The organism is Proteus sp. STS61-E (assembly GCF_040932335.1).
In the GTDB taxonomy this organism is placed as follows: Bacteria; Pseudomonadota; Gammaproteobacteria; order Enterobacterales; family Enterobacteriaceae; genus Proteus; species Proteus mirabilis_B.
The window spans coordinates 57672-519044 of the sequence record NZ_JBFQGE010000001.1; the positions used below are offsets into that span (position 1 = coordinate 57672).

The 461373-nt window shown below is 37.6% G+C and carries 405 protein-coding genes, 24 tRNA genes, 3 pseudogenes and 2 riboswitches (1 of these 434 cut by a window edge); of the genes and pseudogenes, 275 read left to right on the top strand and 157 right to left on the bottom strand.

The window, feature by feature from the left end:
• The 17 genes from hscA to AB4J89_RS00375 form a co-directional block, all read left to right on the top strand.
• Positions 1–607, top strand: partial view of a Fe-S protein assembly chaperone HscA gene (gene hscA, locus AB4J89_RS00295; protein WP_088495054.1) — the final stretch only. Its footprint begins 1244 nt before the window's first position; the window shows 607 of its 1851 coding nt (coding positions 1245–1851); its start codon lies off the left edge, out of view; the stop codon is at positions 605–607.
• Between the two features lie 2 nt (positions 608–609).
• Positions 610–945 (top strand): ISC system 2Fe-2S type ferredoxin, encoded by a 336-nt coding sequence (fdx, locus tag AB4J89_RS00300; RefSeq protein WP_006533442.1) that lies wholly within the window; start codon positions 610–612, stop codon positions 943–945.
• Between the two features lie 15 nt (positions 946–960).
• Positions 961–1155, top strand: coding sequence for a Fe-S cluster assembly protein IscX (iscX, locus tag AB4J89_RS00305; protein ID WP_006533441.1), 195 nt, complete (start codon positions 961–963; stop codon positions 1153–1155).
• Positions 1156–1435: 280 nt separating this feature from the next.
• The gene (pepB, locus tag AB4J89_RS00310; protein WP_088495055.1) at positions 1436–2731 is read left to right on the top strand and encodes an aminopeptidase PepB; all 1296 of its coding nucleotides are present in this window, start codon (positions 1436–1438) and stop codon (positions 2729–2731) included.
• Positions 2732–2758: 27 nt separating this feature from the next.
• Positions 2759–3184: an enhanced serine sensitivity protein SseB C-terminal domain-containing protein gene (locus AB4J89_RS00315; RefSeq protein WP_088495056.1), complete on the top strand. Its 426-nt coding sequence runs from the start codon at positions 2759–2761 to the stop codon at positions 3182–3184.
• 288 nt (positions 3185–3472) lie between these two features.
• A complete protein-coding gene (locus AB4J89_RS00320; RefSeq protein ID WP_368467718.1) occupies positions 3473–8566 on the top strand; it encodes an alpha-2-macroglobulin in 5094 nt (1697 codons plus the stop codon).
• A 48-nt stretch (positions 8567–8614) separates the two neighbouring features.
• The gene (pbpC, locus tag AB4J89_RS00325) at positions 8615–10936 is read left to right on the top strand and encodes a peptidoglycan glycosyltransferase PbpC (protein ID WP_368467720.1); all 2322 of its coding nucleotides are present in this window, start codon (positions 8615–8617) and stop codon (positions 10934–10936) included.
• Positions 10937–11281: 345 nt separating this feature from the next.
• Positions 11282–11707, top strand: a complete 426-nt coding sequence (ndk, locus tag AB4J89_RS00330; RefSeq protein WP_023581630.1) for a nucleoside-diphosphate kinase — start codon at positions 11282–11284, stop codon at positions 11705–11707.
• Positions 11708–11863: 156 nt separating this feature from the next.
• Positions 11864–13045, top strand: coding sequence for a bifunctional tRNA (adenosine(37)-C2)-methyltransferase TrmG/ribosomal RNA large subunit methyltransferase RlmN (locus AB4J89_RS00335; RefSeq protein ID WP_023581631.1), 1182 nt, complete (start codon positions 11864–11866; stop codon positions 13043–13045).
• A gap of 88 nt (positions 13046–13133) precedes the next feature.
• Complete coding sequence (locus tag AB4J89_RS00340; RefSeq protein WP_088495059.1) at positions 13134–13568, top strand: hypothetical protein; 435 nt, start codon at positions 13134–13136, stop codon at positions 13566–13568.
• Between the two features lie 74 nt (positions 13569–13642).
• Positions 13643–14611, top strand: a complete 969-nt coding sequence (gene rodZ, locus AB4J89_RS00345) for a cytoskeleton protein RodZ (RefSeq protein WP_270753955.1) — start codon at positions 13643–13645, stop codon at positions 14609–14611.
• Positions 14612–14658: 47 nt separating this feature from the next.
• On the top strand, positions 14659–15780 hold the full coding sequence (gene ispG / locus AB4J89_RS00350) for a flavodoxin-dependent (E)-4-hydroxy-3-methylbut-2-enyl-diphosphate synthase (RefSeq protein WP_088495061.1): 1122 nt from the start codon (positions 14659–14661) through the stop codon (positions 15778–15780).
• Between the two features lie 122 nt (positions 15781–15902).
• A complete protein-coding gene (gene hisS, locus AB4J89_RS00355) occupies positions 15903–17186 on the top strand; it encodes a histidine--tRNA ligase (RefSeq protein WP_075670494.1) in 1284 nt (427 codons plus the stop codon).
• Between the two features lie 10 nt (positions 17187–17196).
• Positions 17197–17817, top strand: coding sequence for a tetratricopeptide repeat protein (locus AB4J89_RS00360; RefSeq protein ID WP_088495062.1), 621 nt, complete (start codon positions 17197–17199; stop codon positions 17815–17817).
• Between the two features lie 14 nt (positions 17818–17831).
• Positions 17832–19004 (top strand): outer membrane protein assembly factor BamB, encoded by a 1173-nt coding sequence (gene bamB / locus AB4J89_RS00365; protein WP_088495063.1) that lies wholly within the window; start codon positions 17832–17834, stop codon positions 19002–19004.
• Positions 19005–19123: 119 nt separating this feature from the next.
• The gene (gene der / locus AB4J89_RS00370; protein WP_075670500.1) at positions 19124–20614 is read left to right on the top strand and encodes a ribosome biogenesis GTPase Der; all 1491 of its coding nucleotides are present in this window, start codon (positions 19124–19126) and stop codon (positions 20612–20614) included.
• 189 nt (positions 20615–20803) lie between these two features.
• Positions 20804–21145: a hypothetical protein gene (locus tag AB4J89_RS00375; protein WP_227718986.1), complete on the top strand. Its 342-nt coding sequence runs from the start codon at positions 20804–20806 to the stop codon at positions 21143–21145.
• Positions 21146–21199: 54 nt separating this feature from the next.
• Here the strand turns inward: AB4J89_RS00375 and AB4J89_RS00380 are convergent, their stop codons facing one another.
• From AB4J89_RS00380 to hemF, 3 genes and pseudogenes are all read right to left on the bottom strand, one after another.
• The gene (locus tag AB4J89_RS00380) at positions 21200–21499 is read right to left on the bottom strand and encodes a helix-turn-helix domain-containing protein (protein WP_088495064.1); all 300 of its coding nucleotides are present in this window, start codon (positions 21497–21499) and stop codon (positions 21200–21202) included.
• A pseudogene (locus tag AB4J89_RS00385) lies at positions 21499–21735 on the bottom strand (type II toxin-antitoxin system RelE/ParE family toxin); the annotation flags it as partial. The pseudogene AB4J89_RS00385 and the gene AB4J89_RS00380, both read right to left, overlap by 1 nt.
• A gap of 289 nt (positions 21736–22024) precedes the next feature.
• The gene (gene hemF, locus AB4J89_RS00390; RefSeq protein WP_088495066.1) at positions 22025–22933 is read right to left on the bottom strand and encodes an oxygen-dependent coproporphyrinogen oxidase; all 909 of its coding nucleotides are present in this window, start codon (positions 22931–22933) and stop codon (positions 22025–22027) included.
• A 133-nt stretch (positions 22934–23066) separates the two neighbouring features.
• Here hemF and AB4J89_RS00395 point away from each other — a divergent pair, with 133 nt between their 5' ends.
• The 8 genes from AB4J89_RS00395 to cysM all read left to right on the top strand — a co-directional run bounded on the left by AB4J89_RS00395 (position 23067) and on the right by cysM (position 30639).
• Positions 23067–23504, top strand: coding sequence for a GNAT family acetyltransferase (locus AB4J89_RS00395; protein ID WP_075670504.1), 438 nt, complete (start codon positions 23067–23069; stop codon positions 23502–23504).
• Between the two features lie 336 nt (positions 23505–23840).
• A complete protein-coding gene (locus AB4J89_RS00400; protein WP_368467726.1) occupies positions 23841–24458 on the top strand; it encodes an RpoE-regulated lipoprotein in 618 nt (205 codons plus the stop codon).
• A gap of 120 nt (positions 24459–24578) precedes the next feature.
• A complete protein-coding gene (locus AB4J89_RS00405) occupies positions 24579–25475 on the top strand; it encodes a Dyp-type peroxidase (protein WP_075670506.1) in 897 nt (298 codons plus the stop codon).
• A 237-nt stretch (positions 25476–25712) separates the two neighbouring features.
• A complete protein-coding gene (cysP, locus tag AB4J89_RS00410; protein WP_311755050.1) occupies positions 25713–26732 on the top strand; it encodes a thiosulfate ABC transporter substrate-binding protein CysP in 1020 nt (339 codons plus the stop codon).
• Complete coding sequence (gene cysT / locus AB4J89_RS00415) at positions 26732–27565, top strand: sulfate/thiosulfate ABC transporter permease CysT (RefSeq protein WP_088495068.1); 834 nt, start codon at positions 26732–26734, stop codon at positions 27563–27565. The genes cysP and cysT overlap by 1 nt, the downstream gene beginning before the upstream one ends.
• A complete protein-coding gene (gene cysW, locus AB4J89_RS00420; RefSeq protein ID WP_088495069.1) occupies positions 27565–28407 on the top strand; it encodes a sulfate/thiosulfate ABC transporter permease CysW in 843 nt (280 codons plus the stop codon). Before cysT ends, cysW begins: the two co-directional genes overlap by 1 nt.
• Positions 28408–28438: 31 nt before the next feature.
• Positions 28439–29527 carry a sulfate/thiosulfate ABC transporter ATP-binding protein CysA gene (cysA, locus tag AB4J89_RS00425; protein WP_368467729.1) on the top strand — a complete coding sequence of 363 codons (1089 nt, stop codon included), beginning with the start codon at positions 28439–28441 and terminating at the stop codon, positions 29525–29527.
• A gap of 227 nt (positions 29528–29754) precedes the next feature.
• Complete coding sequence (gene cysM, locus AB4J89_RS00430) at positions 29755–30639, top strand: cysteine synthase CysM (protein ID WP_088495071.1); 885 nt, start codon at positions 29755–29757, stop codon at positions 30637–30639.
• 122 nt (positions 30640–30761) lie between these two features.
• On the opposite strand, the gene crr is transcribed toward cysM, so the two are convergent.
• The 4 genes from crr to cysK form a co-directional block, all read right to left on the bottom strand.
• Positions 30762–31271: a PTS glucose transporter subunit IIA gene (gene crr / locus AB4J89_RS00435; protein ID WP_036935451.1), complete on the bottom strand. Its 510-nt coding sequence runs from the start codon at positions 31269–31271 to the stop codon at positions 30762–30764.
• Positions 31272–31320: 49 nt separating this feature from the next.
• Positions 31321–33048 (bottom strand): phosphoenolpyruvate-protein phosphotransferase PtsI, encoded by a 1728-nt coding sequence (gene ptsI / locus AB4J89_RS00440; protein ID WP_088495072.1) that lies wholly within the window; start codon positions 33046–33048, stop codon positions 31321–31323.
• A gap of 137 nt (positions 33049–33185) precedes the next feature.
• Entirely contained in the window at positions 33186–33443 is a 258-nt protein-coding gene (gene ptsH / locus AB4J89_RS00445) for a phosphocarrier protein Hpr (RefSeq protein WP_006533407.1), read from the bottom strand.
• A gap of 331 nt (positions 33444–33774) precedes the next feature.
• Positions 33775–34728, bottom strand: coding sequence for a cysteine synthase A (cysK, locus tag AB4J89_RS00450; RefSeq protein WP_088495073.1), 954 nt, complete (start codon positions 34726–34728; stop codon positions 33775–33777).
• Positions 34729–34963: 235 nt separating this feature from the next.
• Here cysK and AB4J89_RS00455 point away from each other — a divergent pair, with 235 nt between their 5' ends.
• The gene (locus AB4J89_RS00455; protein WP_088495074.1) at positions 34964–35494 is read left to right on the top strand and encodes a hypothetical protein; all 531 of its coding nucleotides are present in this window, start codon (positions 34964–34966) and stop codon (positions 35492–35494) included.
• 113 nt (positions 35495–35607) lie between these two features.
• Here the strand turns inward: AB4J89_RS00455 and cysZ are convergent, their stop codons facing one another.
• Positions 35608–36378: a sulfate transporter CysZ gene (cysZ, locus tag AB4J89_RS00460; RefSeq protein WP_088495075.1), complete on the bottom strand. Its 771-nt coding sequence runs from the start codon at positions 36376–36378 to the stop codon at positions 35608–35610.
• Between the two features lie 223 nt (positions 36379–36601).
• On the opposite strand from cysZ, the gene zipA reads away from it, so the two are divergent.
• The 4 genes from zipA (at position 36602) to AB4J89_RS00480 (ending at position 41509) form a co-directional block, all read left to right on the top strand.
• The gene (gene zipA, locus AB4J89_RS00465; protein WP_311755048.1) at positions 36602–37630 is read left to right on the top strand and encodes a cell division protein ZipA; all 1029 of its coding nucleotides are present in this window, start codon (positions 36602–36604) and stop codon (positions 37628–37630) included.
• Positions 37631–37686: 56 nt separating this feature from the next.
• Positions 37687–39714, top strand: a complete 2028-nt coding sequence (ligA, locus tag AB4J89_RS00470) for an NAD-dependent DNA ligase LigA (protein WP_311755047.1) — start codon at positions 37687–37689, stop codon at positions 39712–39714.
• 228 nt (positions 39715–39942) lie between these two features.
• Positions 39943–41127, top strand: a complete 1185-nt coding sequence (locus AB4J89_RS00475) for a NupC/NupG family nucleoside CNT transporter (RefSeq protein ID WP_069367879.1) — start codon at positions 39943–39945, stop codon at positions 41125–41127.
• Positions 41128–41293: 166 nt separating this feature from the next.
• Complete coding sequence (locus tag AB4J89_RS00480) at positions 41294–41509, top strand: DUF3820 family protein (protein ID WP_023581656.1); 216 nt, start codon at positions 41294–41296, stop codon at positions 41507–41509.
• A 2-nt stretch (positions 41510–41511) separates the two neighbouring features.
• On the opposite strand, the gene AB4J89_RS00485 is transcribed toward AB4J89_RS00480, so the two are convergent.
• Complete coding sequence (locus tag AB4J89_RS00485; protein WP_227719053.1) at positions 41512–41757, bottom strand: hypothetical protein; 246 nt, start codon at positions 41755–41757, stop codon at positions 41512–41514.
• A 22-nt stretch (positions 41758–41779) separates the two neighbouring features.
• Between AB4J89_RS00485 and AB4J89_RS00490 the strand changes: the two are divergent.
• A pseudogene (locus AB4J89_RS00490) lies at positions 41780–41875 on the top strand (SDR family oxidoreductase); the annotation flags it as partial.
• Between the two features lie 64 nt (positions 41876–41939).
• Here the strand turns inward: AB4J89_RS00490 and AB4J89_RS00495 are convergent.
• The 3 genes from AB4J89_RS00495 to gltX form a co-directional block, all read right to left on the bottom strand.
• Positions 41940–42015: transfer RNA gene (locus AB4J89_RS00495), tRNA-Ala, on the bottom strand.
• A 27-nt stretch (positions 42016–42042) separates the two neighbouring features.
• Positions 42043–42118: transfer RNA gene (locus AB4J89_RS00500), tRNA-Ala, on the bottom strand.
• Positions 42119–42275: 157 nt separating this feature from the next.
• Entirely contained in the window at positions 42276–43694 is a 1419-nt protein-coding gene (gene gltX, locus AB4J89_RS00505; RefSeq protein ID WP_088495079.1) for a glutamate--tRNA ligase, read from the bottom strand.
• 321 nt (positions 43695–44015) lie between these two features.
• Between gltX and AB4J89_RS00510 the strand changes: the two genes are divergently transcribed.
• From AB4J89_RS00510 to AB4J89_RS00545, 8 genes are all read left to right on the top strand, one after another.
• Positions 44016–44091: transfer RNA gene (locus AB4J89_RS00510), tRNA-Val, on the top strand.
• A 40-nt stretch (positions 44092–44131) separates the two neighbouring features.
• A tRNA-Val gene (locus tag AB4J89_RS00515) sits at positions 44132–44207 on the top strand.
• A gap of 43 nt (positions 44208–44250) precedes the next feature.
• A tRNA-Val gene (locus AB4J89_RS00520) sits at positions 44251–44326 on the top strand.
• Between the two features lie 41 nt (positions 44327–44367).
• Positions 44368–44443 (top strand) — tRNA-Lys (locus tag AB4J89_RS00525).
• Between the two features lie 38 nt (positions 44444–44481).
• Positions 44482–44557 (top strand) — tRNA-Lys (locus tag AB4J89_RS00530).
• Positions 44558–44597: 40 nt separating this feature from the next.
• Positions 44598–44673, top strand: a tRNA-Lys gene (locus AB4J89_RS00535).
• Between the two features lie 14 nt (positions 44674–44687).
• Positions 44688–44763: transfer RNA gene (locus AB4J89_RS00540), tRNA-Val, on the top strand.
• 2205 nt (positions 44764–46968) lie between these two features.
• Positions 46969–47271, top strand: a complete 303-nt coding sequence (locus AB4J89_RS00545; protein ID WP_088495080.1) for a helix-turn-helix domain-containing protein — start codon at positions 46969–46971, stop codon at positions 47269–47271.
• Between the two features lie 591 nt (positions 47272–47862).
• On the opposite strand, the gene AB4J89_RS00550 is transcribed toward AB4J89_RS00545, so the two are convergent.
• The 6 genes from AB4J89_RS00550 to AB4J89_RS00575 form a co-directional block, all read right to left on the bottom strand.
• The gene (locus AB4J89_RS00550) at positions 47863–48909 is read right to left on the bottom strand and encodes an ABC transporter substrate-binding protein (protein WP_088495081.1); all 1047 of its coding nucleotides are present in this window, start codon (positions 48907–48909) and stop codon (positions 47863–47865) included.
• Between the two features lie 12 nt (positions 48910–48921).
• The gene (locus tag AB4J89_RS00555; RefSeq protein ID WP_227718988.1) at positions 48922–51063 is read right to left on the bottom strand and encodes a TonB-dependent siderophore receptor; all 2142 of its coding nucleotides are present in this window, start codon (positions 51061–51063) and stop codon (positions 48922–48924) included.
• A gap of 276 nt (positions 51064–51339) precedes the next feature.
• Complete coding sequence (gene phsC / locus AB4J89_RS00560; RefSeq protein ID WP_088495082.1) at positions 51340–52119, bottom strand: thiosulfate reductase cytochrome B subunit; 780 nt, start codon at positions 52117–52119, stop codon at positions 51340–51342.
• The gene (locus AB4J89_RS00565) at positions 52116–52694 is read right to left on the bottom strand and encodes a 4Fe-4S dicluster domain-containing protein (protein ID WP_023581663.1); all 579 of its coding nucleotides are present in this window, start codon (positions 52692–52694) and stop codon (positions 52116–52118) included. The genes phsC and AB4J89_RS00565 overlap by 4 nt, the downstream gene beginning before the upstream one ends.
• A 14-nt stretch (positions 52695–52708) precedes the next feature.
• The gene (gene phsA / locus AB4J89_RS00570) at positions 52709–54988 is read right to left on the bottom strand and encodes a thiosulfate reductase PhsA (RefSeq protein WP_368467736.1); all 2280 of its coding nucleotides are present in this window, start codon (positions 54986–54988) and stop codon (positions 52709–52711) included.
• A gap of 915 nt (positions 54989–55903) precedes the next feature.
• Complete coding sequence (locus AB4J89_RS00575) at positions 55904–56707, bottom strand: sulfite exporter TauE/SafE family protein (protein WP_088495084.1); 804 nt, start codon at positions 56705–56707, stop codon at positions 55904–55906.
• Positions 56708–56811: 104 nt separating this feature from the next.
• Here AB4J89_RS00575 and AB4J89_RS00580 point away from each other — a divergent pair, with 104 nt between their 5' ends.
• The 6 genes from AB4J89_RS00580 to mlaA all read left to right on the top strand — a co-directional run bounded on the left by AB4J89_RS00580 (position 56812) and on the right by mlaA (position 61034).
• Positions 56812–57588, top strand: coding sequence for a helix-turn-helix domain-containing protein (locus tag AB4J89_RS00580; RefSeq protein WP_088495085.1), 777 nt, complete (start codon positions 56812–56814; stop codon positions 57586–57588).
• A 195-nt stretch (positions 57589–57783) separates the two neighbouring features.
• Positions 57784–57858, top strand: a tRNA-Arg gene (locus tag AB4J89_RS00585).
• Between the two features lie 216 nt (positions 57859–58074).
• Positions 58075–58560 carry a dual specificity protein phosphatase family protein gene (locus AB4J89_RS00590; RefSeq protein WP_368467739.1) on the top strand — a complete coding sequence of 162 codons (486 nt, stop codon included), beginning with the start codon at positions 58075–58077 and terminating at the stop codon, positions 58558–58560.
• A gap of 91 nt (positions 58561–58651) precedes the next feature.
• Positions 58652–58900: a GDCCVxC domain-containing (seleno)protein gene (locus AB4J89_RS00595; protein WP_088495087.1), complete on the top strand. Its 249-nt coding sequence runs from the start codon at positions 58652–58654 to the stop codon at positions 58898–58900.
• A gap of 289 nt (positions 58901–59189) precedes the next feature.
• Positions 59190–60086 carry an AAA family ATPase gene (locus AB4J89_RS00600; protein WP_368467741.1) on the top strand — a complete coding sequence of 299 codons (897 nt, stop codon included), beginning with the start codon at positions 59190–59192 and terminating at the stop codon, positions 60084–60086.
• A 207-nt stretch (positions 60087–60293) separates the two neighbouring features.
• A complete protein-coding gene (gene mlaA, locus AB4J89_RS00605) occupies positions 60294–61034 on the top strand; it encodes a phospholipid-binding lipoprotein MlaA (RefSeq protein WP_075670556.1) in 741 nt (246 codons plus the stop codon).
• Positions 61035–61118: 84 nt separating this feature from the next.
• On the opposite strand, the gene fadL is transcribed toward mlaA, so the two are convergent.
• Positions 61119–62459 carry a long-chain fatty acid transporter FadL gene (fadL, locus tag AB4J89_RS00610; RefSeq protein WP_088495088.1) on the bottom strand — a complete coding sequence of 447 codons (1341 nt, stop codon included), beginning with the start codon at positions 62457–62459 and terminating at the stop codon, positions 61119–61121.
• A gap of 345 nt (positions 62460–62804) precedes the next feature.
• Here fadL and AB4J89_RS00615 point away from each other — a divergent pair, with 345 nt between their 5' ends.
• The 4 genes from AB4J89_RS00615 (at position 62805) to sixA (ending at position 67661) form a co-directional block, all read left to right on the top strand.
• Positions 62805–63101, top strand: a complete 297-nt coding sequence (locus tag AB4J89_RS00615) for a YfcZ/YiiS family protein (RefSeq protein ID WP_006533378.1) — start codon at positions 62805–62807, stop codon at positions 63099–63101.
• Between the two features lie 234 nt (positions 63102–63335).
• Positions 63336–64640 carry an acetyl-CoA C-acyltransferase FadI gene (fadI, locus tag AB4J89_RS00620; protein WP_088495089.1) on the top strand — a complete coding sequence of 435 codons (1305 nt, stop codon included), beginning with the start codon at positions 63336–63338 and terminating at the stop codon, positions 64638–64640.
• On the top strand, positions 64637–66799 hold the full coding sequence (gene fadJ / locus AB4J89_RS00625) for a fatty acid oxidation complex subunit alpha FadJ (protein WP_088496009.1): 2163 nt from the start codon (positions 64637–64639) through the stop codon (positions 66797–66799). The genes fadI and fadJ overlap by 4 nt, the downstream gene beginning before the upstream one ends.
• A gap of 388 nt (positions 66800–67187) precedes the next feature.
• Positions 67188–67661: a phosphohistidine phosphatase SixA gene (gene sixA / locus AB4J89_RS00630; protein WP_088495091.1), complete on the top strand. Its 474-nt coding sequence runs from the start codon at positions 67188–67190 to the stop codon at positions 67659–67661.
• Between the two features lie 89 nt (positions 67662–67750).
• Here the strand turns inward: sixA and smrB are convergent, their stop codons facing one another.
• Positions 67751–68293, bottom strand: coding sequence for an endonuclease SmrB (gene smrB, locus AB4J89_RS00635; protein ID WP_075670570.1), 543 nt, complete (start codon positions 68291–68293; stop codon positions 67751–67753).
• Positions 68294–68883: 590 nt separating this feature from the next.
• Between smrB and prmB the strand changes: the two genes are divergently transcribed.
• The 7 genes from prmB to AB4J89_RS00670 all read left to right on the top strand — a co-directional run bounded on the left by prmB (position 68884) and on the right by AB4J89_RS00670 (position 74844).
• Positions 68884–69816, top strand: coding sequence for a 50S ribosomal protein L3 N(5)-glutamine methyltransferase (prmB, locus tag AB4J89_RS00640; protein WP_161711361.1), 933 nt, complete (start codon positions 68884–68886; stop codon positions 69814–69816).
• Positions 69817–69900: 84 nt separating this feature from the next.
• A complete protein-coding gene (gene aroC, locus AB4J89_RS00645; protein WP_151435599.1) occupies positions 69901–70986 on the top strand; it encodes a chorismate synthase in 1086 nt (361 codons plus the stop codon).
• 169 nt (positions 70987–71155) lie between these two features.
• Entirely contained in the window at positions 71156–71956 is an 801-nt protein-coding gene (locus AB4J89_RS00650; protein ID WP_088495094.1) for a sulfite exporter TauE/SafE family protein, read from the top strand.
• A gap of 17 nt (positions 71957–71973) precedes the next feature.
• Positions 71974–72528, top strand: a complete 555-nt coding sequence (locus AB4J89_RS00655) for an elongation factor P hydroxylase (protein WP_088495095.1) — start codon at positions 71974–71976, stop codon at positions 72526–72528.
• A 153-nt stretch (positions 72529–72681) separates the two neighbouring features.
• Positions 72682–72954 (top strand): YfcL family protein, encoded by a 273-nt coding sequence (locus AB4J89_RS00660; protein ID WP_006533359.1) that lies wholly within the window; start codon positions 72682–72684, stop codon positions 72952–72954.
• A 328-nt stretch (positions 72955–73282) separates the two neighbouring features.
• Positions 73283–74179 carry a hypothetical protein gene (locus tag AB4J89_RS00665; protein ID WP_311755035.1) on the top strand — a complete coding sequence of 299 codons (897 nt, stop codon included), beginning with the start codon at positions 73283–73285 and terminating at the stop codon, positions 74177–74179.
• Positions 74180–74295: 116 nt separating this feature from the next.
• Positions 74296–74844 carry a GNAT family N-acetyltransferase gene (locus AB4J89_RS00670; RefSeq protein WP_368467747.1) on the top strand — a complete coding sequence of 183 codons (549 nt, stop codon included), beginning with the start codon at positions 74296–74298 and terminating at the stop codon, positions 74842–74844.
• Positions 74845–74931: 87 nt separating this feature from the next.
• Here the strand turns inward: AB4J89_RS00670 and mnmC are convergent, their stop codons facing one another.
• Complete coding sequence (mnmC, locus tag AB4J89_RS00675) at positions 74932–76980, bottom strand: bifunctional tRNA (5-methylaminomethyl-2-thiouridine)(34)-methyltransferase MnmD/FAD-dependent 5-carboxymethylaminomethyl-2-thiouridine(34) oxidoreductase MnmC (protein ID WP_368467749.1); 2049 nt, start codon at positions 76978–76980, stop codon at positions 74932–74934.
• A gap of 205 nt (positions 76981–77185) precedes the next feature.
• Between mnmC and fabB the strand changes: the two genes are divergently transcribed.
• A complete protein-coding gene (gene fabB / locus AB4J89_RS00680; RefSeq protein WP_088495099.1) occupies positions 77186–78397 on the top strand; it encodes a beta-ketoacyl-ACP synthase I in 1212 nt (403 codons plus the stop codon).
• 564 nt (positions 78398–78961) lie between these two features.
• Here the strand turns inward: fabB and AB4J89_RS00685 are convergent.
• Complete coding sequence (locus AB4J89_RS00685) at positions 78962–79882, bottom strand: DMT family transporter (protein ID WP_088495100.1); 921 nt, start codon at positions 79880–79882, stop codon at positions 78962–78964.
• A 121-nt stretch (positions 79883–80003) separates the two neighbouring features.
• Here AB4J89_RS00685 and AB4J89_RS00690 point away from each other — a divergent pair, with 121 nt between their 5' ends.
• From AB4J89_RS00690 to AB4J89_RS00740, 11 genes are all read left to right on the top strand, one after another.
• Positions 80004–80786 (top strand): helix-turn-helix domain-containing protein, encoded by a 783-nt coding sequence (locus tag AB4J89_RS00690; RefSeq protein WP_088495101.1) that lies wholly within the window; start codon positions 80004–80006, stop codon positions 80784–80786.
• A 149-nt stretch (positions 80787–80935) separates the two neighbouring features.
• Positions 80936–82078 (top strand): 4-phosphoerythronate dehydrogenase PdxB, encoded by a 1143-nt coding sequence (gene pdxB / locus AB4J89_RS00695; RefSeq protein WP_088495102.1) that lies wholly within the window; start codon positions 80936–80938, stop codon positions 82076–82078.
• A 45-nt stretch (positions 82079–82123) separates the two neighbouring features.
• The gene (locus AB4J89_RS00700) at positions 82124–83134 is read left to right on the top strand and encodes an aspartate-semialdehyde dehydrogenase (RefSeq protein ID WP_088495103.1); all 1011 of its coding nucleotides are present in this window, start codon (positions 82124–82126) and stop codon (positions 83132–83134) included.
• Entirely contained in the window at positions 83134–84018 is an 885-nt protein-coding gene (gene truA, locus AB4J89_RS00705) for a tRNA pseudouridine(38-40) synthase TruA (RefSeq protein WP_227718990.1), read from the top strand. The genes AB4J89_RS00700 and truA overlap by 1 nt, the downstream gene beginning before the upstream one ends.
• A gap of 24 nt (positions 84019–84042) precedes the next feature.
• Positions 84043–84744, top strand: coding sequence for a DedA family protein (locus AB4J89_RS00710; RefSeq protein WP_088495104.1), 702 nt, complete (start codon positions 84043–84045; stop codon positions 84742–84744).
• 169 nt (positions 84745–84913) lie between these two features.
• Complete coding sequence (gene accD, locus AB4J89_RS00715; protein ID WP_088495105.1) at positions 84914–85882, top strand: acetyl-CoA carboxylase, carboxyltransferase subunit beta; 969 nt, start codon at positions 84914–84916, stop codon at positions 85880–85882.
• A complete protein-coding gene (folC, locus tag AB4J89_RS00720) occupies positions 85875–87173 on the top strand; it encodes a bifunctional tetrahydrofolate synthase/dihydrofolate synthase (RefSeq protein WP_088495106.1) in 1299 nt (432 codons plus the stop codon). The genes accD and folC overlap by 8 nt, the downstream gene beginning before the upstream one ends.
• Positions 87163–87816, top strand: coding sequence for a cell division protein DedD (gene dedD / locus AB4J89_RS00725; protein ID WP_088495107.1), 654 nt, complete (start codon positions 87163–87165; stop codon positions 87814–87816). Before folC ends, dedD begins: the two co-directional genes overlap by 11 nt.
• 185 nt (positions 87817–88001) lie before the next feature.
• The gene (gene cvpA / locus AB4J89_RS00730) at positions 88002–88493 is read left to right on the top strand and encodes a colicin V production protein (protein ID WP_023581692.1); all 492 of its coding nucleotides are present in this window, start codon (positions 88002–88004) and stop codon (positions 88491–88493) included.
• Positions 88494–88523: 30 nt separating this feature from the next.
• Complete coding sequence (gene purF / locus AB4J89_RS00735) at positions 88524–90041, top strand: amidophosphoribosyltransferase (RefSeq protein WP_088495108.1); 1518 nt, start codon at positions 88524–88526, stop codon at positions 90039–90041.
• Positions 90042–90160: 119 nt separating this feature from the next.
• Complete coding sequence (locus AB4J89_RS00740) at positions 90161–90742, top strand: UbiX family flavin prenyltransferase (protein WP_006533335.1); 582 nt, start codon at positions 90161–90163, stop codon at positions 90740–90742.
• A 215-nt stretch (positions 90743–90957) separates the two neighbouring features.
• On the opposite strand, the gene AB4J89_RS00745 is transcribed toward AB4J89_RS00740, so the two are convergent.
• Together AB4J89_RS00745 and AB4J89_RS00750 are read right to left on the bottom strand one after the other, a co-directional pair.
• A complete protein-coding gene (locus AB4J89_RS00745; RefSeq protein ID WP_311755028.1) occupies positions 90958–91863 on the bottom strand; it encodes a TIGR01777 family oxidoreductase in 906 nt (301 codons plus the stop codon).
• A 66-nt stretch (positions 91864–91929) separates the two neighbouring features.
• A complete protein-coding gene (locus AB4J89_RS00750; protein WP_311755027.1) occupies positions 91930–92544 on the bottom strand; it encodes a glutathione binding-like protein in 615 nt (204 codons plus the stop codon).
• A 198-nt stretch (positions 92545–92742) separates the two neighbouring features.
• On the opposite strand from AB4J89_RS00750, the gene yfcD reads away from it, so the two are divergent.
• Positions 92743–93285, top strand: a complete 543-nt coding sequence (gene yfcD, locus AB4J89_RS00755; protein WP_072063189.1) for an NUDIX hydrolase YfcD — start codon at positions 92743–92745, stop codon at positions 93283–93285.
• Here the strand turns inward: yfcD and AB4J89_RS00760 are convergent.
• Complete coding sequence (locus tag AB4J89_RS00760) at positions 93282–94328, bottom strand: LacI family DNA-binding transcriptional regulator (RefSeq protein WP_088495111.1); 1047 nt, start codon at positions 94326–94328, stop codon at positions 93282–93284. The two genes, yfcD and AB4J89_RS00760, sit on opposite strands and share 4 nt — an antisense overlap.
• A gap of 227 nt (positions 94329–94555) precedes the next feature.
• On the opposite strand from AB4J89_RS00760, the gene AB4J89_RS00765 reads away from it, so the two are divergent.
• From AB4J89_RS00765 to AB4J89_RS00775, 3 genes are read left to right on the top strand one after another with little or no spacing between them, the layout of a single operon-like run.
• Positions 94556–94999, top strand: a complete 444-nt coding sequence (locus tag AB4J89_RS00765) for a PTS sugar transporter subunit IIA (RefSeq protein WP_088495112.1) — start codon at positions 94556–94558, stop codon at positions 94997–94999.
• A 29-nt stretch (positions 95000–95028) separates the two neighbouring features.
• The gene (locus tag AB4J89_RS00770) at positions 95029–95316 is read left to right on the top strand and encodes a PTS sugar transporter subunit IIB (RefSeq protein WP_088495113.1); all 288 of its coding nucleotides are present in this window, start codon (positions 95029–95031) and stop codon (positions 95314–95316) included.
• A 10-nt stretch (positions 95317–95326) separates the two neighbouring features.
• Positions 95327–96583, top strand: a complete 1257-nt coding sequence (locus tag AB4J89_RS00775) for a PTS ascorbate transporter subunit IIC (RefSeq protein ID WP_006533327.1) — start codon at positions 95327–95329, stop codon at positions 96581–96583.
• 78 nt (positions 96584–96661) lie between these two features.
• Here AB4J89_RS00775 and nadS read toward each other — a convergent pair whose 3' ends face one another.
• Positions 96662–96976: a NadS family protein gene (nadS, locus tag AB4J89_RS00780; RefSeq protein WP_227718991.1), complete on the bottom strand. Its 315-nt coding sequence runs from the start codon at positions 96974–96976 to the stop codon at positions 96662–96664.
• Between the two features lie 112 nt (positions 96977–97088).
• Positions 97089–97358, bottom strand: a complete 270-nt coding sequence (locus AB4J89_RS00785; RefSeq protein WP_088495114.1) for a type II toxin-antitoxin system RelE/ParE family toxin — start codon at positions 97356–97358, stop codon at positions 97089–97091.
• A 340-nt stretch (positions 97359–97698) separates the two neighbouring features.
• On the opposite strand from AB4J89_RS00785, the gene alr (AB4J89_RS00790) reads away from it, so the two are divergent.
• A complete protein-coding gene (alr, locus tag AB4J89_RS00790) occupies positions 97699–98922 on the top strand; it encodes an alanine racemase (protein WP_368467758.1) in 1224 nt (407 codons plus the stop codon).
• A gap of 70 nt (positions 98923–98992) precedes the next feature.
• On the opposite strand, the gene AB4J89_RS00795 is transcribed toward alr (AB4J89_RS00790), so the two are convergent.
• From AB4J89_RS00795 to ackA, 3 genes are all read right to left on the bottom strand, one after another.
• The gene (locus AB4J89_RS00795) at positions 98993–99136 is read right to left on the bottom strand and encodes a Hok/Gef family protein (protein WP_072063187.1); all 144 of its coding nucleotides are present in this window, start codon (positions 99134–99136) and stop codon (positions 98993–98995) included.
• Between the two features lie 410 nt (positions 99137–99546).
• Complete coding sequence (gene pta / locus AB4J89_RS00800; RefSeq protein WP_088495116.1) at positions 99547–101691, bottom strand: phosphate acetyltransferase; 2145 nt, start codon at positions 101689–101691, stop codon at positions 99547–99549.
• A 77-nt stretch (positions 101692–101768) separates the two neighbouring features.
• Positions 101769–102971, bottom strand: a complete 1203-nt coding sequence (gene ackA / locus AB4J89_RS00805; RefSeq protein ID WP_088495117.1) for an acetate kinase — start codon at positions 102969–102971, stop codon at positions 101769–101771.
• A gap of 392 nt (positions 102972–103363) precedes the next feature.
• Here ackA and yfbV point away from each other — a divergent pair, with 392 nt between their 5' ends.
• The 5 genes from yfbV to AB4J89_RS00830 all read left to right on the top strand — a co-directional run bounded on the left by yfbV (position 103364) and on the right by AB4J89_RS00830 (position 108016).
• Positions 103364–103819 (top strand): terminus macrodomain insulation protein YfbV, encoded by a 456-nt coding sequence (gene yfbV, locus AB4J89_RS00810; protein WP_069367978.1) that lies wholly within the window; start codon positions 103364–103366, stop codon positions 103817–103819.
• 139 nt (positions 103820–103958) lie between these two features.
• Positions 103959–104453: a YfbU family protein gene (locus AB4J89_RS00815; RefSeq protein WP_088495118.1), complete on the top strand. Its 495-nt coding sequence runs from the start codon at positions 103959–103961 to the stop codon at positions 104451–104453.
• A gap of 40 nt (positions 104454–104493) precedes the next feature.
• Positions 104494–105156 (top strand): sugar phosphatase, encoded by a 663-nt coding sequence (locus AB4J89_RS00820; RefSeq protein WP_088495119.1) that lies wholly within the window; start codon positions 104494–104496, stop codon positions 105154–105156.
• A 109-nt stretch (positions 105157–105265) separates the two neighbouring features.
• Positions 105266–107095, top strand: a complete 1830-nt coding sequence (locus AB4J89_RS00825) for an SLC13 family permease (protein ID WP_368467761.1) — start codon at positions 105266–105268, stop codon at positions 107093–107095.
• A gap of 183 nt (positions 107096–107278) precedes the next feature.
• The gene (locus AB4J89_RS00830) at positions 107279–108016 is read left to right on the top strand and encodes a hypothetical protein (protein WP_368467763.1); all 738 of its coding nucleotides are present in this window, start codon (positions 107279–107281) and stop codon (positions 108014–108016) included.
• A 97-nt stretch (positions 108017–108113) separates the two neighbouring features.
• Here the strand turns inward: AB4J89_RS00830 and yfbR are convergent, their stop codons facing one another.
• Positions 108114–108695, bottom strand: a complete 582-nt coding sequence (gene yfbR / locus AB4J89_RS00835) for a 5'-deoxynucleotidase (RefSeq protein WP_049203494.1) — start codon at positions 108693–108695, stop codon at positions 108114–108116.
• Between the two features lie 136 nt (positions 108696–108831).
• Entirely contained in the window at positions 108832–110046 is a 1215-nt protein-coding gene (locus tag AB4J89_RS00840; RefSeq protein WP_088495123.1) for a pyridoxal phosphate-dependent aminotransferase, read from the bottom strand.
• 861 nt (positions 110047–110907) lie between these two features.
• Here AB4J89_RS00840 and hexA point away from each other — a divergent pair.
• The 14 genes from hexA to nuoN all read left to right on the top strand — a co-directional run bounded on the left by hexA (position 110908) and on the right by nuoN (position 127574).
• Positions 110908–111825, top strand: a complete 918-nt coding sequence (hexA, locus tag AB4J89_RS00845; protein ID WP_075670634.1) for a transcriptional regulator HexA — start codon at positions 110908–110910, stop codon at positions 111823–111825.
• A gap of 800 nt (positions 111826–112625) precedes the next feature.
• Positions 112626–113078 (top strand): NADH-quinone oxidoreductase subunit A, encoded by a 453-nt coding sequence (locus tag AB4J89_RS00850; RefSeq protein ID WP_036912633.1) that lies wholly within the window; start codon positions 112626–112628, stop codon positions 113076–113078.
• A 17-nt stretch (positions 113079–113095) separates the two neighbouring features.
• Positions 113096–113770, top strand: coding sequence for an NADH-quinone oxidoreductase subunit B family protein (locus AB4J89_RS00855; RefSeq protein WP_004243697.1), 675 nt, complete (start codon positions 113096–113098; stop codon positions 113768–113770).
• Between the two features lie 76 nt (positions 113771–113846).
• Complete coding sequence (gene nuoC / locus AB4J89_RS00860) at positions 113847–115643, top strand: NADH-quinone oxidoreductase subunit C/D (protein WP_088495124.1); 1797 nt, start codon at positions 113847–113849, stop codon at positions 115641–115643.
• A 2-nt stretch (positions 115644–115645) separates the two neighbouring features.
• The gene (nuoE, locus tag AB4J89_RS00865; RefSeq protein ID WP_006533305.1) at positions 115646–116191 is read left to right on the top strand and encodes an NADH-quinone oxidoreductase subunit NuoE; all 546 of its coding nucleotides are present in this window, start codon (positions 115646–115648) and stop codon (positions 116189–116191) included.
• A complete protein-coding gene (gene nuoF, locus AB4J89_RS00870; RefSeq protein ID WP_088495125.1) occupies positions 116188–117552 on the top strand; it encodes an NADH-quinone oxidoreductase subunit NuoF in 1365 nt (454 codons plus the stop codon). The genes nuoE and nuoF overlap by 4 nt, the downstream gene beginning before the upstream one ends.
• Positions 117553–117605: 53 nt before the next feature.
• On the top strand, positions 117606–120338 hold the full coding sequence (nuoG, locus tag AB4J89_RS00875; protein ID WP_088495126.1) for an NADH-quinone oxidoreductase subunit NuoG: 2733 nt from the start codon (positions 117606–117608) through the stop codon (positions 120336–120338).
• Positions 120338–121315, top strand: coding sequence for an NADH-quinone oxidoreductase subunit NuoH (gene nuoH, locus AB4J89_RS00880; protein ID WP_088495127.1), 978 nt, complete (start codon positions 120338–120340; stop codon positions 121313–121315). The genes nuoG and nuoH overlap by 1 nt, the downstream gene beginning before the upstream one ends.
• Positions 121316–121329: 14 nt before the next feature.
• Positions 121330–121872 carry an NADH-quinone oxidoreductase subunit NuoI gene (gene nuoI / locus AB4J89_RS00885; RefSeq protein ID WP_006533299.1) on the top strand — a complete coding sequence of 181 codons (543 nt, stop codon included), beginning with the start codon at positions 121330–121332 and terminating at the stop codon, positions 121870–121872.
• A gap of 12 nt (positions 121873–121884) precedes the next feature.
• Positions 121885–122418 carry an NADH-quinone oxidoreductase subunit J gene (nuoJ, locus tag AB4J89_RS00890; protein WP_368467769.1) on the top strand — a complete coding sequence of 178 codons (534 nt, stop codon included), beginning with the start codon at positions 121885–121887 and terminating at the stop codon, positions 122416–122418.
• On the top strand, positions 122415–122717 hold the full coding sequence (gene nuoK, locus AB4J89_RS00895) for an NADH-quinone oxidoreductase subunit NuoK (protein ID WP_023581731.1): 303 nt from the start codon (positions 122415–122417) through the stop codon (positions 122715–122717). The genes nuoJ and nuoK overlap by 4 nt, the downstream gene beginning before the upstream one ends.
• Positions 122714–124549: an NADH-quinone oxidoreductase subunit L gene (gene nuoL / locus AB4J89_RS00900; RefSeq protein ID WP_311755022.1), complete on the top strand. Its 1836-nt coding sequence runs from the start codon at positions 122714–122716 to the stop codon at positions 124547–124549. The genes nuoK and nuoL overlap by 4 nt, the downstream gene beginning before the upstream one ends.
• Positions 124550–124568: 19 nt before the next feature.
• Complete coding sequence (gene nuoM, locus AB4J89_RS00905) at positions 124569–126098, top strand: NADH-quinone oxidoreductase subunit M (protein WP_368467771.1); 1530 nt, start codon at positions 124569–124571, stop codon at positions 126096–126098.
• A 6-nt stretch (positions 126099–126104) separates the two neighbouring features.
• A complete protein-coding gene (nuoN, locus tag AB4J89_RS00910) occupies positions 126105–127574 on the top strand; it encodes an NADH-quinone oxidoreductase subunit NuoN (protein ID WP_088495131.1) in 1470 nt (489 codons plus the stop codon).
• 61 nt (positions 127575–127635) lie between these two features.
• On the opposite strand, the gene AB4J89_RS00915 is transcribed toward nuoN, so the two are convergent.
• On the bottom strand, positions 127636–128682 hold the full coding sequence (locus AB4J89_RS00915; RefSeq protein WP_368467773.1) for an alpha-xenorhabdolysin family binary toxin subunit B: 1047 nt from the start codon (positions 128680–128682) through the stop codon (positions 127636–127638).
• A 15-nt stretch (positions 128683–128697) separates the two neighbouring features.
• Positions 128698–129909 carry an alpha-xenorhabdolysin family binary toxin subunit A gene (locus AB4J89_RS00920; protein WP_368467775.1) on the bottom strand — a complete coding sequence of 404 codons (1212 nt, stop codon included), beginning with the start codon at positions 129907–129909 and terminating at the stop codon, positions 128698–128700.
• A gap of 209 nt (positions 129910–130118) precedes the next feature.
• Here AB4J89_RS00920 and AB4J89_RS00925 point away from each other — a divergent pair, with 209 nt between their 5' ends.
• From AB4J89_RS00925 to AB4J89_RS00960, 8 genes are all read left to right on the top strand, one after another.
• Positions 130119–131450, top strand: coding sequence for an isochorismate synthase (locus AB4J89_RS00925; protein ID WP_368467777.1), 1332 nt, complete (start codon positions 130119–130121; stop codon positions 131448–131450).
• Positions 131451–131801: 351 nt separating this feature from the next.
• The gene (menD, locus tag AB4J89_RS00930; protein WP_368467779.1) at positions 131802–133496 is read left to right on the top strand and encodes a 2-succinyl-5-enolpyruvyl-6-hydroxy-3-cyclohexene-1-carboxylic-acid synthase; all 1695 of its coding nucleotides are present in this window, start codon (positions 131802–131804) and stop codon (positions 133494–133496) included.
• On the top strand, positions 133471–134238 hold the full coding sequence (gene menH, locus AB4J89_RS00935; RefSeq protein ID WP_088495137.1) for a 2-succinyl-6-hydroxy-2,4-cyclohexadiene-1-carboxylate synthase: 768 nt from the start codon (positions 133471–133473) through the stop codon (positions 134236–134238). Before menD ends, menH begins: the two co-directional genes overlap by 26 nt.
• 12 nt (positions 134239–134250) lie before the next feature.
• Positions 134251–135108, top strand: coding sequence for a 1,4-dihydroxy-2-naphthoyl-CoA synthase (gene menB / locus AB4J89_RS00940; protein ID WP_075670662.1), 858 nt, complete (start codon positions 134251–134253; stop codon positions 135106–135108).
• Positions 135108–136079, top strand: coding sequence for an o-succinylbenzoate synthase (gene menC, locus AB4J89_RS00945; protein ID WP_368467782.1), 972 nt, complete (start codon positions 135108–135110; stop codon positions 136077–136079). The genes menB and menC overlap by 1 nt, the downstream gene beginning before the upstream one ends.
• Entirely contained in the window at positions 136067–137497 is a 1431-nt protein-coding gene (gene menE, locus AB4J89_RS00950) for an o-succinylbenzoate--CoA ligase (protein WP_368467784.1), read from the top strand. Before menC ends, menE begins: the two co-directional genes overlap by 13 nt.
• Before the next feature lie 168 nt (positions 137498–137665).
• Positions 137666–138286, top strand: a complete 621-nt coding sequence (locus AB4J89_RS00955; RefSeq protein WP_368467786.1) for an iron-sulfur cluster assembly scaffold protein SufA — start codon at positions 137666–137668, stop codon at positions 138284–138286.
• A gap of 5 nt (positions 138287–138291) precedes the next feature.
• Complete coding sequence (locus AB4J89_RS00960; protein WP_311755015.1) at positions 138292–138675, top strand: type II toxin-antitoxin system YafO family toxin; 384 nt, start codon at positions 138292–138294, stop codon at positions 138673–138675.
• 137 nt (positions 138676–138812) lie between these two features.
• On the opposite strand, the gene AB4J89_RS00965 is transcribed toward AB4J89_RS00960, so the two are convergent.
• Positions 138813–140267, bottom strand: a complete 1455-nt coding sequence (locus tag AB4J89_RS00965) for a catalase (protein WP_311755014.1) — start codon at positions 140265–140267, stop codon at positions 138813–138815.
• 284 nt (positions 140268–140551) lie between these two features.
• On the opposite strand from AB4J89_RS00965, the gene AB4J89_RS00970 reads away from it, so the two are divergent.
• Complete coding sequence (locus tag AB4J89_RS00970) at positions 140552–141094, top strand: YfaZ family outer membrane protein (protein WP_088495143.1); 543 nt, start codon at positions 140552–140554, stop codon at positions 141092–141094.
• Positions 141095–141186: 92 nt separating this feature from the next.
• Here the strand turns inward: AB4J89_RS00970 and tyrP are convergent, their stop codons facing one another.
• From tyrP to ubiG, 6 genes are all read right to left on the bottom strand, one after another.
• Positions 141187–142398 (bottom strand): tyrosine transporter TyrP, encoded by a 1212-nt coding sequence (tyrP, locus tag AB4J89_RS00975; RefSeq protein ID WP_088495144.1) that lies wholly within the window; start codon positions 142396–142398, stop codon positions 141187–141189.
• Between the two features lie 181 nt (positions 142399–142579).
• Positions 142580–142813, bottom strand: a complete 234-nt coding sequence (locus AB4J89_RS00980; RefSeq protein WP_036935606.1) for a YgdI/YgdR family lipoprotein — start codon at positions 142811–142813, stop codon at positions 142580–142582.
• Between the two features lie 90 nt (positions 142814–142903).
• A complete protein-coding gene (yfaE, locus tag AB4J89_RS00985; protein WP_075670674.1) occupies positions 142904–143182 on the bottom strand; it encodes a class I ribonucleotide reductase maintenance protein YfaE in 279 nt (92 codons plus the stop codon).
• A 25-nt stretch (positions 143183–143207) separates the two neighbouring features.
• Complete coding sequence (gene nrdB, locus AB4J89_RS00990; RefSeq protein WP_075670676.1) at positions 143208–144338, bottom strand: class Ia ribonucleoside-diphosphate reductase subunit beta; 1131 nt, start codon at positions 144336–144338, stop codon at positions 143208–143210.
• Between the two features lie 11 nt (positions 144339–144349).
• Entirely contained in the window at positions 144350–146641 is a 2292-nt protein-coding gene (nrdA, locus tag AB4J89_RS00995; RefSeq protein ID WP_088495146.1) for a class 1a ribonucleoside-diphosphate reductase subunit alpha, read from the bottom strand.
• A gap of 348 nt (positions 146642–146989) precedes the next feature.
• On the bottom strand, positions 146990–147727 hold the full coding sequence (gene ubiG, locus AB4J89_RS01000) for a bifunctional 2-polyprenyl-6-hydroxyphenol methylase/3-demethylubiquinol 3-O-methyltransferase UbiG (protein ID WP_102949485.1): 738 nt from the start codon (positions 147725–147727) through the stop codon (positions 146990–146992).
• A gap of 172 nt (positions 147728–147899) precedes the next feature.
• Here ubiG and gyrA point away from each other — a divergent pair, with 172 nt between their 5' ends.
• Both gyrA and rcsC read left to right on the top strand, forming a co-directional pair.
• Entirely contained in the window at positions 147900–150527 is a 2628-nt protein-coding gene (gene gyrA, locus AB4J89_RS01005) for a DNA topoisomerase (ATP-hydrolyzing) subunit A (RefSeq protein WP_088495147.1), read from the top strand.
• A gap of 192 nt (positions 150528–150719) precedes the next feature.
• Positions 150720–153560, top strand: a complete 2841-nt coding sequence (gene rcsC / locus AB4J89_RS01010) for a two-component system sensor histidine kinase RcsC (RefSeq protein WP_088495148.1) — start codon at positions 150720–150722, stop codon at positions 153558–153560.
• A 397-nt stretch (positions 153561–153957) separates the two neighbouring features.
• Here the strand turns inward: rcsC and rcsB are convergent, their stop codons facing one another.
• Both rcsB and rcsD read right to left on the bottom strand, forming a co-directional pair.
• A complete protein-coding gene (gene rcsB / locus AB4J89_RS01015; RefSeq protein WP_006533269.1) occupies positions 153958–154614 on the bottom strand; it encodes a response regulator transcription factor RcsB in 657 nt (218 codons plus the stop codon).
• Positions 154615–154616: 2 nt separating this feature from the next.
• A complete protein-coding gene (gene rcsD / locus AB4J89_RS01020; RefSeq protein ID WP_088495149.1) occupies positions 154617–157325 on the bottom strand; it encodes a phosphotransferase RcsD in 2709 nt (902 codons plus the stop codon).
• 202 nt (positions 157326–157527) lie between these two features.
• Here rcsD and AB4J89_RS01025 point away from each other — a divergent pair.
• The 4 genes from AB4J89_RS01025 (at position 157528) to AB4J89_RS01040 (ending at position 158158) form a co-directional block, all read left to right on the top strand.
• Positions 157528–157615: transfer RNA gene (locus AB4J89_RS01025), tRNA-Ser, on the top strand.
• Between the two features lie 6 nt (positions 157616–157621).
• Positions 157622–157697 (top strand) — tRNA-Thr (locus AB4J89_RS01030).
• 291 nt (positions 157698–157988) lie between these two features.
• Positions 157989–158076: transfer RNA gene (locus AB4J89_RS01035), tRNA-Ser, on the top strand.
• Positions 158077–158082: 6 nt separating this feature from the next.
• Positions 158083–158158 (top strand) — tRNA-Thr (locus AB4J89_RS01040).
• Positions 158159–158230: 72 nt separating this feature from the next.
• Here AB4J89_RS01040 and AB4J89_RS01045 read toward each other — a convergent pair.
• The gene (locus AB4J89_RS01045; protein ID WP_075674219.1) at positions 158231–158671 is read right to left on the bottom strand and encodes a hypothetical protein; all 441 of its coding nucleotides are present in this window, start codon (positions 158669–158671) and stop codon (positions 158231–158233) included.
• Between the two features lie 187 nt (positions 158672–158858).
• A complete protein-coding gene (locus tag AB4J89_RS01050) occupies positions 158859–159596 on the bottom strand; it encodes a helix-turn-helix transcriptional regulator (protein ID WP_088495150.1) in 738 nt (245 codons plus the stop codon).
• A gap of 241 nt (positions 159597–159837) precedes the next feature.
• On the opposite strand from AB4J89_RS01050, the gene AB4J89_RS01055 reads away from it, so the two are divergent.
• The 28 genes and pseudogenes from AB4J89_RS01055 (at position 159838) to AB4J89_RS01190 (ending at position 187424) form a co-directional block, all read left to right on the top strand.
• Complete coding sequence (locus AB4J89_RS01055; protein WP_368467793.1) at positions 159838–160653, top strand: antitermination protein; 816 nt, start codon at positions 159838–159840, stop codon at positions 160651–160653.
• A gap of 379 nt (positions 160654–161032) precedes the next feature.
• The gene (locus AB4J89_RS01060) at positions 161033–161785 is read left to right on the top strand and encodes an Ig domain-containing protein (RefSeq protein ID WP_368467795.1); all 753 of its coding nucleotides are present in this window, start codon (positions 161033–161035) and stop codon (positions 161783–161785) included.
• A gap of 49 nt (positions 161786–161834) precedes the next feature.
• Entirely contained in the window at positions 161835–162536 is a 702-nt protein-coding gene (locus AB4J89_RS01065; protein ID WP_088495152.1) for a DUF6246 family protein, read from the top strand.
• 42 nt (positions 162537–162578) lie between these two features.
• On the top strand, positions 162579–165908 hold the full coding sequence (locus AB4J89_RS01070; protein ID WP_368467797.1) for a tape measure protein: 3330 nt from the start codon (positions 162579–162581) through the stop codon (positions 165906–165908).
• A 38-nt stretch (positions 165909–165946) separates the two neighbouring features.
• The gene (locus AB4J89_RS01075; RefSeq protein ID WP_088495153.1) at positions 165947–166273 is read left to right on the top strand and encodes a phage tail protein; all 327 of its coding nucleotides are present in this window, start codon (positions 165947–165949) and stop codon (positions 166271–166273) included.
• Positions 166270–166974: a phage minor tail protein L gene (locus tag AB4J89_RS01080; RefSeq protein ID WP_088495154.1), complete on the top strand. Its 705-nt coding sequence runs from the start codon at positions 166270–166272 to the stop codon at positions 166972–166974. Before AB4J89_RS01075 ends, AB4J89_RS01080 begins: the two co-directional genes overlap by 4 nt.
• A gap of 2 nt (positions 166975–166976) precedes the next feature.
• The gene (locus AB4J89_RS01085) at positions 166977–167702 is read left to right on the top strand and encodes a C40 family peptidase (protein ID WP_368467800.1); all 726 of its coding nucleotides are present in this window, start codon (positions 166977–166979) and stop codon (positions 167700–167702) included.
• Positions 167639–168205: a tail assembly protein gene (locus AB4J89_RS01090; RefSeq protein WP_088495155.1), complete on the top strand. Its 567-nt coding sequence runs from the start codon at positions 167639–167641 to the stop codon at positions 168203–168205. The genes AB4J89_RS01085 and AB4J89_RS01090 overlap by 64 nt, the downstream gene beginning before the upstream one ends.
• On the top strand, positions 168206–172189 hold the full coding sequence (locus AB4J89_RS01095; protein WP_088495156.1) for a phage tail protein: 3984 nt from the start codon (positions 168206–168208) through the stop codon (positions 172187–172189).
• Positions 172190–172225: 36 nt separating this feature from the next.
• Entirely contained in the window at positions 172226–173857 is a 1632-nt protein-coding gene (locus AB4J89_RS01100; RefSeq protein ID WP_368467802.1) for a hypothetical protein, read from the top strand.
• Between the two features lie 398 nt (positions 173858–174255).
• Positions 174256–174564: a phage holin, lambda family gene (locus AB4J89_RS01105; RefSeq protein WP_088495157.1), complete on the top strand. Its 309-nt coding sequence runs from the start codon at positions 174256–174258 to the stop codon at positions 174562–174564.
• Complete coding sequence (locus AB4J89_RS01110; RefSeq protein ID WP_368467804.1) at positions 174557–174961, top strand: structural protein; 405 nt, start codon at positions 174557–174559, stop codon at positions 174959–174961. The genes AB4J89_RS01105 and AB4J89_RS01110 overlap by 8 nt, the downstream gene beginning before the upstream one ends.
• Positions 174958–175407 (top strand): lysis protein, encoded by a 450-nt coding sequence (locus AB4J89_RS01115; protein ID WP_088495159.1) that lies wholly within the window; start codon positions 174958–174960, stop codon positions 175405–175407. The genes AB4J89_RS01110 and AB4J89_RS01115 overlap by 4 nt, the downstream gene beginning before the upstream one ends.
• 97 nt (positions 175408–175504) lie before the next feature.
• Positions 175505–176017 carry a hypothetical protein gene (locus AB4J89_RS01120; RefSeq protein ID WP_088495160.1) on the top strand — a complete coding sequence of 171 codons (513 nt, stop codon included), beginning with the start codon at positions 175505–175507 and terminating at the stop codon, positions 176015–176017.
• Between the two features lie 8 nt (positions 176018–176025).
• Entirely contained in the window at positions 176026–177513 is a 1488-nt protein-coding gene (locus AB4J89_RS01125) for a DUF3383 domain-containing protein (protein WP_368467807.1), read from the top strand.
• Between the two features lie 10 nt (positions 177514–177523).
• Positions 177524–177976 carry a hypothetical protein gene (locus tag AB4J89_RS01130; protein ID WP_075674211.1) on the top strand — a complete coding sequence of 151 codons (453 nt, stop codon included), beginning with the start codon at positions 177524–177526 and terminating at the stop codon, positions 177974–177976.
• 63 nt (positions 177977–178039) lie between these two features.
• Positions 178040–178498, top strand: a complete 459-nt coding sequence (locus tag AB4J89_RS01135) for a hypothetical protein (RefSeq protein WP_088495163.1) — start codon at positions 178040–178042, stop codon at positions 178496–178498.
• Between the two features lie 82 nt (positions 178499–178580).
• Positions 178581–180884, top strand: coding sequence for a hypothetical protein (locus tag AB4J89_RS01140; protein ID WP_368467809.1), 2304 nt, complete (start codon positions 178581–178583; stop codon positions 180882–180884).
• A gap of 2 nt (positions 180885–180886) precedes the next feature.
• Positions 180887–181375, top strand: a complete 489-nt coding sequence (locus AB4J89_RS01145; protein ID WP_102949487.1) for a phage baseplate protein — start codon at positions 180887–180889, stop codon at positions 181373–181375.
• Positions 181376–181387: 12 nt separating this feature from the next.
• Positions 181388–181708, top strand: a complete 321-nt coding sequence (locus tag AB4J89_RS01150; protein WP_088495166.1) for a hypothetical protein — start codon at positions 181388–181390, stop codon at positions 181706–181708.
• Entirely contained in the window at positions 181677–182489 is an 813-nt protein-coding gene (locus AB4J89_RS01155; RefSeq protein WP_088495167.1) for a hypothetical protein, read from the top strand. The genes AB4J89_RS01150 and AB4J89_RS01155 overlap by 32 nt, the downstream gene beginning before the upstream one ends.
• 2 nt (positions 182490–182491) lie before the next feature.
• Positions 182492–183184: a Gp138 family membrane-puncturing spike protein gene (locus AB4J89_RS01160; RefSeq protein ID WP_088495168.1), complete on the top strand. Its 693-nt coding sequence runs from the start codon at positions 182492–182494 to the stop codon at positions 183182–183184.
• Positions 183181–183525 (top strand): hypothetical protein, encoded by a 345-nt coding sequence (locus tag AB4J89_RS01165; RefSeq protein WP_099660640.1) that lies wholly within the window; start codon positions 183181–183183, stop codon positions 183523–183525. The genes AB4J89_RS01160 and AB4J89_RS01165 overlap by 4 nt, the downstream gene beginning before the upstream one ends.
• Positions 183518–184705 carry a baseplate J/gp47 family protein gene (locus AB4J89_RS01170; RefSeq protein ID WP_368467813.1) on the top strand — a complete coding sequence of 396 codons (1188 nt, stop codon included), beginning with the start codon at positions 183518–183520 and terminating at the stop codon, positions 184703–184705. Before AB4J89_RS01165 ends, AB4J89_RS01170 begins: the two co-directional genes overlap by 8 nt.
• Positions 184702–185358, top strand: a complete 657-nt coding sequence (locus tag AB4J89_RS01175) for a DUF2612 domain-containing protein (protein WP_102949488.1) — start codon at positions 184702–184704, stop codon at positions 185356–185358. Before AB4J89_RS01170 ends, AB4J89_RS01175 begins: the two co-directional genes overlap by 4 nt.
• 5 nt (positions 185359–185363) lie before the next feature.
• Positions 185364–185744, top strand: a pseudogene (locus AB4J89_RS01180) (hypothetical protein); the annotation flags it as partial.
• Positions 185727–186926: a pyocin knob domain-containing protein gene (locus AB4J89_RS01185; protein ID WP_368468416.1), complete on the top strand. Its 1200-nt coding sequence runs from the start codon at positions 185727–185729 to the stop codon at positions 186924–186926. The pseudogene AB4J89_RS01180 and the gene AB4J89_RS01185, both read left to right, overlap by 18 nt.
• An 81-nt stretch (positions 186927–187007) precedes the next feature.
• The gene (locus AB4J89_RS01190) at positions 187008–187424 is read left to right on the top strand and encodes an N-acetyltransferase family protein (protein WP_368467815.1); all 417 of its coding nucleotides are present in this window, start codon (positions 187008–187010) and stop codon (positions 187422–187424) included.
• A 68-nt stretch (positions 187425–187492) separates the two neighbouring features.
• Here AB4J89_RS01190 and AB4J89_RS01195 read toward each other — a convergent pair whose 3' ends face one another.
• Positions 187493–188398, bottom strand: a complete 906-nt coding sequence (locus AB4J89_RS01195) for a helix-turn-helix domain-containing protein (protein WP_368467817.1) — start codon at positions 188396–188398, stop codon at positions 187493–187495.
• Positions 188399–188775: 377 nt separating this feature from the next.
• Complete coding sequence (locus AB4J89_RS01200; RefSeq protein ID WP_088495173.1) at positions 188776–188955, bottom strand: GhoT/OrtT family toxin; 180 nt, start codon at positions 188953–188955, stop codon at positions 188776–188778.
• 700 nt (positions 188956–189655) lie between these two features.
• On the opposite strand from AB4J89_RS01200, the gene AB4J89_RS01205 reads away from it, so the two are divergent.
• The gene (locus AB4J89_RS01205; protein WP_088495174.1) at positions 189656–190198 is read left to right on the top strand and encodes a DUF924 family protein; all 543 of its coding nucleotides are present in this window, start codon (positions 189656–189658) and stop codon (positions 190196–190198) included.
• 73 nt (positions 190199–190271) lie between these two features.
• On the opposite strand, the gene AB4J89_RS01210 is transcribed toward AB4J89_RS01205, so the two are convergent.
• The 4 genes from AB4J89_RS01210 to AB4J89_RS01225 form a co-directional block, all read right to left on the bottom strand.
• Complete coding sequence (locus AB4J89_RS01210) at positions 190272–191048, bottom strand: DmsC/YnfH family molybdoenzyme membrane anchor subunit (protein ID WP_088495175.1); 777 nt, start codon at positions 191046–191048, stop codon at positions 190272–190274.
• Positions 191049–191051: 3 nt separating this feature from the next.
• Complete coding sequence (locus AB4J89_RS01215) at positions 191052–191669, bottom strand: DMSO/selenate family reductase complex B subunit (protein ID WP_023581764.1); 618 nt, start codon at positions 191667–191669, stop codon at positions 191052–191054.
• Between the two features lie 11 nt (positions 191670–191680).
• Entirely contained in the window at positions 191681–194113 is a 2433-nt protein-coding gene (locus tag AB4J89_RS01220) for a DMSO/selenate family reductase complex A subunit (protein WP_088495176.1), read from the bottom strand.
• A 357-nt stretch (positions 194114–194470) separates the two neighbouring features.
• Entirely contained in the window at positions 194471–195727 is a 1257-nt protein-coding gene (locus AB4J89_RS01225) for a mechanosensitive ion channel family protein (RefSeq protein WP_156733682.1), read from the bottom strand.
• A gap of 600 nt (positions 195728–196327) precedes the next feature.
• Between AB4J89_RS01225 and AB4J89_RS01230 the strand changes: the two genes are divergently transcribed.
• Entirely contained in the window at positions 196328–197950 is a 1623-nt protein-coding gene (locus AB4J89_RS01230; protein WP_088495178.1) for a hypothetical protein, read from the top strand.
• A gap of 91 nt (positions 197951–198041) precedes the next feature.
• Here the strand turns inward: AB4J89_RS01230 and AB4J89_RS01235 are convergent, their stop codons facing one another.
• Complete coding sequence (locus tag AB4J89_RS01235; protein ID WP_088495179.1) at positions 198042–198620, bottom strand: HdeD family acid-resistance protein; 579 nt, start codon at positions 198618–198620, stop codon at positions 198042–198044.
• A gap of 193 nt (positions 198621–198813) precedes the next feature.
• Here AB4J89_RS01235 and AB4J89_RS01240 point away from each other — a divergent pair, with 193 nt between their 5' ends.
• A complete protein-coding gene (locus tag AB4J89_RS01240; protein ID WP_088495180.1) occupies positions 198814–199668 on the top strand; it encodes a D-amino-acid transaminase in 855 nt (284 codons plus the stop codon).
• 129 nt (positions 199669–199797) lie between these two features.
• Here AB4J89_RS01240 and AB4J89_RS01245 read toward each other — a convergent pair whose 3' ends face one another.
• A complete protein-coding gene (locus AB4J89_RS01245; RefSeq protein ID WP_088495181.1) occupies positions 199798–200358 on the bottom strand; it encodes a helix-turn-helix domain-containing protein in 561 nt (186 codons plus the stop codon).
• 85 nt (positions 200359–200443) lie between these two features.
• On the opposite strand from AB4J89_RS01245, the gene AB4J89_RS01250 reads away from it, so the two are divergent.
• Both AB4J89_RS01250 and AB4J89_RS01255 read left to right on the top strand, forming a co-directional pair.
• Positions 200444–201106, top strand: a complete 663-nt coding sequence (locus AB4J89_RS01250) for an AzlC family ABC transporter permease (RefSeq protein WP_088495182.1) — start codon at positions 200444–200446, stop codon at positions 201104–201106.
• Positions 201103–201432, top strand: coding sequence for an AzlD domain-containing protein (locus AB4J89_RS01255; protein WP_088495183.1), 330 nt, complete (start codon positions 201103–201105; stop codon positions 201430–201432). Before AB4J89_RS01250 ends, AB4J89_RS01255 begins: the two co-directional genes overlap by 4 nt.
• A gap of 82 nt (positions 201433–201514) precedes the next feature.
• On the opposite strand, the gene AB4J89_RS01260 is transcribed toward AB4J89_RS01255, so the two are convergent.
• The 3 genes from AB4J89_RS01260 to AB4J89_RS01270 form a co-directional block, all read right to left on the bottom strand.
• Entirely contained in the window at positions 201515–202918 is a 1404-nt protein-coding gene (locus tag AB4J89_RS01260; RefSeq protein ID WP_088495184.1) for an ATP-binding protein, read from the bottom strand.
• The gene (locus tag AB4J89_RS01265) at positions 202919–203584 is read right to left on the bottom strand and encodes a response regulator (protein ID WP_368467822.1); all 666 of its coding nucleotides are present in this window, start codon (positions 203582–203584) and stop codon (positions 202919–202921) included.
• 688 nt (positions 203585–204272) lie between these two features.
• Positions 204273–204914 carry a hypothetical protein gene (locus tag AB4J89_RS01270; protein WP_311755002.1) on the bottom strand — a complete coding sequence of 214 codons (642 nt, stop codon included), beginning with the start codon at positions 204912–204914 and terminating at the stop codon, positions 204273–204275.
• A 252-nt stretch (positions 204915–205166) separates the two neighbouring features.
• Between AB4J89_RS01270 and AB4J89_RS01275 the strand changes: the two genes are divergently transcribed.
• The 6 genes from AB4J89_RS01275 to AB4J89_RS01300 all read left to right on the top strand — a co-directional run bounded on the left by AB4J89_RS01275 (position 205167) and on the right by AB4J89_RS01300 (position 210818).
• On the top strand, positions 205167–205505 hold the full coding sequence (locus AB4J89_RS01275; protein WP_109401805.1) for a DUF5713 family protein: 339 nt from the start codon (positions 205167–205169) through the stop codon (positions 205503–205505).
• Positions 205506–205747: 242 nt separating this feature from the next.
• A complete protein-coding gene (locus AB4J89_RS01280; RefSeq protein ID WP_156733669.1) occupies positions 205748–206026 on the top strand; it encodes a DUF2798 domain-containing protein in 279 nt (92 codons plus the stop codon).
• Between the two features lie 172 nt (positions 206027–206198).
• Positions 206199–207290 carry an NADH:flavin oxidoreductase/NADH oxidase gene (locus AB4J89_RS01285; RefSeq protein WP_368467825.1) on the top strand — a complete coding sequence of 364 codons (1092 nt, stop codon included), beginning with the start codon at positions 206199–206201 and terminating at the stop codon, positions 207288–207290.
• A 255-nt stretch (positions 207291–207545) separates the two neighbouring features.
• The gene (locus AB4J89_RS01290; protein ID WP_088495190.1) at positions 207546–208175 is read left to right on the top strand and encodes a CatB-related O-acetyltransferase; all 630 of its coding nucleotides are present in this window, start codon (positions 207546–207548) and stop codon (positions 208173–208175) included.
• Between the two features lie 405 nt (positions 208176–208580).
• The gene (locus AB4J89_RS01295; protein ID WP_368467827.1) at positions 208581–210368 is read left to right on the top strand and encodes a YadA-like family protein; all 1788 of its coding nucleotides are present in this window, start codon (positions 208581–208583) and stop codon (positions 210366–210368) included.
• 132 nt (positions 210369–210500) lie between these two features.
• Complete coding sequence (locus AB4J89_RS01300; protein ID WP_088495191.1) at positions 210501–210818, top strand: hypothetical protein; 318 nt, start codon at positions 210501–210503, stop codon at positions 210816–210818.
• Between the two features lie 230 nt (positions 210819–211048).
• On the opposite strand, the gene AB4J89_RS01305 is transcribed toward AB4J89_RS01300, so the two are convergent.
• The 7 genes from AB4J89_RS01305 to ttrS form a co-directional block, all read right to left on the bottom strand.
• A complete protein-coding gene (locus AB4J89_RS01305; RefSeq protein WP_088495192.1) occupies positions 211049–211459 on the bottom strand; it encodes an acyl-CoA thioesterase in 411 nt (136 codons plus the stop codon).
• A gap of 106 nt (positions 211460–211565) precedes the next feature.
• Complete coding sequence (locus AB4J89_RS01310) at positions 211566–212345, bottom strand: PhzF family phenazine biosynthesis protein (RefSeq protein WP_311755000.1); 780 nt, start codon at positions 212343–212345, stop codon at positions 211566–211568.
• 161 nt (positions 212346–212506) lie between these two features.
• Positions 212507–214042 (bottom strand): peptide MFS transporter, encoded by a 1536-nt coding sequence (locus AB4J89_RS01315; RefSeq protein ID WP_088495194.1) that lies wholly within the window; start codon positions 214040–214042, stop codon positions 212507–212509.
• Positions 214043–214462: 420 nt separating this feature from the next.
• The gene (gene mdtG / locus AB4J89_RS01320) at positions 214463–215671 is read right to left on the bottom strand and encodes a multidrug efflux MFS transporter MdtG (protein WP_088495195.1); all 1209 of its coding nucleotides are present in this window, start codon (positions 215669–215671) and stop codon (positions 214463–214465) included.
• Between the two features lie 273 nt (positions 215672–215944).
• Positions 215945–216886, bottom strand: coding sequence for a Kdo(2)-lipid IV(A) acyltransferase (locus tag AB4J89_RS01325; protein WP_368467830.1), 942 nt, complete (start codon positions 216884–216886; stop codon positions 215945–215947).
• A gap of 74 nt (positions 216887–216960) precedes the next feature.
• Complete coding sequence (gene ttrR, locus AB4J89_RS01330; protein ID WP_075673842.1) at positions 216961–217563, bottom strand: tetrathionate respiration response regulator TtrR; 603 nt, start codon at positions 217561–217563, stop codon at positions 216961–216963.
• Positions 217564–217573: 10 nt separating this feature from the next.
• The gene (ttrS, locus tag AB4J89_RS01335; RefSeq protein ID WP_088495197.1) at positions 217574–219337 is read right to left on the bottom strand and encodes a tetrathionate respiration histidine kinase TtrS; all 1764 of its coding nucleotides are present in this window, start codon (positions 219335–219337) and stop codon (positions 217574–217576) included.
• Positions 219338–219514: 177 nt separating this feature from the next.
• Between ttrS and ttrB the strand changes: the two genes are divergently transcribed.
• Genes ttrB through ttrA form a run of 3 tightly spaced genes read left to right on the top strand, consistent with a single transcriptional unit; the run spans position 219515 to position 224356 of the window.
• Positions 219515–220258 carry a tetrathionate reductase subunit TtrB gene (ttrB, locus tag AB4J89_RS01340; protein ID WP_072068548.1) on the top strand — a complete coding sequence of 248 codons (744 nt, stop codon included), beginning with the start codon at positions 219515–219517 and terminating at the stop codon, positions 220256–220258.
• Positions 220255–221283 (top strand): tetrathionate reductase subunit TtrC, encoded by a 1029-nt coding sequence (ttrC, locus tag AB4J89_RS01345; protein WP_368468419.1) that lies wholly within the window; start codon positions 220255–220257, stop codon positions 221281–221283. Before ttrB ends, ttrC begins: the two co-directional genes overlap by 4 nt.
• Positions 221276–224356 carry a tetrathionate reductase subunit TtrA gene (gene ttrA / locus AB4J89_RS01350; protein WP_368467833.1) on the top strand — a complete coding sequence of 1027 codons (3081 nt, stop codon included), beginning with the start codon at positions 221276–221278 and terminating at the stop codon, positions 224354–224356. Before ttrC ends, ttrA begins: the two co-directional genes overlap by 8 nt.
• A 270-nt stretch (positions 224357–224626) precedes the next feature.
• Here the strand turns inward: ttrA and AB4J89_RS01355 are convergent, their stop codons facing one another.
• From AB4J89_RS01355 to AB4J89_RS01380, 6 genes are all read right to left on the bottom strand, one after another.
• Positions 224627–225229 (bottom strand): response regulator transcription factor, encoded by a 603-nt coding sequence (locus tag AB4J89_RS01355; protein WP_088495200.1) that lies wholly within the window; start codon positions 225227–225229, stop codon positions 224627–224629.
• 295 nt (positions 225230–225524) lie between these two features.
• Positions 225525–225779, bottom strand: a complete 255-nt coding sequence (gene bssS, locus AB4J89_RS01360) for a biofilm formation regulator BssS (protein ID WP_064720401.1) — start codon at positions 225777–225779, stop codon at positions 225525–225527.
• A gap of 211 nt (positions 225780–225990) precedes the next feature.
• A complete protein-coding gene (gene pyrC / locus AB4J89_RS01365) occupies positions 225991–227043 on the bottom strand; it encodes a dihydroorotase (RefSeq protein ID WP_311754997.1) in 1053 nt (350 codons plus the stop codon).
• 198 nt (positions 227044–227241) lie between these two features.
• Positions 227242–227317, bottom strand: a tRNA-Asn gene (locus AB4J89_RS01370).
• 322 nt (positions 227318–227639) lie between these two features.
• Positions 227640–227715 (bottom strand) — tRNA-Asn (locus AB4J89_RS01375).
• A gap of 353 nt (positions 227716–228068) precedes the next feature.
• A tRNA-Asn gene (locus AB4J89_RS01380) sits at positions 228069–228144 on the bottom strand.
• A 297-nt stretch (positions 228145–228441) separates the two neighbouring features.
• Between AB4J89_RS01380 and AB4J89_RS01385 the strand changes: the two genes are divergently transcribed.
• Positions 228442–229383: an AraC family transcriptional regulator gene (locus AB4J89_RS01385; RefSeq protein ID WP_088495202.1), complete on the top strand. Its 942-nt coding sequence runs from the start codon at positions 228442–228444 to the stop codon at positions 229381–229383.
• Between the two features lie 90 nt (positions 229384–229473).
• Positions 229474–230067, top strand: a complete 594-nt coding sequence (locus AB4J89_RS01390; RefSeq protein ID WP_088495203.1) for an NAD(P)H-dependent oxidoreductase — start codon at positions 229474–229476, stop codon at positions 230065–230067.
• Between the two features lie 142 nt (positions 230068–230209).
• On the opposite strand, the gene AB4J89_RS01395 is transcribed toward AB4J89_RS01390, so the two are convergent.
• Together AB4J89_RS01395 and AB4J89_RS01400 are read right to left on the bottom strand one after the other, a co-directional pair.
• A tRNA-Asn gene (locus tag AB4J89_RS01395) sits at positions 230210–230285 on the bottom strand.
• A gap of 155 nt (positions 230286–230440) precedes the next feature.
• Entirely contained in the window at positions 230441–230947 is a 507-nt protein-coding gene (locus AB4J89_RS01400) for a YlaC family protein (protein WP_088495204.1), read from the bottom strand.
• 455 nt (positions 230948–231402) lie between these two features.
• Between AB4J89_RS01400 and cspE the strand changes: the two genes are divergently transcribed.
• The 17 genes from cspE (at position 231403) to flhA (ending at position 252996) form a co-directional block, all read left to right on the top strand.
• Positions 231403–231615 carry a transcription antiterminator/RNA stability regulator CspE gene (gene cspE / locus AB4J89_RS01405; RefSeq protein WP_004243573.1) on the top strand — a complete coding sequence of 71 codons (213 nt, stop codon included), beginning with the start codon at positions 231403–231405 and terminating at the stop codon, positions 231613–231615.
• Between the two features lie 110 nt (positions 231616–231725).
• Positions 231726–231920, top strand: coding sequence for a protein DsrB (gene dsrB / locus AB4J89_RS01410; protein ID WP_075673852.1), 195 nt, complete (start codon positions 231726–231728; stop codon positions 231918–231920).
• A 403-nt stretch (positions 231921–232323) separates the two neighbouring features.
• Positions 232324–233022 carry an MgtC family protein gene (locus AB4J89_RS01415; RefSeq protein WP_088495205.1) on the top strand — a complete coding sequence of 233 codons (699 nt, stop codon included), beginning with the start codon at positions 232324–232326 and terminating at the stop codon, positions 233020–233022.
• Between the two features lie 3727 nt (positions 233023–236749).
• Positions 236750–237100 carry a flagellar transcriptional regulator FlhD gene (flhD, locus tag AB4J89_RS01420; protein WP_072063484.1) on the top strand — a complete coding sequence of 117 codons (351 nt, stop codon included), beginning with the start codon at positions 236750–236752 and terminating at the stop codon, positions 237098–237100.
• A 2-nt stretch (positions 237101–237102) separates the two neighbouring features.
• A complete protein-coding gene (flhC, locus tag AB4J89_RS01425) occupies positions 237103–237684 on the top strand; it encodes a flagellar transcriptional regulator FlhC (protein ID WP_006533207.1) in 582 nt (193 codons plus the stop codon).
• A gap of 134 nt (positions 237685–237818) precedes the next feature.
• The gene (gene motA / locus AB4J89_RS01430) at positions 237819–238712 is read left to right on the top strand and encodes a flagellar motor stator protein MotA (RefSeq protein ID WP_036935706.1); all 894 of its coding nucleotides are present in this window, start codon (positions 237819–237821) and stop codon (positions 238710–238712) included.
• A 2-nt stretch (positions 238713–238714) separates the two neighbouring features.
• Positions 238715–239761 carry a flagellar motor protein MotB gene (gene motB, locus AB4J89_RS01435; RefSeq protein WP_088495206.1) on the top strand — a complete coding sequence of 349 codons (1047 nt, stop codon included), beginning with the start codon at positions 238715–238717 and terminating at the stop codon, positions 239759–239761.
• A gap of 35 nt (positions 239762–239796) precedes the next feature.
• Positions 239797–241968: a chemotaxis protein CheA gene (gene cheA, locus AB4J89_RS01440; protein WP_368467840.1), complete on the top strand. Its 2172-nt coding sequence runs from the start codon at positions 239797–239799 to the stop codon at positions 241966–241968.
• Between the two features lie 21 nt (positions 241969–241989).
• Positions 241990–242490, top strand: a complete 501-nt coding sequence (gene cheW, locus AB4J89_RS01445) for a chemotaxis protein CheW (protein ID WP_023581802.1) — start codon at positions 241990–241992, stop codon at positions 242488–242490.
• A gap of 382 nt (positions 242491–242872) precedes the next feature.
• A complete protein-coding gene (locus tag AB4J89_RS01450; protein WP_368467843.1) occupies positions 242873–244579 on the top strand; it encodes a methyl-accepting chemotaxis protein in 1707 nt (568 codons plus the stop codon).
• 59 nt (positions 244580–244638) lie between these two features.
• Positions 244639–246285: a methyl-accepting chemotaxis protein gene (locus tag AB4J89_RS01455; RefSeq protein ID WP_161711401.1), complete on the top strand. Its 1647-nt coding sequence runs from the start codon at positions 244639–244641 to the stop codon at positions 246283–246285.
• A 6-nt stretch (positions 246286–246291) separates the two neighbouring features.
• A complete protein-coding gene (gene cheR, locus AB4J89_RS01460; RefSeq protein WP_088495210.1) occupies positions 246292–247182 on the top strand; it encodes a protein-glutamate O-methyltransferase CheR in 891 nt (296 codons plus the stop codon).
• A complete protein-coding gene (locus AB4J89_RS01465) occupies positions 247175–248227 on the top strand; it encodes a chemotaxis response regulator protein-glutamate methylesterase (protein WP_088495211.1) in 1053 nt (350 codons plus the stop codon). Before cheR ends, AB4J89_RS01465 begins: the two co-directional genes overlap by 8 nt.
• A gap of 59 nt (positions 248228–248286) precedes the next feature.
• Complete coding sequence (cheY, locus tag AB4J89_RS01470; protein ID WP_023581807.1) at positions 248287–248676, top strand: chemotaxis response regulator CheY; 390 nt, start codon at positions 248287–248289, stop codon at positions 248674–248676.
• Positions 248677–248685: 9 nt separating this feature from the next.
• Complete coding sequence (gene cheZ / locus AB4J89_RS01475) at positions 248686–249342, top strand: protein phosphatase CheZ (protein WP_023581808.1); 657 nt, start codon at positions 248686–248688, stop codon at positions 249340–249342.
• Between the two features lie 422 nt (positions 249343–249764).
• The gene (gene flhB / locus AB4J89_RS01480) at positions 249765–250913 is read left to right on the top strand and encodes a flagellar biosynthesis protein FlhB (protein WP_088495212.1); all 1149 of its coding nucleotides are present in this window, start codon (positions 249765–249767) and stop codon (positions 250911–250913) included.
• Positions 250906–252996 carry a flagellar biosynthesis protein FlhA gene (flhA, locus tag AB4J89_RS01485; RefSeq protein WP_088495213.1) on the top strand — a complete coding sequence of 697 codons (2091 nt, stop codon included), beginning with the start codon at positions 250906–250908 and terminating at the stop codon, positions 252994–252996. The genes flhB and flhA overlap by 8 nt, the downstream gene beginning before the upstream one ends.
• Positions 252997–253384: 388 nt before the next feature.
• On the opposite strand, the gene AB4J89_RS01490 is transcribed toward flhA, so the two are convergent.
• The 3 genes from AB4J89_RS01490 to flgA all read right to left on the bottom strand — a co-directional run bounded on the left by AB4J89_RS01490 (position 253385) and on the right by flgA (position 255211).
• Positions 253385–253825 carry a flagella synthesis protein FlgN gene (locus tag AB4J89_RS01490; RefSeq protein WP_088496016.1) on the bottom strand — a complete coding sequence of 147 codons (441 nt, stop codon included), beginning with the start codon at positions 253823–253825 and terminating at the stop codon, positions 253385–253387.
• A gap of 13 nt (positions 253826–253838) precedes the next feature.
• Positions 253839–254138: a flagellar biosynthesis anti-sigma factor FlgM gene (flgM, locus tag AB4J89_RS01495; protein ID WP_088495214.1), complete on the bottom strand. Its 300-nt coding sequence runs from the start codon at positions 254136–254138 to the stop codon at positions 253839–253841.
• A 416-nt stretch (positions 254139–254554) separates the two neighbouring features.
• Positions 254555–255211, bottom strand: a complete 657-nt coding sequence (flgA, locus tag AB4J89_RS01500; RefSeq protein ID WP_088495215.1) for a flagellar basal body P-ring formation chaperone FlgA — start codon at positions 255209–255211, stop codon at positions 254555–254557.
• 209 nt (positions 255212–255420) lie between these two features.
• Between flgA and flgB the strand changes: the two genes are divergently transcribed.
• The 11 genes from flgB (at position 255421) to flgL (ending at position 265573) form a co-directional block, all read left to right on the top strand.
• Positions 255421–255831: a flagellar basal body rod protein FlgB gene (gene flgB / locus AB4J89_RS01505; RefSeq protein ID WP_075673034.1), complete on the top strand. Its 411-nt coding sequence runs from the start codon at positions 255421–255423 to the stop codon at positions 255829–255831.
• 10 nt (positions 255832–255841) lie between these two features.
• A complete protein-coding gene (flgC, locus tag AB4J89_RS01510; protein WP_069367469.1) occupies positions 255842–256246 on the top strand; it encodes a flagellar basal body rod protein FlgC in 405 nt (134 codons plus the stop codon).
• Between the two features lie 12 nt (positions 256247–256258).
• Positions 256259–257089: a flagellar hook assembly protein FlgD gene (locus AB4J89_RS01515; RefSeq protein ID WP_088495216.1), complete on the top strand. Its 831-nt coding sequence runs from the start codon at positions 256259–256261 to the stop codon at positions 257087–257089.
• 27 nt (positions 257090–257116) lie between these two features.
• Positions 257117–258343 (top strand): flagellar hook protein FlgE, encoded by a 1227-nt coding sequence (flgE, locus tag AB4J89_RS01520; protein WP_088495217.1) that lies wholly within the window; start codon positions 257117–257119, stop codon positions 258341–258343.
• Positions 258344–258364: 21 nt separating this feature from the next.
• Positions 258365–259120: a flagellar basal body rod protein FlgF gene (locus AB4J89_RS01525; RefSeq protein ID WP_088495218.1), complete on the top strand. Its 756-nt coding sequence runs from the start codon at positions 258365–258367 to the stop codon at positions 259118–259120.
• Positions 259121–259139: 19 nt separating this feature from the next.
• The gene (gene flgG / locus AB4J89_RS01530; protein ID WP_088495219.1) at positions 259140–259922 is read left to right on the top strand and encodes a flagellar basal-body rod protein FlgG; all 783 of its coding nucleotides are present in this window, start codon (positions 259140–259142) and stop codon (positions 259920–259922) included.
• A 63-nt stretch (positions 259923–259985) separates the two neighbouring features.
• Positions 259986–260729 (top strand): flagellar basal body L-ring protein FlgH, encoded by a 744-nt coding sequence (locus tag AB4J89_RS01535; protein ID WP_088495220.1) that lies wholly within the window; start codon positions 259986–259988, stop codon positions 260727–260729.
• A gap of 14 nt (positions 260730–260743) precedes the next feature.
• Positions 260744–261850: a flagellar basal body P-ring protein FlgI gene (locus AB4J89_RS01540; protein WP_088495221.1), complete on the top strand. Its 1107-nt coding sequence runs from the start codon at positions 260744–260746 to the stop codon at positions 261848–261850.
• Positions 261850–262836 (top strand): flagellar assembly peptidoglycan hydrolase FlgJ, encoded by a 987-nt coding sequence (gene flgJ / locus AB4J89_RS01545; protein WP_088495222.1) that lies wholly within the window; start codon positions 261850–261852, stop codon positions 262834–262836. The genes AB4J89_RS01540 and flgJ overlap by 1 nt, the downstream gene beginning before the upstream one ends.
• A gap of 117 nt (positions 262837–262953) precedes the next feature.
• Positions 262954–264597: a flagellar hook-associated protein FlgK gene (flgK, locus tag AB4J89_RS01550; protein ID WP_368467851.1), complete on the top strand. Its 1644-nt coding sequence runs from the start codon at positions 262954–262956 to the stop codon at positions 264595–264597.
• Between the two features lie 31 nt (positions 264598–264628).
• A complete protein-coding gene (flgL, locus tag AB4J89_RS01555) occupies positions 264629–265573 on the top strand; it encodes a flagellar hook-associated protein FlgL (protein ID WP_156733628.1) in 945 nt (314 codons plus the stop codon).
• Positions 265574–265637: 64 nt separating this feature from the next.
• On the opposite strand, the gene AB4J89_RS01560 is transcribed toward flgL, so the two are convergent.
• The 15 genes from AB4J89_RS01560 to fliF form a co-directional block, all read right to left on the bottom strand.
• Positions 265638–266015: a hypothetical protein gene (locus AB4J89_RS01560; RefSeq protein ID WP_088495225.1), complete on the bottom strand. Its 378-nt coding sequence runs from the start codon at positions 266013–266015 to the stop codon at positions 265638–265640.
• Positions 266016–266073: 58 nt separating this feature from the next.
• Complete coding sequence (locus tag AB4J89_RS01565) at positions 266074–266670, bottom strand: hypothetical protein (protein ID WP_368467854.1); 597 nt, start codon at positions 266668–266670, stop codon at positions 266074–266076.
• Between the two features lie 113 nt (positions 266671–266783).
• Positions 266784–267566: a flagellar biosynthetic protein FliR gene (gene fliR, locus AB4J89_RS01570; RefSeq protein WP_088495227.1), complete on the bottom strand. Its 783-nt coding sequence runs from the start codon at positions 267564–267566 to the stop codon at positions 266784–266786.
• Between the two features lie 5 nt (positions 267567–267571).
• Positions 267572–267841: a flagellar biosynthesis protein FliQ gene (gene fliQ, locus AB4J89_RS01575; protein WP_069367481.1), complete on the bottom strand. Its 270-nt coding sequence runs from the start codon at positions 267839–267841 to the stop codon at positions 267572–267574.
• Positions 267842–267856: 15 nt separating this feature from the next.
• Entirely contained in the window at positions 267857–268627 is a 771-nt protein-coding gene (fliP, locus tag AB4J89_RS01580; RefSeq protein WP_023581828.1) for a flagellar type III secretion system pore protein FliP, read from the bottom strand.
• Positions 268627–269073: a flagellar biosynthetic protein FliO gene (gene fliO, locus AB4J89_RS01585; protein WP_023581829.1), complete on the bottom strand. Its 447-nt coding sequence runs from the start codon at positions 269071–269073 to the stop codon at positions 268627–268629. The genes fliP and fliO overlap by 1 nt, the downstream gene beginning before the upstream one ends.
• Positions 269074–269076: 3 nt before the next feature.
• The gene (gene fliN, locus AB4J89_RS01590) at positions 269077–269487 is read right to left on the bottom strand and encodes a flagellar motor switch protein FliN (protein ID WP_023581830.1); all 411 of its coding nucleotides are present in this window, start codon (positions 269485–269487) and stop codon (positions 269077–269079) included.
• Positions 269480–270508: a flagellar motor switch protein FliM gene (fliM, locus tag AB4J89_RS01595; protein WP_088495228.1), complete on the bottom strand. Its 1029-nt coding sequence runs from the start codon at positions 270506–270508 to the stop codon at positions 269480–269482. The genes fliN and fliM overlap by 8 nt, the downstream gene beginning before the upstream one ends.
• A gap of 5 nt (positions 270509–270513) precedes the next feature.
• Entirely contained in the window at positions 270514–270996 is a 483-nt protein-coding gene (gene fliL / locus AB4J89_RS01600) for a flagellar basal body-associated protein FliL (protein ID WP_006533151.1), read from the bottom strand.
• Between the two features lie 177 nt (positions 270997–271173).
• Positions 271174–272574, bottom strand: a complete 1401-nt coding sequence (locus AB4J89_RS01605; RefSeq protein WP_156733627.1) for a flagellar hook-length control protein FliK — start codon at positions 272572–272574, stop codon at positions 271174–271176.
• A complete protein-coding gene (fliJ, locus tag AB4J89_RS01610) occupies positions 272574–273020 on the bottom strand; it encodes a flagellar export protein FliJ (RefSeq protein WP_006533149.1) in 447 nt (148 codons plus the stop codon). Before fliJ ends, AB4J89_RS01605 begins: the two co-directional genes overlap by 1 nt.
• A 36-nt stretch (positions 273021–273056) precedes the next feature.
• Positions 273057–274424 carry a flagellar protein export ATPase FliI gene (gene fliI / locus AB4J89_RS01615; RefSeq protein WP_088495230.1) on the bottom strand — a complete coding sequence of 456 codons (1368 nt, stop codon included), beginning with the start codon at positions 274422–274424 and terminating at the stop codon, positions 273057–273059.
• Positions 274424–275143 (bottom strand): flagellar assembly protein FliH, encoded by a 720-nt coding sequence (gene fliH / locus AB4J89_RS01620; RefSeq protein ID WP_368467860.1) that lies wholly within the window; start codon positions 275141–275143, stop codon positions 274424–274426. The genes fliI and fliH overlap by 1 nt, the downstream gene beginning before the upstream one ends.
• Positions 275136–276134: a flagellar motor switch protein FliG gene (gene fliG, locus AB4J89_RS01625; protein ID WP_023581835.1), complete on the bottom strand. Its 999-nt coding sequence runs from the start codon at positions 276132–276134 to the stop codon at positions 275136–275138. Before fliG ends, fliH begins: the two co-directional genes overlap by 8 nt.
• Positions 276131–277864, bottom strand: a complete 1734-nt coding sequence (gene fliF, locus AB4J89_RS01630) for a flagellar basal-body MS-ring/collar protein FliF (RefSeq protein WP_088495231.1) — start codon at positions 277862–277864, stop codon at positions 276131–276133. The genes fliG and fliF overlap by 4 nt, the downstream gene beginning before the upstream one ends.
• A gap of 276 nt (positions 277865–278140) precedes the next feature.
• On the opposite strand from fliF, the gene fliE reads away from it, so the two are divergent.
• A complete protein-coding gene (gene fliE / locus AB4J89_RS01635; protein ID WP_072068509.1) occupies positions 278141–278452 on the top strand; it encodes a flagellar hook-basal body complex protein FliE in 312 nt (103 codons plus the stop codon).
• A gap of 484 nt (positions 278453–278936) precedes the next feature.
• Here fliE and AB4J89_RS01640 read toward each other — a convergent pair whose 3' ends face one another.
• Positions 278937–279563 (bottom strand): hypothetical protein, encoded by a 627-nt coding sequence (locus AB4J89_RS01640; RefSeq protein ID WP_368467863.1) that lies wholly within the window; start codon positions 279561–279563, stop codon positions 278937–278939.
• A 222-nt stretch (positions 279564–279785) separates the two neighbouring features.
• Positions 279786–280436: a hypothetical protein gene (locus AB4J89_RS01645; protein WP_368467865.1), complete on the bottom strand. Its 651-nt coding sequence runs from the start codon at positions 280434–280436 to the stop codon at positions 279786–279788.
• A 249-nt stretch (positions 280437–280685) separates the two neighbouring features.
• Here AB4J89_RS01645 and AB4J89_RS01650 point away from each other — a divergent pair, with 249 nt between their 5' ends.
• The 8 genes from AB4J89_RS01650 (at position 280686) to AB4J89_RS01685 (ending at position 285895) form a co-directional block, all read left to right on the top strand.
• Positions 280686–280856 carry a DUF2933 domain-containing protein gene (locus AB4J89_RS01650; RefSeq protein WP_201161568.1) on the top strand — a complete coding sequence of 57 codons (171 nt, stop codon included), beginning with the start codon at positions 280686–280688 and terminating at the stop codon, positions 280854–280856.
• Positions 280857–281214: 358 nt separating this feature from the next.
• Positions 281215–282090: a hypothetical protein gene (locus tag AB4J89_RS01655; protein WP_368467867.1), complete on the top strand. Its 876-nt coding sequence runs from the start codon at positions 281215–281217 to the stop codon at positions 282088–282090.
• A gap of 169 nt (positions 282091–282259) precedes the next feature.
• The gene (locus tag AB4J89_RS01660; RefSeq protein ID WP_368467869.1) at positions 282260–282598 is read left to right on the top strand and encodes a GlpM family protein; all 339 of its coding nucleotides are present in this window, start codon (positions 282260–282262) and stop codon (positions 282596–282598) included.
• A gap of 54 nt (positions 282599–282652) precedes the next feature.
• On the top strand, positions 282653–282883 hold the full coding sequence (locus AB4J89_RS01665; protein ID WP_088495235.1) for a DUF6500 family protein: 231 nt from the start codon (positions 282653–282655) through the stop codon (positions 282881–282883).
• A gap of 104 nt (positions 282884–282987) precedes the next feature.
• Positions 282988–283203, top strand: coding sequence for a hypothetical protein (locus AB4J89_RS01670; protein ID WP_006533140.1), 216 nt, complete (start codon positions 282988–282990; stop codon positions 283201–283203).
• 354 nt (positions 283204–283557) lie between these two features.
• Entirely contained in the window at positions 283558–284691 is a 1134-nt protein-coding gene (locus AB4J89_RS01675) for a hypothetical protein (RefSeq protein WP_368467872.1), read from the top strand.
• Between the two features lie 185 nt (positions 284692–284876).
• Positions 284877–285158: a hypothetical protein gene (locus AB4J89_RS01680; RefSeq protein ID WP_075673016.1), complete on the top strand. Its 282-nt coding sequence runs from the start codon at positions 284877–284879 to the stop codon at positions 285156–285158.
• Between the two features lie 263 nt (positions 285159–285421).
• Positions 285422–285895: a GNAT family N-acetyltransferase gene (locus AB4J89_RS01685; protein WP_088495237.1), complete on the top strand. Its 474-nt coding sequence runs from the start codon at positions 285422–285424 to the stop codon at positions 285893–285895.
• Positions 285896–286051: 156 nt separating this feature from the next.
• On the opposite strand, the gene fliT is transcribed toward AB4J89_RS01685, so the two are convergent.
• The 3 genes from fliT to fliD are packed head-to-tail and all read right to left on the bottom strand — an operon-like array spanning position 286052 to position 288261.
• Positions 286052–286405 (bottom strand): flagellar protein FliT, encoded by a 354-nt coding sequence (gene fliT / locus AB4J89_RS01690; RefSeq protein ID WP_166539701.1) that lies wholly within the window; start codon positions 286403–286405, stop codon positions 286052–286054.
• 18 nt (positions 286406–286423) lie between these two features.
• On the bottom strand, positions 286424–286822 hold the full coding sequence (gene fliS, locus AB4J89_RS01695) for a flagellar export chaperone FliS (RefSeq protein ID WP_023581844.1): 399 nt from the start codon (positions 286820–286822) through the stop codon (positions 286424–286426).
• A 20-nt stretch (positions 286823–286842) separates the two neighbouring features.
• On the bottom strand, positions 286843–288261 hold the full coding sequence (gene fliD, locus AB4J89_RS01700) for a flagellar filament capping protein FliD (protein WP_368467875.1): 1419 nt from the start codon (positions 288259–288261) through the stop codon (positions 286843–286845).
• A 387-nt stretch (positions 288262–288648) separates the two neighbouring features.
• Between fliD and AB4J89_RS01705 the strand changes: the two genes are divergently transcribed.
• From AB4J89_RS01705 to fliZ, 4 genes are all read left to right on the top strand, one after another.
• On the top strand, positions 288649–289761 hold the full coding sequence (locus tag AB4J89_RS01705) for a FliC/FljB family flagellin (RefSeq protein ID WP_368467877.1): 1113 nt from the start codon (positions 288649–288651) through the stop codon (positions 289759–289761).
• Positions 289762–290076: 315 nt separating this feature from the next.
• Positions 290077–291189: a FliC/FljB family flagellin gene (locus AB4J89_RS01710; protein ID WP_088495241.1), complete on the top strand. Its 1113-nt coding sequence runs from the start codon at positions 290077–290079 to the stop codon at positions 291187–291189.
• 442 nt (positions 291190–291631) lie between these two features.
• Positions 291632–292354 (top strand): RNA polymerase sigma factor FliA, encoded by a 723-nt coding sequence (locus AB4J89_RS01715; RefSeq protein ID WP_036912728.1) that lies wholly within the window; start codon positions 291632–291634, stop codon positions 292352–292354.
• Between the two features lie 58 nt (positions 292355–292412).
• Positions 292413–292943 carry a flagella biosynthesis regulatory protein FliZ gene (fliZ, locus tag AB4J89_RS01720; RefSeq protein ID WP_088495242.1) on the top strand — a complete coding sequence of 177 codons (531 nt, stop codon included), beginning with the start codon at positions 292413–292415 and terminating at the stop codon, positions 292941–292943.
• Positions 292944–293381: 438 nt separating this feature from the next.
• Here the strand turns inward: fliZ and putA are convergent, their stop codons facing one another.
• Entirely contained in the window at positions 293382–297350 is a 3969-nt protein-coding gene (putA, locus tag AB4J89_RS01725; protein ID WP_368467880.1) for a trifunctional transcriptional regulator/proline dehydrogenase/L-glutamate gamma-semialdehyde dehydrogenase, read from the bottom strand.
• A 469-nt stretch (positions 297351–297819) separates the two neighbouring features.
• On the opposite strand from putA, the gene putP reads away from it, so the two are divergent.
• The gene (gene putP / locus AB4J89_RS01730) at positions 297820–299304 is read left to right on the top strand and encodes a sodium/proline symporter PutP (protein WP_088495244.1); all 1485 of its coding nucleotides are present in this window, start codon (positions 297820–297822) and stop codon (positions 299302–299304) included.
• Positions 299305–299422: 118 nt separating this feature from the next.
• Here the strand turns inward: putP and AB4J89_RS01735 are convergent, their stop codons facing one another.
• Together AB4J89_RS01735 and AB4J89_RS01740 are read right to left on the bottom strand one after the other, a co-directional pair.
• On the bottom strand, positions 299423–300253 hold the full coding sequence (locus tag AB4J89_RS01735; RefSeq protein ID WP_088495245.1) for a hypothetical protein: 831 nt from the start codon (positions 300251–300253) through the stop codon (positions 299423–299425).
• A 240-nt stretch (positions 300254–300493) separates the two neighbouring features.
• Positions 300494–301342, bottom strand: coding sequence for a hypothetical protein (locus AB4J89_RS01740; protein ID WP_088495246.1), 849 nt, complete (start codon positions 301340–301342; stop codon positions 300494–300496).
• Positions 301343–301598: 256 nt separating this feature from the next.
• Between AB4J89_RS01740 and AB4J89_RS01745 the strand changes: the two genes are divergently transcribed.
• The 6 genes from AB4J89_RS01745 (at position 301599) to AB4J89_RS01770 (ending at position 308630) form a co-directional block, all read left to right on the top strand.
• Positions 301599–302045 carry a DUF6386 family protein gene (locus AB4J89_RS01745; protein ID WP_368467883.1) on the top strand — a complete coding sequence of 149 codons (447 nt, stop codon included), beginning with the start codon at positions 301599–301601 and terminating at the stop codon, positions 302043–302045.
• A gap of 652 nt (positions 302046–302697) precedes the next feature.
• The gene (locus tag AB4J89_RS01750) at positions 302698–303228 is read left to right on the top strand and encodes a fimbrial protein (protein WP_088495248.1); all 531 of its coding nucleotides are present in this window, start codon (positions 302698–302700) and stop codon (positions 303226–303228) included.
• A gap of 63 nt (positions 303229–303291) precedes the next feature.
• A complete protein-coding gene (locus AB4J89_RS01755) occupies positions 303292–304017 on the top strand; it encodes a molecular chaperone (RefSeq protein ID WP_088495249.1) in 726 nt (241 codons plus the stop codon).
• Between the two features lie 25 nt (positions 304018–304042).
• Positions 304043–306562 (top strand): fimbria/pilus outer membrane usher protein, encoded by a 2520-nt coding sequence (locus tag AB4J89_RS01760; protein WP_368467885.1) that lies wholly within the window; start codon positions 304043–304045, stop codon positions 306560–306562.
• Positions 306559–307938, top strand: coding sequence for a fimbrial protein (locus tag AB4J89_RS01765; protein ID WP_227718994.1), 1380 nt, complete (start codon positions 306559–306561; stop codon positions 307936–307938). Before AB4J89_RS01760 ends, AB4J89_RS01765 begins: the two co-directional genes overlap by 4 nt.
• Before the next feature lie 2 nt (positions 307939–307940).
• A complete protein-coding gene (locus tag AB4J89_RS01770) occupies positions 307941–308630 on the top strand; it encodes a molecular chaperone (RefSeq protein ID WP_088495251.1) in 690 nt (229 codons plus the stop codon).
• 236 nt (positions 308631–308866) lie between these two features.
• Here AB4J89_RS01770 and AB4J89_RS01775 read toward each other — a convergent pair.
• Positions 308867–308942, bottom strand: a tRNA-Lys gene (locus tag AB4J89_RS01775).
• 260 nt (positions 308943–309202) lie between these two features.
• Here AB4J89_RS01775 and cycA point away from each other — a divergent pair.
• From cycA to AB4J89_RS01790, 3 genes are all read left to right on the top strand, one after another.
• Complete coding sequence (gene cycA / locus AB4J89_RS01780; protein WP_088495259.1) at positions 309203–310615, top strand: D-serine/D-alanine/glycine transporter; 1413 nt, start codon at positions 309203–309205, stop codon at positions 310613–310615.
• Between the two features lie 298 nt (positions 310616–310913).
• Complete coding sequence (locus AB4J89_RS01785) at positions 310914–311351, top strand: universal stress protein (protein WP_075674138.1); 438 nt, start codon at positions 310914–310916, stop codon at positions 311349–311351.
• A gap of 209 nt (positions 311352–311560) precedes the next feature.
• Positions 311561–312379 carry an MBL fold metallo-hydrolase gene (locus AB4J89_RS01790; RefSeq protein WP_088495260.1) on the top strand — a complete coding sequence of 273 codons (819 nt, stop codon included), beginning with the start codon at positions 311561–311563 and terminating at the stop codon, positions 312377–312379.
• A gap of 191 nt (positions 312380–312570) precedes the next feature.
• Here AB4J89_RS01790 and AB4J89_RS01795 read toward each other — a convergent pair whose 3' ends face one another.
• Positions 312571–313017 carry a universal stress protein gene (locus tag AB4J89_RS01795; protein WP_088495261.1) on the bottom strand — a complete coding sequence of 149 codons (447 nt, stop codon included), beginning with the start codon at positions 313015–313017 and terminating at the stop codon, positions 312571–312573.
• 235 nt (positions 313018–313252) lie between these two features.
• Here AB4J89_RS01795 and psiE point away from each other — a divergent pair, with 235 nt between their 5' ends.
• Positions 313253–313666, top strand: a complete 414-nt coding sequence (psiE, locus tag AB4J89_RS01800) for a phosphate-starvation-inducible protein PsiE (RefSeq protein ID WP_023581865.1) — start codon at positions 313253–313255, stop codon at positions 313664–313666.
• Between the two features lie 147 nt (positions 313667–313813).
• Positions 313814–314629, top strand: coding sequence for a 23S rRNA (guanine(745)-N(1))-methyltransferase (gene rlmA, locus AB4J89_RS01805; RefSeq protein WP_088496019.1), 816 nt, complete (start codon positions 313814–313816; stop codon positions 314627–314629).
• 92 nt (positions 314630–314721) lie between these two features.
• Here rlmA and mntP read toward each other — a convergent pair whose 3' ends face one another.
• From mntP to pabB, 4 genes are all read right to left on the bottom strand, one after another.
• Positions 314722–315309 (bottom strand): manganese efflux pump MntP, encoded by a 588-nt coding sequence (gene mntP / locus AB4J89_RS01810; RefSeq protein WP_006533102.1) that lies wholly within the window; start codon positions 315307–315309, stop codon positions 314722–314724.
• 85 nt (positions 315310–315394) lie between these two features.
• Positions 315395–315507: riboswitch (yybP-ykoY riboswitch) on the bottom strand.
• Between the two features lie 492 nt (positions 315508–315999).
• Positions 316000–317361 carry an L-serine ammonia-lyase gene (locus AB4J89_RS01815; protein WP_088495262.1) on the bottom strand — a complete coding sequence of 454 codons (1362 nt, stop codon included), beginning with the start codon at positions 317359–317361 and terminating at the stop codon, positions 316000–316002.
• A 184-nt stretch (positions 317362–317545) separates the two neighbouring features.
• A complete protein-coding gene (locus AB4J89_RS01820; protein WP_023581869.1) occupies positions 317546–318109 on the bottom strand; it encodes a CoA pyrophosphatase in 564 nt (187 codons plus the stop codon).
• Positions 318096–319481: an aminodeoxychorismate synthase component 1 gene (gene pabB / locus AB4J89_RS01825; RefSeq protein ID WP_311754982.1), complete on the bottom strand. Its 1386-nt coding sequence runs from the start codon at positions 319479–319481 to the stop codon at positions 318096–318098. The genes AB4J89_RS01820 and pabB overlap by 14 nt, the downstream gene beginning before the upstream one ends.
• A 112-nt stretch (positions 319482–319593) precedes the next feature.
• On the opposite strand from pabB, the gene AB4J89_RS01830 reads away from it, so the two are divergent.
• A complete protein-coding gene (locus tag AB4J89_RS01830; protein WP_069367593.1) occupies positions 319594–319776 on the top strand; it encodes a YoaH family protein in 183 nt (60 codons plus the stop codon).
• A 96-nt stretch (positions 319777–319872) separates the two neighbouring features.
• Positions 319873–320262: a protein YebF gene (yebF, locus tag AB4J89_RS01835; RefSeq protein WP_311754981.1), complete on the top strand. Its 390-nt coding sequence runs from the start codon at positions 319873–319875 to the stop codon at positions 320260–320262.
• A 102-nt stretch (positions 320263–320364) separates the two neighbouring features.
• Here yebF and AB4J89_RS01840 read toward each other — a convergent pair whose 3' ends face one another.
• A complete protein-coding gene (locus AB4J89_RS01840) occupies positions 320365–320598 on the bottom strand; it encodes a DNA polymerase III subunit theta (RefSeq protein ID WP_088495265.1) in 234 nt (77 codons plus the stop codon).
• A gap of 1343 nt (positions 320599–321941) precedes the next feature.
• Between AB4J89_RS01840 and AB4J89_RS01845 the strand changes: the two genes are divergently transcribed.
• Together AB4J89_RS01845 and AB4J89_RS01850 are read left to right on the top strand one after the other, a co-directional pair.
• The gene (locus AB4J89_RS01845) at positions 321942–323414 is read left to right on the top strand and encodes a sodium:alanine symporter family protein (protein ID WP_088495266.1); all 1473 of its coding nucleotides are present in this window, start codon (positions 321942–321944) and stop codon (positions 323412–323414) included.
• A 99-nt stretch (positions 323415–323513) separates the two neighbouring features.
• Positions 323514–324353 (top strand): N-acetylmuramoyl-L-alanine amidase, encoded by an 840-nt coding sequence (locus AB4J89_RS01850; RefSeq protein ID WP_161711423.1) that lies wholly within the window; start codon positions 323514–323516, stop codon positions 324351–324353.
• Between the two features lie 109 nt (positions 324354–324462).
• Here AB4J89_RS01850 and brnQ read toward each other — a convergent pair whose 3' ends face one another.
• The 3 genes from brnQ to AB4J89_RS01865 all read right to left on the bottom strand — a co-directional run bounded on the left by brnQ (position 324463) and on the right by AB4J89_RS01865 (position 327432).
• On the bottom strand, positions 324463–325809 hold the full coding sequence (gene brnQ, locus AB4J89_RS01855) for a branched-chain amino acid transport system II carrier protein (protein ID WP_088495268.1): 1347 nt from the start codon (positions 325807–325809) through the stop codon (positions 324463–324465).
• Between the two features lie 302 nt (positions 325810–326111).
• The gene (yidA, locus tag AB4J89_RS01860) at positions 326112–326918 is read right to left on the bottom strand and encodes a sugar-phosphatase (RefSeq protein ID WP_088495269.1); all 807 of its coding nucleotides are present in this window, start codon (positions 326916–326918) and stop codon (positions 326112–326114) included.
• Between the two features lie 127 nt (positions 326919–327045).
• Entirely contained in the window at positions 327046–327432 is a 387-nt protein-coding gene (locus AB4J89_RS01865; RefSeq protein WP_006533085.1) for a helix-turn-helix domain-containing protein, read from the bottom strand.
• Positions 327433–327791: 359 nt separating this feature from the next.
• Here AB4J89_RS01865 and mgrB point away from each other — a divergent pair, with 359 nt between their 5' ends.
• Positions 327792–327947 carry a PhoP/PhoQ regulator MgrB gene (gene mgrB / locus AB4J89_RS01870; RefSeq protein WP_226892284.1) on the top strand — a complete coding sequence of 52 codons (156 nt, stop codon included), beginning with the start codon at positions 327792–327794 and terminating at the stop codon, positions 327945–327947.
• A 149-nt stretch (positions 327948–328096) separates the two neighbouring features.
• Positions 328097–329479 carry an amino acid permease gene (locus AB4J89_RS01875; RefSeq protein WP_088495270.1) on the top strand — a complete coding sequence of 461 codons (1383 nt, stop codon included), beginning with the start codon at positions 328097–328099 and terminating at the stop codon, positions 329477–329479.
• A 117-nt stretch (positions 329480–329596) separates the two neighbouring features.
• Here the strand turns inward: AB4J89_RS01875 and pagP are convergent, their stop codons facing one another.
• Positions 329597–330232 (bottom strand): lipid IV(A) palmitoyltransferase PagP, encoded by a 636-nt coding sequence (gene pagP, locus AB4J89_RS01880; RefSeq protein WP_088495271.1) that lies wholly within the window; start codon positions 330230–330232, stop codon positions 329597–329599.
• A 620-nt stretch (positions 330233–330852) separates the two neighbouring features.
• Entirely contained in the window at positions 330853–331458 is a 606-nt protein-coding gene (locus AB4J89_RS01885) for a hypothetical protein (RefSeq protein ID WP_368467895.1), read from the bottom strand.
• Positions 331459–331622: 164 nt separating this feature from the next.
• Positions 331623–331711, top strand: a riboswitch (TPP riboswitch).
• 51 nt (positions 331712–331762) lie between these two features.
• On the opposite strand from AB4J89_RS01885, the gene thiD reads away from it, so the two are divergent.
• The 5 genes from thiD (at position 331763) to AB4J89_RS01910 (ending at position 342819) form a co-directional block, all read left to right on the top strand.
• Positions 331763–332560, top strand: coding sequence for a bifunctional hydroxymethylpyrimidine kinase/phosphomethylpyrimidine kinase (thiD, locus tag AB4J89_RS01890; RefSeq protein WP_102949493.1), 798 nt, complete (start codon positions 331763–331765; stop codon positions 332558–332560).
• 158 nt (positions 332561–332718) lie between these two features.
• Positions 332719–334557: an AAA family ATPase gene (locus AB4J89_RS01895; RefSeq protein WP_368467897.1), complete on the top strand. Its 1839-nt coding sequence runs from the start codon at positions 332719–332721 to the stop codon at positions 334555–334557.
• A complete protein-coding gene (locus tag AB4J89_RS01900; RefSeq protein ID WP_088495273.1) occupies positions 334557–335186 on the top strand; it encodes a 4Fe-4S single cluster domain-containing protein in 630 nt (209 codons plus the stop codon). Before AB4J89_RS01895 ends, AB4J89_RS01900 begins: the two co-directional genes overlap by 1 nt.
• A 17-nt stretch (positions 335187–335203) precedes the next feature.
• Positions 335204–341461 carry an AAA domain-containing protein gene (locus tag AB4J89_RS01905; protein WP_368467899.1) on the top strand — a complete coding sequence of 2086 codons (6258 nt, stop codon included), beginning with the start codon at positions 335204–335206 and terminating at the stop codon, positions 341459–341461.
• Entirely contained in the window at positions 341458–342819 is a 1362-nt protein-coding gene (locus AB4J89_RS01910) for a hypothetical protein (RefSeq protein ID WP_368467901.1), read from the top strand. The genes AB4J89_RS01905 and AB4J89_RS01910 overlap by 4 nt, the downstream gene beginning before the upstream one ends.
• A gap of 62 nt (positions 342820–342881) precedes the next feature.
• Here the strand turns inward: AB4J89_RS01910 and fbaB are convergent, their stop codons facing one another.
• From fbaB to AB4J89_RS01950, 8 genes are all read right to left on the bottom strand, one after another.
• The gene (gene fbaB, locus AB4J89_RS01915; RefSeq protein WP_006533078.1) at positions 342882–343931 is read right to left on the bottom strand and encodes a class I fructose-bisphosphate aldolase; all 1050 of its coding nucleotides are present in this window, start codon (positions 343929–343931) and stop codon (positions 342882–342884) included.
• Between the two features lie 49 nt (positions 343932–343980).
• Positions 343981–344874: a lipid kinase YegS gene (gene yegS / locus AB4J89_RS01920; protein ID WP_088495276.1), complete on the bottom strand. Its 894-nt coding sequence runs from the start codon at positions 344872–344874 to the stop codon at positions 343981–343983.
• 297 nt (positions 344875–345171) lie between these two features.
• Positions 345172–346551, bottom strand: a complete 1380-nt coding sequence (gene yegQ, locus AB4J89_RS01925; RefSeq protein ID WP_088495277.1) for a tRNA 5-hydroxyuridine modification protein YegQ — start codon at positions 346549–346551, stop codon at positions 345172–345174.
• Positions 346552–346671: 120 nt separating this feature from the next.
• Positions 346672–347379, bottom strand: coding sequence for a two-component system response regulator BaeR (gene baeR, locus AB4J89_RS01930; RefSeq protein WP_088495278.1), 708 nt, complete (start codon positions 347377–347379; stop codon positions 346672–346674).
• Between the two features lie 23 nt (positions 347380–347402).
• Positions 347403–348779, bottom strand: a complete 1377-nt coding sequence (gene baeS / locus AB4J89_RS01935) for a two-component system sensor histidine kinase BaeS (RefSeq protein WP_088495279.1) — start codon at positions 348777–348779, stop codon at positions 347403–347405.
• On the bottom strand, positions 348776–351859 hold the full coding sequence (gene mdtC, locus AB4J89_RS01940) for a multidrug efflux RND transporter permease subunit MdtC (RefSeq protein ID WP_088495280.1): 3084 nt from the start codon (positions 351857–351859) through the stop codon (positions 348776–348778). Before mdtC ends, baeS begins: the two co-directional genes overlap by 4 nt.
• Positions 351856–354987, bottom strand: a complete 3132-nt coding sequence (locus AB4J89_RS01945; protein ID WP_088495281.1) for an MdtB/MuxB family multidrug efflux RND transporter permease subunit — start codon at positions 354985–354987, stop codon at positions 351856–351858. The genes mdtC and AB4J89_RS01945 overlap by 4 nt, the downstream gene beginning before the upstream one ends.
• On the bottom strand, positions 354987–356222 hold the full coding sequence (locus AB4J89_RS01950; RefSeq protein WP_311754972.1) for an MdtA/MuxA family multidrug efflux RND transporter periplasmic adaptor subunit: 1236 nt from the start codon (positions 356220–356222) through the stop codon (positions 354987–354989). The genes AB4J89_RS01945 and AB4J89_RS01950 overlap by 1 nt, the downstream gene beginning before the upstream one ends.
• A gap of 562 nt (positions 356223–356784) precedes the next feature.
• Between AB4J89_RS01950 and dtpA the strand changes: the two genes are divergently transcribed.
• A complete protein-coding gene (gene dtpA, locus AB4J89_RS01955; RefSeq protein WP_088495283.1) occupies positions 356785–358251 on the top strand; it encodes a dipeptide/tripeptide permease DtpA in 1467 nt (488 codons plus the stop codon).
• 128 nt (positions 358252–358379) lie between these two features.
• Positions 358380–359009 carry a DNA-binding protein gene (locus AB4J89_RS01960; protein WP_088495284.1) on the top strand — a complete coding sequence of 210 codons (630 nt, stop codon included), beginning with the start codon at positions 358380–358382 and terminating at the stop codon, positions 359007–359009.
• 23 nt (positions 359010–359032) lie between these two features.
• On the opposite strand, the gene AB4J89_RS01965 is transcribed toward AB4J89_RS01960, so the two are convergent.
• Both AB4J89_RS01965 and AB4J89_RS01970 read right to left on the bottom strand, forming a co-directional pair.
• A complete protein-coding gene (locus tag AB4J89_RS01965; RefSeq protein WP_368467906.1) occupies positions 359033–359470 on the bottom strand; it encodes a hypothetical protein in 438 nt (145 codons plus the stop codon).
• A 194-nt stretch (positions 359471–359664) separates the two neighbouring features.
• A complete protein-coding gene (locus tag AB4J89_RS01970) occupies positions 359665–361038 on the bottom strand; it encodes an MFS transporter (RefSeq protein ID WP_088495286.1) in 1374 nt (457 codons plus the stop codon).
• 772 nt (positions 361039–361810) lie between these two features.
• On the opposite strand from AB4J89_RS01970, the gene AB4J89_RS01975 reads away from it, so the two are divergent.
• On the top strand, positions 361811–362032 hold the full coding sequence (locus AB4J89_RS01975) for a hypothetical protein (protein ID WP_088495287.1): 222 nt from the start codon (positions 361811–361813) through the stop codon (positions 362030–362032).
• 68 nt (positions 362033–362100) lie between these two features.
• Here AB4J89_RS01975 and mgtE read toward each other — a convergent pair whose 3' ends face one another.
• From mgtE to purM, 6 genes are all read right to left on the bottom strand, one after another.
• Positions 362101–363564: a magnesium transporter gene (gene mgtE / locus AB4J89_RS01980; protein WP_088495288.1), complete on the bottom strand. Its 1464-nt coding sequence runs from the start codon at positions 363562–363564 to the stop codon at positions 362101–362103.
• A gap of 232 nt (positions 363565–363796) precedes the next feature.
• Positions 363797–365329, bottom strand: a complete 1533-nt coding sequence (gene ppx / locus AB4J89_RS01985) for an exopolyphosphatase (RefSeq protein WP_088495289.1) — start codon at positions 365327–365329, stop codon at positions 363797–363799.
• A 4-nt stretch (positions 365330–365333) separates the two neighbouring features.
• The gene (ppk1, locus tag AB4J89_RS01990) at positions 365334–367415 is read right to left on the bottom strand and encodes a polyphosphate kinase 1 (RefSeq protein ID WP_088495290.1); all 2082 of its coding nucleotides are present in this window, start codon (positions 367413–367415) and stop codon (positions 365334–365336) included.
• Positions 367416–367461: 46 nt separating this feature from the next.
• Complete coding sequence (speG, locus tag AB4J89_RS01995) at positions 367462–368052, bottom strand: spermidine N1-acetyltransferase (protein ID WP_088495291.1); 591 nt, start codon at positions 368050–368052, stop codon at positions 367462–367464.
• Positions 368053–368158: 106 nt separating this feature from the next.
• Positions 368159–368788 (bottom strand): phosphoribosylglycinamide formyltransferase, encoded by a 630-nt coding sequence (gene purN, locus AB4J89_RS02000; protein WP_088495292.1) that lies wholly within the window; start codon positions 368786–368788, stop codon positions 368159–368161.
• Positions 368789–368801: 13 nt separating this feature from the next.
• Entirely contained in the window at positions 368802–369842 is a 1041-nt protein-coding gene (purM, locus tag AB4J89_RS02005) for a phosphoribosylformylglycinamidine cyclo-ligase (protein WP_102949494.1), read from the bottom strand.
• Between the two features lie 231 nt (positions 369843–370073).
• Here purM and upp point away from each other — a divergent pair, with 231 nt between their 5' ends.
• From upp to hda, 4 genes are all read left to right on the top strand, one after another.
• Entirely contained in the window at positions 370074–370700 is a 627-nt protein-coding gene (gene upp / locus AB4J89_RS02010; RefSeq protein ID WP_023581896.1) for a uracil phosphoribosyltransferase, read from the top strand.
• A gap of 191 nt (positions 370701–370891) precedes the next feature.
• Positions 370892–372193: a uracil permease gene (gene uraA / locus AB4J89_RS02015; protein ID WP_088495293.1), complete on the top strand. Its 1302-nt coding sequence runs from the start codon at positions 370892–370894 to the stop codon at positions 372191–372193.
• Positions 372194–372480: 287 nt separating this feature from the next.
• Positions 372481–373686, top strand: coding sequence for a mechanosensitive ion channel family protein (locus AB4J89_RS02020; RefSeq protein ID WP_088495294.1), 1206 nt, complete (start codon positions 372481–372483; stop codon positions 373684–373686).
• Positions 373687–373904: 218 nt separating this feature from the next.
• Positions 373905–374612, top strand: coding sequence for a DnaA inactivator Hda (hda, locus tag AB4J89_RS02025; RefSeq protein WP_006533048.1), 708 nt, complete (start codon positions 373905–373907; stop codon positions 374610–374612).
• Positions 374613–374841: 229 nt separating this feature from the next.
• Here the strand turns inward: hda and AB4J89_RS02030 are convergent, their stop codons facing one another.
• The 3 genes from AB4J89_RS02030 to AB4J89_RS02040 form a co-directional block, all read right to left on the bottom strand.
• Positions 374842–376092 (bottom strand): MFS transporter, encoded by a 1251-nt coding sequence (locus AB4J89_RS02030; protein WP_088495295.1) that lies wholly within the window; start codon positions 376090–376092, stop codon positions 374842–374844.
• A 692-nt stretch (positions 376093–376784) separates the two neighbouring features.
• Complete coding sequence (gene arsC / locus AB4J89_RS02035) at positions 376785–377141, bottom strand: arsenate reductase (glutaredoxin) (protein ID WP_088495296.1); 357 nt, start codon at positions 377139–377141, stop codon at positions 376785–376787.
• Between the two features lie 8 nt (positions 377142–377149).
• Positions 377150–378622, bottom strand: coding sequence for a M48 family metallopeptidase (locus AB4J89_RS02040; protein ID WP_088495297.1), 1473 nt, complete (start codon positions 378620–378622; stop codon positions 377150–377152).
• A 154-nt stretch (positions 378623–378776) separates the two neighbouring features.
• Between AB4J89_RS02040 and AB4J89_RS02045 the strand changes: the two genes are divergently transcribed.
• Positions 378777–379853, top strand: coding sequence for an AI-2E family transporter (locus tag AB4J89_RS02045; protein ID WP_088495298.1), 1077 nt, complete (start codon positions 378777–378779; stop codon positions 379851–379853).
• A 95-nt stretch (positions 379854–379948) separates the two neighbouring features.
• Here the strand turns inward: AB4J89_RS02045 and bcp are convergent, their stop codons facing one another.
• Both bcp and AB4J89_RS02055 read right to left on the bottom strand, forming a co-directional pair.
• Positions 379949–380419, bottom strand: coding sequence for a thioredoxin-dependent thiol peroxidase (bcp, locus tag AB4J89_RS02050; RefSeq protein WP_088495299.1), 471 nt, complete (start codon positions 380417–380419; stop codon positions 379949–379951).
• A gap of 18 nt (positions 380420–380437) precedes the next feature.
• The gene (locus tag AB4J89_RS02055; RefSeq protein WP_088495300.1) at positions 380438–380995 is read right to left on the bottom strand and encodes a glycine cleavage system transcriptional repressor; all 558 of its coding nucleotides are present in this window, start codon (positions 380993–380995) and stop codon (positions 380438–380440) included.
• A gap of 215 nt (positions 380996–381210) precedes the next feature.
• Between AB4J89_RS02055 and dapA the strand changes: the two genes are divergently transcribed.
• From dapA to purC, 4 genes are all read left to right on the top strand, one after another.
• Complete coding sequence (gene dapA, locus AB4J89_RS02060) at positions 381211–382110, top strand: 4-hydroxy-tetrahydrodipicolinate synthase (protein WP_023581903.1); 900 nt, start codon at positions 381211–381213, stop codon at positions 382108–382110.
• Positions 382111–382126: 16 nt separating this feature from the next.
• Complete coding sequence (gene bamC / locus AB4J89_RS02065; protein ID WP_088495301.1) at positions 382127–383173, top strand: outer membrane protein assembly factor BamC; 1047 nt, start codon at positions 382127–382129, stop codon at positions 383171–383173.
• A 287-nt stretch (positions 383174–383460) separates the two neighbouring features.
• Positions 383461–384051 carry a phosphatase PAP2 family protein gene (locus tag AB4J89_RS02070; RefSeq protein ID WP_088495302.1) on the top strand — a complete coding sequence of 197 codons (591 nt, stop codon included), beginning with the start codon at positions 383461–383463 and terminating at the stop codon, positions 384049–384051.
• Between the two features lie 526 nt (positions 384052–384577).
• A complete protein-coding gene (gene purC, locus AB4J89_RS02075) occupies positions 384578–385291 on the top strand; it encodes a phosphoribosylaminoimidazolesuccinocarboxamide synthase (protein WP_088495303.1) in 714 nt (237 codons plus the stop codon).
• Between the two features lie 174 nt (positions 385292–385465).
• Here purC and AB4J89_RS02080 read toward each other — a convergent pair whose 3' ends face one another.
• A complete protein-coding gene (locus AB4J89_RS02080) occupies positions 385466–386077 on the bottom strand; it encodes a glutathione S-transferase family protein (RefSeq protein WP_368467915.1) in 612 nt (203 codons plus the stop codon).
• 92 nt (positions 386078–386169) lie between these two features.
• Positions 386170–386868 carry a helix-turn-helix transcriptional regulator gene (locus AB4J89_RS02085; RefSeq protein WP_368467917.1) on the bottom strand — a complete coding sequence of 233 codons (699 nt, stop codon included), beginning with the start codon at positions 386866–386868 and terminating at the stop codon, positions 386170–386172.
• 224 nt (positions 386869–387092) lie between these two features.
• Between AB4J89_RS02085 and AB4J89_RS02090 the strand changes: the two genes are divergently transcribed.
• The 3 genes from AB4J89_RS02090 to AB4J89_RS02100 all read left to right on the top strand — a co-directional run bounded on the left by AB4J89_RS02090 (position 387093) and on the right by AB4J89_RS02100 (position 390542).
• Complete coding sequence (locus AB4J89_RS02090) at positions 387093–387977, top strand: neutral zinc metallopeptidase (protein WP_088495306.1); 885 nt, start codon at positions 387093–387095, stop codon at positions 387975–387977.
• A 61-nt stretch (positions 387978–388038) separates the two neighbouring features.
• Entirely contained in the window at positions 388039–388491 is a 453-nt protein-coding gene (locus AB4J89_RS02095) for a DUF441 domain-containing protein (RefSeq protein WP_006533030.1), read from the top strand.
• A gap of 2 nt (positions 388492–388493) precedes the next feature.
• Entirely contained in the window at positions 388494–390542 is a 2049-nt protein-coding gene (locus AB4J89_RS02100; RefSeq protein WP_368467919.1) for a tRNA(Met) cytidine acetyltransferase TmcA, read from the top strand.
• Here AB4J89_RS02100 and AB4J89_RS02105 read toward each other — a convergent pair.
• On the bottom strand, positions 390505–390714 hold the full coding sequence (locus tag AB4J89_RS02105; RefSeq protein ID WP_075671870.1) for a YpfN family protein: 210 nt from the start codon (positions 390712–390714) through the stop codon (positions 390505–390507). The two genes, AB4J89_RS02100 and AB4J89_RS02105, sit on opposite strands and share 38 nt — an antisense overlap.
• 98 nt (positions 390715–390812) lie before the next feature.
• On the opposite strand from AB4J89_RS02105, the gene AB4J89_RS02110 reads away from it, so the two are divergent.
• Positions 390813–391196: a DUF454 family protein gene (locus AB4J89_RS02110; RefSeq protein ID WP_088495308.1), complete on the top strand. Its 384-nt coding sequence runs from the start codon at positions 390813–390815 to the stop codon at positions 391194–391196.
• A gap of 2 nt (positions 391197–391198) precedes the next feature.
• On the opposite strand, the gene AB4J89_RS02115 is transcribed toward AB4J89_RS02110, so the two are convergent.
• The 3 genes from AB4J89_RS02115 to AB4J89_RS02125 are packed head-to-tail and all read right to left on the bottom strand — an operon-like array spanning position 391199 to position 393371.
• Positions 391199–391867 carry a M15 family metallopeptidase gene (locus AB4J89_RS02115; RefSeq protein ID WP_088495309.1) on the bottom strand — a complete coding sequence of 223 codons (669 nt, stop codon included), beginning with the start codon at positions 391865–391867 and terminating at the stop codon, positions 391199–391201.
• Positions 391864–392994: a succinyl-diaminopimelate desuccinylase gene (gene dapE, locus AB4J89_RS02120; RefSeq protein WP_088495310.1), complete on the bottom strand. Its 1131-nt coding sequence runs from the start codon at positions 392992–392994 to the stop codon at positions 391864–391866. The genes AB4J89_RS02115 and dapE overlap by 4 nt, the downstream gene beginning before the upstream one ends.
• A 5-nt stretch (positions 392995–392999) precedes the next feature.
• Positions 393000–393371, bottom strand: a complete 372-nt coding sequence (locus AB4J89_RS02125) for an ArsC family reductase (protein WP_088495311.1) — start codon at positions 393369–393371, stop codon at positions 393000–393002.
• A gap of 206 nt (positions 393372–393577) precedes the next feature.
• Here AB4J89_RS02125 and AB4J89_RS02130 point away from each other — a divergent pair, with 206 nt between their 5' ends.
• The gene (locus AB4J89_RS02130) at positions 393578–394138 is read left to right on the top strand and encodes a hypothetical protein (RefSeq protein ID WP_088495312.1); all 561 of its coding nucleotides are present in this window, start codon (positions 393578–393580) and stop codon (positions 394136–394138) included.
• Positions 394139–394217: 79 nt separating this feature from the next.
• On the opposite strand, the gene AB4J89_RS02135 is transcribed toward AB4J89_RS02130, so the two are convergent.
• Positions 394218–394841, bottom strand: coding sequence for a response regulator (locus tag AB4J89_RS02135; protein WP_069368881.1), 624 nt, complete (start codon positions 394839–394841; stop codon positions 394218–394220).
• A 556-nt stretch (positions 394842–395397) separates the two neighbouring features.
• Here AB4J89_RS02135 and maeB point away from each other — a divergent pair.
• The 5 genes from maeB to AB4J89_RS02160 all read left to right on the top strand — a co-directional run bounded on the left by maeB (position 395398) and on the right by AB4J89_RS02160 (position 404166).
• Positions 395398–397680, top strand: a complete 2283-nt coding sequence (gene maeB / locus AB4J89_RS02140) for an NADP-dependent oxaloacetate-decarboxylating malate dehydrogenase (protein WP_088495313.1) — start codon at positions 395398–395400, stop codon at positions 397678–397680.
• A 182-nt stretch (positions 397681–397862) separates the two neighbouring features.
• The gene (locus AB4J89_RS02145) at positions 397863–398732 is read left to right on the top strand and encodes a ChaN family lipoprotein (RefSeq protein WP_368467920.1); all 870 of its coding nucleotides are present in this window, start codon (positions 397863–397865) and stop codon (positions 398730–398732) included.
• A gap of 45 nt (positions 398733–398777) precedes the next feature.
• Positions 398778–399560, top strand: coding sequence for an energy transducer TonB (locus AB4J89_RS02150; protein WP_227718996.1), 783 nt, complete (start codon positions 398778–398780; stop codon positions 399558–399560).
• 27 nt (positions 399561–399587) lie between these two features.
• Positions 399588–401756, top strand: coding sequence for a S9 family peptidase (locus AB4J89_RS02155; RefSeq protein WP_088495316.1), 2169 nt, complete (start codon positions 399588–399590; stop codon positions 401754–401756).
• Positions 401757–401922: 166 nt separating this feature from the next.
• A complete protein-coding gene (locus AB4J89_RS02160; protein ID WP_368467921.1) occupies positions 401923–404166 on the top strand; it encodes a TonB-dependent receptor in 2244 nt (747 codons plus the stop codon).
• A gap of 101 nt (positions 404167–404267) precedes the next feature.
• On the opposite strand, the gene xseA is transcribed toward AB4J89_RS02160, so the two are convergent.
• A complete protein-coding gene (gene xseA, locus AB4J89_RS02165) occupies positions 404268–405650 on the bottom strand; it encodes an exodeoxyribonuclease VII large subunit (protein ID WP_088495318.1) in 1383 nt (460 codons plus the stop codon).
• A gap of 169 nt (positions 405651–405819) precedes the next feature.
• On the opposite strand from xseA, the gene guaB reads away from it, so the two are divergent.
• Both guaB and guaA read left to right on the top strand, forming a co-directional pair.
• The gene (gene guaB / locus AB4J89_RS02170) at positions 405820–407286 is read left to right on the top strand and encodes an IMP dehydrogenase (protein ID WP_088495319.1); all 1467 of its coding nucleotides are present in this window, start codon (positions 405820–405822) and stop codon (positions 407284–407286) included.
• Between the two features lie 101 nt (positions 407287–407387).
• Entirely contained in the window at positions 407388–408965 is a 1578-nt protein-coding gene (gene guaA, locus AB4J89_RS02175) for a glutamine-hydrolyzing GMP synthase (RefSeq protein ID WP_088495320.1), read from the top strand.
• A gap of 167 nt (positions 408966–409132) precedes the next feature.
• On the opposite strand, the gene AB4J89_RS02180 is transcribed toward guaA, so the two are convergent.
• The 3 genes from AB4J89_RS02180 to AB4J89_RS02190 form a co-directional block, all read right to left on the bottom strand.
• Positions 409133–409534, bottom strand: a complete 402-nt coding sequence (locus AB4J89_RS02180; RefSeq protein ID WP_088495321.1) for a hypothetical protein — start codon at positions 409532–409534, stop codon at positions 409133–409135.
• A complete protein-coding gene (locus tag AB4J89_RS02185; protein WP_368467922.1) occupies positions 409534–409950 on the bottom strand; it encodes a hypothetical protein in 417 nt (138 codons plus the stop codon). Before AB4J89_RS02185 ends, AB4J89_RS02180 begins: the two co-directional genes overlap by 1 nt.
• A gap of 128 nt (positions 409951–410078) precedes the next feature.
• Positions 410079–410660 carry a hypothetical protein gene (locus tag AB4J89_RS02190; protein WP_088495323.1) on the bottom strand — a complete coding sequence of 194 codons (582 nt, stop codon included), beginning with the start codon at positions 410658–410660 and terminating at the stop codon, positions 410079–410081.
• 145 nt (positions 410661–410805) lie between these two features.
• On the opposite strand from AB4J89_RS02190, the gene AB4J89_RS02195 reads away from it, so the two are divergent.
• Together AB4J89_RS02195 and AB4J89_RS02200 are read left to right on the top strand one after the other, a co-directional pair.
• Positions 410806–411585, top strand: a complete 780-nt coding sequence (locus AB4J89_RS02195; protein ID WP_088495324.1) for a nucleotidyltransferase domain-containing protein — start codon at positions 410806–410808, stop codon at positions 411583–411585.
• Positions 411569–412621 (top strand): nucleotidyltransferase domain-containing protein, encoded by a 1053-nt coding sequence (locus tag AB4J89_RS02200; protein WP_088495325.1) that lies wholly within the window; start codon positions 411569–411571, stop codon positions 412619–412621. The genes AB4J89_RS02195 and AB4J89_RS02200 overlap by 17 nt, the downstream gene beginning before the upstream one ends.
• A gap of 128 nt (positions 412622–412749) precedes the next feature.
• Here the strand turns inward: AB4J89_RS02200 and sra are convergent, their stop codons facing one another.
• Positions 412750–412983 (bottom strand): stationary-phase-induced ribosome-associated protein, encoded by a 234-nt coding sequence (gene sra / locus AB4J89_RS02205; RefSeq protein WP_088495326.1) that lies wholly within the window; start codon positions 412981–412983, stop codon positions 412750–412752.
• Between the two features lie 390 nt (positions 412984–413373).
• Entirely contained in the window at positions 413374–413682 is a 309-nt protein-coding gene (gene cutA, locus AB4J89_RS02210) for a divalent-cation tolerance protein CutA (protein ID WP_088495327.1), read from the bottom strand.
• 370 nt (positions 413683–414052) lie between these two features.
• Between cutA and AB4J89_RS02215 the strand changes: the two genes are divergently transcribed.
• From AB4J89_RS02215 to AB4J89_RS02230, 4 genes are all read left to right on the top strand, one after another.
• Positions 414053–415036: a sugar-binding transcriptional regulator gene (locus AB4J89_RS02215; RefSeq protein ID WP_075674265.1), complete on the top strand. Its 984-nt coding sequence runs from the start codon at positions 414053–414055 to the stop codon at positions 415034–415036.
• A 252-nt stretch (positions 415037–415288) separates the two neighbouring features.
• A complete protein-coding gene (gene modA, locus AB4J89_RS02220) occupies positions 415289–416044 on the top strand; it encodes a molybdate ABC transporter substrate-binding protein (RefSeq protein WP_088495328.1) in 756 nt (251 codons plus the stop codon).
• Positions 416045–416145: 101 nt separating this feature from the next.
• Positions 416146–416922 (top strand): ABC transporter permease, encoded by a 777-nt coding sequence (locus AB4J89_RS02225; protein ID WP_088495329.1) that lies wholly within the window; start codon positions 416146–416148, stop codon positions 416920–416922.
• Entirely contained in the window at positions 416916–417542 is a 627-nt protein-coding gene (locus tag AB4J89_RS02230; RefSeq protein ID WP_088495330.1) for an ABC transporter ATP-binding protein, read from the top strand. Before AB4J89_RS02225 ends, AB4J89_RS02230 begins: the two co-directional genes overlap by 7 nt.
• 21 nt (positions 417543–417563) lie before the next feature.
• Here AB4J89_RS02230 and AB4J89_RS02235 read toward each other — a convergent pair whose 3' ends face one another.
• Positions 417564–418256, bottom strand: coding sequence for a helix-turn-helix transcriptional regulator (locus tag AB4J89_RS02235; protein WP_088495331.1), 693 nt, complete (start codon positions 418254–418256; stop codon positions 417564–417566).
• Between the two features lie 110 nt (positions 418257–418366).
• A complete protein-coding gene (locus tag AB4J89_RS02240; RefSeq protein ID WP_006532995.1) occupies positions 418367–418624 on the bottom strand; it encodes a hypothetical protein in 258 nt (85 codons plus the stop codon).
• An 834-nt stretch (positions 418625–419458) separates the two neighbouring features.
• On the opposite strand from AB4J89_RS02240, the gene AB4J89_RS02245 reads away from it, so the two are divergent.
• The 4 genes from AB4J89_RS02245 (at position 419459) to AB4J89_RS02260 (ending at position 422506) form a co-directional block, all read left to right on the top strand.
• Positions 419459–419866, top strand: a complete 408-nt coding sequence (locus AB4J89_RS02245) for a DUF4878 domain-containing protein (protein WP_311754931.1) — start codon at positions 419459–419461, stop codon at positions 419864–419866.
• On the top strand, positions 419863–420420 hold the full coding sequence (locus AB4J89_RS02250) for a YiiX/YebB-like N1pC/P60 family cysteine hydrolase (protein ID WP_088495332.1): 558 nt from the start codon (positions 419863–419865) through the stop codon (positions 420418–420420). The genes AB4J89_RS02245 and AB4J89_RS02250 overlap by 4 nt, the downstream gene beginning before the upstream one ends.
• Positions 420421–420668: 248 nt before the next feature.
• The gene (locus AB4J89_RS02255; protein ID WP_088495333.1) at positions 420669–421373 is read left to right on the top strand and encodes an RNA ligase family protein; all 705 of its coding nucleotides are present in this window, start codon (positions 420669–420671) and stop codon (positions 421371–421373) included.
• Positions 421370–422506 (top strand): AAA family ATPase, encoded by a 1137-nt coding sequence (locus AB4J89_RS02260; protein ID WP_368467923.1) that lies wholly within the window; start codon positions 421370–421372, stop codon positions 422504–422506. The genes AB4J89_RS02255 and AB4J89_RS02260 overlap by 4 nt, the downstream gene beginning before the upstream one ends.
• 128 nt (positions 422507–422634) lie before the next feature.
• On the opposite strand, the gene AB4J89_RS02265 is transcribed toward AB4J89_RS02260, so the two are convergent.
• A complete protein-coding gene (locus tag AB4J89_RS02265) occupies positions 422635–423126 on the bottom strand; it encodes a DUF4822 domain-containing protein (RefSeq protein ID WP_088495335.1) in 492 nt (163 codons plus the stop codon).
• Between the two features lie 957 nt (positions 423127–424083).
• Here AB4J89_RS02265 and AB4J89_RS02270 point away from each other — a divergent pair.
• The 4 genes from AB4J89_RS02270 (at position 424084) to AB4J89_RS02285 (ending at position 428198) form a co-directional block, all read left to right on the top strand.
• A complete protein-coding gene (locus AB4J89_RS02270; RefSeq protein ID WP_023581937.1) occupies positions 424084–425304 on the top strand; it encodes a PfkB family carbohydrate kinase in 1221 nt (406 codons plus the stop codon).
• 27 nt (positions 425305–425331) lie between these two features.
• A complete protein-coding gene (locus tag AB4J89_RS02275; protein WP_006532984.1) occupies positions 425332–426069 on the top strand; it encodes a glutamine amidotransferase in 738 nt (245 codons plus the stop codon).
• Positions 426070–426199: 130 nt separating this feature from the next.
• The gene (locus AB4J89_RS02280; protein WP_075674018.1) at positions 426200–427156 is read left to right on the top strand and encodes a DMT family transporter; all 957 of its coding nucleotides are present in this window, start codon (positions 426200–426202) and stop codon (positions 427154–427156) included.
• A gap of 10 nt (positions 427157–427166) precedes the next feature.
• Positions 427167–428198 (top strand): methylphosphonate esterase, encoded by a 1032-nt coding sequence (locus AB4J89_RS02285; protein WP_075674019.1) that lies wholly within the window; start codon positions 427167–427169, stop codon positions 428196–428198.
• 110 nt (positions 428199–428308) lie between these two features.
• On the opposite strand, the gene glpX is transcribed toward AB4J89_RS02285, so the two are convergent.
• Positions 428309–429289 carry a class II fructose-bisphosphatase gene (glpX, locus tag AB4J89_RS02290; protein ID WP_088495336.1) on the bottom strand — a complete coding sequence of 327 codons (981 nt, stop codon included), beginning with the start codon at positions 429287–429289 and terminating at the stop codon, positions 428309–428311.
• 206 nt (positions 429290–429495) lie between these two features.
• Here glpX and AB4J89_RS02295 point away from each other — a divergent pair, with 206 nt between their 5' ends.
• The 10 genes from AB4J89_RS02295 to AB4J89_RS02340 all read left to right on the top strand — a co-directional run bounded on the left by AB4J89_RS02295 (position 429496) and on the right by AB4J89_RS02340 (position 437237).
• On the top strand, positions 429496–432561 hold the full coding sequence (locus AB4J89_RS02295; RefSeq protein WP_088495337.1) for a DUF2339 domain-containing protein: 3066 nt from the start codon (positions 429496–429498) through the stop codon (positions 432559–432561).
• A 96-nt stretch (positions 432562–432657) separates the two neighbouring features.
• Positions 432658–433062, top strand: coding sequence for a GFA family protein (locus tag AB4J89_RS02300; protein WP_088495338.1), 405 nt, complete (start codon positions 432658–432660; stop codon positions 433060–433062).
• Positions 433063–433270: 208 nt separating this feature from the next.
• The gene (locus AB4J89_RS02305; protein ID WP_227718998.1) at positions 433271–433936 is read left to right on the top strand and encodes a LuxR C-terminal-related transcriptional regulator; all 666 of its coding nucleotides are present in this window, start codon (positions 433271–433273) and stop codon (positions 433934–433936) included.
• On the top strand, positions 433920–435752 hold the full coding sequence (uvrC, locus tag AB4J89_RS02310; RefSeq protein WP_088495340.1) for an excinuclease ABC subunit UvrC: 1833 nt from the start codon (positions 433920–433922) through the stop codon (positions 435750–435752). Before AB4J89_RS02305 ends, uvrC begins: the two co-directional genes overlap by 17 nt.
• A 55-nt stretch (positions 435753–435807) precedes the next feature.
• Positions 435808–436356 carry a CDP-diacylglycerol--glycerol-3-phosphate 3-phosphatidyltransferase gene (pgsA, locus tag AB4J89_RS02315; RefSeq protein ID WP_075674025.1) on the top strand — a complete coding sequence of 183 codons (549 nt, stop codon included), beginning with the start codon at positions 435808–435810 and terminating at the stop codon, positions 436354–436356.
• Positions 436357–436497: 141 nt separating this feature from the next.
• Positions 436498–436573 (top strand) — tRNA-Gly (locus tag AB4J89_RS02320).
• Between the two features lie 25 nt (positions 436574–436598).
• A tRNA-Cys gene (locus AB4J89_RS02325) sits at positions 436599–436672 on the top strand.
• Positions 436673–436677: 5 nt separating this feature from the next.
• A tRNA-Leu gene (locus AB4J89_RS02330) sits at positions 436678–436764 on the top strand.
• 133 nt (positions 436765–436897) lie between these two features.
• Positions 436898–436984 (top strand) — tRNA-Leu (locus AB4J89_RS02335).
• Between the two features lie 166 nt (positions 436985–437150).
• A tRNA-Leu gene (locus AB4J89_RS02340) sits at positions 437151–437237 on the top strand.
• Positions 437238–437297: 60 nt separating this feature from the next.
• Here AB4J89_RS02340 and AB4J89_RS02345 read toward each other — a convergent pair.
• From AB4J89_RS02345 to AB4J89_RS02355, 3 genes are all read right to left on the bottom strand, one after another.
• Positions 437298–438467, bottom strand: a complete 1170-nt coding sequence (locus AB4J89_RS02345) for an iron-containing alcohol dehydrogenase (protein ID WP_088495341.1) — start codon at positions 438465–438467, stop codon at positions 437298–437300.
• Positions 438468–438695: 228 nt separating this feature from the next.
• Positions 438696–439607, bottom strand: a complete 912-nt coding sequence (locus tag AB4J89_RS02350; protein WP_088495342.1) for an AraC family transcriptional regulator — start codon at positions 439605–439607, stop codon at positions 438696–438698.
• 166 nt (positions 439608–439773) lie between these two features.
• Positions 439774–440139 carry a DUF305 domain-containing protein gene (locus AB4J89_RS02355; RefSeq protein WP_088495343.1) on the bottom strand — a complete coding sequence of 122 codons (366 nt, stop codon included), beginning with the start codon at positions 440137–440139 and terminating at the stop codon, positions 439774–439776.
• A 286-nt stretch (positions 440140–440425) separates the two neighbouring features.
• Here AB4J89_RS02355 and AB4J89_RS02360 point away from each other — a divergent pair, with 286 nt between their 5' ends.
• The 5 genes from AB4J89_RS02360 (at position 440426) to AB4J89_RS02380 (ending at position 444343) form a co-directional block, all read left to right on the top strand.
• On the top strand, positions 440426–441211 hold the full coding sequence (locus AB4J89_RS02360) for a class I SAM-dependent methyltransferase (RefSeq protein ID WP_227718999.1): 786 nt from the start codon (positions 440426–440428) through the stop codon (positions 441209–441211).
• Between the two features lie 212 nt (positions 441212–441423).
• The gene (locus tag AB4J89_RS02365; protein ID WP_311754926.1) at positions 441424–441843 is read left to right on the top strand and encodes a hypothetical protein; all 420 of its coding nucleotides are present in this window, start codon (positions 441424–441426) and stop codon (positions 441841–441843) included.
• Positions 441844–442305: 462 nt separating this feature from the next.
• Positions 442306–443535, top strand: a complete 1230-nt coding sequence (locus AB4J89_RS02370) for a sugar transporter (protein ID WP_368467925.1) — start codon at positions 442306–442308, stop codon at positions 443533–443535.
• Positions 443536–443668: 133 nt separating this feature from the next.
• On the top strand, positions 443669–444001 hold the full coding sequence (locus tag AB4J89_RS02375) for an SMR family transporter (RefSeq protein WP_088495345.1): 333 nt from the start codon (positions 443669–443671) through the stop codon (positions 443999–444001).
• 33 nt (positions 444002–444034) lie between these two features.
• Positions 444035–444343 (top strand): DUF333 domain-containing protein, encoded by a 309-nt coding sequence (locus tag AB4J89_RS02380; RefSeq protein WP_088495346.1) that lies wholly within the window; start codon positions 444035–444037, stop codon positions 444341–444343.
• Between the two features lie 85 nt (positions 444344–444428).
• Here AB4J89_RS02380 and dsbB read toward each other — a convergent pair whose 3' ends face one another.
• A complete protein-coding gene (gene dsbB, locus AB4J89_RS02385; RefSeq protein ID WP_311754925.1) occupies positions 444429–444953 on the bottom strand; it encodes a disulfide bond formation protein DsbB in 525 nt (174 codons plus the stop codon).
• A 178-nt stretch (positions 444954–445131) separates the two neighbouring features.
• Entirely contained in the window at positions 445132–446676 is a 1545-nt protein-coding gene (gene nhaB, locus AB4J89_RS02390; RefSeq protein WP_088495348.1) for a sodium/proton antiporter NhaB, read from the bottom strand.
• A gap of 233 nt (positions 446677–446909) precedes the next feature.
• Between nhaB and fadR the strand changes: the two genes are divergently transcribed.
• From fadR to AB4J89_RS02415, 5 genes are all read left to right on the top strand, one after another.
• On the top strand, positions 446910–447629 hold the full coding sequence (fadR, locus tag AB4J89_RS02395; protein ID WP_088495349.1) for a fatty acid metabolism transcriptional regulator FadR: 720 nt from the start codon (positions 446910–446912) through the stop codon (positions 447627–447629).
• Positions 447630–448106: 477 nt separating this feature from the next.
• Entirely contained in the window at positions 448107–449411 is a 1305-nt protein-coding gene (locus AB4J89_RS02400) for a D-amino acid dehydrogenase (RefSeq protein ID WP_368467928.1), read from the top strand.
• 13 nt (positions 449412–449424) lie between these two features.
• The gene (gene alr / locus AB4J89_RS02405; RefSeq protein WP_088495351.1) at positions 449425–450537 is read left to right on the top strand and encodes an alanine racemase; all 1113 of its coding nucleotides are present in this window, start codon (positions 449425–449427) and stop codon (positions 450535–450537) included.
• A gap of 49 nt (positions 450538–450586) precedes the next feature.
• Positions 450587–452890, top strand: coding sequence for a carbamoyltransferase HypF (gene hypF, locus AB4J89_RS02410; RefSeq protein WP_368467930.1), 2304 nt, complete (start codon positions 450587–450589; stop codon positions 452888–452890).
• A 94-nt stretch (positions 452891–452984) separates the two neighbouring features.
• Positions 452985–453737, top strand: coding sequence for a MipA/OmpV family protein (locus AB4J89_RS02415; protein WP_088495353.1), 753 nt, complete (start codon positions 452985–452987; stop codon positions 453735–453737).
• A gap of 100 nt (positions 453738–453837) precedes the next feature.
• On the opposite strand, the gene AB4J89_RS02420 is transcribed toward AB4J89_RS02415, so the two are convergent.
• Complete coding sequence (locus AB4J89_RS02420; RefSeq protein ID WP_088495354.1) at positions 453838–454722, bottom strand: D-hexose-6-phosphate mutarotase; 885 nt, start codon at positions 454720–454722, stop codon at positions 453838–453840.
• Between the two features lie 114 nt (positions 454723–454836).
• A complete protein-coding gene (gapA, locus tag AB4J89_RS02425; RefSeq protein WP_023581959.1) occupies positions 454837–455832 on the bottom strand; it encodes a glyceraldehyde-3-phosphate dehydrogenase in 996 nt (331 codons plus the stop codon).
• A 343-nt stretch (positions 455833–456175) separates the two neighbouring features.
• Here gapA and msrB point away from each other — a divergent pair, with 343 nt between their 5' ends.
• On the top strand, positions 456176–456613 hold the full coding sequence (gene msrB / locus AB4J89_RS02430; protein ID WP_088495355.1) for a peptide-methionine (R)-S-oxide reductase MsrB: 438 nt from the start codon (positions 456176–456178) through the stop codon (positions 456611–456613).
• Between the two features lie 81 nt (positions 456614–456694).
• On the top strand, positions 456695–456976 hold the full coding sequence (locus AB4J89_RS02435) for a YeaC family protein (protein ID WP_036912841.1): 282 nt from the start codon (positions 456695–456697) through the stop codon (positions 456974–456976).
• A gap of 107 nt (positions 456977–457083) precedes the next feature.
• On the opposite strand, the gene pncA is transcribed toward AB4J89_RS02435, so the two are convergent.
• The 3 genes from pncA to sppA all read right to left on the bottom strand — a co-directional run bounded on the left by pncA (position 457084) and on the right by sppA (position 460874).
• Positions 457084–457728 (bottom strand): bifunctional nicotinamidase/pyrazinamidase, encoded by a 645-nt coding sequence (gene pncA, locus AB4J89_RS02440; RefSeq protein WP_311754922.1) that lies wholly within the window; start codon positions 457726–457728, stop codon positions 457084–457086.
• A 22-nt stretch (positions 457729–457750) separates the two neighbouring features.
• Entirely contained in the window at positions 457751–458773 is a 1023-nt protein-coding gene (ansA, locus tag AB4J89_RS02445) for an asparaginase (RefSeq protein ID WP_368467934.1), read from the bottom strand.
• 244 nt (positions 458774–459017) lie between these two features.
• Positions 459018–460874 (bottom strand): signal peptide peptidase SppA, encoded by a 1857-nt coding sequence (sppA, locus tag AB4J89_RS02450; RefSeq protein WP_311754921.1) that lies wholly within the window; start codon positions 460872–460874, stop codon positions 459018–459020.
• Between the last annotated feature and the right edge of the window lie 499 nt (positions 460875–461373).

The window sequence follows — 461373 nt, forward strand, 5'->3', positions numbered from 1 at the left end:
TCCTGTTGCCAGAGCACAGGAATTTACGACATTCAAAGATGGTCAAACTGCAATGAGTGTTCACGTCGTTCAAGGTGAGCGTGAAATGGTGAGCGATTGTCGTTCTCTTGCTCGTTTTACACTGCGTGGAATTCCGCCAATGGCTGCGGGTGGCGCACATATTCGTGTCACATTCCAAGTTGATGCGGATGGCTTACTTAGTGTTAGTGCGATGGAAAAATCAACGGGTGTTGAAGCCTCAGTACAGGTCAAGCCTTCTTATGGTCTTAGTGATACTGAAATCGCTAAGATGATCCAATCTTCGATGGAAAATGCCCAAGAAGATTTACAAGCTCGTCGTTTAGCTGAGCAAAAAGTCGAAGCAGCTCGTGTGTTAGAAAGTTTAACCGCAGCATTAGAAGAAGATGCTCATCTGTTAAATGAAGATGAGAAAACGGCTATCGACAAAGTTGTAGATACCTTAATAGAGAGCGTTGAAGGAACAGATCCTGTTGCTATTGAAAACGCGATTAAACTACTGGATAAGCAAACTCAGGATTTTGCAGCGCGTCGTATGGATTCATCTATTCGACAAGCGTTGGCAGGTCATTCTGTGGATGAGATATAACTATGCCTAAAATTGTATTTTTACCCCATAGCACACTGTGCCCTGAAGGTGCTGTTGTTGACGCAACAGAAGGTGAGTCTATTCTAGATGTCGCATTACGCAACGGTATCGAGATTGAACATGCTTGTGAAATGTCTTGTGCATGTACAACTTGTCACTGTGTAGTGCGTGAAGGTTTTGATTCACTAGAAGAGAGCTCTGAGCTTGAAGACGACATGTTAGATAAAGCGTGGGGTTTAGAGCCTGAAAGCCGCTTAAGTTGCCAAGCAAAAGTGACTGACGAAGATTTAGTTGTTGAGATCCCTAAATATTCGATTAACCACGCAAGAGAGCATTAATTTTAGGAGTCGAGCATGAAATGGAGTGACACGCGTGAAATAGGGGAAGCGTTATTTGATCTTTACCCTGACACTGATCCTAAAACAGTACGCTTTACTGATATGCATCAGTGGATTTGTGATTTAGAAGATTTTGATGATGATCCACAGAAATCCAATGAAAAAATTCTTGAAGCTATTTTACTTGTTTGGCTTGATGAATTTGAATAATTGACGACACCGTAAACTTAAAAGACTGGCTTATTGCCGGTCTTTTTGCATTATGACCTTTTACATTCCACCTTGTCAGTGATTTAAAAATAACCATAAAGAGGGGAGTAGAGATATTTTGTTATGCGATCTTCTTCGAGGAATATCATGTAAATACGGAAGATCACTGGATGATAATGGTGACCTCTTGGTTTTTGCAGTAAATTGATCACGCTAAACGCTAAATATCTGGTAGTCTGAATAGGTTAACTGCCACCAGTAATAATAAGTGAGACAATAAATGAATAAACAAATTATGCCTATCATGCTGTCAAATGAACCTGCTGCTGCATGTTGGGGTGAAAAAGCACTAATTAGCACTAGCGAAACCGGCATGACAATCCACTTAACGGAAGAAAACCGTTTAGGCGCTATTCAGCGCGGTGGACGTAAAGTTGATAGTCAAGGCATTCGTAATGTTGCACTTGTTGGCGACGGCTGGGATTTAGAACGTAGTTGGGCTTTCTGGTTAGGTTTTAGAGCACCTAAAGGCGCTCGTTCAATCGAATGGCCACAATTAAATGATGCTGATAAACACGAACTAGAATCACGTATTCGCATCGTTGATTGGGTTAGAGATACCATCAATACACCAGCAGAAGAATTAGGACCAGAACAACTGGCACAACGCACGGTTGATCTTTTCTGTGGTCTTGATAAAGAAGACATTAGCTATAAGATCACCAAAGGCGTTGATCTACGCGATCAAAACTATGCAGGTATCTATACAGTTGGTCGCGGCTCTTCTCGTGACCCTGTCTATTTAGCATTAGATTTCAACCCAACCAAAGATAGTAATGCTCCTGTATTTGCTTGCTTAGTCGGTAAAGGTATTACTTTTGATTCAGGTGGTTATAGCATCAAACCTTCATCATCTATGAATTCAATGAAAGCCGATATGGGTGGTGCAGCAACGTTAGCGGGTGCTTTAGCATTAGCGGTTACTCGTGGTTTAAATAAACGCGTAAAACTACTGCTGTGCATTGCAGATAACATGGTCAGCGGTAATGCCTTTAAATTAGGTGATATTATCCGTTACCGTAATGGCAAATCAGTTGAAATCATGAATACCGATGCTGAAGGCCGTTTAGTTTTAGCGGATGGTTTAATTGATGCAAGCAATATTGCACCAGAGTTGATTATCGATGCAGCAACATTAACAGGTGCTGCTAAAGTTGCAGTAGGTAATGATTACCACTCTGTATTGAGCTTTGATGATAAATTAGCAGCAGAGTTACTGACTAGTGCTGAACAAGAAAATGAATTGTTCTGGCGTCTGCCATTAGCCGATTTCCATCGTAGCCAATTACCTTCTAGCTTCGCTGATTTAAATAATATTGCCGCACCTTCTCATACTGCGGGTGCAAGTACAGCTGCTGCATTCTTATCGCACTTTGTGACTGACTACAAAAAAGGTTGGGTACATATTGATTGTTCAGCAACGTACAGAAAATCTTCTGTAGAACAATGGGCAGCAGGTGCTACGGGTTACGGTGTGCGTTCTATCGCGAATCTGTTATTAGCAAAAGCAAAATAATAAACGTTATTTGATTTGGAGTTTGTAATGGGTGTATCTGAACAATTTGAGACACAAGAAATTGTTTCTGTTGAAGGTTCTTCTTTAAAGTTAAGCGTTCTAGAGCCACAACCTGAAGAATTAACAACCGCACTTAGCGAGTTTTTTGGTGAACATAAACCGATCCGCCGTGCCTTTATTGTTAATGCTCAGGAGCAAGATAATGAAGAGTCGTTTTATCTTATTGGTTTAGAAATAACGGGTGAAGAAGAGGCGATTGCGCAAATACTCCCTCAAGCGGCTGAATCAGCTTTTGAATATTTAGAAGAAGGGCAATCACTAGATTTTTGCTTTGTGGATAAAGATGAAAAAGGTGTAAGTCATTTTATGATCCACCATGTATCACCTTTTTATCAACGCAAACTTGGAGGATTCTTAAGAAAAGGTATCCCGATAGTTAATCTGGATAGTTAATTCAGCCCTCTAAATTTAGGCGATATCTCATCAGATATCGCTTTTTTTTACCTTATAATAGAAAATTGACTAAATTAGCAAATCGTTTGCATTTTTATATAACGCTTTGTTTTAGATAGGCTTTGTTTTTAAAGTAAAAATAAGGTGATTTCGTGTTGTAAATTATTTTGTTTTACGCGATAAAAAATAGCTAATCTCGTTATTTTTTATCTTATTAGAATGAAGAAATACATATATTATCTCTGCCTGCATAAAACATCGCATTATTCAGGGGTTGAATTAAAGGAAATGGATATGAACCAAAACCAGTTTAGACAATATACAGAAAAGAGAGGTTATCGTTGGAGCTCTCTTGCTGTTGTATTGGCATCAGCATTAGCTCTTATGGGCTGTGATGACAAAGCAGATGAAAACACATCATCTGTGGATAAGACGCAAAATACACAAGTTGCCGAGCAAAAAGACACTGCTCAGAGCACATCAGATACCGCAACTCAAACAAGCGAAAAACCTGCAGTTACAACAAAAACGAATAACGAAACTGCATTAAAAAGCAAAGAAGTCCGTAATGAGTTGGCAATGCGTTTTGCAGGCAAAGAAGTCACCGTATTAGATGCATCAGAGTTACAACGTGATGGTGCGAGTACTATGGTTGTGACTTTCTCTGTACCACTTGATCCTGACCAAAAGTTTGATGATGTTATTCATCTTGTTGATACCAAAAAAGGGAAATTAGAAGGTGCGTGGGAGTTATCTGATAACTTAATGGAATTGCGTTTCCGCCATTTACCTCCATCAACAGAATTAAACTTAACAATTGATGAAAAAATCAAAGGTATTAATGAACGTACATTAACGACACCTTTTAGCCAAAAATTTACGACAGAAGAAATTTTCCCATCTGTTGGCTTTACCAGTAAAGGATCGTTATTGCCACTTGAAGCAGCTGAAGGCCTACCGATTACTGCGTTAAATGTGGGGCAAGTTGACGTAAACTTTTTCCGTGTTAAAGATGAGCAACTCGCTCAATTCTTAACGCAATGGGAAAGTCGTTCCAATATTAATTATTGGGAATCAGATGAGTTTCTATCCCAAGCTGATTTGGTTTATACCGGTCGCTTCGAATTAAACACAGAAACAAATACCCGTGAAAACGTATTGTTACCGCTAAAATCGATAGATGCCTTAAAAAAAGAAGGTGCCTACATTGCGGTTATGCAACAAGCGGGTAAATACTCTTATACAGTGCCAGCAACAGTATTCACATTTAGTGATATCGGGCTGTCAATGCACAGTTATCTTGATACGTTAGATATCTTCACCCAATCACTTAAAAATGGTTCTGCGTTAGATAAAGTAGAAATTCGCCTGTTAGATGAAAAAGGTGGCTTGATTTCTAAAGCGCAAACCGATAGTCAAGGACATGCCACACTTGAGAAAAGTGATAAAGCACGTTTATTAATGGCTATTCGTGATGGGCAAACCAGTATGATTGATTTGCGTAAACCTGCGCTTGATCTTTCTGAGTTTGATATTGGTGGACCACAAGGTTATAGCAAACAATTTTTTGCTTTTGGTCCTCGCGATCTCTATCGTCCCGGTGAAACATTAATCGTTAATGCATTGCTACGTGATGGTGATGGTAATCCTATTAAAGAGCAACCTGTTAAAGTTGATCTACTTAAAACAGACGGGCAAGTTTCTCGTAGTTTTGTTTGGCAACCAGAGAACGGACTTTACCAATTAAAATTAGTTATTCCTGCGGATGAAAATACGGGTACACGTACCTTACGTTTTGATGTAGGCGATGGTACTCCTCGTTTCTATGAGTTTCAGGTCGAAGATTTTATGCCAGAACGTATGGCATTAGAAATCACGGGTAAGAAAGGAATTATACTAAGCGGTAATGACGCTTATTTTGACATTAAGGGTCGCTATCTTTATGGCGCACCAGCTGCCGATAATCGCTTACAAGGGCAAGTTTTCTTAAAAGCCTCTCGTGAAGCTGTCAGTAAATTACCGGGCTATGAATTTGGTGCTGTAAAAGATGAAAACTTCAGCCGTTTACTGGATGAGTTTGAACTTAATTTAGACTCTGATGGTGAAGGTGGAGTGAATGTTGATAGTGAACGCTATGAAGAGCTGAAATCACCTATCAATATTATTTTACAAGCAAGTTTACTTGAAGCTGGCGGACGCCCTGTTACTCGCCGTTATCAACAAGCTGTTTGGCCTGCCACTCATCTTGCTGGTATTCGCCCAGTCTTCCCTAAAAAAGAAGTCTATGACTATCGGACGGACAAATATAAATCAGGTTATAGCGTTGATGAAAATTCAATGGCTGAATTTGAAATTGTCTATACAGACCAAGATGGTAAGAAACTACCTGCTAACGATCTTAAAGTGAAGTTTATCTATGAACGTCATGATTATTACTGGCGTTGGTCTAGTTCTAATGGCTGGGAATCTGGCTATAACGAAAAAGATCTGCAAATGGATGAGCAAACAATCAAGATTGCAAAAGATGGCACTGCAAAAGTGGCATTCCCTGTTGAATGGGGCTCTTATCGTATCGAAGTTGTCGATCCTAAAACAGAATTAGTCAGTAGCCTACGTTTCTGGGCAGGTTATTCTTGGATGGATAATACGGGTGGAACAGGTGCGGTAAGACCAGACCAAGTTAAGCTTAAACTGGATAAAGAAGGTTATTTACCGGGTGAAAAAGTTAAGTTAAACATCGTTGCACCTCATCCGGGTAAAGGTTATGTGTTACTAGAATCAAGTAATGGGCCTTTATGGTGGCAAGAAATTGATGTGCCAGAAAAAGGGCTTGATGTTGAAGTGCCTATTAATAAAGAGTGGGCAAGGCATGATCTCTATCTGACTTCTGTTGTCGTAAGACCGGGAGATACGTCAAAACAGGCGACAGTAAAACGTGCTGTGGGTATTTTGCATTTACCATTGCAGGATAAAAACCGTCGTATTGATATTTCACTTGATGCACCGGAAAAAATTCGCCCTAACCAAGATTTAAAAATCCGTATTAAAGCGAATCCAGTTGTAAGTCAGCCATTACCTGAAAATATTAATGTATTGGTTTCTGCGGTTGATACTGGTGTTTTAAACATCACAGAGTATAAAACGCCAGATCCTTACGATGCTTTCTTTGGTCGTAAACGTTATAGCATCGACCAATATGATGTTTACGGGCAATTAATTGAAGGGCAAGGGCGTTTAGCTAACTTGCGCTTTGGCGGTGATGGTGGTGAAGCAGCTGCATTATCTCGTGGTGGTAAAAAACCGTTAACTGATGTGCAAATCATTGCTCAACAAACGGCTCCAGTAAAATTAAATGCACAAGGTGAGGGTGAAGTTTCTTTACCTATCCCTGAGTTTAATGGTGAAGTTCGTTTAATGGCGCAAGCTTGGACTGCGGATAAATTTGGCAGCCAAGAAGGTAAAGTTGTTATTGCTGCCCCGTTAGTGACTCAGCTTTCATTACCTCGCTTTATGGCTGGTGGTGATAATGCACTTTTATCTTTAGATTTAACTAATCTAACGGACGACGCTCAATCTATTACCTTAAATTATACCGCTTCAGGTTTGGTGGGATTAGGCGGCGCTGAAAGCAAAACTGTCTCGCTAACGAAAGGTGAACGTACTCAAATTCAGATCCCAGTAAAAGCGAAACATGGCTTTGGACAAGGTGAATTCTCACTGTCTATTTATGGTATTAAAGTACCGGGTGAAGAGATTAAACCTTACCATAATACATGGAATATTGGTGTTCGCCCTGCATTCCCAGCAGAAACTATTCACTATGCAAGTACATTGCAAGATGGTGATACTTGGCGTTTACCATCAGAAATTTTAAGTCGCTTTAATAGCTCAACGCTTGAAGGTGAATTATTACTGACAAGTCGTCCTCCGTTGCAGGTGGCACGCTATGTTAGAGAGCTGTTTGCTTATCCTTATGGTTGCTTAGAACAAACAGTTAGTGGGCTTTATCCTTCACTGTATTCAACAGAAAAAGAGTTGAAACAGTTGGGAATTAAAACGCAAACTGATGCTGATAGAAAAGTAGCTATTGAGAAAGGTATTGCTCATCTGCTGACGATGCAAAAATCAGAAGGTGGGTTCTCTTTATGGGATCAAGGTGGGCGTGAAGAATATTGGTTAACTGCGTATGCGACCGACTTCTTATTCCGTGCGTCACAACAAGGTTACTCAGTTCCTGCTGATCCATTAAAACGTGCGAACGATCGTTTATTACGTTATTTACAAGATAAAAACTTAGTTAACTATGAATATGCAGTTAACCAAGATGCAGCACGATTCTCAGCAAGGGCTTATGCTGCATTAGTCTTAGCAAATCAGCAAAAAGCACCTTTAGGTGAATTACGTCGTCTCTATCTTGAGCGTAATCAAGCTGGAAGTGGCTTAGCTTTAGTTCAGTTGGGTATCGCATTAAAATTAATGGGTGATAGCAGCCGCGCTGAAAGCTTGATTGCTGAAGGTGTAACAACAACACGTAAATATAATTATGGATTGGGTGATTACGGTAGCACCATTCGTGACCAAGCATTAATTATTGCACTGTTAAGCGAAAATAACCTTGAAACACAATCTCGTGATGCAAGTGTGATTGCACTATCTGATAACTTAACAAGCCGTGAATGGTTCTCAACCCAAGAAAGTAACTCGTTATACCTTGCTGGACGCTTCTTTATTAATATGGCAGAACAGCCTTGGGAAGTCGCTGTTAATCGTCAAGTCCCTGCAATCAGTAGCGATCGTGCAGTCAATGAGACATTAACATCAGCACAATTACAAGAAGGCTTAGAGCTAAATAACCGTGGTGGCGCTGCGATTTATTCTCGTATGAATATCGTGGGTTATCCGAAAGTTGCTCCTGCTCCTTATAGTAATGTATTAAATGTTCATCGTAGTTACTATGATTTGAAAGGAAACCGCGTTCATCCTAATCGCTTACAAAGTGGTGAAATGCTGGTGGTTAAACTGGAAGTTTCTGCTGATAGAGACGTGCCTGATGCATTAGTTGTTGATTTATTACCTGCGGGTCTTGAAATCGAAAACCAAAACTTAGCATCAAGCAGTGCAAGCTTAAGTGATAGTGCAGCAGACTTGCAGGAATTTATCGACGATATGGGACAAGCCAATATCAAACATCTCGAATACCGTGATGATAGATTTGTTGCTGCTATCTCTGTTGATAAATATCGCCCAACAACATTGCTCTATTTAGCAAGAGCAGTAACACCGGGTAGCTATCAAGTACCACCACCACAAGTTGAATCTATGTATGTGCCTTACTGGCGTGCAATAGGATCAACAGAAACCAAGATTGACGTTGTTCCTTAAGTCTTGTAGCCCTTTCTTCGGAAAGGGCTTTTTCCTTTGAGTGATTGAATGAAACTAGGATATAAACGGCTTATTGCTGTTATCATTATTTTTTTGCTAGCGATGCCTATTTTAGTCTGGATCGCAGATAAAATTTGGCCCCTTCCTGATCCTGAACCTCAAATTGCGACTATTGTTACAGCGCAAGATGGTACACCTCTTTGGCGCTTTGCTGATAAAGAAGGGGTATGGCGTTATCATGTCAAACTCACTGATGTCTCTCCTGAATATTTAGAAGCCTTAATTACTTATGAAGATCGCTGGTTTTATCAACATCCTGGTGTTAATCCGATGGCGATATTACGGGCAGCATGGCAAGACCTAAGCTCAGGAAGAATTGTGTCAGGTGGAAGTACGCTATCAATGCAAGTGGCGCGCCTTATTGATCCCCACTCCCGTACTTTAGGAGGTAAAATCAAACAGCTTTGGCGGACCTTGCAATTAGAGTGGTATTACTCAAAAGATGAAATTCTGGAGATTTACCTCAATAGAGCACCCTTTGGTGGTACTTTAGAAGGTATTGGTGCGGCAAGCTGGGCTTATTTAGGTAAATCACCCGCTGATTTATCTGCAGGAGAAGCGACTTTAATGGCGGTGTTACCACAAGCACCAAGCCGTTTACGGCCAGATAGATACCCTGAACGCGCTCAAGCTGCTCGGGATAAAGTATTAGATAGACTGGCAGAATATCAAATATGGCCACAAGAAAAAGTTGATGAAATCAAGGAAGAACAGGTTTTATTAGCACCAAGACAAACACCACAATTAGCGCCATTACTGGCTCGTCGTATGTATAACGAAAAGCGAGAGCCTGTTATTACAACAACGATTGATATCAATATTCAACGACAACTCGAAGATATTGCTAATCAATGGAAGTACCAATTAGCGGATAAAACATCCTTAGCTATCTTAGTTGTTGATCATACGGATATGAGTGTGAAGGGGTATGTTGGCTCTGCCGATTTTAATGACAATTCGCGCTTTGGTCATGTCGATATGATCAGTGCATGGCGCTCGCCAGGTTCAACATTAAAGCCATTTATTTATGCACTTGCATTAGATGAAGGGCTTATTCATGCGGAATCACTCTTACAAGATGTTCCTCGTCGATTTGATAATTATCGCCCCGGCAATTTTGACTCCGATTTTAATGGTGCGGTTAGTGCCAGTGAAGCATTAAGTCGCTCTTTAAATTTGCCAGCGGTACAACTTATCGAAGTGTATGGTGCGAAGAAATTTGCGGCAAAATTACGTCATAATCATCTTGAAATGCGATTCCCTTATGGTTCTGAGCCAAATTTAGCACTGATTTTAGGGGGAACAGCGACGCGAATGGATGAGCTTGTTTCTGCCTTTAGCGCATTAGCAAGGAAAGGGAAAACAGCACCGTTACGTTTTAAACCAGAACAAATAATAGAAGACCGAGCGTTGATGTCTCAAGGAGCAGCATGGATTATTAGACGCATCTTAGCCGGGGAAGCCAGACCTCGCCCTGATAGCGCAATTTCACCCGTTGTTCCTTTAGCTTGGAAAACAGGGACAAGTTATGGCTATCGTGATGCATGGTCTATTGGTGTGAATGCGCGCTATACCATTGGTGTTTGGGTAGGTAGACCCGATGGGACACCTGTTGCAGGGCAGTTTGGTTTTGCGACAGCCGTCCCTATTATGAATCAGGTTAATAACTTATTAACGGGTTACTTCTATCAAAATAAACAAAGACCACCAACAGATTTACGCCCTAGCAGTGTAACAGCAGCCACTATCTGCTGGCCGACAGGTAAGGCATTACCTAAAGAAGATAGCAACTGTAGAGTCAGTCGTCGAAGCTGGATCTTAGATAATACCATTCCGCCAACTTTGTTAAATGATAGCCAAGAAGGTATTTTGGGGATCAACGAAAAAATTTGGTTAGATAATGAAGGTAAACGCACGGGACCTAATTGCCCTAATGCAGAGTTAAAAGATATCGCTTTATGGCCGATAGCATTAGAAGCATGGTTACCTGAAAAAGAGCGCAGAGCAAAACGACTGCCGCCGATTTCTGACACTTGCCCACCAATTAAAGAAGATATCATTCCTCTGTTTATCTCGGGTATCCGCGCTGGTGATTTATTAAGGCCATTACCCGGCGAAACTAATCTTGAAATAACCGTTTCTACGCAAGGTGGAAGTGGTATGCAATGGTGGTTTTTAAATGGTGAGCAAATAGGTAAAACAGAAAACGGAGAAACATTCTCTTATTTATTAGAGAAACGAGGTAAATACCAACTTTCAGTGCTTGATCTAAGTGGTCAAACGGATATGGTTAATTTTATATTTCGTTAAACTAAAACGATAAAATAAACGAGAACTGAGTGATTTTTCACTAAAATAGTTTTTCCGATAAAGATAAAGAGACTATTTATTGTGTTTCATTTCGGTTCTTTTTTTATTCTTATTTTCAAGTTTGAACATGGAAACCGTCAAAAATGTGATTAGATCGATAATTTATAACTTTTTTGCCACAGTTTTTTAAAAAAAAAGGATATTCAATCTGTGCAATTCATTTTTATCCTCCTATAATCGAGCACTATTTTTTGCAGGGAATGCGGTTTTTGATTCGTTTTTCCATGATCTGCGATAAAAGAGATAACAAAAGTTATCATTAATAAAATAATTTAGAGGTAAGACATGGCTATTCAGCGCACATTTTCTATTATCAAACCAAACGCAGTGAAAAAAAATGTTATCGGTGCTATCTATCACCGTTTTGAAAGCGCAGGCTTTAGCATTATTGGTGCTAAAATGCTGCATTTAACGCGCGAACAAGCTGAAGGCTTTTATGAAGAACACAAAGGCCGTCCTTTCTTTGACGGTTTAGTTGAATTTATGACTTCGGGCCCAATCATGGTTCAAGTGTTAGAAGGCGAAAACGCGATCCAACGTCACCGTGATCTGATGGGTGCAACTAATCCAGACAACGCATTAGCGGGTACATTACGTGCTGACTACGCTGATAGCTTTACTGAAAATGCGGTACACGGTTCAGATTCAGAAGCTTCTGCTGCTCGCGAAATTGCATACTTCTTCACTGAAAACGAAGTTTGCGCGCGCTAATTTATTAGCATCTCTACGCGAAAAACAGTACAATGCGACGCCCTGTTTGATAATTAACAGGGCGTTTTTTATTATTGTTTAATTATACAAATATATAAGTATCCCATTAGCATCAATGCTAATGCAGGCCGCATAGTGTAACAACGAGGCAATGTCATGACCCAATCTACCACCCCAGCGCCAAGCGCTTCTGTCGCTGTTTCTAAAGAAAATACTGTGAATCAAAAAACTAAAATTAATCTGTTAGATTTAAATCGTAAACAGATGCGTGAGCTTTTTGTCTCTATGGGCGAAAAACCTTTTCGTGCTGACCAAATTATGAAGTGGATGTACCACTACTGTTATGACGATTTTGATCAAATGACAGATATCAACAAGGTGTTACGCAATAAATTAAAAGAAATTGCTGAAATTAAAGCACCTGAAGTTTCTGAAGAACAACGTTCAACAGATGGCACGATTAAATGGGCAATTAAAGTTGGTGATCAACAAGTAGAAACTGTGTATATCCCAGAAGATGATCGCGCAACATTATGTGTTTCTTCACAAGTTGGTTGTGCTTTAGAGTGCAAATTCTGTTCAACTGCACAGCAAGGTTTTAACCGTAACTTGAAAGTGTCTGAAATTATTGGGCAAGTTTGGCGTGCCGCTAAAATTATTGGCTCATTAAAAGAGACAGGCCGTCGTCCTATTACTAACGTTGTTATGATGGGAATGGGTGAGCCATTACTGAATTTAAATAATGTTATTCCAGCACTTGAAATCATGATGGATGATTTCGGTTTTGGTCTATCTAAACGTCGAGTCACTGTTTCTACATCAGGTGTTGTACCTGCATTAGATAAACTAGGTGATGCGGTTGATGTAGCTTTAGCCATTTCATTACATGCACCAACTGATGAAATTCGTGATGAGATCGTTCCAATTAACAAGAAATATAATATTGAAATGTTTCTTGAAGGTGTTCGCCGCTATATTGCTAAATCAAATGCGAACCAAGGGCGAGTGACTATTGAGTATGTCATGCTTGATCATATTAATGACAGCACAGATCAAGCTCATCAATTAGCTGAACTTTTAAAAGACACGCCATGTAAAATTAACTTAATTCCATGGAACCCGTTCCCAGGTGCGCCATACGGACGTAGTTCTAATAGCCGAATTGACCGTTTCTCTAAAGTATTAATGGAATATGGCTTTACGACGATTGTACGTAAAACGCGTGGCGATGATATCGATGCGGCTTGTGGGCAATTAGCGGGTGATGTTATTGACCGTACAAAACGCACACTGAAAAAACGCCAACAAGGTGAACTAATTTCAGTAAAAGCAGTCTGATACAGTTGGATATCTCTTTCTTTGTGAAGTGTATTACATAATTACGATGTAGAGAGAACAAGGATGAATTTATTTAAGGAATATGACGATGATAAGGATATCATCAGTAGTTATAACTATTGGCTTGATGTTATTGACACTCGGTTGTCAATCATCAGCCAATCAAGAGCGTGTTGCAGTGTCTACACGTTTACAATTAGGTGATGCTTATTTAGCTGAAAGACAATATCAAATAGCGCAATATCATTTCCAAAAAGTGTTATCGGTGATGCCAAATCACTCCGATGCAAATTTAGGAATGGCGTTAACATCGCAGTTATTGGGAAATTCTATTCAAGCGTTAGATTATTACAAATTAGCGATGAACTCGAAGCCAGTAAATGTTAATGTATTAAGGCTTTATGGTAATTTCCTTTGTGAACAAAAACTATTAAACAATAATAGTGTGTTAATTGAGGATATACCGCCAGATTATTTGGTCTGTCAGCAAAGTGATAATAAAATATCAAAAAATTCGCGGTGATACGTTAAGGTACTTTGTGCTTTTGCGAGTTCATCAATGTTAAACATCCAATAGCCACAGTGCCTAGATTGCTAATGAATACTGAAAACAAAACCGAAGAAGTGAAATTAACAGCAGGTCAACTTTTACGCCAGGCACGAGAAAAGGTGGGGCTAACACAACAAACTGTTGCTGATCGACTTTGTTTGAAGTTATCGACAGTTCGCGAAATTGAAACAGACTCCGTTTCTTCTGATATTGCACCAACATTTTTACGCGGATATATGCGTTCTTACGCTAAATTAGTCGGCGTTCCTGAAAAAGACATCCTTGGTTTTATCGACCAACAAGCTCCTGTCAAACAAATTAGAATGACAACCACACAAAATTATTCATTAGGCAAACGTCATAAAAAACGTGAAGGTTGGCTGATGAAACTCACATGGGTGATTTTGATTGTTATGGTTGCTCTTGTCGGTGTTTGGTGGTGGCAAGGTCATCAGGCTGATCAACAAGAATTAGTCTCTATGGCATCTCAAGACATAGGGCAAAACAGTACTCAAGAAAACACCAACACGATAGATTCTCCTTTAGCAACCTTAGATAATACGTCAACATCTGAAGGTGATAATTTACAAGTACCTGCGTCGCCATTAGCTGATAATCAGGCAAATAATGTCGCTATATCGCCAACGACTGAAACGACGTCACCAGCACCAACAGAAGTGAGAACGGTTCCATTACCTGTATCACCTCTAACAACATCAACAACTTCTCGTGCAAATTCAGCACAAGAATCCACCTCATCAGAAGCTCCGGCTATTGCGAATCAATTGGTTCTTATGTTTGATGGTGAATGTTGGTTAGAAGTTCGTAATGCTCAAAATAAAGTCTTATTTAATGGTATTAAGAAAGCGGGTGATCGTTTGGAATTTGATGGTGAGCAACCTTATAAACTAAAAATAGGCGCACCTTCTGTTACCCGCTTACAGTTTAATGGTGAATCAGTTGATTTAAGCCGTTTTACTGGAAAAATAGCAAAAATAACAGTGCCGAGCGCTTAATCTGACTACACATTTGAGCAAGCATGGAAGCATGGGAGAATTAATCAATGCATAAAGAATCACCTATTATTCGTCGCAAATCGACACGAATTTATGTGGGTAATGTACCTATTGGCGATGGTGCTCCTATCGCGGTACAGTCGATGACGAATACACGAACGACAGACGTAGAAGCGACTGTTCGCCAGATAAAGTCTCTGGAACGTGTAGGGGTGGATATTGTTCGCGTTTCTGTACCGACAATGGATGCTGCGGAAGCATTCAAATTAATTAAGCAGCAAGTTAATGTACCTTTAGTTGCTGATATTCACTTTGATTACCGTATTGCATTAAAAGTCGCTGAATATGGCGTTGATTGTTTACGTATCAATCCGGGTAATATTGGTAGTGAAGAGCGTATTCGCCAAGTCGTTGATTGCGCTCGTCATAACAATATTCCTATCCGTATTGGTGTAAACGGCGGTTCACTTGAAAAAGATATTCAAGAGAAATACGGCGAGCCAACACCAGAAGCATTAGTTGAATCAGCAATGCGCCATGTAGATATCCTTGATAAGCTGAATTTTGAACAGTTTAAAGTCAGTGTAAAAGCTTCTGATGTTTTCCTTGCTGTTGATTCATACCGCTTATTAGCGAAAAAAATAGATCAGCCACTGCATCTTGGGATCACTGAAGCGGGGGGTGCAAGAGCAGGATCGGTTAAATCTGCGATTGGTCTTGGGATCTTATTATCAGAAGGTATCGGCGATACATTAAGGATTTCATTAGCTGCAGATCCGGTTGAAGAAGTTAAAGTAGGTTTTGATATTCTCAAATCCTTACGTATTCGCTCTCGCGGAATTAACTTTATTGCTTGTCCAACGTGTTCACGCCAAGAATTTGATGTCATTGGAACAGTCAATGAATTAGAGCAGCGTCTGGAAGATATCATCACACCTATGGATGTTTCCATTATTGGTTGTGTGGTTAATGGACCAGGTGAAGCTGAAGTTTCAACGTTAGGTGTAACGGGCGCTAAAACACGCAGTGGTTTTTATGAAGATGGCGTGAGACAAAAAGAGCGTCTTGATAACGTTAATATGATTGATTTATTAGAAGCGAAAATTCGCGCTAAGGCATCAATGCTTGATGACAGTATGCGTATAAATATAAATCAATTGGACAAATAATACTCAAAAAACTGGCTCATTAATCAATGAGCCAGTTTTACTATTGATTTCACATTGAATACTGATTGATTTCGCTTCTATAATCAGCCTAACAATCAATTAATAACTATTAGAGAAGAAAAGTGGCACAAAAAATCCAAGCCATTCGTGGTATGAACGACTATCTACCTGCTGACACTCGTGTATGGCAGAAAATTGAAAATACGCTAAAACAAATTTTAGCGGGTTACGGCTTTAGTGAAATCAGAACACCTATCGTAGAGCATACCCCTCTATTTCAGCGAGCAATTGGCGAAGTGACCGATGTTGTTGAAAAAGAAATGTATACTTTTACCGATCGTGGTGAAGATGCCCAAAGCCTGACATTACGCCCAGAAAATACAGCAGGTTGTGTTCGCGCAGGTATCGAGCATGGTTTACTTTATAACCAAGAACAACGCTTATGGTATTTAGGACCAATGTTCCGTTATGAGCGTCCTCAAAAAGGTCGTTATCGTCAATTCCACCAGTTAGGTGCTGAAGTGTTTGGTCTACAAGGTCCAGATATTGATGCGGAATTAATTATGTTAACTGCGCGCTGGTGGAAAGCGTTAGGTATCGCAGAGCACGTAACATTAGAACTTAACTCTATTGGTTCATTGGAAGCGCGTGCTAATTATCGTGAAGCGTTAGTGGCTTTCTTAGAGCAGCATGTTGATAAGTTAGATGAAGACTGCAAACGTCGTATGTATTCTAACCCATTGCGTGTTTTAGACTCAAAAAATCCAGAAATTCAGACTTTATTGAATGATGCGCCTGAACTTTTCGATTATCTTGATGACGAATCAAGAGCGCACTTTGATGGTCTTTGTGCTTTATTAGATGCTGTCGGTATTACATATCGTGTTAATCAGCGTTTAGTTCGTGGTTTAGACTATTATAACCGTACGGTTTTTGAATGGGTAACTAGCGCATTAGGTTCACAAGGAACTGTGTGTGCGGGTGGCCGTTATGATGGTCTTGTGAAGCAACTTGGTGGACATCCAACACCAGCAGTTGGTTTTGCTATGGGTATGGAGCGCATGATCTTATTAGTTCAAGCGGTTAACCCTGAATTTGTTGCAGATACCAATGTGGCTGATGTTTATCTTGCTTCATTTGGCGATAAGAGCCAAAGCGCAGCATTAATGCTGGCTGAAGAAATTCGCGATCAATTACCAACATTACGTTTAATGACGAATCACGGTAATGGTAACTTTAAAAAGCAGTTAGGGCGAGCTGATAAACAAGGCGCTAAAATTGCGCTGATTTTAGGCGAAGATGAAATTAATGCCGGCACTGTTGCAGTGAAAGATTTGCGTTCAGGGGAACAAACAATCGTTGCTCGCAATGAGCTCGCTCAGCAATTGACTCTGTTATTAGGTTAAGGAGAGACTTGTGGAAGTTTATAGCACCGAAAACGAACAAGTTGATGCAATTAAACAGTTTGTAAAAAATTACGGTTTAACTATCGTTTTAGCTGCGGTTATTGGTTTTGGTGGTGTGTTTGGTTGGAAATACTGGCAATCGCATCAAACAAATCGTCTGCAAGAAAGTGCGGGTGCTTTTGCAACAGTCAGTGAGGCACTTGCTAAGCCTACACCTGAAAATATTGCATTAGCTGAAAAATTTGTTACCGATACAAATGATATCTATGGCGCTTTAGCTTCGTTAGAGTTAGCCCAAATCGCTATCGATGCTAATGATTTAGTCAATGGTGAACGTCATCTAACTAATGCTGTGGCAAAAGTAAAAAATGATGCATTTGCAGATATGCTTAATCTTCGTTTAGCTCGCGTACAATTAGCATTAGATAAAACAGATGCTGCTTTAGTTTCGTTAGAGCAAGTGAAAGGCAAAGCATGGAATGGAATGAAAAATTATATCCGTGGTGATGTCTTAGCGAAAAAAGGCGATAACGCAGGTGCAACAACCGCTTATCGTAGCGCATTAACTGATGAAAATGCGGGTGCTATTCGCTCACTGGTTGAACTTAAACTCAATAATTTATCCAATTAAAGGGATCTTCAGACATGCAACTGCGTAAAACTCTCCTGGTTGGTCTACTAGCATCTGCTTTGTTGGCAGGATGTTCTAGTGAACAGGATAATGTGACAATGTCTCCATTGCCTGAGGTGCAGAGCCAATTTACACCTAGAGCTGTTTGGGACAAATCAGTTGGAAATGGTATTGGTAAATACTATTCTCACTTGTCACCAACATGGGATGGCGCAGTTGTTTATGTCGCTGATCGCCATGGTTTAGTTAAAGCATTAGAGGTAGAAACAGGTAAAGAGCTTTGGTCACAAGATCTCTCTATTAAAACGGGTTTTCTTTCATCCAATGAGTCTGCATTACTTTCTGGTGGATTAACCGTTTCAGGTACTCGCGTTTTTGTGGGAACTGAAAAAGCGAAAGTATATGCACTGAACGTTGAGGATGGCTCCATTGATTGGGAAGCTGATGTTGCTGGTGAAGCCATTTCAAAACCTGTTGTTAGTGATGGTTTAGTACTTATTCATACCAGTAACGGCATGTTGCAAGGACTTGACTTATTAACGGGTGAGATTTCGTGGACTATTAACTTAGATACTCCATCATTATCTCTGCGTGGTGAGTCTGCACCTGCTGTCGCTTATGGTGCGGCTATCATTGGTGCAGATAATGGTCGTGTCAGTGCAGTTGTTCTTTCTCAAGGACAATTAATTTGGCAACAAAATATTTCACAAATTAAAGGCTCTACTGAAATTAGCCGATTAAGTGATGTGGATATCACACCGATCATTGATGAAAATACCGTTTATGCAATGGCGTATAACGGTAATTTAGTTAGCCTTGATATGCGTTCTGGACAAATTCTTTGGAAACGCGATTTAGGTTCAGTCAATGATATGGTGCTATTAGGTGATAATCTTTACCTTGTTGACCAAAATGACAGAGTTTTATCTGTTCGTAAATCTGATGGTGTGACATTATGGACACAAGAAGATTTATTGCATCGCAATTTAACTGCTCCAGCTATTTTTGATGGCTATTTAGTGGTTGGTGATGCAGAAGGTTATCTCCATTGGATTGATACCAGCACAGGTAAATTTATTGCACAAAACCAAGTGAACAGTTCAGGCTTATTAAGCCGCCCTCAAGCGGTACAAGATAAACTGATGATCCAAGCTCGTGACGGTAAGCTTTATCTTTATAGTCGGTAATTAATTGCTGACAAATCTATTTATTTTACGGCTCCTTTAAAGGAGCCGTTTCGTCTTTTTAGTAATTACATGTAAAATACAATCAGGTTCGTGATTGTATTTTTATGAGGCATCAAAAAATGATACCCGTTATTGCCTTAGTAGGGCGCCCTAACGTGGGTAAATCCACGTTATTTAATCGACTAACACGCACAAGAGACGCATTAGTTGCTGATTTTCCAGGCCTCACCCGTGACCGTAAATATGGTCGAGCAGAGTTAGAAGGCGAAGAATTTATTATTATTGATACCGGTGGTATTGATGGTGCTGAAGAGGGTGTTGAAACCCATATGGCATCACAATCGCTACAGGCTATTCAAGAAGCCGACATCGTACTGTTTTTAGTTGATGCACGCGCGGGTTTGATGCCAGCAGACCAAGGTATCGCAAAACACCTTCGTGGTGTTGAGAAGAAAACGTATTTAGTTGCGAATAAAACTGACGGTATCGATATTGATACTGCATTAGCTGATTTTTACTCTTTAGGTTTAGGTGAAATCTTCCCTATCGCGGCATCCCATGGTCGTGGTGTTGCTCAACTGATTGAACAAGCACTATTACCAATTACAGGTAAAGTGGTGGAAGAAGAGCTAGAGCTGACTGAAGAAGAAGAGAATGCGGCTTATTGGGCTGCTTTAGAAGCAGAACAAGAAGCACAAGCATTAGAAGAGGAAGAAGACGACTTCGATCCTTCTACATTACCAGTAAAATTAGCGATTGTTGGTCGTCCTAATGTTGGTAAATCAACACTGACAAACCGTATGCTTGGTGAAGATCGTGTGGTTGTTTACGATATGCCGGGTACAACGCGTGATAGTATCTATATCCCAATGGAACGTGATGAGAAAGAATATATCATCATTGATACTGCGGGTGTTCGTAAGCGCGGTAAAGTAAAAGAAACAGTAGAAAAATTCTCTGTTATCAAAACGTTACAAGCCATTGAAGATTCTAACGTTGCATTACTGGTTATTGATGCTCGTGAAGGTATTTCAGATCAGGATCTTTCATTATTAGGTTATATCCTGAATGCCGGTCGTTCATTAGTTATTGCTGTCAATAAATGGGATGGCATGACACAAGACGATCGCGAACAAGTTAAAGCAATGCTTGATCTTAAACTGGGCTTTGTTGACTTCGCGCGTGTTCACTTTATTTCTGCATTACATGGTAGTGGCGTGGGTAATCTTTTTGAATCTATTCAAGAGGCTTATGTCTGTGCAACGCGTCGTGTAGGAACTTCTATGCTGACTCGTATCATGAAGATGGCAGAAGATGATCATCAGCCACCGATTGTTCGTGGACGCCGTGTAAAAATGAAATATGCACACGCTGGCGGTTATAATCCACCTGTTGTGGTTATCCATGGTAATCAGGTAACTGATTTACCTGATAGCTATAAGCGCTATTTGATGAATTATTTCCGTCGTACTCTGCAAGTTATGGGTACGCCGATCCGTATTCAATTTAAAGAGGGCGAAAACCCTTATGCGGATAAGAAAAATAAATTAACCGTTTCTCAAATGCGTAAACGTAAGCGTTTAATGTCACACTTGAAGAAATCGAAATAAGATAATTTACTTTCTTATTTAAGTAAAAAGCCACATTTTGATGTGGTTTTTTTATACCTATAATTCAATGGGTTATTTTAATATTACAGTTATTAGTGGCTTTTTTGTATTTCATAAAAAATTAATTTAATTTTTCAAATAATAGTTTAAAATGCAATTGATTCTTATTCGTTTTAAAGAGCTATTACATTGAAAAAAAAGATTATTATCGCATCAATTTTTATGCTTTCTGCTTGTGCAACACCTGAAAAATGGGAAGCAAACACCAGCACACCATCCCCTTTAGATATCGCTAAAAATATGTGTATGCAAGAAGCCAATGCGCGATATCCTGCGAGATATGTGGCTTCAAGTCAGCCATCATTTTCACCAATGCGTGTAAATGGTAAAGATATTCCTAATTCTGGAGCCTCTTTCCCCTCTGATGCGAATGAATGGGAACGCAAAGATTACTTCAATACTTGTATGAGAGCCGAAGGGTGGGAAAATAAAAATAAAGTCACAGGGCTACTGGCTTTTCTGTTTAATTAGCTAAAAGTTAATTAAACAAGACAAGTTAAAAATTGACTAAATACCCTGTATTTATCATAAATTCAGGGCTATTTTTTCACCATTAGGTAATATGATATCAATTGCAAGCTTGCCACCTATCGCATCAACATAGCGTTTAAGTGTTGAAATTTTAAGGTCATTATCAACACGTTCCATTTTGGTGATAGCTGGTTGTTTAATCCCTAATGAAGTTGCTAACTGGGTTTGAGATATATGTAGTTCTTCTCGTATTTTCGCTAATGTGAGTTCACGCTGAATTTCTTTAACTCTAGCTTCAATTATTTTACGACTATCTGGTGTTCTTTTTGCCAGCATTTCATCTAAAGTTGCCATCACTCCTCCAATTCTGATAGGTGAATACGAAATTGTTCATCTGCTGTTTTTATAAGATTATTGTAAAACTGTTTTTCATTTCGACCTTTCTTATTACCTGCACATAAGATAATTGCTTGCCTAGAATTATCAAATGCGAAACATATTCTAATAGGTTGACCTTTAACTTGTATTCTTAACTCTTTCATATTCATAAATTTTGATCCAGAAAGAGTGTCAACATAAGGGCGTCCAAGAAGAGGCCCATTTTCTCAAAGAACACAAAGAACAGCTAATATTTCGTCTTGAAGATAATTTGGTTGAACTTCAAACCATTCTTCAAAAGGCAATTTTGTTATGACTACCCACATTCTTCAATCCATTATAGCAGTAAATAGCATATAAAATATAACCTTTAAGTTATAATTAAAATGATAAAAGTCTTAATAAAAATATTTTTATGTAATAATTTCAATGGATTGATAAGAATCGAGTATTAAAAAGCCACATTTATAATGTGGCTTTATCGTTAATGATTTATTTTCTCTATACCCACTCTTTTGGGATCAAAAAGTCACTGTATAACTTTGCTTCTGGGGTATTTGGTTCAGGGGAGTAATCATATTCAAAACGAACTAAAGGTGGCATAGACATTAAGATTGACTCTGTTCTGCCGCCACTTTGCAAGCCAAATAATGTACCTCTATCCCACACTAAATTGAATTCAACATAACGACCACGGCGGTAGAGTTGGAATTGACGTTCACGCTCTCCCCAAGGTATTGATTTGCGCTTTTCAACAATAGGTAAATAGGCATCAAGATAACCAAGGCCTACATGTTGGACAAACTCAAAACAGTGGTCGAAATCTGGGGTATTTAAATCATCAAAGAAAAGGCCACCTACACCGCGAGGTTCATTGCGGTGTTTAATATAAAAGTAATCATCACACCACTTTTTATAACGAGGGTAATAGTCTTCACTAAAAGGCGTACAAACTGATTTAGCAACTTTATGCCAATGAATAACATCTTCTTCAAATCCATAGTAAGGGGTTAAGTCAAAACCACCACCAAACCACCAAACGGGATCTTCACCGTCTTTTTCAGCAATAAAAAAACGGACATTGGCATGAGAAGTCGGAATATAAGGGTTAAGAGGGTGAATAACTAATGAAACACCCATAGCTTGAAAACGACGACCTGCTAATTCAGGGCGATGTGCAGTGGCTGATTTTGGTAATGTGTCACCATAAACATGCGAAAAATTAACGCCAGCTTGTTCAAAAAGAGCGCCATTGGTTAAAACACGAGTACGACCGCCACCTCCTTCTTTTCTTTCCCAGTTATCTTGCTGAAAAGTGGCTTTTTGGTCTATGTTTTCAAGAGAGCGACAAATCGTATCTTGTAGTGATAAGAAAAACTCTTTAACGCGATGAATATCAGGTAAATTCATAATAACCTACAATTTTTATCATATTTATTAAAAATAGAACTCCATATTGTCTATGTTCTCATTTTCAAGTTGATTCATAAACCAAACAAGCGATAATAAATTCAGATTTATATGACCGATAATGGGCAAAACCATGGAAATACGTGTATTTCGCCAAGATGATTTTGAGGCAATTATTACACTTTGGGAGCGTTGCGATTTGATATCGCCTGATAACGATCCTGAAATTGATATTGAAAGAAAATTAAACCACTCACCCGATTTATTTTTGATAGCGGAAGTGGCTGGTGAGATTGTGGGTAGTGTGATGGGAGGCTACGATGGTCATCGTGGCTCTTTATACTATTTAGGCGTTCACCCAGATTTTCGAGGAAGAGGCATTGCGAATGCATTGATCTCTCGATTAGAGAAAAAGCTGATAGCGAAAGGCTGTCCTCAAATTACATTAGTTGTACCAGAAGAAAATGATGCAACAATTTGTATGTTTGAGAAGTTATTGTATGAAGATCAAAACCAAGAAAGCACAACTTATACTAAGCGATTAATTGTTGATCAGGATTTTGATCTCTAATTGTATTTAAAGCCCCTGATTTTTAGGGGTTATTTCTTTTCCACTTTCTATTTATCTCTTTTTTCCTTGTGACTATTCTTACGTTTGTCCCCCCTTAATTTATGCGTAAAATCTGATATTACCTTTTCTGTGGAACAAAATGTTCTGTTAATGGTCGTAACTAGGCTTTCTTTTCATGTGGTTATCTAAGATAAAATCAGTAGATATTTTGTTATGCTGACTTATCACGACTGTTTTAGCCTGATGATTGAGGTGATACAAAGAGTAAGATAAGGTGTGCTAAATAACCTCAGTATCTATTTTAATGTGTGACGAAAAAGTTTAACGGAGAAACAAATGATGCCTAAGTTTTGGTTACCCTTGTGTTTAAGCACAAGTGTTTTGCTATTAAGTGGCTGTTCATCCATGGGAGGAATGTCTTTTTCTGCACTAAATCCGATGAATTGGTTTTCAAATAATACGCTGACTGTTTCTGCCAATGGATTAGGAAATATCACCAGTTCAACAAAAATAACAGAAAGTGAAATAAAAAATGAGCTAGGTGGTAGCTTCAATTATCGTGAAGGCATGGAGATGCAAGGTAGCGATATTATTGTTGTCGTTCAAGCTCTCGAAGATAAGAACGTTCAAGTGGCTTTCTATGGCAAAGAAAAAGGCACTGTTGAAAAAATAGAAGTCTTTGATGCCAAAGCAACGACAGATTGGGGCACAACGATGGGTACACCATTTAAAGATATCTATAAAAAAGCATTTGGTGCATGTAGCAAAGGCCCTAAAGATGAAAAACTGAGAACTATTTTATGCCAATCCACAGAAGCTAAATCGGTGAGTTATGTCTTTAGTGGTCAATGGGATGGTCCTGATGGATTGATGCCACCTGATGAAGTTTTATCTAACTGGACATTAACGCAAATTATTTGGCAGAACAAATCGCCTTCACGCTATTCCTTATAAAATAAGGAAGATTTTATAATCAGACTGTCCGATTTTTGTTAAAAGGCAAATCTTCAGGAAAAAATATTCGATATAATTAACATCATTCTAGGTGTTTTGATTATTGATTAGGAAAGCAATATGTCTCATGCACAAAGTGGCATTTTAGTCGCACATAGTAAATTTGGTCTTTTTATTGAAGCAATGGTTGTAGGTGAATTAGAAGCTCTGCGTGAAGGGTGCCAGAAATTCATGCAATCATTATCTGATTTACAAAAACAATTTCCTGATGCATCACTAGGCGCAGTTGTTGCATTTGGCTCTGATCTTTGGAAAAAACTTTCCGATGAAAACAGCGCACCAGAGCTGAAACCTTTTCGTCCTTTAGGTAAAGGTTTAGCGCCTGCAACACAGCGTGATCTTCTTATTCACATTCAATCTATGCGTCATGATGTGAATTTCTCATTAGCACAAGCGGCAATTGCTGCTTTTGGTGATGCAATCAAAGTTGAAGAAGAAATCCATGGTTTCCGTTGGATAGAAGAACGTGATTTAAGTGGTTTTATTGATGGTACAGAAAATCCACAAGATGATGAGCGTTATGGCGTTGCACTGATTAATGACGGTGTTGATGCTGGTGGTAGCTATGTTTTAGTTCAACGTTATGAACACAATCTGAAGAAATGGGCTCGTTTTAGTGAATCAGACCAAGAAAAAATGATCGGTCGTACTAAAAAAGACAGTGTTGAACTTGATGAATCTGAGCGTAATGTTACATCTCACGTTTCTCGTGTTGTGATTGAAGAAGATGGTGAAGAGTTAGCCATTCTACGTCACAGCCTGCCTTACGGTACTGCAAGCGGTAAACACGGTTTATATTTCTTAGCTTACTGTGGTCGTTTATATAATATTGAACAACAACTATTGAGTATGTTCGGTGAATTAGACGGCAAACATGACGACCTATTACGTATGAGTAAACCTGTAACAGGAAGTTATTACTTCGCACCTTCTTATGAAGTATTAAAAGCACTGTAATCATTATCTCGTACTAAATGCGTTTTTATTAATGAAATGCCTGCTTTTAAAGCAGGCATTTTTGTCTGAATTTTTTTCATGTTAAGAGTAATTGATACAAATTTAACTAATTAGCCTGAGTTTTATTCAGTTTTAATAGCTTATGGTTATATCAAATAACAAAAGCTAACTACACTGTTATAAATAAAGTCGATAGAGTAACCATTAGAACAAAACTTACAGTGATGGGTACTTTTGATGAAGAAAAACACAATCAGAACCTTTGCATTACAAGCAACCGCAGCATTGTCTTTGGTTGTTAGTAGTTATGCTGGGGCTGCTCAATTACTTAATAGCTCTTACGATATCGCAAGAGAGCTATTCACACAGCTAAATAGCGATTTTAAAACGCAATGGGATGCTCAACATCCTGATGATAAAGTCACCATCAAACAATCACATGCAGGCTCATCTAAGCAGGCACTTGCAATATTACAAGGTTTACCCGCGGATGTAGTGACTTATAATCAAGTTACAGATGTGCAAATTTTGCATGATAAAGGCAAATTAATTCCTGCTGATTGGCAACAACGTCTTCCTAATAATAGCTCGCCTTATTATTCCACTATGGCGTATTTAGTACGCAAAGGAAATCCAAAGAACATTACTTCATGGGAAGATTTAACGCGTGAAGATGTCAAAGTGGTTTTCCCTAATCCTAAAACCTCTGGTAATGGTCGCTACACTTATTTAGCCGCGTGGGGTGCTTTCGAAAAAGCTTATGGTAATGATGAAAAGACGCAGGAAGCGATGAAAAAATTCCTCAAGAATGTTGAGGTATTTGATACTGGAGGACGCGGTGCCACCACCTCATTTATCGAACGTGGACTTGGGGATGTTCTGATCAGTTTTGAATCTGAAGTTAATAACATTCGTAAACAATATGGCGAAGATGAATATCAAGTTATTGTGCCACCTATTGATATTCTAGCTGAGTTTCCTGTCGCTTGGATTGATAAAAATATTCAACGTAATGACTCCGAAGCATTGGCAAAAGCCTATCTAAATTATTTATACAGCCCTAGAGCACAAGAGATCATCACGCAATTTAATTATCGCGTAAATGATAAAGCGATTATGGCTCAAAAGTCAGCACAGTTCCCAGCAACGTCATTATTTACGATTGAAGAGGTATTTGGTGACTGGAATAACGTGATGAAAACACATTTCACGACAGATGGCATGCTTGATAAGTTGTTAGCGCAAGGACGTCAATAATGTTTACTACAACCAGCAAACGGGTATTACCAGGATTTGGATTAAGTTTAGGTGGAACACTGTTTTACACCTGCTTGATCTTACTGTTACCAATGAGTGCGCTGGTTGTACAACTTTCTGATATGAGTTGGTCCCAGTATTGGGCGGTGATAACGCACCCTCAAATTGTGGCTGCTTATAAAGTCACATTACTCGCAGCAGCCGTTGCCAGTATTTTTAATGCAGTTTTCGGCATGTTGCTTGCGTGGATCATTACTCGTTACCGTTTTCCGGGTAGACAACTACTTGATGGTTTAATGGATTTACCTTTTGCTTTGCCTACGGCTGTTGCGGGTCTCACACTTGCGACACTTTTTTCAACACAAGGCTGGTACGGTTTTGTATTGGATAAATTTGATATCAAAGTTATCAACACATGGATTGGTATCGCTGTTGCGATGGCTTTTACCAGTCTGCCTTTTGTTGTAAGAACCGTTCAGCCAGTTCTTGAAGAATTAGGTCCTGAGTATGAAGAAGCGGCTGAAACGCTAGGGGCGAGTCGTTGGCAGACCTTTCGTAAGGTTGTTTTACCTGAGTTATCGCCAGCATTAATAGCAGGAACCGCACTCTCTTTTACGCGCAGCTTAGGTGAGTTTGGCGCTGTTATTTTTATTGCTGGCAATATTGCGTGGCAAACAGAAGTTGTTTCTTTGATGATTTTTATTCGATTACAAGAATTTGATTATCCTGCGGCAAGTGCCGTTGCTTCTGTAATTTTACTTGTTTCATTAGTCTTACTGTTTTCAATTAATGGATTACAAAGCCGATTTGGGCAACGGTTGAGGGGGCATTGATGTCAGATATTATGCAACAACGCTCTGTTTATCGTCGCCAAATTGATTGGGTGAAGTGGGGGTTAATCCTTACGGGCGTTGTGTTATCCATTTTATTTTTAGTTGTGCCTATTGCGTGGATCTTTATGACCGCGTTTTCAAAAGGTATTGAAATATTTACTGAGAACTTATTGGACAGTGACATGTTACACGCGGTTTGGTTAACCGTACTCATCGCGTTAATCACCGTACCTGTCAATATGTTGTTTGGTGTCAGTATGGCATGGCTTGTCACACGTTTTCGTTTCCCGGGACGCCAGCTATTAATGACATTGATTGATATTCCATTTGCAGTGTCTCCAGTGGTTGCTGGATTACTCTATCTGCTTTTTTACGGTAGCAATGGCTGGGCAGGGCAATGGTTATCTCAATTTGATATCCAATTGATGTTCTCATGGCCGGGAATGGTACTAGTTACGGTGTTTGTCACTTGTCCTTTTGTAGTAAGAGAGTTGGTACCAGTGATGATGAGCCAAGGCAGTCAAGAAGATGAGGCCGCCGTGTTATTGGGAGCGAGCGGTTGGAAGATGTTTTGGCGAGTAACGTTACCGAATATTCGCTGGGCATTGTTATATGGCGTGGTATTAACCAACGCCAGAGCTATCGGTGAGTTTGGTGCAGTTTCTGTCGTGTCTGGTGCTATTCGTGGAGAAACCTATTCACTACCGTTACAAGTTGAATTACTGCATCAAGATTACAATACCGTTGGTGCATTTACTGCGGCTGCATTACTCGCGATGATGGCAATCTTCACCTTAATGTTTAAAAGTGCGTTGCAATGGCATTTAGCTCGTCAGCAATGACATCATTACTTACACAAAGTAGAGGCAAAATATGAGTATTGAAATTAATAGTGTCACAAAATATTTTGATCGCACTGAAGTGTTGCATGATGTCAACCTTGATGTGGCTTCAGGTGAAATGGTGGCGCTGCTAGGACCTTCAGGATCAGGTAAAACAACGCTTTTGCGTATTATTGCTGGCCTTGAACATCAAACCCAAGGAAATATTTGTTTCGAGGGGCAAGATGTTAGCCGATTACATGCTAGAGATCGCAAAGTCGGTTTTGTTTTTCAGCACTATGCACTGTTTCGCCATATGACTGTATTTGAGAATATCGCTTTTGGTCTAACGGTATTGCCTCGACGAGATCGTCCTAACAAAGAAGCTATTCATAAAAAAGTACAACAGTTGTTAGAAATGATCCAATTGCCTCATTTAGCACAACGTTATCCAGCACAATTATCGGGTGGGCAAAAACAGCGTGTCGCTTTAGCAAGAGCTTTAGCTGTTGAACCTCAAATTTTATTACTCGATGAGCCTTTTGGCGCTTTGGATGCCAAAGTAAGAACGGAATTACGCCGTTGGTTACGTGAATTGCATGAAGAGCTTAAATTTACCAGTGTCTTTGTTACTCATGATCAACAAGAAGCGATGGAAGTGGCTGATCGCATTGTGATTATGGGGAATGGTAAAATAGAGCAAGTAGGAACACCACAAGAGGTATGGCAATCACCTCAAAGTCGCTTTGTTTTAGAGTTTTTAGGTGATGTGAATCATCTAAAAGGTGAAATTAATGGTGCTCAATTACAGATTGGTGGATATCATTTGCCATTATCGGTGACACCGCTTTATCAAGGTTCGGTAGATGTGTTTTTACGTCCTTGGGAAATAGCATTAAGTGTACATGCCAACAGTGTTTGCCGATTGCCTGTTAAGGTTATTGAAGTATCGCCAAAAGGGCATTATTGGCAGTTGATTTTACAGCCATTAGGATGGAGTGAAATACCGATTACTGCGGTTTGGAATGATATTTCTTCGGCACCAACAAAAGGAAATACTTATTATATGGGAGGTGCTCAAGCCCGTTTATATACGGGAGATACTCCCTTAAATACAGTGTCGTTAGCCTATACCGCGTGACTGCTCCCCGCCCGTATTGGGTGAGGGTTTACGGCAGATTTTGTTAATTTTATTATTAATCTATCGTTTTATTTCGCGATTTTTCACCCATGCTTATTTTTTAGGTATGGGTGTTTTGGTTTCTATAAAAACAAAGAGACTTGTCGAATTACGTTAATATTATTGCGTTAATAAGTTAAATGTGATTTCTTCATTAATACAGACAAACAAATGAGCAGGAACTTATTGTGGCAGGGTTAGAACAATTTATTGGTAATACACCATTAGTAAAACTACAACGACTAACACAAGAGGTGGACGCTGAAATCTGGGTTAAGCTTGAAGGCAATAATCCTGCAGGTTCAGTAAAAGACAGAGCTGCATTATCGATGATTGAACAAGCGGAATTACGCGGTGAAATAAAACCGGGTGATACGCTGATTGAAGCAACCAGTGGTAATACAGGTATTGCCTTGGCGATGATTGCAGCGGTAAAAGGTTACCGTTTAAAGTTGTTAATGCCTGAAAATATGAGTAAAGAGCGTCAAGCATCAATGCAAGCTTATGGTGCAGAATTGATTTTAGTCAGTCGTGAAGTCGGTATGGAAGGTGCGCGAGATCTCGCACAACAGATGGAGCATCAGGGCGAAGGTAAGGTATTAGACCAATTTAATAACCCAGATAATCCAAGAGCTCATTTTATTTCCACAGGCCCTGAAATTTGGCAACAAACACAAGGTCGTATTACGCATTTTGTTTCGAGTATGGGAACAACAGGGACGATCACCGGTGTGGGAAGTTACTTAAAAACACAATCTGATAGCGTGCAAATTATAGGTCTTCAGCCTGAAGAAAAAAGCCAGATCCCAGGTATTCGTCGTTGGTCACCAGCTTATTTGCCGGGCATATTTAAAAAAGAGCTGGTGGATAGCGTGATAGATATGTCACAAACCGAAGCAGAATCAACGATGCGCCTTTTAGCCAAACAAGAAGGTATCTTCTGTGGTGTGAGTTCTGGAGGTGCTGTTGCTGGCGCTCTGCGCGTTGCAAGAGAAAATCCAGGGGCAGTGATTGTTGCGATTGTGTGTGATAGGGGTGATCGTTATTTGTCGACAGGCGTTTACTCGTCATAATTCAAACTGTAGCGTTGTCGCCTAGCTACATCTTGAATTATTTAGAGTGTTTTTGGGTTTTTGAATAAATAAAAAAACCGCCACATATGGGTGGCGGTTTAAATAGAGAATATTACAGAAGATTATTTTTTAATCTGAATAATAACGGTTTCACCAACAGTAACTGGGCCTGTCATTTTGGTTAAACCTTGGATTTCATCCATATTAGAGATAACAACTGGCGTTAGAACTGATTTTGCTTTTTCTTCTAATACAGCCAAGTCAAATTCTAAAATAGTATCACCGACTTTTACTTGCTGACCTTCTTCAGCGATACGTTTAAACCCTTCACCTTTCAGTTCAACAGTGTCGATACCGAAGTGGACAAATAACTCGATACCGTTGTCAGACTCAATAGAGAAAGCATGGTTAGTCTCGAAAATTTTACCGATAGTACCATCAACTGGCGCAACAATTTTATTACCAGCAGGTTTGATAGCAATACCGTCACCTACGATTTTTTCAGCGAAAACAACATCAGGAACATCTTCGATATTGACGATTTCACCAGAAAGTGGTGCAACAATATCAATCGTGCCACTGCCTTTCTTTTCCTCTGAAACCAGTGATTTTAATTTATCAAACAGACCCATGAATCTTCTCCTAATTATTGTAGTTGGGACCGGGCTCTGGCTAATGCGATTAGCACAGTGTCTTTTCTTTAGTAAAAGTTTCTACTAAGTCCATCAATTCTTTTGCAGTCGGCTGAGCAAGTGCTTGTTCTGCCAGTGCTTTTGCATCATCGTAATTCGCATTACGAATCACTTTTTTGATGCGAGGAATTGAAATAGCACTCATACTAAACTCATCTAATCCCATGCCAAGAAGGAGCAATGTTGCTCGTTCATCTCCAGCAAGTTCACCACACATTCCAGTCCATTTACCTTCAGCATGTGATGCATCAATCACCTGTTTTATCAGGTTGAGTACTGCAGGTGACATTGGATTATATAGATGAGATATCAGCTCATTTCCACGGTCTACAGCCAGAGTATATTGTGTTAGATCGTTAGTCCCAATACTAAAAAAGTCAACTTCTTTTGCCATATGACGAGCCATTACTGCTGCGGCTGGGGTTTCTACCATCACACCGACTTCAATAGATTCATCAAAAGCTTTCTTTTCTTCACGAAGCTGGCTTTTCAGTATTTCAAGTTCTGCTTTCAATGCACGGATCTCTTCAACAGAGATAATCATTGGAAACATAATGCGTAGTTTACCAAAAGCAGATGCTCTTAAGATAGCACGTAATTGTGAATGAAGGATCTCTTTACGGTCAAGACAAATACGAATTGCACGCCAGCCTAAGAATGGGTTCTCTTCTTTTGGTAGGTTCATGTAAGGTAAGTCTTTATCACCGCCAATATCCATAGTACGAATAATGACCGCAGGACTTCCAACAGCTTCTGCTACCGCTTTATAGGCTTGGAATTGCTCATCTTCTGTTGGTAAAGAGTCTCTATCCATAAATAAGAATTCGGTACGATACAGACCAACACCTTCAGCACCATTACGTTCAGCACCAGCAACATCTCGAACTGTACCAATATTAGCGCAAACTTCGACTTGATGCCCATCAAGCGTAATAGCAGGTAAGTCTTTAAGTTTTGCTAATTCTTCTTTTTCGTGCAGGTACTCTTCTTTGATAGTTTTTAATGTCTCAAGTTCCTCATCTGATGGATTAATAATGATTTTGTTATTAATCGCATCAAGAACGAGATAATCGTCTTTTTTAATGGTTTGTGTCGCATTAGATGTTCCTACAATAGCTGGAATCTCTAATGAGCGAGCCATGATAGAAGTGTGGGATGTTCTACCACCTAAGTCAGTGATAAAACCTAATACGTTGTCTAAACTTAATTGTGCAGTTTCAGAAGGGGTAAGGTCAGTTGCAACTAAAATCACTTTTTCTGAGATAGCGCTTAAATCGATAATTGGCATTTCTAAGATATTGCGCATTAAGCGCTTACCAATATCGCGAACGTCAGCTGCACGTTCTTTTAGGTATTCATCGTCTAATGCTTCTAATGCAGTTGCTTGATCTTCAATAACAGATTGAACTGCCGCTTCAGCGGTTTTTTTGTCGCTTTTGATGAGAGTAACAATTTCTTGTTCTAGCTCTTCATCTTCTAGCAACATGATATGGCCTTCAAAAATTTCGGCTTTATCCGCACCAAGGTTCTTTTCTGCACGCTCTTTAATAATTTCTAGTTGTTGTGCAGATTTGTTACGACCATCTTTAAAGCGTTCGATTTGATTCTCGATCTCATCACTTTGGATCTTACGTTGGCTAATGATGATAGGTTCTTCTTTGAGGAGAAGGGTTTTACCAAATGCGATACCGGGTGATGCTAAAATTCCTGAAATCATAATTTATCCTACGACTTGCTGGTGATAATCTTAAAAGAATAGGATTGCAAAATACTGTTGTTTTAAAATCATCATTGAGATTAACTCCCCTGAATGGTTTCAGGGGAATAAGTACTGAGTTAAAGCTTAACCGCGAATTACTCTAATTCCGCCATTAATTTTACTAACGCTTCAACAGCTTGTTTTTCATCTTCGCCTTCAGCAGAGATAGTCACTACAGTACCTTGGGTTAAGCCTAAAGTTTGTAATTTGAAAAGGCTCTTAGCGCTGGCAGATTTACCGCTAGAGATAAGCGTGATATCAGAAGAGAATGTTTTGGCTTCTTTTACAAATTGTGCTGCAGGACGAGTATGTAAGCCGTTTGGTGCTGTAATAGTAACTTCTTGCTGGTACATAGGATTTTTTCCTTTTATAACTCAATTGTTCACATTAAGTCAGGACTTAGTAAGTGTAGATGAATTTGTCCTGCTTTGCGTAGCAATATCAGATAATATTAAGTCGTAAAGCGTCATCTGATAAAAATAGTGTTCAGAAAGATAAAAGAGTTCGTTTTTGTCATCTCGGTTATTTTCTGATTAATTTCGACCTTCGAAATAATTAATTGATTAAATACTAAACTCGAAGAAATAAATCACCTGTCTGGATGACAAACTTTGATCTCTACCACAAAAAAAGCACCATTAAGGTGCTTTTTTAATAAATATTTTACAATTGAGATGACGCGATTTAGCTGTCAGAAATGTCAGCAAAAAGTGGTGTGCTTAAATAACGCTCACCTGATGAAGGTAAAATAACCACGATTTCTTTATTTGCAAATTCTGGTTCTTTTGCGAGTTTTACTGCTGCCGCAATCGCTGCACCAGAAGAAATACCTGCGAGAATACCTTCTTTAGTCATAAGTTCACGAGCAGTATCAAAGGCTTCTTCGTTAGTGATTTGAATAACACGATCCAGTAACGATAAATCTAGGTTTTCAGGAATAAAACCAGCACCAATACCTTGGATTTTATGTGGACCGGGTTTAATTTCTTCACCTGCTAAGGCTTGTGTAATAACAGGGGAGCCTGTTGGTTCAACTGCAACCATTGTTACCGCTTTACCTTGGGTCTTTTTCAAATAGCGGCCAATACCTGTAATAGTGCCACCTGTGCCGACGCCTGCAATAACCGCAGCGACTTCACCATCTGTATCATTCCAGATCTCTGGACCTGTAGTTTTTTCATGGATTTCAGGGTTCGCTGGGTTGCTAAACTGTTGTAGTAAAAGGTAACGCTTAGGATCGCTATCGCGAATTTCATTGGCTTTATCAATAGCCCCTTTCATACCTTTAGCGCCTTCAGTCAGCACTAAATTAGCACCCAATGCCTTGAGTAATTTACGACGTTCTACACTCATGGTGTCTGGCATGGTTAGTGTTAATTTGTAGCCACGAGCGGCTGCAACATAAGCAAGAGCAATCCCAGTATTGCCACTGGTAGGCTCTACAAGTTCAACGCCTTCTTTAAGAATACCTTTCTTTTCTGCATCCCAAATCATGTTGGCACCGATACGGCATTTTACACTGAAGCTTGGGTTACGAGATTCCACTTTAGCCAGAATGTTGCCATTTCCGAAATGCTTTAAGCGAATTAAGGGAGTGTGTCCAATAGTTTGCGAGTTGTCTTCGAAAATCTTGCTCATTTTTATCCTCGGTACATGATTTTTATAAGGTCAGATGAAATTACCATACGCCATCAAGCTAAAGATGGAAATAAGCTTTATGAATATACTTATAACTTTTTCATCTTTTTATTCCAAAAGGTTCTAATCAAGAGTCAGTGAGACGATTCACAAATTAATAAATCAAGAGATGTACAGTATATTGATGGCTGATAATCTATTTTTAACTATGTTTATTGTAAATACAGGGGTCATAATGGAAACCATTGAAGAGTTGATTAGTGTACTTGAACTCGCTGTGCCTGAATTAGACGCGCAAGCTTTGCGTGAAAATTTACCCGAGTCCGATGCTCAAGAAGATGTCCTTAATTGGTTATATGAATCACTCTCAGCTCAAGGATTAATGGACTATGTGGAGTGGACAGAATATTTTGGTGATATTCCTGATTTAAAATCGTTAGAGCAGATCTCTTTGCCTGAATCACCGAGTGCATTAATTTTATCTCAAGTTGAAAATATTGATTGGGATGAGGTGAGCGTAGACCCTTATATGTTGCCTTATGAATTACCTTACCTTGAATATATTAACCACTTTTTGACAGAGAAAGGGTTACGATTAGTGGATCTCACACCATTTGAAAATGCTTATATTTTCTGTATTCGAGATGATGAAGAGATTATGGAAAAATTAGATGGTGCATTGAATATCTTTGAAATGGGCATTAATGAGCGTGAGCCGATGGATAAGGAAGAAACGAAAGATTATATTCGTTCATTAATTGAGTAATGCATTCAATAACTAAATAAGTCAAACTACGATTTGGAAAAAAACGATAAAATAAAACCCCGTCTTAATAAAACGGGGTTTTTCTCATTTATCGATAGGTTGTTAAATTAAATTTACCACTGCCCATCTTGTACATGTTGTTTACGATAACGATCACACCACATTGCGGTTGCACCACAAATAGCAACCGGCATGATGACTAAATTTAGAATAGGGATCATGGTAAAAATATTAATAACCATGCCAAATTGAAGATTATTCCATTTGTCTTGTTTCAGCGAAGATTTCATCGCAGCAAATGAAATTTTATGGTTATCAAATGGGAAGTCATTATATTGAATTGCCATCATCCAAGCACCAAAAGCAAACCATAAAACAGGGGCAACAGTTTGTCCGATAGCAGGAATAAAATAGAGCAATAATAAGACAATAGCACGAGGCAAATAATAAGCTATTTTAGTTAACTCACGTTTTAAAATACGTGGAACATCCTTCAATATACCTGCAACACCTGTATCTGGTGGTGCAATGCCAGTTATTTGACCTTCTAATTTTTCAGCCAACAATCCATTAAACGGAGAAGCAATAATATTGGCTAAAGTACTAAAGAAATAAGTAAACACCAATAAAATAAAAATAACGGATAATGGCCAGATTAAATAACTCAGCCACTGTAGCCAATCAGGAACTTTTTCCATCATCCAATTGACCATGCCACCGATTTGACCATATAACCACCAAAAGGCGCTTCCGAGAATAATAATATTGGCAAGTAGGGGTAAGATAACAAAACGTTTCAGCCCTTTGCGTGTAATTAAACGCCAACCAAGAGCAAAATAATGAAATCCATTTAAATTTTTATTCGTTTCTGTCAAATTTGTCATACTTCCTATTCTCTCCAATGAGGGCAAGCTAGTATCATATAGGGAGATAATCAGCCTTACTAGTCATGAATTGTCTAAAAAACGCGCATAAGAGATTGATGTGTGTATCTTTGTGACAAGAAAATTAAGTATTGGCTTGCACTTATGAGCATTGGCAAATACTCTTAGTAAAAAGTAATATTTGCCAACGTGGCTATTAAACCTCAAGACAACAGAGATAGAAATGATGCAGCAAAATTTGCGTCTGATATTAATCGTTGTTGGTGCGATTTTAATCATAGCTTTGTTATTACACGGCTTATGGATTGGTCGAAAAGAGCGTTCTAAGCTTTTCCGTAATCGCCCAGTAAAACGTCAGAAACAGAATTATCAGTCAGATGAGAACGATGACGAACCACAATATGCTGAGGCTAGTCATCAGACATCAACTTTATCCTCTACTGAAAAGCGGGAGAGTGAGCCACCGATAAAATCGGAGCCTCTACATGAACCCGAAATTTCAGTGGCAGATAGAGATCCATTAATGTCTGAAACCCAAACTAAAGGGAACTCTCACGATACTTCATTACAACAAGAGCCTAGCCTTGGTGTTTTTGATGTTATTGAAAAAGAGCCTGTACCGATTGTTAGGGATGAGCCAAAACAAGCACCAGTGGTTAATGTTGCGAGTGAAATAAAATCACACGTTAATACAGTAAGCCCATCTGCGAGTTTTGAGCCGTCAATTTCAGAGACAACGGCTCATGTGACTCCTGTTGAAACTGAGGCTTCGCATCATGCTCCGGCTGAAGAGCCAAAAGCTGAATCTGCTCCGCAAGCAACAGAAGCAGAGAAAGAGCTGGTTATTGTTCTAAACGTAAGTGCACATCATGGTCAAATGCTAGATGGTGAAGCATTGATGCAAAGTATTATTCAAGCTGGATTCCAGTTTGGTGAAATGAATATTTTCCATCGTCATCTCAATCCAACAGCGAATGGACCTGTTTTGTTTAGTTTAGCGAATATGGTGAAACCGGGAACATTTAATATTGATACGATGGCTGAATTAACGACACCAGGTGTATCAATGTTTATGATGGTGCCATCTTATGGTGATGCTAACCAAAACTTTAAATTGATGTTACTTACGGCGCAACGTATCGCATCTGATGTAGGTGGTGTTGTGCTGGATGATGAACGTAAACTCTTAACGCCACAAAAAATCGAGCTTTATAAATCTAGGATCCGTAGGACGCTGGATTTAAATCAATAGCTTTTGTCTGTAAAAAAGCCCCCGCTTGCGGGGGTTTTTCTTCTTTGGTGATAATCATGAATAAAAATACTCAACAAAAAATTGATAAACTTCGCGTTACTCTACGTCACCATGAATATCTCTATCATGTCATGGACGCACCTGAAATACCTGATGCTGAATACGATCGCTTAATGAATGAGCTAAAAGCATTAGAAGCTGAACACCCTGAATTAATTACTTCTGATTCGCCAACACAGCGAGTTGGAGCTTTACCTTTGACAGCATTTGAGCAAGTGAGACATGAAATTCCGATGCTCTCTTTAGATAATGCTTTTGATGAAACAAGCTATTTAGCTTTTGATAAGCGTTTACGTGATCGTTTAAAAAATAATGAAGAGATCACTTTCTGTTGTGAATTAAAATTAGATGGATTAGCGGTTAGTTTACTTTATGAAAATGGAATTTTAGTACAAGCTGCAACGCGTGGCGATGGTACGACAGGGGAAAATATCACTGAGAATGTGAGAACAATTAAAGCCATTCCATTGCGTTTATACGGTGAAGATATTCCTGCTCGTATTGAAATTCGTGGCGAAGTCTTTATGAATGAAAAAGGCTTTGAATATTTAAACGAGGAAGCGCGACGTACAGGCGGAAAAGTTTTTGCTAACCCTCGCAATGCTGCCGCTGGCTCATTAAGACAGCTTGATCCTCGTATTACAGCAAAACGTCCATTAACCTTTTTCTGTTATGGCGTTGGTGTACTTGAAGGTGGTGAATTACCTACAAGCCACTATGGACGCCTACAACAATTTAAAAAATGGGGATTACCTGTTAGTGATGCGGTAAAACTTTGCACAGGTAGCAAAGCAGTTCTTGATTTTTATCACCATGTAGAGGAAGTACGACCTAATTTAGGTTTTGATATTGATGGTGTTGTTATCAAAGTTGATGATATTGCACTACAAGAAGAGCTGGGCTTTGTATCAAGAGCACCGCGTTGGGCTATTGCTTATAAATTCCAAGCTCAAGAGCAAATGACGATTATCAAAGATGTCGAATTTCAAGTAGGGCGTACAGGTGCTATTACACCGGTTGCACGTTTAGAGCCTGTTCAAGTTGCAGGTGTTGTTGTGAGTAATGCAACATTACACAATGCTGATGAAATTGAACGCTTAGGAATACGCATTGGCGATACTGTGGTTATTCGTCGAGCAGGCGATGTTATTCCTCAGGTTGTCAGTGTGATTGAAGAAAAACGTCCAGATGATGCTCAAGAAATTGTTTTTCCGACACATTGCCCTATTTGTGATTCTGATGTTGAGCGCATTGAAGGCGAAGCTGTTGCACGTTGTACTGGTGGTTTAATTTGTGGCGCGCAACGTAAAGAAGCGCTTAAACATTTTGTTTCACGTCGTGCTATGGATGTAGATGGAATGGGCGATAAAATTATCGACCAGTTGGTTGAGAAAGAATATGTCAAAACACCTGCTGATCTCTTCCGTTTAGATGAAAAAATCTTATCTGGTTTAGAGCGAATGGGCGAAAAATCAGCTAAAAAATTGATCACGGCTTTGGATAAGGCTAAATCAACAACATTTGCACGTTTTATTTATGCACTGGGTATTCGAGAAGTGGGTGAAGCAACAGCCAGTGGATTAACAACACATTTCTCAACGCTTGATGCATTACGAAATGCAGATATTGAAGCTCTAAAATCCGTTCCTGATGTGGGCGATATTGTGGCTAAGCATGTCGTTAATTTCTTTCAAGAAGAACACAATAGAACGGTTATTGATCAATTGATCAATGATGCTGGTATTACATGGCAAGCGCCTGTTATTGTAACTCATGAGGCGGGTGATAATCCTTTTGCGGGTAAAACCGTTGTGTTAACTGGGTCACTTTCACAGTTAACGCGTGATGAAGCAAAAGACAGATTAGTTGCATTAGGTGCAAAAGTGAGCGGAAGTGTTTCTAAAAAAACTGACATGGTAATTGCCGGTGAAGCGGCAGGCTCTAAGTTAGTGAAAGCTAACGAATTAGGGATAACCGTTATCGATGAAGATGAAATGATACGATTACTTGATCAATCGAAATAATCATCCTACTATTTAATAAATGCTACTGGGAAAACTTTCTCAGTGGCATTTTTACTTAAGCTAAATTTACATTTAATGTTTCTTAAGTAACTTCCAAAGTGTGATCGACTTATCTTATTTAATAAATAGTGTGTATGCGGTTTCATGAGATTGTGACAATAGTCACATCCTAATGCTACGCGTTACATAAAATGCTCTACAAGATTTATTTTTATTTTTGGAGCATGCATGTCCTCTATCATTCACTTCGTTTTAGCACTCGCCGTTATTGGCGCATTAGCATTCGTTGCGAGTAACAATCGCAAAGGTATCCGTCTGCGTTATATCGTGCAGTTATTAGTTATTGAAATCGCATTAGCATGGTTCTTCCTCAACTCTGATGTTGGTGAAGGCTTTGTTCGTGGCTTCGCTGGATTATTTGATCACTTATTAGGTTATGCCGCACAAGGTACTGAATTCGTATTCGGTGGCATGATGAAAGGTGGTTTAGCATTCTTCTTCCTGAATGTCTTATGTCCAATTATCTTTATTTCTGCATTAATTGGTATTCTTCAACATATCAAAGTATTACCTTTCGTGATCCGCATTATCGGTACTGTGCTTTCTAAAGTGAACGGTATGGGGAAACTGGAATCATTCAACGCAGTGAGCTCACTAGTTCTTGGTCAATCAGAGAACTTTATTGCCTATAAAGATGTATTAGGCAAAATGTCTCAGCGTCGTATGTACACCATGGCTGCAACAGCAATGTCGACAGTATCAATGTCGATTGTTGGTGCATACATGACAATGTTAGATCCAAAATACGTTGTTGCTGCTCTAGTACTGAATATGTTCAGTACCTTTATCGTCCTTTCTGTGATTAACCCATACTCTGTTGAAAATGAAGAAGAGATCCAAATGGGTAATCTGCATGAAGGTCAAAGCTTCTTTGAAATGTTAGGTGAATACATCTTAGCAGGTTTCAAAGTTGCATTAATCGTTGCTGCAATGCTGATTGGTTTCATTGCATTAATCGCTGCAGTGAATGCGATTTTCAGCATGATTTTCGGTATTAGCTTCCAAGATTGCTTAGGTTACGTTTTCTATCCATTAGCATGGGTAATTGGTGTGCCAGAGCAAGATGCATTACGTGTTGGTAGTGTTATGGCAACTAAATTAGTGTCTAACGAATTTGTTGCAATGGGTAGCTTACAAGATATCGCTGCGGAAATTTCACCGCGCTCTGTAGGTATCTTATCTGTATTCTTAGTTTCATTTGCTAACTTCTCTTCAATCGGGATTGTTGCAGGTGCGATTAAAGGTCTAAACGAAGTACAAGGTAACGTTGTTTCTCGTTTCGGTCTGAAATTACTGTTCGGTTCTACATTAGTTAGCTTCTTATCAGCAGCTATCGCAGGTCTGTTTGTTTAATCTCTGAAGATAAAACAGATAGCATGTGAATAAAATAACAATGTAAACAGAGTCACTTGTCAATCAAGTGACAGAAAATGAAGCAGTACCTTCGGGTACTGCTTTTTTTATCTTTAAATTACCTTATAATCGGTTTTATCCCTTCAATGACGACGTGGTAGAGAACATGTTAGAGAAACAGCACCTTATCGATATAGCAAACACACAAATGCCATTTGGCAAGTACAAAGGGCGTATGCTGGTTGATTTACCTGAAGAGTATTTATTGTGGTTTGCAAAGAAAGGCGAGTTTCCTGAAGGTAAGCTTGGTCAACTCATGGAGATGACCCTAGCTATTAAAATTGAAGGTCTAGAAGGGCTATTAAAACCATTAAAGCGGTGATGTTAATCATTATCCATACCTGATTTTTCAGGTGTTAATGCATTAATGATTTTCTGACTTAATTCAATAAATAATGTTTGCTCTCCGAGCGTTAAGCATTCACTTATTTTTTCAGCATTCTGTTTTCGTCCTAATGCCACTCTTGCCAAAAAAGCGTGACCCTCATCAGTTAAATGGGTAATAAGCTCACGCTTGTCTTTTTCAGAACGATACTGTGCAATACATCCTAAAGATTTTAATCCCCGCATAAATTCCGACAAATTTTGTCTTGAAATCGCTAAAACGGTCGCATTTTTACTTTCAGATGGGAGCAATTTCTCAACAGGGGCATTTTATGCCATTGATGGGGGTTACACTGCGCAATAGAAATAAATAAAGGGGCGTAGAAAACAAAAAATCCCGAAGATTTCTCTTCAGGATCTTAAAATTCTGGTGGAGCTAAACGGGATCGAACCGTTGACCTCTTGCATGCCATGCAAGCGCTCTCCCAACTGAGCTATAACCCCACATATTGGATTGTTCTAGAAGTATATTGGTGGAGCTAAGCGGGATCGAACCGCTGACCTCTTGCATGCCATGCAAGCGCTCTCCCAACTGAGCTATAGCCCCAACATACTGGAACGGGCTTGATAATAGGCAACAAGCACAATACTGTCAATCAGTTAATCTCACATTATTTATTGATTGCTGAAAAAGAGTACAAAAAAAAGATACATTCCCTACTTTAGGAATGTATCTTTCTCAATAAGCAAGATTAATAAGTAAATTAAGCTTGGTTTTCTCTTTCAGTAATAAAGTCTAATGCTTTATTAATGCGAGCAACGCTACGCGTTTTACCAATAGCGTGAACGGTAACATCTAAGCCAGGAGATTGACCTGCGCCTGTTACAGCAACACGTAATGGCATACCTACTTTACCCATTCCCACTTCTAATTCGTCAGCAGTATCTTGAATTGCTTGGTGAACATTTTCAGCTGTCCACTCTGTAATTGCTGATAATTTATCGCGAACGACTTCTAATGGTTGACGAGCAACTGGACGTAAATGTTTTTTCGCTGCCGTTTCTTCAAAGGTTTCGAAATCAACATAGAAGTAATGGCAACTTTCAGCCATCTCTTTTAATGTTTTGCAACGTTCGCCTAATAATTTGATCAGCTCAACTAATGATGGACCATTACTGGTATCAATATTTTGTTGCTTGATATGCCAATCTAAATGAACAGCCACTTTCTCTGCTGGCAGTGTATTGATGTAGTGATGGTTTAACCAAAGCAGTTTATCAGTATTAAATGCACTTGCTGATTTACTGATAGCTTCTAAAGTGAAGTGCTCAATCATTTCATCAATAGTAAAGATCTCTTGGTCACCGTGAGACCAGCCTAAACGCACTAAGTAGTTTAATAGTGCTTCTGGTAAATAGCCGTCATCACGATATTGCATTACGCTGACTGCGTTATAACGTTTAGAGAGTTTTTTACCATCATCGCCTAAAATCATTGATACGTGAGCATATTCAGGCACTGGTGCGCCTAATGCTTTGAGAATATTGATTTGGCGAGGTGTGTTGTTGATATGATCTTCACCACGAATAACGTGTGTGATTTCCATATCCCAGTCATCAATAACAACACAGAAGTTATAAGTTGGAGAACCATCAGTACGACGAATAATCAGATCGTCAAGTTCTTGGTTACTAAATTCAATTGGGCCACGAATTTTGTCATCAAAAATGACAGAACCTTCTTGTGGGTTTAAGAAACGCACAACATGAGGTTCATCAGCACTGTGATTATGGTTACCACCACGGCAACAACCATCGTAACGAGGTTTTTCACCTTTCGCCATTTGATCTTCGCGCAGTTGCTCTAAACGCTCTTTAGAACAATAGCAACGGTATGCAGTACCCGCAGATAACATTTGATCAATCACCTGGTTATAGCGATCGAAGCGTTTAGTCTGATAATAAGGACCTTCATCCCAATTCAGATTTAACCAATTCATACCGTCCATGATTGCATCGATGGCTGGCTGTGTAGAACGCTCTAAATCGGTGTCTTCTATACGCAGTACAAATTCGCCCTTATTGTGACGGCTATATAACCAGGAATAAAGTGCGGTACGCGCACCACCAACATGTAGATAGCCAGTAGGACTTGGTGCAAAACGGGTTTTTATTTTACTCATTGGGATTGCCTTTGTACGTCTTACTTATATATAGATAAGTAATCGTGATTATCAAAAAAACGAAATGGTTGCCTTATTTTATCACTGGATGCTAATTCCTCAATGCCATTAAGCTTTTAACAGAGATAAAATTTTCAAATTGATGATTTTTTGTTTGACGAAGAGTATCTGTGGGATTACTTTGGTTAATTGCTGTGTCACTTATGGTGCTAAAAAAAGCATCTTGACTAAAAATAAAACGAACGATCATTTTCGCGATAAAAAACTGATAAAAATCGTTGACTCATAGCGCAGTATCCCTATAATGCACCCCATCACGACGGGCGGTTAGCTCAGTTGGTAGAGCATCTCCCTTACAAGGAGGAGGTCGTTGGTTCGAGCCCAATACCGCCCACCATTATTTTTCGTTGTGATAAGTTGTATGATTTAGTGTAATTGGGCGGTTAGCTCAGTTGGTAGAGCATCTCCCTTACAAGGAGGAGGTCGTTGGTTCGAGCCCAATACCGCCCACCAATTACATTAAAGCGTGGTAGTGAGAATTTAGTCATCATGAAGTGGGCGGTTAGCTCAGTTGGTAGAGCATCTCCCTTACAAGGAGGAGGTCGTTGGTTCGAGCCCAATACCGCCCACCACTTCATCCGGTTATTTCGCGCAATATCACACATTTAGGTATGGGTCGTTAGCTCAGTCGGTAGAGCAGTTGACTTTTAATCAATTGGTCGGGCGTTCGAATCGCCCACGACCCACCATTCCTAAAAATACAACATAAAGTAGTGAACATTGTGACGGGTCGTTAGCTCAGTCGGTAGAGCAGTTGACTTTTAATCAATTGGTCGGGCGTTCGAATCGCCCACGACCCACCATTCACAAAGCTACTTACAGATTTACGCAAAATTATTAAATGGGTCGTTAGCTCAGTCGGTAGAGCAGTTGACTTTTAATCAATTGGTCGGGCGTTCGAATCGCCCACGACCCACCATTTAATAATAAAGCGGGCGGTTAGCTCAGTTGGTAGAGCATCTCCCTTACAAGGAGGAGGTCGTTGGTTCGAGCCCAATACCGCCCACCACTTCTTTATCTCTTCGTTATACCTTCTTCTTTACTTCCCTAACATCTTTCTAAAAGAATTAATAATAGTTACTTGTTTTCTAATACCTGCATTATTGCCGTTTAGTCGCATTCTCTGAGTCTTAATCTTTTCCCTGTGTCTACTTTCTATCATGTTCCTCATTGCTTCACTTATAGCTACATACCCTTATAGACATGCTTTCCTAGCCCCTCGTACCTGCATCACCTATTTATCCTCAAGATAATAAATACTTAGCTAATTATCTTGTTCCTTTGGAGCTCTTAGTTTCTAAGGCTGTTTTAACTTGTTATTGCATTGTGTTTTCTGTGAAGAGGGTTCATAAGCCAGTTTCTTTATTACGCTTTTTTACATCTTGTCATATTTTTATCATTTAAAGAGAGCTACTTAAAAAAGAGATGGTTCTTCTATTGTTAAGCCAATCATTTTGGATGAGGGATTGTGCTCAGTAGAAAGTATGCATTTATTTTTGAGCAAAGTTCAAATTTTGATCTGAAAATATTAAAAAAATTACTCTAATTGAAAAAGAAAGATCTACTCCTTTTGGGGGTAGATGTAGGTATTTTCAGTTTATTAATAAAATTAAATAACCTTAGATGCGCTGTGATAAATTATTTGTTAATTTTTCATGAGCAATATCTCTCATAAAATGAGTAAGTTAGAATATTTTAAGTTAGCATTGAAAAATATATGGCACTCATTTTTTTAAGAAAAAATACTGAAGATTAAAAGATAAAAATAGAGCTTTATAGTTAATATTTCTTACTTTTTATAAATCATTGGTTAGTGCTAGTAAGAATAAAGATTAAATATAATGATGTTTCATCTTCTTTCTACTTCTTTTTTGAAGTGGTAACAGAGCAAGGTGTTTTACGTAACTGTTTGATTTAAATTAAACTAATTTTAAAATTTGATATTTATCAATCTTTACATCATAATGAGCTGGATAGTAAATGATATAAAGCAAAAAGCACTTATTTCATCAGTAATTGATTTGTCCTGAAGTGGTTAATTTCATTTTTTACGAAAAATGGAGAAAATTGTGTATTTAGCAGGAATATAAATTATATAAAAATATTAATGTTTATTTTCGCCTAAGAATAACTCTTATATAGAATAGGTGTAATTACTTAGGACGTAAAAAGATTAATTTTTGTTTTTTTTAACAAAATTAGATCATACTAAAATTGGTATTTAACAGTTCATTCCCTTATGAATTTAACTTAAGATGTGATGATTACTCTATTTTTACAATGTGCCAAATGCGCGTATTTGAGTGAAAAAGAAAGAATAGTATTATGTGGTCATAAAAAGAACGGTTTTTATGATGATAAGCTTAACTTTCAAATAACCTACTGATAAAACAAAAATATTTATATTAATACTTACTTTTTCTCTATTTCATAAAGAAGATTTTTAATCTAATTGAAAATTAAAATAAGTTATTCATTAATAAAAATTCAAAAAAAATGAGTAATTAAATCTATTATTTATTTATTCGAGAGTAATAAAGAATTGTAGATTTTGAAATATATTTAGTTGAAAGAGTAAGGGTTTATGCTTATATAAATTAATTAACAAATGTTTAAAATGTGATTTATATCTATTTCCTAGTGTAACTAATGTAAGGCATTGATATAAAAGCATAATATTGTCTTGTTTGTAAACTCATCAGATTTCATTGATATTGCTTAAGCTATTTAATAAAAATAAGAAAATCGTCATCTTTATGAGGTTAATTTATTATTTTAAATAAATTAGACTGACATAAGTTGATTTATTTTTACACAATTCAAACAATCACACTTTAAATTATGCTTGTACTAGATGATAATTCTAATTAATGAGTAAAGTTTAAGAAAAAAAAAGCGTGATTTTATAAGTAAAATATTTTAACTATATGAAAATAAAGGATATATACCATTATCCTAGGTATTGTTTACTAGTATGAGTAAATCATTGTGCTTGCACTATCTTTTTTTGACTAGTTGAAAGTGTTTAAATGCGTAGTATATTATTTACATATGATAAGTCATGTTATGAATTGTAATATTTCTTATCTACTAAAAATAATATTTTATTAAAACAAAAAGGTGTCCTCGATAATATATAATTTTACATATTATTGCATAGTAGCACACCATTATAAATTAGATATCAATCAAAGTGAAAAGCGAGAACAATATTATGAGTAGCAAGTATCCAGTCGCTTATGCAGTTGGACAAAAAATTAAGTCATTAAGAAAATCTCAAGGTTATACTGTATTTCAGTTAGCAAAAGAGATTGATATTAGTGAACAACAGTTATTCCGTTATGAGCGTGGTGTAAACCGTATTGATATTGATTGTTTAGTTAGAGTACTTGAAGTACTAGGCGTTAATATCGGTAGCTTCTTTGAAGAAGTAACCGGTGGAATGACTCAAGAAACTGAGCGTAATGAACAACATATTCCAGCTCATTTCGATAGCAAGGCTCTTTCGATCTTCTAATAATATTTTTAAATTAGAAAGTAACTCATTTTAGAATAACTAAATTGAGTAAGATAATTCTTATATATAGTATTTCTCTTTAATTAGTTAATAATAAGAATTTTCTTAATAGATGAAATAAAGCCTCTATATGAAATCAATGCCCTTATTAGGGCATTTTACGTTTATAGAGAATGAGAATTTTTAATTTTTACAAAAAAAAGAATAATTGTATTGCAAATGAGCTGAGGCTTTCAGGTTTGTAGAAATATATTCTCATATTTATTTGTATGAGAAAAAAATAGCTAATTAATACTTGTTTATAATAAGCTATTCATAAAATTACTTCTTATATTACCTACCACGATTTTACCTCCTGATAACATTTCTAAAGCTATTAAACGTATAATTTATGCGTTTCACACCAATAAATTCGAAAAGAGTGAATTTTAATATGATAAAGGCAAAATGTGCGCATTGGTGAAAATACGTTATCAGATCAAAAACTAAGTATTTATCATTAAATGACTATCTATGGATAATGATAGTTAATATCATATTAGGATGGGTTATTGTTGCCTCTTCATCGTGAATATGAAGAGGCAGTAACAATTAGTCTTTGAGAGGTTTAAGAATGTGTTTGAGCTGCTGTTCGGTGAGGTTGATATTAAAAAATGTTTTATAGAACTGTTCAGTCTCTTTGGAGATATCAATATGCTTTGTTTGTTCTGGATATAAAACAGTCGCTAACCATAAAAATTGTAAGGCTTCCTCTGTGGTTTCACGGCACCACCAAAATAGGCCTTTAGGGTTTGTGTAAACTCGGCCTTCACGCACGGCAGTGATAGATTGCCATTCAGGTGCATTCTTAATGATTTCAGTGTCTCTTGCATACATAGTGACAATGACATCAGGATTGGCATGAATAACTTGCTCTAAGGAAACATCACCAGCTCGGCTTGGCACATTATCAAACCAATGTTCTGCCACGTTTACACCGCCAGCAAGCGCTATCCAATCATGATTTAACGAAGGTGCGCCAGATGTTCTTAATGGCGAACCAAAAGCATGATAGACCTTCATTGGTTTATTGGCGCTTATCTCGCTTACCGCACTTTTTACAAGTGCTTTATTACGCTGAAAGTAAGCTAAATAATCTTTTGCTAATTGGTGACTACTTGAACCTAAAATCTCACCAGTGATCAACGTTCTTTCTAGCAATGCATCCATTGAACCTGACTTTAATAATGCAACACTGATCCCCGCATTTTCTAGTGCCGTCATTTGTGCATCAGATAGCTTCCCTGTTGCAAAAAAGATTTGAGGCTGGCTAACAATTAATGTTTCGATATTCAGTGTGTCATTATTACCTTTACTAGAAATTGAAGCCGTTTTTATAGCAGGAACAATCTCGGTAAAAAAGGGAATAGTTTTGACTAAATCGGTTGTGGAAACAATTTTATCTCCAGCACCAAGCATAGCAAGTATCGCATTTTGAGCATTCCAACTCGTGGCGACTCTTTCTGGTGAATCAGGAACAGTAATGGATTGATTCTGATAATATTGAACAACTCTTTGCGCCTGTGCATTAAAGGAGATACTGAGAGCCGAAGCTCCCAGTAATGCAATGCACAGGGTTTTGAAAAAACCTTTATACATTTCGTTTTCCTCTTAGAGTTCAATGCTTACAGAAGCAGAAACTTGGCGAGGCGTACCTAAGAAAGCATTTGCACCACCAATAGCACCATTTTGGTTACCAGAGAAAATAGATGCCCAGTAATGTTCATTAGTCACGTTATCTAAATTGAGGCGGAAAGTGGTTTTCTTATCCCAATATTGTGTTTGATAACGAGCGCCCAGATCGAGTGTGGTATAGGCTTTTGCCCACATTGTGTTAGTGGTATTTGCTGCACGTTTACCTGTGTAGTGAACATTGGCGCTATAGATAACATTTGGCAAAGTAGGGTAATGGTATTCAGCTAATAAATTAGCTTGGTATTTTGGTACACCTACAACATCTTTATCTTGTGTTTGAGCATTGCCGGTGTTGGTTAAAGTAGGATCTAACCAAGTCATGCTACTAAAAACGAAAAGCTCATCAGTGACCTTTCCGTTAGCGATAAGCTCTAACCCACGGTTACGTTGTTTACCTTGTTCTTTAAAGATATTGTCGTTACCCACATAGGCAAAAGGGCGCTCTAATTGGAAAATAGCCGCATTTAAATTAAGATCGCCAATTTGCGATTTAACCCCCATTTCCCATTGTTCGCTACGATAAGGTTTTAGCACTTCATTTTTGTTGTCGGCAGTGTTTGGTGCTGAATCTCCTTCTTCTAATGAATCTGCATAAGAAACATAGGTCATCACTTCAGGAATAGGTTTAAACATTAATGCGATAGCAGGACTTAAGCCATTTTCGGTGTGATCCCCACCACCAGCACGATAAGAAGTTTCTTTGATCCAGTTTTGGCTTAGTGATCCCATCACTGACCATTGAGGATTAAAGGTAACGGTATCACCTAAAGTAATGGATTGAACTTGTGAGCGGCTGTTTTTAGTACGAGCAGCGCCTGTATAGAAGCCTTCATTCGAAGGATCATCATAACGATGTGGATTATTAATATCTTGAGTTGGTAATGTGAATTTTTGATCATCACCATTTGCGCCATAAATATCCCAACGATAACCGCTAGTTGCGAGAATTAAATCATGAGATAGTGCGCCAGTCATCACATGACCATTAACATTGATAGAATGGCTTAAAACAGTAAAACGACCATAAGTTGTCGGTACTGATAACGTTGGTGTAAATTGCTTACCATCATTACTTAGTTGGTTAGAAACAGAACGGAATCCGCGATCAGCTGTTTGATAGCCAATTGCTGCACTGATTTGCCAATCTTCGTTAAAATCATGTTTTAGTCGGCTACTTACCGTTCTGGTATGAAGATCAACACCCGCAAAAGCTTGACCATAGCCAGCTTTAGTTGGATCTGGCGCATCAGGTAATGCGGTAACTTTTGGTCCATAAGAAAATGCACCAGGATAACCCATTTTTTTAAACCAATAGTCACTAAAATTCACTTCTAATACAGTATCAGGAGAGATATTCCAATCAAATGCGGTACTGATTAGCTGGCGACGTGTTTTGCTACCTGCGACATAACCTTTACCTTCATCATGCATTAAATTAATGCGATAACCAAAAGTGTTGTTATCATCAATAAAACCACCTAAATCAAGATGGCCTTTAAATTGGTTATCATTGACATAAGTTGCATTAAGTGATGTTAAGCGTTTTAAGGTTGGACGTTTTTGGGTGAAATTGAATTGCCCACTTGGGCTTGCTGGCCCATAAAGTGAACCAGTTAAACCATTGATAATATCTACACGCTCAAGCATTTCGATAGGAAAGGCTGTGGTAGAAATAATATTCACACCATCTAAACGAGAGTTAGCAACAACATTGCCCTGCATTCCACGGTTTTGAGGACGACCAACATCCATACCGCCACGTGCTTGCATTTGAGAAGAGGCATTATATTTTAAGATATCCGCAACACTGGTGACTTGTTGATTTTCAATCATAGATTGAGTAAAAGTATTTGTTGTATAAGGAGTATCTAACCATTTTTTCTCACCTAATGGCCCCATATCAACTTCACGAGTAACAAATCCCGCACCGGCTTCACTATTATTCACTGGTTGTGCAGTAACGACGATTTTTTCAGCATTTTCAGCGGCTACACTTGCTGATACAGCGAATGTTTGTGCTATAGCACAAGCTATTGTCGAAATGATAAATTTCTTCACGATAGACTCCTAGAATGTATTTTTTAGTTATATAAATCCATCGCTATCAAAAAATTTATATAACGATACCCATCACAAATGCAATGCAATGTATATCATTGTATAAAATTGTATATAGCGAGGATGGGCGCCGACTATACACGGAATAACATGTAAATAAAATGATATATTTGCTAATAATAAGATTATGAAATTGTTTCTGAATTTAGATCAAAAAAATGCCCGCTTAAGCGGGCATTTCAAGAAATGAAGCGTAACAGAAGGGGGCTTGAGAAATTAATGCTCTGTTTTTTCTGCTACTGAACTATGCTCATCATGTTTTTGGTGACGATGATGACCATCGATCATACTGCGGAATGTTTGAGTAAAAGTATCACCCAGTGTACATAAGTAGAAGTGTGCACAAATAAACATTAATGCCACGATCCCTAATACTAAGTGTGCTTTTAGCATCCAATAGCCTTGACCAAGTACTTCAGGATATAAACATAATAATCCAGTAATCAGTAACAGCGGCACTAAACCAAACATCACACCTAAGTAAGCGAGTTGTTGAAGTGGGTTAAACTTGTCAGTTTCAGTTGCTGCAAAAGGATGTGGTTCACCTTTCATTATGCCATAAAGATAAAAGCGAGCTTGTTTGATGCAACGACCAATTAGCCCACTAAATCTTACTTTGTAATGTACACCATTATTGGTTGTTAGATTGATAAGGATAAAACCAATCCAAAATGCAATCAGCACAAAGCCACAGATCTTATGTAATAGCACCATTGAAGTGACATTACCGATAGAGAAGTGCCCTAAAAATCCACTCAATAGTAATAGGATAAACAGTAAAGCATTACCCCAGTGCCAAAAACGAATTGCTTTAGAGTATAAATAAACGCGTTCTTCTTCATAATGACCGGAATGTTTTGGTGCTAGGGCATAGCGTAGTAGGCCATGAATAACTAATACTGCTATCATAGCAACGATTAATAAACCGGCTGCCATTAACCATACAGGCCAATAATCTGGCGTATAATGGAGTTCTGCTCCCCAGATACTAGTCATGCTTTATCTCCCTGATGGATTTCTTTACGACGGAATAAACTTGGTTTTCCGACATTATCTAATTGATATTGATAAACGGATTTTTGTTTGATCCAAGCCTGAATTTCAGGTGAGTCAATACGACCAAAAGCAAGCGCATCTGTTGGGCATACTGATACACATGCAGGTAACTCACCCTCAGCTAATCGAGTATCAGAACAGAAGTTACATTTATCTGCGATATGCGTCATTGGGTTGATATAACGAACATGGTAAGGGCAAGCACCAACACAGTAATCACAGCCGATACACAGCTCTTTTTTCACCTGAACGATACCATTCTCATCAATAAAAGAAGCGCCAGTAGGGCAAACAGAAACACAAGGCGCATCTTCACAATGCTGGCAAGAAACACGGAAAAATTGGTAATGTGGATTACCCGCTTCGTCGTCATGAGGGCCTTGAATTTGGACTTGAAGTCGGCTAAATCCTTCAGGAATGTCATTGATGACTTTACACGCAACAGTACAAGCTTGGCAGCCGATACAACGCTTCTCATCATGTAACATGACAAATTGTTTATCATTATTGTTCATCGTTATTTTTTTCCTTAAGCCCGACTAATTCTGACACCTGATGTATGCACATCAGTACCTGATACAGGACTAATTTCATGAGGTAATAAGTTGCCACAGTGAACGCCTGTTGTAGTCGCTGCTGTTCTCGCACCTGCTTTTGCACCTGATCCCATATAAACAAATACGGTGTCAGGGCGAATGCCTTCTGTTATCAAAGCATGTGCTTTTTCTTTGCCTATACTGTTTTCTAGAATGATTTCATCACCATGTTTAATTCCATGGTTTTTAGCTGTTTCAGGATGAAGCCAAACAGGGTTTTCCCACATTAATTCAGCTAATAACGGTACATATTGTGTTGCACCATTAGTATGAACGGCGACTTTACCTTGGATAAAATAAAGCTCGTCTTTTTCTTTTAATGGGAAGTTGTGGAAGCGTGGAATACCGTAGTTTTCTAAACGGCTTTCTAATTCTTCAGAGTAGATTTCAATTAAACCACTTGGTGATTTAAATGAGAGGGCTTTTTCCATTGTATTGTTGCTATCAACATGCTTAATTGCATCTGGATATTGCTCAACAAAGGCTTTTACATAAGAAGGTTCGCGTAATAATAGTGGAACACCATAAGAGATATAGCCTTTTTTATGCATCTCTTTATAAAGTTCTTCGCTACCATTAACTTGATAAAGCTGTCTTACTCCCATGTTTTCCCAAGGGAAACAGGCTTCTAATCCTAATGCTTTACCTAATTCCATCCAAATTAACCAACTTGGTTTAGTATCACCAATAGGTTCGACAACTTGTTGGCGTAATGCATAAGCTGGGTTTAAACCTGAAACGTCAGCAACTTCTTCATCACGTTCTAAATAAGTACATTCAGGTAAAAGGTAATCGGCATAAGCAGCACTTTCACTTAAATAAACATCACAACTAACAATTAAGTCTAATTTTTGTGCGGCTTTTTCTAGCTCAGGGCGGCAACTGACTGTTTGGAATGGGTTATGACGAGACATAATCCATGCTTTTGTTTGATACGGTACACCTTCTAATGTTGAATCAATAATTGACTGAACAATTCCTCCACCTTTATTGATGTATTTAAATTGAGGTGCTGTGGCATCAATGCGTTTTGCGGTAATTTCAGGCATCCCTTTAACGCTAGGTTTTGCTAATTCAGGCGCAACATTAATACCTGCTAATTTATTGTATTTTGCTGCTGCTTTTTTCTGATACATGCCGCCTTCACGTTCAATGTTGCCGAGTAACGCATTGAAGGTGAAGATCATTCTGCGCATATTAATTTCTTCTTTATTAAAGGTTGCGCGGTGACCAGGCATGATCAGTGCGTGAGGTGCTTTTGCTGCAATCTCACGAGCAATACGAACAATATCTTTAGCTGGAACATCAGAATGTGCTTGAGCCCATTCAGGTGTTGTATCTTGTAGAACTTCTTTTAATTGTGGTAAACCAACAGTAAATTTCTCAACGAAATCTTTATCGTAGAGATCTTCTTTAATTAAGATATGGCACATAGCCATTAGAACAGGCAAATCCCCACCAGGGCGGATCGCGAACCACTCATCTGCTTTACTTGAAACAACAGACAAACGAGGATCAAAACTGACGAGTTTTGCACCACGCTCTTGCGCTGTCATCAGTTCATGTGTTTCGGCGACTTCAATACCTTCATAAAGGTTATGACCAAAAGAGAGAATATATTTAGCATTCGCTAAATCCATTGCAAGATCACCACCCATCATAACGGATGCGGCAATGGCTTTACCTGCTGGGCAAGTGGTTGCGTGTGTAAACGTATTTGGAGAGCCAAATGCGGCTGCTAAATGGAAAAGGTGAGAAGAGAGTGAACCTGATTTAGATGAAAAAGAGATACTTTCTGCACCATAATTTTGTTTTATGGTGTTCATCTTTTCTGCAATTTCTTTATAAGCTTGTTCCCAGCTTATCACTTCCCATTCGCCAGCACCTCTAGGGCCTTTGTGTTTCATGGGTTTGACAATCCGGTTTGGATCATTAACTAGGCTAACACCACTTCCGCCTCTTGCACAAACTCGGCTACTTTGGTGTTCCGCATTTCTATTTCCTTGGATAAAGACGGTCTTGTTGTTAACAACCTGAGCTTCTATCGGACAACGATAAGAACACATTTCACACAGGCTAGGTGTTAATTTTGACTGACCCTTAAGAGAATCTACAGGATTAAATGCAAGAGCACCGGGTGGTAAACTACTCACGGTACAACCCACACATCCTATCCCCATCCCCTTAATGAAAGAACGACGACTAATACTCATATAACCTCCAGTTTCTTCTTATAGCTAAATATTATATACGGACGGTTAAATAAATATTTGACGGCGTCTCCATTTTATTAATCCATAAGTGATGGGTTAGTTGTAAATAATAAATAATAGAGAATAAGAAGTTAATAAATGTCACTAAATAAATTAACTAAAATAGACAAAATTAAATGATAATTATTTTCTTCTATTGAGTACTATTATAAAAATATGGAGAACGAATAGGGGATTTTAAGGTATATAGCAGTTGCGGATAGTCCTTTTAAATTCACTGACTTATGTCATTAATCTGTTTTATTAAAGTGTATTTAAAATGTATGATTAATAATAATTAAAATTTGACAAAAAAGCCTATCGATATATAATTATTTATATATCGAAATGACATTATATTGTAATTAATTTGTTATTTAAAAATCAGAATAAATAATACTTTTGATGCTATTAAAATCCAGTTTCTTCTTAAATTATCTTCTTATGAAAAATAGCTAACTTATTATTTTGATGATAAATACAAATAAAATAGAAAAATAAACAGGTAATTTTTAGTACAAAAAACATTCATCGAAACGTGATCAGACTGATACTAAACATAAGACAATTTATAAATTATTGTTCATTATGTTTAAATATTAATTAATGATATTAATCGTTATGGAACTGTATCGTGATTGTCAAAAAGAGGCGTTCTTTTGTTTTATGTGTCTTAATAGCATTAACGTTAAGTGAAGGCGCGTAGGAAAAAGATGAGGTGAATGTTAAAAAAATGGCGACTCTTTTGAATACTCAAAGTCACCATTTTATGTGTAGTTGTTATTGTTTTTTTCGTTTTTCGTTTTTCGTTTTTCGTTTTTCGTTTTTCGTTTTTCGTTGTCTTGGTATCTTCTATTTCTATATAGAAGAAAGGATTTAAAACAACATGACAATTAAAACAAGACTCAGTAACAGAGGATAAACTCTTGCGTGCCATTTATCAGGAATACGAGATAAAAAACGTTCAGAGATCTTCAAGCCAACCCAAGTACTACAAATCAGAATAAATGCAGCTTTTAGCCAAATATAACCAATAAAACCAGATTCATTATTTAAAGGTGACGTAAAAGAAAGGGCGACATAAGTAAATGTTGCCGTGAGAGCTAAAGGTAAGGTTAATGCATTTGCCATTGCTGCTGATTGTGCCATGGGTGTTCCTCTACGGCGCAATAAAGGTACTGTCATGACGCTTCCACCAACGCCTAGAAAAGCAGCGATAATACCAATCACTGTGCCATTAACCGTTTCTCTTGCTTTAGTTACTTTTTTTGAATTGTGAGTAGGAGCCATAAAACCGGGGCGAAAATAGCAGTCTAAAATAGTGATAAAAAGGTAACCAATAAAGATCCATTTGATCCACGTACCTTCAACTGTTAATGCGAGAAGAGCGCCTAAGATCCCGCCAAAAGCGATACCCATAAACAGAATGGACATGATATTCCAATCAAGCCTTTTGGCTTTATGATGTTTAATGGTTGTGACTGTTGCAGAAAACAACATAATTAATGCAGAAGTAGCAACTGCGATTTGCATAGCATGTTCGGCAGGTAAACTATCTATTCCCCAAAGTGTCAGAATAAGTGTATAGAGTAAGGGAACAGTGACAAAGCCACCGCCAAAGCCAAATAACCATGTTGTGATGCCTGAAATTAAACCAAAAGAAATCAACCAAAGTGTCATTTCAAATCTCCTGTTGAGTCAGGAGATTAACAATATAGAATAAAGTGATGGCTTACCCACGCGATAATGACAAGTTTATACGAATTTAGGACAATTTAAATATTATGCGTAATATCGATATCAACAATGTGGATAATCTTCCTCGCGATATTTTGGCATTAGGCTCTGATTATCCTTATGACACATTACTTGAAGCTCATCATCACCGACGAGCGCAATTTTTATATGCTCCTAATGGAGTAATGAAAGTTAAAACAGAAGATGGCCAATGGATTGTATTACCTTACAGTGGTGTGTGGATACCTGCAGAAAAGGTACATCAAGTACTAATGTTGGGTAGTAGTACTTATAGCCTTTATATTGAGCCGAATAAAATTCCTCGCCATTCAGAATATTGTGAGGTTTTACAAGTTTCTCCTTTGCTTCATCAGCTATTACTTTCAGCCAATGAACTTCCTTTACTTTATGATTTAGGCGGACGAGATAGCGCATTATTGACTTTGCTTTGTCATGAATTAGCTCAAGCTAAACCATTACCTTATTTTACGCCATTACCGCAACATGCTTTATTAGATGAATTGTGTACTGAATTTATGTCACAACCTAATATTCGCACGACACCAAAAATGTGGGCTGAAAAATTAAATAAAAGCCTACGTACTTTTACTCGCCTTTTTCATAAGGAGACAGGGCTTTCTTTTCGAGATTGGCGTCAAAAAGCGTGTTTAATGTATGCATTAACCGCTTTAAAGAAAGGCGATTCAGTCACTGAAGTTGCTTTAGAATTGGGTTATGAAAATCCAAGCGCTTTTAGTGCAATGTTTAATAAAGAGATGGGATATTCACCGAAATTGTTTTTAAAAAAATTGAAAGAGTTTTAATAAAATAGACATATATAAGAATAAACATAATCAGTGATGATGATATTTATCAGATGCTTTTTAAGTCAAATTAGATTGTTCAAAAAAGAAACAAAAAAATTCCTTCCAATATCAGTGCGTTAAAACTTGATTAATAGAGAGTGAGGGGGGTAAAATATAGCCCGTCCACAAGTCATACTTGATTTTCCTACGTATGTTCCCTTAGTTAAATGGATATAACAAGCCCCTCCTAAGGGCTAGTTACAGGTTCGATTCCTGTAGGGAACGCCATCTATTACCCAATTCTGTAAATTTAGAAATTATTCCTAGAGCAGTGTTTATCAATTCACGCTATTATCGCTATTGTTTTGCTTCCTCATTCAATAACCAAGAATAAATTTAGGTTTTTATATGGACATAAAATCAATTAATAATATTCGATATTTAAAGTTTTTATTTATTGCTTATTTTTTTCTGCTGATGGGGTGTAACTCTAGACCTACAGATATGCTTGTACCCCCTGAAAATTTTTATCAAGTTTCAGAAAAAGTTTATCGTTCAGGACAACCAACACCCGGTGAAATGAAATGGTTAGAAGCTCAAGGTATCAAGACAATTATTAACTTACGTGAATATCATAGTGATAGTGATAGTGATGATGTAAAAGGTACGCAATTAGAAACTTTTCATGTAAAAATGAATGCGGGTAGAATTACTGATAAGGACGTTATTGAGGTATTACGTAAAATAAATAGCACATCTGATCCTGTGTTAGTGCATTGTTGGCATGGCAGTGATCGCACAGGGACTGTTATAGCAATGTATCGGCTAATATTTGAGAATTGGACAAAAGAACAGGCAATTGCTGAATTAAGAAAAAAAGAGTACGGCTATCACGAACTCTTTTTTCCTAATATTGTTCAATACTTAGAAGAAGTTAATATTTCCGCAATAAAACAACAAGTCTTTAATCAGCAAGTTACAGATAAATAAACAATTTATTGATTTAATACGCTATTGAAGAAATGGAAATAGCGTATGCTAAATAACAAAGATGATGTTTATAAATTTATGTGGAAATAAAATGTCAAACAATCAGATTAACTTGATGTCAGAAATCACTTGCCCGCATTGTCATACGAAAAAAATGGAAATAATGCCAACGGATGCTTGCCAATGGTTTTATGAATGCACACATTGTCATACCCTATTAAAACCCCTTGAAGGAGACTGTTGTGTATTTTGTTCTTATGGAACAGTACCTTGCCCACCAATTCAAGAGGCGAAACTATCTGGGAAAACATCATGTTGCTGCCAACATAAGAGCAAATAATTATTTATCTATAACAGTTAAATAAAACAGTTTTATATTCAAAGGGAAATTAAACATTAATTAATTTATTGCTTTGATTTTAAAAATATATTCTTGTTTAAAAAATAAATTACTGCTAGATTTTATTTAGTCTATTTATAAGGTTTATTTTTATGTCATATTTTACAACCTCTCCAGCAATTATTATTACCATCACTTAGTGGTGGGGATTGGTTGTATTATGAACCCGCCAGATAAGCGGGTTTTTTTATTTTAAACTCCTTATCTGGTACAAAGATAAGGAAAAAAAATGTTTACTCCAGAAGAAGTTGATCAACATACCCAGTCGCTAACGCAACTAATTGCAAATGCAGACCAAGCTATCACTGACGAAAATTTTGAGTATCTAATGAATTTTTATACTGAAAATGGCACGTTGGTAGTTAAAGATGATTTGTATGTTTCTGGTAAGCCTTCACTAAAAAAAGCATTTATGGCGATCGCTGGATTTTTTAATCACTCATTACAAGTCTCTCAAGGAAAAGTAAAAGTTATTTTTGGTGAAGATTGTGCGCTTGTTTTAGCACAAACACTTTTAAGTGCAAATATGCCAAATGAAGGAAAGTTTAATACAGTAAGAGAAGCCACTTATGTTTTTAAACTTATCAATGACCAATGGCTTTGTGTTATCGATAACTCTTATGGTACTGATTTATTAAAATCATCTTCTGATGCTCGTTTACATTTTTTCTGTGGAAAAATTGCTTCTGGTAAATCAACTTTAGCAAAATCATTTGCTAAATCACCCAGAACGGTATTAATCAATGAAGATGAATGGCTATCGCGGCTTTACCCAAATCAAATAAAGACAGTAACTGACTATATTGAAAAAAGTGAGTTAGTGAAGAGTGTATTAAGCGAACATATTGCAGTTCTTCTTAAAGCTGGAAATACCGTTATTATGGATTTTCCGGCGAATACACCGAAACAGCGACAATGGCTGAAATCATTAGCTGATAATACAGGGATGCCTTATTTATTCCATGTTTTGAAAGTAGAAAGTGCTGAGTGTAAAAAACGATTATCTTTACGTAATCAATTAGATGAGAACCCATTTAAAACCACAGAAGTAGAGTTTGATTTTATTACACAGCATTTTTCGTACCCTGCCTCAGAAGAGCGATTAGTGATAAAAGAATATAATTAAATAACCTCATGTATTTAAATATTAGCCCATAGCATTGGGCTAATATTTTAAATCAGCTCAATAAGATAATCACAAAAACCGAATTATCTTATAAGATCAAAACCTAATAAAAGTACCACTTATCATGCATTGACAGTATTATGTGTAGAGTTTATGAATATGCGAACTATGATGCTGTCCATCATAAGATAATTAGCGGAGAACATTATGAAGTATCGCCTGTGCGGTGTTGCTCTTTCAGTCGCCTTACTTTCAGGATGTGCAAGTACCCCTAATAATGGGGAGGGGCGCTCTGACCCATTGGAAGGGTTCAACCGCCAGATGTTTGATTTTAACTACTATGTTTTAGATCCCTATATCTTACGCCCTGTTGCGGTTGTTTGGCGTGATTATGTGCCACCACCAGCAAGAAATGGCTTATCTAACTTTTTAGGTAACTTAGAAGAGCCTGCAAGTATGGTGAATAGTGTGTTGCGTGGTGACTTTGAGAAAGGTGCGAAACACTTTGGTCGTTTCTGGATTAATACCGTTTTTGGTATGGGTGGCTTAATAGATGTCGCTGGTATGTCTAAAGAAACGATGGAAAAAGAAGTCCCAATGCGATTTGGTAGCACGTTAGGTCATTATGGTATGGATTATGGCCCTTATGTGGTTGTACCGGGCTATGGTAGCTTTACTGTCCGTGAAGAGGGCGGTGACTGGGCTGACTTAACGTATCCTATGCTGAGTTATTTAACGTTTTGGATGTCAGCAGGTAAGTGGGCATTAGAGGGAATTGAAACACGGGCACAATTGCTCGATTCAGATGCGATTTTACAAAACTCATCTGATCCATACTTAATGATGCGTGAAGCTTATTTCCAGCGTAACGATTTCCAAGCAGATGGCACTGTAAAAGAAAATCCTAATGCGAAAGCCATTGAAGATGACTTAGATTCTATCGATTAGTTTATTATCTTTGTTAGCTTGATGAATAAATAAAAAATGGTCTTAAAAAAAGACCATTTTTTGTATAAAAAGCACAGTGAAAAATTAGAAACGGTAGTTAAAGTTCATACCGTATAACCATGCTTTACCTGATGATTCAAACTCATAAGCAGGTAATGGTAAATCTTCAGATAATTTCTCTTTGATGGTGACTTTTTTACCGTGCATATACGCTAAGCCGACATCAACAGACATATCTTTGTTAAATGCATAAGTTGCACCCGCACTTAACCAGAAACGATCTTGGTCTGGAATAGAGATTGAGCGTTTATCAGCAGGAACTGGGCTATCATCGAAGGCAATACCAGTACGGAATGTCCAGTTATCATCGTGATAATAGGTCGTTCCTAATGCAACACGCCATGCATCACGGAAGCCTTCTTCTTTCTTGAATAGTTGCTGACCATCACTCTTACGTGTGGCTCTTAACTCTTCAAATGCGCTCCAACTTGTATAAGCGAAGTTATAGTGAACTGCCCATTTTGGTGCTACACGATGATAAGCTGCAAACTCCCAAATTTCAGGTAGGTTAAGGTCAAGTTTACCTTTAATGGTTTCACCGTTAGTGCCTACAATTCCCATTCCTTCAAGTTGTGGAATTGGACGTAAATCACTTTGATATTCACCATCTTTAAATTTCACTTTAACTTTAGAACGATAAGTAAAGCTTACACGGTTACCTTCGTCGAATTCATATAATAAACCCGCGTTCCAACCAAAGCCCCATGCATCACCTTTCAATTGAGCAAAACGATCACTTGGAGATAGACTGGACACATAGCCTCCTAACGGAGGTGGTAATTTATTTCCTAAAACTTTACCTGCTTCACCCACATGGCGAGTAATTTCAGCATCAGCATAAAGGGCATTTAAGCCTAAACCAACACTGAGTTGGTTATTAACACGATAACCTGCACTTAAGTTTAAGTTCATGGTTTTTAAATCGGTTTTGCCACCGATAAGCCCTGCTGGGTAATCGCTCGGAAAATCTGTTGCTAAACCAAAGTTTGTTGTACCTGATGCACCAATCGCCCATTTATCATTAATAGGGGCAACAAAGTGGATATTAGGGACTAATGCACTTGGTGCGATATCTTTTGCGGTGGTATCAGTACCAGTAAGAGGTGATTTACCTTTAACATCAACGCCTGGATTAATAATGATAGCACCGACAGAAATCTCAGGGCGATCGAACATGGTAAGAGCTGCTGGGTTACGGCTACCTACGCTTGCGTCATCGGCGATGACGCCTTCCCCTGAAAATGCACGCCCTAGTGCTGAAGTAGAATATTCATTTAACTGAAAACCGGCAGCGCCTGCTTGAGAGGAAATTGCTCCTACAATGGCAGCTAGTGCTGTGCGAGTAAACAGGTTTTTACGGTTCATGACCTAAACCCTCATAATTTTTTTAAGTTAGTAACTTCTGATTAGAAGCGCTGGATTTTAGGTGCGGTTGTCGTTATGACAAATCAGACCAGTTGATTAAGTATAAAGTTGATTACCCTAAATGTTGCAAGTATGTTTTACAAATATTGCCATTTAGATTCAATAATTGAGATTTAGTTAACATATTTTTCACAAAATATGCCAATAAAGATGTTTTTGATTGTTAAATAAACAGAATAATCAATTATTTTTGTAAAATTGTAATAAAATTTGAGCTAAAGCAGTTTATTTTATTTTTTTGCGATTATGATAGATAATTAACATTTCTTTCGTTGGGAGACTAAAATGGCAGACGCAATTAATCGTTGTAGTGCAGAAGAAACCGCTGCTTGCTGTTGTGTAGATGTGGGTACTATTATTGACAATAAGAATTGCACAGCGTCATATCAGCATGTCTTCGCTGATAAAGTACAAGCGCAAGCAATGTTAGATCAACTTAGTGCAAAAGCACAATCTATCGCTTCAGAGCCTTGCAAAATCAATCAACAATTTGCTGATGTTGATGGTGGTGTTCAACTTACCGCTGATTTTACATTCTCTTGTGAAGCAGAAAACCTAATTTTTCAGTTAGGATTACGTTAATCCTCTGAAATTAATAGATTTAAGGCTGTTGAAATTCAACAGCCTTTTTTATATCCCTTGAGCACCCCATTCTCTTTTCTATCACTATTGTTAAGTTTCAGACATTTCATCGAAATATTGAGCGCTAACTCCCACTTCTCGTAAAATGACGTTTCTGAAAAGTGAAATTTTTGTTAACACTATTGTCAGGTCAGACCTCTTTGGTGTTAGGAAATCATTTTGTCAGGAGCCGTTATGAAGTCATCAACGAACAGTGCTATGAAAGATCGCATCGCTATTGTCAGCGGGCTACGCTTACCTTTTGCTAAACAAGCGACTGCGTATCGAGGAATACCTGCGGTTGAATTAGGGCGTTCAGTGGTTCAAGAATTAGTGACTCGCAATGAAATTCCTCCCGAAATTATTGATCAACTTGTTTTCGGTCAAGTGGTTCAAATGCCAGAAGCACCTAACATTGCCAGAGAAATTGTACTCGGCGCAGGATTAAGTGTAAAAACTGATGCTTACAGTGTAACAAGAGCATGTGCAACAAGCTTTCAGGCGATTGCTAATATTGCTGAAAGCATGATGGCAGGACATGTTTCTGTCGGTATTGCTGGTGGTGCAGACTCTTCTTCAGTTTTGCCTATTGGTGTTAGTAAAAAGCTTGCAGATGTTCTATTAAGCCTTAATAAGGCCAAATCATTAGGTCAGAGATTAAGCTATTTAAGCCAATTACGATTTCGTGACCTTCTCCCTGTGGCACCCGCAGTTGCTGAATATTCAACAGGGTTACGTATGGGTGATACTGCGGAACAAATGGCAAAGACTTACCATATTTCAAGAACAGCTCAAGATGAATTAGCGCATCGCTCTCATCAATTAGCAACGAAAGCATGGGATATGGGTAAATTAAATGATGAAGTTATGACCGCGTTTTTCCCGCCTTACAAAGAAGGCTTTCATCAAGATAACAATATTCGTAAAAACTCTGTTCTTGATTCTTATGCCAAACTCAAACCTGCCTTTGATCGTCGCCATGGCAGTGTCACTGCTGCAAACAGTACGCCATTAACCGATGGCGCAGCGGCTGTATTAATGATGAAAGAATCTGTCGCTAAAAGCTTAGGCTATCAACCTCTTGGTTATCTACGTAGTTATGCTTTTACAGCGACCGATGTTTGGAAAGATATGTTATTGGGACCATCATATGCCACGCCACTTGCGCTTTCTCGCGCTGGTCTTGCATTGAGTGATTTAACGTTAATTGATATGCATGAAGCTTTTGCCGCACAAACATTAAGTAATTTAACACTATTTGCCAGTGAGCGGTTTGCTAAAGAACAATTAGGCTTATCCAAGGCGATTGGAGAAGTGGATATGGATAAATTTAATGTGCTAGGCGGTTCTATTGCTTATGGGCATCCATTTGCAGCGACTGGCGCAAGAATGGTTACACAGACACTACATGAGCTTAAACGTCGAGGCGGAGGGTTTGGGTTAACCACTGCTTGTGCGGCTGGTGGATTAGGTGCAGCGATGATTTTGGAGGTGGAATAATGGAACAACAACAAACAACACTAGAAAAATCATCTGTTTTTCAATTCTCAGTTCGTAATGACAAAGTGGGCGTTATCACTATTGATGTTATTGGTGAAAAAGTAAATACGCTAAAAGCAGAGTTTGTGCAGCAGTTTCAAGATGTTTTAAGGCAAGCTCAGCAACACTCTGGTGTAAAAGGATTGATTATCACTTCAGGTAAAACAGACAGTTTTATTGCGGGTGCGGATATCTCCATGATTGCGGGTTGTAAAACCAAAGAAGAAGCGAGTGCATTAGCCAAAGCGGGGCAGGATCTTTTTACGCAACTTGAAAACTATCCATTGCCTGTTGTGGCTGCTATTAATGGTGCGTGCCTTGGTGGAGGGCTTGAATTAGCCTTAGCCTGTCATGGGCGAATTTGTTCTGATAATAGCAAAACGCGTTTAGGACTTCCTGAAGTACAACTTGGATTACTGCCGGGCTCTGGCGGAACTCAACGTTTACCTCGTCTTATTGGTGTGACATCTGCGTTAGATATGATCTTAACGGGTAGACAAATTAATGCGAAACGAGCCTTAAAATTAGGTCTTGTAAACGATGTTGTTTCACAAGACATTCTATTAGAAGTTGCTGCTAAATGGATTTTATCGGGTAAAAAAGAGCAGAAAAAGCATTCGACAATGGATCGCTTTTGGGCAAACACAACTTTAGGTAGAAACATACTGTTTGGGCAAGCAAAAAAACGCACATTAGCCAAGACAAAAGGCCACTATCCTGCAGCAGAGCGTATTCTTCATGTGATTGAACGAGGCCTTGAGAAAGATATTCAAACAGGTTTTAAAGAAGAGGCAAATGCGTTTGGTGAACTAGCGATGACACCCGTTTCGTCTGCATTAAGGCATCTCTTCTTTGCTTCTACCGCACTTAAAAATGAAACAGGATCTTCGGAAAAACCAGATAGTTTGCACCATATTGGTATTTTAGGCGGTGGGCTAATGGGGGGAGGTATTGCCTTTGTCACGGCGACAAAAGGTAATTTACCAGCAAGAATTAAGGATATTAGCGATAAAGGGATTGCTCAGGCACTTAATTATAGTTGGAAAGCGCTTTCAACCAAAGTGAGCAAAAAAAGGTTATCTCCACGCGAACGTCAACGTCAAATGGGGCTACTCTCGGGTTCACTGGATTACAGCGGTTTTCATCAATCAAATATTATTGTTGAAGCGGTTTTTGAAGATCTGGCTTTAAAACAGAAGATGGTTGCAGATATCGAAGAAGTAGGGAAAGGTAAAATTATTTTTGCTTCAAATACCTCTTCACTTCCTATTCATAAAATTGCAGAAACAGCAAAATATCCAGAAAAAGTGATCGGGCTTCACTATTTTAGCCCAGTAGAAAAAATGCCTTTGGTTGAAGTTATTCCGCATGAAAATACCGATGAAAAAACCATTGCTACAACGGTAGCTTTTGCGAAAAAGCAGGGCAAGGTTGCAATAGTTGTTGGTGATAAACCGGGATTCTATGTTAACCGTATTCTTGCTCCTTATATCAGTGAAGCATTGACGTGCTTAGTACAAGGGGAACCTATTGAGAATATTGATAAAGCACTTGTTCAGTTTGGTTTTCCCGTAGGGCCTATTCAGTTATTGGATGAAGTGGGTATCGATATTGGCACAAAAATAACACCAATATTAGTGAATGCATTTGGAGAAAGATTTGCCTCTCCTCCTGCTGTGGATGCCATTATTGCTGATGATAGAAAAGGTCGTAAAAATGGGCGAGGTTTTTATCTTTATGCAAAACATGCATTACCTTTCTCATTGAGTAAAAATAAAAAACAGCCTGATCCGGCTATATATCGGTTATTACAAATTAAACCCAAAAACCAATTATCTTCCTCTGAAATTACGGAGCGTTGTTTATTATTAATGTTAAATGAGGCTGTTCGTTGTTTAGATGAAAATATTATAAAGCAACCACGAGATGGTGATATTGGTGCTGTATTTGGTATCGGTTTTCCTCCTTTTTTCGGTGGTCCATTCCGTTATATGGACAGTATGGGAACAACAAAAGTGGCAGAGAAGCTCAATCAACTTGCCGATAGGTATGGAGAGAAATATCGCCCTTGTGAGCGTTTAGTTGAAATGGCTAAACGAAATGAACGTTTTTACGATTAACATCATCACTTTACCATTGCTTTTTCCTTTTGTGACATTTGTTTTGATTGAGGCGCTTATGCGCCTTTTTTCTTGTACTTTTTGCGTCAGATTAATAATTGGTGAATTTTTAATGGAAAAAGAGGTCGAAAGTGTTAATGATAGCCAGATATGGCAAAATAGTTATTTGAAAATAAATTTAAAAACGAAGTTTTTTAAAATAAAATTCTGAAAATGATGTTGATTTGTAAACCAACGGCATGATCTTAAAAAGATTAATAATGCTATTGCAATTAAGGTATTGAAGATTTTTATATGGGGATATATTGATTTAAACTGAATTAAATTAAGTATCTTAAAACTGTAAATACCAGTAATTACAAAAATAAAATAGGTTTGATAATTTACTATGCAAATTTTTATTATGCGCCACGGAGAAGCAGCTCTTGATGCTGCCAGCGATGCACTAAGACCACTGACTGAACGTGGAAAAAGTGAATCAATAAAAATGGCTGAATGGATGATAAAGCAAGGACATATAATTGATTATGTTTTAGTCAGCCCTTATTTACGTGCTCAACAGACATTGGATGCAGTAAAAGTAGATTTAGCGCTACCTAATAAAATAGAAACAGATGATGGACTTATCCCTGGAGGTAATCCTTCACATGTTGCACATTACTTACGTGCCTTGGGTGATACAGGATATAAAAATATTCTTGTTATTTCTCACTTACCTTTAGTTGGTTATGTTGTCGCTGAACTCTGTCCTGCGGTATGTGCTCCTATGTTTTCAACATCAACCATTGCCTGTGTTGATTTTGATTTATCAAAAGGTGCAGGGGAATTGCTATGGCAAGTGTCACCCTCAACATTGAAATAAAATTTAAATCAACTAACTAAGTAAATAATTAACACCTTATTTCACCCGATAGGTGATTTAAGGGTTAATGCAATTAGAATTTTTGAGGTTTAGCGACGAGCAATATCGTCGTTTTCCACGAGTACTAATAATGCGGCATCACCTCCCCATTCTTTAGGAGCTTGATGAAAAGCAATTACATCGGGGTGTTGTGCTAACCAAAGAGGTGTCTGTTGCTTTAAAATATGTTTGCCATGTCCGTGCATAATACAGGCACAATAAACATGTTCTCGTCTACATGCTGCAATCAATGCGCCAATCTCTTGTTTTGCAATTAACTGTGTTAATCCGTGTAAATCTAGAAAAAATTCAGGTACATAATCACCACGACGTAGCTTTTTTAATTCATAAGCATTAGCGCCTTCTCTTAAATAGCGCATTGGGCCTTCTGTAGCTAAATTAGGCTGAAATTCATCTGAAAAATAATAAGAGGCATCAACTTGCTCTTGTTGCAGACGTTCAGGTGCGTAATGTGTCACTTTTTTACGTTTTGGCGAATGAAGTATTTTATCTTGAGGTAATTTTTTAGTGCCTTTTATCATCTCCTGAAACAACTCAATTTCAGAAGGCGGTAATGAAAATTTTTTATTCATTTTTTACGATTCTTCATAGTGTTACTGTCTTTATAAGGCAATAGTACATGAAATAGCGTCAGAGATAAAAAAGTATAGGCCATAAATTTAGCATAAAAAAAGGCAGGGAATTTACCCTGCCGAAATAGTCACATAGTTAGCAAATATAGGCTGGTTAACAAGTTGCCCTACTCATAATATCTGTGGAACATAAAACGTTGTTATATCTTCAGGTTGCGATAAAAAACAATAAAAAGATATTTAAATAGTCTTTAAAATTAGTTATTTGCTTTCAAGTGACTACATATTAAATGAAAAACATCTATAGGCGCATTTTGGTACACAGTTAATTCTTTCATGCTCTAAGTATGGTTCAATTCTATTAACTTGCTAATAAAAGTTAAATTAAAAGTATAAAATGCCAATATTTATTTATGAATAGATCGTAAATTTTGCTTTTGACTATATGATTGAAGTTTAAAACCGCAATAAGAGTGTGGTTATAGTAAAAGTAATAATAGCGTAATGATGTTTTTTTATGGTTTCCCGCTGATTTATCGCTATCTTCATGGCAAACTACAGACTTTCTATTTCTTCAGAGGACAACAGTTTTGGATATAACACTAAAAGAGGAAGCGGTTGCTGATCTAAGCACGATCCTAGATATGTTACGTTGGGCTATGAGTCAGTTTAATTCATCTGATATTTACTATGGTCATGGCACAGATAACGCGTGGGATGAAGCATTACAGCTGGTATTACCGACGATTGCGCTTCCTTTAGATATTCCAGATGCACTGTTATCAACCAAGTTAACAACTTCTGAAAAGATGGAAATTATTACGCTGATCGAAAGCCGTATTGAGCAGAAAATCCCAGTCCCTTATTTAACGCATAGCGCTTGGTTCTGTGGTCACGAATTTTATGTCGATGAACGTGTTCTTATCCCTCGCTCTCCTATTGGTGAATTAATCAATAATCATTTTGATGGTTTAATTCAGCAAGAGCCAGCACGCATTCTCGACTTATGCACTGGAAGTGGCTGTATTGCTATTGCTTGTGCTCATGAATTTGAAGATGCTGAAGTCGATGCGGTTGATATTTCTGAAGATGCACTGGAAGTGGCTGAATTTAATATTGAAAATCATGGTTTAGTGCATCGTGTTTATCCAATGCAGTCCGATTTATTTAATGCCATTGTTCCAACACCATACGATATTATTGTGACAAATCCGCCGTATGTTGATGTTGAAGATATGGGCGATTTACCTGATGAATACCAAGTTGAACCTGAGTTAGCATTAGCTTCGGGTATTGATGGTCTAGATATAACAAGACAAATTTTACTAAAAGCCCCTGAATATCTGAGTGAAAAAGGTATTTTAGTGTGTGAAGTGGGGAATAGTATGGTTCATTTAATTGAGCAATTCCCTGAAGTTCCATTTACATGGCTTGAGTTTGAAAATGGTGGACTCGGTGTCTTTATGCTGACTCGTGAACAGCTCGTCGAATATTCAGCGTGTTTTTCTACTGATAAACGTTGATGTAACAGCAATGAGACGGTAGATTGTTATTTATTGCAAATAACATATTGATAACATCACACAGTAAAAGATAGGAATAAAGGGATGGCAGGAAACAGTATCGGACAATTATTCAGAGTCACGACTTTCGGTGAGTCTCATGGTATTGCATTAGGTTGCATTGTTGATGGTGTACCTCCTGGATTACCTTTAACAGAAGCCGATTTACAAGTTGATTTAGATAGACGTAGACCTGGAACTTCGCGTTATACCACTCAGCGCCGTGAACCTGATCAAGTTCGCATTTTATCAGGTGTATTTAATGGTGTCACAACAGGGACAAGCATTGGTTTACTGATTGAAAACACTGATCAGCGTTCTCAAGATTACAGTGAAATCAAAGATGTTTTTCGTCCTGGTCATGCTGATTATACCTACGAGCAAAAATATGGTTTGCGTGATTATCGTGGCGGTGGGCGCTCTTCTGCACGAGAAACTGCAATGCGTGTTGCTGCTGGTGCAATCGCAAAAAAATACCTAAAAGAGAAAATGGGTATTGAAGTAAAAGGCTATCTTTCTCAGTTAGGCCCAATTACTTGTGATCTTGTTGATTGGTCTATCGTTGAAACCAACCCATTTTTCTGCCCAGACCCTTCTCGTTTAGAAGCACTTGATGAATATATGCGTGCGCTTAAAAAAGAAGGTAACTCGATTGGTGCAAAAGTGACCGTGGTTGCAGAAGGTGTGCCAGCAGGATTTGGTGAGCCGGTTTTTGACAGACTAGATGCAGATTTAGCACATGCATTAATGAGTATCAATGCTGTTAAAGGAATTGAAATTGGTGATGGTTTTGGTGTTGTAACCTTAAAAGGCACTGAAAATAGAGATGAAATCACTAAAAATGGTTTTACTAGCAATCATGCAGGGGGCATTTTAGGCGGGATTAGCAGCGGTCAGCCAATCGTTGCACATATCGCTTTAAAACCAACATCGAGCATTACTATTGCAGGTAAAACAATTAATCGTGATGGTGAAGAAGTCGATATGATAACCAAAGGTCGTCATGATCCTTGTGTAGGAATACGCGCTATTCCTATTGCAGAAGCAATGATGGCAATTGTTTTGCTCGATCATGCATTGCGCCAACGTGGTCAATGTGGTGATGTTGTACCTCCGTTAATGCAATGGTAATCATTCTACGTCAATAACGTGGTCGATAAACTGTTGTAAGTTTGATGTTAGCTTTAAAGGTGTGAGCGCCTAATTTTATTATGCTCAGATCGTGTTGCTGTGGTTTTTTTAAAATAAATGAGATAAACACAGCAACACGTCCTTCATTCCTAATAATTCGGATAGATAAATGGATTGGCTCTTTTCAGATGGCATCTACCTTCTTCTCTTCTTTGTTGCTTTAATTGCAGGTTTTATTGATTCAATAGCGGGTGGCGGTGGGTTAATCACCATTCCAGCTTTGTTATCAGCAGGCATTCCTCCCGTTCAAGCTCTCGCAACAAATAAATTGCAATCAGTAGGTGGCTCGTTTTCGGCGACGCTTTATTTTATACGTCGAAAGGTTATTGATTTAAAAGCGCAACGATTTGCAATTTTAATGACTTTTATTGGTGCAGTTTCTGGTGCCATGTTAGTGCAGTTTATTAATCCCGAAATTCTTAAACAAGCGCTTCCTATTCTTACCATCGCCATTGGTCTCTATTTTCTTCTCACTCCATCAATAGGTGCTCAAGATAGTAAGCAACGTATTGGTTACTATACTTTTGGGGCAATATTAGGGGGTGGTGTCGGTTTTTATGATGGTATTTTTGGACCGGGTACAGGTTCTTTTTTTGCTTTAGGTTATGTCATGTTACTTGGATATAATCTTTCAAAAGCGACCGCTCATGCTAAATTGCTTAACTTCACCTCTAATTTTGGCTCTTTACTGTTTTTTATTATTGGTGGGCAAGTTATTTGGACTATTGGTTTAGTTATGCTTTGTGGGCAATTTATAGGTGCTCGTTTAGGTGCAGGCTTAGTATTAACAAAAGGGCAAAAATTAATAAGACCTATGCTGGTCATTATCTCCTTTTTGATGAGCATCAAACTCATTCATGACAATCATGGCGATACTATTGCACTTTGGTTTTCTGCACTTTTTAATTAGGAATAGATGGTTTTTAAATGTCAGCACATCATTATCAACAGTTAATTGATATCTTTAATCAATGTTTTAGCGAAAGTTTCCAAACCCGTTTAGTTAAAGGGGATGATGAGCCGATTTATTTGCCTGCAAATGAAGAGACACCTTATCACCAAATCATTTTTGCTCATGGTTTTTATGCCAGTGCATTACATGAAATATCACATTGGTGTATTGCTGGAGAGGCTCGTCGCCAACAAGTTGATTATGGTTACTGGTATTGTCCAGATGGACGAGATGAAACTACCCAAGGGCAGTTTGAAGTTGTAGAAATCAAACCTCAAGCATTAGATTGGTTATTTTGCCAAGCTGCTGGTTATCCTTTTAATGTCAGCTGTGACAATTTAGAAGGTAACTTTGAGCCTGACCGTTATGAATTTAGAAATAAAGTTAGAGAACAAGTACTCGCTTATTTACGAGATAAAAACACGCCACCTCGTGCACAGCTATTTATTAATGCGTTACATTTGTTTTACAATACCCCAGAGCTAACCGAAGAGATGTTTCCGTATCAGGAAAATCCTTTAGTTAATTAAGGATTGCGAGAATAACTATCGCCTATCCACTGTGAAGGTTTTACCCAATAGGGTGGAGTCTGAAGTAGTAAGGTTGCTAGAACACATGTATTTATATCCTGTTAATATGGGGTAAATATAAAAGGTAGCAACATTATATATTGAGGATAAATAATGCTTTCTGAGTATGAAGCGTACTTATTAGATAAAATTGATAGCCGTGTTGAACATGCCACTGATGATGAATTATTTGCAGGCGGATATTTACAAGGCCATATTACACTGGCTATTGCTGAACTCGAGCAAGAAAATAACACACAGTTAGAAGCGTTAAGAGCGCGTGTAGAAGAGAGCATTCAAAAGGCAATAAAAGCAGGTGAGCTTTCACCACCTGATCAAGCGTTAGTTTTATCTACTTGGCATGATTTAGTTAACTCAATTAATTAATTCTGCATGTCTATTAAGAGAACAACCGGCATAAATCGGTTGTTTTTTTCTTTCTTAATATCTTATTAAAATCACAGCCTCTAAGTTATATTTAAGATATTTACTGTTGAATTAGATTGGTTTTTATACAAAAATTGATCCTTACTATTTATCAATTGTTTTTATTTGATTTTTCAAAGTCGATGTATCTCTCATTGATTAAGCATAATAGTGCTATCTTTTGTAACTCCTTGCCATTTCTGTAAAATTACTTTTAAATGTTTTTTAGGAATGTTTCTCGGGATGCAAATGATTTGCATAGAATATTTATGATAAGGATAACGATACGATGAAAAATTTCTTTAAAATAGGCCTACTGACTAGCGCAGTTTTATTTTTATCTGCTTGTGACCAATTCGATTTAGATAATAAAAAAAATAAGTTTTATTACAGTAATCCAAGCGAAAAAGTCATTAGTTTTAGCGTCGATGGTAAAGAATATCAGGTTGAACCGGGTAAAAATGGTTATATAACGCTGTCACCTGGTGAGCATAGTTTAAAAGATAATGCCGGTAATGATGCTAGATTTATGGTTTATGACCAGAATAATGGTGGCATACTAAATCCTGATAATTTTATGTATTACACCCTTTCAGAAGTTTATGCCGTAAAGGGAAAAACAGATCAATTTAAACCTGTCGATCACCCCGTTATTATTAACGGCTATGAATTTGAACTGCCAGTGCGTAGCACTAATGCCACATTAATCGATGGTAATATTTTTCAGTGTACTTATGCCTTAGGCGAACCATTTCCTAATGAAATTCGTACTCGAAATAAAAATAATGATGGTGGCATAAAAAATAAATGCTTTGATAAACCTGAATTTATTAAATATATTTCAGCGGAATACAACAAAGACTTAGAGCCGTTTACTCAAGAAGATGAATATCACGATTCTGTTAATCTTGATTTAGACTATATGTTGCCGACAGCAGAATTTACTGATCCTGATATTCAAGCTGAAGCAGAAGAGCTTGTTTCATTATTAAATCAAATTCAAGAAAGTGAAGATCCGAAGATCCATAACACACTAAAAGATAAACTTCATAAGGCGACACTTGCTGTTGTTCGCGCTTATAGTAACCGTGTGGTGAAGGATTCAGTAGAAGACAACATGTACTATAATCGTTTTATTATAGAGACTCAGAAGTTCCAATCTTACGGTATATTACCTAAAGATTAACGACTTAAAAATAAGAAGCCATTTTAGTATTAACATAAGCCATCCAACAGGATGGCTTTTTAATAAATTAAGCATAAAAGCATAAAAGCATAAAAGCACCTGAGCTGGAAAAAGAGATGACAACAACACAAAACAAAATAAAAAATAACGATATTACGATCCGTCAAACACAAATCGATGATGCCACTAAATTGCCTGCTATTGAGCAATCAGCAGGACAGCTCTTTAGTACGTTAGAAGACTTACGTTGGATAAGTGAAGGTGGCGTACAAAGTGTTGAAAAACATTTAGTGTTTATTAATCAGCAAGGGCATTGGGTAGCAGTTAATAGTGATAACGAGCCAGTTGGTTTTATTATGACGACAGCTTTACCAGAAAGCTTATTTATCCATGAACTTTCAGTGAGCCAAGATTGGCAAAATAGAGGGATTGGTAAGTTACTTATTCAAAAAGTAAAAGATGAAGCAAAAGCACATAAATTTGACTCTGTTACGCTGACAACATTTCGCCATGTTCCTTGGAATGCACCGTACTATCAACGTTTAGGTTTTTCTATTTTACCAGAAAACGAAATTCCTTATTCTTTGCAAAAAATCTTAGATAATGAAGTTGAAAGCGGCGGCTTTTTAAAGGAAACGCGCTGTGCAATGAAGCTTGAGATTTAGCTTCTCTTTGGATGTGATGATCTCAGATATAACAGCGAGATAATCAAAAAGTAAAAAATAAGCAACCGAGGTCGGTTGCTTATACATTTATTTCACTTCAATCGGCTTTCCACGCAATAATGGTCTTACCCAAAAACGATTAGGGTGTAAGGCATTCAACACATTATCTTCAACCGGAAAAGGTTCATCAAAAATTTGGCTTGCAAGAATTTCGGCTGACAAAGGCGCTGAACATAATCCACGAGAGCCTAATGCACTGATAATATACAGTTGAGGATAAGCAGGAGCTAAAGCCGGCGTTTGTCTTCTGCGTTTAAATCTATCTAAATGCGTATATGCTACTCGCAATTTTTCAAAATCAGGTACTTCGCCTAATAACGGTAGGTGGTCACGTATAGTGCAACGAATACCTATTCGCGCTTCGTTTCGGCTAAAATCGACTTCTTTAATCCAAGGCGCTTTTTCTAAACACTGTGTAAGATGAGCTTGGTTATTTTCTTGCTCTTGTGTTGAGACTACTAAATCTAATCGATCGCGGCGAAAGCTTGCTCCCACACAATGCAAATTATCTTGGTTGTCAACAGGGGTAAAATAACCATCATAACAAAGCACAGTTTTTAGTTTTGACAATGTCTTTGTTGTTGGAATATGGCTAACTTGCCCTCTAACTGCGCTAATAGGTAATTTTGCACTTTGAGTAAAGTCTGTAATTCGATGTCCATTTGCCAAAATAACGCAATCATATTGTGACTGAAATTGTGTTGTACTTTCTCCATCGTGATGAACAACCTCTAAGCACCAAGACGCTTCTTGTGCACTTATTTGAGTAACTTGATGATTAAATCGTAACGTTAATCCTAATTGTTCAGCGTATTTTAATGTATTGATTGTAAGCTCAGTCGGTGAAAGCCAGCCCGCTTGTGGGTAAAACAAAGCATCATAATTAACGTCCAATCCGCTGAGTTTATTGACTTCGCCTTTATCGAGGTAACGTGCTATTTGAGTAAAGGGTATGGAATTATCGATAATTCTCTGTGCTTTTTTACGAATTTTTTCGTTATAAATAATTTGTGCAACGCCAGACCATTGATGTGAAAAAGGAATACCTGCTTTACTTAGGTTGTCATAAGTGCGATGAGCAAATAAAAACGCGGTTGTAAAAAATTGTTCTAGTTCATCGGATTTGCCATTGAGTAAAGGATATAACACACCTTGTCGATTACCTGAGGCATTAGTTGCAGGTTGTCCATCTTCACAATACAAGGTGACATTGGCACCTCTTCTTAGGCAGGAAAGCGCGGTAAATGTGCTGGCAATGCCACCGCCTATAATTGCAATGTTCTGTGCTTTGGTTGCACTTGGTCTTGCATAGTAAGGGAGAAATTCAGGAGAGGGAGGATGTGGGAAAATACCTGTCAGCATCTCTCTTTTTTGACCAAACCCTTTGATTTTATTTATCTCAAAACCAACACTTTGCAAACCTCGTTTTACAATCCCAGCAGCGGTAAATGTTGCAAATGTGCCGTTTTCCCGCATTGAATCAGCCATCGATTGAAAGAGAGTTTCACTCCACATTTGTGGGTTTTTAGAAGGAGCAAAACCATCTAAGAACCATGCATCCACTTTATTATGTAGTGCTTGGCGAGTTTGGGGTAACAAGATATTGATATCACCAAACCATAAATCCAGTGTAATTGCCCCATCAGCAAGAATAATGCGATGGCAACCCGCAATGGCTAACGGCCATTGAGCACAAAGCGATTGTGAATATTTTTCGAGTTCAGGCCAATGGCAGTGTGCCGATTGTAAGTCACTTTTTGTAAGAGGGAATTTCTCGAAACTAACATAATGAAGACGTTTTAAACGAGAGTCAGGGGATGTTTGCCTAAATTGCTCGAAAGCTTGCCACAGTGTTAAAAAATTAAGCCCAGTACCAAATCCTGTTTCTGCGATAACACATTCAGAGCGTACATGTGTACCAAAACGTGATGGAAAATGATTTCCATGTAAGAACACATGTCGAGTTTCTTCTAGACCGTCTTGGTTTGAAAAGTAAATATCGCCAAATTGTTCAGAGATAGGCGTACCAAGTTCATTCCAACTTAAAGACGCAGTATTTATCGGGCTATTATTCACGGAACTGCCTGTATTTCTCGAAAAAATTAACTAATATCTTAGCGCCGTTAGGTTGCTTGTGCCAGCCTTAAAGGGGAAAGTGTTTTATCAGCTTATCTGTATTTTTGTAAAAAAGATCCTGATCGGACTTGTTCGGCGTACAACTGTACGCTAAAGTGCTACTCAGAAATCCCGCAGCTACAACTATTATTGTAAAGAGGTATGAATGAAGCGCGCAGTGATCACGGGTCTGGGTATTGTTTCGAGCATTGGTAATAACCAGAAAGAAGTGCTGGATTCTTTAAAAGAAGGTCGTTCCGGGATAACTTTCTCAGAAGAATTTAAAGAGATGGGGCTTCGTAGCCACATTTGGGGCAACGTTAAGCTTGATACTGAAGGTCTTATTGACCGTAAAATCCGCCGTTTTATGAGCGACGCATCGGTTTATGCCTATTTATCTATGCAAGAGGCGATAGCTGATTCAGGTCTGACTGAAGACCAAGTTTCTAATATTCGTTCTGGCTTAGTCGTTGGTTCTGGTGGCGGTTCTCCACGTAACCAAGTTCAAGGTTCTGATGGCATGAGAGCAAAAGGTCTACGTGGCGTAGGTCCTTATATGGTAACTCGTGCAATGGCATCAGGTGTTTCAGCTTGTTTAGCAACACCGTTCAAAATTAAAGGCGTTAACTATTCAATCAGTTCTGCTTGTTCAACATCGGCACACTGTATTGGTCACGCCGTTGAGCTCATCCAGTTAGGCAAACAAGATGTTGTATTTGCTGGTGGTGGTGAAGAGCTAAGTTGGGAAATGACTTGCGAATTTGACGCAATGGGTGCACTCTCAACTAAATATAACGAAACTCCAACCAAAGCTTCTCGTACTTACGATAAAAACCGTGATGGTTTTGTTATCGCAGGCGGTGGCGGTATTGTGGTGGTTGAAGAGTTAGAACACGCATTAGCGCGTGGTGCACATATCTATGGCGAAGTTGTAGGTTATGGCGCAACGTCTGATGGTGCAGACATGGTTGCTCCTTCAGGTGAAGGTGCTGTACGTTGTATGCAAATGGCAATGCAAGGTATTGATAAAGTTGATTATATCAATACACACGGTACTTCAACACCAGTTGGCGATCTAAAAGAGCTTGAAGCTATCACTGAGGTGTTTGGTTCGCATACACCAGCTATCTCTGCAACAAAAGCAATGACGGGTCACTCATTAGGTGCGGCTGGTGTGCATGAAGCAATTTATAGCTTACTGATGTTAGAACATGGATTTATTGCACCAAGCATCAATATTGAAGAATTAGACGATAAAGCAATGGGTATGAACATCATTACTCAACCAACAGAGCAGAAGCTGGAGACTGTAATGTCAAATAGCTTTGGTTTTGGTGGTACAAATGCTTCATTAGTCATGAGTAAATATAAAAAATAGTTAGATATACTTATATTTTCTTATTAAAAAAAGCAGGCTTCATTTAAATGGAGTCTGCTTTTTTATTTTAAATTCATTATGCAAAATAATTTATTATTCTAATAAAGATATTTTTCGAATAAAAATCATTAAAAAAAGATTATATAAATAACGCTTAAAAATACCCTCCCTAATAGTTACTTGTTTTATTATTCTAATAAAATAGACAATTTTTGTTAATATGTTGTTTACATTGAGAAAATTAAATTAGGTTCATTTTATTTCAATCGTTTAATTTATTTTTACCCAAAGTCATTAAATGTTTTGTTTTATATGGAGTTAGGGGAATGGGAAACTTGAATAAGACAAAAAGAGCGCGAAAAAATTGATCTGGGTTATTTTATTACAAATAAGTAGGAGCTATTTAATATAAAAGTTGGTAATGTTTGCCACGGATACTTGTATTACTTTATATTTTATACTTTGATTTCTTGTGTCAGTTTTATTTATTAAACCTAACATTATGAATGTGACCGGCTAAGAATTTAGCCGGCATTTTTTTATTGTTGTCTTTTTGACATTGACTCACATCTCCTGACGACAATCTGCTTTTTTCTGAGCAGACGGGCGTCGGAAATTCAGTGGCGTTCTGAGTTGTTGCACTAAGAGCACGCCAAGTAACACAATACCACCACCCACTAAGTGATAACTATGCATTTCTTCACCAAGAAGCGCGATAGCGATCATTGCAGTAAATAATGGCATTAGGTTCATAAAAATAGAGGTCGTATTTGCACCTAATTTCATCACACCTAAAATCCACAAATAAGGCGCAAGAATAGAAGCCCCGATACCTGCGAAGATAACTAATCCAATATTATCTTTTGTTAACGCAACACTTTCGGCGAGAAAGAAGTTTGGCAATAATAACAGAACACCAAATCCAATTTGCACATAAAGTGATTGCCAGTTAGGTAGGGCAATTGACCAGCGTTTTGTTAATACTCCATAGAGGGCGTATGACGCCGAAGCAATAAACATCATCAGCTCACCATAACCCAAACCTTGGGAAAGCAACTGAGAAGGTTCGCCACGGCTAATTAGCCAAACTAAGCCACTAATTGAAAGCACTGTGCCTAAAACAATACCTACTGTAGGTACAACACGTAAAACAAAAATACTAATAATAACGGTTAATAATGGGATGAGAGAATTCAAAATCCCCATAAATGTTGCGCTAACATAATGCGCTGCATAATAAGCCAAACTTTGGTACATCACCATCCCCAATGCACCAAGAATAAACAATTTCCACCAATATTGTTTGACGGTTTTACGATGATGCCAAACTGGCATGATCAAAAAAGGTGTCATAATTAAAAAGGCGAGGAACCAACGATAAAAAGAGATTGCAGCAGGATCGATAACAGACGCGGCTGCTTTATTGACGACTGCATTAATGGACCAGATTAACACCGCTAAAAGCGGAAAAATTGCGTTTTTCATTGTTCTCACATCTATTTTTAAACCAGATGGCTATTGTAAGCCTGTCTGATTAGATATATATAATGAAAACCAGACAACTGATAAGCCAATAAAGACAACATGACAAGAGAACAACATAAAGATGACAATTGAACAACAAAAAATGCAATGGTTATTGTCTGATCCTGATACGGTTCGATTCCGTGACGAGCAACTATTAGCTGAAACAGAGTTTGTTTATCATCAACATGATTTTGGTCAGCTGCTTTATGTGATTTCAGGTGTCATGGATTTAGAAGCCGGGGGACAGCGGTTTTTAGCGCCACCAGAATTTAGTGTATGGATACCCAAAAATGTAGGACACGCCAGTTACAATAAAAAAACACTCTCTTTTAAGGTGCTAGATATCGCACCAAATTGGTGTGAAGGATTATTAGATAAACCTTGTCTGATTCAATTGAGTGCTATTTTTTCAACTATATTTTCTGACTTCTTCCATCGTGGTGTGTGTAAACCACAAACAGAAGAAGATTTTCGCTTAGCCCAAGTACTGATTGATCAACTTAAAGCTTCACCAATACATCATACTTATTTACCTTCCTCTAAAGATAAATTACTTGCCCCTATACTTTCTGTATTAGAGCAAAATCCGGCAGATAACACCTCGTTGGAAGAATGGGCTAAAAAACGCTATACCTCAGAAAGAACACTTTCTCGTCGTTGCCAACAAGAATTAGGTATGTCTTTTAGTGAATGGCGTAAGCGCCTACGCTTTTTACATGCAATTTCTTTATTAGAGCAAGGGAAAAGCGTGAATGAAATTGCATTTGATGTGGGATATAGCTCTTCATCTTCATTTATTGCGATGTTTCAACAATTTGCTGGTACAACACCAGAACGTTTCCGCCGATTACCCAATGGTTAAGCCTTCTTTTCATATATTTACTTAAAATCTAGGCGGATTTTACTGTCAATAATAGGCTTTGCTGTGAATAAGTGGCAAAATAGACCGCTTAATTTTGTTTTTCGATTGATTGCTTACACACATAAATACCAAATCAGTGAGATAACACCGTGAAAATTCTGGTTGATGAAAATATGCCTTATGCGGAACAACTTTTCCGCCAATTAGGTGAGGTAAAAGCTGTTTCTGGTCGCCCATTACCTACTGATGAGCTTAATGATTCTGATGCCTTAATGGTGAGATCAATTACTAAAGTCAATGAATCCTTATTATCAGGCAAGCCAGTGAAATTTGTTGGAACCGCAACAGCGGGTTTCGATCATGTCGATATTGCATGGTTAGAACAACAACAAATTGGTTTTTCATCAGCTCCAGGCTGCAATGCTATCGCAGTTGTTGAATATGTATTTTCTGCACTGATGATGCTAGCAGAGCAAGATAGCTTTCAATTAACCGATAAAGTTGTCGGTATTGTGGGTGTAGGAAATGTGGGGGGGCGATTAGCAACACGCCTTCGTGCATTAGGTGTAAATGTTTTACTTTGCGATCCACCAAGAGCGGATAATGGTGATGATGAAGAATTTCATCCATTGGAAACATTGTTAGAAAAAGCAGATATTCTAACTTTCCATACACCTCTCAATAAATCAGGCCCATACAAAAGTTATCATTTAATTAATGAGAGTAACCTCGAAAAATTACCTGAAGGGCGCATTTTAATTAATGCGAGCCGTGGCGAGGTTGTTGATAATCAAGCATTATTGTCTGTACTTGAGAACGGAAAATCCTTACGCGTTGTATTGGATGTTTGGGAGCCAGAGCCAGATCTTTCTATTGAATTATTAAATAAAGTTGATATCGCGACACCACATATTGCTGGTTATACCTTAGAAGGTAAGGCTCGTGGTACAACTCAGGTTTTCGAAGCTTATTGTGATTTTATTGGTCAGCCCCAAACAGTTGAATTATCAACATTATTACCTGCACCTACTATTTCAACTATTTCAGTACAAGGCGAGTTAACACAAACACTTTTAAAACAACTTATTCATCTTGTTTATGATGTGCGCCGTGATGATGCTCCATTACGAAAAGTGGCGGGAATAAAAGGGGAGTTTGATAAATTACGCAAATTTTACCCTGTACGTCGTGAGTGGTCTTCACTACACGTCATTTGTGACAATCAAACCACCGTTGACACATTAAATGCAATTGGCTTTAGCGCTACATATAAAAGTGCTACACACAAATAAAGCAAAATATTACTTTAAAAATTTTATGGTATTGGAGGATATCTTATGGGAGAAGGTTGGAATATTGCAGTTGTTGGTGCAACAGGCGCTGTTGGTGAAGCGATTTTAGAACTGCTACAAGAGCGTGAATTTCCCATTGGTGAATTAACAGCAATCGCAAGTGAAGATAGCATTGGGAAATCAGTGCGTGTAAACAGCAAAAGTGTTGCGGTTCAAGGTATTCACAATATTGAGTGGGCTGATATTCAATTAGCGTTCTTTGCTGCACCGACAGAAATCAGTGCGCAATATGCACAACAAGCGGCTGATGCTGGCTGTATTGTCATCGATTGTAGTGGCATCTTTGCAATGGATTGGGATGTGCCGTTGATTGTTCCTGGCGTGAACAGTGCAATGCTTGCGGAATACCGCACTCGTAATATTGTTTCAATTGCGGATAGCATGGTGAGTCAATTATTACGTGCCATTAACCCATTAACCGAATCTGCGGGTTTAACGCGCCTTAGCGTGACAAATTTAATGTCTGTATCTCGTTTTGGAAAACAAGCTGTAGATGAACTGGCAGGGCAAAGTGCTCGTTTACTTAATGGTATTCCTCCTGAATTAGGTCGTTTTAATAAACAGTTAGCATTTAACATTTTACCTTTAATGGTTGATGACGAAGGCTCTATACAAGAAGAGCGTCGTATGGTTGACCAAATTCGTAAAATTTTACAAGATGAAGGCTTGCCAATCTCTGTCACTACACTACAAGCGCCTGTTTTCTATGGTAATGCACAGTCGGTTCAATTAGAAACCTCACGCCCGATGGGTAGTGATGAAGCGCGTGAAACATTACAAGAAAATGAAGATCTTAATATCAGTGATGAAAATGATTTTCCAACTCAAGTCACCGATGCATCTGGTAATGTGAGCTTAAATTTAGGTTGTTTCCGTAACGATTATGGTATGCCCGAAGCTTTACAATTCTGGTCAGTCGCAGATAACGTGCGCTTTGGTGGGGCATTAATGGCTGTCGAAGTCGCAGAGCAATTAATGCAGGAGCAGTTTTACTAATGAATGCGCAAGTGAGTGCTGAAGTAACAGAACAACCCTTGACTGAGTCAGCGGTTATTTCTGAAAGCACAACAATCAAAATTGCTCTAGGCGTTGAATATGATGGTAGCCGTTATTATGGCTGGCAACGCCAAAATGAAGTGCGCAGTGTACAAGAACGGTTAGAAAAAGCACTTTCACAAGTGGCTAATGAGCCTATATCTGTATTTTGTGCGGGAAGAACTGATGCTGGAGTACATGCAACGGGGCAAGTTGTTCATTTTGAAACAACTGCACACCGTAAAGATCCCGCTTGGACAATGGGCGTTAACACTCATTTACCTGCGGATATCGCAATACGTTGGGTAAAAACAGTTTCTGATGATTTTCATGCTCGCTTTAGTGCAACGGCAAGACGTTATCGCTATGTGATTTTTAATCATCGTTATCGTCCCGCTATTTTGTCATCTGGCGTGACGCATTTTCATTATCCTTTAGACGCTGAACGTATGCATCAAGCAGCGCAATGTTTACTGGGTGAAAATGATTTTACCTCTTTTAGAGCTGTCCAATGCCAATCGCGAACGCCGTGGCGTAACGTTATGCATGTCAATGTTTCTCGTTATGGTGACTATGTTGTTGTGGATATTAAAGCGAATGCTTTTGTTCATCATATGGTGAGAAATATTGTTGGTAGCCTTTTAGAAATAGGGTGTGGCAATCAGGACATTACTTGGATGGCTGAATTATTAGCCTTAAAAGACAGAACCAAAGCCGCAGCAACAGCTAAAGCGAATGGATTGTATCTGGTCTCTGTGGATTATCCTGATCATTTTGAATTACCAAAACCTGCAATGGGCCCACTATTTTTAGCGGATAACCCTATTGAGATATCTCAATCATAAAGACACCCAGTTTTCTGAGGATTTATGGAAATATTAACGCAATTTGTTGATTTAATTAAATTTCTAATTGATTTTATTTTACATATTGATGCGCATTTAGCAGAGCTTGTTGCACAATATGGTACATGGGTCTATGCCATTTTGTTTCTGATTGTTTTTTGTGAAACGGGGCTTGTGGTAACACCTTTCTTACCCGGAGACTCCTTATTATTTGTTGCAGGTGCTTTAGCTTCATTAGAAACCAATGATGTGAATGTTCATATTATTGTTTTACTGTTACTTTGTGCCGCCATTTTAGGCGATGCCGTTAATTATTCTATTGGGCGACTTTTTGGTGAAAAGCTATTTAGTAAGCCTAATTCACGTATTTTCCGTCGTGAATATTTAGATAAAACTCATGCTTTTTATGAAAAGCATGGTGGTAAAGCGATAATTTTGGCAAGATTCGTGCCGATTATCCGAACTTTTGCGCCATTCGTTGCAGGAATGGGTAAAATGTCATATCGTCATTTTGCCTTTTATAATGTTACTGGGGCAATTGCATGGGTACTGCTATTTACTTATGCGGGATACTTTTTTGGTGACTTAGATATAGTTCAAAAGAACTTAAAATTGCTAATTGTTGCCATTATTGTTATTTCTATTTTACCGGGCGTTATTGAGATCCTACGCCACCGCAGAGCGAGTGCAAAAGCAAAGAAAGAAAGTGATAACAAAGAGGTTTGAGCAGTTATCATAAGTTTTTGCCGTAGAATAGCCATAATAAAGAGATGCGCTGAAATTCAGTAAGCGGTATCATCATAAACTTTGCTAACCACACAGCCAGTGCATTGTGGTTGATACGCTAACAATAATTTTACTGGCGAAGGTCAGATTCAGACGAAAAGGTCCATTAATGAGCTGGATTGAAAAAATTCTAAACAAAAGCACCATCACAAGTTCACGTAAAGCTAATATCCCTGAAGGGGTTTGGACTAAATGTGACAGCTGTGGGCAGGTACTCTATCGCGCAGAATTAGAGCGCAATTTAGAGGTTTGCCCTAAATGTGATCACCATATGCGCATTTCAGCGCGTCGTCGCCTTGAGACTTTCCTTGATTCAGGAAGCACAACAGAATTAGGTAGCGAATTAGAGCCTAAAGATATTCTGAAATTCCGCGACTCTAAAAAATACAAAGACAGAATCAGCGCTGCTCAAAAACAGACGCAAGAAAAAGATGCATTAATCGTGATGAAAGGAACGCTGAAAAAGATGCCTGTTGTTGCTGCATCCTTTGAATTTGCGTTTATGGGCGGTTCAATGGCTTCTGTTGTAGGTGCGCGTTTTGTTCGTGCTGTTGAACAAGCATTAGAAGATAACTGCCCATTAGTTTGCTTCTCTGCAAGTGGTGGTGCGCGTATGCAAGAAGCGCTGATGTCATTAATGCAAATGGCAAAAACCAGTGCGGCATTAGCAAAAATGCAAGAACGTGGTTTGCCTTATATTTCAGTAATGACTGACCCTACAATGGGCGGTGTTTCTGCAAGTTTAGCGATGTTAGGTGATATCAACGTTGCTGAACCTAAAGCACTGATTGGTTTTGCAGGTCCTCGCGTTATTGAACAAACAGTACGTGAAAAACTACCAGCTGGTTTCCAACGCAGTGAATTCCTGTTAGAAAAAGGGGCGATCGATATGATTGTTCGTCGTCCTGAAATGCGTGATGAGCTGGCTGAATTACTGGCTAAGCTGACTCAGTATGATTTAGTTGAAGATGAAAATGAAGATGAAATCATCAGTGAAGAAATGATTGCTGATGAAATTGAATCTACAGACAACGAGCCAGAAATTAACATCGAAACGAATAAAAAAGAAGATGTCTAATATCATAACTGCTCCTAAAGCCACATCGCCTTTGTCGGTGTGGCTTTCTTATCTTGAACATTTGCACTCCAGCGCCATTGATATGGGGTTAGAGCGAGTAGGCAAGGTAGGAAAAATATTAAATGTGTTACGTCCTGCACCTAAGGTAATTACTGTCTCAGGTACAAATGGGAAAGGCACAACCTGTCATATGCTAGAGTCAATCTTGATGGCATCAGGATTGAAAGTCGGCGTTTATAGCTCCCCTCATCTTGTTCGTTATACAGAACGTGTTCGTATTCAAGGCAAAGAACTGTCTGAAGATGCTTTTTGTGAAGTTTTTGCAGAAATTGAACAAGCTAGAGGCGATATCTCGCTGACCTTTTTTGAATATGGCACTCTGGCTGCGCTGAAGTTATTTCAACAAGCACAACTTGATGTTGTTATTCTTGAAGTAGGATTAGGCGGTCGATTAGATGCGACGAATATCGTTGATGCAGATATTGCTGCTATCACAAGTATTGCACTCGATCATACTGATTGGTTAGGTGCAGATAGAGAGCATATTGGTCACGAGAAAGCGGGTATTTTCCGTACTAATCACTACGCGGTTGTGGGTGAGCCAGATATGCCTCATTCCATTGCTGAAGTTGCCAATGAAAAACAGGCTAAGCTTTTCCGTCGTGGAGCAGATTGGTCTTTTGTTATTGAAGGTGAACACTGGCATTGGCGTTGTGCTGATTGTGAATTTGATACGTTGCCGATCCCTAATATTCCATTAGCTAATGCGGCGACAGCGATGGGTGTTATTCGTTGCTTGCTCAAGTCTGATGATAAAGTCAGCCAAGCAATAACACAGCAAAGTATTGTTGAAGGTATGTCTCGTGCACAATTACCGGGTCGTTTTCAGGTGATTTCTCAACATCCTTTGGTTATCTTTGATGTGGCTCATAATCCTCATGCAGCAGGATATTTAGCGGAAAAATTATCACAATTACCACAAAAATCTGATACTCAGGTGCGCATTGTGGTTGGTATGCTGGGTGATAAAGATATTGCAGGAACATTAGCGTGCTTAACACCATTGGCTGATAGTTGGTATGTTGCTCCACTTAATGAGTTTCGTGGTGCTTCTGCGGATGTATTAGCTCAACATCTTGAAAAACCAATGGTATTTGATAGTGTTGAAAATGCATGGCAACAAGCAATGTCTGATGCTGCTCCTAACGATATTGTTGTGGTTTGTGGCTCATTTCATACTGTCGCGCATGTGATGGAACTTTTGGAAAAGGAGAGTGTGGGTGGCAAGTAAATTTCAAAATCGCTTAGTCGGTGCCGTTGTATTGGTGGCAGTAGGGGTTATTTTTTTACCTGCACTGCTTGACGGCGATAAGAAATATAACGAAGACCAGTTCGCCTCTATTCCTTTAGTACCCAAACCTGGTGATGAGCAAGAAATAGAATCTATCGCTCCGATAGAGCAAACTTCAGTGCCTTCTACTCCGTCAGAAGGTGCGTCTGAAGGTATGCTTTCTGAAGCAGTGACAGGCGTTGAGCAACCTACTGTAACAACTCCTGAACCACCAGCTGTTGTACCTGTTACACCACCGGTACAACCACCACAACAGCCAACACCTACACCAGAGCCTCCTGCTGTGGTTACGCCGCCAGTACAACCACCAGCGCCACCAGTGCAAGAAACTAAGCCACCGAAAGGCGAGGCTTGGGTTGTTCAATTAGGTGCGTTGAAAAATGCGGCGAAGGTAGAAGAAATTATTGCGAAAATGCATTTCTCAGGTTATCCGGTATATACCGTACCTGCACGCCCAGTTGCAGGGCAAGTGACTCGAATTTATATCGGGCCTAGTGCCTCTAAGTCAGAATTACAGGCGATTTTGCCTCATTTAAAAGAGCTTACAGGCTTACAAGGTGAGGTAAGGGCATATAAGCCTTAATTTTTTCTAAACGAGTCATCAGATGAGTGATGTAACAAAGCGTTAACTTATTGCGGCGATTATGATTTTTCATATCGCCGTAAATTATTTTGAAATTAGCGAAAATTAGCATTACGCAAACGTTTTCGTTTTCTGTTAGAATGCTTCCGTATTAATGCGGAGCATCATTATTGGATAAAGAATTTATGGTCTGGATAGATTACGCCATCATTGCCATTATTGGTTTTTCCGCATTAGTCAGCCTGATCCGTGGCTTTGTTCGTGAAGCATTGTCACTCATCACCTGGGGTTGTGGTTTCTTTGTTGCTAGTCAGTTTTATCCTTATCTTGCCGTCTATTTTACCCGGTTTGAAGATGAGCTGGTTCGTAACGGGATTGCAATAGTCACGTTATTTATTGCGACACTGATTGTCGGTGCTGTTGTGAATTATGTGATTAGCTCTCTTGTTCAACGCACAGGGTTATCAGGTACAGATCGTGTATTGGGGGTCTGTTTCGGGGCTTTAAGAGGCGTGCTGATAGTTTCAGCATTACTTTTTGTTTTAGGCGCATTTACGCCTATGGCAGATAGCGCTGATTGGCAACGTTCTGAGCTTATTCCTCAATTCAACCATATTATTAGGTGGTTCTTTGACTACCTGCAAAATGCGTCAAGTTTCGTGTCGGAGAGAATATAACCTCTCCGTCTGGCTGATGAGGATCTATTCATGTGCGGTATTGTCGGTATCGCTGGAGCTAATCCAGTAAACCAATCAATTTATGATGCGTTAACGGTGTTACAACACCGAGGTCAAGATGCAGCAGGCATTGCAACGATAGACGGTAACAACGGTTTCCGTCTTCGCAAGGCTAACGGACTGGTTAAAGATGTGTTCGAAACCCGTCATATGTTGCGTTTAAAAGGTACTATCGGGATAGGGCATGTCCGTTATCCAACAGCGGGTAGTTCTAGTGCATCAGAAGCGCAGCCTTTTTATGTGAATTCACCTTTTGGTATTACGTTGGCGCACAATGGTAATTTAACCAATGCGCATTTGTTACGTCGCCAATTATTTGAAACAGCGCGTCGCCATATCAATACCACCTCTGATTCTGAAATTCTGCTTAATGTATTGGCATATGAATTAGACCGTTTTGACCATTTCCCTCTTGAACCTGATAATATTTTTGCAGCCGTTGCGGCAATGCATAAAAAACTCCGCGGTGCTTATGCTTGTGTTGCTTTGATCATCGGTCATGGTTTATTGGCTTTTCGTGATCCCTTTGGTATTCGTCCTTTAGTCTTAGGTAAACGTACATTAGATGATGGTCGCCATGAATATATGGTCGCATCTGAAAGTGTGGCACTTGATACTTTAGGTTTTGAATTCTTACGTGATGTTGCACCAGGAGAAGCCGTTTATATCACAGAGCAAGGACAACTCTTTACTCGCCAATGTGCTGAAAATCCACAGTTAATGCCTTGTTTATTTGAGTATGTTTACTTTGCTCGCCCAGATTCCTTTATCGATAAAATTTCGGTTTATAATGCACGTTTACGTATGGGGCAGAAATTAGGCGCTAAAATTGCGAAAGAGTGGGATGATTTACACATTGATGTTGTGATCCCAATTCCTGAAACATCTTGTGATATTGCCTTAGAAATTGCGCATATTCTCAATAAACCTTATCGCCAAGGCTTTGTAAAAAACCGCTATGTTGGCCGTACTTTTATTATGCCGGGTCAGCAAGAGCGTCGTAAGTCGGTTAGACGTAAACTGAATGCAAATCGCGCCGAGTTTCGTGATAAAAATGTTCTGTTGATTGATGACTCTATTGTACGTGGCACAACATCAGAGCAAATCGTCGAACTTGCAAGAGAAGCGGGTGCGAAGAAAGTCTATTTTGCATCAGCCGCACCAGAAGTTCGCTTCCCTAATGTGTATGGCATTGATATGCCAAATGCCAATGAGCTTATTGCTCATGGACGTGAAGTGGATGAAATTCGTAAATTAATTGGTGCGGATGGGCTTATTTTCCAAGATCTCACTGATTTAATTGCCGCAGTACAAGAAGAGAATCCTGATATTAATCAGTTCGAATGTTCTGTGTTTGACGGTGTTTATATTACGAAAGATATCGACCAAGATTACTTGGATTACTTAGAAAATCTACGTCGTGATGATGAACATAAAATTCGTGATCAGAATGAAATAGAAAATTTGGAAATCTATAACGAAGGCTAATTTTTCGGTAAGATATCCCCCTTATAAAGCGTCGATGCCAGCGTGTTCTGCATCGACGCTTGTTTTTTGAGGGTTAATCATCATAATGATTAACAAAGGTATATATTCTGAGGATCATAATGAAAAAGCTGATAGTTGGGCTAACAGGTGCCAGTGGTGCAATTTACGGTATACGTTTATTAGAGATACTGAAATCAGTGCCATCCGTTGAAACACATTTAGTGATTAGCCAAGCTGCACGCCGTACTATTTCATTAGAAACCGATTATTCGCTAAAAGATATTCATGCTTTAGCGGATGTGATTTATGACGATCGCGATATTGGCGCATCTATCTCTTCAGGATCGTTTCGCGTCAATGGAATGGTTATATTACCTTGTTCAATCAAAAGCCTGTCAGGCATTGTTCATAGCTATACAGATACCTTAGTGACTCGCGCTGCGGATGTGGTATTAAAAGAAGGGCGTAAGTTGGTGTTATGTGTGCGTGAAACACCACTGCATTTAGGCCATTTGCGATTAATGACACAAGCTTCTGAGTTAGGCGCAGTGATTATGCCACCTGTACCGGCATTCTATTTTCAGCCTAAAACCATCGATGATATTGTCAATCAAACCGTTAATCGTGTACTTGATCAGTTTGAGATTGATTTACCTGATGATTTGTTTCAACGGTGGGAAGGCGATAAGCCAGCTCGCTAAGTATACTTGTCATACTCTTACTCGTCATACTTCAAGCGTTCATTCGCACTAGTCACATACTATTGTATGCTCCTGTCGCCTAGCTACATCTTGAATTATTTAGAGTATCGACTCGTTATGCTTCAAGCTGTAGCTCTTGGATTATTTAGAGTATCTATTAGGTAGAATATTTATTCGTACTAGTCACATCGAATTATTGAAAATAGAAAAAGAGATTATTTTCCTGTGGTAATAATATCTTTTAATGCCTCTTCTAAATGTGGATAGCGAAATTCAAAGCCAGCATTAAGTAGTTTTTCAGGAATAGCTTGTTGCCCACCTAACACTAATGTGGCGCTTTCTCCCATCACTAAACGTAATATGCTTTCGGGTACTGTCATTAAAGCTGGGCGATTAAAGGCTTTTCCTAATAGACGAGTAAACTCTTTATTTTGTACAGGCTCAGGCGCTGTTAAGTTAAAAGCACCTTTAGCATTTTGGGTCTTAAGCAAGAAAACAATCGCATTGACCATATCATCAATATGTATCCACGGCATATACTGTTTCCCACTTCCCAATTTACCACCTAATCCTAACTTAAAGGGTTTGCTCATTTTAGGCAGTGCGCCACCGAGTGTTGAAAGTACAATACCTGTACGTAACAAGCACACTCGTGTTAATGGTGTTTGCGCTTCAAGTGCAATACGCTCCCATTTTGCACAAAGCTCATGTGTAAACTCTGGATTTGCCGGCGTCTCTTCAGTGACTCGAGTATCACCTTGATCACCATAAAATCCCACTGCTGAGCCAGAAATAAAAACAGCAGGGGGAGAGTCACTGGCTTTAATTAAATCAACCAATTTCTGGGTTAAATGACAACGGCTATTAACGAGTTTCTGCTTTTGAGAAGGTGTCCAACGGTTATCAGCAATAGGCTCTCCAGCAAGATTAATAATGGCATCAAACTCATTAAGATCTTGTTTATCATTGAGTTGAGTCCAACAGGTGATTTCATTACAAAAATGCGAATAGACTTTTTGAGGCGAACGAGAAAGCACCGTAATATCATTATTGGCGAGTGCAAGCTCACAAACTAATGCTTTGCCAATTAATCCTGTACCACCAGTGACAAGTATTTTCATCACAATCCTCCTGATCTGCTTGCTTGATAAAGAATAAATATCATCCTGATATATAAATTGCTTATATTAACCAAAGAGTTTTTTTGTTGCTGGGCGCTGGTTAATGTTGTTTAGCCATTTTTGAATTGCTGGGTAATTTGCCAAATCAATATTGTGGTGATCGTGCAGACGAGCCCATGTATATGTAGCGATATCTGCGATGCTGTACGCTTGTCCACCAAGGTAAGGTGATTGCGCTAACCTTTTCTCTAATACACTATATAGACGCTGCGTTTCTTCAGTATAACGTTTAATCGCATAAGGGACTTTTTCTGTGGCATAACGAGTGAAGTGATGATTTTGCCCCAACATTGGACCAAATCCACCCACTTGCCAAAACAGCCATTGTAGTTGTGTTGTTTTTTCTCGTAAATTTTGACTAAGCAATTTGCCACTTTTTTCAGCTAGATAGATAAGAATAGCACCTGATTCAAAAATAGAGATAGGTTCACCTCCATCAGCAGGTGAGTTATCTACAATAGCGGGAATTTTATTATTGGGTGAAATTGCTAAAAATTCAGGTTTAAATTGATCGCCTTTACTAATATCAATGCGATGTAACTGATAAGGTATGCCCGTTTCTTCAAGAAAAAGCGTTATTTTTTGGCCATTTGGGGTATCTGCATAATATAAGTCAATCATTAAAAGCTCCAAAATAAAGTAGGCACTAAAGATACAAGATAATCACAGTCTGCCTTCTAACACCATAAAAAGCAAAAAAGCGCAAGATGGATAAAACAAGTCACGTATGATTATTGTAGTGGTGAAAAATAGTGATTTTGGTATATTCAGGATAAAAATTACGATCGTTTAGTATCGGTTAAAAAAGGTTTGTTGAGGATGGAACAAGAAAAGACGGCATTGGTTGAATGGGTTGATATTGTTGATGATAAAAATGAAGTCGTTGCACAAGCAACACGTCAACAAATGCGAGCTGAAAACCTAAGACATAGAGCAACTTATATCGTTGTTCATGATGGAATGGGAAAAATCTTGGCACAGCGTAGAACTGAAACAAAAGATTTTTATCCCGGTTGGTTAGATGCTACTGCGGGTGGTGTAGTTCAACAAGGTGAGAATTTACTTGAAAGTGCGCGTCGCGAAGCAGAAGAAGAATTAGGTATTGCTGGAGTCCCTTTTGCTGAGCATGGTCAATTTTATTATGATGATGAAAGTTGTCGTGTATGGGGAAGTTTATTTAGTTGTGTTTCTCATGGGCCTTTCGCACTGCAAGCAGAAGAAATTGAGGAAGTGTGTTGGTTAACTCCCTCTGAAATTACTGAGCGTTGTGATGAATTCACACCGGATTCATTAAAAGCCCTTTCTCTTTGGTTAACGCGTAACAACAGTACTCGCCTAGAAAGCAGAGAAACAGTAGATTAAGGGGTGCTTTGCCCTAGTTCAAATCGATAAGCATAGTTGATAACGGTATCTTCGAATATAGCGTTATCATCTTCGTCTCTCAAACGCTGTAAAAGTGCTATCAGATGTTTTCCTGCTTCTTTTCCCATTTTGTGATAATCAAAACGAATTGATGTGAGAGAAGGGGATATCTGATCGCTATTTTCAGATCCTTCTAAACAAGCAATAGCCAGATCTTGTGGGATCTTAATTAATCGACGCTGACACTCAAAAATCATACCTAGCGCAATACTTTCATGACTACAAATAACAGCATCTAGTTCTGGTTGGCGTAATAAAATCTCTGTTAATGCTTGTCGCCCGTATGCCATAGAAGCGGGATCGGGCGTGGTGACACTTTGTTCAGCATTTAAATAATTTTTGAGTAATGCTCGTGACCAACCTGTTATTTGCTGGTGGTGCAGGCGTTGCCCTTGTAACGCACCAATATAGCCAATACAACGCTTTCCTTGGGTGACTAAATGGTTTGTTAAATCATACGCGGCTTGCTCATAAGAACAATCAATACTAATTGCTGCCTGTTCATCCGATTGGCTGGCGACACTAACAACAGGTACATTGGCATTACTGATATGTAAAAAATGAGTTGGGCTAAGCTGTGAACCAAAGGCAACCAATGCAGCTGGATTACTTTGCAATAGCATATTAATCACATCGCTAGCTTTATGAGGCTGATGCTCATAGCAACCAACTAAAATTTGATACTGATGGCGATTGAGTATTTGTTGCAAAGACTGCATAAAATCCGCACTGGCTCTATCTGTAAAAGAGGGTAACAGTACAGCAATAATATGGCTTTGTGCTGAAGCTAAAGCGCCTGCTGAGGCATTAGGAATATAGCCAAGTTCTTCTACTGCTTGATTAACTTTTTCTCGTAACTTATCAGAAACTAATTCAGGGGTTCGCAATGCACGAGAAACGGTCATTGATCCGACTCCTGCATGTTTAGCGACATCTTGTAATGTGACGCGACCTGTATTTCGGCGCTTACGTGTTTTGATCATTTGTGATTATGCTTGCTTAGCCTATTTTATTAACCGCAGATCCTACCTGAAATCTTCCTATTATGCTGAAACAATACAGTGTCAATTGTTGGCATTTTCTACAATTAACATTTCATTAAAATGATAGCGCTATCACAATTACGAATGATCTATCTAGATAGCGCTACCATTAATGATTACTATCCTTAATAACGAAGCTCAAAGAGAGTCTTATTGAGGTTATAACTATGCTTAAAACGTTATTAACACCGGATGTGGTGCAAGTGGTTCCAAACGTTAGCGATTGGCGAGAAGCTGTTAAAGTGGCGTGCCAGCCATTAATTGCTAAAGGTTGTATTGAACCTCGTTATATCGATGCGATTTACAAATCACACGAAAAAATCGGGCCATATTATGTATTAGGTCCGGGGATTGCGATGCCTCATGCGCGTCCTGAGGATGGTGTTAATCAACTTTCTCTTGCATTAACCATTGTTGAGCAAGGTGTTGAGTTTGGTGCTGATGAAAACGATCCTGTGAAATTACTGATTGTTTTGGCTGCAACAGATAACGATAGCCATATTAATGCCATTGTGAAATTAGCCGAACTTTTTGATAACGATACAGATATTCAAAAGCTATTTAATGCGAAAAGCAAAGCGGATGTATTAGCCGTTATCAACAACTATTAATGACGATTTAAATTACCAAGGGGAATATCATGAAAATTACTGTTGTGTGTGGAAATGGTTTAGGTAGTAGCTTAATGATGGAAATGAGCATCAAAAGCATCCTAAAAGATCTTGCTGTGAATGCAGAAGTGGATCACGTTGATCTGGGTTCAGCAAAAGGCACACCAAGTGATATCTATGTAGGTACACGCGATATTGCTGAGCAACTTAACTCTCAAGCCGTAAACGGAAGAGTGGTTTCACTGGATAATATGATTGATAAAGTGGCGATGAAAGAGAAGCTTTCTGTCGCATTACGTGAATTAGGCGCGTTATAAGGAGCCTATCATGGACTTTTTCCGCTTTCTAATGAGTGATGTGCTTTCAGAGCCTGCTATTCTAGTTGGTTTGATTGCATTGATTGGCTTAATTGCCCAGAAAAAACCAGTTACAGAATGTATTAAAGGCACCGTAAAAACCATTATGGGTTTTGTGATTTTAGGTGCTGGTGCAGGTCTTGTAATTAACTCACTGGGTGATTTCTCAACGATTTTCCAACATGCATTTGGTATTCAAGGCGTTGTACCTAATAACGAGGCGATTGTCTCTATTGCACAAAAAAGCTTTGGTAAAGAGATGGCATTAATTATGTTTTTTGCCATGTTAATTAATATCTTAATTGCACGTTTAACGCCGTGGAAATTTATTTTCTTAACTGGTCACCATACATTATTTATGTCAATGATGGTGGCGGTTATTTTGGCAACTGCGGGCTTAGAAGGCACAGTATTAGTTGCGGTAGGTTCATTAGTTGTTGGGATTTCAATGGTATTTTTCCCTGCTATTGCACATCCTTACATGAAAAAGATTACTGGCTCTGATGATGTTGCATTAGGACACTTCTCAACGATTTCTTATGTCGTTGCGGGCTTTATCGGCAGTAAATTTGGTAATAAAGAGCATTCAACAGAAGAGATGAATGTTCCTAAAAGCTTACTATTTTTACGCGATACACCAGTCGCAATTGCCTTTACTATGGGCATTATTTTTATCATCACATGTTTATTTGCGGGCGATACTTTTGTTCGTGAAGTCAGTGGTGGTAAAAACTGGTTTATGTTCTCATTAATGCAATCTATAACCTTCGCAGCAGGTGTTTATATTATTCTGCAAGGTGTGCGTATGGTGATTGCTGAAATCGTTCCTGCATTTAAAGGTATTTCAGATAAGTTAGTTCCTAATGCAAAACCAGCGTTAGATTGCCCAGTTGTATTCCCTTATGCACCCAATGCAGTTTTAGTGGGCTTTTTAAGTAGCTTTGCTGCGGGTGTTATCGGTATGTTCATTCTTTATGCTTTAGATTGGACAGTCATAATTCCGGGTGTGGTTCCTCACTTCTTTGTGGGTGCAACAGCGGGGGTATTTGGTAATGCAACAGGTGGGCGTCGTGGTGCTATTTTAGGTGCATTCGTTCAAGGTTTATTAATTACTTTCTTACCTGTATTCCTATTACCAGTACTTGGCGATATCGGTATTGCTAACACCACATTTAGTGATGCAGACTTTGGTGTTATCGGTATTCTGTTAGGTATTATTGTTCGTTGATATTTTTGAATTTATTAATTAAAAAAACGCCTTGCTGAGTTAAATCAACAAGGCATTTTTTTTTACAAATATTATTATTCAAATAAGTATCAGACTTTTAGCAATGTTTGGATTTTTTTCTATCATCCGTAAGAGTTTCAAACTACTGCCTGTCGGAAATCTACGCTTTTGTTCCCATGCTCGAACTAAAGAAGTAGATACACCAAGAGCCGTAGCAAAATCAGTTTGTTTTAATTTCGTCAATTTACGGATTTCTTTCACATCGGGCTCTATAACAGTAAATACTCGAGAAGGCATGACCTGTTTTTTATGTATTTGTACCGCTTCTTTTAAGCTATCAAACAATTCATTAAAAGAATTATCATCCATATACTGTTTTTGTTCTGTTGTCATAATATGCCTCTAAAGATCAAGATAATCAGCTTATCTAGAATGAATTTATTTGTTAATGATAATTCCATTCTTTTAGTAATAGAGCTAATGCTTTTAGCTTGTTGCATTGTTCTTAGCTTAAGTTATCTTGTTGATTTTTTGGATAAACATAAAGCATATAAATGATCCCATCTTCAGAAATATAGTAGTAGATAACACGTATACCACCACTTTTTCCTTTGTTTGCTAATCGGTATCGTATTTTTCTGCATCCACCAGAACCAACAATAAGATCACCTTTTAATGGGTTAGCAATAAGCATATTTTGAAACTCTGCGTATTCATCATCACTTATCAAATTAGTAATACATTTAGTGAAGATATTAGTTTCAATTATCTGCATATCAATCCCTTATTTTAGCAACGGTTTGGTCCCGTAGTAATACAAGGTGTTACTATAATAGTGATACCCTGTATTACTTTCAAGGGAAATATAACTCAAAATAAGATTTACTTAAAAGAAAAAATAAATAATTTACAATTAAAACAATTAGTTACCTGTTTTTGTAAGTTTTTTAGTGAATAAATAAACGAATTAATTCTAATTAAAACTTGTGAATTAATATGTTTATTTTATGAATAATAATGCTATTATCCTGAGTGAATATTCACGATGTGTATATTTTCGTACCTAATTAATTATAAAAATAGGTTTAACATCACAATCACTAAGGAAAAAGAAGATGTCTTTTGGTATTCGATATCTTGCGTTGTTACCACTTTTTGTTATCACTGCTTGCCAACAACCTGTTAATCACAATCCACCAGTGGCTCAAACAGCTCAGATTCAACCTGCAATTGTGAATAACTCATGGATTGAAATTTCACGTAGTGCGCTCGATTTTAATGTGAAAAAAGTACAATCACTTTTAGGTGATAAATCCTCGCTTTGTGCTGTTTTAAAAGGTGATGCATATGGTCATGATTTATCATTAGTTGCACCTATTATGATTGAAAATAATGTGCAATGTATTGGTGTAACGAATAACCAAGAGCTAAAAGAAGTACGTGATCTAGGATTCCAAGGTCGTTTAATGCGTGTACGTAATGCTACAGAGCAAGAAATGGCTCAGGCGACAAGCTATAGCGTGGAAGAATTGATTGGTAACTTAGATATGGCTAAGAAATTAGATGCCATTGCTAAACAACAAAATAAAGTGATCCCTATTCATCTAGCCTTAAACTCTGGTGGAATGTCTCGTAATGGATTAGAAGTTAATAATAAAGCAGGGCTTGAAGAGGCGAAGCAAATAGCTCAGTTAGCTAACCTTAAAGTGGTTGGCATTATGTCTCATTATCCTGAAGAAGATGCGGATAAAGTAAGAGAAGATCTCGCTCGTTTTAAACAGCAATCACAAAAGGTATTGGATGTTACTGGACTAAATCGCAAAGATGTCACTCTGCATATGGCAAATACTTTTGCCACAATTACCGTACCTGAATCATGGCTAGATATGGTGCGTGTAGGCGGGATTTTTTATGGTGATACCATCGCAAGTACAGATTACAAACGTGTTATGACTTTTAAATCCAATATTGCCTCAATCAATTATTATCCTAAAGGCAATACTGTTGGGTATGATCGTACTTACACACTAAAACGTGATTCAGTATTAGCTAATATTCCTGTCGGTTATGCAGATGGTTATCGTCGAGTCTTTAGTAATGCAGGACATGCTTTAATTGGTGGTCAACGTGTACCTGTTTTGGGTAAAACGTCAATGAATACGGTGATTGTTGATATTACCGATCTTAAAAATATCAAATCAGGGGATGAAGTCGTATTCTTTGGTAAGCAAGGTAATGCAGAGATCACTGCTGAAGAGGTTGAAGATATTAGTGGTGCACTGTTTACAGAGATGTCGATTTTGTGGGGTGCGACCAATCAGCGTGTACTCGTGGATTAAAGTAGGGTGCTTGTGATCACCAATCTCAACAACTTTTGAGAGAAATTGTGGGGGAATTTCCCCCACAAAACTATTTATCGCAAGATAAAATAGCTTGAACTACGGTGTCGCCACTACTGATATTAAAAGAACATAATCTTTCATGTTTCAGTAAAGCAAAACACAAAACTGTAATACATACAGTAATCAGCCCTAATAGGGCAAGCTTAGTCATTTCTCTTGACACTCCTTTATAAAGGAGACAGAATTAAGTTGTTTGGTTTTGAGGCTGCCTCGGATTTTAGTAAATTAAAATTCGGGGCTTTCGTCTTTTTGGCTCCTGAAAATGCTTGAACCAAAATGATCCAAGCACCCACCTGCATACTAACAGAAGCTCACCTTATTTCTATCTTTTTCTGAATAATAAAGACATAAATAAGCAAGTAAAATCAATGTGTTAATTGTTTTTATATTGGATGCTTATATGTGTGATTTTATTTGACACTCCTTTATAAAGGAGACAGAATCAAGTTGTCGTGTTTTGAGACTGCCTCGGATTTTAGTCAAATAAGAAATCTGTAGAATAAAAAACGCCAAATGAAATTAATCATCTGGCGTTGTTTTATTTGAAGAGAACTTCAATAATTATGCGTTTTCTTGTTGGCTTGCTTGAATTGCTGTCAACGCAACGGTGTAGACGATATCGTCTACTAATGCACCACGAGAAAGGTCATTCACTGGTTTACGCATACCTTGTAACATTGGTCCGATTGAAACCAAGTCAGCTGAACGTTGTACCGCTTTATAAGTAGTATTACCAGTGTTCAGATCAGGGAAGATAAACACAGTCGCTTTACCTGCAACTGGTGAGTTTGGTGCTTTAGATTTAGCAACATCAGCCATAACAGCTGCGTCGTATTGTAAAGGACCATCAATCATCAGATCAGGGCGTTTTTCTTGTGCTAAACGTGTTGCTTCACGAACTTTCTCTACATCGCTACCTGCACCAGAGTTACCAGTAGAATAAGAGATCATCGCAACGCGTGGGTCGATACCGAATGCAATTGCAGAGTCTGCAGATTGGATTGCGATTTCAGCCAGTTGCTCTGCGGTTGGATCTGGGTTAATTGCACAGTCACCATAAACATAAACTTGTTCTGGTAACAGCATAAAGAACACAGAAGACACTAATGAGCTACCCGGTGCAGTTTTGATTAACTGTAGTGGTGGACGAATAGTGTTAGCCGTTGTATGAACAGCACCAGAAACTAGGCCATCTACTTCGCCTTTTTCCAGCATTAATGTGCCGAGAACAACGTTATCTTCTAACTGTTCACGAGCAACAACTTCCGTCATACCTTTATTTTTGCGCAGTTCAACTAAGCGAGGTACATAAATTTCACGTACTTCTTTAGGATTGACTAACTCAATACCTGTGCCTAATTCAACACCTTGTGCAGTTGCTACACGACGAATTTCTTCAGGATCGCCTAACAGTACGCAAGTTGCGATACCACGTTCAGCACAAATTGCTGCTGCTTTAACAGTACGTGGCTCATCACCTTCTGGTAAAACGATACGTTTTTTCGCTTTACGCGCAATTTCTGTTAATTGATAACGGAATGCTGGTGGTGATAAACGGTTAGGGCGTTCAGAGTTAGCAGTCAGTGAATCAATCCATTCTGTATTGATATGTTGAGCAACATAGTTCTGAATTTTTTCAATACGTTCATGGTCATCAGCAGGCACTTCTAAGCTAAAGCTTTGCAGATTTAAAGAGGTCTGCCAAGTGTTCGCATTAACCATAAAGATTGGTAAGCCAGTTTCGAATGCACGTTCACAAAGTTGTTTGATTGGTGCATCGATTTGGTAACCACCTGTTAGTAGGATTGCACCAATTTCAACGCCATTCATTGCTGCAAGGCACGCTGAAACTAATACATCTGGGCGATCCGCTGAAGTCACTAAAAGTGAACCCGGACGGAAATGCTCTAACATGTGTGGAATACTGCGGGCACAGAAAGTCACAGACTTAATACGACGGGTTTCAATATCGCCTTTATTGACGATAGTCGCATTTAAGTGTTTTGCCATATCTGTTGCACGAGTGGCGATTAAATCGAAGTTCCAAGGAATGCAACCCAGTAAAGGTAGTGGGCTGTTTTTTTCGATGGTTTTTAAATCGACATTAGAGATAATCGCTTTACTTGAATCATCAAAGATTTCAGATAAGTCAGGGCGAGTACGGCCTTGATCATCAACAGGTGCATTTAGTTTGTTAACAATAACGCCTGTGATGTTTTGGTTTTTTATACCGCCAAATTCAGCACGCGCAAATTCGATACGCTCTTTTAGCTGTTCAACAGTGTTGTTGCCTAATGCAGTAACGAAAACAATTTCAGCACCTAATGTTTTTGCAATTTCATAGTTTAATGATTGTGCAAAAGGATGCTTACGCATAGGTACCAGACCTTCGATGAGAATAACTTCTGCATCAGCGGTGTTTTCATGGTATCTAGCAACAATTTCTTCCATCAGAACATCTTTTTGGTTTGAGCTGAGTAGAGACTCAACATAATCCATGTTTAAAGGTTCTGATGATTGAATAGTGGAGTGAGAGCGGATAATCGCTGTTGTCTGATCTAAAGCACCTTTTACACGAGGTTGTGCAATTGGCTTGAACACGCTAAGGCTAACGCCTTTTTGTTCCATAGAACGGATAACACCCAAGCTGACGCTGGTTAAACCTACGCGTGTATCAGTTGGGACTAGCATAATTGTACGGGACACGGAAACCTCTTTAAATATCGGTTGCTCGTTATGTAAAACAGTACTGCCAGTATGACACTGGCAGTACATCAAAGAACTTAAGCGGTCAGGCGACTTGCGTCCTGAGCGATAACTAACTCTTCGTTAGTTGGGATAACAACAGCAAGACGGCTGTTATCGGTAGTGATAGTGCCTGATTTACCGAAACGTGCATCTAAGTTACGTTGATGATCCACTTCAAAACCTAACAGAGCCAGTTTTTTCAGAGATAATTCACGTACCATTGCTGCGTTTTCACCGATACCACCAGTAAAGATAATAGCATCTAAACGACCTTCCATCAGTGCACAGTAAGAACCGATGTATTTCGCTAAACGATGGCAGTAAACGTCCATTGCACGTTTAGCATCTGCTTTAGTGTCGTAGTTATCTTCAACATAACGGCAGTCACTAGTGACTTCTGTTAAACCTAACAGACCTGATTCTTTAGTCAGCAGTTTGTTGATGTCTTCAACGCTCATACCTAAAGTGTCGTGTAAATGGAACACGATAGCAGGATCGATATCACCACTACGAGTACCCATTACTAAACCTTCTAATGGAGTCAGACCCATAGAAGTATCAACACACTTACCGTTAACAACAGCAGAAACAGAACCACCATTACCTAAGTGGCAAGTGATTACGTTCAGTTCATCAACAGGTTTGTTTAACATTTTAGCGGCTTCACGAGAAACATAGAAATGGCTAGTTCCGTGAGCACCGTAACGACGGATGCTGTGATCTTTATATAAGCTGTATGGCAGAGCATACAAATAAGCTTCTTCTGGCATTGTTTGATGGAAAGCGGTGTCAAAAACAGCAACCATTTTTTCAATTAAATGAGGGAATGCTTTACGCGCTTCTTCAATACCAATAAGGTGAGCTGGGTTATGCAATGGTGCAAATGGGATAGCTGCTTCAATACCTTGGATAACTTCGTCAGTGATCACGACAGATTTAGTGAATTTCTCGCCGCCATGAACAATACGGTGACCGATAGACGCGATTTGTGCAGAAAGTTCTGGTTTTTGAGCCAGAATAGTATTTACGATGAAGTTTAATGCTTCGCTATGAGCAGCACCTGCGCCTAACGCAGCTTCGTGTTTTTGGCCATCCATTTTCCACTTCAGGCGGGCTTCAGGAAGGTTGAAGCATTCAGCTAAACCTGACAGGAATTCTTCACCATTTTCTGGGTTGATAATTGCAAATTTAAGAGAAGAACTACCGCAGTTCAGTACCAGCACCAGCTTACTTGACATGGAATTACCTATTTATCTTGTTGTCGTAGTGTCTTTTATATTATAAAGACGGTGGTTAATAAAACGTCAATCATAAAAGCCTATCGCATTCCTATGATGACATTAATGACGCGCATCATGCTTAAAGTAAAAAACTTGATGCTAATTATAGTTGCCAATCATTAATTGGACGATTTTTATTCACCCATTAACTTTTCGCGTTAAAATCGGCGAAAAGGGTTGAAAATCACGCCGGCAAACAAAATATAGCGCTTTATTGCCACAAACCTTTAGAATGGGCACAGGATACAGAGTAAAGGCAACAAAGACAAAATATACTTAATTCTACTAAAAGATTTTTATTCTTTATAGATATTTTTTAAAAGTTACAGAAGAAATTGATTGAGGTCATTATGAGCGAACCGACAGTGACTCCCCCCGGCTTTTTTAAGAAGCTTCGTTTGGGTAACGAGTATTTAAAAACCTGGCCGGTTGAAAAGCAGTTAGCACCTGTTTTCCCTGAAAATCGGATTGTCAAAGCTACACGCTTTGGTATTCGCTATATGCCACCTATCGCCATTTTTACAATGACATGGCAAATCGCATTAGGCGGTAATTTGGGACCTGCAATTACGACCGCGCTTTTTGCTTGTAGCTTGCCAATGCAAGGATTATGGTGGTTGGGTAAACGTGCAGCTACGCCACTTCCTGCGACGTTATTACGCTGGTTTTATGAAATTCGTGAAAAATTTGAAGAAGCAGGCATTGCTTTAGCCCCTGTTGAGCAAACACCCACTTACCTTTCTTTAGCTCATTTATTAAAACGTGCTTTTAAGCAACTTGATCGCTCTTTTCTTGATGATGTGTAGAACATTTGTTCTACCTTCTTCGTTTGTCATGATTGTCATCTGAATTACCCCGTTGAGATCAAAAAACGCGTAGTTAACACTACTCAATACTTTTGATTAATGTCATTCTCTCCTCAATGATTTCTTTGGAGAATTAATGATGGAAATGACACACGCACAACGCTTGATCCTCTCTAATCAATATAAAATGATGACTATGATGGACCCTGATAACGCTGAACGTTATCGTCGCTATCAGACAATTATTGAACGTGGGTATGGATTACAATTACGTGAACTTGACCGTGACTTCGATGAAATGTCAGAAGAGACCTGTCGTACCATTATTAACGTCATGGAAATGTACCATGCATTGCAAGTTTCTCGTGATAACTTAAAAGAACAAGAGATGCCTGATGCTCGTCGTGTCGCATTTATAGGCTTTGATGCGGCGACAGAATCCCGCTATCTTAGCTATGTGCGTTTTATGGTGAATACAGAAGGGCGTTACACGCATTTCGATAGTGGCAGTCATGGTTTTAACTCTCAAACACCAATGTGGGAGAAATACCAAAGAATGCTTAACGTTTGGTTAGCGTGCCCTCGCCAATATCACCTTAGCGCCGTTGAAATTCAGCAAATACTTAATGCGTAATCATTAGCGCACCACTGTAAGGTAAAGGTAGGCATAAATTATGGCGATCACATGTAAAGGCTTTCTGTTTGATCTTGATGGAACATTAGTTGATTCATTACCGGTTGTTGAGCATTGTTGGGCGCTATTTGGTGAGCGCGTAGGTGTATCAACACAAGAGATTAATGACTACATCCACGGAAAACCTGCTATTGAGTCGATTCGCCATTTTATGCCTAATGCAACCGAACAAGAAATAACTGAAACTTTTCGTTGGTTAGAAAAATTAGAATCAACACAAACCGAAGGGTTAGCACCGCTTCCGGGTGCTATTGAACTGATTAAGCGCCTTAATGACTTAAATATTCCTTGGGCGATTGTTACATCAGGCACTGTGCCTATTGCTTCAACGCGCCAATCTGTCACAGGCATCCCTGAACCTAAGCATTGGGTCACAGCAGAATGTATTAGTAGAGGTAAACCTAATCCTGAGCCTTATCTTTTAGGTGCCAAGAAATTGGGTTTATTACCACAAGATTGTGTAGTTTTTGAAGATGCAGCTGCGGGTATTTACTCTGGTTTAGATGCAGGATGCCAAGTGGTTGCTGTTCACGCTCCTCTTTCTCTCCCTCGCCGTAATGAGATTCATTTAATTATTGATTCTTTAAACGATATTCAAATCGAGAAGCAAGCTGAAAAAGTGATAATAACGCACAAAAGATAGTCTTTTCTTTGATCATATTAGAAGACTTATTGTTGTAAAAATGGTCTACTTATCAATGTAGTGAATTGATGTCTTAAACTGTTTTCACTTATTGCTGATCGAGGCCATTTTGAATAGCGAATTATTATGGGTTTTAAGCCTGCTATTGATAGCTATTGTCCTTTTTACGACCAACAAAATCCGCATGGATGTGGTCGCTTTACTTGTCATCATCGCATTCGTTCTTAGCGGTACACTCTCATTAAATGAAGCCACAGTAGGATTTAGCGATCCAAACGTATTACTTATTGCTGCTCTTTTTGTTATTGGCGAAGGGTTAGTGAGAACAGGTGTGGCTTATCAAATGGGAGATTGGCTAGTTCGTGTCGCGGGTAGCAGTGAAGTTAAAATGCTTGTGCTATTAATGATATGCGTTGCAAGTCTAGGTGCTTTCATGAGTTCGACAGGTGTTGTTGCCATATTTATTCCTGTTGTACTGAGTGTTGCTGCTCGCATGAAAATATCTCCCGGTCGTTTAATGATGCCGTTAGGCTTTGCTGGACTTATTAGTGGGTTAATGACCTTAGTGGCAACACCGCCTAATATGGTTGTTAACAGTGAATTAGTCAGAGAAGGGTTACCAAGTTTTCAATTTTTCTCCATTACACCTATTGGTATTGCCGTCTTATTCGTAGGCATTTTATATATGCTGGTGGTACGTCGGTGGCTAGGAAACAACGATAATGGTAAGCAAAAAGAAGCTTATCGTCGTACTTTCCGTGATCTTATTCGTGATTATCAATTAGCGGGACGAGCTCGTCGTTTAGCAATTCGTAAAGGTTCTCCGCTAGTAGGTCATTCACTTGATGAATTACACTTACGTTCTCGTTATGGTGCAAACGTTGTCGGTATTGAACGCTGGAGGCGGTTTCGGCGTGTTATGGTTAGCGCAACCGGTGGCACTGAATTAAGAGAGCGTGATGTTTTATTAGTTGATATGTCAGCTAGTGATGTCGATTTGCGTGAGTTTTGTCGTGAACAGATGCTAGAGCCAATGGTGCTACGAGGAGAATACTTTTCTGAACAATCTCGTGATGTAGGGCTGGCTGAAGTATCCATGAATCCTGATTCAGAATTGTTAGGCAAATCATTAAGAGAAATTAAATTTCGTACTCGTTATGGCTTAAATGTCGTTGCTATTCGTCGCGAAGGAAGCGCCTTGCCAGGTAAGATAGTCGATGAGCCATTACGCCTTGGCGATGTGTTATTGGTGATTGGTGATTGGAAACTTATTCGCGTTTTATCCACTAAACCACGTAATTTTATCGTATTAAATTTGGCTGCTGAAATTGAAACGGTTGCTCCTGCTTCATCTCAAGCACCCCATGCATTATTTTCGTTAGCATTAATGGTGGCATTGATGGTGACGAATGAAGTACCTAACTTTATTGCGGCACTTATTGCCTGTTTATTAATGGGTAAGTTCCGCTGTATTGATATGGAAAGTGCTTATCGCTCTATTCATTGGCCAAGTATTATTTTAATTGTCGGTATGATGCCTTTTGCTGCTGCACTACAAAAAACAGGCGGTATCGAGCTTATTGTAAATGGCTTAATGGATGTTGCAGGTAGTGCCGGCCCTCAAGTGATGTTGGTGTGTTTATTTATACTTTGTGCATCAATCGGGTTGTTTATCTCGAATACTGCAACCGCAGTATTAATGGCACCAATTGCTATTGCGGCTGCAAACCAAATGCATGTATCACCATTACCATTTGCAATGGTGATTGGTGTGGCGGCTTCGGCGGCATTTATGACGCCAGTTTCATCTCCGGTTAATACGCTTATTCTTGAACCTGGTGGTTATAAGTTTGCAGACTTTATTAAGATTGGGGTGCCATTTACCATTATTGTGATGTTTATTAGCGTATTCTTGATCCCGTTATTATTCCCATTCTAATTATCAATATTATTGCCTTGCAAAAACGCTGTTTATTAATTAATAAACAGCGTTTTTTATTTATTGGTCGGTGGTTTTTTATTTGATGTATACTTTATATTTATGTATGTGTGTTTTTTTAAATCATATCAATTATTGAGGAGTAAATTAATATGAAAACATAGATTATCAGGAGTTTTTAAAATGCAAGGTTTAATAGTGAATAACTCAGCTTCAACAAATTCATTAAAGGTTAATCATTCGGAAAGTAAGCTAGCTAATGTATTTTCTAAACAGATCACAATGGTGCAGAATATCTCATCTCCATTATTGTTAAATCATAATATTAAAAGTGATGTTATTACTATTGGTACCCCAAAAGAAATAAAAACACCTTTCCTTTCAACTTTTTCCCCAGAAAATACAAGCGAATTGAGTGGAAATATTTTAGGTGTAAAAAATAAAGGTGTGGTTCATGATAATAATAAGATAGTTAGAAATTATCATTTTAGCAAAGAACAAGATGTTGGAAGGCAAAATAATATTAAGGATGAGTCAAAATCTAATGAATATGCAAAAAAAAGAAATGAAGAGGTAGCTAACAAGCTTAATAGTTATAGGGAACACTATAGCACTACTGTTGGTGAGAGTGATAATAAAAGTCTTGATAATAGATATAGCTTAAATAGTAGTGATTTTTCTATTATTAAAAATAAAATTGAAAATAAAGATTTATCAAAAAAAGAAAAAATGTCAATAATAAAAAAATATTTACAGAATAATGATAGTGTTATGAAAAAAATAGGATTTTTAGAGAATTTTAAAAATATATTTGGCAAGTCAAGTAAAATAAATGAGATACAACGAGAACAAAGGACAGATGCATTAAATATATTAAATAGATTAAGTGAAAGTAAAGAAGTATCAATGACAAATAAATAAGTAGGAATGAATCGTAATTAAAGCAAATAAATTAAAAAATTCAACTGAGATGAGTGTATATAAGCACTCATCTTTTTTTATTTGGTAATAGTTTCGCTTACTCACTAATTTCATCCAGCGATAAGCTAAAACCGGGTACAAACACTTTCATAAAATAGTCCATCTCAGGGCTATGTCTTTCTGCTAATGTTTTTTCTAAGCGATTTTTAGCTAAATTAAATTCACTATTACCAGCTGCAAGCTCTTCAAGGCATTTTAAATAAGCACATAGACTATCTGCTTGTTTGACAATAAAGGTTTCTTCTTCACTATGTAATTGCTCATCAATAAGGGGGCGAAAATCGTCTTGTAATTCTTCTGGTAACATTTCAATTAGTTTTTGCTGGGCATATTTTTCTATTTTTTTATATTCATGAGCAATTTGTGGATTATGGTACTTAATCGGAGTTGGCATATCACCGGTGATCACTTCGCTGGCATCATGATACATCGCTTGTAATGCAATACGCTCGGCATTGACATTACCATCAAATTTACGATTTTTAATCACCGCTAGGGCATGGGCGACAAAAGCGACTTGTAAACTGTGCTCAGAAACATTTTCTTGGCGAATATTACGCATTAAAGGCCAACGAGTAATGAGTTTTAAGCGAGAAAGGTGGGCAAAAAAGTAACTCATAATATCTCCCAATTGCGTGATTGAAGACATTATTGTGAGTGGATAATAGGTGGATGTAAACGTTAATAGAAAAGAAAATAAAAAAACGCAATATAACTGCTTGTTATACTGCGTTTTATTTTAGATGTAGGTAATCTTATTGATGATAACCGACAATAAAGCGACCGAATTTTTGAATTGCCATATCTAAGTCATCTTCACGCGGAAGAGTCACAATACGGAAATGGTCTGGGTATGGCCAGTTAAAGGCAGTACCTTGTACTAGTAATACTTTTTCTTGCAGTAATAAATCGAGGATCATTTTCTGATCGTCTTTGATACTGTAACGATTAAGGTCTATTTTAGGGAACATATACAATGCACCCATAGGTTTAACACAAGAAACACCCGGAATTTGATTAATCAGTTCCCAAGCACGATTGCGTTGCTCATATAAGCGACCACCCGGCAGAATAAACTCACTAATACTCTGATAGCCACCTAATGCAGTTTGAATGGCATGTTGCATAGGAACGTTAGCGCATAAACGCATAGACGCTAACATATTCAAGCCTTCAATATAGCTTTTAGCGTGTTTTTTAGGGCCGTTTAATACCATCCAACCTTGGCGGAAGCCCGCAACACGATAGGTTTTTGATAAACCATTAAATGTTACGGTCAATAAATCGGGTGCCATTGCAGCAATAGAATGATGTTGAGCATCGTCATACAGAATTTTATCGTAGATTTCGTCAGCGAAGATAATCAGGTCATGTTGACGTGCAATTTCAACGATTTCCATCAGAATATCTTTGCTATATACCGCACCTGTTGGGTTATTTGGATTGATAATAACAATACCGCGGGTATTTTTTGTGATTTTACTGCGGATATCATCTAAATCAGGGAACCAACCTTGTTGCTCATCACACATATAGTGAACCGCATTTCCCCCTGAAAGAGAAACGGCTGCTGTCCACAATGGGTAATCAGGCGCAGGTACAAGCATTTCATCGCCATTATTTAATAAGGCTTGCATCGCTTGCACGATTAACTCAGAAACACCATTACCAATATAGATGTCTTCAACAGTGACATCACGCATATCACGGGCTTGATAATGCTGCATGATAGCTTTACGCGCAGAAAACAGTCCTTTGGAGTCACTATAACCCTGAGAGCTTGGTAGATTGCGGATCACATCTACTAAAATTTCATCAGGTGCTTCAAAGCCAAAAGGTGCCGGGTTACCAATATTGAGTTTTAAAACTTTGTTACCTTCTTCTTCCAGACGTTTTGCTTCTTGCAAAACCGGACCTCTAATGTCGTAGCAGACATGTTCGAGTTTGTTTGATTTTTTAATCTGATTCATAGCGCGTTTACCTAATAGGGTCTGACTCGTATCTTTTATTGTGATGGTGGCGACTTAGCGACTTTTATCGCCGATTGCTATTCATATAGAAAGATACAAATGAAAAGGCTGTCCCAGCAAATAACTGTTCTATCACTCTACTCTTACGTTACAAACTTTTGAAGATGCTAGGTAATTTTTGGTGTAAAAGGTCAGTTTATTCTTAGAATGTTATTTTGATGACTGATTGTATTGCTTATGATAGTTTTATATTTCAGTTTCTATAAATAATCTGGACTATTATTCTATTGAAAAGGTGCTTTTTAGTGTGGTGATCAGAAATAAGTTGATGTGATGGATAGGTAGATGAAATGTTGCATAATCAATTATTGAATAATTTTATCGGATTTGTATTATCTGACTTAATATATTAAATTTTCAAATAATATGGTTAAATCTACTTTATTCTATAGCAATCAATTAGTTTAAGTATAAATTAAATTTAAATCTTAAATTTAATTTATAGGGGAAGATACTTAAACTCAGATGCATAGTTAAGATAATTTAAATTATTTTCAAAATGTTAAAATTTATGAATGAGAAAGCAATATAGTATGATCTAAGTCTAACTTGTGATGACGGTATACAGTTCTTTCTTGTGAATGCGTGAAATGATAATAAAATTTAATTTGTTACAAAAATATGCAATTCCTTTCTATCTAGGAGGTGTAAACGATAAGAAACAAATGTAAAGTATTCGGTATGTCTTTGCTCTCCTTTTCAGAGTAGAGTACTGTCTGAATCGGAAGTCTTTTTTAGACTTTTGATATAAAACACCAGGTATATGTAATTTAAAAATCAAAAATAAGTGAAGAATAAACAATGATTAATGCAAATCGTCCGATAATGAATCTCGACCTCGATCTGCTTAGAACGTTTGTAGCTGTAGCAGATTTGAACACTTTTGCAGCAGCCGCCGCTGCTGTATGTCGAACCCAATCTGCTGTAAGTCAGCAGATGCAACGTTTAGAGCAATTGGTGGGTAGAGAACTTTTCGCCCGTCATGGTCGTAATAAACTTTTAACAGAGCATGGTCTACAACTGTTAGGTTATGCGCGTCAAATTCTGCGTGCGAATGATGATGCAACGGCATCATTAACGTATAGCGATGCAGAAGGGGAGCTACGTATTGGTGCTTCTGATGACTCTGTTGATACTTTATTACCGTTTTTATTAAATCGTATCGCGTCTGTGTATCCACGTTTAGCGGTTGATGTACGTATTAAACGTTCTCAATATATTGAGACAATGCTAGATAATCATGAAATTGATTTAGCATTAACAACAGCACGTATTGGTCATCACCCACGTACAGCGTTACGTACTGCACCAGTACTATGGCATTGTGCGCCTGATTTCCAATTACAAATGAATGAACCGATCCCTTTAGTTGTAATGGATGAAACTAACCCATTCCGTCAATTAGCGATAAACACGCTAGATGACGCGGGAATTCAATGGCGTATTGCTTATGAAGCCGCTTCTTTATCTGCTGTTCGTGCTGCAGTTAATGCAGAAGTGGGTATTACTGCACGTCCACTTGAAATGCAGAATGCCGATTTGCGTATTTTAGGCGAAAGCGAAGGATTACCTCGTTTACCTGAAACACAATATTGGTTATATCGTAATTCTGATGAACAAAATGAAGCGGTGTTAACAGTATTCAATGCGATTGAAAACAAAAAAACACCTTATACCGTCACTGCACCTGAAGATATTAGCTCTACTGAACTTGAATAATCACATTAATAATTGTGTAAATTTTTTAGCGTTAAAACACAAAAATTAAAGATTAAAAAAGAGTCAAATAAAACTGGATAGTGATGAATAATGATAAACGGGAATAGATGCAATAAAGTGCATTTATTTCCGTTTTTTTATTGCCTTTTTTTGAAATAGTAACACTGTGTTAATAATTATGTTGTTTTATGTATTTATCTTTGTGACATTTCATTCCATAACTACCTTAACTGCTTGTTAAAAAAATGTTTACCATCCTCCTCGGTTAATCACTTGTAGGATTTGTTAACAAATAAAAAGATTGTCTAGGTTTTAAGAGAATAAAAAAGTAAATCTAAGCGGATATTTGACCTCCTCCACAATATTAGAAAGTTAATTTGTTAAAATTTGGATAAATTTTAAACTGATTAAGTATTTTTTCGACTATTTTGTGAGTTTGATCAAGAAAATAAGGCACATTTGCCTGTGTTGAGTCAGGTTTTTCCTGAGATACTGGTGTAGTAAAATCGAATTATCGGTTAGACTAAGCGTGTTAGCATAAAGTTTGTCGGTTGACTGACACGTTTTAGCATTAGCCAGTAATTGGGTGTTAAAAATGAGTGTTAAATTTGTTAAATCGCGATAGAAAACTGAGTGATTTGTCGCAAAGTTTTCTAAAAAAGAAGAAAGGTATAAATAGACTGTTATTATTTCTTTAATTAGCAAGTCTGTTTAATTTGCCTTTTTTTTCGTAATTAGAAATGTGGTGTAAACCGCCGGATAAGAGTTGGTTAATTGACACCACCTTTGATGAGTAAGCAATGAGTATGTCTACAACCACCGAAGTTATCGCCCATCATTGGGCATTTGCTGTCTTCCTCATAGGCGCATTGGGGTTATGTTCGCTCATGTTGTTGGGTGCCCGCTATTTAGGCGGACGCGCACAGGCAAGGGCAAAGCATGTTCCTTATGAATCTGGTCTTGATTCTGTTGGCAGCGCTCGTCTGCGCATGTCAGCTAAATTCTATTTAGTTGCCATGTTTTTCGTTATTTTCGATGTTGAAGCACTGTTTCTTTATGCCTGGGCTGTTTCCGTTCGTGAAGTTGGCTGGTTAGGCTTTATTGAAGCGTCAGTCTTCATCGCTATTTTATTAGCTGGATTATTCTACTTGGTTCGTATAGGCGCATTAGATTGGACGCCTGTTCGCTCTCGCCGTGAAACTGCGAGTAAAAGCCATGTTCGATTAACCAGCGGCAAACATCCGCAGCAGTAATAAGCGAGGCATTAGAAATGGATTATACGCTCACCCGCATAGATCCGAACGGTGAGAATGACCGTTATCCCCTGCAATCACAGGAAATTGTCAGTGACCCATTAGATGCTCACGTTCATCGCAGCGTGTATATGGGAAAACTGGAACATGCGTTGCATGACGTTGTGAACTGGGGACGGAAAAACTCTTTATGGCCATATAACTTTGGTCTTTCCTGTTGTTACGTTGAAATGGTGACGTCATTTACGGCAGTGCATGACGTGGCTCGTTTTGGTTCAGAAGTATTACGTGCATCACCTCGTCAAGCTGACTTTATGGTGGTTGCGGGTACTTGTTTTACTAAGATGGCACCCGTTATTCAACGTTTATACGATCAGATGTTAGAGCCTAAATGGGTTATCTCTATGGGGGCATGTGCAAACTCTGGTGGTATGTACGACATCTACTCAGTAGTGCAAGGTGTTGATAAGTTCATTCCAGTTGATGTGTATATTCCTGGATGCCCACCACGCCCTGAAGCTTACATGCAAGCACTAATGTTATTACAAGAGTCCATTGGTAAAGAACGTCGCCCATTATCATGGGTTGTCGGCGACCAAGGCGTCTACCGTGCCAATATGCAATCAGAACGAGAAAGAAAACACGGTGAACGTATCGCAGTGAAAAATCTGCGTACTCCTGACGAAATTTAAAGGCTTTTGCCTAAGACGTAACCAGAGCAATGTGTTGCGATCATAGTAACCCTGATCAAAGTTGTGGTGAATAGAAATGACCGATCAGATAGCGCAAAAAGGCGCTCGGCCAGCGTGGGAAACGACCGATCATATTGATGATCAGGTGGTTAATGAACTGCGTCAGAAATTTGGGCCAGATGCGTTTACGTTCCAGCCTACTCGTACTGGTATGCCAGTTGTTTGGGTAAAGCGGGAACAACTTATTGAGGTAATGCTATACCTCAAATCTTTACCAAAACCTTATGTCATGCTGTTTGATATGCATGGTTTTGATGAGCGTCTTCGTACGCATCGTCAAGGCTTGCCAGCAGCAGACTTTTCCGTTTTCTATCATCTGATATCAATCGATCGTAATAAAGATATTATGTTGAAAGTCGCATTAAGTGAAAATGATCTTAATGTTCCGACTATCACATCCATCTTTCCTAACTCGAATTGGTATGAGCGTGAAGTCTGGGATATGTTTGGGATTGTCTTTAATGGGCATCCAAATTTACGCCGTATTATGATGCTTCCTGATTGGGAAGGTCATCCACTGCGTAAAGATTATCCAGCTCGTGCGACAGAGTTCGATCCTTATGTGCTGACAAAGCAGAAACAGGATCTGGAAATGGAATCGCTGACATTTAAACCTGAAGAGTGGGGGATGAAACGCGGTACTGAGAATGAGGACTTTATGTTCTTAAACCTTGGTCCTAACCATCCATCATCTCACGGTGCATTCCGTATTATTCTTCAGCTTGATGGCGAGGAAATCGTCGACTGTGTGCCTGACGTGGGTTATCACCACCGTGGTGCTGAAAAAATGGGTGAGCGCCAATCTTGGCACAGCTATATCCCATACACAGACCGAATCGAATACCTCGGCGGATGCGTTAACGAAATGCCTTATGTACTTGCAGTGGAAAAACTTGCCGGTATTGAAGTGCCGGAACGCGTTAAAGTCATTCGTGTCATGCTGTCAGAGCTATTCCGTATTAATAGCCACTTGCTGTATATCAGTACCTTTATCCAAGACGTTGGTGCAATGACACCGGTGTTCTTTGCCTTTACTGACCGTCAGAAAGTTTACAACATCGTTGAAGCGATTACCGGATTCCGTATGCACCCTGCATGGTTCCGTATCGGTGGTGTTGCTCATGACTTACCTCGCGGTTGGGAACGCTTATTACGTGAATTCTTAGATTGGATGCCAAAACGTCTAGATTCTTACGTAAAAGCAGCACTGCAAAACAGTATCTTGAAAGGTCGTACTATTGGTGTTGCCTCATATAATGCTAAAGAAGCATTAGATTGGGGTGTGACAGGTGCAGGTCTTCGTTCAACAGGCGTTGAATTTGACGTCCGTAAATGGCGTCCATATTCAGGTTATGAAAACTTTGAATTTGAAATCCCTGTTGCAAGTAATGGTGACTGTTATGACCGTGTAATGCTGAAAGTAGAAGAACTACGCCAAAGCTTACGTATTCTGGAACAGTGCTATAAAAATATGCCAGAAGGGCCATTTAAAGCAGACCATCCACTGACAACGCCTCCACCAAAAGAGCGTACATTACAGCATATCGAAACCATGATTAACCACTTCTTACAGGTTTCATGGGGCCCTGTTATGCCTGCTAATGAATCATTCCAGATGGTTGAAGCCACTAAAGGGATCAACAGCTATTACTTAACCAGTGATGGCAGCACAATGAGCTACCGTACACGTATTCGCACGCCAAGCTTTGCTCACTTGCAACAAATCCCAGCGGTTATCCGCGGTAGTCTGGTTTCTGACTTGATTGTGTATCTGGGAAGTATTGATTTTGTAATGTCGGATGTGGATCGTTAATCATGCAAAATGAATTAAACCAAAAAGATGATGCAGTGCAGATCGAAATCGTTGATGTCACGCATTCAAAGAAAGCAACGTTTGTTTTAACTGAAGAAGAACGTGCTGAAATTGAACAAGAAAAACATCACTATGAAGATCCGCGTGCAGCCTCTATTGAAGCACTGAAAATTGTGCAAAAGAACCGCGGTTGGGTTGAAGACGGCGCAATTTATGCGATTGCGGATGTTCTTGGGATACCTGCAAGCGATGTTGAAGGCGTTGCTACGTTCTATAGCCAAATTTTCCGTCAACCCGTTGGTCGTCACATTATCCGTTTTTGTGACAGCGTGGTTTGTCATATTACAGGTTATCAAGGCATTCAGGCAGCAATTGAAAAGCACCTTAATATCATTCCTGGTCAAACTACACCAGATGGTCGCTTTACGTTACTGCCAACCTGCTGTTTAGGTAATTGTGATAAAGGTCCTACCATGATGGTAGATGACGATACTCACAGCTTTGTTAAACCTGAAGAGATTGAAACGTTACTGGAGCAGTATCCATGACAGCAATTTCAGGAGCAAAACCGATTATTCGTAGCGCAGAAACGCACCCGCTAACGTGGCGCTTACGCGATGATCGTCAGCCTGTATGGTTGGATGAATACCGTGCTACAAACGGTTATAAAGCGGCAGAAAAAGCATTAAAAGGTATGTCACCGACGGAAGTGACCACTGAAGTTAAAGATGCTGGTCTAAAAGGTCGTGGTGGTGCTGGATTCTCAACAGGCTTGAAATGGAGCCTGATGCCAAAAGATGAAAGCATGAATATCCGTTACATCCTTTGTAACGCAGATGAAATGGAGCCGGGTACTTACAAAGACCGTCTCTTAATGGAAGAGCTTCCACATCTGTTAATTGAAGGGATGATCATCGGCGCTCACGCACTGAAGGCTTACCGTGGTTATATTTTCCTTCGCGGCGAATATATCGAAGCGGCTAAGAATTTACGCCATGCCATTGAGGAAGCAAAAGCAGCAGGCTTTCTTGGCAAAAATATCTTTGGCTCAGGAATTGACTTTGAACTGTTTGTTCACACGGGTGCAGGTCGTTACATCTGTGGTGAAGAAACAGCATTAATCAACTCATTAGAAGGTCGTCGTGCTAACCCGCGCTCTAAACCTCCATTCCCTGCAACATCAGGTGCATGGGGTAAACCAACTTGTGTCAATAACGTTGAAACATTGTGTAACGTGCCAGCGATTATTGAACACGGCAAAGATTGGTATATCGGCTTAAGTGAAGGCAAAAGCCCAGATGCGGGTACTAAATTAATGGGATTCTCGGGGCGCGTGAAATTTCCGGGCTTATGGGAATTGCCATTTGGTACAACAGCGCGTGAGATCCTTGAAGATTACGCAGGCGGTATGCGTGATGGTCTTAAGCTGAAAGCATGGCAACCGGGTGGTGCAGGTACTGACTTCTTAACGGAAGATCACCTCGATCTCCCAATGGATTTTGGCACGATTGCAAAAGCAGGTAGCCGTTTAGGTACAGCGCTTGCGATGGCGGTAGATAATGAAATTAATATGGTTTCATTAACCCGTAATTTAGAAGAGTTCTTTGCTCGTGAATCTTGTGGCTGGTGTACACCTTGTCGTGATGGCTTGCCATGGAGTGTCGAAATCTTACGTGCGATAGAAAATGGTAAAGGTCGCCCTGGTGATATCGAAACACTTGAGCATTTATGTCGTTCTTTAAGTCCGGGACACACATTCTGTGCTCACGCACCGGGTGCAGTAGAACCTTTACAAAGCGCCATTAAATATTTCCGTGAAGAATTTGAGGCTGGCATTATTCAAGAAGATTATACCAATGCCAACTTGATCAGAGGTATTCAGCCTAACTTGCTGAAAAGCCGCTGGTAATTTTTCACGACACATTCTAGGTTTAACGCCTGCTGTGCAGGCCTTTGGGAAGCATGCTGACTATGGCTACGATTCATGTAGACGGCAAAGAATATGAAGTTAACGGGGCTGATAACCTGTTAGAAGCCTGTCTTAATTTAGGCTTAGATATTCCTTATTTTTGCTGGCACCCAGCGCTGGGAAGCGTTGGCGCTTGCCGCCAGTGTGCGGTGAAGCAGTATCAAAATGCTGAGGATACCCGCGGTCGTTTAGTGATGTCTTGTATGACGCCGGCGACTGATGGCACGTTTATCTCTATTGACGACGAAGAAGCGAAGAAATTTCGTGAAAGCGTTGTTGAATGGTATATGACAAACCATCCTCATGACTGTCCAGTTTGTGAAGAAGGCGGTAACTGCCACCTTCAAGATATGACGGTAATGACAGGTCATACTATGCGTCGCTATCGCTTTACGAAGCGTACACATAGAAACCAAGATCTGGGACCGTTTATTTCTCATGAAATGAACCGTTGTATTGCTTGTTACCGCTGTGTTCGTTACTACAAAGACTATGCCGATGGTACTGATCTTGGCGTCTTTGGTGCTCATAACAACGTATTCTTTGGACGCGTTGAAGATGGCACATTAGAGAGCGAATTCTCGGGTAACTTGGTTGAAATTTGTCCAACAGGTGTGTTCACTGATAAAACTCACTCATCACGTTATAACCGTAAGTGGGATATGCAGTTTGCACCAAGTATTTGCCAAGGTTGTAGCATGGGTTGTAACACAAGCCCAGGTGAACGCTATGGTGAATTACGTCGTATTGAAAACCGTTATAACGGGACTGTAAACCGCTATTTCCTCTGTGACCGTGGTCGTTTTGGCTATGGTTATGTGAATTTAGCAAGCAGACCTCGTCAGCCTAAAAAACGTTTAGGCAGTAATTGGTTAGAAATTAACGCTGTTCAAGCGACTCAAGCTGCTGCAGATATGCTGAAGAAAAGTCAGCGTATCGTAGGTATTGGTTCCCCGCGTGCAAGCATTGAAAGTAACTTTGCATTACGTGAAGTTGTTGGTGCTGAAAACTTCTATAGCGGTATCTCTGCATCAGAGCAAAAACGACTGACATTAATGTTAGATATTTTACAAAAAGGTGGCGTTCATACCCCATCTCTACGTGAAATTGAAGATTACGATGCTGTTTTAGTGTTAGGTGAAGATTTAACACAAACCGGTGCTCGTATGGCATTGTCTGTACGTCAAGCAGTGAAAGGTAAAGCGCGTGAAATGGCAGCCGCTCAAAAAGTAGCTGACTGGCAAATTGCTGCGATTATGAATATCGGACAACGTGCAAAATATCCGCTGTTTGTCACTCATGTTGATGAAACCCGCCTTGATGATGTTGCTGCATGGAGCTACCGCGCACCCGTTGTTGATCAAGCGCGTTTAGGTTTTGCGATTGCCAATAACATTAACGGTGAAGCACCCGCAGTTGATGGCATTGATGAAGCGCTGAATAAACATATCGAGATGATTGTTCAAGCACTTTCTCAAGCGAAGAAACCATTAATTATCAGTGGTAGTCATGCAGGTAGCGAAGACGTTATCAAAGCAGCTGCTAACATTGCGTTTGCATTAAAAGCAAAAGGTAATGAAGTAGGACTTTCTTTCGTTGCTGATGATGCAAATAGCATGGGTCTTGCCATGATGAATGCACAACCACTTGATGATGCATTAAAAATGATGCGTAGTGGTCAAGCTAACACGGTTGTTGTAATGGAAAACGATTTATATCGCCACTACGATGCAGACGTGATTGATGATGCGATTGCTAAAGTAGATAACGTTATTGTTATCGACCACCAGCAAACAGACATTATGGCGAAAGCACATCTTGTTCTCCCTGCTTCTTCATTCGCTGAAAGCGATGGAACAATGGTGAGTCAAGAGGGCAGAGCACAGCGCTACTTCCAAGTTTTCGAACCTTCTTTCTATAACAAAGAAGTGGTGATGCATGAGAGTTGGCGTTGGTTGAGTGCTGTTGATTCTCAATGGCATGAAAGAACGTTGGATTGGACACAGTTAGACAGTGTTATCGAGCATTGTGCAACCAGTCTTCCTCAGTTTGCTGGCATTGTTGATGCTGCACCGAATGCGTCATTCCGTATTCGTGGACAGAAACTGGCTCGTGAACCGCATCGTTATAGTGGACGTACTTCTATGTTGGCAAATGTGTCTGTTCATGAACAGCGTCAACCAAAAGATATCGACACTCCATTTGCGTTCTCAATGGAAGGTAATAACAGCCCAACAGCACCTCGTCAGCAAATTCCATTTGCATGGGCACCGGGTTGGAACTCACCTCAAGCATGGAATAAATTCCAAGCAGAAGTGGGTGGCAGCTTACGCTTTGGCGATCCGGGTGTGCGCTTAATCGAATGTGGTGATAATACACTTGGCTACTTCACTGATATTCCTGCGCCATTTAATGCACAGAAAAATCAATGGACTGTTGCACCTTGCTACCGTTTATTTGGTAGTGAAGAGTTATCACAACGCGCTGAAGTTATCCAATCTCGTATGGAAACTGCTTATTTAACATTGAGTGAATCTGATGCACAGGCATTAGCGTTAACTCAAGGTCAGCAAGCGATGTTTACTTACGAAGGCCGTGAATTCACCTTACCTGTGAAAATCAGTGCTCACCTGACTCAAGGTCAAATTGGCTTGCCGTTAGGTATGGCAGGTATTTCTCCATCACTGGTGGGTGTATCGGTTCGTCAACTGCGGGGTATTGCATAATGAGCTGGTTATCTCCTGAAGTTACAGAGATTTTACTCACCGTTTTAAAAGCCGTCGTGATCTTGCTTGTCGTGGTCACTTGTGGTGCTTTTATGAGTATGGGGGAACGCCGTTTACTGGGTTTATTCCAAAACCGTTATGGGCCTAACCGTGTAGGTTATGCAGGTTCAGCGCAGCTAATTGCGGATATGATTAAAATGTTCTTTAAAGAGGACTGGGTCCCGAAATTTGCTGACCGCTTTATCTTCACCATTGCGCCAGTGATTGCGTTTTCATCTTTACTGCTGTCATTTGCAATTGTACCTGTTAGCTCAACATGGGTTGTCGCTGACTTAAACATCGGTATTTTGTTCTTCTTGATGGTTGCCGGTATTGCGGTGTATGCCGTGTTATTTGCAGGCTGGTCAAGTAATAATAAATATTCACTGTTAGGTGCAATGCGTGCATCAGCACAAACCGTAAGTTATGAGGTGTTCTTAGGGCTCTCAATCTTAGGTGTTGTTGCACAAGCGGGCTCTTTCAACCTGACTGACATCGTAAACTCACAAGCAAATATGTGGAATATCATCCCACAATTCTTTGGCTTTATTACGTTTGCGATTGCAGGGGTTGCTGTTTGTCACCGTCACCCATTTGACCAACCTGAAGCAGAGCAAGAGCTGGCTGATGGTTATCACATTGAATATTCTGGTATGAAATTCGGTTTATTCTTTGTTGGTGAATATATCGGTATCGTTGCGGTATCGGGTCTTATCGTGACGTTATTCTTTGGTGGTTGGCAAGGTCCTTTCTTACCGTCATTCGTTTGGTTTGCACTGAAAACAGGATTTTTCATGATGATGTTTATCCTTATTCGTGCCTCGTTACCGCGTCCGCGTTACGACCAAGTGATGTCTTTCGGTTGGAAAATTTGCTTACCGTTAACGCTTATTAATCTGCTGGTAACTGCTGCAGTGATACTTTACAACGCTCAATAAGGGGTGATTGAACCATGACTTTAAAAGAGTTATTGACTGGTTTCGGCACCCAGGTACGAAGCATTTGGATGATTGGCTTACATGCCTTCGCCAAACGCGAAACACAGATGTACCCGGAAGAACCTGTCAATGTTGCACCACGTTATCGTGGACGTATTGTGTTGACGCGTGATCCTGATGGTGAAGAGCGCTGTGTTGCTTGTAACTTGTGTGCAGCAGTCTGTCCAGTAGGCTGTATTTCATTACAGAAAGCAGAACATGAAGATGGTCGTTGGTATCCGGAATTTTTCCGTATCAACTTTTCTCGTTGTATCTTCTGCGGTTTATGTGAAGAAGCTTGCCCAACAACGGCACTGCAATTAACGCCTGATTTCGAAATGGGTGAGTTTAAGCGTCAGGATCTGGTTTATGAAAAAGACGATCTGTTGATTTCTGGACCCGGCAAATATCCTGAATATAACTTTTACCGTAAAACAGGTATGGCGATTAACGGCAAAGACAAAGGTGATGCGGATGATGAAGCTAAACCTATCGATGTCAAAAGCCTGTTACCGTAAGGAGCGATATTCATGGAATTTGCATTTTACATCGCGGGGCTGATTGCCATCCTTGCAACATTGAGAGTTATCACTCATACCAATCCAGTACATGCACTGCTGTACTTAGTGATTTCATTGATTGCACTCTCTGTGGTTTTCTTCTCGTTAGGCGCTTATTTTGCTGGTGCATTAGAAATCATCGTTTACGCTGGCGCCATTATGGTGTTGTTCGTTTTCGTGGTGATGATGCTCAACTTAGGTAAATCCGTCGTTGATCAAGAGAAAAAATGGCTACAACCGAAGTTTTGGGTTGGGCCGGCACTTTTATCTCTCACTTTACTTGTGGTGTTAGTGTACGCCATTAGTAGTGTGACTCACGGCGAAATTGCTGGAGATGTGATTGGCGCGAAAGAGGTCGGTATTAGCTTATTTGGACCTTATATTCTGGCTGTTGAGTTAGCATCTGTTCTTCTATTGTCTGGACTAATAGTTGCTTATCACATTGGTCGTGATCAGAGCCATGACGATCTCGTCGAAAACGAAAACGCAGGGGAGCAAAAATGATACCTCTTCAACATGGTTTGATCTTGGCTGCGGTACTGTTTGTGTTAGGTTTTACCTGCTTAGTACTTCGCCGCAACCTGTTGTTTATGTTGATCGGACTAGAAATTATGATTAATGCGGCTGCGCTGGCATTTGTTGTCGGTGGTAGCTTTTGGGGTCAAACGGATGGTCAGATAATGTATATTCTGGCAATCAGCTTGGCAGCGGCAGAGGCAAGTATTGGTCTGGCATTGTTGTTACAGCTTCATAGACATCGCCAAAATATCAATATCGATACAGTCAGTGAGATGCGCGGATGAATATACTCTATTTAACCATTCTGCTACCACTGCTGGGATTCTTACTGCTTGCTTTCTCACGTGGTCGTTGGTCTGAAAACGTATCAGCATGGATTGGTACAGGTTCTGTTGGTTTATCTGCCCTTGTTGCATTTTGGGCTGGTATGGATTTCTTTGCTAACGGGCAAGAAACTTATGTTCTGACTTTATGGAACTGGATGTCAGCAGGGAATTTCAATATTCCGTTTACACTGGTTCTTGATGGTCTTTCATTAACAATGCTGGGTGTTATCACTGGCGTTGGCTTTCTTATTCATATGTATGCATCTTGGTATATGCGTGGCGAAGAAGGGTATTCTCGCTTCTTTGCTTATACCAACTTATTTATCGCAAGTATGGTCGTCTTAGTACTGGCTGATAATATGATGTTGATGTATATGGGTTGGGAAGGGGTTGGTTTATGTAGTTACCTGTTAATTGGTTTCTATTATAGCAATCCTGCCAATGGCGCAGCTGCGATGAAAGCGTTTATCGTAACGCGTATCGGTGATGTGTTCTTAGCTATCGGTATGTTTATCCTGTTTGACCAATTAGGTACATTGAGCTTCCGTGAAATGGCAGTACTTGCTCCTGAGCAATTAGCAGTGGGTTCAAGTGTCATTAACTGGGCAATGTTAATGGTGTTAGGCGGTGCAGTAGGTAAATCAGCACAGCTTCCATTACAAACTTGGTTAGCCGATGCAATGGCAGGTCCAACACCTGTATCTGCATTAATTCACGCCGCAACCATGGTCACTGCGGGTGTGTACTTAGTCGCACGCAGCAATGCGCTATTCTTAATGGCACCAGAAGTGCTGGAATTGGTCGGCATTATCGGTGCAGTCACATTAGTGTTAGCGGGCTTTGCAGCTTTAGTACAAACAGATATCAAACGTATTCTTGCTTATTCAACCATGAGTCAAATTGGTTATATGTTCTTGGCTTTAGGCGCTCAAGCATGGGATGCGGCAATTTTCCACTTAATGACTCACGCTTTCTTTAAAGCATTACTGTTCTTATCAGCAGGTTCGGTGATTGTTGCCTGCCACCACGAGCAGAATATCTTTAAGATGGGCGGATTACGTAAGAAGATCCCATTTGTTTATGCCTGTTTCCTAATTGGTGGTGGCGCATTAGCGGCATTACCGCTGTTAACAGCCGGGTTCTTCAGTAAAGATGAAATCTTATGGGGTGCGTATTCAAACGGGCATTTTAACTTAATGCTTGCAGGTTTAGTTGGCGCGTTATTTACGTCACTTTATACCTTCCGTTTGATTTTCATCGTATTCCATGGTGAAACCAAAACCGAAGCACACCAAGTTAAAGGGTTTACTCATACTTTCCCATTAGCGGTATTAGCACTGTTATCAACATTTATCGGTGCATTAATTACTCAACCGTTAGGTGCTGTTTTCCCTGAAGGAAACGCATCGCACGATGGTAAATATGTGTTGGAAATTCTTTCTGGTGTGGTAGCGATAGTAGGCGTTGCCATTGCAGCATGGTTATACCTAAAACAGCGTCAATGTGTTTCTAAGGTTGCCAATACTCGTACAGGCCGTTTCTTCTCAACATGGTGGCTCCATGCTTGGGGATTCGATGCATTGTATGAAGTGCTGTTTGTCAAACCTTATAAAGGGGCGGCGTGGCTTATCCAGAATGATCCTGTTAACCAATTCTTTAATTTATTCGGTTGCCTGCTTAAAGGTACCAATAAAGGATTAAGTTTCAGTGAGAATGGATTAGCACGTTGGTATGCGGCTTCTCTCGGTTTAGGTGCAGTGCTGGTCATCGCTCTGCTGCTTCTGGTTTAATTAAGGGACACATTGCGCCATGTTATTACCCTGGCTAATACTTATTCCCTTCATCGGTGGCCTGCTAAGTTGGCAGGCTGAACGAATCGGCTCGCAAGTCCCTCGCTGGGTTGCGTTGCTGACGATGGGATTAACACTCGTTATTTCTGTGCAACTTTGGTTGCAAGGCGATTATCAACTACTTAGTGCTGATGGAGCGCCACGCTGGACAGAGTATTACTTTGTGCCGTGGATACCTGCTTTAGGGATTAATATCCAATTTGCACTTGATGGTATGTCATTATTGATGACTGTATTAACTGCGATTTTAGGTATCTTAGCGGTACTTTCATCGTGGAATGAAAATCAGCCATCACAAGGTGCTTTCCATTTTAACCTGCTGTGGATCTTAGCAGGTGTAATGGGCGTATTCTTAGCGACTGACCTGTTCTTATTCTTCTTCTTCTGGGAAATGATGTTGATCCCAATGTATTTCCTGATTTCTTTATGGGGACACAAAGGAAGTAGCGATAAAAAACACGTTAGTGCGGCAACAAAATTCTTTATCTATACACAGGCAAGCGGCCTGTTAATGTTGCTGGCCATTATCGGTCTTGCGGTGGCTTTCTACCGTGGAACAGGTATTTGGACGTTTAACTACGATACCTTATTACAAGCACATACTGTTTTAAGCTCTGAACTACAATTTATCCTGATGTTAGGTTTCTTCGCTGCATTTGCAGTGAAAATGCCAATTGTTCCTGTACATGGCTGGTTAGCAGATGCTCACGCAGAAGCACCAACAGCAGGTTCTGTTGACTTATCAGGTATTTTGCTAAAAACAGCGGCTTACGGTCTATTACGTTTTAACTTACCGCTCTTCCCAGAAGCGTCAGCGTTACTGGCACCTGTGGCGATGTGGTTAGGTTTAATTACTGTATTTTATGCAGCATTACTGGCATTTCGTCAGACAGATATCAAACGTCTTGCGGCTTACAGTAGTATTTCTCACATGGGCTTTATCGTAATTGCGATTTATGCCGGCTCTGTATTGGCTTACCAAGGTGCGATTATTCAAATGATCACTAATGGTTTGTCAGCAGCAGGTCTATTTATCATGTGTGGCATGCTGTATGAGCGTTTAGGTACGCGTGATATGAACCAAATGGGTGGATTGTGGAAAAGCATCCGTTTCTTACCAGCGTTTTCATTGTTCTTTGCGGTTGCCTCTTTAGGTATGCCAGGAACAGGTAACTTCGTTGGTGAGTTTATGATCCTGTTTGGTACTTATGGTCACTTTAAGCTGATCACGATTATTTCGGTCTTTGGTTTAGTTTTTGCTTCTGTCTACGCATTATGGATGATGCAACAAGCTTACTATGGTTCACCGAAAACAGCTGAAAGAACCTATAAAGGGTTAGATCTGAGAGAGTTCTTTATCCTGATCACATTGGTTGTTTTACTGGTTATCTTGGGCTTCTTCCCTCAACCAGTATTAGACACATCAATATCAGCGATGGAAAATCTCCAGACTTGGTATTCCGCTTCTATTTCAACAGTAAGGCCGTAATTCGCCATGACAATAACTCCTGAACAATTGATCGCAATGCTACCGCTATTGATCGTCGGATTGACGGTGGTGGTTGTGATGCTGTCCATTGCGTGGCGACGCGATCATTTTACTATTGCCACTTTGACAGCAACAGGTTTCATCATTGCGCTGGGATCACTCTATTACGTTAATGCATTAGGCGTAGTGGACGTTACCACGCTTTACCATGTTGATGGATACTCTAGCTTCTTTACTGCACTAGTGATCCTTTCTGGTATTGGAACTGTCGCTTTTGCTTATCCTTGGTTAGAAGGCTATCAAGATAACAAAGAAGAGTTTTATTTGCTGATTGCGATTGCGGTTATTGGGGGGATCTTACTCTCTTCCGCTCACCACTTCGCATCGATGTTTATTGGTATTGAATTACTGACATTGCCACTGTTTGGTCTTATCGGTTATGCATTCCAACAACGCCCATCACTGGAAGCAGGTATTAAATATATGCTGCTTTCGGCAGCAGCATCTTCTTTCTTACTGTTTGGTATGGCACTTCTCTATGCAGAAGCAGGAAACCTCTCCTTTACCGCAATGGGACAAAGTTTAAGTGATAGCAATATCCATAAACCATTAGTACTTGCAGGTTTAGGTATGATGTTAGTGGGAATTGGATTTAAATTATCTTTATTCCCATTCCAACTGTGGACACCAGATGTTTACCAAGGCGCACCAGCACCAACTGGCGCGTTCTTAGCGACAGCAAGTAAGATTGGTATTTTTGCTGTTGTTATGCGTTTATTCCTTGAAGCACCCGCTGCAGATAGTGAAACCTTACGAATGATCTTAGGTTTCATGGCAATTGCCTCTATCTTGTTTGGTAACATCATGGCGTTAACGCAAAAGAGCGTGAAGCGCTTACTGGGTTACTCTTCAGTATCACACCTTGGTTATCTGCTAGTCGCATTAATTGTATTGCAATACAGCCCTGTATTAGCGCAAGAAACTGCTGAAATTTATTTAGCGGGTTACTTGTTTGCAAGCTTAGGGGCGTTTGGTGCTATTGCAGTAGCTTCAAGTCCTTATCGTGAGAGCGAAATGGATTCACTGGAAGACTACCGCGGATTATTCTGGCGTCGTCCTGTGGTTGCTGTGGTGATGTCACTGATGATGTTATCACTGGCAGGTGTACCAATTACATTAGGCTTTATTGGTAAACTGTATGTCATCATTGCAGGTATCAGTTCAAGCTTGTGGTGGTTAACTGGCATGGTTGTGTTAGGTAGTGCGATTGGCTTATTCTACTACCTACGTGCTGCGGCTATTGTCTTTTTACGCAAACCAGACAATGACAACACTCCAGCTATTTCAACAACATCACAAAATATGGCAACATTTGTTGCGCTAATCTGTGCAATTGTTGTTATCGCATTAGGTGTGTGGCCACAACCACTTATTGAATTAACTAATTTTGCGATTATTGCTCCAGCAGTAAATTAATCGACATTATTAGATAATAAGATAATAAAACGGCTCTTTATTACAGAGCCGTTTTTTTTAGTTAAGGTGTATTGCTGTTTAGCTTTTCCGACGTATCGTAATATAAAGAAAAATCATCTAAGAATGAAAATAGAGGAATAATAATATCTTCTGTTAATAAAATATTATTTTCTAAAGTAGAGAGTTGTAAGTTAATTTTATCCCAATATTTATTTAACTGTTCTAATTGATCGATAAATACTTTTAGATAATAATCGATATCAATTAGTTTATAGTAGTGTTTTAAAACAAATAGGGCATTTTTCTTTTTGTTTCTTAATTGGTTGAGTTGTTTAACTTGTTCTAGATAACTCTCTGTTAATTGATGACGAGTTTCAACAATCTTAGTATAAGAAAAACCATGACTTAAGGTTGAAAATAAATTGTTAAGTATTTCTATTAATGAAGATAACAGGTTTTTCTCTTTAGGCTCAAGATTAAGTCCTTCAATTTCTGATTTTAACGGAATAGAACCTTTAAAAAGGTCAAAAAAATGCCTTTTATTTAGAAGATCTTCACTCTCTCTAATAATATTGAGCTCTTTTTTCGTTTTTTCTGAATCAATCTCTAAGGTTAAAATGCTTTTTGTTAATTGATTAATTGAATCCTTTTTATCAATGATAAAAGGTGTGATCTTATGAGTGATAAATTGTTTTTTAAGTTGTTTTATTTCATCTGAAAGAAAGAGATTATGCTCAACAATTATATTGATTGTCTCATTTATCTCGTTTAGATATATATCCAACACTTCTTTTTTTTCTATTTCTAGTTTTAATACTAATTCCTCATCAAGGTTTCCTTTCTTTATCTCTTCATCAATTTCATTAATGGTTTTAAATATATCGTTGAGTAACTTTTGTCTTAATCGACTTTTTAATACTAGAGAGAAATAAATAACATTCTCAATATTTTTATTATTTCTCTCTAAGAATAAACTCATCTCATTATTAAAATCATTATTCATATAACATTTGTTATTACTTAAATGCAGAATATTTCGATATGCATGAAAGAGTTTATTATGCTCGAAAGATAACTCTGCAATAGTGGGTCTTTCATTATTATTCATAACAATTTCCTTTTGTTAATTTTTGGAATAAAAAGAAGAAAGAGCATTATCGAAAGAAATTAAGATCTCTTTTGAATAACCAATAACCATATACCAAGGTGAGATGATTTTTTCTAAATAAATACTAAATTTAATGAGCTCTAATGCATTGTTTATTTTATTGAAATTATTAATTGATGCATCTATCTCTGTTAATATGGCTTGCCAAACATACTCAATGTGCTCTAGTGCCATATTTGTATCTTCAATAAGCTGTTCTATTTCTTCCAGTTCAATATAAAGTGAATTTAAATGTAGTAATAGATTGGCGTAAATATCTATCTCTTTATTGAGGTTTTTTACTTTATCGATCAATTGATTTCTTTTTTTACGAATACTTTCAGCTTTTGCACCAAAAATTCCACCTGTAATAATAACGCCGATAATGCCCGCAGCAAGCCCTGTAAAAGCAAGCGCAACATAGTTTTTATATTCCTCTTTGAGTATAGATATATCTTCAATCAGTAAATCACGTTCGTCACTTAATAACACATTATTTTTATTATAAAATTCATTGATGAGTCTTTTTTTATTAACAATTTCGTGATAAATAGAGTAATGAGCAATATTTTGGCTATCTTTTCCTCCCATGATTTTACTTCTGAATGTGGATAAATTCTCTTTGAGTTTAAGCGTTTTATCTCGCTCAATTTCAATATCTTCTTTCATACTTTCCAATATATGAATAAGTTGAATAGAAACTTGTTTATCTTGAGAGGTATATTTGATGTTGATTAACTCTTGCTCAGAAAGATCATGCATGGTTGTTGATATTTTAGTAAGTAACGGCATTTGATTAATAAAGGCAATAATATTTTCACCTGTAGAAGTAATTTCTCTACCAATAATTTCTAAATCAATGGCTTGCTGTTTTATTGAATATTCTATCTTATTCCATTCGAGCGCATGCTCTCGCATTTTGATAAAAAGAGATAAAACATTTTCGGGTGAAAGTTGTTGTGTGCTTATTTGGTTGTAACCAATAAAATCTATTACATCATCTAATTTGTAAGGAAGTGAAAGTGCTTTATTAATATAAGTTTTTATCTTAATTAAATCAGGAGAAGTCACAATACCCGGTAATCGACCATTTTCGATATCTATTCCTAATATTAAACCGAGTGCAACTTTAGGAACATCGGGCGCTTCGATAAATTTATCTACTTGTTCAAAGATGGTTGTATCCATATAACCCCTCTTATGTATAATGTTTTTCGTCTATACAATTCAGCCTTAAAATGATTTGTTCACGATTTAAGTTTTTAGATTAATGCATCTACTTTGTAACATGAAAAATACAAAACTTTGATAAATGACAAAGGTTATAATTAATCAACCCTTTGATAATTTGTATAGAGACGTATAATCTCCCTTTTAATTAGTTGTGGGTATTTGGAGTGGAAAAGGTTAATCCTGTGTTTTCGACACTGTACGAAAAAGTTAAAAATATAAATCTGACAGCACAAGGTAATCTTTTACATTTGAAAGTCACCTTGCCATCAGAGGTTTCATTTTCATTGCTCTCATGGCTTGCTGCACAGTCGTATTATCCCCAATTTTATTGGCAACATCGTGATGAGCATGAAGAAGTCGCCGCTTGCGGGCAATTACGTTGCTTTAATCATATTGAAGATGCTTGCCAATTTTTAGGCTTACACCATAGTGATGTAAATAGTGATGATGTGCGTATCTGGGGCTTAAATGCGTGGGATACCATTATTCCAGGTCGTATTGATAAAATAAAAGGCGATGATGCCTATCTTTTTTTGCCTCGCATTGAGATTAGACGCCACCAGCAACAGCTTTCTGTTCATCTAAATATGTTGGATGAAGGTGATAAGCAAAATACATTAGATTTTCTGCAAACATTAAATCAAGCCGTAGAAATTGAACCGCTTTCTGTTTCTGTTACTCATGTTAATCACTCTTTAACGCAAGAGCAGTGGACTCACTATCTCAATGTTGCCTTAGATGAAATTAGCCAAGGTTTATTTGAAAAAGTTGTCCCTGCAAGAGCGACATGCTTAACGCTGGATAACCCACTGAAAGCGATCCAGTTTATGAAGGCGAGCCGTGATGTTAATCATCATTGCTATCACTATATGCTGGCGTTTTCACCTTCAGATGCATTTATGGGATCAACACCAGAAAGATTATATAAGCGTGATGAGTTGATGCTTTATACCGAAGCGTTAGCGGGTACAGTAGCGAGTTCTGATAATGAACAACAAGCCACTAAATTTGCAGATTGGCTGATGAATGATAAAAAGAATCAGCATGAAAATCTGGTTGTAGTTGATGATATTTGTCAACGATTACAAGGTGGTGTCGATGGTATCGATGTTTCACCCGCAGATGTTATCCGATTGCGTAAAGTGCAGCATCTTCGTCGCTATATACATGGTAAATTAATTGATTCTGATGATATCGATTGCTTAAAACGATTACAGCCAACAGCCGCTGTATGTGGCTTACCGAGAAGTGTCGCGCGTGCATTTATTCGTAAGCATGAACCTTTCGAGCGCCGTTGGTATGCGGGCTCTGCGGGATATATATCTCTTCCTCATGCAGAGTTTGCGGTTAGTTTACGTTGTGGTGAGTTGCATGATGATGCTTTAACTTTATATGCTGGCGCTGGTGTCGTTGCAGGCTCAGATCCTCAGCAAGAGTGGACTGAAATCGAGAATAAAGCGGCAGGTTTACGCACATTGCTGGAAAAAGAGAGTTAATTTCTTACAGATAATCTCAGTTTGAATAAATAACATCAGCGTAATAATCAAAATTTGATGAGTAGTTTTTTAAAGTCAGTTATTTAGTGCTACTCTTCAAATAACCACTGCTAATTGTTAACTAATTGATGCTATCCTTTAGAGCACTAGCGCTATTTATTCCTATTCTTAACGATAAAAAAGAGCTCATTGAAAATAGAGTGGATGATTAGCCTAAATAATGCACTCTTTGAGTGTTTTCTTTAACGATTTATTTAACGAAAACTTCTGTTCATTGAACTAGGCTAAGGAAAAGTATTTAGGAACAGATATTATAATAGCAATTGCAGGTTTTCGTTGTTGGGATGATCAATGTCTAATAGTTCGTTTAATCGCCAATGGGCTAAAGTTATACTCGAAACTTTGACTCGTCATGGCTTACGCCATATCTGTATTGCCCCCGGATCTCGCTCGACCCCTTTAACGCTTGCGGCGGCTGCCAATCAAAAATTAGTCTGTCATACGCATTTTGATGAGCGTGGTCTTGGTCATTTAGCTTTGGGTCTCGCAAAAGCAACTAAAGAGCCAGTCGCTGTTATCGTGACATCAGGAACAGCCGTAGCTAATTTATATCCTGCGTTGATTGAAGCCGGATTAACGGGCGAACGCGTTATCTTTTTAACCGCGGATAGACCGCCTGAATTAATCGATTGTGGTGCAAACCAAGCTATCCGCCAGCAAGGTATTTTTGCAACGCATCCTTCGCAAACTCTTTCTTTACCAAGACCAACAATAGATATTTGTGCAAGCTGGTTAGTTTCTACTCTTGATAATGCAATGAATACATTGGTTCATGGTGCATTACACGTCAATTGTCCTTTTGCAGAACCTTTATATGGGGATGATGTTGAAACATCAACACCGTGGACTGAAGCTTTAGGAAATTGGTGGCAAAGTGATAAACCGTGGCTACAAGAAACACTTTTTACCTCTGTCACTATGCATCCTCAGTGGAATGTACTACGTCAGAAAAAAGGTGTGGTTATTGCAGGGCGTATTAGCCCAGAAGAGGGTGTTGAAGTTGCAAAATGGGCTTCACAATTAGGTTGGCCTTTATTGAGTGATGTATTATCACAAACTGGGCAACCGTTACCTTGTGCCGATTTATGGTTGAATAATCCGCAGATAAAATCAGAATTAAATAAAGCTGAAATCGTTATTCAATTTGGTTCAAGTTTAACAGGAAAACGCTTATTACAATGGCAAGTAGGATGTTCTCCAAAAACGTATTGGATTATTGATCCTATTCCAGGACGCTTAGATCCTGGTCATCATCAAGGTGAGAAATTTACATTACCACCTATGCAGTGGTTAGCGGCACATCCTGCGGTTGATAATTCACCGTGGACAATGCAATTAACTAAGATAGCTAAACAAACCTATCAGAAAGTCAGTGAAATAACTGATTATTTCGGTGAAGCACAGGTTGCGCACCAATTAGATAAATTACTTCCTGATGATGGGCAGCTATTTGTTGGCAATAGTCTGATAGTGCGACTAATTGATGCATTTGCTCAATTACCTCAAGGTTATCCTGTGATGAGCAATCGTGGTGCGAGTGGTATTGATGGCTTAATTTCAACATCTGCGGGTGTTCATCGAGCAACAGAAAAGCCAACATTAACGATATTAGGTGATTTATCTGCACTGTATGATTTAAATAGTTTGGCGTTGCATCAACAAGTTTATGCGCCTAATGTTATTATCGTAGTGAATAATAACGGCGGGCAAATATTTTCAATGCTACCAACGCCAGAGGCAGAGCGAGAACGCTTTTACTGTATGCCTCACTCATTAAATTTTAAACATGCAGCCGCAATGTTTGGCTTACATTATGTATCACCAACAAGTTGGGATGCACTGCTAACGACTGTTCAGGCATGCTGGACAGGAGCGCCAACAACGACATTAATTGAATTAATTGTTGATGATACTGATGGTGCAAAAACATTAAATCAGCTGGTAAAACAGGTAACATCTCATGACTTTAGCATGTCAGCGATATAATACCCATAATGAAGGGCCTTGGTTAGTTTGGTTACATGGGCTATTAGGTGAAGGTTGTGAATGGGAGCCTGTGATCCAGGCTTGCCATGAATATCCATCACTTGTGATTGATTTGCCTCGTCATGGTGGTTCGGCATCTATCAGTGCAAAAGATTTTGTTGAAGTTAGTACATTGCTAACAAACACACTTAAAGAGCAAGGTATTGACCACTATTGGTTAATTGGTTACTCGTTAGGTGGCAGAATTTCTATGTATCACGCATGTTTTGGTGATACTACGGGATTAATGGGATTGATTGTAGAAGGTGGAAATCCGGGTTTATATGATGCAACGGAAAGACAAAGTCGCATTGCACATGATAAACGCTGGGCCGAGCGTTTTCGTAATGAACCTATCTGTGACGTATTAACGCAGTGGTATCAGCAACCAGTATTTGCCGATTTAAGTGATGAGAAACGTCAGCTACTCGTTGAAAAACGACGCCGTAACGCAGGTTTTTGTATTGCAGAAAGTTTAGAAACACTTTCTTTAGGTCATCAGCCTTGGCTTGTCACAGAATTACAGCAACTCACTTTGCCATTCATTTGGCTTTGTGGTGAAAAAGATAATAAATTTCAATCTATTGCGCAGCAATATTCGCTGCCATTAACGACTATCCCGCATGCTGGTCATAATGCCCATCAGGCACAGCCTGTTGCTTATGCTGCGGTGATAAATCATGTTTTATCCCTCTTTGGTTAAAGGAACCTAATTATGCTTTACCCGAGCGAAGAAAAATTATATGCACCGATTGAATGGCAGGATTGTTCTGAAGGTTTTGAAGATATCCTCTATCATAAATCAGTCGATGGCATTGCAAAAATTACGATTAACCGCCCGCAAGTGCGTAATGCTTTCCGTCCTTTGACAGTGAAAGAGATGATCCAAGCATTAGCTGATGCACGTTATGATGACACAATTGGTACTATCATTTTAACGGGTGCTGGTGAAAAAGCATTCTGTGCAGGTGGTGACCAAAAAATTCGTGGCGACTACGGCGGATATCGCGATGATAGCGGTACTCATCACCTGAACGTGTTAGATTTCCAACGCCAAATCCGTACTTGTCCGAAACCTGTTGTAGCAATGGTTGCCGGTTATTCTATCGGTGGTGGTCATGTACTTCATATGATGTGTGACTTAACTATCGCTGCTGAAAACGCTATTTTTGGTCAAACTGGGCCTAAAGTGGGTTCTTTTGATGGTGGCTGGGGCGCTTCTTATATGGCTCGTATTGTTGGTCAAAAGAAAGCACGCGAAATCTGGTTCTTATGCCGTCAATATGATGCAAAAGAAGCATTAGAAATGGGCTTGGTTAACACTGTTGTTCCTTACGCAGATCTTGAAAAAGAAACTGTACGTTGGTGTCGTGAAATGCTGGAAAACAGCCCAATGGCATTACGTTGCCTGAAAGCTGCATTAAATGCAGACTGTGATGGTCAAGCAGGCCTTCAAGAATTAGCGGGTAATGCAACTATGCTGTTCTATATGACTGATGAAGGTCAAGAAGGTCGCAATGCCTTTAACGAAAAACGTCAACCTGATTTCACTCGATTTAAACGTAACCCATAATGCGAAACGCCAAACTCTATTCATTCAGCCTACCTGTAGATGCAGGCGTTGTTCTGCGCTATCAAAGGCTAAAAACGCGTGATGGTTTTCTTGTCTGTTTAGAGCAAAATGGCAAACAAGGATGGGGTGAAATTTCACCTCTTCCTGAGTTTAGCCGTGAAACTTTAGAACAAGCACAAGAAGCCGCACAATCTTGGTTAACAGCTTGGTGTGCGGGTGAAAACCCTGTTCATAGTGAACTGCCAAGTGTGGCTTTTGGTATTAGCTGTGCATTAGCAGAGCTTGAAGGTACATTGCCACAAGATGCGAATTATCGTGCTGCACCTTTATGTAATGGCGATCCTGATGATTTGATTTTAAGCCTTAATGATATGGAAGGCGAAAAAGTCGCTAAAATCAAGGTTGGATTATATGAAGCAGTGCGTGATGGGATCGTTGTTAACCTGTTATTAGAAGCTATCCCTGACTTAAAACTAAGACTTGATGCCAATCGAAGCTGGACTCCAGCAAAAGCAGAAGGCTTTGCGAAGTATGTTAATCCGCAATGGCGTGACCGTATTGCGTTTTTAGAAGAGCCTTGCAAAACACCTGAAGAGTCACTGGCTTTTTCTCAAGCAACTGGTATTAACATTGCTTGGGATGAAACGGTACGTGATGATGGTTTTGAAATAAAACCACAATCTGGTGTGACAACGATTGTTATTAAACCTACGTTAGTAGGAAGTCTTGAGCGCTGTCAAATGCTTGTTAAACAAGCGCATGCGTTAGAGTTAGATGCCATTATCAGTTCAAGTATTGAAAGTAGTTTCGGGCTTACTCAATTAGCAAGAATTGCACAATGGTTAACACCTAATAGCATTCCGGGGCTTGATACCGTTGATTTGATTAAACAACAACTTATTCGTCCTTGGCCAAATGTGGATATTCCGCTTATCTCTCTTGAACAGCTAGAGACAGTATGGCAACAGTAGTTCCGTTTAAACAATGGCCGTGGCATCACTGGGCACAATTATCCCCAAATGAAACGGCCATCATTTCAGGTGTTTCACCTATTACATGGCAACAACTAAGTTGTCATATTAATCAGTTAGCTAGTAATTTTGCTAAACAAGGTGTTGATACACAAAGCACTGTGTTGTTGCGTGGAAAAAATCACATCAATCTTGTTTTCGCACTGCTCGCTGTTTTTCAATGTGGTGCAAAGGTTTTGCCTTTAAATCCACAGCTTCCAAAATCTTTACTTGATGAATTATTGCCTCACTTAGACATTGATTTTTATGCTGATTTGAGTGAAATACCGTTAGATTTAAATGCAACATTGCTTGATCTTAGTGGCATTGAGCTAGATAACATGTCACGTCAATATAAAGCTCAAACAGTAAATGATGTCCAATGGACGCCATCTCGTATGGCAACACTTATTTTGACATCAGGCTCATCAGGTTTGCCTAAAGCCGCAGTACACACCTTTGATGCTCATCTTTACAGTGCAATGGGTGTTTTATCATTAATGCCTTTGGAAAAGGGGGATAGTTGGTTACTTTCTTTGCCTCTATTTCATGTTTCAGGACAAGGTATATTTTGGCGCTGGTTATTACGCGGAGCAACGCTGGTGGTGCGTGAAATGCACCCATTTGTAGATGCTTTGCAAGGTTGTACCCATGCCTCTTTAGTTCCCACACAATTATGGCGTTTTTTACAAAATAGAGCGCAGCAAAATAATCAACAACCTATTACCCTAAAATCTGTTTTATTAGGGGGAGCAATGATCCCTATTGAGCTAACACAAGAAGCAGAACATTGGGGAATTCAATGCTGGTGTGGTTACGGCATGACAGAAATGGCGTCGACCGTTTGTGCCAAGCGTGCGGATGGTAAAGCAGGAGTAGGACTTCCACTAAAAGGCAAAAATATTAGGTTAGTGGATGATGAGCTTCAGATAATGTCTGACAGCGTCGCATTAGGTTATTGGTTTGATGGTAAATTAAAACCACTATCGCTTACGGCTGATGGTTGGTATTCAACGAGAGATAAAGGCTGTTTTAGTGCCGAAGAGTGGTGTGTTTTAGGCCGTTTGGACAATCTTTTTTTCAGTGCTGGCGAAGGGGTCCAACCAGAAGATATTGAAAAAATTATTAATACACATCCAAGTGTTAGCCAATCTTTTGTTGTCCCTATCGATGATGCTGAATTTGGGCAACGCCCAGTTGCAGTTATTGATGCTGATATTGAAATAATCAATCAATTACCACAATGGTATCACTCCCGATTAGCCGGATTTCAAAGACCGGTTGCTTGCTTACAACTTCCTGAAAGCCTTAAAAATGGGGGAATTAAAATTTCCCGTAAACAAGTGCAACAATGGGTGAAAGGGCAACTGTTGAAGTGATATCGATGCATTTGTCGAGCCTCCTCTCAAAATTCTATTTCTAATATAAAAGGTAGATAAAAGTAATTTGAATCTATGCTCACCATGGTTAAAATGATGAGCATAAAATAGACAATGGATGTAAAAGTAATACTTAGGAATAGAATAATTCGTTGATATGGAGTTCAAATGACGAAAAAAACAATGCAGTTAACGATAGCCACTATAGCAACAAGTTTAATGGCTTCATTAGCTCCTGTACCTGCAAAAAGTATTTCACTTAATACGATATCGACTGTTGAAAAACAAGCTAAGCAAAAAAAAGCGACAGCATTAGCGTTTGAGTTACCTCATGGGCAAATATTGTTACCTTTAGATGAAGCTACTGAATACCTCAATAACATCAATATACAGCAACGTATTCTACTTAATTCAATGATAGAAAAACGGAAAAATAGAGGTAAAGGCCCTCTTTTTACTAATTTCGCTCAAGTAAAGCGTTTGTGTATCGATGGGGTAGCGTGTCATAGACAAATTAAAGCCGCAGTACAGCATGTCATGAGTGGAAACAATATCGATAATTTATTTCCAGACGATTTAGAACAACAAGCCAAATATAAAACAAGCCTACTTCAATTTGGTCGAGTTGTTGCTCAGGGCGAATTCATTTTGCGAGATATCTTATCGTGTATTGAGCAATGTTCAGTTCCTGAAAAGACCGTCCATTTAGTTGATATGCCAGATCAAGATGAAGTCAGCGCTTGGATTTTAGCTGAACATCGTAAAGTTGGAGTTGTTGACACGGAGTAGTCTGGATGGTTTGTGTTGTAAATATACATGCTGATGTAGAGATGCCAGAAGTCGCCAATAAATATGCTAAAGCGATCGAGAACTGGAAAAATACGGGAATATTACCAGATAGATTTGGGAATGAAGGCCAATGGGAAGATAACTCAAGGTTGTGTGGCTCATTTGTTTACAAGCTTCATATTCGGTTGCCGTCAGAGCTTGCTTGGAAGAAAACAAAACCACAAATCGACAGACATTCAAACCATTACCTTGTTTTCTCAAGACATTGGCTGAATTACGACAATATACAAATTATTGGCATTATGTCACCGAATGGACATGAAAAAGCTAAAACTTCTTATATGGCAGAATTAGAACGACGAGCGGAAGAATTCCAAAGTAGTGACTAAGCTTTATTCGATAATTACATATTTCTCATCATTTATTTTATTAACAATAAATACCAGAGATTATAAGAGAAAAAGAAAGGCGCCCGAAGGCGCCTTATTATTTTTGCCGAGTTGCTCACAGGGCTTCTTATTATGAGTTACTTAGCGTCTTTTTTGGTTAACGCTTTCATTGCTTTTTCAACGCCTGCACCATATTCAGGGTGAACTTTCTTAAATAAGGCAATCTGACGTTTTTGTGTATCTTTACTTGCCTGTATTAATTCACCTGCAATACGAGCAAACATACGTTGATGCTCTTCATCACTCAGTAATTCATACAGCGCGCGAGGTTGGCTGAAGTAATCTTCATCTTCACGATGATTCCAGTGATCTGCCGCACCTTCAATTGATAATGGTGGCTCTTTAAAATTAGGCTGTTCTTGGAACATACCACCATTATTTGGCTCATAAGTAATACCGCTACCACTATTACCATCAACACGCATTGCACCATCACGATGATAATTATGGAATGGGCATTGTGGCGCATTCACAGGGATTTGATGATGATTAACACCTAAACGATAACGGTGAGCATCACCATAAGAGAATAGGCGACCTTGTAGCATCTTATCTGGGGAGAAACCAATACCCGGAACGATGTTTGCAGGGCTAAATGCCGCTTGCTCTACATCAGAGAAATAGTTTTCAGGGTTACGGTTTAGCTCGAAATAGCCCACATCAATTAATGGATAATCAGCATGAGGCCAAACTTTAGTTAAATCAAAAGGATTATAAGGGACTTTTGACGCTTCTTTTTCTGGCATGACTTGAATTTGTAAATTCCAACGAGGGAAATCACCACGTTCAATAGCATCAAATAAATCACGTTGTGAGCTTTCTCTGTCTTGACCTACGAGAGTTTGTGCTTCGTCATCCATCAGGTTTTTAATGCCTTGTTGGCAACGGAAGTGGAATTTAACCCAAAAGCGCTCATTATCTTTATTAATAAAGCTATAAGTATGGCTACCAAAGCCGTGAATAAAACGATAGCTTTGTGGTAAACCACGGTCACTCATATCAATGGTTAATTGGTGCAGAGCTTCTGGCAAATGAGAGAAGAAATCCCATTTGTATGCCATATTACGGAGGTTAGTTTTAGGGTCACGTTTTACAACGTGGTTTAAGTCTGGGAATTTCAGGGCATCGCGAAGGTAGAAAACAGGGGTGTTATTACCCACCATATCCCAGTTACCTTCTTCGGTATAAAATTTTAACGCAAAGCCACGAATATCGCGTTCGGCGTCTGCGGCACCTCTTTCACCCGCAACGGTTGAAAAGCGAGCAAACATTTCTGTTTTTTTACCCACTTTAGAGAAAATTTTAGCGCGAGTATATTTCGTAATATCGTGAGTGACTTTAAATGTACCAAAAGCACCAGAGCCTTTTGCGTGCATACGTCTTTCTGGAATAACTTCACGATCAAAGTGAGCTAGCTTTTCTAAAAACCAGACATCTTGAAGTAACATTGGACCACGAGGGCCTGCTGTCATTGAGTTATTATTGTCTACAACAGGTGCACCTGACGCCGTTGTTAGCTTTTTCTTTTCCATCACATATCTCCAGTTTATGAAATAGTAAACGATCTAAAAAAATAGCATGTGTGAATAAAACGAAGCGAACAGCCTTATATTTATTATGGTTAATATTGGCTGTAATTCCACTTTAGCAATATTGAACTCATTAATAAAACCAATTAGACCAATAATATTGATAGCCGTAACTTATTTACATAGATTGAAAATTCTACAGATTATCTTTCAATTTTGAGCCAAGTTGTTTAATAAATTTGTTGTATAATTATAAGTTAGGACAATTATTTGCTGGAGTAATAACAATGAAAAAATATTTATTGGTCGGTGCGATAAGTGCGCTGTTTGTGGCTGGAAATGCCAATGCAGTATCAATGAATATTCAAGCAGGGGAACATTATACAGATGTTCGCGCTGGTTTAGGTGATCCTAATGCGGGTCTTTCTTTTAATGGTAACTGGGCTCGTAGTGATCACGATGGTCAAGTAGGAAGCTTAGGTGCAAAATTTGCGTTACCTTTAGGACCTTTTTCAGCAAGTGTTGGTGGTAAAGCTCTCTATTTAGCACCCAAAAATGGTGATGATGGTGCTGCTTTAGCGGGTGGTGTGGGCCTTAACTGGAATGTTCTACCTTCTTTAAGTGTGTATGGCGAAGCCTATGCATCTCCTGAAGGATTAACCTCTGGTAGCAAATCTTATTATGAAGCCGATGTAGGTGCTCAATTAACGGTATTTAAACCATTGCATGTCAATGCTGGTTATCGTGTGATTGAAATCGAAAACTCACATAATAGAAGCAATAATAAATTAGCTGACGGTTTCTATGTGGGTGCCGGTTTAAGTTTCTAATCTAGGCGCTATATCTGAATCAAAAAAAGCAGGTGTCTAAAATTAGCACCTGCTTTTTTGTTATCTACAAGAAAGCGATATAAGAAAGGAAGTTAGCCAACTTGAGGTAATAAACCAAAAGTAATGGCGATTTGAATACCTATAACTATCAGACCGCAAACAAACACAATACCTAATGCGCCTTTACCACCTTTAACTTTGTATTTATCAGCACCGTTTTGTTCTTGTCTAACTTTCCATACTAATAAAGCGGGTAGAAGCAATGCTAAAATTGACAGTGCGATAGCCGCATAAGCTAATGCTTGCACAAAGTTAGGGAAATAAAGCGCACAAACTAAAGGTGGAACAAAGGTTAATAAGCTTGATTGCGCACGCCCAGTTGCACGATTACTGCGCTTAAAGAGATCCGCAAGATAATCAAATAGACCTAATGCAACACCAAGGAATGAAGTCGCTAAAGCTAATGCCGCAAATAAGTTAACTGCAATATTCACGCGAGGTGTAGCAACAACATCACGAATAGCGGTAAGTAAGCCATTTAACCCAGATTGTTGCGCCATAATTCCCATAAAAGTATTTGTTGGGATAGCACCTAATGTGGCAATTTGCCATAAGATATAAGCAACAAGCGGAATAGCACTACCAATAATAAAGATAATACGCAGCTTTTTAATATCGCCATTCATGTAACTTACGATACTTGGCACACTACCGTGGAAACCAAATGAGGTGAAAATAACAGGAATAGCAGAAAGAATCAGCCCATATGCCACAGGCATTGAGGTTAAGTTTACTGACTCAACGTGAGGTAACATCACAATCAGCATAAATATGAGGAAGAAAACTTTTGCAGTAAACAATAGACGGTTAATCATATCAACCGATGTTGTACCAATTCCTACCACAGCTCCGCCAATCACTGTAAAGATAATAATACCTTGTGTGACAGAAAGCTCATGTCCAATCCAAGATGAAAGGGTGGCTGAAAGTAATTCACCCGCACCGCTAATATAAGCGGTCGTTAACGCGTACATTAATAGCAACAGTGCGAGCCCAGTGATAACTTGACCACCTACACCGAGATAGCGTTTTGCGATAGAGCCAAGACCTGTATGAGGATCGTTGTATTGATAAACTTCCACCAGCAGTAATGCGGTATAGCTCATCAATAACCATAAGCCAACAAGCAATAGCATCATCGTGCTAAAGCCGATACCCACAGCAGCTAGTGGCATTGCCAGCATACCTGCCCCAATTGTTGTTCCTGCAACAATAAAAACACTGCCTATAGTGCGATTCTTCACAAGATCCTCTGTTCACTAGACTATTTTATTTACTTAAAAAGCAGAGTATAAGAATGGTAAATTTCTGTCAAATTTTAATTACGTATAGTGTAATGATTAGTTTACAAAAAAGATTTTATGAATAAAAAAACGCCAATCATAAATATGAATTGGCGCTTTAAGAGAAGGGCTTATAAGAGCGTTAATCGTCAAGCTCTACCATTCGTCTTATTTGATCACGATTAATCTGTTTAATCTGTCCGGTTTCTGAATCTTTGTAGGTAATTAACCCGGTTGCTTCATCTTCTTGGGGTTTATCTGTCGTTAAAATTGTTTCCCCATTTACTGTTTCTATTTTTTGTGGACTTGAACAGCCTGCAACAAGCAGAATTGATGTAGAAATAGCAATGACTGAGAAAATAGACTTTAATTTCATAATGCTTTTCCTTTTTTTATCGTGTTAACTTAACCTTAGTCAAAGTTGAACAAGAGTGTTAGAAAAAAGCTCAAATTAAGATAATTCAAATTATTCAGAGTAAATTTCTATTTCGATATCACTGATGGGATGGCAGCTACAAGGTAAGATTTCATCGGGTTGGATAAACGCTAAAGGTTCATTACGATAACAAACTTTGCCTTTCACTAGGCGTAGGCGACAAGAGCCGCAATAGCCTTCACGACATTGGTATTCGACTTGGACTTTCCCATGTTCTAATGCATCAAGCAAAGAAGGATGGGTGTCAGTATGAAATTCTAAAGGTTTTGAAAGACCCTGCTGATGCAGGGTCACTTTATGAGATGCCATAACGTATCGGTGTTATTTCTCAGTATTACAGTTCAAAGTTACTTAAATCATCAGTATCAACTTGTGAATCGATTTGACCCACTAAGTAAGAACTGACTTCAACTTCTTGAGGCGCAACTTGAACGTTGTCAGACACTAACCATGCATTGATCCATGGAATAGGGTTAGAACGTGCTTTAAATGGTAATTTAAGACCCACTGCTTGCATGCGAATGTTGGTAATATATTCAACATATTGGCAAAGGATATCTTTATTTAAACCAATCATAGAGCCTTCAGAGAATAGGTATTCAGCCCACTCTTTTTCTTGCTCTGCGGCTTCAACGAACAGGTCATAACACTCTTGCTCACATTCTGCTGCGATTTCTGCCATTTCAGGATCATCTTGACCTGAACGCAGTAAATTCAGCATGTGCTGTGTACCTGTTAAGTGTAGCGCTTCGTCACGAGCAATTAGTCGAATGATCTTTGCGTTACCTTCCATCAGTTCACGTTCAGCAAAGGCAAATGAACAAGCAAAGCTAACATAGAAACGGATTGCTTCTAGTGCGTTGACGCTCATTAAGCACAGATAAAGCTGTTTCTTTAATTTGCGTAACGTGACATGAACCGTTTTACCTTTAACTTGATGGTCGCCTTCACCATACATGTGATAAAGATTTGTTAGCTTGATTAACTCGTCATAATAAGAAGAAATATCACGCGCGCGTTTTAAAATTTCTTCATTTTCAACGATATCATCGAACACAACTGACGGATCGTTAACAATATTACGAATAATATGAGTATAAGAGCGCGAGTGGATGGTTTCAGAGAATGACCATGTTTCAACCCATGTCTCTAACTCTGGGATCGAGATTAAAGGTAAAAATGCCACGTTAGGGCTTCTTCCTTGAATCGAATCCAACAGCGTTTGATATTTTAAATTACTAATAAAAATATGTTTTTCATGATCAGGTAAAGCATTGTAGTCAATGCGGTCACGAGAAACATCCACTTCTTCTGGACGCCAGAAGAAGGAGAGTTGTTTTTCAATTAGCTTTTCAAAAATAGGATATTTTTGCTGATCATAACGCGCTACGTTAACAGGTTGCCCAAAAAACATGGGCTCCTGAAGTTGATCATTTTTAACTTGTGAAAAAGTAGTATACGACATAGCTTCCTCAATTAAATTTTACACGCGCCGCCTTCACAATCTGAATCTTCCGTCTCAACGACTTCTTCCAGATCACCCTGTACATCATCAGCACCATCACGGGTATTGTGATAATAAAGTGTTTTCACACCGTATTTGTAAGCGAGCAGCAAATCTTTCAGCAGTTGGTTCATTGGAACCTTACCGCTAGGGAAACGAGTAGGATCGTAGTTAGTGTTTGCTGAAATTGCTTGGTCAACGAATTTCTGCATGATGCCCACTAACTGCAAGTAACCTTCAATACTTGGCATTTGCCACAGTAATTCATAAGCGCCTTTCAAACGCTCATACTCAGGAACCACTTGACGTAAAATACCGTCTTTAGAGGCTTTAATACTGATATAACCACGTGGTGGTTCGATACCATTTGTTGCATTCGAAATCTGTGAAGATGTTTCTGATGGCATCAGCGCAGACAGTGTTGAGTTACGTAAACCGTGCTCTTTAATGTCTTTACGTAAACTTTCCCAATCGTAATGCAGAGGTTCTTTTGTCAGTACATCTAATGATTTTTTGTAGGTATCAATAGGTAAGATACCGTCAGCATAAGTGGTTTCATTAAACCATGGACATGCGCCTTGTTCTTTCGCTAATTCATTAGATGCTTTTAATAAATAGTATTGAATTGCTTCAAATGCACGATGAGTTAAGTTATTTGCACTACCATCAGAGTAGCGAACACCGTGTTTTGCTAAATAATAAGCAAAGTTAATCACACCAATACCTAAGGTACGACGACCCATTGCACCTTGTTTTGCCGCTAAGATTGGGTAATCTTGATAATCTAACAGTGCATCCAATGAGCGAACGGCTAAACGAGCAAGTTCTTCTAAATCATCAAGATTTTCAATTGCACCTAAGTTAAATGCAGATAACGTACACAGTGCAATTTCACCATTAGGATCTTTAATATCATTCAATGGTTTAGTTGGCAGTGCAATTTCTAAGCATAAATTTGATTGGCGAATTGGTGCAACAGCCGGATCAAATGGGCTATGTGTATTACAGTGGTCAACGTTCTGAATGTAAATACGGCCAGTTGATGCACGTTCTTGCATCATCAATGAGAATAACTCAACCGCTTTAACTTGTTTTTGGCGGATGCTTTTATCTTTCTCATATTGCACATATAAACGTTCAAATTCATCTTGATCAGCAAAGAATGCATCATATAAACCCGGGACGTCAGAAGGGCTGAATAAAGTAATATCCTGACCTTTGATTAAACGTTCATACATTAATTTGTTTAACTGAACGCCGTAATCTAAATGACGAACACGGTTATCATCAACACCACGGTTGTTTTTCAGTACCAGCAGGCTTTCAACTTCTAAATGCCATAATGGATAGAATAAAGTTGCCGCACCACCACGAACACCACCTTGCGAGCAAGATTTTACCGCAGTTTGGAAGTGTTTATAGAAAGGGATACAACCTGTGTGGAATGCTTCACCATTACGAATAGCACTACCTAATGCACGTATACGACCTGCATTAATACCAATACCTGCACGCTGAGAAACATATTTCACAATGGCACTTGATGTCGCATTGATAGAATCAAGGCTGTCGTCACACTCAATTAATACACAAGAGCTAAATTGACGAGTTGGTGTTCTTACACCCGCCATGATTGGCGTTGGTAATGAGATTTTAAAGGTTGAAATCGCATTATAGAAACGTTCGATATAGTCCATACGTGTTGCTTGTGGATAACGAGAGAACAAGCAAGCCGCAACTAAAACATATAAGAACTGTGCGCTTTCGTAAATTTCACCTGTAATACGGTTTTGAACGAAGTATTTACCTTCTAATTGTTTAACCGCAGCGTAGGAGAAGTTCATATCACGTTGATGAACAATAAAGTTATTCATCTGTTCGAACTCTTCTTGTGTGTAATCTTCAAGAAGATGGCGATCATATTTGCCTAAATCGACTAATTTTTTAACGTGATCATACAGTGTTGGTGGCTCAAATTGGCCATACGCTTTTTTACGTAAATTAAATACGGCAAGACGGGCAGCGAGATACTGATAATCAGGCGTTTCACCAGAAATTAAGTCTGCAGCAGCTTTTACCAGCGTTTCATGGATATCAGCAGTTTTGATACCATCATAAAACTGAATCTGAGAACGTAATTCAACTTGAGATACTGAGACATTTTCTAGACCTTCAGCGGCCCAGGCGATAACACGGTGAATTTTGTCTAAGTCAATGCGTTCTTTATGACCATCACGTTTTGTGACGAGCAGGCTGTGATTCATGAGCGATGCACCTTTCTTGCATTAGTGTTACCTGAAATTTTATACCGCAAAAAAACGCTCCCGATGACAATCTGTGCCAAGGAGTCTTGTGGTGTGAAATTTAAGGAAACACAATATATAGGGGTTGGTTCAAATGGTGATAACAAGATAAAGGTAATTGAGAGATTGATCAAGTGTACAAATCTGATTGTTTCTGTGGATAAATAGGGGATAAATTTTTTAACAACTGCCTGTACCCTGCATAAATACAGGCAGTAAGAAACACAAATTCAAGTGACAACGATGTAAAGTCAATTTTAAAAAATGTGATCGTTTGATGTTTTATTAAACCAAATCAAACTTTCAGTTTCACGAATTCGAGTTATGTGTCGATTGTGTGTGCACCATATAATTCACATCGACATTTGGCGCTAATCGGAATTTGTCAGTGATCGGGTTATAATGTAAACCAATCATATTTTTGCTACGCAAATCGGTTTCATCGACCCAACTCAGTAATTCTGACGGGCGAATAAACTTATTAGCATCATGTGTGCCCTTAGGTACCATATTCAGAATATACTCCGCCCCTACCACCAGCATCAGCCACGCTTTTTTATTACGATTGATGGTTGAGAAGAAAACATGTCCACCGGGTTTTACCAATTTTGCACAGGCTCTTACAACAGAAGAAGGGTCAGGAACGTGCTCTAACATCTCCATACAGGTAACGACGTCGTAAGTTTGTGGGTTTTCATTCGCGTGATTTTCAACAGTATCTTGAATGTAAGTGACAGGAATACCTGATTCCAGCGAATGCAAACGAGCAACTTGTAATGGCTCTGTACCCATATCAAGACCAGTTACTTCAGCTCCAGCACATGCCATACTTTCAGACAAAATACCGCCACCGCAACCAACATCTAGGACTTTTTTTCCAAATAGGCCGTCTGCGCGTTCTTGAATATAGTTGAGCCTTAATGGGTTGATGCGGTGCAATGGCTTAAATTCACCTTCAAGATCCCACCACCGTGATGCGACGCTTTCAAACTTGTCGATTTCATGCTGATCCACGTTAGCATGTAAAGAGGTTGTTTTATCATTCATCAGAAAGTATTACTCCTATTTTCATATTGCCATGATTCTACCAACGTTAGACGGTGAAATCGAAGAGAATAGCGAAAGGATCATTAATTTAGTTGTTTCCTTTTTCCAAAAATTGGCGATTTGTGGTATAGTTCTAAACCTTTGAATCCGTAGTATGAGGGACAGTGGCTCCATGAGCGACATTGCCAGAGAAATCACACCAGTTAATATCGAAGAAGAGCTGAAAAGCTCATATTTGGATTATGCGATGTCTGTTATTGTAGGACGCGCATTACCCGATGTTCGAGACGGACTGAAGCCAGTACACCGCCGAGTGCTTTTCGCGATGAATGTACTAGGAAACGATTGGAATAAACCTTATAAAAAATCAGCCCGTGTTGTTGGGGATGTTATCGGTAAATATCACCCGCACGGTGACAGTGCTGTTTATGAAACGATTGTTCGTTTAGCACAGCCTTTTTCTATGCGTTACATGTTGGTTGACGGGCAGGGTAACTTCGGGTCAGTTGATGGTGACTCGGCTGCTGCAATGCGTTATACCGAAGTTCGTATGGCGAAAATCGCCCATGAACTGCTGGCGGATTTGGAAAAAGAAACGGTTGATTTTGTTCCTAACTATGATGGAACAGAACATATTCCGGCAGTAATGCCAACCCGTATTCCAAACTTGTTAGTCAATGGTTCTTCAGGGATTGCGGTAGGGATGGCAACAAACATTCCTCCACATAACCTAGGCGAAGTTATCGACGGCTGTCTTGCTTATGTTGATAACGAAGACATCACGATTGAAGAGTTGATGGAACATATTACGGGGCCTGATTTCCCGACTGCCGCTATTATTAATGGTCGCAGAGGAATTTTAGATGCTTACCGTACTGGTCGCGGAAAAATTTATATCCGTGCTCAGGCTGATATCGAAACTGATGAGAAAACAGGTCGCGAAACTATTATCGTGACAGAAATTCCTTATCAGGTGAATAAAGCTCGTTTAATTGAAAAAATTGCAGAGCTTGTTAAAGATAAGCGTATTGAAGGTATTAGCGGATTACGTGACGAGTCTGATAAAGACGGTATGCGTATTGTCGTTGAAATCAAACGTGATGCTGTGGGTGAAGTGGTATTAAATCACTTATTCTCACAAACACAAATGCAGGTTTCTTTCGGTATTAATATGGTTGCGCTTCACCAAGGCCAGCCAAAATTATTAAATCTAAAAGAAATTATCTCTGCCTTTATTCGTCACCGTCGTGAAGTTGTTACTCGTCGTACTATTTACGAATTACGCAAAGCGCGTGACCGTGCTCATATCTTAGAAGCACTGGCTGTTGCATTGGCGAACATTGACCCAGTTATTGAAATGATCCGTCAAGCACCAAATCCAGCAGAAGCAAAAGCGGCATTAATTGCACAGCCTTGGGATTTAGGTAGCGTTTCTACCATGTTAGAGCGTGCTGGCGACAGCAACGTTGCTCGTCCTGAATGGTTAGAGCCACAATATGGCGTGCACGACGGTAAATACTATCTAACAGAGCAACAAGCTCAAGCTATTTTGGATCTGCGTTTGCAGAAACTGACAGGCCTTGAACATGAAAAACTGTTAGATGAATATCGTGAGTTATTACTCCAAATTGCTGAGTTATTACATATCTTAAGAAGCCCAGAACGTTTGATGGAAGTTATTCGTGAAGAGCTAAATGCGATTAAAGATCAATATAATGATCCTCGTCGCACCGAGATCACTGAAAACACGGCTGATATTAATATTGAAGACTTGATCAATGAAGAAAATGTTGTTGTGACACTTTCTCACCAAGGTTACGTTAAATATCAACCGCTTACTGATTACGAAGCACAGCGTCGTGGCGGTAAAGGTAAATCAGCAGCAAGAATTAAAGAAGAAGACTTTATCGATCGTCTATTGGTGGCTAACACCCATGACACGATTTTATGCTTCTCAAGCCGTGGTCGTCTCTACTGGATGAAGGTTTACCAGTTACCAGAGGCAAGTCGCGGTGCTCGTGGTCGTCCAATTATCAACTTATTACCTCTTGAGCAAAATGAACGTATTACCGCTATTTTGCCAGTAAGAGAGTATGAAGAAGGTAAGTTTGTCTTTATGGCAACGGCAAGCGGAACTGTGAAGAAAACACCTCTGCAAGATTTCAGCCGTCCTCGTAGTGCAGGTATCATTGCCGTTAACTTAAATGAAGGCGATGAATTAATCGGTGTTGATTTAACCGATAGCACAAACGAAGTTATGTTGTTCTCTGCTGAAGGTAAAGTGGTTCGCTTTGCGGAAGATTGTGTTCGTCCAATGGGCCGTACTGCGACAGGTGTTCGTGGTATGAAACTGAGCGATGACGATAAAGTGGTTTCACTCATCATCCCTCGCGGTGAAGGTGATATCTTAACCGTAACTGAAAATGGTTATGGTAAACGTACTGCTCAAAGCGAATACCCAACGAAGAATCGTGCAACACAAGGCGTTATCTCTATTAAAGTGAGTGAGCGTAACGGTAAAGTTGTTGGTGCAATTCAAGTTGAAGAAACTGACCAGATTATGATGATCACCAATGCGGGTACATTAGTTCGTACACGTGTTTCTGAAGTCAGCATTGTTGGACGTAATACACAAGGTGTTACCTTAATTCGTACAACAGAAGATGAGTTGGTTGTTGGCTTGCAACGTGTTGAAGATGAAGACGATGCATTAGATGACGACGAAGTTAATGAGGTTATTAGCGAAACGCCATCAGAAGCACCTGATTCAGATTTAGCAGATGATGCGGACGAAGAATAATATTTATCATTATTGTGATGTATAAATAAAAGAAAGCAGGCATAATTGCCTGCTTTTTTTATGTGGTAGGATCAGTTCATCATCAGAAATAATTATCCTGATGATAAAGATCATATCATTCAGACATTCAGTAACTTCTGCTAGAATAGAATAAGTTTCTTATGCGGTAGGAATATTGATTAGGGTGGTTGTTTGAGATATCTCTCGTCCTTTAAAACATCGTTAAAAATTTCCCGCTACCTTTTTCGCATATTAGGTATCATGTTGTGGGCGATGGGTGCATTGCTAACCATGTTTTACCTCATCAATATCTTCAATGATACTAAGTCTGATATTCGGCAAGAGTATAGTAATAACTATACTAATCTCCTTGGTTTCTTTAGGCAAACCTCCGGCACTATCCGCGATTTACAATACCTCGCAGAACGTCACCAAGAACAAATTAACTTAAACCCGAGCATAAAAAACTCATTATTTTATGAAGGACCATTCTCACTTCATAAACTTAATGACACCGCAGATTGTGAATTATTTAAGGGGCAAACAAACAACTATTTCCGCTCCTTTAACAGCATCTTATATTATTGGAAAGATAATACTCCGGCATTACAAGGGATAAACCAAGTCTTTATGGTTGGCTCCCATAGCATGTGTATGATTAACTTCCCTTTGCGCGCATCCCCTGTTGATACTGAAATGTTGAAAAAAATGGTTTACGAAAATACACGTAACTATGTTAATCAACGCGCACAAGGTAAAGAAGTTAACCAATATTGGATAGTGCCAGATGCAAAAGGGGATAGTGGCATTTTATATGTTATGTCGCCAGTTTATGCCTCAGGTAAATTCATTGGTCTGATTGGTATTGAAAGAGCTATTCGTCTTGAGTATTTCTCTCCTGCCAAAGATAGAGTGATTTCAATTCACCTTCTTAACAGTAGGAACACCACTGTTTTAAGCTATCCAGCAGAAAACAACTATCATGCCGTTAAACAGGTTCCTGATGTCAGTGCTCCTTATTTTGGTTTTGATGAAGACTTTAGTGATTTAGTTGCTAAGCGTAAATTATTACCTTCATCTTTTAGTGTGGTGTATTCATTACCACTCAAACAAATTTTAAATGAATTTAAATTCACGATTTTTAATGCGCTGATCTTAAATATTATTTCAGCCATTATGATTTTTATTTTCGTCTGGATCTTTGAGAGAAAAATATTCTCTCCAGCCGAAAATAATGCCTCTCGTCTAGAAGAGCACGAACAGTTTAACCATAAGATTGTGGCATCAGCGCCAGTCGGGATCAGTATTCTTAGAATACGTGATGGCATGATCATCTTAAGTAACGAGCTAGCACACAACTATTTTCGTTTGCTTAGCCATAGCGATAAACAAAATATCCTTTCTATTATTGCTGAGAAAAGTAGCAATATGGTCGATGTAGTGACCAACAATCGTAATCATCTGCAAATAAGTTTTGTTAACTCACGTTATCAAAATGAAGATGTGGCTATCTGTGTTTTAGTGGATATTAGCGCACGGGTTAAAATGGAGCGCTCACTACAAAATATGGCGACAGCTGCGGAGCAAGCTAACCAAGCTAAATCGATGTTTTTGGCAACGGTCAGCCACGAATTACGAACACCACTTTATGGCATTATTGGTAATCTAGAATTATTGCAGTCGCTTACACAAAATGATGATACTTCTCGATTACTAAAGACGATGGATAACTCCTCATCGTTATTGCTAAAAATTATTAGCGATATCCTCGATTTCTCGAAAATTGAATCTAAACAGTTAAAAATTGATATTAAGCCATTTAATTGTCGCCAAGTGCTTTCTTTTGTTATTTCTAACTATTTACCTTTGATTGCGAAAAAAGACTTGGCTATTTACTGTTTTATCGAACCTGACGTACCAAAAATTGTAAATAGTGATCCTGTTCGCGTACAACAAGTTATCTCTAATTTATTGAATAACAGTATTAAATTTACTACGACGGGATGCATTACCTTACATCTTTATAAAGATGATTATTATCTCTATTTTGATATTCACGATACAGGGCGAGGCATTAGCGATAAAGCATTGCATGAGTTGTTCGAACCATTCTTCCAAGTATCTCAAAATACAGAAAGTGCATCAGAGGGAACTGGATTAGGTTTGGCCATTTGTGAAAAACTGATCAACTTAATGGATGGGGATATCAGTGTTGTTTCCCAAGAAAATATTGGTAGCCGCTTTACGGTTCGTATACCTCTTTATGGTGCCTTAGAAGGAATTGAATCGTCTTCTAAACAGAATATTTATAAAGAAAGTAATGTTCGTTGCTTTATAGATATTAAAAATCTTTATTTGGAAGGTTTTATTGGTCGATACCTTCGTTATTTCGGTTTGAGCTGTGAATTACTTACTGAAGAAGTGGTGATATCTTCAACCGATTTTATTATTACGGACTACGATCTACCAAGAAAAGATAACTGCCAATTTATTAGGATCAATGAGCATTACTTTGAGCCATCGAAGAAAATAGCTGAAAATATATGGGTATGCAGTACTTACAAACTAAATGAATTAACAAAAATAATACTGCAATTACCACAAAACAAAGTTGAAGCTAATTGCGTAGAGATGGTGGAGCAAACTGCAGATTGTAGCTTACAAACCTTAACGGTTCTTATTGTCGATGATCATCCAATAAACCGCTTATTGTTGACCGATCAACTGAAAAAAATCGGTTTTAATACAGCAACAGCAGAAGATGGCTGTGATGCATTAACGTATTTAGCTAAGAATCATGTTGATATCGTGCTGACGGATGTCAATATGCCGAATATGAATGGCTATCAGCTTGCAACACATATAAGGGAAATGGGCAGCGATATGCCTGTGATCGGTGTGACGGCGAATGCGATTGCTGAAGAGAAGCAACGTTGTATTGATGCTGGAATGAATGATTGTGTATCTAAACCTGTTTCGCTTTCCATTTTAAGAGAAGTGTTGGTGAGACATATTCCTAAAGAAGAATTCTAGATCGTGAACGATAAAACGAGTAAATAAATAAAGACTAATTTATTAGTCTTTATTTATTTTTAAGCCCAAACAAGGCGAAAAATGATGTGTTTAAAAAGCATTTTGATAGATAAGATGAAAAAAAGCAGAGCCATAACAAGATAAATTGATTAAAAAGCGGGGTAAGAAAGCCTCTACAACGGTCTGTGAGCCTGGAAATAAATAAAGGTATGAAGAAATAGAAGAATAATTTATACAGCTTATAGGAGTTTGTGGACAAGGAGGATATTACAAGGAAAGAGAAAGATAAACCCAAAGAGAATGAGGAATAAAGAGTAAAAACCAAAAAGCAGAGAAGCTCCCACAAAGGGTTGAGCTTCCTGATTTTATCGGTGTGACTAAGGTAACTACGGTGAAATTAATCTGGGCCGTTAATTTCCTTATCAATAGTCACTGATGACAAGTAATTAAGTAATGCGATATCGTTATCGACACCTAATTTCATCATGGCTGATTTTTTCTGGCTACTAATCGTTTTAATACTACGATTAAGTTTCTTCGCGATTTCAGTCACAAGGAAGCCTTCAGCAAATAATCTCAGCACTTCACTTTCTTTTGGTGATAAGCGCTTATCGCCATAGCCATTCGCATTGACTTTTTCAAGTAGCTTAGCAACGCTTTCAGGCATAAATTTCTTGCCTTTTTGCAGCGCAGCCAATGCTTTTGGCAGATCAGTTGGAGCACCTTGTTTAAGCACAATACCTTCAATTTCAAGATCAAGGACTGCACTCAAAATAGCTGGGTTGTTATTCATTGTAAGTACAATGATCGACAAATTAGGATAATGTCTTTTTATGTACTTAATGAGTGTAATACCATCACCATACTTATCGCCAGGCATGGACAAGTCAGTAATTAATGCATCCACATTTAACTTAGGTAAGTTATTGATAAGTGAAGTCGAATCTTCAAATTCACCTACAACATTGACCCATTCAATTTGTTCTAAAGATTTACGAATACCGAATAAAACGATTGGGTGATCATCGGCAATAATAATATTAAGGTTATTCATGTTTAATTGTTACCTTGCTGCAGCAACTGTTGAATCCATTTATCCAGTTGAGTGATACGTTCTTTGATCTCTAATTCATTATGATTTTTTATGTCATGTTCTAAATATTCACAGCTTTCTCTGAGATATTCTAAATCTAACATGGCAAAAACCCCTTTTAGACGATGAGCTGTCTGGGCTAGAGAATGAAAGTCTTTATTTGTTGCTTCTAAGTGTAGTTTTTCAACATCAATAGGAACAGTACTGATAAATAGTTCCTTATAATCACTACCATTCAACGTCTTCCTATAATTATTAAGAATTACTTCGTATTTATCAAGGTTATTATTTTCATCCCAAATACTCTCTTTAGTTGTATCTAGGGGAAATGACTCATTTTCTTCAATTAAATAAGTAATAGCCTCTATTAAAGGATCTCCGAAGTTATAGTTACACTTTATTAAATCTTTTGATATTTTTTCAAATCCAACAATAGAACTCATTAATAATATTGTTGGAGATTCAGGATTATCATTCGGCGTATCCCTAAGTATGATATCGTATTCAGGATAAAGATTCTCTCTATTTTTATCAAAGTATGTAGCGCCATATTTATCAAGCTGTTGGCAAATGATTTTTTCTATTTCAGGGTTTTTTATGGCGAGTTTTGCGTTTATTCCCTCTAATAATACGTTAAAAGTTCGTTCTTCTGTATCTATATGCTGGTATGGGAGTACAATTCGGAAATGAGAACCAATACTTTCTTGGCTCTTAATCGTTAATTCTCCCTGTATTTTATTACATAACAAATGACACAAATAAAAAATGATACCTGAATTAGAATAATATTTGTCTCCCATTGCTTGGCCTAAAAATGGGTATTTTATATTAGCAATGTCTTGAGGTGTAAGCCCACTTCCACTGTCAATAATATCAATAAGTATTTCTTCTTTATCTTTATTTTGGGCTAAATTTAGATTAACTGTTATCTTTCCATAATTAGTCGTACTAATGGCATAATTAATCAATGATAAAATAATCTTACTTAAAGCTGGCCCATCGTTAATTAAAAGTAAGCCAGGTCTTATATTATTGTGGAAATAAAGTGTTAGACCTTTTCTTATCATAAAAGGTGATGCTGTTATCAGAATAGATTCAACTAATGTTGAGAGTTCAAATTCATCCTTATGAATTTTCCATTCTTGATTTTCTAACTTATTAATTAATGTAATGTTTTCTATCCACTCAGAAATGTAATTTGTTTTCTCTAATAATAAGCTAAGTAATTGTTGGTGGGTATCTTCGGGTAATAACTCTTTGAATTGATAAACCATCTCATTTATATCTTTGATGGGACGCATCAGTTCTAATGACATATTAGATAGAATCTTGCGCCGTGCGATGGTGTTTTTCTCATATTCTTGTTGTGCAAGTTGTAATTTTTTATTGATTAGTGCTTCATTATCTTTATTCAGAAATATGAATAATGATGTATTGTCAATATTATTGTTATTACTGGTTCTTATTTCATAAATTTCGTTGTTGATAGCCGTTTGGATTAAGCCATTGTGTTCAACTGCCATTTGGCGGATCTTAGATAAATCGATATGAGGCAGCAATTTTTCCGCATGACTATTACTAATAATCTTATGATTAGAGGAAAAATTATAGACTAATAATCCTATCGGAAGGTTCGAAATGATGTCGTTTGTCATCTCTTCTTTGATCCGTAGATTACGAGTCATAGAGATATAAGGGAAAACGTACTTATTACGAATATAGATATGGCCAAAAACGGAGATGGAAATAAATACCAGCAGGCTGATTAATAACCAAATATTTTTGTAGGCAATCTCTTTTATAATCGATTTCAACGGATATTCATAAGAGAGTGAATAGGGGATACCTGCAATCGGCTGAGAAAAGATCAGTGAAGAGCCGTCAGTTGATACTTCAATGCTATTTTTGTCGTAAACAGATTGCTGACCTGTTGGAAGTAGTCTTAAGTAGTGTGGAGACAATTCTGAAGGTAAGAAATTATTGATAGGTAAATCAAACGCCACTACGCTAGTTAACTGGCCTGGCACATTAAACATAATACGATAAGTGTAGTAATAGATGTTTTCTGTAGACATCTTTCTAATAGGAGAAAGACTCTCTTTTTCATCTAATGCCGTTGATTGCATCAATAACTCAGACCGTTTATTTTCAGCCGTTAATGTTAAATAGCTTTCTTTGTAACGGATTTCTGGTTTAAGCACAGAATGAGTCGTAATTAAGATAAGATCATTCCCTTTACCATTTAGATAATAAAGTGAACTGTAATCATTACGTACTCCCCAAAGAATTTCGAGTGAATTTGCAAATCGTTGTGCTAGCTGAAAGGTTTGTTCATTGGGTTTGCCAAATATAATGGAATCTACAGTTTGATCTCGCCCTTCAAGCCAAAACACATCAGAACGTAATTTTATTGGATTAAGTGGCAATACAGGGAACGTCGAGGTATCGGTTATTTTATTTGATAGCTGAAAAAGCTGATTAGAGTGGTAACGGTAATCTTCAACCTGTCGAGCAAATTTGAGAGTCGTATTGTTGATAGCATTTTTTTTGCTATCTAGCCAAGTGTCAAAATAACTGTAAGCGTATAGAAAAAGCGATATGACCATAAAAAGAAGAAACAGGGCATATAGACGAGTTAGTGTATTTGGCTTGAGTTGGTTCAATGTACGCATTCAGTTTGCGAGCCTTTAAGAGACAATGTAATTAAAAATAGAAAATTGAATAAACAATCACCATTATTCAGTCATTATATTAACAGGTTATCGCTTTAAAAGGGATATTCGGATGAACTTTGAGCAAACAAACAAAAAAATCCAATTTTTTTACAATCGGAGCTAGACAGCGGGGTCAGAGATAGGCATAATTCCGCGCTATGGAAGGATGGCCGAGTGGCTGAAGGCAGCGGTCTTGAAAACCGCCGATGGGAAACCATCCTAGAGTTCGAATCTCTATCCTTCCGCCAGAATTAGCCGGCTTAGCTCAGTTGGTAGAGCAACTGACTTGTAATCAGTAGGTCACCAGTTCGACTCCGGTAGCCGGCACCATATAAGAACCCGTTATCTCGTAAGAGATAGCGGGTTTTTTCTTATCTATAATTCTATTTTTCATTTTCCCTTTTATTTATTTTTATTTAATTTCTTTTTGATTACTCCGTTTATCTCTCGATATCACTATGGTTTTTTTATCTCTAGTTATCAAAAATTAACCAATATATTAGTGGGTTAGCATTTTTTAAGCAGAAAGCGCTTGAAGATTGAGCAAACAGATAAAAAAGTCATTTTTTTTACAATCAGGACTAGACAGCGGGGTCAGAGATAGGCATAATTCCGCGCTATGGAAGGATGGCCGAGTGGCTGAAGGCAGCGGTCTTGAAAACCGCCGATGGGAAACCATCCTAGAGTTCGAATCTCTATCCTTCCGCCAGAATTAGCCGGCTTAGCTCAGTTGGTAGAGCAACTGACTTGTAATCAGTAGGTCACCAGTTCGACTCCGGTAGCCGGCACCATATAAGAACCCGTTATCTCGCAAGAGATAGCGGGTTTTTTCTTTGATAAATTTAAATTTTGATTAACTCATGTCATTTGCTAATTGACATCACTTCCCAGTACTTAGTTGTTTCATTTTGGATATAAACAAAGAATTTGCTGTTGATGATAAATATAGCAATGCTTCGGTTAAAGCCTTTAACGAAGCTAAACGTATTTGTAGAGGTTAATTTTCCACTATCTTGTATTAAGAAAAGCTCAAAATATTTGTTTTCTGTTGAAATGCAACATAAATACTGTTTACCTGTGACTGCATCATAAGCAATGCTCATATAATCATAATAATATGCAAAAGTACCACTATCAGCTAAAGGGTCACGGATCAGTTTGCCTGATGGGTGAACTGTTCTTGTCATATATTCTTTATCCTTACTCATGGAAAGTAAGTAAGTATTACCATCAGCATTAAATGAAATATTGGTAGGATAAAATTTATTCTCAGTATCTGAGTCAGTTACTATAAGTTTAGTCATTTTAGTTCTCCTATTGAATGAAGTTTTATTTTTTACTTTTTTTATGGTTTTTAAAATAATAAAATTCAATAGGAACTTTATAAGAAAAATATTGTTTAACAAGTTGATTTTATTGAATAATAATATTATGGTTCAATGTTATAAAAATATTAGACCATAATATTATAAAGCCACTTTTTATAATAAACTACCAACCCATCACGGACCAATTAAATACGCGTCCCAAAATTTTCACTTCTTCTAATGTAGAACGCTCATCTGGGTAATCAATAGTGTTATAGCTACGGATGATAATGGTGTTATTGGGGAGTCGATGTAAAATTTTGACTCTTAAAAGATCACCTTGCTGAATAGCATAAATACCGCCATCAACAATTTTTGTATGTCCTGTACTGATAGTGACAATTGAACCATCAGGAATAACAGGGGACATACTGTCACCGTGAACTTTAAAAGCAACAGCATCACTAGGTTGAACGCCATAGCGATTAAATGTAGAACGAGAAAATCTCAATAATTCCACCTTCTGATTATCAGTGGTACAACTTCCAAAACCGGCAGCCAATTCAATAGTAGTATAGAAGGGGATCTCGACTTCATCTCGTTCTATCGGTGTATTATTATCCCAATCATCAACGGGTGTCATCTCATTGACCGAAACACCATCGTTTCTTTTTGCTCCCCGTCCATATTCTAACCATTCTGCTCGAATATCGAGCCATTGACTTAATGCTAAGATATTTGTTGGATCGGGAATTGACTCACTGTTTAGCCATTTCCATACTGCTGGAGCACTGACTTTTATACCTTGTTCAGCGAGTGCATCTGTAATTCTTTTACCTAACCCACGTCCTGCAATCCCTGAATCTAAACAAGCTTCTTGAAGCCTTTTTGTGAACTCCGTTTTATTATCATTTTTAACCATTGGTTAATTTCCTTTGCTACTTGACGTTACTTTGGTTAAAATATAGCATTAACTATTAGTTAATAAAAGTATGAAAAGTACAAAAAAGTAACTAAATAAACCAATGCAAGAGTGGTAAGTAAAAATCACGTTGAGATAACGCCGTAAAATGCGGGTGATTTAGATGCATAAATGCCATGCCTTGTCGTGGTACATGGATGACCAATTAGTAGTAGTGATAGGAAATCAAAAGGAGCATTAAATGAGACTAGCAGACTTACCTAAATATTTTTCACCCAAAAGTATTGTATTGAGTGATGTAAGAACTGTTAAAGCAGTAGATTCGCTTTCAGTAACCGATGTAATGACATCAATTAGCCTAGTAACGCGAAAAGGGCGCATGGGAATAGAATTGTTTTTAGCTAAACATAATATTAGTAACCCAAGCGAAGCGATAGAAAGCCTTTACCAATATGCATTAACCCAAGCTTATCAATATAAAGCGATTGATAAATTAACTGAAAACGATAAAGCCAAAGTTTTACATATTATTGCTAATTATGCTTTTCAAGATTACGCAAGAAGTGCCGCAAGTAAGAAAGCGTGCCCTGATTGCAGTAATGGATTTATTGAGGTTGAAGTTTTTACCACTAAAAGCTACACCTCAAAATCGGTTAAAGGACTTGAGCAAAACTTTAAAGATGGGTTGAAAGTTAAACCAATAAATAAGACCTCTTATCGTGAAGTGAGAGAGACAACTCGAGTTGTTTGCCCTACATGTAAAGGGAAGGCTGAAATTCGTTTAGCATGCCGTTGCCATGGACGTGGTCAAATTTTAGATAAAAAAGAGAGCGAAAAACAGGGTATGCCTGTTTTCAAACCTTGCAATCAATGTTCAGGGCGCGGGTATCCTCGTTTAAAATTCAGCGAAGTATTAAAACAAGTACAAACAGTAGTGGGGGTTTCTAAAACTGTTGCGTACAGTAACTATAAGCCGTTATTTGAACATTTAGTTGAAGAATGCTTTAAAGAAGAGTCTTTGTCGGAAAAAATTCTTCAAGAAGTGACTGTTAAGTAATAATTTTCTATGTTTATTTATTTTTGTAGAAACTAGTTGTTGACCTTTAGGAAAAAAAAGCATACTATATCCCCACAGTGAGAGATTTGTATCTAAAGACCTCACAGCAGAATATAAAGAGCCTCACTTCGGTGGGGTTTTTTTGTATCTGCTCTTCACTAGCTAACATATATTCATGATGTTAGATAAATAAAACATAAAATACCTTTATTAAAATAGGATTTAAAATAAATCCTGTGAAAGTGTGTTTTTGTATGAAAATCATTTCAGTTAATTGTTGATAAATTAGAGCTACAACTGAAGATATTAAAATTAAACGTAAATTAAATATAAGCCACTTAAGTGGCTTTTTTTATTTCAAAAATAGAGGTTTTAAAATATGACGAATAATACTGATAACAAAGGGTTAGTAATGGGTAATGCTGGCATTTTACGTATTGCTAAAGGACACCCGAATCGTGTGCCAGAACAAAGTCAATTCTTACGACTAGGCGCTTTAACAAGTAAGTCATTTGATTTTGGTATGGAAACAGTAACATCGAATGCTGATGATACAAAAGGTTTAACTGAATCAATTGTTACAGGTGCAGACTTTACTATTAGTTTCGATGGTGAACTGAAAAAGAAAGGCGTGACAGGTTCTACATCGGCCTTTGATGTTGCAAAGGAAATTCTAGATGAAGTAAAAACAAATAATCAACCTGCATATTGGGTACAGCTTGATATGAAAGGTGATGGTTCTGATGTAGTTCAAGGTTATATGGCATTTACATCATGGTCGATGGAGTTTCCAACGAAAGAGATTTCTACCTATTCTGGTGAGCTTAAAGTTTATGATGCTGATACTGTTGAATGGTTGCAAGAAGAAATTGTTGTACAAAATATTGTTCTAGAACCAACAACTTTATCTGTTAAAGCACACGAAGAAAAAACATTTATTGTGAAATTTGTACCAGCAAATGCTACTAACGGTAATTATGCTGTTGTTAGTGATAAAACAAATATTGCAACTGTTTCTCAAAGTGATGACATCGTTACTGTTCGTGGTATTGCTGCTGGTAATGCAGTAATTACGGTAACATCCGAAGATAGTGCTAAGAGTGCAAGTTGTTCGGTGTCTGTAACTGAATAATATTACAAAGGGTACTTTCGAGTACCCTTGATAATATTTAGGAGGTTTTATGACACCCATGCTAGAAATTGGTGAGATGGTTATCTCTACTGATAAAAAAGATTATTTTTTTCGTCCATCTTTCGCCAATATGACTCGTATTGGCGACCCTAAACAGATTGTTGATATTTTTGCATTATTAAATGGTATCGAAATTCAAAATTTGCTTCGTCAAGCCACGATGAATTACCCAAAAATACCCGACTGGTTATTTAAAATGATTAATAAACCAGCTTATGGCCGAAATATTCTTCAACTTGCTATGTTGGTTATGCAATCTTGTTGCAACGATGAATGTGATGAGATAATCGGTGAATGGAAACCTGGAAAACGCGGTCTTGTTTACAAACAAGGTAAAATGCCTATTTCAGATATCATATTGATCGCACGAGAGTTATTTACACATGGCGTAATCGGAAAAGCAAAAATCCGTCAGTTACAACGCAATGAAAGTCAAAATTATTTTTCTGATTCTTTTCTTTCTATTGAATACATTAGTGCCGCTAGAGCCCATTTTGGTATGACTCGTTATGATGCAGAGCAATTAACTATGACTGAATTTCAGTTGATGCTAAAAGCGAAATATCCAGATGAGAAAGGTTTCACTAAAGAAGAATATAACGCCATCATGGAAGAAGATGATAAGCGTAATGATGAGTTGACTAGTGGTAAGCGACGACTAGTTAGCAGAAAAAGAAAATTATCTAACTAATATCCGCCATTGAGCGGTTTTTTTATTTTTGGAGATCCTCAAATGGCAAATCAAAATAGTGTTGCTTATAAAATACAATTAGATGTTCGAGAGATGCTTACTTCGCAACGTCAAGTTGAACAGCATTTAAAAAGTTTAAATAGTCATTTTGATAAAACAACGAAAGTTGTTAATAATACTGAAAAATCAATGTTTTCATTATCAAAAGTCGCAAGTTCTCTTAGTAATAAATTATCTTTATCAATGGTAGCCAGTTATTCAGACGCTTGGGTTGATCTAAATAATAAACTTGCTCAGTCAGTGAGAGTTAATGAGTCATTAATTGAGGTTACAGACAGAGTCTATAACGCAGCTCAAGGATCGCGTTCTAGCTTAAGCTCAACGGCAGCACTTTATTCAAAACTAGAAGAAGGGGCTCGAAGTTATAATCTATCAGCTGAAGAGTTAGCTCAACTTACAACTATTATTAGCCAAGGTTTTTTACTTTCAGGTAATTCCGCACAAGGTGCTGAAAGTGCAATTGCACAGTTTTCTCAAAGCTTAGCATCTGGTGTTTTAAGTAGCGATAGTTTCAATGTGATGACAGAGCAAGGAAACCAATTACTTGTTGCTCTTTCTAAATCATTGGGTGTATCAGCAAGTGAATTACGAAACATGGCTAATGAAGGTCAATTAACCAGTGATGTACTCGCTAAAGGCTTACTGCTACAAGGTGATAATATTGGTAAAGCATTTGAGGAATCAACTCAAACTGTCACCCAATCAATGCAAATCGCGGGTAATAGCTTAACTAAATTTTTAGGAGAAAATACAACAGTACAAGCAGGCATACGTTTATTTGGTGATTCGGTTGTTTTGGTTAGCGATCATATTGAAACCATGAGTAATATATTAAATATTGCCGCGGTCGTTTTTGGTTCTCGTTATGTGGGGGCTATAGCACTTGCAACAAAAACGAAAGTACAAAATATGATCTCAGCTCGAGAAGCTACATTAGCGACTCTTCAAGAAGCAAAAGCAGCAGAATACACTGCAAACATGACTGTTCGGAAAACAAAAGCTGATTTAGATGCAGCGAGAGCGGCTGTTGTAAAGGCAGAATCTGAATTGGCTGCAGCTAGAGGAACTAATGCTGAGGCAACAGCACAAGCTAATTTAACAGCAACAAAAACATTGGCTACAAATGCGGCTATTGCTCATACGGAAGCCACAAAAATTCAATCAACAGCAATCAACAACTCAGCAATAGCTGCAAAGGCAGCTTCTCTATCAATAGGCGCACTTAAGAATGTGATGGCATTTTTAGGAGGTCCCACTGGCGTTGCAATGTTAGCCGCTTCAGCTATATACTATTTTTTCCAAAAATCTGAACAAGCTAAACAAGAAGTCACTGATTTTGTGAGTAGTCTTGATAATTTAAAAGGAAAATTAAAAGAATTATCTTATCAAGAAATTGCACGAGATATTGAGGTAGCAAAAGATAAACAAGCTCTATTAAATGAAGAAATTCAAGAACAAATGAAAGAGCTTAGTAGATTAAAAACAATGTATAAAAATCAACCCAAAGAATTGAGTTTTGATCGTGATTTTTTAAATGAAACTCAAGCCAAAACTATGAAGGAAATAATTAAATTAGAGGGTGATTTATCAACTAAGAAAAAAGAATCTGAATCTATTATTCAATACTTATCTGAAGCACAAGCTACTTATAATCAAAAAGCCCAAGAAGCAATACAGCTTAGTGTTGATAGCGCGAAGAATTTAAATATCGAAAATTCTGTTTTTGGAAAGTTAACTAATATAATTCAATCAGCAACAGCAGCAAAAAGTAAATTTAATGCACAACAATTAAAAGTAGAAAGAACAAAAGAAGGGCTAGATTTAGAAAAACAAATTAATAGAGAAATTCAATTAGCTAAAGCAGCTACTGAAGATAAAAAAACGGAGCTTCAAATTGGATTTGATTTAGAAGATAGAAATATTACTGATGGTGAAGCAACTAAATTAAAGGCTCTTTATGAGGAAAGAAATGCAGAACAAGAAAATGAAAAGCAACGTAAAATAGCAAGTGAAGCAGCACAGCAAGCCGCAAAAACAGCATCTGATGCGCTCAATAATCAATTAGCACAACTTGAGAGATTAAATAAAGGGTATAAAGAAAGCTCTTTAGAAATGGCACAATATGATGCCATTCAAGCTTTAGGCAGTGGTGCAACAGCTTCACAAATTAAAAAAGCTAAAGAAACGGTTACTAAGATATTTGCACTTGAGCAGAAAAATGCAGATGAACAATTAGCACTTGATTTAGATTTATATACTAAAGCCAAAGCACTTCGGGATAAGGAATTAGCTGATATTGAGAGAGTGAGCCAAGATGATGTCTCGCTCACTAAAATCGCAGCAAGAAAAAAAGCTGAAATTGAAGCTGAATACATAGAAAAAATCGCAAAAATAAGAGTAGATAACGCAGTAACTCCACAAAATAATCTTCAAGGGCAAATTGATCCTGTTCAACAACTTGAAAATGAACATGCTCGTAAGCTCGCGTTGATAGAAGCTTTTGAAACAGAAAAAGGTCAAATTAATCAACGTGGTTTAGAGTTGATGAATGCAGCTAATACACAGTATGAACAAGCAAGAATTAGCGCTCAATGGGAAATTTGGAAAAATCAAAGTGAAGGGCATCAATTTCTTGCTGATGGAATAAATGCACTAGGGCAACAATCAACCGGGATTATTAAAGGCCTATTAGACGGTACGATGACTTTGAATGATGCCTTTCAAAATGTCGCATTAACTATTGTTGACCAGGCGATTAGTGCGCTTGTTCAAATGGGAATGCAACAAGTTAAAAATATGATCATTAGTGATGCTACTCAAACAGCTTCAAATGCAAAAGCTGTAGCTGGTGCAGCAGCCACAGGAAGTTCCATTGCATCATCAATGGCGCCCGCAGCAGCTGCTACAAGTGTTGCAACGATGGGATCTGCGGCAACTTGGGGAATGGTCGCGTTAGCTGCGGCTATTCCTATGATGATAGCGATTGCTGGTGGACGTAAAAATGGTGGTCCTGTAAACGCTAATAGCATGTACCGAGTAGGTGAAGGTGGTTTACCAGAAATTTTTAGAGCCAGTAATGGTAACCAATATATGATACCTGGCGATAATGGACGTGTTCTTAGCAATAGACAATCTGGTACTGGTGGTGGTTTTGGCATTGGGAATATGCAATTTAACTTTAATGTACATGCTCCTAATGGCATTACTCAACAAGAAGCCACGCAAATAACACAGATGGTAAAAGGCACTGTTTATGATGTGCTCAAAACTGAACTGAGAGGCGGAGCACTACAAGGAAATCCTCGTTATTAATAGCCACCAAAAGGTGGCTTTTTTATTGGAGTAGAAAAATGGAATTTATATGGCGACCCGAGTTCGGTTATCAAGTGAGTCATGAACCCAAAGTTAAAGTTGCAAAATTTGGTAATGGCTATGAGCAAAGAGTTAAAGATGGGATCAATAATCAATTAAAAACGTATCAACTCTCTTTTATAAAGACTGCCGAAATCGGCAAGAAAATAGATCTATTTTTACAAGAAAGAGGGGCTGTAAGATCTTTTCTATGGTTAACCAGTGATGACAATACAAAACGCCGATTTGTTTGTCGAAGTTGGCAAACCACTCCTAATAATACTGTTTGGAATATTAGTTGTACATTTGAAGAGGTGGTTGCATGAGAGATATTCCAGCAAATATGAGAATCGATGTTACTAACATAGAACAAAAAGCCATGCTTGAATTATATGAAATTGATTTAAGCCAGTTTGGTGGAGATATATATCGTTTTCATGACGGTATGAATGGTGTCTTGCAACCAGTAATATGGCAAGGAATGCGCTATGAGCCGTATCCTGTACAGGTTACGGGATTTAATATGACGGCCCAAGGTGCTTCTGATAGACCCAAAATGACGTTTGCAAATCTAGATGGTTTATTAAATAGCATAAATAAAAGTTATGATGATGCGTTAGGCGCTGTGGTGACAAGAAGACAAGTTCTTGAGCAATATCTTGATGCAGTCAACTATCCTAATGGAAATCCTCAAGCTGATCCTAGTCGAGAAGTTGTTCAAAAATATTTAATAGAACAGCGTGAAAATGCAGATTCTGATTTTGTGACTTATATTCTTGCTTTACCGACAGAAACAGATAATGCGTTGATACCAGCTAGAGTTATTCAAGCCGATATCTGCCCTTGGCGCTATAGAGGTTATGATTGCGGATATGATGGTCCCGCTATTGCCAATGAGAAAGATCAAGCCACTTCTGATCTCACGAAAGATCGTTGCTCTAAAAAATTCAGTGGTTGTTTATTACGTTATCCCCGCCCTTTACCTATGCCATTTGGTGGTTTTTTAGGAGCCAATAAGCTGGGTTAATCATGATTAATATCGAAAAAGAAATTATCGCTCACGCGAAAGCGGAAGGAGTGAGGGAATCATGTGGCGTAGTTTCAGGAGATCGCTATTTTCCTTGTCGTAATATCCATCCAATGCCGGCTCACTATTTTGAAATTAATCCTGATGATTGGATCACGGCTGAATGTTATGCCGACATTATTGCCATCGTGCATAGTCATCCCAGTTATCAACCTTTCCTTAGTTCGGGTGATAGAAAATTTCAGTTAAAAACAGGTTTACCTTGGTGGTTAGCCTGTAATAACAAACTTTATAAATTTAATCCTATCCCACCACTTTTAGGTCGCACATTCAGTCATGGTTTCCAAGATTGCTATTCAATTATCCGAGATAGCTATCACTTGGCAAATATATCGTTAGCTGATTTTAAACGTGATGATGAATGGTGGTATTCAAATCAAAACTTGTATTTAGACAATATACAAAACCAAGGTTTTTATCAGGTTGATGATATTCAAGAAGGAGATGTGATCCTAATTTGTTTAGGTACATCAAAGCCTTGTCATGCTGCACTTTATATTGGTAACCAAGAAATATTACATCATCGACCAGACAGATTGAGCAAGAGAGATACATATAGTGGTTATTGGCTTAAATACACTCACAGTATATGGAGACATGAACAATGGTCAAATTACAGTTTGCAGGCTATTTACGCCGATTTGGACGTAAATTTGAACTTGAAGTAAATACGGCAGGTGAGGCATTACGTTGCCTTTATTATCAAATTGAAGGCTTAAAAAAAGAAATCAACTTAGGGCAGTTTAGAGTTCGAATTGCAGGTAACGATATGACTGAGCAAAGTATTGTTGGCGGCCTTAACACACCTTTGAAATCTGGCGATTGTATTACTATTGTTCCTGTAATTGGTGGTGCTAAATCAGGAAGTTGGTTAGGAATAATTGCAGGAGGTGCATTAATAGGTGCATCAATTCTTGTCCCTGGGGCTTTTTTAGGCACATTAACATCGACTGCTCTTTTCGCTGCTGGTATAGGTGTTGCAGCTTCAGGTTTAGCTGGATTACTGACCAAAACACCTCCGGCACCAAGTTATGGAAGTAGCTCATCAGAAAGTAATAAATATTTTAATTCATTGTCGAATCGAATGGGACAGGGTCATCCGGTTCCTATTTGCTATGGAGAAATGGTTATTGGTTCTAACGTAATTTCTCAAGGTATGGAGGTTGTGTAAATGGGAAAAGGTGGCGGTTCGGGAAGTACACCAAGATTGGTGGACGACAACTTAAAAAATAAACAAATACTCAATATCATAGATCTTGTTTCAGAGGGGCCGATTGAAGGTCCTGTTGGTGGGATGCAAGGTTTTCTACTTAATGAAACGCCAGTGGTAGATAATAAAGGTAATACTAATATACATGGCGTTGATATTCAGTGGAAATCAGGAACTCAATCACAAGAGCCACTGGAAGGTTTTTCTTTTGTGGAAAAAGAAGTGTCGGTCAATGTCGGTGTAAAACAAGAAACACCTATATTGCGAGTTATTTCTGATAAAGAAACGGATCGAGTTAGATTAACGTTAGGTGTTTCATCTTTAACCAAACAAGATTCAAAAGGCAACCAAGAAAATACATCTGTGGATATGCTAATTGAAGTCAATGATGGTTCAGGTTGGGTTAATGAAAAACGAGTTACTATTGGACCAGGTAAAATCAGTGGCCAATATCTTGAGTCTCATATCATTAATGCACCGACAAAAAAACCGTTTCAAATTAGAGTTTCTCGTATAACAGAAGATAGTAAAAGTGATCTATTAAGAAATGACACTTTGTGGGCGAGTTATACAGAGATAACGGATGCTAAGTTTTCATACCCAAATTCTGCAATTGTTGGTATGAAAATAGACAGTTCTCAATATGGTGAGATGCCAAATAGAACTTATCATATTAAAGGTATGATTATTCAAGTTCCTGATAATTATGATCCTAATACACGTAATTATAATGGAATATGGACAGGTAAATTTAAACCCGCTTGGACTGATAACCCCGCTTGGATTTTTTATGATTTAGTCACTAATGAGCGCTATGGAATTGGCTCTCTAATCGGTCAATTTGGTGTCGATAAATTTGCATTATATGCAATTGCTCGTTATTGCGATGAGCTTGTACCGGATGGTTTTGGTGGTAAAGAGCCTCGCTTTACCTTTAATGCATACATTACATCTCAACGTAAAGCTAAAGAAGTACTTGATGACTTATCTTCAGTCTTTAGAGGGATGCCATTATGGGATGGACAGCAACTTACTTGTTTACAAGATAGAACCTCTGATCCTGTTTGGACTTATACAAACTCGAACGTCATTGATGGTAAATTTAATTATTCATCAACAGCGAAGAGTGCTAGACATAACGCAATTGAAATTTCTTGGGTTAATCCTGAGAACGGTTGGGAAGAAGAGCGAGAATTTATTCAACATGATGGGTTAGTTGAAAGGTTTGGCAGTTTAAATGTTAAGAAAGTCACCGCTTTCGGTTGTACAAGCCGTGGGCAAGCTCATCGTGTGGGTAAATGGATTTTAGAAACCGAACGATTAGAAACTGAAACTGTTAATTTTACTACGGCGAGGGAAGGGATTAGTTGTACTCCCGGGGATATAATTGAAGTTGCTGATGATACATTTGCTGGTGAAAAAGTGGGGGGACGAGTTCTTTCATTTGATGGTTTTACAATAAAAATTGATGCCCCTATTTTATGGAATAAAGAAGATAAAGGACTCTTTTCTTATCTTTCTATTAGTGGAAAATCGGCAAAAATTGAAATTGAAAATATTCAAAAAGATATTGTTACCTTAAAAGAGAAACCTATTGGAATACAAAATTTCGGTGTTTTCTCTATTTCAAAAAATACTTTAACAACTCAGCTATTTCGGGTTATTAATATTTCTGAGGAGACAGAAGGTAATTATCACTATACCTGTATTGAACATGAGCCTCAAAAAGAAAAAGTCGTTGATGAGGGTGCTGATTTTACGGGTAACCCATCTACTATCAATACGATCCGTTTACCAAAAGTAGAAAGACTTTCTATTTCTTATATTGAGGATAGTACTCAAGTTCAAGCAAGAGCAACGTGGATCACTGCGACCGTAAACCGTAATATTACATTTGATATTAATTTATATCGTAATAATAAATTTGTAAGTACAAAGAACACCGCAGATTTAGAATATTATTTTAATGGGCTTACTGCTGGTGAGTATAGCGTTGGAGTTCGAGCAAAAGATGCCAATGGCATGTTAGGTGATGAAACCAAAGTTATTATGGTAATAGGAGCACCTGCTGCACCTTCGCTTATACGTACTGAGCCAGGTTTTTTTGAAATAAAAGTGATCCCACATATTAACTCCCCTCACACTTTAAATACAGAATTTGAGTTTTGGTTTGCAGGTGAAAAACGCATTAATAATATTAATGATATTGAAACACTAGCTGAATTTTTAGGTAGAGCCAAATTTTGGACTAAAGGACAACTCAAAGCAGGGCGAGACTATTGGTTTTATGTTCGTAGTATTAACGAGTATGGAAAATCGCACTTTGTTGAAGCTAAAGGACAGGCTGAAGATAATACACAGGCAATAGTTGAAGAATTGAGTGACCAATTTATGACGGCTGAAGCAGGGAAAGAGCTTAGTAAATCGGTCGAATGGAATGCAGAAACTGCATTGATATTAAGTAATGCAAATTCTTCATTGTCTAAAGATTTATTAACACGTGATGGAGAAAATAAAGCCGGAATAAAAGAGCTATGGAATGCAAGAGCCACAGATAGTCAAGCATGGGCTCAATCAGTAACTGAAATATATTCTTCCATAGGTAAAAATACTTCCGTTATTAAAGAAGTTAAAACCTCTATTACTGAGCTAGATAAAGTTTTTGCTAAGCAATCGAGTGAATTACGAACTGAATTAAAAACAGAAAGTACCTCAACAAATAGCCGTATTGATAGTACTAATAGTAATCTTAATGCTACAAATACTAAATTAAATACGACTAATACCAATCTTAATACGACAAATAATAATCTTAATATTGCGAATAAAAATATCGGCGAAGTAACTAAAAATATAGGTATAGCAAATCAAAATATTAGCAATACTAATAAAAATTTAGGTGAAGCCAATAAAAAATTAACAGATTTAGCTGGTAAAGTTAATGAAAGCAATAAAGATATTGGTCGTATTCGTGCAGATGTCGTGATTAATAAAGAGGCTATTAGTAAAACTAATCAAGCGATGGCAAAATCAGAAGAGCAAGTCCAAGCCCAATTTAAAAATCAATCTGGCCTTATTAACCAAAAAATGCAGGCTCAGTTTGATCAAAAAAGTAATGGGTTTGCCACTCATTCAATTAATATAACAATCGTTAAAGATGGAGTTAAGTATAATGCCGCAGGTCAAGTCATTAGTGCTGAATTTAAGAATGGTAAACTAGAGTCTTATATTGGCTATAATGCAAATAATTTTGCCTTCTATAATCCAAGTAATGGAAAAATGGAAGCCTTTATGTATGCAAAAAATGGTCAAGTATTTATTAAAGATACATATATAGAAAATGGCTCAATTAGTAATGCTAAAATTGGAAATATTATCCAATCAAGTAATTATAAAAAAGGTGTATCTGGGTGGATAGTTAATAAAGATGGATATGCTGAATTTCAGAATATTTCTATTAAAGGAAATATTAATGCTACATCAGGAACCTTACAGAATGTTGTTATCGGAAATAATTGCGAAGTTAAGGGCCGCCTATATGCTGAAAATATTATAGGTGATATTTATAATGTTATTAGACCAGGGAAAAGAGATCCTAATGTTCTAAAATTTACTGATAAAATTATTTATAAATTAGACCTTCCATATGATGTCGTTTTTTATACACAGATAGCTCCAGGACCCTGTGAAACGTATTCTGATTCATTATCTATATATAAAACGACAGTTAATGGTAAAGAGCTTGATTATTTTGAATACTATGATGATTCTTATAGGGAAGAAAGAACACATATTAGTCGAAATGATTCAGTAATTGTTCCCGCAGGAACGAAACAGGCTGAAATTGTTATAGAAGGTGATGGTATTGGCATTAATGATTATATTATTAATGTAGCCATGGCAAATACAAAACGTTATTCATTTGATAGAAACAAAAAATATTGAGGTTTTATGATATATACAACAGGCGCTGTCTCTATTGTGTCAGGGTCTGCTATTGTTAAAGGCACTGGCACTAAATTTAAAAATAATAACCCTGTAATTAATTCAGGTATGATTATCTTGGTTAAGATAGGAAATACTAATGTTCCCTATCTGATTAAATCTGTTAATTCCGATACTGAATTAGTATTAGCACAACCTGCATTAGCAACAGCAACTAACACAATATTCTCAATTCATATTACTGAATCAGGCAATAATAGTGATGCAGCAAGAACAATGGTCGCTATTAATAGTTATATTGTTTATTTTCTTCAAGCAATGGATAAATGGATGTCTGAATCAGGACAGACAAAAATTGAAATGCCAAACGGTGAGGTTGTTACTCTCGATAGCATTAAAAAGATGCAGAGCGATATTAGTAAAAAAGCGGACGATGAAAAAACTATTCATATTGGTGATTTTGGATTGGGTCGCTCAAATATCACGGGAGATAAGCATACCCCTAATGCAAATGATATAAAATTCACAGGTGTAGCTACACCACCGGGTAGTAATGGAACCAACTATTGGAATAATTATTATCCATTATTCAGTATGGTTCGTGGCGGCGGGAATATAGGCAATAATGTCCAGTTGCAGATTACTCCAGAGGGTGTTGCATACAGGCGAACATCAACTAACGAGTGGGTCGATTGGATAAAGTTATTGAGTGCTGGTGATTATGGTATTGGATTAAATGCAATAACAGGAACCGCTCAGGCCGAAAATACCAATGCAAATAACTTAGACACTAATGGATTTTGGGCGTCAGGGGGTGGTAGTAGTGCTAATTTCTACAATCCTTTTGGGCCATTAATATCATCCGCTCGGGGAGGTGGTACTGATGGAACTGGTCAGGTATTTCAAATTCAAGCATCCTCTAAAAATCTAGCGTATAGAATGCGAAATGTTAATAATTGGACTTTTTGGTCTGAGTTAATGAATGTGCGCAGTGATGGTGTTAAATCATCAAAAAATGATTTTCAAAATAATGGATTCTATACATCCACAAATATTGACAGCGACATACCGAGCACTGTTTACATGGGTATTATCTCAGCTCATGCAACACAACCAGAATCATATCAAATGGGGTTATTTGGTCGGAATAAAAAACTATTATACACATACAAAGAGAATAATAATTGGGTGGGGACTTATGAGGTTCTTCATCTTGGTAATGCTAAACCAGACTCTAACGGCTTCTACAAAAAAGCCTCTCCAATTATCGACATCAGCTCTGACGGTTCATTCACAACTAACGATGAATCAGAAGGCGTTACGGTTACTCGAGTATCAGAAGGTAAATATCTTATTGAAGGTGTATTGGGCTTTAATGCTGATGCAGGTTGGGGGGGAGTTGATGGCGGTATTGAAATTCCACTGGATGTCAATAAACAACCTTTAATTTGGATCGATTCTAAGATTAATGCGGATGGCTCTATCTATATAAAAACATATCATCGAACACATTTAAATGGCCCTCATTTTGCTAAAAATAATATTAATGGATATAACGATGGTGACCCTATTGATATTCCTAAAGGTCGATTTATATCTGTTAGAGTGCAAATGCCTGAAGAGTCTAAATATAATATTAGAATAAATGAAATGAGTGATAATATATAATAAGTTCTTTTATTTGAAATGTTATAGATTAATATTGTGATTTTATTATTTATGATAAATGGATGAAACTAGTTGTTGACCTTTAGGAAAAAAAAGCATACTATATCCCCACAGTGAGAGATTTGTATCTAAAGACCTCACAGCAGAATATAAAGAGCCTCACTTCGGTGGGGTTTTTTTGTATCTCAATTTTCTTAACTAAGATAATTAACGATATCTGTTAAATTTTATTTTTAATTGAAGGCCACAATGTGGTCTTTTTTTATATCCGCCATTTATCTAATTAGATAAATAAAACACAAACATACTCATGTTAAAACAGTACTTAAATTTAAGTGCTGTAGATGAGCATATTATTTATTACAGTTCCTCCTATTGGAGGTAAGCCATGAGAAACAATGAAAGAAAATCCAGATCTATGGGAACAGATATTTATCGTTCTTTCTTCAATGAAAGAGCAAGGAATATCAGCCTCTCTAGCTGGAGGAATGGCTATTCTTCGAGGTTTATATAACGGCGGAGGATGGAAAAAAACCTCTATAGATGGGCTGATGTGTGCAATGTTTGCTTGGTTTATTAAAGATATTCTAATTCTATTTAATATTAATCATGAGTTTGCTTACTTAGCCAGCGTGTTTATCGGCTATGTCGGAGTAGATTCCGTGAGTAAACTCCTTAAAGGAAGAGCAGGAGTTAAAAATGGCTAAAATAGCACGAGGTGAGCGTAATAATAACCCTGGTAATATTCGGCATGGTTCGAAATGGCAGGGATTATCCGTTGAGCAAACAGATAAAGACTTTTGCCAATTTATTTCATCTGAATATGGAATACGAGCTATCTACAAATTATTACAAACTTACCAGAAAAAATATGGTTTAAATACTATTAAAATGATTATTAACCGTTATGCTCCACCTAACGAAAATAATACAATAGGCTATATTAGTCGAGCATCAAAAGAGATTGGTATTGATGCCGATAACCCAATTAATACACAATTAAAAAATGTCATTATTCCCTTGGCAGTCGCGATTGTTAATATTGAACTTGGCTATCAACCTTATTCAGAAAAAGTGTTTGAAGATGCTTGGTTGTTACTATGAATTATTTATCAAAAATAATGGTAATAGCGATTTTATGCTTAGGGATAGGATTGCTTTGGTTAATTGATAAAAACAAATCGTTGCAACAGGAATACGATAATATTAATCAATCTCTTATTCAGCAGATTGCAGAGAATAAAGATTATCGATCAAGAATAAATCGGCTTAATCAACTTGATAATCGTCATTTACAGGAACTTGTTCATGCAAAAAAAGAAATTGATCAGTTGCGTGATATTAGTGAGCGTGCTCCTGAGCGGGTGTATATCAAAGCAGAGTGTCCTAAAGCCTCAGCCACTTCCACCACCAGCTTGGTTGATGCAAACACCGCCAGACCTACTGACACCGCTATCCGAAATTATTGGATACTCAGAGAACGAATTGCGCAATCAGAACAGATAATTTTAGGGTTACAAGATTATATTCGCCAAGAGTGTATTAATTAAAAATCCCTTTAATTAATTTATAATCAATAAAATTATTTATAAAACAAAATTAATTAAATGTTTTTAAAGAAAAGGAGAGTTATATTAAGGAGGTGAAATGAAAGATAATGATATTAATATTGCCATTCGTGAACAACTATTAAAACAATTTAAATCAGCAAATATTAATGTTGAGGTTGTTGCTGGTTTTCAGCCAGAGAAAAGACAAGATAGTAATATTATTATGTTTTTTCCTATAAAGGAGGTTGGCCAAGGTTGGCAAAAAAGGAATTACAATGTTCAAGGTAATAATGCAAACCATAAAGAACAACAACTGATTGAATTAACGTTTCAGGTTCAAGGTTTTATAAAACAACATCCAAATTTAACAGCAGGTGATTTAGTTAGAATGACTCGAATGATTATTAATTCGTTGTCTTTTGTTGAATCAATGAGAAAAGTGGGAATAGGGATACAACGGGCGAGTGAAATTAGACGAGCGCCGATAATGAATGCTGGAAATAGCTATGAGCATAATCCTTCATTTGATTTTAATATCACTTTTTCCAGTACGTTATCTTTAGACACTGCTGCAACAAATTTACTTATTTCTAATCTATTTCGTATTTAAGGATAAATATGTCTATTAAACAAACTCGCTATATTGATATTGCGAGCGCGGTTGTTGGTGCGTCAGCTGCACCTATGCGCAAACTTACAGCCCGTATTTTCTCAACAGACCCTAAAATTCCAGCAGGTAAAGTACTTGAGTTTGCCAGTGGGCAAGTGGATGAGTTGCTTGGTGCAGGATCACCAGAAGCGAAATTTGCTCGCCAATATTTTAGTTATGTTAGCCCTGCGCCTATTAGTAAACCTAAAGAGCTACAAATTGCTTCTTTTGAACCTGTAGGTCGGGCACCGACATTGTTTGGTACGCCAGCAGCAACTCTTGATAAATTAAAGCTGATTGAAGAGGGAGCATTTACTTTAACTATCGGTGATATCTCTAAAAATATTACTGATATTTCTCTAAAAGATGCAGAGTCTTACGCTGATGTTGCCTCTCTGATCCAAGCTAAATTAAATGCTGAAAGTGAACCTCAATTTGCAAATTGTTATGTCACTTTTAATGCACTTGATGGTGCTTTCTTGATGAGTGGCGGTGTACAAGAAAAAGCGAAGATCACTATGGAACATTCACCTTTAGCCGATGCTATGGGGTTAAGTGATGGTGAAGCATCTGAAGGGAATGTGGCACAAACGGCTCTTCAAGCATTTATTGCTGCCGAAGCCATTTCTGATTCATTTGGTAGTGTGACATTCTTGACCGAGCTTACGGTCGAGCAAAGCGTTGAACTAGCAGAGTACATTGCAGGCGAAAATGTAAAATATCAGCTCTATTTGTCAGTTCCAGATAAACAAGCCGAAATTTACAGTAAAGCATTAATCGGTACCGCATCAACGGGCTTAAATTTAAAAATAGATGATGGCTTTTTTGTTCAAGCTCTACCTATGGCAATTATGGCGGCAACAGATTTTGATCGCACAAACGCGACCACTAACTATATGTATCGCCAATTTGGTATCACTTTCCCATCTCAAGTTAAAACAGATATTGCGGCTGATCGATTAGATAAATTACGCATTAACTATTATGGCGAAACGGCTGTTACTGGCACTGATATTAGTTTCTATCAACGTGGATTTTTATGTGGAAATGCTTCTAATCCATTAGATATGAGTGTTCATAGTAATGAGCAATGGCTAAAAGCCTATATCGCACAGCAATGGTTAAGCTTATTACTTTCCACCCGCGGTATTCCAGCTAATAAAGATGGTGAAGCAAGAGCTATGATGGTTATTGCCGGCGCTGTTACGAAAGCATTAAACAATGGCACTATTCTTACCAGCAAAAAGCTGACTGAAGTACAAAAAATCGCAATTACGGATGCAGCTGGTGATGATTTAGCGTGGCACGATGTACAAAACAAAGGTTATTGGTACAACGCTGAAATCGTTGAAGAAACAGGTCCTTCAAATTTACCAGAATACACTATGAAATATGTATTAATTTACGGTAAAGGCGATTGGGTTCGTAAAGTTGAAGGCTCACACAATTTAGTTTAAGGAACAAACAATGAACGATATTTCAGCAACAGGTTTGAGTTTAATTATTCAGGCAAGCAACACATTTCCTGCAGGTATTCCTATTACCACATTTTCGGATGAGGGTGATCCATTAGATTTACCAGCTGTCGATATTACAGCAACCGCAGTAGATATTAATGGTAATTTAGTGAGTTGGTCGGCACCTACACCTCAAACTGTGACAATCAACGTATTAGCAGGAAGCGAAGAAGATGAAAACTTGGCTATTTTACTTGATGCAAATACAGCAAGACGAGGACGTCGTCATGCAAGCGATATTATTACACTAGTGGCTTCTTATGGTGATGGTTCTATTACCACTGCTCGTAATGGCCGAATTACTAATGGTAGCCGTGGTAATTCAATATCAAACAATGCTCGTCTTAAATCTAAGCAATACACCTTCATTTTCCAAGACTTTGATCGTGTCAGAGCTCGTTAATTTTTAGCGTTATTCTTATTCATCTAATGGCGACTTCGGTCGCCTTTTTTATGGAATTTAATTATGTTAATTAAACCCAAAGAGATCACTGTTATTGATAGTGATCGTGAAGAGCACACTTTTATTATTAGCCGATTGCCTGCAACGATTGGACGAGAAATTCTTGCTAAATACCCTTTATCAAATGCACCCAAAATTGGTGATTATGAAGTTAGCAAAGAAGCCATGTTAAAAATGATGGCTTATGTAGTAGTCGAAAAAGAAGGGCAAGAAATTTATCTAAAAACCAGCACATTAATTGATAATCATGTACCCGATGGGGAAGCTTTGATCCGTCTTGAACTCGAAATGCTGAAGTATAACACCAGTTTTTTCGGCAAAGACGGGAGCCAAAATTTCCTACAATACCTTCTAGGCAAGTTCAGCGGTTCTCTCCCGTCGATTATAAAAACGCTGATGGCTTCTTTGCAGTCATCATCTCCGCGGGTTTCGCCTCCTTCACAGAACTCAAAACAACTATAGATCTAGAAGAAGCCTTTGATCTGTGGGAGATCGCGATTACTAATCGTTATAACGAGGCGCTTGCGGCGTCAAAGGAGAGATAATGTCTCTATTACAGGTATTTTCTCAGGTACTGATGTTGGAGGCTGAAGTATCTGATAGCGCATTAGCAAATATCAGAAAATCGGCAGATGAAATCCTTGTTGAGATGAAAAATATTGAGCAGGGTGTTTCAGGCGGTATCACTAGTTTTTATAATTTTGTTCAAGAAATTCATCTCAATCTTGGTGAGTTACCCGAAGATCATGACATAAGTATTTCATTTAATAGTGATGAAATTACAAGTGCTTCTGTAATCGTTGAAAATTCAATTCAAAGTATTGTTAAAAGCGCACTAATGGGGACGCAAGAGTTTGATAAATTCTTGCAAGAAATCTTAGTGGGTATGTTGGGCTTATCACTTGATGAACCAATAAATATTGATCTTAATATTAGTGAAACTCAAGATAAAATTAATTCAGTAACACAAAGTATTGACTTGCTAAAAAATTCTATGTCGGTATTAGATTACCAAAGAGGATTGGTTAATAACAATGGCGCGGCTGAAGCCCATATTTTAGCAAGTCTCAATGCTGAATATGATGCAATGGAGGATCAACTATTCTCACTGAATAATGAATTGGGATCTTTAACTGAAGCCGAGAAGAAAAATAAAGAAAGTAAAATTGCTATCGATGCGCTCATTAAGCAATTAGGTGCCGATTACGATACTTTTATTGGCACAATGCAAACTCAAGGTATTGATGCCGCAGTTAAAGAAGCGAAGGCTCAACGTCGATTAGGCGACAGCGTTGATGAAACAGGTAAAAGCTATCAAAAAACTGTAGAGAAAATGAAGGATTATATTCTTAATGCCATAGGTGTTAAGGATATTACGGGGGCTTTGCAAAAGGTTTTCTCTGCTTCATTAGATCGCGCCAAAGAAATAGAGTCATTAGATAAACTGAGTAAAAAAATAGGTATCGCGGCTATCGATATCGATGCTTTTTCTGGTGCTATGGCTGAAATGGGGGGTACAAAAGAAGCTGCTCAAGCCGATTTAACTGCAATGGCAAATGCATTTACTGATACAGAAGATCCTATTGAACAACTATTAAAAACCGCAGACAAAGTCAAAGAAATGAGCTTTGAAGGAGCCCAAAAAGAGCTGGAGAAATTGGGTGTTGTGGACGAAAAAACCATTGAATTAATGATGAAAGGTCGGGAAGAATTAGAACGCACAATGGGGGTGCAAAAACAGTTCTCCGGCATTAATGATGAAAGTATCGAAAGTTCTATTCAACTTAATGCAGTAATGAATAAATTTGATCAATTGGCTGCGCAATTAAAAAATAACTTTTTGGAGATAATCATTCCTGTTCTTGCAAAAGGAATAACGTGGTTTGATAAATTAGTTAATTTCTGTATTGAGAATAAAGATTTTGTTATCGGTTTTTTCTCAGCTATTGGTAGCGCTGTTGCTATTTATTATCTGCCCGCGATGGTGTCTGCGGCAGTTGCTACACTTGCAACTGCGCTTCCTATATTAGCTATTGCAGCTGTTATTGGTCTCTTAGCGACGGCATTTAAACTCGTCTATGACGATATTATGAATTTTATTAATGGTAATGATTCAATGATAGGCAGTATTTTGGATCAATACCCCGCGCTTAAAGATGCAATAATGGTGGTATGGGAAGCATGGCAAGTTTTTGTTCAATCTTTAAAGATTGCTTCAAAGGTTCTTGCTGAACAATTTATTGCTGCTTGGAATTATATATCTGACGCATTTAATCAATTCGTTATAGCGCTTAATGCGGGCATTAATAATATTATCGAGTGGGGGCAATCAATAATTAGTGTCTTTATTTTTGTCTCTGATGCAGTGGTTAGTGTATTTAGTTGGATGTGGGAATATATAGAGAAAATATTAGGTTGGGTTAATGAAGGTATTGACTCTATAAAAGGAATTTGGCAATCAGCAAAAAGCTTTTTGGGAATGGACGATGCTGAAAAAGAGGTCACTGTTGTTCAAAAAGTAGAGCGACAATTATCTGATGAAGGTAGTCTCAATTACACCATACCACAGCCAAAACCAGCAACACGGTATTACAATCCAGCACTAGATGTAAATGCATTAAATAACGGATTAACACTGTCTTCGGCAAATAGTTTAAACCCAATAACCAGCCAAATGATCAGTAACCAATCAAGCATCAAACATGAAAATAATGTTCAAGTTGGTGAAATCAGAATTGAAACACAAGCCACCGATGGCCCAGCTGTTGCGAAAGCTTTAGGTGAAGTATTGTATGATAAAAATGCTAAAGAAATTTCACAGCAACACTCTAGCGGATTAAAGAGTTAATTATGATAACTGAAGTTAGGATCTTTGATTTAGAGTCATTCGCAACGCTATTTGATAGCGTTAATCCGATGAAGGTTTCAATTACGGATAGTCATCAAGTTATTAAATTTGCGGTCGAGAATGGCGAAAATCGTGGCGATCACGTCATTATTAATCCTATCAGTATAGGGGTCGAGTTACTATTAACGGGTGATATTGCGGATCGTTATTCTATTATAAAGCAGCTTTATGATGAACACACATTAGTGGGAATTCAAACCAGAGTTAAAACCTATCAACCCATGTTGTTAGAAAGTTTGACTCACGATGAAGATCCCCAAAAAGTGAATGCCATCGAATTAAAACTTAAATTTACAGAATGGAAAACAATAGAACCCGAATATAATAAAAAATCCTCTAAATCAACCAAAAAACCAAAGCAAACCTCAACAGTTAATCGTGGAAATGTCAAAAGTAAAAAATCAACACAAGCAGGAAAAAAAGAAAAATAGGAGATAGATAAAATGCAGATTATTCCATTACAAGCTATTCCTAATCAGCGGTTTTCTGTCGAAATAGGCGGTGTTGATTGGACATTTACGCTAAAAGTCGCTAATCAAACAATGTTTTGTGATATTGAGCGAGATGGTGAAGTCCTTATTACGGGTATTCGCTTAGTTGCTAATACACCTATTATTCCTTATCGCTATTTAAACCAAGGAATTAATTTAATCTTTCTAACAGAAAATGATGCTTTACCGTGGTATGAGGAATTTACAAAAACACAATCATTAGTGTATTGGAGTGATGAAGATGGATCTTCGGCGAATAAGGGTGGGGATTGAGGTCGGTGAAAGGCTTCAATGGTATGAAGGATTGCGTATATCAGCAGGAGGAAAGAAATATGCAAATCCATTACAAAACGAATGTAAAATCGCTATTACAGGGCTTAATACCGAGACAAGAGATTATTTGCTGACGGAAACAAGTCCTTATAATAAAAATAAGCAAGTCCGACGACTTTATTTAGAAGTTGGTCGAATTAACTCTGGGCTATTCTCACTTTTTATTGGCGATATTGTCAGTGCAGAAATAGACTCTCCTCCGGATGTTACCGTAACGTTATCTGCAAAAACCAGCCATCATTGTTCTGGAAAAATTATTTCCTCTAGTGGTGGCGCTATTCAAAAATTGAGTGAAATCGCGTTAGCCATTGCCAATGATTGTGGTGTGAAATTGGATTTTCAGGCGACCGATAAGAATATTGCTAATTGGTATTATTGCGGCTCTGCATTACATCAAATAGAGCGTTTACAAGAGTCGGGAAATGTTAAAGCTTTTATTGATGATGATACGTTATTTGTAAAAGATGATGATAAAGCATTAAAAAGCCGATTTCGTATTTTGAATATGAACTCAGGCATGATTGGTATTCCCAAAGCCACTGAGAGTGGCTTAACGGTGAGTTATCTTATCGATAGTACCTCTGAACTAGGCGGAATGCTTCGCCTTGATAGCAAATTAAATACCTCACTAAATGGTGATTACATTATTGAACAACTTGAATTTAAAGTTGCTTCACATGATGCAGATTTCACTTATACCGCAACGTGTAAACGAGCTTAATTATGAGTAAACCCAATAATGATATTGCCAGTGTTGGTTCATTGGCAGGGGCTTTTTCGTCTGCATTTCGCCATTTAATGATGAATACCGATGATATGTTACCCGCAACCGTCATTAATTATGATGAGCAAACCAATCGAGCCATGATCAAACCTTTGGTCATGATGTTGACTACGGATGATGAAAAAATCTCTCGGGCGCCGGTTGCTAATATTCCCGTGTTTCGATTTGGTGGTGGCGGTTTTTTTATTAGAGCGCCAATTAAACCGGGTGACTTTGGCTGGCTAAAGGCGAGCGATCGCGACATTAGCCTTATTTTTCAACGTGGTGGTTTGGAAGATCAACCCAATACAACACGATTACATTCGTTTAGTGATGCGATGTTTTTTCCTGACACGATCAAAGGATGGGCAATTGATGGGAAGAACATTGATGCCTTAGTTATTCAATCAATGGATGGCTCAGTCTGTTTCTCTCTTCACAACGATAAAGTTGTATTAGAAGCCCCAAAATATGAAATCAATGCACCTGAAACGATATTTACTGGCAATGTGACTGTTAATGGTAATTATGCCGTAAATGGTAATAGCGATTCACAAGGTGGACTGATGCGCCATAACGGAAAAGATATCGGCTCAACACATACTCATAGTGGGGTGCAATCAGGGAAAGATAATACAGGGAGTCCAATATGAGGACATTTTCAATAAACCAGCAGAATGATTTTGCGATAGGTGCTGATGGTAACCTTCAAATTTGTGACAACGATGATGCAGTAAAAAATCTTTGTCAGCATTTTATTAAAGCTGTACGCGGTGAAATGCTACATAAAAAAGATAAAGGAATTCCTTATTGGTCTGCAACATTTAGCCGACAAGTTGATATTCCTTTATTCGAAATGGCATTTCGACAACGTATTGCTGAAATAGAGGAAGTTGTTGCTATCACTTATTTCCATGCTTTTCTAGAAGAGGGGACATTGAAATATCAGGCAGATATACGCACGATATATGGAGGATTTACATTGAATGGCTGACTATCGTTATATTAATAATAAAGGGGTGATTGTTCCAGACACATCGATGTTACGAAATAATGTCGAAGATGAATTTCGCGCTGTATTTGGTCAATCTATTAATTTATCGCCAGAAACCCCACAAGGGGTATTGGCAACTATGGAAATTGAAAATAGAGATGCCATTGTTCGTAATAATGCCGAGCTTGCAAATCAAATAAATCCCGATATTGCTGGTGGTGTTTTTCTCGATGCAATATGGGCGTTAATGGGCGGAGAGCGTATTAATGCCACACATTCCTATTTAAGTGATGTCGAGTTTACTGGTATTCCCGGTACTATTATTCCTAAAGGCTCTCAGGCGCTCACAATAACAGGTGCTACTTTTGAAACATTATCACCATTAATTATCGCTGATAATGGGAAAATTAAAGGCGATATGCGAGCTAAAGAATATGGTCCTATTACTTGTGGCGTTGGGCAATTAAATAAAGTGGCAAGTTCTGTATTAGGATGGGAAAAAGTGAATAACTTAACCCATGCTGTTGTTGGTCGCCATGCTGAGTCAGATATAAAGGCAAGGCGTCGGCGTAAACAAACATTAGCTAAAAATACAGTCAGTGTTGCAGAAGCAATTACCTCTTCGCTATATGAATTAGAGGGCGTTAATTCTCTTTCTTTTCGTGAAAATTTTAATGATAAAGCGTTGGTTGTCGATGGTATCTCATTATTACCTCATAGCATTTATGTGTGTGTAGAAGGTGGAGATAGCCATGAAATTGCTAAATCATTATTAAGAACAAAAACAATAGGCGCTGCATTTAATGGTGATATTGAAATAAATGTAATAGAGCCAGCAAGTGGGCAAGAATATCCTATTAAGTTTTCACGTCCGAAAGAAGTGCCTGTGTTTTGCCGTGTGTCTGTAAAAAAATCCAATATTGATGCGCAAACCATTATTCCTAATGCGTTAGAGAAATGGGTTCAGGGCGAAATAGATGGAGATAATGGGCTGGTGGTTGGGCGAGAGGTTTCTCCTTTTGAAATTTCAGCAGCGATTAATGCGGTTGAGCCTCATTTATTTGTCACTAAAGTTGAGCTTTCAACAGACGGAAAGAATTGGAATGTTGCATTAATTCCTATCAAACTTAATCAAATTGCCCGATTACCAAAAGGGGCGGTACAAGTGGTGATCGCATGAATATTCAAGAATTTGATTTTCATTCTGATCTACTAAAAGCGATCCTCTGGCAATATGAAAATGCAGATAAATTAAAAGCATTAGCACATTTAAAAGCCACTTACTTTAATCAATCTACGGTTTCATTTTGGCAAAACTGGTATCGAGATGTCTTTAATATTGATACAGCTAACGATTTTGGTTTATCAGTATGGTCACGTATTTTAGATGTGCCTTTAGGAATTGATATTCCTCCTAGTGATAAAAATAAAATAGGTTTTGGCTTTGGTAAAAAGAAAACCAATTTTAAGGCAAACTTTCGACGAAATGCTGATTACACGTTATCGCTAACTTTAGATCAAAAAAGAATGCTAGTGAGAATGCGTTATTTCAATCTCACTCAAAGTCCTACTGTAACCAATATTAACGAATTTCTTAAACGTTTTTTCTGGCGTGAAGATAGCAAAGTCTTTGTGCTCGATCCTTTTGATATGACGTATATGTATTACGTTTTTAATTTTAATCCAGATGAACGTTTACGTCTTTTATTAGAAAACTTCGATTTAATGCCTCGCCCTTCAGGTGTAGGTGTCAAATATCGCATCATAACCAAAAAAGCTTTTGGCTATGGTCAATATCGTAAAAACTTTCTGAAGAGTAATTTCGGAGAATAATCCCTATGACTAAAATATTTAAAACCCCCTTTGCAACACAAGGGGATAAAACAGTTGTGCCTGTTGAAACTCAACCTGATGGCTCTGTCTCTTATACACAAGGTTATGGTTATGACTATGAACGTGACCAAGTAACTGATCCGGCTGCGAAAGATATTGAACGTGAAAAAATGAATAGTTTATTTCACGATATCACCGAGTCTATTGGTGAAATGCAATTACAGGGTTTTGCTAAGTGGTCGGAAGCGGGTAAACCTTACCCTATTCGTAGTGTGGTTTATCATAAAAACAAAGCTTGGCAGTCTAAAATCGAAAATAATAATGTTGAGCCAGTCGCAGGTAATGCATGGATTGAACTAAAAGCTGATATTAATGCAAATGATGTTGGTGCTTATTCTAAAGGTGATGCAGATAAACGCTTTCAACCAGTAGGTAAATATCAAGCTGAAGGCTATGGCTATTCAAAAGCGGAATCAGACACCAAATATCAGCCTAAAGGGAATTATGCCCCTGCTGGAAATTATGCCAATAAAGGTGAGAGCTATACCAAAGCAGAATCGGATGGTAAATATCAGCCAAAAGGAAGTTATCAACCTTCAGGAAATTATGCTAATAAAGGTGAAAGCTATACTAAAGCAGAGTCTGATAGTAAATATCAGGGGAAAGGAAATTACCAAGCTGCGGGTTATAGTTACTCAAAATCTGAAGCAGATAATAAATATCAAGCTAAAGGTAGTTATGTTGCCACAACGCGTAAAGTTAATGATAAGCCATTGAGTGGTGATGTGACGGTAACATCGCAAGATATTTTTTCTAATCAGGCGATTTCAATTGGTGCAAATCAAAATTTAAATAACTATAAAACGGCGGGTATTTATTTCCAGCCTGCAAATGCGAATGCAACGACAAACTTAAATTATCCAGAAGCGATGGCGGGTACTTTAATTGTTTTAAAAAATGCGGGTATTACTCAGCTGTATTATGTTTATAACACTAGCCGTATTTATTCTCGTAGCCAGTATGGAACAGGTAATTTTACACCTTGGGCTAAAGAGTTTAATAGTCAAAATAAACCGACCGCAGGTGATGTAGGAGCGTATTCAAAAGGCGAGTCTGATGGGAAATATCAACCGAAAGGGAATTATTTAGCATCAGGTTATAGTTATTCAAAAAGCGAATCCGATGGAAAATACCAGCCAAAAGGGAATTATCTAGCATCGGGTTATAGTTATTCAAAAGGTGAGTCTGATAGTAAATATCAACCAAAAGGGAATTATGCTCCAGCGGGTAGTTATGGCGCTAAAAATACAGCTAGTAAAGCTCTAAATGGTTGGTGGAAATGTGGTGATACAGGAATTTTACAGCAATGGAATGAGCATAAATGGAGTGCCGGACAGTCATTAGATTTTAAGTTTTCAATGCCATTTCCCAATGCCGTTTTAGCAATAATGGTTACTGCAGCTGACGGATATGCAATGTTAGGTACAACTAATCGAACGAAAACAGGATTTACGTTAACAGGGAATTCAAGTTATATACACTTTACTTATATAGCTATAGGTTATTAAGTTGAAATACTTTTGAATTCTCTATTAACTTGAATAAGATGAAAGGGTACAAAATAAATTACTATTGAGTTTTATAACATCATGAAAATCATCTCCGCCACACACCATCATCTTTCTGCGCTTATTGAACTAGATACCTATGCTCAACAGGATGCTTCGCGTGTTGACGAAATTAAAGCTTGGCTATCTAGCCAAGCTGTTTATCTTCTTGAAGTGGATGCACAGATTGTGGGTTATGGTGTTATTCATCATCACTTTTTCAATCAGCCATTTATTGAACTAGTGATGATAGATAAAAAATATCGCCAAAAAGGCTATGGAAAATGCTTGATGACTTATTTTCAAGAAAATACGCAAGGAAATAAGCTATTTACCTCAACCAATAAATCTAATCATGCAATGCGAAATATGCTGGCTCAGTTAGGATTTATTGAAAGTGGTTGTATTGAAAACCTTGATGAAAATGATCCTGAAATCATCTATTGTTTTATTAAGTAAAAAAGAACTTCTTATAGCGTATTAAATAAAAAACCATCTAGAAATAGATGGTTTTGAGAGAGTTTATCTTATTTTTTATCATTAGTATCAATTTCAATCGGAATATAGTAATTCACGTCTTTCACTAAAGGAATTGGTTTATAAGCTAGGCTAGAAACCGGATATTCCTCTTTAAAAATATATTCCTCAATATCGGGTGATCCTTTTTTTCTAGGTATATTTAACTTTCTAAGTAAAATACCATAAATATTATAGATAATATCTTTATACTCTAATGTGAGTAATTTTTCGGGGATCGTGAATTTAAGATATTTAGCATTCTCGATATGTGCTTTATGCAAAAATTGTGCATTATATATTTCAGGTTTATTTTCCATCATTGTTGCATATTTTATCGTTAATTCATTATTTTTCTTAGATAAAATATTATGTAAAGCATAAACCCGCTCATGTTTGTAGAGCGCATTTTGAAAAAATACCTTCCAGTACTCTTCTCGTGATTTTTCTGTACTAAAATTCCAATCGATTGCATTGGCTTTATAGGTGTGATCTATGCCCGTTAAAGGGAGAGAATCAATAGTGACGATTTCGATATCTAAATTAAAGCCACTAAATTTTCTTAACGGTAATGTAAAGCCATGAGCCTGCCAATTCTCTTTTCTGCGATAATTATAGGGTGTCATATTAAACAATTTTTTAAACGCTCTTGAGAAAGTTTGTTGCGAGTCAAAACGATATTTTAACGCAATATCAAGTAGTGGCGTTTTTTGTAAGCGTAATTCAACAGCAGCACAAGAAAGTCGTCTTGCTCGAATATAAGACGCTAATGTTAATCCTGTTTGCTCTTTAAACATGCGTTGAAGATGCCATTTGGAATATCCTGATTTTTGTGAAACATTCTCAAGTTTTAGATCTTTCTCTAAATTTTCTTCAATCCAATAGATAATATCTGTAATGACATTTTCACTAAACATATTCTAGCTCTAATTAAAAAATTATTATTGGTGATGGTAAATAATACGCATATTCGACCAATTTACATAAGATACTGTAATGAAATTAAGTTTGATTGTAAATTTATAAAAATATTTACTCTAATATTGGGTTTTAAAATAGTGTTCTATTTACGATAAAATGAGTATTAATTATAACATACTGATATTACTTGATAAGGTTGTAATTACTTGAATAAAATAACGAGCAATTAGATATTCTTTTTTAGATAAAATCTAAGCTAAAAGTGTTATTTTCACAAAGTAATTAATATATATATTTAAGAATAGAAAAGAAAATAGCTATTATTCTAATTTAATAGAATATAACTACTGTTATTAAGTTTAAATTAAAAAAATTAACTAAAAATAGAGAAGATAAGTGCCATAGGAAAGCTAAGAGGCCAAGTTAAGGCGATTAATAACGCACTTAAAAGGCGCATGGCAAAACTAGGATCTTTGGTTAAAAAGAAAGTAATAATAAACGATATTACAGCCCCAATAAGGTAGCTTATTCCAATAATAGAGATAGCAGACATAACGGATCATTCAGTAAATAGACTGCAACAATTGTACTCCAAAATTGTTAAAGAAACAGAGGAATAGGGCAAACTTTTCAATAAATGTCATTACTAATGTGCAAATTTTAAACATTCATCTCACTTTTGATCTCTGGTTTCTTGTTAGAGTAATCACACAAGATAATAACAAAGTTAAAGCCAAAAAATTAAACAAATTTTTATATCATATTAATTTTAATAGTTATTTATAACAATCTTTATTGTCATTTAAAACATGGTTTCTATAAAGTAAAGAAAACAGTGCAGAGTTTTTTTGGCAGTTTCACTATAAAAATTAAAATTTTTAAATGCTGATTTTTAAGGCAAGGTAGTGATACAGAGATAAATTTTATGTTTGTAAAATGTGCGGGCTAATTAAATTACATCATAATATCGACAGAATGTAACAAATGGAATGAATGCCATTTTATACAGACTTGTAGATAAATTGGCTTATGGATGGCGCGACTTAATGGATTTAAGCGTTAGCTAGGAAGCATTTTAAATCCCCTTTAAAGATTAAAAAGGGGATTTATTTTTATGTCTATTTCGGATAGGGGTTTATAGCCGTTGTTATATTAAAATGGTAACTTACCCAAGTAGTAACCCGTCAATGACGTTTATTTTGATGAAAATAAACGCTGTTTTGATTAATAAACAATTAGCGTGGTAGTTTTTTATGATCCCTTATCAATCAACTTTGACGTTTTGGTTTGAAGAATGCACGCCAGAGCAATGGTTTAAAAAAGATACTCAGTTTGATAAAGAAATCAGTCGCAGATTTGGTGAATTATGTTTAAGTGCAAGTCGTGGCGAATTGGCATCGTGGAGAGAAACGATAGAAGGGCGCTTAGCTGAGATTATTATTCTTGATCAGTTCTCTCGTAATATTTGGCGTGATACGCCAAAAGCCTTCGCCCAAGATAATATGGCATTAATCTTAGCGCAAGAAGCTATCCGGTTACCTGAATATCTGACATTAACCCCCGTTAAACGTAAGTTTATGATTATGCCATTTATGCATTCAGAATCAGCTAAAATTCATCAAGATGCGGTTATATTATTTTCTCAGCTTAATGATGAAAATACTTATCAATATGAATTAAGACACAAAGAAATTATTGATAAATATGGTCGTTATCCTCATCGCAATGACATTTTAGGTCGAACATCTACACCAGAAGAATTAGATTTTTTACAGCAACCTGGCTCTTCATTCTAAAAAAAATGCATACCTTTTCGGGTATGCATTTTGTCTCTTTTCTATGGCTAACTAATCAGCCATAACATCAAGATCACATGGTAATATGCCATAAATTATAAAAGGCGATACGACCTGATAATTCAGCAATAATGACCGCGGCTGCACAAGTTGCTAGCGTCATTTTTGATGCTTGCGCTTTTACTGCAGTAAATCCTACGATAACCACACCTAATGCTAATACAGCTAACTGGAATCCCCAAAATAGAGATTGGTCAGCGCTGAGTTCTGGGCCTGTAAAGCCAAGGAAACTAACATAACCAGAGCGAGTCGCAAAAGTAATAATGGCACCGATAATAAAGGACAATGCACCTAAACGTCTTGCACCTGTAGCCATTGCTAATACACCGCCGCCAACTAACAGCGTCATCCAAAATTGCAATGTGGTGTAATCTGTATTCCAGTTAGCAATTGTTGGAATATGATAGACTTGTGGAATTGACCAAACAAATGCTAGACCAAAAATAACGGTAAATAGGTTACAAATTTCACGTAACCCTTTCCATTTTTTCATGATAGTGAGTGCAACAGTTGCAAAAGCAAAACCTGTAAACACACCACTTAAAAATGCCTCGTTGCTCATTGGAGAACGACCAACGCCTAATAGCATATTGAAAAAACGCAAAGGTTGACCAACGTGTAATCCACCAATACCTAAGCCAACTAATGTTAAAATCAGGGCTAAAATATTGGCATTACGTAGTTGGTTTTCATCAATTTGACCTAATTTTTTACTGATATAAGCAATAAGAAACAAGCCTGCTGCTGAAGAACCTAAAACAGTAAAAAAGACTAGAGGAAGTTCATGCATGGTTTATACCTCCGCCGCATTTTGAACTGAGCCGGTTTTATCACCAGAAGGTTTAGCTTCTTTGTGTGCTTTGATCACGATATTTGGATTGGTCAAGCTAGGATCTGGCATTGGTGCGATACCACATTCAGTACCGTGTTTTGCTCTGATCACTTCAATATCATCAAAATCAAGCGCACGTTGAGGACAAGACTCAACACAAACCGGTTTCATGCCTTGTGCTACACGTTCGTAGCAACCATCACACTTAGACATGAGTTTTTTCTTCTCATCGAATTGTGGCGCACCATAAGGGCAACGCAATTCGCAATAACGGCAACCAACACAAATATCTTGGTTAACAACCACTAAACCATCTTCTTCACGTTTATGCATAGCGCCAGTTGGGCAACCCGCAACGCAAGTAGGGTTTGAACAATGGTTACAAGAAATGGATAAATAATAACTATAGATATTTTGTGTCCAGATCCCGTCTTGTTTTGCCCAGCTACCACCACCGTATTCATAAACACGACGGAATTTAGGGCCTAAATCTAAATCTTTTTCATCCTTGCAACTGACTTGACATGTTTTACAGCCAGTGCATTTAGTGGAGTCAAAATAAAAACCATATTGCTTCATGAGTTAACTCCTTATGCACGTTTCACTTCAACAAGGTTTGTATGTTGTGGATTTCCTTTAGCAAACGGCGATGGGTGCCAGCTTGTTAATGTATTAATACATCCACCTGTATCTACACCTGTTGTATCAAGTGAACGCCATGCACCTTGCGGTACTGCAATCACACCAGGTAATACACGATCTGTAACTTTGACGAGAATATTTAAACGACCACGTGCATTATAAATCTCAGCGATATCGCCAGATTTTAATCCGCGTTCAGCCGCATCAATTGGGTTTAGCCAGAATTGATGAGGAATAGCTTCACGTAACATAGCAACGTTATAGTAACTTGAGTGAACGTGGCCTTTATCGTGGAAACCGGTCATTTGTAGAGGGAATTTCTCTTTAAGCTTAACGTTTTCTACGCCTTCTTCATTCTTACAATATTCTGGAATTGCTGGGATACGATCGCCTTCTGGTAACACCCAGCCATCAGTATCTTGCATTAGTTTTTCAGAATAAATTTCAATCTTACCTGACGCTGTTTTTAATGGATTAGCGATAGGATCTTGACGGAATGCTTCAAGTGCAACGTATTGATTACGGTTAGGTAATTTACGATCGATAATTCCTACATCATTAGTTTCTGCAAATGTAGGCAGCGCTGGGTTTTTCTCACGCATTTGGTTATAGCAATATTCAATCCACTCTTCGTAAGTACGTCCTTCAGTGAATTGCTCTTTGGTACCCATTTTTTCTGCAATATCGGTTAAGACATCATAGCAAGGGCGGTTTTCCCAAAGCGGTTTAATCGCATTTTGTAAACGGACGACATAGTGGTAAGCACCACTTGCGTAAGAGTTATTGATAAGATCATTTGTCTCAACCGTCGTCACATCTGGCAGTAAAATATCAGCGTATTTTGCAGATGGTGTCATGTGGTTATCCCACACTAAAATAAACTCACATTTTGATTCATCTTGCAGTAAATCATGTGTTTTATTCAAGTCAGCGTGTTGGTTACCAATCACGTTACTGGAATAACACCACATAAATTTAATACCCGTATCGAGTTTATCTTTATTTCTGACACCCGCATTTTTGCTAGTAAGTTGATCACCACGAGCAATTGCTTCAGACCACATAAATGTTGGGATCAATGTCTTAACTGGGTTAGGCAAAGCAAAGCTTGCTACTGGGTAAGCAACGTTACCACCCCAACAACCTGTATTTGTACCAGGGCGACCGATATGACCTGACATTAATGGTAGCATCATAATCGCACGACATGCTTGCTCTCCATTTGAAGTACGCTGGATACCCCAACCTTGAGAGATCCACGCCGCTCTTGCGCCGCCAATTTCACGCGCTAATTGGATAATACGTGCAACGGAAATACCGGTTAATTTACTCGCCCACTCAGGTGTTTTTGCAATGCCATCAGGGCCATTACCTAAAATGTAATCTTTATAAGAGCCATTTTCAGGTGCTGATGCAGGTAATGTTTGTTTATCCCAACCGACACAGTATTCACGTAAGAAATCTTCATCAGTGATGCCTTCTTGGATCATCACATAGCCTAATGCAGCCACTAATGCAGCATCAGTACCCGGATAAATTGGGATCCATTCTGCGCCTAGTGTTGTTACACTGTCGGTACGACGAGGGTCGATGATGATAACTTTACTTTTGCTCTTATCTAACGCATTTAACGTTTCATAGAACTGACCACCACCAGACATACGTGTTTCAGCAAGGTTATGACCAAACATTACCACTAAGTCTGAATTCTCAATTTCTGTTAACAGTGACTCCAGCATATCGCCATAAACATAAGGCACAATACCGGTTAATTGAGAGTATGAATAAGTACCATAGTCACTTAAAAAACCACCGACAGTACTTAATAAACGTTTACATGCAGTTCTACCGTGTAAGTTTGCACCGGTAGAGCCTGTACCGTATTGGTAATAAATGGACTCATTACCGTATTTTTCGATGGTATATTTTAATTTTTCCGCGATGATTGAAGTCGCTTCATCCCAAGAAATACGCTCAAATTTACCTTCACCACGCTTACCAACACGCTTCATTGGGTATTTTAAACGATCTGGGTTATACGTTTTCCAACGTACAGAACGACCACGAAGACACGGACGAATTTGGTGAAGACCAAATGTTGAATCGTCATACATCGTTTCATTAGAAATACGACGAATAACACCATCTTTCACATGAACTTTTAATGGACAACGGCTACCACAGTTCACTAAACATGCGCTGTATTTGATAGTTTCAGATGTCTCATCAGGACGAATACCCTGGGGAGTTTGAGCATTAGCAGCGAATGGTAATGAAACCGTTCCTGCAACAGCGGCAGCACCAGAAATAACTGCTGCAGACTGAATGAATCCACGCCGACTCATTTCAGTAATAGAAGTATTATTTTTAATTTTTGACATTGACATTACCCTAACATTTTTCACAACAAGTAAAGTTGTATATATATGTTAAGTTATAACCCTTCTACCTATAATGATTTATATCAATATAAAAAATGTTAATAACGTTATATAAAAAAATAATTATTAAACAAATGGTTACAATTTCTGACTAATACCACTTTAGTGGTAAATAAAACATCAAATAAATAGGAATCAACAATCAATCGATATATAAAAAATAACATAACGATTTTTATTAATATATAGAAAAACAAGATTGTTAACATGATAACAAAATAAGAGATTAAAAATATTTGTTAATAAGAAAAGTAAAAAAGAAGAATAATTCTCCTTTTTTACTTAATACAAAATGATTTATTGCGGATTATTTTCGGCAGGAAATCTGAGTGCTCTTACATCATTTCCAGTTGGAGATTGGTGAACTCTTAAGCCAAATTGAGGCAAAATAGCAAAGATATGATCAAATATATCTGATTGAATAGCCTCGTATTGAACCCAAACAGTGGTGTTAGTAAAAGCATAAATTTCAATGGGAAGCCCATCCGAGGTAGGCGCTAATTGTCTTACCATAATCGTCATTTGCTTATGAACGTTAGGATGGTTTTTTAAATAGGCTTCAACATACGCACGGAAGGTTCCAATATTGGTCATGCCACGTTGGTTTAATGGCGTTTGACATTCATTGCCCAAAGTTGCATTGAATTGATTAATTTCGCTTTCCTTATTTTTGATATAAGGCGCTAATAAGTGAGCTTTTTCTAGATCATCAAGTTGTTTTTTATCTAAAAAGTGGATGCTATTAATATCAAGAGCAAGACTTCGCTTAATACGACGTCCTCCTGATTTTGTCATTGCTTGCCAATTTTTAAAGGAATCTGAAATCAGAGAATAAGTTGGAATAGTGGTGACAGTATTATCCCAATTACGCACTTTAACGGTTGTTAAACTAATATCAATGACAGCACCATCAGCGCCATATTTAGGCATTTCTAGCCAATCACCAAGGCTTATCATATTGTTTGCTGATAGTTGAATACCGGCGACTAATCCCATAATAGGATCTTTAAATACCAACATTAATACAGCCGTCATGGCACCTAAACCACTGAGTAAAATAAGTGGTGATTTGCCAATAAGTAGGGAAATAATCATTATCCCAATCAGTACAGAGGCGGCGAGTTTTAAGCTTTGAAAAATACCTTTTAAGGGTAATCGACCCAATGAGGATGAATTTCTCATGATCTGCATACAGAGATCCATAATAGAGAAAAGCATCAACAAGCCGAAAATTAAACACCACGCTTGGGCACTGGTGGTGAGAATTTCTTGTGTTTTACCTGATCCCATCCACACCAGCGCTTGGATATTAACAACAACGCCTTGGATTAAAAAAGCAAAACGACTAAATAGTTTATTTATTTCTAAAGAGAGTTGCCATTTCTGATCGTACTGAGTTATTGCTTTAGAAATTCTAGGCAAGACTAACTTGTGCAAAATAAAATGGAGAATGATTGCGACAAGGAAAATAATGGCTAAAACGAGTAGGAGAGAAGCGACTTGGGCATACTCCTCATTGAATTGACGTATCCATGTAAGCAGTTGCTGCTGCATAAAATATCCTCATAGTTAATGTGGGCTACATATTAAGAGTACAGAAATAAGAGCTTAGTTCAAGAAGGTGAATTTTTTGTTACGAAAAATGCGAGAGTAAATGAGATGATAGATAAGCATAAAGAGAGGAATAAAAGCCAGAAATAGTCTTTTGTGCGATGAGGGTGCTATTTCTGGCTTTGTACTGTATTTTATTTTTAAATCAAATAATTACAGTAAACGAGTTGATGATAATTGTACAACAACTTGATGCAGGTGAGTAATAAAAGAAGTCATTGATTTCATATTAAGTATCCTATTAATAAAATGTGATTCATGTCACAAATATTTTCTAAGATTGATTTTAATCACATTTTCATAACAGTCAATAGCTTTATACAAAAATATTTTAAAATTTAAATTATTTTTTATATTAAGGGTGTTTTTTAGTGATAAATTAGCGAGAGTTCCATTAGGTTTGTTTTTTATCATATTGTTTATTAAGTATTTATTTCCTCTATCTAACAGCAATGCTTAGTTGACTTTTTTCTATTGTGATTTTCACTCAAATTTTTTGCTTTAAGCTAAAAATGGAATCGGAAAAAGAAAGGAAATCACTCAATGAATATCGAAACAAAAGAAGAACGCCTGCAAAAAATTATACAAGGTGAGAAGGACACACTGGCCTTTCAGCCCCCTGTTTATAATGCACAATCACAAGTTGTTATTGATGCTGATGTGAAGATTGAATTTAATCAGATCAAATTATCTCCAGATGAAGTTGATAACGAAGTCAAAATAAATAGAGTTATCAAATATGAGGTTATTGTAACGGGGATTAATCTGCGTTTAGCTGAATGGCGTACAAGCCCTAAAGGGATTTTAGTTTTACCTAATAATAAAGATGTCTACATTACGATAGTGGATAATAGTAAAACAGAGATCTCTTTAACGGGAAATCGTAATGGTGTGGCGTCGTTGCAATTGATATTAAAAGATGAAGATGATGAAAGTATTGTGTATTACGCAACGCCAATTCAAATTCGAGTTACGCCTCCCAAGCCTAATCCTAATACTGATTGCACTGCGACTAACTGTGAAAAGTTTGATGACTTACTGACAATTCGTTCGGAATCTATGCAATGGCCGAGTAAATGGGAAAGTGTGTCTAAAAGTTTTGTTGTGCACTTACAGGATAAAGAAGGAGAAGATGTTTCAAATAAAGAGGTAAGACTCGTCTACAATGCTGATAATAGTACCTTAGGGGTTGAGCCAGAAGTTTATAACGCTGATGGTGAAAAAATTAATGTTGGGAAAACCAATAAATATGGTATCGCGAACTTTAAAGTAAAATTTAAAAAGAGTGAACCTAAACAAATTGCTATTTTTTATGCTGAATCTGAAAATAGCGAAGATCCAACTGAATCTCTGAAATCAAGAGATTACTATGTTGAAATGACAACCGAAAAATTACCATCGCCAAAAGTTCCAGCAACGCTAAATGGTATTTTGAGCTATCACAGCGAAAATTATTGTGTGAATGCAAACCTAATCTTGGGACGTGATATTAGTGAAAGCACACAGGTTGGTTTTTATTTTAATGACCAATTAAAAATGTTGCCTTGTACTGATAAGTCAGCGGTTTCGGTAAGGCTGGAAAATCAAACGCTAACTAATGGTATTCATTACATCTCTTTCTTTACGGTTGATATTTTTGACAATATTTGTTTCTCTCGTCGCGAGCGTATTATTGTCGATAACTCTTTAACGGGGGAGTGTAGTAAGCAAATTAAAAATATTGCACCAAAGCCTTGTATAAGTGTCACTATTCCACAAATTTGTGATCGCTATTTTAACTCTGTAAATATCAGGCTTGTACCTTCACTCTGCTTACAGATTAAGAATCGCGTTGCCAAAATGAATATCCAGAAAATGGTTATCATCTTTAATGGCTATTCTAAAGTAAATAGCAGTGAAAGAACGTTAGTGTATCGTTCTACACTGGAAATCTATGCTGATGATCCTCGTTTAGGGAATTTCTTGCATGATACAACGGCAAATAATGATCCTGTTAATATGGTCGAATTACTTGAGCCAGCTTTAGAAAGTATTTTGGCAGATGCGTTGCCAAATATTGAAGTTGGGCAATTAGGTATTCAAGTGATGGTCTTTGAAAATACAGGTAATTGCTACCTTTGTGGGGAAAATATGTATACGGTGTCTCTGCGCTTACCTTGTGCTTAATATCACTGTTTCGTATTCCATAAATTAAGAGCCACTTATGTGGCTCTTAGTCTATTTAAAACCGATAAGATAATTATTACTGAATAGTCAATTAATGGGTCATTCTTTTTATTGCACTGGTTATCGATAATATTGTGATAGAACTTAAAATAAGTTGTATACCAATCAATGCCATCACTAATGCCACTGAGGCTTCAGGGCCAAAAGCAAGCAAGAAATAGGCAATCACTAAATCTAAAAATCCAATCAAGATATTAAACCAACCATAAAAATTCTCTTTGATCTGTTTAAAACCTATATTTAGGCGCAGTATCCCCGCAAAAATAAATAAAAAACCGATAAAAAAGGCGAGGCTAAGCATACCTTTTAGTGGGTCGGTGACAAAGATATAACCAAGCAGAAGATAAATAAAACCCGTTAATAATGTGATCAACATTGACCAACCAGAAGAGACTTGAGCATTAAAGCCACCAATAAAGCTGGATATCGCACTGGCAAAAAATACAACACCAAGTAATACACTGATAACAATGCCAGAAGAAAGTGGATTAATAATACAGATAAAACCTGCAATGAAACCTAATGTGGCAATAACAGTCATTAAAGTACATTGTTTTTTAACCAGTTTCTCTGTTAGCTGAGATAAATTGTTTTTATTAATATCTAACATAGCCACCTCTTATCCTTATATTTGGTACATAAGTTAAATTATAGCAATTTCTGCTTATATAACATGACTTAGTTACATAAAACTATAATTAAAAAGAGGTAGGAATGTGGAAGATCGTCTTTAAAATAGAAAACTGAAAGAGTAAGGTAGTGGATTAAGATAAATTGTTAATAAAATTTATAACGGAGGTAAAATGCCTGATATCGTGTATTTAGACAGTCACTTTGTACCTAAAGAGCAGGCTAAAATATCTGTTTTTGACCGTGGTTTTTTATTTGCAGATGCCGTTTATGAAGTTACTGCTGTTATTGATGGTCAGCTCATTGACTTTAATGGACATTTTCAACGATTGCAGCGTTCATGCAAAGAATTAGCTCTATCTCTTCCTATTACAAAAGAGCAGCTAATTGATGTTCATCATCAACTTATCGAAAAGAATAACCTTCATGAAGGGCTTATTTATTTACAAATAACACGAGGTACTGATTCCTCTCGTTTTTTTGATTTTCCGGCTTCATCTGTTCCTTCTACAATAGTTGCTTTTGTTCAGCACTCCACAGTTATTAACCATCCTAATGCAAAAAAAGGTATTTCGGTAGTGAGTGTTGAAGATATTCGCTGGCAACGTTGTGATATTAAAACAGTGGCATTATTAGCAGCATGTTTAGCAAAACACCATGCACATCAACAAGGTGCTGATGATGCTATTTTAATTAAAGATGGCTATATAACAGAAGGGAGTTCAAGTAATTTCTTTATTGTTAATCACGATAATGAAATTATTACACGACCACTGAGTCAGAATATTTTACCAGGTATTACGCGCCAAGCGATTATTCAATTAGCGCAAGAAGAAGGGCTTAAAATAACAGAACGTCTATTTACGCTTGATGAAGCGAAAAAAGCAAAAGAAGCTTTTATTAGTTCAGCAACCACATTAATTTGGCCGGTTGTTTCAATCGATAATGAAGATATAAATCAGGGGGAAGTTGGGCATTTATCTCAACGACTACGAGAGATCTATCTTGATAAAGCACTTAAGAAGTAATTGAATAAGCAGATATTCTTTATAAAATTACCGCACTGCGTTTCAGATTTTTATTACAGTATAGCAGTGCGGTAACCTCATAGTTTTACTATATAAATTCGTTTCACTACATTAATTTGTTTTACTATCTTAATTCTGATGTTCAATAATCATGACGGCAGTTGTGTCAGGTTCTAAAGCGCGTAATACATGAGTGACATCACCGGGATAGCAAATATAATCACCGGGTTGTAATTCTTGCTGATCATCTAAAGTGCCCACCATTGCACTACCACTGATAATAATAATATGTTCAGTGACATTCTTACTGTGGGGATCTGAAACTCTATCTTTTCCGGGCTGTGCGATTACTGTGTATATATCGCGTTTTGCACCCACTGGGCAGGAAGAAAGTAAAAAAGCATGGTAATAGGCTTTTTCTGCGCTAATTTTAAAGCCATCACCTTTACGTATTACCTTTACTTCAGGCTGTGGCGCTGAAATAAGTTGAGAAAAAGGGATGTTTAACGCAACACAAATTGCCCAAAGTGTTTCAATACTTGGATTTCCTTGTCCTGCTTCTAATTGAGATAATGTTGATTTTGCAACACCTGCTCGTCTTGCTATTTCAGCAAGTGAAAGACCCGCTTTTTTTCTTTCTCTAGCTAGTGCTTGAGAAATAATTTCAATAGGCGCACAAGGCGATGACATCATAGCTTCCTTCAAAAATCATCTTGCAAAAAAACAAGTCGTTCAACATAATGAACGAATGGTTCGATAAAAAATACTATATTCTATGCAAATTAACAGTCGTCTTGATAATAACGTACTTAGAGATATTGTGCTTGTTTCATTAGCAGATGGCATCGTCGGTATCTCTTATGGTGCTTTAGCTCATACCCAAGGTTTTGATTTTTGGGTGCCATTGGTGTTATCTATTTTTGTTTTAGCGGGCGCTTCCGAATTTCTTTTTATTGGCGTTGTGGCGATGGGAGGAAGTGCAATATATGCTGCTCTTGCTGGATTAATGGTCAATGCACGGCATATTCCCTTTAGTATGGCAGTAAAGGATTTACCGGGAAAAGGACTTAAATCATTATTAGGTTTTCATATATTAAATGATGAAAGTGTTGTATTTGGTTTATCTCAACGTACTGCTGAACAAAATAAATTAGCGTTTTGGGCTTGTGGGTTGGGTATTCTATTTGTTTGGCCTTTAGGAACCATGCTTGGGGTTTATTTAGGGTCATTTATTGTAGATATAAAGATGTTAGGGCTAGATGCGATGTTTCCAGCCATCATTCTCGCATTAAGTTTACCAGCATTAAAAAATAAACTAACACGCCATGCAGCAATAATAGGGAGCATTATTGCACTCGCAACCACATTATTCCTCCCTGTTGGGCTCCCCGTCTTATTATCGTTATTAGGCGTATTGTTTGTGATAAGGAAAATATAATGTCCACGGCATCTATTATTACAGGAATTATTATTCTTGCTGTCGGTACATACGCCATGCGTCTTTCCGGCATATTACTCAACAATAAAGCGGGTGTGTCAGAGAGAGTGAAAGAGATCCTCTCATTATCGGCGATTGTTATTCTGTTTTCAGTGGCGATGACATCGACATTTTTTGATGGTGACCAACTTGCTGATATCTCAAAAATTATTGGGGTTGGTGTGGCGGGCATACTTACTTGGCAGAAAAAACCTTTTATTATAATTGTGCTTAGTGCCGCAATAGTGACAGCTGGTTTACGTTGGTTAATTAATCTTTGGGGATAACACGGGTTTAGAGCCTTACCAAAGTAAAATAAAAAGGAGGTATAATTACCTCCTTTATTATGGAATATCAGTTATCTAACTCTTAATCGCTGTCTGTTGATTTAACCTCTAAAGGCAGAACAATAATAAAACCAATCCCTTTATTATTTAGTCCTTCAGTAACAATTAACGATGCTTGAATTTTATTAGCAAGATTTTGTGCAATAGATAGACCTAATCCGCTGCCAGTTTCATTAGAGCCAGGAACACGGTAAAAACGTGAAAATAGAGCATTGATATGTTCTTTTGCGACACCAGGGCCATTGTCACGCACGATAACATGTATCCCTTCAGCATACCTATTTTCAATAGTCACCTCTACTTGACTACCTTTAGGGCAATATTTAATTGCATTATCAAGCAGATTATTAAATATAGAGAGCAAAGCTTGTTTATCGGTTTTAAGCGTTAAAGAGTGACCTTCATTAAGTGATAGCTCAATATTTTTAGTAATAGCATAAGGAACACGTTGCGCTATTGCATTTCCAATAACATTATAAATATCAAGAGATTCTATTTTTAATGGAAAATCGTCACATTCTAATCGTGCCAAATCAATTAATTGATGAGAAAGAGCCGCAGCTCTATCAAGAGATTGTTTCATATCATCAATAATTTCTTCACGCTCTTGTTGAGCATCGACTAAAGAGAGTAGGTGTAATTGAGCGATAACAGCAGCTATTGGTGTTCTTAATTCATGGGCTGCATCTGCCATAAATTGTTTTTCACGAATATTAGCAGCATCAATTCTTGCCATTAATTGGTTTAATTCTTTAAAGATAGGGCGAATTTCTTTAAATTGCTGGCCCACATTAATCGGCGTTAAATTACGAGGTTTACGATTAGAGATAAGCTCTGCAGCTTGTCTTAGTGGTCGTAAACTAAAATAAGCAGTAATTAAGATTGCAAAAATAACAGTCGCAAGAATAAATAGGAAAGGAACAAAGGTGCCTTCAACAGGGTTACCAATAACATGGCCCCTATCTTCAACCGACTCACCAATAAAGACTTTTATTTTATGTTTCTCACCCCAACTAAAAGAGAGTATCCATTTTTCACCTGCCACAGATACTCTTTCTGAGGCTAATGAAAGCACTCTTGTAGGAATTGGTAACTCAGGGCGGTTAGTATAAATCAGGGTGTTATTTGCATCTAAGGCAATAAACCACGGCAGATATTGTAATTCATCATCTTCACCATTAAGCATGGCATCGATATACATACCTTGTAAGTTATGAGCAACTTCTTTAAGGACTTCTGGCTGATCAGCAACAATTTCTAAGGTATTAGCAAAACCCTCAGCAATAATTTCTTGCTGTTTATTATAAATTTTTTCGAAATCAGCAAGATAATCAAATTGTATCCAAGCTAACCAAACGCCCCAAAGCATAACTATGGAGATAATCTGAAGGACAATGGTGTAAATAAAGAAGGAGCGGATCTTCATTTAATTAGCTTCTTTTTTTAATAAATAACCCACACCACGAACCGTGATAATGCGCTCTTTGCCTATTTTTCTCCGTAAATTATGCATATGTACTTCAAGAGAATTACTTTCAATTTTATCGTCTAAACCAAATAAACGCTGTTCCAGCTCTGATTTACGCACCACATTGTCAGTATTACGCATTAATTCATATAAGAGTTGGTATTCTTTACCTGATAATAAAAGTAATTCGCCATTTAACGTGACTTGATGGTTTGCTGGATTTAGTTGTAAATCGCCAATAGACCATATTTGTGAAGAAAAACCAGCCATTCTACGGCTAACCGCTTTTACGCGAGAAATAAGTTCAGGCATAGCAAAAGGCTTCGGTAAAAAATCATCTGCACCTGAATCTAATGTTTGTACTAAATTATCAATTTGTGTGCGGGCAGTTAAAATGATAATTGGAATTTTCTCACCACTTTTTCTAAGTGCGATCAGTTCGTCTTGACCGTCACCATCAGGTAGACCTAAATCTAATAGCATTAAATCAAAAGGGCGCTGGCTTAATTGAACACGAGCATCCGCAAGTAATCTGACCCAACATGGTTGAAAACCTGCAATTTCAAGCCCGCGACAAAGCGCTTTACCAAGTTGTAAGTCGTCTTCAACTAATAAAATATTCATAATAATACCTACCTAAAATCGTCTTAAGAAAGTATAAGAGCCAAATAAAAATTGAGCAATATAATAAAATGTAAAGCAAGGTTTGATTAATGAACTCTTAATGTAAGATAAATTTTTATTTAATATGTTTTACTAAAAATAAATGACTAGAATTTTTAGGATTAGATTGAGATAAGCATGCTATTTATTTCATTTTTATCACGTGAAGGCATTTAATGTTAATTTTAAAGATTTATTTTAGATAGAATTAACGTAGATATCCTAATGTGAATGAAGAATATCACATACTATTATGCTAAGGTAACTTAAATACTTTATTTAAGATTTTTTAGATTTAAAAGTAAAGTCTATTAAAAAACAATATTTAATAAATAAGGTTTTATATTTAAAATAATATAAATATAGAATGTTGATTTTATTGAATAATATAACTATTAAATTGATGCCTTATTCTTTTATTGAAAATAAATAATTGTTTTAATATATCCCTGTTGTGCAACATTTTTATCAGATTTAAATTATTTACTCTATTCATCTATACTCTTGCAGTAAAAGTTAACGACTTGAAAGGAATTAAATTTTCAATAAAAGGAATTTACATGAAATTAGATGGTGTTATTTAGTATAAATTAAATCATTCTGTGTCAGAAATGCTCCCAACCCTCTGGGAGCATTTCACATATTATTATCACTTGCAAAGTGAGTTATCCCACAACATTAAGTTAAATGGTAAATTTAATGGTTTCACCAATTCATTCGCGGTAGTTTGAAGTTCAGCTTTTGCTTGAGCCAGTCGTTGTTTATCTATATCAGGAATAAAGTCATCTTTTGCGGGCAAGTTATCTAATGTGTACTCTTCCACTAAAACGCCATTAGCCCAACGTTGAAATAGCCAATAGCTTTCTGGCATTAAAGTATATTTTGTACCATCAATAATTGTTGTTTTATCTTCCTGGTAACGAACAGGAATAAGCTGATTTGCAACATTATCCCAAATCCAACCTTTGTATGTTCCATCTTCTAATCGATTTATCGACCAATGCATATCATCAGTCTGATAAAAATACAGCTCAGTTAATGCAACATAAGATGTGGTTTTTGTTGATAAAGAAGCTTGAATAAGGCCATTAGTAAAATAAGAAATATAAAGTATTTTATTATCAATATTAAGTTCAATATTGCAGGTATCCCAATGCGTTATTGTTAAGCCTTCTTTAACTGGTTTTTCTGGAATGGAGATCACCGTATCCGTTGCATCATCTTCTGTTGGTGGGTAGTAATGACCTGTAATATATTCACCATTATTGCCATAGAAGTGCCAGGTCGCCAAAGGTGAGCTTTTTAAAAATTGATTAATAGTCAAAAAAGAGAGCAGTGCAATAGTCAAAAAAAGAAATATACATCGTATTTTTTTAGCCATTTTAATTAATTGCCTATTTTCCGTTTGCTGGCGAGAATTCTATAAATTCAGAGAAATAAAAGCGAGACATTTAATTAAGAAACGTAATATACTTTTCCGTAATTAAGATAATAAGTACACTTTAATGATCTTAAGATAAATACTTAGATAAGGATGTTCGTAATGATTAAAAATAAAGTACTAGCAGAGCATTATTTTTTAAAAGAAATGGACAATGATAATTATTATCCAACACATCTTGTGAAGAAAGGGCAAGAGTTATTAAAAGCACTTTGTTTAAAAATAGAAGCAACTTCGCCTAAAAATTTGGCAGAACTTTATATTCTCACGCAAGAAACAACTGACCAATTTAATGAGCTAGCTGAAGAGTTTTATAAAGAAGATAGCGAGATCGAAACAGTAGCAAGAGAGTGTATTGCTGAAGATTTTGGCGTTATCGCTGATGAATATGGCTTTGAAGATGCTGATATAGAAGAATTAATTGCAACTCGAGATTGGTAGAAAAAAGGTGAGAAAACCCTATTGTGTTTTCTCATTTTCGCTCATCTTAATGTTATCAATTATCGCCTAAATGATAATGAGAATAATTTAGTTGACAAAGAAATATTTATTAATAAACTAGCTCTCAGTTTGGTCAAAAAGACTCGTAAGCGTTTACGTTAATCAACGCATATAACTTTTTTTAGCCTGTTGTATTGGCAGTTATGTGCTGTTGTACAATCGTATTATTGGAGTCTTTATCTATGTCTTTTCAGGACAAAAATTACTTTTTAGGTATTCCTAAGCTTCCTACTCGAGCAATGATTTTTCTTGTTCCCTTTTTCCTCTCTTTTATTATGTCGGGTATTGTTGCTTTTATTAGTACCGCCAAATCGCTAGGAATGGGAATGCATGTTATTTCCCCATGGTTAACTTCTTGGGGGATCTCTTGGATGATTGCTTTTCCTACGGTTTTATTTGTCTTGCCAATCGCAAGACGTTTTTCACTATTATTGGTGAAACCTGCCAAATCTAATGATTAATTAACAAAGAGATCAGTAATTGATGCTGATCTCTTTGTTTTTCACAATGTGAAGTAAAACATCGCCTAAATGAATAAGATCCGATAGCCTTAAACTTGTATATTTAAATGGTATATCGAAAAGCGAAGATATTTTCTTTGCATAAATTCTTATTGATAGCAGGAGGCTTTAAATGAGCTTGTTGTTCTCCCCTAAAAAATTAGGCCCCCATCAGTTAGATAACCGTATTATTGTTGCACCTATGTGTCAATATTCAGCACAAGAGGGTTACCCAACCGCATGGCACACTATGCATTACGGACAGCTAGCACTATCTGGTGCTTCGTTAGTGATTGTTGAAGCAACAGCGGTTGAGCCTAGGGGTCGTATTAGCTATAAAGATTTAGGTATTTGGTCTGACCAACATGGTAATGAACTAAAAAAACTGGTTGATAATGTTAAGCAGTATTCATCTGCAAAAATCGGTATACAGATTGCACATGCCGGACGTAAGGCATCGACTGATTTGCCTTGGAATGGTGGAGCCTCATTAGCACCAGATTCTCCTAATGGATGGCAAAAAGTCGCACCTTCAGAAATACCTTTTGGAAAGAATCATCAACCTCATGCGCTGACTGTCGATGAAATTGAAGAGATAAAACAAGCTTTTGTTGATGCTGCTAAAAGGGCTGAGTCAGCAGGATTTGACGTTATTGAGATCCACGGTGCTCATGGATATTTATTGCACGAATTCCTATCTCCATTATCTAATCACAGAACGGATCAATACGGTGGTGATTTTAATAATCGTAGTCGGTTATTAGTGGATGTCTTTGTTGCAGTGAAAAATGCAGTTTCTGATAATGTCTGTGTTGGTATCAGAATTTCTGCAACAGATTGGGTTGAAAGTGGTTGGGACTTAGAAAGTACGATTGCTTTAACTCAGCATCTTGAAGAGTTAGGTTGCCATTATATTCATGTTTCTTCTGGTGGATTATCAGAAAAGCAAGAAATTAAACTAGGCCCTAATTACCAAGTACCATTTGCTCAAGCAATTTATAATGAAACACAACTGCCAGTTATTACAGTTGGTCTTATTACCGAGCCAGAACAAGCAGAAGCCATTTTACTTACAGAGCAGGCTGATTTTATCGCTTTAGGCAGAGGTATTCTTTATGATCCTCGCTGGCCTTGGCATGCGGCGGAAAAACTCAAACAAACCATAAAAGTAGCACCTCAATATTTACGTTGTGCGCCTCATGGTAGCAAAGATTTTTTTAAATAATGTTATCAAGCCACGGGGAATAGCCGATTGTTATTAAGGTTATCCGTGGCTTTTTCTTTGATAATCTTTATCATGATGCAGATAAACTGCAAGTATAAGCGTATTGCATTGGATAAGTTGGTCGTAAACAAGATGAAAAAAAATCCCTTATTACTTCAACCAAGGATTGCTTAAGACGATGTGTTTTGAATGCGAACACATCATCAGAGAATGAAGCATTCTTTGATGACTCATTAATTTATAGCGAGTCATATTATGAAAAATAAACATTGGTCGCGTGTAGAATATCTGCACGAAACAGTTAAAAATAAAAATATTATCATCAAAGGGCAACACAGTTATTACAGTGATTGTTGGGATGATGGTTTTGAAACTTCAGTTGTCCGTTATCTATATGGTGACGAGGTTAGCCTGCAATGGGAACCATTGTGGGAAATTGATAAGTTATATATTGGCGATTATGTCTGTATTGGTGCGCAAGCGGTTATATTAATGGGCGGCAACCATACTCACCGTATGGATTGGTTTTCACTTTATCCTTTTATGGACAAGATTGAGGAAGCTTATATTGGTAAAGGTGATACCCATATTCATGATGGTGCATGGATAGGAATGCGTGCAATGATAATGCCTGGTGTGACGATTGGTGAAGGCGCTATTGTTGCTGCTAATAGCGTTGTTTCCAAAAATGTTGAACCTTATAGCATTGTGGGCGGAACACCTGCGCAACACCTTAAATATCGTTTTGAGCCTAAAGTTATTGAGCAACTTTTATCTTTAAAGATTTACCAATGGTCAGAAAAGAAATTTGAAGCACTCAGACCTCTTTTATGCCAATCATCAATTGATAAATTATTAATTGCAGAAGCACAATTTATTGAATAATACTGCCCCCTAAGTGGTAATAAGCTTAGGGGTTTTACTTAGCGTTTCTTTTAATATATTTAAAAAATAGTATTTATATTTATAGAGTAGCACTATCTTTTATTTGATCATTATCTCAAAAGTAGAAATATTTTATTTTTATAGATAATCAATAATTTTATTTTTCGAGCTTGAGTTTTATTTTTATTTTTTTTTAACTGTTTTCTTTAGTTATTGATTATTATTTAAATATAAATTAAAGCACAGTGTTTATTTATAATAAAGTTAATTTTATAACGATGTTATTATCTTTAATTAATAGAGTTTCAATTTATTATTAGTTTATTTTATAAGATATATAATGTGTAAAAAATAAAATACATATTATTCTATATATGACTTTATTAATTATGGAGTAATGTGGATATGATTAAAAATAAAGATTTCAAGGTAAAGTTATTAGTGATTTCATTATTATCATCACCTTTATCTTATGCAAATAATACAACCTTATTGGGTGGAAATAGTAAAGCCGATGGTAATGAATCTACGGCAGTTGGATATAATACGTGGGCGCATTCTGATCAATCAACGGCGATAGGTGCTAATGCAGGGGCTGAGGGTGAAAATGCAACTGCAATAGGTCATAAAAGTACAGCAATTGGTGATAATGCGATGTCATTGGGAAGTGGTGCAATGGCAATTGGTGAGGGTTCTCTTTCTATTGGTTCTCAGGCTTATAGTGAAAGTAAGGATTCAATTAGTATAGGGAAAGGAGCAATCAATAATGCTGAGAATGGTGTTATTTTAGGTAGTGGTAGTCGCCTTTCTGATAATGCAGATAATTCAGTAATTATTGGTAGTAAGTCTTCAGGATCAGCAAGTAATGCGATTATATTAGGTGATAATAGCAGTAATAATCGTAATAATACATTATCAATCGGTAGTGATAAAAACCAGCGGCAAATTATTAATGTTGCAGAAGGTACTGAAAATACAGATGCCGTCAATGTTTCTCAATTAAGAAAAGAAAAAGATAATATTCTTATTGAGGCAGATAAGCGTATTAATGACAATAATACCACTATTTATAATAAAATTGAGCAAGAAAAAAATACGGTTATTGAAGCAACAACTCAACAGATAAATGAAAATAATAAGGTAATACAAGGAGATATTATAAGAGCAAATGAAACTGTCTTAAAAGAGAGTGAGTTGAAGGCAAAAACATTTGCAGAAAATGCAGAAAAAAAATCAAACCAATATACTGATAGTAAAATCAATGAGCATCAGGCTAATACTGTTAATTATATCAATGAAGTTAAAAATGAAATGTATCTTTATAATGAAGGTAAGTTATCTGATGTAAAAACAGAGGCTGAAAATTATACAAATAAAAAGACAGATGAAATAAAAAAAGGTGCGGAAAATTATACTGATAATAAAATAAATAATATTAAGGAAGTAATAGAGAAAAACACAAATAATAGGATCAATGAGTCTGAAAAACAGATCAAAGAATACACAAATAATCAATTTATTGAAGTTGAAAATAAAGGTAAAGAATACACTGACTTTAAAGTGAATGAACATGATAAGAAAATAGTTGAACATGTTAATAATATTAAAGATGAAGTTATTTTTTCAACAGAGCGAAAGGTTAACGCATCAGAAAAAAATGCCAATAGTTATACCGATATTGAGATTAGTAAAATAGCATCGGGTATGGAAGGGCTTATTGGCAAAAATAATGAAAAAATAATAAAGGAGCGTGAGAAGTATATTACTCAAAAAGGAAATGAGTATATAAATGTGACTAATACGATAATTAATGAAAGAGATGAATCGTTGAAGGAATATATTGAAAAATCAAAACATGATTCTATCTCTATTGCAAATGAATATACCAATAATAAGTTTAAGAATATCTTTATTGATAATGATATTGCACTTAAGAACATGGATAATAAAATCGATAAAGCAGATAAAAGAGCAAGTGCTGGGATTGCTTCTGTCGCAGCGATGGCTAATATTCCTTACGTGACCAATCACACGTTTAGTTTAGGTGTCGGAGTGGGTAATTATCGCGATGCTAATGCATTTGCAACGGGCGCTCAGTATCAAATAACAGAAAGCGCCATTATTCGTGTTTCAGCTTCATGGAATACAGAAGATCGCGGTGTTGTTGGCGGCGGTGTTTCTTATGGTTGGTAAAGCACTTTTGTATTGTGTTTAATAGGATAAAAAGTAGAGATAAGGTTGTTGCTTTTTTATCATTCTGCTGGCTTTTATGCCTTTGATTTGAATAATAAAGGTAACAGCCTTTGTTTTCTATGTGAGTAAAATATGATTTATCTTCATTCAGGTGGTGGTGTTTTTGAAAAACAAGCAAGAGTTAATCAAGTCGCAACGGAAAAAGCGCAAGAAATTGCTAAAAATAAGATAAAACAAGTGGTGCAATTTAGATCACTTGCAGACTTTCCTGTTGAACTTGAAAAGATTGGGGTGATCTTACTGATTGAACCCACCATTGAATTAGCGCTTGAAGTAGGGCGACAGTATTCACAATTAACGGATATTGTTATTGCTGAAAGTGCAACGGCGGGAAGGAAATTGACCATTTGTCAGATTGAATTTGCAGTAACAAAAATCTGTGTTCTCTGATTTTTGGACTTATTCAGTTATCCACATTAACTGTGGATAACTCTTGTCTTACATGTTAGTAATCGTATTATCCATTGATTTTATTAGACATTTTGTATTGTTTGAAAAACATCCATTTAAATTAATGATCTTAATACTTTGTTATTATTCAAAATAATAAAGAACATAATAAAATAATGTTGTTTTTAACTAAGAGAGATAAAAAGTATGACAAATCTCTCTATAAGATGCTATTTATCGAATAATGGCGTTGGTTTTCCGTCACTATCAACCGCAACAAAATTAAACTGACCGTGGATCACTTCTTCACGGCCTTCTGCGTACATATCTTCAAGAAAAATAGAAACATTTACCGTTAAACTTGTACGTCCAACACGAATAACTTCACCCACCAATTCAATAATCGTACCTGATGGAATAGGGTGATTAAAATTTATTTTCTCAGTTGAAACTGTTACTAGGCGTTTACGGCTAAAGCGGGTGGCGGTGATAAATGAAACTTCGTCCATCCAAGCTAATGCTGTGCCGCCAAAGAGTGTTGAGTGGTGATTGGTGGTGGTAGGAAATATGACTTTAGAAACACGGGTGACTGAATTTTTAATTTTATCTTGTAGTTCAGGAGATAAGTCAGAGATGGACATAACAATAAAGCCTTCTTCTTTAATACTGTAGGGAGAAATTCCCCACAGTATAAAATAGAGTAAATTGAAAGCAAAGTAGATGAATGACTGATTATGCTGTCTGTAATTAAAAGGTTATTTCGCCAGTTAAAAAGAGTGCAGCATCTCCTGTCAGTAAAACGCGATTATCTCTTAGCTCACAGTCAATATTTCCACCGCGTTTTGAAACTTGTCTTGCTTGTAACTGTGCTTTATTGAGTTTATTAGCCCAAATTGGTGCTAATACACAATGTGATGTACCCGTAACAGGATCTTCATTCACGCCTTTTACGGGGGCGAAGAAGCGAGAAATAAAATCAAAAGGAGCGTGACCTTTAGCTGTGATAATAACACCGGGTAAAGGCAACTGTGCGATTTGAGTGAAATCAGGTTGGTAGTTAGTGACTGTTTCTGGATCAGATAAAAAGCAAACATAGCGATCACGCGCTTGCCAAACTTCATCGATTTGTAATGCTAATTTTTCTTCAAGGACTGACTTTATATCGTTATTTAATGTCGCAGGTATCGCTGGGAAATTAAGTGTAAAGAGAGAGTCTTGGCTAGAAACTGTTAGTTCACCTGAAAGAGACTGGAATTTAAAGAGATCATAAGGGGACTGTTTTATAGTTTTTAGTACAAAAGCAGTGGCTAATGTTGCGTGTCCACAAAGAGGAACTTCAATTTTAGGTGTAAACCAACGAATATGGTCGCCAACTAAAAAAGCGGTTTCAGGTAAATTAATCTCACTAGCAAGTGTAATTAAGGTGTCATCAGGCAACCATTCTTCTAACAAAACGACAGCTGCGGGGTTTCCTGAAAAAGGCATAGAGGAAAAAGCATTAACATAATAAATAGGAAGAACAGTCATCGCATTACCTTAGTAATAAACTATCAATAAATAGAAGGTAATGAGATTAAGTGTTTTAAATATTGGGCGCAATACTTAAAAACAGCGTTTAAATTGTAGGATATAAAAGCAAAAGCCATGCCTAAGTAATTAGACATGGCTTTAATAATTAACGCATTAAATTAAGCTTGTGCTTTCTCTTTGTTATCTGCGCTTTGTAAAAGCTTACGAACTGGAATAATCAGTGCAGCAAGAACAACAGCACAAATAACCAGAGCGATAGAAACATGAGAGAAGAAATCAGGCATGACATCGAGTTTGTCTGGACGGATATTTCCACCCATTAGACCTGCTGCCAAATTACCTAATGCGCTTGCACAGAACCATAATCCCATAACCTGACCACGCATTTTAGCAGGCGCTAAAATAGTCATTGTGGCAAGCCCAATTGGGCTTAAGCATAATTCACCTAATGTCAGTAATAAGATACTGCCAATTAGCCAAAGCGGTGAAACACCTTGTCCTGTTGCAATAACGCTTTCAGATGCAAACATCATGACGGTAAAGCCACCAGCTGCAAATAAAATACCAATTACAAACTTACTCATGCTGCTTAAATTCATATTCTTACGTGCCATCATTGGCCATAACCAGCTAAATACTGGTGCAAGAATAATAATAAACAGGGCGTTCACAGATTGGAACCAAACCGCAGGGATCTCAAATCCCATAAAGTTTAAGTCAGTATAGTCGTTAGCAAATAAGTTAAATGATGTCGGCTTTTGTTCGAATGCAGACCAGAAAAGGGCTGCTGAAACCAATAAGAGGAAACAAACAAATAAGCGAGAGCGGTCACTACTACTTAATCCAGCAAATAGGAATAAATAGATAAAATAGGCAATAACACTACCGGAAATTACATAGACCATAAAGTTGGCCACAACAACTGGGTTAAAAGGAATAACGCCAGAAATAATAAGACCAACAATTGCCATAAGAACAACAGATAACGCTAAGATCCATTGACCGACATTACGACGAACAACAGTTGGGCGATCCCAACTTGAATCTAAACCGACTTCGCTATCAAAGCGACGCATGGTAGGTACTGCATAGAAACGGAAAATCAGTAATGCAACAAGCATACCAATCCCACCAATACCAAAGCCCCAATGCCAGCCATAATCACGTACTAAGAAACCCGTGATGAGTGGTGCAATAAATGAGCCCATATTGATACCCATATAAAATAAGGAGAATCCACCATCACGGCGAGTATCATCCCTTTTATATAAGGTTCCTACCATCACAGTTACGCAGGTTTTAAATAGCCCCGTACCCAATACAATCAGTAATAAACCGATAAAGAACAGGTCTTGTGACCAAAACGCAGAAAGTGCGATGGATAGGTGCCCTAAAGCGATAAAGATAGAGCCATACCATACAGCTAGGCGTTGACCTAACCAGTTATCAGCGAGCCAACCTCCTGGCAGTGATGTTAAATAAACACCGCCTGCGAAAATACCCACAATAGCAGATGCCTGCTCTCTGGGGATTTCCATGCCACCCTCATAAACGGTTGCCGCCATAAATAGGATTAATAATGGGCGAATACCATAGAAAGAAAAGCGTTCCCACATTTCGGTGAAGAAAAGGGAGCTTAATGGATATGGGTGGCCAAAGAAAGTTCGGCTAGATTTTGAGTGAGTAGATTGCATCTTAAATTCCCAAAAAAAACCTCTACAGGTCGTTTGCAAGTAAAAAGAACAAAATAGCAGCAAGTGGTGAAACAAAATTATTTCATTCTGTTATCAATATCCACTGCATTTAATTAATATATTTTTAACATACTTTTGTCAGAATTCAGCGACTAAAAGTATATTTAATACTTTATAAACCATTTTTTGGTGCAAAAGTCGATAAAAATCTCATTTTGCAATAGTTAACCTTGCAATTTTTTGAAAAAAGAGGACAAGAAAATTTTAGAGGTCTTAACAAATAGGGGGTGAGAATATTCTTAATAAACAATAAATTACAAAAAATAGAATAAAAAAAGTAACAATTGGGCATTTAAATGTAAAAGTGTAATTTTTTGAAGAAAAAAAACTATTAACTGATCTTATTTGTAGATTTTTTGACTACTTTTCTTGTGGTCTTCTAAAGCTTAACCAAGAGTAAATTAGATTAAAAAAGACAACGGCTGCGGTGAAATAAAAAACAGCTCTAAATCCATAGCTTGCAGCAACAAAAGCGCCCATTAACGGTCCTGTAACATTTCCAACATCTCTTAGTGCTTGGTTATAGCTGAAAATTCGACCTGCAATCGCAGGAGTAATGTTATAGAGGATAAGTGTTTGTACTGCAGGTAACATAGCGGCATTGACTGCACCAAGTAAAAAACGTAGTGCACCAAGCTCCCAATAACTACTGACCAGCGCCATTGGAATTAACATAAAAATAGAGAGTCCTAGGGTAAAGATAAGGACTTTATCAGGGCCAATTCGGTCACCTAATTTACCAAAACGAGGGGCGCTAATAAGTGCAGCGATACCGGGTACAGAGGCGATAACACCACTGATAAAGGCAAGGTTGTTGACTGGTCCTGTTAATTCTCGGATATAAAGCGTCAAAATAGGTGTAACAGAGCCTGTTGCCACTTGAATGATCATTGTGGTGAAAAATAGGCATACCACGAGTCTTTTGTTCTTAAGCGATGAAAAGACCTGTTTTGTGGTTAGTGCGTCTTTTTTAGAAACAGGCGTAAAGTTCTCACTGACGAAAAAGAGGGTGACTAAAAAGCAAATAAATAAAACGGCTGAAGTAATAAAGAAGACAGGACGTAAACCATAGAGGTCGGCAAGCATACCGCCAATTAAAGGGCCTATTAACGCACCACTCACTGCACCAGTTGAAAGTGTACCTAATGCCCAGCCGCTTTTTTTAACGGGGACTTGAGTGGCAATTAACGCATTTGCATTCGGAACAAAGCCACCTAATACACCTAGCAAGGCACGTAATACCAGTAATTGCCATATATTTTGTGCAAATCCAATTAATACCATTACGATCGCCATACCAAGGGCTGAACGCAACAGCATTAATTTTCGACCTTTTCTATCTGATAATTTTCCCCAAAAAGGCGCTGCGATAGCAGAAAAAAGGAAGGTAATACTAAATGCAACACCCGTCCAAAGATTAAGCTCTTCGTGGTCGGTTATACCCAGTTCTTCTACATAGAGAGGAAGAAAAGGCATGATCAGACTAAAACCAGCGCCGGTTAGAAAACAGCCAAACCAGACAATATAGAGATTACGTTTCCAAGAATTATTTCGGGGCTTGAGATCCATGTTACTCCTTTAGCCGAGAACGAGAGAGCAAACCAAGAGAATAGGCTGAAAATAACCGTAGCGATGTTGAGCGTGGCAACAACGAGTCGGTTTTCTTATTTTATGATGAATAAGAATATAGCCATGATACAGAATAAGTGCGATAGGTCTTGCTCTTATAATGTGTTTTTGCAGGAGTTTACAGCTTGTGCTGTTATTGATTTTATTATTGTTATTTCAGTATATCGTAATATTACAAAGTGGCTGTTTTGGAATAGAACAGCCACTTTGTGATTAGTGTACTTTCTTTATTTCGTTATATAAAGAAGCGTCACCTTCTGGGCGAGTTTTAAAGCGACGATGCAACCACATATATTGGTCTGGTGCGCGTAAAATCTCTTGTTCAACCACTTTATTCATCGCTCTAGCGGTATTTTCCTCATTATCAACAGGAAAATCAGCAACAGGAGGAGAGATAATTAACTCATAACCCTTGCCTTCAGGTAAGCGTTTTGGGGTAAATGGAATGAGTGCGGGTTTGCTGGTTCTTGCCAGAATATAAGTTCCCGTTGTTGTTGCCGCTTTATCAACTGCAAATAAAGGCACAAAAACACTTTTACGAGGGCCATAATCATGATCAGGTGCATACCAAATAATTTCACCTGTTTTTAAACTGCGGATCATGCCTTTGACATCCTTTCTGTCGATCATAAATTTATTAGAACGTAATCGACCCCATGTTTGTAGCCAGTCCATAACGGGATTATCGTTAGGACGATAAACACCGACTCCAGGGTTATAGATACCAAAAATTCGAGCACCAAGTTCAAGAGTCAGAAAATGGATACCAATAAGCAAAATGCCTTGTCCTTTTTCTTGAACCATTGAGATATTTTCAAGTCCGCTGACTTTAAACCAACGTTTGACGCGCCATTCAGGCCAAAACCATGCCATGCCAGTTTCGAATAATCCCATACCAACGGATTCAAAATTTTTATTAACTAAGGCTTCTCGCTCACTTTTTGGCATCTGTGGAAAACAGAGCTCAAGATTACGTTCCGCTATTTGGACGCGTTTCTTTAAAAAAACTTTCGAAAAACGACCTAGGCGTGTCCCTAGCCAATAAATGACAGGATAAGGAAGGAGAACCAGAATATAGAGTAATCCGATCCCGAACCAAGTCAGCCAATATTTAGGCTGCAAAAATGATTTTTTAAATGGAGGTGACTTTATCATAAGCCTATCTATTTACTATTTTTCCAATGAATATCTTATATTGTGACACTTTTTAGCGCAGATAAGAAATTTTGTCATAAATTAGGTGAAATTATTTCAATGCCTTGTAGTGCAGTCACCAATTCAGCAATATTTTTAGCTGCCATTTTGTCCATCACTTTTGCTCGATGAACTTCGACGGTTCTTATTGAAACACAAGCAACTTCTGCTATTTCTCGGTTCATTAATCCTTGAATAACATAATAAGCAATATCTTTTTCCCTTGGGGTTAATGAAGCATAACGGCGGCGAATATCATGTGCGGTAAAACGTGTATTGGTTTCAAGAAATGCTGCATCTAATGCAGATAACAATGCATTGCTATCAACGGGTTTTTGCAGGAAGTCGATAGCTCCTTTTTTGATCTCTTCAACTGCCATAGGAATATCGCCATGACCAGTTAAAAAAATCACAGAAAGTGTACTGTGTTTATCAATTAAATGCTGGTGGACTTGTCTGCCATCGGGTTTTGGCATTCTCATATCTAACAAGACAACACCTTGCTGATAGAGATTGACGTTGTTGATAAAGAACTCGCTATCATTCCAAACATGGGCTGAATAACCTAAGCTTTCTAATAAAAACTGACAAGCATCAGTGACAGCAAGATCATCATCAACAAGATGAATTGTTGGCATTTTTTCTCCGTTATTTATTTTTGTTAGGGAAAATAAGTGTAATTTTTATTCCAACTTTATTTTGTTCATTCTTTTGGTTTTCAATATGAATATCAGCACCTTGAGAAAGTAATAAACGTTGGCAAATCACTAAACCTAATCCAAGTCCTTCCGTTTTTGTTGTTTGGAATGGGGAAAAGGGTTGTTCAAGTTGGCTATGGCTCATTCCACCCGCATCATCTTCAATGACAATAAGCAACCTATCAGGAGCCTTATGAGTACTAATTTTTAGTACTTTAGCGCCCGCTTGGAGACTATTGGTGATTAAATTCGATAAAATTTGCTCTAATAATGTTTCGGGTAAACACAGGGTATCATGTTCATCAACATGGGTGATCAATGAAACCTGTGGGTATTTATCTTCTACGCGTAAGAGCTTCCAGATATGTTGAATACACTCTGCAATATTTTGATGAGAAAGCAAAATTGTATCGGTGTTAGGTGTTTGTTTTCCAACCCATAAACGTAGATTTCTAATGATATCAGCACCGCGCTGTGCCTGCTTATCTATTTGTTGCAATGCAGGTAGCAATGGGTGCGATTCACTCTCTTTTTTAAGGCGAATAACACTCCCTTGTGCATAGCTTTTAATAGCAGAAAGTGGCTGATTAAGTTCATGAGCAAATCCTGATGCCATTTCTCCCAATATATTTAAGCGCTGAGCGTGTTCTAACTCTTCCTTCTGTTGTCTTAATCGATTGTGGGCATGTTCTAGTTGGCGACTACGACGCCTAACTAAATAGCTGATCCAGACTTGGTTTAGGATAAGAAAAAGAATGGCTGCCAATGAAAGGCCAATAATAAATTGGTGCTGAATAGCCCAACTTTGTGCATCTTGCCAAAGCTGTCTTTGTCGAGGGTGTTGATTGACTTCCCTTAATAGATTTTCAACTTGAGTATGTGAAGCAGGTGCTCCCCATTTCATCGGTTTACTGTCATCGGTGAGCAAAACGCGAGTGACTTTATCAACAAGCTCATCAGGAACAGTATCTAGCGCTGCAAATGACCAATTAGGGTAGAGCGGTGTACTGGTTAAACAAGGGGTATTGGTTTGATAGGAAATCACGGGGCGGTAATCGCTTTTACGAATAAGCCCTTCATTATCCATATTTTCCAGTAAACAGACGGGAATAATTGCTGCGTTAATATCTTCATCGCGTAAGAGATAAAGCAACGCGTCAGCTGGAAAACCCGTGAAACGCAATGTGAAGTCTTTATCAGGATCAATACCTTCTTCTCGTAGCGCTTTGTAACCTAGAAGATAACCGCCAAAGGCATCAGGTGCGATGGCACCAACGCGTTTTCCAATTAATTCATGCGCAGAAGTAATCGGGCTATCGTTACGGACGAGAATTAGGCTGCCAATGACATTTCGTGTGGTGTTATCAGGCTCATAGCCAGAACGCAAAGAGAGCAGCCAACGTAATGGAAATGCATTATCTAATTGAACAAATTGCGCCGGATTTGTGAGTAAAAAATCAACATTTTTCTTTGCAACCGCTAATTTCATCTCTTCCAGATTTAACGGCACTAATACAAACTTTTCTGACGGAAATTGTTCATTTAAGGTGTCAACAAGCGGATGCCAGTGTCTTTGAGTTGATGCATCACCACGTAATGCTAAAACACCGATTGTCCACTCTTTTGCAGTGGCTTGTAGAGGAAGTACAAAAAAGAGCAGTAATAACCCGATGCTTACTGCGTTTCTTATCCCAATTGTCTGTTTTATCGTCATAAATATCTAATGTTAAATATTGTTTTGGATCAAGTTCGCACTTGGTATGTGGTAAACCACAATAGGTGTTGTCTTCAGTAATTTTTACAATGCACTTATAACAAAACACATACTTTTAAATTTCTATTTCCTTCACTCATTGTGAGATTGTGTTATTGAGTGATGCTGGAGACAAATATGGATCTTGGAAAACGAAAATTTCTACAACAATTAGGGGTCCTTACTGCTGGTGCTTCACTGGTTCCTTTAGCTGAAGCCGGCATTAAATTATCACCTGAGCGTCGTGAGGGCTCGGAAGATAAACGCTACGGAATGCTGATTGATTTACGCCGTTGTGTAGGATGCCAGTCCTGTACAGTAAGCTGCAATATTGAGAATCAGACTCCTCAAGGACAATTTAGGACGACAGTAAACCAATATCAGGTTGCTATCAAGGGGCAAGAGGGGATAACCAACGTCTTACTGCCTAGATTGTGTAACCACTGTGATGAACCACCTTGTGTGCCGGTTTGCCCTGTTCAAGCGACTTTCCAACGTAAAGATGGCATCGTCGTCGTTGATAATGAACGTTGTGTTGGCTGTGCTTATTGTGTTCAAGCATGTCCTTACGATGCACGTTTTATTAATCACTCAACACAAACAGCAGATAAATGTACTTTCTGTGCACATCGCCTCGAAGTTGGATTACTGCCAGCGTGCGTTGAATCTTGTGTCGGCGGTGCTCGTATTATCGGCGATATGAAAGATCCTAATAGCACTATCAGCAAAATGCTGCGTACACATGAAAAAGAGCTGAAAGTATTAAAACCAGAAAGCGGCACATTGCCACAAGTTTTCTATCTCGGCCTCGATGATGCATTTGTACAACCGTTAGCAGGTCAAGGACAACCCGCATTATGGCAGCAGGAGGTTCACTCATGATCCCGCAAGTTTCTCAAATTCAAGAAGTCATCGCGATCCCTCAAGAATATTTTTGGTTGCCTTGGGCTGTGCAATATTTCTTTTTTATTGGTATTGCTTGTAGTGCAACGCTTTATGCGTGCTGGCAGTGCTGGAAAGGCAGTGCAGGTAATCAACGTTTAGAAGCAGTTGCTGTATTCATTGCAGTAACCGCTGGTATTACGGCACCTCTTGCGTTAACGGCAGATTTACACCAAACAGCTCGTGTGTGGCATTTCTATGCTTATCCAACACCGTGGTCGTGGATGGCATGGGGCTCACTGTTACTACCGTTATTCTCAGCGTTTAGCATGCTTTACTTTGCAGCGATGGTTGTTCGCTTAGTATGGAAGCGTGAATACAAATTGACGCGTTGGGTTGCATTAGCTTGCTCATTAACAGCGATTGGTTTGCTGTTATATACAGGTCGTGAAGCGTCTATCTTAAAAGCAAGACCTGTATTGTATACCTATTGGTTACCAATACTGCTGTTCTTTAGTGCAATGCAAGTACTACCGACATTACTGGCATTAGGCACACGTCGTGAACCAGTACATCAGCGTGAATTAGCGATGTGGTTTGTCAGTTCACTGATGTTATTAGCAGTATGTACAGGCTTTTGGGTTGCTGGCGATACGATTTCAGGCCAGGCAATTAGAGAACAACTAGCAATGGGAAGTCTTGGCTGGTGGAGTGCCATGGGTGTTATCACGCTATGGGTTATCTCTGTCGCGATGGGACTTTTGATGGCAAAACAAGCACGTTCGGTTGTATTTATTACCATCATGGCATTTGTATCAATGGGGCTTGCGTGGGTATTACGCTGGTTGATGTTGATGGGGGCTCAATACATTCCAAAATATAACATAATTACAAACCCTTATGAGTTTACGCTAGGTAATGATGGACTGATGGCAATTGTTGGTACATTTGGATTGTGGATAGCGTTGACTATTTTATTTAGAGAAAGTATTCGTTGGGTTGTCAGGAGAGTGCAGCATGGCTAAGTTTACAAGACGTCAATGGCTTAAAGGTGGGTTAGTTATCGGTGGTATTGCCGCATTTGCTGCCAGCTACCGTGATGTTGCTAAACGTGCCATAGATGGTTTAGTTGATGGCACATCGGGCAAAGTGACACTTGATAGGATCAACGGAAACTCTTTATTACCTGAAGGTAAAGTCGTAAAAGACGCAAAATGGCAAGCGAATACAGATCAATCTGTTTGTATGACGCAATGTTTTGGTTGTTGGACACAATGCGGTGTTCGTGCCCGTGTTGATAGAGCAAACAATAAAGTTTTACGTATTGCAGGTAACCCTTATCACCCACTTTCTCATGATCACCACTTTGGTTATAACATGCCAATTAAAGAAGCATTTGAAAAAATGGGGGGTGAAAGTGGTTTAGAAAACCGTTCTACAGCTTGTGCTCGTGGTGCAACCATGATGGAAAGCTTAGATAGCCCAACTCGTATTCTTGAACCGATGAAACGTGTGGGTAAACGCGGTGAAGGTAAATGGAAACGCATCAGTTTTGAGCAGTTGATCCAAGAAATTGTAGAAGGTGGCGATCTCTTTGGTGAAGGTCATGTTGATGGTTTACGTGCTATTCGCGATTTAGATACTTTAATCGATCCAAAGCAACCCGCTTTAGGCCCTAAAGCTAACCAATTATTAATGACAAATGCGGGTGATGATGGACGTGATACGTTTATTCGTCGCTTTGCTCAAAACTCATTTGGTAGTAAAAACTTTGGTGCTCATGGTTCTTATTGTGGATTAGCGTACCGAGCGGGTTCTGGTGCGTTGATGAATGATTTAGATAAAAATGCCCACGTTAAACCTGACTGGGATTACGTTGAATTTGCGCTGTTCTTAGGAACATCACCGGCACAATCAGGTAACCCATTTAAGCGTCAAGGTCGTCAATTAGCTAATGCTCGTATTCGTGATTCGTTCAATTATGTGGTTGTTGCACCGGCATTACCGTTAACAACGACATTAGCTAACGATCATGGACATTGGGTTCCTGTTCAACCGGGAACAGATGCGGCTTTAGTCATGGGGATGATCCGCTGGATCATTGAAAATAATCGCTACAATGCAGAATATCTGTCAGTGCCAAGCGAAGTTTCAATGAAAAATGTGGGTGAGAAAAGCTGGACAAATGCGACTCACCTTGTGATCAGTGATGAAAAACACCCTCTGTCAGGTCAAATGCTGACAACTGCACATTTTAATGATGTTGCAGAAGGGGAAGAGCAAACCTTAGTTTTATCACTTGAAGGTGAATTAGTTCCATCAACCCAAGTTGATAAAGCACAATTGTTTGCTACGCATACAGTGACATTAAAAACTGGCGCTACTGTTACGGTTAAATCAAGTTTCCAATTACTTGATGAAGCCGCTAAACGTATGACACTGGCAGAATACAGTGAGCGTTGTAAAGTACCAGAAACAACCATTGCTGCATTAGGGCGTGAATTTACGGCATATGGTCGAAAAGCCGCAGTTATCTCTCATGGTGGCATGATGGGTGGTAATGGTTTTTATACAGCGTGGAGCGTAATTATGCTTAATGCGCTAATAGGTAACTTAAACCTTAAAGGTGGAGTATCTGTTGGTGGCGGTAAGTTTAATGGTGCAACTGATGGCCCATGTTACAAAATGGATAGCTTTAAAGGTAAAGTTAAACCAAAAGGCATGGTGTTATCACGCAGTAAAGCAGCCTATGAAAAATCTGATGAGTACCGTGAGCGCGTAGAGAAAGGGGAATCTCCATATCCTGCAAAAGCACCTTGGTATCCGTTTGCGGCTGGACAATTAACTGAACAACTAGGCTCTGCATTAGCAGGTTATCCTTATTCATTAAAAGCATGGATAACGAATATGACCAACCCTATTTATGGGATTGCAGGTATTCGCCAAGTGATGGAAGAGCGTCTGAAAGATCCGAAGCATCTACCTTTAATTATTGGTATTGATGCCTTTATGAATGAAACAACAGCGCTAGCCGATTATATTGTTCCTGATACGCATAACTTTGAAAGCTGGGGTTTTAGTGCACCTTGGTCTGGTGTTCAAACTAAAGCAAGTACAGCACGTTGGCCGATTATTGAACCGCGTGTTGCAAAAACAGCAGATGGTCAGCCAATTTCAATGGAAACATTCTGTATTGCTGTGGCAAAAGCTTTAGATTTACCGGGCTTTGGTGAGAAAGCAATTGAAGATATGGATGGCAATTTCTATCCAATCAATAGTGCAGAAGACTACTATTTACGTGTTGCAGCTAATATGGCATTTATGGGTGAGAAACCTGTCGCACCAGCAACCAATGAAGATATTCTATTGAGTGGTGTAGACCGTATTTTACCTGCGATAACGTCAACGTTAAAAAATGAAGAAGTTCTTCAAGTTGCGTATATCTATACACGTGGTGGTCGTTTTGCTCCTTATGAAAAAGCATGGAATGGCGATGAAACTGGGCCACAGTGGAAAAAACCATTGCAGATTTGGAATGAAGAAGTTGCTAAAAACCATCATGCAATAACCGGTGAACGTTATAGTGGCTGCCCGACTTATTATCCACCGCGTTTATCAGATGGTAGTGATATTCATCAGCACTATCCTGAAGAGCAATGGCCATTAAAATTAATGTCCTTTAAATCTCATGTGGTAAGTAGTTCGACAGGCATGATCCAACGTTTAAGAATGGTGAAACCGAGTAACTTAGTCGCAATTAACCCTCAAGATGGCAAAAAATGGGGTGTTAATCATGGTGATAAAGTTCGCATAGTTACACCAGGTGGGCAGGTTGAAGCAGAAATCAGCTTACTAGACGGCGTAATGCCGGGGGTTTTAGCGATTGAACATGGATATGGGCATCAAGAATTAGGCTCTCGTCAGCATTACTTAGATGAACAACCATTACCGATGGATAAAGGTATTGGTAACGGTATCAACCTTAATGATTTAGGGTTTGCCGATCCAACACGCCAAATCACTAATACATGGTTAGATTGGGTATCTGGTGCATCTGTTCGTCAAGGCTTACCTGCTAAGATTGAGCGTATAGCTTAATTATTAGTTTAGTTTTTTAAATAATCACTTCACTCTTTATTAAAAACAAGAGTGAAGTGATCGCACTACAAATCAGTTTTACTTTATCTTTTATAAGATAGAGCTATATCAGTTTAATTATTTTAATATTACATGTACCCTACATACATAATATTATAATAAATTTAAGGTGGCCAACACGCATATTAGCCACCTCACTTACAGTGAGTAATAACGGGAATTGGACTCCTTTTTTCTTCTGCTTATTTTTTCTATTAAAATATAATCGGATTATTTCTCATATATGTATTTTAAAATGTTATATATGAAAAATAACTCAATTCTATTTTTTACATTAATCTTCTCAGTAATATGCCTTTTATGTGAATATACTGTGCTACTACTAATAGATAGTTTTTTTGCTATTTGATGATTAGGTATTTCGCTCATCCAATAATTAATTATTTTTTGCTCTTGTAAACTAAAAATAGAGCATAATGAATGTTTATAGGTTGGAAAGAAAACTTGGCACCGAGAAGTAAATAAAGATGTCTTTTCGAGCACCCAAGGAAGGATCTTTTTAGGAAGGATAAAACAGTTATTTGTCAATGCGATAGGTCTTTCTTTGTCTGGATAATTTGCATCAATATAAAGATAAAGACGGCAACTTCTTGTTGAAATAAAAAAGAATTGCAAATGTGGGCAATGTGCTATTTCTCGACAGTATCTTGTAAGATCGATAAAGATAATGTCTGGCATTGAGTGATTAATATAATTATTTGCTTCTTGTATAGATGATATGTCAATTATTTCATGTCTTACATTTCTCTTAGAAAAATAATGTTTTATACCATTACGAGTAAAAAAACATTCATCAATAATTAATACTTTCACAAATAACTTCCTTGTTTGTAGCCGTTTTAATTTATTAAAATAAAGACAACATCATTTTATGTCAATTCGGCTTATATGTTCTTTTTTTGAAGATATATCGAATAAAAAGGTTATGATTATTTTTCCATTAAATGGAGGTTGATTTATTAATATAACTAATTACTTTTATACCGAAAGAGTTAGTTTATATATTGATATAATCAATATGCGATGGTGGGTTATAGAGAGGTAAAAATGAGAACAGGAGTACCAAGTACTCCTGCTTTGCGTTCGCTATCTTTTCTAGATCTTTTTATTAATGCTTGGTGTTGTCTGAAACAGAATCTTCAGATGATTCAATTTTATCAATACCTGCTTGAAGAATATGAATCAGCTGTTTAGCTATGTCTGTTGTGAGCCAAAGTGTCTTATCTACAACTGCGTTTTCTGGATGATGTTCGTTTTCAGGAAGATAATGTAAACGCAACATCATGGCATCGTAGATGTCAACGGTACTGATGTCCCAGCCTACAACAGGATGTGTCTGAATAACTTCATTTTTTCTACTCATAATACCTCCTAATCATACAACCGGTTTTGACTAAGAGAGAAGCTCCCACACAAAGTGGTTACTTTTCAGTATACGAGATTTATCGTGATTAAAAAGATAAATTTTTGTTATAACAAAAAAATGTGTGCTGGCTCAGATAAAAGAGTAATGCACCATTAACAGTCGAACAAATGTTATATGGTGCATTTTAGATAAATATCAAGGGGAAGGATTAATCGACAGTGATATCCCAATGAATATTTTCATTTGCTAAGAAAGGAATAAGCGCTTCATTACCACAAAGGATTTGTGCTGGAGCCTCAACCGTTTTCTCTGTTAATGTGATTGTTCCTTCATTAACAGGTAAACCATAAAAACGAGGGCCATTCAAAGAACAGAAAGCTTCAAAGTGTTGTAATGCATTAAGTTCTTTAAATACGGTTGCGTAAGCGGCTAGTGCGGTTGGTGCGTTAAATACTCCCGCACAACCACAAGATGATTCTTTGCGGTGTTGTAAGTGAGGTGCAGAATCTGTACCTAAGAAAAAGCGAGAATTTCCTGATGCAACAGCGTCTCTGAGTGCTTCTTGGTGAACATTGCGTTTAAGAATAGGCAAGCAATATAGATGAGGTTTAACGCCACCAACCAGCATATGATTGCGGTTAAACATCAGATGTTGCGGAGTGATGGTGGCTCCGAGAAATTCATTTCCTTCTAACACATACTGAGCTGCTTCTTTAGTTGTAATATGTTCAAAAACAATTTTTAGCTCAGGAAATTGCTTACGCACAGGAGACATAACGCTATCAATAAAACGCGCTTCTCTATCAAAAATATCAATATTTGAAGCGGTTACTTCGCCATGGATAAGCAATGGCATGCCAATTTTTTCCATCACACTTAAGATTGGGTAAATCTTTGTGATATCTGATACGCCATGACTTGAGTTAGTTGTTGCATTCGCAGGATAAAGCTTACAAGCAGTAAAAACACCTTGTAAGAAACCTTGTTCGACTTCTGAAGGCAGTGTGCTATCTGTTAAATAGCAGGTCATTAACGGTTCGAAGTTATCTCCCGTAGGAATAGCCGCTTTGATGCGATCACGATAAGTACGAGCAGCTTCAATCGTTGTAACAGGTGGGACAAGGTTTGGCATAACAATAGCTCTGCCAAAATAGCGACTGGTATAAGGAACAACAGTTTTTAGCATGTCATCATCACGAAAGTGAACATGCCAATCATCAGGACGGCGAATAGTGAGGGTGATAGGTTGTGCAGTGGTCATATACCGGCTCCGTGTGTCTTAGGAAAATCGAAAGATCAAGGATTGGATTGGACTAGATAGTCAAGCCGGAAACGAATGCTAATACGAAAACGATTAAATAGCTACCATTTAATCGCATTTTTTTATTATGTTTTTGGAATTATGTAAGGTGAAACAGAGAATAAAATCAAAAGGTTACGAGGGTGACACAAAGAGAAATGGCTCCTCCAACTGGACTCGAACCAGTGACATACGGATTAACAGTCCGCCGTTCTACCGACTGAACTATGGAGGAACATCATTAAGTGGCGTGTATCATATAGTGAGTGATTTGATATGTCAAAGGACAATCAACGATATTTGTTTAAGTGCATAGATAAACAACATATTGTGTATTTCTAAAACAGATAATCTAATAATGAGGCGGTAAACATTTTTAAATGGCTATTTTCTCTACATTGAAGATTGAAAATAAAGATAAAAAATAAAGAGATAACGTATTTGAGACGACACAGAGATCTAAAAAATAAAAGAGGAGAAGAATAGGAATGGTATTGATAATAGAGAAGGTAGAAAGCAAAAAGCCCGCACTATAATAGCGCGGGCTTTTCTAAATTTGGCTCCTCCAACTGGACTTGAACCAGTGACATACGGATTAACAGTCCGCCGTTCTACCGACTGAACTATGGAGGAAGCGAGTTCTCGTGAGAACGAGACGGATAATAGCGAGGGCGATGAAGTTTGTAAAGTAAAAAAAGTGAAATAATAGTTTAAGTGGTTAAAAAATAACTAATTTATAGTTTTTAAATCAAATAAGGTGGTTTTGAGTTTAAAAAATAGTCAGTGGCATAGTGTTAATTTAAATTATCCTATTAGAACGCACTCTTTTATTGATGATTTTGAGTGGAGATAAAATTGAAATCATGGATACATCGGTGGATATATAAGAGCACAAAGAAAATAAATTAAGAAAATCGAGGAATAAAAATAATGGATGAGCAGAAAGCAAAAAGCCCGCACTGTAATAGCGCGGGCTTCTCTAAATTTGGCTCCTCCAACTGGACTTGAACCAGTGACATACGGATTAACAGTCCGCCGTTCTACCGACTGAACTATGGAGGAAGCGAGTTCTCGTGAGAACGAGGCGAATAATAGCTATCCTCGGTCACCTTGTAAAGTAAAAAAATGAAAAAAATAACTGTTTGCTCAAGAGTGCATCAGATTGTTTCTTTTTTGATAAAAATGTATAAAAAATAAATGGTTATCAGTAGAAATAATACTCGAAATTACATTTCTACTAGATGAAATATGTCTTACCGTGGTAAGAAAAGGTAAGGTGCTTTTTTAAAAAAAAGTTTTTCAAACTATTTAGTAATACAATCTGACGAATTCACAGACTAAATTGAAGAATCAGAGGCTATGGATACTGCGAATCTATCAGCACCAATAGTATTAGAGTTTGAACATTTTAAAAAAACACTTCTTCTATATACAAAAGATAAAGAAGGGGGATGGGATACGGTTGTCTCTGGTTTAGCATTATGTCGGTATAGTTCTATTACAGAGTCAGAAGGTTGGATGTATGAACCAAGTTTGGCTATTGCTGCGCAAGGTGCAAAGCAGATAACAATAGGACTAGAGACAAATTGCTATCGTCCTATGAATATGCTTTTAACATCATCAGAAATACCGACCTTTGCTAAAGTTTGTGAGGCTTCAAAAGAGACACCTTTTTTAGCGATATTACTAAAATTGGATCTCTCTCTATTACCTGAGTTGCTAACAGAAAACAAATTTGAGTTACTACAAGAAAATAACGAGATCCGAGCTCAACAAATTGTTCAAGCAACTGCACCAATCCTACAAGCAGTAACCAGGCTTATAAAACTAATAGATACACCCGAAGACGCACCGTTTATTGCTCCTTTGATCCAAAAAGAGATCCTTTATTACTTATTACGATCAAACGATGGTGCGCGTCAGCAACTACTCGCTTCGCAACATCCCCAGTGTCGGCAAATTAATCATGCTCTTGATTGGATTAAACAACACTACCGCGAAACAATCCGGATAGAAGATCTTACAATGTTAGTGGGTATGAGTACCTCTTCATTTCATTTTCACTTTAAAAATCGAACAGGCATGACACCATTGCAATATCAAAAATGGTTACGACTGAATGAAGCGAGAAGGATCATGTTGATTGAAATGAGTGATGTCTCTGAGGCGGCATTTATTGTGGGTTATGAAAGCCCATCACAGTTTAGTCGCGAATATCAGCGATTATTTGGGTTATCACCTCTAAAAGATATTCAACGATTAAAAGCCTCTGGATCTGAAAGTGTATATTTGGATTATTAGGCAAGAATAATGGAGAAATGAGTTAAGGCAGTAATAGATAATTGCGTTACAGTCAGTTTATTAACTATGTGTATGTAAAGGGGTTTAGACGTGACGAATGTTTTTATTATTAATGCGGCAAAAGAGTTTGATGGGTCTGAAGGGAAGCTCAATGACCATTTGACGCAAATTGCCACAGAATTATTATCTTCACATCAGATAAATGTGCAATCAACACGCATTGATGATGGTTATGATAATGATGAAGAAGTCGATAAATATTTATGGGCAGATGTCATCATTTATCAAATGCCAGCATGGTGGATGGAAGGCCCTTGGATCTTAAAAAAATATATTGATGATGTGTTTAGTGCGGGGTACGGCAAAATGTATATTGATGATGGCCGTACACGAAAAGATCCTTCGAAAAAATATGGTTCTGGTGGGTTATTACAAGGCAAAAAATATCTTCTTTCTGTAACTTGGAATGCGCCTTTTGAATCATTTGAAGAGCAAGAACAGTTCTTTGAAGGAAAAGGGATTGATGCTGTCTATTTCCCATTCCATAAAGCGAATCAATTTTTAGGTATGGAAGGATTAAAAACCTTTGGAATGTTTGATGTAGTGAAACAACCACAAATTGAACAAGATATTGAAGCGTATAAAAAACATTTAGAACAAGAAATCGTTGGGATCGCTGATTAGATATTTATCTTGCTAGATATAAATTAGCTACCTGATAATCAATCAAGATAACGATACAGATTGGATTTAGGTAGCTGATTTTGACAATATGGATTTACAAAGCAAAAAGCCCGCACTGTAATAGCGCGGGCTTTTCTAAATTTGGCTCCTCCAACTGGACTTGAACCAGTGACATACGGATTAACAGTCCGCCGTTCTACCGACTGAACTATGGAGGAAGCGAGTTCTCTTGAGAACGAGGCGCATAATAACGATGATATATCAGAGTGTCAACGTTAAAAGTGGATTAAATATCTGTTTGGTTGGTTTATCGACAAAGTGGCTAAATAATAGAAGTTATTCTCCGTGTTTTACGTGTAACACGGAGAATCAATTAGGCTTGAGGGGATAATTGTGATGCTGAAATTGATTGTTGAATGGGATCAAATGCCATCAAGTACACATCGTAAAAATGAATTTCTTGTTTTTTACTAATAATCTCACGAATGTCTTCTTTTATTTGTTGAGATATCGCTGGGTGCTGGTGGATCTCATTTATGGCTTCATCAGAGAGTTTTTCAAAGGTATACCATTCACCGTTATAGCAAACTCTCAAATCGAGAACACCAATATCCTCAAATTTATAGATAGGTTTAATATCAAATAACAAGATACCAGCCATAACTAAGAACATCACAGTAAAAAGAACGAGTGAGATAACCCCAAAGTAAGGTGAATAAATTAATAACGCAGCGAGTAATACATAAGAGAGAACCATGCTGATACATAACCAGATATGGTTTTTTAAAAACTGACTATTAAAATGTGGTTTCCCGTCTCTTTTCTCTGCTTTATTGATCCGGTCTAAATCACGCTCTAAGATTTCTTTTAATACATTCATTGTAAACACCTTAAGAGATGAATGTTGCAAACTTGTTTCTTATTATTAGATTATCACGGGGACAAGATAAGCGGGTAGAACAGTTTTTTTAAATTATGGCATTAACTGTTATTGTTAAACCATTAAGAATATTCTTAGTTGTTGTTAATAATAGAGATAAAATATCAAATAAATTTTATGCACAGTGGTAAAAATAGAGGAAGAATTGTATTTTTAATGTGCAATTCGCATTTTTTTAATCTTTAGACGCATAAAACTATTGCTATTAAACTTGTCTCATGCGTTAATGAGTAAGGCCTCAATACAGACCTGATTTATGATTGACATTCTAAGTTAATGAGTTTTAAACAGCATCGCTTTTTGACCGTTTTCTTCATGTGTGCCCATAAGTTATAGGTAGTTCAGGCCAGTAGATGCCGAGAAGGCAACGTTTTATTGATATATAGGAAAGTCACATGTCTGACAAAATGAAAGGTCAAGTTAAGTGGTTCAACGAGTCTAAAGGCTTTGGTTTTATTACTCCAGCAGACGGAAGCAAAGACGTATTCGTTCACTTTTCTGCCATTCAAGGTAACGGTTTCAAAACTCTGGCTGAAGGTCAGAACGTAGAATTCACAATTGAAAACGGTGCAAAAGGTCCAGCAGCTGCTAACGTAACAGCTCTGTAATTTAAAGCCTTTTAAAAATTTTCTTCAAGCCTGTCACCTTATGGTGGCAGGCTTTTTCTTTATGGGTAAAATAAAGGAAAAGAGAATGATAATATTTATCAGGAGAAAAAATGCAGGTTAATGATAGCGTTGTTGTGAAAACAGATGGTATTGACGATCGTGAAGGGACTATCCTACTTATTGAAGAATTTAATGAAGGTATAATGTATTTAGTATCACTCCCTGAATATCCAAAAGGAATTTGGTTTTTTAATGAAAAAGAGGGTGGTGAAGGCACATTTGTTAGACCAATACAGCAAAAATGACTTACGTTTAGGTACGGTTCATTTACATTTTTAAATCAGCTACTTATACTTTTGCCAAATTTTAGTTAGGAGAAAACACCTTGGATACACAAAGTTGTAGGTTAATGATAAAACCATTAACTGAGAATAATTTTATTCAAAATAATAGGTAGGCTGTTTTCTTCACTAAAACTGCTTACCATTTTGGTGGGCAGTGCATTGTAATATTTCTTTCTTATATATTCCTATTCAGCACTTACCCAAATGATTTCCCTTATGCAGCTAAAATACGAAGGGTAACTCCATGTGCTACATTTTTTTCTCTTTATTTCCTCCACCTAAGGCGATGAATTAATTTCAACACTCTGAACTATCAGAGCAAAATTTTCATATCGATTTTAATCATCATGTAGAGGAAATAAACATGACGATGACGCCTTATATTTTAAATCTCATAATTGCAATGTGCCTTGGTGCTTTGATTGGTGCCGAACGTCAATGGCGACAAAGAATGGCGGGTTTAAGAACAAACGCTTTAGTTGCAACGGGTGCGGCTGTTTTTATTTTAAGTTCAATAGAAACTTCGCCAGATAGCCCTGGTCGTATCGCAGCTCAAGTTGTTTCGGGTATTGGATTTCTTGGTGCAGGTGTGATCATGCGTGAAGGAATGAATATACGTGGACTTAATACGGCAGCAACGCTTTGGTGTTCAGCAGGAATTGGCGTGTTATGTGGCTTAGGTTTATATCAACTGGCGACCATAGCAACACTTCTTATTCTTTGTGCGAATATTTTACTACGAGAAGCTGCTCAACGGATAAACGCTCAGCCACAACATCAAGCAATAGATATTGAACAACGCTACTCAATACGAATTATTTGTCACGAAGAAGATGAAGTTTTAGTTAGAACACTCATTTTACAAGCAATAAATGGACTACATGTTCGATTACAGTCTTTAAGTAGTGCTGATACATTGATGCCTAGCCAGTTGGAAGTTTGTGCTGAATTACTTGCAACACCTGTTGAGCAAAAAGAGATAGAAGCGATTGTTTGTAGAGTAAGTTTAGAAAAGAGTGTGAGTGCAATTAATTGGAAGATAGCGGCAGAGCATCCTGCTTAACAGATCTTTTGAAAATAATGTCTTTCTAATCAAGGCTCCCTGTATTGAATATAGGGAGCTTTTTTTGCCATTTGGATACTAGATAGATATCAACTTACAAGGTTATTTCAAAAAGGAATATGAATATTGATAAAAGTTATAAAGAATATAACGTTGTAATTTATAAGTAATAGTTCTGTCATATTTCTAGCTGTTGTGTGGGCGATTACGCTTATTCGTACCAGCCACATACTTTTGTATGTTCTTAGTAAATCATTTATTTTTGCCTATCCAAACCTCAAATTATTCAGATCACCAGCATAATACTTAATTTAAGATTTAACTCCTCCGATGAGAATAATGAGATCTTAGTCATGTATTACGTATTATTACTAATATATAGAAATAAAGTATTTTGTTTGTGTAATTATTATTTTTGTAACTATTACTTTATGGAATAAAAAATAGAAAAATGTATTCAAAAAAAGCTAATTTAAATACGCAATAGGGTGGAATATATTCATTTTCGTTTTAATAAAAACAAACATTTTTGCCTAAATTGATTAATGTACAATTATTTGTATTGTGGTTAACCCGTATATAATGAGTTATGAATGAAAAATGTTTAACAGCGTTCGAGTATATTTGGCGTGATTTCTCATCTTTATTAATCTCGCGTTTTAGGTGGATTTGATTTATCTCTGTTTATTTTGTTTTTAATAAACAAGAAAAACTAAAATCAAGTAAGCGGTTGCTACTCATGGTTTACTTATTAAATGAGGCACTTAGGCGTATTGTAGGACAAAAAGTCGTTATTAAGGGGCTTAGCGCAGTATAGAATCTGGGGTGAAAATCGATGTTTTCCATTGATTATATTGGATTTTTTTTTAATATCTAAATTATACTCTCAAATTATTTCAATGTATTTGGCGAAAATTTTATCAATATTTTCTATCGTATTTAATTTAAGTTTGATTTTTTGAGTAATGTTTTTAATTCAATCAAATTAGACTCTCAAAAAATGGGGATAAATTCAGGAAAATGGTGAGTTTAAACCGCTACAGTAAAGCTGATGAATTGCTGTGGCATGATGTTTGTAATCACTAATCAATGATGAATGAAAATCTTTTGAAAAATTATAGGATTTTTTGTAAAAACCATGTAGAGGAAATGATACCAATAAGTAATCTTATAATAAGCGTAGAAAAACCACACCACTCTTTTCATTCGATAAAATAATAATTTCAAAATTATATTGTTTATAACTTTGTCAAGGATGTAAATCTTACTTATTACAGAAGGAGAATTATCTTAGTATGAAATAGATGTGCCATTAGTATTTACTGTGAAAATATATATAAAGGATAATTGTGCTACTGACCTTTTTCGATTTACCAAAAAAGATAAAACCAAGTATAAGAGGAATGCTAATTTAAAAAATTGCCGGTATAAAAGGGGGAGTAATCATTTCATGTTTGCTTACTAAAAAACGATGTAACTCATTTCAATAGAACTGAAAGCAATACACAAAGTATTTGCATTCACGGCATGAATAATCTCAATTATTACTTTTGAAAAATACGGTTACAATATTTTTCAAAAGCTTCCTTTTCCAAAAATTTAGAACACTTTTGGGGTATAGAATACTAAGCACTGTTATTGGTTTTTAAGATTAATCTAATAAATGAGATATAGGTCTTGATTATTTAGATACATCAATATTTTTATTAGGCTTTGATAGAGAGGAAAAGTCTTTTTAAACTCGGAATTACTCATAAAAAGGGTAATAAAATGAGTCAAATTAGTGGTTAGAATAGGGGAATATTTAGAGATATATTTTAGTGGTTTAAGTAAAGATATATCGATATTTAAATCTTTATACTCTCCTAAGCCCGTCAACATCAACTTTTGTTAAGTAATGGTGTTGTTACGAAGTCAGCACTTTTGGTTCTGTAATGTCTTGAGACTTGTGCTAGCTAGGTTGAAAAAAAGAGGCTAACCGCATGATAAGAGGAAAAGTGAAACAATACTCATCATTTGTAAGAGTAAAACAAATTTCTGTTAAGAGCTGCTTTGGAGCAAAAAGTAACATTTGATATTTTTTAGTTCGAGGTAATGCCAATAGAATAATCAATAAGATGCTATTTTGATCATATTTGTTTTTCTGTCTTTGCATTGAAAAAGTCGATGTGTACAAGTGTTAACTCTAGATCGTCATATTTGTCATTACCGCCATTTATTGTGTAGAGGTAATACTGATAACAGGAAAAATAGAATTTATATTTTGCCTTATTATTTTATGAATTAATTACTTTGCATTGGAGATCTTGGAAGCTTTTTTTATCAAATTGAAATTTATATTTCAAAAAAATGTCTTTTTTATAATAAAAGAGGTGTGGTTATATAAAACATAATTTATAAATCTTCTTTTTTTCTTTATGCTTTTTTTACTGGATATTACATTTTTAATTAATTGTAGATTGTTTGATAAGTATATATCTATATACAGTGAAAAATAAGATGATTTTTATTTTATTTTTTATTTTAATAAAGTGTGGCTTTATTTTATAAAAAAATGATTGTTTTTTAAAATTTAACTTAAGTTAAATATTGTATTATTTTTATATTCCGTTTTAAATTGATAATTAAATTACAGGTGTTTTTTATTTAATTAAATAAAAAGTCTTCTTTTATTTTTATATTAAACTTGTGACAGTTTTAAATTTTAACTGCTCATAATATATACTGTAATTCATAAATAAAACTTATTTGTATGTGGATATTATTTCTCTGTGACTAATTTACAGTCAATAAAACTCTTATTAAGAGTTCTGTAATTTAAGTGTTAAATAGTACTTAATAATCATTAGTTAAATTGTATTGTTACAATTGAAACTTTAATAATGTGGAAATAAATATTCAATGATTTAAGGGTGAAGATGCATAACTAAGAATTTAATTTTATATGACTTATCGTTCTGTTTAATAAATTCATCATTATATCACGTTGATTTTAAAGGGTAATTTTAATGGTGAAATAATAAAAAAATTTAGGATAACTATAAATAATTAGAGTAGGTTATTTTTCAAGCAAATTGTAAATAAAAAGTGATCATTTCTGAAGGTTTACGTAAATGATGAAAAAAATAATATCTATAGAAATATTTATTAAAACTGGGAAGCCAGTTTAGATAAAGATGAGGAGGAGATATATCAATATATGTTACTGTGATCAAAAAAATCTCCAATTGTGGATTTGTCAAATTTTTATGCTGTATTTTTAGGTTTATAAGTTTAATAGATCGTATAAAATAAAAAATTATCATTAATATTTTAATTTGGGTAGATTAGCTTATTAATTTACACCAAGTTTTATTACTTTTATCACTTGAATAGTTAATGAACTAATTCCATAATAATGATTATCTTTTTGTGATGTGACTCACATAGTATTTAAATTAGACTACTTTATCCGTTGAATAACTTAATCGTTAAGGAGTAAAGTTGTCGCGTTAGGATTATTCTTAACGAGCTATATTGGCGAGCATTTAAAGTTTACTTTTAATTTAAATGTTTTTTTCGCTACTTTTGAAAATGACCGTAACTAAGTAATACAAGGTAGTGTTACTACGTGTCATGTTCATAAAATGGGGCCTGGAAATTTAATATTACATTTATATTAATTTCCTCGGGATCTTTCATTAGGAAGATCCTCTTTGTTCAATATAATCGGACGGGATGTAAAGAGATGAGTACGGTTGAATTGCTTAAGCATATTTATGACATAAATTTATCGTATTTGCTTTTGGCGCAAAGGTTAATTAACCAAGAAAAGGCTTCCGCAATGTTTCGGCTTGGGATTAGTGACGCCATGGCGGATGCACTAGCAGAGCTTACATTGCCTCAATTGGTTAAGTTGGCTGAAACAAACCAACTAATCTGTAATTTCCGGTTTGAAGACAGCGAAACAATAGAACAACTCACTAAAGAATCTAGAGTGGATGATTTACAACAAATCCATACTGGCATTCTTCTTTCTTCTAACTTGTTTCGTCAGTTATCGGAACAAGATACTACTGCGACAAAGAAACGGGCATAACAATGAGTGAGAAAAGTATCGTCCGAGAAGCGAAGGATATTCGCTTAGCAATGGAATTAATCACCTTGGGTGCCCGCTTACAAATGCTTGAAAGTGAAACTCAATTAAGTCGGGGGCGTTTAATTAAATTATACAAAGAATTAAGAGGGAGCCCCCCTCCAAAAGGAATGCTGCCATTTTCAACGGATTGGTTTATGACATGGGAACAAAATATCCATTCCTCAATGTTCTATAACGCTTATCGCTTTTTATTAAAAAATGGTGGCTGTGTTGGCGTTGAGGCTGTTGTTAAAGCTTATCGTTTATACTTAGAGCAATGTCCGCCTGTTAAAGATCAAGAACCTATTTTAGCACTAACAAGAGCATGGACATTAGTACGCTTTGTTGAAAGTGGCATGTTGCAACTTTCCGTTTGTACCAAATGTAATGGTTCATTTATTACACACGCACACCAGCCAGCTAGCAATTATGTTTGCAGTCTTTGCCAGCCACCTTCTCGCGCAATAAAAAAACGTAAACTTTCCGCCAATCCTGCCGATATTAACTTACAACTGTTGGATGGTCTTGAACAGTTTGCAATGTGATTCGAGATTGAAAGTTAAATATCAGGTTATAGAGCTTAGTTATCTATAACCTGAGCCGTTTCCTCTCCCCCTCCTATCTCTTGCTGCTATGTTCGCCATTCTCTCTATAACGAAATTAGCTAAAGGGATATCGCGTGTTAGTACTCTTAGGATATATCGTGGTTATGAGCGCCGTCATCGGGGGATATCTTCTCGTCGGTGGTAGTTTAGGCGCCTTGTACCAGCCAGCCGAATTTATAATCATCTTTGGTGCCGGTATCGGTGCTTTTATTGTAGGTAATAATGGTAGAGCAATTGTATCGACAATGAAGATCCTACCGAAATTACTTCGTAGTACAAATTACAATAAAGCGATGTACATGGATTTAATGGCACTCATGTTTCGTTTATTGTCAAAAGCTCGTCAAAACGGGATGTTGGCATTAGAGAGAGATATCGAAAACCCACAACAAAGTGACATTTTTTCCCAATATCCTCGCATTATGAAAGATGTTTATATGCTCAGTTTTATTACTGACTATATGCGTCTGATGGTGACAGGGAATATGAATCCTTATGAAATTGAATCTCTGATGGATGAAGAGATTGCAACTTTTGAGGAAGAAAGCGAAGTGCCTGCAACTGGTTTATCGGCGATGGGTGATTCGTTACCAGCGTTCGGTATCGTTGCTGCGGTTATGGGTGTTGTTAATGCGTTAGGTGCCGCGGATAGACCCGCTGGTGAAATGGGCGTATTAATTGGACACGCAATGGTTGGTACTTTCTTAGGTATTTTATTAGCTTATGGTTTTATTTCACCATTAGCTTCTAGACTCAGACAGCGCTCTAGTCAGCAAATGAAAATGATGGAGTGCATCAAAACAACATTGTTATCTAGCATGAATGGATATGCGCCACAGATAGCTGTTGAATTTGGACGTAAAACCCTCTTTCTGGCAGACAGACCTTCTTTTATTGAGTTGGAAGAACATGTACGTCAGGTACGGACACCAATGCAGGCAAATCCTGATGCAATGAAAGAAGAGTAATTATGAAGAGTAATTCACAAATCATTCGAGTTAAAAAGCGAGGGAGAAAGCAACATCACGCTCACGGTGGTGCATGGAAGATAGCTTATGCTGACTTTATGACTGCAATGATGGCTTTCTTTCTGGTGATGTGGTTACTTTCAATCTCTAGTCCACAAGAATTAACTCGTGTAGCAGAATATTTTCGCACGCCATTAAAAGTCGCTATTGAAAAAGGGCGATTTAGTGGGGATGCAACCAATCCTATTCCTGGAGGAGGGCGTGATCCTGTTTATAACGAAGGTGATATTTTGCCAAAAGGCCAGGAAGATAAACAGCTTAATGAAAAGCAACAATTCCGCCGATTAAAAGAGAATTTAGAACAAGTCATTTTAAATGATCCTAGATTAAAAGATCTGAAGCCTCATTTATTAATCGACATGATGGATGAAGGTTTACGCATCCAAATTATCGATAAAGCAAATCGACCTATGTTTAGAGTCGGTAGTGCTACCGTTGAACCTTATATGAAGGATATTTTGACGGCAATTGCACCTATTTTAAATGACACGCCATATAAAATCAGTTTATCGGGTCATACCGATGATATTCCTTATGCAAGTGGCGCTTTTAAATATAGTAACTGGGAACTATCAACGGATCGCGCGAATGCCTCTCGTCGAGAATTAATTGGTGCTGGCTTAGGTGAATGGAAAGTGTTGCGTGTTGTAGGTATGGCATCAACAGTTCACTTGGTCAAAGAAGATGGTTTTGCACCTGCTAACCGACGGATCAGTATTCTGGTCTTAACGAAGCAAGCAGAACAAAAAATTGTACAAGAAAATGAGCGGGTTGCACCGACAGTAACAGAGGCTTCAGAAATTGAACCTCTACTTTCAGGGCAAGAAACCCCACAAGAAAAAGCAGAAAATACACAGACGGGTTCGTCTGTGTCTTCTGCATCTGAGCTTCCCGAATCAAAAAAGGAAAATGTTGAAACAGGAGTTTCTGGGGAAAGTTTGCCATCACAATCGACAAATATTACTACAAAGCAGGGAACAGCCCCCTAATTTGTTGGTAATCGCGTAAAGGTGAATGAGTAACGATGGATATTACTGAGTTTTATCAAACATTTTTTGATGAAGCAGATGAGTTGTTAGCTGATATGGAACAGCATTTGCTGTTACTTGATCCTGCAAATCCAGATCAAGAACAGATGAATGCAATTTTCCGTAGTGCGCACTCCATAAAAGGAGGGGCTGCAACATTTGGCTTCGTTAAACTTCAACAGACCACTCATGTGCTTGAAAACTTGCTCGATAGTGCAAGACGTCATGAGATGGCGCTCACCGACGACATTATTAACCTGTTTCTGGAAGCGAAAGATATTATGCAACAGCAATTGGATGCACATAAAAACTCACAAGAACCTGATGAGGAAACATTTAACTATATTTGTGAGAAGTTGCGTCAGCTGGCTCTCGATGTAAAAGAAGAACAATCCGCTCCTCAAGTTGAGGTTGTTGCTGGATCTGAAACTTCAGACTCACAGGCCGCAATGACTGAAACTCCTGTTTTGTCATCTGACATTGAAAATGTGCAAAGTGAAGCTATAGAAACCATGGTCGAAGTAGCATCGACCATGGCGGCTGATGGACATTATTATCATCATATTATTTTGTCTGATCTTAAAGAGACAGATATTGATTTAATGCTTGATGAATTAAAGCATCTTGGTGAAGTTAGCCAAGTTGAAAAACAGCATCATGGTCTTGAAGCAATATTGAAAACCACTGCAACAGAAGAAGATATCAGCGCTGTACTTTGTTTTGTGATTGAACCTGAACAAATCTCGTTTAAAAAAGTGGCTGTTGCAGAAAAAAACACAGTTACAGAAGAAAGTACAACATCTGTTGATGATGTTCATGTTGAAAGCGAAATAGAGCAAGCGGTACCTGTACAAAAATCAGTTGCTGAAAAAGTAACACCATCAGCAGAACCGACTAAAGCACCGGTGGCATCGGCAGCACTAGCGAAAAGACCTGTTGCAGCTGCTACGCCAAAAACAGAATCAAGCAGTATTCGTGTTGCAGTTGAAAAAGTTGATCAATTAATCAACTTAGTTGGTGAACTGGTTATCACACAGTCAATGTTGGCACAGCATAGCGGTACCCTTGAGCCTGCAATATATAGTGATTTACTAAGTTGTATTGCTCAGTTACAGCGCAATTCTCGTGATTTACAAGAATCTGTTATGTCAATTCGTATGATGCCAATGGAATATGTTTTCAGTCGCTTCCCTCGAGTTGTGCGTGATGTTGCAGGTAAAATGAATAAGAAAGTTGAGCTAAACATGATTGGTAGCTCAACAGAACTTGATAAAAGCTTAATTGAAAAAATTATCGATCCTTTAACTCACTTAGTTCGTAACAGTCTTGATCATGGTATTGAAATGCCAGCTGATCGTGTTGCAGCTGGTAAACCAGAAGCGGGGCAATTAACCCTGTCTGCGGAACATCAAGGCGGTAATATTTGTATTGAAGTAACTGATGATGGTGCTGGATTAAACCGCGAACGTATTTTGAAAAAAGCGATTTCCTCTGGGCTTGCAGTTTCTGAAAATATGAGCAACGAAGAAGTTGCTATGCTGATTTTTGCACCGGGTTTCTCTACTGCTGAAGTCGTCACGGATGTTTCTGGTCGTGGTGTGGGTATGGATGTTGTAAAACGAAATATCCAAGAGATGGGCGGTCAAATTCAAATCAGTTTTGAAGTGGGTAAAGGAACGCGTATTCGCATTTTACTTCCACTGACATTAGCAATTTTAGATGGTATGTCTGTTAAAGTTCATGACGAAGTCTTTATTTTACCATTAGGAACGGTAGTCAGTTCTTTACAACCGGAAGAAGATGATATTTATCCATTGGCTGGCGATGAGAAATTATTGCAGGTCAGAGGGGAATATTTACCACTGATTGAACTGCATCGTACTTTTAATATTGAAGGTGCTCAAACCGATATTACCCAAGCAATTGCGGTAATTGTTCAAAGTGCCGGACGTCGTTATGCTTTATTGGTAGATCAATTAGTTGGTCAGCATCAAGTTGTTGTTAAAAATATAGAAAGCAATTACCGAAAAGTACCTGGAATATCTGCTGCAACAATTATGGGCGATGGTAGTGTGGCTTTAATTCTTGATGTACCAGAATTGCAACGTTTAAGTCATACACAAATGACAAATAAGAAAAAGAATACAACTGCAAGCGCAGTCATTTAATAGTGAGGATAAAATAAGATTATGGCTTCGGAACATTTCGAGAAATTATCCGGTGAAACTGTTGGACAAGGATTTCTAATTTTTACGCTGGGCGATGAAGAATATGGAATTGATATTTTAAAGGTTCAAGAAATTCGTGGATATGATCAAGTTACACGTATTGCTAATTCACCTAGCTTTATTAAAGGTGTAACTAATTTACGGGGCGTTATTGTTCCGATAGTTGATCTACGTATTAAATTTTCACAAGAAAGTGTAACTTATAATGACAATACTGTTGTTATTGTGGTTAACTTATTAAATCGAATTGTGGGAATTGTTGTTGATGGCGTTTCTGATGTTCTTACGTTAAAGCCAGAGCAAATCTGCCCTGCGCCAGAGTTTGCAGTCACAATGTCTACTGAGTATTTAACAGGTTTAGGTACTTTAGATGAAAGAATGCTTATTCTTGTTGATATTGAAAAATTACTCAACAGTGAAGAAATGGAATTAGTCGATAGCGCAACAATTCAAGCTAAATAAGTTTTTATTTTTTAAAAAATAATCTAAATACTGTTCCGGTAATTTTGCCGGAATAGCTATTTCTATCTTTTTTATTTTATTAGCGAGTGCTAAAGCATTAAATTAACTTTAAGTAAAATTAAAAGATAAAAAGAACTAATAATTTTAGTTAAGTTCTATTTTATTATTTATTAGCTTATAAGTAGCTATCACCTAGCAGTAATATTTTTCTACTGACGGAAATAACTTTAAAGTTTTTTATACTTATAATTTTAATTAAAAATAGTATTACCACCGCTTTCTAATGGGGCAAAAACGTGACTAAGACGAAATGAAACCTATAAAGTTTCTCTTAAGTCTGCCGATAACTTGCTCATTACCGTTTATTATAAAAAGGGAAACTATGTTTAGCCGAATGAAAATAGTGACTGGATTATTATCCATTCTTCTGTTGTTTGGTGTTTTGCAATTTGTCTCAGGGGGAGTTTTTTACTCAAATATCGTTGAGACAAGAAACGACCTTAATAAAACACTGACAATACAAGATCAACGAGAGCGCCTAGATGAAAGCTGGGCTAACTTACTGCAAGCTCGTAATAACATTAACCGCGCCGCGATTAGTTTTTTATTACAAGATAAAAATCTTAATGTAGATGATTCTCTATCTGTTGACTATCTGACGGGTCTTGCTCGTAAAAATATGTCCCGTGCAGATGAGAAATTTAAAGAATTTGAAAAAAATATTACGGCTTATCAAGTTCACTCAGAAGATGATGTTCGTAGCCTAAAAGGGCGTTTTATCGAATATTTTTCTGCATTAAACCAACTGGAAATTTTACTTCAAGATAAGAACTTAAAAGACTTTTTTGAGCAACCAACTACAGGTTATCAAGATGCTTTTTATAAAGAATATCTTGCATATGTCATGCGTAATGAGAAATTTAACGAAGAGTTAAATGTGGCACTAGAAGCCTCTCACCAACGTACTGTCATTACTATGGTTGTGTTAGCCATTATCGTGATCTCGGCATTAATTCTATGCTGGTTTGCATTACGTAATGCCTTAATTAGACCATTAAATTCACTTCTATTAAGTATTAAAACTTTCTCTGAAGGTGATTTACGTCCAAATATCGAAGTGAATGGCCGCAATGAAATGAGCTTGTTAGCAAATGGTTTAAAACATATGCAACAAGAGCTTATTCAAACCGTTCGTGGTGTCTATCAAAGTACGGAAAACATTTATAACAGCACAAGTGAAATTGCCGCTGGGAATAATGACTTATCTGCTCGTACAGAAGAGCAAGTGGCTTCGTTAGAAGAAACTGCTGCAAGTATGGAACAGTTAACGGCAACCGTAAAACAGAACGCAGACAATGCTCGCCAAGCAAGTAATCTTGCTAATGACGCCTCAGATATTGCCCGCCAAGGCGGAAAAGTTGTTGCTAATGTGGTGCAAACGATGCACGACATAGCCGGAAGTTCTCAGAAAATCACCGATATCACAGCTGTTATCGATGGCATTGCATTCCAGACCAATATTTTGGCACTGAATGCGGCTGTTGAAGCAGCAAGAGCCGGTGAGCATGGTCGCGGATTTGCGGTAGTTGCCGGAGAAGTTCGTAACCTTGCACAGAGAAGTGCAGAAGCTGCTAAAGAAATAAAAACACTGATTGAAGATTCTGTAAGTCGTACTGAAACGGGTTCTGTACTCGTTGAAAGTGCGGGTGAGACGATGACGCGTATTGTGGATTCAGTAACACGTGTTACTGACATCATGGGCGAAATCGCTTCTGCATCAGATGAGCAAAGCCGAGGTATTTCACAAGTTGGCCTTGCGGTTTCTGAAATGGATCGCGTCACTCAGCAAAACGCCTCTTTAGTAGAACAATCTGCAGCCGCTGCTGCTGGTCTTGAAGATCAAGCAGTTGCATTAACCCGCTTAGTTTCAATCTTCAAATTACCGGGTCAGGAAGAAAAAACGCTAGAAAGAAAGGAATCGGATGCAACCCCTGTAGTTAAAGCCGCTGCTCCACTTATAAAACCAGGAACCTCAGAAAAGAAAAAGAGCAGCAGTGTTGAAGATCCCGCTAACTGGGAAACTTTCTAACAACAACAAGTGGCTGACAAGCGGTGGCTTTTAACCACCGCTTTAAACGAGGTGAAGGCATGTTTAGGTTTCGCAAATTAAAGATATCCACCAGTCTCTATTTATTGCTGATGATGTTTTGCGTTATGCAGGTGATTTCTAGTGGTATTTCGCTAGGGATCGTTCATTTGAATAACGAACAGATCACCAGAGTAGATATAGATACATCTAAGCGAGATGAATTAGGATTAAGTTGGGCATCTTTAATACAAACACGTAATGCGATTAATCGTGTAGCTATTGCAGTGAAAACTGAACAGTCAACGGATTATATTCAATCTATTGAATCAATTGCACTTTCACGTTTGGAAACGGCGAATACTCATTTTCAAAATTTCCTTGCTGATATCAATAAAGAGGCAATCCCAACAGAAGAAAAAGAAATCGTTGAAGCAGTAAAAAACGATTACCACGTTTTATATGGTGCATTAACTGAATTACATAGCATGTTAAAAAACGATAACTTCCAAGGTTTTTTAGATCAACCAACAGAACGTTATCAAACAGCGATGGAAAATTCATTTAACACTTATATGAATTATGTTCAGACAGAAATTACTGAATCTATAGAGCAAGGACATCGCTCTTATACTATTGCTATCTTGATGTTTATCGGTGCAATAGCGATGGTTATTGTGGTATCAATCGCCGCTCATCGTTGGCTAAGTTTTAATATCATTAAACCTTTCGCAAGTTTAAGCCGTTATTTTAATGATGTTGCCACCGGTAAATTAAATCGTGAAATTCTTGTCTTCACCGATGATGAAATAGGGGATGTGTTTAGACGACTACGAGATATGCGTGGTGAGCTCGCGCGTTCTATTCGTATCGTTCGTGATAACAGCCATGCTATGTATTCTGGTATTCAAGAAATTTCCAAAGGAAATACGGATTTATCCTCAAGAACTGAACAACAAGCTGCTTCGTTAGAAGAAACTGCGGCAAGTATGGAAGAGTTAACAGCAACGGTAAAACAAAATGCTGATAACGCCTTGCAAGCGAGCAAGCTCGCAGAGTCTGCTTCTGAAACAGCCATACGTGGTGGAAAAATCACGCATAGTGTTGTTGAAACCATGGATGCGATTACACAAAGTTCTCAAAAGATAGGGGCTATTATCAGTGTGATTGATGGTATTGCGTTCCAAACCAATATATTAGCACTTAACGCCGCGGTTGAAGCTGCGCGCGCAGGTGAACAAGGGCGTGGATTCTCTGTTGTTGCTGGAGAAGTTCGTAACCTTGCTCAACGCAGTGCTGATGCTGCAAAAGAGATCAAATTATTGATTGATGAATCTGTTTTACGAGTCTCTCAAGGTTCTCAACTCGTTAATAATGCAGGGCAGACAATGGAGGAACTCGTTACATCAGTAAATAAAGTCACTGAATTAATGGCAGAAATCGCCTCAGCTTCTGATGAACAAAGTCGAGGTATTCACCAAGTCGCTGATGCAGTCAGTCAGATGGATCAGGTGACACAGCAAAACGCTGCTTTGGTGGAGCAATCAGCATCTGCTGCCGCAGCATTGGAAGATCAGGCTAATAATCTTGTTGATGCTGTATCGGCATTCGAGTTGCCTGACACGGATGAGAGTAATAATTCTTCATCCCTAGAAGGTAATGGGTTGAAAAAAGCAGATAAAAAATCATTTTTTAAAAAGACCCATTAAAAAACAATGAAACGTAATGTTACTGAAGTCTTATCAGATATCGCTGCTCAACCGTTGGATATTTTTACCCAACGGTTCATGTTGTCCGATGATCAGTTCCAATCTATATGCCAATTGATTTATCAAAAGGCAGGTATTGTGCTGACTAACAACAAAAGGGAGATGGTTTATAACCGTCTCACTAGGAGGTTACGTGAATTACGGATGAATAACTTTGGTGACTATCTTGCGTTTCTTAAAAGTGATATACGCAACCCTGAATGGCAAGAGTTTGTAAATGCATTAACAACCAATCTCACCGCATTTTTCAGGGAAGCGCATCATTTTCCTATTCTGGCTAAACATGCCAGAAAAAGAGCAGGAGGCGTCTACCGAGTATGGTGTGCAGCCGCATCTACTGGAGAAGAACCTTATTCAATTGCGATGACTTTACGCGATGTTTTTGGGAATAACCCTTATAAAACCAAAATTATTGCCAGCGATATCGATACTAATGTGTTGGATAAAGCACGAAAAGGTGTTTACCGACAGGAAGAGCTTAAAACTTTAAATGATGAATATTTGAAAAAATATTTTCTCAAAGGTGTCGGCGATTTTGAAGGATACGTGAAAATTAGACAACAAATCAGCGAGATGGTCTCTTTTCAGTATTTGAATTTACTCGACAAGCAATGGGATTTAGAAGGCAGTTTTGATGCGATTTTTTGTCGTAATGTCATGATTTATTTTGACAAAGCGACACAACAAACCTTACTTAACCGCTTTACCTCATTACTTAAGCCAGACGGAATGCTGTTTGTTGGACATTCTGAGAATGTAAGCCAGCTTAGCAAGGATTTCTACTTGCATGGGCATACCGTTTACGGGCTGACACCAGCAAGGAGAGGTTATGAATAAAATAACGGTACTCTGTGTTGATGATTCGGCGTTAATGCGTCAAATCATGCGAGAAATCATCAACAGTCATAGCGATATGGAAGTTGTTGATTGTGCACCAGATCCTATAGTGGCTCGTGACTTAATAAAAAAGTACAACCCACAGGTATTAACGTTAGACGTTGAAATGCCACGTATGGATGGTATTGATTTCTTGGAAAAACTGATGCGATTAAGACCAATGCCTGTCGTTATGGTCTCATCATTAACAGCTAAAGGCTCAGAAGTGACGTTAAAAGCGTTAGAACTGGGTGCGGTTGATTTTGTGACTAAACCACAGCTTGGTTTGCGTGAAGGTATGATGGCTTATAGTGAACTGATTGCTGAGAAAATTCGTGCTGCGGCACTGGCACGGATTAATCGACGAGAAGTACAAGCAGCGCCTTCTAAATCATTGTCATTTACACCGATGATTTCGAGTGAAAAGTTGATTGCTGTAGGTGCATCAACTGGTGGCACAGAGGCTATTCGTAATTTTCTAGAACCATTACCCGTTACCAGCCCTGCGATATTAATTACGCAACATATGCCCGCAGGGTTTACACACTCATTTGCAGAACGATTAAATCGTTTATGCCAAATTAGTGTAAAAGAAGCAGAAGACGGCGAACGTGTATTACCTGGGCATGCTTATATTGCGCCAGGTGATTATCACATGGAGCTTCGTCGCAATGGTGCTAACTACCAGATCCACATTAATAAAGAGCCAGCAGTAAATCGTCATCGTCCTTCTGTCGATGTGTTATTTAGGTCTGTCGCAAAATATGCGGGACGTAATGCTATCGGTGTGATTTTAACCGGAATGGGAAGTGACGGTGCTGCGGGTTTATTAGAAATGCGTCGTGCTGGTAGTTATACCTTTGCACAAGACGAAGCGAGTTGTGTCGTCTTTGGTATGCCACGCGCTGCGGTTGAATTAGGCGCAGTAGACGAAGTGAAAAGCATAAGCGCAATGAGTAAAGCGGTGCTGATGAAAATCAGCAGCACACAATCATTGCGTATCTGATTAAGTTCAGTTTAAAAAGCAACACAGTAATTTGCCGATATATTTTGAAGGAGTTTTCAATGGCAAGTAAGGATCTGAAATTTTTAGTGGTTGATGATTTTTCAACAATGCGCCGCATAGTTCGTAATTTGCTAAAGGAATTAGGATTTACGAATGTAGAAGAAGCAGAAGATGGTGCTGACGCGTTAGCTAAATTACGCAATTCGGCAATTGATTTTGTGATCACAGACTGGAACATGCCAAACATGGATGGTCTAGAGCTTCTTAAAAATATTCGTAGTGACGCGGGACTTGCAGCAACACCAGTACTTATGGTTACCGCTGAAGCTAAAAAAGAAAATATCATTGCAGCAGCGCAAGCCGGTGCAAGTGGATATGTTGTTAAACCTTTTACAGCAGCAATTCTTGAAGAAAAACTAAATAAAATTTTTGAAAAACTGGGCATCTAAGGAGTCGCAATGAGTGGGAATCCAATTATGCCGAAAGATAATATTGAAATGACATCTGATATTATCAGCCGGATCGGACAATTGACGCGGATGTTACGCGACAGTTTGCGAGAATTAGGATTGGATAAAGCAATAGCCGAAGCAGCAGAAGCCATCCCTGACGCTAGGGAACGACTGGACTATGTTGCTCAAATGACCGCTCAGGCAGCTGAGCGTACATTGAACTGTGTCGAAGCTGCGCAGCCTAAACAGGATGCGTTAAGTGCCGATGCGACTAAGCTTACTGAGCGTTGGGACCAATGGTTTGAACAGCCAGAAGAGCTGAAAGATGTACGCTCTCTTGTAACCGATACCCGCAATTATTTGCGGGATATCCCTGAGAGTACGGCTTTTACTAACAGTCAGTTATTGGAAATTATGATGGCACAGGATTTCCAAGATCTGACCGGTCAGGTAATTAAACGCATGATGAGTGTTGTTCAAGAAATTGAAAAACAACTCGTGATGGTATTAATGGAAAACCTGCCACCAGAGCAACTTGAAAAGTCTAATGTGAAGAAAGAGACCGACTCTTTATTAAATGGTCCACAGGTTAATAAAAACAACGCTGGCGTGATCAAAAATCAAGATCAAGTTGATGATTTACTGGAAAGTTTAGGTTTCTAACCTTCTAATGAGTTTTAGGGCGATAAGGACGTTGAGATATGCAGGACGCATTCGCTCTATGCTCTGCTCTTTTAGGATGGTGTATTTTATGGATAAAAAATCACGTAACAATGCTTTAATAGCACACGCTATTGAAGAAAATGTAAGCCGCTTTTTTTAAGCGGCTTTTGAATTTGTCGAAATAAACATCAAAAGTAAAATTACTCAATTTTGCCGTTAATTTTGCTGATCTCCTTATAATCAGCGTCAATATTGCCTATATCTCCATTTTTATCATTGGGTTATTTTTTAAGTACATGCTGTCATAGCCCAAAAAGCCCCGTAAATTTGCGATTGTTCAGCCCATCAATTTCCTCTGAATTTGTCATGCTTAGAGTCATTTCATTCATGCTTTTAATCTCAATATCTAAATCGGACAGACTGTGGCTGAAGATAGCGATCTCGAAAAAACAGAGGACCCCACACCCCATAAACGGGAAAAAGCCAAAAAGGATGGACAAATTGTTCGTTCTAAAGAGCTATCGTCCGTATTAATGATCTTGGGTGGCGTGAGTTTGCTGTGGATGAGTGGTGGGTTTATCACTCGTGGGCTATATGCCATGTTAACAGAAGGGTTTACGTTTAATCATCACCTTATCGGTAATGAGAATTTGCTGATCCCTCGATTTGGTAGTTTGATTAAACAAGCTGTATTTGCGCTATCACCTGTGTTTTTGGGTTTAGTGCTTGTGGCAATTGGTGGCTCTGCCTTATTAGGCGGAATTAACTTTAGTAGTAAATCCATTAAGTTTGATCCGAAAAAATGGAACCCTATTTCCGGGTTAAAGCGCATTTTTTCAATGAATGCGTTAGCTGAGTTATTTAAAGCGATACTGAAATCAACCTTTGTGGGGATCGCTGCAACCGTTTTTTTATGGCACAACTGGAACGATATTCTTCATCTGATCACGCTTCCACCACTAAGTGCGCTAGCGAATGCGATGCAACTGCTGATTTTCGCAGTCTATATCACAGTGTTTATGCTGATCCCGATGGTGGCATTCGACATTATTTTCCAAATTCGTAGTCATTTGAAAAAGCTACGTATGACGCGCCAAGAAATTAAAGATGAATTTAAACAGCAAGAGGGTGATCCGCAACTTAAAGCGCGTATCCGTCAGCAACAACACGCAATGTCTCGCCGTCGAATGATGGCGGATGTACCTAAAGCTGACGTTATTGTTACGAACCCAACACACTATGCTGTTGCACTGCAATATAACGACAAAATGACTGCACCTAAAGTTTTAGCAAAAGGTGCAGGAGCTATTGCGTTAAAAATTAAAGAGATTGGTGCAGAAAATCGAATTCCGCTTCTAGAAGCGCCACCGCTTGCTAGGGCGTTATATCGTCACAGTGAAATAGGCCATGCAATACCTTCAACCCTCTATGCTGCGGTTGCAGAGGTACTTGCATGGGTTTATCAGCTGAAACGATGGAAAACCGAAGGTGGTTTAAAACCTAAACAACCTATGAACTTGCCAGTGCCTCCCGCACTGGACTTTGCTGGAGAAGATAATCGTCATGGCTAATTTGGCCTCATTACTCCGCTTGCCGGGAAATTGGAAAAGTTCTCAGTGGCAGATACTGGCAGGGCCAGTGCTTATCTTGTTGATACTGTCAATGATGGTATTGCCATTGCCACCTTTTCTATTGGATTTATTATTTACCTTCAATATCGCACTCTCCATCATGGTGCTGTTGGTTGCAATGTTCACTCGACGTACTTTGGACTTTGCAGCTTTCCCTACTATTTTGCTGTTTACTACGTTGTTACGTTTATCATTAAACGTTGCTTCAACACGTATCATCTTAATGGAAGGACATACAGGACCAGAAGCGGCAGGGCGCGTTGTTGAGGCGTTTGGCCATTTCCTTGTTGGCGGTAACTTTGCTATCGGTATTGTGGTCTTTATCATCCTTATTTTGATTAACTTTATGGTTATCACTAAGGGTGCGGGACGTATTGCTGAAGTAGGTGCGCGTTTTGTGTTAGATGGAATGCCGGGTAAACAGATGGCAATCGATGCTGACCTGAATGCTGGTATTATCAACGAAGACGAAGCAAAGAAACGCCGTAAAGAAGTTTCATTAGAATCCGACTTTTACGGCTCAATGGATGGTGCGAGTAAGTTCGTTCGTGGTGACGCCATTGCTGGCTTAATGATCCTTGTGATTAACGTGGTGGGTGGTCTTATCGTCGGTGTTGCTCAACACGGAATGGCATTAAACGATGCAGCAACGACTTATACCCTTTTAACCATCGGTGATGGTCTGGTTGCTCAAATTCCTGCATTGATTATCTCAACGGCAGCGGGTGTTATCGTTACTCGTGTTGCAACAGATGAAGACGTTGGTCAACAGATGGTTACCCAACTGTTTGATAATCCTCGTGTTCTACTGTTAACTGCTGGTGTGCTAGGTCTGTTAGGTTTAGTACCAGGAATGCCTAACTTTGTTTTCCTTTTCTTCACAGCAGCATTAGGTGGATTAGGTTGGTATATCTTACGTCGCAACGCCAATCCTGAAGTACAGCAACAAAAAGAGATGGAAGAAGTTGAAAAACAAAACCGTGTTGTTGAAGCTTCATGGGAAGATGTACAGCTTGAAGATCCATTAGCTATGGAAGTAGGGTATCGCTTAATTCCAATGGTTGATAATCGCCAAAATGGTGAGTTGTTAGGCAGAATTAGTGGTATTCGTAAAAAGTTTGCTCAGGAAACGGGATATCTTCCTCCAGTCGTTCATATTCGAGACAATATGGAATTAAGACCTTCCTCTTATCGTATTTTAATGAAAGGGGTTGAAATTGGTCACGGTGAAGCGCATCCGGGTCGTTGGTTAGCAATCAATCCGGGTAATGCAGTTGGTTCTTTAGATGGCGATATTACTCAAGAGCCAGCATTTGGTTTACCCGCAGTTTGGATTGATGACAGCTTAAGAGAGCAAGCACAGGTTCAAGGTTATACCGTTGTGGCTGCAAGTACCGTTATTGCAACGCACTTTAACCATGCATTAGCGAAATACGCATCAGAATTATTTGGTCGTCAAGAAGCACAAATGCTGTTTGATAGGGTGAGTAAAGAGCTCCCTAAAATGACAGAAAATATGATCCCAGATATGCTTTCGCTTACTGTATTGCACAAAGTATTGCAAAACCTGCTGTCTGAGCAAGTGCCTATTCGTGATATGAGAACCATATTAGAAGCTTTAGCAGAGCACGCGCCAGAGCAGAAAGATCCAGCCGAATTAACAGCTGTTGTTCGTGTTGCACTTCGCCGTGCGATCACACAACACTGGTTTGGCGATCAGGATGAAATTCAAGTCATTGGTTTAGATGCAAGTTTAGAGCGCATTCTTGTTCAAGCTATGCAAAGTGGCGGTGGTTTAGAGCCGGGACTAGCTGAGAATATTGAACAACAAGCAGCGGATGCCGTGCGTCACCAAGAGATGTCCGGTGGAGCTCCAGTATTGCTAGTGAATCATGCGTTGCGTTCATTATTGTCACGTTTCTTACGTCGCAGCCTACCGCAATTAGCCGTATTGTCGAATATGGAAGTCAGTGAAGGTCGTCGCATTAGAATGACGTCGATGATTGGTGGACAACCTCATTAATTGGCTATAAGGGATATCTAAGTCTAAAAGGTCACTGTAATAAGTGGCCTTTTTTATATTTATAAAATAGAAAGATGTGATGGTTAGAGAGCAGGAGATGCGTTAGCTTTTTACTCACAACAAAGAGAGAAGCCAGTGCATCAATAAATAGATAGCTTAGTGATATTTATTTTAGCGTTATGAAAAAGTACGGTCATGATGTGGTGATAATCAAGATCTAAGCAAGAGTTAAGGTTTTAGATAAGAGAAGTGTCACAAGAAGATGTTAGATAACAGCGGAGTGTTATCTGTTGTTGCTGGTTTAAAGTGAGTCGTGTTTTATCGGCAAAGCAAAACGCCATCAATATTGATGGCGTATCGTGTGAATTCTGATAATTATCGAGAAAACCTAAACCTGAATTTTACGCCCAGCCAGTGTTGAACGCTGTGCTTGCCCATCAGAACCATAAAGGGTTGGGCTGTGGTTCTTCTGCAAAAAACGGATAGCATCACTATTACGAGTGATATGTTGATCGAGTAGTAATCCGTTATGTTGATTCAGATATTTTAACTCCGCCGTGATGTCTATTATCTGTGTCCATAAATCAGATAAGAACGGCAACCCTGAATAAGGTTTTTCTACACCGGCTTGTAGGCTTAGCGTATGACGCTGTTGGTCTGTATGACCTAAAGCCGACAAGACAAAATTCTTCTGTTCAGTTACTTCGTGTAGGGCATTGATATCAATATTACCTGCGCATAATAACTGTTGTTCAGCACGTAAAATACCCGCAATGGTATTAAGCTGTGATAATTGAAGATCTAAAGTCTGGCGGAGTTCTTCCATCATAATCATTAAAATATTATTGAGTTATGCTTTCAGCAGCTTCACGGAAAAGAGCGTCCGCAATTTTACCGCTGTCCATGGTTAATGTGCCGTTGGCAATTGCTTCTTTTAAGCGAGCAACTTTCTCAACGTCAATGTCTTTATTTCCAGGTTGAACAAGTTTTTTCTGCGCTTCACTTAGTTTTACAGAAGTGTCGCCTGTTGCAGTTTTTTGTTCAGTTGTTCCCGATTTACGTGAGCCTTGAGTGATTTCACCCGGGTTACGTTGTGCAATTGCGTTAATCGGAAGCAGTGGATTCGCGCGTTCAATACTCATAGGAAAATCCTTTGTTAGGCATCAATTAATAGTCAGATGAAGCCATTGTAAAACAACCTATGTGTTTTCGCCTATCATCTTGTTTCTTTATATCGGCTGTTGAATCAAAAACTTTAATCTTAGTATTACTCGTCATACTTCAAGCCGTAGCGTTGTTGACTGCATTCACTCACACTAGTCACATACTTATGTATGCTCCTAGCGATTCGTTCATTTGTCGCCTAGCTACAACTTGAATTATTTAGAGTAAAAAGGCTTAGACTTAGAGTAAAAAGTATGCAAATAAATCTAAAGTCTTATTCAAAATGCGACATCGATAAACGTAATACAAGAGAGTTTACCTTGGCTTGCCATAACTGAAACGGGTAACAAGCAATTCAATATAGGCTTATTCTGCTTATCAGCTTTTTGAACTATTAAAGCGGGATGCGTACAGAGCCGTCTTCAAGTGCTTCGCCAGTGACGATTTGGCCTGATTTAACTCTGACTCGAATCGTTTCATTGGCGACAGCATTGTTTACGGCTTTACCTTCATAACGGATCTGAAAGTGAGGGCCCTGTGCAAATACAGTGACTGTTTGTCCCGCCAAAATAGCCCAAGGGCGACGAACCATTGTGGAAGTTAAAGGTTTTCCTGCGGATATTTGTCGCATTGCGATCGCATTTTTAATTAATGCCGGATCACGTAATACATCATAAGGTAATTTTTCTAATTCACCCGTTGCCATGCTAACGGCAGAAGTTTCAATAATGTCATCACGATTAATGTCTTTTTTCGCGATTAAATATTCACCATTAACGCTAACATCAATTTGAATAAACCGACGTTGTTTATCACATTGAATTGGGATTGAAAGACGTCCCCAATTACGAGAGCCAGCATGACGTTGGATCTCTTGTGTTTGGCAGACAGGCCATTTATCTTCTGGTGTTAAAACTGTCACAGTCACTTTATCGCTTTGTTGATGAAGTGCGACAAAGAAATCTTGTAGTTCTTCAGGGAGTGATTTTGCGACACTCACATTCATCATAAAGAAAAAAGAAAATAGACCGATAAGAGTTCTAACTAACATAATTTGTATCACCTTACAGAGTTGATGCTAATTGTGCGTTTGTCATTATTTAGCAATAACAGTGTACATCGACTTTGCACGCCTTAAACGCATAAATAGCAATCCAATTTACGCCTATTCCTCCAATCATCTTTTTTTTGAGCGTTTATTCTGTCAACTGAAATTGTTTTATCAGCTGAGGTAAGTGGCTTAGCCACCAAGGATAGAAGATGCTCGATAAATTAGAAAATACGTTTCATTTTCAACAAGAAGCGCTTTCAATACGCAATAAACGCCAAGAAATTCTCGCTGCGAATATCGCTAACGCAGATACCCCAGGCTTTCAGGCTCGTGATATTGATTTTGCTTCTGAATTGAAGAAAACCATTGAAAATGGACGAACAGGTACTCATGGCATGCAATTGGCTATGACATCTGAACGCCATATCCCAATCAAACCCGGTTATCGCTTAGAAGCGGACTTACTTTATCGCGTGCCTCATCAAACTGCGATGGATGGTAATACCGTGGATATGGACATGGAACGTAGTAATTTTGCTGACAATAGCCTTAAGTATCAGGCTGATGTGACATTTATTAACTCGCAAGTTAAAAGCATGATGGCTGTATTGCAACAGTAGGGTAAAGAGCATGTCTTTATTTAGTATTTTCGATATTTCAAGTTCAGCACTTTCAGCGCAATCACAGCGTTTAAACGTGAGTGCCAGCAATATGGCAAACGCTGACAGTGTTGCGGGTCCAGATGGCGACCCTTATCGTGCAAAACAGGTTGTTTTTCAGGTAAACGCACCTGCTGGTCAAGAAGTTGGTGGTGTTCGTGTCACTGAAGTGGTGGATGATCCTGCGCCATTTCGTATGGAATATCAGCCGGGACATCCCTTTGCCGATGAAAAAGGGTATGTACGTATGCCGAATGTTGATGTTGTGGGTGAAATGATTAACACCATCTCTGCATCAAGAAGCTACCAAGCTAACGTCGAAGTGATGAACACGGCAAAATCGCTGATGCAAAAAACACTGATGATAGGTCAATAGGGAGAATAAATTGTGGGTATTTCCTCCTCAATGAATGAACCTTATGATAATACCATTATCGGGGATGCTCCTTCTTCATACCATACGAAAAAAAGTGGTAGTGATGATATTAAAGGGAATTTCCTGACACTTCTCATCACCCAGATGAAAAATCAAGACCCAACAAACCCAATGCAAAATAATGAGTTAACTTCCCAGTTAGCTCAGATTTCAACTGTTGAAGGCATTGAAACACTGAATAAAACAGTGAATAACATTGTTGGGCAGATTGACCAAAGTCAGGCGTTAAAAGCCTCTTCACTGGTGGGACGAGGTGTTATGGTCTCTGGGAATAAAATTGTTGTCTTTCAGCCAACCGACGGTAAAGGTGAGACTGAAAAACCCGGTGATGGGGATGACACAATTCCAACACCTGACACTCAAAATGAAAAAACACGTCAGCAAATGGGATCGTATAAAGCAGATGATACGGACCCAAATACGCCTGACAGCGAACACCTTTTTTCAACACCTTTTGGTTTTGAATTACTCAGTCCAACCGATTCTCTTACGATAAACATCACCAATGCGAGTGGTGTGACCGTTCGTACAATCAATATGGACAAAAAGATGCTACCGGATGTTTATAACTTCTCTTGGGATTGTACTGATGAAGATGACAATCCTGTTCCACCGGGAAGTTATAAATTTACCGTTAACGCCACGCTTAATGATGCTCAGGTCCCTGTTAAGACACTGAATTATGCGCTGGTGAATAGTGTGTCCATGGTGGATGGTGGTGCCCGCCTTGATGTTGGCTTAGGTAATACCGTTTCATTGGATGAAATTCGTCAGGTTCTTTAACTAACACATATTCAACTTGGAGGGCGCATGTCCTTTTCACAAGCAGTAAGTGGTTTAAACGCAGCAGCCGCTAACTTAGATACTATCGGTAACAATATTTCTAACTCCGCAACCTACGGTTTTAAAGGTGCAAACGTTTCTTTTGCTGACGTTTTTGCCGGTTCAGGTGCAGGTCTGGGTGTTAAAGTTGCAGGTATTAGTCAAAACTTTAAAGACGGTAGTATCACTACCACTAACCGCCCAACAGACGTAGCGATTTCTGGCGGTGGTTTTTTCCGTATTGAAGATCAAAACGGTGGGGTTTTCTATTCACGTAACGGTGAATTTGGTAAAAATAAAGATGGTTTCCTGACCAATATGCAAGGTATGCGTGTAACAGGTTATCCAGTACAAGTTGTTGATGGTAAAAATGTTGTTCAAAAAGGGGCAACACCAACACCTATCGTTATTCCTACCGATATGATGAACGCCAGTGCAACAGACAAAATCAATATGGCGGTTAACCTGAATTCAGGTGAAGAGAAACCCGCTAAAGCGCCATTTGATTCTAAAGATGGTGATACTTATAACTTCAGTACTAACGTTACCACTTACGATAGCTTAGGTAATGAACATAACCTGAACTTATTCTTTGTAAAAACTAATGACAATGAATGGAAAGTTTATGGGCAAGATACCTCAACTAAAACAGCAGGTGGTGCGCCAACTCCTCATCAAGATTTAGGCACTTTAAAATATACCAATGCAGGGGTGCTAGAGAGTTATACAAAGACCGATATGAATATTGCCTCTTTAAATGGCTCTGCGGCAGGTACTATTGAACTGGATTTCACCGGCAGTACTCAGCAAAAAGTTTCTGAATCAAGCGTATCTAAATTAGCGCAAAACGGTTACCAAGCGGGTGAATTCACCAACTTCCGTATTGAGCAAGATGGCTCAATCATGGCGACCTATTCAAACCAACAAAGCCAAGTTGTTGGTCAAATCGCATTAGCTAACTTTGCAAACGCGGGCGGTTTAAGCTCTCAAGGCGACAACATGTGGTCTGAAACTAACGGTTCAGGTTCACCAATTGTCGGTGTTGCAGGCTCTGGTGTATTCGGCAAATTAACTAACAACGCATTAGAAGCGTCTAACGTTGATATGAGCCAAGAGTTAGTCAACATGATCGTTGCTCAACGTAACTATCAATCAAACGCACAAACCATCAAGACTCAGGATCAGATCCTGCAGACTCTGGTTAGCTTGCGCTAATAACGCCGGAAATAATCTGTTATGGATCATGTGATTTATACCGCGATGGGCGGCGCCAGACATTCGATGGAAAATCAAGCTGTCGTGGCGAACAACTTAGCAAACGCATCAACGCCGGGATTCAAAGCGCAGCTTAGTGCAATGCGAGCCGTACCTGTCAATGGCGATACCTTACCGACTCGTACATTAACGGTAGCATCAACGCCAGGTAGCGATCAGAGTCAAGGAACGATGAACTATACCGGCAGGTCAATGGACGTTGCTTTAAGTGATAACGGCTATTTAGCGGTTCAACTTGAAGATGGCACAGAAGCCTATACCCGAAACGGGAATATTCAACGTAACGCTGACGGCATGTTGATGGTACAAGGGCGTTTGTTAATGGGCGATAACGGTGCAATTGAAGTACCGGCTCAAGCAAATGTCAGTATTGCCAATAACGGTATTGTGACTGCGCATGTACCGACTGATCCACCCAAAATGCTGGGTCAAATTGGTCGTCTGAAAATGGTAAAACCAGAGCAAAACGATTTAGTTCGTGGCGATGATGGTTTATTCCATTTATCTCAGCAAGGAACAGTGCGAGCGGGTGAACAATTACCTGCTGATGATAGCGTGAAGGTGTTAGCTGGTGTGTTAGAAGGCAGTAATGTTAACCCAGCAGAAGCCATGGTCGATATGATAGCAAACGCAAGACGTTTCGAAATGCAAATGAAGGTTATTCATAGCGCTGATGATAATGCGCAACGAGCTAACCAATTGCTATCACTGAGTTAAATAGTGTAAGGGGAAAACCATGATCCGTTCTTTATGGATTGCTAAAACTGGGTTGGATGCACAACAGACAAACATGGATGTGATTTCCAACAACCTCGCAAACGTCAGCACCAATGGTTTTAAACGCCAACGTGCAGTTTTCGAAGATTTACTGTATCAAACAATTCGTCAACCGGGTGCAATGACATCAGAACAGACGAATGCGCCGTCAGGTTTACAAATTGGTACAGGTGTTCGTCCTGTTGCGACTGAGCGTTTACACAGCCAAGGTAACTTAGCGCCAACAAACGGAACACGTGATGTGGCGATTAAAGGACAGGGTTTCTTCCATGTTCAGTTACCCGATGGTACAGACGCTTATACCCGTGACGGTGCATTCCAAATGGACCAAAATGGACAATTAGTGACAACCAGTGGTTTCCAAGTTGTGCCGGCAATTATTCTGCCTGAAACTGCGAAAAAGGTCATGATTGGTCGTGATGGTACTGTCAGTGTTGAGATTGAAGGTGATCCTGCTCCTCAACAAGTGGGTCAATTGACACTAACAACCTTTATTAATGACAGCGGATTAGAAAGTGTTGGTGAAAACTTGTACTTAGAAACCGCAAGTTCTGGCGCACCAACTGAAAATGCCCCAGGTATCAACGGCGCAGGCTTGTTGTATCAGGGATATGTTGAAACCTCTAACGTTAACGTAGCTGAAGAGCTGGTCAATATGATCCAGACTCAACGTGCTTATGAAATTAACAGTAAAGCGATTTCAACATCTGATCAGATGTTACAGAAACTAACGCAACTCTAATTTCGTTTGTTCATTAGCCTGACAGGGTTTCCTGTCAGGCGTATTACTAAAAGAGTATCGAAGATGGATACAAAGGTCATTACTGACAATTCTGGGGCAAGAAAGCTTAGTGTCAGATGGCGTCGTCATCAACGTTTAGGTACCGCCCTGTTGGTACTGACACTGTCGGGATGCGCATATATACCCAAAAAACCGTTAGTAGAAGGTAACACAACGGCGGTTCCAACGGCACCGACTGCACCGGCACCCAATGGCTCTATTTTTCAGGCAACTCAGCCTGTTTATTTTGGCTATCAACCTTTATTTGAAGATAGACGTCCTCGAAATATAGGCGATACGCTGACTATTACATTGCAAGAGAATGTCAGTGCAAGCAAAAACTCATCTGCAAATGCCAGCCGTAATGGTAAAGCAGGATTCCTTGCTGCGATAACACCGGGATTCTTGGAAGGGGTGTTTGGTAATAAACGTACCGATATGAGTATGGAAGGAAATAGTGACTTTGGCGGTAAAGGTGGCGCAAATGCGAACAATACCTTTAAAGGCACCATTACTGTTACCGTCGATCAGCTTCTTGCCAATGGAAACCTGCACGTTATTGGTGAAAAGCAAATTGCTATCAATCAAGGTACTGAATTTATCCGTTTTTCAGGTGTTGTGAACCCAAGAACCATCAGTGGTACTAATACCGTAAATTCAACCCAAGTTGCTGATGCTCGTATTGAATATATCGGAGACGGTTATATCAATGAAGCACAGTCTATGGGATGGCTACAACGCTTCTTCTTAAATGTATCACCTTTTTAATGAGTAGGGTCCAGATGAAAAAAATAGCGATGAGCCTTTTCTTTATCGTGATGACATGTGTCGGTTTTTCCGCTCATGCCGAACGGATCAGAGATCTCACCTCTGTTGAAGGGGTAAGAGAAAATGCGCTGATTGGTTATGGTTTGGTCGTGGGATTAGATGGAACGGGTGACCAAACAATGCAAACCCCGTTTACCACGCAAAGTCTGAATAACATGCTCTCACAATTGGGGATCACAGTACCACCCGGTACCAATATGCAATTGAAAAACGTTGCTGCGGTAATGGTAACTGCCAAATTACCGCCTTTTGGTCGTACAGGGCAATCAATCGATATCGTTGTTTCATCCTTAGGTAATGCAAAAAGCTTACGTGGTGGTACGTTGCTGATGACACCATTAAAAGGTGTTGATAATCAGGTTTATGCTTTAGCACAAGGCAATATTATTGTCGGGGGAGCAGGTGCATCTGCGGGTGGTAATAGTGTTAAAGTCAACCAGTTAGCGGGTGGACGCATTAGTAATGGTGCTATTATTGAACGTGAACTGCCTTCGCAATTTGGTCAAACAGGTCTGCTAAACCTACAACTAAATGAAGAAAACTTCACGTTGGCACAACACATCTCTGACACTGTTAATAAATTACGAGGTGTGGGTACCGCTATTCCTTTAGATGCACGTACAGTTCAATTACGTGTTCCTATTGGTAAAAGTGAACAAGTACGTTTCTTGGCTGAAGTACAGAATCTTGAAATTAAACGTGTTGTTGCAGATGCGAAAGTGATCATCAATGCAAGAACGGGTTCTGTTGTTATGAATCGTGATGTGACATTAGGAAGCTGTGCGATTGCTCAAGGTAACCTTTCCGTTACGGTTGATAGCCAAGTGAATGTAAGCCAACCTAATACTCCGTTTGCGGGTGGTAGTACTGTTGTAACGCGTAATACCAGCGTAAATATGAGTGAACAAGGTGGCTCATTACAGCAAGTGAATGCAAGCGCAAGCTTAAACGAAGTGATCCGCACATTAAATGCACTGGGTGCAACACCAACAGATTTAATGTCAATTTTGCAAGCAATGGAAAGCGCGGGTTGCTTACGTGCGAGATTGGAGATTATCTGATGAAAGATTTATCTCTGCTTTCTTCGATGCCGACGATGTCAGCGCCGGCATATGACAGTAATGCATTGAATAAACTCAAATATCAGGTTGGACAAAATGCTGATCAGCAAGGGCTGCGCCAAGTGGCGCAGCAACTTGAAGGCGTTTTCGTTCAAATGATGTTAAAAAGCATGCGTGATGCTATTCCTCAAGAAAGCATGTTCAACTCAGAAAGTACCAAGATGTACACCTCTCTTTATGATCAACAAATCGCTCAAGATTTATCACAAAAAGGCTTGGGCTTTGCTGACATGATAGAAAAACAACTTTCTGCCAAAGTCACGATGGACCCTAGCGAAATGGCGGGTAAAACACCGATGCCATTAGATGGCAGTGATATTTTTCAATCCATGCCAACACAAGCCTTGGGGCAAATTTATCGTGCTATGCAGCCGTATCAAAATGCAGTTGAAAGCACGATTGGTAAGCTTAAAGGCTTATCTGAGAGCAGTGCTTCTTTTGCATCAAAACTGTTAGGGCCTGCGAAACAAGCCACAGAAGGTACTGGTGTACACCATCTTTTAGTTGTTGCTCAAGCCGCGCTTGAATCAGGTTGGGGTAAGCGTGAAATTCTAACCGGTGACGGTAAACCAAGTTATAACCTGTTTGGTATCAAAGCAGGAAGTAGCTGGAAAGGGCCTGTCACGAATATCATGACAACCGAAGTGATTGATGGTAACTCGATTAAAATGCGTGATAATTTCCGTGTTTACGGCTCCTATGTTGAAGCTATTCAAGATTACCTCAGACTTATCACTGAAAGCCCTCGTTACGCCAAAGTACCTCAAGCTCAAACCCCTGAACAAGCGGCTTACCGTATTCAAGAAGCGGGTTATGCCACCGATCCAGGTTATGCGAAAAAACTGGTTTCAATTATTGGTCAATTAAAAGGAAGTGGTGAGCAAGTTGCTAAAACTTATACTCACGATTTAAGCGACCTATTTTAATTATTTTCCCCTCAAGTTTAGAGGGGAAGTACCGATAATAAAGACCAGAGCATCCATTCAACTTGCCAGCTATGCTCCGTGCATACGGGTGATGACTAAACGTAAAAGGATAGACAAATGTCCAACAGTTTAATTAATACAGCGATGAGCGGACTTAATGCGGCACAAGCTGCGATGAGCACTGTGAGTAATAATATCGCTAACCAAAATGTAAAATGGTACAACCGCCAAATGACTGTTTTTAATGAAAACAGCGGCACAATGACCAGTAATGGTTATATCGGTAATGGTGTTAATGTTAGTCGTATTCATCGTGAGTATAACGAATTCCTTGCAGGTCAAATGAACCGTGCAATGTCAAAACAAAGCGCACTTAATAGCTATACCCAAAATATCTCACAAATTAATGATTTGTTAGCAGATAAAGGGAATGACGTTTCAAGTGCTATTGACGAATTTTTTACCAGCTTACCCAACGTGACCAATAATGCAGAAGATAATCCTGCACGTACAACGGTTATTGGTAAAGCGGAAGCAATGGTTAATATGTTTGCTAAAGCAGACCAATCATTGCGTGATCTAGAAAAAGATATTAATAGTCAGGTGACTAACACCTCTAAAAATATCAATGAATATACAAAACAGATCGCAAAACTAAATAACGAAATTAGTCGTTCTAAAGGCTTTAACGGTGCTGATCCTAACGACTTATTAGACCAACGTGATCGTTTAATTCAAGAACTAAACACACTGGTTGATGTTCAAGTAACTCAACAAGACGGCGGTTTTGTTAACGTCACATTTGCTAATGGTTTGCCATTAGTATCTGGTACTCGTTCTTATGAAGTTTCGGCTATCCCATCAAGCAAAAATAGCGAACGCCTTGTTATTGGTTATAGCAACGGTATTGATGAAGTTCGTGAAGTGGATGCAAAACGTATTAAAGGTGGCGAACTTGGCGGTGCATATCGTAGCCGTGAAGAAGTGTTAGATCCAAGTCGTAACCAATTAAATCAATTAGCGTTAGTGTTGGGTGATCAATTTAATAAACAACACGAGCAAGGTTTTGATTTAAATGGCGATAAAGGTGAAAAATTCTTCGACCTTGGTGGCGCTCATGTTATGCCTAACGGTAAAAATAAAGGCGATGCTAATTTTGCTGTTGAATATGCAGATACGAAACAAGTTAAAGCAGCCGAATATACAGTTAGGTATGAAAGTGGCAAATGGAACGTCACTGTAGAACCAGGTAATCGTAAATTTGAAGCGATTCCTGATGCTACAACAGGTGAATTGAAATTCGAAGGCATGAATATTAAGGTCAATGGTACAGCACAAGAAGGTGATTCTATTGTTGTTCAATCTGTAGGTAATGTGATTGCAGATATGAAAGTTGCGGTAACTGATCCTAGTAAAATTGCGGCTGCTGGCTCGAAAGATACGGGTCCAAGTGACAACGAAAACATGAAAAAATTGTTTGAGTTACCTGATGAAAAAATTATTGATGGTAAAACAACAATTGCAGGTGGTTATGGTTCACTGATCAGTATGGTTGGTAATAAAGTGAATACCGCACAAGTTGACTTCGATGCTCAGGTTTCTATCACTAAAAGTATTATAGAACAACAACAGTCTGTTTCTGGTGTGAACTTGGATGAAGAATACGGTGAGATGTATCGCATTCAAGAATACTACATGGCAAATGCAAAAGTGATTCAAACAGCAAACAGTATGTTTGATGCGATTATGCAAGTTTTCTAAGTAACCCTTCATCAGAATAAGGAATATCACTGTGCGTTTAAGTTCAAATCAAATTTTTAGCCAGCGTGTGGACAATATCACCAGTTCACAAAGCAAATGGATGACTGAAGGAAATAAAATCTCCAGTGGTCGTCGTGTTGAAAAACCATCAGATGATCCAATGGCGGCTTCTCAAGCGGTAATGGTTAAACAATCTGAATCTCGTAACCAGCAGTATGCGACAGCGCGTGGATTTGCAAAAAACAGTATGTCTTTGCAAATGAGCTTAGCAAGCCAAATGGTTAATATTACGACTAAAATCCAAGAAACACTGGTTGCAGCGGGTAATGATGCGACATTAAGTGATGAAGACCGTTCTTCTCTTGCTGATCAATTAGAAGGTTTAAAAGATCAGTTAGTGGGTATTGGTAACACAAAAGATGGTGTTGGTCGTTATATTTTTGCTGGCTTCCAATCAGATAAACCACCTTTTGTGGCTGATGCAACAGGCAAAATTACCTATCAAGGTGGTGATAAGCAAATTACCCAAAAAGTAGATAGTAATATTGAAATGGTCACTAACTTTACAGGGATCGAAACATTACAATCTTCAGGTAGTAAAGGGACTGCTCCAGATATTTTTGAAGCATTAGATGGTGCTATCACTGCGTTACGTGAACCTTTAACAGGTAAACCACAAGCAGATCGTGATGCAGCATTAGAAAAAATTGATGAAGCAAACCGTGTTAACCGTGCAACGTTAAATAACATTTCAAGTGTAGAAGCTAAATTAGGTTTACAACTTCAAGAGCTTGATAACTTAGATGATTTAGGTGCGGATACTTCTTTAAGAAATGCAAAACGTTTAAGTGAACTGCGTGACTTAGATTGGACACAAGCGATTTCAGATTATTACCAAGAAGAGTCTGTATTACAGGCTTCTTATAAGGTCTTTAACGACATGAAAGATATGTCGATGTTCAAAATGTATCGCTAATTATTTAGTATCGTCTTAAGATATTTTGATATCACCCCTGATATTTATTTATCAGGGGATTTTTTTATTTAATGTAAGCACCAGCCATAACATTATGTTTTTTTTCTAGCTGAGTATCTGCATTCCAGTTAGGGCGATTAGAATTTTGTTTAACTGATTCAGTTATTTTTTGCTTAATTTTACTAGGTGTAATATTGCGTAATTGAGCCACTAAAATATATTTTCTTGCCGCACTTTCAATCGTTTTTTTTGCCGACTCTGTTAAGGCAATACCATTATCTTCACTCTTTTGTAAGTTAGCTTTGATCATGAAATCAAGTATTTCTTCATATTCGCTTTGGATTGATGCTTGATGCATAACGGTTAATAGTTGTTCGTGTGGAGATGTGTCTGAGCTTTTATTTTTATAGTGCTTAGTTTTGGATGATTTATTTATATTCATATCGCCTCCTAACTTACATTCTTACTATTCCTGTATATCTTAATTGATTAATAATCGTTCAGCCAGCCCGAGTGTTTAATATTTTGCTCATAAGTTTTGCTCGTGGTTTATTGTTTCTTTTTTGTCGTGCTTTATCCGTTGAAGTTAGTTCATATCCTTGAGCCATATATTGAGCTATAAGCCCTTTGGCTGGGCGGCTGATACAGACTTGTTGAATGTTGTATTCGGAAGCAAAACTTTCAGCAATAATTAATGCAATAGGCAATATATAGCCTGAGAGAGGGTGTTCATTAGGATTACCTTCCAAATAACGTAATGTTACATTTAATCGTTTTTTAGAACGCTTTGCTAGCATCAATCCACATAAAATATCACAACATCGAATGGTAATATCAATTCTTTTAGTTTGACGAGAACGAGTATGAGACCAATCAAACTCTATCCAATCACGTTTATTAGATTTTCGCCAATTATTAATAACTTCCTGTGAATCTTCATAATAAATGCGATCTAATTTTATTTCACTTACAGGAAGAATATGACCAAAATTAGTTGTAATGGTAATTATTGCATTATTAATAGCTAAAGCTCGTATTAATTCATGTTCTAATTTCTTATTATCTAGGTCTATATCGTTATGGTATGTATTATTCAAAGCTATATTTCCCTATTAAGAAAACTCAACTAGACTAATCTTAAAGAAAAATGCCTTTCAATGCATTAGTTTTATTTATGCATTATACGAGAATAGGTAAGTCGATTTAAATCTCAAGAAACCAACTGTTGTAATATTAAAGTGATGCGATTAAACGTATCGCTAAAGACGCGCTCTGTAAATACAGGTAATGCAGGCATAATCATAGATAATGCTAACATACCGATAGTCAGCGTAAGAGGGAAACCAACCACAAAGACAGAAAGCTGTGGTGTCATACGGTTTAGAATACCTAATGAAAGGTTAAGTACCAAAAGTAGGGTGATTAATGGCATGGCTAGCATCATACCGTTAATAAAGATTGTGCCGCCACTTTGAACTAAAGTAAGAATACCTAAAGAGTTAAAGGTCTGATTTCCAATAGGAACAACATAGAATGTATCAACTAATATAGACAATAGCCATAAATGACCATCAAAGACCATAAACAACAGCATTGTTAGCATGTTAAAGATACGTGCCAAAATAGGCATGTTAGGGCCACCTGATGGATCGACGAAGGTGGCGAATGAAAGCCCCATCTGTAAACCAATCACTTCACCGGCATGGCGAACAGAAGCGAACGCCAACTGCATCGATAACCCTAGAATTGTGCCAATCAAAATTTGTTGCAATAGCACCCAAAAGGCAATAAGCGAGAATAAAGGCACATTACTTTGGGGTAAGCCCGGTGCAACTAATGCGGTAATCAAAAAGGCGAGTGCAATGCGAAATTTTTTAGGTGTTTGTCTTTCACTAAATAGCGGTGCAGTGCTAAAAAGGGCGAGTATACGCACAAATGGCCAGAAAAAATCACTAATGTAGCCGTTAAGCATTTCACTGGTCAGGGTTATCATTGCTATTAACCAATCATCCCAGGAATGCCAGTAAATAAGTTATGCATATAATCGACCAGTAAACTTAACATCCAAGGGCCAGCAACTAAAATCGCCGCTAATACAGCAAGAATTTTCGGGATAAACGATAATGTCATTTCGTTTATCTGTGTTGCGGCTTGGAGCATACTGATCACAAGACCCGTCACCAGAGCGGACAATAAAAGAGGGCCTGCTAGTGATAAAGCGATTTTCATCGCTTCAGTACCTAGTGCTAAGACGGATTCTGGTGTCATGGGGTTACCTCTGCGCTAATTGAAAAAGCTTTGTGCAAGCGAGCCTAATATTAATTGCCAACCATCGACTAAAACAAACAGCATAAGTTTAAATGGCAACGAAACTGTGGCAGGTGGCACCATCATCATACCTAGCGCCATCAACACACTGGCAACAACTAAGTCGATAATAAGAAAAGGAATAAAAATCATAAAACCGATCTGGAAGGCGGTTTTTAGCTCACTCGTAATATAAGCGGGCACCAAAATACGCATTGGTACACTTTCGCGAGTTTCAAACGCAGGTGCATCGGCAAGGCGAGCAAATAGAGCTAAGTCAGTTTCACGAGTTTGTTGCATCATAAACTGGCGTAAAGGTTTAGAGCCATTTTCTAAGGCTTGCTCAAAGGTAATTTGATCTTCAGTAAATGGCATATAGGCATCTTGATAAATTTTATCAAAAACCGGTGCCATAATGAAAAAGGTCATAAATAACGCCAAACCAAGAACGACTTGGTTTGGTGGTGCAGAAGGTGTACCTAAAGCATTACGTAATAATCCAAGGACAATAATAATGCGGGTAAAACTCGTCATCATCAGCAAAACAGCAGGAATAAACCCTAAAGCTGTAATGAAGATTAATGTTTGAACTGGCAATGACCAACTTTGGCCACCACCCGGTAAAGGCTGTGTAATAACGCCCGGAAATTGGGCAAACGCACTGCTAGGTAACAAGATTAAAACCAGCACACTAGCGAAGAGACGCCAACGCTTTAATGCGTTAAAAAAAGTGACACACTGATGCATTATGAGTTGCCTTTATCTCGCTTTAGCGTTTTTTGTAATATTTGAGTAAACAATGGCGATGTTGGTGATGAGGTCGCTTCCTGCGAGGCTTTATCAGGGACGGGTAATTTATGCAACAGATTTACCTGTGATGCAGTTACCCCTAATACGAGCCATTCCTGTTCAATTTCAACAACCACCACACGTTCTTTCGCACCTAATGAACAACTTGCTTTGACGCTAAGTTGTGCTGTTGTTCCTTTAAATGAACCACGGGTAAAGCCAAAACGGCGAAATAACCACATAGCAACAATAATAAGAACGATGATGCCTGCAAGTGCCGTGCTAACTTGAGCAAGGCTTTGACCCACAGGCAACGGTTGTGTAGGTGTTTGAACAGTTTGTGTTGTAGCGGGTGCGGTAGTATTTACCGCACCTTGGCTGGAAAAGGAAGGAAGCTGTTCCATAGATTAACGGCTCAGACGGCGCATACGTTCTGATGGTGTAATGATATCGGTAATGCGAATACCGTATTTATCAGAAACAACCACAACTTCACCTTGAGCGATTAAATAGCCATTGATAAGAATATCAAGAGGCTCACCAGCTAAACCATCCAGTGAAACGACAGAACCTTGTGACAGGCTAAGTAATTTTTTAATGGTCATTTTGGTGCGACCTAACTCTACTGTTAATTTGACTGGAATATCCATAATCAAATTGATGTCAGAGAGATGATTCAGCGCATCGTCTTCAGGTAAAAGATGTTCAAATAGATCGGAACTATTATCCTGGCTTTTCCCAGTTTGCTGTTCCATTGCATCAGCCCACATATCCTCAGCCGATTGTGAATTATCAGTTGGGCGATTTGCATCACTCATTGGTTTGTTCCTCATCCAGAGCGTTTAAAACAGGGTTAATTAGGTGTTCAACACGAAGGGCATATTGCCCATTTACTGTACCGTATTGGCTTGTTAATACGGGCACACCATCAACATGTGCAATCAATCTTTCTGGTTTATCAATCGGGATAACATCCCCTTCTTTAAGTGTTAACACTTTTGATAAACGCAGTGGGATGTCAGTAAAGTTTGCGACCAGTTCAAGCTCTGAATGCTGAACTTGGTTGACTAAACTATCTAACCAAACCCCATCTTCTTGACGAACATTTTCAATTGGTGGATTGATCAGTCGTTCACGTAATGGTTCAATCATGGCAAATGGGATACAAATACTAAATTCCCCAACCATTGAGCCAATTTCTACTTGAAAAGGTGTCGTAACAACAATGTCATTCGGTGATGAGGTGATATTGGTAAATTTCACCTGCATTTCAGAACGAACATATTCCACCTGAATTTTGAATATGGAATCCCAAGCATCACGGTAGGCATCAAGTGCCAGTTTCAACATTTTGTTGATGATCCGCTGCTCTGTGTTGGTAAATTCACGTCCTTCCACAGGGATTGGAAAACGGCCATCACCACCAAACAGGTTATCTACCGCGATATAAACCAGATTTGGTTCAAAGGTAAATAATGCTGTCCCTCGTAACGGTTTTAAATGCACCAAGTTAAGATTCGTTGGCACAGGTAAGTTACGAGCAAAGTCGTGATAAGGGTGAATTTTAACGCCACCAACAGTAATATCAGGACTCCGACGGAGCATGTTAAACAGCCCCATACGGAATTGACGTGCAAAGCGTTCGTTAATAATTTCTAACGACTGTAAACGTTCTCGAACCACACGACGTTGCGTGTTGGGGTCATAAGGCTGAATATCCGGTTCATTCGGATCCTTCGCTATCGCAGGTTCCCTGTTCGCGCTTTTGGCGTCGTCACCTGATGTATCATCATTCAGCAGAGCATCAATCTCTGCCTGTGAAAGGATATTATCGCTCATAATGATTATCGCAGAATAAACGTGGTAAACAGTACATCGGAGAGGATCTGTTCAGATTCTCCCGGTACGAGAGTCGGTCTCAGCGTTTCTTTTACATCCGTCATTAGCTGGAGTTTTCCATTGTCTGTCGCGAGCTTATTAGCCTGTTGACGAGAAAGCAGTAATAACAAGCGGCTACGAACCTCAGGTAAATAATCATGTAGACGCTTACGAGTGTCTTCATTATGCAATCTTAATGTGATCCCTATGTAGAGCACTCTGTCTAAGTGTTCTTCGTCATCAATTAGATTTACCGTAAAGGGTTCTAATGACATAAAAACGGGTGCTGGTATAACTTTTTGCTGACTAGTGCCCGCTGAACCTGATTTAGCATGCTTCAATGCCCACCAACTATATCCACCGAATGCCGCTGCAATAATGGCGATCACCAATAATACGATGATCAGAATTAAGCTATAGCTTTTACGTTCATTGCTGTAATTAGACATGGACAGTTAAATTCCTGTTTTGTAGTGGATACGTGTTCACTGTTGTGGACTTCCATATCCATCTAAATCAACCTTAATTATCCCGCTATTTCTGTTTTTTAATTGCAGAAACAGATAGGGAAAAAACCATTAACTCTTACGTTTATTGACATAGTGTGTCCTCCCAATACATTTGTATTAGGCGAAAATATCAACACCACCACGAGCAGATGCTAATTCTTGAGGCGTAAGGGTTATCTTTTGTAGTGCCGTTTCAGAGGCTAATTGCAGAGAATTACCCTCGCTTCCTTGATGATTATCGGCACCATCTCCACTAAATTGAGAGGAATCTGACATATTTTGTTGTTGCCAACTGTCATTAGTGTCGCTAGACACTTGACTCTGCGTGAGCTGGATCCCATTTTCAGAGAGAGCTTGACGCAATTGATGCATGGCATTTTCTAATACAGAACGAACTTGTCCGTTTTGTGACGCAAGGTGTAACTGCGCTTGCCCATCTTCTATTTTCATGCGGATATGCAATGAACCTAGCTCTTCAGGGTGTAAACGTAGCTCTGCCTTTTGTAAGCCATTACGGCTAAACATCACAATTTGTTGATTAAGTTGTTGTTGCCACTCTTGTGTTCCCACTTGTGCATTTAATACCTGTGTTGCCATTGGTGAAAATTGCATTTGTGGTTGTGCTGAAGAGTGAGCATGACCTGTAATACTTTGTGAAGCCAAAGAAGAGGTAGAAAGGGTGTTGTGAAGATCGGTTTCTACAACACGATTACCGGTCACCATTTGCTGAGCAACATTGTCTGCTAATTTTGCATTTGCAACTTGCTTATCGCCGTTTAGCAATGCATTCACTTTTTCTGCTGTTGGCGTTAAAAGTGTTGCGATGCTATCGACTTTTTTGGCAGAAGGCTTTTCTGTTTGATTAGCACCAACAAGTGTACTTTCTGTTGCTAATGTCGCTGTCTCTGGACGTAGCTGGGTTAACAAGGACTTTTCATCTGATTTTGATAGATTAAGCTTGTCGGTAAGGTTGAAGTCCGACATATCATTATCTTTTGAAATAGTACGTGCTAACGAGGCTAAACCTTCATCACGTTTAACTGATTGAGGCTGTTGTAATGCTTGAGCCAGTTGTTCTGAGGGAAGGGTAAGACGTTTTAATCCAGGTAGTCCTGCTAACTGAACGGGAAGTTCAGCGGCAAGCTCTTCTGCTGACATTAATAAAGAAGGGGTTTTATTTTCAACAATAGCCGCAAATTGTTCATTATCCGGCAAAGTAAGAGTCAATTGAGGTTTCTCAAGAGATGACTCTTCTATCACATTGGGTTCTGTGGTGACAGACGCAAGATGACTACCGTCTTCTTTTGTTTTGTCTTCATCAGAGTGTGAATGTGCTTTGTTTTCTTTCGTTGAAGGGTTTGTGATATTAGCTGTCTTTTTATCACTCTGTGCATTTTGAGGTTGAGAGCCCAAAAGCTGAGCAAATGTCGGGGCATTATCACCGGGCTGACTATTTGAAGCGGATGTCGTTCCCGGAGAGGCTGCAGCGACATCCATGGTCAGAAGCGTTATCTCCATCAAGTTGTTCTCCGTAAAGTACTACGCTGTGCGTACTCGTCCATTTGTTTCTGTTCAATACGATCAAGATGTCGCTTACGGCTATCTTCAGCGCGTTGCTCCAAAGTCTCAAATGCATTGAGTCGTTGCTGTTTTTCTCTCCATTGTTCAGTTGCAAGATCAAGCTGCGCCTGCCAATGTTGAAGTTGTTGTTTATGTTGTTCGATAGTCAATTCGAGCGTTTTGAGAAATTGTTGGTAGTTTTGCCACGATGCTGACGACATCCCCCCTAAATTCAACGTTTCATTTAGACGTACACGGTATTCATCCTGATACCCAATCAACATATTGAGTTGCTGTTCCATTTGTTGATGACTCTGCCGGACCTGAGCCAGTTGAATAGCGGCTTGTTCAGCCGCTGTCTGTGCCAGTTCTCTCAGTGTCACTAAAGGTGACTGCTCCCGCATTGGAACCCTCTTTACTTTCTCTGATTATGTTCAGAATTAGTTTACTGTGATCAGTTGATTAAGTTGCTCACATGCACTTTGATAACTGCATTGCTCTTGGATATCTTGTTGTAAGAACTTCGCGAGGGACGGATAAAGAGCAATCGCTTTATCAAGCATAGGATCACTGCCCGCAGCATAAGCACCTACGTTAATTAAATCGCGGTTACGTTGATAACTCGATAAAAGCTGTTTAAACACTTGCACACGACGATAATGTGTTTTATCAATCAGAGACGTCATTGCACGGCTAATAGATGCTTCGATATCGATAGCAGGGTAGTGCCCAGATTCTGCAAGAGAACGCGAAAGCACAATATGGCCATCTAAAATCGCACGTGCGGAGTCTGCAATTGGATCTTGCTGATCATCACCTTCCGTTAAAACAGTATAGAAAGCCGTGATAGAGCCACCACCATCAACACCATTTCCCGCACGTTCGACCAGCGCTGGCAATTTAGCGAAGACAGAAGGCGGATAGCCTTTGGTTGCAGGCGGTTCGCCTACGGCAAGGGCAATTTCACGTTGTGCCATACTGTAACGTGTAAGTGAATCCATAATCAGTAAGACGTGTTTTCCGCGATCACGAAAATCTTCGGCAATACGTGTTGCATAAGAAGCACCTTGCATACGAAGAAGTGGTGATACGTCAGCAGGTGCTGCTACAACCACAGAGCGCGCTAAGCCTTCAGTACCGAGAATATTTTCGATAAAGTCTTTAACTTCACGTCCACGTTCACCAATTAATCCAACAACAATCACATCAGCTTGAGTAAAACGCGCCATCATGCCTAATAGCACACTCTTACCCACACCAGAGCCTGCAAAAAGTCCCATACGTTGACCTCGACCCACCGTTAGCAGTGAGTTGATTGCACGCACGCCCACATCCAGTACATCGGTAATAGGAGTACGTTGTAATGGGTTGATAGGCGGAGTGATCAGTGGCGCACGATAGCCTGTATCTGGTGGTGGTAAACCATCTAAAGGATAACCAGAGCCATCTAAAACACGCCCTAACAGCGCATCCCCAAGAGGCAATTGGCGACCTTCATTTTCACCACCCGGAGTTGCCTGTGCATAAACACGGGCACCCGGAGTTAATCCCTCGACTTCCTGTAAAGGCATTAACAACATTTGGCTACCGTTGAACCCAACGACTTCACTTTCAACTTCTTCAACAGTTTTACCAATGGTACGTTCTATTAAACACGTAGAGCCAAGGGGCATAACAAGCCCCTTAGCTTCCATGACTAAACCTGTTGCTCTGGTTAAACGACCATATTGACGTACACGCGGAATTTTATTTAAACGCGCTTCTGCATCACTGAGTTTTTCTAACCAACGCCCCAATCTTGCTGTCATTACAACGCCTCCGGAGCAGCAAGACGACAAAGCTCATGCCAACGAGTTGCAATCGTGGCATCGAGATCACCATCATTTGTCACAACACGGCATCCACCAACATGAATACTGTTATCGGCAACCACTTTCCAACCATGAGCAGAAAGTGAATCACCCAGCTCTTTTTCAATCTGTGGAATATGTTTTGGGTTAACTCTTAACTGTGGGTTGTTTGAGAACATCTGTTCTTGTTGCAACATTAAGGTTATTTGCGCCAGTAATGCAGAACCATCACAAACAGCAGGCTGACCTAAAACTTCTTTTGCTGCTGTGAGGGCGATTTGCATTAAACGTGAAGCAATAACACTGTCTAACCCATTTAAAGAGTGCCTAAACTCAGACAACAATCCTTGCCATTCATTAATTAATGGTGATTGTTGAGCAATGCCTTGGCGAATACCTTCTTCAATACCTGATTGTAATCCAGCCTGATAGCCTTCCTGATAACCCTGGTTTTTCCCTGCCTCAAAGCCCTCAGCGTGGCCCAATTTCTGGGCCTTGTCTTTCATGTCATCAAGCATATTAATTTGCTCAAGAACTTTCTGTTGCTGAACGACTTCTTTTTCCTGTTTTTCGACTTCCTTTTCGTCTTCTGTCGTTTCCTCGACAGTTAATGCCCAATCAGTGAGTTCTTTTGGAACCCAAGGCTTCCAGTTAGTATCAGTATGTTTATCAGACATAGGTATCGTCTCCTCCATGAAGAACAACCTCTCCAGTCTCTGCTAATTTGCGTACCACAAGCAGAATTGCTTTCTGCTCTGCTTCCACTTGAGACATGCGAACAGGGCCGCGAGAACTCAAGTCATCACGCATGATCTCAGCAGCACGTTGCGACATATTGTTGAGGAAGTGATCGCGCAGCTCTTGATCGCATCCTTTCAATGCCACAACCAAGGAGTCGGATTCCACTTCCTGTAGAATGCGCTGGATAGAACGGTTGTCGATATCGATAAGGTTTTCGAACAGGAACATTTCGTCGATAATTTTTTGTGCCAATTCGCCGTCGTAATCGCGAACCGCAGTGATGACATTCTCTTCTTGCTGGCTCTTCATCAAGTTGATGATTTCAGCAGCAGTACGAACACCACCCATTTTACTGCGTTTGAGGTTTTGACCATCAAGCAGGTTATTCAGTACTTCAGTTAACTCTGCTAATGCGGACGGTTGAACACCACCAAATGTTGCGATACGTAACATCACGTCATTACGTAATTTCTCATCAAACAGGGCAAGAATATCTGCCGCTTGACCCCGTTTGAGGTGAACCAAGATAGTTGCGATAATCTGCGGATGTTCGTCGCGGATAATATCGGCAGCCATTTGTGGTTCCATAAAGTTAAGTGTCTCGATACCCGTTGTTGTTTCACGAGTTTCAGAGATCTCATCTAATAGATTATTCGCACGTTCTTCACCCAAGGCTTTAACCAGAACAGAGCGTAAATAATCGTTCGCATTGACGTTCAATGCTGCGTATTGAACTGCGTCTTCTTCAAAGCTAGCCATAACATCAATCAATTGCTGATTTGAGATATGACGCATTGATGACATTGCAATACTCAGCTGTTGAACTTCGCGTGTACTTAGATGTTTAAATACTTCCGCCGCTCGGTCTTCACCGAGTGTTAGTAACATAACGGCGCTTTTTTCGGTTCCAGTTAAGTTATTACTCATTGCTCTTTACTCATCCATTGACGAATTACCATTGCGACGACACGAGGATCTTTCTCTGCCATTTCACGGATACGTTGGCTCTGCAATTCGGCACTCACACGTTTACGTGCTTGTTTACGTCTTGCTTCGTCATCTAATTCTGCTTCATCAACATCATCTTTAACTTGTAGCTTGGTTTTCAGTACAGCTTTCTGTGCCGCAACTTCAGCTTCACGGCGTTTTTCAAGCTGTGGTTTCACCAGTTTGCGCCATAAGATCCATGCGATGATGACAAGTAATAACCAGCGACCTAAATCTAATGCTTTCGCCAGAATTTCTGGATTTTCCCATACCGGAACGGTGATCACTTTCTCTTCAACATCGTTGAACTGCGAGTTTACGACACTTAAAGAGTCACCACGTTCTTGGGAATAGCCCATCGCTTCACGAACAAGCCCTTCAATTTGCTGAATTTGTTCATCAGTTAGCGGAACAAGTTTAGTTTCAACAATAGGCTCTTCGCCTTCAGCCGCTTCTTTCTTATCTTCAACTGTTTTGTAGTTCACAATAACAGCGACAGAAAGACGCTCAACATTGCCTACTGGACGTTTGATATGGCGAATTCGGCGATCAACTTCATAGTTGGTTGTTTCATCTAAACGGCTATTGCTGTTTGGATTACGCGTTAATGTGCGATTCGTACCTGTACCTGTTGCATTGGCATCATCTGCTTTCTCACCTTCTTGCGCTTTTGGTGCTTCAATAGGCGCTTGAGGTGGAGCAACAGGCTGATTGGATAATGCACCAGGAACACCGCCAGCTAACATGCCACCATTTTGCTCACTTTGGCTCAACTGTTTTGAACGTACCGCGGCTTGGTTTGGTGGTTGGTTTGGTTTGTACTCTTCCGCTGTTTCTTCGGTATGAGAGAAATCAACTTGAGCCGTCACCTGTGCATGAACATTTCCACGACCTACAATTGGGCCTAATAACGTTTCAATGCGTTGCTGGTAACGATTTTCTAGCTCTTGAACATATTTCAGTTGGGTAGAGTTAAGGTCACGACCCATTGCATCAGGTTGTGTCAATAATTTACCGCTTTGATCAACGATGGTCACACTGCTGTCAGGCATACCTGCAACACTGCTCGCAACGATATGCACGATGGCATTAATTTGACCTTCATCCAGTGCTCTACCCTGTAAAAGACCCACCGTAACGGATGCAGAAGGGGATTTCTGTTCACGAACAAAAAGAGATGGCTTTGGTAGTGCTAAATGAACACGAGCATTTTGTACAGGACCTAATGTCTCGATAGTGCGAGCAAGCTCACCTTCAAGTGCACGTTGATAGTTAATCTGTTCACTAAATTGGCTGATCCCGAACTTTTCTTTATCTAACAGTTCAAAACCGGCAGCACCGCCTTTTGGAAGTCCCGCTTGCGCGAGTTTCAGGCGTAATTCATGAACCTGATTGTCAGGCACCATAATCGCCGCGCCATTTTGTGACAAGCGATAAGGTACATTCATCTGTGTTAACTGTGTGACAATTTCGCCACCGTCTTTATCGCTAAGATTACTATAAAGCACTTTATAATCAGGGCTTTGTAACCATAAAAATGCAGCAACAAAAATGGCAATAGCCGCCGAACCCGCAATAATGAGCGGAATTTTCGGATCGGCTTTTATCCGGTTAATAATGGCGTTAAAACCCTTATTCTGGTTCACAACGTCGGTTTTTTCGGCATTCATAGACAATCCTTGCCTTGTAGTTCGGGATGAATACTAAAAGCGTGGCGTAACAAAACAGACTCCCCTTACGCAAATAAATAAACCTACTCTCAGGTGTCTCATTATTGGCCTTTTGCGTTTCATTTAATGGCGTAATTAGCCCTTAACTTTTGCGTTAATTACTCGCTTTGGAATGAAGCCCCTGTGTTAGGGTATAACTCGGTAAGCGTGTTGGTTCACTTCCTTACTATGACATTGATTCAGTAATTGAATTAGATGATTAACGCAGAGGTTTATATGTCAATTCCAGCTATTGAAAGTGTTCTGGATAAAATGCAAATCCAGACTTTGCAAGCATCCAATATTGCGAAACCCCAGCCAGTACAAGCAGGATTTGCAACTCAGCTTGTTCAAGCCGTGGGTAAAATTAATGAAACTCGAATGAATGCAACCAACAAAGTTCAGGCGTTTACCTTAGGTACACCGGGTGTTGAATTAAACGATGTGATGGTGGATATGCAAAAATCCAGTATCTCACTACAAATGGGCGTACAAGTGCGCAATAAGCTGGTAGCCGCTTATCAAGAAATCATGAGCATGCAGGTGTAGTACCTTATCATTTGATAAAGGTGACTTTTCTTTTATATAGCTATTCTTTTATATAGCTATAAAGAAACACCTAATCAAAACAGAATGGGGCATCTTGCTCAATATCATTGAATGGATGATATAAGTTCTTGAATGTAATTAAACATTCGAATACTTATACTATTGTCTGTTATTTATGGTGATGAGTGCCCCTATTTGTGCACAAAGGATAAACACATCATTTTATTGATGTGCGCTTTTGCTCATCTATATTAAAGCAATTCACTCTTTTATCTCTCTTTCTATTTCAAACGAATAAAAAGTGTTTATTAAATAAGCGATTCAATTTTTTATTCTATGGAACAGCAATAATATGAATAATATTAGATATGGCTGGTTTAATTAAGAACTAGCCATATCTTTGTATATTCAATAAAAAATCTATACTAGATTTTCTTTTAAAGTAAGCACAATCCTTTATCATTCGACTTTTCAAGTTTTAGCTTCAATCAGTTTCTAATGATGCATTACATTGTTTTCTGATCTCTTTGATATTTCTTGATAAATCGTCACTGTACATTTCAGGATAAAAGAAGTAACTCACGGAAATATCATAATTTCCTTCTTCATTTTTCTTGTATTGAACTTTCTGATCCTGGTTTATGGTATCTCTAGAACTAAAATAAGCACGTTGAATATTATTTGCATCATAAGTAAGAAATTCACCATTGCTGGTAGTAACTACTTTTTTATATTGGCTATATTGAGAATCAAGACTTTTGATAATATTATTATCTTTAACTTTAAATTTATTTAAGTCATTTGTTTCATAGCTATAGACGACGCCATACAATCCTGTAAACTTTAATTCTTTGAATTTATTATAAAAATAAACCTTATAATTTCCTTCTTTTTTTCCATCAATAATTTCATCAAAGGTTATTGCCGTCATTGGACAGGTTGAGGGGTATTTATCGATAGGTTTTATTACGAAATTTGTTTTCTTCTGAAAATCATTAAATGACATTCCCCATGTTAATCCCAATGGAGCGGGTTCGTTATAAATAGCGGTTTCTGCACAAACGCTAAAACTAATTAAGGTCATACAGCCTATAATCATTTTCTTTTTCATAGTTATCTCATATTTATTACTATCTATGTGTAAAACCTAGATATAGGAAATCACATTGATTAATTATCTGTTATTACAGATTTTGACTACCCAATACATCTTAGATTCTTTATCTGCTTTATAAGCTTTCAACACACCAATGGACAATTTTTTTAACTGGTCAATAGCTGACATCTTAAGTAAAGATACTTATAAATAAACCTAACGATAATAGCCTGAAGTTCAGGGGGCACTAAGCAGAATAATATAAAGTGGTGCTACTAAAATAAGACTTATCGCTTGTAGTGGCATTACTGCGATTGTTTTTAATGTATCTGATGGCTTTAAATGTTTGGAATAATAATTAACGTTGGCAAAAACGGGTTTAGGTAAGGAATATTTTTCTAATAATTCATCTTTATTGGATAAATTAACCATCTCTCCATTAGCATAAAATTTTCCAATAATAAAAAATCTATTTTCATAATTAGGTATCTGATTTTTAATCATTTCATCATCATTATTAGACTGATAGTTGCTTCTATAAAAATGATAAGTACTAGCAAGATCATCGAGTTCATCTATAGTGAAATCTTTAGGATCTAAATAAATCATATAGCTACCGTTAACAACATTCCCCATTATTCCTAGGCTAGCACTAAAATAAATCACTTTTTCATTATATTTAGATGTGGCGAATTTTTTTAACGCAGTGATAGCCCCACCTTTAAAATGATAATTAGTAGAATCACTAACAATATATAAATTATCATTTTCGATAAGTGCTGATTTAACCTTAATGACATCTCCACTTTTGTTGCTATCAATTTGTGTATATGAAGAACAGGCATTAAGAAATAAGATCATCAATAATATTTTAAAAAATATTTTCATTGAAACCTCCATGTTAAATAAGTTTTTAAATCTTATTAGAGAGTTATAGTGAACAATACTTAAATATAATTAAAGTATAGCAAAGGGTGGATAAAGTTAAATTTTGCAAAGAGAATTATTGTGAAGAAGCTCAAATTAAGGTGCGGAAAGACAATTGACAAAAATACGGATTAAATAACAAATCCATACTAGACCTTCCTCTTAGTGTAAGCCCTATCATCTTTTTAAACGTGATTTAAGGAGATGATTATGTGGGAACTTCTAAGAGATAATTGGTTTATTTTGATGTTATTACTTTGTCCGTTAATGCACCTCTTTATGCATAAACATCATCATGGCGAAAACAGTTCACATGATTGTTGTAAGAATAAAGAAGAAACAACGGCAACAGAAAAAAAGAAAACACATTTAGATGCTTAAGAATGCGACTTTATATTGCTTTTGAGCTAAATAATGAGATTTAGCTCAATCCAACTTCTTGAGATGTGCATTAACTCTCCGATTTAACTGTGCCTTGATGAAACCGTAGTTACTAATCACTTTGAACATTTTTTATAAAGTTCTTCCATCAGATTTTTTTCGCTTTTTTCTGTTTTATTTTTTCTTTATTTGACTAATCGTGAATATGTTATGTGTTATTTACTTTTATCTGTTTGATTATATTGTCGTTATTTTATTTTCTGAAATTTAGCATAGAGGTTGTTATTTAGTAATTATACTGTATATTTAAACAGTGTTAAGTGTGTTAAATAATGGAAATGTAAATAAGGATATTACTATGACAACAGTAACTACAAATAAAGCGCTTGTTTTAAGCGGTGAAAGTAAAAATGCCATTTTAACGTTAGATGAGCAAATCGTTAATTGTATTGGTGAAGATGCCAAAATTATTCATACTGGCAAAAAAGCTAAGATTTATGATAATGAAGGCACTGAATATGACGAAGATAAAGGTACTATCAAGCACGGAAAAAATTCACTTTTTATTACTACAGGTGAAGAAAGTTTTGTCGAAGCTTCAAGTCAATCAGTAACTTTCTCGTCAGGGCAAAAAGCGGAGATTTCTCATGGCTATGATTCAGATGAAAATGGAACTCCGTTAGTAAAAAATACCATTGCTATTACAACAGGTAATGAAGCCATTATTTATAGTAATGCAGAAAATTCAGTTGGTATCTCAACGGGTGATCATACTTGGGTGCAAGATCTTGCGCAAGGAAGTATCGGTATAGCAACTGGAAATAACGCTAATGTTGTCTCTGAAGGAAATTTTAAAGCAGCTGCAATTTTTGGTGATCATTCCGGAATTAGTGGATTTGATGCAAGTTGTTCCGCTTTTGTAGGTGGGCAAAATTGTTCTGTTAATATTGGTCGTAATGGATTGTTGCTGTCTGAATTTCCTTTAGAAGCATTAAATGCGGGTGTCAATTCAGTCGTTGTGGTGGGTTGGCATGATGGTGAGCGTAAACGTTTCTCGACTTATTACCAAGGAACGGATTTTGAAGGTGATATTGAATGGGTTACAAAAGATCCTGAAACAGGGAAGAAAACAAAGCATTATAGAAGTAACACCTATAAAACGACAGAGTTGGGTGAATTAGTTTTACTGGAAACAAATGAAAGTGAACAAGATATTTCTTGGCAAAAAGACTAATATTTGCTTAAAGAAAATTTAAAACACTTTAAAGCTCAATAATGTTATTGGGCTTTTTCTACTGACCCGTATTTAATCATATTCTAAACCACAAAAAATAAAATTAGCTCACATACAAATATAAATAGGTATGATAGTAGTAAGGTTTTTATAACTTGATGAAAAAATAATGGGATTACTGGTTAAAGCGCTGATAGGTGCGTTTGTTGTGGTATTAATCGCTGTTTTATCGAAATCTCGCCATTACTATATTGCGGGATTGGTTCCGCTATTTCCCACTTTTGCGCTTATTGCACACTATATTGTTGGCTCTGAACGTTCTATTGAAGCGTTACGCACCACCATTATTTTTAGCCTGTGGGCTGTTATTCCTTATCTGGTTTATCTAATTTCACTTTATGTGATGATTAACTATGTAAAATTATTTACGGCACTGGCTACGGCAATGATTTGCTGGGTTATTGCTGCTTGGTTACTTATTCAATTATGGAACAAATTTCATGGATAGGGCCTTTGCTCTATCCTATTTATTGGCATGTTGAAAAATAAAAATAGAGAGAATATGAGAAAATCACTGCAACAAAAAATAATTCAAATATGTAATGATAAAATATCAGTCAAAGGAGAGGGCGTGGGATTATCTTTTTATGCTTTTTTTGCAAATAAAAATGACAACCCTGAATTATTAATGGAAGCTGCAACATGGTGGATTATGACACATAAATTGGATCACTTTGAAAAAGCAGTAAAAATAAAGAAAATGATCCAATCAGAAATGGATTGTGATGCTTAAAATGTCCTCTGTTGCTTTAATCTTTTTATAAAACAATTTTATTAAACTAAAAATTATTGATTATTATCACATTAAAGCGGGTCATAAACGGCTATGGTAATTACATGATTAATAACGTAAACGGTGATGATATGGAATATTGGTTTATTGCGTATAAAGTGCGTTCCAGAAATGGTGATACCTACGCCGGACATAAAATTGTAGAAACAGAAAGTGGGATCACACCCCATATTGCGTTAGATAAAGCATGTCAGGAAGTTGCCGAAGGGGCACAAGCTGATATTCCTGCGGTGAGAGTAGTTGCTTTTAATCGTTTATAAGACATTCTACCTAATAGAAAATCCTGCATTTAATTAATGTGGGATTTTTTTTATTTTAAATTTAAAAATTGGTTATTTAATGCACTATATTTATAAGCTGATTTACTAATAGAGATAATAAAAAATAAAGAGTTTATTTATATTATTTAATTACATTGATCTGATAGAGTTTTTTCATTTCTTTTACTCAAATAAAATTCAATTATGTGATCTCAGCTCTACTAATTTACTTTTAATAATTGAATAAAAAAAGGCTTATGGTTAATGTGCTGGTGGGCTAAGGAATAGCTCAATACAAGGAAATAAAAATCATCATTGTGATTTTTAAGTTATTAATAAAAGGAAATTTAAACTATGACAGTATTAACCGTTTATTTATGTGGTACCGGCTCTAACTCATTTGATAATAATAATCCGACCTTTTGGCAAGGCGAATTAGTTTCCACTTTAGCGCAAAACAACCAAGGACGAGAGTTTGCACAGTGGTTTATTGTTGATGGCCCAGGTAGTGGCAATCTGCAAGAAGATGATTTATGGGTTGAAAGCCCTAATTACTCTGATATCAAAGGTTCACTATTTGGTAGTGGTTGGGAAGAAAATGTTAATCATGCACTTTGCTTAATGAAAGGTAACTTTGATTGGCAACGTGAAAAATTGACAGAAGAGCAGTATAACCAACTGAAAAAAGCCGGCATTCCTATTGAAGATGTCAAAGTAACAGGCTCTTTTTTATGGCGTAAATATGACTATGGCGATCGTCAAGTCACTCAACAACAACTTCAGCAGCAAATTATTCGTATCTTCCGTAAAGATGGCATTATTCCAACACAAGTTAACTTAGTGGGTTGGAGTCGTGGTGGTATTACTTGCCATATGTTAGCGAATGCAATGTTGGCAGACTCTGAATTAAAAGATATTCCTGTGAATATTTTTGCGATTGATCCTGTTCCAGGTCCACTGAATTTCCAACCTGAAAAAGTGACGCTTGGTAAAAACGTCAAAGAATATGTCGGATTTTATGCAAAAGATGAGCGCTCTAAAGGATTTACATGCGTGATCCCAACCGTTGCTGCTGATACTAAAATGCATATTTTCCCTATTTCAGGACGTCATGCCACATTAGTTGGTAATGCTTCTATTGATGGTAGTGAAGGTGAAAACGCATTATATGCACCAGGTTTAGTGGTTCGTCATTTTGCAGAAGTTTGTTTAACTCGTTGGGGTTGTGATTTAGCCAATAAATTAGCTTTAACGGATGCACAAATTACGGGCTATCACACCGATATTGCTAATGATGCAGATAAATATACAGCAATGCGTCGTAAAACTTATTCTATCCATGAAAGTACGGGTAAAGACGAGCGTAAAGTATCATTAGGCAAAGAGGGCAAAGCATTTTCTGAGATCGTTGGCGTACAATATAATCCATCAGTAGGCTTAACAGCGGATTATTTATCAAACCAGCAACTCTATGATGTGATTAAATAAATTATTATTTATCAGATTTTTATGAGCTAATAGGTCGCCCACAGTGAAGTGGGCGATTTCTATTTTAATCATCATCACATTATTTATCACAGTTTCTTACTAGGAAAATGATTGTTGATTTAATATACTTCCTTTCGAGAGCTAACAGAATTTTATTAGACATAGACAGATTGTAGGAGGTTTCTATGCCTGAGTTTACTGTTAGAGTTGAGTTATCCGATCCTGAAAATGCAGATTATGTGTTATTAACACAAAAGATGGTAAAAGAAGGATTTAAAAAAGAGATCGATGGTTTGAAAGGTAAATATGTCCTGCCTCTTGCAGAATTTAATTACCATACTGAAACGAAAGATCACAAAGAAGTTATCGAGTTGGCTTTTTCAATTGCAGAAAAAATAACCTTAAATCCAGCCATTTTAGTGACTGAAGTAAAAAATAGAGCGTGGAAAGGGTTAGAGCGACTTTAAGATTATCTTTCTTGAAGTCTATAAGAGAAGTCATCAAGGCTCGTGGGGAGTCTGAACGTATTTAGATTAACGGCTTTATTGCCTATTTTCCTGTATTGAGTCTCTATTCTTCTTCGTTTTTACTATAAAAACGCACTATCAACATTACTATTTCACTCTTTATATTCAACCAAGCGATGAAACAAAGTTCTTGTCGATGATATTGCATTATCATTGATTGTTTTTTATTACTTTTTATTACATTAAACTGCGGGATAAAGCGCATGAATTGGATTTTAAAATCATTCTCACAACTCACGACAGATGAGCTTTACGCTATTTTGGCATTAAGAAATCAGGTTTTTATTTGTGAACAGCAATGTGCTTATCAAGATCTGGATGGGGTAGATCAAAATACATTACACCTATTTGCCAAAGAGGAAGAGAGTCAGCAACTTATTGCTTATGCTCGTTTGTTGCCGCAAGGTATCGCATTTAAAGAAGCTTCAATAGGGCGGGTTATTGTTGCTCAAAATCAGCGGGGAAGTGGTATTGCGCATCAGTTAATAAAAGAGGCGATTGCAACTACGTGTCGTCAATTTAACACCCATACAATAAAAATAATGGCACAGGCATATTTAGTCTCATTTTATCAATCACATGGTTTTGTTATCGATTCAGAAACGTATCTTGAAGATAACATTCCACATATTGATATGGTGTTAGTGCAATCTGTACAATCTATACAATTTATGTAATCAAAAAACAAAAAACAAAAAACAAAAAACAAAAATATAAAAAGGTAAACGTTAATTTTTACGTTACCGATAACAAGTTAAGCTGAATAATAAGAGTGACTTTTTCTAAGTAAAGACGCCATTAGCTAATAAAACCGCTTTTGGCGCAGAGGAGAGTTATTTAAGATTGAGATCAGGATAATAACTATGTTCTGTAAACTGACCATAGCTATTTTGTACCCTCTGCTCTTGTTCAGTCTGTCTTATTAATACGCCAAGCTCATCTAGACGAGCCCGTAATAAATTTCGCGTCTCATTTTCGTTTTCTAAGATTTTCTTTAGCATATCCGTGAGGCGTTGTTGTAGTCTCAGCTCACCGTCAGCTGGTTTTATCATCTTAGTGATACTTTCAACGCTTTTTAAATAATCCATTTCCATTTCTATCAGCTTGTCCCATTGCTGATCTTTGGCAAGCGTTAACATTTGCTCACTTGATTTTAAAACCTGCTCGTAAGCCGCCATAATATCCATATTGTTGTCCACTCTAATTTAATAAGAATTAATCTGTGTGCCGATTTGTTGCCAAGCATCAGAAATTTCAGTTAAGAGCTTGATGACTTCATGAATTTTTTCTGGGTTATTTTTTAAGTTAGCATCGAGTAGCTGATTAACCATATAGTCATAAAGGAGCTCCAGATTCTCTGCAAGCTCGCCCCCTTTCTCTTTATCCAGACCTTGTTTTAATCCGTTGCCAATAATATTAATGGCTTTAGAAATATTTTCGCCTTTACCCGCAATATTTCCTTGTTCCATTAATATTAATGCACGGCGAAGGGCGCTAAGCGCCCCATTAAATAGGATCTGGATCAGCTGGTAAGGCGTGGCATTTAAAATCTCGCTTTCAACGTCGATTTGAGCATACATTTTACTGGCTGATTGTTGATACATAGTGTCCTACTTTTAAAAAATTACATTAATAAACGGCCGATTGAGGCACTGGAGTTAGTCATGGAGTTAACCATTTTATCTAACTGTTGGAACTGGTTTTTATAACGTTCCATCGTGGCTGCAATATTACGTTCCGTGTTTTTAATTTGGCTATCTAATGTTTTCTTGCGTTTTTTCACGCCATCAGTGGCAATATCTAAAGTACCATCATTAGATTGCAGGGTTTTTTTCAGGTAATTATAGGTTTGAGTACCAAAACCAGTTTCTTTACCATCACCCATAAAAAACTCTTTCACGTTAGCCGGTTTTTCTTTTAACGCTTCATCCAGTTTTTTGCTATCGATATCTAAAGAGCCATCAACCTTAAATTTAATACCCATTTTATTTAGGGTATCCATATCTGAGGTGCCTTGTGAGCTTGTTACAAAGCTTTTTAGCTCAGACATAATCATACGGCTGGTGGTATCACCGAGCAATACACCATTATCTTTAGATGCCGCTTCACCTTTCTCTACTTGAGTATATTTAGTCAGAGATTTATAGGTGCTGTTTAACTCGTTATAAGCGTCAGTCCAAGCTTGGATAGCTTTTTTCATTGGCTCAATATCACGAGCAACAGTCACTATTTCAGGCTTATCAACGGCGTCTTTATTATCGTCAGTCTTTTTCTTAAGGTTTAAAATGATCCCTTCTGGAGCATCTTTAATCTCATTAGTTTGACGCTCAATCTCAATACCATTAATCGTTAATTTGGCATTATTTGCAGGAACGATCTCTTGCATTGCGCCACTTTTACTGCTTGAAGAGTAGCTAATGAAATCATTGAGTTCGTCATCGCCTTCCACTGTAACGGTCATTTCTGACTCTGTACCTTCTTTACGAGAAGTCAGTACTAAGTGGTTAACGCCATCTTTTGCTTTAACTATAGTGGCAGAAACATTACCCTCTTTTTTATTGATTGCGTCACGCAATTCAATCATAGAGGTTTGATCGTCAGTTAACTCAATACGTAAAGGTTTTTTTTCACCAGGTTGGGTAATTACTAAGGTACGTTTATTACCTTCTCCTAATGTTTTTCCAATAGGTACTTTTACATCACTTACCGCTTTTGATTTCAATGTTTGCGCATGAGCAAGCTCTTTAACGGATACGGTATAGTTACCAATACTGGCTTTACCATCCGTCGTCACTTTAAATGCATCAAACTCATCATCGACTTTGGTTGCAACAATTTCGTCAAATTTCTTTAAGTTTTCTGACGCTTTCTGCAATTTGTCAAGTTGGCTACGAATTTTACCGTAAGCGGTAATTTGCGCTTCGTAGCTTTTCATCTGTTTATCAAGGGGTTCAAGGCGTTTATTTTCCGCCGCCTCTAATTGTGCCAATGTTTGGCTAAGAGGCATCCCTGAGCCCACGCCTAGTGAAGCAATACCAGCCATACCGGTCTCCTTTCTGTGTTCGTAAAATAATCCTCAAAAAGCGTTATCGGTAGAATCGGCGAAAAGTTTACGTCTATTTGGTATTTTTGATGACTTAAACAGGCTGCCATATAGAAGCCTTTTATTGCTATTGATGACCAAAGTCGAATTTTGATCACTGAAAAATGGCTTGAGATAAAATTTGATAAAAATTTAATAAAAAAATAATAAATTAATTTTCTTATTTATCATCAACTTGATATTAATTCTATAAAAAATCGCAGAAATATTTGTAGGAAAAGTTAAAGGTTGTATGTGGGGTGCCGATAAACTTGTTGCCGGTGATTGACACCGTAAATGAATAGGCAAACTTTTATTTTATCGACTTGATTTTAAAGGAATCTAGCTATGGCACAAGTCATTAATACCAACTATCTATCTCTGGTAACTCAAAACAACCTGAACAAATCTCAGGGAGCTTTAGGAAGTGCAATCGAGCGTCTGTCTTCTGGTCTGCGTATCAACAGCGCTAAAGACGATGCAGCGGGTCAAGCGATCGCTAACCGTTTCACTTCAAACGTAAATGGTTTAACTCAAGCTTCACGTAATGCGAACGATGGTATCTCTATCGCTCAAACTACTGAAGGCGCTCTGAACGAAATCAACAACAACTTACAACGTATCCGTGAGTTAACAGTTCAAGCTAAAAACGGTACTAACTCTAACTCAGACATCACTTCAATCCAAAACGAAGTTACTGAGCGTTTAGCAGAAATCAACCGTATCTCTGAACAAACTCAGTTCAACGGCGTTAAAGTACTGAGCGGTGAGAAGTCAGAAATGACTATCCAAGTTGGTACTAACGATAAAGAAGTTATCAAATTTAACTTAGATAAAATTGATAACGGTACTTTAGGTGTTTCAAGTGACAAACTATTCACAGAAACAACAGTAAACAAAGGCGAAAAGAAAGCAAGTGCTACTGATGCTGTTCTTGCTGACCTAGGTGTTGCTGGTGGTACTGCACTGAAAGGTGGTTTAACCGTTAAGAAATACGAAGAAGACGGCGTAGTTGTTGCTGATAAATTCGTTGCAACTGAAGGCGGTAAAAGTTACTTAGTTTCTGCTTCTGACTTCGAAGCTGATGGTACTACAGCTACTCAAATCAACTTAAAAGCAACTTCAGCTGTTGCTGGTAACGAATTTACTGATGTTGCAGGTAAAGACGTTAAAACTTTAGATGTTAAAGAAGACGCTCTGGCTACTTTAGACGAAGCTATCAACAAAATTGATGAAAGCCGTTCTAAATTAGGTGCGATTCAAAACCGTTTTGAATCTACTATCAACAACCTGAACAACACTGTTAACAACTTATCTGCTTCACGTAGCCGTATCTTAGATGCTGACTATGCAACAGAAGTTTCTAACATGAGCCGTGGTCAAATCCTGCAACAAGCTGGTACTTCAGTACTTGCTCAAGCAAACCAAGTACCACAATCAGTTCTGTCTCTGTTACGTTAATTCGTACACTGACACAAAAGATACCTTTCTATATCCAAAAGGTCCTCGCAAGAGGACCTTTTTTTGTTTTTTGTGTTTTATCTTTAAACCCACTCTTTTTTAGTTTTTATTTTTTTCTCAATTTAATTTTCTTTTCTTTTAAATCAATAAGTTCTTAAAAATTAACTGACTGGCTTTTATTGCTATTTTCGCGACGCCAAAAACCGTAAAACCCTCGAAATTGATGACGATAGTGTTTAGGCAACGTTATTACCGTGGCGTAATAACAAACCTATTCATGAAAAAATTTTTAAAATCAAGTCGAAGGAATATCGTATGGCACAAGTTATTAATACCAATTACCTGTCTTTAGTGACTCAAAATAATTTAAATAAATCACAAGGTGTTTTAGGCTCAGCTATTGAGCGTTTATCTTCTGGTCTACGTATCAATAGCGCAAAAGATGATGCCGCAGGTCAAGCGATAGCTAACCGTTTTACTTCAAATATAAATGGTTTAACACAAGCCTCTCGTAATTCAAATGATGGTATTTCAGTTGCTCAAACCACTGAAGGGGCATTAAATGAAATTAATAATAATTTACAACGCATTCGTGAACTGACCGTTCAAGCTAAAAATGGTACTAATTCAAATTCAGATATTAGTTCTATTCAAAATGAAGTCACTGAACGTTTTGCGGAAATTGATCGTATTTCTGAGCAAACCCAATTCAATGGTGTGAAAGTATTGAATGGTGATACCGAAATGACCATCCAAGTCGGTACCAATGATAAAGAAACGATTAAATTTAAATTGGATAAAATTGATAATGATACTTTAGGGGTTGGGAACGATAAGTTATATACCGAAACAACGACTAAAAAAGGTGTGACTGAAGCGGGGGCTGCTGTGCCAACAGCGGATCTTGGTAAAATTTTAACGGGTGCTACATCGATCAAGAGTGGTTCTACTTTATCTACCTATAAGGAAGATGGTAAAGAAGTTAAAGATAAGTATATTTTTAATGATGGTGCAAAAGATTATTTGGTTTCAGCATCTGATCTTGAATTAACAGGTACTTCAAATAATGAAATAGGCATAAAAACAACATCGGCAGTAACAGCTAACGAATTTACTGCCAATGCGGGTGTTGATGTAAAAACACTCACTGTAAATGATGATGCACTTGCAACATTAGATAGTGCAATTAATAAAGTTGATGAAGCTCGTTCTAAATTAGGTGCGGTACAAAACCGTTTTGAATCTACTATTAATAATTTAAATAACACTGTGAATAATTTATCGGCTTCCCGTAGCCGTATTTTAGATGCGGATTATGCAACAGAAGTATCAAATATGAGCCGTGGACAAATTCTGCAACAAGCAGGTACTTCAGTATTGGCTCAAGCAAACCAAGTTCCACAGTCTGTTCTTTCTTTATTACGTTAATCTTCTCTTTAAATAATCCTCAATTGATACCCACTGCAATTTTTGTAGTGGGTGTTTTTTTCATCAAAACAATCGTTTTTTTAATTAATCATTTATGAGTATTTTAACTCGCCAATTAGACGCTAAAATCTCACAAAATAAAATACTATGATTTATATGTTATTTTTTTATGAACAGAATGCATATTCAATGCGTTGATTTCTTTTAATGAGATAAAATATCAATTTAATTAACGGTTTTTCTAAGGATTAAGACCGAGTGTTTTAAGGTAAAGTAGTTCTCGTAATGCAATGACAAATTAATTTATCAATGAAAACCCAACTTTTGCTGAAAATTTGGCATAGGTGAAAAAGAGGCGCTTTTGCTTCACTGTTCAGCCGATTGCTAAATCTATTTCGCCAGATAATGGTTTCCGGTCTTTTATCCAAAGGTGTCTTTTGTTGTGAGTGATTTGTATACCGCCGAAGGCGTGATGGACAAAAATAGCCTCTGGGAGCGATATGTCCCGTTGGTTCGCCATGAAGCATTACGATTACAGGTCAAGTTACCTGCGAGTGTTGAATTGGATGATCTTTTGCAAGCAGGTGGAATTGGGCTGCTAAATGCCGTTGAGCGTTATGACTCAATGCAAGGTGCTGCCTTTACCACTTATGCTGTTCAACGTATCCGTGGCTCTATGTTAGATGAGCTGCGCAGTCGAGATTGGGCGCCACGTAGTGTGCGTCGCAATGCAAGAGAAGTAACGCATTCTATTCATCAATTAGAGCAGGATCTAGGACGACCACCATTAGAACAGGAAGTTGCTGATCATTTGCAGATTGAGTTAGCAGAATACCGGCAGATCCTATTGGATACGAATAACAGCCAATTGTTCTCTTATGACGAATGGCATGAAATTTACGGTGAAAGCTGTGAACCGTCTCAAGACGAAGATCATGATGACAATCCATTACAGATGTTATTAGAAAGTGATATTCGCCAAAGAGTCATAGACGCGATAGAATTGCTTCCCGAAAGGGAAAAAATGGTTCTTACTCTGTATTATCAGGAAGAACTTAATTTGAAAGAAATAGGCGCAGTGCTTAATGTCGGGGAATCCCGCGTGAGCCAGCTACACAGCCAAGCCATAAAAAGGCTGCGAGCACGCTTAAACCCAGAGAAATAGAAGTTTTGCTTATTTTTGTTTTTGTTTATTAAGACTACAACACAGGGCTTTATCTCTTATGTCTGTTTCAACACAAAAGAAACGGCCGCTAAGCCGTTACATTAAAGACTATAAACACAGCCAGACTCATTGTCTACATTGCCACAAGGCGCTTGATCGGATCTCTCTCGTATTCAATCGCCAAGTTATCAATAAAGAAGCCATTTCTGAAATGACGGATTTAGTTGATGATGAAACGTGGGAAACGTTACAAGAGAAGTTCTCTGCGCTATGCCGTTTTTGTAGTGAGATTTACTGTAATAGTGAAACTGACTACTTTGACATTATGTCTTTTAAGCAGTATTTGTTTGAACAAACGGAGATGAGCCACAGTACTGTTCGTGAGTATGTGGTTCGTTTACGTCGGCTCGATGAATTACTGACTTCAACTAATTTTCCTCGTCAAGAGTTTACGACAGAGAAAATTCAGTCAGACTTGAGTAAAAAGCTCACTCCCTCTGCATTTAGTAACTACAATATTGCACTACGTAAGTACGAGCAATATCTTGATTGGTGCCAAGAGCCCCCATCAATGAGTAGCAGTCACTAATTGCGCTCAAGAGAGACCTTAAAAGGAGTAGCCTAGCCTGCTCCTTTTTCTTTTCTATTAATTCTAAATCCTTCCTATTTTTTCTTACTCAATTTCTTTTTTATTTCTAAATTTATCTATCAACGATGAAAAGCAATGTTGTACTGAGTAAATTGCATCAATAGATAAAAAAAGCGCCCACAGTGGGGCGCAAGTTTCAGGTATTCATAAAGATATAATTAAATCAACTTCTAGGTTGACTTGGACGTAAGTATATTTACTAAACTAATTCGTCGCGAATAATAAATATAAAAAGAGTGAGAACAGTCACAGCATTAAAAAAAATAACACTTTTAACTATCTCTTTAGAAATAATAGGGTAGCAAAATAAAAAACCACCTTTAAGAAAATAGACTTTAAAGGTGGTCTCAAAGACAAGGAGAGAAAGAGAAGGGGAAATTAACTAATCGTCATTAAGCTTGCATTACCTCCAGCTGCTGCTGTATTAATGCTTAATGCTCTTTCATGTAGTAAACGCTCTAACAATATACCTGTTTCACCACGAGAGAATCCTTGAACAGAAATTATAGCTCCTTTGCGTTGAGCAATTTTCTGGCAAGTTTCACGTAATTGGTCACCATCACCATGGTAAATCACCGCATTTATTTTCAGTGACTCATCATTCCAGTTTTCAGTCAATGTAATGGCTTTTCTGACAATATCAGGTAATTCACGATATGTTTTTTGTGAGAATGGGTTATTAACCACAACAGCATGACAACCAGAAGCGAGAACAGCGGCAATTTGAGTCAATGCATCTTGCTCGTTATCTGAAATACACAACACATTACCACAAGGGACTAATTGATAAGTATTGCGTTCGCCAGTAGGGCCCGGTAATACACGCAGTGTTCCTGCTTGTGATGCAAGGGCATATTTCTCTAAAGCTTCATAGTGTGCTTTATCCGCTTTGTTTGATAGCCATTCCATATACTTATGATAAGTCTGTAATAACGTATTACGCATAGAAGTATCAAGAGGAAGTGTTTCATCTTGGCGTGCTAATGTTTGCGTTGCGGCATTTTCAGGGCGTTTAGATAATAAGCGATATAGATAAACAGGGCCGCCTGCTTTCGGACCCGTACCCGATAATCCTTCACCACCAAAAGGCTGAACACCCACAACTGCGCCGACCATATTACGGTTAACGTATAAATTTCCGACTTTGGCATTTGAGGCAACATAAGCAATGGTTTCATCAATACGTGTATGAACGCCCATTGTTAACCCGTATCCGGTTGCATTAATCTCTTCTAGTAATGCTGGCAAATCTTGGCTTGCATAACGTACAACATGCAACACAGGGCCAAAGATTTCTTTCTTCAATGAACTGACTTTATCTAATTCAATTAAAGTCGGTGGAACAAAGGTGCTGTTACTTTCAGCGTGTTTTGACAAACTATTGTGTGATGCTTGATAAATCTCGAAGCCAGTTGTACGCATAGATTGAATATGTTTTTCTATGCCTGATTTTGCTTCTTTATCGATAACAGGACCAATGTCTGTAGATAGTAAGCTTGGATCACCCATTGTTGCTTGAGCCATCGCACCTTTAAGCATCTCGATAGTACTCTCAGCCACTTCTTCTTGAATACATAACAGACGTAAAGCAGAACAACGTTGACCAGCACTATCGTAAGCGGATGCCATTACATCAGTTACCACTTGCTCTGTTAATGCAGATGAGTCAACAATCATAGCATTTAAGCCACCCGTTTCTGCTACTAAAGGCACTGGGCGACCTTCGCTGTCTAATCGACCCGCTAAGGTCTTTTGTAAAATATGAGCAACATCCGTAGAACCTGTAAACATCACACCTCGAACACGCTCATCAGCCACTAAGCGTGCACCAATGGTTTCACCTTGTCCCGGTAGCAGTTGTAGTGCAAAAGAAGGAACACCTGCTTGATGGAAAAGCGCAACGGCTTTTGATGCTATTAAAGGTGTCTGCTCTGCGGGTTTTGCTAGAACGGTATTACCTGCTGCTAAAGCTGCCGCAATTTGTCCGCTGAAGATAGCTAATGGGAAGTTCCAAGGGCTGATACAAACTACAGGCCCTAAAGGTCGATGTGTATTATTATCAAAGTCTTGAGCGACTTGAGCCGCATAATAGTAGAGAAAATCAATGGCTTCGCGGACTTCAGCAATCGCATTACTGTAAGTTTTACCTGCTTCGCGCACGAGTATTCCCATAAGAGGGCCCATTTGTTGTTCCATTAACTCCGCAGCACGGATCAAAAATGAAGCTCTTTGCGCTGGTGGTGTAGCAAACCAGATTTCACCTTTTTCTTGAGCAATGGTTAAGGCAAAATCTGCCTCGGCTTCTGTTGCTTCTCTTACTGTACCGACAATATCAGCATGATTGGCTGGATTTAACACAGATTGAGGTTCTTGTGTTTTTTCTGAAGAATTAAACGTATCACCTAATAAAGGTTCGCAATGTATATTTTCAGTTGCTGATGTTAATAAGGCACTAGAAAGTGATGCCAAGCGATGTTCGTTTGACATATCAATGCCCGGTGAGTTTTTACGTTCATCACCATACAGTTTATGAGGAAGCGGAATTTTAGGATGAGAAAGCCCAACTTGGCCTTCGGCTTGAGCCATTCTATTCACTTCTTTGACCGGATCTGCCACTAATTCATCAAGAGAAATTGTGGTATCAGCAATTCGGTTTACAAATGACGTATTAGCCCCATTTTCAAGTAAGCGACGCACTAAATAGGCAAGTAATGTTTCATGAGTCCCTACGGGCGCATAAATACGACAAGGTCGACCTAGTTTTCCGTCTGCAATTTTACCAACAACTTGAGCATAAAGTGGTTCACCCATACCGTGTAAACACTGGAACTCGTATTGTCCGGGGTAATAGTTTTGACCCGCTAAATGATAAATTGCTGACAGTGTGTGCGCATTATGTGTAGCAAATTGTGGATAAATAAAATTAGGTGATGCGAGTAGTTTTTTCGCACAGGCAAGGTAAGAGACATCGGTATACACTTTGCGAGTATAGACAGGATAATCTTCAAGGCCATCAATTTGAGCGCGTTTTACTTCGCTATCCCAATAGGCACCTTTTACTAAACGGATCATTAAGCGACGACGGCTACGACGTGCTAAATCAATCACATAATCAATAACTAATGGACAACGCTTTTGGTAAGCCTGAATAACAAAGCCAATACCATTCCAACCTGCTAATTCAGGTTCAAAACAGAGTTTCTCAAGTAGATCGAGTGAAATCTCAAGTCTATCTGCTTCTTCTGCATCGATATTAATACCAATATCGTATTGCTTTGCTTGTAATGTTAATGAGAGTAGGCGAGGGTAAAGCTCAGACATAACACGCTCATATTGAGCACGGCTATAACGAGGATGTAATGCTGAAAGCTTGATAGATATTCCAGGGCCTTCATAAATACCTCTGCCATTAGAGGCTTTACCAATTGCGTGGATGGCTTGTTGATAAGAGACTAGATAATCTTGTGCATCTTTCTCTGTTAATGCGGCTTCTCCTAACATGTCATAAGAGTAGCTAAAGCCTTTTTCTTCAAGTTTGCGTGCATTTGCGAGTGCTTGAGAAATAGTCTCACCGGTAACAAATTGCTCGCCCATTAAACGCATCGCCATATCAACGCCTTTACGAACTAATGGCTCGCCACTTTTGGTGAGGATGCGATTTAAAGAGTTAGATAGCTTTTCTTCATTATGGGTTGAAACTAATTTGCCTGTGAATAATAAGCCCCATGTTGCCGCGTTCACAAACATAGATTGGCTTTGTCCCAAGTGTGAGCGCCAGTTTCCATGACTGATTTTATCGCGGATAAGTGCATCACGAGTGGCTTTATCAGGAATACGCAATAAAGCTTCTGCTAAACACATTAAGGCGACACCTTCTTGTGAAGAAAGTGAGAATTCCTGTAATAGACCTTGAACCAGCCCTGAGCGTCCAACACCATTTTTCTGTTTGCGTAATTTTTCGGCGATGGAATAGGCTAATTTATGCGTTGCTTGGGCTTCATTTTCAGGTAATGTCGCTTGTTGCAATAACATAGGTACAGCTTGTGTTTCAGGTGTCCGATATGCAGAAGTAATTGCTGAGCGTAGAACAGATTGCGGATGAATATGTTCAGCAAACTCTAAGAATGGCTGATAATGAGCGGTTGATATTTCAGTGCTTTCATCAATATCTTGTTCTGCAAATGTTGAGTTACCAAGATTAACCTGATCATTTTCGATTTGTTCTAGATAATCGAAAATAGCCTGCTTAATTAACCAATGCGATGTTCTATCTAATTTCTGTGCAGCTTCTTTTAGTCTATTGCGGGTTTCTTCATCAAGTCTAACACCCATTGTTGTGCTACTCATGCAGTGCTCCTCATATTCTATTTCTAATTCACAAGTACAGTTACCCGTTATTTTTATTAATATCATTCATGTTGCAACTTTGTGCAACATTGTTAACAATTTATTTATAAATAATGTGAAAGTAGTCAGGTTTTGTGAGTGATTAAAAATAGTGTAATTTATTTTTTCTATATATTTATATATAAATCAATAAATTATATTTATCTTATTGATGTTTACATTTATAATGTGTCTTCTAATTAAGACAAATAGTGTGAAGTCATAAACAAAATTTAAACATTTAAACGTTAATTTCTTGTTAAATGCAGTTAACCTATTCTAGGATTGATGTGAATGCTTTATCTGTTGCTGTAAGAAATTATTTTAATTAAAAACTGAAAAGATCATTAATGCGCAACGAAGTGCAACGTTCCTGTACAAGTCAAAAGCATACCGATGATCGGAAACAGATTTATGGAGAACTGCAATTATGGCCTTAACTTCGCCAATGCTAATTACATTTACGATCTATATCTTGGGTATGCTTTTTATTGGCTACCTTGCTTATCGTTCAACAAAAAACTTTGATGATTATATTCTTGGCGGTCGGCGACTGGGCAGTGTTGTTACTGCGCTTTCAGCGGGTGCTTCAGATATGAGCGGCTGGTTATTGATGGGATTACCGGGCGTGGTTTTTTTCGCCGGTATTTCAGAAAGTTGGATAGCTATCGGGCTTTGTTTAGGTGCGTGGCTAAACTGGCGTTTAGTTGCTGGGCGTTTACGTTTGCAAACTGAGAAAAACAATAATGCATTAACGTTACCCGATTATTTGACATCGCGTTTTGATGATAAAAGCAAAATGCTACGTATCATTTCAGCACTTGTTATTCTTACTTTCTTTACTATTTATTGTGCATCAGGTGTAGTTGCTGGTGGAATGTTGTTTGAATCTACATTCCATATTCCTTATCACGAAGCGATGATTTATGGTGCACTTGCAACGATTGCATATACTTTTTTAGGTGGTTTTCTTGCTGTAAGTTGGACTGATACTGTTCAGGCAACGTTAATGATTTTTGCTCTTATCTTGACACCTATTATTGTTATTTTCTCAGTAGGTGGCATTGATACTTCTATTGCTATCATTAAAGCGAAAGATCCATCTTATTTGGATATGTTTAAAGGACTTGATTTTATTGCCATTATTTCATTATTGGCATGGGGATTAGGTTATTTTGGACAACCTCATATCCTTGCACGTTTTATGGCGGCTGATTCTAACCAAACTATTCGTAAAGCTCGCCGTATTGGTATGACGTGGATGATCCTCTGTTTAGGAGGAACTGTTGCGGTTGGATTCTTTGGTATTGCTTACTTTGAAATGAATCCAGCACAAGCGGGTGCTGTAACGGCTAAAAATGAACGTATCTTTATGGAGCTGGCTTCACTGCTCTTTAATCCGTGGATTGCTGGTATTTTATTATCTGCAATTTTAGCGGCGGTAATGAGTACACTAAGCTGTCAATTATTAGTCTGTGCAAGTGCGTTAACTGAAGATTTATACAAACCATTTATTCGCAAAAGTGCGAGCCAAAAAGAGCTAGTTTGGGTAGGGCGTGGCATGGTGTTATTAGTTGCGATTATTGCCATCTTCTTAGCGCGTGATCCTAACAATAAGGTGCTTGATTTAGTCAGTAACGCGTGGGCAGGTTTTGGTGCCGCCTTTGGTCCTGTGATCCTCATTTCTGTTCTGTGGAAACGTATGACCCGTAATGGTGCTTTTGCCGGAATGTTGATTGGTGCTTTGACCGTGTTAGTGTGGATGCAATATAAATGGTTTGGTTTATATGAAATTATTCCTGGTTTTATCTTTGCCTCTATCGCTATCGTTGTTATTAGTTTAATGGGTAAAGAGCCAAGCAAAGAAAACCAACAACGCTTTGATGAAGCCGAAACTCAATATCAGAATACATAATAAAATATAGAAAATTAGATAAATAAAAGGCCACTTTATTTAATAAGGTGGCCTTTGTTATGTAATATCATAATAAACTAAAAATAGAGTGTGATTTTAAATTTTTAACACTGGTAACTTATTCATAATATTCATATTCATGGTAGACAGTGGCAGTACTAGTGTCGATTAATTTATCATCTTTTCTTACTTCACTTACCATATCCCAGATTAAGCAATTATTATATTTATCCCATTCTCGACAGGTGTTGTCATATTCTCTTATATCATCATATAGACTGGTAAATATTTGCATCTGGCGCAAAATTCGACCATCTTTATCATAATTAAATTCTAATATAACGTCACTATGATCCATCGCTTTTAAAAGACGCCCTTGTTCATCATAATAATATTTAATTGAATTGCCTTGATTTTCAGCCGTGGATTTAATAATTGTTTCTGCTACAATTTTTTTATTATTGTATGTTAATTCAGCAAAGTCAGTGCCAATTAATGAGCCATCATCATCATAAAAATGAGATGTTTTATCTATTAACTGATTTTGATTATTTTTTCCATAAAATTCAACTAGATAAAGAGATTGTATTCTATGTCTATTTTTTAACTGATATTTATACTTAATGTTATAAGGTGTAGACATTCTTAAAAGATTTGTCTCAATATGTTCATGAATATATTCTTGTGTAGAAAAATCATATTTAGTAAGAACGCCACATTCATCAAATTGAGCCTCTCCTTTAAAGGCTTTAAGTCGGCCTTTTTCAGGTAATTTGCTGGTGGTGATAATTGTTTTTATTGGGCCATAATTGAAATCAATCATTATGAACATATTGTTAGATGCATTCACTTGTTTTTGTGATTGCTCACAAGATGTTGATATCGCAGAAGCAGGAAATGTAATAAAAAGTGTGCATAAAGAAAAAATAAAAAATAATGGAAATTTCATATAATGAACCATCTTAAATTTTATTAAAAGAGAACATGCGATAAAGCATATTCATCATTAATTGATTTAAGTAGTTTTACACAAATTGTTTTTTAATGAAAGTATCACGAGGGGGTATCTAACGATAGATACTAACTATAGATAAGAATATATGTAATAAATATAAAAACCAGTCTATTTTTGATAGTCTGATTTTTATATTATCAACTTAAATTTGATATAAAAAACATAATATAAATATTATTCGTAGTAAATAAACTCGTTATGAAGCATAGCCTTACTAAAATTTACCACCTCATCATCAAATTTAATCGTACTCTCAAGTTCTTCTTTTGAACAATTAGCAAATTTGTCCCATTCAAGGCAAGTAGTGATAAAGGCTTTATCTTCTCCATTAATGCCTTTGATATAGTTTGATTGAGTTACAACTTTTCCTTCAGGATCATATTGATACTCTACATTTATTTTGCCGTCTTCTATTACGGATTGTAGTTTTCCTTGAGGATTATAGCTGTACTCTGTTGTGATAATCTTAGTTGTAGGATCAGACGATTTGCTAGTTTCTTTAATAATACGCCCGTCTTTATAGTCGAATTGGCTGGTGACTGTATCCAGTAAAGCGCCATCATTTGAGTAATATTGAATTACTTTTTTGTTGAACCGGTTCTGCTCATCTTTATGATAGGTTTCTTGCATATAGATAGAGTGTGAGCCGTAGGCATTTTTTCTCTGGAATTGATATCGGATAACAGAAGGGTTATTAGGTAATGTTCTTATTAAATTAGTTTCTACATTACCTTCAAAGTACTCCTGCATTGATGTGCTATCTTTTAATAACTTTCCACACTCATCAAAGTGAATTTCACCTTTAAATGCTTTAAAACGGCCGTCATGGGGGATGGTGCTTGTCATCGTGACTGATTTAACCGGACCGTTATAAGAACTGAGCAATATAATATCGTTATTGGCAATATTGGTTTGTTTTTCAATATCGGTGCATTGAGTTGAAGCCGCGATTGCTGAAAATGAGGAAACTGCATAAAGGGAAAAGGTGATAAGGAGTAGTTGTGATTTCATAAGACCGTCCATGTTATGTATTCGTCATACTTCAAGTCGTAGCGTTGTTGACTAGGCTCATTCGCACTAGTCGCATACTTGTGTATGCTCCTAGCGGCACTTGAATTATTTAGAGTATATGTATTCAAGCTACATTTTGATTTATAAAATATAGGTCTAGTATAGGGAATTGGTTTGCTAAATAGTATAGATAAAATCCTATATGATTAACGGTATATAAAGAGAAAAGATATTTAGGTACGTTTAGAACTGTTTTGGGAGCATTAAGATGTCAAATGTGTTTTCTTTTATGACTGATACAGCAACTCTGGCAATTTTTGATTTACAAGCAATCCAACATAGAAAATCAGATACAGCCGATTGGTGGAGCATACCAGATGATGAATTAGAGGAAATGAACAAAGGTAATATTGCATTTATTGGGTTAGGTAATGATGGTTTTTACACAATAAATCTATGCGACAACATCGAAGATCCAGATGTAAAAATAAATATCAGTTGCCCATCAGGTGAAATTTTTATTGGTGCAGGGGAGGATACAACTGGTGGTGATTTAGAGCCAGATGATCCACAGTATCGTGCTGGAGAAATTATTTTTTTCTCTGTAGGAAATTATGAGATTTTATTAAAAAAGGCAGAAAACATACTTTGTATTTCTATCACCCCAAGCAAATCGAAAGCAAATAATTTTGAGAATGTTTTACGTTTAGATTAAAGAAATATATAAACAGTAATATAAAAATATAATAACGAGTGAAAAGATGACGTTATTTAAAAATATCATCATTATACTTTATTAATAAGTTAATAAAAATAAATTAAACAATTCATGGTTATATTAAATGTGATATAACGAATATGCTGATTATAAATTAGATTAATCAATTAACCAAATATTAATTGATTAATCTAATTTAAATATCTCTGAAAGAAAATAGTGATGTAAGTAATTATTAGATAATCAAATAAAGAATAGAAACGATTTTATTTTTTAATTTAAAAATAATTAATGAATGATTGGTATTATTTTATTAAAAATAACAAATATCAAATTAAAGTAAAATAATATTATTTTTGATATTAATCCTAATAAAATTAATATTTTTTTGTTAAAAAATGCGTAATAGTCATATTTAGACTATAAGAATATGCTTAAAATCGAAAAATATATACGTATTAACCGCTGTATATGATGAAGATAGTTGCATTTTATGAGTAAATAAGTAGATAATCATACATACTTAAATATTAGTACGTAATAAACATGAAATAAGGTTATTAAACCCATTTTGTTTCGTGTCTGCCTTTTTATTTATTTAAACCTAAAAATAAACTTATTTAGATATATTACCGGAGAGAGTTTTATTATGAATAAAATACTTCTTGCTGCGATGATCGCAGGTGTTTTTTCATCAACAGTTTATGCAGCTTCTGATAATACCATTCGCTTTCAAGGTGAAGTTTCTGATGAAACTTGTACTGTAACTGTTAATGGTAATTCAGCGCTTCCAGTTGTTTTATTACCTACAGTACCTGTAACTGCATTAGATACTGCGGGTAAAACAGCAGGTCAAACACCATTTACTATCGCAGTGAGTGGTTGTACGGGTTCTAAACCAACAGATACAAATATTAAAACTATTTTTATTGCTAATAATCTGACAACAGAAGGTCGTATTGGCAATACAGCAGCAAATAACAACGTAAGCTTAGAAATTATTGATCCTGCGAAAACAGGCACTAAAATTGATTTAACTGGTGTAGGTAACGAAGGTTTAGTATTAAAAGCAAACGAAAAATCAGCATCTTATGATTATGCTGTGCGTTATTATGCTGATGATGTTGCAACAGCAGGCAAAGTAGAAGGTAGCGTGCAGTACTCTATCTCTTATCAATAATGCTTATATGTCTCCTTTATATAAAGGAGACATTTTTCTATTTATATAAGAGGAAGAGAAGTAATGAAAAAAATAATAATGTTAATTGCCGTATTTTTCTTAAGTTATAGCACAGCATCGTATTCTAGTGTCACCATGTTAAAAACACGTATTGTATATTCATCGGATTCCCGCTTTGAAGTTTTAAAGTTTATGAATAACGATGAAATTCCTTACATCATGCAAATATGGGCGGATAAAAATAATCCTAATTCGACCCCAGATAATGCAGATGCACCTTTTGTTGTTCAGCCCCCGGTTTTTCGTATTGATCCTAAAACAGGGAGAGACGCTCGATTAATTTATACTGGCGAAGGCTTACCACAAGATAAAGAATCTATTTTCTATTTAAATGTGGCGCAAATTCCACCTAAAGATCTGAATAAAGACATAAAAGAAGGAAATAGCTTTACGGTTATTGTGCATCATAGATTAAAAATATTTTACCGCCCAACAGCGATTGCCTCAAAGCTAAATAATATCGAGAAGCAAATATCATTCTCAAAAGAAAGTAATGGCAATATAAAAATTAAAAACGATTCACCATTCTTTGTGTCATTTGCACAACTTGAAGCCACTAATGCTTCGGGACAAAAATTTATATTTAAATCAACTATGGTTTCTCCGTTATCAACAGAAGTATTAGTCGCTGAAAATGGTGGGAAACTTTCATTTTCACCCGATAAAATGACCTATAAATACCTTAATGATCTAGGTGGGCAGAATAGCGCGACAGATTTAATTCATTAATAAAAATGGCATTGAAATGAAATTCATGGAAAAAAGCACAGCACAATTAAATAAGAGAATAAAAGTCGTATTCTTAATCGGCTCATTTTCTCTATTTATTCAATCAATGTCTTTTGCCTTTGCTGATGATTATGAATTTGATCCTTCTTTATTATTAGGTAGCAAAAATAATATCAACATTAATCAGCTTCATGACAGTAATTATGTGGAGCCTGGTGATTACGATGTTGATATATATATTAATAATCGTTTTTTTGAAAGAAAAACAGTGAGTTTTCAATTAAATGATAAAGGTAAAGTGACGCCTTGTTTTAATCAACAACAGATTGATGAAATGGGCATTTTGCTTGATAACGAGATCAATCAAGATAATGGTCAATGTTTAGTATTAAACCAAATTGATAAAAACATTGTAGATTCATTTGATGCTTCTAACTTTAGAATAATGATTGCAGTGCCCCAAATCTTATTAAAACGAAGACCACAAGGTTATGTTAATGAAGAAGATTTAGATGCAGGCAACACCATGTTGTTCACCAATTATTCTGGTAATTACTATAAGAATAAATCGAACGGACAAACTTCGGACTATGGTTTTGGTAGTGTCAACATGGGCGTAAATCTGGGAACTTGGCAATTTCGCCAACAGGCGTCTTATTCTTATAACTCATCGAAATCGGGAAGTAATAGTGAATTTAATTGGATAAGAACGTATCTACAAAAACCTTTATTGACATTAAAGTCGATGTTAGTTGTCGGCGATATTTATACAACAGGCGCACAATTCTCAAGTCTGGCATTTAAGGGTATTCAATTAATGTCTGATGAAAGAATGTTGCCGGATTCTCAAAAAGGCTATGCGCCTGTTATTCGTGGTATTGCGACGACTACGGCACGTGTAGTGATAAAACAAAATGGCACTGAAATTTATCAAACGACGGTATCTCCCGGACAATTTGAAATAAATGACCTTTATCCAACCAGTTATGAAGGGGATTTATTAGTCGAAATTAACGAAAGTAATGGTAAAGTTTCTTCTTTCACTGTGCCATTTACCGCATTACCAGAGTCAGTAAGGGCTGGTCGCTTTAAATATAACTTTACCGCAGGTGAAGTGAATAATTTCGGTTCAGAAAATAGTTATTTTTCAGATATCGCTCTGCAATATGGTGTGAATAATACGGTAACCCTAAATACAGGAATGCGTGTAGGACATCAATATCAAGCAGTATTTGTCGGCTCTGTTATTGCTACAAAATTAGGGGCAATTGGTTTTAATTCGGCATTTTCAAATGCGGAAGTGGGCGGCAAAAATTATCAAGGTGGGCGATTAGGTGTTAGTTATAGTCGTACTTTTAGCCCAACCAATACTGTTATTACACTGGCTGGTTATAAATATTCAACAGAGAATTTCCGCGAATATAATGATGTTTTAGGGTTGAGAAAAAGTGCAAACAATGACATGGAATGGAATTCCAGCAGCTATAACCAAGAAAGCCAGTTTACACTTAGTGTTAATCAGTCTCTTGATAAATGGGGACAACTCTATATTTCAGGCTCTATCAGTAACTATTATGGTAGTAAAGGACATGATGCTCAGTATCAAATCGGTTATTCAAATACCTATAAAGATATTGCTTATAGCCTCGCTTACAGCCGCCAAAAAACAGGACAAATGACGGCGAATAATACTTTTACACCAATAACAACTGATCCAATATCGGAAGATATGGTGATGTTGTCTGTTTCTATGCCATTAGGACGTTCTGATTATTCACCAATGCTATCGTTATCTTCTAGCCATTCTAGTGATGATTCGAGTTATCAAACGAATTTATCAGGGCTTTTAGGAGAAGATAAAACACTTTCTTATAGTGTAAATGCAGATTATGACACACAAAATAGAGCTGTAGGCAGTGGTTTACATTTAATAAAACAGCTTCCTTTTACTACGTTATCAGGCAGTATTTCTAATGGTAAACATTACACTCAAGGTAGTGTGGGTATTCAAGGTGCGTTAGTTGCTCACAGTGGTGGAGTAACATTAGGACCTCGTATTAGTGATTCTTTTGCTTTAGTGGAAGCAAAAGGTGCAAGTGGTGCGAGCGTGAGTAATGGTATGGGGGCACGCATAGATCCCTTTGGTTATGCTATTGTGCCTTCTCTTGTTCCTTACCAATATAATAATGTTAGCTTGGATGGGAAAAATATTAGAAATAATAATATCGAATTGCTGGAAAATACTAAGCAAATAGCACCATATTCAGGTTCAAGTACTAAAATCGTTTTTAAAACTCAAGTCGGATATCCTGTATTGATTTCGGTTAAGCCTGAAAGTGTATTGGCATTAGGTGAAAATGTTTATGATAAGGATAGACATATTGTTGGTATGGTGGGGCAAAGTAACCAAATTTATGTCAGGGTTGAAAATAGAAACGGGACACTGACTGTCGGTAAAGATGAAGATAGTTGCCAAATCGCTTACTCAATACCAGAAGAAAAAGAAGTCGATAAACTCATTTTATTATCAGGTCAATGCTTATGAAATTAAATCGCTGTTTACTTTCTTGTCAGTCCTCTATTTTATTGGCGTTGATGCTATTTCCTTCTTTAGCTTTGGCAACATGTTATAAAATAACAACTACGACGACGAATCCCAATAGTTCGTATTATACCGAGCCTGGTAAAGGTTCAGCGAAAAGTTGGCAAGGTGCTCGGGATGATTCAGGATCAATGGGAAGTACCCCTAAAGTCATTAATGTTAATAACGATCAGTTTCAAATTCCGGGTACATTAGTGGCGAGTGGTTTTGTCTCTTTTTTCGAGGCGGGTTATGAAGTTTATGATCCTGAACAAATATTATTTCGTTGCACAGCCGATGAAGAGGGTAAATTAAGGGAGTTCTATTCAACGAATGGTGACTATAACTATGGTGGCAGAAATTTAGTTAATCCAGCTTTAGGCTTAAATGATACTTATATTAGTTTGGCAAGAGGGCTAGGTATTCGCATTAAAAATACCATTACAGGTGAATATTATAGTCGCTATTGGAAATCTCGCGCTTTAAATAATTTAGAAAGAGATAGCCAAGGATGGATCTTAGTAAAAGCAAAAGACTTCTCTAATATGGAAGTAGAGTTATTTAAGATTAATTATGAAAGAACAGGTGATATGCCACCTGCACAATCAAGTAGTGGTTTAATTACTTTTATTAACCAACCAGCAGGTTATATCGCCTTTCAAAGTTCCAACTTCTCTTATTTATTAAAAGATGGTTCAGATCACGCGACAAACTATCATGGCTTTTATGCTTATTGGCCTGCTGCTGTAAACATGTCTCGCCGTATTTATATTCGTAATGCATCCACTTGTTTTGTGCGAAATGTTACGCCTTATGTTTCATTTCCATTGGTTACTATTAATGAGTTAGCAAGTGGTAAAAAAGTGACTTTGCCTATTACAATTGATTTTTATTGCCAATTAACACCACCGGCGAGTGATGGTATGAGCAATATTTCTAGTGGAACAGGAGTAGGACAAACCGCAATGGGTTTTTTACCCAGACCTGCAAATGTTAATAAGGCAATTGAATTAGGATTAACAGTACCTAATGGCGCAGGAATTACCCATTTAGTGACAGATGGTTATGGTACTGACTCTCGTATGGCAAAAGGGGTTGGTGTAAGAATATATCGCCCATCCGGTGTGGCATTAAATTTATTATCAACATTAGCCAATGAAGGACAAGGTGAGGGCTACGGTTGGTATCCTGTTTATGATGATGCTAGTTCAGTCTCATTTAATAATGGTATTGCCGATTTAACTAAAACATTATATGCCTCATTAGAAGCGCTACCGAGAGAGAAAATAACTGCGGGTAAATTTAATGCGACATTACAAGTGATTATACAGGTGCAATAAATATGAAAAGGATCAGTATTTTTATTCTGTTACTGTGTTTTTCGTTTATCGCCAAAGCGAATTTAGCATTAGACGGTTCAAGAGTGGTGCTTTATCATTCGGACAGAGAAGCATCATTAAATATAAAAAATGATGGTGAGTTTCCGGTGGTAGTTCAAACATGGGTGGATGATGGTAACCCAGAAAATACCCCAGAGACCATAACCGATGTTTCCGCTTTATCACTACCGCCAGTATTACAATTAAAACCGAGTGAATCACAACAGGTACGAGTGATTAATAAGTTTACCAATACTGATAAAGAGAAAGAGACGCTTTATTGGCTGAATTTATATGAAATCATGCCTAAGCCAGCGAATAAGAAATATGATGAAGGCTTAATTAATGTCGTCGTTAGATTGCAAGTAAAAGTATTTTATCGCCCTGATAATTTAATTATGGCGATTTCCGATGTCAGTAGCGCTCTTATTTTCACAAAATCAGATCAACAGTTAACAATTGAAAATCCGACACCTTTTTATGTCACTATTAAATCAGCGTCGAGTGAAAACAACCCTAATATTCTTATTCCAATGATAGCGCCATTTTCCAAACAGCAAATCAACCTAGTGGATAGTAAAATAAACACCATTAACTATGTTTTGATTGACGATTTTGGCGGAGAATTTAAAGATAAAAAAGAGATAAAATAGGTTTATTGGTAGTTTATATTGAGTTATCTCATTAAACTAGATTAATTGTTTTCTTTGATTAATTCTATCTACTATAGGTTTGGATAAAAAATAAGCGAGTGCAGTTTTCTTTAATCGCCGTATTATTTTGCGTTTTCAGCTTAAGATAAATGTAACACTTCCGCGACAGTTTATTCTAAAAGCAAAAAACCACTTCTTGCGAAGTGGTTCAATTGCCTGATTTCTCAGCGTAAAATTGGTGGGTCGTGGGAGGCTCGAACTCCCGACCAATTGATTAAGAGTCAACTGCTCTACCGACTGAGCTAACAACCCGATGCGCTGATTATTCTCCTCTCAAATGCGATGGTCAAGCGCTTATTTTGATTTTTTATCAAATGGATAAAATATCGCCGAATAAATTAAAGAAAGGATCTTATCTGGTTATCAAAGCATCATTCATTTTACTAAAAGTGATCTTTTCATTACTTATACTGAGATTTGTGTCACAATAATTTCGCAAACACATTACCGCGCCAAAAAATAAAATAGCGGTAAAAACAACATCGAAAATATGAAAACACTTCAGGTATTGTATGGAAGATCAAACAGAAATTTCTCCTCCCGTTAGAGTGAAGAATGCCACTCTACAGCGCGGGCTAACAAATCGTCATATTCAATTAATTGCTATTGGTGGTGCTATCGGTACTGGTCTATTTATGGGATCAGGGAAAACCATTTCGTTAGCTGGGCCATCAATTATTTTTGTCTATATGATAATTGGCTTTGTCTTGTTCTTTGTGATGAGAGCCATGGGCGAGCTGTTATTATCGAATTTAGAATATAAGTCATTTAGTGATTTTGCTGGTGATTTATTAGGGCCATGGGCTGGCTTCTTTGTCGGCTGGACATATTGGTTTTGCTGGGTCATTACGGGGATTGCCGATATTGTAGCTATAACGTCTTATATTAGTTATTGGGCACCTAATTTCCCTGAGTGGGGCACATCCTTTATTTGTGTGCTGACATTGCTTATTTTAAATTTAGCGACAGTCAAACTCTTCGGAGAAATGGAATTCTGGTTCTCCATGATAAAAATAACCGCAATTGTCTCTTTAATTATTGTTGGTATTGTTCTTATCAGTATTGGATTTGAATCTCCAGCAGGGCACACCGCAGCACTAGAGAATATTTGGAATGATGGAGGGATGTTCCCCAAAGGATTAAGTGGGTTTTTTGCGGGATTCCAAATTGCTATTTTTGCTTTTGTTGGGATTGAATTAGTCGGTACTGCCGCTGCGGAAACACGTAATCCAGAAAAATCCTTGCCAAAAGCCATTAACGCTATTCCTATCCGTATTATTACTTTTTACGTATTAGCATTAGCCATTATTATGTCGGTAACTCCGTGGCGCTCTATTTTAGCGGATAAAAGCCCATTTGTTGAGCTATTCGTTATGATAGGAATACCTGCAGCCGCAAGTTTAGTAAACTTTGTTGTATTAACAGCTGCCGCTTCTTCTGCGAATAGTGGGATATTTTCCACAAGCCGGATGTTATTCGGTTTATCTAAAGAAGGCGAAGCGCCAAAACAATTTAGCCAATTATCTAAACGTGCAGTACCTGCCAATGGGCTGTTATTTACTAGCTTATGTCTGTCATGTGGAATTATATTAATTTATTTTATTCCTGATGTTATGCACGTATTTACCTTGGTAACAACAGTCTCGGCGTTATTATTTATGTTTATTTGGAGTATGATTTTATGCTCTTATTTGGCATATCGTAAAAAACGCCCACAATTGCATGAGAAGTCTATCTATAAAATGCCTTTGGGGATTATTATGTCGTGGCTATGTCTTGCATTTTTTGCATTTATGACAGTGCTATTAGCTTTTGAACATGATACTCGGCAAGCATTAAGTGTGACTCCACTGTGGTTTATCGCATTAGCAGTTGGTTATCAATACGTTAAGAAGAACAAACAGAAAAATGGTGTTCAAAAATAACATAGCGACGACCACATAGATTACATAGTAAAACGAGAGAGCCTTATTATTTAATAAGGCTTTTTATTAAAAATAAAATGCCATTGCTAATAAAATAATTACCAGTTTTTAAAATAAAAATTTATTAAAAATAAAGTTTCCATTTATTTTAATTTATTTTTTTACTTATTTCTTATTATTGTTTTGAGTGAAAAACAGACGTTATTTTTCTGAAATAAAATATTTTTAAAATATGTTAACTACATCCGGTATTTTTCTAAAAATACACTATCCTACAATTAAAATAAAAGGAGACGGTATGTATAAAAATATTTTGGTTCCCATTGATATTGATGAAGATAACCTGATGAACAAAGCAATTCCGTTAGTGGAAAATATTGCAAAAAATGAAGATCCTTATGTTCACTTTTTGTATGTACTTCCTAAACTTCCACAATCTTCTTATTATCGACTTGTTATGAATGGTGATCAATTAGATCAAGGATGCTTAAAAACGTCCGCAGAGAAAGAGCTTAAAAAAATAATCGAACGTTTTGATTTACCTGACGATAGAATGCAAACTCACATTTGTATTGGTACACCACGAGATGCAATATTGCAGGTCGCTGATGAAGTGAATGCTGATTTAATTGTGATTGGCTCGCACAATCCTGAAGATGATTCATATCATATAGGTTCAACGGCTGCAGATATTACACGTTATGCAAAACGTTCTGTTATGGTGGTAAGAAAGTAGGGCAGTAAGATAAGCCTAATGTTCTTATAAATGATAAATAAGAATATTTGCAGATTTAGTGATATCGCTGTTATGTTCCGTTCGCGCGTAACAGCGATTATGCAACTTAAAAAGTAAAGCAATCGCACAGAACAGCAGCTTTTATATTTGGAACAAATTCTTTTTTTAATTACTATTAGTTATTTCCTGATAATAATTAAAAACCCCCTATGTTAACGATCACTGCATTGCTAGAAAACAAATCGATTAATCCTGAACTTAACCACTATCCTGGTTTGTCATTATTGTTAGAAGATGATGAGTGCCAAGCTAAAATTCTCTTTGATACTGGAAAAGACCTTACTTTTATTTCAAATGCCCAAAAAATGGGTATTGATTTAACCACATTGAAAACAATTGTTGTGTCCCATGGGCATTATGATCATTTTGGTGGGCTCACACATTTGCCAGTAGATTTTTTTACTCATAAACCTCGAATTATCGCTCATCCCCATCTATTTTCTGTTCGTTATTCAGCACTTTTTTTAGGCAATAAAAATATTAAATTTAAACGGTTAGCGCCTTTATTTGAGCGCAAAAAACTTGAAGCACAGTTCTCTTTTGAATTAACACAAGCACCGTTAGCAATCGAAGAAAACTTTATCTATTCGGGGCAAGTGACCCAACGTCAAGTGAATAAACGCTACGGTGTTATTATTCATGAATCAGGTGAAGAAGATGACTATGTTCTTGATGATAGCTTTCTTGTTTGGCAAGGAAAAAAAGGCTTAGTGATTATCACAGGGTGTAGTCACTCGGGTATCGAATCCATCATTGGACATGCGAAAAAAATAACAGGAAATAACCAAATTCAAGCGATTGTAGGAGGATTGCATTTACGTTGTGCAACACCATCAGCATTGCAGCGCGCGAAAAAAGCCATAGATACAAACATTGATGTCTATGGATGTCATTGCACGGGCGTGTTAGGACGAAAATATCTTAATGCAAAAGATTTTAATGCAGGGCAGTCTTTATCTTTTGAATAGGATTAATTGTAAATATTGAACCTAAAAAGACCTGAAATTTTAGTTTTTTGGTCTGTATTCTAACAAGTTAACTATTTGAAATGAAAAAAATTAAGGTGCATTTAGTGCTATTTATAACGTAGGGGATCACAGAGTTCTTTTGGCAATGAATAACCTAGTATTATTGCCAAAAGAAAAGAGGGCTAGTGATTTTATTTGCGAATGACCATTACCGAACGTGACGTACTGTTTACAATATAATCCGCTGTCGAACCCAGCAATATATTGCGTTGGTTACGTGAGCTTGAACCTATAATAATGGTATCTGCATCAATTTTTTCTGCTAACTCTAGAATATTGTAATTAGGCGTACCAATAACGGCATGACATTGGTATTGTTCTTTGGGTAAGTTAAATTGTTGTTTTACACATTGCTCTAATTTTTCAGTTAATAGAACTAAAGCTTGTTGCTTTTTCTCAACGACAGACGGACTATCACAATTAAGTCCATAAGCTTCCAAAGAGCGTAAATTAGGCATAACTGTAATGAAATGGAAATAATTTTCTGGTTTCCTAGCTAGGAAGCGAATATCTTCGATCATGCGCTGAATTCTGCTATCTTCTAATAAATCAATTGCAACGAGGTATTTGTTAGCCATAGTGTGCCTTTTCAATAAATTAGCTCTTAAATTAAGTATAAGTAAACCCGCTTACAAGTTGAAATTTAAAAGTGAATATTGCGATTATTGCATCATTATTCTTGGTTTTTTGGCTCTAAAAGATAAAAAATAGTGTGATGAATGCATAAATCTATTAAAATTTAGCCAAATTGCCTAATAGGCCTTTTATCATTTTTTACACATCATGGAATGATCCCACTAGGTTATAGTTTATATGAGAAAATCAAGCGAAGACTTACTGAAATGTATTGCCACTATATTACAGTGGGTGCTTAATATTGGATTACTTATTTTAGCGATTGTATTGGTCAGTTTTCTTATCAAAGAAACATATGTAATTGCTTCATTATTATTTAATTTAGGTGCAGAAGAGTCGTCTTATCAATTGTTAGAAGGTATTTTGATCTACTTTCTTTATTTTGAGTTTATTGCGCTTATTGTTAAGTATTTTTTATCTGGCGGGCATTTCCCTCTTAGATATTTTATTTATATTGGAATAACGGCAATCGTACGTTTAATTATTGTTGAGCATAAAGACTCTGTTGATACGCTAATTCAGTCAGGCGCAATCTTGCTGTTAGTTATTGCGTTATTTATCGCTAACACTGAAAAATTAAAACGAACTTGATTTGCCTATAAGTTGTGCTTATTAAGCGACTTAGCATAGAAAGCATGATTTAAGATGAAAAATAAAGAGCAAGGTTTTCCGCAAGATTGGGAGAGGTATGTTATTATCTCTCCCAATTTTATTCTGGGTTATGCAAAAAATATTACTATGTCCTATCAATGTCCATTATGTCATCAGGCACTTTCTCTTCGCGCTCACAGTTGGGTTTGTGACAATAATCATCAGTTTGATTGCGCTAAAGAAGGGTATGTAAATCTGTTACCCGTACAATTTAAGCGCTCAAAAGAGCCTGGTGATAGCGCTGAAATGATAAACGCACGCCGTGAATTTTTAGATGCGGGGTTTTATCAGCCAATGCGAGATAAAGTGGCTGAGTTAATACAAACATTATTGCCTGAAGATAACAGTGTTGTATTGGATATTGGTTGTGGTGAAGGTTATTACACCAACCAGTTTTATCAAAATCTAAAATCACGTAACCCGCAAGTGTATGGTTTGGATGTTTCTAAAGTCGCGATTAAATATGCTGCTAAACGTTATTCATCAATTCATTTTTGCGTAGCTTCAAGTCAGCGCTTACCTTTTTGTGATGCCTCTTTAAACGCAGTTGTGCGCATTTATGCTCCTTGTAATAGTGATGAATTAGCAAGAGTTATTGCACACAATGGTTATATTATTACTGTTACCCCAGCACCTCGCCATCTCTATCAGTTAAAAGCACTAATTTATTCAGAAATACATCTTCATCCATTAAAAGAAGAATATTTTGATGGATTTAATAAAGTATCTGAACATCAAGTTGCTTATATGATGAATTTAAATGGCAAGCAGGCTTTTGATTTATTACAGATGACACCATTTGCATGGCGTGCAAGTGAAGAAGTAAAACAGTCATTAGCAGAAAATAAAAACTTTGAATGTGAAACCGACTTTTTAATTCGTGTTTATCAACGTCATGCTTAATCACATGAAATAAAAAATAGTTTATTTAGTTAATAAAAAAGCTTAGGTCGTAATATTTCAAACCTAAGCTTTTTAATATACTTTATTAGAGATTATTTGGCGTACATAAATAATTCTAGGTGTTCGAAGACAATATTAAAGCCGATTGCAATTAATACGATCCCACCAATAATTTCCGCTTTTTTTCCAAGTACTGGACCAATATAACGACCAATTAGCATACCCAGAGTTGCCATAATCATCGTCATCATACCAATTGTCATCGCGGTATGAACAATATTGACTTGAAGGAACGCTAAACCGACACCAATTGCCATTGCATCAAGGCTTGTTGCAATACCTGTTGCAATTAAAGACAGTGAGCCGTGGCGTTGTGGAGCATCTTCTTCACAAGGGCAATCATCACCACGTTTTAAGCTTTGGTAAATCATTCGGCTACCAAGAACAAACAGTAATCCAAAAGCAACCCAATGATCCCATTGAATAATATATTGGCTAGTATATAAGCCTAATGCCCAACCAATAACAGGGGTGCTGGCTTCAATAATACCGAATATAAATCCAGTGCGGAGTGCTTCACGAAAACGAGGTTTGTGTAATGTGGCACCTTTACAGACTGCGACAGCAAATGCGTCCATAGAAAGGGCAAGGGCGAGAATGATAGTAGCGTAGAAACTCATAATAAAGCCTCGGTTGGGGTATTTCCATATACACACAATTGACCCCCAACCAAAGAAGTACAATCATGTGTCTATGGTCTTGCCAACCGTATTACGGCATCTGTACCACGCTAGATGAAAATAAGCGAGTATGTTGATACAGATTTCTTAAAATAATATTTTTTATTTTAAGACAGGCTACTCCCCAATGACTTGGTGCAGAAGATAACATATTATTTTCGAAAGGCAACATATTATTTATTATATTTCAAAGATGATATTGATAATAATTATCATTATTGAATCGAGTGATTTTAAATATATTATTAATAATCACAAGATGTTAAAAAAATGATAAATTTCAATATGATGAATAATTAACCATATAATAAACAATGGGTTTTAATTATTTTTATAATAAGAAGTCAAATTTTTATAGAAATAAATACACCTGAGAATTATAAGCTCTATTTCTTACAAAATTAAATGAATATTCAATGAGCCTATATTTAATGCGTTCATTTAATGCTTATATTTAATATGGAAAAATAAGAAAGGTTTAAATTATAGAAAGATATATTACTTAATTTTAAATGTGTATTTTATGATTATTATCTTTAGTTATCTAAGAGTTAAGTGATGATTAAAAATAAAGTAGCCAAAATAAAAAAGCCATTCAAATTGAATGGCTTTTCGTCTAAATAGTGCTAGTTAGTCACACTGTACTTTGATTGCAAGACCACCGCGTGATGTTTCACGGTATTTAGCATTCATGTCTTTACCTGTTTCATACATGGTTTCAATGACTTTATCGAGAGAAACACGAGGTTCACTGGTACGACGGATTGCCATACGTGCGGCATTAACAGCTTTAACTGAAGCAATAGCATTACGTTCAATACAAGGAACTTGAACTTGACCTGCAACTGGGTCACAAGTTAAACCAAGGTTGTGTTCCATACCGATTTCAGCAGCAATACAGACTTGCTCAGGGCTTCCACCTAATAATTCAGCAAGACCTGCAGCCGCCATTGAACAAGCTACACCTACTTCGCCTTGGCAACCTACTTCAGCGCCTGAAATAGAAGCATTCATTTTGTAAAGAATACCAATTGCGCCAGATGCTAAGAAATAACGTAAGTAGGTTTCTGGTGTAACAGGTTCGATGCAACGATCGTAGTAAGCTAATACCGCAGGAACGATACCACATGCACCATTTGTTGGTGCTGTGACAACGCGTCCACCTGCTGCGTTTTCTTCATTAACTGCCAGTGCAAACATATTGATCAGATCAACAACTTTCATTGGATCGTTTGACAGGCTGTTGCTTGATGTTAATAAGCGATTTAATGCAGCTGCACGACGAGGTACACGCAATGGTCCCGGTAATACGCCTTCTGTATTTAAACCGTGTTCAATACACTCTTGCATTGTTTTATAAACATCAGCGAAATAAGCATTAATTTCTGCTTGAGTATGCAGGTCTAGCTCATTTTTCATCATTAAACTAGAAATAGATAAACCCGTTTCTTTACAGTGCTTTAATAACTCTTCTGCACTTGCATAAGGGTATGAAACTGGCTTGCTATTTAATGTTGATTTACCGAAATTTTCTTCATCAACGATAAAACCACCACCAATAGAGTAGTAGGTTTTTCTATAAACTTCTTTGTCGCCTGCAAAAGCATGGATTGTCATACCGTTTTCATGTAATGACAGGTTGTCATTGCTGAAATGCATACTTTCTGCTGGGAAATCGACTACTTTTAGGCCGTTTGCTAATGATAGCTTGCCAGTTTCTTCAACTTCACGAATAAAACCGGGAATGCTGTCAATATCGACAGTAGCTGGTGCGTTACCTGCTAACCCCATAATAATTGCGATATCAGTATGGTGACCTTTGCCTGTCAAAGACAAGGAGCCGTAAACATCAACAGCTACACGAGTGACAGACGCAATCAGTTCCTGGCTGACTAAATCATCGACAAATTCTTTACCCGCTTTCATTGGCCCTACGGTGTGAGAGCTAGATGGTCCGATGCCCACTTTAAACATGTCGAAAACGCTAATCACGTCAGACTCCTTAATAATAAGAGAGAGGGTTAAAAAGAATAAAATATAGTTATTTATAGTAAAGGGATCGTTTTTACGATTATATCGTCCCGTTAATGATGTAGTTTACAACATTTTTTTAAAATAGCTAAGTAGAGTTGTGAAGGCGGTGATAAAAAGCACAGGCTGAATATAAAATAGCGCATTAAGTGATATGCAAAGCGAGTCTATGTAAAATAGCGGCGGTTAATCCCCAGACAAGATGTCCATTATAGGGATAAAAGTAGATACGATGATTTTCACCAGCACGATGAAAATCTAATGGTTGATAATGTTGAGCATTAAGTACATGGCTTAATGGCATTTCAAAGATAGAGGCGACTTCAGCAGGATTATGACGCAAAGGTAAGCCCGCAGGAATAACGCCCACAATCGGGGTGACTAAATATCCGCTAGAACTTTGTAAAGGGGCTAACTGACCAATAACGGATACGGCATTAGGTGGAATAGCCACTTCTTCATGTGCTTCCCTTAGTGCAGTTGCAATAAGGTTGCTATCTTCAGGATCACGTTTACCGCCGGGTAAAGCGACTTGTCCTGCATGAGAGCGTAACGTTGATGCTCGCTCAGTTAATAATAATGTTGGGTTAGGTTTATTGATAATCGGCAGCAAGACGGCCGCCGATTTTTGGGCATGAAGAGGCTGATTTACCTTGTCATCAGGTAATGTGAGTTGAAAACGATTGATAAAAGTATCAATGGGTGTCATCGACAGGAGACTCATTTAAAACAGTTAATATTTGCCCAAGTTTATCGAATGTTTCTTGGTACTCTTTTTCAGCAACGCTATCAGCAACAATACCACCACCAGCCCAGCAGTAAATTTTATTTTTTTCAGTCAATAAAGTGCGGATGCTGATATTGGTGTCCATTGTGCCACAAAAACTGATATAACCAATTGCACCACAGTATCCATGACGACGATGAGGTTCAAGTTCTTCAATGATTTCCATTGCTCTGATTTTTGGCGCTCCCGTAATAGAACCACCGGGGAATGCTGCCCTTAATAAATCAGTCGCTGTTAAATGTGAAGGCAACTGCGCCGTGATCGTACTGACTAAATGATGTACCGCAGGGAAACGCTCAACAACAAATAATTCAGGTACTTTTACTGAGCCTGTTACTGCAACTTTGCCAATATCATTACGCATTAAATCAACAATCATTAAGTTTTCAGCGCGATCTTTACGAGAGTTTGCTAATAACTGTGCTTGTTCATCATCTTCTTCTGGCAATGCTTTACGAGGCAGTGTTCCCTTTATTGGGCGTGTTTCTATTTTATTATCAGCTAAATGAATAAAACGTTCAGGTGAAACACTAATCACAAAATTGTTGGGTAAACACATAAAAGAAGAGAATGGCGCTTTATTAGCTTGATTCAGTGTCAAGAATGCATTCCATTCACTACCAGTATAATTTGCACAAAAACGTTGAGCTAAATTAACTTGATAGCAGTCACCCGAAAGTAAATATTGATGTATTTTAGCAATTTTTTCGTTATATTCATCACTACTAATGTTTGATTGCCAATCGGTTGTTAAGGTAAATGCGGTATCAATAGATGTGGATGTTTGTTTTTCTAACCACTGTAAGCGCTCATCAATATTGTGATAGCTAATTAAAGTAGCTTTTTTTAAATGGTGATCAACAATAAGTGCCCAATCATAAATACCAATCGCCATATCTGCGAAATTAAGTTCATTTTTCGCTATTTCAGGCAAAGTTTCAAAACGGCGACCTAAGTCATAACTCCAAATACCTAAAGCGCCTCCCAAGAAAGGCAACGATTCATTATGCTCTGGGTGGAAATTAAATTGTTCTAACGCAGTTTGAATAAGTGTGAACGGATCTTTTTTAGAGCGATTCACCGCACCATTTTTTTCTTTGATGGTTGTTGTTTGTTTGCGCGTTTCCAAAGTTATAGCCGGGTCGGAGACAACAATATCAAAACGGTTATGAGGATGTTCGGCAAAGCCAGAATGAAGTAAACTAGACCAAGGCAATGACGCAATAGGAGAAAATACCCGCAGTGCTAGATCAGGGGTATAAGTTAATTCACGTTGTTGTAATTGCATATCCATCTTATGACCATATAAACAAAGTGTGTTGTATTATTCGCACAATAAATTGTAATCAAAAAGATTACATTCATGTAAATACAAAATAGACGTTAATAAAGATAAGAGTAACATTATGTTTCTAGGAATGCCTACATTAACACATGAAGAGCAACAAAAAGCAGTAGAAAAAATTCAATCTCTTATGGCTGAGGGAATGAGTAGCGGAGAGGCAATTCAGTTAGTCGCTCAAGAATTAAGAGAGAAACATACAACCCGTGAATCTGTATCCATCGTATTTGATGATGAGAATGAATAAAACAATTTTTTAACAAATGTCACAATTGTGTTATTAACCATATGCTATGCTTAATGAAAACACATCCTGTTTTAAAAGATATTTTCGGGAGGTTATATGAAATTAAGCAAGTTAGTTGGTCAAACAGGGATACTTGGAGCAGGTCTTTTACTTGCTGTTTCTTTTGGAGTATCTGCAGAAAGTATCGAAAAGGTTAATAAAGACATTGTGCGTTCAGCACCTTTTGCGAGTTGCGTTAATTTAGATAACAATCAAATTGTTACACGAGTAAAGAATGATTATTTACAAAATCGTCTACCTCGCTGGCAAGATGATAAGAATGCGTTAGGGTCAAAACCTGTTGCTAGTATCAATGCGAATGAAGTTATCAAGATGAATAATAACTATCAGATGGTATTGAATGTAAGAGGTGCAAGAACAGACCTTCGTTACAATGTTCAAGTCAATTGTGATGACAATACGATTACTTATGTTTCTCCTAAATAATTGATAGATGATAGTGAGTTGTCGTTAATCTATTGAAAGAAAAAGAGATAAACCTTGGTTTATCTCTTTTTTTATCATTATTAAAGTCGTGCTGAGTGTTTGCTATTTTTTTACCGGAGGTTCATAAGGTAAACGAGAATAGTGTTGGCTTCTTGCACGATAAAATACTAGCCTTTCTTGAAAGAAGGCTTGAAAAGCTTGAGGTTGTTCTCTTAAAACAGCATCTGCTACAACGGGCATGTTATAGCGCTCTTTAAAAGCGACGCCTGAAGCAGCTAAACTTATATTTAGCTTATCTTTTTCTTCTTGTGTCAATTCTGAAAGGTTATAACCCATTATTTATCCCTCTGTAACGATATAAGTAAGGTAAAAGAGCATGCTTATTAATGCAAGCAAATAAAGATATTAGTCATTAATGTGCATTAAAAATGATGTACTTTATTTGGGTCAATTTTTAATCAAGGTAATTAAATATAACAATAAAATCTTATTCCTCTTTAATTATTATACCACTTTGTGGGTAATTGAAATAAGGCGAATGATAAAAAAAACATTTTTAACCCTTATTAAATAGATTTTAAAATGGAGAAAAAAGCAATTTATCTACGAAAAGAGTAAATAATATGAATGTTTAATTTGACTTAGATCAAAGAAAATAATGAAGGATTTTGCATTAAAAATAAGTAAATAATGTTAATTTATCAATTAAATGTTTCATGTGTTTTTATTTTGTATTATTTGACAAGGGGTTACGGTAAGGTGCTGAAATATTGGGATAAAAAAATGCCCTGTTGGGGAAACAGGGCGAAAATTAATACAACACCAGGGAAAAACATAGTATAAATAAAATTAACTAAATGGTTAATAGGTAAACTTACGTGATTCTGCATTTTTTTATTAATATGAAATAAAGCGTTATTAAACTTTAATTAATGTTCAAAAAAGAAGAGAGTTATTAATGAATAGCAAGTGAATAAAAAAGAGAAGAGAAACTAATCAACAGTATTCTTAAAAATGTAAGATAACAAACCATGTTAGAATTAATACATTAGGGAAGTATAATAAAATAAGGATGCAAAGTTTGTTTTTTATCTTACCTTAATATCTTATTAATATTAAAGCATTTTATTAATGCGGCAATATAAAATATTTATTGTTAATTGTTGTAAAAATCTTTATTTCTTAAATGTTAAATATCAAAATGTTAAATTAGATATTAAAAAAACACTTTAATTAATCACTTTAATAGTTCATTTAAATCTTATTTTAGATAAATAGAAAAGGTTATTAATTGATGTTTTTTTAATCTGTTTATTTTTTTCTAAAATGACTGATTAACTTAATGACTAAAGTATTTACTTTACTTTTTCGAGTTAATAAAATAAAGAAATAATTATTTATCCTAATGATATGTATGGTTTTTTTATTTTGCAATATTGTTTATTTTAGTTAACGAGATAATTAAAATAAAATAATAACATGTAAAAAAATAAACAAAAAATATACATATCACACAATGTTGTGTTACATTTAGTTCGCTTTTCACACAGTAATCTTTGATATTACTTTAAGACGGATTCGATTTAGTAATTGACTCAATTACACGATATCTGCTTACTTTTTTATTTCAATAGCGATGTAAGGATAGGTTATATACGTTATTATATAAGGGGATTAATTTGACAGGGCTAATAAACTTTGCGAATAACATTTTATGGGGATATGTTCTTATCTACTTACTTCTTGGAGTAGGTATTTACTTTACTATCCGTACTGGATTTATACAAATCCGACATTTTAGTCATATGTTCTCTATTTTAAAAAATAGCCACAAGTCAGATAAATCAGGGATCTCTTCCTTTCAGGCATTATGCACCAGTTTAGCTGCGCGCGTAGGTACTGGAAACTTGACGGGAGTCGCGATTGCTTTAACAGCGGGTGGCCCTGGCGCTATTTTTTGGATGTGGGTCGTTGCTTTAATAGGTATGGCGACATCATTAATAGAAAGTACGCTCGCGCAACTTTATAAAACAAAAGATGATGATGGCAATTACCGTGGTGGTCCTGCTTATTATATGACTAAAGGACTGAAAATGCGCTGGATGGGTGTTCTCTTCGCCATTTTCTTGATTATTGCCTTCGGTTTAGTTTTTAATGCTGTTCAAGCCAATTCTATTGCTCAAGCCACAGCTTCTGCCTTTAATTTTGATCCACTCTATGTGGGGATTTTTTTAGTACTAACCAGCGGATTTATTATCTTTGGTGGCTTGCGTTGGATTGCACGAGTTGCTGAGTTAGTTGTTCCTATTATGGCAACGGCTTATTTATTATTAGCATTTTGGGTTGTTGCAGATCATATTGAGCGCTTACCTGAAGTTTTCATTTTAATTTTTAAAAGTGCTTTTGGATTACAAGAAGCTGCCGCAGGTGCAATTGCTTACGGTATTAGCCAAGCGATGACACAAGGTATTCAGCGCGGTCTATTTTCTAATGAAGCAGGTATGGGATCGGCACCTAATGCTGCGGCATCAGCTACACCTTATCCACCACATCCAGCATCTCAAGGCTATATTCAAATGCTAGGTGTTTTTATGGATACCTTAGTTATTTGTAGTGCTACTGCGGTGATCATTTTATCATCAGGCGTACTCGATAGTTATCCTGAAGGCATTAACGGGATTCAATTAACACAATTGGCATTGTCATCGAGTGTAGGAGGTTGGGGAAGTACCTTTATTGCGATTGCCATTTTCTTCTTCGCTTTTACCTCTATTATTGCTAATTATGCTTATGCTGAAAGTAATATGATTTTCCTTGGGCGCAATCACACAACAGGGCTGTTTCTTTTACGTTCAGCGGCTTTAGCAATGGTGATGTTTGGCGCTTTAGCGGATATGCCTCTTGTTTGGAAAATGGCTGATCTCTCAATGGGATTAATGGCAATGACTAATTTAATCGCAATCATCTTGCTTTCTGGTGTCGCCTTAAAATTAGTTAAAGATTATAACCAGCAACGACAAGCCGGTTTACTGCCTACATTTGATATTCGCCAATATCCAGAGTTGCAAGATGATATTGAAGAAGGAATTTGGGATGAAAATATTGTTCCTGATGAGCCTTTAGTTCGATGTGAAAAAGTGGGCAATAACTAAAGCAATAATAAAAAAGCGTCAAAACACAAAACCCATATTCTTTAATATGGGTTTTTTTATTACAATTTAGCTTTGGGAATATTAAATCAAGGATCAGAAATGAGATCTAGTCGGTATTACATAGGATTACTTATTGCAATAAGCCTCTTAACCAGTTGTGCCAAGCAACCAGAATTTATTGATAGAGGTGAATATATAGTTAAAGTTATTCCTAATAAGCAGGAAGCTAATGACTGTGTAAAATATTTAGTGATGCACTATACCGCGCTAGATGATGAACGCTCACTTAAGGTTCTTACTGGGGGACGAGTTAGCAGCCATTATTTGATCCCCACACATCCTTCATCTATTGACGGAAAACCAGTGATCACTTCATTAGTGGATGAAAGACAAATCGCATGGCATGCAGGCATTAGTCAGTGGGGAGATGCAACTAGCCTAAATAATTGTTCTATTGGCATTGAGATAGTCAATCTGGGTTACCGTGATAATGGTAAGTTTAGGTATTGGTATTCTTATACCGCAGATCAAATCGTGACTATGTCAGTCGTGATGAAAGATATTATTGAACGTTATGATATCGAACCTCAAAACGTTTTAGGTCACAGCGATATCGCACCTCAAAGAAAAGTTGATCCGGGACCTTTATTCCCTTGGGAAAGATTAGCAAATCAAGGAATAGGTGCTTGGCCTGATAAGGAATTAGTGCAAACTTATTTAGCGGGTAGAGATCCTTCAGAGCCAGTTGATGTGGCAAATTTCCAAAAGTTATTACAGCAATATGGTTATCAAACACCAACAAATGGTGTGTTAGATAATAAAGCACTAAAAGTGGTAAAAGCTTTCCAAATGCATTTTAGATCAACGAAAGCCAATGGTATCCCTGATGCTCAATCAGAAGCGATTTTAAGGGCATTGATTGAGAAATACCGAACTTAAAATTTCCTGTGATAAGTAGACAATAAAAAAGCGTCTCCAATATAAAATTTGGCAGACGCTTTTTTTATCAACTTACAATCAGTATTACAAATTAGGTGTTATATGCTGATTATTTTGCTGTATTTCCTACTGGAAGGTTTTCTTCTTTAAGGTTTAAGCTAACAACCAGCGAAATTACGAATGCAATCACACCTGGTAATACCCAACCTAAACCATAATCAGAAAGCGGGATATAGCTAAATAATTGTAGTAAATCAGCATTTAACCATTTCAATTGTTTCAATGTATCGAAAAGACTCATTAAGACAATGATTGCAATGGTAAAGCGATAGGTAAAGCGGGGTGCTTTTAATTTATTACGAATAAATTGTAGTAATACTAATGTGACTGATGTTGGATAAATCATTAATAATGCAGGAATAGTCACTCGTAATAATGTATCAAGACCAAAAGTTGATACGACTGTGGTCATTAATGTAAATACCACAACCCAGAAACGATAACCTAAGCGATGATGGAATGTCGCAAAGTAGTCTGCAGCGGCACTTGTTACACCCACAAGTGTTGTCATACTAGCTAATAAAACAATACCACCCATCAGCCAAGTACCCACAGAGCCAAATAACGCATCAACATAACGTGAGAAAATTTGACCACCGTTAGTGGCATTAAGAGCAGGATCAGCAAAGACAGAAACAGAGTGGCTTGTAGCACCTAAGTAGAAAAGGCACAGATAAAGCGCGGCTAACAGTAAAACTGAAATCATGCCGGCTTTTACGGTAATAAAACCGATCTGGCGCGGTTCAGTAATACCTTTGGTATATAAAGCACGAGCCACGATACCACCAAACGCCATAGCAGAAAGGACATCCATGGTTTGGTAGCCATCAATAAAGCCAGAGAAGAAACCATTAACAGCATAAAGACCTGTTGGCTCACCAATTGGGGAAATCGGTTTAGCCACAACAGCAATACCTACAACCACCAGCAGGACTAACAGTGCCGGAGTCATAAACTTACCAATGGCGCTGATCATGGTGCCTTGTTTTAGCATGAAGAACATACTAGTGATATTGAAAATAAGTGCAAAAGTAAGGTGTGTTACCGTATTTTTCTCAATAAGCCCTAGAGGTAAGAAACCCATTTCATAAGCGGTATTGGTGACACGAGGCATTGCAAAAGTAGAGCCTACGATAAGATACAGTGCTACCCAGAAAATAACGGCAACCCATGAAGGCAAATCAACAGAAAGACGCTCACCACGCCCGCGAATTGCAACAATAACTAAGGTTAGGAAAGGGAGTAAGACACCAGTAACAAGGAAACCTAAAGATGTACTAAACCAGAGGTTTCCTGATTGAAAACCCGCCATAGGGGGGAAAATAATATTGCCAGCGCCAAGGAATAGTGCAAAAACCATCATTCCAAGAACGAGCATATCTTTTGTAGAAAGCATAACTTAAACTACCTGTCTGTGAAGAAAATATATAAATGATTTATATTTGTTATTCTACATCTAGCTTAATTAACAGCTTAATATGTTGTGAAAATGCAGTTTGAATAACGAAAAGTGAATTGATAGTAACAAATTCTGAAGGATATGTAAGAAGAAAGGCAGATTTAACGCTCATTTAACAGCAATTATAGAATAATAAAAGGCTATGTTTTTGGTCGAAAAGCAGTGTGATCCTCTGCTAAGGATCACAATTGCTATATAATTTTGTAGACATTCACGATAAAACACAAAAAAGATCGTGTTTAAATAAATTTATTGATAGCGGCTGCAACACCGTGCTCTTCATTAGAAAGTGTGACGAATTTGGCGACTTTCTTCACTTCTTCAGGGGCATTTCCCATCGCAACACCTAAACCAGCATATTTTAGCATTGCTAAATCATTACCTTGATCACCAATACACATGATTTTTTCTGGTGTAATTTTTAAATGTTCAGCCACTTTTTGAACCGCACTCCCTTTATTAACATTGGTGTTCAACACTTCAATAAAATAAGGAGCACTACGTAATATGCTATATTGCTCGTAAATATTAGTAGGAAGATATTGAATGGCATTATCTAAAACAGCAGGTGCATCAACAATCATAAACTTACTAAAATACATATCCGTTTGCATTTCATTCAGTGGACGATAATAAAGCGGTGTCCAAGATAAAAAGGCTTCTTGGCAGGTGAAATGGCTAATATGACTATTGGTGGTGTAAATCTTATTGTCACTAATAACGTGAAAATGGACGCCTATTTCACGAGCAAGGCTTTCAAAATAGAGGTAATCCTCGAAATTGAGCAGATCTTGAATAATAACCTCACCGTTATCTGCTTGATGGATTTGGCTACCATTATTGCTGATACAGTAACAATCAGAGGTATCAAGACCGAGTGTTTTTAAATAAGGAGAGATGCCATTAAAGGAGCGTCCTGAAGCTAATACAATCTTAACTCCCGCCTCTTTTGCTCGCTGAACTGCTTGTTTTACTTCAGGCGTAATTTCGTGTTGTTTGTTGAGCAAGGTTCCATCTAAATCAATAGCGATAAGCTTAATACTCATTAGCATCCCCATATTAAATAAAAGCAATCATGATAAAGGAAGGGCGAAGCGGTCTATCATCACATAGCTTGAGTATTATTTATGTGACATTAAAAGCTATCTGCATAATGTCACATAAATGGAAGGGTTAATCACAACAAGGTGATTGTAAATGTAAAGGCTGTTTGGTTTCTAAAACGATCTCTTGATTTTGCCGAAAATCGAAAGGCGTGATGCCATACTCTTTACGGAACATATAAGTAAAGTGAGATTGTGAACCAAAGCCGAAATCAAGGGCGATATCGAAGATAGAGCGCTCACTGGTACGTAATAAATGAATAGCGCCAGCTAATCTACGCTGACGGATATACTTTCCTAAAGAGGTGCCTGTGACTTCTTTAAAGATTTTCTGCATGTGCCAAAGAGAATACCCAGAATAAGCCGCCAACTCTTCAAGATGGATAACACGGCCTAAATGCTCCTCAATCCATTTACTTAGCGCGCAAACCAATGCGAGATGATTATCTTGTGGCATTACAGTTCCATTCTATCAATGAAGTTAAGGTAAAAATCAAAATTAACTCCCTAATCTTATACAAAAAATGGCAGACAGAGAAATCCATATTAATGGATAGCTATCTCTAATCGTTGGCAAAATGTGTAATTAAATAATATAAGGTCATTTTACATACAGTTTAGAGCGAAATAATGCAAATTATCTGAAGTCTGTCGAGGAAGCGTTTACCTTTCATAATGAAAGTTATGCTAAATTTACTCATAGAGATAATTGATTGCGGATTTTATAACAACAACTCCCTGTCTTGTTATCGTATTTAAGCGAATGCTTATAATGTGATAAGTCATACTAACAAAATGTATTTAAAGGATTTTAAATTGAACGCAAAGAAAATAATTATTAGCTTAATTATTGCATTAGCCATTACCTTTGGCCTCTATCTTGTGGCTTTAGATAATTTTTGCGATCGTGGAGAGGATTTCCAACAAGGTCTTTGTCGCTTTACCACATTATTCCCCTCTAAACATCACTAAAAGATAGCTTTTCTTATTATTTTTCGCCTAGCATAAAATGTATTTGTTATTCAAGTCAGAATAGTGTTTTAATGGTGGCTTGAAATAAACAAAATCGTAAATATTAGTTTACACGTTAAGTTGATAAAATAATAAAGAGAAGAGGATGTATGGCGAGAGAGTCGCAACAGACAGAACTTAAGCGCGGTCTGAAAAATCGACATATCCAGCTAATTGCGCTGGGTGGTGCTGTCGGCGCTGGTCTGTTTCTTGGTATAGCGCAAACAATTAATATGACAGGTCCATCAGTTATCTTAGGATATGCTATTGGTGGTTTTATTGCGTTTATGATCATGCGCCAATTAGGCGAAATGGTTGCCGAAGAGCCAGTTGCGGGTTCGTTTAGTCACTTTGCTAATAAATATTGGAGCCCATTTGCAGGCTTCTTATCTGGCTGGAACTACTGGGTGATGTTTATTCTTGTCGGCATGGCAGAATTAACCGCAGCAGGTAAATATATTAACTATTGGTTACCCGATATTCCTGTTTGGGTTTCTGTTGCTATCTTCTTTGTGGCAATCAACTTAATTAATCTGATTAACGTGAAAATGTATGGTGAAACAGAGTTCTGGTTTGCCATTATTAAAGTATTGGCGATTGTCGGGATGATTTTGTTTGGAAGCTACTTACTGGCGAGTGGGAATGGTGGCCCTCAAGCTTCTGTCAGTAATTTATGGGAGTTAGGCTTTTTCCCTCATGGTTTTACGGGCTTTATGTCTGCATTAGCCATTGTAATGTTCTCTTTTGGTGGACTTGAGCTGGTGGGGATCACCGCAGCTGAAGCTGAAAATCCAAAAGTCAGTATCCCGAAGGCGACTAACCAAGTTGTTTATCGTATTTTAATTTTCTATATCGGTTCGCTATTAGTGTTACTTTCACTTTATCCTTGGACTCAAGTTGTTAAAGGTGAAAGCCCATTCGTTCTGATTTTCCATAACTTGGATAATTTCCTAATCGCGAATATTTTAAATGCGGTGGTATTAACAGCGGCACTGTCTGTTTATAACAGTGGTGTTTATTCTAATAGTCGCATGCTTTATGGTTTGGCTAAACAGGGTAATGCACCGCATGCACTCTCTCGTATTAATAAACGTGGTGTGCCAGTCGTGTCGTTACTGTTATCTGCAATTGCGACTTCATTGGGTATTTTAGTTAACTACTTATTACCTGATCAGGCATTAGAGTTATTAATGGCATTGGTTGTAACCACGTTAGTGCTTAACTGGATTATGATCTGTTTGGCGAATTTAAAATTCAGAGCCGCAAAAAACAAAGAGGGTGTAGAGCCTTTCTTTAAAGCACTTTGGTATCCATATGGTAACTATATCTGCCTTGCTTTCTTATGCATGATTTTAGTGATTATTTTATTTATGCCACAAGTGAATATTTCGGTGATTTTAATGCCATTCTGGATTGCATTCTTATGGGTTGGATTTAAGATTTCCCGTATGAAGAAAACACCTAATAGTACTCAAGCAAGCCAAGATATTTAAGTTATTACAGATTGATTGAGTCATTTTGCTGAATAAGAAAAACGCATCTAAATGATGCGTTTTTTTATGTTCTATTTTTATTGCTTACACTTATTCTGATAGACAAAAATAAGGAAACTACTGCCAACGTAACCAAGCAAATAACACGTTGCCGTTGTTATAAGTTCCTGGTACATAGGTTGCTTGTAGTGAAAGATGCCCGTAGCCGACAGAAACTAACGGTAAAGGAAGTGGCATCGGAATATAGTTGTATTCATGGCGCGCTGTAATGCTTAGCGTAAATCCTGCCCCCATACGAAACCCGTCTTTATCGCCGGGATACCACATTTTCTCAAAACCATAGCCCATAATAGGTTGTACTCGGTTATTTGAGTCCATAAATGCCATCGCATAAAGAGAGTGCCAATCACCGTCATTGTCATAACGATATTTACCCATACCAAAACCCCAAGGTGTTTCGTTATAGCGATTAGTTTTTTCTCTATCGTAAGTAAAACGGTTATGCCAAGTCCATACTGGTAAATAGTAATTATATTGGTCGTTATCCCAAGTTTGATTGACATTACGCTTAAATTTTCCCCAGTAGCTCTCTTCATTATTAGATTGAGATGCATTACTGGTGACTTGTTGGTTTTCTGTCGTAATAGTCTGATGGGTATTTGTATTATTTTCAGAAGCGAAAGCAGTTGTTGTTAACGCAAGCGAAAACAACGTGGTTGCTAATACGCTAGAGTGAAAATAGGATGATGACATAATATAACTCCGAGTACGGCATAAACAGTGATTCTGGTGATGACAAATAAACATTACTAATAGTGTTATTTAATCGACAAGTATTTAAGATAAGAGGTATCTGAAACTTTACTTCTTAAATAAAATCTTAAGGGATTAGAATCGGTTAAGAAGAAAATAAATAGATTTATTGTACTTATGAACGTAATTTTGTCTGATATTAAATGCTGTTATTCTTTATGATAATGTATTGTTTTTAATAAAAAATTAAGTTTTTATTAGATTTTAAATAAATAACTGATAAATAAGGCCTGTAAGATATAATTTAGGCTTAGTCATCTTCAACAGAAAAAATCCACAAAATATCTATTTTTATGACTTAATTGAAATATTGATATCAACTTGAGATAAATTTAATATCAATAACATCAACTTATCAAAAGAGATTAATTTCCAGCAGGATAATAGAGTAATGAATAAGAAGAGTTAAATAAAAAAAAGAAAAATTCTTTGTTGGTTTATAAATCGTTTAAGTGGTGAGCGTTTTATTTAGTAAGGTGTCGGTTTTTTGTGCAGATTGTCCTAAAGCAAAAACGTGCGAATAATGTTTATTCACATATTTTCAGGAAATATATTGTTTATTATTGAGATAATTTTTCTTTGCTAATGATAAGTAGCCGATGGGTATGCGTATCGCGATCTTTGCCCCAGCAGAAAGTATCCCAGTTATTGTAAAAATCTTCAATACTGTCAATTAAGTGTAATGGTCTATCTTCCTCTGTTCCATCTGAGGCATAAATATAATGGCCTTTGCTAAAAGCCCATAAAATCATATCAATCCAAAAGCCTTTACCATCAGAGGTTTGTTCTTCATCAGTAACGACAATATTATGAACTTTTAAAAGATTACAGAAAAAAGTACGAGGCAATTCTCTTATAGCATCACGATGTTTAGGTATACGGGATCGCCAAACTTTTATTTGAGTACACGTTGTTTTTCCATAAACAATATCTTGTCGAAATCTAAGCTCAACCAGGTAGGCTGTTTCACTTTCTTTATCTGTGGTGATAAGTCTGTATTGATCTTTACGTAATGATTTAACTAAACGGTATCCGATTGGAATTTCAAAATAATTTATTGAAATATCGTTAACTCCTTCATTTAAAAAGTGAATTGTATTTTCAACATTGGCGCTATTTATTCTTAATAATTTATCAAGATTTATATCGTGTTCTTTATAATTCATTGATTTTATTCTGTTATTTTATTTGATGATTTATCATATTCACTTCTTCTGACAATTAATATATCGATTATCGTTAAAACGGATAAAAATATACAAAGCGATCCTCGCTGGTTACTAGCATCTTTATCTTGAGCGTGCGATACTCCTTATCGCCTGAATTTACAGGCTTTGGCTCGGGGCGCCTTATGGCTGAGATGAACCCGTATAACCTGATCTGGATAATGCCAGCGTAGGGAAGTCAAGGTAACTCTGCTGATTAACAGAGCCCGACTTTTCTGTAACTGGTGAAAGGAGGAGTTAATCAGTGAGATTCAATGCATTGTCTATCGCAGGCACCGATCCTAGTGGTGGTGCAGGTATTCAGGCTGATCTGAAAACATTTTCCGCACTGGGTGTTTATGGCACGACAGTAATGACAGCACTTGTTGCTCAAAATACCTGTGGTGTCCGTCGTGTTTATGATTTATCCCCCGATTTTGTTGCCGCTCAATTAGATGCTGTCTTATCTGATGTTCGAATTGATAGTGCCAAAATTGGTATGCTCTCTAATGCCACTATTATTGATGTGGTTTGTAACAAACTTCAGCAATATGCCATTCCTTTTGTTGTACTTGATACCGTAATGATTGCCAAAAGTGGTGATCCGCTATTACAGCCTGATGCCGTTAATAAAATGGTTAATCAGCTTTTGCCTTTGGTTGATTTGATCACACCTAATTTACCTGAAGCGGCAGCACTGCTAGGTTGTGAGGTCGCTAAAGATGAAATAACGATGAAACAACAAGGTTATGCATTACTAAAACAAGGATGCAAAGCGGTGTTGATGAAAGGGGGGCATTTAACTGAAAATGAAAGCCCTGATTGGTTATTTACTCAAGATGGCGAGTGGCGATTTACTTCAAAACGCGTTAATACAAAAAATACCCACGGTACAGGATGTACTCTTTCAGCCGCTTTAGCGGCTATTCGTCCTCAAGTTTCTGATTGGCAAACTTGTGTTGAACAAGCAAAAGCCTATTTACAACAAGCACTAGAACATGCCGATAGTTTAGAAGTTGGACAAGGTTTCGGCCCTGTACATCATTTTCATCGCTGGTGGTAATGTGGCTTACAATAACACTTATTTTAAATAGAGTCTTTATGGCTCTATTTTCATTTTTATGATCAAACTCTCTAGATAATTAACACTGTCCTCAATATAAACAGCCTGTATATTGAGGAACTAAGGTAAGATATATTTTATTTTCATTAAGGGATGATATGAATACTGCTTTTCAAAAACCACGCTGGTTACGTGATTTACTTCGCTTTATTCCATTGAAAAGCCAGTTTGTGTTATTTGGTAATGTACGCGACTTACAAGCCAGTGAAATTGCGCCCAATATAATAACACCACTGCCTTTTAACCAGACACTTTATAACAGTTTGTATGAAGTCGGTTACGTTCATATCATCACTTATACGCCGTTAGCAGGATTTCAATGGGTAGCTAATCCTACGCAATCTTTACAAGATGGCGCAATGTTAATGCAACAATTAGGATTAACAGTTACGGGCGATCGCGCATCAGGTAATATCGACAGCTTAAATAGCGTATTAGAAAAATGGCAAACGATAACAGGTCAGCCGATTGCGTTATGTATCGATTTCGCCTCTTGCTTGCTTTCTCATCGTGATAATCTTACGCCTGCCGAACATAGCTTATTTACACGGGCATTAGTGACTTCTCATCAAGCTAAAGCAAGACCCGCCGGCGAACATAATCAACCTTTCTTTAATAGCGTTTTTTGGGTAGTAGAAAAAGAGACTGATTTACCGGATTGGTTTACTGTTAATAATCCTCGAATTCGCGCCATTCCTGTTGCAAAACCTGATAGCCAGATCCGCAGGGCGCTAGCACCTAATTTATTGGTGTCATTGGCAGGATTTTCATCGCTTATTGAGAGTGAAAAAGAGTCACTTCTTAATGATTTTATTGATGAAACAGAGGGGCTATTACTGCTGGATTTAGTTGCGATAGTACAATTAGCGCGTATCGAAGAAGTGGAAATAACGCGAATTAGTGATGCGGTAAGACGTTACAAAGTCGGTATTACGGAAGATCCTTGGCAAAAAATCGATAAACAAAAAATTCGTAACGCACCACAAGTTATACAACGTCGTGTTAAAGGGCAACAACATGCTGTCACGCATTTATTAGATGTTATTAAGCGTGCAATGACGGGCGTAGGTAGCAATAAAGGCGGAAGACCTCGGGGCGTGCTATTTTTAGCAGGACCAACGGGGGTGGGTAAAACGGAGTTAGCGAAAACGGTGACACAACTGCTATTTGGTGATGAAAGTGCTTATATTCGTTTTGATATGTCTGAATTTAGTGCTGAACATGCAGATCAACGTTTAATTGGTGCGCCTCCAGGTTATGTCGGTTATGACTCTGGTGGTGAATTAACCAATGCTATTCGTGAAAAACCTTTTAGTGTTGTGTTATTTGATGAAATAGAAAAAGCACATCCTCATTTAATGGATAAATTCCTACAAATTATTGATGATGGGGTATTAACCTCTGGGCGTGGTGATCGCGTCTATTTTTCTGAAGCTTTAATTATATTCACCTCAAACCTTGGAATTTATCGCGTTGATAATAATGGCGAAAGAGTGGCGAATGTTCTACCTCATGAACCTTTTGAAAATGTCAGTCGTAAAGTAAAAAGTGAAATAGAGCGTCATTTTAAATTAGTTTTAAATCGACCAGAATTATTAAACCGTATAGGTGAAAACATTATCGTTTTTGATTTTATTCGAGAAGATGTCGCAGAGCAGATATTTGAACAAATGGTAGCAAATATCTTATCTAGCCTTGATAAACAATCGCTTACATTGTCGATATCAGAGGCGGCTAAATCAACGTTAAAATCTTACTGTTTATCTGATTTATCAAATGGTGGCCGTGGTATTCGTAACCAATTAGAGGTTTATTTAATTAACCCGCTCTCAAGGGCTATTTTTGACAGTGATTTAGCAGTAGGAAAAGCCTATCAAATTGCGGATATTCAAATAGGTGAAATGACCAATATTATTTTGGTGCCACAGGCAAATTAATGCAGATCAGTTTATCTCGAATTCACTTTCCAGTGACAACATTGGGGCCAGGAAAACGAATTGGTATCTGGTTTCAAGGATGCTCTTTACGTTGTAAAGGCTGTTTATCGCCAGATACATGGGAAAGCAAAGCCGAAAGCTCCTCAGTTGGCGAACTTATTCAACAAATTCAACCTTGGTTTGCATTTGCTGATGGTATTACGATTTCGGGTGGTGAACCTTTTGAACAGCCAGAGGCGCTTTATGCGTTATTAATCGCGCTACGTCAGCAATTCACAGGGGATATTTTTATTTACAGTGGTTATCACTGGGATGAGATAGAACCTCAAGTCACTAAAATGTCAGGCTTAATTGATGCGTTGATGAGTGGTCGATATCAAGTGGAAACCACGCAAAGCTTGATGTTACGAGGCAGTGATAATCAGCAACTTCATTGCTTAACAGCGATAGGGCGTGCGCGTTTTAGTGCCTTTGATAGAAGCGTGACCGAAGAAGATAAAGTGCTTGATCTCTCAATGGATAGCCAAGGACGTATTTACCTTACAGGTATTCCTCAAAAGGGCGATATGGCTCGTTTGCGTGAAGTATTAGCACAACAAGATATTCAGTTAAAACAGATAAAAAGATAAGAGAGATGGAATAAAGGATGACCATGATACGTTTTTGTCCTCACTGCCAAACTGAGCGTCAGTTAACGGAAATTTTCTGTGCAGGACAAGTGAATGATAAGCTTTGTGGATGGGATCTAACGATTGAGCCTATTCATGAGTCAGGGTGGCGTCCATCTCCTCCAATATCTTCTTCCATTGATATACCTGCGATAATTCCCGATCTTAATCACGATCAGCCTAGAAAGTGTATTAACGGGCACTTGATGGGAGAAGATGATTTTATCTGTTTTGAATGTGGTGCTGATCCGGCTGATGAGATTGAAAATAACGATGTTAGCGATAATGAAACGTTTAGATTGATTGGTGATTGGCGTCTTGAACAACGTATCAATTCTATTAATAGTGAAAGAGAACGCTATAACGTAAGTAATATCAAAACAGATCGAGAAGGTGTATTAACACTCTATCTTAAAGGTGAAGAGCCTGATCCTGCTATTTATCAAGTCTTAAATCTGATCTCTATTGACCATATTCCTGTATTTTACGAAACGGGTCGATGGGAGGATCGCGCTTGGCACGTTACTGAGCGATTAAACGGTGGTTCACTAAGCCAATTTATTGAACGCGGTGATTTTTGGCAACCGGATGAAATTAATGTATTAGTCTCCGAATTAGGTACGGCGATTGCAGCATTAACTGAACATGGTGTGCGCCATCGTGATTTAAAACCCTCAAACTTGATGATCCGCGCTCGTGATCCTCTTGATATTGTGGTGATTGAATATGGCTCGGCATGTTTATCTGAGTTCGATCTCGATATTGTCTCTCCGCTTGAAATTTCACGTTATAGTGCGCCAGAAATATTAGCGGGGGGTGTTTCGGCAGCATCAGACTGGTGGAGTTTGGGGATCATTTTACTTGAGCAATTAACGCAAGGAGCCTGTTTTAAACATATCCATGATAATGCGTTTTTAATTCAAGTAATGACTAATGGTGTTGAATTACCGGATAATTTAGATCCCAACATTCAATTACTTTTACGCGGCTTGCTCTGCCGTGATCGCTTTCAACGCTGGCAATGGAATGAAGTTAATGCGTGGTTACAAGGTTTAGCGGTACAAGCGCCAGATATTAATCACAACAATGGAAATCAGCAATATTATCAATTTCAATTTGCAGATCATCAATTCAATCAACCTGATGCGTTTGCGATGGTGGCGGCACAAGCACAATATTGGGATCAAGCCACGCAATTACTTCTTCATGGTGAAATCACGACTTGGTTAAGCCAATTTGATAATAGTGGAAAGCAAGTTACCCAATTGCAGTTATTAATTGAAAAACAAGATATTGAGCCAAGTTTACGTTTTACTCTCGCGTTACGAGTTTTAAATCCGAATATGCCATTGATTCACCGTGGCGAGATCATTACACCTTCATGGCTTTTAGAGCATCCCTTATTAGGTTATCAATTAATTTGTCAGCCTATTGCCACGGAACTGCAATCTATTGATGAGACACATTGGCTTGTTCAGCTCTATTATCGTCAATGCGCTGTTCGTGAGAGGGCTCAGCAACAACGTATTCCATTAAATGAAGAAAGCTTACAGCTTTATTTGTTAATCACCTCTTTAAGTCAATTAGCGGCTCGTTGGGAGATCCTTCGTGCTGAATTTCCTGATGCCTATAATGAAAATCTACGAGCATTAATTGATCGTAAAAACATGCATGAAAATGACTATATTTTGTTATTAAGTGCAGAGATTGGGCAATATATCACGATAGATTCGTTGGTGAATAATGCGGCTAAATTAGCCAGAAATCTTGCAATTAAAACGTTTGATAAACAGCAAGCAAAAACATTATTAGCCACCCCTCGATATCAACTTATTGAACAGCTTAGTGAAAGAATAGGGGATTTTAAGCGTGTTAATATCGATATTATTGATAGATGGGCTGATGATTTTCTTTTAACTCGTAGATTGCCTCTTGAGCATATTATTGTGATGCTCTGTATTCCCGTTGAACAATGGCAAGTACCTGAATCACAAAAATATATTTTAGAAGTATTGCATTTTTTTGCTAAGAAATTAGTTTCCACAAGTCAACGCGGTAATTTAGTCAGAATGCGTTTAACGCCAAATGCGGGGCGTGTTGATTTGACTGAATGCTGTTCTGATAATGAAAAAGTGACAAACTTACTTGAGCATTTAATTAACCGCAAGAAAAGGTTGTTTTCATTAGAGGGTGAAGTATTACGTCAACGTGAAAAATTAAATAATCGCTTGTGGCTCTTGCAACAGAATACTCAGTCTTACCAACGAGATACGGGTATTAACGGCATGTATTTAGGCTTTCCTTTTTTAGTACTAAATACGCAACCTAATAAAATAAAACCGCGTATTGCACCGCTTTTCTTGTGGCCTGTTTCAATGAATATTTTGGGTGGCACTCAAGGTGCTGTGCAAATTGGGTTTGATACAGAGCGTGCCTCAGTGCGTTTAAATCCTGCTCTGGCGAATTTTGTCGGTATTCCTGCGGTTAATGAATGGCAAAAGGTACTCGATAGCTTAATGTCACAAACGGGCTTGAGTGTCAGTGAAATGATGAACACACTTTCGTCGTTATTAACCACAACAGAACATTCACTAAGCTCGTTGCCTTCATTAACTAAAGAAATACCAGAAAACAGTGCTTATATTCATTGTTCTGCGGTGTTATTTCACACCTCTTTTATTGGGCAAATGATAAGTGCTGATTTACAACAAATTGCCAATTTACCTATCAACGGCACGGCTCTTGCCACTATGTTGCAAGTCAATACACAGGCAAAAACGTTAGAAATACAAGATCCATTGGCTGATAACTATTTGCTGTCGTTGGCAGATCCGTCTCAAAATACCATTATTCAAGCGGCAAGAAAGCAAACGGGGTTATTAATAGAAGGGCCTCCGGGAACAGGTAAAAGCCAAACTATTGTTAACTTAATTGCTGATGCAATAGGGCGACAAAAAACAGCACTGGTGCTTTGCCAAAAGCCTGCCGCGCTGGATGTAGTGTATAAACGATTAGTTGCAAATGGTTTGCAAGATAGGGTGCTGATTATTCATCAAAACCCTAAAGGGCGAGAGATTATTTCAGCAATTAGAGAACAACTACAATTAGAGCGTAAACGGCAGTTGATTGCAGATGTTAAGCAAGATACCCATTTTAATCGTGATAGAACGCTTAACTTAATTCAATTTTATGAAACAACATTAGATGCCTACTATAAAGCGTTATATCTAACTGATAAACAATATGATTATTCATATAGAGAAGTGTTATCTGGATTACTCGAATTAGAGTCACAACAAAAGCTAACAATAAGTTCGGATAAATTAACCTCACTGCTTTCTCAATATAATAAAACAACTTTTGTTCAGCTTATCGATAACTTAACGTTATATGGTTTAGATTGGTATGCGATTAATTATGAAAACACACCATTAAATGGTGTTGTATTGTTCTCACCTGAAAGTACGCTATATCGCCAATTTAATGAAAATATCACGCTATTTATCGAAGCAGAAAAACAGCGTGATGCAGCATACGACTTGCCTTATCAACAAATTACAATCGATAAATTAACGACTCACGAAACAACGCTAGAGCAGTGTAAACAGCAGTTAAAAAATCGTAATACTCAACAATGGGATAATTTATCTCATTGGTTAACTCTGTTTTTAAATGAACAAGGTAAGCAAGGTAAAGGTGAGCAGTTAATTGCTCAATTGGCGCAATTAGAGACACGTTTACAGCAAATTGATAGTGAAGGTTGCGATCCTTTAATTTTCCGCTTACTCGCTCCGTTAGATAATGCCATGTTAGCAACGTTATCAAGAGCGGCTACTGACAAGATCAAACCTTCATTCTTACGCTTCTTAAATCCTTATTATTATAGTCGAAACAGTAAGTTAAAAGACTTTATGGCGCAAAGTGGTATAGAAGATAAAGCCGAACACTATATTACGCTACATAAAACTATCACCACAGAACAACAATGGCGTTTGTTGCACCAAGAGCTGCAACCTATTTATCAACAATTAGGGCTAGAACAGAGCCTAGATCGACAAAATACGCAGTGGCAGAACACAATAAATACGGTGATCACTGAGCTTAAAGCCTGTTGCGAAGATATTGCGATATTAGCGTTATATCCTCAATCTGAACATTTTGTTGAGTCCATTCAATCAGCGAAAAAACAGGGCTTTGAACAGCAATGTTTAGAAATTGAGAATGCCATTGTTCGCGCTAAAGCGCAGCAAACTAGCCTCGCTAAATTAACTGGCTTACAAGAAACCCTCACCGAACTCTGTTATCAGCAATTTTATGATGCAATTAATCAAGGCGAGTTGCTGACAACCAGATTACAGCAGTTAGCTCAAAGCTTACCTTTTTTAAGTCAATTTCAGCTATTTCGAGAAAGAACAACGCATTTTACGCACAATGATTGGCAAGTTTTAGCATTATCACGTCAATGGCTTGATAAAAATGAAAGTTCATTTTCTAACCCTGTCGAGCTTTTAAAAGCAACATTGAGTCATTTGTTTTATGTTGCTGTTAAAACTGAAATTGAAATAAAGAACACAGTATTAAAGACGCATACTGCTCAACAATTACAGGAATATATTGAGCAGTTAACAGAGAGCTATCAGCGATTACAACAAGTAAATCGTGAGCTATTAACTGAAAATATCGAATTATCAAGAATTGAAAATGCGCGTCATTGGGAAAGAATAACACGCTTAACTGGGCCTAGAGCATTACGGTTACGCGAGTTTATTGGCGAAGCGACTGAAATGGGATTGTTAAGATTACGCCCTATTTGGTTGATGACGCCAGATGTAGCAAGCCAAATATTGCCTTTAAAGGCAGGACTTTTTGATAGCGTTATTTATGATGAAGCCTCGCAAATGCCTATTGAATTTGCATTACCGACGTTATATCGCGGCAAACAAGCCATTGTGAGTGGTGATGAGAAACAGATGCCTCCTTCATCTTTCTTCAGCGGTAAATTTAACGAAAATGAAGACGACGAAGATAACGATAATGAGGAAGATGAACAACAAGAGAAAAGTAGTGAGCAATGGGACTCAAGCCAAATTTGCCATTGCCCTGATTTGCTTCACCTTGCACGAACCGTATTGCCTATTCATACCTTAGATATTCACTATCGCTCGGCATTTAGAGAATTAATTAATTTCTCAAATTATGCCTTTTACGAAAATCGGCTGAATATTCCTGCCCAACATTCAGCGAAAACCATTAGCACAGTAAAACCACTGCATTTTATGGCGATTAATGGCACTTATATTAATCAAACCAACGAAAAAGAGGCATTGGCGATCGTTGAGCATTTAGCAACACTCTGGAAGATGCCTTTTGATAAACGCCCTTCTGTGGGAGTGGTGACGTTTAATCAGAAACAAGCTCAATTAATTAATCAACATATTCGTGATCGCAATGACTATGATGTGGATTTTTTAAAGGCTTACACCGAAGAATGCGCACGCTTGGATAACGATGAAGATATGTCGTTTTTTGTGAAAAACGTCGAGAATGTACAGGGTGACGAGCGAGATGTTATTTTGTTTTCGACGACGTTTGGTCGTAATGCACAAGGTACTTTTAGGCGTAATTTTGGTGTGCTAGGGCAAACTGGAGGAGAGCGTCGCTTAAATGTCGCGATCACCAGAGCGAAAAAGCAAGTGGTTATCATGTCGTCAATGCCGATTGATGAAATCTCTGACCTATTAAGTACGAATAAACACCCTGAAATTCCGCGCGATTACTTACAAGGGTACTTAACTTACGCGAGTCATTGCCACCAGATTAATAAACAAGAGGAAAATAAACGTTTATTAGCCCGTTTATGCCGTACTCAAGCCAGCGTGGCAACGCAAGATCAGGTAAACGATCAGTTTGTTATTGATGTGAAATGCTTTATTGAGTCTCAGGGATATCATATTGCACCATCACAACAAGTCGGTATTTTCTCGTTTGACTGTTTAATCGAAGATGAGCAGCAAGGCAAATTACTGATGGGAATTGAGTGCGATATGCCACAACATGAGTGGTTATCCCAGGCTTGTGCTCGTGAGTTATGGCGAAAAGATATTTTGCGTAAAGTGGTGCCTTATCATTATCGCGTTTCGTTGGCACAATGGTTTTATCATCGCCAAGAAGCGCAACAACAACTTCTTGAAGCCTTACAACATGCCTCTTTACTGAATGAAAAAGTGAGTGAATGATGAGTTCATCAGTACATTATATCTCTGTAAAAGAAACCACAGTTATTCGTTATCACCGACAATTAGCGAATAGCAAAAAACAATTCAAGCAATGGAAGGCATTAGTTGAACAACTCACATATCAAGATGAACGTGTGAGCCAAATTGAATCGACTTTTAATGCATTGGTTAAAGATAATCAGCAATTGGATGCATTAGACGCTCGTTCAGTGAGTCGATTAACAGAAAAATTAGGCCAGTTTATTGCACCGTTACGACAGGATATGAAAAACCTACGTGAACAAGTCATTGAAGAAAAAGCGCTTGCACGTCATATCCAACAGGGGAAACAGAAATCATCGGCACTGTTAAAACAACTAAAATCACAATTAGCACCCAACAGTGTTTTAAAGGCTGAAATTGAACTGAGCGAAAACATGAGTGCGGAAGAGATTAGCTTATTGCTATTTCGTGTAACGGGTGAAATTGAGGCGCAAAAAGCACAACTTAGCCCCGCTCAAACTGAATTATTGACACAATTAAAAGCACAATCCACATACACCCAACAGTTATGGCAAAGTGGTGAGCCTCAAAGCCCATTTGCACAGCAATGTCACCAAATTGAATTGATGATTGAAAAGTTACGGCTAGTGGGGAATGAAGTAGAAACCAATCATCATGCAAATCAGCTTATTGAGATGCAAAAGCTTTCTGATAGCAAGAAACAGCGTTTACTGGCAGATTCACTGATAATGAATATGGCTGAAAGCTTGCGTAATAGCATAAGACGCATTGAGTTAATGGAAGAATTAGCACGTCTATGTGCAGAGCTTGAAAGCTTTGATGATAAAGAGATGCTGACACTGAGTCGTGATACAGAAGCAGTTGCTTCATTAGCAACAGCCGAGCAACTTGATGTGATGATCACCAAGCTAAAACAGGCAATTGAAACTCACGAGCAACAACTTTCGATGAGACAGCAATGTGAAGCCGTATTAGCTGGCTTAAGTGAGTTAGGCTATGTGGTGCATGAAAATGCAGTAAATTCGTGGCTTGATAATGGGCAAGTTGTTGTGCCTCATGCCACTATTCCTGATTATGGCTTAGAACTAGGCGGAAAACAGGCGCGTTTTCAAGCAAGAACAGTGGCGTTAACACATCAACGTGATACGACACGTGATAAAGATGTTGATGCCATTTGGTGTAGTCAACATCAGCAATTACAAACAATTTTGGCGAAGTCTCACGCAGAGTTATTGATTGAGCGAGCATTGCCAGCAGGGCAAAATGCAATGAAAGTGATAGAGATAGAGAGTGAAGATACTGCTCATCAACATGCAGTGACACAAGTGCACAAACCAAAAACGTTTAGCCGCTAAGCAATAAACAATAAAAGCCACTCAGTTCAACGTTGAGTGGCTTTCACATTTAAATCGATCAATTAAGCAATAGTGACAGATTTATTTAGATAAACATCTTGTACTGCATTAATTAGGGCAACGCCGTCTTTCATTGATTTCTTGAACGCTTTACGTCCTAAGATCAGACCCATACCACCAGCACGTTTATTAATAACCGCAGTGCGAACAGCATCTTCAAGATCATTATTACCTGAAGCACCACCAGAGTTAATTAATCCCGCACGACCCATATAGCAGTTTGCTAATTGGTAACGAACTAAATCAATTGGGTTTTCAGTGGTGAGTTTTGTGTAAACACGCTCATCAGTATGACCAAAACCAATCGCTTTAAAGCCACCGTTATTTTCAGCCATTTTTTGTTTAACGATATCAGCACCAATTGTTGCGGCTAAATGGTTTGCCTGACCGGTTAAGTCCGCACTTGCATGGTAATCAACGCCATCTTTCTTAAAGGCTGGGTTACGTAAATAAGCCCATAATACCGTGACCATACCTAATTCATGAGCGCGCTCAAATGCCATTGAGATCTCTTCAATTTGGCGACGGCTTTCTTGTGAACCAAAGTAAATGGTCGCACCCACTGCAACAGCACCCATTTCAAAAGCTTGTTCTACACTGGCATACAGTGTTTGGTCATATTGCGCTGGGTAGCTTAGGGTTTCGTTGTGGTTTAGTTTCACAAGGAAAGGGATTTTGTGTGCATAGCGGCGAGAAACAGAAGCAAGAACACCATAAGTAGAGGCAACACAGTTACAACCTGCTTCAATCGCTAACTCAACAATATTTTTCGGATCAAAATAGAGTGGGTTTGCTGCAAAAGAGGCTGCGGCAGAGTGCTCAACACCTTGGTCAACAGGTAGAATAGACAGATAACCCGTTCCCGCTAAACGCCCGTGATTAAACAGGGTTTGCATTGAACGTAATACGCTATTAGGGCGATTGTTATCAATCATAACACGATCAACAAAGTCAGAACCTGGCAGGTAGAGATTTTCGCTCGGGATGGTTTGGCAACGATGTTCTAATAATGATTTTGCATCAGCACCTAACAAACTTACTATATCAGTCATTACATACTCCAGTTCATGATGAGATGAGAGTGATTGTCATTTATCTACATTAAGATAACAAGTCACATTGAGGCGGTAACCGGCAGTGGATCGCTTCAGGTAACACAATAAATTCAAATTTATTCCCTAAAAGGGGTTCTCCATCTAAATTAAACACCATTTCATGAGAAGCACTAATGTTTACCCAGCGACTTTCTCGCTCGATTATCTTGTCATTCTTCTTGCTATCAAACATGCTGCTTAAAATTGATGGGAGAAGTTCGTGAGCCTCAACGATGGTAATATTGAGTTTATTGTCATTAATTAAGGCTTCAGAACACAGTTTTTGTCCTCCACCAGCTTGACGGCCATTGCCGATAGCTAAAATAAGAGACTCACCTTCCCAGTGGAAATTTTCCGCTTCAATTGTGCAATGATCCGCTTTTAAAGAGTCGATACTTAAAAGACCATTAATAAAATAGGCAGCTCCACCTAATGCAGACTTTAATGCTTCAGGCGTTTCTGTTGTGATTTTAGTTCCAAAGCCCCCAGATGCCATATTGATAAAATAGTGTGTCTTATTCACGGCGATAACATCAATAGGTATTGCACGGCCTTTAACGGCTAAGTTAAGCGCATTTTCCATATCACGAGGAATTTGTGCGCTGGTGGCAAAATCATTTGCTGTGCCTAAGGGAATAATGCCAAGTGTCGGTAAAGATGAGGGTGAGAGATGAATTAATTCAGAAACAACGCTATTAATCGTTCCGTCGCCGCCTGCGGCAATCACCGTTTCGGCTTGCATATCGATAGCTTCTTGTACAAAACGTTGTATATCACTGGATTCCCAAGTCACTCTTACTTGGAGATTAAAACCTTCGTTACGTAATTGGTAAACCGCATTTCTCAATGCACTGTTGTTAGCGCTTTTTCCATTAATGATTAGCAAACTAATTTTACTCATTGATGAGTCCCTTTAATTGAATCACTCTTTTAAAGGTAATGGATATCGAGAAAATTACTATTTTTTTTACAAATGATAACGAAAAAGAGAATGGGCTTTATGTAAGAGAGAGTTGCTAAGGAGAGTATAAAAAGAAAAGGCAAATCCAAGGGAGATTGGATTTGCCAAGGAGGTGGTTCCTAGTCTTACTGTATTCATTCTAGTTCTTTATTTTTCGGAACTGATGATACGGTAAACAAATCATTATTGATGTGATCTGTATTTGAAATTGACCACTTTAAATCAGATTATGACGCTTTACTTCACTTCTACCGCATCAATTTTATGCGGTTGACGTGTTGTTGTACCTTGTAGATTGCGGATCAGCAGTGCAAAATCTAAATCCACATCTTCAGGAACAGATAAATAAACCATGTGACCATTACCTGGTGCAACATCGGTTGGCTGTTGTTTTTTGTTAAACAGCGCTTCTAGCGTAAATTGAATATTTCCAGTTGGTGTCATTAATTCTAGGCTATCACCTAAAACAAATTTATTTTTAACATCAACTTCGGCTAAACCGTTTACACGTTTACCTGTGAATTCACCGACAAATTGTTGAGTGTCAGAGACAGAGTAACCATATTCATAAGTTTGGTATGCATCATGGGTATGACGACGTAAGAAACCTTCAGTATAACCGCGGTGTGCTAAGCCTTCTAATGTCGTTAGCAGTGTTGGATCGAAGGGTTTGCCTGCAACTGCATCATCAATCGCACGACGGTACATTTGAGCTGTACGGGCACAGTAATAGAAGGATTTAGTACGACCTTCAATTTTCAGCGAATGCACACCCATTTGAGTTAATTGCTCAACGTGTTCAATCGCACGTAAGTCTTTAGAGTTCATGATATAAGTACCGTGTTCATCTTCGAACGCAGTCATATATTCACCAGGACGTTTTGCTTCTTCGATTAAGTAGACTTTATCGGTTGGTGCGCCAACACCTAAAGTAGGCTCAACGTTTTTAACTGGGATTGGTGTGTATTTTTCAACGATATTACCTACATCGTCTTCTTTGCCTTCTTCGACTTTATATTCCCAACGGCAAGCATTAGTGCAAGTACCTTGGTTTGGGTCACGCTTATTAATATAGCCAGATAACAGGCAACGACCTGAGTAAGCCATACATAATGCACCGTGAACGAAAACTTCTAATTCCATATCAGGAACTTGCTTACGAATTTCAGCAATTTCATCAATAGAGAGTTCACGAGACAGGATCACACGAGTTAATCCCATTTGACGCCAGAATTTTACGGTTGCCCAGTTAACGGCATTGGCTTGTACTGAAAGGTGGATATCCATTTCAGGGAAGGCTTCACGCACCATCATGATCAAACCCGGATCAGACATAATCAGCGCATCAGGACCCATATCAATGACGGGTTTTAAGTCACGGATAAAGGTTTTTAATTTAGCATTATGCGGTGCGATATTAACCACAACATAGAAGCGCTTACCTAATTCGTGGGCTTCTTGAATACCTTTAGCAAGGTTTTCGTGGTTAAACTCATTATTACGCACACGTAAGCTATAACGTGGCTGACCTGCATAAACGGCGTCTGCGCCATAAGCAAATGCATAGCGCATATTTTTTAATGAGCCAGCAGGAGAGAGCAATTCGGGTGTAAACATGGTTAAATTTCCTGGTTCTGATTTCAAGTCAGTCCCCCACACATTGGGTAGGGGTATATCATAAAGGGGTGGATTCTAGCGCTTAAGTGTAGCGAGGTTCAATGTATTCCTGAAAAAATATCATCGAAAACGGTAAGCTTGGGTTTCCCAACGATAACCTTGACCATAAATTGAGCGAATAAATTCAATTTGATCGTTAAGTTGCTCAAGTTTGCGTCGTAAATTTTTAATATGACTATCAATGGTTCTATCCGTGACAATGCGGTAGTCATCATAAAGGTGATCCATTAACTGATCACGGGTTAATATTTTGCCGGGTTGCGTGGCTAAGGCTTTTAGCAAACGAAATTCCGCAGTCGTTAAATCGAGAATTTTATTGTTGTATTGGATTTGATAAGCCTGCTCATCAATAACGACTAATTTATCGCTTTGAACAATATCTTGTGGTCGATAAAAACGACGCAATAAGGTTTTGACTCGGGCTACCACTTCTCTTGGACTGTAGGGTTTGCAAATATAATCATCAGCACCAATCTCAAGCCCAAGTAATCTATCAACTTCTTCTGTTTTAGCTGTCACCATAATGATGGGAATATCTGAAAACTGACGTAACTCTTTACAGACCGTAATGCCATCTTTAACTGGCAACATGAGATCTAACAAGATTAAATCGTAATGTTGCTGTTTTACACAATGGCTCACTTCAGCGCCATCCGCTAACCAATGAGTTTGATAGCCAGATGCTTGAAGGTAATCAATAAGCAATTGGGCAAGTTTAGGTTCGTCTTCAACAATTAGGATTGAATAGGGCGATTCAGATACTGTCATTTATTGGCTCAATGGTTATAGGCTTAAAGATCATCAGAATATGCGGGTAATTCTATAAGGATTTTCATGCCACCTAAAGAGGAAGGCATAGCACTTATTTTACCATTATGAGCTTCAACGATATTTTCGCAAATCGCAAGACCTAAACCTGAACCACCACTTGCACGATTTCGTGAGTTTTCTGCACGATAAAAACGTTGGAAAACAACTTCATATTGAGCACTATCAAGCCCCGGAGCACTATCTTCTAATGTAATAAGAACATGGTTTTGCCCTTTATGGGTGCTGATATGTAATTGACCACCCGAATAAGTATAGCGCACGCTATTCTCTAGCAGATTATGGAAAAGCTGGATCAACCTATCAGGATCGGCTTGTACAATGAGTGGCGATAAATCATCTAACTCGGTGAGTAGCGTAATATCTTTAGTTTGATATGTGTGGCGATAAGAAGCGACAGCCAACAAAATCACCTCATTAATATCAATAAAATCTTTACGATAAGTTAAAGAGCCTCTATCTGATAATGAAAGCTGGTGGAGATCATTAACCAGTTTTGTCAGATTTGTAACTTCAAATAAAAGGGAGTTTAACGTTTCTGTTGTGGGTTTTCTGACACCATCTTGTAACGCTTCAAGCTCACCTTTTAAAATGGCAAGAGGGGTTCGCAATTCATGTGAGATATCAGCCATATAATCGCGACGAATTTGCTCATTTTTTTCTAGTGTGCTGGCAAGTTGATTAAAGTCGATAGCGAGTTGACTGATTTCATCTTTACTTGTAGGCGTTACTCGTACAGAAAAATCACCGGCCGCTAATTTATGTGTCGCCTCAACAAGTCGTTTAACAGGGCGTATCATATTGCGAGAAAGAATAAGAGTGATGAATAAAGCAAAAAGAACCGTTAAACCTGCAATTATCCAACTGGTAAGTAGTTGTTGTTTATCAAAACTAATATCAGCTTCACTACTGATTTTATCTGCCGCACTGACAATCACCCATCCAACAATTTCATCGTGAGAAGTAATGGGTTTTTTAAATGTCTCTGCGGGAAATTGATTGTCATGTCCAAATAAGCGTTTCATATCTTTATCAACGATCCAAAACTGTGTCCGCCACCCTCTAGGAGGAGGACCTTCACTACTTTGGCTTATTTGGTCAATACTTCGTAATATTTGATAAAGAGAACGATCATCTCTATTGAGAAAACGCCAATCTCCTGTTAAAGCGTATTGTTCAGTTAAGGCTTCTGCCAAAAGAGTTGCACGCTGTTCACTGTTTTTCTTGATATAACCAATGAATCCTTGCTGGAAGCTACCACGGATACCAATATGCATGGCGAGAACAACCACCATACAAGTAGCGAAAACCACTAAGAACAGCTTGCTTCTCAATTTCATGCATTTGCCTCTTTTTTGCTGATACGTCGTTGTTGCCAACGTTCACGCAATCCATCAAAAAATAGATAAATAACAGGGGTTGTATAAAGGGTTAGTAGTTGGCTCATTAATAAACCACCTACAATTGTTATTCCTAAAGGTTGTCTTAACTCGGCACCATCTCCACTACCTAACATTAATGGTAATGCCCCAAATAATGCGGCAAGCGTTGTCATAATAATAGGACGAAAACGCAGTAGACTAGCCTGAATAATGGCCTCTTTAGCCGACAATTTGCCTTCACGTTGAGCAGTAATTGCAAAATCCACCATGATAATGGCGTTTTTCTTCACAATACCAATCAGCAACATAATGCCAATAAGTGCAATTAGACTAAAAGGCGTATTAAAAAGCTGTAATGCTAATAAAGCGCCTACACCCGCAGAAGGTAGGGTAGATAAAATGGTCAGCGGATGAATATAGCTTTCATATAGCACACCTAATACCAAATAGACCGTTACAATCGCCGCTAAGATAAGAATAAGCTGTGATTTGATGGTTTCTTGGAAAATCTGTGCTGTACCTGCAAAAGTACCTCTGACGGTATTAGGCACACCTAACTCTGTCATTGTGCGTTCAATAGAATCAATTGCATCAGCTAATGTATAGCCTTCAGGAATATTAAAGGCAATAGTTGAAGATGCAGATAATCCTTGGTGATTAACACTTAATGGCGCATTTGCCGGATACCAACTTGCAAATGCAGATAATGGAATGCGCTCACCTTGATTATTGACCACATACATTTTATCTAACGCAGAGACATCTTGTGTATATTGCTCAGAGACTTCCATCACGACTTTATACTGATTTAACGGCGCATAAATGGTAGAGATCTGACGTTGACCAAAAGCATTGTTCAGCAAATTATTGGCATCACTGACGTTAATACCTAATTGCGACATAGTATCGCGATCGTAAGTCAGTGCCATTTCAGCACCTTTATCTTCTTTATCAGAGTTAACATCGACAAGCTGGGGTAGTTCGCCTAAAGCTTTACGGACAATCGGCTCCCATTTACGCAACTCGCTTAAATCATCCGCTAATAATGTAAATTGATAACTGGCATTCGCTTGGCGTCCACCAGCCCTAACATCTTGCACGGGCATTAAAAAGAGGTTGGCACCGGGTTCATTAGCTAATTTTGTCCGTAGGCGGTTAATCACTTGATTTGCGCTATCGGTACGCTCTGACAGTGGATTGAGCGAAATAAACATAAATCCACTATTAATACGGCCTCCACCTGTAAAGCCTGTTACGCTATCGACGTCTTTATCTGCATTAATTTCTTGCATAAAACGGGTCATTTTTTCTTTCATCGATTGGAATGAAATACTCTGGTCTGCACGCACAAATCCCATCAAACGACCCGTATCTTGATCGGGGAAAAATGTTTTTGGCGCACTGATGTATAAATAAGCATTTAAACCCAAAGTAGCGAGAAAAATGGCCATAACCCAGCGTCGATGGCGCAATGCAGCTTGCAATGTGACACTGTAACCTTGCTGAGCGCGAAAAAGTAACTTACCAAAACCACGTAAATGTGACTGTGCTTTGGGTTTCATCCCTTTCAGTAAATGCGCACACATCATAGGGGTTAGCGTCAGAGAAACAAATAGCGAGATAGCAATGGCCGTTGTTAGGGTGATGGCAAATTCTTTAAATAATCGCCCAACAAGACCATCCATTAACAGTAATGGAATAAAAACGGCAACAAGAGAAATACTCATCGAAAGGACAGTAAAACCGACTTCACCAACCCCTTTCAAGGCGGCTTCTTTAGGTTTTAAACCATTCTCAATATGACGAGAAATATTTTCAAGCACCACAATGGCATCATCAACTACAAAGCCTGTCGCTACAGTTAATGCCATCAATGAAAGGTTGTTTAAACTAAAGCCACAAAGGTACATGGCTGAAAAGGTACCAATTAATGAAACAGGTACAGCAACCGCAGGGATCAGCGTGGCGCGACCTGAGCGTAAAAATAAGAATACAACTAAAATGACCAGTGCCACAGCAATGGCTAACGCACGTTCAACTTCTGCTAATGATGCGCGAATAGTTGGTGTTCTATCTTGTGCGACTTTTAAGTCAACGCTTGCAGGAATAAGCTCACGTAATTCTGGAAGCTCATCACGAATACGATTTACAGTTTCAATGATATTGGCACCCGCTTCACGACGAATAACCAGCAAAATTGCAGGTTCGCCGCCGCTCATTCCTGCGGCTCGCGAGTTTTGTACGGAGTCGGTAACTTGTGCCACATCACTTAAACGTACAACGGCATCTTGATTGTAATGCACGATCACCGGGCGATATTCAGCCGCCTTACTGAGTTCATCATTAGTTTGGATCTGCCAACGACTTTCATCGTTATTGACAAAGCCTTGAGGTCGCCGCACATTCGCTTGGTTAATCGCTTTTCTAACATCATCAAGACTGACATTTTGGTTAAATAACGCATCGGGATTGAGGGCGACACGTATCGCGGGCAATGATCCTCCACCAACCGAAACTTCACTCACACCTTCAATCTGTGAGATTTTCTGTGCCAATCGTGTTGAGGCGAGATCGTAAAGCTCCCCTGTATTTTGAGTATCAGAGGTGAGCGTTAAGATCATAATCGGAGCATCAGAAGGATTCGATTTATAATAACGCGGACGGCTTGGCATACCTGAAGGCAACAAACTTTGTGAGGCATTTAACGCTGCCTGTACATCACGAGCTGCGGTGTTGATATCTTTGTTTAAATCGAACACCAGCGTAATGCTAGTACTTCCAAGCGAACTGCTTGACGTCATTTCATCAATACCGGCAATTCGCCCTAAAGAGCGTTCAAGCGGTGTTGCCACAGAAGATGCCATCGTTTCTGGTGACGCCCCGGGTAAGGAGGCGTAAATATTAATAACCGGATAATCAACTTGGGGCAATGGAGCAACAGGGAGCAACATAAACCCTAATGCACCACATAGCGAAATCGCCAAACTGAGTAACGTAGTTGCTACGGGTCGTTGAATAAAGAGGGCGAAGAACTTCATGATACAGCCCCGTTATTATTCTCGACGTGTTTATTACGGTTGATGTAGAGCGATAATTTGTCAAATAACAGATAAATCACTGGTGTCGTAAACAGGGTTAAGATCTGGCTCATAATTAAGCCACCGACCATACAAACCCCTAATGGCTGACGTAATTCTGCCCCTACACCCGTACTTAACATTAAAGGTAGAGCACCTAAAAGGGCTGCCATTGTGGTCATTAAGATTGGGCGGAAACGCAATAAACACGCTTGGTAAATCGCTTCGTAAGGCGTTAAACCTTGTTCTCGTTCGGCAGCAAGGGCAAAGTCTATCATCATGATCGCATTTTTCTTTACGATCCCGATAAGCAAGATGATCCCAATAATCGCAATAATATCAAGCTCATTACCTGCGGCGATTAACGCCAATAATGCGCCGACACCTGCTGTTGGCAGTGTAGACAAAATAGTAATAGGGTGAATAAAGCTCTCATATAGCACACCTAATACAATATACATTGCGACGATTGCCGCGATAATTAACCACAAAGTACTTGAAAGTGCACTTTCAAACGCCAACGTCGCACCTTGGAATTGAGTCGTGATATCTCTTGGCATCGAAATTTGCTCTTCAGCCAATTTCACTGCTTTCACCGCTTCTTCAAGAGAAGATTGTTCCGCGACATTAAATGAGAAGGTTGCCGAAGGAAATTGCTCTTGATGATTAATAGAAAGTGGCGCTAAGCGTTGCTCAACGGATGCAATAGATAATAAAGGTACCATCGCACCATCTTTACCCGTTAAATGCACGGCAGAAAGTGCCTGTAATCCATCACCATTACGAATATCTTGTTCTAATACCACGCGATACTGATTGGCTTGAGTGTAAATAGTTGAAATTAAACGCTGACCAAAAGCATTATAAAGTGCGTTATCAATTTCACTCATTGAAATACCTAAACGACTTGCTGAGTCTCTATCCACTTTGATATACGCCATCATGCCGTTATCTTGCCAATCACTGCTGATATCAGTTAATTCAGGGCTATCTTTTAGTGCTTGAGAAAGTTTTGGCACCCAATAAGCCAATTCATCTAATGATGTTGCTTGTAGTGTAAATTGATACTGAGTACGAGAAACTTGCGTATCAATCGTTAAATCTTGGGTGGGTTGCAGATAGAGAGTCATTCCTGAAATAGAAGCAATACGCTCTTGTAAACGAGGAATAATCACATCAATACGGGAATCTCGCTGATCAAGAGGCTTCAATGTAATTTGCAAGCGGCCAGTGTTTAAGGTTGCGTTGCTTCCATCAATGCCCACAAAACTAGCAATATTATCAATAGCGGGATCATCAATTAATTTATCAACGACCTGTTGCTGTTTTTCTACCATTGCTTGATAAGAGATGGATTGTGAGGTTTCAATGGTTCCTTGCAATAGCCCATTATCTTGTAATGGGAAGAAGCCTTTAGGAATAAACATATATAGCAATACAGTCAGCACCAATGTGCTAAGTGCCACGCCAAGGGTTATCCATTGGTGGTTTAAAACACGTTTTAACCAAACTGCATACACTGCAATCATTCTTTCAAAGAAACGTTCGCACGCCATTTCAAAACGGTTGTGTTTGATTTCATTTTCTGGTTTTAGCAATCGAGCACACATCATTGGCGTTAATGTGAGCGAAACCACCGCAGAGATTAGAATGGCGACAGCAAGAGTGATTGCAAACTCTCTAAATAAGCGACCTACAATATCACCCATAAATAACAGTGGGATCAGTACAGCAATCAGAGAGAAGGTGAGCGAAATAATGGTAAAACCAATCTCTCCAGCGCCTTTTAAGGCAGCTGTTAGCGGTTTATCACCACGTTCGAGATAACGGGAGATATTTTCAATTACAACAATGGCGTCATCGACAACAAAGCCTGTGGCAATGGTTAATGCCATTAAGGTGAGGTTGTTGACAGAGAATCCACAAAAATACATTACGGCAAACGTACCCACTAATGAAAGTGGTACAGCAATACTTGGGATTAAGGTGGCGACACCATTACGTAAAAAGAGATAAATCACCATCACCACAAGGGCGATAGCTAAGCCTAGCTCAAATTGTACATCTTTAACTGAAGCGCGGATTGTTGTAGTTCTATCAGTTAAGATCTCAACATTCACTGATTTCGGTAAATTAGAGACTAAATCGGGTAATAAATTACGAATATTATCAGTGGTATCAATGACGTTAACGCCGGGTTGACGTTGAACATTAATAATAATCGCCTGCTCATTATTCGCCCATGCACCTAACTGATTGTTTTCAGGTGCTTGTTCAATAGTTGCAATATCAGATAGACGAATGGGCGCGCCATTTTTATAAGTAACGATTAATTGGCGGTAATCTTCTAATGATTTCATCTGATCATTAGCGGATAACGTCACAGAGCGAGTTGGCCCATCAAGGCTACCTTTCGCTGAGTTAACGTTCGCATTATTAATTGCTACACGAATTTTTTCGCTATCTAAACCGTAAGATGCTGCGGCTTGTGCATTGAGTTTGACTCTAACAGCAGGGCGCTGACCACCCGCTAATGCCACTAAACCGACACCATTAACTTGTGAAATCTTTTGCGAGATACGAGTTTCAACCATATCTTGCAACTGTGTCATCGGTAATGTTGAGCTAGTCACCGCTAAGGTTAGAATAGGCGGATCTGCTGGGTTTACTTTGCTGTAAATTGGTGGATAAGGTAAATCGGATGGCAGCAGATTAGTCGCCGCATTTATCGCAGCTTGTACCTCTTGCTCTGCAACATCTAATGGTAATGTTAATTGGAACATCAGTGTGATCACCGAAGCCCCACCAGAGCTTTGTGACGACATCTGTTTTAACCCAGACATCTGTCCAAATTGACGTTCTAGTGGAGCCGTAACCGCTGATGTCATTACATCAGGGCTTGCTCCGGGATAGAGAGTAACGACCTGAATAGTCGGATAATCAACTTCAGGTAATGCAGAAACGGGCAGCATACGATAGCCGACAATTCCAGCTAAGAGTATGGCGACCATAAAAAGGGTTGTTGCAACAGGGCGCAGAATAAATAAGCGAGATGGTCCCCCGCCTGTACCGTGTGTTTTTTCGGTCATTACGCTTTCTCCGCAACAACACGGTTATTTTCTTTCGTCTTTGGCGCTGTTGGTGTCACGATATCGACTTTCGCACCCTGAGTTAATCTATCCACACCATCGGTGACAACACGTTGATCTGCCGATAAACCGGAAGCTATCACGACTTTTTCCGCATTTTGTAAGGCAACTTCAACACGTAATTTACTCACTTTATTTTCGCTATCCACCACCCAAACAAAGTGACCTTCATTACCCATTTGTAGCGCTGCATTTGGAATAACAACGGCTTTCTCTAATGTGGTGACATAAAGACGAACATTGACAAATTGGTTAGGAAATAACGTCGTCTCTTGCTGAGGGAAGCGCGCTTTTAATTTAATGGTGCCAGTTGTTGCATCAATTTGGTTATCAACACTAAATAATTTTCCTTTAGCTAATTCAAATTGATTATTTCTATCTAATGCGGTGACAGGTAAATCTGCATTATTTTTACGTGCTTGAATAACATTCGCTAGATCTTGTTCTGGCAATGTAAAAAGTACATCAACAGGGTCCATTTGATTGATAACGACGATAGGCGTAGATGAACCACCAGAAATATAATTACCGATATCAACTTGTTTTAAACCCACTTGACCTGAAATAGGTGCTGTGATTTTGCTGTAAGTGAGTTGCAGTTGTGCATTACTGATAGAGGCTTCATCAATACGAATGCTCGCTTCAGACTGTTTTACTAAAGCTTGCTGATTATCTAGCTCTTGTTGTGAGACTAAATTGGTTTTTGCTAATTTTTGATAACGCGCTAAGTCAAGACGAGCATTAGCTAATGTAGCCTGATCTTTTGCAAGCTGTCCTTTAGCTTGAGCTAATTGAACTTCAAATGGGCGAGAGTCAATTTCAGCTAATAAATCACCTTTCTGAACGTGTTGTCCTTCCGTGAAATGTAATGCCATTAGTTGACCTTCAACGCGGCTAGTAACTGTTACGCTGTTTGTGGCTTTTACTGTACCTAAAGCAGATAAAAATTGTGGCACATCTTCTTGTATTGATGTTGCAACTTGAACTGGTGGTAAAGGCGGGCGACGAGATCCAGATGTACCTCGACTTTGTGAGTTTGTTGCTTGAGCCTCTTTATTTTCAGGCGACGATGTTTTTGCTGCATTAAATTGCCAATAGGCGTAACCACCTGCGATTACGACGATTAAAGCGATAATGAGAGAAACTCTTTTTTTAGCATTTTTGTTTTTATTCATTACTTTTGTGATCCCACTGGCAACTAGCTAATCAGAAATACTGAAATGAAAATTTGGAATGGTGACATTCTACCTGTTTCTTCACAGTTAAAAATGGAGGAAATATGGAAATTAAGTCAAGGAATGTGTTTTATTGGCGTTATTTTAATCAATTAAAACAAATTGCTACTGGCATTATTTTATCGTTGTTATTCAATAAGGGATAATTTGGCAAAATAGGAGTAAGCAGTAGCGTAGCTTAATTGTTTATATAGGGATAATTAAGTAGAAAATAATTTATTGATTATCAGTGGGTTATTTTGTTTGCTGTTTTTTTAATCGCATAACTATTTTGTACAAATGCCTGTAACTATGATAAAACGCAATAGTTAGTTATAATTCTTAGATAATTATGCTTTCCAGTGATAGAATGCCAACCTTGTTTTTCTCTGCGTTGAACTCTTTTCAAAGAATAACAATCCAGTATGAAATTCACCGAGCTTTAACTCTGTCTTAAATAAAGAAATTTTTGTAAAAAATTAGCCTAAATATAAAGGCATAATAGAATAATTAGAGGTTTTTAGTGTCAACTGCAAACACACCTGATGATGGACAAAAACCGAGCCTGAATGCGTTTAAACAGCCTCGTGCGTTTTATCTCATCTTCTCAATAGAATTATGGGAACGTTTCGGCTATTACGGTCTGCAAGGGATCATGGCCGTTTACTTGGTTAAAATGCTGGGCATGGGTGAAGCAGAAGCTATCACTGTTTTTGCTGCATTTACCGCATTAGTTTATGGCTTTGTTGCTATCGGTGGATGGCTTGGGGATAAAATCCTTGGTACTAAAAGGGTTATTATTCTTGGGGCAATCGTACTCGCAATTGGTTATGCAATGGTGGCATTCTCAGATCACGATAAAGACGTGATTTATTGGGGACTTGCAACGATTGCAGTAGGTAATGGTTTATTTAAAGCCAACCCATCTTCATTATTAGCAACATGCTATGAGAAAGACGATCCGCAATTAGACGGTGCATTTACGATGTACTATATGTCTATCAACGTAGGTTCGTTCTTATCTATGTTAGCAACACCGTGGTTAGCCGCTAATTATGGTTGGGATGTTGCGTTTGCATTAAGCGTTGTAGGTATGCTGATCACCTTAGCAAACTTTATGGTTTGTCGTGGTTGGATCAAAGATAAGGGTTCTAAACCTGACTTTGAACCGCTTAATTATTCAAAATTATTATTAACGCTGGTGGGTATCGTTGCACTCACAGCATTATCGACTTGGCTGTTACACAATAATGAAGTAGCAAGTTGGTCTTTAGCAATTATCTCATTAGGTATCATTCTAATTTTTGCGCGCGAAACCTTTATGATGAAAGGTGCTGCACGTCGCAAGATGATTGTTGCATTCTTATTGATGGTTGAAGCAGTGGTTTTCTTTGTTCTTTACGATCAAATGCCAACGTCTTTAAACTTCTTCGCAATCCATAACGTTGAACACTCTCTGTTAGGTTTCAGCGTTGAACCAGAGCAATTCCAATCACTTAATCCATTCTGGATCATGTTAGCAAGCCCGCTATTAGCGGCTGTGTATAACTTTATGGGTGATAAACTGCCAATGCCATATAAGTTCACCGTAGGGATGTTCTTAAGTGCAACTGCATTCTTAGTGTTACCACTGGGTGCTAGCATGGCAAATGAAGCGGGTATTGTGTCTTCATGGTGGCTAGTAGCAAGTTATGGTTTCCAAAGTATCGGTGAGCTAATGATTTCAGGGCTTGGTCTTGCAATGGTTGCTCAACTTGTACCACAGCGTTTAATGGGCTTTATCATGGGCGCTTGGTTCTTAACTTCGGCAGCCGCAGCAATTATTGCAGGTAAAGTTGCAAGTTTAATGGCAGTACCTGAAGATGTGCAAAGTGCTCATGCATCATTAGAAATTTACAGCAGTGTCTTCTTACAAATCGGTATTGTAACAGGTGTTATCGCAGTTCTAATGCTGATCACAGCACCTATGCTGAGTAAAATGATACAGTAATTTGTAGCATCAAAAACGAAAGCTGAAGAAAATAGAGGATGCCAAAAGGCATCCTTTTTTGTATGTAAATCATACTTGTTTTTTACACTTTACCCATCATATAATCAGAAAAAGGTAAAGGGGGCGTTATGAATACCACAATACAAAAAAGATCACCTCAAGCGTTATCAATAGAGAGAATGGCTGTTCTTAAAAGAATGGCTAATTTAACTCAAGAGTTAGTTGAAACATTGGCAGAGAAAAAAAGTTTAACTAATGCATTAGAAATGACAGATAACGAACTCGCTAGGCTTATTTTTGAAACACAACTGGAGCGTGCCAGTGAGGTATCGCCAAGGGAACAACGCCAAATTGCTCGTTTAAATGAAGGGGCTATTAAGTTTTCAGAGCAATTAAAAGCATTGGGCGGAACATGTCGTGCTAGCCAAGCTGCTAAAATTTTAGGTGTCAAACGTCAGACAATTAATAACCGCCTGAAAGCAAATAAGCTATTAGCTGTTAAAGTAGGAGGCGAGTATCGATTACCCATATTTCAGTTTGACGGTAACCAACTGATTGATGGTTTAGATGAAATCTTAGTTTTACTGGGTGATATGAGCTCGATCACCAAAATTTCTTTTTTAACAAGCATGTATTTTTTTGATGATGACAAAAATCTTAATGTTATAGATGCATTAAAAAAATATGGACGAATGAGTGAGCAAATGCAGGAAATTATTCATCAAGCTAGCCTTTTTGGTAAACATGTTGCTATTTAATAAACAGCCCAGTATTGGACTGTTTATTCGTCGATATTAATATCAAATTGCAATGTTTCTGTAATGATCTCAATTCCTGAAATATCAGCATATTGCCAATTCTGTGGGAAGTTTTCTTTTCTATTATCACTATAATTATCAATAGAACAATGTGATAACTCTATTAAAGGAGCTAGGCACTCTTTCCTCACCCAAAAAGCAGTACACATACCAAAATAGTGCCTTGAAGGATAGGTTATACCATCATAATCGAGCTCTGGTGTATTCGCTGCCCAGTCAACAATAGTTTGAGTAAAGCTATAATGTTTGCCCGTCATTTTATCCGCGGTGATATGCAGTATGCCTTGTAGTCTTGATATATCGATAAGCTTTGTTTTACGTGTGGTACTTAGTGTATATATTTGTGCTTTTTTTAAATCACTGGAACCAATAATAAAGTTTTTTCTATTTTGATATGTCATCAGTTTTCTATATTCCCTATTAAGAAAATAAAACGTTTGAATAGGGTAGAGGTCAATAAAATCCTTTTCAACACTTTGAATTTAAAAGTAATAAAATTCAGAAAAACTGCAACACACAAAAAAATACCGCCCTCATTAAGGGCGGTATTGTATAAGGGGATACTTATAGAACATATTTATACATTGATAAAGGCTTAACCAATCACTTTATCAATCTGCAATGCAACATCTTTCTCTCTTGTTGTGGGTTTTACTGCCGCCCAACCTTTATACGCTAAAGGTAAGAAAGCGACTGCAATAGCTAATAATGATACGCCAGCGACATAATAGGCACCCGCCATTGCGGTTTTTTCTAACCATATACCTGTTAACATTGGCGTTAATCCACCGAATAAGGCATAAGCCATATTGTAAGCAAAAGACAAGCCAGAAAAACGAATTGATGGTGGAAATGCTCTTGTGCTAACAATCGGTGTAGTTGCAATCGCTCCTACAAAAAAGCCCATCAAACCATAGTTAAACGCTAACTGAAAACCTGTCATCGCGGCATCTAAACTGCCATAGAAATGGAATGCAGTAACAATCAAACCACCCCATGATAATGTCATTGAAGCGCGCGTTCCTAATTTGTCACCAATCCAACCCCAGAATATGCAACCTAAGGTTAACGTTAATGTTGCAACACAGTTTGCTTCTAATGACGTTGTTCTATCAATTTTATAGATCCCTTCAACAATAACGCCCGGTGTCATTAAAATGGTGACAACGATAGCCGTTGATAAAGACCATGTTAACGCAGCAGTAATTAAACACGCTTGTTTGTGGTTCTTAATAACTGAAACGACTGGCATTTCTTGTGCTAACGCTTTTTTCGCCGCCATCTCTTTAAAGATAGGGGTTTCTTGTAAAAAACGACGTAAGTAAACAGAGATTAAGCCAAATACGCCCCCTAAGATAAAGGGAATACGCCATGCAAAATCATTCACTTCTTGGCCGGTATAGCTACGTTGAACGATAATCGCAACGATGGAACCTAATAAAATACCGCCAGTAATACCTGAGGTTAATGTTCCTACACCTAATCCATAACGTTGTTTTGGTGTGTGTTCTGCGATAAATACCCAAGCACCCGGCATTTCACCACCAATAGCCGCACCTTGCATAATACGCATTAATAACAACAATAATGGTGCTGCAACACCAATGCTGGCATAAGTTGGTAATAAACCAATAACTAATGTTGGTACCGCCATTAAGAAGATACTTAAGGTAAACATACGTTTACGACCAATAATATCTCCGTAGTGTGCCATAATAATGCCACCCAGAGGGCGAGCAAGATAACCGGCTGCGAAAATACCTAATGTCTGCATTTGTGCAATAAAGGCGTTATCACCGGGAAAGAACAAGTGGCTCAATGTTTTCGTAAAGAACACGAAGATCACGAAATCATAGAACTCCAAAGTTCCCCCTAGTGAGGATAAACCCAACGTTTTATAGTCGTTGCGGTTCAATGGTCTTGCCGTAGGTTGACTCAACGGCTGAGTGGAGTGTGATTGTGATGTCATAATAACAACCTATAATAATCATCGTGATAAAAATAATAAGTAATAAGTTCACAATTAAATTCTTTTTAAATTAGCGAATAAAATAGGGTGAAAATAAATAACAGCAAAAGGTTATTTAAAGACTATTTATGCGAGAAAGAATAATGTTGTGATGATGGTTTAAGTTATAACAGGAAGCTCTTAATAATGTAAATAGATGAAATTAAAACAACAGTATGTACTGTTTTTCAGGGGTGTTTTTAGATTATCTTGTTTTTGTTGTTGTTATTTCATTTGTTTAAATATCGATATTTTAATAATTACCAACATAAAATAAAAATATTAAATGACTTACAAATAAGTAAGAACTCTGTATTTTTAAATAAAAAATGTTTAATGCTGAATATATTTATTCTAATTTAAATAACCGTAAAAATAATAAATTAAGAGATGCGTTAATTTATTATTTTCCGGAAATAAAGTTATTATTAGATAATTAAGAAAGCTAACAGTATTAATAATGAAAGATATGATCTGATAGAAAATGAATTATTAGAATATTCTACTGTATGTTAAATTCTCACCAATTGAAATTAAATTTCACTAATTCTTTATTTGTTGAAATCAAAACCCAATAAAATTTACAATGATAACTTTATTTTTGTGTTTTTATGCATAATGTGGTTTTTCTTTGTTTTATCGTTAAATTAAAAATAAAAACAAAAAGAGGCATCAAAAAAACTATTCTTGGTTATAATTACATCAGGAAGTCAATTGATATGTCGGAGGATTTATGGTCTCTATCTCAATGAGTGCTGTTCTCTTAGCTGCAATTGTTCTGTTTGCATCACTTTCTATCGTCGCATTAGGTGGTGGTTTGGTATTAAAAACCATGCTTAATAACACCAATCAAAATGACGGCTATTTACTAAGTGCCTCTGTTAAAAAGACTTTTATTACTTCATTGATTATCGCATTGTTGCTTGTCTATTATTACCTTTCAACAACGGCTTAATTATTTATCGATATAAAAAACGCCACTGTATTTTATTAGCAGTGGCGTTAGTGTTATTGAGGCTTTTCTTAGACTAAGAAGATAGTTGCTAAACCTAAGAAGATAAAGAAACCACCTGTATCTGTAATTGCGGTTATCATAACGCTTGAACCAATTGCAGGATCTTTACCTAATTTAATCATTGTCATTGGGATCAATACACCCATCATGGCAGCCATTAAGAGGTTTAATACCATCGCCATTGTCATTACCGCACCCATAGCAAGGTCGCCATAGAGGAGGTAAGTGACAATTCCCATTATTCCCCCCCAAACAACGCCGTTAATAAAGGCAACACCAAGCTCTCTTAAAATTAAGAAAGAAAAGCTTCCGGTTTGAATTTGGTGTAGCGCTAATGCGCGAACAATCATTGTGATGGTCTGATTACCTGTATTTCCCCCAATACCCGCAACAATCGGCATCAATGTGGCGAGGGCGACTAATTGGGAAATGGTATCTTCAAAGACACCGATAACACGAGAGGCAACGAAAGCAGTACATAAGTTGATAGCCAGCCAAGTCCAACGTGTTTTAACAGCTTGACCGACGGGTGCAAAGACGTCTTCTTCAGGGCTCAAACCACCCATACGACGAATATTGGTATCGCTCTCTTCGTGCATGTTATCAACGATATCTTCAACGGTTAATCGCCCCATTAGAAGACCGTTACTATCAACCACGGCGGCTGAAATTAAGTCATAACGTTCGAACGCGCCCGCAGCATCTTCACCTTTTTCTTCTGGCATAAAGCTAACAGTGTCTGTTTTCATTACATCAGAGACAAGCTTATCAGGAGATTGGGTTAAAACGGTGGTTAATGGAAGTTCGCCCAACAGATGGTTTTTATTATCAATAACGAAAATTTTATCCGTTGCTTCAGGAATAGAGCCTCGTTGGCGTAAATAGCGCTGTACCGTTTTTAACGTGACATTGCCTCGCACAGTGACGAACTCAAAATCCATCATCTGACCGACACTGTCTTTTGGATATTGAAGAACTTCTCTTATTCTATTACGCAGGCTTGGTTCTAAATAGGTAAGAAGGCGACGCATCGTATCGCGAGGTAAGTGCTCTGCGATATATGCTTGCTCATCCACATGTAATGTGGCGACCGATCGTAATAACTCACGGTCAGTCATATCTTTAATTAAGCTGTCCCAAACGGCGACAGAAGCTTCGACTAAAACAGCACCACGTTCATTATTATCAACCAAATGCCACAGAGCTAGACGTTCGTCATAGGGAAGGGCTTCAAGAATATCTGCAATATCTGCCGCGTGTAGATCTTGTAGTAATTCTCTAACAGTGGTGATTTTTTCATGAAGTTCATGGTGGCTCAGCCTATCATTTTCACTTGCTTCACCTAAAACGGTTTCAACAAAATGATCATCTTCGAGAAAGATGCTCAAAATTTGCTGACGCAGGTGTGCCACTTTTTGTGAATACGGATTGATGGCAGCCGCAGTATCATTGTTGATAGCTGTTTGAGACATGTTATTCCTTTTTAATTCTTACGAGGGAGATAACCATTGACACTAATTATTCCATTTTAGGATGATTATCGGTCTTCTCCGTATAAAAAATATGAATCTTGAACAATATTGCGTTGGTGATGTTCATATTATGGTCACAAATCAAACCTATGTTGTTATGTGATAGTTGTTGTATGATAGATGCAACAAAAGACGCATTGACTAGCGTCTTTTTCTGTATAATATCATATTGTTAAGCAGATTCCTCTTTTATATCCAGTTTCCAACCCGGAACCGACTGCCAATGCTCTTGTTCTTTTTCTAAATCCAATTCCATCAATGTGTTATCGGAAAGATATTTTTTAGGAAAATAAAGCGTCCAATGATTTTCATCTGTAACTAAACGCAAAGATGCGGGTTTTGTCGTCGATTGTCGCTGATTATTAAGTAAAGTTGCTAATCTTAGTATTTGTACGAGTGGGAAATACTGTTTCTTTTTATAAAGATTAAATTTTGGCAACTCATCTAACTTGATCCCTTTTCGGTGATAGCGAACTAGGGTTGTTAATAACAGTTGTTGCTCTTGATTAAAACCGGGTAAATCAGTATTTGAAAGAATATAGGCAGAATGACGATGTAACCCGCTTAAATTAATGCTTAATCCCACCTCATGTAACATGACAGCCCAGATTAAAATAGCTTCTAAATCAGGACGAACTAATTTAGGATTTTGCTGTGCCCACTGAGCGTAGAGAGACTGCATTGTTTCAAGAACACGTTTTGCTTGCTCTCTATCGATATTATAGTGCTCTGCAAGGCTTTTTGCTGTGCGTTGACGAATATCTTGATGGCGGAATCTGCCTTCCATTTCATAAAGCACACCTTCACGTAATGCACCATCAGAAAGATGTAGGGCTTTTAATCCTAAAGAATCAAAGATACCGCATAAAATCGCCAAACCCGGTACAAAAACATGTTTACGCTCATCGGATAAACCCGGTAGGGCGATATCTTTAAATTTTTTAAATCGTAAAACTTGTTTAGTGAGCATAAGGAGGCGTTCTGGTGTGATAACACCGTCTTTTTCACCGAACTCAACTAAGATCTCATGAGCTGCTTTAATCGTTCCTGAAGCCCCTAAAGCCACATCCCAGCCAGTCATTTTGTATTGCCATGCAATTTTTTCCATTTTACGCGCGGCTTTTTCTCGTGCTTTACGAAAAGCGGATTCACTGATTTTCTGTTCTGGGAAAAATTGACGGCTAAAACTGACACAACCCATGCGTTGGCTTTCGATTAAGATTGGTTCAAAATTTTCACCAATAACCAATTCTGTTGATCCACCACCGATATCAATAACGAGCTTTCGACCTTTTTCAGATTGAGTGTGTTCAACACCCATAAAAATAAGTCGAGCTTCTTCGTGTCCCGAAATAATTTCGATAGGATAAGGAATAACTTCTTTGGCGCGTTGAAGAAAGACTTTCGCATTAGTGGCGACGCGCAAAGTATGCGTTCCCACGACGGTGACATTTTCCGCAGGAAAGCCCTGTAACCTTTCAGCAAAAAGAGAAAGGGCTGAAAGCCCACGTAACATAGCCTCTTCGCTTAATTCGTTATCATCATCAAGCCCGTCAGCAAGATAAACTCGCTGTTTTAAACGGCTTAATACTTGTAATGCGCCATTAACAACCCGCGCAATAATCATATGAAAACTATTAGAACCGAGGTCAATAGCCGCAATTTCTAAAGGACGTGGTGAAGAGTCATCTTGTGATAAAGGCATAGAATTACGCTCGTGGATCTGGTTGTTCTAACAATTTAATGTACTCATAGACAGCAAGCTGGGAACGGATCTTACGTTTATTTCCACGAGGAACATAGCTATTTGTTAAATCTTTATCGATATAACGTGCTTTTACGGTGTCATTAAATTGAATATCCAGAATATCAAGAACGCGCTGTTTAAGTTGAGGATCAAGCAAAGCCACTGCAACTTCAATACGATAATCAAGATTTCGCGTCATCCAATCCGCAGAAGAGAGAAAGATTTTTTCATCGCCTTTATTAGTAAACACATAGACACGATCGTGTTCTAAAAATCGGTCAACAATGCTGGTTACCTGAATATTTTCACTAAATCCCGGTTGATTAGGGACTAAAGAACACATTCCGCGTACTAATAATCGTACTTTTACGCCAGCTTCTGACGCGTCATAAAGGCGATTAACTAGCTCTTCATCAACTAAGTTATTCACTTTTAATGTGATCCCTGCTGGATGTCCGGCTTGGGCACTGTGAATTTCGTTTGTGATTAATTGATTTAACAGAATACGCGAGTTTTGTGGTGAAACCATCAAATGTTCAAAAGTCACTGGACGATAAGGATTTTCAATAAAACTAAAGACGCGGCGCACTTCATTAGTAATTTCGGTATTCGCCGTTAATAGTGAATAGTCAGTATAAAGACGCGCTGTTTTTTCGTTAAAGTTCCCGGTACCAATATGAGCATAGCGAATAATTTCACCATTTTCTAAACGTGAAATGATAAATAATTTCGCGTGAATTTTCAGACCTGGTGCAGAGAAAATAACGTGTACACCCGCTTCTGTCAGACGTTTTGCCCAGTGAATATTTGCTGCTTCATCAAAGCGAGCTTGTAACTCAACGACAACAGTGACACGTTTGCCGTTATGCGCAGCGTGGATCATCGAATCAATGATCCGAGAATCTTTAGCGACACGGTAAATATTGATTTTTATTGAGATAACACTTGGATCGAAAGAGGCTTGGCGCAACAATTCCAGCACATGCTCAAAGGTATGATAAGGATAATAGAGTAAGACATCGCGCTCACGTATTGCATCAAAGCCATTACGGAAATTATCAAACCACACATGGCGTAAGCGTGGGATCACTTTATTTAAAAGAAATTTACTCCCTTCATTTGGGAAGTTAATAAAATCTTTAAAATTATGATAACGACCACCAGCTATTACGGAGTCATTATTCGATAAACCTAATTTACTGCGCAGTAGTGCCACCATTTCATCAGGCATATCCCGTTGATAAACAAAACGGACGGGCTCAGCGGTAAGGCGCTGTTTTAATGTCGATGACATCATTTCAAGTAAACTTGATTCCATTTCTGTCGCAAGATCGTACTCTGCATCTCGCGTCATTTTCATGGAATAAGCACTTAATGAGTCGTAATCAAAAAAGCCTTTAAACACTTCATCAAGACAGTAGCGTAAAATATTATCCAATAAAATCATGGATTTTTTCTTACTACGACCTTGGTCTGTTGGCAGAATGACAAAACGAGGTACTTTATCTGATGGAATTTCTAGTAGGGCATAATGAATAATTTGCCCTTGCGCTATTTCAACCGCTAAATAGGTATAGTCATCTTTAAGAAACTCAACTAAGTCTGTTTCAGGATTAATCAAAATAGGCGTGATGTGTTTTCTTAAATTTTGACGGAAGTATTGGCGTAACCAGATTTGTTGATTAGGTGAGATTTGGCGTTCGTTAATTAAAAATATTTGATTTCGCGCCATTTCAAGTAACAAATCATTATATAAGGCATCAAACTCTTGGTCAGCTTTAGCCACTTTTGACTGAATTTTCTTTATAAGATGGCGAGCATGACTTGATGCAGAGCGTGAACCACGCTCTTCATTAATTAAAATACGGCGTTTTACATCGGCAAAGCGAACCTTGTAGAACTCATCAAGATTATTTGAATAGATCCCCAGAAACCTGACTCTTTCAATTAACGGGTTTCGTTTATCAGCCGCCTCTTGTAATACACGCTCGTTAAACGCAAGCCAACTGATCTCTTTATCAATATAGAGTCGTTCCTGGGACATCTGAACTCCAACAAGGGTTAAAGTTAAAACTTAATATCTGAATAAATCAGACGTGTTGCTTAATGGTCGCACCCGGCTTAACAAAATTTTCGGGTTTCGCCTCTTTGGCTTTTTGTTCAAAATAAGGCGCTTGGAAAGTACACATTCTAATCGCAGAACGGTAGGCACCGTTAACAAAAAACTCATCTATTAAATCACCTTCTTTTTTAAAGCCAAGCTTTTCATAAATATGAATCGCTTTAGCATTCTCTTTATCGACGATCAAATAGAGTTTGTATAAATTAAGTACAGAAAAAGCATAATCCATCGCCAACTTTGCTGCTCGTGCAGCATATCCGTGGCCTTGATGTGCCGGTGCGATGATGATTTGGAATTCAGCACGACGGTGAACATAATCAATTTCAACCAACTCGACAAGCCCAACTTTAGTACCATCACTTTCGGCAATAAAACGGCGTTCACTTTGGTCGTGAATATGTTTTTCATAAAGGTCGCTTAACTCGATAAAAGCCTCATAAGGCTCTTCAAACCAATAGCGCATAACGCTGGCATTATTATCAAGTTGATGGACAAAAGAGAGATCTTCTCGTTCGAGAGGACGTAATTTTATAGGTGGAACTTTCTTACCACCGGACATAAGCACCTCGGTGAATGCATTGAATAAAAAGAGAAAAGGGTGACACAAAAAAAGTCACGCGAGCTACAGTGTAGCACAATGTGACTTTTTATCTTAAACGAAATAGTTAACCAAGGTTGTCGAAAAGCGCAATATCATCGAGAAAGGCTTGATTATTCTGCATTTTTAATCGCTCGTCAGCTAACCAACCGATCGCTAGTGGATAGATACGATACTCTTCAGTTTGTATTCTTGCTTGTAATGATTGTTCTGTATCATCTGGCAAAACAGGAATACGCGCCTGAATAATCATGGGACCACCATCAAGTTCTTCTGTAACAAAATGGACGGTAACGCCATGAAAAGAGTCTTTATTCGCTAAAACTTGGCGATGAGTGTGTAATCCGGGATATTTAGGAAGCAAAGAAGGATGAATATTTAATAATTTATGCTGATAATGAGTGACAAAATCAGGCGATAAAATACGCATAAAACCAGCTAACACCACAATATCGGGCTGATAAGCGTCGATTTGTTCAATTAACGCGTTATCGTAATCCGTTCTGTCATTATAGAGAGTAGGATCAACAAAATAAGCTGGAATATCAGCAAGTTTTGCCCGTTTAAGACCGTATGCATCAGCTTTATTACTTAAGACAGCAACCACATTACCTGTGATTTTATTTGCCCTACAGGCGTCGATAATCGCCTGTAGGTTGCTGCCGTTTCCTGAGATAAGGACGACAATATTTTTCATTCACATGCTTTCATTAGTTAATAATAACTTGTGCTTCACCAGTAGCTTGTGGCGCAACTTCACCAATTAACCATGCGTTTTCACCACACTCAGCCAGATGTGCTAATGTTTTTTCAACATCATTTGGGTTAACGGCAATTAACAATCCAACGCCACAGTTAAAGGTGCGATACATTTCATGTGTGCTGACTTGTCCGGCATCTTGTAGCCATTTGAAAACTAGTGGCCATTCCCAGCTTTTACTTTCAATACGCGCTTGCGTGTTTTCAGGTAATACGCGAGGAATATTTTCCCAGAATCCGCCACCTGTAATATGTGCCACGGCATGGATATCTACATTTTCAATTAATGAAAGCAGTGACTTCACATAAATACGAGTAGGGGCTAATAGGTGATCGGCTAATGATTTATCGCCTAATGATGTGTTTTCAGCTTGCGTATTGCTGACTTCAAGAATTTTTCTGACTAATGAATAGCCATTAGAATGAGGACCACTTGATGCTAAAGCGATTAGCGCATCGCCAGCCTTAACTTTGCTACCATCGATAATTTCTGATTTTTCAACCACACCGACACAAAAGCCTGCGATATCATAATCGTTACCGTGGTACATTCCTGGCATTTCAGCAGTTTCACCGCCAACTAACGCACAACCAGATTGCTTACAACCTTCTGCAATACCTGTTACTACGCGTGCTGCGGTATCGACATCTAATTTTCCTGTGGCATAGTAGTCAAGGAAGAAAAGGGGTTCTGCACCTTGAACAATCAAATCGTTGACACACATTGCGACTAAATCAATACCGATGTCATCATGGCGATTTAAATCCATCGCAAGGCGAAGTTTAGTTCCTACGCCATCTGTGCCTGAAACTAAAATAGGTTCACGGTATTTAGATGGAATTGCACAAAGTGCGCCAAAACCACCTAAACCCCCCATAACTTCAGGACGGCGGGTTTCTTTTACTACACCTTTGATACGATCGACTAAAGCATTACCTGCATCAATATCGACACCGGCATCTTTATAGCTGAGAGAGGATTTGTTAGTCACGTAGAGCCCTCACGGCAAGTTGCTGTTAAGAAAAAATGTGTGCGGACGCTATTCTAACAGGCAAAGCAAACGTTTGCGAGGATCTTCTTTATAGGTCACAATTATTCATGTTGGTGTGGTTAAAAGCTGTGCGTTTGATCAATATCAATAGAAAAACGATGGAATGTTGGCAAAAAAGCGGTATAATCTCGCGATTTTTTTGTCAGGCTGCGTCGTACATTAGGAGAAATTATGAAGATCGTTGAGGTAAAACACCCACTCATTCAACATAAATTGGGGCTGATGCGAGATCATGATATAAGCACTAAACGCTTTCGTGAACTGGCTTCAGAAGTTTCCAGTCTACTGACGTATGAAGCTACCGCCGATTTAGAAACAGAGACGGTAACAATAGAAGGTTGGTGTGGTTCGGTAGAGATAGAACAGATTAAAGGAAAAAAAATCACAGTAGTTCCTATCCTCCGTGCAGGTATCGGGATGATGGATGGAGTATTAGAAAATATTCCTAGTGCCCGAATCAGTGTAGTTGGCGTTTACCGCGATGAAGAAACATTAAAACCTGTCCCTTACTTCCAGAAATTAGCATCCAATATTGAAGAGCGTATGGCTCTTGTTGTTGACCCTATGTTAGCAACAGGCGGCTCTATGATTGCCACAATTGATTTATTAAAAAATGCGGGCTGTACTTCAATTAAAGTATTAGTACTGGTTGCTGCTCCAGAAGGTATTAAGGCATTAGAAGAAGCTCATCCAGATGTGGAGTTATATACTGCATCTATTGATAGTCATCTTAATGAGCACGGGTACATCGTTCCAGGTCTTGGCGATGCTGGTGATAAGATATTTGGTACAAAATAATAATTAAGCCGACTTTGATAGTCGGCTTTTTTTTGGACCACTTATTTGTTCTATACTCTAAATATTTTAAGGTGCCGCTAGATGACTCGTTCGAGCGAGCGTAGTTAGCAACGCGGTGGCTTAAAGTAAGACGAGTATAAAGTTAAAAATACAAACCAATTTCACATTCATATTAAAGAGAGGTCGTAAGCATGACTCGTCGTGCAATCGGGGTAGAAGAGCGCCCACCATTATTACAAACAATTCCGTTGAGTCTTCAACATCTGTTTGCAATGTTTGGCGCTACCGTACTTGTGCCAATTTTATTTAAAGTTAATCCGGCAACAATATTGTTATTTAACGGGATCGGAACCCTGCTTTATCTCTTTATTTGTAAAGGACGCATTCCTGCTTATTTAGGTTCAAGTTTCGCGTTTATCTCACCCGTACTTTTACTATTACCTTTAGGGTATGAATTAGCACTCGGGGGATTCATCGTCTGTGGTGTGTTATTTTGTATCGTTGCAGGTATTGTTAAAATAGCAGGACGAGGTTGGATTAATGTGATGTTTCCGCCTGCGGCAATGGGCGCAATCGTTGCCGTCATCGGACTTGAATTAGCTGGAACCGCTGCGGGAATGGCAGGATTATTACCAAGTGCTGATGCACCGGTTGATAACCAAACACTGCTTATTTCTATGGTGACTTTAGGGGTGACAATCTTAGGCTCTGTGATGTTTAGAGGATTCCTTGCTATTATTCCTATCCTTATTGGGGTACTAGCAGGTTATGCACTCTCTTTCTTCTTGGGCGTTGTTGATATTACTCCAATTAAAGAAGCTAACTGGTTTGCACTACCGACATTTTATTCTCCACGTTTTGAATGGAGTGCCATCTTTATTATCCTACCTGCTGCATTAGTCGTTATTGCAGAACACGTTGGACACCTTGTTGTTACCGCAAATATTGTGCAACGCGATTTAATGAAAAACCCAGGCTTACATCGTTCTATGTTCGCAAACGGTTTCTCTACCATTATTTCGGGTTTCTTTGGCTCAACACCAAATACCACTTATGGTGAAAATATTGGTGTTATGGCTATCACTAAAGTTTACAGCTCATGGGTTATTGGTGGCGCGGCAATTCTCGCTATCTTATTATCTTGTGTCGGTAAACTGGCTGCTGCTATTGCTGCTGTACCTGTTCCAGTGATGGGTGGAGTTTCATTACTACTTTACGGTGTTATTGGTGCATCAGGTATTCGTGTCTTGTTAGATTCAAAAGTGGATTATAACAAACCGCAAAACTTGATATTAACTGCAATTATTCTGATTGTCGGTGTGAGTGGTGCATCCATTCAGATTGGTGCTGCTGAATTAAAAGGCATGGCATTAGCAACTATCGTAGGTATTGTTTTAAGCTTAATCTTTAAATTAGTTAGTATTGTTCGCCCTGAAACAGAATTAGTGGATAACACTATCGAGTCTGTTAGTGGTACAGCAAACAAAAAGTAATCGATTAAGAAAATCTAAAGCAATATGCTGAAATTAGTAAAAAGGTGGATGATCTCCACCTTTTTTTATTGCGCTTTGTTTTTTGTGTCATATTAAAAACTAAGATTTTTGATATTTTAAGTGTTTAAAACTTAGAAAAGCATGATTAATTCAATCATGATGTTTATTTAAATAAAATAAATGAGACAATGGGTGTCTGTTCTTATGCGAAATAGGCAATTTGTCTGCGGCTTAAATGATATTCGTTTTAAGGTTGGAAGCGTCTCAATAAAGGTATAACGTAATTTATGGAAAAGCTGATTGAAATTTATGATTTCATTACATCAAAGCAGATTTTTACCACAATATTTTTAGTTATTGTGTTGCTGGTGGTGTGGTTTCTCGCCAAAATGATTTTCCGCCGAATAGCAAAGCGTTTACTTTTTTTATTTACTGAACTTTCAGATGAAGAAACGATAGAAGATATAGCTAAAAAGAGCGCATCTATTGTTGCTGTGACACTTGTTCTCTATATTAATCAGCTATTACCGTCTTTTTCAGCTGAAATGAATATTATTTTTGAGACGGTTGCTCGCGCCTTTATTATCATCAATATTGCTTCATTGCTAAACAACGCGCTTGATATCTTCAATATTAGGCACGCCAAAAAAGCGTGGCATCGAAATAACTCTATCAAAGGCTATATTGAGATTGCCAAAATCGTGGTTTGGATTATCTCTTTTATCCTGATCATTGCGTTATTTACTGAACAATCACCACTTATTATTATCTCAAGTTTTGGTGCTATTGCTGCGGTATTAATGTTTGTTTTTCAGCATACACTTATCTCTTTTGTTGCCAATATTCTTATCTCTAACGGAAAAGTATTAAAGCTTTATGATTGGATTGAATTACCCAGTAGTAATATTAGTGGTGAGGTTATTGATATCGCATTACATACGATCACTGTGCGTAATTGGGATAATACGATTTCACGTATTCCAACCAAGGATTTTTTGACTGAAAAATATACAAACTGGCAACCGATGTTTTCATCAGGAGGGCGTCGGATTAAACGTAGTTTTTATATTGACCAATCTTCGATTTCATTTGCAACGCAAGAGTTAGTATTAGAATTAAAAAATACAGCACCGCTTCGTAAGAGTATAGAAACGATGCTCGAAGGAAAAGAAGAAGAGATTGGTGATATTAATGAGTGGTTAGAAACAAAAGGGGTGACGAACCTACAATTGTTTCGTAAGTACATGCTAAATTGGATAAAAATGCGTGGTGATGTTCGACCTGATATGTATTTAGTGATCAGAACAATGCCACCTACACCGATGGGATTACCTGTAGAGTTATATTGTTTTACTCGTGCAACCACGTGGGTTGAATATGAAGAGACTCAATCTGAAATCTTTGAGTATATAAATGCATCAGCTAAATATTTTAAGCTCGACATTTATCAGCAACCTTCAGGTAATGATGTTGCGAAATTAAAATTTAGATAATAAAGACGATTAATTAAACAAGAAATGTTTTTTGATTTTGCACTAAACAATTAGTGATACAGCAAGGCGATAAATAAGTCATTAAGAGTATATAAAATAGGCTTGTCACGATAATCTTGCTGTTATCTTAATCAGTGCAATGTGCTTTTTTAATATTGGTTCTGACCTTGCGAGAATTTGTGTTAGAATCACCACGTTTATTAAACTATTCAGGTGAGGTGCTTCTGAATACGCCGTCACAGCTATCATTACCACTATCTCTGCCCGATGATGAGACATTCGATAGCTTTTATGCAGGGGAAAACGCGTCGTTAGTCGCGGCAATTCGAACCGCCATTCATCAATCTCATGGCAGTTATATCTATTTCTGGTCTCGTGACGGAGGTGGAAAGAGCCATCTTTTACATGCCGCTTGTGCTGAGCTTTCACTAAAAGGTGATGCTGTTGGCTATGTTCCTCTTGATAAACGAGCCTATTTTGTTCCCGATGTTCTTGAAGGTATGGAACACTTATCCTTAGTTTGTATTGATAATGTGCAATGTATTGCAGGTGACGAAGAGTGGGAACTCGCCTTATTTAATCTTTATAACCGCGTTTTAGAGCATGGACGAACCTGTTTATTAATTACAGGGGATAGACCGCCTCGCCAAATAGAACTACAACTTCCTGATTTAGCATCTCGCCTTGATTGGGGGCAAATCTACCGTCTGCAACCTTTAAGTGACGAAGAGAAAATTCAAGCGTTACAATTAAGAGCAAAACTTCGTGGATTTGAATTACCTGAAGATGTTGGTCGTTTTGTATTAAAACGCTTAGATAGAAAAATGCGTACCTTGTTTGAAATGCTTGATGAGCTTGATCACGCTTCTATTGTTGCTCAACGTAAACTTACCATCCCATTTGTGAAAGATATCCTCAAACTTTAAATTGCCTCACTCATCTTATTCGGTGGGGCTAATAATTTAAATCCTATCTCTATTTTCTAAATCTAATACCTATTGCTAAATCTAATACCTATTGAAAGTAATAATTCGTTGTTATTCTTAAACCGTGATCGTTCTATTTTCTCAGATAAAAAAGAGATAAAAAAACCGCTTGTCTTGTATAAAGACAAGCGGCGAGAGACACAAACAATAAAGGAGGAGGGTTAAATAATTAGTTTGCTTCTACTACTTTGGCTTTCTTCTGAGGAACCAGTAAGAAAATCAGATAAAGTGCAGTGATTGCAACTGTGTAGCCTGTGAAGATTAACCAGAATGATTTCCAATCAACCGCGCCATTAGTGGTATATAAATCGATCACCCAGCCGCTTAACATTGCACCTAAATAAGTACCGAAACCGTTTACTAAGGTCATAAACATACCTTGTGCTGTTGAACGATATTGTAACGGGATCTCTTTTTCTAAGAACAGTGAACCAGAGATATTAAAGAAGTCGAATGCACAACCATACACAATCATTGATAACAATAAGACGATTTGACCTAATGATGTGTAGTCACCGTAAGCAAAGAAGCCGAAACGTAAGATCCAAGCAACCATACTAAATAAAACGATAGTTTCGATTCTTACACGTTTTAATAACAGTGGTAGGAATAGAATAAATACGACTTCTGAAATCTGTGAAATAGATAAGAACACTGAAGGATAACGTGCAAAGAATGAATCATCTGCATTTGGAGATTGTGCAATATCTTGCAGGAATGGCACACCAAATGTATTAGTAATTTGCAGTACAGATCCTAATAATGTTGCGAAGAATAAGAAAACAACGACATTTTTCTTTTTAAATACTTGCAAGATATTAGTGATACTAAATGCCACTTCTTCGGTTTTAGTTTCGTTTTTATCAGTTGCTTTAGTGGCAGGTAAGAACATTGCAAATACAGCTAAAACAATAGAGGCGATTGCTGCAACAAAGAGCTGGTGGTAGCTATTACCTAAACCTAAGAAGCTAATCACCCACATGGCGGCAATAAAGCCAACGGTGCCGTAAACACGAATTTTCGGGAAGTAGTTATTAGGCTCTAAATGTTTTTGTTCTAACAGTTCGAAAATGATGCTGTTTGCCATTGAGATACTTGGCATAAAGAACAATAAATGTAATAGAGTTGCAAAGAATAGCGTGGTTACTGTCGTCATTTGCGACATTAACACTAATGCTAATGCGGAAAAAATATGCAGGGTAATAAACACTAATTTACGGTTATTTATTTTATCTGCAATAAATCCCATGATGACGGGTGCGATAAGTGAGGCAAGTCCAAGAGCACTGAAAATAAGCCCAACATCACTACCTTTAAAATGCAGCTCTCCAAAGAGATACGAGGCAAATGTTACAAGCCAAGATCCCCATATAAAGAACTGGAGGAATGAGACAAGTTTTAATCTAAGTACGATATTCATCTGTTTTCCTATTAGCCTAGCAATCACCCGACACCAATAATGGTGATTGGTTAGTTTTAATTGCCCATAATGTTGGCTATAACGTTGTTTATTTCATATACATCTACAACTTCATTTCACACTGATTAATTGTTATCAAGTTAAAAAAACAACAATAAAAGAAGAGGTAGAGTAAATAACAAATTGAAAGCTTATTGCTGTGTTGCAGTATTGTTTTAAATGTATATTTCTTGTTAATTTCTTTCTTGGATGATAATGGAAAAATATTTTGGCGAGAATTTATAGTTTATCAATTCTGCTATCATATTTTCTGATGCCCATGATATGTAGGAATGCATTTGTGTAAAGAGACTTGAGTCACAATATAAATGAAACGCATGATTATTTTTTTCTCATAATCGTGAGTTTATGCGGCGTAGTGTGATCTCAATAAAAGTTTTCAAAAATGGTGATTTCTTACTCATAAAAAATATGAAATTGAGATGAAAATTTTTGAAAGCATAAAGCGATTGTTTTTTTTCTATTGTGGAAATAAGAAACACTTTGCCAATTGTAATGTTTACAATTAAATAACATTTAATGATTTATTTCTTATGTGAGAAAAGAGAGTAAACGGTTGCGGGATTAATAATGACGTAGATAGAGAGAAGCCCATATATAAGAATATAAATATAGGCTTTGAATTTTGAAGATTAATTAAACAGTTCTTTCACTTGCTCTGGAGGGCGGCCTAAACGGGCTTTATTACCTACAACCACAATAGGGCGTTCAATAAGTTTAGGGTTTTCATGCATTGCTTGAATTAATACATCTTGTGATGTTTCATCAGCCAGTTTTAGTGTTTTATAAATTTCTTCTTTTGTGCGCATTAATTCTCTTGCGTCATTAAAACCTAATGCTTTGAGCAGTGTTTTAAGTTCCTCAACAGAAGGTGCTGTATCTAGATAGTGAATAACATTAGGTGTTATTTGCATTTCTTCTAGTAAATGTAAGGTTTCACGGCTTTTTGAACAGCGTGGATTATGATAAATCGTCACTTTCTTGGTCATGTTGTCCCTTATTTAAATTGACTGTCTCTTTGCTGAATTTTTCTTAATTGGTCTATGCGAGCATCAAAGCGAGCTTGATCATTACTGCCTAATTTAACTTGTCGGCTTGCATCACCTAAATAACGGATCGCTGTTTCAAAGTCACCCCTTAGCGCTAAATCTTCTGCATAAGCGGCTAATTCATGAGCTCTATCGCCTTGTTTGGCTGAATTTTCTGCCATTAATTGCCAGCCGATAGGATCGCTTGGGTTATCAAAGGTATAACGATAAAGCAGGCGGTTTGCTTCGTTATATTGTTTATTATGCATATATGAGTTAGCTAAGTTGGCAATAAGGACATTGTTATTGGGTTTTTGCTTTAATGCCTGTTGTAATCTTGCAACCGCATCGCTTGCACGGTTTTGTTCTAAATCGATATCGGTCATGGCATCAATAAGCCAAATATTATTCGGCTCTCTTTCTAACATCGGAGTGAGCAGTTTTCTTGCGTCATCAAATTTACGATCACGAGAATAAATAAGTACTAGCGCATAATTTGCAGCTGACTTTTCAAGAGCTGTACCTTGCTTAAACTGATCAAGTATCGTTTGTAATGCATTCTCTGATGTTGGGTTTTTCGTCAACATGGTTAATACACGCATTTTAGCAAACAGAAAATCAGCTGACTGTGGAACCTGTCGAGCAGGAAATTGACTTGCTCGACTTCTTGCATCGGATAAACGGCTATCTGGTAAGGGGTGCGTTAATAACATTTCAGGCGGTTTAGAGCTATATCGTACTTGGTCAGCAAGAATTTGCATAAAGTCCGGCATCCCTTTGGGATCAAATCCTGCACGATAGAGTGTCTGTATTCCGATACGGTCTGCTTCTTGTTCGTTCATTTGCGTGAACGTGATCATATTTTGCTGCATACCCGCCATACTACCTGTAAAGGTTGCAAGACCTGCATTCGGGTTTGCCATAAATATCAGAATAGAACCTAATACACCAGCAAGAGCAAGGGGTGTTGTTTTAGCCTGATCTTCAAGCATTCGTGCTAAATGTCGTTGAGTAACGTGTGTGATTTCGTGAGCCATAACAGAGGCTAATTCACTTTCTGTTCGGCTATATCGAAAGAGTGCGGAATGCAAAACAATGTTTCCCCCAAAATAAGCAAAGGCGTTAATATTGGGGTTGTTAACTAAATAAAAGTGAAAAGGAGTTTTGACTGAACTGGCGTTCGAAACGAGTTTTTGTCCTAAATTATTAATATAGTTAGAAAGTAATGGGTCAAAAACTAATGGTGCACTATTTCGCAGTTGGCGAGTATAGTAATCACCCATAGCGATTTCTTGATTGATGCTTAATGTTGAACCTGCGGTGGTTCCCATATCAGGTAAAGAGTCTTCAATATCAATCGCAGCCTGAGCGGGCACTACTGATGTTGATAGCAACGCAGAAACAAGAAGCGCGACTAATGGTTTTTTAAGTCTGAGTTTCATACAACTGTATCCTGATGGCTATCTTAACGAAAAATTAATAATTAATGATGTATGATAGCAAAACCTAACGTAAAATCTGTCAAAAGATTATTGCTTATGTAAATGAATACATACAGCTCTATTATTCTGATTATTATAAAGGATCTTTATTTTCATGCTGGACTTGCTTGTTCAATGGTACAAACGCCGATTTGCTGATCCACAAGTTATCGCCCTTGTGGTCATTTTGATTGCCGGCTTTTCAATTCTGTATTTTTTCAGTGGCATACTTGCTCCTTTATTAGTGGCAATTGTGCTTGCTTATCTTTTAGAGTGGCCAACTCATTTACTTGAAAAATTAGGGTGCGCCCGTATATGGGCAGTATCGATAATTCTGACACTCTTTATTGGTATTAGTGCCATTGTTATTTTGATTTTAGCGCCAACTGTGTGGCAGCAAGGGATGACACTGATTTCAGATATCCCAAATATGATCAATAAGTTTAATGCATTTGCGCATGAATTACCGGATCGTTTCCCTGCATTAATGGATGCGGGTATTGTTGATATGATGGCAGAAAACTTACGCAGTAAGTTCTCAACGGTGGCTGAATCTGTATTAAAAGTGTCTTTAGCTTCGTTAATCGGAATTATTACACTGTCGATTTATCTTATTCTTGTGCCTTTAATGACGTTCTTCTTACTTAAAGATAAGCAACAGATGCTTAATGCGGTTCGTCGTGTTTTACCAAAAAACAGAATATTGGCAGCTCAAGTTTGGATTGAAGTTAACCAGCAAATTACCAATTATATTCGGGGCAAAGTAACCGAAATGATAATTGTGGGTGTTTTCACTTATTTTGTATTTGCTTTCTTCGACTTGCGCTACTCTGTATTACTTGCTGTGATCGTCGGCGTTTCTGTTTTAGTTCCTTATGTTGGTGCTGTTTTAGCAACAATTCCAGTTATTGTGATTGCATTATCTCAGTGGGGATTAGGCTCTGATTTCTGGGCGTTATTTATCGCTTATCTTGTTGTTCAAGGATTGGATAGCAATTTATTAGTACCAATTTTGTACTCTGAAGCTGTAAATATGCATCCTTTAGTTATTATATTGTCGGTGATTATATTCGGTGGAATGTGGGGATTTTGGGGCGTATTCTTTGCGATACCATTAGCAACGCTGATAAAAGCAGTATTGCATGCATTACCCGATGAAATTGCGAATGAGCAACATACAAAGAAAAACTGAAGACTGCATTGAACGCATTAACAAAAAAAAATAAAAAGTAGATAAAAAAACAGACAGTGCAAACTGTCTGTTATCTTATCAATACTAAGCTTTTATTATGGATGCTGAGCGAGATATTCGAGAACGACTTGATGGTGATTACTGGTTTTAAAGTTATCAAATACGTGTTCGATAACACCATTTTTATCAATTAAGAATGTTGTACGATGAATACCATCGTAAGTTTTCCCCATAAATTGCTTTTCTCCCCAGATACCAAACTCTTCTGCAATCTTATGATCTTCATCCGAAAGCAACGTGAAATTTAGCATCTCTTTTTCAGCGAAACGGGAAAGTTTTTCTGATTTATCTGTGCTGATGCCGAGTACTTCAACTTTAGCTTTTTTTAGTGCATCCATTTCATCACGTAAGCCACAAGCTTGAGTTGTACAACCCGGTGTCATTGCTTTAGGATAAAAATAAACTAGCACACGTTGGCCAGCGAAATCAGATAAATTAATTGTTTCTCCATCTTGGTCGGGCAGACTGAATTGAGGCGCCTTTTCACCGGCTTTTAATGGGTTCATTAGGTCATTCTCCATTTTTTACTGTTTCATCATCAGACTATTTACGATACTTATTGTGCCTTGAGCGTTCAGCTCTGTACATAATTGATTAAATTTCTCATTAATAACAATACCGTGATCATCTAATGGATTATGCGCCGTAATTTGTATTTCTAAACGGGCAGGTGAGCCATCTTCTGACGGGTGTGTTTTAGATATTAATTCAGCAAGATTAAAATTATGTTGGCTAAATAGATTAGTAAAGCGTTCTACAATACCGGGCGCATCTTCAATATCAACTTTTGCTGCGATTGTTGAAGGATAGGTGATCGGCGCACCATTGGTGGTTCTTTTCATTACGGTCAATAAATCCAGTTCCGCACTTTTAATGGGCAGCAACGCTTCTAATTGTGCGATAGCGTTCCAGCCACCTGAAAGTAGCATGATAAACGTAAACTCTTGACCAAACATCGCAAGTCGGCTGTCCTCGATATTACATCCGCATTGGCTGACTAATTGTGTAATGGTATCAACAATACCAGGACGGTCAGCACCTAATGCAGTAATGACGAGAAAATGTTTATCAGGTATGGGCAAAATAAGGTTCCTTTTGACTTTCAGTTTATTCTTAACAGGTAAACACAAATTTCGATTTCTGCCAAGATCCCTTGCTCACTATCTTCAATTATTATATCTCTTTAATTCATATCAAAGAATATTAGCAAATTTCATTAGAAACCTAGAGTTAAGTAGTTTTCAATAGAGCAACGAATGAGTACCATTGAGTATACGTCTATCTCGGAGCAATGATTATGGTGAATAACGAATTTAATTTTACAGGCAGTATGGTGGCATTGGTTACACCAATGGACGCAAAAGGCAATGTTGACCGGGTTAGTTTACGTAAATTAGTTGACTATCATGTTAATGCAGGCAGTGCCGCAATAGTTTCTGTTGGCACAACAGGAGAATCTGCAACATTAAGTCATGACGAGCATGTTGATGTTGTTCTGATGACATTAGATATGGCTGATGGGCGTATTCCTGTGATTGCTGGTACGGGTGCTAATGCAACATCTGAAGCAGTCTGGTTCACACAACAGTTTGAAAATAAAGGTATTGCAGGTTGTTTAAGTGTTACACCTTATTATAATAAACCTTCACAAGAAGGGTTATATCAGCACTTTAAAGCGATTTCTGAAAGCACAGCATTACCACAAATCCTGTATAATGTGCCGGGTCGCACTGGATGCGATTTATTGCCTGTAACAGTTGCACGTTTAGCCAAGTTGGATAATATTGTGGCAATTAAAGAGGCGACAGGGAACTTAAGTCGTGTTAGTCAAATCCAAGAGTTGGTTAATGATGATAGTTTTATCTTATTAAGTGGCGATGACGCATCATCATTAGACTTTATGCAACTTGGCGGTCATGGTGTTATTTCGGTTACTGCTAACGTTGCAGCGTCAGAGATGGTAGAATTATGTCGATTAGCAAATGCGGGTGAGTTTGCAAAAGCACGTGAACTTAATCGACGTCTGATGGACTTACATCATCAGTTATTTGTTGAACCTAATCCAATCCCAGCTAAATGGGCGTGTCAACGTATTGGATTGATTGAAGACGCCACATTGCGCTTACCTATGACTCCGTTGACATCATCAGGTCAGCAAATTGTTGAGAAAGCGCTGTTAACAGCGGGAATACTGTAAAACTTAGGGAATTTTAATGGCAACACTATTGCATAAATCAAAGATTATGAAAGTCGCGGGTCTGTCGCTGGTGGTTTTACTGGCAGCCTGTTCAAGTGATCAGCGCTATAAACGTCAGGTCAGTGGTGATGAGTCTTATTTAGAGACGGCAGGGCTAAAGAATTTAGCAATTCCGGCGGGTATGGTGTTGCCTTTGCAAAATGGGGAATATGACATTCCAACCCCTAAAAAAACTGAACCTGTTGGTTTAGCGCTTGATATTCGCCCACCAACTCAAGCACTGAATCTGTTAAGTGGTTCACGCAGTGAAAATAATGCAGATAACAGTCGTTTGTTATTACCAAATTCACCTGAAAACACAACACTGTATGAGCAAGTTAGCTCTATCTTAAAAGAGAAAGGTGTTGCGATTGCCAAAAGTGATGCAGGGCAAAAAGAGATCCACACTGATTGGATCACATGGTTACGTGCAGATGAAAACGTACCTTTCCAAACACGTCAGCGTTTAGTGATTGCTCAGTCAGGTAATGTTATTTCGTTAACAGTGACTAATGAAGGTTTACGCCAAGGCGAAACTGAGATGACTGATCCGGCTGAGGTGAAGCGTTACAATATTTTAATGCTTAACGAATTGGTTGATGGCTTAAACCGTATGCGTAATTTAAGCGAAAATACGGCAAGCAGTAGCTTACAAGGTATTATCGATGTCCAAAGTGGTAGTGATAATGCGGGTCTTCCAGTGATTATCGTTCGTGCACCATTTGATGTGGTTTGGGATAGATTACCAATCGCATTAGAAAGTGTTGGTATGAAGATGGGTGATCGCACACGTTCTAAAGGTTCAATTGAAGTAACCTATAAAGGAATGAGCAGTGCGAATTGGAGTGCGTTAGGTGTTGATAGACCAACTGTTGAAGAAGCGGATTATAAATTACAAGTCGGCGATTTAAATAACCGCAGTAGTTTACAATTTATCAGTGATAAAGGTAAACCATTAACACAATCACAAAATGATCAAATGGTTGCTGCACTGAAAGCTGCTTTCAGTAAGCCTGTTAAATAAGTATTATTCTTTAAAAATATGAGAAGCCGTACAATAAATATTGTGCGGCTTTTTTATGATCTTAACTTAATTGTATTAATCTAAATTGAAATTTATTTATAAAAAGACAATTGAAATTACCAGATTTAACATCATTAATTGAATGCTCTTTTAATGATAAGGTTTAATTTAAAATTATTAATAATATTAATCTTAATGCAATACGATTAAATTTATGCAATATTGCGTCAATTCTTATTCTTAAATAAAAATAACAAAGCATTCTCTGACTATATGAAGGGGTATTTATGAGTGCAGGTGATATGATTATTCACTTGATATTAAGTGGGATACTTATTGTAGGTGTTTATCAATTTTATTTTTTTACTCAACGATATACATTGAGAGAAGTGAAAGTTATTAACTCACCGATTGATGAAAAAATTCCTTTCTGGCCATGGTGGTCATGGATCTATAGCTTTTTATATTATCCTGCAATTTTATACCTCAACTGGATCATTCAAGACTCAAGACAATTCATTATGATTGTTTTTAGTTATATTGTTTTGTTAGTCATGCAAATGTTTTTCTTTGTTGTGTTCCCTGTTGCAACTCCAGCACATTGGCGCACATTAAACCCAGGAAAAACAGCGTCAGAGAAATTTCTTAAGTTTGTTCAGTATTTTGATGATTCCTCAAACTGCTTCCCTAGTATGCACGTTTCCGTTGCAACACTCACCGCATGTCTTGCTTATGCAACCTTAGGGCCTTGGGTTTTCTTATTCCCATTATTTATTGCATTATCTTGCATGTTTACGAAACAACATTACTTAATTGATTTACCTGCGGGTGCTTTATTAGGCTGGTTTGCTTACGAGATCTACTGTTACATTATTTAATGTAAGCATGATGTTATTAAGAGATAACATAAGTCTTTTTAAATATAAAAATAGATTAGAGATAAATCATTAAAACGCGTTGATGCTAATACTGATAACCAGATTAAATTTCAATAAAAAGAAATTAATCTGGTTTTTTTATTATTGATTACTCAAAATAAATGTAATATGAAACAGAACTAATGCTTATTAAGAATATCATCTAAAAATAGAAATAATGCAGTGATATAATCTATAATTATTCTTATTCTGACTTTTTATATTTTATATATTCTGATTTTACCAAACGATCTTTTTATTGATGATTATAGCTTTCGTTATGAGTGTGATTGTTCAATAGAATTAATTGGAATATGATTTCTAATAATAGAGATTATTTTTAATAAAAAAACGTTGTGAACTTCAGATTAAAGGCGAGATTTTTTAGTGATAGTACTCACGTTTTAAAAGCTTTTTTGTCTGATCTAGAGTAGAGTATGGGAAGCAAATTTCTTGTTAAACCTATCACATCTTTGGAGTGTGTCAGATGCAGAAAAAAGCTGAGTTGTATCGTGGAAAAGCCAAAACGGTCTATGCCACTGAATCTTCTGATTTTCTTATCCTTGAATTCAGAAATGATACATCAGCGTTAGATGGCCAACGTATTGAACAGTTTGATCGTAAAGGTATGGTAAATAACAAATTTAACCATTTCATTATGAATAAACTGGAAGAAGCGGGTATCCCAACGCAGATGGAACGTTTGCTTTCTGATAATGAAGTGCTAGTAAAAAAACTCGATATGGTACCTGTTGAATGTGTTATCCGTAATCGTGCAGCGGGATCATTAGTCAAACGTTTAGGTATCGAAGAAGGTACACTTTTAAACCCACCAATCTTTGATTTATTCTTAAAAGATGATGCTCGTCATGATCCTATGGTCAATGAATCTTATTGTGAAACCTTTGGTTGGGTGTCTAAAGAAAACCTCGCAGAAATGAAACGTTTGAGCTATAAAGCAAACGATGTCCTTAGCGAACTCTTTGATAAAGCAGGACTTATTTTAGTCGATTTTAAACTTGAGTTTGGTCTATTTCATGGCAAAGTGGTATTAGGTGATGAATTCTCTCCTGATGGAAGCCGTCTATGGGATAAAAATACCTTAGATAAAATGGATAAAGACCGTTTCCGTCAAAGCTTAGGCGGATTAATTGAAGCATACGAAGAAGTTGCACGTCGAATCGGTGTTTCTTTAGACTAAATACGCAAACGATTACGTCAAATTTAATAAGATGTAATTAGAAAAGGTCAGCTTAAAAGCTGACCTTTTGCCTTAAATGGGGCGTATTAAATAAAATGTATTAAATCAATATAATAATGATATTAAGCAACTAGGGAGATAGCTTGATTGAATTACATTTAATAATAAGAAAATTTATCGTAATTCTAAACTTTCTAATAATTGTTTAATTTCTTTATTAAGCGCAAGGCTATCAATATATTGATTAATCAGTGGTGTAGGTTGAATAAGTGCATACTTGCACAGAAATATAAGGAAATAACCCACATACACATCAACGGCAGTCAGATTTTTACCACAAAGGTAAGGTTTAGCGCTGGCTAAGCCCGTCTCTAAGCAATGAAAAGCGCGTTCAAAAGAACCAAAACCAGATGATTTTTGCTGCTCTTCATTAAGTTCAATACCAAGCTCTTTTATAGTAAATGCAGATTCGATAGGTCCTGCGGTAAAAAAGAACCAACGATAATAAGCTGCGCGCTCGGGTGAATTAAGGGCGGGAGCAAATCCTTTCTCAATAAATTTATCTGCTAAATAAGCACAAATTGCCGCCGTCTCTGTAACGACGACTTCACCATCCACTAATGCAGGAACTTTTGCCATCGGATTAATAGCAAGATATTCAGGAGTACGCATTGGTGCGCCATATTCTAATTCAACACGCTGATAAGGCACATCTAATATTTTTAAAAAAAGCTCAGCAGTGTTACCGCGAGACATTGCATTAGTATAAAGAATAAGTTCACTCATGATGTTTCCTTACTGTGTTGATTAATATGATATTATTTAGATTAGAACAGCTAAACGAAGAACAGTAAGGAAGATATTACGCAAACCATGTGTCAATTTCTGTCAGGAGTCTCTTTCAAGATCTCTTTTTTCCAGCGTGAGAATAAATAGCTTTTAGGGTAAGGCAAATTATCACTTAATACTTCATAAGAGATAATTCTATCGAGCCTAAAATGACGATAGCTTTGGCGTAATTCACACCATGCGGCAATAACCTGAGAGTCTTGAAAATAACCCACAGCAATCGGCCAAATAATCCGAGTGCTTAATTTTTTTTGAGCATCCTGATAATCTATTTTGGCTTTCTTTTCTTCGCGTAAACTAAAACGCATATCTTTGGCAATGGTGTGATCAACTTCAATAATTCTGTTAGTGGGAACAAACAATGTGTTTTGTTCAAGTAAGGTTTGGTGCTGTGTTGTTACTACGGCATTGATTTTATTAATTGCCCGTAATGCAGAATGACTTAATTCTTTATCTGTATGACTTTCTACCCAACGTAAACCTAAAATAAGCGCTTCAAGTTCATTAATATCAAAGGTTAATGGTGGCAGGAGTAAACCTGATTTTAGTTGATAACCTATACCAGCTTCACCCGTGATTTCAGCACCTTGGTTACGCAAAGATTCAATATCACGATAAATAGATCTGATACTAATTTGCAATTTATCTGCCAGCGCTTCTGCCGTTATCGGATAGCGATTTTCTTTTAAAATCTGCAATAAAGTAAGTAAACGTTGAGTTCGAGTCATTAAATTATCTATTTATTAGTGAAGAAAAAACACAAGGGTAAGAAATAAGAATTCTATTATGAAATGACTAGGATGTGTTGAGTTATTTTCTCTAACAGTCTCTATTATCTTGTTCTCAAAAAATAGGGAATAGAGAATGCAATTTTTTGTTATTATCTCAAATCAAGTGATAAATTTGTTCATAATAAAGCTAAAGTGGTCTATTTAAACAGTGGGGATAAGTTATGCGTTGGAATGATCGCCGAAGAAGTGACAATGTTGAAGATAGAAGAGGGCAATCTTCCTCCGCATCAGGTGGTGGTAATCTTCCATTAGGATTAATTGCACTTTTATTACGCACCAAATACGGGTTTGTGGTTATTATTGTTTTAGTGATAGCCAGTTTTATGGGGTTTGACTTTAACTCATTAACAGGTGAAACCAACCAAGCACCACAACGTAACGAACAACAAAGCGCCCTTTATAATGAAGCCGCAGATTTTAGTAGCGTCGTTTTAGCCAGTACAGAAGATTTTTGGCAAACTATTTTTGCACAAGCGGGCAAACAATATAGCTATCCAAAACTTGTGTTATATACCAATAGCACTACTACACAATGTGGCACTGGTACAAAAATAATGGGACCTTTTTATTGCCCAGCGGATAGAAAAATTTATCTCGATCTCTCTTTTTATAATGAAATGAAACATAGCCTAGGTGGCGGCGGTGAGTTTGCTCAAGGTTATGTGATTTCGCATGAAGTAGGGCACCATGTTCAGCATTTATTAGGTATTACTAATCAAATGCGTGAAAAACAACAAATGGCACGCTCAAAAGCAGAAGCGAATCGTTTATCCGTAAAATTAGAACTGCAAGCAGACTGTTTTGCTGGAATGTGGGGACATTTTATTGCAGGTGAAGGCCGTATTGATGAAAGCGATTTATTAACGGCGATTAAAACGGCGCAAGCGATCGGTGACGACAAATTACAGAAACAGCAACAGGGCTATGCCGTGCCTGATAGCTTTACACATGGCACCGCAGAACAACGTAAGACTTGGTTTATGCGTGGCTATAACAGTGGCAATATCAAATCTTGTGATACATTTGCTTCTTCATCTTTGAACTAATACCATTCATCGGTAAATAAAAGACAATTAACGCTATAAAGAGAAAGGTTTAGGAACAAACATGAGTAACGTTGATCCCTCACTATTAATTTTGCTGGTTCTCGCCGGGCTTGGCATTATTAGTCATAATATGACTGTAACGTTAGCAATGCTTGCTTTGCTAGTGATTAAAATCACGCCTCTAAATCAATATTTTCCTGTTGTTGAAAAATATGGCATGACCATTGGGATCTTAATTCTGACCATTGGGGTAATGACACCCATTGCAACAGGGCGTATTTCAGGGCAAGAAGTTCTTAACTCATTTTTAAACTGGAAATCACTGTTAGCGATTGCAATAGGTATCGCGGTTTCTTGGTTAGGTGCACGAGGTGTTTCTTTAATGAATAACCAGCCTTCAACAGTTGCTGGTTTATTAGTGGGAACCGTCATTGGTGTCGCACTTTTCCGAGGTGTGCCTGTTGGGCCATTAATTGCAGCAGGTATTCTTTCGCTGTTAATCGGTAAATCCTAGCTGTGCCATTTTCTCATTTACATCAATATCAGCAAAAATTAGCGCAATTAGGGCAACGTCAGTTATTGCTATTAGCAGGTGATCCTGCATGGCAAGTGACGCAGATCCAGCAAATTACTCAATTATGCCAAGGTGATTGGATCACAATTTCTTCCAATCAATCTAATGCTGTTTTGCCTGAACAAGCTATTCGTCTGTTAGGACGTGAGTTTCTGCATGCTGTTTTTGATGCCAATGAGGGATTTAATACTGATGCTTTAGCCATGTTAACAGGCACATTAAAAGCAGGTAGTTTATTGATTTTATGTCTACCTGATATTGAAAATTGGGATAGTTATATCGATAACGATAGTCAGCGCTGGAATGATGCTCAAGGTGTGCTTTCAACACCAAATTTTATGGCGTGGCTAAAAAACATCACTTTGAGTGATGATCAAGTGATCATATGGCAACAATCAACGCCATTTCAATTACCTACATTGATTGAAAAAACTAAACCTTGGGCGCTTCCACAAGGTAAACCGACCGCAGAACAGCAAGCGATTTTAGATAGTTTACTCTTATCGACATCCGGTGTTTGGAGTGTTATTGCACCAAGAGGCAGAGGAAAGTCAGCGCTGGCGGGAATGTTTATCGAACAGTATCAAGGAAGTGTACTGGTATGTGCACCAGCTAAAAATAGTACAGATATTTTATCTTCACATACCAATAAAGTCATTTCATTTTATTCTCCTGATAATTTATTAGCGCTATGCATTAATAACGAAATTCAAAGTGATTGGTTGATTATTGATGAGGCAGCCTCTCTACCTATTGCACAACTAGAAGCGTTGTGTGGTTATTTTCCTAATGTATTAATGACAACCACAGTACAAGGCTATGAAGGAACAGGGCGAGGTTTTATGCTGAAATTAGGAGATAACATTCCTAATTTACGTACCTATCAATTACAAATGCCCATTCGTTGGGCTAAAGATTGCCCATTAGAAAATTGGCTTAATCAGTTGTTATTGCTTGATGAGCCTGAGTATGATTTTGATTGTCAGCAGCAAGGTGAAGTCGATGTCCAGCAGCTTCAAGGACATTGGCACAATAACATTTCACAACTACATGATTTTTATCAATTGCTTACTAGTGCGCATTATCGAACAACATCACTTGATCTACGACGTTTACTTGATGGTCAAAAGCAACGTTATTGGTCAGCATCAATCAATAAAAAAATCGTAGGTGCTGTGTGGTGTATTGAAGAAGGTGGGCTATCTGTCGAGCTAGCTCATGATGTTTGGCTAGGCACTCGTAGGCCTAGAGGCAATTTAGTTGCTCAATCATTAGTCACTTATGGTTTAACACCTGATGCAATGTGTTTGAATTCATTGCGTATTAGCCGTATTGCTGTTTTGCCTCAATATCGACGTCAAAAAATTGCAGCAACTTTAATTTCTAATATTGTAAAAGAGAGCCAAGAACGGGCTATTGATTATCTTTCTGTCAGCTTTGGTTACACCGAAGTGTTAGCGCAGTTTTGGGTACAATGTGGCTTTCAAATAGTGCGATTAGGAGTACATAAAGAGGCGAGCAGTGGATGTTATGCCGCAATGGCGATTTATCCACTAACAGAAAAAGGTAAACAGTTATTGCACTCTTCTTTACGTGCTTTTGCTTTGCAATATCCGCAGATACAACAGCAAACAAAACTCTGTTTAGCAGATAAGTTAATACCAAGTCATATTGCTACACCACAAGACGATTGGTTAATGATGGCGGGCTTTGCATTTGCCCATCGTCCAGCCCTTACTGTTTATGAGAGTGTTGCTAACTTTTTGGTAGGTTATGAGCAACACTATCCGTTACTAGTGGCTTTTTTTGTAGACAATAAATCAGTTGAGCAGTGTGTGGCTGAGTTTTCTTTATCAGGAAAAAAAGTCTTAACTAAGCAATTAAGAGAGCAATGCGCGCAATTAATGGCTGAAAAAGATGCTCAGTTAACATCGCGTTATCAACAGTGGTTAGCTACTTATTCTCATCCTTCTTGTTTTGATTTTGTTTAGGCCAATCATCTTCATCATCCCATTTATCATTAAAATCACGATGTGGCGGTAACTTTCGCTTATTTTTAAGAAATTGCTTGGGATCGATTTTGTTCATATCTTTAATAGCGTTAATAATAATTCCTACTAAAAGAATTAAAATTACCCACCAATAGTCAGCAAGCCAGTGCATAAATAAGCCTTATATTTTAAAATTGTTGTTGAGAATGAGGATCTTTTTTATTTACTCTATAAAATAACGCAATAAAGCATGAGTTGGAAAAGCACAGCATGAAACGGATATTATTGATTATAGCAGGTTGGTTATGTGTGGGATTAGCCACATTAGGGGTTATTTTGCCTGTATTACCCACTACTCCTTTCTTATTACTAGCCGCATGGTGTTTTTCTCGTTCGTCAAAGCGCTTCCATTATTGGTTACTTTATCGCTCTTGGTTCGGCCCTTATTTACGATATTGGCAAACTTATCACGCTATGCCTAAAGGGGCGAAACCTAAAGCTATCTTAGTGATCTTAATTACCTTTGCGATTTCACTGTGGTTAGTGTCTATGCTTTGGGTCAGAATATTATTGCTGATAATCTTAGTGTGTTTGTTGATATTTATGTGGAGACTTCCTGTTAACGATCAACAAGAAGCTCCATGTGAAAAATAATGTTATTCAGGCAAAACAATGTAACGTGCAAATATTTCGTCAAGATTAGCTAATAGCCACTGTTTACCATAAATATCCTCTTCTTCTAACACCGATTTTAGAATATCAGGTGTGTAAGCAAGAGACGCTTCATGAGAAAGGGGCCAATAACTGATGTGCCAAGGTTCATAAGCAATATCGCTCTCTTTATGGGTAAAAGGGCGATAAAAATCATACGCTGACATATTTTCCGTTAACCATTCATTAAGCTCTGCAAAATAGCCACCTTCTTCGTATTCCCAAGGTTCTAATTGTAATGATTGGCCTTCAGGTAAGCGAAAAGGATCGTAAATATCAATCTCAGTGCCCCAATGGTGGCGACTTGCGCCGGGCAAGGCTGACCATTTTAAAATAGCAAGACAGCGTTCACCTTCTGATAATGCATGAATATCGATTGGCTGGCTTTGTGCATCTAAAACAGGGCGACTGCCTTCAAACTTCCCATTCCATATCGCTAATTGACGATTAAAATCACGAAAAGAGCTGGCTGGCATTAATTTAAAGCCTGCTTTTGTAGCTTGTTGTTGTAACGCTAAAAAAGCCTTAGTGGCATTAAACTGTAAGCGATGTTGACCGGATAAAGTGACTAAATGGTCGGTAGAACGGCCTGTTAACATTAAAGGCGTTATCATAAAATAAGTTGCTCCATAACCCGCTGATAAATACGGCTAAGCTGTTGTAAATCTGCTGCATTAACGCACTCATTAACTTTATGAATTGTTGCATTAATTGGACCTAATTCGACAACTTGTGCTCCCATTTGGGCAATAAATCGGCCATCAGAAGTGCCTCCGCTGGTGGAGAGTTCTGGCTCTAAATTGGTGTAATGCTTAACGGAATAACGTACTGCTTCAAGTAATTTGCCTTGCCCAGTAATAAAAGGCTGACCAGATAACGACCATTCTAATTGGTAGCGAAGTTGGTGCTTTTGTAATAGAGCTTCTGTACGTTGACGAATTTCTTCATCTGTAATAGCAGTACTAAAACGGAAATTAAATTGAATAAATAGCTCACCGGGGATCACATTATTACTGCCTGTACCAGCATGAATATTGGCAATTTGCATGGTGGTGGCTGGGAAAAATTCGTTGCCTTCATCCCAAACAGTATTAACAAGATCTTGGATAAAAGGAGAGGCAAGATGAATAGGATTTTCTGCAAGGTGAGGGTAAGCGACATGACCTTGCACACCTTGAATAATTAAATTTGCTGTTATTGAGCCTCGACGACCGTTTTTTACCATATCACCTAAATGATGTTGGCTTGAAGGTTCACCCACAAGGCAATAATCAAGGCGTTCGCCACGCGACATCAAAGATTGTACGACCTTAACCGTACCATCTGCGGCTTTAGCTTCTTCATCTGATGTAATTAAAAAAGCGAGTCGCCCACGGTGTTCAGGATAAGAGCGAACAAAGCGCTCAGCTGCTACGATCATGGCGGCAAGCGAGCCTTTCATATCTGCCGCCCCGCGCCCATATAACATACCATCACGAATAGACGGTTCAAAAGGCGGGTTATCCCACAAATTAGGATCACCAGTTGGTACAACATCAGTATGACCAGCAAAAGCCAGCGTTTCACCTTCACCACCACGACAAGCCCAGAGATTCTCAGTTTCACCAAAAGGCATTCTTTCAATAGTAAAACCAAGAGGGGCAAGCCTATCAATGATCAATTGCTGACAACCTTGATCATCAGGGCTGATTGATGGACGCGAAATGAGTTGTTGTGCAAGCTCAATAACAGGACAGGACATAAAAATTAGGCTCCTGTAAAGGTCGAATAATCATTGGCATCAAAACCAACAATAAAACGGTTGTCAGATGACACAAGAATAGGGCGTTTAATAATGGCAGGTTTATCTAACATAAGTGAAATCGCTGAGGTAACATCAGTGATTGCGTTCTTTTCTTCATCGGATAATTGACGCCAAGTTGTTCCTCTTTTATTCACAAGTGTCTGCCAATCTAAATTTTCTGTAAAGGTGCGTAATAATGCTTCCGTCAAACCCTCTTTGCGGTAATCATGAAACGCGTAAGGAATATGATTATCATCTAACCATTTACGCGCTTTTTTGATGGTATCGCAATTTTTTATGCCGTACATGGTATATGTCAGGTTTGTCGTGGACATGATATTTTCCTTATATGACAATACGTAATATTAGTATTGATGTGAATGAGTGTTATACAATTCCAAAATAACAGCTTTTGTTGTAGTGAAAAATCCTATTTACATTATAAAATATATCGGATATTAAACTGTCACGTTAGTGTAACGAATTGTGTAGCGTAGAGTAATACAAATACGAATAAAGATTTCCGTTGGTAAAAGAAAATATGAAAAGTATTTCACTGAGTCTTATATTGCTTTTACTCTCTTCTTTTAGCTGGGCTGATGAAGAAAAAGACAGTCCAAAAGTTGATGAGTATAAAATAGCCTTAGAGGCCTTTTTTAACAGTGATTATTTATTGTGTTTGGGCGAAGGGAAATGGCCTGTGTACAGCAATGAAGATGATGCACCCTGGGTATTAGAAAGAATGCATGCATTAGTCGAAGCTGGATTGATTGAACAAACCGCAAATGGAGAAGAGTGGGTGTTTAATCTTAGTGAAAAAGGGCGTAAAGCTTGGCAACCTTATCAAGATTTCTGCTATGGCCATCTTTTCATTAGTCAGATAAAAGAAATTCAGCCAATAGACTCAGGTAAAAGTAAAATTTATTTCTATTATGGAGTGAGAGGTATTCCTTCATGGGCAACCAATGAAGAAATACAATCCGCTTTTAGCGAACTTGATATTGTGATTAATGGAATAAATCGAGAGTTGTATCAGTTAAATATCGAAAAATTACCAGATAACCATTTTAAAGTATTGAGCTATCCTGTACCTATCGAGTAATAAATGACTTGATCCAGACTTAAATGAAATACTGAAACGATATATCTTATTACCCCGACCCAGTGTCGGGGTAAAACGTTTAGTACTGATGCTTAATAAGAATAAGACTGGCAGCTAAACGAGAAGTGACTTGCAGTTTCTTTAAAATATTACGAATGTGAACTTTCACTGTTTCTTCAGAAATAAATAAATTCTCAGCAATTTGCTTATTTTTCATTCCAGCAGACACTTCATGAAGAACATCCAATTCTCTTTTAGTCAACGCTGAAAGTGGATCAGAATAGTTTTGCCTAAGCTGAATATATTGCCATACTCGCTCACTGTAAACCGGATGCCCAACAGCCGCTTTACGCAAACTAAGTAATAGCATGTCTAGCTCACATTCTTTTAAAAGATAACCGTTTGCGCCTGCATCCAACGCAGCGTAAACATCATTACGTGAATCAGAAACGGATAAAACAAGAACATAAGATGTCAAACCAGAGCGGCGAAGTGTTCGAATAATATCAATACCTGAACGCCCTTGTAGATTTAAATCCATCATAATTAAATCTGGATTTAACTGTTTTGCAGCGGTTACAGCCTCTTGAGCATTGCCACTTTCGCTTACTACGACAAAATCCTTGTCTTTTTCTAACAATAGCCGTAATCCATATCTCATGATAGGGTGATCATCCACTATCATAATTGAGTAGCTAGGCATAACCCCTCTCCCTAAAAAAAAATAATAATGTGCGTAATCTTTCCAATAGCAGAAAATAAAAAAGTAAATTCCAAATGAGGAATAAAAATTAGAATCAGACATCTTATTAAAACAATAAGAAAATAAAATTGACGGTTGGCAATATTACACCAATTATTGTTACGGGTAAAAAAGAAAATAACCAAAAAGACTAACAAAACATCTAATTCTATAAAATCTTTATAGTTACAATGAGTTGTACAGAGGTAAGACTATTTTAAAAATAATCAACAAGTGAAAATAGTTATTGTTTTTTTAAACTATATAAAAAATTTAATTATTTTAAATGTTAATTTAATATCTGGTAAATAATAAACAAATATTGTCTTTTTTCTGTTCGAGTTTATTACACAGATGAAATTAAATAGCGTTAATAATATACCTATAACTAGGTATTAATTGTTTATAATGAATCTAGTTTACTAATTTGAAAAAAGTGTCGGAGCCGTCATGATTTAACGCTCCATTACCATTATACTAACGAAGCCCTTACCCTATTGATACAAAGGATATGAAGATGGAAGACAAATTAAAACAAAGCGCTCTAGATTTTCATGAATTTCCCGTACCTGGCAAAATCACAGTAACACCGACAAAACCACTTACAACCCAACGTGATTTAGCATTAGCTTATTCACCGGGTGTCGCCGCTCCTTGTTTAGAAATTGCAGCAGATCCTCTAGCAGCTTATCGCTACACAGCCAAAGGCAACCTTGTCGCGGTGATTTCAAATGGTACTGCGGTACTTGGACTTGGAAATATCGGTGCCTTAGCAGGTAAGCCTGTGATGGAAGGTAAAGGCGTTTTGTTTAAGAAGTTTTCTGGCGTTGATGTTTTTGACATCGAAGTTAATGAGACAGATCCTGATAAACTCGTTGATATTATTGCGTCATTAGAGCCAACATTTGGTGGTATTAACCTCGAAGACATTAAAGCACCAGAGTGTTTCTATATTGAGAAAAAACTGCGTGAAAAAATGAATATTCCTGTATTCCATGATGATCAACATGGTACAGCGATTATCTCTACAGCCGCTATTCTCAATGGCTTACGTATTATTAAAAAAGAGATCAGCAAAGTAAAATTAGTGGTATCAGGAGCCGGTGCCGCATCTATTGCTTGTATGAACTTATTAGTTGCTTTAGGGCTAACACGCGAAAACATCACTGTATGTGACTCTAAAGGGGTTATCTACCGCGGTCGTGAAGCCAATATGGCAGAAACTAAAGCGGCTTATGCGATTGAAGATAACGGTACTCGTACATTAGATGATGTTATTAATAATGCCGACATCTTCTTAGGTTGTTCAGGGCCAGGTGTATTAACGCAAGAAATGGTCAAAAAAATGGCACGCGATCCACTTATTCTCGCGCTTGCCAATCCAGAGCCTGAAATTTTACCACCGCTAGCAAAAGCAGTACGTTCAGATGCGATTATTTGCACAGGGCGTTCTGACTATCCAAATCAGGTTAATAACGTATTGTGTTTCCCATTCATCTTCCGTGGCGCATTAGACGTTGGTGCGACTGCAATTAATGAGGAGATGAAACTTGCTTGTGTTCATGCTATTGCAGAATTGGCATTGGCAGAACAAAACGAAGAAGTTGCTTCTGCCTATGGTGATCAGGAGCTCTCTTTTGGTCCTGAATACATTATTCCAAAACCATTTGATCCACGTTTGATTGTGAAAATTGCGCCAGCAGTTGCAAAAGCAGCGATGGATTCAGGTGTTGCAACACGCCCAATTGAAGACTTCTCTGCTTATATCGAACACCTTAATGAGTTTGTTTATAAAACGAACTTATTTATGAAACCTATTTTCTCTCAAGCGAAAAAAGAGAAAAAACGCATTGTGTTAGCAGAAGGGGAAGAAAATCGCGTACTGCATGCAACACAAGAGCTAGTAACATTAGGATTAGCTACACCAATCTTAATTGGTCGCCCTAGTGTGATTGAAATGCGTATTCAGAAATTGGGTTTACATATTAAAGCGGGTAAAGACTTTGAAGTGGTGAATAATGAAAACGATCCACGTTTCAAAGAGTATTGGCAAGAATATCACCAAATCATGAAACGTCGCGGTGTATCACAAGAGCAAGCTCGCCGTGCAATGATTGGTAATCCAACACTGATTGGTGCCATTATGGTTCGCCGAGGTGAAGCAGATGGCCTGATTTGCGGTACAGTAGGTAGCTATTCTGAACATTTTGAAATCTACAAAAATGTGTTTGGCTTACGTGAAGGGATGGAAACTGCCGGAGCAATGAATGCACTGTTATTGCCAAGTGGTAACACCTTTATTACAGACACTTACGTTAATGAAGATCCAACCGCAGAACAACTAGCAGATATTACGATTATGGCTGCTGATACTATCCGTCGCTTTGGTATTGAGCCAAAAGCAGCGCTGGTTTCTCGTTCAAGCTTTGGTTCATTTGATAGTCCATCTTCAATCAAACTCAGAAAAGCATTAGAGATAATCAAACAACGCGCACCTGAATTAGAAATTGATGGTGAAATGCATGCAGATGCGGCATTAGTAGAATCAATTCGTCGTGACGTGATGCCAGATAGCCCATTAAAAGGCTCTGCAAACCTGTTAGTTATGCCAACAATGGAAGCCGCACGTATTAGCTATAACTTATTACGTGTAACGAGTTCTGATGGTGTAACAGTAGGGCCAGTATTAATGGGTGTTGCTAAACCAGCTCACATTTTGACACCAATTGCGTCAGTACGTCGTATCGTGAATATGGTGGCATTAGCTGTTGTTGAAGCTCAGGCACAATCTCAAAACTAATTGTCTCTAATTAGATAGTTCCATCCATAAAGCGCCTTTTATCAGGCGCTTTTTTTGTGTTTCTAAAATAGGCACAAAAGCATTAAATGCAAATTAATATAAGAATGATATTGATAATTATTAGCAATAATATTAACCTATTCGCCCAACTAAAATAAGTATATATAACTAATAGGATGATTATGTTTTTCTCAATATCAAAAAGGATCTTGCTACTAATTTCATTAATTAGTCTTTCAGCATGTCATTCGATAGAAAAACAACCTGCATCAACTGTAGATCTGGCAATTATTCAGTCGGCAAACATCATTGATACTCAGACCGGGCAATCCATCACGGCAGATACACTGCTAACACGGTTAGCAAGCCAATCACGTGTGATTATTGGTGAAAAACATGACAATGCTTATCATCATGATATTGAATATTGGTTGATGACAGAACTGCCTAAAAAACGCCCTCAAGGTGCGGTTTTACTTGAGATGCTAACACCAAGCCAACAATCATTAGTTGATAACACAAAGAAACGTTATTCAGGCTCTGAATACTTACGTGATGAGCGATTAATGGCTGCATTGAAATGGAATTCAGGCTGGCCTTGGAAATGGTATGGCAACATTGTTAAAGCAGGGTTGAGTGCTGATTATCCTTTGTTAGCCGCCAATATTGATCGCAGTGAAATATCTAGTGCGTATAAAAATCCTCCTATTATTGATGGTGTGCATTCAACTGATATATCCGTTCGTCAACTCATTCAAAAAACAATCGAGCTTTCTCATGGTGGTGCGCTTGATAAAACTCAAGCAGAAAAAATGACAGTTATTCAGCAATTGCGTGATCGTGCAATGGCTAAAAGTTTATTAGATGCTCCGACACCCGCACTTTTAATTGCTGGCTCTTTTCATGCGACAAAAGTAATGGGTGTGCCTTTACACGTTGCTGATTTAGCACCGAATGAAAGCGTGACAGTCGTGATAATGGCAGAAGAGGGAAGTGATGTTACTTCAGTTCATGCCGATTATCTTTGGATAACACCTGTCGCATTACCTTAATTTCTTGATAACACGAATATGCTTATTTCTTCTTGTATGGATCAAATGCCAAAATTTCAGCTTTGTAGTTCTAAAGCTTTAATTTTGGCTATCGGTGTACATGCTATTTTTGTCATGGCTTATTTTTATTTCAATAAAGAGAATACGGTATTTATACAAGAGCCTGAATTAGCTGTAATGATGAGCTTAAGTGAAAACGTACAAGCACTCAGCGATGAAAAACAGGTTGTAGGAGTCGATCAACAACTGGCGGTAGCGAGCCAAAAAAAGGTAGAGCAAGATATTGCTGAAAAACAGCCTGATCTTATTGTGAATGAAAATGCAGATATCTTGCTAGAAAAACCGAAGAAAAGAGTCAATGTAGAGCAAACAGCTAAAGTGACACCGATTACCTCTCCAGTAAAGCCTGCACCCACTATTAGTGAAAATGTGTCTAGCCAATCAGCGCCTTCAAGTAGTCGTTCGGCGGCGAGACAACAATCTAATGATGTTAGTGCAAATTATGACAGCGATTCAGATAGCTCAGAAAGCGCGTTAGCATTATGGCAAGCTAAAACCAAAGGGCATCTTAATCGCTATAAAGCCTATCCTGAAGAAGCAAAAAGCAAAGGTAGAACCGGTATTTCTAAAGTGCGCTTTTTTGTAGATGAACAAGGTTATGTCATCTCTAGTGAATTAATTCTCAGTAGTGGCGTGCGCTCTTTAGACAGAGAAGCACAAAGAGTACTCAAACGTGCGGAACCCTTACCTATACCACCAGTAGAGTTACTGACGAAAGGTAAAATAATGGTTGAAATGCCAATTGAGTTTTCTACACTAACGTTCTAACGACAGGTCAAAAGGAAATAAAACGTTATGTTAGTCGCAACAAAAAAACGGATGACGTTGAAATTAACGAGTGCGATCATGGCATTGTTAATTTCATCAACACCTGCATTGGCTCAAAATCAGAAGGACTCCCTAGTGATGCCACCAAAAGCGAACAAAGTACCTCATGTGATGACAGATCATGGAGATACGCGCACCGATAATTATTATTGGCTACGAGATGATTCACGCAAAGATCCTAAAGTGCTTGATTATCTGAATGCTGAAAATGCTTATACCGAATCAGTGATGAAAGAAGGTAAAGCCCTTGAAGAAACACTCTTCAATGAAATGGTCAGCCGTATGGCTCAAAATGATGAGTCTGTGCCTTATATTTATAATGGCTATACTTATCGTACTATTTATCAAGAAGGTAAAGATTTTCCAATTTATCAGCGCAAGCCAGTTAATAGCGAAGGTGAGTGGGAAGTCCTCGTTGATGGAAACGAACGTGCTAAGGGGCATGAATTCTATCAATTAGGTGATTTAACTATTAGCCCAGATAACAAACGTATTGCTATTGCGGAAGATAAGGAAGGGCGCAGAAACTATAATGTTGCCTATAAAGATTTATCGGATAACACATGGAAAGAGAATGTGTTAACCAATATTTCAGCAAACTTAGTGTGGGCAAATGATAGCAAAACACTATTTTATGTTGATAAAGATCCGCAAACACTATTGCCTTATCAAATCTATCGCCATCAATATGGCACTGATCGTAAACAAGATGTCAAAATCTTCGAAGAAAATGATGATCGCTTTTATACATGGATGGGTAAAAGCAAATCTGAAGACTACATTTTGGTCTCTATTGAAAGTTCAACCACCTCAGAATCTCGTTTAATTGACGCGAATGCACCAGAAAAACCGATGGTTATTTTTTCTGCACGTCAAGAAGGACGTGAATATGATATCGACCATTTTAATGGCGAATTCTATATTCGTTCGAATCATGAGAGTGAATTGTTTGGTCTTTATAAAACGGCCTCAATTGATAAGCCTTGGGAAACCGTCATTGCGCCACAAAAAGATGTCGATTTAGAAGGCTTTGATCTCTTTAATCGCTGGTTGGTTGTTGAAGAAAGAAAACAAGGTTTAGTGTCATTACGTCAAATTGATTGGAAAACAGGTCAATCAACCAATGTTACGTTTGACGATCCTGTTTATATGGCATGGTTAGGATTTAACCCTCAAGCAGATAGTGAAGAGCTTCGCTTTGGTTATACTTCTATGACCACACCATCTTCAACTTATCAATGGAATATGCAAACGCACCAAAAGCAACTGCTTAAACAGCAAGAGGTAAAAGGCTTTGAACGCGATCTGTATGAAAGTGAACGTACTTGGGTAAAAGCACAAGACGGTGTTGAAGTTCCAGTATCATTGGTTTATCGCAAAGACTTATTTAAGAAAGGTGAAAACCCTATTTTAATTTATGGTTATGGCTCTTACGGTAGTAGCATTGACCCTTCATTTAGCTCACCTCGTTTAAGTTTGTTAGACCGAGGCTTTGTCTATGCGATTGTGCATGTGCGTGGTGGTGGTGAATTAGGTAAGCGTTGGTATAACCAAGGTAAAATGGAACATAAGGTTAATACTTTCACCGACTTTATTGATGCCACTAAATACCTAATTGCCAATGGTTACGGAGCGCCTAAACACGTTTACGCTATGGGCGGCAGTGCGGGTGGTTTATTAATGGGCGCTGTTGTGAATATGGCACCAGAATTATACCGTGGTGTTGTATCTCAAGTTCCATTTGTGGATGTTGTGACAACCATGCTTGATGCTTCAATTCCTTTAACAACAGGGGAATATGAAGAGTGGGGAAATCCTGCGGATAAAGAAGTTTATTTCCGTCTAAAATCATATAGCCCATACGACAATGTCGTTGCTAAAGCCTATCCTCATTTACTCGTCACAACGGGATTACATGATTCACAAGTGCAATATTGGGAGCCTGCAAAATGGGTTGCTAAATTGCGTGAATTAAAAACAGATAATAACCTACTATTACTTGATACTAATATGAGTGCAGGACATGGTGGTAAATCAGGACGTTTTAATCGCTTACGCGATACGGCAAAAGAATATGCCTTTATTCTGATGTTAGAACAACCTGAAGTCTATTTTAAAGCTCAAAATATAAAATAGAATAATCTGTAATAATAAATAATTTTAATAAAATTAGCCTGTCTCTCTTTAAGAGAGACAGCGCTATTATTTAAATCGAATATAACAATAATAATATTTTCTAGTTTAATTACTTTATATAAAGCAACGTGAGCCTATTTAAATAAAAATAAAGAATAGGTTTATTATGAAATTTACAAGGAAAATACTTAGCACTCTTATTTTATTTTCGGGTGTTAATCATCTTGTCATCGCATCTGAAGCGGATAAAGCGGTTCAATTTAGTAGCTTAAAAGTTTCATCAGCACAAAAAGAAACACCAGAACAGAAAGCATTAGGAAAACCGGGTGCTTATAGTTCTATTGGTGAAATTAATAATCTTGAGTCTGTTGAACAAGCATTACGATCAACGCCGGGCACGTATACTCAAATGGATGTAAGCCAACCTGGTGTGAGTGTTAATATTCGCGGACTTAGTGGTTTTGGGCGCGTTAATATGATGGTAGATGGTGTTACACAAACTATGTATAGCACATCACCCAGTCAATATGCGCATGGCGCACAACCTTACAATCAATTTAATACCATGATTGATCCGAATTTTATTATTAAAATCGATATTTCTCGTGGTCAACAAGATGGTGAAAATAGTATTAATGCCCTAGCAGGAAGTGCTAATTTTAAAACCATTGGTGTTGAAGATATTTTATTTGAAAACCACTCTTGGGGGATAAGAAGTAAAGCGGCTGGTGGTACGAATGGCTTAGGTTATAACGGCATGGTTGCGGTGGCAGGCCAACGTTCATTATTTAATGATAATGGTACAGTGGGTGCGATGTTTGCGTTAAGTGGACACAAAATAGAGTCTTCTTATAAAAATGGTGCTGGTTTTAATAGTGAAGAATTTTCGACAAGCAAAGAATTTAATCAAAGACCACACTCAGAACTTACTAAAATAAATATAAAGCCGAATGATTCTCATGAATTAGAATTAAGTGGTCGTTTTTATAACAACAATTTTAATCGTCGCAAAATAGATGCTAAAGATTATTATGCAAAATATCGCTATACACCGTTAAATGATTTATTTGATAGTGAAATTCTGCTTAGCCACAGCCAAGCATCACAAAAATTTGAGGGTGATTCTCTTGTGAGTTTGCGAGAAGCAAATGCCAAAAATATATCAGACTCACTAGTGGCGAAAAATACCAGTCGCTTTAATTACGGTGAATTGGATATGGCATTAACACTTGGCTCAAAATTAATGTCAACAGAATACAAACGTAGTGTTATTGCACCTTCTACTGATCCATGGCAATCACAAAATATGGTTGAATATAATTCCTTTGCGCCTCAAGGAAAAAATGATTTAACCAGCTTCTTCTCACAAATGAAATTTGAATACGATATTTATACTCTCGACCTAAATTTAAATTATGTCGATTATCATATTAAAGGGCGAAAACCTGCTTGCGATCCACGCGCAGCTTGCTTCCCTGAAGGTGAATGGAATGTCAATCGCCATGATAGAAATTGGGACCCAGGAATGTTACTTTCTGCTGAAATTATTCCTGAATTTCAACCGTTTGTTAGTTATGCACAAACGATGAGAGCACCTACGTCGCAAGAGATCTTCTTTGCCAATGAAGGTGGTGCTTCAATGAATCCATTTTTAAAAAGTGAAAAGGCAGATACTGTTCAATTGGGTTTTAATAGCTATCGTCCTGATTTAATTATTGAGGGTGACAGCTTACGATTTAAAGGGTTGTGGTATCACACAAAAATTAAAGATTACATTTCTAGTGATTCTTATTTTGTTTGTAAAGGTGGTGTGCGTTGTAAAAATGACGGTTCTTTAACGGATGAAGATTATGCGGGAATCGAATATGATGGCAATATTTTCCTGTATACCAATAGTCTTGAGCCTGTAACTTTGCGGGGTTATGAACTTCAAGCAAATTATGATGCAGGGGTATTTTATACAAACCTTTCTTATAGCGATCAGCGTACATCTCAACCGACTTCGATTGCCAGTACAGACTTTGGTCAAACACCTGCCTCTGAATTACCTAAGTATTATGCCACTATTGATACTGGTGTTCGCTTCTTTGATGACCAGTCATTAGAACTAGGTACAGTGATCCAAATAACAGGGAAATCGCGTAAATCTTCACCTGAAGGTGTTGATTTTGATACGGGTAAAGTTCCTATGGTGCAACAAGATAATATCCCGACAGTCATTGATCTTTATAGTAATTACAAAATTAATAAAAATATTTCTTTGAAATTTGCAGTACATAATTTAATGAATAAAAACTATTCTAATGCGCTTGATAGAAGTAATTCAGCACCAATGATGCAAGAGCCGGGAAGTAATACTCAAACTGCCCGAGGTCGAAGCTACTTATTTGCAGGAGAAGTACGCTTTTAATGTAATGATTATCTTAAAGTATAAATAATAAAAAACGGCATCAATATTATTCTGATGCCGTTTTCCTTTTGTATTTATATTGACCTATATTTGATAGGAGGTTAATCATCATTTTTAGAGGTGGTCTTACGTTTAGCTCTTATCTTTTGTGTTTTAACCACTTCACTGGTTATCCAACCATCTTCAACACGCGTTTTTAGTGGATCACCCACTTTCACCTGTTTGGTATTTTTCAGCACTTCTCCAGACTCTGTTTCGCTAATACTGTAACCGCGAGAAAGCGTTGCGAGAGGACTCACACTTTCTAAACGAGAACAGCTAATAGCGAATTGTTCACGTTGACGAGATAGCTGTTGTGAAATACTTTCTCGCATACGGTAAATCAACAGCTGTTGTTGGCGAAGTAATGCTTGAATTTGGGAACTAGGCTCTTGGTAATTAAGGCGTTTTTGTAGTTGTGTTTGTTGATGTTGCTTGGTTTGTAATAACCGTTGAAAACTAGCAACTAAACGCTGTTGTGTTGAAGCTAATACATTTTGCTGACGAGCAAGACGTAAATGAGGATGCTGTTGCTGTAAACGATGATGAAGCTGTGTTATTGCACGTAATTTTTTCGCCAAATAGTAATCCATCGCCATTTCAAGGCGTTGTTGCTGTGATTGCAATTGGCGCAATAGCTCAAGTTTGTTACGACTAATAAGTTCTGCTGCTGCTGAAGGGGTTGGGGCTCTAAGGTCGGCAATAAAATCAGCAATAGTGACATCAGTTTCATGGCCAACAGCACTTACAATCGGAATTTCACTGGCAAAAATAGCACGAGCAACGCGTTCATCATTAAATGCCCAGAGATCTTCTAACGAACCACCGCCACGACCAACAATTAAAACATCACATTCTTTACGGCGGTTAGCCAGTTCGATGGCATGAACAATCTGCATAGGCGCTTCAGCACCTTGAACGGCAGTTGGATAGATAAGAACAGGCAAAGAGGGATCACGACGACGAAGAATATTTAAAATGTCGTGTAGTGCTGCTCCTGTTGATGAAGTGATAACACCAATTTGTTTAGCGGGTGATGGCAGGGGTTTTTTATGAATAGCATCAAATAAACCTTCTGCACTGAGTTTTTGTTTTAATAGCTCAAACTGTTGTTGTAAAAGCCCGTCACCAGCAGGTTGCATACTCTCAACAATCAATTGGTAATCACCTCTTGGCTCATACAATGTAATTGTTGCACGCACTAAAACTTGCTGACCATGCTGAGGGCGAAAAGTAACTTTAGTATTTTGCCCACGAAACATCGCCGCTCTAATTTGGGCATTAGTATCTTTTAACGTAAAATACCAGTGACCAGAAGAGGGTTGAGTAAAATTGGAAATTTCAGCGCTGATCCAAATACGACCCATTTCCATTTCTAATAACTGGCGAACGGTCTTATTTAGACGGCTAACAGTAAAAATATTATTGTTTATCGGTAGTGTCATGTGAGCCAGATCAAATTTTAAAACAAAGACTTAATTGATTGATACTACCTAAGTTAGTGGCAGGATCAATAAAAATTTTGAAAAAAAGCTAGAAGCAACCGATTACGGTGTGTATAATTCCGCGGCAATATTTTCTATTTCCTAAAAGCCGCCTTGGTGAGATATTGCTATGTTACGAATTAAAAAAGAAGCACTTACATTTGATGATGTTTTGTTAGTTCCTGCACACTCCACTGTTCTTCCTAATACTGCCGACTTGTCTACTCAACTGACTGAAACAATCCGCCTAAATGTTCCTATGCTTTCTGCTGCAATGGATACTGTGACTGAAGCGCCTTTAGCTATCGCATTAGCTCAAGAAGGTGGAATTGGTTTTATCCACAAAAACATGTCTATCGAACGTCAAGCTGAAGAAGTTCGTCGTGTGAAAAAACATGAAAGTGGTGTTGTCACTGATCCTATCACCGTAACACCAGAAACTTCTTTACGTGAAGTTCAAGCAATGACTGAACGCAATGGCTTTGCGGGTTATCCTGTTGTGACTAATGACAACGAATTAGTGGGTATTATTACTGGTCGTGATGTTCGTTTTGTTACTGATTTAGACCAACCTGTTACTGCGGTAATGACACCAAAAGAGCGCTTAGTGACTGTACAAGAAGGCGAAGCACGAGATGTTGTTATGCAAAAAATGCATGAAAAACGTGTAGAGAAAGCCTTAGTGGTTGATAACAACTTCCACCTGAAAGGTATGATCACTGTAAAAGACTTCAAGAAAGCAGAACGTAAACCAAATGCTTGTAAAGACGAACATGGTCGTTTACGTGTTGGTGCTGCTGTTGGGGCGGGTGCAGGTAATGAAGAGCGTGTTGCGGCATTAGTTGCTGCTGGTGTTGACGTTTTACTTATTGACTCATCTCACGGTCACTCTGAAGGTGTATTACAGCGTATTCGTGATACTCGTGCATTATACCCAAATCTACCTATTATTGGTGGCAATGTTGCAACCGCAGAAGGTGCATTAGCACTAGCAGATGCAGGTGTAAGCGCAGTTAAAGTAGGTATCGGTCCAGGCTCAATTTGTACAACTCGTATCGTAACGGGTGTTGGTGTACCACAAATTACCGCTATTGCAGATGCCGTTGAGGCGCTGAAAGATCGCAACATTCCTGTTATTGCAGATGGCGGTATCCGTTTTTCAGGTGATATCGCAAAAGCATTAGCAGCAGGTGCAGCTTGCGTTATGGTTGGTTCAATGTTTGCAGGTACTGAAGAATCTCCGGGCGAAATCGAACTGTTCCAAGGCCGTTCTTATAAATCTTATCGTGGCATGGGATCATTAGGTGCGATGTCTAAAGGTTCATCAGATCGTTACTTCCAAACTGATAATGCAGCAGACAAATTAGTACCAGAAGGTATCGAAGGCCGTGTTGCTTATAAAGGTTTATTGAAAACTATCGTGCATCAACAAATGGGTGGTTTACGCTCGTGCATGGGCTTAACAGGCTGCGCAACAATTAAAGATTTGAATACCAAAGCTGAATTTGTTCGTATCAGTGGTGCGGGTATTCAAGAAAGCCATGTCCATGATGTGACCATCACGAAAGAATCACCTAACTATCGCTTAGGTATGTAATTTATTCCGAGAAAGGCTTGTTTTAGTTATTACCGTGTTTTAATTATAAATTGGCAAGCCTTTCAACTTTATGACTTTATCTGTTTTGGAATTCACCACAAATGACAGCAAATATCCATAATCATCGCATTCTTATCCTTGATTTCGGTTCACAGTATACGCAGCTTATTGCTCGTCGTATCCGTGAAATCGGCGTTTATTGTGAACTCTGGGCATGGGATGTTACAGAAGAACAAATTCGTGAATTTAATCCTAATGGTATTATTCTGTCTGGTGGCCCTGAAAGTACTACTGAAGACAACAGCCCTCGCGCACCAGAATACGTATTCAATGCAGGCGTTCCTGTATTAGGAATTTGTTATGGTATGCAAACGATGTCGATGCAATTAGGTGGCGACGTCGAAGTTTCTGGTGAGCGTGAATTTGGTTATTCACAAGTTGAAATTCGTGAAACTTGTGCGCTATTCCGTGATATTCAAGATTCAGTTAGCGATGATGGTAAACCATTATTAGATGTATGGATGAGCCACGGCGACAAAGTAACTTCTATTCCATCAGACTTTGTAACAGTAGCAAGCACTGAAACTTGCCCATTTGCTATTATGGCGAATGAAGAAAAACGTTTTTATGGTGTTCAATTCCACCCTGAAGTTACACATACCCATCAAGGTTTAGCGATTTTAAAACGTTTTGTTTTAGATATCTGTGGTTGTGATGCGCTGTGGACTTCTGCTGCAATTATTGAAGACACGGTTGCTCGTTTAAAAGAGCAAATTGGTGATGATCACGTTATTTTAGCGTTATCAGGCGGTGTTGACTCATCAGTAACTGCATTATTGTTAAACCGTGCAATTGGTAAGCGTTTAACATGTGTATTTGTTGATAACGGCTTATTGCGTCTGAATGAAGCAGAACAAGTCATGGAAATGTTTAAAGGTAAATTTGACCTAAATATTATCCATGTTGAAGCGGAAGAGCGTTTCTTAACTGCGTTAAAAGGCGAGAACGATCCTGAGAAAAAACGCAAAATCATTGGTCATACATTCATTGAAATCTTTGATGAAGAAGCTGTTAAACAGCCACAAGTTAAATGGTTAGCACAAGGCACTATCTATCCTGATGTGATTGAGTCTGCTGCATCTGCAACAGGTAAAGCTCATGTGATTAAATCGCACCATAACGTAGGTGGTTTACCAGACGATATGAAACTGGGCTTAGTTGAGCCATTAAAAGAACTGTTTAAAGATGAAGTGCGTAAGATTGGTTTAGAGTTAGGATTACCATACAACATGCTTTATCGTCACCCATTCCCGGGCCCAGGTTTAGGGGTTCGCGTATTAGGTGAGATCAAGAAAGAATACTGTGATTTATTACGTCGCGCTGATGCTATCTTTATCGAAGAACTGCATAAAGCTGATTTATATAATAAAGTAAGCCAAGCATTTACCGTGTTCTTACCTGTACGTTCAGTGGGCGTTATGGGCGACGGTCGTAAATATGACTGGGTTGTTTCATTACGTGCAGTTGAAACTGTGGACTTTATGACAGCACATTGGGCGCATTTACCATATGACTTCTTAGGTCGCGTTTCTAACCGTATTATCAATGAAGTTAGTGGTATTTCCCGCGTTGTTTATGATATCAGCGGTAAACCACCAGCAACGATTGAGTGGGAATAAAATACCGTTTATCAGTAATAGTTGATAAAGGTTAAAAAACCAATAGCCATCAGTAAGTTATGTACTGGTGGCTTTTTTTGTACGCAATTGTACAATTTTAAAGTTAGTAATCACTATGGTGAAGTAGTTATATATTTATCAATATACAAACCTGTATTAATAAAAAATCAAGACGAGGTACACTTAATCATTCTGACTCGACATGAATTACTCAATAACTTTTTAAGATAATGAATCTGACCTTGTTCTGAAGGTTGTTCCAATGATTTTTTTATTAACGCTTGCTCTGACTCAACAAAATTTTGCAAAACAACGTGTATTGCATCATCAATTTGTTGTCTTAATGAAAGAATATTATCCTCATTACTATTTTTAATAATAAGATTATTTAAATCAATAATATCTAAATTGATATTTCTACTTTTAAGTTCTTGTGCTAATTTATATGTAAGTTTTCGTTCTATCTTTAAACGAGAATGTAATTTCTTTGTAGATTGCAACATCGCGTAAAAGGCAATTGCAGTACCTAATAAACTTAGTATAGCAGGAAGAATGGTGATTAAATTCATTAACGTGAACTCCCATTATTAAAGTTCCAATAAGGCATACATTCAACAACATGTTTGTTATAGCGTTCACAAGTATGAATGCTGAATATTAGAACAATAGTAGTAATTGAACTTATTTTTACTAAAGGTAAAGTCTCTGTTGTATTACTAAGAATAAAACCAAAGGCCATAGAAAAAAGTATACTAATAAAAAAGCAAAGGGAAAAAATAGCTTTATTTCTAGAAGATAAGCCAATAGATATCGAGTACATTGAAGCTGTAATAGTCAGAGTGGCGTCTGATGGATATCCTTGCATTTTCCATGTTTCCAAGAAAAGAGGTAACAAAGGAATTAACATGTGAAGAATAATACATGTAAGAAATTCTGTGTTCTCCTCACTTAATCCTTTAATTGCTTTTAATTCTTTCTTTTTCATAATATTTAACCAAGACTATTTGGTTGAATATTACAGTAAATTTCCACATGAAAAAATACTAGAAAAAGTAAAAATACATTTTTTAGCAGGATACAAGCATACTATTTATTATAAATATAATTAAGCCATTAAACTAAAATAATCTTCCTTAATTCTTTTTTTATATCCTCTTCAAACCATGTACTATTATCAATAATAACTATACTTTCAGTTTTATCTGCTAAAATAATTTCTGTATTAATATTTCTCTTATTTAATAATATCTGTATATGTTGTAAAAAACGGCGTTTACCAGTAAACCAATTTCTATTAATGGTAAGTAATTTAATAGTGTCGGTATATCCGCATCCTAGACATTGTTTTAAATTAAGTAATGCAATTTTGTTTTCTTTAGAAAAAGTAGGGCGAAGAAGATAAAACTGACTGCCAGCAGTTTGGGTATCATAAATATCTTGCAGAAAATCCTCGACGCTTTCTCCACTGGCAATGATATCAATTCTACCTGTCAAGGTATCCACTAAATAGGCATTTACACCAACATAACAATGCTCTAGTTGATTATAAATAACATAATGCTCAGAGTTACAACGAATTATCCAAAAATCTTGTTTAGGCGATAACTCACAAGAATAAATAGCAAATCTCTCACCACAAGGTGATGAATGACAGTGATTAAGAACGATACCTTGTGCTTGTTGTGAGCTGATCATTTTAGTTTATAAACCACCTAATTACACATGGATCAAATAAGAATTTGACTAAGTTTGTATTGGCTTATGTCTGTGTTATAACCATAGAATATTAGTGTTAAGAAGTAAATTAGTGAAAAAGTAACAATAAGGAGATAAGGACATCATGCATAATGAGATATTAAAAAAATTACCGCAAATAGAGCAAGAGCATCAAGTTAAATTACTTTATGTTGCAGAAAGTGGTAGCCGAGCTTGGGGATTTGCCTCAACAGATAGTGATTATGATGTGAGAGGTATTTTTATACGCCCTCGCAATGCGTATCTTTCTATCGATAAACCTAAAGAAACCTTTGAATGGATAGAAAACAGTTGGTTTGATGTTGGCGCTTGGGATATTACCAAAGCACTGCATTTATTACGTAAATCGAACTGTATATTATTAGAGTGGCTTCAATCACCGATAATTTATCAAGAATATCCTAATGTTCAAAAGGAGTTATTTGAGCTTGCAAAACTCTTTTATCAACCCAAAGTGATTGTTCATCATTATCGAGGAATTGCTAAAGTTGTGAGTGGATATTCTCCTGAAAATAACTCAAAGAATGAGATTAGTGTAGAGCCAATAAAATTAAAAAAATGGTTCTATCTATTACGTTCTCTTTTATCTGCTTATTGGACAGTAAAAACGGGCGACATTCCGCCTATGGAGTTGGATAAGCTGATAAAAATCTTAACTGTTGAAGAACAAAAAGCTATCAAAGAGCTAGTAGAATTTAAATCAGACAAAGATGAGCATTTTACTTGGACTCCAACGGGTGTGATGCAACATTTAGTGATTTTTTTATGGCAAGAGACAAATGTTCAATTAGCAAAAAGAACAGTACCAGATAATGATATTTTAAATAATTGGTTTAGGAAGAAATTAGATGAAACTGACTATTGAAGATATAAAACCTTACCTTTTATTTGAGAGTATCGCTGGAAGTCGTTCACATAATCTTGCGACGGAAACATCAGATACAGATATTAAGGGGGTATTCTATCTCCCTAAAGATCTTTTTTATGGGTTGGAATACATGCCGCAAGTCAGTAATGAAACCAATGATATCGTTTATTATGAACTTGGGCGATTTATAGAACTATTGTGTGCATCTAATCCTAATATTTTAGAACTACTTAACTCACCTGAACATGTGGTTATTTATCGACACCCTTTAATATCATTAATAAAACCAGAATGGTTTTTATCTAAAGCTTGTGTCCAAACATTTGTGCACTATGCACAAGGTCAGATCAAGAAAGCTCAAGGGTTAAACAAAAAAATAGTAAATCCAGTCGAAAAAAAATTAAAAACTATTCTCGACTTTTGTTATGTAATTGAAGACGGGAAAACAATATTAATCAATACTTGGTTAGAAAATCGATATTGGAAACAAGAGCATATTGGATTAACAAAACTCGCTCATGCTCAAGATATTTATGCAATTTATTATGATGATAAAGCGACTTATCAAGGAATAATAAAAAAAGAAAATGCTAATGATGTATTGCTAAGCAGTATTTCTAAAACAGCAAAACTAGAGGGTTATCTTAGTTTTAATAAAGAAGGTTATAGTGCATATCGCAAGCAATATCATGAATATTGGCAGTGGGTTGAGCAACGTAATGATGTTCGTTATCAACAAAATATCGATCATGGGCGAAGTTACGATAGTAAAAATATGATGCATACCTTTAGATTGCTCTATATTGCATTAGGGATCGCACAAGAAGGTAAAGTGAAAGTATGGTGTGATAATAGAGATGAATTATTAGCAATTAAAGCCGGTCAGTTTAGTTATGATGAATTATTAGAGCGTAGTAAAACGCTTATCAAGAATATTGAGAATGCATTTCAATTAAGTACATTGCCTGATGAAATTGAGTCTTCAATCGCAGAAGTTGCACTTATAAATATAAGAAAAGAGCTTTATAAATAGTGGGAAAATAAACTAGCCTAGAAAACTAATATCCCTTACGTAATGTAAGGGATATGCTATTTTTAATATTTTAATTATACGAACTAAATACAAAAATATTTATTAAATAGCGTTGGCATATGACTATATTAATTGCTTACAAGATACTCTGGATAAGCATCTGTTAACTTCATATAGATACGTTTATGCTCTGCTTTCTTTCTGAGATCCTGTTTTAAACAGACTTTAGCGGTGTTTTTTAACTCAGCAGGTACATTTTCAGCGTTTGTAGAGGCAATAATGGAAAAACGCACTTTCTTTTTAGACCGACTTAAATTATAAGGTAAACCTAAAATACGTCTTGCGACTCTGTTTGTTTTCACAACTCACTCCTTTTTTCATGTAATTTAGAGAAAGCCTGTTTATTATAACAGAAAATAAAAAGAATAAACTGTTGGTAAGTTTATTAATTTAGCATTAAAGGCTATTTTACCTATATATTTAAAATATATTCATACCAATAAAATAAATATTTTTATATTCCTTATTTAATTAACCATCTGTATTGTTATTGGTTGAAATTAAAATTTCCTTTATTATAAAGTATATTTAAAATACCTGTATTAATTTAGAATAAGAAATTTAATTTAACATTAACAATAAGTTACTTGTCTCATAATTGAGATGGTATAAGATGGTTTTATTTACAATTTATTATCATTTTATTGAAAAAACATTAGAAAAAAAGATCTCACTAAAAATTTAACATAGTTTTAATTTAATGATGTATGGAGCCAATTAAGATAACCTTTAAAACCATTTTCAATCGGTATTATAATGACTTCAGGAGTATCATAAGGGTGTATTTCGACAAGAGTATCAATTAAGTTTTGCTGTTTGCTCTTTTCGGATTTTATCATCATAAGTATCTCATTATCTTCAATAATTTCATTATTCCAACGATAAATAGATTTAACTTTTGGTATTAAATTTACACAAGCAGCAAGTTTCTCATTGATGAGGTAGTGAGCAATTTCATTAGCGATTGTTTCATTTGGTGCTGTTGAGTATGCAATTATCATTATTTTTCCTTTTAAAATTAATTTAATTTTTCATAGTAACAATAAGGTTGGGTGATTTTAATTTTATCAAAATAAAACTTTTTAAAACTTAAAGCTAATATTTTTATTTTTAGCGAAATAAAACAGTATTTTCAAAAAAAACTTTCTCGATACGAACTGTTTACGGCATTATTAAGGGCTTTTTACGTATTATAAGGTTCTTGTAGTAAAGAAAAATATCAGGGTGCCGATATTATTGGTAGATTAATGAAATGTATCTATTTGTGTTATAAGGCTTAATTTTTTCAACGGTATTTTTATCTTCAATAATATCTCTAATATAAAATAAACTAATTAGTCATCAGATTTATAAAAATTTGTGGGGTTTAAAATGGATAATAATTCGCTAAAAAACGCGAGTTTATTTGATAATGATCCCGTTCTCTATGCTGCATGGCTTTACTATCAGGACGGACTCAGCCAAAGTGAAGTTGCAAATATAATGGGTGTTTCTCGTGTCACTGTAGTGAAATATTTGCATCTAGCTAGAGAAAAAGGATTCGTAAATATTAACTTGGATTCATCAGTATTTTCTACGATTGATTATGCCATAAGAATAAAAGCAAAATTCGATCTTAATAATGTGCTTATTTTACCTGATGAAGAAAAGAATAAATCGCAACACACTTTAAATATGAACAGAGAAAGATTAGCGAAAGCAGGAGCGATGTATCTTTCTCAGATAATTAATGACGATGATATTTTAGGTGTTGCTTGGGGACGAACAATTTATAAGTTAGGCAATTACCTTCCACCCAAATCATTAAAAAACATCACAGTACTACAAATGATAGGTGCAGTAGCGCCACAGCCTGATTTTAAAACAACCGAAGCAGCTGCGTTAATCGCAAACAAGTTATCAGGGTGCAGTATTAATTTGCATGTACCTGCGGTGGTGTCTAGCGCACGTCTAGCAATGGAACTTCAAGCGGAGCCTATTATTAGACGTAATTTTTCAGCGCTAAATCAGTGTAATAAAGCTCTGTTTGTTGTGGGTAATACATGTGATGACAATCCTCTGGTAACAACAGGGGTTTTAACGAGCAGTGAAATGGCTCAATATCGTGATTTGGGTGCTGTGGGCGTAATTTGCGGGCGTTTTTATGATGCGCAAGGTAATCCTTTGGTTTCTGATATTGACCTCAGAATAATGGGAATAAGCCTTGCTCAATTAAGACAAATAACACAGCGACTTTTTATTGCTGGTGGTGTGGAAAATATTCAGGCAACAATAGGGGCGATAAAAGGAGGTTATGCCACTGATATTGTGATTGATGAAGTGACTGCGCTGGCATTATTAGAGTTAGATAATTAGTCATAAAATCCTCGTGAGAGCGAGGATTTGTCGGAAAAACACTATTTTAAGATCTATCTATCTCTGATAAAAATAAAATATTTGAAGCATTTATTTTGATCAGTTTCTTTTGTAGAGCTTACACATAAAGAAAAAGATAAAAATGATAAGTTGTTAACATTTTTCTCTTTTTTTATATGCGCCTCTTGCCTTAAACAGTTATATCATTCATTATATAAAAAATTATATAACGATAATTAGGATCACTACTTTATGAAACGCCAATTGCTTGCTGGTTTGGGACTAGCATTAGGACTAATTTGTCATAATACATTTGCCGCAGAGCTTCACCTTTATGCAGGAGCAGGGTTAAAACAACCCGTAGAGCAAGTTGTGAGTGTATTTGAAAAAGAGACTGGAAATAAAGTGACTATTGAATATGGCGGTTCAGGTCAAATATTAACTCGCTTTAATTTAACTAAGCAGGGAGATTTATTCTTTCCTGGTTCACAAGATTATGTGGAAAAGTTAGATAAAGAAGGGCAAGTTGTTAATCAATATTCTATTGTTCGCCATATTCCAGTTATTGCTGTGCGTAAAGATAAAGTGGGTGATATTAAAACACTAGAAGATCTTGCGAATAGTTCATTAAAACTAGGAATGGGTGATGCTAAAGCTATCGCATTAGGCAAAAGTGGCGAGCAACTCATTGATGCATCAGGTCAAGGTGATAAATTACGTGATAAAGTTGTTGTGCGCACTGCAACGATTAAACAATTGCTTATGTATTTATTAAATGGGGAAGTGGATGCCGCCATTATTGGATATGCAGATGCAATGAAAAACCAAGATAAACTTGTATTACTTCCAGTTCCTGAAGGCAGCCCAGAAGAAGTGGCAACACTTGCTGTTTTAAAAACATCAGCAAATCCAAAAGAAGCACAATTACTTGCTGATTATTTTACTCGCGCTGAAGGGATAAAGGCTTTTACTGATTATGGTTTTCTTCCTGTAATTTCGAAACCATAGATTTTTTTCTCACATAAATTGTGTTTTTTCGCCACCAACTCACTGGTGGCTTTTTTCATTATTACAGCAAAATAAATATCTATCTTAAAAAAGGAAATAACGTGTTTCGATGGGCATTAATTCCACTTTTTTTATTGTTATTTCTGATTTTAGGATCGCTAATTGCATTAATATGTCAGCTTTCTTATGTTGAATTAAGGCAAGTTATTACCGATCCTGAATTCCATTTTGCTATTGGTATGTCACTTAGTACAGCGTTAACTTCTTTATGTCTAGCTATTATCCTAGGTGTGCCCGCTGCATGGGCGATGGCAAGAATTCCTTTTAGAGGACATCGTTTTATTGATGCATTATTAGATTTGCCTTTGGTGACTCCTCCATTAGTTATCGGTATCGGATTATTATTATTGTTAGGAAACCAAGGGCCTTTAACAGGTATTTTCCCTGAATTATCTCGCTCTCTTTTTTCACCACTAGGTATTATTATTGCTCAAACTTATGTCGCTAGTGCGATTATTATGAGAAATAGTCTCTCTGCTTTTAAGTCTGTTGATCCTGCTTATATTCAAACTGCACAAAATCTAGGATTAACGCCAACAAAAACATTTTTTCTGATAGAGATCCCACTGTGTTGGCCTGCTTTAATGAGTGGAAGTATTATTGCGTTTTCTCGAGCCTTAGGTGAATTTGGCGCTACGTTAATGTTAGCTGGTGCAACAAGATTAAAAACAGAAACGTTACCTATGGCAATTTATTTAAATATCGCTAGCGGAGACTTCACTCTGGCGATAGGTTGTGCACTTGTTCTTATCGCTATCGCGATTACTTTATTATTTGCGTTACATCGTTTGCAGCGAGAAAGGAAAAGATCATGTTAGAAATTCGTTCATTAACAACGGGCATATTAAAAGATGTTTCGCTGAACGTAGAAAAAGGAACATGTTTAGGAATAAGTGGCACATCTGGAAGTGGTAAAACAACGCTTTTAAATGCAATTGCTGGATATACTTCATACTCTGGTGATATCTACCTTGCAGATAAAAATATCAATGAACAGCCAGTGTGGTTACGTTCTTGCCGATATTTAAATCAACGGCTTTATTTATTTCCGTTTATGACAGTGACACAAAATTTATGGTTAGCGCAATATGGTGCAAAACAGAAACGAAGCAAGGAGAGAGAAAAGGCGATATTAGAGCAGATGGGAATTGCACATCTCGCTACACGTTATCCTCATCAAATTTCAGGAGGAGAGCAACAGCGCGTTGCATTGGCGAGAGCCCTTATTAGCCAACCCAAACTTTTACTACTGGATGAACCTTTTTCGAGTTTGGATTGGGAAACACGTTATCAGCTTTGGGATTTAATTGATTCCTTAAAATCTAAGGAAATAACGATGATCATGGTTACTCATGAGCCTCGTGAAATCAGAGCGTTAGCAGATAAAACGGTTTTATTGTCTAAAGGACAAGTTGTTACTGAAAACTCAATACTATGAAATTATTGTCTTACTTATTGATTACCAAGCCATTACTGACCAATGAATAATACGTCCCATAATTTTTACAGAATCAGTTTCTGCTGATTCATCAGGAAATTCGTCTTTATTATAGCTACGTATAATCAATTTGCCGCCGGGTTGACGATAGAGCAGTTTTATTCTGAATAAGGCATCTTGTTCGATAGCATAAATACCACCATCAACAATACGTGTGTTACCTGTATCGACAGTGACCGTTGAACCATTTGGAATAACAGGTGACATACTATCGCCATAAACAGAAAAGCAAATAACGTTCTGAGAAGATGCGCCATAACGGCGTAATGTGCTTTTTGAAAATCTCAATTTATATCCATTATGATCTTCGTTAGTACAACAACCGTCACCCGCTGCGAGTTCGATACTTTTAAAATAGGGAATTTCCACTTCATCAGCACCTAAAGGGGTATTACTATCCCATTCACTCACTGGTTGCCATTCATTCTCTGGTGGAATTTCAGAATTCGCATTGGTTTGTTCTTCACCTTCAAGTAACCAAGCTAAATCACAATTTAGTGCTTTTGCTAATTCAGGTAAAAAACGGGGACGCTTAGTTTTACCACTTTCTAGCTGTTCTATGGATTGCTGTGTTGTACTTGCTAAAGTAGCAAGTTCTGATTGTGTTAAACCTAACGCAATGCGTTTATCTTTGGTACGTTTCGCAATAGACATTAGTGACTCCTAATACGTGTCCTTACATATTCAAGTACAAAGAGTATATCGTAAAAAGAAAACAAATTAAATTGTATTTTATCTTAATCATAAAATTAAGAATAAATTAATTACTTAATTTTGAAAACGTCATCTGCACTATCTGGTGGGGTGAGATAAGGGTTTTCATCAGTAACTTCAGGATCTCTCAAGACTTCTCCACAGAAAATAATAAGGTCCGGTCTTTTTTGTTTTAAGTAGTTAAGTCGTGTTGTGCATTCATCTTTAGTATAAATTGTTTCTGTAACAGGAACTGCATCACAAGAATCATTTCCACAAGGACTTACCAACAACACATAACCGACCAGCATGAGCTGTGAAGTAAACATAAAATATCCTTTTAACTATTCATGTTTGGTCATCGAAATCAGACCGCTAGATTACCTATTTGTTGATAAAAAAGCAGTTTCTATTTGTCTTAAATAGCATTAATGATGCAAAAAGGTGTATGTGATCACAATTTTTCTAGTGTTTATTTGTATTTTTTCGTAATGTGTTATAGGCAAATCACCTAAATATTAGGCAATAATACGTGATGACATATTGTGAAAACAAATAGAATTGTTTTTTAGTCTATTTGATTGTTGTAATGTTGTTATTTGTAATATTAAATTGATACTTTCTATGAAATATTAATTTAAATGATGTTTGTTAATTAGATAAATTAAGGTGAAATGCATTATATTTAGCAAAAATTAAAGTAGTTACAGCAATAAATAGAGAATAATTTTATTTTAGGATTATTATAAAAGTAATAAAATTTATTCTTATTAATGTTTGCTCTTAATTATCTTCTTAAAAAGAAAGTTAAAGATTTAAAAAGAGATAACTTTTTCTTTATCTATTGATTATAAAGGATAAACGATAAATTATTTTCATTATGTAACTAGTAAGATCCTTGTGATAATTAGAGTTACTCTTTTTATGATACGTTGCAAAACTAATTAAATATCATTTAATCTCTACCTGTAAATAACGAGTGATATAAAAATATGCCGAAATTTATTTTTTATCACGTATAATTTATCGATAGGAAAGGCTAAGTTAGCTCTCTTTATTGAATTAATTTTAAATAATGTATTTGCTATCTTATATTTTAATATAGGAAATATTTTATATAAGATTTTTTTGGTCAAAATAACTTTTTATGGTGATGGTGAATTATGTTAAAGAAAATTGTGAGTTCTCTGTTTTTAATATTTACAGTCATGGCATTATCAGCTTGTGGTGATAAAACAGATGATCCAGGGCAAGCTGCCGTTGCATTTGTCGAAGCTATTGCAGAAGGAAATGGGGATAAAGCAATAGCATTAATCCATTTAGGTGAAATGGAAAAAGATCCAAGAGTTGAGCAATTTAATAGCAAATTTAAAATGATTGTTGCGGAAACAGGGAAACAAGTTAAAGAGCAAGGCGGTTTAAGCAAGGTAGAAATTGTTAGCGTTGAATATAGCGAAGATAAAAAGAGCGCAATTGTGACATTAAAAACAGTCTTAAAAGATGGTGTTGAGAAAACAAAAGCACAAGAAATGATTAATGTTGATGGTAAATGGAAAGTTGCCTTTAAGTGATTGTTCGCATATTTAATATTGTAGCTTTATTCTTAGCGGGTGCATTTTATGCACTCGCTTTACCTCATGACTTAAGAAATGGTGATTTAGTTTTTCGGGATGGGGATGAAGTTATTAGTGAGATAATTAAACAAGTCGATAAAAGCGGGTTTAGCCACGTAGGTATGCTGTGGATCTCTGATAATGGTATTCAAGTGATCCATTCTACACCTAGTGAACATAGTAATATAAAAGATGGTGTGACTGTGGATAGTCTTGAATTTTTCATTAGTCGAGCAAAACCTAATTCAGTTCGTTTTTATCAAGTGAAAGGAAGTGAAGAAGCAAGAAAGATTGCGGTGCAAACTGCATTAAAACGAGTAGGTGAAAATTTTAGTATTCAACCGGGGCAAGGTGTTTATTGCACTGAACTAGTTGCTACTGCATGGTTAAAAGCAGGGGTTTCTATTTCTACTGGTACTCGAAAATTAGATATGCCATTTATTTCAGATAACCCACTTATTTTTCCTGAAAATCTGATTAATTCTGAAAATATTATCGAATATCCCCAGTAACACTTATTTTTGTCATCTTTTAATAAGTCTTAACCAAAAAAAATAAATAACATTAATTTTCTAGCTCTTTGGAAAACTTACAGGTAGTATCTGTCTAAATTTATTTTCCTCTCTCTTTTGATTATTTAGGTCGTTGTTATGTAATACGCATTGAGGCACTGAAGGAATAGTGCAAATACAGAAAAATTAACTTACCGAATTTCGCTTTAAATTTGGTAGAACTTCTGTTACTTAATGAGTATTAAATAATGAATAATCAATCACAAAAATATGATAGAACCTATCACTATCCTTTTTCACCAGGCACAACAAACGACGATCGTATAAATGCGCAATGGTGGCAGGATATTTGCCAAATAAAACAACTTATCCATACAGAAAAACTGGATGGAGAAAATAATTGCCTAAATAAAATGGGTGTTTTTGCACGCTCGCATGCAACCCCGACTCAATCAGCGTGGACATCTCAATTGCGTCAACGTTGGCAAATGATAAAAAACGATTTAGGTGAGTTAGATATTTTCGGTGAAAATCTATATGCCATTCATTCTATTGAATATGCACACTTAGAAGAATATTTCTATGTGTTTGCGGTTCGTTATAAAGATAAATGGCTAAGTTGGGAAGAAGTGCAGTTTTATGCTTCTCTTTTTGATCTGCCAACTGTGCCAGAAATTAAACTGCCGGAATGTCAGGATAAAAATGATTTTGAAAATATGATTGTTTCACAAGCCAAGCAGGCAAGTTTTTTTCAATCACAAGATGTTTTAACGCAAAAATCAAGCCCAATGGAAGGCATAGTTACACGAGATGCTCAGTCGTTTTCTTTAGATGATTTTTCACATCGTGTTTTTAAATATGTTAGAAAAGACCATGTTAAAACAGATGTTCATTGGAAAAAAAATTGGCGACGAGCCCCTTTAATTTGGGAAAAAACACAGGAGTTTCAATGATGCTTCATAAGAAATTACACACTGAAATGTCATGGGAACACCTTTGTGAACTGTATGATGAAATTAGTGATATGGCAGGTGTTATACAAGATCCTATTCATCATGCAGAAGGTGATGTGGCGGTACATACACAAAGAGTAATCAATTCAGTTAAATCATTGCCAGAATATAAAACATTAACTGAAAGAGAGCAGCAAATTTTATGGATCTCGGCACTTCTTCATGATGTAGAAAAACGTTCTACAACACGAGAAGAAGAGGGACGGATTGTTTCACCGGGTCATGCACGCAAAGGTGAATTAACAACGCGTCTTTTTCTATATGAAAAAGTGCCTTTAAGTTTTGCAGATAGAGAGCAGATCGCGGCTTTAGTTCGTTTTCATGGATTACCGCTGTGGGTGATGGATAAACCCGATCCTAAAAAAGCACTGCTTGCTGCATCATTAAGAGTAGATTGCTATTTATTGGCATTATTGGCTAAAGCTGATGTTTTAGGGCGAGATTGTGAAGATGAGCAGGCACTTTTTGATAAAATTGCGTTATTTACACTTTATTGTGAAGAGCTAAATTGTTGGCGTAAAGTCGCTCCATTTCCTTCAGATGATGCTCGTTTTCACTATTTTTATACAGAGAATAGTACAGATTGTAATTATGAGCCTTATCCTGAAAAAGGTAGTGAGGTTACGGTGTTATGTGGATTACCGGGGATGGGAAAAGATACCTTTATTCGCCAACATTGTGCAGATATTCCGATTGTGAGTTTAGATGATCTCCGTCGCCAGCATAATATTAAACCTGATAATAGGGATGCTAATGGTTGGATAGCACAGCAAGCAAAAGAGCAAGCTCGTATTTATTTACGAGAGCATAAACCTTTTGTTTGGAATGCCACCAATATTACACGAAAAATGCGAGATCAACTTATCTCTTTGTTTTATCGTTATAATGCAAAAGTCACCTTGGTTTATATTGAAGTTCCTTATGCACAATGGCGGAGGCAAAATAATGCAAGAAATGAAGCTGTGCCGGCTAAAGTAATGGAACGTATGTTGAGTAAATTGGAAGTACCTACACCAGAAGAAGCACATAAAGTGATTTATTGGATTGAAGGGCAATCTCAGAGCATACTTTAATTATCTGACGGATCTAGGTGAAATGATAAGTCAGTTATAAAAATAAAGTGAGGGTTACTTATAAAAATAAGTAACCCTTTTTTATTTATTGAGTGGGGTTAATTTGCAGGTAAAACAACGTACTAAATTTATTTTTTAACGTGATGAATAATATCGAAATAGGTATTACGATCATCAGCATTTGGATAAATACGATAGGTATACTCGTCATTTTTAACTGTGATATTTTCTACATCTCGGGTGAATAGTGTTTTACCTTCAGTATCTTTGGCAACTAAGGTACGTAATTTACCATCATCTGACATTGACCAGTCGCCTTGCATTTTTTGTTTACCTTCTGGTGTAAACATAATAAATGTGCCATTCGGGTAGTATTCAGCAATGCCAAAATAATTGCTTACTTGTGTATTATCTGAACTTGTTTTATTACCTTTTTCATCGACCGCATCTGTAGTTACCCAGACTTTTTCTATCATGATTTTCTCATAGTCATTCAGCTCTTTTTGAGCCTGAATAACGCTTTGAGTTTGAATATTGGTAGATGATGTTGAACTCTCTGCGGCAAAAAGAGAAAAGCTAGCGCTTAATAATGAGATTGCGATAAGTGATTTTATTTTCATTGATATATCCTTATTTTTCGTTGTGTTTTTTGTCAGGAGTTTATGTTGTGTCTGACGATATGAATAAACTTAAATATAAAATAGGCAAAGTGCGAGGAAAGAAGTGTGTCTAAATGTTTCTGATGAAAAGACTTTTTGACAAAAATAAAAGGTTTAAAATATCGATATATTTATTTTTATTGAAGTTATTATCTGCATTTATTCTTATTCTAGATGTAATTACTGTGAATGAAGTGGTTAAAAAAACAAATCATATTTATAGATAGTATAGAAAATAGATAAAAACCATTCTTGATTTACAATATGAACTCAAAGATTGACTTACAGATGAACTAAATAGACAAAGTTGATGGCATTTTTATCTAACTAAATGTTACTTGGATCACAAAAATGAAAGATGAAAACTGAGTGTGTTTTAAGCATTGCTTTTGCATTACTTAAGTAATTTGCGTTCTTTGGTAAATGGGTATCGTTTTCCTTAGTATTTAATGATTAGAATTTCTTTATAGTAAATACGGACTAAAAATTAAAGATGATAAAAATAATTAATGCATTGCTCGATTCAATTAGATTGTATTTTATTTAAGCATTATTACGGTTATTTTACAGAAATATAAAATGTTTTTTTGTAATGTCTTATTTATAAAAGTAAATTTTATTCTTGCATGTAAAATTTTAATATTATTCTCTGTGGATAGCTAAAAACTAATATTAAATTTATTTATACTAAATAAGTTAAAGTTACGTTATTTAATGATCCTATTTTTTATAAAAAAAGAATAAATCTCAAATTTATTTATTAAATAATCTTACGATTATCATTGTTTATTTCTGTTTATTTTTGTTTTTTATTTTTGTATTTCTGCTTTTTTTTGCTTTTAATAAATAACATATGATTGTAATCACAATCCCATAACAACTAATAAACTAAAGTTGTTGCCATAGAGGTAACATTAAATGAAAGCAGAACGTCATAAGAAAATAATTAATCTGATCAAGGGTAATGGTGCAGTAAAAGTTTCTGTTTTGGCTAAAGAACTTGATGTTACCAAAGAAACAATACGATCAGATTTAAATACACTAGCAGAAAAGGGAATTATAAAAAGATGCCATGGTGGCGCTTTTATAGAATTTGAAACATTAGACAAAGTAGCTAAGAAAGAAATTATACAATTTTTGGAATGTAATGATCAAATTGATAAAAACGATTTAGCAAACAAGACAGCAATAAATAAGGTGTGCGTACTGGGTTCATTTAATGTTGATATGATTAGCTATCTTCCTAGATTGCCAGAAGCCGGGGAATCCTTATTATCGAATAAATTTATCTTCTCACCGGGAGGTAAAGGCTGTAACCAAGCACTGGCTGCGAGTTATGCCGATGCACAGGTCCATTTTATTACTAAGATAGGCACTGATCAATTTAGTGATTATGCAGTTAATTTTATATCGTCATCAAGAATAAAAACATCAACGATATATCAAACTGAAAATTACCAAACAGGAACAGCTTCTATTTTTGTTTCGGAAGAGAGTGGAGAGAATATTATTTCTATTTACTCTGGTTCTAATATGGATATTTCTGCTGATGAAGTAAAAATACAGAAAGATAAAATTATTGATGCAGATATCATTTTACTACAATTAGAAACGAATATTGAAGCATTAAAAGAAATTATTGCTATTGGAAACGAGAATAATATTCCTATTATTCTTAATCCAGCACCGTATAACAAAATAGTTAATGAATTACTTCCAATGATAGATGTATTAACACCTAATGAAACGGAAGCAAGTTTATTATCTGGAATAGAAGTACTCGATTTAGAATCTGCAAAAAATGCTGCAGTTTCTATTTATCAACAAGGCGTAAATAAGGTGGTTATTACGCTAGGTAGTAAAGGTTCGTTAGCTTATGACGGATATAAGTATATTTACTCGCCGGCATATCCGGCAGTAGTAAAAAATACAGCAGGGGCAGGTGATGCTTTTAATGGTGCGCTCGCTGCCTCGTTGGCAAAAGGAAAGCAGTTTTCTTATGCGTTACGCTATGCATCAGCTTTTTCATCATTAGCTGTTGAGACGAGTAATGCTTCAGAAATGCCTGAAGATATTAATGTCATGCATCGCATCAATCAAACAACATATTCACAGATTGTCACCCAATCCCCTGAATAAATAATCTTTTTTGAAAGAGGAATAAAAATGAAAATCTTATTTATTGGTGAGTCATGGCACATTCATATGATCCACTCCAAAGGCTACGACAGTTTCACTTCCAGCAAATATGAAGAAGGTTCAACGTTCTTATTAAGTTGCTTAAGAGAAAAGGGTGTTGAAGTTGATTATATGCCTGCTCATACCGTTCAGGTTGCATTCCCACAAACAGCCGAAGCATTGGCTAAATACGATGTCATTGTTATTAGTGACATTGGTGCAAATACGTTCCTTCTGCAAAACGATACTTTCTATAACATGAAAGTTATTCCTAACGCATTAGGGTTAATTAAAGAATTCGTGGTTAATGGCGGTGGCTTATTAATGATTGGTGGTTACCTGTCATTTATGGGTATTGAAGCTAAAGCAAACTACAAAAATACATTACTTGCAGAAGTTCTGCCTGTTGAAATGCTGGATGGTGATGATCGTGTTGAAGCCCCTGAAGGTGTATTTGCAAGTGCTGTGAATGCTGAGCATGCATCAGTAAAAGGTTTTGGTGAGTGGCCAATGTTCCTTGGCTATAACAAAGTTTCAGCTAAAGAGAATACAGAAACGGTATTAAACATTGGTGAAGATCCATTACTGGTATTTGGTCAGTTCGAAAAAGGAAAAACAGGCTGCTTTATGAGTGACTGTTCTCCTCACTGGGGTAGCAAAGAGTTTTTAGCATGGCCTCATTATGCAGATATGTGGGTCAACATTCTTAAACAGATCGCCCGTTAATTTGAATTAAGAATAACTGTCATAAAAAGTAAAAAAGCGCAGAGTTGCCGCTCTGCGCTAATAAAAAACCGATTACTTGAAAAATAAAAAAAGAAATCACTCATAGCCAATAATCCAAAAGGAACATCTTATGAGTACAAAAAATTTATCAACACCATTGCTGATGTTAGCAACTGTGTTAGCAGGTATGCTATCACCAATGCAGTCTGCGGTGAATGGGCAGTTAGGGCATGTTTTAAAAGATGGTAACGCCAGCGCCGTTATCTCTTTTGCCAGTGGTTTAGTGGTGATGTTTTTTATCATCATGTCGAAAAAACAGTATCGCCAGCAATTTGCTTCAATTCCAAGTTTAATTAAAACGCGCAAAATTCCATTATGGAACTGGTTTGCGGGTCTTTGTGGGGCAATGGTTGTTTTCTCTGAAGGGGCTTCTGCGAGCGCATTAGGGATTGCAACATTCCAAACAGCATTAATCTCAGCACTTTTATTATCAGGCCTATTATGTGACCGCTTTGGTGTTGGCGTAGATGAGAAAAAATACTTCACGCCATATCGTGTATTAGGTGCAGTGTTAGCCGTTGTTGCAACTTTATTTGTGGTTTCTCCACAATGGCACTCAACCTCATTTATTTATTTAGCAATCTTACCGTTCCTTGCAGGTTTATTAGCCGGTTGGCAGCCAGCAGGTAACTCTAAAGTTGCAGAAGCAACAGGTTCTATGATGGTGTCTATCACTTGGAACTTTATTGTTGGCTTCACTGTTTTAACCATTGCTCTTATTGTTCGTATGGCATTAGGTCATATCACTCTTGAATTACCAGGTACTTGGTGGATGTATTTAGGCGGTCCTTTAGGACTCATGTCTATCGCATTAATGGCTATTTTAGTTCGTGGTTTAGGCTTACTGATGTTAGGTGTTGCTTCAACAGCGGGTCAATTATTAGGCTCTGTATTAATTGACTTATTATTACCTTCATTAGGCAATACTGTTTATTTAGTGACAATCATCGGTACATTATTTGCGTTAGTGGGTGCGATTGTAACCACAATCCCTGAATTCAGAGCCACTAAGTCAGCAAAAGCGTAGGAGTATCGTAATGAAAGGTTATATTCAAACCGTAACTGGCCCCGTGAAAAAAGAAGATATGGGATTAACATTGCCCCATGAACACCTCTTTAATGATCTCTCAGGTGTTGTTGATGAACCTTTTTATGAATTCTCGCATGTGTTAGTTGATAAAAAAGTGAGTGCAGATATTCAGTGGGGACTTAAATACGATCCATATTGCTGTTGCGATAATATGGATAAAAAACCAATCGAAGATGTTATTTTTGAATTAAATAACTTCAAAGAGTTAGGTGGAAGAACAATTGTTGATGCAACTGGCTCTTCATCTATTGGACGTGATATTAGAAAACTAAGACAAGTTGCAGAAATAACAGGTATTAACGTTGTAGCTTCTTCTGGGCTTTATATTGAGAAGTTTGAAGGAGAACGACTGGCTGATGATATTGATGCAATGGCAAAAATCATTGATGATGAATTAAATGTAGGCATCGATGGTACTGATATTCGTGCTGGTATGATTGGTGAAATTGGTGTTTCTCCCTTCTTTACAGATGGCGAGAAAAATAGCTTAAGAGCGGCTGCCATTGCACAAAATAGTAATCCTCATGCATCGATGAATATTCATATGCCGGGTTGGCAACGTCGTGGTGATGAAGTTTTAGATATTCTATTAACAGAAATGGGATGCAATCCCGCTAAGATTTCATTGGCACACTCTGATCCATCAGGTAAAGATATTGATTATCAATGCAAAATGCTAGATCGTGGTGTTTGGCTTGAGTTCGATATGATTGGTCTTGATATCTCTTTCCCTAAAGAAGGGGCAGCACCAAGTGTTATGGATACCGTAGAAGCTGTCGCAACCTTAATTGAAAGAGGCTATGGTAGCCAAATCGTATTAAGTCATGATGTGTTCTTAAAACAGATGTGGGCAAAAAATGGAGGTAATGGTTGGGGATTTGTTCCTAATGTATTCCTTTCATTATTGGCTCAACGTGGCATTGATAAATCTATTATCAAGAAATTATGTGTTGAGAATCCAGCCAATTTATTGGCTTAAATCTGAAGTGAATAAATAACAATAAATATACCCCTTGAAATAAATTTGGCGGCACTTTAATCGAGTGCCGCTTTTTTTATGTCTCAAGGAAAAAAAGACAAATTAAGGTATTAACGTAAATGGTAATTCTCAATATAACGTAATGAATGTGTTGAACCATTAATTACTAAAGAGTGTGTTTGTAGGTATTGGGTTTGTTGATTAACACCCGATAAGAAATCACCGGCAGTAATTGCGGTTGCTGCAAACATAACATCTTGGTTACGAACTAATGTGTCTAATGACAGTTTGATATTTACATCAGTACCCATTTTATGACAACGAGCAATTTCAGAAACAGCATATTCTCTATTTTCTGCACTATTTCCTTTGGCAATATCACGAGTAATTAAGCGTGCTTGCATATCTCCGCCCAATGCCTTAGCAATAGCGGCACTAATAACGCCTTCAGGTGCTCCACCAATACCGTACATAACATCAATACTGTTATTAGGCATTGTGGCATATAAAGAGGCTAAAACATCACCATCAGGAAGTGTAATAACATTAATGCCTTTAGCGCGTAGATCTTTAATAATATCGTGGTGACGCGGTTTATCTAAAATAGCGAGCGTTAATTGCTCAATAGATTTATTTAATGTTTGTGCAATAGCATCAAGGTTATATTCGAGACAATGGTTAAGATCAATCACACCCGCAGCTTGCTTCCCAACAATTAATTTTTCCATATACATATCGGGAGCTTGTAAAAAACTACCCTCAAAGCCAGCGGCTAAAATTGCTAGGGAATTATTTTCGCCCGTTGCTACCATACGAGTACCGTCAATTGGGTCAACTGCAATTTCTATTTTATCGCCTTTCCCATTACCGACTTTCTCACCAATATAGAGCATAGGTGCTTCATCTATTTCACCTTCACCAATGACAATTTCACCATTGATATTTAGGCTATTTAAACGTTCACGCATGGCACTGACTGCTGCATCGTCTGCTGCGTTCTTATTTTGTTTTCCAATCCAAGGCATTGCTGCAATAGCTGCGGCTTCTGTGACAGAAGCGATAGCATTAGTTAGTTCGTCATTTAATTTCATATTATGAGTGTGTTTTGCGATATAAATGGAAGATTAAGATAGGTTATCGATCATACCTTTTTTTCGAAATTATGTGCTAGGTTTAAATCAAGAGTTCTCGAAATAGGTTATTTAGGAATAAACTAAGATAAATCTGTGAAAATTAAAGTATAACTAAGGTTAAGAGATCAAAATCATGTGATGCTTAATGCAAAAGGATTAGGTTTATGGACGACTTTTTGGCGCTCATTGTTACAATATTTGTCGTAGTATCTTTGTATTGGCAATACCACGCTTATACAAATAGCAACTCATTGTTGCATCGAATTAAACAGCTTGAAGAAAAGTTTTCTGAGCAACAAGAGAAATTATTTAAGTTATTAAATAAAGATAATGCTGCGGATATTCGCACAGATCTTGATGCTCAGAAATGCGAAGTTAAGGATTTATCTCATGATATAAAAAGAGAGCCTCAACCAACCGTTTCAACTTATCAACCCAAAACGGTTGACCCTAAAACAGTTGACCCTACTAATACAACAGAGCATGTGCAAATAATGGCGGAGAATAGAGAAACGCCAGCATATCAACGCGCACAAGCATCACAAGAAACGACATTTAATAAAGTTTCTCCTAAAGAAGAAAATCCAGTTGTTCAATCTTCTATGGTTAATGATATTAACCCTGAAAACAAACAACCTAATAAGCCAGAAATATCAACAGTCCCTACACCTAAAGAGCCTGAGTCTTATCAACCTAAGGTAGCAACAAGCCGTTTTGCTCGTCATTATCAAAAAGAGGCGAAGCAAACATATTCTGAATCAACATCAGAGTCGCTTGTGGAGAATAGCGCGAATGTGGCAAGTGCTAGCCTTACGGGATCTGAAACAGGTCATTTAGGAAATGCTACACCTCAAGTAAATAGACCTGCATCGCAATATAGACCTAATTTAAATCCTCGACCAAAACGTCAACAAAAATCGATTTTGGGGCTTATTTGGAATTGGGTAGTAACAGGAAATCCGCTGGCAAAAATAGGGATGTTATTGCTCTTTTTTGGCCTGTCTTATTTACTTAAATACAGTATTGAGAATGAGCTTGTCTCAGCGTCAACACGTTTAATGATGGCTGGAATAGGGTGTTTTGCCTTATTAGGTATTGGCTGGTGGCTTAGAAAGAAAAACCTGATATATGCATTAATTTTACAAGGTGGCGGTATTGGTGGGCTTTATATTACTATTTTTGCTGCGACTAAAATTTATGACTTTATTCCTATTGGCATGGCTCTCGCTATTATGGTGTTTATCTGCTTGGTCAGTGTGAGTTTGGCGGTTATTCATCGAGCTATTAGTTTAGCGGTATTAGCTTCATTAGGTGGTTATTTAGCTCCTGTTCTATTGTCTACGGGCAGTGGCAATTATATTGCATTGTTTAGCTATTATCTTATTCTTTCAATTGGTATTCTTATTATCAGCCATTGGCAAGTTTGGCGTTTATTAAATCTTATTGGTTTTGCTTTTACTTTTGGTATTGGTTTTATATGGGCAATACCAAATTACACTCATGTCGATTATTTACCTTGCCAGCTATTTTTAATTGCAAATTGGTTGATTTTTGGTGTTGCAACAGAACTTTCAACATTAAAAAATAAACTGAAACTTAATATTCCTTTTGATGCCACATTACTATTTGGTACGCCGTTAATTGGTTTTATCTTCCAACATCGATTAGCCTCAGAATGGCCATATGGTGTTGCTATTGCTTCATCACTTTATGGATTAGCTTATTTCGCACTAAGTTGGTTTGCACTTAAACGTTATCGCGAAGAGGGTAAATTACTGGCAATTGCCTTCTTTATGCTCTCTGTCACCTTTGCCACTTTAGCCGTACCATTTGCATTCTCTGCTGAATGGACATCAATTGTATGGGCAATTGAAGGGGTAATGATCCTTGCATTTTCTGTTTTACAGCAACAAAAGAAACCTGCTATTGCGGGGACTATTTTAGTTGCGGTTTCCTTTGTTCTATCATTTAACATGCCTGTTATTTTGTTAGGCGATTGGCTAATGATTGTAACACAAGTGATTGTTGTATTTGCCGTCGCAGTACTGTGGTATCGAGCTAAATTTACTAATATTGATAGTCAAACTATTGGATATGTAACACTATTTATCGCGGTTGTAAGTTGGGGATATAGCGTTTTACTTTTACAAGAATATGGCGAGTATTGGCTCTACCCAGAGATAAAATCCATTACCTTTGCATTTATTCTTATTAGCTGTTGGGGTATGTTCTTTGTGGGTAAGAAAACCCAATTTTCTGAGTTGGCAAGTTGCTCTATTTTAGTATGGCCGATGTCAGCACTTATTATGTTGGTGTACATCTATCTTGCAGGTTCGCTAATTGATAATTGGTTCAGTGCGATTATCTGGGTTGCAATTTTTGCGAGTGGTTTCTATTTGCTTAAAGCAAATACGTTATTGCCGAAGCAAAGGATCAAAAAAGCATTGATCCATGGTATGCATCTTGTCTTTATTGGTATTTTTTTATTTACTGAAATTATTTGGTTAATGGATGTTACGTACCTTTATGTGAGCTTACATTTTGCTAGCGTCATTTTTGCTATAAGTTTATTTATCGCAATAAGTTATATGCTAGCAATGAGAGTTAATTGGATAAAAGAGTATCAAAATACCTATTGGCTAGTTACTTTACCTGTTTTAGGCTTATTGGCACTTTCTTTAATCTTTGCAAACTTTAATAACGGTACTGAAAGTGGAATTAAATTTATTCCATTATTTAACTTGATGGATCTAATGGGTGTTATTGGAATATGGGTTGGCTATAAATTTATTTCAATAATAAAGCAGTCACCTAAGTATCAAGCATTATTACAAAATAACTTACCTCTATTAAATTACATTATTCCCGCGATGATTTTCTGGTGGGCAAACGGTATTTTATTAAGAGGGTTAGTCTTTGCAACAGATATTGATTGGTCGAGTTATGCAATCATTAATTCCAAAGTGATCCAAACAGTATTAGCCATTATTTGGGCGATTACAGCATTAGTAACTATGGTAATGGCGACACGTAAGAAATCACGCTCACAATGGTTTATTGGTGGTGTACTGTTGGCTGTGGTTATTGCTAAACTCTTCCTAATTGATACATCATTAAGTAGTGGATTGCTAAGAGCATTGGCCTTTATTGGTGTTGCAATACTGATTTTATTAATCGGGTATTTCTCACCATTACCACCGAAAAAACAAACTAACAATACAAGTGTGTAAGTAATATTTTAGCTTACCATGTGTTTATTTTAGTAATTAAATCATGCATATAATCTTAAATGGTTAGTGCATGATTTAACGAAAAGGAGAACCATAATGCATCAAGGTCAATGTTTGTGCGGCAAAGTTAAATTATCAACAGCACAAGATATATCTGCGCTCAGTGTTTGTCATTGCAGTATGTGTTTGCGTTGGAATGGTGGTCCAGGTTTTTCAATTGATTGCAAATCAGATTTGAAGATTGAAGGTGAAGAAAATATAACACGCTATGATTCATCTTTATGGGGAGAGCGGGCATTTTGTAAGCATTGTGGTTCTCATCTTTTTTACCATCTAAAAGAAACCAATACTTACTATGTATCAGCAGGATTATTCCCTGATGCAAAAGAAAGCAAACTAACAATGCAAATTTATATAGATAGCAAACCTCCTTATTATAATTTTGTAGAAAAAACACCAATGCTAACAGAACAAGATATTATGAATATGTTCAATAAATAATATTTTATTTATTGTTTTTTTGTATTTTTAAATTTTAAAAGACTCTTTTATATATGAGTCTTTTTTTATGAATGGGTTTTATTAAATAAATATTAATTAATGCTAAGAAAAAAGTGGGTTGCTGTTTTTTATTATAGTATGATGTTTTCTTTAAAATTTATGATAAGTTACCTAATGTTTTTTTGTTATGTATTGATTTAAAAGGAGCGTGTTATTGATAAATACATTGGTAATAAGTCAAGTTGAAATATTTAGCTTGGGAATAAAAACACTTCTTAGTCAGATTAAAAAAATCAATGTCCGAAAGGTGATGAATGATGAAAGTGATGCATTTCGTTATTGTCGACAATTTTCGGTTAATCTTATTATTATTTATTCAGTACCATCACTCTCATTAATTGATTCTATAAAAAGAATAAAGCGATCATCTTTATCAATTAAAATTATTGTTATTTCACCAAAAATAGACTCTATATTATCAATAACACTTCTTCAATTGGGTATTGAAGGTTTTATTGTTATTGATACTTCTTGTGAAAATATTCTGCAAGCTATCCGACAAGTTTGTATCGGTCAACGGTATATAAGCCAAGAGTTAGCGATGGAAATCGCACTAACAAAATTACAGCAAGAATTAAATCCGTTACATCAGCTTTCAGAAAGAGAATTGCAGATTATGTCGATGATCATTAGAGGAAAAAAAATCTCACAAATCGCAAGTGAGCTGAATATTAATACAAAAACGGTAAATAGCTATCGTTACCGAATGTTTAGTAAACTTAAAATCTCAGGTGATGTAGAATTAACACATATAGCAATACGCTATGGGTTAATTGAGATAGAGAGTCATTTACAAAGTGGAAGACAAATTTGACGCCAAAGCATTCTTAAGCCGAGTCACTGATAAACCGGGTGTTTATCGGATGTACGATGCGACAGACACAGTAATCTATGTTGGCAAAGCTAAAGATCTGAAAAAAAGGCTTTCGAGCTATTTCCGTACACAAGTAAATAGCCGTAAGACTGAAGCTTTAGTGAAGTGCATCGCAAATATTGATGTCACGATCACCCATACAGAAACGGAAGCTTTATTGCTTGAACATAGCTACATCCAACGTTATCAACCTCGCTATAATGTGTTGTTACGCGATGATAAATCCTATCCTTATATTTATTTAAGTGGTGATAAACACCCTAGACTTGCTAGTTACCGTGGTGCAAAACATGCCAAAGGGGAATATTTTGGACCTTTCCCTAACTCTTTTGCAGTAAGAGAAACATTGGCATTAATGCAAAAATTGTTTCCTATTCGTCAATGCGAAGATAGTGTTTATCGCAATCGTTCAAGACCTTGTTTGCAATATCAAATTGGCCGTTGTCTTGCACCTTGTGTAAAAGGCTACGTTTCTGATGAAGAATATGCCCAACAAGTTAATTATGTGCGACTTTTCCTTTCAGGTGATGATACGCAAGTTATTGACGGATTGGTTAAACGTATGGAAGAAGCCAGCCAAGAATTACGTTTTGAAGAGGCCGCTCGCATTCGTGATCAAATCCAAGCCGTAAGACAAGTGACCGAAAAACAATTTGTCGCCAATATTGGTGATGATCTTGATGTGATCAGTGTTGCTTTTAATGGTGCTATTGCTTGTGTTTATGTCCTTTTTTTCCGTCAAGGTAAAGTGTTAGGAAGTCGGAGTTATTTTCCTAAAGTCCCTGCAAATACCTCAATCGATGAAGTTGTTCAAACTTTTATTGGTCAGTTTTATTTACAAGGTAGTGCAATTCGAACTTTACCGACTGAAATCTTGCTCGATTTTGATTTAGAAGATAAAGCCATTCTTTCTGAGTCTATTTCTTCAATAGCGGGGCGAAAAATTCAAATTCAAACAAAACCGCGCGGTGATAGAGCTCGTTATTTAAAATTGGCGAGAACAAACGCAGCAACAGCATTGGCTTCAAAACAAGTCGAGCAATCGACAATTTCACAACGTTATACCTCGTTGATGTCTCTTCTTGATATGAAAGAGATAAAACGAATGGAATGTTTTGATATTAGTCACACTATGGGAGAGCAAACTGTGGCTTCATGTGTAGTATTTGACATGAACGGCCCATTAAAATCTGAATATAGGCGCTATAATATCAGTGGTATTACTCCTGGTGATGATTATGCGGCGATGAATCAAGTGCTCACTCGACGTTATGGTAAATCATTAGAAGAGACTAAGGTTCCAGATATTATCTTTATCGATGGTGGTAAAGGGCAATTAGCACAAGCAATAGAGGTATTTGATTCTCTTGATGTTGATTGGGACAAATCACACCCGAAATTAATAGGTGTCGCAAAAGGGAGTGATCGTAAAGCAGGGCTTGAAACCTTGTTTTTTGTGCCTGAAGGTGAAGGGATGGCATTACCTTCTGATTCACCTGCGTTGCATTTGATCCAACATATTCGTGACGAATCGCATCGTCATGCAATAACAGGGCACCGTCAACGTAGAGCAAAAGTTAAAAATACCAGCTCGTTAGAGTCTATTGAAGGTGTAGGGCCTAAGCGCCGTCAAATGTTGTTGAAATATATGGGAGGGCTACAAGCTTTGCGAGACGCAAGTGTTGAAGAAATTGCGAAAGTCCCCACAATTTCGACTGCATTAGCAGAAAAAATTTTTAATGCGTTGAAACACTAAGTGTATTGATGCACCATATTAATAACTCTCACTTTTCTAGGTCGTGTAGAACGCTATGCAACTAAATATCCCAACTTGGCTAACTCTATTTCGTGTCGCACTAATCCCATTCTTTGTTTTGGTGTTTTATTTACCATTCAAAGATGCTCCATTAGTCTGCGCTATTATTTTTATGGTAGCAGCTGCAACTGACTGGTTTGATGGTTTTTTAGCACGTAGATGGAAACAAACTACTCGCTTCGGGGCTTTTCTTGACCCAGTAGCAGATAAAGTAATGGTTGCAACAGCACTTGTTTTAATTACTGAATACTATCATGAGTGGTGGATAACCTTACCCGCAGCAACCATGATTGCTCGTGAAATTATCATCTCTTCACTAAGAGAATGGATGGCTGAATTAGGAAAGCGTAATAGTGTTGCAGTTTCTTGGATAGGAAAAGTGAAGACGACCGCACAAATGGGATCGCTGGTTGTGTTATTATGGCGTCCTACTGTTGAAGCAGAGTGGTTTGGATTCGCTTTATTATATATCGCAACAGTGCTGACTTTCTGGTCAATGTTTCAATATTTGAGCGCTGCGTGGTCAGATTTGCGCGAAGGTTGATCGAAATGACTGAAAATTCACCGAACAGTCAAAAAGATGCAAATATAGTGTTGACTAGATTCAGGAAATCAGTAGAATGCAACGCATCGAAAGGCACAACGGTTTACGGAAATAAATAAGTAAATCAGCGAGTTCGGTAAAGCGGGAATAGCTCAGTTGGTAGAGCACAACCTTGCCAAGGTTGGGGTCGCGAGTTCGAGTCTCGTTTCCCGCTCCAATCTCTAATGAGATTGAGCAGTTGAGGCGCGTTGGCAGAGTGGTCATGCAGCGGATTGCAAATCCGTGTACCTCGGTTCGATTCCGGGACGCGCCTCCATTAATGCCCAGGTGGTGAAATCGGTAGACACAAGGGATTTAAAATCCCTCGGCTGTAAGGCTGTGCGGGTTCAAGTCCCGCCCTGGGCACCATCTCTTTTAGATAAAGAGTTTGGTGCAAAAAAGAAAGTCCATTGTAAATGGCACTGGAAGTAAATAAGTAATAAGTCGTCCATACCAGTATTTTTCTTAGTAGTAAGAATTTACGGACGCACCACAGAATTTAGCCCAGGTGGTGAAATCGGTAGACACAAGGGATTTAAAATCCCTCGGCTGTAAGGCTGTGCGGGTTCAAGTCCCGCCCTGGGCACCATATAAATACGGACCTTAACTTAGGTCCGTTTTTTCTTCCACTAGCAACCAAGTTGGTGAGAGAAGAGTAAAAACTAAAGTTAGCTTAGAAGTAAATGCTTTAAATTTATTTGTTATCTATCTTGTTTGATAAACGGATGTTAAGCGTAACAAGTAAATACAATTTAGCCCAGGTGGTGAAATCGGTAGACACAAGGGATTTAAAATCCCTCGGCTGTAAGGCTGTGCGGGTTCAAGTCCCGCCCTGGGCACCATATAAAGAAGCGGACCTCATTGAGGTCCGTTTTTTTTATCTACTTAATACTAGAATGGTATTAAAAACATGCTTCCAAAATATCGAGCACATCTTTAGTTGTTAGCTTTTTATAGCCTCTACCAATAATTGTGGTTGATTGTGCAATCTCAGGAAGCATCTCTCTTGTTGCACCTAAGTCTTCTAATGAAGTCACAATACCGCACTCTTTTGTGAAATGTTCCAGTGCATCAATACCTTCGAGTGCAATTTGATCTTGTGTTTTACCTTCAGTGGAAATTCCCCATACTTGAGTGGCAAAGCGTACAAATTTTTCGATACCAAATTTATAGATAAAACGATAATAAGGTAGAGAAATTGCAGCAAGTCCCATTCCATGAGCACAGTCTGTATAAGCTCCTAATTGGTGCTCAATCATATGAACTTGCCAATCTTGCGTTTTTGATAATCCTGTGAGGGTATTTAATGCAAGTGTTGCATTCCACATAAGATTACTTCTTGCTTCGTAATCACTTGGATTTTTAAGTGCAACACGTAAATTATCAATCGAAGATTTTAATAAACTTTCAATTAAATAATCCGTTGTGTTTGCACCTTGATCAGAAAAGTATTGCTCCATCAAATGAGACATCGTGTCAAAAACACCACTCACCATCTGATATTGAGAAACTGTAAAGGTATATTCTGGATTTAAAATTGAAAATTTAGGGAATATATTGGCAGGAAAAACACGCCCAATTTTATATTTAGTCTCTTCATGGGTAATGACTGAGCCACCATTCATTTCAGAGCCTGTGCCTACCATGGTAAGAATTGATGCGACAGGAACAATTTTATTTGTCACATCTTGATATTCAACCCAGTATTTTTGAAAAGGATCTTCATTTTCACAATAAGCAGAAACAGAGATGCCTTTTGCACAATCAATAACAGAGCCACCACCGACCGCTAATATTAAGCTGACATTATGTTCACGTACTAATTGAGCACCTTCCATCATTTTCGCATAGGTTGGATTGGGCATAACGCCAGATAACTCAACTACCTTTTTTCCTGCATGTTTAAGTATTGCCATGACTTCGTCATAAAGGCCATTAGATTTGATAGCGTTACGGCCATACATCAGCATGATGGTTTCGCCATAATGTGATAATTCATCATTTAATTTAGCAAGAGAGTTCTTACCAAAATGAATGGTGGTTGGATTATAGTAAGAGAAATCGAGTTGCATTTTGAGATCCTATTGCCAGATTAAAGATTATCTAATTGAAGTCGATTGTATTTTTTAACTTCAAATAAGATAGGAATGGATTATTTGTTGAGGAGAATGCTATCGCTTTCCCATTTAGAAATGAATGTCTGATCTTCTTAGTCTCTTGCCTATTTTTCCAAAAAACTAAAATGATGATTGTGAATAATATAAGTTAGATAAGAGAGAGAATAAGAGAGTTTATAACGGTTAAATACGATCTGTTTCTTTAAGCATCTTAATATCGGTTGCTGGTGGAGCCCCGAATAATCGGCTATATTCACGACTAAATTGAGAAGGGCTTTCATAACCAACTCGGAAAGTGGTTGTCATTGCTCCTAAATTTTCAGTTAACATCAATCGACGGGCTTCACTGAGTCGTAATTTTTTTTGGAATTGAAGCGGAGTCATTGATGTCATCGTTTTAAAATGAGTATAAAAAGCAGATTTACTCATTCCTGAACATGAAGCCAATTCATTGATGTTTAATGGTTTTATATAATTACTTTTTAGCCAATCAATGGCTTTAGCTATTTGATGACTATGGCTACCCGCAGTAACGATTTGATTCAAACGTTCACCTTGTTCTGTAACCAGTAGACGATAGAAAATTTCACGTTTGATCCCTGGAGCAAGGATTTTAATGCTATCAGGTTCATCAAGAAGAGTGAGCAAGCGAATAAATGCATTGACTAAAGGCTCTGATAATTCACCGATTGCAATGCCTTTTTGGGCATTTGAATCTGGATTAAATGTTAATTCACTATCAACGATGAGTTGGGATATTTCTTGCAGATCTAACTCCATAACTAGCCCTAAAAATGGTTTTTCGTTGCTGGCTTTCATAATATTTGCCATAACGGGGAGTTCTATTGAAGAAATTAAAAAATGGTTGGCATCGTAAATAAAGCTCTCTTCTCCTAAGATCACTCTTTTTTCACCTTGGGCAATTAAACAGATCCCCGATTTGTGAGTATGGCTGGTAATTGGTGTAGGGGATGTCCAGTGTGTTAGCGTTAATCCCGGAATTTGAGTTTCAAATTGATTAGTATCGTGAGTCCATTTTTCAATCTGCATGGCGAGTTTTTGAGTTAATAACGCCATGTTTTCTAATTTATTCATATGGACTCCATACGGGATAAAGTGATTAATGTTGTGGTAATTGTAAAATTATAATGTATGAGATGAAGATTAGAAAATTATTTGATTTATCTTTAATAGGAATTTGGAAGGGAAAAACAAAAAATGAGGTAGGCTGTGCCTAATAAATCACAGCCTTATAAATTTATTATTTATTGGTTCTATTTTTTTCTAACCATTTTTGCATTTGTTCTATTTCAGGGCCTTGCGCATCAATAATAGCTTGAGCTAGTTTACGCATTTCAGGATCAGTACCATATTTCAACTCAATTTTAGCCATATCAATAGCGCCTAAATGGTGGGCAATCATGCCATCAGCAAAAGCAACATCTGCATTATCAGTGTTCATTCCTTTTGCCATATCAGCATGCATTTTATTCATAGATTCATTGAGCTCTTTTTGCATAGGAGAGCTATTATGTGATGCATCCATATTCATATGTGTATTGTTTGCCATTGCACCAAAAGAGATAGCACTCATTAAAATAACAGCAGCAGGTAAAATCTTTTTCATAACAGTTTCCTTGGATTTATCGTGAAATTGTTATCACTCTAAAGATTCCCCCTAGGGGAAGGTCAATGTTGTTATTCAAAGTTTAATGTTCTTTACCTTTAATGACGTAATTACAGAATAGCCTTTTAACCTATTTTGTTTCAATTGGTTATATACCAATATCTAATTTTATACCTCTTTGCATGCTCGGAATTTCTTTATAAAAAAAGAAAAGTAATGATAACTATTCCCATTAAATCTATTTTGCTATAAAGTTGTATTAATAATGCAACTTTAAGGTGACTATATGGATAATCAAACTACAACGCAACCTATGTCTCAAGAACCGTCAAAAGCAGGGCATACCTTCTTAGCGAGTTTAGGGAAAACACGTTTAAGACCGGGCGGTGTAGAGGCATCTGATTGGTTAATTAATAATGCACAGTTTACATCATCAAGCCATGTTCTTGAGATTGCTTGCAATATGGCGACAACATCAATCGAGATTGCCAAGAAATACGGTTGTCATATTATTGCTATCGATATGGATGATAATGCTTTGTCTCATGCGCAAAAAAATGTTGATAATGCACAGTTATCACATTTGATCCAATTAACAAAAGCAAATGCATTATCTTTACCTTTTCCTGATAATACTTTTGATATTGTTATAAATGAAGCAATGTTGACAATGTATGCAGATAAAGCCAAAGCAAAGTTAGTAAAAGAGTATTACCGTGTTTTAAAACCCGGTGGTTTGTTATTAACTCACGATATTATGAAAAAAAATGATGATATTAATAGAGATAAATTAATCGGTGTAGTGAAATCAAATGTAGCACCCATGTTTAAGCAAGAGTGGCATGACTTATTTATTAATATTGGTTTTTCAGAAGTAAAAATAAAATCGGGTAACATGAGTTTAATGTCACCTGTTGGTTTAATTCGTGATGAAGGCTTATTTAGAACCGCAAAGATAATTAAGAATGGATTGGTAAATAAGCAAAACAGACCACGATTCTTATCAATGTTCCGTTTTTTTAGAGAGAATCGACATGTGTTAAATTATATTGCATGTTGCTCTAAAAAATAATTTAATCAAGAAAAATTTATGTATTATTTAATGGCACCTAAGTAGAACTAGGTGCTTATTTTTTTATAAATAAGAATAAATAGAACTGTATACCACCGTAATAAAATGTAAAAAATAAAAAGAATCGTAATCCAGATTGAACCTGATTTATTTTAACTATATATATTAAAAAGAAATATTAAAACAGATGTGATTTATATGTGGGGTTTAATATGAAACAGATACTTATTATTGCAGGAGGGATATTATCGCTAACTATTATGCTGGCTATTCTTGCCGCTATTTTAATAGTGTCTGTCATTAAAGATAATACTGCTGAGTTTTGGAATGAAAGTCGCGAAGTGATTGAAAGTTCGTCATCAACAGTACGTGAAACCCTTTCTAGCGTAGAAGCAAAACGCGATACGCTTATGGCTATTTATCAATCTAAAGATAACAATGGAAGTTGTCAGCAGTTAGCTGAAAAGCTAAATAATGTTGAAAAAGCACTTTCTAATGGAAATTTAATATTACCACGACCAGCAAAGGAACAAATTTCGACTATTAAAAATGCTTTTGATGGTTCAACATCATCCACGAAAAACATTGCTTGCGAGCAGGCACTTCAAGTTATTAATGACTTGAGTCAGTAATCTTAAGATTCTTTCTATTTTCATTTATCTTTTGTCCAACAGCAAGATTATTTCCAGCTATTAAATTAATATCTCTTAACTTAATTCAATGAATCTACAATATATTTCTCTTGAAAAGAGTATATTCTTATTCTTCAACATAAAGTAGTGATAGGTCATTTATATCTACAATCTCTCTATTGGAAGATTATGTTAACGTTAAAAAGAAGTTGCCAAGGGGATTTAAAATCACGATATGAATATGCTAAAATTGATAGCTGATTCGCTTTAGCAATGAAGTTTAGTGATAATTTGGTTTATTTTTTGTTTCTAACGAAATGCATTTTTATCTTTATGCCATTTTTTTACTTTCAATCTAATAAATCTATTTTTAGCACAAGTGAGAAAAGCAAATCAGATAAAAGCTTCTATAAAAAATCATGGCATATATATCAATATAATTTAAGAAAACATCAATTAATTATGAATATCGCAGCATCAAACGTAAATGAAGTTAGCCGTCAAACTGCATGGATCAGAGTAATAATATTATCATTCGCGGCTTTCGTTTTTAATACAACAGAATTTGTTCCTGTTGCACTGTTAAGTGATATTTCTGAAAGCTTCGGTATGATCCCTGCTCAAACAGGTTTAATGATCACAATATATGCTTGGGTTGTGGCTTTAATGTCTTTGCCTTTAATGATAATGACAAGCAAAGTTGAGCGACGTAAGTTACTTATTATTTTATTTATTATCTTTATTTTAAGTCATATTTTATCTGGCGTAGCATGGGATTTTAAATCACTGATAGCAGGTCGTATTGGCGTTGCTTTCTCTCATGCAGTGTTTTGGTCGATTACCGCATCACTGGCTATTAGAGTGGCACCTCCTGGTAAACGAGCTCAGGCATTAGGTTTATTAGCAACAGGAACTGCATTAGCTACGGTTCTTGGCTTACCTATTGGGCGTGTCGTTGGACAATGGTTAGGATGGCGTGCAACCTTTATGGGAATTGGTGTTTTAGCTTTAATTACCATGTTTGCATTAATGCGCTATTTACCTTTATTACCGAGTGAGCATTCGGGATCATTAAAAAGTGTTCCCGTGTTATTAAAACGTGGCCCATTAATGGGGATTTTTCTGTTAACCGTAATCGCGGTTACTGCACACTTTACCGCTTATAGTTATATAGAGCCTTTTGTTATTGATATTGCAAAATTAGATCAAAACTTTGCTACGTTAGTTTTACTTATTTTTGGTGGTGCTGGCATTATTGGTAGTGTGTTATTTAGTCGTTACAGTGCCAAGATGCCAACATCATTTTTATTCTTTGCACTAATTTTACTTACTGCTTGCTTAAGTTTATTAATGATAAGTAGCCAAAATTTAACGACATTCATTGTGTTGATTATATTTTGGGGAATTGGCTTTATGTGTATCGGCCTTGGTATGCAAGTTAAAGTGATTGATTTAGCTCCCGATGCAACAGATATTGCGATGTCTATTTACTCCGGTATTTTTAATATCGGTATTGGCGCTGGAGCATTGATTGGTAATCAAGTTATCTTACATGCTGGCATGACAAACCTTGGCTATGCAGGAACAATATTAAGTGTTATCGCAGTTATTTGGTGTGGTTTTATCTTTAATCGCTATCGTGTTTCGATGGGTGGAAAGCCTCGTCAAAAGAATCAGCTTCATCAACACTAAATAAGTATTTCCACGATATAAAGGCATCTATTCAATATGAAAGATGCCTTTTTTATTTGTTGTGGTGAATATCCTTAATCTCGCTTGTGATAGAATTCACAAAATTGACTTTGTATAGGATTAAGGCGAAAAAATGAATGGATTAACTTACCTAATGTTGGCAATTATATCTGAAGTGATTGCGACAACAATGCTAAAAGCTTCTGATGGTTTTAGCCGATTATATCCATCTATTGTGGTCGTCATTGGTTACTGTTTTTCTTTTTGGGCACTTTCTCAAGTGGTAAGAGTTATGCCATTAGGTATTGCTTATGCAATATGGAGTGGATTAGGGATAGTTTTAGTTTCTGTTGCGGCTGTATTTCTCTATCAACAAAAACTTGATTTACCTGCCATTGTTGGTATGGCTTTAATTATTGCTGGTGTTTTAGTTATAAATCTACTTTCAAAAAGTGCTTCACACTAATAGGAATAACTGGAAGAAATTAGGGTGTCTTTGATGCAAAAGAAATTTAAAACAGCTTGTTATCTATTTATGTTAACTAGCTTTGCTTTTATTGCAGGATGCAGTAATTCAGCGCAGACACAATATTCATCTACACAAGTGGTTAGTAAAAGTCGAACAATGCCGACAACCAGTCTTGATATTCCCTTAGATGAATCAGCCAAGGCAACCTGTGTCTTTTCAGGTGGTGTGCCTTCTTTAAACTATGAATTACATGGTGGTCAGACACCAGTGTGTCAATTTGCTAATGGCAAGCGTTGTAGTGAACAAGCTTTAATTGAAGGGGCTTGTATTCCAGGTTAAAGCTTATTGTTGGCTGACTATTTAATCACCAATTTTTTATTATAAAAATAGCCCTTAGTTTATCGCTAAGGGCTATTTTCTTTTTTTATTCTTTTGTTTTAAAAGAACTTGTTATTTGGCTCATTAATACTAATAAACCTACAACAAAATAGGCAGAGAAAATAATAAGCATCCATTGTGGCATTTCTAAAGTTAAAAATTGCCATTGGCTGACAGAGCAATCACCAGTTGCTTGGAATACAGCAGGGAACCAATCTTGCAGAGCAAACCAAGAGGGTAAAGTGACAAAAAAATCACAGGTTGCAAAAGGGGATGGATTCAGAATAAGTTGTGTATGTTCCCAAGAGAGTTCTATTCCTCGGTATGCGGAATAAATCCATAAGAAACCACCCGCCATACGCATAAGTGCCATTTTAGGTGCGGTAGCCCCAAGCAATGCAGCAACTAATATGCCCAATACTGCGATGCGTTGATAAACGCACATTACACAAGGCATTAATTCCATTCCGTACTGAAAATACAATGCAGCACCTTCAAGGCCTATTGCTGTTAATGCAAGCAATAGCCATGAAAAACGGCTTTGTGACCAGTGACGAAGAGAAGTCAGCATAATAATATCCATTTAAATATTAAATAAAATAAGTGTATATTCTGCCCAAAAATCAAGCGCAAAAAAAGTTAAAATCCGTTATTTCACAAATATTTACATTCAAGCTTCATTTAAAGAAGAAAATAGGACTTTTATCAAATAAAAGTCCTATTAATGTGGTGTAACTGTGGATCTATTGTTATGGAATAGCAACTAAACCAATTTCATAGAACCAATGTGTTGCAGGAACAAGCCAAAATTCAACAGCCACTAAACCAAGTAATGTCATTACAATCGTGTATGGCAGTGCCATTATCACCATTCGACCATATGATAAACGGATGAGCGGTGATAGTGCCGATGTCAATAAGAACAGGAATGCAGCTTGACCATTTGGAGTCGCAACAGAAGGTAAGTTTGTACCTGTATTAATAGCAACACCAATATGCTCATATTGGGATTGGCTAATTAATCCGTCTTGCAATGCGGTTAACGCTTCACTGATATAAACCGTACCCACAAACACATTATCTGAAATAGCAGATAGTAAACCATTAAAGAGATAAAAAAGAGACAGTTGTGAGGATTCTGAAGCTTGAAGAACAAACTGAATAATAGGGCCAAATAACTGTTGGTCAATAATAACGGCAACGATAGAGAAGAATACGGTCAATAACGCAGTGAAAGGTAAGGCTTCTTCAAATGCTTTACCAAGAGCATGTTCTTCTGTGATCCCACAAAATGCAGTGGCAAGAATAATAACAGATAACCCGATAATACCGACTTCTGCTAAATGGAGCGCTAAAGCAACAATCAACCAAATACCAATTAATGCTTGGATCATCAGTTGAGCTTTTTCTTGAGAAGTACGTTTTTCACTGTTTTTCTTGTCGTATTCAGTTAGAACTTTACGAACTAAATCAGGTAATTCAGCACCATAACCAAATAGCTTAAAGCGTTCTACAAAGTAGCACACTGCAAGGCCCGCGAAGAAAACAGGAATAGTGACGGGTGACATTCTGATAAAAAAGGTCACAAAATCCCATTCTAAATGTTTTGCAATAATCAGGTTTTGTGGTTCACCCACCATGGTCATTACGCCACCTAACGCAGTACCGACACCAGCATGCATCATTAAGCTACGTAAAAAGGCACGGAATTGTTCTAAAGTTTGTTTTTTTTCTGCGGTATCAATAAATCCATCATTACTTAATTCTGCACCTGATTGATTAGAGGCAAAATTATGATAAATAGAGTAGAAACCGAGAGAGACACTGATTACAACTGCGATTACGGTTAAAGCATCTAAAAAGGCAGATAAAAATGCACTTGCGAAGCAAAAGGCAATAGATAACATTCGTTTAGAACGAATGGATAACAGCAGTTTAGTAAATGCAAACAGTAATAATTGCTTCATAAAATAGATACCTGCAACCATAAAGACAAGAAGTAAAATCACTTCAAGGTTGTTGGCAATTTCATGACCAATCTGTTTTGGGCTAGTCATACCAATGATGACGGCCTCAATAGCAAGTAATCCTCCGGGTTGTAACGGGTAACACTTTAGCGCCATAGCCAGCGTAAAAATAAATTCTACAACTAATAGCCAGCCGGCGACAAAAGGGTCAACAAAGAAAAAAATCAGTGGGTTGATAATTAAAAAAGTAAGAATAGCAAGCTTATACCAATCAGGGGAATTCCCCATAAAGTTCTTTAGTAGTGCTTGTCTTATACTCATATCCATTAGGTTTCTCATCCTCCAAATAGAGATTTTAAGCGCAATGATGCGCAATTTAACCATAGTACGCGCTAATCGCTGTGAAATTAAGCGCCTTAGTAATAATAAATTGATAAAACTACATCAAGTTTTATGATGCCATTCACTATTTAATGATGGTTGAGCTATATCAAAATTATGCATTCTGATATTATCTTTTCCATTATTAGCAGAAAAATCGCTTCGGAAGAAATAAAAATATGGTTATTAAGGCTCAAAGCCCCGCAGGTTTTGCGGAAGAGTATATTGTTGAAAGCATCTGGAATAATCGTTTTCCTCCTGGATCTATTCTTCCAGCGGAACGTGAGCTCTCTGAATTAATCGGTGTCACAAGAACCACATTAAGAGAAGTGTTACAACGTCTAGCTCGTGATGGTTGGCTGACTATTCAACACGGAAAGCCAACGAAGGTAAACAATTTCTGGGAAACATCGGGCCTTAATATCCTTGAAACAGTTGCTCGTCTTGATCATGATCGAGTACCACAGTTAATAGATAATTTATTGGCGGTTAGAACCAATATCTCAGCTATTTTTATACGTACAGCATTTAGAAATAGCCCTGAAAAATGTATTGAAGTTTTAAACCATGAGCTTACTACTGAAAATAGTGCTGATGAGTTTAGTGAACTGGACTACAACATTTTCCGTGGATTGGCGTTTGCGTCAGGTAATCCAATTTATGGTCTTATCTTAAATGGCTTAAAAGGGCTTTATACGCGCGTAGGCCGTTATTATTTCTCAAATATTCAAGCCAAAGAACTCGCGTTAGCATTCTATAAAAAACTGGCTGCATTATGTGAGCAAAAAGATGTCGAGCATGTCATGGATTGCGTCCGTCAATATGGTAAAGACAGTGGTATTATCTGGCAAAGTTTACAGTCACCACTACCTAGTGATCTAGAAGAAGTAAAACGCTAATTACGTTTACTGCTTTATCACAATAGAAAAAAACCAGTATTCATATAATTTGTGATACTGGTTTTTTTATACTTTTAAAAAGCTAGAAAGTGTCATTTTTTAGGCAATGCTTTAAATTGGTTATTTTTAGTAAAAAGAGCAACCAAAGTGAATCAATTAAAGAGTTATCATCTTAATTGATGCGTGTTTTTAGATTTTAATAAAATCTCAATTTCCTTTTATTACGCCTTAAACTCTCTTCAATTTTAAATAATTTACTAATCAATATTATTGTAATTTATGGTTAAAATTATATCTTGTTGATTTCATGTGTTTATTTAATGATTTTTTTTGAAAATCACTTGTTAAATAGCAATCAAATGTGACTCAACTCTAAAATTTGCTTTTTTATTAGTCTAGATGATTATTCTATATTGGCTTTTTGTGTATGGAATATTATTCTTATGTTATATCAATGTAAATTATTGGAGTCTTGCCATGAAAGTGATCATCTTAGGTGGCGGCGTTATTGGTGTAACAAGTGCGTGGTATCTTGTGCAACAAGGCCATGAAGTCATTGTTGTTGATAGACAAAACAGTGCAGCAGAAGAGACTAGCGCTGGTAATGCAGGTCAAATATCTCCGGGATATGCAACGCCTTGGGGAGCGCCGGGTATTCCATTAAAAGCCGTTAAATGGATGTTCCAAAAGCATGCACCCTTAGCGATTAAACCTGATGGCTCACTTTTCCAGTTACGTTGGATGTGGCAAATGTTACGTAATTGTGATGCGTCACATTACACCATGAATAAAAGCCGTATGGTGCGTATTGCTGAATATAGCCGTGATTGTATTCGTCAGTTGCGCCAAGATACCGGTATTGAATATGAAGGGCGTCAAGGTGGAACGCTGCAACTTTTTCGTGATCAAAAGCAATTTGATAATGCAGCCAATGATATTGCTGTCTTAAAGCAAGAGGGCGTTGCTTATGAATTATTAACTGCGGAACAATTAAAATTAGTAGAGCCAGCACTTGAGCATGTTAGTCACAAATTAACGGGTGGCTTACGTTTACCGAATGATGAAACGGGTGATTGCCAAACTTTTACGAAAAAACTCGCTAAAATGGCTGAAGATGCGGGTGTTACGTTCCTATTTAACAAAGAAATCAAACATTTGTTATTTGATGGTGATAAAGTAACGGGCGTTCAATGCCATGATGGATTATTAACAGCCGATCACTATGTTGTTGCCATGGGCTCTTACTCAACAGAGTTTTTGAAAAACAAAGTCGCTATTCCGGTTTATCCTCTTAAAGGTTATTCACTTACGATGCCGATTATTGATGCTTCAAGAGCACCAATGTCCACGATTTTAGATGAAACTTATAAAATTGCAGTAACGCGTTTTGATGAGCGAATTCGTGTCGGAGGAATGGCAGAAGTTGTTGGTTTTAATCTGGATATTTTAAAATCGCGCTGTGAAACATTAAAAATGGTTGTACAAGATCTCTATCAAGGTGGTGGTGATATTGAGAAAGCCACATTTTGGACGGGTTTAAGACCTATGACACCTGATGGTACACCTATTGTAGGGCCTACGGCTTATTGCAATTTATCATTAAATACAGGGCATGGCACATTAGGTTGGACAATGGCTTGTGGCTCTGGGCAACTATTAGCTGATTTAATTTCAGGAAATAAACCTGCTATTGCTGCTGATGATTTATCTGTGTTTCGGTATATCGATGGCTTTAATACTAAATTGCTCTTACCGGGGCAGAAACTTGATGCAGCTTATTAATTGAGGAAGATCCATGTCCAGACCCACAAAAGTAACCATTAACCTCGATGCATTAAGCCATAATCTGTCTGTTATTAAAGAGAGAGTCAAAGGCAGTAAAGTGTGGTCTGTTGTGAAAGCAGATGCTTATGGACATGGATTATCCTGTGTTTGGCCAGCATTAAGTCATACTGATGGTTTTGCATTAATTGAGTTAGACAAAGCTGTTATGTTAAGAGAGCAGGGATGGGTAGGGCCTATCCTTTTGCTGGAAGGTTTTTTTAAGCCAGATGATGTTTATTTATTAGAACGTTATTCCCTAACGACAGTGATTCATTCTGATTGGCAATTTGACGCTATAGAAAATGCAAAACTAGAAAGGCCCATTAACATCTATCTTAAGCTTAATAGTGGAATGAATCGGCTAGGCTACCGACCAGACGCTTATAAGCAAGCAATTGCTCGTGCAAAAAGTATCAAAAATATTGGTTCTATTATTCAAATGTCGCATTTTGCTAATGCAGATACGGGACTGAATATGGATGCACAAAAAAATACCATTAATCAAGCTATGGTAAACGAATTACCTCGATGTTTGGCAAATTCAGCCGCAACATTGTTTGAGCCTGAAACTTATCAAGATTGGGTGCGTCCGGGCATTATTTTATATGGTGTTTCGCCTTCAGGTGTTTGGCAATACATTGCTGATTTCGATTTACAACCCGTAATGACATTTAATAGTGAGATATTAGCTATTCAACAAGTCAAGAAAGGCGAGCAAATAGGCTATGGTAGCCGATATACTGCTGAGCGTGATATGCAGATCGGTGTTGTTGCTTGTGGTTATGCTGATGGTTATCCAAGACATGCGCCAGACGGTACGCCAGTGATTGTTAATGGACATAAAACACAGTTGGTCGGGCGTATTTCTATGGATATGCTAACCGTTGATGTCACGGATTTTCCCGATGTAAGTTACGGTAGTCCGGTTGAATTATGGGGAGAGCAACTCCCTGTTGATGATGTAGCAACAGCATGTGGCACTATTGGTTATGAATTACTGTGTGCAATTGCACCAAGAGTGACTGTTGAAGTAATGATAAATCTACCTAATTCCACTTTTTCTGATCTAAATGAAAGTTGTTGATAATCACTAAACTAGAATAAGCTTAAATTTATTTTGATTTGGTGATCCTATGAGTAACGGCATTGCATTGCGTGTGAAAGGAAAGGTTCAAGGCGTTGGGTTTCGCCCATTTGTTTGGCAACTAGCTCATCGTTTTGGTTTATTAGGGCAAGTAAGCAATGATAGTTTAGGTGTATTGGTGCATTTAACCCCTTCACCTAAAAATGCGCTCTTTATCGAAGCATTAAAAGCAGAATGTCCACCACTAGCACGCATTGAACGAATAGAAGAATCACCCTATCAATGGGAACAGCTACCCACAGACTTTATTATTGTAAAAAGTGGTGGTGGCGAAATGGATACACACGTTGTTCCTGATGCAACAACTTGCCAAGCTTGTGTTAATGAATTATTTGATCCTCAAAATCGTCGTTATCATTATCCTTTTATCAACTGCACACATTGCGGTCCTCGTTTTACTATCATAAAAAAAATGCCTTATGATAGGCCTTTTACTTCAATGTCTGAGTTTCCATTCTGCCCTGAATGTAAACATGAATATGAAGATCCCGCAGATAGACGGTTTCATGCTCAGCCTAATGCATGTCCTGTCTGTGGGCCTCATATCTGGCTTGCAGATAATCAGGGTAAAGAGTTAGCAATAAAAGAGCTTGCATTAACTCAAGCTTGTGATGCGTTACTTGCTGGAAAGATTGTTGCAGTTAAAGGTATTGGTGGTTTTCATTTAGTATGTGATGCACGCAATAATGAGAGTGTTGCATTATTACGAGAACGAAAATACCGACCTGCGAAGCCACTCGCAGTGATGATCACAGGAATTGATCAAATTAAAGCAGATAAGCAAGATCCTGATTTTCTTCCAACCGCTATCCAAACGTTGCAGAGTACTGCCGCTCCAATTGTATTAGTCTCCAAAACAGTTGCACCTAAACTTGCGGAGCTTATCGCCCCAGGATTAACTGAAATTGGTGTTATGTTGCCAGCCAATCCATTGCAACATCTATTAGCGCGTGGCACAAATATTCCACTTGTTATGACATCAGGTAATGCGTCAGGTCATACGCCGGCATTAAGTAACGAAGATGCCTTCATACAACTGAAAGATATTGCAGATTTATTCTTAATGCACAATAGAGAGATCATACAAAGAGCTGATGACTCACTTGTTCGCATTGAGGGTAAACAGAGTGTGATGATCAGACGCTCTCGTGGTTATGTCCCAGATGCGATTTCATTACCTGAAGATTTTGGAGCACAACCCTCAGTACTCGCGATGGGAGGCGATCTCAAAAATGTATTTTGCCTATTACGCCAACATCAAGCCATTATGGGGCCTCATTTAGGGGATCTTGATGATTTAAGTGTGCGACAGCAGTTGGTAAAATCGTTGGCTCTCTTTCAGCAAATTTATCGTTTTACACCTAAAGCGATTGCGATAGATGCTCATCCTAACTACATTAGCCATCAATTGGGTAAGCAGTTTGCTCAAGAGCAAAATATTCCTGTTATTGAAGTCTCTCATCACCATGCACATATTGTTTCCTGCCTTGCTGAACATGGTCATACACACCAACAAGGTGCTGTCATTGGTATTGCGCTTGATGGATTGGGTTTTGGGCAAGATGGCACGCTATGGGGAGGGGAGTGTCTGCTGGTGGACTATCAAAAATCAGAGCGGATTGGTGGGCTTCCGGCTGTTGCGATGCCCGGAGGTAATCTTGCCTCGATTCAACCTTGGCGAAACTGGTTCGCACATTTAGCTACTTTTTCTAAAGATTGGCAAGGTAGTGTTATCGCCCAAATGGTGCCTAGCAATGATTTGCAGATATTAAGTAAGGCGGTAGAGCGTGGTTTAAATTCACCTAAAGCCTCTTCTTGTGGACGTTTTTTTGATGCGGTTTCAGCATCATTAGGATTAGCCCCTAAAGAGATAAGTTGGGAAGGTGAAGCGGCTTGTTATCTACAAACAGCAGCATTAGCGTGCCATCAAGAAAAACAGGCAGAAATCATTAAGCAATATGGGCATTTAATGCCGGTAAAAAACAGTGTGCTTGATTTGTCGGTTTTTTGGTCGCAGTGGGAAAGTGTAGCGCTGAATGTCAGTGAAAAAGCATGGTTATTTCATTATCTATTAGCTGAAGGTTTAGGCGATATTGCATTGCAATATGCAGATAAATATCAGATTGACACCATTGTACTTACGGGTGGTGTATTAAATAATACATTACTCAAACATATGTTTAAGAAAAAATTAAACAATAAAAAAGTACTCGCCCCTATGATGTTACCAGCCGGAGACGGTGGTATTGCATTAGGGCAAGCACTGATTGCTACACATTTAATGCAAAACTAAAATGATTATAGGTAAAATAATATCAGTTTTAGTTATTTGTGACTGAAATAGGTTTTTGGTTGCTACTTTATTAATGACAATATGGAAAATCATCGTGAGTAATAAGAAGATTATCATTTCTTTAGCCGTTATCGCAGGGCTTAGCACACCAGCAGCATTTGCTGGCGAATGGTCAATAGGTGGTTCAGTTTTAGCGCAAGTTACTCCTTATAAAGGGGCTAAATCAAAAGATTATTTATTACCAGTACCACAAGTTAACTACCAGTCAGAAAACTTCTATTTCGCAACGTTAGCTGCGGGATATTACCTGTGGAATACACCTAAAGATCAACTTTCTGTCGATTTGCACTATTATCCTCAGGCTTATAAACCAAGTGATAGTGACGATGAGCAAATGAAGAAACTGAATCGTCGTCGTGACACCATGATGGGTGGCTTTACTTATAAACACCACGAATCATGGGGTAGTTTAAGAGCAATCGTATCGGGTGATCTGCTAGGCAAAAGTAACGGTATTATCGCTGACGCCGCTTATTTATATCCTTTCGAATTCGGTAACTGGTCTTTACAGCCGGGTGCGGGTGTTGTTTGGGAAAACAAAAAGCAAAACCGTTATGCTTATGGAATTACTCATGCAGAATCACAACGCAGTGGTTTAGCAGAATATACGCCAAATGATAGCTGGAGACCTTATGTTGAACTCTCTGCTAACTATAAATTTGCCGAAAAATGGAATTTCTTTGCAATGGGACGTGTTGACCATTTACCAAGTGAAGTGAAAGACAGCCCAATGGTGAATAAATCTGTTACTGCGATTCTGTGGACAGGTGTGACTTACACATTCTAATTAGCAAAAATCTGACTAAAATTTAGTGAGATCAGTGGTGATAAAAAAAGCTTCGATTCAAATTCGAAGCTTTTTTATTGTGTAATATGCGAGTAATGCTTTATTTTTCAGCAATATTCTTACGAACGCGGACTACCAAAGATAAACGGCCGGGATGAACGTTATCTGGTTTTAATGGTTGGTGGATACGAGCAGTTTCTACACAAGCCATCTTACGATAGCCACCTGCACTCATATCTTTCATTGAGCTTGCAAGCTCTGCACCCGGATTCCAACACACGACATCACTATGATGGTAATGGTGAACTTCAATTGTCCGATCCCAACCATCATCATGAATAAGATTAAAATCGTCAGGCTCCGTATAAAGCCTGTCAGTGCGTCCATCAAAGCGTAATGAGGTTTCATCAGTGTAAACCTCTTTATCTGCCACGGTGTCAATGTAGTGGCCTCCTAGGCCGGTTACAGAGACATTATCGATATCACTCACATTAAAATAAGAGTGAAGGGCAGCTGTTGCTTCATAATCACCGTAAGATTCTAATTCAACCTCACAGGTTGCTCCTAATTTAAAACGAGCAATAACAGTAAAGGGATGAGGCCAATATTTTTGTGTTTGTTGACTCTCTTTTAATGTCATGGTGATGAGAACACCGTCATCTTGTTCTGTATGGGCACTAAATTCCCAAGGAAGAATACGTGCAAATCCATGACTTGGTGTACCAGCTGAAGCAAACCAAGGCCAGCAAATAGGAATACCGCCACGAATGGCAACACCCGGCGTGAAGAGAGAGGCTTCGCTTACCCAAAATACAGGGTGCTCTTGTGCGGGCTGCCAAGCGATTAAATGTGCGCCTTGAAGGCTGATAGCTGCGCGTACTTTAGGGTGTGAAATAACAAGGATAGGAAGTTCGCCTAATTGCCGACGACTTAAGTAAGGTGATATTTGTTCAATAATCGGCAAAGAAAAAATTTTCTCATTCATTATCTTATGACCTTATGTCACTGACTATTTCAATACAATAAACTGACTGGCTAGAAAATAAAAGAGCCACCGAAAAGGTGGCTCTAAAAGAAATCGTGACTTTCTAAACTCTAATTATTTAGAGATATGAGAAATCAGATCCAGAACTTTGTTTGAATAACCAACTTCGTTATCGTACCAAGCAACTAATTTAACAAAGTTGTCGTTCAGAGCGATACCTGCTTTAGCATCAAATACTGAAGTCAGAACTTCGCCATTGAAGTCAGTTGAAACAACTGCATCTTCAGTGTAACCCAGAACGCCTTTCAGTTCGCCTTCAGCTGCTGCTTTGATAGCGTCACAGATTTGAGCGTAAGTTGCTGGTTTTTCCAGACGTGCAGTCAGGTCAACAACAGAAACGTTAGGAGTAGGAACACGGAAAGACATACCAGTCAGTTTGCCGTTCAGTTCAGGGATAACTTTACCTACAGCTTTAGCAGCACCAGTTGATGATGGGATGATGTTTTGAGAAGCACCACGACCACCACGCCAGTCTTTTGCAGATGGACCATCAACAGTACGTTGAGTTGCAGTTGTTGCGTGAACAGTAGTCATCAGACCTTCAACGATACCGAAGTTGTCGTTGATAACTTTAGCTAAAGGCGCTAAGCAGTTAGTAGTACAAGATGCGTTAGAAACGATATCTTGGCCTGCGTATGATTTATGGTTTACGCCCATTACGAACATTGGAGTGCTGTCTTTTGAAGGACCAGTCAGAACAACTTTTTTCGCGCCAGCTTGGATGTGTTTACGAGCAGTTTCGTCAGTTAAGAACAGACCAGTTGCTTCTGCAACAACGTCAGCACCGACTTCGTTCCATTTCAGATTTGCTGGATCTCTTTCTGAAGTTACGCGGATGGTTTTACCATTAACAACGAGGTGGCCATCTTTTACTTCAACAGTACCGTTGAAACGGCCATGAGTTGAATCGTATTTCAGCATGTATGCCATGTAGTCTGCGTCTAACAGATCGTTAATACCTACGATTTCGATATCTGAACGTTCTTGAGCAGCACGGAAAACGATGCGGCCGATACGACCAAAACCATTAATACCTACTTTGATAGTCATATGTATTCCACCAGCTTTAATTTAGTGAATTAAAAAGTTGCTTCTAAAGTTACCAAAACCGCGCCAATCGTCAAGCGGAATCGTGTCAATAATTGCAAAAAATCAATTAAAAAAACACTTTTCGCTTAAAGATTGGTCGTTTTAGCCAAATGTTACGCTGTGTATTATCGGGATCAACGCCGATAAATGAAGTTACCTTTGCTCCGTTATGTGAAATTCATCACATTTCAAAAACTAAAGATTACTCTTGATGATTTTAGACTATATTTTTCAGATTTGTTGTTAAATCTTTGTTATTATTCACTGTTGTTTTAAAAAGCATTTTTCTGGGCAAGAGGTCGATATGGCAGATAATGAAAAGAAAGTGAATATTTCAAGTAATAACAATCACCTTGATTTATCAACACTCAACGAAATGCAACGTTATGTGACGCAACAGAAAGGTACAGAACCTCCGTTTAGTGGTAAATTATTACACAATCGTCAAACAGGGATTTATCACTGTTTATGTTGTTCTGCTCCTTTATTTTATTCAGAGACGAAATTTGATGCAGGATGTGGTTGGCCTAGCTTTTATCAACCCGTTAGTGATAATGCAATTCGCTATATTGATGATTTTTCTCACAATATGAAAAGAACTGAAATACGCTGCCAGCAATGTGACGCACATTTAGGTCATGTTTTTAATGATGGTCCTGCCCCAACAGGGGAGCGTTATTGTGTTAATTCAGCATCTCTTTCGTTTACGAATAGTGAAACAGGCGAAAAACAAGTCGGTTAATCCAGTTAAATTAACAAAATAATAACAACGGAAAAAACGATTCAGCCATTTCAAATGATTATTTAGCTTATGGAGCAATCAATGGAAGTTAATGAACTTATTTCTATGGTAACCCCTGAAATTTATCAACGTATTTCAACCGCAGTTGAACTAGGTAAATGGCCTGATGGCGTTGCATTGACTGATGAGCAAAAAGAACATTGCATGCAGATTGTTTTATTATGGCAGGCGAAAAATAACCACACACCTGAGCATATGACAGTGGGAACTAATGGGCAAATTACCATGAAGAGCAAACAAGAATTAAAAGCTCAGTTTCAATCTGAACGTTTAGCAACACTAACACCCATGGATGATGATTAAAACGTGTGTTGAATGGATAGAATAGAAATAAAAAAGGGGCATTTATTAACCGAACTGGTTAAATATAGCCCCTTTTTCATTTTATGAAGATGAAGAAAATAACGAACCTATTGATTGTTACGATTAAGCCAATGTGCTGAATCAATTAATACCGCACCTTTTGCCTGCATCTCTTCTAGTGCTTTTTCGCTATCATCATCTTGAATATTTACACCGCGACAACCGTCTGTAATGACAGTCACTTGATAACCTAACTGTAAAGCATCCAGTACCGTATATTTAACGCAGTAATCCGTAGCAATTCCTAAAATATAAAGATGTTTTATATTCAGTGTCTGCAAAAGAGTATGCAAGCCCGTCTGATATTCATGGTCGTTATCAAAAAAAGCACTATAACTATCAATAAGACGATTTTGCCCTTTGTAAATAATATGATTAATCAGAGCTTGGTTTAATTCAGGGTGAAATGCAGCACCATAAGAATTTTGTACACAATGCACAGGCCACCACACTTGTGGTAATCCATTAAGCGTTCCAATTTCCCCTACAACCGTGCCTGAATTTTTAGCAAAGCTAAGATGATCGGCAGGGTGCCAATCTAAACTAGCAATAATGGGATTTTTAGATTGCTTAAAATCAGAAATAAGTTGGTTGGCTGTTTGTATCACTATATCGCTTTCATTAACAGCTAATGCACCACCAGTACAAAAATCGTTTTGTATATCAACCAATAACAGTGCGGAATTTTTCACCAAATTTACCTTTAGATTAAACTTAGTCGTTATCGCCTAATGTCATTTCACCACGAAGGTTTTGTTGCATTAGTCGGCAGATCTCAGTGTAATTATATTGTTGGCTAAGGAGATAATGCAGTTTAGTTAATGTTGCTTCAAATGTCATATCAAAGCCACTGATCACACCCACTTCCGCTAATGCTTGACCTGTTGCATAACCTTCCATATTCACTCGACCAGAAATACATTGCGTAAGATTGATAACAACAATACCACGCTCTGTTGCTTCACGCAGGGTTGAAAGTAGAGCAGGATGCGATGGCGCATTACCAACACCATAAGAGCGTAATATTAAGGCTTTTACAGGTTGCATCAGGATATTCTTAACAACTTCATCTGAAAGACCCGGGTAAATGGTGACAACACCAATCGGCTGAGGCGTAATATTATGCGCAGTAAATTCCCCATTTCCTTTCGGAAATGAATTAATTTTAAATTGTTTAATATTAATACCTGCTTCTAACAGTGGGGCGCTATTTGGTGATGCAAAGGCATTAAAACCATCTGCATGCGCTTTTACTGTGCGGTTTCCACGATATAGCGTGTTATTAAAAAATAGTGCCACTTCATTAATTGGATGATGTGCGGCGAGGTAAAGCGCATTTAATAGGTTTGTTTGCCCGTCAGAACGTAAGGCTTCTAAAGGAATTTGAGAGCCAGTAACGATAATTGGTTTGCTAAGATTCTCAAACATAAAAGAGAGTGCTGATGCGGTAAATGCCATGGTATCTGTACCATGAAGAATAACGAACCCATCATAATTGTGATAATTTTCATTAATATCATCAGCTATAGATTGCCAATCTTCTGGTGTGATATTTGAAGAATCAATTAAAGGAAGGTGCTCTTTGATTGTGAAATCGGGCATCTCCTCACGGTGGAATTCTGGCATTTTAGCTAATTGGCGTTGTAAATGTCCTGATACAGGAATATAGCCATGTTCAGAATGTTGCATACCAATAGTACCGCCAGTATAAACAACGTAGATTGATTTCTTTTGCATCAGACAAAGCACTCTTATTAAGCTGTGAGAAATACCTGATTATAGGGAGTTTGCAGAATAAAAAAAGGAAAGGATGCTAAAAAAAGAAAATAGAGACTGACTAATATCTGCTTTAAATCATTGTGTTAAAAATAGCTTTAATATAAACGAACAAAAAACATTCATCAGAATATCATTCTATCAAAAGTCAGAAAAAAGAGAGAAATACACCTGCTCAGTGTGAACAGGTGTATCGGTGAAGAGACTATCGAATATCACCACAAGATAAACAATACGCATAGCGATTTAGCGGATCGTTCATATTGCGATAAAACTCTGTCTGTGTTTTAACTTCTTTTAAAACAGGCGCAGGAATATAAGCTTGTAACGGATCAGGAAGAAGTGCTTTTGCGTTAGACGACAAGCTCATTATGATCTGCTCTGACAGGCTTAGCTCTGGTTTCATCCAATCAATAACAGGTTGGTCAATTTTTGCCATTTTAGCAACGGCATCAATAGCATCATCAAAATCACCAAACTCATCGACTAAACCCACATTCTTTGCATCTATTCCTACCCACACTCGACCTTGAGCAATACGATCAATTTGAACAGGTGTTTTTTTACGAGATTCTGCCACTAAATTAAGAAACGTTTTATAACCACTTTCGATATTGAGCTGTAAAAGCTCTGCAAATTCTTCAGGTAGTTTATTTGTGACAGATAATCCGGCTAATGGCGAAGTTGTGACGCCATCAGTATAAATACCAATAGACTCTAAGCTGTTTTCGAAAGTATTAATAACGCCAAAAATACCAATCGAGCCTGTTAATGTTGATGGACTAGCAATAATCTTACTTGCAGGAGTTGAGATCCAATATCCACCTGATGCAGCTAAACCCCCCATTGAAACAACCACATATTTTTTCTGTTGCTTAAAGGCGGCAATTTCACTTCGTATTTGTTCTGACGCAGAAACACTACCACCAGGACTATTTACACGTAATACAAGTGCCTTAATATTTGGATCTAAACGTGCCTGACGAATTTGATTTGCAATAGTTGAACCACCCGCAGAGCCTGGGATACTTTCACCATCAATAATCGCTCCTTGAACAACGACTACGGCAATATTACCTTCATCACTGGCAGGTAAAGATGAGGTCAGCGTATCGGCATAATCATAAATGCTGATATTGTTAAATTGCTTGTTCTCTTTGTCCCATTGGAAGGTTTCTGTCATATCTGCTTCAAATTGAGCGTATGAGCTTACAGAATCCACTAATTTACGATTTAGCGCATAAGTTGCGTTATCCCCATCTGCATTGCGTAGTTGCGCAATCATCTCTTTTGCACCCGGGAAAACATCTTCAGTGGTAATGCTACGGTTTTCTGCAACTTGGGTTAAATATGTAGACCATAGTGCATTAACTAAACGTAATGAAGCTTCTCGAGATTCCGCAGACATGTCATTACGCATTAATGGCTCAACCGCAGATTTATACGTTCCGACGCGGAAAATATGAGTGCTGACTTTTAAGTTTTCTAACAGTGTTTTGTAATAGAGATTTTGAAAGCCATAACCATAAACACCCACAGCACCTTGAGGAGTGAGATAAATTTTATCTGCATAAGAGGCGAGGTAATATTGTGGTTGGCTGTAATAGCCACTCACTGCAAAAATAGGTTTACCTGTCTTTTTAAACTCATTAAGTGCTTTACCAATATAATTTAACGAAGGCTGATCTGCGCCTGCAAATTCATCAAGTTTGAGCACCATACCTTTAATTTTCGGATCTTGAGAGGCTAGGCGTAGCGTATCGACAACTTCAAATAATGAATTTTCTTGAAGCTGGCTACTTGAAACACCTAAAAGCTCACGTCCAACTTCGCCTAAAGGATTTTGTGTAGCAGTTTGGTCAACAATTACACCTTTAAGATCAACAAGAAGGGCACCTTCATAATCCACTGGTTTTTGTGCTTCTTTGCTAATTAAGAAAATACCAATGACCATAAAGAGAAGGAAAAAGAAAATAACGTTTAAGATTAATTTCCTGATAAAGTTAATGGCTTGCCAACTAAATTTTAATATTGCGCCGATTAACTCCATAATTTTATTCATATTATCTCCACATCATGTAAAGCTAAATTTTAATCCTAAACAGTCATGCTAGAATTATTGGTAAGCAGGCTACATCCACATAATCTCATACTATTAAAACAAAAAATGTTGTTAGCAATAGTGAGAATAGCAATAACAATGAAGGAATATTCTAATATAGCTCTTATTGAATGTCTGTCATTGATTTTTAGGAAACCACTAATGATAACTTTTGCTTAAAGTGTTATTAAGTAAACATTTATCTTACGTAAAAATAGCTAAATAATTTCACATAAAAAGGCATCAAAGTAATATAGGAATTCGTCGAATTAAAAAGAAAAGTAAGATCAAAATAAGCTTAAATTAACTTAGTAAGCTAAGATTAATCATTTTGTGAACAATAAATTACGATTAAATAACCACACAGCTGATTTTTAGAAAAATTCCCGCCTAAATCTGTGGATGGTGGTAATATAACAGTTTGTTATACTGCGAATTGATAAGAACTGTCCATCCCCAT

Coding starts and splice junctions, on each gene's coding strand:
- fdx (WP_006533442.1), top strand. CDS start 610: ATGCCTAAAATTGTATTTTTACCCCATAGCACACTGTGCCCTGAAGGT.
- iscX (WP_006533441.1), top strand. CDS start 961: ATGAAATGGAGTGACACGCGTGAAATAGGGGAAGCGTTATTTGATCTT.
- pepB (WP_088495055.1), top strand. CDS start 1,436: ATGAATAAACAAATTATGCCTATCATGCTGTCAAATGAACCTGCTGCT.
- AB4J89_RS00315 (WP_088495056.1), top strand. CDS start 2,759: ATGGGTGTATCTGAACAATTTGAGACACAAGAAATTGTTTCTGTTGAA.
- AB4J89_RS00320 (WP_368467718.1), top strand. CDS start 3,473: ATGGATATGAACCAAAACCAGTTTAGACAATATACAGAAAAGAGAGGT.
- pbpC (WP_368467720.1), top strand. CDS start 8,615: ATGAAACTAGGATATAAACGGCTTATTGCTGTTATCATTATTTTTTTG.
- ndk (WP_023581630.1), top strand. CDS start 11,282: ATGGCTATTCAGCGCACATTTTCTATTATCAAACCAAACGCAGTGAAA.
- AB4J89_RS00335 (WP_023581631.1), top strand. CDS start 11,864: ATGACCCAATCTACCACCCCAGCGCCAAGCGCTTCTGTCGCTGTTTCT.
- AB4J89_RS00340 (WP_088495059.1), top strand. CDS start 13,134: ATGATAAGGATATCATCAGTAGTTATAACTATTGGCTTGATGTTATTG.
- rodZ (WP_270753955.1), top strand. CDS start 13,643: ATGAATACTGAAAACAAAACCGAAGAAGTGAAATTAACAGCAGGTCAA.
- ispG (WP_088495061.1), top strand. CDS start 14,659: ATGCATAAAGAATCACCTATTATTCGTCGCAAATCGACACGAATTTAT.
- bamB (WP_088495063.1), top strand. CDS start 17,832: ATGCAACTGCGTAAAACTCTCCTGGTTGGTCTACTAGCATCTGCTTTG.
- der (WP_075670500.1), top strand. CDS start 19,124: ATGATACCCGTTATTGCCTTAGTAGGGCGCCCTAACGTGGGTAAATCC.
- AB4J89_RS00380 (WP_088495064.1), bottom strand. CDS start 21,499: ATGGCAACTTTAGATGAAATGCTGGCAAAAAGAACACCAGATAGTCGT.
- hemF (WP_088495066.1), bottom strand. CDS start 22,933: ATGAATTTACCTGATATTCATCGCGTTAAAGAGTTTTTCTTATCACTA.
- AB4J89_RS00395 (WP_075670504.1), top strand. CDS start 23,067: ATGGAAATACGTGTATTTCGCCAAGATGATTTTGAGGCAATTATTACA.
- AB4J89_RS00400 (WP_368467726.1), top strand. CDS start 23,841: ATGATGCCTAAGTTTTGGTTACCCTTGTGTTTAAGCACAAGTGTTTTG.
- AB4J89_RS00405 (WP_075670506.1), top strand. CDS start 24,579: ATGTCTCATGCACAAAGTGGCATTTTAGTCGCACATAGTAAATTTGGT.
- cysP (WP_311755050.1), top strand. CDS start 25,713: ATGAAGAAAAACACAATCAGAACCTTTGCATTACAAGCAACCGCAGCA.
- cysT (WP_088495068.1), top strand. CDS start 26,732: ATGTTTACTACAACCAGCAAACGGGTATTACCAGGATTTGGATTAAGT.
- cysW (WP_088495069.1), top strand. CDS start 27,565: ATGTCAGATATTATGCAACAACGCTCTGTTTATCGTCGCCAAATTGAT.
- cysA (WP_368467729.1), top strand. CDS start 28,439: ATGAGTATTGAAATTAATAGTGTCACAAAATATTTTGATCGCACTGAA.
- crr (WP_036935451.1), bottom strand. CDS start 31,271: ATGGGTCTGTTTGATAAATTAAAATCACTGGTTTCAGAGGAAAAGAAA.
- ptsI (WP_088495072.1), bottom strand. CDS start 33,048: ATGATTTCAGGAATTTTAGCATCACCCGGTATCGCATTTGGTAAAACC.
- ptsH (WP_006533407.1), bottom strand. CDS start 33,443: ATGTACCAGCAAGAAGTTACTATTACAGCACCAAACGGCTTACATACT.
- cysK (WP_088495073.1), bottom strand. CDS start 34,728: ATGAGCAAGATTTTCGAAGACAACTCGCAAACTATTGGACACACTCCC.
- AB4J89_RS00455 (WP_088495074.1), top strand. CDS start 34,964: ATGGAAACCATTGAAGAGTTGATTAGTGTACTTGAACTCGCTGTGCCT.
- cysZ (WP_088495075.1), bottom strand. CDS start 36,378: ATGACAAATTTGACAGAAACGAATAAAAATTTAAATGGATTTCATTAT.
- zipA (WP_311755048.1), top strand. CDS start 36,602: ATGATGCAGCAAAATTTGCGTCTGATATTAATCGTTGTTGGTGCGATT.
- ligA (WP_311755047.1), top strand. CDS start 37,687: ATGAATAAAAATACTCAACAAAAAATTGATAAACTTCGCGTTACTCTA.
- AB4J89_RS00475 (WP_069367879.1), top strand. CDS start 39,943: ATGTCCTCTATCATTCACTTCGTTTTAGCACTCGCCGTTATTGGCGCA.
- AB4J89_RS00480 (WP_023581656.1), top strand. CDS start 41,294: ATGTTAGAGAAACAGCACCTTATCGATATAGCAAACACACAAATGCCA.
- AB4J89_RS00485 (WP_227719053.1), bottom strand. CDS start 41,757: ATGCGGGGATTAAAATCTTTAGGATGTATTGCACAGTATCGTTCTGAA.
- gltX (WP_088495079.1), bottom strand. CDS start 43,694: ATGAGTAAAATAAAAACCCGTTTTGCACCAAGTCCTACTGGCTATCTA.
- AB4J89_RS00545 (WP_088495080.1), top strand. CDS start 46,969: ATGAGTAGCAAGTATCCAGTCGCTTATGCAGTTGGACAAAAAATTAAG.
- AB4J89_RS00550 (WP_088495081.1), bottom strand. CDS start 48,909: ATGTATAAAGGTTTTTTCAAAACCCTGTGCATTGCATTACTGGGAGCT.
- phsC (WP_088495082.1), bottom strand. CDS start 52,119: ATGACTAGTATCTGGGGAGCAGAACTCCATTATACGCCAGATTATTGG.
- AB4J89_RS00565 (WP_023581663.1), bottom strand. CDS start 52,694: ATGAACAATAATGATAAACAATTTGTCATGTTACATGATGAGAAGCGT.
- phsA (WP_368467736.1), bottom strand. CDS start 54,988: ATGAGTATTAGTCGTCGTTCTTTCATTAAGGGGATGGGGATAGGATGT.
- AB4J89_RS00575 (WP_088495084.1), bottom strand. CDS start 56,707: ATGACACTTTGGTTGATTTCTTTTGGTTTAATTTCAGGCATCACAACA.
- AB4J89_RS00580 (WP_088495085.1), top strand. CDS start 56,812: ATGCGTAATATCGATATCAACAATGTGGATAATCTTCCTCGCGATATT.
- AB4J89_RS00590 (WP_368467739.1), top strand. CDS start 58,075: ATGCTTGTACCCCCTGAAAATTTTTATCAAGTTTCAGAAAAAGTTTAT.
- AB4J89_RS00595 (WP_088495087.1), top strand. CDS start 58,652: ATGTCAAACAATCAGATTAACTTGATGTCAGAAATCACTTGCCCGCAT.
- AB4J89_RS00600 (WP_368467741.1), top strand. CDS start 59,190: ATGTTTACTCCAGAAGAAGTTGATCAACATACCCAGTCGCTAACGCAA.
- mlaA (WP_075670556.1), top strand. CDS start 60,294: ATGAAGTATCGCCTGTGCGGTGTTGCTCTTTCAGTCGCCTTACTTTCA.
- fadL (WP_088495088.1), bottom strand. CDS start 62,459: ATGAACCGTAAAAACCTGTTTACTCGCACAGCACTAGCTGCCATTGTA.
- AB4J89_RS00615 (WP_006533378.1), top strand. CDS start 62,805: ATGGCAGACGCAATTAATCGTTGTAGTGCAGAAGAAACCGCTGCTTGC.
- fadI (WP_088495089.1), top strand. CDS start 63,336: ATGAAGTCATCAACGAACAGTGCTATGAAAGATCGCATCGCTATTGTC.
- sixA (WP_088495091.1), top strand. CDS start 67,188: ATGCAAATTTTTATTATGCGCCACGGAGAAGCAGCTCTTGATGCTGCC.
- smrB (WP_075670570.1), bottom strand. CDS start 68,293: ATGAATAAAAAATTTTCATTACCGCCTTCTGAAATTGAGTTGTTTCAG.
- aroC (WP_151435599.1), top strand. CDS start 69,901: ATGGCAGGAAACAGTATCGGACAATTATTCAGAGTCACGACTTTCGGT.
- AB4J89_RS00650 (WP_088495094.1), top strand. CDS start 71,156: ATGGATTGGCTCTTTTCAGATGGCATCTACCTTCTTCTCTTCTTTGTT.
- AB4J89_RS00655 (WP_088495095.1), top strand. CDS start 71,974: ATGTCAGCACATCATTATCAACAGTTAATTGATATCTTTAATCAATGT.
- AB4J89_RS00660 (WP_006533359.1), top strand. CDS start 72,682: ATGCTTTCTGAGTATGAAGCGTACTTATTAGATAAAATTGATAGCCGT.
- AB4J89_RS00665 (WP_311755035.1), top strand. CDS start 73,283: ATGAAAAATTTCTTTAAAATAGGCCTACTGACTAGCGCAGTTTTATTT.
- AB4J89_RS00670 (WP_368467747.1), top strand. CDS start 74,296: ATGACAACAACACAAAACAAAATAAAAAATAACGATATTACGATCCGT.
- fabB (WP_088495099.1), top strand. CDS start 77,186: ATGAAGCGCGCAGTGATCACGGGTCTGGGTATTGTTTCGAGCATTGGT.
- AB4J89_RS00685 (WP_088495100.1), bottom strand. CDS start 79,882: ATGAAAAACGCAATTTTTCCGCTTTTAGCGGTGTTAATCTGGTCCATT.
- AB4J89_RS00690 (WP_088495101.1), top strand. CDS start 80,004: ATGACAATTGAACAACAAAAAATGCAATGGTTATTGTCTGATCCTGAT.
- AB4J89_RS00700 (WP_088495103.1), top strand. CDS start 82,124: ATGGGAGAAGGTTGGAATATTGCAGTTGTTGGTGCAACAGGCGCTGTT.
- truA (WP_227718990.1), top strand. CDS start 83,134: ATGAATGCGCAAGTGAGTGCTGAAGTAACAGAACAACCCTTGACTGAG.
- AB4J89_RS00710 (WP_088495104.1), top strand. CDS start 84,043: ATGGAAATATTAACGCAATTTGTTGATTTAATTAAATTTCTAATTGAT.
- accD (WP_088495105.1), top strand. CDS start 84,914: ATGAGCTGGATTGAAAAAATTCTAAACAAAAGCACCATCACAAGTTCA.
- folC (WP_088495106.1), top strand. CDS start 85,875: ATGTCTAATATCATAACTGCTCCTAAAGCCACATCGCCTTTGTCGGTG.
- cvpA (WP_023581692.1), top strand. CDS start 88,002: ATGGTCTGGATAGATTACGCCATCATTGCCATTATTGGTTTTTCCGCA.
- purF (WP_088495108.1), top strand. CDS start 88,524: ATGTGCGGTATTGTCGGTATCGCTGGAGCTAATCCAGTAAACCAATCA.
- AB4J89_RS00740 (WP_006533335.1), top strand. CDS start 90,161: ATGAAAAAGCTGATAGTTGGGCTAACAGGTGCCAGTGGTGCAATTTAC.
- AB4J89_RS00745 (WP_311755028.1), bottom strand. CDS start 91,863: ATGAAAATACTTGTCACTGGTGGTACAGGATTAATTGGCAAAGCATTA.
- AB4J89_RS00750 (WP_311755027.1), bottom strand. CDS start 92,544: ATGATTGACTTATATTATGCAGATACCCCAAATGGCCAAAAAATAACG.
- yfcD (WP_072063189.1), top strand. CDS start 92,743: ATGGAACAAGAAAAGACGGCATTGGTTGAATGGGTTGATATTGTTGAT.
- AB4J89_RS00760 (WP_088495111.1), bottom strand. CDS start 94,328: ATGATCAAAACACGTAAGCGCCGAAATACAGGTCGCGTCACATTACAA.
- AB4J89_RS00765 (WP_088495112.1), top strand. CDS start 94,556: ATGCTTAAAACGTTATTAACACCGGATGTGGTGCAAGTGGTTCCAAAC.
- AB4J89_RS00770 (WP_088495113.1), top strand. CDS start 95,029: ATGAAAATTACTGTTGTGTGTGGAAATGGTTTAGGTAGTAGCTTAATG.
- AB4J89_RS00775 (WP_006533327.1), top strand. CDS start 95,327: ATGGACTTTTTCCGCTTTCTAATGAGTGATGTGCTTTCAGAGCCTGCT.
- nadS (WP_227718991.1), bottom strand. CDS start 96,976: ATGACAACAGAACAAAAACAGTATATGGATGATAATTCTTTTAATGAA.
- AB4J89_RS00785 (WP_088495114.1), bottom strand. CDS start 97,358: ATGCAGATAATTGAAACTAATATCTTCACTAAATGTATTACTAATTTG.
- alr (WP_368467758.1), top strand. CDS start 97,699: ATGTCTTTTGGTATTCGATATCTTGCGTTGTTACCACTTTTTGTTATC.
- AB4J89_RS00795 (WP_072063187.1), bottom strand. CDS start 99,136: ATGACTAAGCTTGCCCTATTAGGGCTGATTACTGTATGTATTACAGTT.
- ackA (WP_088495117.1), bottom strand. CDS start 102,971: ATGTCAAGTAAGCTGGTGCTGGTACTGAACTGCGGTAGTTCTTCTCTT.
- yfbV (WP_069367978.1), top strand. CDS start 103,364: ATGAGCGAACCGACAGTGACTCCCCCCGGCTTTTTTAAGAAGCTTCGT.
- AB4J89_RS00815 (WP_088495118.1), top strand. CDS start 103,959: ATGGAAATGACACACGCACAACGCTTGATCCTCTCTAATCAATATAAA.
- AB4J89_RS00820 (WP_088495119.1), top strand. CDS start 104,494: ATGGCGATCACATGTAAAGGCTTTCTGTTTGATCTTGATGGAACATTA.
- AB4J89_RS00830 (WP_368467763.1), top strand. CDS start 107,279: ATGCAAGGTTTAATAGTGAATAACTCAGCTTCAACAAATTCATTAAAG.
- yfbR (WP_049203494.1), bottom strand. CDS start 108,695: ATGAGTTACTTTTTTGCCCACCTTTCTCGCTTAAAACTCATTACTCGT.
- AB4J89_RS00840 (WP_088495123.1), bottom strand. CDS start 110,046: ATGAATCAGATTAAAAAATCAAACAAACTCGAACATGTCTGCTACGAC.
- hexA (WP_075670634.1), top strand. CDS start 110,908: ATGATTAATGCAAATCGTCCGATAATGAATCTCGACCTCGATCTGCTT.
- AB4J89_RS00850 (WP_036912633.1), top strand. CDS start 112,626: ATGAGTATGTCTACAACCACCGAAGTTATCGCCCATCATTGGGCATTT.
- AB4J89_RS00855 (WP_004243697.1), top strand. CDS start 113,096: ATGGATTATACGCTCACCCGCATAGATCCGAACGGTGAGAATGACCGT.
- nuoC (WP_088495124.1), top strand. CDS start 113,847: ATGACCGATCAGATAGCGCAAAAAGGCGCTCGGCCAGCGTGGGAAACG.
- nuoE (WP_006533305.1), top strand. CDS start 115,646: ATGCAAAATGAATTAAACCAAAAAGATGATGCAGTGCAGATCGAAATC.
- nuoF (WP_088495125.1), top strand. CDS start 116,188: ATGACAGCAATTTCAGGAGCAAAACCGATTATTCGTAGCGCAGAAACG.
- nuoG (WP_088495126.1), top strand. CDS start 117,606: ATGCTGACTATGGCTACGATTCATGTAGACGGCAAAGAATATGAAGTT.
- nuoH (WP_088495127.1), top strand. CDS start 120,338: ATGAGCTGGTTATCTCCTGAAGTTACAGAGATTTTACTCACCGTTTTA.
- nuoI (WP_006533299.1), top strand. CDS start 121,330: ATGACTTTAAAAGAGTTATTGACTGGTTTCGGCACCCAGGTACGAAGC.
- nuoJ (WP_368467769.1), top strand. CDS start 121,885: ATGGAATTTGCATTTTACATCGCGGGGCTGATTGCCATCCTTGCAACA.
- nuoK (WP_023581731.1), top strand. CDS start 122,415: ATGATACCTCTTCAACATGGTTTGATCTTGGCTGCGGTACTGTTTGTG.
- nuoL (WP_311755022.1), top strand. CDS start 122,714: ATGAATATACTCTATTTAACCATTCTGCTACCACTGCTGGGATTCTTA.
- nuoM (WP_368467771.1), top strand. CDS start 124,569: ATGTTATTACCCTGGCTAATACTTATTCCCTTCATCGGTGGCCTGCTA.
- nuoN (WP_088495131.1), top strand. CDS start 126,105: ATGACAATAACTCCTGAACAATTGATCGCAATGCTACCGCTATTGATC.
- AB4J89_RS00915 (WP_368467773.1), bottom strand. CDS start 128,682: ATGAATAATAATGAAAGACCCACTATTGCAGAGTTATCTTTCGAGCAT.
- AB4J89_RS00920 (WP_368467775.1), bottom strand. CDS start 129,909: ATGGATACAACCATCTTTGAACAAGTAGATAAATTTATCGAAGCGCCC.
- menD (WP_368467779.1), top strand. CDS start 131,802: ATGTCTAATAGTTCGTTTAATCGCCAATGGGCTAAAGTTATACTCGAA.
- menH (WP_088495137.1), top strand. CDS start 133,471: ATGACTTTAGCATGTCAGCGATATAATACCCATAATGAAGGGCCTTGG.
- menB (WP_075670662.1), top strand. CDS start 134,251: ATGCTTTACCCGAGCGAAGAAAAATTATATGCACCGATTGAATGGCAG.
- menC (WP_368467782.1), top strand. CDS start 135,108: ATGCGAAACGCCAAACTCTATTCATTCAGCCTACCTGTAGATGCAGGC.
- menE (WP_368467784.1), top strand. CDS start 136,067: ATGGCAACAGTAGTTCCGTTTAAACAATGGCCGTGGCATCACTGGGCA.
- AB4J89_RS00955 (WP_368467786.1), top strand. CDS start 137,666: ATGACGAAAAAAACAATGCAGTTAACGATAGCCACTATAGCAACAAGT.
- AB4J89_RS00960 (WP_311755015.1), top strand. CDS start 138,292: ATGGTTTGTGTTGTAAATATACATGCTGATGTAGAGATGCCAGAAGTC.
- AB4J89_RS00965 (WP_311755014.1), bottom strand. CDS start 140,267: ATGGAAAAGAAAAAGCTAACAACGGCGTCAGGTGCACCTGTTGTAGAC.
- AB4J89_RS00970 (WP_088495143.1), top strand. CDS start 140,552: ATGAAAAAATATTTATTGGTCGGTGCGATAAGTGCGCTGTTTGTGGCT.
- AB4J89_RS00980 (WP_036935606.1), bottom strand. CDS start 142,813: ATGAAATTAAAGTCTATTTTCTCAGTCATTGCTATTTCTACATCAATT.
- yfaE (WP_075670674.1), bottom strand. CDS start 143,182: ATGGCATCTCATAAAGTGACCCTGCATCAGCAGGGTCTTTCAAAACCT.
- nrdB (WP_075670676.1), bottom strand. CDS start 144,338: ATGTCGTATACTACTTTTTCACAAGTTAAAAATGATCAACTTCAGGAG.
- nrdA (WP_088495146.1), bottom strand. CDS start 146,641: ATGAATCACAGCCTGCTCGTCACAAAACGTGATGGTCATAAAGAACGC.
- ubiG (WP_102949485.1), bottom strand. CDS start 147,727: ATGAATGATAAAACAACCTCTTTACATGCTAACGTGGATCAGCATGAA.
- gyrA (WP_088495147.1), top strand. CDS start 147,900: ATGAGCGACATTGCCAGAGAAATCACACCAGTTAATATCGAAGAAGAG.
- rcsB (WP_006533269.1), bottom strand. CDS start 154,614: ATGAATAACCTTAATATTATTATTGCCGATGATCACCCAATCGTTTTA.
- rcsD (WP_088495149.1), bottom strand. CDS start 157,325: ATGCGTACATTGAACCAACTCAAGCCAAATACACTAACTCGTCTATAT.
- AB4J89_RS01045 (WP_075674219.1), bottom strand. CDS start 158,671: ATGACTAAACTTATAGTAACTGACTCAGATACTGAGAATAAATTTTAT.
- AB4J89_RS01050 (WP_088495150.1), bottom strand. CDS start 159,596: ATGGTTAAAAATGATAATAAAACGGAGTTCACAAAAAGGCTTCAAGAA.
- AB4J89_RS01055 (WP_368467793.1), top strand. CDS start 159,838: ATGAGACTAGCAGACTTACCTAAATATTTTTCACCCAAAAGTATTGTA.
- AB4J89_RS01060 (WP_368467795.1), top strand. CDS start 161,033: ATGACGAATAATACTGATAACAAAGGGTTAGTAATGGGTAATGCTGGC.
- AB4J89_RS01065 (WP_088495152.1), top strand. CDS start 161,835: ATGACACCCATGCTAGAAATTGGTGAGATGGTTATCTCTACTGATAAA.
- AB4J89_RS01070 (WP_368467797.1), top strand. CDS start 162,579: ATGGCAAATCAAAATAGTGTTGCTTATAAAATACAATTAGATGTTCGA.
- AB4J89_RS01075 (WP_088495153.1), top strand. CDS start 165,947: ATGGAATTTATATGGCGACCCGAGTTCGGTTATCAAGTGAGTCATGAA.
- AB4J89_RS01080 (WP_088495154.1), top strand. CDS start 166,270: ATGAGAGATATTCCAGCAAATATGAGAATCGATGTTACTAACATAGAA.
- AB4J89_RS01085 (WP_368467800.1), top strand. CDS start 166,977: ATGATTAATATCGAAAAAGAAATTATCGCTCACGCGAAAGCGGAAGGA.
- AB4J89_RS01090 (WP_088495155.1), top strand. CDS start 167,639: ATGGTCAAATTACAGTTTGCAGGCTATTTACGCCGATTTGGACGTAAA.
- AB4J89_RS01095 (WP_088495156.1), top strand. CDS start 168,206: ATGGGAAAAGGTGGCGGTTCGGGAAGTACACCAAGATTGGTGGACGAC.
- AB4J89_RS01105 (WP_088495157.1), top strand. CDS start 174,256: ATGAAAGAAAATCCAGATCTATGGGAACAGATATTTATCGTTCTTTCT.
- AB4J89_RS01110 (WP_368467804.1), top strand. CDS start 174,557: ATGGCTAAAATAGCACGAGGTGAGCGTAATAATAACCCTGGTAATATT.
- AB4J89_RS01115 (WP_088495159.1), top strand. CDS start 174,958: ATGAATTATTTATCAAAAATAATGGTAATAGCGATTTTATGCTTAGGG.
- AB4J89_RS01120 (WP_088495160.1), top strand. CDS start 175,505: ATGAAAGATAATGATATTAATATTGCCATTCGTGAACAACTATTAAAA.
- AB4J89_RS01125 (WP_368467807.1), top strand. CDS start 176,026: ATGTCTATTAAACAAACTCGCTATATTGATATTGCGAGCGCGGTTGTT.
- AB4J89_RS01130 (WP_075674211.1), top strand. CDS start 177,524: ATGAACGATATTTCAGCAACAGGTTTGAGTTTAATTATTCAGGCAAGC.
- AB4J89_RS01135 (WP_088495163.1), top strand. CDS start 178,040: ATGTTAATTAAACCCAAAGAGATCACTGTTATTGATAGTGATCGTGAA.
- AB4J89_RS01140 (WP_368467809.1), top strand. CDS start 178,581: ATGTCTCTATTACAGGTATTTTCTCAGGTACTGATGTTGGAGGCTGAA.
- AB4J89_RS01145 (WP_102949487.1), top strand. CDS start 180,887: ATGATAACTGAAGTTAGGATCTTTGATTTAGAGTCATTCGCAACGCTA.
- AB4J89_RS01150 (WP_088495166.1), top strand. CDS start 181,388: ATGCAGATTATTCCATTACAAGCTATTCCTAATCAGCGGTTTTCTGTC.
- AB4J89_RS01155 (WP_088495167.1), top strand. CDS start 181,677: ATGGATCTTCGGCGAATAAGGGTGGGGATTGAGGTCGGTGAAAGGCTT.
- AB4J89_RS01160 (WP_088495168.1), top strand. CDS start 182,492: ATGAGTAAACCCAATAATGATATTGCCAGTGTTGGTTCATTGGCAGGG.
- AB4J89_RS01165 (WP_099660640.1), top strand. CDS start 183,181: ATGAGGACATTTTCAATAAACCAGCAGAATGATTTTGCGATAGGTGCT.
- AB4J89_RS01170 (WP_368467813.1), top strand. CDS start 183,518: ATGGCTGACTATCGTTATATTAATAATAAAGGGGTGATTGTTCCAGAC.
- AB4J89_RS01175 (WP_102949488.1), top strand. CDS start 184,702: ATGAATATTCAAGAATTTGATTTTCATTCTGATCTACTAAAAGCGATC.
- AB4J89_RS01190 (WP_368467815.1), top strand. CDS start 187,008: ATGAAAATCATCTCCGCCACACACCATCATCTTTCTGCGCTTATTGAA.
- AB4J89_RS01195 (WP_368467817.1), bottom strand. CDS start 188,398: ATGTTTAGTGAAAATGTCATTACAGATATTATCTATTGGATTGAAGAA.
- AB4J89_RS01200 (WP_088495173.1), bottom strand. CDS start 188,955: ATGTCTGCTATCTCTATTATTGGAATAAGCTACCTTATTGGGGCTGTA.
- AB4J89_RS01205 (WP_088495174.1), top strand. CDS start 189,656: ATGATCCCTTATCAATCAACTTTGACGTTTTGGTTTGAAGAATGCACG.
- AB4J89_RS01210 (WP_088495175.1), bottom strand. CDS start 191,048: ATGCATGAACTTCCTCTAGTCTTTTTTACTGTTTTAGGTTCTTCAGCA.
- AB4J89_RS01215 (WP_023581764.1), bottom strand. CDS start 191,669: ATGAAGCAATATGGTTTTTATTTTGACTCCACTAAATGCACTGGCTGT.
- AB4J89_RS01220 (WP_088495176.1), bottom strand. CDS start 194,113: ATGTCAAAAATTAAAAATAATACTTCTATTACTGAAATGAGTCGGCGT.
- AB4J89_RS01225 (WP_156733682.1), bottom strand. CDS start 195,727: ATGCAGCAGCAACTGCTTACATGGATACGTCAATTCAATGAGGAGTAT.
- AB4J89_RS01230 (WP_088495178.1), top strand. CDS start 196,328: ATGAATATCGAAACAAAAGAAGAACGCCTGCAAAAAATTATACAAGGT.
- AB4J89_RS01235 (WP_088495179.1), bottom strand. CDS start 198,620: ATGTTAGATATTAATAAAAACAATTTATCTCAGCTAACAGAGAAACTG.
- AB4J89_RS01240 (WP_088495180.1), top strand. CDS start 198,814: ATGCCTGATATCGTGTATTTAGACAGTCACTTTGTACCTAAAGAGCAG.
- AB4J89_RS01245 (WP_088495181.1), bottom strand. CDS start 200,358: ATGTCATCGCCTTGTGCGCCTATTGAAATTATTTCTCAAGCACTAGCT.
- AB4J89_RS01250 (WP_088495182.1), top strand. CDS start 200,444: ATGCAAATTAACAGTCGTCTTGATAATAACGTACTTAGAGATATTGTG.
- AB4J89_RS01260 (WP_088495184.1), bottom strand. CDS start 202,918: ATGAAGATCCGCTCCTTCTTTATTTACACCATTGTCCTTCAGATTATC.
- AB4J89_RS01265 (WP_368467822.1), bottom strand. CDS start 203,584: ATGAATATTTTATTAGTTGAAGACGACTTACAACTTGGTAAAGCGCTT.
- AB4J89_RS01275 (WP_109401805.1), top strand. CDS start 205,167: ATGATTAAAAATAAAGTACTAGCAGAGCATTATTTTTTAAAAGAAATG.
- AB4J89_RS01280 (WP_156733669.1), top strand. CDS start 205,748: ATGTCTTTTCAGGACAAAAATTACTTTTTAGGTATTCCTAAGCTTCCT.
- AB4J89_RS01285 (WP_368467825.1), top strand. CDS start 206,199: ATGAGCTTGTTGTTCTCCCCTAAAAAATTAGGCCCCCATCAGTTAGAT.
- AB4J89_RS01290 (WP_088495190.1), top strand. CDS start 207,546: ATGAAAAATAAACATTGGTCGCGTGTAGAATATCTGCACGAAACAGTT.
- AB4J89_RS01295 (WP_368467827.1), top strand. CDS start 208,581: ATGATTAAAAATAAAGATTTCAAGGTAAAGTTATTAGTGATTTCATTA.
- AB4J89_RS01300 (WP_088495191.1), top strand. CDS start 210,501: ATGATTTATCTTCATTCAGGTGGTGGTGTTTTTGAAAAACAAGCAAGA.
- AB4J89_RS01305 (WP_088495192.1), bottom strand. CDS start 211,459: ATGTCCATCTCTGACTTATCTCCTGAACTACAAGATAAAATTAAAAAT.
- AB4J89_RS01310 (WP_311755000.1), bottom strand. CDS start 212,345: ATGACTGTTCTTCCTATTTATTATGTTAATGCTTTTTCCTCTATGCCT.
- AB4J89_RS01315 (WP_088495194.1), bottom strand. CDS start 214,042: ATGCAATCTACTCACTCAAAATCTAGCCGAACTTTCTTTGGCCACCCA.
- mdtG (WP_088495195.1), bottom strand. CDS start 215,671: ATGGATCTCAAGCCCCGAAATAATTCTTGGAAACGTAATCTCTATATT.
- AB4J89_RS01325 (WP_368467830.1), bottom strand. CDS start 216,886: ATGATAAAGTCACCTCCATTTAAAAAATCATTTTTGCAGCCTAAATAT.
- ttrR (WP_075673842.1), bottom strand. CDS start 217,563: ATGCCAACAATTCATCTTGTTGATGATGATCTTGCTGTCACTGATGCT.
- ttrS (WP_088495197.1), bottom strand. CDS start 219,337: ATGACGATAAAACAGACAATTGGGATAAGAAACGCAGTAAGCATCGGG.
- ttrB (WP_072068548.1), top strand. CDS start 219,515: ATGGATCTTGGAAAACGAAAATTTCTACAACAATTAGGGGTCCTTACT.
- ttrC (WP_368468419.1), top strand. CDS start 220,255: ATGATCCCGCAAGTTTCTCAAATTCAAGAAGTCATCGCGATCCCTCAA.
- ttrA (WP_368467833.1), top strand. CDS start 221,276: ATGGCTAAGTTTACAAGACGTCAATGGCTTAAAGGTGGGTTAGTTATC.
- bssS (WP_064720401.1), bottom strand. CDS start 225,779: ATGAGTAGAAAAAATGAAGTTATTCAGACACATCCTGTTGTAGGCTGG.
- pyrC (WP_311754997.1), bottom strand. CDS start 227,043: ATGACCACTGCACAACCTATCACCCTCACTATTCGCCGTCCTGATGAT.
- AB4J89_RS01385 (WP_088495202.1), top strand. CDS start 228,442: ATGGATACTGCGAATCTATCAGCACCAATAGTATTAGAGTTTGAACAT.
- AB4J89_RS01400 (WP_088495204.1), bottom strand. CDS start 230,947: ATGAATGTATTAAAAGAAATCTTAGAGCGTGATTTAGACCGGATCAAT.
- cspE (WP_004243573.1), top strand. CDS start 231,403: ATGTCTGACAAAATGAAAGGTCAAGTTAAGTGGTTCAACGAGTCTAAA.
- dsrB (WP_075673852.1), top strand. CDS start 231,726: ATGCAGGTTAATGATAGCGTTGTTGTGAAAACAGATGGTATTGACGAT.
- AB4J89_RS01415 (WP_088495205.1), top strand. CDS start 232,324: ATGACGATGACGCCTTATATTTTAAATCTCATAATTGCAATGTGCCTT.
- flhD (WP_072063484.1), top strand. CDS start 236,750: ATGAGTACGGTTGAATTGCTTAAGCATATTTATGACATAAATTTATCG.
- flhC (WP_006533207.1), top strand. CDS start 237,103: ATGAGTGAGAAAAGTATCGTCCGAGAAGCGAAGGATATTCGCTTAGCA.
- motB (WP_088495206.1), top strand. CDS start 238,715: ATGAAGAGTAATTCACAAATCATTCGAGTTAAAAAGCGAGGGAGAAAG.
- cheA (WP_368467840.1), top strand. CDS start 239,797: ATGGATATTACTGAGTTTTATCAAACATTTTTTGATGAAGCAGATGAG.
- cheW (WP_023581802.1), top strand. CDS start 241,990: ATGGCTTCGGAACATTTCGAGAAATTATCCGGTGAAACTGTTGGACAA.
- AB4J89_RS01450 (WP_368467843.1), top strand. CDS start 242,873: ATGTTTAGCCGAATGAAAATAGTGACTGGATTATTATCCATTCTTCTG.
- AB4J89_RS01455 (WP_161711401.1), top strand. CDS start 244,639: ATGTTTAGGTTTCGCAAATTAAAGATATCCACCAGTCTCTATTTATTG.
- cheR (WP_088495210.1), top strand. CDS start 246,292: ATGAAACGTAATGTTACTGAAGTCTTATCAGATATCGCTGCTCAACCG.
- AB4J89_RS01465 (WP_088495211.1), top strand. CDS start 247,175: ATGAATAAAATAACGGTACTCTGTGTTGATGATTCGGCGTTAATGCGT.
- cheY (WP_023581807.1), top strand. CDS start 248,287: ATGGCAAGTAAGGATCTGAAATTTTTAGTGGTTGATGATTTTTCAACA.
- cheZ (WP_023581808.1), top strand. CDS start 248,686: ATGAGTGGGAATCCAATTATGCCGAAAGATAATATTGAAATGACATCT.
- flhA (WP_088495213.1), top strand. CDS start 250,906: ATGGCTAATTTGGCCTCATTACTCCGCTTGCCGGGAAATTGGAAAAGT.
- AB4J89_RS01490 (WP_088496016.1), bottom strand. CDS start 253,825: ATGATGGAAGAACTCCGCCAGACTTTAGATCTTCAATTATCACAGCTT.
- flgM (WP_088495214.1), bottom strand. CDS start 254,138: ATGAGTATTGAACGCGCGAATCCACTGCTTCCGATTAACGCAATTGCA.
- flgA (WP_088495215.1), bottom strand. CDS start 255,211: ATGTTAGTTAGAACTCTTATCGGTCTATTTTCTTTTTTCTTTATGATG.
- flgB (WP_075673034.1), top strand. CDS start 255,421: ATGCTCGATAAATTAGAAAATACGTTTCATTTTCAACAAGAAGCGCTT.
- flgC (WP_069367469.1), top strand. CDS start 255,842: ATGTCTTTATTTAGTATTTTCGATATTTCAAGTTCAGCACTTTCAGCG.
- flgE (WP_088495217.1), top strand. CDS start 257,117: ATGTCCTTTTCACAAGCAGTAAGTGGTTTAAACGCAGCAGCCGCTAAC.
- AB4J89_RS01525 (WP_088495218.1), top strand. CDS start 258,365: ATGGATCATGTGATTTATACCGCGATGGGCGGCGCCAGACATTCGATG.
- flgG (WP_088495219.1), top strand. CDS start 259,140: ATGATCCGTTCTTTATGGATTGCTAAAACTGGGTTGGATGCACAACAG.
- AB4J89_RS01535 (WP_088495220.1), top strand. CDS start 259,986: ATGGATACAAAGGTCATTACTGACAATTCTGGGGCAAGAAAGCTTAGT.
- AB4J89_RS01540 (WP_088495221.1), top strand. CDS start 260,744: ATGAAAAAAATAGCGATGAGCCTTTTCTTTATCGTGATGACATGTGTC.
- flgJ (WP_088495222.1), top strand. CDS start 261,850: ATGAAAGATTTATCTCTGCTTTCTTCGATGCCGACGATGTCAGCGCCG.
- flgK (WP_368467851.1), top strand. CDS start 262,954: ATGTCCAACAGTTTAATTAATACAGCGATGAGCGGACTTAATGCGGCA.
- AB4J89_RS01560 (WP_088495225.1), bottom strand. CDS start 266,015: ATGAATATAAATAAATCATCCAAAACTAAGCACTATAAAAATAAAAGC.
- fliR (WP_088495227.1), bottom strand. CDS start 267,566: ATGATAACCCTGACCAGTGAAATGCTTAACGGCTACATTAGTGATTTT.
- fliQ (WP_069367481.1), bottom strand. CDS start 267,841: ATGACACCAGAATCCGTCTTAGCACTAGGTACTGAAGCGATGAAAATC.
- fliP (WP_023581828.1), bottom strand. CDS start 268,627: ATGCATCAGTGTGTCACTTTTTTTAACGCATTAAAGCGTTGGCGTCTC.
- fliO (WP_023581829.1), bottom strand. CDS start 269,073: ATGGAACAGCTTCCTTCCTTTTCCAGCCAAGGTGCGGTAAATACTACC.
- fliN (WP_023581830.1), bottom strand. CDS start 269,487: ATGAGTGATGCAAATCGCCCAACTGATAATTCACAATCGGCTGAGGAT.
- fliM (WP_088495228.1), bottom strand. CDS start 270,508: ATGAGCGATAATATCCTTTCACAGGCAGAGATTGATGCTCTGCTGAAT.
- fliL (WP_006533151.1), bottom strand. CDS start 270,996: ATGTCTAATTACAGCAATGAACGTAAAAGCTATAGCTTAATTCTGATC.
- AB4J89_RS01605 (WP_156733627.1), bottom strand. CDS start 272,574: ATGGAGATAACGCTTCTGACCATGGATGTCGCTGCAGCCTCTCCGGGA.
- fliJ (WP_006533149.1), bottom strand. CDS start 273,020: ATGCGGGAGCAGTCACCTTTAGTGACACTGAGAGAACTGGCACAGACA.
- fliI (WP_088495230.1), bottom strand. CDS start 274,424: ATGACAGCAAGATTGGGGCGTTGGTTAGAAAAACTCAGTGATGCAGAA.
- fliH (WP_368467860.1), bottom strand. CDS start 275,143: ATGTCTGATAAACATACTGATACTAACTGGAAGCCTTGGGTTCCAAAA.
- fliG (WP_023581835.1), bottom strand. CDS start 276,134: ATGAGTAATAACTTAACTGGAACCGAAAAAAGCGCCGTTATGTTACTA.
- fliF (WP_088495231.1), bottom strand. CDS start 277,864: ATGAATGCCGAAAAAACCGACGTTGTGAACCAGAATAAGGGTTTTAAC.
- fliE (WP_072068509.1), top strand. CDS start 278,141: ATGTCAATTCCAGCTATTGAAAGTGTTCTGGATAAAATGCAAATCCAG.
- AB4J89_RS01640 (WP_368467863.1), bottom strand. CDS start 279,563: ATGAAAAAGAAAATGATTATAGGCTGTATGACCTTAATTAGTTTTAGC.
- AB4J89_RS01645 (WP_368467865.1), bottom strand. CDS start 280,436: ATGAAAATATTTTTTAAAATATTATTGATGATCTTATTTCTTAATGCC.
- AB4J89_RS01650 (WP_201161568.1), top strand. CDS start 280,686: ATGTGGGAACTTCTAAGAGATAATTGGTTTATTTTGATGTTATTACTT.
- AB4J89_RS01655 (WP_368467867.1), top strand. CDS start 281,215: ATGACAACAGTAACTACAAATAAAGCGCTTGTTTTAAGCGGTGAAAGT.
- AB4J89_RS01660 (WP_368467869.1), top strand. CDS start 282,260: ATGGGATTACTGGTTAAAGCGCTGATAGGTGCGTTTGTTGTGGTATTA.
- AB4J89_RS01665 (WP_088495235.1), top strand. CDS start 282,653: ATGAGAAAATCACTGCAACAAAAAATAATTCAAATATGTAATGATAAA.
- AB4J89_RS01670 (WP_006533140.1), top strand. CDS start 282,988: ATGATTAATAACGTAAACGGTGATGATATGGAATATTGGTTTATTGCG.
- AB4J89_RS01675 (WP_368467872.1), top strand. CDS start 283,558: ATGACAGTATTAACCGTTTATTTATGTGGTACCGGCTCTAACTCATTT.
- AB4J89_RS01680 (WP_075673016.1), top strand. CDS start 284,877: ATGCCTGAGTTTACTGTTAGAGTTGAGTTATCCGATCCTGAAAATGCA.
- AB4J89_RS01685 (WP_088495237.1), top strand. CDS start 285,422: ATGAATTGGATTTTAAAATCATTCTCACAACTCACGACAGATGAGCTT.
- fliT (WP_166539701.1), bottom strand. CDS start 286,405: ATGGATATTATGGCGGCTTACGAGCAGGTTTTAAAATCAAGTGAGCAA.
- fliS (WP_023581844.1), bottom strand. CDS start 286,822: ATGTATCAACAATCAGCCAGTAAAATGTATGCTCAAATCGACGTTGAA.
- fliD (WP_368467875.1), bottom strand. CDS start 288,261: ATGGCTGGTATTGCTTCACTAGGCGTGGGCTCAGGGATGCCTCTTAGC.
- AB4J89_RS01705 (WP_368467877.1), top strand. CDS start 288,649: ATGGCACAAGTCATTAATACCAACTATCTATCTCTGGTAACTCAAAAC.
- AB4J89_RS01710 (WP_088495241.1), top strand. CDS start 290,077: ATGGCACAAGTTATTAATACCAATTACCTGTCTTTAGTGACTCAAAAT.
- fliZ (WP_088495242.1), top strand. CDS start 292,413: ATGTCTGTTTCAACACAAAAGAAACGGCCGCTAAGCCGTTACATTAAA.
- putA (WP_368467880.1), bottom strand. CDS start 297,350: ATGAGTAGCACAACAATGGGTGTTAGACTTGATGAAGAAACCCGCAAT.
- putP (WP_088495244.1), top strand. CDS start 297,820: ATGGCCTTAACTTCGCCAATGCTAATTACATTTACGATCTATATCTTG.
- AB4J89_RS01735 (WP_088495245.1), bottom strand. CDS start 300,253: ATGAAATTTCCATTATTTTTTATTTTTTCTTTATGCACACTTTTTATT.
- AB4J89_RS01740 (WP_088495246.1), bottom strand. CDS start 301,342: ATGGACGGTCTTATGAAATCACAACTACTCCTTATCACCTTTTCCCTT.
- AB4J89_RS01745 (WP_368467883.1), top strand. CDS start 301,599: ATGTCAAATGTGTTTTCTTTTATGACTGATACAGCAACTCTGGCAATT.
- AB4J89_RS01750 (WP_088495248.1), top strand. CDS start 302,698: ATGAATAAAATACTTCTTGCTGCGATGATCGCAGGTGTTTTTTCATCA.
- AB4J89_RS01755 (WP_088495249.1), top strand. CDS start 303,292: ATGAAAAAAATAATAATGTTAATTGCCGTATTTTTCTTAAGTTATAGC.
- AB4J89_RS01760 (WP_368467885.1), top strand. CDS start 304,043: ATGGAAAAAAGCACAGCACAATTAAATAAGAGAATAAAAGTCGTATTC.
- AB4J89_RS01765 (WP_227718994.1), top strand. CDS start 306,559: ATGAAATTAAATCGCTGTTTACTTTCTTGTCAGTCCTCTATTTTATTG.
- AB4J89_RS01770 (WP_088495251.1), top strand. CDS start 307,941: ATGAAAAGGATCAGTATTTTTATTCTGTTACTGTGTTTTTCGTTTATC.
- cycA (WP_088495259.1), top strand. CDS start 309,203: ATGGAAGATCAAACAGAAATTTCTCCTCCCGTTAGAGTGAAGAATGCC.
- AB4J89_RS01785 (WP_075674138.1), top strand. CDS start 310,914: ATGTATAAAAATATTTTGGTTCCCATTGATATTGATGAAGATAACCTG.
- AB4J89_RS01790 (WP_088495260.1), top strand. CDS start 311,561: ATGTTAACGATCACTGCATTGCTAGAAAACAAATCGATTAATCCTGAA.
- AB4J89_RS01795 (WP_088495261.1), bottom strand. CDS start 313,017: ATGGCTAACAAATACCTCGTTGCAATTGATTTATTAGAAGATAGCAGA.
- psiE (WP_023581865.1), top strand. CDS start 313,253: ATGAGAAAATCAAGCGAAGACTTACTGAAATGTATTGCCACTATATTA.
- rlmA (WP_088496019.1), top strand. CDS start 313,814: ATGTCCTATCAATGTCCATTATGTCATCAGGCACTTTCTCTTCGCGCT.
- mntP (WP_006533102.1), bottom strand. CDS start 315,309: ATGAGTTTCTACGCTACTATCATTCTCGCCCTTGCCCTTTCTATGGAC.
- AB4J89_RS01820 (WP_023581869.1), bottom strand. CDS start 318,109: ATGACACCCATTGATACTTTTATCAATCGTTTTCAACTCACATTACCT.
- pabB (WP_311754982.1), bottom strand. CDS start 319,481: ATGGATATGCAATTACAACAACGTGAATTAACTTATACCCCTGATCTA.
- AB4J89_RS01830 (WP_069367593.1), top strand. CDS start 319,594: ATGTTTCTAGGAATGCCTACATTAACACATGAAGAGCAACAAAAAGCA.
- yebF (WP_311754981.1), top strand. CDS start 319,873: ATGAAATTAAGCAAGTTAGTTGGTCAAACAGGGATACTTGGAGCAGGT.
- AB4J89_RS01840 (WP_088495265.1), bottom strand. CDS start 320,598: ATGGGTTATAACCTTTCAGAATTGACACAAGAAGAAAAAGATAAGCTA.
- AB4J89_RS01850 (WP_161711423.1), top strand. CDS start 323,514: ATGAGATCTAGTCGGTATTACATAGGATTACTTATTGCAATAAGCCTC.
- brnQ (WP_088495268.1), bottom strand. CDS start 325,809: ATGCTTTCTACAAAAGATATGCTCGTTCTTGGAATGATGGTTTTTGCA.
- yidA (WP_088495269.1), bottom strand. CDS start 326,918: ATGAGTATTAAGCTTATCGCTATTGATTTAGATGGAACCTTGCTCAAC.
- AB4J89_RS01865 (WP_006533085.1), bottom strand. CDS start 327,432: ATGCCACAAGATAATCATCTCGCATTGGTTTGCGCGCTAAGTAAATGG.
- AB4J89_RS01875 (WP_088495270.1), top strand. CDS start 328,097: ATGGCGAGAGAGTCGCAACAGACAGAACTTAAGCGCGGTCTGAAAAAT.
- pagP (WP_088495271.1), bottom strand. CDS start 330,232: ATGTCATCATCCTATTTTCACTCTAGCGTATTAGCAACCACGTTGTTT.
- AB4J89_RS01885 (WP_368467895.1), bottom strand. CDS start 331,458: ATGAATTATAAAGAACACGATATAAATCTTGATAAATTATTAAGAATA.
- AB4J89_RS01895 (WP_368467897.1), top strand. CDS start 332,719: ATGAATACTGCTTTTCAAAAACCACGCTGGTTACGTGATTTACTTCGC.
- AB4J89_RS01900 (WP_088495273.1), top strand. CDS start 334,557: ATGCAGATCAGTTTATCTCGAATTCACTTTCCAGTGACAACATTGGGG.
- AB4J89_RS01905 (WP_368467899.1), top strand. CDS start 335,204: ATGACCATGATACGTTTTTGTCCTCACTGCCAAACTGAGCGTCAGTTA.
- AB4J89_RS01910 (WP_368467901.1), top strand. CDS start 341,458: ATGATGAGTTCATCAGTACATTATATCTCTGTAAAAGAAACCACAGTT.
- fbaB (WP_006533078.1), bottom strand. CDS start 343,931: ATGACTGATATAGTAAGTTTGTTAGGTGCTGATGCAAAATCATTATTA.
- yegS (WP_088495276.1), bottom strand. CDS start 344,874: ATGAGTAAAATTAGTTTGCTAATCATTAATGGAAAAAGCGCTAACAAC.
- yegQ (WP_088495277.1), bottom strand. CDS start 346,551: ATGTTTACACCCGAATTGCTCTCTCCTGCTGGCTCATTAAAAAATATG.
- baeR (WP_088495278.1), bottom strand. CDS start 347,379: ATGACAGTATCTGAATCGCCCTATTCAATCCTAATTGTTGAAGACGAA.
- baeS (WP_088495279.1), bottom strand. CDS start 348,779: ATGAAATTGAGAAGCAAGCTGTTCTTAGTGGTTTTCGCTACTTGTATG.
- mdtC (WP_088495280.1), bottom strand. CDS start 351,859: ATGAAGTTCTTCGCCCTCTTTATTCAACGACCCGTAGCAACTACGTTA.
- AB4J89_RS01945 (WP_088495281.1), bottom strand. CDS start 354,987: ATGACCGAAAAAACACACGGTACAGGCGGGGGACCATCTCGCTTATTT.
- AB4J89_RS01950 (WP_311754972.1), bottom strand. CDS start 356,222: ATGAATAAAAACAAAAATGCTAAAAAAAGAGTTTCTCTCATTATCGCT.
- AB4J89_RS01960 (WP_088495284.1), top strand. CDS start 358,380: ATGAATACCACAATACAAAAAAGATCACCTCAAGCGTTATCAATAGAG.
- AB4J89_RS01965 (WP_368467906.1), bottom strand. CDS start 359,470: ATGACATATCAAAATAGAAAAAACTTTATTATTGGTTCCAGTGATTTA.
- AB4J89_RS01970 (WP_088495286.1), bottom strand. CDS start 361,038: ATGACATCACAATCACACTCCACTCAGCCGTTGAGTCAACCTACGGCA.
- AB4J89_RS01975 (WP_088495287.1), top strand. CDS start 361,811: ATGGTCTCTATCTCAATGAGTGCTGTTCTCTTAGCTGCAATTGTTCTG.
- mgtE (WP_088495288.1), bottom strand. CDS start 363,564: ATGTCTCAAACAGCTATCAACAATGATACTGCGGCTGCCATCAATCCG.
- ppx (WP_088495289.1), bottom strand. CDS start 365,329: ATGCCTTTATCACAAGATGACTCTTCACCACGTCCTTTAGAAATTGCG.
- ppk1 (WP_088495290.1), bottom strand. CDS start 367,415: ATGTCCCAGGAACGACTCTATATTGATAAAGAGATCAGTTGGCTTGCG.
- speG (WP_088495291.1), bottom strand. CDS start 368,052: ATGTCCGGTGGTAAGAAAGTTCCACCTATAAAATTACGTCCTCTCGAA.
- purN (WP_088495292.1), bottom strand. CDS start 368,788: ATGAAAAATATTGTCGTCCTTATCTCAGGAAACGGCAGCAACCTACAG.
- upp (WP_023581896.1), top strand. CDS start 370,074: ATGAAGATCGTTGAGGTAAAACACCCACTCATTCAACATAAATTGGGG.
- uraA (WP_088495293.1), top strand. CDS start 370,892: ATGACTCGTCGTGCAATCGGGGTAGAAGAGCGCCCACCATTATTACAA.
- AB4J89_RS02020 (WP_088495294.1), top strand. CDS start 372,481: ATGGAAAAGCTGATTGAAATTTATGATTTCATTACATCAAAGCAGATT.
- AB4J89_RS02030 (WP_088495295.1), bottom strand. CDS start 376,092: ATGAATATCGTACTTAGATTAAAACTTGTCTCATTCCTCCAGTTCTTT.
- arsC (WP_088495296.1), bottom strand. CDS start 377,141: ATGACCAAGAAAGTGACGATTTATCATAATCCACGCTGTTCAAAAAGC.
- AB4J89_RS02040 (WP_088495297.1), bottom strand. CDS start 378,622: ATGAAACTCAGACTTAAAAAACCATTAGTCGCGCTTCTTGTTTCTGCG.
- AB4J89_RS02045 (WP_088495298.1), top strand. CDS start 378,777: ATGCTGGACTTGCTTGTTCAATGGTACAAACGCCGATTTGCTGATCCA.
- bcp (WP_088495299.1), bottom strand. CDS start 380,419: ATGAACCCATTAAAAGCCGGTGAAAAGGCGCCTCAATTCAGTCTGCCC.
- dapA (WP_023581903.1), top strand. CDS start 381,211: ATGGTGAATAACGAATTTAATTTTACAGGCAGTATGGTGGCATTGGTT.
- bamC (WP_088495301.1), top strand. CDS start 382,127: ATGGCAACACTATTGCATAAATCAAAGATTATGAAAGTCGCGGGTCTG.
- AB4J89_RS02070 (WP_088495302.1), top strand. CDS start 383,461: ATGAGTGCAGGTGATATGATTATTCACTTGATATTAAGTGGGATACTT.
- purC (WP_088495303.1), top strand. CDS start 384,578: ATGCAGAAAAAAGCTGAGTTGTATCGTGGAAAAGCCAAAACGGTCTAT.
- AB4J89_RS02080 (WP_368467915.1), bottom strand. CDS start 386,077: ATGAGTGAACTTATTCTTTATACTAATGCAATGTCTCGCGGTAACACT.
- AB4J89_RS02085 (WP_368467917.1), bottom strand. CDS start 386,868: ATGACTCGAACTCAACGTTTACTTACTTTATTGCAGATTTTAAAAGAA.
- AB4J89_RS02090 (WP_088495306.1), top strand. CDS start 387,093: ATGCGTTGGAATGATCGCCGAAGAAGTGACAATGTTGAAGATAGAAGA.
- AB4J89_RS02095 (WP_006533030.1), top strand. CDS start 388,039: ATGAGTAACGTTGATCCCTCACTATTAATTTTGCTGGTTCTCGCCGGG.
- AB4J89_RS02105 (WP_075671870.1), bottom strand. CDS start 390,714: ATGCACTGGCTTGCTGACTATTGGTGGGTAATTTTAATTCTTTTAGTA.
- AB4J89_RS02110 (WP_088495308.1), top strand. CDS start 390,813: ATGAAACGGATATTATTGATTATAGCAGGTTGGTTATGTGTGGGATTA.
- AB4J89_RS02115 (WP_088495309.1), bottom strand. CDS start 391,867: ATGATAACGCCTTTAATGTTAACAGGCCGTTCTACCGACCATTTAGTC.
- dapE (WP_088495310.1), bottom strand. CDS start 392,994: ATGTCCTGTCCTGTTATTGAGCTTGCACAACAACTCATTTCGCGTCCA.
- AB4J89_RS02125 (WP_088495311.1), bottom strand. CDS start 393,371: ATGTCCACGACAAACCTGACATATACCATGTACGGCATAAAAAATTGC.
- AB4J89_RS02130 (WP_088495312.1), top strand. CDS start 393,578: ATGAAAAGTATTTCACTGAGTCTTATATTGCTTTTACTCTCTTCTTTT.
- AB4J89_RS02135 (WP_069368881.1), bottom strand. CDS start 394,841: ATGCCTAGCTACTCAATTATGATAGTGGATGATCACCCTATCATGAGA.
- maeB (WP_088495313.1), top strand. CDS start 395,398: ATGGAAGACAAATTAAAACAAAGCGCTCTAGATTTTCATGAATTTCCC.
- AB4J89_RS02145 (WP_368467920.1), top strand. CDS start 397,863: ATGTTTTTCTCAATATCAAAAAGGATCTTGCTACTAATTTCATTAATT.
- AB4J89_RS02150 (WP_227718996.1), top strand. CDS start 398,778: ATGCCAAAATTTCAGCTTTGTAGTTCTAAAGCTTTAATTTTGGCTATC.
- AB4J89_RS02155 (WP_088495316.1), top strand. CDS start 399,588: ATGTTAGTCGCAACAAAAAAACGGATGACGTTGAAATTAACGAGTGCG.
- AB4J89_RS02160 (WP_368467921.1), top strand. CDS start 401,923: ATGAAATTTACAAGGAAAATACTTAGCACTCTTATTTTATTTTCGGGT.
- xseA (WP_088495318.1), bottom strand. CDS start 405,650: ATGACACTACCGATAAACAATAATATTTTTACTGTTAGCCGTCTAAAT.
- guaB (WP_088495319.1), top strand. CDS start 405,820: ATGTTACGAATTAAAAAAGAAGCACTTACATTTGATGATGTTTTGTTA.
- guaA (WP_088495320.1), top strand. CDS start 407,388: ATGACAGCAAATATCCATAATCATCGCATTCTTATCCTTGATTTCGGT.
- AB4J89_RS02180 (WP_088495321.1), bottom strand. CDS start 409,534: ATGAATTTAATCACCATTCTTCCTGCTATACTAAGTTTATTAGGTACT.
- AB4J89_RS02185 (WP_368467922.1), bottom strand. CDS start 409,950: ATGAAAAAGAAAGAATTAAAAGCAATTAAAGGATTAAGTGAGGAGAAC.
- AB4J89_RS02190 (WP_088495323.1), bottom strand. CDS start 410,660: ATGATCAGCTCACAACAAGCACAAGGTATCGTTCTTAATCACTGTCAT.
- AB4J89_RS02195 (WP_088495324.1), top strand. CDS start 410,806: ATGCATAATGAGATATTAAAAAAATTACCGCAAATAGAGCAAGAGCAT.
- AB4J89_RS02200 (WP_088495325.1), top strand. CDS start 411,569: ATGAAACTGACTATTGAAGATATAAAACCTTACCTTTTATTTGAGAGT.
- cutA (WP_088495327.1), bottom strand. CDS start 413,682: ATGATAATTGCATACTCAACAGCACCAAATGAAACAATCGCTAATGAA.
- AB4J89_RS02215 (WP_075674265.1), top strand. CDS start 414,053: ATGGATAATAATTCGCTAAAAAACGCGAGTTTATTTGATAATGATCCC.
- modA (WP_088495328.1), top strand. CDS start 415,289: ATGAAACGCCAATTGCTTGCTGGTTTGGGACTAGCATTAGGACTAATT.
- AB4J89_RS02230 (WP_088495330.1), top strand. CDS start 416,916: ATGTTAGAAATTCGTTCATTAACAACGGGCATATTAAAAGATGTTTCG.
- AB4J89_RS02235 (WP_088495331.1), bottom strand. CDS start 418,256: ATGTCTATTGCGAAACGTACCAAAGATAAACGCATTGCGTTAGGTTTA.
- AB4J89_RS02240 (WP_006532995.1), bottom strand. CDS start 418,624: ATGTTTACTTCACAGCTCATGCTGGTCGGTTATGTGTTGTTGGTAAGT.
- AB4J89_RS02245 (WP_311754931.1), top strand. CDS start 419,459: ATGTTAAAGAAAATTGTGAGTTCTCTGTTTTTAATATTTACAGTCATG.
- AB4J89_RS02255 (WP_088495333.1), top strand. CDS start 420,669: ATGAATAATCAATCACAAAAATATGATAGAACCTATCACTATCCTTTT.
- AB4J89_RS02260 (WP_368467923.1), top strand. CDS start 421,370: ATGATGCTTCATAAGAAATTACACACTGAAATGTCATGGGAACACCTT.
- AB4J89_RS02265 (WP_088495335.1), bottom strand. CDS start 423,126: ATGAAAATAAAATCACTTATCGCAATCTCATTATTAAGCGCTAGCTTT.
- AB4J89_RS02270 (WP_023581937.1), top strand. CDS start 424,084: ATGAAAGCAGAACGTCATAAGAAAATAATTAATCTGATCAAGGGTAAT.
- AB4J89_RS02275 (WP_006532984.1), top strand. CDS start 425,332: ATGAAAATCTTATTTATTGGTGAGTCATGGCACATTCATATGATCCAC.
- AB4J89_RS02280 (WP_075674018.1), top strand. CDS start 426,200: ATGAGTACAAAAAATTTATCAACACCATTGCTGATGTTAGCAACTGTG.
- AB4J89_RS02285 (WP_075674019.1), top strand. CDS start 427,167: ATGAAAGGTTATATTCAAACCGTAACTGGCCCCGTGAAAAAAGAAGAT.
- glpX (WP_088495336.1), bottom strand. CDS start 429,289: ATGAAATTAAATGACGAACTAACTAATGCTATCGCTTCTGTCACAGAA.
- AB4J89_RS02295 (WP_088495337.1), top strand. CDS start 429,496: ATGGACGACTTTTTGGCGCTCATTGTTACAATATTTGTCGTAGTATCT.
- AB4J89_RS02300 (WP_088495338.1), top strand. CDS start 432,658: ATGCATCAAGGTCAATGTTTGTGCGGCAAAGTTAAATTATCAACAGCA.
- pgsA (WP_075674025.1), top strand. CDS start 435,808: ATGCAACTAAATATCCCAACTTGGCTAACTCTATTTCGTGTCGCACTA.
- AB4J89_RS02345 (WP_088495341.1), bottom strand. CDS start 438,467: ATGCAACTCGATTTCTCTTACTATAATCCAACCACCATTCATTTTGGT.
- AB4J89_RS02350 (WP_088495342.1), bottom strand. CDS start 439,607: ATGAATAAATTAGAAAACATGGCGTTATTAACTCAAAAACTCGCCATG.
- AB4J89_RS02355 (WP_088495343.1), bottom strand. CDS start 440,139: ATGAAAAAGATTTTACCTGCTGCTGTTATTTTAATGAGTGCTATCTCT.
- AB4J89_RS02360 (WP_227718999.1), top strand. CDS start 440,426: ATGGATAATCAAACTACAACGCAACCTATGTCTCAAGAACCGTCAAAA.
- AB4J89_RS02365 (WP_311754926.1), top strand. CDS start 441,424: ATGAAACAGATACTTATTATTGCAGGAGGGATATTATCGCTAACTATT.
- AB4J89_RS02370 (WP_368467925.1), top strand. CDS start 442,306: ATGAATATCGCAGCATCAAACGTAAATGAAGTTAGCCGTCAAACTGCA.
- AB4J89_RS02375 (WP_088495345.1), top strand. CDS start 443,669: ATGAATGGATTAACTTACCTAATGTTGGCAATTATATCTGAAGTGATT.
- AB4J89_RS02380 (WP_088495346.1), top strand. CDS start 444,035: ATGCAAAAGAAATTTAAAACAGCTTGTTATCTATTTATGTTAACTAGC.
- dsbB (WP_311754925.1), bottom strand. CDS start 444,953: ATGCTGACTTCTCTTCGTCACTGGTCACAAAGCCGTTTTTCATGGCTA.
- nhaB (WP_088495348.1), bottom strand. CDS start 446,676: ATGGATATGAGTATAAGACAAGCACTACTAAAGAACTTTATGGGGAAT.
- fadR (WP_088495349.1), top strand. CDS start 446,910: ATGGTTATTAAGGCTCAAAGCCCCGCAGGTTTTGCGGAAGAGTATATT.
- AB4J89_RS02400 (WP_368467928.1), top strand. CDS start 448,107: ATGAAAGTGATCATCTTAGGTGGCGGCGTTATTGGTGTAACAAGTGCG.
- alr (WP_088495351.1), top strand. CDS start 449,425: ATGTCCAGACCCACAAAAGTAACCATTAACCTCGATGCATTAAGCCAT.
- hypF (WP_368467930.1), top strand. CDS start 450,587: ATGAGTAACGGCATTGCATTGCGTGTGAAAGGAAAGGTTCAAGGCGTT.
- AB4J89_RS02420 (WP_088495354.1), bottom strand. CDS start 454,722: ATGAATGAGAAAATTTTTTCTTTGCCGATTATTGAACAAATATCACCT.
- gapA (WP_023581959.1), bottom strand. CDS start 455,832: ATGACTATCAAAGTAGGTATTAATGGTTTTGGTCGTATCGGCCGCATC.
- msrB (WP_088495355.1), top strand. CDS start 456,176: ATGGCAGATAATGAAAAGAAAGTGAATATTTCAAGTAATAACAATCAC.
- AB4J89_RS02435 (WP_036912841.1), top strand. CDS start 456,695: ATGGAAGTTAATGAACTTATTTCTATGGTAACCCCTGAAATTTATCAA.
- ansA (WP_368467934.1), bottom strand. CDS start 458,773: ATGCAAAAGAAATCAATCTACGTTGTTTATACTGGCGGTACTATTGGT.
- sppA (WP_311754921.1), bottom strand. CDS start 460,874: ATGAATAAAATTATGGAGTTAATCGGCGCAATATTAAAATTTAGTTGG.